The sequence below is a fragment of the Spongorhabdus nitratireducens genome, from assembly GCA_947387575.1.
Classification (GTDB): domain Bacteria; phylum Pseudomonadota; class Gammaproteobacteria; order Pseudomonadales; family Endozoicomonadaceae; genus CANDOC01.
The window spans coordinates 1-347,806 of record CANDOC010000006.1 but is presented as its reverse complement, the minus strand read 5'-3'; the positions used below and the strand labels follow the sequence as shown (position 1 = coordinate 347,806).

Genomic DNA, 347,806 nt, shown 5'->3' with positions numbered 1-347,806 from the left:
ATTGAATTGATCGAGTGATTATCCAAAGACGAATCTTTGAACAACACTTGCTTCGATGAAAATCTTTTATTCATCCATTACAAGCAAGTGCCCACACGAATTACTTGATTATCTTGTTAAAGAACTGACTTCCGAAGAAGCTGCTGACTCTTGATCTTTCCGATCAGATCGCCTCGTGATGTGTGAGGCCGTTCAGCGAGGCCGCTATCTTACCGCGACCGTTTTTGTTGTCAAGCACTGTGTTTGGCAGCGCCTGAATCAACATCCGGTCACTCAATGATTCGCTGTGAATCAATCAATGTGGCCGGCAATGAGGAGCGCATTCTACGGACAAATGAATTTCTGTCAACCGTGTATTAACCACTTTTTGCAGAAAAGCTCACTGATTATTCAGCGAGCTTGAGGGTGTTCCGGGCTTTAGGAAAAAGGCTGAAGAAATTAGCGGTTGTCTGTTCTGAAATCTGCTCCAGACTGACACCTTTCAATTCAGCAATGTATCGGGCAACAACAGCGGTATGCTCTGGGCGGTTAGGCTTGCCACGATGTGGTACCGGCGCCAGATAAGGTGAATCCGTTTCCACCAGCAGGCGATCAAGGGGAACCATTTTCACGACGTCACGAAGAGCTGCTGCATTACGGAAGGTTACAATACCCGAAATAGATATATATAAGCCCTCATCCAGCACCTGACGTGCCATCTCTTCACTTTCGGTAAAGCAGTGCAGCACACCACCGGCTTCCGGTTTCAGTGCCCGAATCATATCCACAGTCTGTTGCTGCGCCTGACGGGAGTGAATAATGACAGGTAACTGTGCTTGCTGCGCTGCCTGAAGCTGAGTTTCAAATCGCTTCAGCTGCATGGCTTCTGAATCCGGCTTGTAATAGAAATCCAGCCCTGTTTCACCAATGGCAACAATTTTGGGGTGAGCAGACATCTGAACCAGGCTCTCAACGTCCGGCTCTTTACATCCTTCATCTTCCAGCGGGTGAACGCCCACGGCTCCCACTACATTGTCGAAACGCTCAACAACCCTCAGCAGTCCCGGAAAAGCTTCCAGCGTCACACCGGCACACAACATGGCGTTTACTCCAGCCTTGTCGGCCGCAGCAACAATTTCATCCAGTTGCTCATCAGACATATCCGGTCCGAGACGATCCAGGTGACAGTGGGAATCAATAATCATCTGTTTGTTTCAATATTGAGAAGGAGGTCGTGCATGATAACCAAACATGCACATATTAAAAGGTGTGCAGAGATAGCAGGCTACATTGTATTTGTGGGACGATCGGCTTTGATAGCGCCTGCCAGATAGGTTTCGATCTTGGTCCGGGCTACATCAGTTTCATCAATAAACTGTACGCCGATACCTGCCGCACCACCATTCTGGGCTCCCTTGGGCGTAATCCACACCACCTTGGCCGGCACAGGCAACTGATCTGACTCTTCCATCAACTTGAGACGGAGAAAAACTTCATCACCGAGTTTGTAGTCGCGGGTTGTGGGAATAAACAACCCGCCATTTTTGATAAAAGGCATATAGGCGGCATAAAGCACCGCTGTATCCTTGATTGTCAGCGAGAGGATTCCACCTGCAGCTCCGGCCATCATTGCCTCCATGCAATTTTTGTTTTGGTTATTTTGCAGCAGCTTTTAAAACAGCAAATCAATATCCTGCCATGAAATCAAGCAAGACAGCTTTTTAGGCCTCTGTTCTTTTTGAATACTATCTAACAGTGAGATGCAACCAGCGTATCAACAGCTGTTCACAAAACAGCTGGCGGTTAAGATTCATGCCCCGATTCATAATGTTATTTTGCTGCAGCAGCCAGTCATATAACTGCACCAGATTTTTACTGCCAGATTTCCCGGCAATATAAACCAGCATTTTGCCCCCGACCTGATTCTCAAGCCCGGTATTGCTTCCCGCAGCAAAGCGTACCATTTGATACAGCCATTGCTGCATCCAGCCTGTCAGGCGATCCTGGGGTACATCCAACCAGTCAGCAGCAACTTCAACCGGTGTTCGGCGACCGCTTGATACATCCTGCAAACCATCAATTAATATCTGCTGTTGTTGCTGAATATCCTTGCTGGCATATTCCCTGGCCAGTAACGGACGACCACCGGCCATTTCCAGCAATGATTCTGCCGCAGAGGATACAACTGTATCCTGCTTTTCCAACCAGTCTTTTGCCGTGTCATGTGGCGGCACAGGAAAAACCAGCTGCTGGCAGCGACTGCGAATAGTCGGCAAGAGCAGTGACAACTGACTGCTGACAAGCAGAAAAATGGTATCACCGGCAGGCTCTTCCAGGCACTTGAGCAGCGCATTAGCCGCATTGTGATTCATCTGCTCGGCAGGGCTGATAATAATGACCCGACGCCCTTGCCGCAGCGCGGTCTTTTCAGTAAACCCGGTCAGCTGGCGAATCTGGTCAATTTTGATAGCTTTGCCTGCCTGCTCCGGTGACAGCAACATATAGTCCGGATGGCTGCCCGCCTGCATCAAACGACAACCCTGACAGTAGCCACAGGCTTCTCTGGGTTGCCCCGAAATCTCACTGGCATCAGACTCACATAGCGCCAGGGCAGCAAAGGCCTTGGCAAAATGCAACTTGCCAACCCCGGCCGCCCCGCGCAGCAACCAGGCATGAGCCAGCCGCCCCTGGTCAAACCGGTCAACAAAAGCCTGCCACTGCTCCGCCTGCCATGGCAGCAGGCTTCCGGGTATGTCACTCATTGGATATATTCAACCGTTTTGCCAGCACAGATTTAATTTGCTTCTGTACTTCATTCAGGCTCTTGCCCGCATCAATAATGGCAAATTGTTGGGGGTATTCTGCAGCCCGCGCCAGATAGGCTTCACGTACCCGGTTAAAGAATGCAATATTTTCCTGCTCGAAGCGATCCAGCTCGCCGCGCTGCCCGGCACGAGCCATACCCGTTTCTATCGAGACATCCAGCAGCAGGGTCAGATCGGGACGCAGTGTCCCCTGAACCCGTTGTTCAAGATCCTGAATCAGGCTGACATCCAGCTGCCGGCCACCGCCCTGATAGGCATAAGTGGCATCAGTAAAGCGATCACACAGTACAACTTTGCCCTGCTGCAATGCCGGAATAATAACTTCGGCAAGATGCTGGGCTCTGGCTGCAAATACCAGCAATAACTCAGCTGTCGGAGCAACCTTTTCATCCCGCTTGTTCAGTAGTAATTCACGAATTTGCTCTGCCAGCTCGGTTCCACCCGGCTCCCGGGTATGGATATAAGGCACTTCCCAGTTATCAAGGCACTGCTTGATAAACGTCATATTGGTTGTTTTACCGGCGCCTTCGCCACCTTCCACTGTGATAAAACAACCCTGAGAATTCATTGGCATCAGTCTGATTTCACTGTTTTGCTAGTTCATTACAGTCAGTCATCCGCCGCTTCCGGTGGCGGAGACGAACGATAATCGGCCCGACGCTTCAACTGATAACGCCGGACAGCCCGGTTATGTTCTTCCAGTGTATCTGAAAACTGGTGCGAACCATCCCCTCGGGCAACAAAATACAGGCTTGAACCCGGTGAAGGATTCAGTGCGGCATGAATTGCCTCACGACCTACCAGGGCAATCGGGGTCGGAGGCAGAGCACGAATAACGTAAGTGTTATAAGGCGTCGACTGGCGTAAATCGCGGCGATGGATATTGCCATCATAAGCTTCACCTAGGCCGTAAATTACAGTCGGATCACTTTGCAGCCGCATCCTTTTTTGCAGCCGTCGCACAAAGACACCGGCAATTTCCGGGCGCTCATAGGCAGCGCCAGTTTCCTTTTCGATAATAGAAGCCATTACCAAAGCCTCATATGGCGTTTTGTAGGGTAGCCCTTCCTGACGCTTTGCCCACTCTTCTGCCAGCACTTCTTCCGTACGCTTAAGGGCTCGCAATAAAACAGAGCGATCCGTATCTCCGGCATGGAAATAATAGGTATCTGCAAAGAACAGCCCTTCCGCCATTGAACGTTCCGTATCAGCTTCCAGCGTACTCAATAAGGTTGCTGTTGTTGCATTCTGCAGACTTTGCTCCAGTTTTGGGTGCTCACGCAGATCAGTCAGCATCTCGGCAACCGTAAGACCTTCAACCAGCGTCACACTGTATTGATTAACCCGCCCCTCGATAAAAATATCAAGCAGTTCGGCAATACTGACGCCAGGCTGCAGTGTGTATTCACCCGCCTGAAGTCCTGAGGCCAATCCCGACAATCGACCATATCCCCGCAGCAAAATGCTGTAGGGAATAATACCATCCCGCTCCAGCTTTCGGGCAACAGTACCCAGCGACTCACCCTTCTCAATTTCAAACAGGGAAGGTTGTTGTATGTCCAGTTGGGTATCGGGGTAATGGTGGTACAGCCAGTAGATGGCCATGGCTCCTGCAAGTGCAGCTATCAGCCCCAGAAAAAAAAGACGATGAATCCAGCGTTTAACCATTCAGCACTTCATTAAAGCTTTGTTGTATCTTTTGGGTAGCCTTCCCGACTGGCCAGCGATGGCCGGCAAATTCAGTCACCGGCCAGATACCAAATACACTGTTACAGACGAATACTTCCGAGGCCTGCAGCAATAACTGATCATTACAGTTCTGTACAGCAACCTGCTCACCCTGTCGCTCGACTGTATCCATTACAAAGCGACGGCAGATGCCTTCGATTCCACAGCGATCCAGCCTCGGGGTAAACCAGCTGTTGTCAGCACGAATAAATATATTGCTCATAGTGCCACAGATAATATGATCATCATAATCCCGGCAAACCCCTTCCAGCCAGGTGTGTTGACCTGCAGCAGCATTCGCTTCCTCACCTCTCAACTCGGCACGAGCCAGTACCTGCTCCAGCCGGTTAAGATGCTTCATGCCTGCCAGTAACGGTTGATGAGCCAGACGGGTTTGACAGGGAAAGAGGGCAATACCATTTGTCGCGGGTTCTCCGGGATAAACTGGCAGTGGATAGAGTCCCAGAACTCTGACCGGAGCTGCATCATCACTCAGGGGAGGCGCATAACCGCGCCCTCCGGAGCCCCGGGTTACCATCAGCTTTAAAACACCATGAGAAGATACCGGCTGCAGAAACTGCTCGATCTCGGTCATCAATTGCGACATATCTACCGGGATCTGCAAGCGGTCTGCACCTCGGCTCAATCGCTCAAGGTGCTGTGGAAGCCAGACGGGTTCACCATGATGCAGCCGAATGGTTTCAAACAGTCCATCACCATATGCAAGACCGCGATCGGCTAGATCAACATGCCCTGCAGCAATGCCATTCACCCAGGTCAACGGCAGGTTTTCAGCTGCAGCCATAATCAGTGACTCTCGGAAAACAGCAGACTGACATTGGCACCGCCGAAGGCAAACGAGTTGGAGAGCACATGCTGCGTTACAACCTTGCGACTTTGACCCGCCACATAATCAAGACGACAACCGTCTCCCGGCTCGTCGAGATTAATAGTAGGAGGAGCGATCTGGTCTCGCAGCGCCAGAATACTGAAAATAGCTTCTACCGCCCCGGCAGCTCCCAGCATATGGCCGGTCATCGACTTGGTAGAACTAACCAATGGTGCAACATCAGACCCGCCAAAAATACGCTCAATGGCCTGGGACTCTGCAATATCACCCGCCGGTGTCGAAGTCCCATGGGCATTGATATAACCGATCTGCCCCGGCTCCAGTCCTGCATCCCGCAATGCTTTTTGCATACACATTGCAGCACCTTTGGCATCCGGATCCGGTGCGGTGATATGGCAGGCATCGCCAGTCATACCGACCCCGGAAAGTTCGGCATAGATTTTTGCGCCACGGGCTTCCGCCCGCTCCCTAGTTTCCAATACCAACACTCCGGCACCGTCGCCCATTACAAAGCCATCCCGATCCTTGTCCCAGGGGCGGCTGGCTGACTGGGGATCATCTCTTGTGGACAGTGCTCTGGCTGCAGCAAACGCTGCCATTCCCAGTGGCGAGGAACCTTTTTCGGTGCCGCCCGCCACCATCACATCAGCATCACCACAGGCAATTGCCCGTGCAGCAAGACCAATAGCATGACCCCCACTGGTACAAGCCGTTGCGGTGGCAAAGTTAGGGCCTTTCAAACCGTACTGAATAGACAGCATACCGGCCGCCATATTGACGATGGAGCCGGGAATAAAAAATGGTGAAACCTTGCGGGAGCCTTTATCTCGCAGCAGCAGTGCATTTTCTTCAATCATACTGATGCCACCAATACCGGATCCAATAGCGACACCTGCCTGGTATTGTTCATCCTCAGACAGGGTCAGTCCGGCATCTTCAATAGCTTGCGCACCCGCCGCCAGCCCATAGTGAATGAAGGGATCGGTACGACGAACATCCCGTCGATCAATCCACTGTAGCGGGTCAAAGTCTTTTACATGGCCGGCTATTTTCACCGGCAAATCCGCTTGCTCATGCTCAAGCCTGCCAATACCACTCTGTCCTGCAACAATTTTTGCCCAGACCGAATCTATATTGGCCCCCAGCGGTGTGACCAGGCCGATACCGGTAACAACAACTTTTCTGTCTGTCATTCTATTCTGCCATTCCGTGACGCTTTATAAGCTCTGGAATTTAGTTTGTACGTTCGTTTGATGACAAAATTTATACCGATAAACTCATCACCTGCGGATATCCGGCTCCGGGTGACAGGCTTAGCGCTACATACTCGGTCATTTTCCAATAGTTTTGCTTTTAATTATTTTTTTATACCAGTTTGCGACTGACACAAAAAAGCCGCGGCACCTCAAAAGATGCCGCGGCTTTCGATACGTATCAAGCGATCAGGCTTAAGACAGCTCAAAGAGCAGAATTAAGCGTGAGCGTTAACGTAATCGATCGCTTCCTGAACGGTGGTGATCTTCTCAGCATCTTCATCAGGAATTTCGGTCTCGAATTCTTCTTCGAGGGCCATCACCAGCTCTACGGTATCCAGGGAGTCAGCACCCAGGTCTTCAACGAAGGAAGCACCGTTGGTTACTTCGTCTTCTTTAACGCCAAGCTGTTCACAAACGATCTTTTTAACTCGATCTTCAATGCTGGTGCTCATGCCTAATTAAGCTCCTGTTAAGATTCACATGCGACCGGAGTCGCAAAAAGCGCTAGTTTATATAAACGATCCGAACAATATCAAGCCAAGTTCGTACTGGTTTTGCAACCAATTACGAAAATTAGCCCATATACATTCCGCCATTTACATGAAGAGTCTCACCGGTGATGTAAGATGCCGCATCGCTGGCCAGAAACAGTACAGCGGCAGCGATATCTTCCGGAGAACCCAGTCGACCAGCAGGAATAGCCTGAGTCAGGGATTCCCGCTGCGCTTCGGGAAGCGCTTTGGTCATATCTGTGTCAATAAAACCCGGTGCAACAGTATTTACCGTTACGCCGCGTCCTGCAATTTCTTTTGCCAGTGCACGGGAAAAACCTTCCACACCGGCCTTGGCAGCAACATAGTTGCTCTGACCCGGGTTACCCATCTGACCTACAACAGAGCCGATGTTGATAATACGACCCCAGCGGGCTTTCATCATGCCGCGCATGCAGGCCTTGGACAGACGGAATACAGAAGACAGGTTGGTTTCCATTACCTGTTCCCACTCATCGTCTTTCATCCGCATCAGCAGATTGTCACGGGTAATACCGGCATTATTGATCAGTACAGTCGGTACACCGTAGGTGTCTTTAACGAAAGCCAGTGTCGCTTCGATAGAGTCAGCATCGGTGACATTCAGGCAGCAACCACGACCTTCCAGCCCCTTCTCTGCGAAGGCAGCGGTGATGCGCTCGGCACCTGATTCAGTGGTAGCCGTACCAACGACTTTAAAACCCTGTGCAGCCAGCTGTTGAGCGATGGCCTGACCAATACCTCGGCTGGCACCCGTTACCAGGGCAACTTTTGCTTCCTGAGCACTCATATTCTCTAATCCGTTTCCGAAAATCTGATAAACACAAAACTGCTGCATTCAAAGACAGCAGTTTTGCGGGGAAATTCACTCAGATCTGACGAGTCTGTCGAGCGGTGTTATTCGCTACCCTGAGCCAGTTGCTCCAGCGTAGCTACATTTTCCAGTACAGCGATGGGAGCACGACGGGCGATACGCTTGCTCAGACCAGACAACACCTTGCCCGGACCACATTCAGCAAACTGCTCGATCTGGTATTCAGTGATCATCTTCTGCACAGTCTCAACCCAACGTACCGGGCTGTGCAGCTGCTCTACCAGACGGGCACGCAGCTCGTCTGCAGATTCAGCGACAGCAACACTGCTGTTGTGCAGTACCGGAATCTCCGGCAGTTTGATCTCGACATCAGCCAGCGCTGCTGCCAGTTTTTCAGCAGCATCGGTCATCAGCGAGCAGTGCGACGGTACACTTACCGGCAGCGGCATTACCATTCGGGCGCCACTCTCCTTCGCCATCGCAGAAGCCTGTTCAACTGCTTCAGCGTGACCGGCAACAACGACCTGACCCGGTGCGTTGAAGTTAACCGCTTCAACTACTTTGTCACCGGCAGCTTTGGTGCAAATTTCTTTTACCGCATCATCGTCCAGACCGATAATCGCAGCCATGCCACCAACGCCGGCAGGTACTGCCTGCTGCATGTACTGACCACGCAGACGTACAATCTTCAGACCATCAGCGAAGCTGATTGCACCGCCACAAACCAGGGCGGTGTATTCACCCAGACTATGACCGGCCAGACAAGCCGGCTTGGTGCCACCGAGCTCATTCCATACCCGCCATACAGCCACACCGGCTGCCAGCAATGCAGGCTGGGTATTGGCTGTTTCGTTCAGCTGCTCAGCAGGGCCATTGGCTACCATACCTGCCAGATCAAAGCCGAGGACTTCAGAGGCTTCAGTAAAGGTATCCCGGGCAACGGGATATTTTTCTATCAGTTCTGCCAGCATTCCTACTTGCTGAGAGCCCTGACCAGGAAAAACAAAACCGGTAATCTGCGTCATATCCGTGCTATATAGCCTGCAATTTTGAGCGGCCATTATAAGAGAAGAATGGAGAAAAATGAGTAATTTTATGTATATATATGATTACAGTCTGACGATACCTGTGTATCGCTTCGAAAAATCATTAACTATATACAAAATGTGAGCTCAACGACTCACAGCAGGGAAGGATCAGAAAAAGAAAAAGCAGGATGCAGGCCGGCGGCTGCCGGCCTGGCAGGAAGAATTACTCTTCGCCCTTGCCTGCAACAATCTGACGGCCTTTGAAGAAACCGTCTGGAGTCATGTGGTGACGACGGTGGGTTTCACCGGTGCTGGCGTCTACGGACAGGGCCGGAGCGGTCAGCGCGTCGTGGGAGCGGCGCATGTCGCGCTTGGAACGAGTTTTACGGTTCTTCTGAACAGCCATTTGATTCTCCTGAGTTCAGTCGTTGCCACCCGGCTTCAGCCCGGCAAGCACACTAAAAGGGTTCTGTTTTTTGTCACTGACCTCTTCCTCGGGATACAGGTTCCCTTCAGGATCAGTGGTATATATGAGTCCGGCCCGGCAGGCGTCGTCATCATGTCCGGGGATCAGCGGCAAGGCAAGAATGACCTCGTCCTCGATCAAATCCCACAGGCTTGTACTGTCTTCGGTCACGACCAGCGGTTCCAGGTGGGATGGCAGGGCTTTGGCCTGATCATCATTCCACACCACCGCCAGACTGATTTCTGACTCTACGTTCACCTTTGCCGGTTCGAGACAGCGCTGGCACTCCATCGCCAGTTCACCCCCGAGCGTACCTTCAATGCAGGTTCGTCCTTCCAGATCGCGGAAAAAGTGAAGCTGCACGCGGATAGCGCCATCGGAGTCAACCAGAGACTGCTGCAACCGTTTCAGCACGGTTACGGCCACTTCGCCATCAAACCGAACGTCTTGCCGGGCTAATTTCCTCGGCTCGACTGTATGTGGTATCTGCCCGTCTAACATAAGCGCGCAATAATAGGGGCAAGCCCTTGTTCTGTCAAAAGTATTGGGGTAAGGATCTGCAGCTATGAACAGGTATTTTCAACAACACGGCTGGCAGTCCCCGCATAAGAGGGTTGCAGGAGGCAGCTGGAATACTTGCAGCATCAGGCCAGACAGCTCGAAACTTCACAGACTGATGGCGCTAAACTTCAGAATTACTGCTCATTTTAGACCGACTATCACGGGTGCCGACATTATTTAACTATTGGTGGCCGACCGTCCTTACTTACCAGATGTTCAGACCTGAACTCTGCTCAAGCCAGAAGCATACTGGCGTCACCCTCGGTCAGAAAAACCCTTATAATACTCTGATTGAATTTCACGACCCCATACAAGACACCTTCTATATGGCAGACAACGCAACCCCCACCCCATCTTTACAGCTGGTACTGGCTTCCAGTTCTATTTATCGAAAACAGCTACTTGAAAAACTCCAGGTTCCTTTTATTACCGATTCACCAGATATTGATGAGACCAGACAACCGGGAGAAGAACCGATATCACTTGTGCAGAGACTGACCATAGAAAAAGCGGCTGCTGTTGCTCAACGCCATAACAACGCACTGATTATCGCATCGGATCAGTTGGCGGTGCTCGGTAGTGAAGTTCTTGGAAAACCCGGAACAAAAGAAAAGGCCATACAACAACTGCAGGCTCAGTCAGGAAAAACTGTGCGCTTTATGACCGGACTATGCGTATGGAACACCGCAACTGGAAAATCTGATTACATACTTGATACCTGCGACACAAAGTTCCGCAATCTAAACCAGCAACAAATTGAGGACTACACTCAAAAAGATGCACCTCTATATTGTGCCGGAAGCATCAAAACAGAAGGACTTGGCATTACCCTGCTGGAGTATATCCATGGGTCTGACCCGAATTCACTGGTTGGCTTGCCACTTATTCAATTAACAACACTCTTGCAACAGCATGGCATATCACTTTGAATCCACTTGCTGTAAAGGCATTTCAGCCTGCATTGATCTTTCCCTTTCCTTCCAGCCCGGATCAAGTGTTACGTAATCAGAACCTTCAACTTCCTGAATTGACGCCAGAGTAGCTTTTTCCGGGGGGCGGACAAAGACATCTCGATGCATTACAGGGCTGGTACAGTGTTCACTTCCAGCCCCCCCATCTTTCACAGCAAACGCACCATAAGCTGTATTATCAACCACAGAGATTGATGAATCGATCATACACTGCAGCTTTTCCTGCCGTATCCTCAGATTCTCTTTATACTCTTCCAGTGGGAGCATCCGTGGCAGGCGCGAATACCATAGCTGGCGCCCCCCGGGAATCATGAAATTAAAATAGAGCGTTTTTCTTATATCTCCCGGCAAATTTTCCATTGCCAATTCTGCGACAAGATGTCTCGCCATTAACGCATCCTGATAATAAAACTGGTAGATAATCGCCTGCCTCGACTCCCATTGATCATGATATATTTCAACCGGTAAGATTTTTCCGTCCAATCGCTCAATTCTGTTAATAGCCTGAACCCATCCCGTATTACCGGTATACAAAAAAAAGACATCCTGAAGCCCCAGTTGATTCAAAAAATAGTCTCTGCATATTTCTATTTCAGATATTTTGTGAACCAAAAACAGATGAATTGGAAAAAAATGACACTGAGCACCCTCCCCAGTGGTAAAACAGCTTTTATATATAAGAAAAGGCCGCTTTGCTTCGACCGAACCGCATGACTCAGCAAGAGGAAACTTCAAATAAAATGTTTCATGCATAGGGATAATGTAGGATGCATTGCCCCCGGTTCTTTGCTCATAACAAAAGGAGTGGAAAACAGTATTCCTTTTTGCAGACTGATTCAGACTTATCCCTGCGATGCTGGCCGGCAGCCCCTGACAAATTCGATCTTTTTCTCTTGCAAGACTCTTATACTGAAGATTCAATCCGAACCCTTTTGCAGAACGCTCTACTCTGACAAAGGCTGCCCCCAGCCACCTTCGGCCTGTCGGCCATTCACTCATTTCTGACAAGCTGCAAGTTTGAGCAGTTTCAAACAACCAAACACTATACCCCTCACTCCACGCATGAGGAGGTATTAAAAACAGATAAAACAAAAAGCTCCCAAAAGAACTTTTCATCAACCGATTAAAAAAAATCATATTTTTTTTCTGTTTTTGAGCGCCCAGCTAAAGGAATATAGAACAATCTGATCAGATTATATGAAAGTACTGGGTGAGGGAGAGAGCAACAGAAGAGAGATAAGGGTTAAAAAGCAGCAACCTTTCCGGCTGCTGCTTTTGATAGCACTATTAGCGCAATAGAATATTATTCTCGAGACCCAGCGAAGTGGCCAACACCTGTCCCGCCCCCGCTCCCAACTGCTTGGCAAAACGCTCCAGCGGACTCGGAGTTACGGTATAGTCAACCAACTTTTCAACCCCGATAACTTCCCGGGCAACAAATGAGGTACTACCCAGCCCATCAATCAGCCCGCGATCCAGCGCCTGTTCACCGGTCCAGACCAGACCGGAAAAGGTCTTTTTATCTTCTTTCAGACGCTCGCCTCGCCCGTCACGTACCGCCTTGATAAACTGCTGATGCACGTTATCCAGAGTGCTCTGCCAATGAGCAACCGTTGCCTTTTCCTGAGGCTGGAACGGATCCATAAAATCCTTGTACTCGCCAGAGGTATAGGTACGACGGCTGATTCCCAGCTTTTTCATCGCCTCGACAAAACCAAACCCGGAAGAAACAACTCCGATAGAACCAACCATACTGGCCTTGTCGGCATAAATTTCATCTGCTGCGGCAGCAATATAATACGCACCGGAAGCACCGATATCGCTGATAACGGCATAAACCTTTTTTTCAGGATATAACGCTTTCAGGCGACTGATTTCATCATAAACATAACCAGACTGCACAGGACTGCCGCCCGGACTGTTAATTCGCAGCACAACCGCTTTGCTGGCCGGCGCTTCAAACGCACCACGCAGTGCTGTCACGATCAGATCAGCATTTGCCTCTTCGGCTGCACCAATCGGACCACGCACATCAACCAGACCAACATGTGTCGCAGCCTCTGTTGCAGCTGACGTCTTGACGCCGCTGCCACCACTCATCAGCGCCCAGGTAATCAGGAACAACCAGCCAAAGCCCATCAGTCGGAAAAAGATCCGCCAGCGACGATCTCGACGCTGATCTTTCTGTTGAGTCACCAGCAGTTCACGCAACAGGCGAGATTCCTCAGAACCGGAGGTTCCCGCCATCAGCTCATCATTATTATTGGCAGAAGAGCGCCAAAGTCCCATATGGAAACCCCCGTTACCACTTGCACAGTGGTTTGCTGGCACTTGAAACCAGCAAACCGAATCATCAAATTTTTAGCTATTTTGACCGTTATCGCTGCGACGTTGCGCCAGCCCCTTGAGCACAGTTTTCAGCTCAGGCGCCAGCGGAGCATTCACGACAACCTCCTCACCGTCAGGCAGGGCAAACTCCAGCCTGGCAGCATGCAGGAACAGGCGCTTCAAACCGGCATCTTTGGTCTGCTGCTCTGAGCGGTCATCGCCATACTTGGGATCACCCATAATCGGATGCCCTGCATATTGGCAATGTACCCGAATCTGGTGGGTGCGTCCGGTTTTTGGCATCGCCTGTACCAGCGTGATATCGCCGAAACGTGACTCAACTTTGTAGTTGGTCAGGGACGCCTTGCCATCCTGACTGACCCGTACAACCCGCTCACCGGATTTCAGTTCATTTTTCTTCAAGGGTGCAGCTACTGACTGACGACGGGCCGGCCAGCGTCCGGCAACCAGAGCCTGATAGGTTTTCTGTACCTTGTCATCGCGGAACTGGGCATGCAGATGACGCAGCATACTGCGTTTCTTGGCAACCACCAGACAGCCGGAGGTATCCCGGTCCAGCCGGTGTACCAGCTCAAGACCCGGTACATCCGGGCGAATCTTGCGCAGGGCTTCAATTACACCCAGATTGATACCACTGCCACCATGGACTGCCAGCCCGGAAGGCTTGTTAAGTACCAGCAATGCAGGTGTTTCCAGCAGAATGGCCTGCTCCAGCTTCTGCGCCAGTTTGTCCGGCACATTAGGCTCAGGTGCACTCTCACGCACTCTGACCGGCGGGATCCGCACCAGATCACCATTCTCCAGTCGGGTATCGGGCTTGGCCCGCTTGCCATTAACCCGGACCTCGCCCTTTCGGACAAGGCGATACAGGCGCGACTTCGGAACTCCCTTCATACGGGAGCTGAGATAATTATCCAGGCGTTGCCCGGCCTGGTCAGCATCAATTGTCAGGCGACGAACACCAGCAGATGCTGCGGGGGTGGATTCGGAAGAATTCTGTCTCATCATAAGGCTATCTTATCAGGTTTGACGCCTGATTAACGCCCCGGAACACCACGGCACAACTCGCAGCATTTAACAGTCATTGTTTGAAGGGGCTTGGGATTGTTGTTATATTTGCTTCACTACCCCAAAGTTAATTACAGGTTTGTACTGCCTGACAGCGGGGAAGTTACCGACCAGCCGAAAAGCTCTTTAATCCGGCACGGTCATTGATTCAAGAAATCCGGGACGGATAGCCAGTACACTGCGGTCAACCCTGAAGAACAGGCATTGCAATGCAGATGTCGATACTTTCACTGGAAGCATTCATGCTGGAAGTGATTATCGGCAAGCGCACCGTGATCAACCCGGAGAATGAAAGGAAAGATTGCCAATTTCCAGGTTCTCGCCCGCCCTTATTCCTCCTGCACCGCGACATTGAATGGCCGGAATGGCAGCAGGGATGAATGGGTGTTTGGTCGTGGATGACAGGTTAAATTGGCAAGCGTAATCTGGAAATTTAAGGTTAACGTGCTGCCTTGCCCCGAGCAGGCGCCAGAATGTCTTAAAAAGTATAGTGATGTCACGGGCCAGATCCCGTGAAACAGCAGAGTGTCAGAGGACAGAGACTCAAAAGCCACGAGCAGCCCCGGAGCATGGGTGTTCTGACTGCAGGTAACGCCGATCCGTAACAGCAGCAGACATCGCCCGGGTGACAGAAGCGGAAGCTCAGAAAGAATGGTGTGCCCATAATAGCTGGTCGATTGCATATAGATGACCAAGCCGGGACACCGCGGCGACAACAGGTAATATCAACTGTCCCAGCATCTTTACTGTTTTGCCTGAAACAGCATGAATCAGGCAGCTATACCTGACAGCTCATATCGCTGCTCCGGCGCCGGTTATAAAAACTCGGCGCGTCATATCCGGAAGCAGGACTGATGGCCGTCAGCCGACACTCCACCAGGTTTACCAACCTGATTTTCTGTGGAGTGAGGTATGACAGGTGGTGCCACTTGAGGCAGGACAGCCCTCATGAAAAAACTGGTACCCAATGAAAAGAATGCTGATTAACGCAACCCAGCAAGAAGAGCTGCGTGTTGCACTGGTCGACGGCCAGCGCCTGTTCGACCTGGATATTGAATCCGGGGCACGGGAACAGAAAAAGGCCAATATCTATAAAGGACGCATCACCCGCGTCGAACCCAGCCTCGAAGCCGCTTTTGTTGACTTCGGCGCCGAGCGTCACGGCTTCCTGCCTCTCAAGGAAATCTCCCGCGAATACTTCCTGAACCGTAATACCGGTGGTGGCCGCCCGAATATCCGTGACGTAGTCAAGGAAGGTCAGGAAATCATTGTTCAGGTAGATAAGGAAGAGCGTGGCAATAAAGGTGCTGCTCTGACTACCCTGATCAGTCTTGCCGGCCGCTACCTGGTGCTGATGCCCAACAACCCTCGTGCCGGTGGTATCTCCCGCCGCATTGAAGGTGATGAGCGTGCCCAGCTGCGGGAAGCCATGAGCCAGCTTAAAACTCCGGCTGACATGGGTGTTATTGCCCGTACAGCAGGCTTGGGTCGTTCTGCAGAAGAGCTACAATGGGACCTGGACTGCCTGCTGCAGGTATGGAACTCCATCAAGGATGCTTCTGAAGCTAACCAGGCACCGTTCCTGATCTATCAGGAGTCCAATGTCATTATTCGCGCGATCCGTGACTACCTGCGTCAGGATATCGGCGAAGTGCTAATCGACAGCCAGAAAGCCTATGACAAGGCGCTGACCTTTATCCGTCGGGTCATGCCCCAGTACGAAAACAAGGTCAAGCTGTATCAGGATACCGTTCCGCTGTTTAACCGGTTCCAAATTGAAGCCCAGATCGAAACCGCGTTCCAACGTGAAGTGCAGCTGCCTTCCGGTGGCTCTATCGTTATCGATCCTACCGAAGCACTGGTTTCCATCGATATCAACTCGGCCCGCGCTACCCGCGGTGGCGATATTGAAGAAACCGCACTGAATACCAACCTTGAAGCGGCAGACGAAATTGCCCGCCAGCTGCGCCTGCGGGATATCGGTGGCCTGATCGTGATCGACTTTATCGACATGACCAACAGCCGTAACCAGCGCGAAGTGGAAAACCGCATTCGTGATGCACTGCAGGTTGACCGTGCCCGGGTGCAGCTGGGTCGCATCTCCCGCTTTGGCCTGCTGGAAATGTCCCGTCAGCGCCTGCGTCCATCTCTGGGCGAAACCAGCGGTGTGGTCTGCCCTCGCTGTAATGGTCAGGGCACTATTCGTGATATCGAATCTCTGGCCCTGTCTATCCTGCGCCTGTTGGAAGAAGAAGCCTTCAAGGAACGCACTTCCGAAATCCGTGCCCAGGTACCGGTTTCTGTTGCCACCTTCCTGCTGAACGAAAAGCGCCAGGGTATTGCCCGTATCGAGAAGCGCCACCAGATCCGCATTGTCGTTATTCCAAACGCCAACCTGGATACGCCGCACTTTGAAGTACAGCGCCTGCGTGATGATCATGTGTCTCTGTCTGAAACCAGCTATGCCATCAGCACCGAAGTAGAAGGTGCAGAAAGCGAGCCGGAACTGACCCGCGCCCGTCAGGTTGAGAAGAAGCCTGAAGCTGTAGTTAAAGCGGTCACCCCGACTCCGCCTTCACCGAAGCCAGCGGCAGAAAGCGAAGGTCTGCTGAGCGGGCTGATGAAGGGTCTGCGCCGCATCTTTGGCAGCGAAGCAGAGCAGCCTGAACAGTCTCAGAAAAAACAGCAGAAGCAAGGCCAGCGTGGTTCCCAGAACCGCCAGCAAAATCGCCGCAACCAGCGCAATGAACGCCGTCAGGATAATCGTCGGGATGAGCGCCGCGATGAACGTCGTGACGAACGCCGCCAGGATGCTGAAGGCCGTAGCGACAACCGTCGTGACAATCGCCGCGATAACCGTCGTGACAAGCAGGACAAACAGGATCGTCAGCCTCGCCAGCGCAAGCAGCAGAAGGCCGAACAGCAGAAGACCGATTTTGTCCTGCAGCCGCCCCAGGACGTGACTGTAGAAAGCGGCCAGCCGGAACGTCAGCGTCGCCCACGCAACCTGAACCGTCGCCGTCGCAACAACCGTCCGTCCATGCGCGAGCAGGCTCAGACTCAGCAGCCTGAACAGCAGCAAGCTCAGGCTCCTCAGGTGGAAACTCAGGTACAACAGCAGCCAGTCGCCCCTGTTGCAGCCCCAGCACCTGCTGCTGAAAAGCCTGTAGTAGAGAACAAGGCCCCTGAAGCTCAGGCTCCTGCCAAACCGGTTGCTGAAACCAAGCCGGCCAAGCAGCAGAAGGCACCTCAGCAGCCCAAACAGGAAAAGAAAGCAGCACCTGAAGCCGTTGCTCCTGTCGCTGCAGTTGAAACTCAGCCTCAGGCTGAAGCTCAAGCCAAACCTCAGGCAAAAGTCGAGCAGCCAGTTCAGGCCGCAGAGCCAGAGCAGAAACAGGTACAGTCTGAAGCTGAAGTTGCCAAGCCGGTTGTTGCTGAAGAAGTTTCTGAAGCCCAGCCACGCAAGCCACGTGAGCGCCGTCCGTCCAGAAGAGAAAAGGCCGAGCGGCTGGCAGCCCAAAAAGCAGCAGCCAAGAAAGCCGAGCAACAGCAGCCTGCGGTAGCAGAACAACCTGCTGAAGCAACAGCCCCTGCTCAGCAACCGGCAGATGAGCAGCCTGTAGTGGAAGCTCAGCAACCAGCAGCGAAAGCAGAAACTGTTGTTGAAGTTACAACTCAGACTGAAGCTCCTGCAGCGGAACAGTCCGCAGTAGTAGAAACTGCAGAGAAGACTGAAACAGCTAAGCAGCCTGAAGCAAAAGCCACTACTGAAGCCGAAGCGCCTGCACCTCGTCGTCGCCGCACTCGTCGTGCTCATAACGACCCACGTGAAATGATGCGCCGTCAGCGTGAAGCTGAAGCTACTGCAAAAGAAGCTCAGAGTGAAACTGTAGAGCCTGCTCCGGCAGTAGAAGCTGTCAGCGCCGAAGCGGCTGTTGAAGTAGTGAAAGCAGAAGAGAGCAAGGCTCCGGCTGAAACCGCACCGACTCAAGCTGAAGCAGCTGTTGACCCGGCTACTGAAACCAAAGCAGCAACTGTTGCTCAGGAACAACCTGAAGAGCGTGCAACAGTGACAGTTGAAGTTGAAACAGTCGCAGCAATCAAGGCACCTGAAGCAGAAACAGCAGTGACTGTCGAAGCTGATGCCGAGAAACCTGCTGCAGAAACTGCAACTATTACGACCGAAGTCGTGATTGAGAAAAAGAGCGACAATGTCGCTTCTGAAACTCAGCAGCAGTAAGATGAGAGGGAGCTAGCTCCCTCTCCAATAAAAAAGGCATGCCAGACTGGCATGCCTTTTTTATTTGTCTTGTTGTCAGTGGTTTCGCTTCAATAAACTCTGGGCTCTATTTCCAGGGTAACTCCAAAGGTTTCTTTTATCTGTTTCTGAATAAGAACAGCCAGCCCAAGAATTGAATCTGGCTCAGCACCCGCTTCATTCACCAGTACCAGCGCCTGCTTGTGATAAACGGCAGCTCCCTGATATTGATAACCTTTGAAACCACAGTAATCAATCAGCCAACCAGCAGCCAGCTTGACCTTTGTGTCAGATACCGGAAACATCACCAACTGGGGAAATTCTGCTTTCAGTTTTTCAGCCTGGTCCGATGCAATAACCGGATTTTTGAAAAAACTGCCAGCATTTCCCAATGTTTTCGGATCAGGCAACTTGCTGTTACGGGTTGAAATCACCGCATCGCTGATATCCTGCCCAGAAGGCTCAGCGTCACCCAATTGGGTTGCCAGCATCTGCTGCAGTCCGCCGTAGGACAGTTTGGGCTTAAGGGTTCTACTCAGGCGAAAACGCACCTTGAGAATAACGTAACCGTCTTTCCCTTTATTTTTGAAAAAAGAGTCACGATAACCAAAAGCACAGTCTTCCAGACTGAAAGTAACGACTTCGCCGGTCTCCAGCACCAGCGCATCCAGACTGTGGAAACAGTCCTTGATCTCAACGCCATAGGCACCGATATTCTGAATCGGCGCAGCCCCCACTGTACCGGGAATCAGAGACAGGTTTTCCAGACCGTAAAAGCCCTGCTCCAGCGTCCACTGCACAAAGGGATGCCAGCTTTCACCGGCAGCCGCTTCTACAATCACCTCATCACTGCCTTCACCCTCAGAGTACGACTTACCCATAAGCCGAATCGGCATCACCAGCGCATTCAACGGTCCGGACAAAACAACATTGCTACCCTCACCCAGAGGCACCAGTGGTACACCCAGGGCATTTGCCTGCTTTGACAACGCAACAATATCGGTAACAGAAGAGGCTTCGGAGAAATAGCGGGCGGGCACATCAAGCCCTAGCGTGTTGAAGGGTTTGAGTGAAACATTCTGCTGCAGGGTTGCAGATTCAGAGGCCGTCATTTGCTTTCCTGCAACTGAAGGATTAACTGATCGGAAGCGGATTCAACCAGGTCGAGCACCTGATCAAATCCCTGTGCACCGCCATAGTAGGGATCCGGCACTTCACTGATATCAAGCTCAGGAGCCAGTGCCAGAAACAAACTGATACGATCCTGACAATCCGCCGGCGCCTGTTGCTTCAGGTTGGCGAGATTCTCCCGATTCATTGCAAAGATATAATCAAAACCGGAAAAATCATCTGCTGTCGTTTGTCGCGCACGCAACGGTGAAAGATCATAACCTCGTGCCCGAGCAGCTTTTTGCATCCGCCGGTCAGGCGCTTCACCTTCATGCCAGGCACCAGTTCCGGCTGAATCTATTTCAAGCTGATCAAGCAGGCCGGCACGACGTGCCTTTTCCCTGAATACGCCTTCGGCTGCCGGGGAACGGCAGATATTCCCCAGACAGACAAATAAAATCCGTTTTTTCATGCCAGTGCGTCACGAGCCTCCACCAGACGTCGTACACTTTCCAGATCTGACTGGGTATCAACACCGGCAGCCGGAGCTTCAAGCGCAACATCGACGTGAATCCGGTGGCCATTCCACAACACTCGCAGTTGCTCCAGTGACTCCAGCTCTTCCAGCGGGCAGGTACCCCAGGTGACATATTCTTTCAGCAGGCCGACACGGTAGGCATAAAGCCCGATATGACGCTGGAACAGGTGACTTTCCGGCAGGTTTTCCCGCTCGACCGCAAATGCATCACGAGCCCAGGGCATTGCCGCACGGCTGAAGTACATGGCATGACCGTCACGGTCAGTAATCACCTTGACGATATGAGGATCAAAAACATCACGGGCATCATGGATCGGCTCACACAGGGTAGCGACGGAAGCCTGTTCATGCTGGCGCAGGTTACCGGCCACCTGATCAATAATCTTTGCCGGAATCAGCGGTTCATCACCCTGAACATTAACGACGATTTCATCGTCAGCCAGCCCCAGTTTGGTAACGACCTCATGCAACCGGTCAGTACCTGAAGGGTGTGAAGCCAGCGTCAATACAGCCTCGGCACCAAAACCCTCGGCAGCACGCATAATACGCTCGTCATCAGTGGCAATAACCACTCGCTCGGCAGCGGACTCACAGGCACGCTCCCATACGTGCTGCACCATCGGCTTGCCGGCAATATCCATTAATGGCTTGCCGGGCAGCCGGCTGGAACCAAAGCGAGCCGGAATAATTACGGAATATGACATGGCTCAGTCCACCCGTTCCTCAGCAGACAGGGTGCGGGCCTCATTTTCCAGCATCACCGGAATATCGTCACGAATCGGATAGGCCAGACCACAGGGGCGGCAGATCAGCTCCTTGCTATCGCGTTCAAACTTCAGAGCCCCTTTACAGCAAGGGCAGGCCAGGATTTCAAACAGCTTGTTATCCACGAAAATCAACTCCCTAACAGCCCCTGATACCCGGGGCTCAGCATATCAATCTGCAACGGACCTTGCCTCAACAGTCCCTGTTTTCAAAGGATTTGGACTGTTTTTGTTGAACCAGGTTCATTATCTGCCCGGTCAAGGTCTGCATAAAATCCGCTTCAAATCTGGCTTCAACCGGTAAATACCAGCTGTTTTCCAGCCCTTCTGAAGCAGCAAAGTGATGGCATTTTACCGCATCTTTTTCAGTCATTATGACCGGTAGTTCATCCCCGAACGCCAGATCTGACGGTTCATAGGCATGGTGATCAGGAAAAGGATGACGAATGATAGTCCAACCGGCCTGCTCAAGGCTTCTGAAAAAGCGCTCAGGGTTGCCAATACCCGCGACAGCATGGGCCGTACCGTACTGTTTCTGCAGCTGATCTACTGACTGGTTCTGCCCTGTCTGCAGCGAAACCAGTTCACCCGCACACAGAGTCATTTGCTGCACAGGCACCCGATTATTCCAGCCCTGCGCAATGCCATTGGTCACACACCAGTCAACCTGTTTCAGCTTCTCTGCCGGTTCACGTAAAGGACCTGCGGGAAGACAACGACCGTTTCCCAGCTGCCTTTCCCCATCCAGCACCACAATTTCCAGATCCCGGGGTAAGCTATAGTGCTGCAGCCCGTCATCACTGATAACCACATCACAGGATTGACTCTCCAGCAGATATTTCAGTCCCTGCAGGCGGTTGGGATCAATCACAACCGGTACCCCGGTCATGCGGGCCAGCATTAACGGCTCATCACCCGCTTCGGAAGCATCATCAGCAGCGGTTACCAGTCGAGGGTATTGTTCGGTCTGGCTGCCATAGCCTCTGGAGATAATGCCCGGTGCCAGCCCCTGCTGCTTCAGCTGCGCCACCAGCGCGGCAACAAACGGCGTCTTGCCGGTTCCGCCAACAGTAATATTGCCCACCACAACAACGGGAACAGGCGGTCTATATTGGTTATCTCGTTCCGCCAGATACTTGCGGTACCGGCGCCTTGCTACAAAAGCAGTCAGCCAGCCCAGCGGAGCCAGCAAAATGATCCACCAGGCGCCCTGATACCAGCCGCGCAGAATAAGCTGTTCAATCTGTTTCATGAACCCGAAAACATCTTTCCTTCGATCACTACCCGTCTTCTCCTGAAGGCTTGCGGGTGGTCATACTGATATGGACAAAGCCAAGCTGCCCCGCCATATCCATCGCTGTCACCACAGCCTGATAGGGGGCGGTGGCATCAGCAGTAATAATCAGTGGCAAGGTATTGTCATTACCGGAAGCTGATTCAATGGCTGCCTTCAGGGTTGTATCTTTACTATTGACCAGCGCCCTGCCATTCACTGCAAAGTCGCCACTGCGACCAATAACAATTTCAACCTGTTTTGGCTCACGCTGGGCTTCCTGTCCGGACGCCTGGGGCAAATCAATGCTTAACTGGGTTTCCCGGGTAAATGTGGTACTGACCATAAAGAAGATCAGCAGCAGGAATACCACATCGATCAGCGGGGTCAGGTTGATATTGACTTCCTGCTGCACCTGTCGCCGGAACTTCATGAGTGAGCCCCATGGCCAGAAGCCTGATGGTCACCCCCTTCTGTATCAATCCCCTTGGCACCTTCTGCCCGGCGTTCACCCTGCACCACTTCTACCAGTCGGGTCGCATCCTGCTCCATGGTAACGACAAGTTCTTCAACCCGGCGGACGAAAAAGCGATGAAAAAACAGTGCAGGAATCGCTACGGTCAAGCCTGCAGCCGTAGTAATCAGCGCCTCGGATATACCCCCTGCCAGTATCTGGGCATTACCTGTTCCCTGTAGCATGATGGCAGTGAAGACCTTGATCATACCGATCACTGTGCCCAGCAAACCCAGCAATGGAGCTACAGCAGCAATAGTACCCAGGGTATTCAGGTAACGTTCAAGGTCATGGATCACCTTGCTGGCGGTTTCCTGAATACTCTCTTTCATAATCTCACGGCCGTAGCGAGCATTACCCAGGCCGGCTGCCAGAATTTCACCCAGCGGAGAGCCATCACGCAGCGTCTGCAACTGCTGCTGATTCATGCGACGATGCTTTACTGTTTCCCAGACTCTGGACAGCAAGTCCCGGGGAGCGATCCGGTTCGCGCGCAAGGTCCACATACGCTCGATGACAATTGCCGTGGCAATCACCGAGCAGAGAATAATTGGCAGCATCAGCCAGCCACCGGATTGTACGATTTGCAGCACTGAGTTGTACTCTCCCTAATATTGAAACCATTCCCTGGTGATATTCCTCAGAACACGATTCTGATCTGAACCGTTCTCTTGTCCTGCAGGAAATCCAATATTGAACTGTCACTACCCACATCCGGCAAAACAGGCAGCATTATAATAAAACCAGAAAATCAGACTCTAACATATTAATCCGGATTTCCGTATGAGCTGCGGCAATCAGCCATTATTTTTGACGGGCACTCTACTCTCTTGGCCCGGAGTGCATCTTTTATCTGTGAAACCCTGCGCCTTCCACCAGAGACGATCCATCGCAAACCGGTAACTTTTCACTGAAATCTGATTATTTTCCAGGCTCACCTCCAGCGACCCGAGATCTGCAGACTTCATCACACAGATATTCCGTTCACTCATTCTATCCATTACCGTCGTAGCGGGATGCCTGAAGCGATTCCGGTACCCGGCAGAAACCAGTGCCAGCTGCGGCTGAAGCTGATCCAGAAACTCATCGGATGATGACGTCTTACTGCCATGATGCGGCACTGTGATGACTTTCGCCTTCAAATCCGGATAGCTGTTTACCAGCCACCTTTCCTGCCGGCGGGTAATATCACCGGTTAGCAATATATTACCGCTCCCTGTCTCTACCAGCAGTACACAGGAACGGTCATTAGCTATACCTTCTGCCTTGCCAGACAAAATACGAAAACTGACACCATCCCACTCCCAGCTTTGTCCCGGCATACATTGGCGGGATGCTATTCGTTGAGGCAGTAATTCCGGCATACCCGCTAAAATCTGAACAGGCTTTAAAGCATTACAGATAGCGTCCACACCACCACTGTGGTCCCGGTCACCATGGGACACGATCAGCATATCCAGGTCACGTTGCCTGACTGATGCCAAATACGGTAGAACAACTGCATCTGCTGCCGTAAAACTGTCACTGAAACGATCACCGGTGTCATAAAGCAGTGCATGATTTCTGGTCTGAAGAGCCAAAGCGAGCCCCTGCCCTACATCCAGCTGAGTCAGGCGTACTCCGCCATGTTCGGGGCGTTGCAGTGAAGGAAGCAACCAGGGCAGAAAGAATATCCATGCAATCCAGCGCAACCCCGAACCTGCCGGCAGCAGTAACAGTAAGCTACCCGCCAGGGCACAGATCATTGCCGTTAAACCAGGCATTGGCAGTGATGCCCCCGAGCACAAGTCGCTGGCGCAGTACTCAAGCCAACCAAATCCGATATTCAGGATTTCAGCCAGCAACAGCAGTCCGGAGCTGATATCGACAGGCAGTACACTCTGCAGAAAAGCCCAGAGCAATAGCAAGGGAACAAAAACCAGTCCAATCAGGGGAATGGCGACAAGATTGATCAAAGGCGATATAAGGGAAACCGGCTGCATATTTGTAGCCAGCAGGGATGTTAGAGCAATGAAAACAAGTAGTTGAGGATATAACCAGCCTGATTTGAAACCCGGCCGCCCCGAGAGTCCCAGCAGCAACGCCGCGACAGCCACAAACGAATACCAGAATCCGCAACAGGTAAATGCCAGCGGATCAATTGCCAGTACCAGACAAAAGGCCACCAGCAACAGGGTTGAAGGCCTGAACTCAAGCCCGGTGATTTTCCCTGACAAGGCAACAGCCAGCATAATCAAGGCACGTTGTACCGGCAGCCCCATCCCGGCTATCAGCGCATAACCCACTGCCAGCACCAGTCCGACCAAAGCACCCAGACGAGGCAACGGCATAAAGCCCGGGCAGAGCCCCAGCCGAAACAATAAAGCGGTGAAGCCATATCCCAACGCAGCAAGCAGCGCGATATGCAGCCCCGAAATAACAACCAGATGAGCGGTTCCGGTTTTACCCAACACTTCCCACTGCTCTGCACTAATATCCTGCCGGTCGCCAGTCAGCAAGGCTCTCAGCAAGCCACCTGCCGGCTGCGGTATATCGATGAACCACTGGCCCATGTGTTGCCGGATACGCGGAAGGGCAAACCTGAATGACTCACTGGCTCCAACCACTTGCCCCTGAACAACATAACCGGTTGCCAGAACACCTTCGCGCAGCATTCGGGCTTCATAATCCATTGCTCCCGGGCTGGCAAAACCATGAACCCGCCGTAACTTGACGGTCAGTTGCAGAAAGTCACCGGGGTACAAAGCAGGTGCTTCATACCAATTCAGGAGGGTAATACCTGACCATTGCTCACCCTGCTCACCCTGAGCAGCTTCTGCATGGAAAAGAAACCGGGCTTTATCACCCTGCCAGCGAGGTACATCAAGCACGGTACCAGACACATTCAGGGATACAGCTTCCAGTGACTCCGGCAACAGCCGACTGAAATATTCATTACTGCATGAAACGACACGGTGCAGTCCCAAAAAATAACATAGAATTATCATTAGACCTTGGAACCTGAACCGCGATGGCAGCGTCAAAATAATCAGGCAGGCAGAAAGCGGCAACCAGGGCAGAAGTTCTTCAACTGATCTTACTGTCGAAGCAGATAATATCGCAGCAGACAAAATACCAAGGGAAAATGCCAACATCCCTGCACGCATAGATGGACTGACTCCGGTAAAAATACTGTGCTGTGTGCTATTTTCCGCACACCATTAGTGTTTCTGTTCAGGCACGGGCATAATAGCTCGCCTTCAGCCTGTCCGCCGGACAATACAGGGTTTCAGGATTTAGCCGACAGAAAGATTCATGGCAAAGAAACTGATCAAGCGCTATATGCCGGATCCGGAAAAAATCAGGGGCCACAAGTCTCTGCGTTTTCTGGGTCGCTTTCTACATGATGCCAACTTGTGGCACTTTAACCGCCGGTCAGTTGCCAGCGCTTTTTTTCTCGGGATTTTTACCGCCTTTATCCCTATTCCTTTTCAGATGGTGGTTGCCGCGGTGCTGGCACTGGTCTTCCGGGCCAATGTTGCGCTCTCGGTTGCACTGGTCTGGATTACCAATCCGCTCACCATGCCCCCCATGTTCTACTTTACCTACAAGGTAGGCTGCCTGTTGCTCAACACGCCAGTGAATGAGGCAGGATTTGAAATGTCACTTGACTGGCTGACCACCGGGCTGCAGCATATCTGGAAACCCCTGTATCTGGGGTCGATTGTATGCGGGCTGATTTTCGGCAGCCTGAGTTATGTCCTGATCCGCGTTTACTGGCGCATTCATGTCATACGCAGCTGGCGGGCCCGCATCAATAAACGTTTCAGGGACTCCGCCCCGTGCAGCAAGCACTCGCGTAAATCCCACTGAAGCAGGTTTTGATCGTTATACCCGCCTGCGGTATACCCATTTCACGGTAGATTTGTTATGAGCTACAAAGGCTATGCCGGGCGTCGCCGCGTACAGAAGCAACAGGGACGCGGCACCCTGCAGAGCGTCACCACCGAAGGTCCGTTCAACGACTGGCTGGGGATGCCGGAATACTATATTCACACCCTCACGGTAGAAGACACTGAGTATCAGTATCTGACCGGAGATAAAACACTGGATGTCTCGGAAGGTGACTACATTTGCTTCCGCTTCCAGGAGAAAGGTAAACAACTGCGGATAGACAAACGTTCACTGGGGATTGCTATTGATCCGGCGACGTTTCAGCAGGGTTAAAAAGTCTTAAGTTCATGGGGGTACTGTTTATTCAATACCCCATATTTAAATGTGAATCCTTCAAGTAATCCACTACAGAAAAAAACAATCAAATTTCTTCTTGCCTGCTATTTATAACATTACCTTCTTTATTTAAAAGGAAAGAGTTGGTAATGAAAAAACCTACCCATAGATATTATGTGCGAAGTTTTGATTTCTTATTAGCTCTAATCATCTTACTTCCCTGTGAATGTGCAGCGATGACCTTTGATCACGATTTATTCCCGTGGCAAGAAAAAATAACACTAGAAGAAAATGAATCTCCATGTTTTTCTTTGTCCTTTACCAAACCAAAAAACAAGAAAAAAACGACTATTACTGCTGCTTTTACTAATCCAAAAGATGCACCTTCACGACTGAAGAGAACATGTAGCCTTCCTGAAAAATTCACTTTATACCCAGACTCTCCTTTCATGGTAGATCAAGAGCACGACGATTCTGAATCAATACCTAATTTGATATTTTTGTCTCATTGCATACTTCTATACCTTAACCCTGACTTTACCAGTGAAAGCAGAGAGCACGGAGCTTTATGGGATTTTTTATTATCATCAAGCTTATATATGCCTGAAAAGACAAAAATAATTATCATGAATAGAACAGCAGCAACAAATCCATTATCCAAGGCTGAGCATGGAATTAAAACTACTATAGAAGTTATACTTCCGGAGATGTCTGCATTTTTAGAAGCCCGATTTCATTATGAATATTCTGAAAATACAGAAATAAAAAGCAAGATGTTTGTTTTAAAAAAACAACCAGGAGAAATGAGGGCTTTGTTAGTTTTAGCAGCAACCCGGGGAGAGCTAACAACAGAGTACAAACCGGAAGAAGACCTCAGCGACAAGCCAGTCCTCACAATACCTTTCGAGGAAGAGCTTGAGGGGGGAAATTATATGGATAGAGGAGGCATCAGAAGTAGTCGCAAAGAGTGGCAACTACATAATTACACGACATATCGTTCAACAAGCCCAACCCCTGGCTGCTGTGGCATATTCTCTATTCATCGTTAAAACAACTAGCCTCTCTCATATCATGAGAGAGGCTAGTTAAAAGACTATGATAATGCCAAGCTACCTTCAGATAACCGATAAACATCATCCATCGTTTTGGCAAACTCCATATCATGAGTCACAACAATAAAACTGGTCGCAACTTCCTGAGTCAAGGCCACCAGCACCTCATGCACTTTCTCAGCAGTATGCGGATCCAGATTCCCTGTAGGTTCATCCATCAAAACCAGTGAAGGTTTTCCTACCAGAGCACGGGCAATAGCAACCCGCTGACGCTCACCGCCGGAAAGCTCTGCCGGGCGGTGTTTGATCCGGTGCCCAAGTCCAACCTGCTCCAACAGCTCAACAGAGCGGCGCTGCGCTTCTTTCACACTGAGTTCTTTTCTGATCAGCAACGGCATGGCCACATTTTCCAGTGCGGAAAACTCGGGCAACAGGTGATGGAACTGATATACAAATCCAAGGTTTCGGTTGCGTAGCCTGGCTCGTGCGGTTTCATTCAGAGAAGAAAGCTCTTCACCCTGTAACAGAACACTACCGGAGGTCGGTGAATCCAGGCCGGCAAGAATATTCAGCAGTGTAGTTTTACCTGAACCGGAGCTACCGACAATCGCCAGTCGCTGCCGGGGCTGAACTTCCAGATTAACATCGCTCAGCACCTGAACCGTTTCAGGGCCTTCTTCGTAAGTCTTGGCCACATTACTGCAAACCAGTACCGGACCTTGTTCTTCAGCATTACTCAAAACGGTATTACTCATAACGCAGCGCCTCCGCCGGCTGGGTACGGGAAGCGCGCCAGGCCGGGTACAGCGTGGCAATAAACGACAAAATCAAACCGGCAACACTGATCAACGCCACATCAGGCCACTGTAACTGGGAAGGCAGGTAGCTGATAAAGTACACATTCGGATTAAGGAACTGGACACCCAGCATTTTTTCCATCGCGGCGACAATTGCTGAAACATTCCATGCACCCAGCACACCCAGAATAACGCCCGATACGGTACCGGTAACCCCTATCAGAGTCCCTTGCACCATAAACACCTGCATTACCTGCATTGGTGTCAGGCCGTAGGTACGCAGAATGGCAATATCGGCCTGTTTGTCAGTTACCACCATTACCAGCGTGGAGACAATGTTGAACGCTGCTACAGCAACAATAATGGTCAACAGCAGCCCCACCATGGTTTTTTCCATCTGAATAGCCTGGAACAACTGACCATGGGTTCGGGTCCAGTCACTGATGTAATAACGGCCATAGAGTTTGTTGGCAAACTGCCAGACCAGTTTCGGCGCCTCAAACAGATCTGCCGTTTCCAGTCGGATCCCCTCTACGCTGTCTTTGGGCAAACGCTTGAAGCGAGCCGCATCCTGAATATTGATATACCCCAGATTGGCATCCAGATCAGCACCTACCCCGAACAGGCCAACAACCGTAAAACGCTTCAGGCGAGGAAATACACCGGCAGGATTAACCGATGCCTCGGGCAAGACCATAGTGACCTTATCGCCCATCCTCGCTCCCAGCTGGGCGGCAAGAATCTCTCCCAGCACAATGCCAAACTCTCCCGGCTCAAGATTCTCCAGTGAGCCGGCTTTCATGTTCTCATCAACAATGGAAACCTTCGCCTCCATAGCCGGATCAATACCATTGACCAGAGCTCCTTTGACCGCGCCACGATAGGTCAACATGGCCTGGGCATTAACAAAGGGCGCGGCTCCCACAAAGCCGGGTTCACCATCAACCTGATCGATCAGCTCCTGCCAGTTACTCATGGAGCCAGCAGCATCCGTCAGCGTTGCATGGGGCACCATGCCCAGCACCCGCTGCTTGAGCTCACGGTCAAAGCCATTCATCACCGAAAGCACAATAATCAGCACCGCAACACCGAGCGTCATACCCAGCATCGATGTCAGCGAAATAAACGAAATAAAATGGTTGCGCCGCTTTGCACGGGTGTAGCGCAAGCCAATAAAAAAGGCCAGAGGTCTGAACATCAACGAGTTCCGAGAGGTTTTATAGATATGTTCGGCTTCAATGATCGCAAACGTGCAGGGGGATGACAAACCAAAGCCGCTTGAAGCGGCTTTTTTGTCGGTTATTGAGTTGCAGTCTTTACCTGATAGGCTTTGGTTCCCCATAGAGGAACTGTCGACAAGCTGTGCTTGTAACTGCCTGACGTCTCTTTGGTCGAGTACGACACATACAGCAGTGTCTGGTTTTTAGCATCAAAGATACGTCGAATCTTCATCGTCTTGAAAAAGATGCTTTTCGACTTTTTGAAGACAACTTCTCCTGAATCAGAACGGTCGATACTGGCTATCATTTCAGGCGTAATCTCACCGGTTTGGCGACAAGAGATAGAGGAGTCAGAAGGATCTGACATACTCAGATTGTCCTCAATACTCGCTACATGGCACGTCACACCAGGAACTTTGGGATCAGTCAGTACATTCAGTTTGATATCCTTGGTAGTAAACATCCCCAAAGAAACATCACCTACTTCATCACTACCGCAACCGGTCAGTAGAAGCGTAAGACCAAGGACAGAAAGTAGTTTTTTAGTCATGTGAAACAATCAGGCTGATATTCAGATGCAGATAATGCCAAAAAGATAATTATTTTTCTTGCCACGATTCAGAGCTACCCCTGACGGGGTAGCTACTTTGCATACTTAACGCTTGTGATGAATCCGGAAACAACAGTGAATCCCCGGACGACGCTGGAAGTCCTTATCAATGGTTGCAGCGCTGATATCTTCTACCTCAAACTCTTCAGCAACAGCAGGATCCAGCTTGAACTTGCGGTAATTGTTGGAGAAATACAGCACACCACCCGGCGCAAGCAGTTTCATTGCCTGACGCACCAGTCGAATATGGTCGTCCTGAATGTCCAGTACACCACGCATCTTGGCTGAATTGGAGAAGGTTGGCGGATCCATAAAGATCAGATCATAGCGGCCGGTTTCAACCGCCTTGCTGCGTGGGTTCTTCTCACCGGAAGCTTCCTCCAGCCAGCGCAGGCAATCAGCTTCGATCAGTCGATGCTTTGGTCCCATGCCATTCAGTTCAAAGTTCTTTCTGGCCCAACCCAGGTAGGTTTTGGACATATCGACACTGGTGGTTGTTACCGCACCACCATGAGCAGCATGAACCGAAGTGCTGGCGGTATAGCAGAACAGATTCAGCATCCGCTTGCCTTTGGCTTCCTGCTGAATCCGCAGTCTTACCGGACGATGGTCAAGGAACAGGCCGGTATCAAGATAATCGGTCAGATTAACCAGTAAACGACATCCACCTTCGTTGACTTCCAGCATCTGCCCCTGTTCGGACTGGCGACGGTACTGGCTATCACCCTTCTGTCGTTCACGGCGTTTCAGCACCACGTTTTGCTGGGGAATATCCAGTACTACCGGGATCGCGGAAATAACTTCGTGCAGTCGCTCAGTTGCCTTGCGCTCATCAATTGAAGCCGGTGCCCGGTATTCCTGCACATGCACCTGATCATTATAAAGATCAATCGCTACGGCATATTCAGGCATATCTGCATCATAAATCCGGTAACAGCTGATCTGCTCCTTACGTGCCCATTTGCCCAGCAGACGCAGGTTCTTGCGCAACCGGTTGGCAAACATTTCTGCACCGGCAGACAAGGGTGCGCGATTTTCATTGGCCTTTTCAGCGGATTCTTTACCGGCTTCAGCTTTCGCTTTCACCAGCCACGGGTCTTCAACCTTCAATCGCAGCAGCTGGCAAGCCAGAGTGCCGTTAAACAGGTTATAGCGGTTATGGGCCCGAATCCCCATATTACGACCCAGTTCCGGAGAACCGGTGAAAATACCCGCTTCCCAGCCCGGACAGTCACGGCGTAATACATCACCCAGATTACGATAGAGATAGATAACCGACGCCTGATCTCCCAGACGTTCACCGTACGGAGGGTTGGTCAGTACCAGACCTTTTTCAGCCTTCAGCCCATCCAGCGAGAAGTGTTGCAGATCACGGTTTTCAAACTGGATAAAGCGCTTCAGCCCGGCTCTCTCCGCATTAGCTTTGGCCTGCTGAATAACACGACGATCCGCATCAAAACCACGAACGACATTATCAAACTGTTCCAGCCCTTCCTGCCGGCGCTGACGAGCCTCTTCCATCAGATCACGCCATATTTTGGGAACATGACCGGGCCAGCGCTCAAAGCCAAATCGCATCCGCAACAGTCCCGGGGCAATATCAGCTGCCATCATGACCGCTTCAGTCAGCAGGGTACCGGAGCCACACAGGGGGTCGATTAGCGGCGCACCTTCCTGTGCCAGTCGAGGCCATTCGCTACGAACCAGAATCGCTGCGGCCAGGTTTTCTTTCAGCGCCGCTTTACCGACCTGCTGTCGATAACCACGTTCATGCAGGCTGCCGCCACTGAGATCCAGCGACAGGCTTAGTTTACCTTTGGACAGGTGGGCGTGAATCCGAATATCCGGTCGGTCAGTGCTTACGGTAGGACGTGCACCTTCACTGTCACGCATCCGGTCAACCACACCGTCTTTTATCTTCTGGGCACCAAACCCGGTGTGGCGGATATTTTTATCGGTACCAATAAAATCAACGCAGAAACGGCCGTCCAGTTCCAGGTGGTCATACCAGTCAATGGCTTTCACCTGCTCATACATATGATCAGCGTCGTTAATCTCGAAACGGGCCAGACGCAGCAGCACCCGGTTGCCCAGTCTGGACCAGAGGCAGATTCGATAAGCTGTTTCTAAAGGCCCCCGGAATGACACACCGGCAACCGTTTCCCGGACATCCTCCGCTCCCAGCGCTGTTAGTTCCTGCGCCAGCAGCGACTCGACGTTTTTCGGACAGCTGACAAAAAAGTCATACATGGTCTGATAGGTTTGCAAAATCAACTCCGGGAAGGGGCTGTGGCGTTAATAACAGCCTTGGGCGAAAGACATATCTTTTCATCACCACGAAGATGAAAAGATATTCATTGTAAAAAAGGCTGCGCATTCTGCCGCGCCCCTTCGCTTTACGCAAGACATTCAACCGGCTCTGAGGCTTGTCGTACAGCACCTCAAAGAACCTCTGTGGATATCAGGCTATATCTTTATGCTCAAAAGTTACTCGACAGCAGCCTGTCAGTCATTTAGAAATTTATAGTGTAGGGCTTAAAGCCCTGACTGTTGTGATTGAAGCATGAAAGCTTCGGTCAGTTAGAGGTCATAAACATGATGAAAACACAGAAAAGAGACAAATCAGAACGAGCCTACACGAAGGGATATCAAGCTGGATCCCTCGGCCGGTCACAGGATTTGTGCCCCCACGAAACTGAAGCCCCGCGTCAGGCCTGGATGGCTGGCTGGCGTCAGGGCCGAATTGATCAGTGGGAGGGTTTTACCGGTGTTGAATCAGTGACAAGCCACGGAAAGGTCAATCACTGGTAACCGATACCTGTTCTGTTAACTTCTGATTGCCCCGCCGCAACGGCGGGTTTTTCTTGCCAGTTACTGTTTCCAACCTCGTTACTCTTCCGGGCTTTGCTCGACCTTATGCGCTTCCGGCTTCACTTCACTGTCAGTTTTCACCTCTGACTTCATGCAGGCTGTAATCGCATCCACCGCTTCACCAACCAGTTCCGGCCCCTTGAATACAAAGCCACTGTAAATCTGAACCAGGCTGGCTCCAGCCTGATACTTGGCTGCGGCACTGGTACCATCAACAATACCACCGACACCAATAACGGGCATTTTACCGGCCAGCCGTTCTGCCAGCTTGCGCACAATTTCAGTGGAATGTTCTGTGAGTGGAGCACCACTCAGGCCACCCGCTTCACAGGCATGCTCATGTCCGCTGACGGGATCTCTTTCAAGGGTGGTATTGGTTGCAACCACACCGTCGATCTCTGCCAGCAGCAACGCATCGGCGACTTCATATAACTCTTCGTCAGTCATATCAGGAGCAATTTTGATCATAACCGGCACATAGCGGTCATGCTTCTGCTCCAACTGCTTCTGTTCTTGTTTCAGGGTTGCCAGCAGTTCTTTCAGCATATCGCCAAACTGAAGGTTACGCAGGCCGGGAGTATTCGGTGAAGACAGGTTGACCGTGACATAATCAGCGACCGGATAGACCTTATGCAGACAAATCACGTAGTCGTCTACGGCCTTCTCAACCGGGGTATCCAGATTCTTGCCGATATTGATACCCAGCACACCACGATAGTTACTGCGTTTAACATTACGAACCAGATGGTCAACGCCCATATTGTTGAAGCCCATCCGGTTAATGATGGCTTCATGTTCTACCAGTCGGAAAAGACGTGGCTTGGGATTACCAGGCTGAGGACGGGGAGTGACGGTACCCAGTTCCAGAAAACCAAAACCCAGCTCGCCCAGCGCATCAATATGATCACCGTTTTTGTCCAGACCAGCAGCCAGACCAACAGGATTGGGGAATTTCAGCCCCATGACTTCGACAGGCTGATCGGGAACGGGAGTATTTAGAAAACTGGCCAGTTTCAGTCTTGACGCTGCACTGAGCAGATCAAGCGTCAGTTCGTGAGCCGTTTCGGCAGGCATTTTGAACAGAAGGTTTCGGGCCAGACGGTACATCGGAACTCCTCGAAAAGGCTGCACGGAAATGAACGGGCGTATTATACCCGCCACCTCCATGCTGTACAGCGCTACGATCGTTCAATCACGCCTTCAAACACGCGCCCAAAGCATGTGTTCAAGGCACGCGGTCAGAACGAGTGCAATACAGGATCACACAGGGTCATGGTGGACGATAATATCTGCCCCCGGCATATACTGCAGAATCGCCTCCTCAACCTGATCACTGAGATCATGAGCCTGCTGCACACTGATACTGCCTGGCACATCCAGATGCAGCTGAATAATCGGTTGGGTACCGGAGCGACGGGTACGCAGCTCATGCACGCCTTCCACTCCGGGAACGGCCTGCGCCAATCGTTCTATTTCTGTTTCATCTTCTTCCGGCAGACTACGATCCATCAGGTTCTGAATTGCTTCCCAGCCAATCTCTTTGACCCCGTACATCATATAAAGCCCGATAAGTAGCGCGAACAGCGCATCCATATCGGGATAGCCCCAGGATGAAAGCACCAGTGCAGCAACAACCGTCAGGTTGGTAATGATATCCACCCGGTAATGCATCGAGTCGGCCTGAATCGCCACCGAACCGGTTCTGCGCACAGCCTCACGCTGAATCATCAACAGAATCATGGTGGCGACAATGGAGAACACCATTACACCCATGGCCAGGTTTTCATTGTGTACTGCAGGACCACTGATAAATCCATCGACTACCTGAAACAGCAGCATGATGGAGGAACCACTTATAAAAGCAGCCTGGGCCAGTGCTGCCAGCTGTTCTGCTTTACCATGGCCAAAGCGGTGCTCCTTGTCTGCGGGCTGGAGGGCAATCTGGATAGCGACCAGCGTCAAAATGGAGCTGCCAGCATCCAGCAATGAGTCCAGCAGTGTTGCCATCACACTGAGCGACCCGGTCATAAACCAGGCCACCAGCTTAACCGCAATCAGCAGAACTGCGGTGGTGACTGAAGCAATAGAGGCAAACCGGATCCAGCGTTTCTGGTCCGGGTTATAGTGCACACGGTCATTATTTTCGATCATGAAATATGGACATCCTGACTGATGTTACATCCCTGTCGGTGTAATCGAACCACCAAATACTGCTGAAGGAAAATTGGTGTTTAATTATATCGCCGCCATTTATGTGCTTACTGGCCCGCACGTACCTGTTGCAGGACTTCACACAGACGGGTAGCTCCGGTCAAAAGTCGGGGGGTTTGCCTGACCAGCAGATCCGGATCAATAAAATATAACCGGTTATTTTTGACCGCCTGCAGATCAGCCCACTGCTGCCAGTATGCCATAAAGGCTTGCTGGTTGTGATCAGTCGTCACTATCAACTCGGGCTGCCTGTTCAGTATCGATTCCAGTGTGACATGAGGCCAGCCCTGACCAACATCCTGAAAAATATTCTGACCGCCGCACAGCTCAACCGATTGGTTAATAAACGAACCTTTCCCTATACTAATCAGTGGGTTATGCGATATTTCCAGAAACAGCTTTACCGGCGCTCTGGATTGATACGTTTCTGTCAGACGGGAAAAGCCCGCCAGCAGTTCATTCGCCACCCGGTCGCCCTGCTCCGACTTGCCAAGCAATTTGCCAATGCGTCGCAGATCAGCAGCCACCCCCTCGTATCCCTGGGGGTCGGAGGGCTCTAGTCTGATTCCGAACTGACGCAACTGCTCAATCAACTGCGGTGAATTACCTGAAGGCCAGTAAAACACCAGATCAGGACGCAGTGCCGCAATCTTTTCAATACTCAGCGTTGGCCCCTTACCCACTCGAGGTAATTCAAGCGCCTCTGCTGGATAGTCACTAGACTCGACGGTGCCAACTAACAGATCACCGGCACCGACCGCATAAACCAGCTCCGTGGTATGAGGTGACAGGGTAATCACTCGCAGAGGGGCCGAAGCCGATAACGCCGGAATGGAAAAGCACAGACCAAATAAAACCGGCAGCCATGCCATCAGTTGTCTGATAAGTATCATCTCAGGCAATGCTGCTGATCTGTCGACACTGCTGAATAAAGCTTTCAAGTTGCTGCTGGTCAAAAGGCCAGCCCAGCTCAGCACCGGAAGCTTCATCCTTTAATACAGGAATACGCACTGCATACTGCTCCATCAGTTCGTCACTGTCGGCAATATCTTCAACCGCACAGGCAAAGCTGCCAAAGCTGGGTGAACGGGTGATAACGGCCTCGGCCAGTTCACACAAATGACACCCTTCGGTGGAATAAAGAATAAAAGTCTGCATTAAACGCTCAACTTTTCAGTTTAGAGATAGAAAGTTGATTTATAATTACTTTCAGGACTAACAACAATAGTCCCGGCTTGTTAATAACACTTGCTTATAAAGAATGAACACAAGCCACTGAACGTAAAGAAATTTTATTCCGGATGGATGAAATTTCTCCCAGGGTAAATATAAATCATACCAAGATGCCGTCCTGATACGAGGCCCCGAATGGACTTCACTTTTTTTAACCAGCTGCTGATTATCCTGTCCCTGTCGGTAATCTGTATTGCGCTGTTTTACCGTGTCCGGTTGCCGGACACCCTGAGCTATCTTGCCGTCGGCATTATTCTTGGACCGTCGCTCACCGGTGTTATCGAGAGCGATTTTGATATTTCGCTGCTGGCCGAGATCGGGGTGGTGTTCCTGCTGTTCACCCTGGGGCTGGAGTTCTCAATCGCCAAGATGGTGGCCCTGCGCCAGGTTGTATTCGGCCTTGGCGGGCTGCAGGTACTGGTGGCCACGTTATTTATCTCGGGCATAGCCATTGCTATTGGGTTGCCTCCCACAACGGCGGTTGTGGTGGGCGCAGGACTTTCACTCTCCTCAACCGCCATCGTATCGCGGGAACTGTCACAGCGTAATGAGATTATTCAGCCTCATGGTCAGCTCGCTATCGGCGTCTTACTGTTTCAGGATATCGCCGCAGTTCTGTTCCTTATTCTGATTCCTGCTCTTGCCGGTACCGACAGCCATATTTTGCTACCAATTGGCATGGCACTGCTGAAAGGTACCCTGCTGGTTGTGGTCATGATGCTGATTGGTAAATGGGTGCTGCCTGCCGTATTCCACGAAATTGCCCAGGTTCGCTCCCAGGAGCTGTTTGTCCTGAGTGCGATTGTGACTGCTCTGCTGGCAGCCTGGGTGACTCATGTACTGGATCTGTCGATGGCACTGGGTGGTTTTGTTGCCGGGATGATGCTGGGGGAAAGTCATTACCGTCACCAGATTGAGGCTGATATCCGTCCATTCCGGGATATTCTGCTGGGCCTGTTCTTTGTCTCTGTCGGTCTGATGATTGATGTCAACGACTTTGCCGGCAATATTCACTGGGTACTGCTGGCTTCTGCCGGACTGATTCTGTTCAAGCTGGGGCTTATTTTCACCCTCGGCAAACTAATGGGGCACAAGCGAAGTAATACTTTCAGAGCTGCGCTGGCACTGGCTCAGGCCGGAGAATTCAGTCTGGCACTGATGGCACTGGCTTCCCAGTATGATCTGGTGAGTGATGAAATATCATCAATTGTGCTGGCGGTCACCATTATCTCGATGACCATGACACCGTTGCTGATTCGTTTCTCACCCCAGTTAACGCGTAAGGTCTTTGGTAACAAGGAACAGGTGTTTACCAGTCAGGAAATGATGGAACAGGCCTGCGGCCATGTTGAGGGTCATACCCTGATCTGTGGTTTCGGTCGGGTTGGACAGGCCGTCAGCCGGATTCTCTCCCAAGAGCAGCTGGGCTGGATTGCAATTGATGACGACCCGCTTCATGTGCGAGAAGCTACCAGAGCTGGCGAACCGGTCTTTTACGGTGACTGCCGTCGGGCCGATATGCTGCTGGGACTGGGACTAAAGCGAGCCAGATTGGTGGTACTCTGCATCAACAGCAGCAAAGAAGTTAAGAATGTGCTGGCAATGATTCGGGAACACAGTGTTGATGTACCGGTTCTGGTAAGAACCCGTGATGACTCCCATCTGGATGAACTGATGGAAATGGGGGCAACCAACGTTATTCCGGAAGTGCTGGAGTCCAGTCTGCAAATTGCCGGTCATGTACTGATGCACCTGGGACAGGATCCCGCCGTGGTACGTAACAAGATTCAGCATGTCCGGGCAGAACGCTATCAGACCGTAAACGCCTGCTATCTGGGTCAGACCGAACCGCTGTTTGACCAGTCCGGTCAGCCGCGCAGCCTGCTGCACGGTATTCCGGTCAGCCGCAAGGCCTGGTGTCATGGCAAGAAGCTTAGCGAGATCGATCTGGACTACACCGGAGTGACACTCGATACCGTAAAACGTCTGAGCCGAACGATGTCTGATCCACTGGATCAGGTACTGCAGGAAAACGATATCATTCTGGTGCGCGGTGACGGCGAACAGGTCGAGCATGCGGAAAGCCTACTGCTGACTGGCAAATAACGTTCTCATCTAAAGCCACGCTAAAAGCCCGGGACATTGGCATATGTTCCGGGCTTTTGTGTTAATGAATGTGTTAAGATGCCCGCCTTTCACTTACCAGATCAAGCTGAAGTAAATGTCTGAATACAACACAGTTGAAGAAAAAGTAAGCTACGGCATCGGCCGCCAGATGGGCGACCAGCTGTCCTCCACTCCGATCAAAGGTCTGTCCATCGACGCGGTACTGGCCGGTCTGGCTGACTCTCTGAACGGTGCCGAGAGCGCTGTTGAGCACACTGCCCTGCAAGCTGCATTCAATGAAATGCACGAGCGCATTCAGGCTGAAGAAGCTGAACGTGCCAAGGAAATGAGCGCTGAAGGCGAGAAGTTCCTGGCTGAAAACGCCCAGCGTGAAGATATTGTTGTGACCGAATCCGGTCTGCAGTACGAAATCATCACTGCCGGTGAAGGCGACAAGCCGACTGCTACCTCCAAGGTACGCACCCACTACCACGGCACTCTGGTCGACGGTACTGTATTTGACAGCTCCGTAGAGCGTAACCAGCCTGCTGAATTCCCGGTAAATGGCGTAATCGCCGGCTGGACCGAAGCGCTGCAGATGATGCCGGTTGGTTCCAAGTGGCGTCTGTATGTACCGCACAACCTGGCTTACGGTGAGCGCGGTGCCGGCGGTGCGATTGCTCCGTACTCCACTCTGATCTTTGATGTCGAGCTGCTGGATATCGTAGCCTGATCATGACTGATCGCTGAGAAGCTTTCATGGGCTTCTCAGCTTTTTTGCCCATGTCTTCCGCCTCTTCACTGTCGTCTGGCCTGTTAATCCCCTGCTGCTGAACTAACTTTCTTCCGGTGTGCTTTTCGCACAGCAGTCATTCTTTACCGAACGGAAGAAATCATGTTTCAAAAAATACTGCCTCCCCCACGCCAACTTGTTACTGATTTATCCCGCAATACCCACTGGACTGAACGCCGTTGGTGGCAGGGTATTCTGATGGCTACGCTGTCAGCAATGCCGGTTTGCTCCCAAGCCACAACCGGGCATGACTTCAATCCACCTTCTTCAGTCTTTTGGGATCAAAGTAATATCAACCTGAAATTCCGCACTGATTACCGCACCCGCGTCGACAGCCACAAGCCGAAACAATTCAGAAACCGCGACTTCGGTAGCGCCCTGTGGCTGCAATACGAATCAGGCTGGCTGAATGATCACTTCGGTTTTGATGCCACAGCCTATTACGCCAAACCCTACACCACCTCGGCCAACGCCTACGGCTCATTCTGGTCAGATAAAGACCGGCATGGTGGTGATGCCTACGATATATCCAAAATAGGTGTAGCCAATATCAAGCTGCACTGCGGTGATGATGATACCGGCCTGCTGGCCCGGTTTGGGCGTATGACTTCTGACACCCAGCTGGTTACCAGTCATACCTCTCGCATGACTGAATCCAGTTTTCAGGGCGGCTATCTGGAAGGATATTCAGGCAATCTTAAACTTTACGGGCAGCGGTTTGACCGCACCAGTGCCCGCTGGTCCAGCAGTATGGATAGAATCCGCGCCAATCAGAAATCAGGCAAACCGGATTACATTGATTACATTCTCAATCTGGGGGGCCAGTATCAGTTTGATCAAGGGATCACCCTGGGTTATGAGTGGGCTGAAGGCAAAAACTATATGAAGAAAACCTTCACCACTGCGGCCTGGAAAATCCCTGTAAATCCGGAGCTGGATATCACTCTAGATATACGTCACTGGAAGCAATCAGCTCTCGGTGGCAGTTCATCGGTGTATCGTGATCCCAACCATGAGTCCCGTGCCACTAATTACAATTTGATCGTCAACACCGGCTCGCTGGAAGCCTGGCTGGCCTGCACCCGGATTCGCAAGGGAGAGTTCGAAATGTCGTGGGGGCCAGATGATCATGAAGAAGGCTGGAAACCAATGACCAAGGGCTTCTGGCAGTATTTCAATCAGGACAATATCAATGTATGGACGGGAGGCGCCGTATACAATCTGCAGGACTACGGCCTGCCCGGGCTGACAACCGTTGTGCTGTACACTCATGCTGATAACTATAAAAAATCAGCCAGTCAGCGAGACAATCCGGCATTGGATGTACACTGGGAGCGGGATATTTGGTTTGCCTATGATTTTCAGTCACCGTCGCTCAAAGGTCTGACCTTCGGTGCAGGCTATCTACTGGAGCGTGGTGCCATAGGTGACCGGGATGGCTGCAGGGTATTGCTGGAATATAACTATCGGTTTAAATAGAAAGCGCTTCAAATAATAGGGTTTCAGGCTGGTAGCAATAACATGCCACCAGCCTGTTTTGCTTACATTTTCAACCGTGCCAGCGAAAAATCACACAGATATTCAATCAGCATATTGGACGCTTCTTCAGCACCCTCACTGTCTCCTCTTGAAACACAAGTCATAATCTTGGCATGAAGCCTAGCCGGATGAGCGGTATCCATTTCCCGGTTACGGAACCAGAACAGACGTGAAGGCCCCTGCAACGGCCGCATCACCTTACTGATATATTCATTTCGTGCCGCTTCAACCAGAGCTGCGTGGCAGCCCCGCAGGCACTCCATAAATTTCTCGTCATCGTGATCCTGAGCGCATTGCAGAATGGCATCGCCCAGTATTGCCATTTCAGCTTTCTGCTCCGGTGTTGCTCTTTGTGCGGCCAGTCTGGCGCACAGGGCTTCCAGTGGACGACGAACCTCAAGTAACTTGAGCTGGCTTTCAACCGACACATTGGCAACCTGAATCCCGCAACGGGGATGGATTACAATCATCTGTTCCCAGGCCAGCTTCTGCAGTGCTTCCCTGACCGGCGTTCGCCCCATATCAATCGCTTCGGCCAGTTTTTTCTCCGAGTACATAACACCCGGCTTGAGCTGCTGGAAGACGATCATTCGTTCAAGCTGTTCACAGGCTATGTCTGTCAGCGACTTTTCTGCACCCATAACTTCTCTGTATTGGAAATACGTTTACCGGGACAATGATATATCAGCCCGATATCATGAATCTTGCTGCAATATTACTTATTCCTGCCTGCTTGTGTCGCCTTTTCTTTCTTTTTCTTACCTATTTTCTGTCTCACTAAGCAGGGCTTAAAGGCCCTGTTTACGGCCCCCTCACCTGAACCTGCCAGCTTCCTCTCTCTTGCCTTTATTGACCTGGATCAATCACTTCAAAAAACAACAGGCATACCATTGAAATATCACTGATATATCAGCTGTGTTTTACAGCATATTTGAGAGGTCGAGATGAAAGGTTGGGAGCTGGAAAGCCGATTTGATTCTGCAACAGACCTTCCGGTTCTGAGAGAGCTGGATGTTCTGGTCGTGGGTGGTGGCTCTGCCGGAGTTGCTGCTGCCACCACCTGTGGCCGTAATGGCCTGAAGACAGCTCTGATCGAGAAATATGGCTTTTGTGGCGGCGCAGCGGTAGCCGGTATGTCCGGCACAATTTGCGGTATGTATCTCGCCAGCGATGACTGTGGCAAAGAGCCACAACAGGTGGTTTACGGTTTTACCGAAGAGTTCCGCCAACGACTGAAAGCCAAGGGAGGTGTTACCGAACCCCAGCGCTATGGCAAAACATATACCGTCACCCACGACCCGCTAATGTGGCGTGAAGTGGCCGACGAGATGCTGATGGAAGCCGGGGTTGAAATCTTCTATCACTCGGCGGTAACCGGTGTCGTTATGGACGATCAGACCTATAAGGGTGTTGTCGTTGAATCCAATGCTGGCCGCACGATTTTCCTAGCCAAACGGATTATTGATGCCAGCGGCGATGCAGCCGTTGTCGCCCGCGCCGGAGGTGAGTATTTCTTCGGTGATAACGGCATTATCCAGAACCCGACTATGTTCTTCCGCCTTGGTGGTGTCGAAATGAGCACCTATCTCGAATACTACGGCGAAGACACCATCTGCCCGTCGGATATGACCCGCAAGATTCTGGAACTGAACGCATCCGGCGAATACGACCTGCCCCGCCACAAGATCTGGATCTTCCCCACCACCCGCCCTGGCGAATTGATGGTCAACGCCACTCGCCTTGCTGGCCAGGATGGCCGGGTACTGAATGTTATCGATCCGGTTGACTTTACCGAGGCTGAAATCTTTGGTCGCAAGCAAATGCGGGAATATGCCCGGTTCCTGAAAAACCATGTACCGGGTTGTGAATCGTCCTATGTGGTTGATACCAGTGTTGAAGTGGGAATTCGTCAGACTCGCTCCATCGAGGGTGTCAGCAAACTGAGTAATGAAGATGTCGTCAACTGTCGTAAGAACGAAGACAGCATCTGCCGCAGTCCCTGGCCCATCGAGCTGCATTCCGGCACCAAACCCAAACTGCACTGGTTGATTGAAGACTGGTACGACGTGCCCTACGGCACGCTGCTGCCAAAGTTTGGCGAGAACATTATTGTCGCCGGACGTTGCCTGTCTGCCGAGCACGAAGCGCTGGCTTCTGCCCGGGTCACCGCACAGACCTTTGAATACGGCCATGCCGCCGGTCAGGCCTGTGTCCTCTCCCTGAAAAACAATACCGGCTTCCGCGAAATCAGCGGGAAAGCCGTTCGCGAGCGCATGACAGCGGCCGGAAGCCGTATCTGAGCGCATTCAAGACCTGATTTTTTTGTTCAGCAGTTCGTAGGGGGACTGCTGCGCAGGAAGCCTGTTTGTCCAAAATGGAGTAGAGAGAGTGAAACAAAGCAATATAAAACGTATTGAGCTGTACGCTGTCGCTGACCGAAAAGCTGACCCGGTACCCTGGGCCGATGATCAGGAGCCACTGTTTTACACCAACAATATTGTTCGCCTGATAACCGACGATGGTCTCGAAGGCGTTGGCGCCACGATCAGTTACACCGAACAGGACTTCGACAAGTGTGTGCTGGAAGCCATGAAGAGCGTTACACCCGGTATGATCGGCAAGAATGCACTGATGACCGAGGAGTTTCATAGCTGGCTGCAGGGACGCTGCACCTGGGGTGGTCTGGTAGCCAAGTCACCATTTGATATCGCGGCCTGGGATATCAAGGGCAAGAAGTTCGATATGCCTATCTATATGATGTTGGGCGGTGCCCGCACCAGAATGCTGTCGTATGCCTCAACCCCGCTGTTTCACAGCCATCAGGAATACTTCGACTTTATCGAGAAATGTATTGATGAAGGCTTTACTGCTGTCAAACTTCACTGTCACTGCATCTTCGAAAAAGATGTGCCGCTGGTTAAGGCCGTCAGTGAACAGTTCAAGAGGCGTGGTATTGAGCTGATGCTCGACACGGCCATGTACTACAACGGCGAACAGTCACTGAAGATGGCCAAACTGCTGGATGAACTGGGCTGGTACTGGTACGAAGCGCCCTGCTCCGACTATGACTTCAAGACTTACCAGAAGCTGGTTAAAGAAACCAATATCGAGATTTCCAGCCATGGTAACTGCCTGCTTACCCTGCCTGAAGTTGAGCATGCTCTCGCAAATGATATGTGGTCTGACGTACGTCAGGACGCAACCGTTTGCGGTGGTATTACTCCACTGAACAAATGCTTTGCCATTGCCGAAGCTCATGGCAAACCGCTGGAAATCCAGTCCTGGGGTTACACCATCACTCAGGCTGCCAACCTGCATGTAGCACTGGCCCATAACAACGGCGTCTATTTCGAGCAGGCATTCCCTTACGAGAACTTCGAATACGGTGCCAAAAACGTAATCCGTACCGACAAGGACGGTTACGTTCACGCACCGGAAGGCCCCGGGCTCGGGGTTGAGATGGACTGGGCCGCAGTACGCGACGCTTCCATTCAGAGCTATATCATCGAATAAAAATAACAACGAACACGCAGTACCGATTCAGCAGGGAAGCTGGTCCGGTATGGCAGGAGATAAGTTATGTCGACACAAATCCCCGGAAATTACGACAAGGTTACGATAGCCGTCTCGATGGTTATTGTATCTACCATTTCCCTGTTTTTTCTTACCGATACTGAAACTGCCATCAGTGTCGCCGGCGATATTTTCACTCTGATCGCCAGTAATCTAGGCACCCCCATCCTCTGGTATGCTTTTGCGCTGGTGATCATCGGCGCCTTTTTCATTTTCAGCAAATACGGCAGTATCCGTATGGGCAATGAAAAGCCTGAGTTTTCCACCTTTTCCTATATCACTATGATGGCACTGGCCGGTGTCGGTTCCGGTACCGTTTACTGGGCCTTTCTGGAGTGGTCCTACTATATCAAGACGCCCCCGTTCGAGATTGCAGCCAACAGCGTGCAGGCACATGAATGGGCAGTAACCTACAGCCTTCATCACTGGGGCATTACTGCCTGGGCGATCTATGCCATTACTGCTATCCCGGTTATGTATGCGTTCTACATTCGCAAAACCGGTTCACTGAAAATCAGTGATATCGTCAAGAATATGATTGGCAGCAAGGCTACCGGTTCTGTTGTAGCCCGGATTATTGATATCACCTACCCGATTGCACTGGTCTTCGGTCTGATTATTGTATTGTCCCTGGGTGTACCGATTATTTCTGCAGCAGTATCCCTACTGACCGGTCTTGAAGATACCCTGGCGCTTAAACTGGGTATGGTCGGCATTGTTGCCGCTCTGCTGATCTTCAGTTCCTTCCTTGGTATCGAAAAAGGCATGCAGAATATCAGCAGCTACGGCACCTACTGCATTGTGGCGCTGGCCCTTTATATTCTGGTGTTTGGTCCGACCCAGTTCATTCTTGAAAATACCAGTTCATCTATTGCGATCTGGGCATCCAATTTTGTCAAAATGAGCCTGTATACCGATGCGGTAAACAAGAACGGTTTCCCGCAGAACTGGACCGCCTACTTCTGGGCCTACTGGATGATCTTTATTCCGCTGATGTGCGTGTTTGTGACCAAGGTCTCCAAAGGCCGAACCATCCGTGAAGTTATCGTCTGCATGATTGGTGGTGGCACCGCCGGTATTGCTGCACTGTTCTCCATTGTCGGTTCCTTTATGATGAAGACTCAGCTGGATGGCAAGGTCAATATCAGCCAGATGGTTTCCGATGGCCAGGCCAGTCAGTCCATCGTTCAATCACTGAACACTCTGCCACTGTCCTCCATCATTCTGTTTGTATTTATTATTTCCACCTTCCTGCTACTGGTGACGACACTGGATGGTTCCGTATTCACTGTCGCCTGTCAGACCCAGAAAAAGCTCAGCAAGACGAACAATCCGGCTACCGGCCTGAAGATTTTCTGGTGTCTGGTAATTGTGGCGATACCAGCGGTATTCATCTCTGTTAATGCACCGGTCAGCTCCATGCAGTCAGCCATTCTTATTTTCGCTCTGCCCCTGCTGATTCTGACGTCCTTTATGCTGTACAAGACATTTGTCTACATGCAGGAAGACTATGCCCATATGACCGAAGCTGAAATCAAACAGTTGCATCAGGTGAATGCTGCTCCTGAAACTGTCGCTGAAGAGAAACCTGCCTTTACCGAAACCATTACAGCCTGATTCCTGCTGTAGTTCTGTACGCTTCATTCCAGTCCGCTAACAGCCTGTCTGTAGCGGACTGCTCCCGTCCCGGAAACAAAACCTCCTGTAATAATGTCTACCCAAATCAAGACTTTTGCTTCAGGAGTTCTGACAATGAAAACTGTAGACTGGAATCACTGTGAGCAGCTGGTCTCAGTACTTGCCGATCAGGTTACAGTTTCAGGATTTATGCCCGACATGCTGATCGCTGTTGCCCGTGGTGGCTGGATTCCGGCTCGTCTGCTTGCCCGCCAGCTGGAAATCAAGCGCATGGCCAGTATTGGCCTGAGCTACAGGGATGTGGAGCGAAAACAACTGGAAGCCTATTCACTACCATCAGGGGTTACAGAGAAAAAGTTGCTTGTGATTGAGGATCGACTCGAAACCGGCAAAAGCCTGATTGAGGCTATCGAGCTACTGCAACAGCAAAGCGCCAAGGTCTGCTCTGCCTGCTTTTATATTCGCTCAGACAGCCTGATCAGACCGGATTTCTATCTGGAAGAAGATGACCAGGAAATTGTTTTTCCATGGGACTGACATGGCTGGAGTCATCACGCCATAGAGTCAGACTTGGAGAAACAGGAAAAATTGAGGGAAAGCAAAGAGGGGTATGGAGCCACATCCATGTGGCACAATGTTTCACGCCGTGATCAGGTCCTAGCCTTCTCTGTCAGCACGGCTAATGTACCCTGAAGAGCCGGTGCAAAAGATCCGTTATTTTCACATTCGAATTAAAGAATGCTGCAACCCGGATAAATACAATGTCCTACTCAAACGGATACCCTGCCTATCCTGACAACCGCTCCACACGCTACGTTATAGTGCGAGTTATTACAGTTCGCACAAATATAAAAACAACGTCTAACATATCAGTGGCAAACCGAACCATGAGCTTCTATAAATAGAGTGCTCGCTAAAGTGTCCAAGCGGAAGTCTCTTTCGCTGAGTGTAGCTGTAAAGAAAAAGCTGGTTTACCAAGCGGTAACCAGCTTTTTTAATGCCTGAAAATCAGGAAATCTGATGACACCCCGCCTGTTTTACAGGCAGGGTATAAGACGGGATGGTCAGCACCTTTTATTTTTTGGTGCGAGATCCGGTTTTTGTCGTACGCTTTGTTGCTGGTTTTTTAGCTGCTGTTTTCCTGGACACTGCTTTTTTTGCAGCAGTTTTTCCAGCGGTGGCCGCAGGGAAAACAATTTTTTCTGCTTCCCTGAAATGCTCAACAAAGTTTACAGTCATGCCCTCACGGATATAATCCGGTAGTTCATCATAATCCCTGCGATTCGCTTCCGGCAGCATCACTTCCATAATCCCGGAACGGCGGGCAGCAATAACTTTCTCCCGAATACCACCAACCGCCAGTACCTGACCGGTCAGGGTCAGTTCACCTGTCATTGCCATAGGCTTCGGCTGTCTGCCGGTAGCCAATGACAGCAGGGCCGAAGCCATGGTCACACCGGCACTGGGGCCATCCTTGGGCGTAGCACCTTCCGGTACATGCAAGTGAAGGAAGTTCTTGTTAAAGAACTCAGGATTAGCACCAAACTGCTCGGCATTGCCAGTAATAAAACTCCAGGCAATATCAGCAGACTCCCGCATAACCTCGCCCAGTTTACCGGTCAGTTTGAAGCCCGCCCGCTGGCTGTGTACCTTGGTAGCTTCAACCGGCAGGGTAGCACCGCCCATGGAAGTCCAGGCCAGACCGGTAATAATACCGACACCTTTCATAACCTTTTCAGGACGGAAATATGGCTTGCCAAGGTACTCTTCCAGATCCTTGATTCCGACACTGATCTTGCTGTCCGGTGCTTCCAGCATTTTCACCACTGCTTTGCGCACAATCTTCTGCAGCAGTTTCTCCAGATGACGGACACCGGATTCACGGGCATAGCCTTCTATCAGAGTTTTCAGGGCAGCATCGGTAACTTTCAGCTGACTCTTTTTCAGACTGGTGTTTTTCAGCAGCTTGGGCCACAGATGATTCTTGGCAATCGCCAGTTTTTCACGGGTGATATAACCTGCCAGACGAATGGTATCCATCCGATCCAGCAACGGCCCCGGAATGGTATCCAGCTGGTTGGCGGTACAGATAAACAGCACCTTGGACAGATCAATCCGCATATCCAGGTAGTGATCCAGGAACTCACTGTTCTGCTCCGGATCCAGCATTTCCAGCATGGCAGAAGCCGGGTCACCACGGAAAGAGGAACCCATCTTGTCAATTTCATCCAGCATGATAACCGGATTGGAGACATCGACTTCTTTTAACGCTTGTACCAGCTTACCCGGCATGGCGCCAACATAGGTACGGCGGTGACCTTTAATTTCGGCCTCATCACGCATGCCACCAAGGCTGAAGCGGTAAAACTTGCGTCCCAGAGATCTGGCAACAGAGCGGCCAATAGAGGTTTTACCCACACCGGGAGGGCCTACCAGCAACATAATGGAGCCGGTCACTTCCCCTTTCCAGGCGCCGATGGCCAGAAACTCGATAATTCTGTCCTTGACGTCTTCCAGCCCTTCATGGTCTGCATCCAGCACCTTGCGGGCATTTTTCAGTTCCAGGTTGTCGTCAGACAGAATGCCCCAGGGAACCGATGTCGCCCAGTCGAGATAGTTACGGGTTACACTGAATTCCGGCGAGCCCATTTCCAGCATGGAAAGTTTATGCAGCTCGTCGTCAATTTTGACCTGTACATCGGGCGGTATTGTTTTACCCTCGAGACGGGCTTCAAACTCTTCGATTTCAGCCGTGCGATCGTCCTTGGAAATACCCAGTTCTTTCTGGATCACTTTCAGCTGTTCTTTAAGGAAGAATTCCCGCTGGTGCTTGGTGATTTTGCGGTTTACTTCTTCACTGATTTCCCGCTGCAACTGGGCTACTTCACGCTCTTTGCGGATCAGCACCAGGACTTTTTTCATTCGCTCCATCAGCGGCAGGGTTTCCAGTACTTCCTGTAGTTCGCGACCGGAAGCGGTGGTAATCGCCGCCGCAAAGTCAGATAACGGTGATGGATCCCGCGGGCTGAATCGGTTCAGGTAGCCTTTCAGTTCTTCGGTATACAGCGGATTCAGCGGTAATAGTTCCTTGATCGACTTAATCAGAGCCATAGCATAGGCTTTCAGCTCTTCGCTGTCTTTCTCTTCACACTGGGGATATTCAACCTGCACCAGGAAGGGTGCCGTTTTACGCAACCATTTTTTAATTCTGAAACGCTGCAGGCCAAGGGCAATAAACTGTAGCTGGTCGCCTTCGCTCAACAGATTGTGCATTTTTACCGCACAACCATATTCAGGGAAATCATCCGGACCCGATTCCTGACCGGAAACACCACCAACCCAGGCTAGCCCCAACGCTTTCTGGGAAGTCTGGTCTACCCGTTGCAGGGTGTCATCCCACTGATCCCTGGGGAACACCAGCGGTTGTACCTGAGCCGGAAAGAAAGGACGGCTGTTCACCGGCATCAGATACAACTTGTCCGGCAGGGCCTCATTGGGCAGTACCAACCCGGTACCGGATTCTTCTGCGACCTCTTCACCATCAAGGATTTCAGCATCGACTTCGATGGGATCTTTATCCTGTTCGCTCATTCGTACAAACCTGTAGTGACTTATGATTTTCTAATAAGGGCAAGATGTCATTTTGCAAGGGTATAACCGCAATCAATCTGTAAATAACAGCTATTTGGCTATCAGACCTGGCTCAGTCTGAGCAGTACAGCTGTCGTCACCTTCAGAAAATCAGATTGAATCAACTGTTATCGGCAATTTGCTGCCAGAATTCATTACTCAAAAACGGATAAGTATTTCGCGCCTGATAATGTGATCTGCGCGGACTTGTCCCGCGATATTTTCCAATTATACTCCCGCGCCACTGAGTTCGACCCGGTTTTAATCAATCCCGGCTAACAACAATCAGAATTTATAACGCACGGGTCTCTTTCGCTCTGAAATCCCCCTGCCCGATACAACCTTGACTGACTTTTTCGGATACGGCAATGACTGACAATCATCTGCTGGAGTTTGGCTTATTGTGCCTGACTTCTCTGTTTACAATGATCAACCCACTGAGCATCACGCCGATTTTCACTTCGATGACGGCCGGACTGCCCAGAGAACAATCCCGTAATGTTGCCCGCCGGGCGACGATTACCGCTGCTGCGATCCTGATTATTTTTGCAGTGACCGGTTCAGCAATCTTTGAGATATTCGGGATCTCCACCAACAGCCTGAAGATTGTCGGCGGTGTACTGTTCTTTCTGATGGGTTATGAGATGGTGCAGGCCAAGCTTAACCGCACCCAGTTTGATAACAGCCAGAACCTGCAGGCCATTGATGAGTACACCAATGATGTTGCCATTACGCCGATTGCTATCCCGCTGATCTGTGGGCCCGGTGCAATAGCCACCGTCATCATTCTGATGAACCAGGCCAAAGGCCACGCGGAAGAAGCCGTGCTGCTGAGCGTCATTCTTTCTGTCTGCACCATTACCTATCTGTTCCTGCGCTTTGCCAAAAAGATCATGGCGAGGCTGGGAGACAGTGGCAACAAGGTGCTGATGCGGATTATGGGTCTGATCGTTATGGTTATCGCCGTGGAATATTTTGTCGGCGGTATGAAACCGATTCTGCGGGATATTTTCATGGTTCAGGCAGGCTGAGAACTTACTCACCTGACAGTTTTATCCAGAGAGCATTTCCTGTACCGGGTGCTCTCTGCTTTTTATTCTACGGCTTTTATTTGCTATCCCGAGCCTTTTATTGATCTCTGACATTGATGCCAAAAACCCTCCTCACATAGAGTCTTTGCCCGACAACACAGCAAATCAACAGCACGACAGAAGGCTGATATCAAAGGCAAATCAGAGGTAAGGAGTAGTAAAGCAATGTCCGAGATTTATCAGGGGAAAGCGATTGTCGACCGGCTGGATATCAGCGTTCTCAACCCGGGTGAATATCACCTCTGGTTCCGGGCCACACCCAACGGGCTGGGGCAGGACCAACTGTTACCGGTATCTGTTTTCAAAGCAGCCAAGGAAGGTCCAAGAGTACTGGTATCTGCTGGTATCCACGGCGACGAATTAAATGGTGTACTGACAGCTCAGCAGATTATGCGTGAAGCGGGTCCCAAAATAGAGCAAGGAGCCCTGATCGTACTGCCGATGATTAACCTGAGTGGTGTGCTGCATCACACCCGAGATTTTATTCCCAGCGACCCGGATGCCTCTCCGGTTAACCTCAACCGGCATTTCCCCGGAAAACAGAATGGTAATGGTGCTCAGCGTTTTCTGCATGCTTTCTGGAACAACCTGCTGATGGGTAATATCGATTATTGCCTTGATCTTCATACCCAGACCCGGGGCGCAACCTACCCACTGTATGTCTTCGCTGATTATCGAATCCCGGCCGCACTGAATATGGCACGCTGGATGCAACCTGATGTCATCCTGAATGATCCCGGCGATACTGGTGTGTTTGAAACAGTACTGAATGAACATGATATCCCGACCATTACGGTCGAAGTCGGTGCCGGAAAAATCCACCAGCCGGAACTTGTTTCCAGAGCTGTAGAGGGTATCAAAGCTGTGCTGGGTCACTTTGAAATGATGGCCCACTCCGCAGCCGAAACATCAGGCTCAACAATTGAAGGGGATACACTGATATCTGTTCGGGCAGAAACCGGAGGCATGGCAATTCCTGAAGTGGAACTGGGCGACTATGTCGAGAAAGGTGCTTTGATCTGCCGCCAGTTTGATGCATTCGGTCATCCGGTAAAAGAATACCATGCGCCTGATTCAGGCCATGTGCTCAGCGTCATGCAGGATCCGTTACGTGAACCGGGTACTCTGCTGGTAAGACTGATTAAATAAGCATGTTTGAAGTAATGAAAAAGGCGCTCTGAACAGAGCGCCTTTTTTAATGGTTTTACCTGATTACCTCATCCAATCTGTAATCAGTAAAACCGGATGCTATTAGCTAATATCCAGCCAATATCAGACTACAGGTGCAGTCTGCATGCCGGTTTCCTGCTGCTCAAGCTCTTCGCCCTTGGCAACCAGTCTGGCAATAATTTTGGACAGGAACAGGGTCACAAAGGCCATACCAACGGCAGCCAGTGCCAGATTAGTAAAGTAGCCGGTGTAGACACCGTTAATAATTTCAGAGGTCAGCTCGACATCTTTAGGCAGGGCAATCTTGGTAGAGATAACGGCTGCCAGAATACCTGACAGAGACAGGGTTACCGCACGCAGACCTACGGCAAAGGCAGATACGCTCTTCGGCACCATTTCCAGAATAAAGCCGGCACCCAGCGCACCAACGATCAGTTCAGCAATCGCCTGGAAGAAGTGAACCATCATTACCCAGTCAGCAGAGATCTTGCCTTCTTCGCTGACAAACTGGGTAGACAGCGCCAGCAAACCAAAAGCGATGGCACTGAAGATAAATGCACCGGCAAACTTGGTCGGAATGGAAGGAGAGTAGCCTTTTTTATCCAGCCAGGAGTAAACGAAGATAACCGGCGCACCCAGCACAAAGCACCACAGCGGGTTAAAGGCCGAATTGGCTTCCGGCAGAATCGGGATGAAGCCCAGCAGACGGTCGCCCATCAGGTTGATGGCATAGATGTTCATTGAAGTTGCCATCTGGCCATAGCCGAAGTAGAAGCAGATCATGATGAACAGCATGATCAGTACAGAACACATCTTGTACTTGTAAGCCGGAGACGCTTTAAAGATCTGGGTAATAAAGTACAGAATGGCGCAACCACCCAGTGTATACAGCAGGTACTTGCCTTCGCTCAGATTATCGAACACCCAGAACACCAGACCCAGCATGGCTGCAGAACCTAAGGCAAACAGCACCCATACTTTTGCACTGACCGGACGCTGGTCAATCTCATTACCCACTGCAGTCAGCTGCTTGCGGAAGATCCAGAACATAATCACGTTACAGGTCATCAGGGCAAAGGAGATATAGAAGTTACCCTGGTAAGCGATGTAAGCGACAAAGAACGGAAACAGGTAGTGCGCCAGAAAAGAACCCAGATTGTTAATGGAGTAGTTAACGGTCAAACCTTCCTGGAAATCTTCACGCTTGTCTGCCGGGAAAGAATTACCCAGCAAAACGGTGGGACAGGTAGCAGAAAGTCCGCGGGAATAACCGATCAATGCAATAGAGAAGATGCTCATCGGAATATTCAGCGTTGACGCGCCAATACCCAGCATCAAAAAACCAACCGCATACATGGTGTAACCGATATAAACCGCACGGAATGCACCGATATAGCGGTCAGCTACAAAACCACCCACAGCAGAGAATACAGGACCCACGGCACCGAAGGCACCGAGCATCATGATCGTGTCAGCTTCGCTGTAATTAAGTTCGTTAAGGAAATATTTGGTAAGAAGGACATAAACGCCATAGAAGGCGGCTCCCCACAGAAACTGACGCAGAATCAGGATTCGTGCGGTAGTCGGGAGCTTTGAAGCAAAGCTGGGCACGGATAACTCCTTTGTGTATTCAGTGCTGCCTGCAGAAAAAGAGAAGTGAAAAATGCGGGACGTTGTTATTGCTGGACGCGCTGCAGACGCAATGAACGTATCACGGAGTTATTTCGGGAATATTGATCTGGTTCAACAAATTGAGGCTGTTAAAAAAACAATTACCGCTTAAATTAGTTTCCGTTGAGTAGAAAAAAACAACAATAATACTGACATCAAACAAAAGATATAAAATTCAGCTTTAAAAAATACAGAAATAGCTGTTTAACATTCATTCATGTGATTTTTGGTTATAACCAAACAACAACTACCAAACAACTACATCAAATATCAATTAATTTTTATTTTTTAAAAATAAACAACACTTAATCTGCTATATCTAAAAATCAGTAATATTTTACAACAGATCTTTAGCTATCAGCTTCGGGTCAAAGTGGTATGAAGTCTCTCCTTCTGAGCCTTATCACAGTCTTTGTGACGATACTGATTCAGTTTTCGGGTAAATGTTTCAGTTATGATCAGGAAGGCTCTACAAGAATGGGTGGTCGCCTGTCTGCTCCTGGAGGTGCAGCAGCTCATAGTTCGCAGTTTTCCTTTTCTGAAGGGTTTAGCAGTAGTTTGCCACCACCGAAAGAGCATATTCACCCTTCTCGCAGTACAGCAGGTTCTAATGCTTTTGAAAAACTGCTGGAAAAATCCCAGTCTTATGTACTTGAACGGCTTTTAGCCGGCCCGGAAGAAAGTGACGGGGACAACCCGGGTGATGATCTAGGAGAATGGATCACTGAGTTACTGCAAGAGCACTGCGGCATCCAGCTTTTATTAAAAACAACAGCCGCCTTTGAGAATGACCGGATCCATCAAAAATTCCCCCGCCTTGACAGAGTTGACCTTGCAGATTTGTTTAACGGCACTTGTTGCATTGGTCAACAGCGTGAGCACCTCTGGACCCAGTTAATTGCCCTGTGGTTTATTTATCAATTTATAGAATTCAACGAGCCCGAAAATGATGAAACCGGGACAAATGAAAAAGATATATGGGACAAGCTACTTAAAGAACTCTCACTAACCAGCCCCGTTTATAAGAATTTCAGATCGAGAGTAGAAAAGACCTGGCTGAAAGAACTCGATTATCACTTGAGAAAATGGGACAAAAATAATGATGTATGCCTTGTTAATTTTATTCCCAGAGTTCTGGACTGCAGGAGTGAAGGTGACTCTGACCCCATCAACCTGCTGGTAGTGTCCCTTGGATTCTTTAACGGTAGCTATGAGATTCTGGAGCAGCTTGCAAAGGTCATGAGTCCGTTACCACCTGAAGCCTCGGCTAATGCCGTGGAGTATATCGAATGGATGCATAGCTCTGTACCTGCTCTTTTCAACTCACTGGGTTCATTTCAATCACAATTGCCCGTTCGAGTTGTTCGGGATTACATCCTTGATCCCAGTCTCATAGGTCAGCTGACTGACAACCGGACCCCAGTTTCAGATAAAAGCCTTCAATTATTGCTTGCCAGTGGTTTCCTTTCACACTCCGAGCTAAATCAGGTTGCAAGGTACACTTCGAAAAAACGGGCAGGCCCTTTATTGCAATGCATTGCCCGCAAGGGCGATGACTTCTTTATTCGATGGGTCATTTGTACTGGCAATTTGCACCCCTTTTCTCGGCTGCAGGCAACCCTGCGTCATGAATTACAGCGCCACAAGTTCCAGAATATGGCCCCTTTGCCTCTGACGATTGTTCCCAAAGTAACGTTTGATCATTTCAAGCAACAATCTGTGGCGAGTTTCATGCACTGCCTGGAAACACATGTAGAGTGGAACCCGGGAATAATGACAATGCCACTTAATGGAATGCCTGATTTATGTCAGCTATGCCCTGAATTCAAACACTTACCCACATCTCTCTGGACCCATAATTCATCTGCATTTGAGCAATCAATCAGCCGTTACCCGATACTGGGACCGCTTGGATGTTTCTATGCCGTGGTACATCGCGACACCAGCTCTCTGCAGACCAGGGTGATGGCCATAGCCGAAGAGCTAGAAAGCGCAATTAATATGCTACGCATAGCGCATGTGCGGGAGGTCAATGCAACTGTCAGCATTTATTTTCGTCCTCCTTCTGGAGTCAGGCATCAACAATTTGGATGGCAGGCTCAACATGTTTTACAGTTGCTAAAAACAGGAAAGACGGATGAGTTACTGATCATCCTTGAAACCCTGACTGCTATCCCTGAGGCAGGAAAGACTTTTCTTAAACAGTGCGACGCCCAGGGAATTTCTCATATCAGGCAACTCATTCTTGCATCATCCCTCCCTTCACCTGATCAGTTTCCCCCACTGGGAGGCTTGCAAGAGAATGCCAGCGAAAACCTTCAGCAACTGGTAACCCTGTGCAAACAGCTGAATCTTGAGTTGCCAGATTTTACCTGTGTATTGTCAGAACAGCCCTTCCTGCATCTGTTGTCAGACCATGAGCTTGTTTCAGAAAGCGATGAAATCGTAACGGCTGACGACATTTTCTCTGTCACGCTGGAAGCGGGTCCCGATAATCTTGCACAGTTATTTTACCTGCTATCAAGAGTCCAATCTGTCGAGAGACAAGCCGTGATTGCAGCCTGGCTGGATACACTCATCAGTCGGCTAAAAGATACAAACCCTCTACTATGCGATCAGCTGAAAACCATAATTACGTTCAGAAAGCCCACATGGATCACCGATCCTGCAGCATTTGATGTCAGTAGACATAAACAGCCCCGAAAAACCGCTACAGTTTCGACTCGCCATCTACCAGAAAGCCACCAGCGGCCTCTGGCTCAAAGGTCACAGACCAGCAAGGTACCTACGAGTATGATTCAGCTTTATCGGCTATACGGTCTAAATCAACTGGTCAAGTTATACGAAGCTAATAATTATGTTACCCCCCTGACACTCGGCCAGGGTCTGCACACTATTGATGAGCTCAGAGATATTCTCTCAGGGCTTTATGGAGACGACGCCGAAACAGGCCAGATTGAGGCTGACATAAGAACCATTCGTAATGTTTGCCAAGGTGATCTCGCTGTGTTTTTCAGAGACTTTGAACTAATCAGTACAGGTTTTTCCGAGCCACGACCATAACTGCCGTTAACAGGTTAAAAATCACACAGCCAGACTTTGACTGCTGAGCGTATACCTGTCACCTCTAATCAGGTATTTACGAGTCATCTCTACGCCTATATCCGGCAGCTCAACTTTTCCGGCATCGGTTTCAATGAACTCACGGACTTCATCAAGCGTTAAAAACGCTTGCTCAATATAACGGCTGGCCCGGTCCTTGCCCCGGTATTCAACATACACAATAAAACACGGCTTTGATGAATACAGATCTTTTGAGGAGACGCGATAAGTGGCAGCTGACACCCAGACATAAACCGGGCACTGATAGCGCTGATGTTCAATATGACAGGTATAACCGTCAAGATCAGGCGTTACAGGAGCAGACGCAACAATCTGCAATGGACTGATTTCGGCCCTGGAGAGATTCTTCTTTGTTTTGCCGGGCCGGCTGAAAATAACCGCGGTTGCTTCCTTATACATTCAAACCTTTCTCCGTTGAGGAGAACAGAATCCGAGACCTGTCCTGTTGCTATCGATGCCAGCCATTGCAGGCTCACATGCCGAAAGCCACATCACCGATACTCTGTTTTGCCGGTATCATTTTTGCCGATATCGCTGTCAGAGTACCGAAAGCCACCTTGCCCAGGTCCAGGCAGGTTGGCGAGGAGGTCAGTCCTGCTCTTGATGCGAATCATGGAGGCAGCAGCCAGTTGCTGTCGCCACCGGGTCATACAACTGATGCTATTTAAGCAGTACTCCCCGATCCTCTCAACTGCGATTTATCAAAAGCCACTATACCCTGCTTCAAATTAAAGGCATCTCCGCAAACAGGGCATACAAATGCGGAAAACCGCAGGTTGCCATGCCTGATTCGCTGTATTAAAGTAGCGGCCGTCCTGAAGCACAGGGCGAAACAAAACACGGTGAGGTGTCCGAGTGGCCGAAGGAGCACGCCTGGAAAGTGTGTATACGGAAACGTATCGAGGGTTCGAATCCCTCCCTCACCGCCATATCAGAAAAGCCCGATTCATATGAATCGGGCTTTTTTTATGCCTTCTTTTCTCTCTCCAGAATTCTTTATCTGTACGTCCGGACTGCTACTCTAAAAGTTCCTGCATCAAGCACAGGGCAACAGCCATGTCGGTCGGAAAAAATCCCTTTTCAGGCACTGTTTCCGAGAACTACGATCGCTATATCTATCCACTGAACATTGAGCCGTTTGCTCAGGAAATGGCTCAACACCTCAAGCTGCTTGCTCCCGAAAGAGTGTTGGAAACCGCTGCCGGCAGTGGTGCGGCAACCGAGTGCCTGTTATCAGGACTGAGCTGCCGCGAATATCTGATGACCGATATCAGTGAGGATATGATTGCACAGGCAAGAAAACGCCTGAGCAGCCGGAGTTACATGAGCTTCGCTGAAACAGATGCCTGCCAGCTGCCATGGCAGGAACCCCGTTTTGATACCATCGTCTGCCTGTTTGGATATATGTTCTTTCAGGATCAGCTACGTGCCCTGTCTGAAGCACGGCGGGTGCTTGAGCCTGGAGGTCATCTACTGATGGCTGTATGGGATAAATTTGAGCGTTGCAACCTGACTGAGCACTTCGCCAATCTGATTGCACCTGATATCGGCTCGGAAATGCCGGAGTTCCAGAAAAAAGCCCATGCCTGCCATAGCCTCGATCTGCTTAAGAGCCAGCTGGAGCAAACCGGTTTCACTGACATTCATATTGATGTTGTCACCAAAGCATCTCCTGCCTCGACTCCACTGGATACTGCAAAAGCCTATATTTGCGGTACTCCGCTCTGGTTTGAGTTGCAGAACAAGGGAATCAATCCGGAAGACGAAGTCCGGAAAATAACAGCGCAGCTGGAACAACAGCATGGCGAGCTGATCACAGGTTTCACTCGGCAGGCCTTGTTCGTGGATGCGACAAAACCATCAGGTTAATCATGTCCGGGATCATACCCTTTTATCTGTCACAAGGATAAAATACGGTACTTCATATTTCCCTCGTTATTGCCCTGCTTATGGATCCGGCGGACAGCGCCGGGTTATGCAGGCAATTAGCAATACCTCTTTGGCTCTCTATAATTGGGCTATTCGCCATAAACGGATTTGATTATGAGCTCCCTTCATCAGCAGCTGCAGCAGCACTGCAGTAATGCCTCCCTCAATATCAACACTCTGTTTGACAGTGATACCAGTCGTGCAGAACGCTACACCATCGAAGCTGCCGGGCTGTTTCTTGACTACTCCCGCAACCGGGCTTCCGATGAAACCCTGAAACTGCTGACGGCACTGGCTGAAGAGTGCAATATGGCCCGGGCCATCGAAGCATTGCAAAGTGGCAGTGACGTCAATAATACCGAGTGCCGCCCGGCGCTTCATACTGCAATTCGGGCAAAAGCCGGCAGTGATATCAAGGTCAACGGCCGTAATGTAATGCCGGATGTAGAAACCACCCGGCAACAGATCAAGGCGCTGTGTGACAAGGTCCATTCCGGGGAATGGAAAGGTTACACCGGCAAACCCATCCGTCATATTGCCAGTATTGGTATCGGTGGGTCCCATCTTGGTGTCAACGTAGTCACTGACGCACTGGCTCACCATGCCAATCCCGACCTCAGCCTGCACTATATCGTCAATATTGACCCGGTTGATATCAGCAGCAAGCTGGATCAGCTGGATCCGGAAACCACCCTGTTTGTGATTGTTTCCAAATCCTTTGGCACGCTGGAAACCAAAGAAAATGCACTGACCGCACGCCGCTGGCTGAACGAACAGGGCTGCCCGGAATCTGATTTCCACAAGCACTTTATTGCCGTTTCTGCCAATGTCGACAAGGCAGTTGCTTTTGGTATCGCCGAAGAAAATATTCTGCCACTGTGGGACTGGGTTGGTGGCCGCTACTCGCTCTGGTCCGCGGTGAGTTTCGGTGCCATTCTACTGCTTGGTTACGATACCTATGAGCGTATGCTGAACGGTGCTCAGGCAATGGACGAACACTTCCGCACTGCCCCACTGGCTGAAAACATGCCCGTGATGATGGGACTGCTCAGCGTCTGGTACAACCGTTACTTTCAGTCCGAAAGTCATGCCATTCTGAGTTATGCTCACGGCCTGCGCCAGCTGCCGAATCATCTGCAGCAGGTGGATATGGAAAGTGTTGGCAAGGGCGTCAAACTGGATGGCAGCCCTGTTGACGACAATACCGGCACCATTATCTGGGGTGGCGAAGGCACCAACGGTCAACATGCCTATCATCAGTTGTTACACCAAGGTACACGTCTGATTCCGGCAGACTTTATTGTATCCCTGAAATCACCAGCCCCTCAGGGCGACCAGCACACATGGCTGTTTGCCAATGCCCTGGCTCAGGCCCGGGCACTGATGACTGGCAAGACTGAAGATCAGGTACGTGAGGAGATGATAGCTAAAGGTATGGATGCTGCTGAAGCTACACGACTAGCGCCTCATAAAATGGTACCTGGCAACCGTCCTTCAAATATCCTGCTGATGTCGGATATTACCCCTGAAACAGTGGGTGCTCTGCTGGCACTGTATGAGCACAAGGTTTATGTCCAGAGTGTTATCTTTGGCATCAATGCTTTTGACCAGTGGGGTGTAGAACTGGGTAAGGTGCTGGGAGACGAGATTTATAGCGCCCTGCAGCACCCGGGAGACAGTGATGACTTTGACGCGGCGACTTCCAGTTTAATCAAACGCTTTAAAGCTTAAACAATCCTGCATAACGGTTACCTGCCAGCTTCAGCCCCGGCAGGTAACCAATCAGAGCTTTTCGTACTTTACGACTTGATTGAGAGCGAACCCTTATAAAATTCTGTAAAACACGGAGTATAATGTCATACCACACTATTCTTTCTTGATGCCGACACCCTGCCCCTATGAAATTTCCCGGACGCCGTAAGTACAAGCATTACTTTCCCGTCAATACCAACAATCGGCTTGACCGTGGTGGTCAGTCGCTGGCCCATATCAATACCTATGTGACCGGTATTGACCAGAACCTGGTTGATATCACAGCCCATGTTTCAGAAAGCGTGCTGAATGATTTTGGCCTGAGCCGTGGTGCCTCACAGCTGATTGACGATGACACTGCCGAGAACCTGTATAACTTTCTGCGCGATCACGACCTTATAGAGAACCAGTTTGCCGGCGGTACCATCGGCAACACCCTGCACAACTATTCCACCCTGGCAGATGACCGTTCTGTACAGCTGGGTGTTATGAGTGAAACCGTTGCCATTGGAAGCTATGCCTACCGCTACCTGTGCAATACCAGTAGCCGGGTCGACCTGAGCTATCTGCAGCCGGTTGCCGGACCGATCGGTCGCTGCTTCACCCTGATCACTCCGGATGGTGAGCGCACTTTCGGTATCAGCCCGGGCCTGGTTAATGAACTGTCTGCCGACTTTATTCCGGAAGAGCTGATTCAGGGCAGTTCTGCCCTGGTGATCTGCGCCTACACTCTGGGCGACAAGTCACTGCCGATTTATGAAGCTACCTGCAAGGCCGCCCGTGTTGCCTCTGAAGCCGGTGTACCTGTTGTGCTGACTTTGGGTACCCATTTCCTGGTGGAACGTCTGCGGGATGAACTGGAACAGTTTATTCGCAGCTACGTCACTCTACTGGCAATGAACGAAGAAGAAGCCAAAGCCTTGACCGGGCACACAGACCCGCTGGATGCCTCAAAAGCAGCGCTGGAATACTGCGACATGATTCTTCTAACGGCAGGCCCTGAAGGTCTTTATCTGTGTGGTTATACCGAACGCTCCATGGCACGCGAAACCGGTAACCCGATTCAGTCCGGCAGCATTACCGACTTCAACCGCTATGAATTCAGTCGCCCGTTGCGCAAGAAAGATTGTGATGACCCGATGCAGGTCTTCTCACAAATCGACCCTTATCAGGGCGGTCCCGAGAAGATTATGAATACCAATGGTGCCGGTGACGGTGCACTGGCTGCGATTATTCATGATATGACGGCTAACTGCTTCCACCGCCAGGCCGTGCCGACTTCAAGCAAGCATGTGCGCAACTTCCTGACCTACTCTTCTTTTGCTCAGGCTTGTAAGTATGCGAACCGTGTCAGCTATCAGGTACTGGCCCAGAGCTCCCCTCGCCTCTCCCGCAGTTTGCCAGAGCGTGAAGACAGTCTGGAACAAGCATACTGGTCCAAATAAAACGCATTGACTACACGGAACTGCCTGCGTAATACGGGCAGTTTCCCACTCATTAAAAACAACAGGTTTACGCTGCTACTATCGCCCTCGTTTCTGAGCGAAATGTCCACTCATCAACAGGAATGAGTGTTACGCCGATTGCCTCAAACACATTCAGATTCTGCACATGTGTCCCCCCGCAAGGAATAACCACCTTTTTGCCATCGGCAAAATTGCAGTGCCAGTAACGCCGGCTCAGCAACTCCTCACCCTCTTTTACCATTTTGATCGTCGCACCGGTTTCCAGCCATTCCATCATGATCCGGTTTGTTTCTTCTTCGATATCCACTAATGCCTCCATTACATCAGCAGCGCGCAATCCCTTTTTCCGAATAGACTTCCCAAGCCGGTAAAAATCATTGCTGCCATTTTCTATAATTCGTGATGTCTGAATGGCTAGCTGATCAAAATCCGGACTTCCCATTGCATCATGTCGTCCCGGATCCTTTTTCCAGTAACCGGATAACACCTGATTTAAAGCCAGCGCAGAAAGATGGCAGGCCGTATGTCCCGTATTAAGACTGTGCCGATAGCTCGTATCAACCTGAATGTCAGCTACCTGCCCTTCCTTTATCGGGATATCAGACTCCAGCACATGTACCACAAAAAAATCCCAGCCCTCAGCACCTTTTTTCACGGGTATTGAATTGCCGGTAAAATATTCACCGGTATCAAGTGAACAAGCTCCACAAATACAGTCGACGACAACCAGTGTTTGATCATTTATTTTCAGCATCCCCCTGTCTGCCGGTTGATCTGGCCACTGGTAATCAATCGGGTGGAACGGTGTACTGGCTGTCACTATCCCCTGCCTTGCCCCCATATCAATAACAGTAACAACCGGACTCCGGTTATTAAGCCCGCCTTCGGCAAATGTCACAATTTTTGGTTGATTGGGCGTCATCTGAAACACCTTTACATTGGAAACCGGTTTTAACAGATATTACTGCCGTAAATCAGAATGATCTTGTAAAAAATTGACAGAAGACGGCTAAAGCAGCACCACGCTTCCCCCGGAGCGGGAAGACAGCCTGAAGCAAGCATATGGTTCCAGTTAAAAGCCAATGCTGTACTGAAATCCCCTTTTTAGCGGGCATTTTTTATGCTTCAACTGATACTGCATTTATTTCTGTCCATGGCGGTCTTCAGGCTCTATGAAGACAAGCTGGTACAACCGCCATGAGTTCAGTGGTAAAAGACAGGAATGCAACAGAATCACCGGTAACAAATCCCTCATTATGGCGTAACTGATAAAAGTGAGATTGCTACAGATAGCTACGGCCCGGAGACGCCTCATATTGGTTTCAAAGAACGTCAAAAACACCAGAAAAGCTGCGGCAAAACCAATGATTTCTTTATAGTTGGCCTGGGTCCAGTCAATCGTTAACACAAACATAAAAACGAGCCTTATTAGACACTCTGAACCCGTTTCAAAATATCACGCCTTCATGCGACTGCAATTTATATAAAGATATATAAATAGACCGGATTGTTTGAAGCACGGATAGTAAGGCTGATACGAATCTGACTTTTATCCCGCAGCTGCTAAAATAGCGCCACGATTCACTTCAACCAAGCAGTGTTAATGAGCGAACTGAAAGCCCGACCGGAAGAAAAAGCCGTTGTTATCTATTCCGGCGGTATGGACTCCTTTACCGTTCTGAACAAGGCTCACAAAGCCGGTTATGAACTGCATGCCCTGTCCTTCAACTATGGCCAGAAGCATTCCAAAGAGCTGGAATATGCCGCCAATGTTTGTGCCAGCCTTGGCATTCCCCACAAGATCGTGGATATCACGGCCATCAACACCCTGATGAGCGGCTCTTCACTGATTTCCAATGCCGAAGACGAAATCCCTGAAGGGCACTATGAAGAAGACAATATGAAATCTACTGTGGTGCCCAACCGCAATATGATTCTGTTGTCACTGGCAACCGCCTATGCAATCTCTCTGAAAGCCGGCAAAGTATTCTATGGCGCTCATTCCGGTGACCATACGATTTATCCTGACTGCCGCCCGGAGTTTGTAGAAGCCGTCAATAATGTCACCAAAATTGCTGACTGGCAGCCGGTGGAAATCATGGCGCCTTATCTTTACGACTCCAAAATCGAGATTCTGCGCGATGGTCTCTCCATGAGGCTGGACTATGGCCAGACCTGGACCTGCTATAACGGTCGGGAACAGGCCTGTGGCAAATGCGGTGCCTGTCAGGAACGGCTTGAAGCCTTTGAGCTGAATAACAGCACAGACCCTCTCAGCTACGAATAAAAGAACATCTACCGGTGCTGGCTACACTTTAAGGATATGGTTTGAAAGATCAGGGATCAGTCCGTGGCCGGAAACACTAGGGTCGGTGGCAGTACAAGTACTCAATCAATAGAAAGTCACGCCCTTCCTGCAGCCGTTGAAAACAAGGCCGCAGGAAAGGCGTTTAATCGCACCCTGACCCAAACCGAGCCGACAATCAGTCTGACAGATGCTGTTAAACCCTTTCCAGCATTCCCGGAAAGGCTGAGGGCACTGCAAGACTTCACCATCACGGTGATACCCGACCCGAAGAAACAACCCGGGCTCGAAGCCCCCGAAAGCCCGGCAATACCAGAAAGCAATCAGAGTCCGGCCAGAAAAATGGCAGCTCGTTCCGGCGTGGACAGAGGCAAACTGGATTTAAAAAGTAACCCCTTTCTCAAAGATCGTACGCTCAAATCAACCAAACCCGAAAAAACCAATGCCTCCCGCCGTTTCAGCCTCAAGGACGCGGCATTACAGATTTCCAAACAGAATCAGGTCAGCAAAGCCTTTGGTGCCAAAGAAAGCTCTTTAATGCAGGGATGCCTGATGGGACTGGATGCTGTATCCGACTATCAAAATCAGGGGATTCCCCGGGGTTATCTGGAAAAGATGCAGGATGTGGCAGAGCAAGACAAAGTCATTATTGCCATCAGACCAGTAGAACGGATCTGCCGTACTCTGATTGAGGAAGGCTATGCATCGAAACCCCTTACGATCAAAGCCAAAAGTGCAAACTGGGGACCACAGGCCGGTTTTCTTCCTGTCAACCAGGCTCTGAGCAAAAAAGCAGGGTTGTCCTCGGAGGTAGAGAAATACAATGCCTATGCTCAGAAATGCATAGACAAGGGTGATGCTGTCGCTCAGCAGCTATCCCTGTCTACGGCGCGCCTTACGGAGCTGAAAGATCTGGGCACCCTGAAGAATACCCGGGAAACTGCACCGGAAGCTGGTTATCAGCGAGCAGAAGCATTTGAGTCCACCCTCGAGGCCGATGGTCGTCGAGTCACTCAATCATTTGAGGCCCACCAGCGTAGTGACGGCCAGTGGGATATTTTTGTGGTCGGTGAGGATGGACTGGAAAAGCTGGAAGTACTGGCAGACAAGGAAGGTGGACCCATGACAGCGGACTTTGATCTGCTGTTTGTCGATGCCCACTACGAGGATATTGATCTCGGGCAGCAGGACCGGCGCCACGGTTTTGACCCCAAACTGGGGATTTACAGCAACCGAATGTCAAAGGTCGGGCAGGATATCAATCAGGCTCTGGATCGTGGCCCCGGTCGGGATATGGTACATCACGGCGCTGACACATCGAATCCCGCCACCGAAATGGAAGCGAATTTACCGACAACTATTTTATTACCGGCCAAACAAATCGGGATGTACAAATCTCCGTTGATGATTAAAACCCAGGTCGAACTGGCGCGTTTTATGCGCACTATGCAAAAAATGGGATACAAAATGGATGTCAATCCACTTTGGAACGGACTGAAGGAGGTAGCATCCGAACCGGTGCAGGAAAAAATCTCTTACTTCGAAAAAAAAGGCCCGATCGCTCCATAAGAGTTCCATAAGATTCCAACAATAACTCTATAAAAAATTCCCCAATCACTCGTCTGTAATAAACTACACCTCCACTACTGCGATTAGGTCTACTTTTACATTCACACTCTGGATAACCCGGGGAAAGCAAAATGACCTGTTCCTATCGCACTGGATTTTTTGCAGGGAAAGTGGTGGTTCTGCTGGTTGTCATGGCCTTGCCAATAGTAGCGAGCGCTACCATCAACTGCCCCTGGTGCGGAAGTACGATGGAGGCCCGGCCAAACAATAAAGTCATTTGTCTCAATGAAGAGTGTGATAAAAGAGATATTCCCTACCCGCTGGAAGCCCTTGTACTTTGCACTTCGACACCGAAACAACTGACTAATCAATCGCAGTCTATGACCATACCTCAAGCGAAGGAGACAAATCGCCCCCCGTCATCAGGGTCCAGGAAGCCACCGGGCCGACCTCAGACAACATAGATTGCAGCCAGCTGAAACTTTATGACCACCCTTTTTTATCGCACCCGTTAAAGAAAACGAAACAGGCCGAAGCGCCCTCTTCCCGTCGGGGAAGCCTGAGAGAGATTGCTGAGCTTATTATGCTCAAGCAACGTTCATTAATGGCTATGGGGCATTGGGAAAGCCGGTTTCAGCGTGACTGTCTGATGGGTATTGACGCTGTGGCCGAAGATGCCGACCAAGGCATTCCCCGCAGTTACATCGAGAAAATCCAGCTTGTGGCTGAAAAGCTGGATGTCATTATTGCTATTCGACCTGTCGCCCGAATTTGCCGCACCCTGATACTGGAGCTGTATGCTTCGAAACCACTTCTGATCAAGGCCAAAAGTGCTGACTGGGGGCCTCAGGCCGGCTTTCTTCCGGTTGATCAGGCTCTCAGTAAAAACGCCGGACTGCCTGAGAAAGTCGAACATTACAACCTGAAAGCGTTAGAGTGCATTGCGCAAAAATGGGCTGTGGCACAGCAGTTGGTACTTTCTACTGACAGGCTGACTGAACTGGAAGAGCTGGGCATTCTGGAGATAATCCATTGTATAGAAACTATTCCGGGACACACTCATGCAGCATCATTCGAATCAACCCTCTGCAAAAAAGACTTGCTGGACACTGGAGAATATCAGGAGCGAAAGGTCACCCGATCTTTTGAAGCCCACCAGCGCCACGATAAAAGGTGGGATATTTATGTCATAACGGATGCCGGGCGAGAACCACTGAAGGTTCTGGCTGACAAGAAATATGGGCCGATGACGGCGGATTTCGATCTGTTATTTGTAGATGCCCCCTATCACAAAGTCGATCTGGGTCAGCAGGACAAACAACACGGCTTTCATGACGAGCTTGGCATCTATAGCAAGCGCATGGTCAGGGTTGCCGATGAAATTAACCGGATTCTTGATCGTGGACCTGGAAAAAACATGGTTCATCACGGCGCCGATTCGGCCAATCCACACAGTGATATGAAGGACAATCTGCCAGCAACCATCTGGCTGCCGAAAAAGCGAATGGGTCTATATGAATCTCCGCTGCTGATTAAAACAGCCGAAGAGCTCGGCTGTTTTATGCTGACCATGCAGAAAATGGGTTATTACACCGATTACAACCCTCAGTGGAAAGAGCTGGAAGAAGTTGCAACCAAAGTTATTCGCGAACGCATCGATTTCTTTGAGCAAAAAGGCAAGCCTTAACCTGATTTGCACCCGCTACAAAAAGCGGTAGACTAGCCGCCCTTTTCTAACCGGCAGTAAAACCAGAGCTATGTACAGCGTTAAGGAAATGTTCTACACCCTGCAGGGAGAAGGCGCCCATGTGGGCCGCCCGGCAATTTTCTGCCGATTCTCCGGTTGTAACCTGTGGAGTGGCCGGGAGCAGGACCGAAGCAGTGCGATCTGTAATTTCTGCGATACCCAGTTCCTCGGCACCGATGGCGAAGGTGGAGGCAAATTTGCAACCGCTGAAGCACTGGCAGAGACTCTGCTGGGCTACTGGCCTGAAAACAGTGGCGTCCATCCCTTTATTGTTTGCACCGGTGGTGAACCACTGCTGCAGCTGGATCGGGAGCTTATTAATGCGTTGCACGCCAGAGGTTTTGAAATTGCCATTGAAACCAATGGTACCAAGCACATTCCCGAAGGTATTGACTGGGTTTGTGTCAGCCCGAAGGGTACTGCAGAAGTTGTTGTCATCCAATGTGATGAGCTGAAGCTGGTTTATCCTCAGCCCGAAGCCATGCCGGAGCGTTTTACCAATATCAAGGCGACTCATTATTACCTGAGTCCGATGGCTTCACCGCAATGGCAACCTGGTGATTCTTTATATCAAGATAATGTTACAAAAGAGACAATTGAATATTGTCGTCAGCACCCAAAATGGAAGCTGAATTTACAAACACACAAAATCACTTCTATTCCCTGATAATAAAACCGAAATAGGCCTGTTTTCGTCTACTCTTTATCTGGCTTGGAAAGAGGAGATGATGATGGGCTCGTTTCAACGAAACAAACAGCTGGCATTCATTATTTTTTTACCGACCTTATTGTTGTTTTCACTTAACGCATGGTCAATGATTTGCAAAGGCTGCCTGAATAAAATGACTGACACAGGCAGTCATTTTGTTTGTGAGCATGAAGGTTGCATCAAAGCAGGAAAACCCGTAACTAAGGTTCAGCCTCTGGCAGAGGCTTCGGCATCAAATACTAAAGACACTTTTAACCCATCTTCTATAGTAGAATTATGTGAAAATCCGGACTGTAAAGCCAAAATGGTTTTCGATCAGGGATTTTTCATCTGTCCTACATGCTCCTCCCAGCCAAGCTTTGCCTCTCCAGCCACTATACCTGCTGACCCAGCCATCAGCTCCCACAGGAGACCGGATGGTACAGTGGGCTGGAAGGAGAAAATCTTCAAAACTATTGATGAAAACCTGGTAATGATGATGGAAGGGTTTCATGCGGAAACAATGGGTGGAGACACCTTACCCTTGAATATTATCCTTAATGCATTACCTGACAGTGATTTAATAGACTTTTTAAAAACAGTAACTTCGGATCTTGATTACACGACCTATCGCACCTCACTGTTGAAATTCTCGGGTAAGGTTTACGAGTGCCCTGTAGAAGAGGTTGAAATCCGCCTTAAATCAACTCTGACCTTTCAGGGATGTTACCTGAAATTCTTTGGCGCCTTCCGGTCAAATTTATTAGTTAACGACCAAAGACCGTTTTTTGACCTGTTGATTTCAACACTCAGAACATTCAAGTCTGATCTTCCTGCAGGCAGCATCGAGAAAATGCTGAAAGTCATCGAAAGGCACCCGGAGCTGGAGCTGACAGAGCCACTGGAAATATCTGATGCTTCTTCTCTTTCTGAAATCACATCACGGATAGCTCAAGGTGGCTGTGTGGTAGTAATAGGAACATATTTGAATTATTACCAATGCCTTTATATCCAGACTCATATTGATCCCTCCCGGATTGCTTTTACCTCCAGACCCGAAGTGGCCACACTTACTGAATACACAGTTTCATCATCTGGACTCCAAACACATATTTTAACAATGGATGATCTGAACACAGCTCTCCCCAACCTGTGGCTGGGACTGGAGAAGTCCTCATTTCTATTGTTGACTCATGGAGCAGCCAAAGCCTCCATAAGGCAATCCCGGAAAAAAACCTGTGCTCAATGATAGTTTCCCGGGGATACGATCAGCCTGTACGAGAGGTTTTACGCTTGCGTTTAAATTTCCGGGCTGCATTTGCAATAACCGGCATATTGACCGGAGATACCTGACTAACAAGCCCACCAAGCTCCTGCACCAGTGGCACCATAAAGTCATCATAACGACTTTCATTACGTGCCACTGAGTCCAGTTGGGATTCCCAGCGGGCCGTACGGTCCGGCTGGCTGACCGACTCCGGTACACTGCCGATCAGGCTTCTGCCGGTTTCTGAAGCATGGATGCTGCGCCCTTCCCTTTTGAGATATTGACGTTTGAACAACAGTTCAATAATTCCCGCTCTAGTAGCTTCTGTTCCCAAGCCATCGGTTTCACGCAAAATCTTCCGAACCTCAGGTTCCTTCACAAACCGGGCAATACCGGTCATGGCAGAAAGCAGTGATGCATCGGTAAACGGCAGTGGCGGATGGGTTTCCTTTTCCAGTAACTCACCACCTTCACACAGGTGAATATCACCTTTTTTGGCTAATGGCAGTGGCGGTTTACTGTCTTCCCGTTCCTTGTTATCGCGGTTATAAAGCGTCTTCCAACCCGGTTTTTCAACTGCACGACGACTGGCAACAAATAATCCGGTATCGATCCTTATCTCAATCCGTCGTTCCTGACTGATGCAGGCTGGATAGAACTGGGCAATATATTGTCTGGCAATCAGGCTGTAGATATTTTTCTCATCATGTACCAGTCTTGACGGGGATCGCTGGGTTGGAATGATCGCATGGTGGGCTTCAACCTTTTTATCATTCCATGCCCGGCTTTTCAGCGAAAGATCAGCGCCTGCCAGCCAGGGTTGTGCTTCATCAAGCCCGGAGGAAATGGCATTGGTAACACCAGCAACCTGCCCCAGGTGTTCTTCCGGAAGATAACGGCAATCAGAACGGGGATAGGTGATCAGCTTCTTTTCATACAGGCTCTGGCAAACATCCAGTACCTTGCGGGCATTCATACCATAGCGCTTGGCCGCATCAATCTGCAGTGAAGACAATGAGTAAGGCAGTGGTGGCTGTTCTTTAATAGCTTTCTGCTCGGCTTTCTCTACCGTGCCATCCTTGCCAGTTACACGGCGAATAACGGTTTCAGCCAGTTGTTTGTTCAGCACCCGTCCTTCTTCATCCATCCAGGGCTGACAGGCTTCACTGGGTTTCCAGCGGGCCTGATAAGTTTCATTGGCCGCTGTTTTCAGATTGGCCAGCACTTCATAGTAAGGATGAGGTTTGAAGTTTTCGATCTCGATATCACGTCGTACCACCAATCCCAATACCGGTGTCTGCACCCGGCCAACGGATAACAGACCGTTATAACCCTTCTTCTGCGCTGAAACCGTCAGCGCCCGGGTCATATTAATACCATAAAGCCAGTCTGCCCGGCTGCGGGCCAGAGCTGAACGGGACAAGGCTGCATAACTGCGATTATCTTTCAGTCCGGCAATGGCTTTGCGTACCGCAGGTGGATTCAGGTCATTAATCAGACAGCGCTGCACCGGCACTGACTTTTTCAATTTCAGATAAGCCAGTACTTCATCCACCAGCAACTGTCCTTCCCTGTCAGGGTCACCAGCGTGGATAACTTCGGTGGCATTCTTGAGCAACTTGCGAATAACAGTCAGCTGTTTCTGCACACCTTTTCGGGGTTTGAGTTGCCATTGCTCCGGAACTATTGGCAGGTGTTCCAGCCGCCAGGGTTTCCAGGCGGCGTCATAGGCATCCGGTTCCACCTGTTCCAGCAGGTGACCAATACACCAGGTCACACAGCCTTCGGAACCAAAATCAATATAACCATCATTTTTTCTGCCATTTCCCGGCAGTACCTCGGCAATGGCACGCCCGAGGCTGGGCTTTTCCGCAATAAACAGTCTCATTTATAACCGCCATGTCATTATGAGACTGATTATAACAGTGGTACCCGTCTGTACAGAATCAGGCTCTGGGTTTTCAAGCTGGATGGTGTTGCAGATATCGCTGCATATCACTTTTGAGGTGATCTGACTGCGGGCCAAAAATTGCCTGCACACAGTCACCGACCTGCAACACTCCACTTGCGCCCATAGTTTTCAGCGCTTCCTTATCGACTTTCTCAGCGTCATAAACACCGATACGTAACCGAGTAATACAGGCATCCAGGTTCTGGATATTATCCCGGCCACCAAAAGCCGCAATCAGGGTCTGGGCGCGCTCATCAGCATGCATGACGCCATCATCTACAACGGTTTCAGCTTCACGGCCCGGTGTTTTCAGATCAAAGTGCAGAATCGATACTCTGAATATCACATAGTAAACCACCGCATAGATCATCCCCAACCAGATGATCCATAACCCTCGGGTTGACTGACCAAACAGCACCAGATAATCAATCAGACCATGGGAAAATGTCATGCCATGGCGAACCCCCAGTTCAATACAAATGAAATAGGCAAATCCGGCCAGCAGTGCATGGATGAAATACAATCCCGGAGCAACAAACAAAAAAGCAAATTCGATCGGCTCGGTAATACCTGTCACAAAAGAAGTCAGCGCTGCAGACAGCATAATACCCATGGTACGGGTACGGTTTTCCGGCAGGGAACAGTGCCACATGGCAATCGCTGCCGCCGGCAGACCGAACATTTTGAACAGATAACCACCTGCCATATTGCCCGCACTGGGATCACCTGCCACATAACGGGCAATCTCACCGGTGAAAAAATCACCTTCTGCGTCAATAAACTCTCCGACTTCAAAAAAGAACGGCACATTCCAGATATGGTGCAGGCCAAACGGAATCAGCCCCCGCTCAACAAAGCCATAAATACTGAAAGCCAGTGCCGGGTTTTCACTGGAGGCCCACAGCGAAAAGTCTGCAATACCCTGCCCGATTGGCGGCCACACAACAGAAAGCACCAGGCCACAGATAATCGCCGCCAGCGCGGTCACAATGGGCACAAACCGCTTTCCGGCAAAGAAACCAAGCCAGGGAGGCAGCTTGATATCATAAAAACGATTGAACATGGCGCTGGCAATAATGCCGATCACTATGCCGCCAAACACCCCGGTGTCAACCGAGTCCAGCCCCATGACCTTGACCGTCGCATCACCTTGCAGTGCAGCACAGACACCCATTGTCGCCAGCATCACCATATAACCGACGACAGCGGCCATCGTTGCAACACCGTCATTATCGGTAAAGCCGACGGTGACCCCGATAGCAAAAATAAGCGGCAGGGCATAAAAGACAGCACCACCCGCCTGAGCAATCACATCATTAAAGGCATCGGGCAGAATCGCAAAATTTGCCGACCCGACACCCAGTAACAGCCCTGCTACCGGAAGCACCGATACCGGTAGCATCAACGATTTCCCGATTTTTTGCAGAACACCAAAACTTGCTTTTAACGCGCTCATGACAGGCTCGATCAATAACGATTAGTTTCGGAAGGAAGGGAGTCAGGCAGGTGCAATGGCTGCCTTGTTTGAAGAGGGTTTCAGCTTTAACCGGCACACTCCCTGTCAGTGATTTGGAGAGTGCCGGTAGCCCGGAACGGGCAGTGGTTTGAGTATTAGCTTAAATGGCGGGATCTACCAGTTTTGAATCATTTCAGATGGCATTACAACCATATCAGAGAATATGCTCCAAACCATAAACCAGTTCTGCATTGGCAGTAATATGCTCACAGGCCATCAGTACGCCCGGCATATAGCTGGTGCGCTCGATGGAGTCATGACGAATGGTCATATACTGGCCCTTGTCACCCAAAATGACTTCCTGAGATGCAACAAAGCCGGGCATTCTGACCGCATGCAGTTTGATACCAGCAAAATCACCACCACGAGAACCTTCAACGTTAGCGACCTGATCATTGGTACCTACATTGAACTTCTCACGCTCTTCCGCCATCAGTTCTGCCGTTTTAACCGCGGTTCCTGAAGGGAAGTCCACCTTGTTTTCATGGTGGTATTCGATAATTTCAGCATACTCGTAATAACGCGCCGCCTGCTTGGCGAACTGCTGCATCAATACATTACCGACAATAAAATTCGGGGCAATAAAGCAGCCATTGCCGGTTTCTTTTACCCAGCCACGAATGGTTTCCAGATCTTCCGGAGTAAAGCCGGTGGTACCGACAACCGCAGCCGCACCGGAAAACAGAATGGTTTTCACCGTATCCATGCGAATTTCCGGGCGGGTAAAGTCTACGACAACATCCGCGCTACCTTGCTGAATAACGGCACCCAGGTCATCCCCGAGATCGACCTGACCGGCCAACTGCAGTTTGCTGTGATGTTCAACAAAATCAACAACTGTCTGTCCCATTTTGCCTCTGGCACCGTTGACCACCACTTTTAATACCGACATCGGTTTCTCCGCAGAATACTGTTGTTGCTTTTGATTGTTCTGGCATTAACTTTAATGCAAGCTGCACACTCTAATGCACCGGCCAATACAGTCAAGCTATCGGGTCTGACTGATATAAGGATTGCCCCAGCCCATAATACTGGCAATACGCTGGTTACGCTCCCGCTCCCAGTCGGTTACCGGATACATTTTATTCCAACTCTCCATCAGCCGGCGCTGCTGTTTACCCAGTGAAAACTCAGAATAGTGGTCATCCATATAGAGGTAGGTGCGGGCGATTTTGCCTCGCTGAGCCTCTGGTGGTTCGGCCCGGCGTTGCTTGAAATCTACCTTGAAGTCACACTGGCCATACATATCCGAGATATAGTCCAGCACTCCGAAACGGAAGTTGGATCGGTCACCATTAATCTCGCCAATGGAAGGCACCAGATTATGCAAATCGGCTTCCATCCGGCGGAAAACATCACTCTTTTTCTTGCAGTTCTTGCGCCCGCCGTTTTGCCAACATTGCAGCTGATGGCCAAAGTCCCAGGCCGGAACCACATGTTCCCACTCAATTCTGTTGGCCCGTTTAACCTGTTTTCTGATTTCGTAGCCGCAGGATTTCAGATCTGCAGGTATCAGCTTTTTACCTTTGGTATTGTAATCACAGCCGCAGTAGAAGGTTTTGGTATGTGTCGCATAAACCTGAGCGGCGATTCTTTTGGCTTTTGAGAAAGATGATGGTGGGCCGGGAATATCAGCCGTTTTTGCTATTGCAGCAGTAGCACTGCTTGCTACAAAAACTATCAATATACGCCTTAGCAAAGTCATACCCACAAAAAGCTGCTCCCTGAAAAAAAACGATCATGTCCTGACACAATACCGCTGTTATGGAATTGCGAATTTTATGTCGTGCAGTTTATAACATTGGGGCGATGGAGATAATTGATCTTTGGAATTATGCAGCCCCTGTAATCGAGTCCGAATACAACAGCTGTAGTACGTGGGAATGGGGAGTTGAGTACATCTACGAAACATCAGATGAACTCTATCAGCACATTGGTATTCCTGTATCTAAAGAGAATACCTATTTGGTTGTTACCGCGAACAAGTGCCAAAAAAGTGCGGTGGGGCACCGCATCCTTAGCCTGAGTTAAAGTATAAACCTCATAAATTGTGGCCGCTCTTAAACCATTTCTCCGAGAGCAACCACAATTTGAACGATCTCAGTTGAGGTCAAATTTTGTCTTTTTAAAAGGCCGCACCAAATGAACCATTCGATCCAGCCACTTACCGTAATACGGACTCTCGGCAGAAACCCCAAAAACATGTGAGCATCCGGTAATACTCCAGAGATTTTCACCAGGTGTAGAACCACCTAACTGACAACCGGCAAATAACAGTACTGGTTCATCATTCTGCTGATGTGGAAAAAATTCATTGACTCTAGGCTGATCGATATTTTGGGACACTGCCTGCTGTTCGATGGCAGCCTTTGTCGTATGTCCGAGATAGATAAACTCTCCGCCCGGAGGAAAGCCAAAAATATCACCGGTTTTACCCAGCTCCATAATCAGGGCAATAATCTGCTGACGGCACTGGATCTGTGCTGTTGCTGATGAAGATAACGGACGTAGCTTGGAGCTATGCTTTATTTCTGTTGTTAGCTCGTTAAAAGCATATTCCCCGATAGTTTCTTCATTAAGGGCTGAGGCAATAATGCGCTTGCTTTGATCGTCTAAGTAGTACGATCTGATAATCCCGACGCCATAGTCCAGATCAAACAACTCATCGCCCTGGCCGCCCAGAATCCCCTGGGAATCTCTGGGAATCTCGACACCGGCACACAACCGCATCGACATCTGAATAAATTTGGAGGTGTCGAACGAGAGTCGGGTCTGATCCTGCAGCTGCCAGCCGCCCCAGGCAAAGTCCTTGCCCAGTAATGGCCAGAGCAACTGGATAAACATGGCCTGATTTTGCTTGTCCGCTGTCTTGGAGAGTGGCAACCGAACAGCAACTTCCGGCAACGTTTTACCAGCCGAGTCATAAAGTTCAATATCAGCAAACTGTGCCGGATACAAATCAAAGGAATGTCTGGCCCGCTCTGCCGGAGCCACTTTTTTCAGTAACCCCTGATAGCCTGATGGATTCTGTATCAGCAAGGTGCCCGCCTGAAAGTAGCTATCAAAGTTCAGCGCTTCACAACGACCTGAAAGCCCCTGTTGTAACAGCGCGGGAGACTTGGCCAGTTGTTCACATTGCTCTGCGGATACTGATGCCGCATGACGGCAGTGAACCCAGCCCTGAGCCTCCTGCATCGCTCCCATTAATAACAGCCACTGTCGGTCACGGGTTGCCGCCACAATATAAGCGGGCTGCCCGGCAAACCAGTAATCTTCAATATTCTTGTTATCGGATGCCACATTACTGGTTTGATCCAGCTGTTTGCTCATCAGGTCTGCACAGGGGAAGCGGTGAACATTACAGGCATCGACAATGACAACCCGCCGACCGGGGTCGAACTGGTCGCTGAAGAAGTCCCAGTTTACCTGCTGCCGCCACTCATTGATCTGCTTTTGCAGCAGCGGCAGGCCGTTAGCCAGAATATAGTGTTTATCCTGCAGCGGCTCGTCATAGCTGGCCGGGCACTCATACTCCAGATATTGCTCAAACCGGCTTCGAACCGCCTGCAGCCGCTCGGATACATAGATATTATTCCAGGGGGCTACCAGACGCCGGGACTGCAGATCACCCGCAACAGAGGTAACAGGTTGCTCCTTCCGCCCTTCCATTCCCAGCAGCGCTTCAACCACAACGTGTTGCTGCAGCAATGCCATGGGGGCAATAGCCGTATTGGGAGAAGCCGAAGCCTGAAAGCCGGAAAACAGCAGCACAACAAGCAGTATTTTAAGAGTCGGCAGGAAACAGTACTTCACCTGAGCCTCTTGGTTTTTAATACCTGAAAAGCTTTAGCATAGACACCCTAAATGAAACATCAGTAACAATTTTGAATCATAAGGACGCCGGTTATTATGTTTTTTCAGTAATTACCCACCCGGCATTGAAGTGGAAATTCAGCGTCCAGAATGCCTGACATATTTCCAGAATATTCAACATGTTACGAGGTTAAAAGCGGACTACACTAGCCAGCATAAATAACCAACTACAAATCTGATGTCATGAATGACCAGTCACTATATCCTGCAAGCACGGCGGAGTTTCCGGATGATTGCCCACCAAACCATCCACCAGCCTTTTTTCTGTCATTACTGAAAACATGACCATAAGCATGCCATAGATCCCTTCATATGCTCTTTACTTCAGGGTGACGTATGACGCGCAAAACCTGCGTGCTGGCTATGTTCTCTATCTTGTTACTGTTCCCGCTTCGGGCTGCAGCAATTGATTACTATTTTTGGGTAACGCTGCCATGGACAGGCGTTAAAGCCGGCGCCAGCTGTGTCGCATATGCTTTCACTTGTTGCTGTAGAAAAAAATGCTGTGATGATTATGACGATTTAAGCAATGATGGAGAGGTCGTAAAGTTACTTCTCGAGAACGGTTTGACCCGGGACCAATCTGAACAGCTTGGGTCAGATGATGCTGCTGTTATCAACGCTGTATCCGGGCTGGTTGAAGAAATGCGCGATCATATTCCACCCGAAAAAAGACAGCATCACACTTTACTACGCGCAGTATTGCCCAAGGTTGCCGCCGTCGGTGGCGGTATCAACAAGCTGGCTGCCGCCTCGGCTGGTTACATCATCCTCCATGACCAGCATGGGTGGGGTGAAGCCCCTGCCCAATTGGTAAGCTGGACGCTGGCTATTGGCTCCTGGGTCAGCAGCAATATGGTTGCGGCTTATGCGATTCGTAACCTCAAGCAGGAAGGGTATCAAAGCTGGTTATGTATCTGTGGTATCAGTTATGCAGCCCTTGCGGCCTTGATTGACGGTACTATGACGGTTGAAGCATTTGTACAGCTACTTCCCGCGTCTGTGGCGTGGTTGGGTTATGGCCTGGGAGGCGTGGCAGGACTCACAATGGCTGGATGCCTGACGGCTGTACTTCTCGTATCCCTGCACAAACTGTCTTACAGATTAAGAGGTCAAAACCCCGAAACCAGAGATATTCTGGAACGCACAGTAGAACTTGGCCCTGTTATCGTCGAAAGAGTTCTTGCTACTGAGTATGCATGGGATGATCAGAGCGAGGAAGCAGTAGCTTCCAGACATGATATCTTTGACAACCTAGTTTCAGTTGAGAATCAGACAATCGCACAAGCTGCTGCACGCTGGTTTTGTGTTAAATCCACCCAATATCGAATACTTAACACACTGGATATGCTCCCTGAAGAGGGTTCCTATCATGAACCCCTGTTGATGCACCTCTATAAGGAAGATAAGAAAAGCCAAAAATCTACCGCAGCTGTAGTGGGAAATATCGGTTTGTTATTATGCTGCGCATCTGGATCTGCTGCCTATATCATGACTGATTCCAGCACCGTCTCCTGGTTTGTTTTAAGAGTCAGCCATAATGCCGATTACAACTGTCTGAGCGCAGGTAATACTGCAGGCTATGTTATTCTTCAGGCAGGAACCTGGCTGGCAATGACCTCAAAGGGACTTACCGCAGCCCAGCATGGCGCTGACACCGTCGGTTCCACTCTGCAGTTTGGCTGGGACAGAGTCACCTGTCAGAAACACCAACCTGTTAGTTGTAAAACTGTTGGCGCTCATATACTTGGCGTTTCTGCAGCAACCCTCTATTTAGGCAATACGCTGGTCATACTGATATACAGAATGACCAGTGATAACTGCTTTGAGTTTAATCATCTGCAAGTCATTTCTATAAGCACGCTGGCAGGTATCAGCGGCTTCCTTTTTAATGCTTCTCATGGTCCCAGCCTGGTAGCTGTGTTCGATCCCATTGTTAACGCCTGCAAAAAAAAGTGCAAAAAGCGCAGGAAGCACAAGGCAATTCTTGATGTGGAAGCCGCTGATTCCTGCGATTCAATAGATGAGGTTTCTATCACTGATCTTGATGTTATTCGGGATGAAACAGAAGCACTTGTTGTCAAACCCAACACTCAAAGCCCTTTCAAAGCACCCAACACTTGAATTTCATGACACTGGGTTACTCTGCCGGATCTTTTTCTTCAGAGCCAGGCAAGTTGATACCAAAAGGCAGCCCCCGCTGTAGCACAATCTGGGAAAAATAAAGATTGATCGCCTGAGAGGTGGTCAGCCCCAGCTGATGCAAAATCTCTTCCGCTTCCGTTTTCAGTTCGATATCAATACGGGCCCGGACTGTTGTCTCTTTTGCCATGGTAATGCCTTTATCCTTATCTGACTGCTTTTGCAGGTGTCTGACATGCATGACTGTGCAAGATAGCAGCAGCAAGGTAAAGGGCAAAATATTTGAACCCTGACTGCAGAGTCGTTATCGTGCGTTAAGCTCAATAAAAATAATAACAACCATGAAGCTTGTAGATATTCGAACAGTGATCAGCGCCAGCCCTGCGGCACTGCTGGAAGAACTGCTGAATCACGAGCATTTATCCCGTTTTTTCAATGCCCGCTTTCGCCTCCTAGAACCTGCTGAGCCCAGCGAGCCTGAAGGAGGCAAAGGTGCTTTACGGCAGGTATCAACCCGGGGCAACAAGTTCAGGGAGCGTATCGTCTCAGCCAGCCATCAGGGCATTGTTTACTGTATTGAAGGTCCCGGGCCACTTGTCGGGCACCAGGGTCATATTCAGTTCACCCCTCGCCCTGAAGGTACAGAGATTCATTACTGTATCAACGGTGAATCAGCCAACTGGATTCCAACCCGAATCGTTGGCTGGGTGATCAGCAAAGATATCAAGGCCGCCATGAAAAATCTGCGGAGGTATTACCATGCCGATTGAACTGATTCAGCTGGCCTTTGCTCCGGTTTTCTTTTTAGGCATTGCACTGGAGTATTTTCACCAGCGTAAACGCTACGCGATTCGTGACAGTCTGAATAATGCATTTCTGGCTGCCAGTTACCAGGGTGTTGAAGCACTTTCCCTGTTGTTACTGATGCCGTTGTTCTACTGGCTTTACCAGTTCCGGCTGTTTGATATTGCCCTGAACTGGCAAACCTTGCTGGGCGCCTTTCTGCTACAGGATTTCCTGTATTACTGGTTCCACCGCTGTTCGCACCGGGTGCACTGGTTATGGGCAGCTCATGTAGTACACCACAGTTCTGATTTGATGAATTTCAGTACTGCTTTCAGACAAAGCCTGATGTATCCGGTCGCCGGAATGTGGTTATTCTGGACACCGATGATTCTGGTCGGGTTTGATCCGAAAATTGTAATTGCTATTGTTGCCACCAACCTGGCTTTCCAGTTTTTTGTGCATACCGAATATACCCGGCGAATTCCGGTGATTGATCTTATCTTTAATGTACCCTCCCACCACCGGGTTCACCATGCTACTAACCCGCAGTACATTGATAAAAACTTTGCCGGTGTTTTGATTATCTGGGACCGGCTATTCGGCACTTTTGAACCTGAGCAACAGAATGAGCCTTGCCGTTATGGCATCGTCGGTAAAATGGAAAGGAAAAACCTGTTCAATATGATCTTTCACCAGTGGCGCTTTATGTTTCGTAAATACCATGAGGCAAAGGGGATAAGAGCTAAAGCATGGATTCTGTTTGGCCCTCCCTCACACGAAAAAGCATAAGAATCTATAAAAAATATGGATCAGGCATGTTCTACGATCTGGCCGAACATGCCCCGCATACCCATTGTATTGATGCTCCATAGTGAACAATTTTTATTATTTATTATCCAAAATACCGCTTGTTTATCCTAAAAAAACAAAAAAAGCGTTGTTGCCAAATAATTTCAACCAATGATTTCTATTCATACCTTTGTCTACATTACAGCCTATTTAGTGAACTCACGCTGCCATTGAATGTCTGAAAACAAAATAGATTTTTTAAATAAGCAATATCTAGCAATATCAACATGTTAGATATCATACCAAAGCATTAGAACAAGGATGATTTTAATGATCAGGCGTATATGTATTCTGTTAGTATTTTTCCTTGCCGTTGTTGCAGAAGCACATCCGGGAAAAGGCTCTATATTGCTGCTGACAACTCAACAGCATGCACCTGCTTACCAAAAAGAACTGTTTGCAGTTATTGTTTTTGATCAGCGTACCGGTGTATGGAGAATCCCCGGTGGTTCCATCAGGCCATCTGACAGTAATATGCATGTAAACGCTGCTTCAAGAGAAGTTTCAGAAGAGCTGCATCAGTCCTTCAACATATACGATCTGACTAACCTGAATAGAAGTTACACCTACAACAACAAGACCGTTTATGTGGTGGGCGACAATACCTGTAAAGGGTTGTTTTTTCTGGCAGAGGGTAAACTCCCAAGGAAGGAGTATGCATTCCCTGAAAAGTTCTCAGCAGACAAACTTCTGGAACAGATACAAACAGCTCAGGCTATGATTCCTAACACGACAGCCTGTTGCCATGAAGTCACCGATGTAAAGCTGGTAAGACTGGGGTTATTACGCGCCTGGCTTGCACATAATAATCTGACAAATACCACAAGGTTTCCTGTAGGCCAACCTGTCCAAGTCACAGACCCTCAGGATCCCACCAGTGTATATCTCTTTGACTATGACTTTCTTGAAACCCTGTACTATGGACATATGATTGAAAGCCCTACCTGCCCGGCAGGTGCCATGTTTAATATTATGGATGATCCCAGAACAAGAACTCATTGTGACCTTGCCCTTGCTCCTTATTTTCCACATATGGAAGAGTGCTTCCTGGAGCATGCTGCAGAGGATTTCTCGGGTAGCAGTCTTGCCAGAGCATCAGCAATAGCAACAACTAAAGGAGGCGGTGCGTGTGCCAAATCTTTATCAGTATACACACAGCCATCAAAAGCCACAGTTTCGCCGACAAAAACATTCAATGTACTTGAAACAGCACCGGTTGAAATCAGGGCAGGAAGAAGACCAGATCATACCTATATCATCACATCAGGCACAAAAAACCTTCTCAAAGCTGTTGATGAACATGATCTGGCTCCCTATTTCACTTTAAAAAGAGGTGACACCAAGAAAACAGCAGAACCTCAAACTGTTGGATTTATCGATTATGGTCTTGTATCAGCTGCTGACCTGCAAGTATTGCAAATACCGAACGCTCCCAATATTCAGGAAATGCTGGGCAATATTCAATCATGCCGCCTGATGGTTCACATGCAGTCATTACCGACGAATATCAACTTCTCACAGCTGAGACTTCATCCCGGCACCTGGATTGGGTCAGACAACTGCCGTATAGAAACTGCGATAGCTGGTGTTTTTCAGCCATTCAACATTCAGCTAAAACAAGATAAATCAGCTGATCATCACCTGTCTGACTCATTTATATACAGAGTGGATGGTCTGGAAACCATGCCCTGTGTTCTAAAAGATGATGGCTCTCACCAACCTTTTGACTTTGCCATGACAGGCATGATGCCAGGGGAGCGCGTTGAAGTATTGTCAATCATCAGAACAGCATCAGGGTCAGCCCAAAGAGGATATGACACTGTTGTCACGGTACACCGTCTCTACCCTGAAAATATGTTTAAAGCGGGAGTCGACGGATTTTGTCAGAATGCTGCTACCATGCCCTGCCAACTTGCAGCACTTGCCTGGCTGGGTGGGTCTTCACCAGAGCGCATACTCTGCAGCCACAACTACAACCTGTCCCCTACCACCGGGGATGATCATGAAATCTTTAATTTCGGACTACTGGACAGGGGAGTTCTTACAGTGCCTCTGTCAGTAATCCCTCAAATTTTCACAAGCTCAGGTATCCTTGATCCGCATGCAATGACACCTGATACTCAAATCAGCCAGCTTTTGGGTTTTCTTACTCATCCATCACGTGGGCAGCAAATTGTTGTAAAAGTGAAGAATGGTGATTTTGATGATGACCTGGATCAAGAAAGTGAAGATGATACAAGTGATGATGAAGCCAGACAGTTACGAAGACACTTACGTCCTCTGAAAAAGTACCGACAGGCTGGCATATTTACAAATAAATTTGACCTTGCCCCTATACTGCTGGCTATGCAGCAAACTGGGCTGATTACACTGCCAAGAGATATAGATAGCAGACTTTGTGCCTATACACAAAAACTCCTTAAGAAACCAGCGCAAGATCCAAGGGATGTCTATATATGGCTTGAAAATTATCTGATTTTCCTTTCTACCATGGATCACGACGCTATGGGAGATGGCGGTATGGGATTATTTGATGAGTTCAAGCCCTATGAAGAGGCACTGCCTGACGAAATCCTCCGTCTTCGAACCAAAGTTACTAATTCGGTAAGGGATAACTTAATTTCATTTGAACAGTCTCAAGTACTGGATGAAATAGAGGATCCTGCCGAGTTCAATACCCGTTATGACGAACTGGAAGCCTTGCACAAAGATTACCTTTGCTGGAAGTTTGATCGGATGATTGCTGAGGCCAAAAAACGAAGGATATACAATAGGGCAGGTCACTTACAGCGAGGTCTTGAAACAATAAACCCTGCAGTGGCATTTACTTTATTTGCTGATTATATCGAGTATTCTACTGATGCTCACCAGGATCAGGACGATATGTGTGACGTTGTAATTAACAAAGCATATGGCATCGTGAAAGACAAGGCTGGAAATCTCCTGACACCAGAACAGCTCTCTAAGCTAACGCGATATATTGAGCTTGAGCAAAAAGAAGCCGTAATTGAAATGATACGTGAGTTTTTAGGCCCGAACTGGGTACAACGCATAGGTATCTAACGCACTTCGGGTATAAAAAGTATTATGGGCGGTAGTTGAGCTAAACATCGTCCATAGTACTTCCCTCTCTTTGTTTCCTTCTCCATTTTAGCTATCAGATATCAACATACCTGTAGCTTTTTACGATCCAGCTTCCTGAATGACACCGCTGTTGATTATGTCGTTTTTGTCTCTTGTATGGTTATACTTCTCCAAATTTTTGAATTCGAAGAAGTAAACTTTCATGTCTGTCTCATCCTGGCTTTCCCTGCTGGCCGTTTGTCTCCTTGGCGCAGTTTCTCCCGGCCCCAGTCTGGCCGCTGTTATGAAAAGCACCATTCAGGGATCAAGACTGCATGGTATGGTAACTGCAGTATCCCACGCCGCGGGGATTGGTCTGTATGCCTTTCTGGTAGCAGCCGGTATTGCCGTTGTTATTACTGAGACACCTTGGCTGTTTAAAATCATGACCTGGGGCGGTGCGGCTTATCTGGCCTGGCTTGGCTACAAGTCTTTAACATCCAGCTCTTCTCCTGTAACAGGTGATCAGAACAACGCTCAACACTTATCACTGCCCCAGGCAGCATTGGACGGTTTCCTGATTTCTTTTTTGAACCCCAAGATCGCGGTGTTCTTTCTGGCGCTGTTCAGCCAGTTTGTAACGCGAGAGTCCACTCTGAATACTCAGCTCTTAATGGCACTGCTGGCAACGCTGTGCGATGGCCTGTGGTACTTGCTGATTGCGGCTGTTGCCGGACATGGCAGCATCTTGCCGGTTCTGAGACGCAAGGCCCTGCTGATTAACCGCATTTGCGGTGTGCTGCTGCTTGCCGTTGCCCTCAGGATTCTGATGTTTTAATCCTGTAGGCATTCATAACAAGCCGTTCCGGAACAGTTTTGTACTTGTCCGGAACGGACTGCGTGATAATTTGCTGACAAGAGTTTAACGCTTTTTGAAATAAAACCGTTCTCAAGTAAAACGCTATACTCCCTACTCTCTTTCCCTGTTGGTAATAACCAAGAACTGCTCCATGCCAACGTCATCATGGATATCCCTGCTTGCGGTTTGTTTTGTTGGAGCCATGTCCCCGGGGCCGAGTCTGGCAGCGGTTATGAAAAATACCGTGCAGGGCTCCCGACGACATGGCATGGTGACAGCGGTTGCCCATGCTGCCGGGATAGGCCTTTATGCTTTTCTGGTTGTGACCGGTATTGCAGTTGTTATTACCGAAACACGCTGGTTATTCACGGTCATAACCTGGTGTGGTGCTGCCTATTTGCTTTGGCTGGGGTACCAGACAATAACGGCAGCACCTTCATCGGAAGCAGTGAATGGTGAGACTTTACGACAACTGTCGCTGCAACAGGCCGCGCTGGATGGTTTTCTGATTTCATTTTTAAATCCCAAGATTGCCGTGTTCCTGCTGGCCCTCTTCAGCCAGATTGTGCCCCCCGAGTCCACTACTCTGGTAACACGGATTTTAATAGCTCTGATCCCGACAATCTGCGGCGTAATGTGGTATGTCCTGATTGTGGCTATTGCCGGGCATGGCAGCATTTTACCGGCACTGAAACGTCACGAGCGGCTGATTAACCGAATCTTCGGGGTAGTGTTGCTTGCTGTCGCACTCAGAATACTGACGCTCTGATTGAATTAAGAATATGACAGTCACACTGAAACAACTGCTGAATGCCCGGGTAGAAGTCAATCAATTGAATCTGCGCTGGCTGGCCGGCTCAAATATACAGGTGGATATGCTGCGGCTGGATCAGCTCCATCCGCAAATCAGTGGCAATAAATGGTACAAGCTTAAAGGTCATCTGCAGCAGGCAGAGCGCCTCGGACTTTCAACCCTGCTCAGCTTTGGCGGCGCCTGGTCGAACCATATTCATGCCCTAGCTGCTGCCGGAAAACATCTGGGTTTTAAAACGATCGGTGTGATTCGTGGCGAAAGACCGGAAAAGTTATCAGCCACACTGCAGGATGCTGAAGCCTGGGGGATGCGATTACATTTTGTTAGCCGAGCTGATTACCGGCACAAACATACTCCAGAATTTCAACAGCGATTACTGCAACAGTTACGACTGCCATCAGATCAGGTACTGATCGCTCCGGAAGGAGGATCGGGTGATCTGGGCATTAGTGGTTGTGAGGATATTCTGGCTGCCGGCAATATCGATGCCCGTGACTATCAAGAAATCTGGCTGGCCTGTGGTACGGGAGCAACATTATCCGGTATAGCCCGCTCAGCCTCCCCTGACACACAGGTTCGAGGTGTTGCAGTACTCAAGGGTGCAGATTTTCTGCGCGATGATATCAGGCACTATTCTGGTGGCTCGTTGAATAACTGGGTACTTGAAACTGACTATCACTGTGGCGGGTATGGCAAGGTCTCCCCGGAGCTGCTGCAAACTATTGATGAATTTGAACAGGACACGGGAATCCCCCTTGATCAGGTTTATACCGGAAAAATGGTCAATGCTCTGAAACAGAAACAGGCCATGCTGACGGCAAACAATATTCAGCGCATTCTACTTGTTCATACCGGAGGCTTGCAGGGAAGAAGGGGAATACAACACTGATTCATCTTTATTAGCTGCCTGAATCTGACCTGAATATAAATAGCCCTGCCATAAACAGGGCTAGTTTCTATCCATAGATATTTATTTCTTTTCAACGCGGGATCAACGCCGGACAGCCGGAATAACTTCACCACTGCGGGCATCAATCAAAACCTGCAGTCGCCGACCTTCGCTGATTATGTCCATCACATAAATCTGCACACCCATCTTGATCTTCATTTTAGCCTCTATAACCATGCCGGGCTTGACCTTGTTGGCGGCATCAATCGCTTCTGACATATTCAGGGTGGTTTTGAAAAAGTCCTGCGACTGCAGTCTTTTCATCCACTTCTCTGCCGGTTCCCGTTCATGGGAAAGTACCTTGCCACTGTTGGCATCGATCTTGAGTTCATGCTCATTTTCCAGTTTGTTATCCAGCAACTTGAACTCATAAACCAGATTGCCATCTTCATCATCGGCTTCAAATTTGATGATTCGCCCCGGCTGTTCCACTTTTGCCTTGTTGATTGCCTCCTTGATGCCCAGCGATGCCTGTTTCATGGCAACCCAGACCAGAGTATCTTCCGCTGAATCATGGGCGTAGGTCCGGCTCACCAGAAGCAGTGCAATAAGCACCAGCCCTAGCATGAGCCTTGCTGCATTCAGGCTCGTCATTTTACCCTCCTCAAATGATTCAATATTAAAAAGCATAAGCACATAAAAATAAGTTATTCCTGAGCATATTGCATGGGTATTGCGCTGCCCCTATGCTGTGCCCATTGCAGGCCTATAAACACGAAAGTACAACAAGCATGACCCTCAACCTGAATTTGAATGAACTTAATATAGAACTTGCCGGGCAACATCCCCGTGAAATTATTCGCTGGGCACTGTCTCTGGATCAGAAAACCCTTGTGACCACCAATTTTGGTCCTCATGAAGCTGCAATACTTAAACTTTGCACTGAAGTCCGACCCGATATTCCGGTAGTCTGGATCGATTCCGGCTACGGCACTGCCGCAACCTACAAATTTGCTGAAAAGCTGATCAAACAGCTGGACCTGAATATCCGGGTCTACCACCCCGAATACAGCCGCGCCTATCGTGACGCCACCATGGGTGGTGTACCTGAGGTGGATACTCCAGAACACGACGAGTTTACCCGTCAGGTCAAACTGGAACCGTTCCAGCGCGCAATGGAAGCCGAACAACCGGCGATCTGGTTGACCGCTATTCGCAAGGACCAGACCGCTTTCCGTCAGAATCTGGATATCCTGACTGAAACCAGCGACAACGTATTGCGTGTTGCTCCGCTGTTCCACTGGACTGAACTGGATCTGGAAGAGTTTCTGGTAGAGAACGATCTGCCAATCGAAGAAGATTACTACGATCCAACCAAGGTGCTGGGAAACCGCGAGTGCGGGCTACATACATCCCGTTAACGACTTGCTTCCCTTAAAAGGGTTGGCCTGATTAATGGTGAAAGTGCCGCATAGATCTGTTTTACAGAAATATGCGGCAAGTATTATTTACTGATTGAAGCAATATACAGATCTTCAACCTGTTTTCTGGCCCAGGGGGTTCTGCGCAGAAATTTCAGACTGGACTTGATTGAGGGGTCGTAGTTGAAGCAACGGATATTAATCCTGTCGCCCAGTTCATCCCAGCCATACATCTCAACCAGCTCGGTAACCACCCGCTCCAGTGTAATACCATGCAACGGGTTATTCGGTTGTTCCTGACTCATAACTATCCTGCAAATACATAATGCCACAGCATTCTAACTGATATGGCAGACTTCATACTCACTCAGTTCCCTGCTTTGTCCTTCAGGCAAACTGTCGTCCAGCACCAGATTACCCACAGACAATCGATGCAGTTTCACTACCGGGTTACGAAAGCGGCCAAACATTCTCTTGATCTGATGGTAGCGCCCTTCTTCCAGTGTTACTTCAGCAACATACTCTGAAAGTATTTTCAGTTGAGCAGGGCGAGTCGTAATATCCTCAAAGCCGAAGTACATTCCTTTGGCAAAAGCCTCGATATACGCGTCAGTAAGGGGGTTGGCCAGTGTTACCCGATAGACCTTACGGACCTTCTTCTCGGGTAAAGTCAGTCTGCTTGACCAGCGGCTGTCATTGGTCAATAGCAGTAAGCCTGAAGAGTGCAGATCAAGTCGGCCAGCGATATGTAATGTGTTCTTGTCTGGCCGCTCCAGTAAGTCGATAACCGTTTTATGCTGCTCATCCTTTGTAGCGCTGACTACACCCGCGGGCTTATGCATCATGATATAGACAGGTGTATTGTTCTGAAGCTCTTCACCGTCGAAGCTGACTTTGGAAAACTCATCAATCACATACTGGGTATCCCGGTTTACTACACCATCAACGGATACCATTCCCTTGGCGAACAGAGGGCGTAATGACCCGCGACTGATCCCGGTTTTTTTACTGATAAAGCGATCCAGTCGCGTACGTTTTGATTGCATGATAAGACTTAAAGGTAACTGCAGGCGAAAACTCTGCAGGTGCTTTCACCATAATAAAAAGAGATTCAGACTAATGGAGGTTAAAAACTAGAACAGATCACTTTGAGGAGATGGTTTTGATTCCGAAAATGCCACAGCACCGGGTTCCGGCGTACCGACAATACGCGGCCAGCGACCAGAGATATGACAGCTCTTTTCATCTTCGGTTGTCACAACATACAGCCGGGTAAATACGCCATCCGTTGCAACCAGCCCCTGAATATACTGCCCGGGCAGTATATCAAACCAGTGACTGAGGCCCTTGTCATCCTTTTCCATAAAGGCATCAACCACAATCTTGACTGGCTGCGGCCGGTATTTCTCCCAGCGACCTTCATGAATTGATTCCAGTCGGGCCCAGCCACCTTGCGGTGCGCCTCCCGCCTGATTCTCCCGCCGTCCCCAGGGCAACATGATCAGCTGACCATCACGCCCCTTTACCGGTAATCTGGCTTTGGGATTGGGAAAGAAAGTCTTGATGACCTTGCCATCAGCCCTGAAAGAAACACCGCCACACATTAATTACTAAATCCTGGTTTACCAATTCCCGAGTTTAGTGGCCGCCACCCTGGCAATCCGGTGATGCTACGGCAACACCCTGCCGGCTCTGCCATTCTGAAGGCGTGTAAGTGTGCAGTGCCAGCGCATGCACAGCACCCTGCATTTCATCACAAAGAACCCGGTATACACTCTGGTGACGCTTTACCGGCAGCTTGCCTTCGAACTCCTCGCTTACCAGTACCACCTTGAAATGAGACTCGGAGCCCGGTGGTACATTATGCATATGACTTTCATTTTCAACGCTGAGATAGGACAGCTCCATTGCCTGCTTCAGCTTCTCTTCAATCTTGTTCTGTATACTCATATCATCCAGCCAGTCAAACCCTGCCAATAGCCATAATAATACATCAGCTGGTACGTTATCTCAGCTTTATACCCTGTTTTCTTGTTCTCGCTGTACCTGAAACTTTAGTTCTGCATCAGATACAAAAAGCCCGGCATTATCTTTAACACCGGGCTTGTTAATCGCTGTAAAGGAGATTTAGACGGTGAGTATTTTCAGGGTGTTGGTTTCACCGACAACAGCCAGGGTATCGCCCTTGGTCATAACCACACGATCACCCGATTTAACCACACCATCTGCCAACAACAGCTCTATCGCCTTACGGTTGACTTCCGTTCCGTCCTTCCATTCAAACGGGTCAAACAGCGCGGAGGATACACCACGATAAAGTGCCACCCGGCGCCGGCTTTTTTCCGAACGGCACAGGGCATAGATCGGCAACCCGGAATCAATACGAGACATCCAGAGCGGTGTTGAGCCGGATTCGGTCAAACAGATAATGGCTTTTACACCCTGCAGATGGTTGGCAGCGTACATAGTGGCCATAGCAATGGTTTCATCGCTGCGGCTAAAGGTAAACTCCATCCGGTGTCGGGACACCTTGGCACCCGGCTGTTTTTCAGCACCACGACAGATATTGGCCATTGCTTCGACCACTCGATCCGGATTGGAACCTGTGGCTGTTTCTGCCGACAGCATGACCGCATCAGTACCATCAAGCACGGCATTGGCCACGTCAAAGACTTCCGCCCGAGTAGGCTGACTGTTGTGAATCATTGACTCCATCATCTGGGTCGCAGTAATAACCGGACGATTCAGGTGTCGGGCCAGCGAGATAATCCGCTTCTGCACACCGATCAGTTCAGCATCACCGATTTCAACGCCGAGGTCACCACGAGCCACCATAACAGCATTGGAAGCACGAATGACGCCTTCCATCAGCTCACAATCCTGAACCAGTTCGGCTCGTTCAATTTTGGCCACCATGGAGGCCTTGCCACCGGCCTGTTGCAGCAGCTCCCGTGCCAGTTCGATATCGGCTGGCTCACGGGGAAAAGAGACCGCCAGATAATCCACGTCCATTTCGGCAGCCAGCACAATATCCTGCCGGTCCTTATCGGTCAGCGCCGGAGCACTGAGTCCGCCGCCCTGGCGATTAATGCCTTTGTTATTACTCAGTATGCCACCGTTGATAACCCGGCAATGCACCCTGCTATCCTCAACCTCTTCAACCTTCAGGGATATACGTCCATCATCAAGCAATAGCACGTCACCTGACTGACAATCATTCGGCAGCTGCTTGTAATCAATGCCGACACATGCTTGTGTACCCGCATCACTTTCCAGCTGCGCATCCAGAATAAAACTGTCATTTTCCGCCAGCTCAATACTCTTGTCTTTAAAGCGGGCAATTCGAATTTTGGGGCCTTGCAGGTCACCCATGACTGCAACCGTTCTGCCCACCCGATCAGCCGTTTCTCTAACCTGCCGAACCCGGCGGATATGGTCATCCCTGTCGCCATGGGAAAAGTTGATGCGAACCAGGTCAACGCCAGCCTTGATCAAATCTTCCAGTGCTTCCGGACTGTCTGTTGCCGGTCCGAGAGTGGCAACAATTTTGGTACGCCGATAAGCCATAAATTCCGGTTCCTTGAAAAATTCCTGAGTCATTCCCCCTGACAGTTACATTCAGCAGGAGGATCATATTCATAGCAGCAGCAAAAGATGAGGATTCAATGACACTCTTTATAAACTTTAAACAAACTTATAAAAACACTTATACAAAATCAGCAAAAGTCTTATACAAAACCTGTTAAGAGCCAGATTTCACACAGAACGTTCAAACGTTAACCTTCAAAATCTTTGCTGTTGCGGTCACTCTTGTCCATCAGAATCATCAGCAGGCCTCCCGCTGCAAGTACCCAGCAGTACCAGATCTGCCCTGACAATTGCAGCGGAGACAATCCTGCAATCGAACCCGCCAGCAAAATCTGGGCCCCATAAGGAATCACCCCCTGAACAACGCAGGAAAATATATCCAGCACACTGGCACTGGTCTGGGGGGATACCTCATTGCGCCGGGCAATATCCCGGGCAACGCTACCACTGATTATGATGGCAACAGTATTGTTGGCAGTAAACAGGTTACAGAGCGAAACCAGCAAACCAATGGCCAGACCTCCGCCCTTGCGGCCACTCAAACGACAATAGTTCATAAACCGGCTCACCAGCCGGCTGATCCACTCCAGTCCACCCTGCGCCTGCATCACAGCAGCGATTCCGCCAATAAACATCGACAGAATCATAATCTCCTGCATGTTGCCAAATCCTTGATAGATATCATCTGCCCAGCTTGCCAGCGTATAGGCGGGTGCTACCGCAATACCGGTCATACCCGCCAGCACAATACCGGCAGACAATACCAACAGAACATTCAGTCCGGTCAGGGCCAGTATCAGCACCACCAGATAGGGCAATACCCGGGCAAACTGCCAGGGCTCAACCGGCGGCACCTCGGCCCCCTGCCCCAGGGTGAACAGCAGCAGTAATGTTAATAATCCGGCAGGAATTGCCACCCGGGCATTCTGTTTGAACTTGTCCCGCATGGCACAGCCCTGGGTGCGGGTTGCGGCAATGGTGGTATCCGAGATAACCGACAGGTTATCACCGAACATGGCACCGCCAACCACTGCGCCCACTGTCAGCGCAGGAGTCAGACTGGTTGCCCCGGCAAATCCCACCGCAATAGGCGCAACGGCTGCAATGGTTCCCATGGAAGTACCCATGGATGTCGAAATAAAGGCTGCAATCACAAACAGTCCGGGCAAAACAAAGCTCGAGGGAATAATGCTCAGACCACAGTTAATTGTGGACTCAACCCCGCCAATCGCCTGCATCACGGAAGAAAAGGCCCCTGCCAGCAGAAACACCAGACACATGGTGATAATGCCGCCGTCGCCAATACCCTGCACAAACACCCGTAGTTTTTCATTAAAGGAATACTGGCCTGCCAGCAAAGCCAGCAACACGGCCGGTAAAGCCGCAACAGGAGCCTTGACCTGGTAAAAGGCAAACTCAACGCCCTGAAGGGTGTAATACAGCCCGCTGCCAACAAATATCAGCAGAAACAGCAGCAGCGGCAAGAGGGCTGAAAGCCGGGGTGACTGAACTGAAAGTGTGTGATCCATTTCTTGTCTGACAACTTCGGGTAAAGGAGGCTTTTTGTTTGAACCGGACAACATGTACATTTTTTGCTGTGGTTTTAAATAGGACAGCTCTGACTCTGCTATGTTCAGATTTTCCTCATGATCTGAACAGAGTAGCCTACTCATAAACCCCCACAAGCCCGCTTCGCAGCTGGAACTACTGTTAGTATTTACTGTCAGCTTTTATGTATACCCTCTGAACAGACGGATCTGCGACGTTTTCTGGCACTCGTGCGCTATCGGAATTCGGAATTCTGTCCAATACTGTCTGACAGGCAGGTCATTTCTATCTCTGAATAAACGGGCAGTAATCATGAAAGACCGATTATCGTGGCAGCAGATGCTGGCAATGGGGTTTATGACATTTGCAATGTATTTGGGTGCTGGCAACCTGATTTTCCCTGTACTGGCCGGTCTGGAAGCCGGTACTGAACTCTGGATTACCGCTGCGGGATTCCTGATAACCGGTGTTGGCCTGCCGCTGACCGGTATTATTGCCATGGCCCGCGTCGGTGGTGGCTTCAACGATATCTCCCGCGATCTGCCCCGGGCGATGATTACACTGATGGGCTGCAGTATCTATCTCATTCTCGGCCCTCTTTATGGTATTCCACGAACCTGTGTCGTAGCCTACGAAATAGGTCTGGTGCCTTTTACCGGTAATCATGATGGAGCCCAGCTGGTCTACACTCTGGTATTTATCTCTCTGGCCTGGTATCTGTCACTACGCCCGGGCAAACTGATGGAAAGCATCGGTGAGTGGATGACACCAATACTGGTGCTGCTTCTGCTGATTCTGGGCATCACCCCTCTGGTGGCTCCGCCCGGACCGATCCCCGCACCTTCGGCAGAATACCAAAGTGACGCCTTTATCAAGGGTTTCGTTGATGGTTATATGACCATGGACACCCTGGCTTCACTGCTGTTTGGCATGGTGATTATCACCAACCTGCGTTCCCATGGTATCAGCAGCCGTCAGGCTCTGACCCGCTATACCATTCGGGCCGGTGTTATTGCAGCTATCGGCATGTCTCTGGTCTATATCTCCCAGTTTTACCTGGGAGCCACCAGCCATGTACTGATACCGAATCCAGAGAATGGCGGACAGGTGTTATCCACCTTTGTTGATCATACCTTTGGTAAGGGCGGTATTTTGCTGTTGTCCGGCATAGTCACACTGGCCTGTCTGACTACAGCGATAGGTTTGATTACTGCAGTTTCAGAATATTTTGAAAGCCTCAAGCCAGCTATCCCCTATAAGGTGTATGTCACCCTGATCAGCGTCAGCTCACTGATGTTTGCCAATCTTGGCCTGAATGATCTGATTGAACTGTTTATTCCGGTATTGCTGACATTCTATCCGGTCTCGATAGTTCTGATCATTCTGGCGCTGGTACGGGACTGGCTACCTTCTCCTGTAGTCACCAGCCGGCTGACACTGGCAACCGTTTTTGTGGTCGGTCTGGTCGACGGACTTCAGGTTGCTCTGCCGGGGTTACAGCAGTCTGCTTTATTGACACCCTTCAGCTACTTGCCAGGCTTCGGACATCATATGGGCTGGATTGTGCCAACACTGGCCTGTACTGCGATAACAATCGCCGGCGCTCTGATTGTACGCCTGACATTACCGCTAAGTCCCCGTATATAAACATCTACGGCGAATATATTAGAATTCCTGCCACAGCAGCTCTGAAACAGTGTTCCTACTGTTTCAGAGCTTTTGTTCTGCCCTGTATCACCGGAAGATTAATGCATCATCGTCAATTCTGGCTTGTGTCTTTGCTCCTCTCAGTTCTGCTGGCCGGGTGCCAGTCCCCTGCGATCTCTACCTCCAAGCCATCAAAGCCTGCTGTTACTACGGCAGAACAGCCTGCACCCGATTCATCTTCAGTCAGTGTTCAGCCTGATATGAACAATGCAGCTTCAGGCCTATCTTCACAACAACAAATTAAAAAGGTCACCATCACCCGGCGAATAGAACAGATTCCTGCCCGAATAAACGACAAGATTGTACTGGGCATTACCGAGACCGGTTACTTGCTCGATGCCAGGCTGAGCATGAAAGCAAAAATGGATACCGGAGCAGAAGGCTCATCACTGGATGCCCGTAATATCCAGCGTTTCGAGCGGGATGGGAAAAAGTGGGTTCGATTTGATATCAACCGGGCTCATGAAGGTCACAAGACGCTGGAAAGACCGCTCGAGCGTATTGTGTATATCAAGCGCCCCGGCCTCAAAGCCATTCAGCGTCCGGTAGTATTGTTGACCGTCAGGGTTGGTGATATTACCCAGAAACAGGAATTCAGCCTGACCAACCGCAGGCAGTATGAATACCCGTTAATTATTGGGCGTACCTTTCTTAAGGATCTGGCCATTATTGATTCCGGCCAGCACCATATCGCTGAACCAAAGCTGTTAAAGCAGCAAGACGTGACGCTCAAGATCGCAGTCGATAAAAAACCGCCCAAAAGCCCGGAAATAATCCAACAGCCGGTCAGGGTAAAAAGAGATACTATTTTCGGTAGTGTGGAGCCGGTATTTCTTCCAACTCAAAACCTGCGTTTTGATGCCCGAATTGATACCGGCGCCAAAACATCATCACTGGATGCCCGGAATATCCAGCGATTTAAACGTGACAATAAACACTGGGTGCGATTTGAGTTACCCGGGCCAACCGCCAACAACCCGATGATAAAACTGGAAGTCCCGGTTAAACGACGGGTAAAAATCAAGCGCCACGGTGCCGACTGGGATCACCGATTAGTGATTGAGCTGCAAACCCGGGTGGGTTCAGTGTCCCGTAAAACCGAGTTCACCCTGCGTGACCGCAGCGAATACGATCATCCGATACTGCTGGGTTATGAATTTCTGGAGAACCGGGCACTCGTAGATGTCAGTCAGCCTTATCTAACCGATATTTTCAAACAACGAGCCCATCTCATTTATCTGCACTAGTTTTCAATATCTCGCAGCCTCATGACTTCAAACTGACTATTGTTTCCCAGTAGCAGTTGACCAACACCTCATTGCCATACCGGCAGCATGCTGCCGGTACACCTTAATTGCTCACAGGAAACATAATGAATACCGCCCGCACTCAACTGGCACTGGTCGTTATACTGCTGACGGTAGCCGGTCTCGGTTTGACGCTTTACAAGCATATGACGCTGGGCTTTCCTCTTCTGCCCGGTCGACACAGTCCGGTATGGACACTGGAAGCCCAAATCAACTTTGACGCTGAAGACGGACCGGCACAGGCGATTCTGACCCTGCCGGCAGCACAGGACGGAGCCATTGTTCTGGATGAGTTCTTTTCCTCGCCCGGTTATGGCATCAATGTCAAAAAACAGGGCAGCCAACGACAGGCCGTATGGAGTATTCGTCAGGCTGAAGAGCGGCAAACCCTGTTTTACCGGATTCAACTAAGGCTTGAGCCAGAGCACCTGACCAAAGCTGCAGACGAGCCCGCATCAGATAAACCTGACACCCCGGTACTGACTGAGCCCTATAGCACTGCAGCCAAAACATTACTCGCAACAATTAGGGAGAAGTCATCTGATAATGAAAGCTTCACCGGCACCCTGCTGCAGGAACTCAACTCCGTCGACCCGGATCAGAATACCAATATGCTGCTGGGCAACCTCACCAGCCGCAATGACAAAGTACAACTGATACTGGATCTTTTGCATCAGGAAGGCATTCATGCCCGTATGGTACGAGGCCTGCAACTTGAAGACGGTCGTCGTAAACAACCGATTGTGGATATGGTGGAAATCTGGAACGGCTGGCACTGGATCCTGTTTAATCCCGATACTGCCGCATCCGGTGCACCGGATAATTTTTTCCTGTGGCAACGAGGTGGAAAGTCACTGCTGGACGTTATGGGAGGATCCCATTCCCGGGTCGAGTTTTCGATGATATCCCAGCCCATTCCTACCAAGCAGCTGGCGCTGGAAGAAGCCGCCAGCGGTATCAGCATGGTGGACTTTTCCATTTACAGCCTGCCACTGGAAGAACAGAACGCATTTAAGACCATTCTGCTGGTGCCTATCGGTATTCTTGTTGTGCTGGTAATGCGGGTGTTGGTCGGGCTGCGTACCTCTGGAACCTTTATGCCCGTGTTAATTGCCGTTGCCTTTCTGCAAACTCGCTGGCTGCCCGGTCTGGTAATTTTTATTACCGTTGTCACTGTCGGGCTGTGGTTAAGATTTATTCTGAGCCGGCTCAATATGCTGCTGGTTGCCCGGCTGGGCTCCGTTGTGATTATGGTGGTGGGCATTATGGTCACCATGAGTATTCTCAGCTGGAAGCTGGGAATTACCCAGGCTTTAACCGTGACATTTTTCCCGATGATTATTCTGGCGTGGACCATCGAGCGGATGTCCATTCTATGGGAAGAAGAAGGCCCGAGGGATGTGTTTATCGAAGGCTTTGGCAGCCTGCTGGTTGCTTCCCTGAGCTATCTGTTGATGACCAACCGGCATGTTGAATACCTGACGTTTAACTTCCCGGAGTTGCTGATGTTGGTTCTGGCGGCCACCTTACTATTGGGTCAGTACACCGGCTATCGCCTGCTGGAACTAAAGCGGTTCCGATCCCTGATCGGCAAGCCTTTACAACATCCTGCAGAATATTGAGAGGGTATGCCAGTGAACTTGTTCAAATGGTTTGCCCGCCCGCATGCACTGCTAGATGCAGGTGTACTCAGTATGAACCGGCGCAACCTGTGTTACGTCAGTCGCTATAACAAGCGTTCCTTATTACCTCTGGTAGATGACAAACTGTCGACCAAAAGACTGGCAGAAAAAGCCGGCGTGGCCGTCCCCAAACTATTGGGTGTTATTCAGTATCAGCATGATGTCCAGCAGCTACATAAATTGCTGGACCATCTGAGTGAATTTGTTATCAAACCCGCCAATGGCAGTGGAGGTAAAGGTATTCTGGTTATTACCGGCCGGGACGGAAGTGACTTCGTTAAAGGCAGTGGTGAGAAGCTTGGTTTCGCCGATGTTAAACGTCACGTAACCAATACGCTGGGAGGCCTTTATTCGCTGGGAGGCAAAACCGATGTCGCCCTGATTGAGTCATTGATCAGAGCTGATCCGGTCTTCGAGCGTTACAGCCATGAAGGGGTACCGGATATTCGAACGATTGTCTTCAAGGGGTATCCGGTAATGGCCATGCTGCGACTGGCAACCAAAGCGTCTGACGGCAAGGCCAATCTGCACCAGGGCGCTGTCGGTGTTGGTCTTGATATGGCCAGTGGACAAAGTCTAAGGGCAGTTCAGTTTGACCAGCCCGTTACACATCATCCGGATACCATGCAGGACTTTTCAGCACTCAGTGTTCCTCACTGGAAACAACTGCTTACGCTGACTGCCCGCTGCTATGAGATGACCGGACTGGGATATCTAGGAGTCGATATGGTACTGGATCAGAATGAAGGCCCCTTGATTCTGGAGCTGAATGCCCGCCCAGGACTGGCCATCCAGATTGCCAACGGCTCAGGCCTGAGATCACGACTGGAAATGATTGAAACGTTGAAAAGTGGTGATAACGCTGTTTCGGAACGGGTTACATATGCCATGACTCATTTCAGTCACTTTTAACCATGAATATCGATGCAAATAACAGAGTGAATTTCAACAACACACAGCACTGTCTCACCTATACTTGCCATCAACATCACCGCCAGTATCAAGCTTGATATGACCACGCTTCTGGTTCTGCTTATTGACGGTATCGGGGCCGACTGCTTTCAGCGCTGCCTGTCACGCTGTCCCAGCCTGTCCCGAATGGTCACGGAAGGCCATCTGGTTAAACGCCTTACCCCGGCAACATGTGCCACCTCCCTTCCCGGCAGGGCTTCAATGCTGACCGGGTACCCATCCAGTAAAAATGGCATTTATGGCAATCTGATTCGTAAGCAGGACGACCGATTCGGTTATGCCCAACCGAATGATTTGCGTATTCCTACTCTGGGCAGCCGGGCACAAGATCACGGCATCAAAGTTGCCGGTATCGGTTTTGGCATGCTACCTCAAACAGAGTGCGATATTTATATGCCCCCCTCCTGGGCTGGAGAATATGGTGAAGCACTATTCCCTCCCCTTCCTGTCACCATGCCGGCTTATTCCGACCGGGATAACTACCGGCTCAGGGGGCTGATGAACGATACCCTGTTGCTTGAACAGGCAGTAAACGCCGGGATAACGGGTGATGAACCGGCACAGTTAATCTTTGCCGAACTGGCCATGCCCGATTACCTGTTGCATGACTATGGCGAGGACAGTCCTGAAGTGCAGTGGAATCTGCTCTGGATTGATGCACAGGTCGGACTACTAAAAAGCTGGCTGGATGCTGCAAACCAGCACTGGAATCTGGTGTTGGCCAGTGACCATGGCCATGCTCTGGTACAGGAGGCCATTTATCCGGATAAAATTATTCCCGATGGCATCCCTTATGCCTGTGAGGCTGGCATCCTTCACCTGATAGTTAAGAATCAACAGCAACGACAGCAACTGGCCGAGTCCATGTCACCTTTTGGCGTGATCGATATTGGCACCCAACACCTGCCAAATGACCATGCCAGCGACATGATGGCATTACTGGCGCCTGACGGCTGGGTATTTGAAACTGCCGGCAATAACAACAGTAAAGAGCCAACCGGTGTATCCCATTACCGTTCCAGCCACGGCTTTTATTTTGGCTGTCCGGCCGATGACCGCTTTGCCCTGTTTCATGGCCCCGATATCAATCCGGGAACAACAGATCATGCTTCAGCTGAACAATTTGCACCGACAGTTGCCCTGCTTGCCGGACTTCCACTGGATGATTTCCCTGGAACAGCCATGAGTGTTTCCGGATTATCAGATCCCGGCCAATCCCTGAATAACTAATAAACGGCGCATGCCCCCTTTGCTGCAGAGGAGCTGACGGGTGCTATATCGATGTTGCTGCCTGATACTGGGTACCCTTCTGTGCCTGGTGGTTTCTGCCTGCGAGCAGAGGGACTGGAAAAAATCCGATAGAATCCTGCGAATGCCACATCCGCTGGAATTCGGGGGAGCCGATAATCTGGACCCACTCTCCCCGTACCGGTTCTGGCAAGTTAACCTGATGCTTTATGATCAGTTGCTACGATTGGAGCATGACGGACAGATCAGCCCGGGACTGGCTACTCACTGGAGTTCAAATCCTGAGGGTACTGTCTGGAACTTCAAGCTCAGACAGAATGTAATTTTTCATAACCGCAAACCCTTTACCTCTGAAGATGCGCTCTACAGCCTGAAGCGCGTTAAGGATCCCGAACTGGCCTCGCCGGCTTCAGCGGTGCTGGCGCTGATTTCAGAAATAAAAGCGCCAACGCCATACACTCTGAAAATCCAGCTCAGTTCACCTCATCATGATTTTCCTCTACTGCTAACAGACTACCGCATTCGTATAATTCCGGCCGGTAGCAGTGCTCATATTGCCCGCAGCGGAATTGGCACCGGTCCCTTCCAACTGGTGTCTCTGGACCCGGAAGGCAAAACGGTACTGACAGCATTTCCCGAATACTGGGATGGAAAGCCGGCATTATCAGGTGTAGAGCTGTATTGCATTCCTGACTCCCAGGCCCGGGTTCAGGCACTGCTGGCGGGCCAGATTGACTGGCTGGATGCCGTTTCTGCGCGTCAGCAACCACTTTTCCACCAGCAGCAACAGCTGCGACTACAATCCATTCCCTGCGGCGAATGGCGCGGCATCATTTTCCGGATAGACAAGCCCCCTTTTAACGATGCCCGGGTGCGACAGGCCCTGAAAATCGCAACCGACCGGTTAACAATTATGGAGCTGGTATCCGGCAAGGAAGGTGGCCAAATCAGCTGTGATAATCCGGTCTGGTCGGGAGACGGGTACCATTACTCATCTACCTGTCGAAAAAATATTCAGCAGGCGAGAAATTTACTGGCAGAAGCCGGTTATCCAGACGGCATCGAGTTTGAGCTGCACACCTGCGATATCGAACCGGAGTTTATCCCTTTGGCCGAAGCCTATCAGCAGCAGGTTCAGGAAGCCGGGGTCCGGGTGATAATTCGCCGTATTCCCAGTGACAGTTACTGGCAAAGCGTCTGGATGAAAGTACCTGCCATGACGACACGCTGGGGACAGCGACATGCAGACCAGGTGCTGAATGAACTGTTTCGCAGTGGAGCCCCCTGGAACGAGAGTGGTTATCGCAATTCCGCTTTTGATCAGCTTCTCGACGCTGCCCGTGCCGAAGCCGACAGCTCAAAACGACATCAGCTCTACAGCCAGTTACAACAGATACTGCAGGATGACGGTGGCGTCTATCTTCCCTACTTTCCCAACTATATCCGGGTCACCAGTCAGCAACTGGTTAATGTACCGGCAACCGAAACCAAAATTATTCACTGGCACCGGATAGGAAAAAGCTGATGCTAAGGCTTGTCAGTAAGCTACTGCTGTCTTCACTGTGCTCCCTGCTATTGATGGGTGTGCTGGTCTTTATGCTGGTCGAGAAACTACCGGGTGATGCTTGCACCGCACTTCTGGCACAGGACGCCCAGCCTGAACGCATTGAGCAGTGTCGTAAATCACTGGGACTGGACCTGCCATCCAGTGAACGTTTTGTGGTATGGGCCAGTAATCTGCTCAAAGGTGACCTCGGTTGGTCATTGGCAAAGCGTCGTCCGGTCAGTGAAATTATCTGGCCCCGGCTATCAAATACATTACTGCTGGGGACACTGGCAGCGCTTTTAAGTATTCCGCTTGCTATTGTGCTGGGTTTTCTGGCTGGTTTAAGGCCTGGCCGCAAGTCTGACAACTGGATTTCTCTGGCCAGTATTGGTGCCATGGCCCTGCCCGAGTTTGTGGTTGCTCTTGGCCCGATGTATCTATTCAGCTTTGCAACCGGCTGGCTCCCGGCGGTTTCTCTGCTATACGACGCTCAGCCTGTTTCCGAGCAAATTCAATATGCCATTCTGCCCGCGCTCAGTATTGCCCTGCTGGTCAACGCCCATATTATGCGCACAGTGCGCAGTGCCACGATCCATGTGATGAACAGTCACTATATCCAGATGGCACGTTTTAAAGGTGTTACCCCCACCTCCATTGTATTGCGCCATGCAGTGCGCCCGACACTGGCTCCCTGTACAGGAACACTATCACTCTATATGGCATGGATTTTCTGCGGTGTGGTCGTCGTCGAAAAGGTTTTTAACTACCCGGGGCTGGGCATGTTACTGGTCAATGCTATCTGTGAGCGGGACTATCCGGTAATCCAGGTAACCTGCATGCTGATGACCCTGATATGCATTGCCTGTTCGTTCTGTGGTGATCTGTGCGGTCAGCTGTTTGACCCCAGACAGAGGGAGTGCGCCTAATGAATACCAGCCTGACACTGCCCTGGCATCATAACCGGTTGACAGTTACCCAGCTGCCCAGGCTGTGCCTCAGCAACCGCAGCGGCCGACTGGGATTATTCCTGGTTACACTGCATCTTGTTATCTGTCTTTCAGCCCACAGTTTGCTTCCATTCGGTTTTTCATTTCTGGATTATGCCAGCCAGCACCCTGACCGGATTTTTCTTCCTCCGGATATGCAGCACTGGCTGGGTACCGATGCCATGGGCCGGGATGTACTGGCACGTACCCTGCTGGGTGGTGCAGAAGCCATGCAGGTAGCCGTGCTGGCAACCGTGCTGTCGATGATGCTGGGGTTACTGTTGGGAATCAGTGCCGGGCTTTATGGCGGCTTGCTGGATATTGTTGTCTGCCGCTGTACCGATCTGTTTCGAGCCATCCCCTGGATATTGCCATTACTAATGGTCATCGCCCTGTTCGGGCACAGTTTGCTGACACTGATTCTGGTGCTGGGGCTGTTTGATGCCTTTGATATTGCCCGGGTAATACGGGGAGCAACCCGCCCCCAGGTGAACCAGGATTATATTGTTGCTGCCAGACTGCGGGGTACATCGGGTACAACGCTGATAACCGGTGAAATCCTGCCAAACATCACCGGCATTGTGATGGTTGAAGCCGCTATGCGACTGACCTGGATGTTATTAAGGTTCAGCTCGCTATCCTTCCTAGGTTTTGGTGCCAGCCCACCCAGTGCCGACTGGGGGCTGATGATTGCAGAAAACGGACCTTACATTGCGGTATCCCTCTGGCCGGCACTGGCACCGGCTATTGCCCTCGGCAGTTTGATTATTGGCATTAACCTACTGGCAGATGCCATCGACAAGGCTCTGCCCGGCAACCTGTCACGCACTGTTGATCAGGAGTCTGCCCAGTGACAAACAGACATAAAGGCTCCACGCCATTACTGGATGTCTCTCAACTTACCCTGATGCAACAAACAACTAATAAGCCAGGTAATATACCGGTGCTTCGAGATATCAGCTTCCAGCTATTCAGTGGCGAAAGTCTGGGTATTATTGGTGCATCAGGTAGCGGCAAGACTACCCTGTTGAACTGTATTCTCGGGCATTTAAGGCCGGGCTGCCAGGTTGATCATGGCAGTATTCGGCTGGGGGTTGATGACGTATTCAAAAGTAGTGCAGAACGGTTACGTCAGCTGCGAGGCCACTCTATGGCGCTGGTTCCCCAGAATGCCGGTCTCTGCCTGAATCCTTCGCTCAGAATTGGTAACCAGCTGGATGAAACACTGATATTGCATACGACGCTGAACAAGCAACAGCGTTTGAATGAACAACACAGGTTACTCTCACAAGTCAGTCTGCCCTATGCAGATACTATCCTGCGGAGCTATCCCCACCAGCTGTCAGGAGGTCAACAGCAGCGGGTTGCCATTGCCATGGCGCTGGCAGGAAAGCCTGAATTGTTGTTGCTGGATGAACCGACCAGCGGGCTGGACCCTCTTAACCGCCGGCTGTTCTTCAAGCTGTTACAGCAGATCAGGCAACAACATCAGGTCAGCCTGTTACTGGTCACCCATGATCTGGAAGCCGCCGCCGCTTTATGCAGCCGGGCATTGGTACTTCGCAATGGAGAAATCGTTGAGTCTGGCAGTTTACCCAGGCTACTTCAGCAACCTGAACATCCATTCACCCGTCAACTGACAACAGCTACCTCACTACCTGCACTACGGTGTATTTCCGCCTCCAGGCCCATATTACAGTGCAGAAACACCTGCGTAACACGGGGTAAAAGACGCTGGTTCAACCGTGCTCCCGACAATCCGGTTTTCAGCAATCTTGATCTGGAGCTTGGCAAAGGTGAATGTCTGGCAATTTACGGGCCATCCGGCAGTGGCAAAAGCACGCTGCTGCGAACTGTCGCCGGTTTGCATCCACTACAAAGTGGATCGGTTTTATTTCAGGGACACCCGGTTTCGGTTTTGGGAAAACGCTCCCTGCAATTAAAGAAATCAATCCAGCTGATTTTCCAGAATCCGGCCTCGGCACTAAACCCCCGCCACTGTATTGCCGAGATACTACAGGCTCCCCTGACCTTATACCGTCAGCTGGGACTGGCAGAGTGTCGCCGCCATATCGCCACGCTGTTGGCCCGGGTTAACCTGCCGACCCATTACAGCCAGCACTATCCGGCCCAATTATCAGGGGGTGAGCAGCAACGGGTTGCTATTGCCCGTGCCTTTGCCAGCCAACCACAACTGTTGCTCTGTGATGAAATAACCGCATCGCTGGATGCAACAGCTCGCAAGCTGATTATTGAACTGCTGAATGCTTTTCGGGAAGAAACCGGCAGTGGCTTTCTACTGGTAAGTCATGACCCGGTGACCCTCAAGGCCATGGCCAACCGCAGAATGAAACTTGAGAAGGGTCGTTTAACAGAAACTGAATAAGCAACAGCGGATGATATCATGGCAGATATCATCCGCTGTTAATCCTTATCTAATGAGTTTTTATGCCTGAGCCGGTTCCAGCAGTTCCTGCTTTTCTGCTGCCGCTTCCTGCATAAAGTTATCCAGCCATTTGGCTGCCAGCACCATCAGCACACCAATCACACCAGCGCCCACACCCAGCCACATAAAGTAGTTACCATAGATATCCACTGTCTGCAGCGGATCGGTAATTTCCTTTGGAATCGCTGCAAAAGCGGCCAGCATTGCAGCCAGAATGGAAGCACCGGCATTGGTCAGCGCCTGGGAACCGATTGCAAAACCGGTCATTCGTTTCGGCATCAGCTGAGCCAGCACTGACAGACCCAGTGCACTGATCATCAGTTCGGCAATCGCCTGCAGGCTGTGAGCCAGTACGATCCAGTTAGAGTTAACGATACCTTCCGCACTGGCAAAATGGCTGGAAGCTGCCAGCGTCAGGAATGCACCGCAGCTGAACAGCATACCGACACCAAACTTGGTAGCCGTAGATACATGGTGACCGGACTCTTCCAGCTTACGATAAATAATATTCAATACCGGCCCCAGGATAATAATCCACAGCGGATTCAGCGCCTGGAAGGAGATCGGGTTAATGGTGATACCAAATACGGTCGGATCAACATTGCGCAGACTATAGAAAGTCAGTGTTGTATACATCTGGTTATACATCACAAAGAACAGCACAGACTCGGCCAACAGCACCAGCGCCACAATCATCTGCTTGCGGGAACGGGCGCCTTCCTTGCTCATTTCAAGGAAGAAATAGCCCAGTGCCAGTACCGCCACAACGCCCATAATCATCCGGGTGACACTGGTATGATCCAGCAACCAGGCCACAACAAAGATCATGGCGATACAACCGGCCAGCACCATCATCAGGTTGGACTTCTTCAGGGGTTGATGATCAACCGCAGTGCCCACTTCCTTAATGGTATGTCGCAGCATCAGGAAGCTGATCAGGCCAACTGCCAGACTGAGACCGGAAAAGAAGAAGGCGAAACTCCAGGACAGTGCCGCGGCAATCATCGGGAACAGCATTCGGGCAGAGAAAGAGCCCAGATTGTTACCCATATAGAACATGGTGAAAGCACCATCGATCCGGGTGTCCGCTTCCGGATAGGAATGAGCAATCAGCGTCGGCGCACAGGTATTGGCCAGACCGCGACCAATACAGGTGCAGGCCAGGGCAAAATAGGCAAACTGCGGCACGCCCTGAATGGCAGCCATACCCAGCAGTACATAACCACTCATCAACAGTACCAGCCCTAGCGGCAAAGCACGCTTGGCTCCCAGATACTTGTCGGTGATATAACCACCCAGACTCAACATGCAGTAGGCCAGCGCACCATACGAACCCAGTACTGCAAACGACGTCTGCTCACTGAAATCCAACCCTTTAACCAGATACACCGCCAACAGGCCGAACATGCCGTAATAGGCAAATCCGTTTGTAACCTGTACCAAATACATTAAGCGTAATGTTTTGGTATGTTCCCTGAAAACCGAAAGCATGACTTCCCCCAAACCGGCACGACATTAACCCGGCTCTGATTGTTTTTCTGCGCCGGTTCGAATGCCGGATACAGATATTACCCGCCAGCCAGCTTCAGCTATGGAAGCGGGATTCAGCGGAATTACGGGAGGTATTATTCAGAAACTTGCGGCGGGAAATCTGACACCTGTCAACAAAGGAAATGAACGACAGCAAACACGTTAAAACAGAGTCAAAATGAAATAATATCTCTTTATTTTGAATAAAAACATGGAATATCCGCCGACGCAGATTCCGAGTCTGCCGGCATTCAGATTACGGCTTATCTCACTCATCAATGGTTATTCAGGCAGGCGGTTCTTCCTTCGCCCATTCAACCCGATTACGGCCACTGTTTTTGGCTTCATACAATGCCCGGTCCGCCTTTTCCAGCACACACTCCGGCGGGCAGTTAAGATCCATCGAAGCAAATCCGATACTGACAGTAAGTTTCTGGCTATGGGGAAAATCAAACCGGGCCACTTGTTCCCGGAATCGGTTCAGTACCCGGCTGGCATCATCCAGTGAAATATCGCCCATCAGAATTACGAACTCTTCCCCACCATAGCGGAATAACCGGTCATGCTGGCGAAAGCTGTGCAGCATCAAATCAGAGAAAGCCAGTAACACTTCATCACCCATTAAATGACCATACTGGTCATTAACCTGCTTGAAGTGATCGAGATCCAGCAGCGCCATCACCCAGCGTTCGCGTCCGGTCTGGCTGCGAGCACCCTTGCGACGCTCCGGAGCATGGCCATAGATATGCTCCAGGGTTTCCTGCAGGCTGTGACGGTTAAACAGGCGGGTAAGACGATCATGAGTACTACGGGCCAACAATTCATGCACCGAGTGGTACATCTGAATCAGCAGGATCAGCTCTTTTGAAGGCTCTTCATCTTTGACACCGATAAGTAATACACAGGGACTTTCTTCATCCTTGACGCTGCTCGGCATCGGCAGGGTGAGATTCTTTTTGCCAAGAAACTGTTTCTGCTGGCGGGAGTTGACGCCGCTGACAGCCAGAATTGAGGGTTTTCCCTTGCCGGATGAATCACGACTCACCAGAGCCACCGGCGCACCTTTCATTTTTTCTCTGACCAATTCTACCAACAGGTTATCCAGTGCTGATTTTTCCCGACACGCCGCCAGTCGCAGCATGGCGGAAGCCAGCACCGTGTCATTACTCTCAATGACAGGCTGCAGAAGCTCGGTCTCATCCCTGTGACTCATTATGATTTTTCCTGCTGTCGATGCGGGTTCGATGCCGAAACTCCCGACGGCGGACAGCAATACAGGTGAATAAACCGTCAAGCGTTACTTTTTTCAGCACATTACTCTTATATTTCTATCAGCTGGAGGGGATTGATGACAAGTGTTTGTAACAGATAAAGCGAGTAAGCAGCTCAAACCCTGCGGTCTGGTCTGATTACTCACTCAGGCGGCAGTAGGCAGTGGGGGCAGTAGAAGCGGTGTTAACCCAGCGGCAATCCCAGCTGATAACACTGTGATCAGGCTCCAGTACTTCTTCTGCGTGTAACAGGGCCATCGGCGTTATGATAGCCTGCAGCAGCAGTACCCGGACCAACCTGAATGTAAACTGTCGGCTTTTCCGTCTCATTTCCGAACTCCCTGTGTAAGTAGTGATGAACGGAATAATACGGTTATATGGCTCTAGGTTATATTAGACCTAGGTTTATAGTCACAAAGGATATAATACTAAAGTATTACTTCCCGTCTCACTCCACATCAGGTCTTCCTGGCCTGACAGGCTCTATTGCCATTGATTGTCATAGATAGTTAGCTGCGCTGATCCAGCACCGCCTGATTTTCCCCGGAACTACATCACCATGCCTGCTTTCGTATCCTTCTGAGGTATTTTGGCAGGCCAGTTAAACACTCTTTGTAACCGCTATATTTACAGCTCACTGCCACTATTAGTACTTCCCTGATACGCCGCTAACTTCAGCAAGAACCCGCCACAAAAGAGCCTCAGGATATGCAATATCACTTTGCAAATCGATTTAACCAGCCAATTGCCCTTGACATAAAACCTCCCAGATTTACATTCCCAAGACATAAAAATTTGACCTGGGTCACAGGTTTCAGCTCTGGCAGCCTCGTATAATCCGCTCCCTTCTTGTCGGAATACCGAAGCGGCCAGAGCATCAAATCTGTGAAATGCGCAGAGAAAAGCTCAGGCAGCGAGGGCGACCAACACTTTGCCCTTAGGGGACTCTGTAAAACAAATCCTGTCGATTACTGTCGATATTTGCAGCTCGCAGCCATAATGAGTCCAGGCTCGGAGCAGCAACATGACCTGTAAGCCCGATTCAGTTCGGGGAAGTTAACGATTGCTGTTCACAACCGAGTAGAAGGATGCCCGAGGTGCGCCATGATACCTGAAGAAGTCGTCGATCTATCCCGCCTTCAGTTTGCCATAACGGCACTGTACCACTTTCTTTTTGTGCCGCTGACAATCGGCATGACCTTTATCCTGGCCATTATGGAGTCGGTCTACGTCATGACCGGCAAACAGGTGTACCGGGACATGACCAAGTTCTGGGGCAAGCTGTTTGGCATTAACTTTGCCATCGGTGTCGCCACCGGCCTGACCATGGAGTTCCAGTTCGGTACCAACTGGTCCTATTACTCTCACTATGTGGGGGATATCTTTGGTGCGCCGCTGGCTATCGAAGCCCTGATGGCGTTCTTCCTGGAGTCGACTTTTGTCGGCATGTTCTTCTTTGGCTGGGATCGCCTGAGCAAGGTGCAGCACCTGGCCTGTACCTGGCTGATGGCCATTGGTACCAACCTGTCCGCGATGTGGATTCTGATCGCTAACGGCTGGATGCAGAACCCGGTGGGTGCCGAGTTCAACTTTGAAACCATGCGCATGGAGATGACCAGCTTTGCCGACTTGTTCTTCAATCCGGTAGCCCAGGTCAAGTTCATTCACACTGCAGCCGCCGGTTATACCACCGCTTCTGTGTTCGTGCTGTCTATCAGTGCCTACTATCTGCTGCGCAACCGCGATGTCGGCTTTGCCCGTCGCTCCTTTGCGGTCGCATCCGGTTTCGGCATGGCTGCCATCCTGTCTACCGTACTACTGGGTGACGAGTCCGGTTACCACCTGGGTGACGTACAGGAAGTCAAACTGGCTGCTATCGAAGCAGAATGGGAAACCCTGCCAGCACCGGCACCGTTTACCCTGATCGGTCTCCCCAATCAGGAAACCATGGAAACCGAATACGCCATCAAGATTCCCTACATTATGGGCATCATTGCGACCCGTTCACTGGATAAGGAAGTCAAGGGCATTCGCGAGTTGATCGTTAACCGTGAAGCCCGTATCCGCCGCGGTATCGTCGCCTACGACCTGCTGCAGAAACTGAAAACGGGTGAAGATACGCCGGAAAACCGGGAAGCCTTCAAGCAATATGTGGATGATCTGGGCTATGGCCTGCTGCTGAAGCGTTACACACCTAACGTAACTGATGCCACCGAAGAGCAGATAAAAGCCGCCAGCCGCGAGTCCATTCCGACCGTATGGCCGCTGTTCTTTGCTTTCCGTATTATGGTCGGCTGTGGCATGCTGATGCTGCTGCTGTTTGCTGCGGCATTCTACAAGACAGCCCGCCGTACCGAATACAAGAGCAAGACGTTCCTCAAGCTGTGCATGTTCGCCCTGCCACTTCCGTGGATTGCCTCTGAAATGGGTTGGTTTGTTGCCGAGTTTGGCCGTCAGCCGTGGACCATTTCCGGTATTCTGCCAACCTATATCTCTACGTCACATCTGACCGCTGCAGATATCTATCTGAGCCTGACGATCTTTACCCTGCTCTACGGCGGACTGGCCGTGGTTGAAGTGTATCTGATGCAGAAGTTTGCCCGTAAAGGTCCGAGCAGCCTGCACACTGGTCGCTATCATCACGAGCAAATCGAAAACAATACGGCAAGCGCCCGATAAATCAGGGAGTAAAAGACAATGATTGATTACGAAATACTCCGGCTGGTGTGGTGGGTGCTGATAGGCGTCCTGTTTATCGGCTTCGCCATTACCGACGGTTATGATATCGGTGCTGCCAACTTATTACCGGTACTGGGCCGGGATGAAATGGAAAAGCGGCTGGTGATTAACGCCGTTGCGCCTCATTGGGATGGCAACCAGGTCTGGCTGATCACGGCTGGTGGCGCATTGTTTGCCGCATGGCCAACCGTTTATGCCACCGCCTTCTCCGGCTTTTACTGGGCTCTGCTGCTGGTATTGTTTGCACTGATTCTGCGCCCGATTGCATTTGATTATCGCTCCAAGATCGATGATCCGAAGTGGCGCAATATCTGTGACCGCAGCCTGTTTATCAGTGGTTTTGTACCTTCACTGATTTTTGGTGTGGCTTTCGGAAACCTGTTCCAGGGTTACGAATTCACCTTCAACGAGTATATGCAGTCCAGCTTTACCGGCAGCTTCTTTGACTTGCTGAATCCGTTTGCATTGCTGTGTGGTCTGGTGAGTGTATCCATGCTGACCATGCACGGTGCCAGCTGGCTGAAGCTGCGAACAGAAGAAGAAATGTCCCAGCGCGCCAGCCGCATTGCCCGTCTGGGTGCGCTGCTGACACTGGTGCTGTTTGCTGTAGCCGGTCTATGGGTTGGAAATATTCCCGGTTATGAAATCACCAGCGTGATTGATGGTAATGCTGCATCCAACCCTGCAGGCAAAACTGTTGAAGTGATTGCCACAGGTGCCTGGCTGGCCAACTACAGCAAGTACCCGTTGATGATGGTGGCTCCGGTATTAGGCTTTGTCGGTCTGCTGGGTGTACTGCTGTTGTCTGCTACCCGTCAGGCCGGTCTGAACTTTACCTGCAGTGCACTGGCACAGGCCGGTATTATTATGACCGCCGGTTTCTCACTGTTTCCGTTTATTCTGCCATCCAGCAGTCAGCCGGAATTCAGCCTGACCCTGTGGGATGCCACATCCAGCTACCTGACGCTGGGCATTATGACCGTTGTTGCCGGTATTATGGTTCCGACCATTCTGGGTTATACCATCTGGTGCTTCTATCAGCTGTGGGGACGTATTTCCCGTCAGCATATTGCTGAAAACAGTCATTCACTTTACTGAGGGGGAACCGAACAATGTGGTATTTCTCATGGATTCTCGGCGTACTGCTCGCCTGCTCTTTCGGCATTATTAATGTGTTGTGGTATGAGTTCCACGATCATGATTTTGAGAATAAGCTTAAAGAGTTGGAAGAAGACTGATTGTTGGTTGTTAATGCCTCAGCGCTACTAACGACAATACAATATTGAAGTAAACGGGCTACAGATCAACGCAGTTCACTGCAGATCTCTGGCCCGTTTTTGTTTCCCCGACATTTAACTGTTTTGCAAACTTTGTGTAGCTTCACTTCCTTCCCCTCTCACCACCGAAAATGATCTTTCTGACCCGCCATCACATCAGGTGCAATGGTTGACCAATAAAAGCTAAAGACATCAAAATTGTCATTTCGCTGATACTCCGTCAGTAGCCCCGAAAATATGAAAAATAAAGTTCAAGGATTTAGCTAACAATAATGTTTGAAACAGTCCGTTTGAAGCTCAGAGAATTTGATACCGATGATGCATCCTTTCTCTATGAATTAATGAACTCACCGCTTTATATAAAGAATATCGGTGACCGAAATATAAAGTCTGTACAGGATGCAGAAACATTCCTGGTTAACAAGCTCATCAGCAGTTATCAGGAGCACGGATACGGCCTGTATGCTGTTGAGCTGAAAGCTACCGGTGAGGTAATAGGTATGTCCGGACTGGTGCGAAGAGAAGGTTTGGAACATGCCGATATCGGATTCGGCTTTTTGCCTGACTATATGGGGCAGGGTTATGCGTATGAGGCCTCTGAAGAAGTGATGAAATTTGCCCGTGACGAGCTGGCACTGGACCCTGTTCTGGCAATTACCATCAAGGAAAATGACCGCTCCATTAAGCTGTTGAACAAGCTGGGACTGAAGCACAGCCAGCCTATTGAATGGAATGGTGAGGAAATTCTGCTTTTAAGCACAAGCTCGCAAACAACAACTGTCTGAACGGGCCTGAGAGATATCAGTCATTTGCATGACCTCTGGCAGCGCGCCTGATGTAACCGTTGTTTATGCTATGCCTCCACTTTCTGTTATCTCTCCAGGATCTTTATACATGGAAATCTGCCGAATTCAGTGGCAAGAAACCATTCCACTCCGCCATGCTGTGCTCTGGCCAGAAAAGGCACCTGAATTCTGTCATGTTGAAGGCGACAAAGATGCCTGGCATTTCGGTGCCTTTCATGCCGGCAGACTTGTTTCTGTAGCTTCTGTTTACCCGGACGGAGACAGCGCCCGGCTCCGCAAGTTTGCCACTGCCACCGGATTACAGGGGCAAGGTATCGGCACCCGAATGGTGGAGCATATCCTGTCCGAACTAAAGCGCAACGGCTTCAGCCGGTTCTGGTGTGATGCCAGAGAATCAGCCATGGGCTTCTATCAGCGTTTTGGTATGAAGCCTTATGGTGAGCGGTTTTACAAAAGTGATGTGCCCTATTTCAAAATGAGTGTTCCACTGGAATCTGCTCTGTAATAACCTGATCCTCTATAAGCCTCACATACGACCCAGTTACATTTACTAGTCATACTGAATCCCGCCAACATAAACTCCAACACGAATCCCATCTGGCAGTGATAATAGCCTTTACGCTACACTGCCTGCGTGGTTTAACACCGGGGCCACCCAAAATAAGAAAAAGGAAGTTTGATATGTTTAAAAGACGTTTTATTGCAGTAGCAATGTTACTGACGTTACCGATGGTCGCTAATGGTGCCGATGTAGCAGCCGGAAAAGCCAAAGCTGTAATGCGTGCTGCCTGCCATGGTATGGACGGGGTATCCAAAATACCTGTGTATCCGAACCTCAAGGGGCAACATGAGGCTTATCTTCTGTCATCCCTGAAAGCCTTCAAAAATAAAAGCCGGACCGGTGGTCAGTCTGCACTGATGTATCCCATGGTAGCGTCCCTGGATGATACCGATCTCGCAAATCTGGCCGCTTATTACAGTTCATTGAAATAAACCGGCCGACAGGCAATAACGGCCCGAAAGTTTAGATTATATAATAAAGAGGGGAGCACACGAGCGCCCCCCTTTTCTTGTTTATTTACTCATTAGCTTTTCTATTTCCTGTTTTTCACTTTTCCCTCAATACAAGCAATTCCTCCAAGTCATACATTAAACTGTTCCCAAACCGAAACCTTGAGTATCAGACGACGACTGCCTTGTAGATATTTTCCTCCATAGCCTGCCCTGATACAGGTCGTTACAATCCAGTCCAGATTCAGTTCGTTCCAGGTTCTCTGTTGAACCTGTCAGACAAGCTATCGAGACCCACGTTTCGTCCTTCAACAACAAACCAGGGCCATATCTCCGGACGGTAGTATGTCCACAGATATGAAGCCTTGTGTCTCATATACTTTTCCTGCAAGTCGCAGCTATCAAGCATAAGAATTTCATTCAATGAAGCATTTTGAGTCGTTTAATCCAGCCACACTGGATTTTGAGATCAAGAACAACCACTACAGTGAGCACTCTGACTTTTATTATGATCTTGGGATGCAGATTTATCAGACCAAAGAAGATACCAAAAGCCTGACCGAAGCAATTTGCCTGTTTTATATTTCAGCATCCAAGGGGCACAGTGAAGCACAATCCAGGCTGGGGGAATGTTATTCCCGTGGACGAGGAGTTCGACGCAGTATCGGTAGAGCTTATGGCTGGTTTCTGAAATCAGCGAACCAGAATAATTCGGAGGCCCAATACTGGCTTGGAGGGCACTATCAATTTCTGGCCGATATGAGAGCCGATGCCGATAAGGAAGGCGAAAGAGAAGCCAGAAAAACAGCGCTGAAATGGTATTTGGAAGCGGCAGAAGAAGGACACAGTGACGCCCAGTATGATGCAGCCGTGCTTTATTCTTCTTTCTTTAAAGATAAAGAACAGGCTGCAAATTGTTACCTGAAAGCAGCCAGACAAGGGCATACAAAAGCCCAATACCGAATCGGAGAGTGTTATTTCTCAGGCAACGGTATTGAAGAAAATCACAAGCTGGCTGCTCACTGGTTTCGCAATGCAGCAGAAAATAACTACATTGAAGCCCAGTATCAGCTAGGCGCTTGCTATTTCAATGGTATTGGAATCGAGAAGAACGAAGCACAGGCTGTTGCATGGTTTATGAAAGCGGCGGAACAGGGGCACAATCAAGCCCGGTGCGAACTTGGAAGATGTTACCTCCATGGTACTGGCGTTGAGCAGGACAAAAAGCAGGCCATATCATGGATTTCAAAAGCTGCGGAAGAAAACAATCCTCAAGCGCAATATATACTCGGTCGCTGTTACTACCAGGGTGAAGGCGTAGAGGAAGACGATACAAAGGCCGCCTCATGGTATCTGAAAGCCGCCGAGCAGAACCACACCAAAGCTCAGTATCATATTGGCAGATGCTATTACTATGGCGAAGGCTACGAAGAAAACGACAAGCAAGCCGCTGTCTGGTTTCAGAAAGCCGCCAGAAATAATCACACTGAATCTCAATATTGGCTTGGATATTGTTATTACTATGGCCAGGGTATTGAAGAAAGTGAGTCACAGGCTGTTCTATGGTTCAGAAAAGCAGCTGACAAGCATCACCTCAATTCTCAATATATGCTGGGTCTTTGTTACTACCTGGGACATGGAATTGAAGAAGACAACGGCGAGGCTGCTGCATGGTTCCTGAAAGCAGCTGAGCAAAATCACGCCAAAGCCCAGTACCGACTTGGAAGATGCTATTACTATGGCCACGGTGTTGAAGAAAATAACGAGCTGGCTTTTTCCTGGTTTCAGAAGTCAGCAGACAAAAACAACCGTGATGCGCAATATATGCTGGGCGTCTGTTACTTCCGGGGAGATGGTATCAAGAAGGACCGGACTCAAGCCATTTGCTGGTACAGGCAAGCTGCTGAGCACAACCACCCTGCATCCCAGTTTCAGCTTGGGCGCTGCTATTACTATGGTTATGAGGTCGAAGAAAACGATGAGCAAGCAGTCTCATGGCTGCTGAAAGCTGCTGACAGCAACAACCGTAATGCTCAGCATCTTCTAGGCCTCTGTTACCTGCGTGGGGACGGTGTCAAGAAAGATAAAGCCACAGCTGTTTCATTGTTTGCCAAAGCTGCCGAGCATAATCACGCACCCGCACAATATCAGCTTGGCAGTTGCTATTACTATGGTGAAGGGGTTGAAGAAAACGACGAAAAAGCAGTTTTCTGGTTCCGGAGAGCCATTCAAAAGAATCACCTCGATGCACAATACATGCTGGGGTTATGTTATTACCGGGGAGACGGTGTTTATGAAAACGACGTAAGGGCTGCGTCACTGTTTCTGAAAGCGGCCAAGCGCAATCATACGGAAGCGCAGTATCAACTTGGGGTCTGCTATTACCATGGCCAGGGAGTTGAAGAAAACGATAAGAAAGCAGTTTACTGGTTCATGAAAGCAGCTGGGGATAATCACTCCGGAGCCCAATATCACCTGGGCCGATGCCATTACTATAGTCAGGGTGTTAAAGAGGATACAAAACAAGCCGTTCTCTGGTTTCAAAAAGCGGCAGAACAAGACCATATCGATGCACAGTATATGCTGGGCCAGTGTTACCATGTTGGCACCGGTATTGATAAAAATATCGATGAGGCCTACAAATGGTCTAAACGGGCTGCTGACAAGGGCCATGAACACGCAGCAGAAATATTCCGTGCGATAGAAAGTGAGACAGAATCAGATACCCACCAAAAGAATGATGCTATCTCAGAGCTTCACAGTTTGATCGGGCTAACCCATGTTAAACAAAACGTTCAATCTCTTATCAATGAGATGAAAGTCAAAAACGAGCGCATCAGACGAGGGCTACCCACTGGCAACACCCGTCCCTATCATATGGTTTTCACCGGTAATCCAGGTACGGGAAAAACAGTTGTGGCCAAAATCATTGCCAAAATACTTTTTGAGCTTGGTATCATAAGCGAGCAGAAAGTTATTGAAACTGACGCCTCCGGACTGGTCTCCAGAGATACAGGCAAAACTGCCCTGAAAACACTTGAAGTTATTAACTCTGCAGAAGGTGGTTTGCTGTTAATTGATAACGCTTACGCACTTAGTGGCAAAAGTACGGAAACGGCCGAAGCGCTTTCACAGCACATGGAAGAGAAAAGGGATAGCCTGATCGTTATCGCTGCCGGCCATACTAAAGAAATGAATGACTTTCTTGCCTCTGGTTCAGAGTTTGCATCGCAATTCACAAGAACCATCCACTTTGATGATTACACAACATCTGAACTTGTAGCGATATTTGAAAAAATTGTGACTGACAACGGCTACATACTGGATGACAATATACAAAGCATTATTGAATCCAAAATGGACTCAATCAAATCCGAAAAGGTTTCAAACTTTGGCAACGCCAGAGAAGCATATGGCCTTTTTGAGTATGCAGTGCAGGCTCAGGAACAACGGATTTGTAGTGGAACAGCAAGTTTGGAAAGTCTCAGCAATACTGACTTGCAAACTCTGATAGAGGAAGATATCGCATAAATTATACAAAATTCCCCCGCAGCAAATAATCGCTTGCGGGGGAAGAAACTGTCTTTAGAACTTGTACTTCACACTGGCACCGTATACAGAAACATCTGTATCATCCAGCTTGTACAGATCAGCATTCAGGCCAACAGCAAAACTCTTGTTGATATTAAAGTCAACGCCTACACCAAAAGCAACATCGGTTCCATCATCAGAAGCGGATCTTTGCTCATCACCAAATGTTGGATGGTGTGATTTGTTTTCAGCATCAACATCCCAGCGAATAGCTCCGGCCTTGCCATACAGGGAGACATATTCATTCACAGGAAGAAAACCAACAACCTGCAAACCATAGCCCTTTGCAGACATTTCAACCTTTTCATCCCACTCGTTAACAATCGCCTGACCTGAGATTTCACCCAGATCTGTATAAAACGCTTCCAGAGCAAGATTTTTATTAATTTGGTAACCCAGGTTAAAGCGATAGCTTTTATCTTCTTTATCAACATCGATACCCAAATCTTCAGCTCTGTCGATAAAGTCTGCATCAGCTTTGGATACACCATACTGGCCTGATACATAGAAACCGCTGTCAGCAGCAAAAGAAATAGCGGGAATAGCCATCAGAGCCACTGCAGTAGCTTTAATCAAATTCATTTACTTATTTATTCCTGAAAACCCACGCCTTGATAGCGAGACACTTGAATTAAGAGCAGCGAAGATTAATCAGGATTGCAATATTAAAAAATAGCGACTTACCTTAAAAGTTACATAGAATTACACAGACAAAAATCAGCTATTTTGATTTCCCCCCTAAGATCAAACTAGTTTATCCCGGTAGATTTATACGTTTTATTTCTTATATCTTCGACTCTCATTCGTACCTGATAGCATTCAGAATTTTATAATCTATCTTTAACGAGAAAAGGATTATAACCATATAAAATCCTTTTCTCGTTAGAAGCAGGTGAGCGTATAAATAAAAATAGCTTCAGGGTCAAGACTGTCTTGAGCGAATACGCCCTCCTGCTCGGTCTGTTCATCATGAATAAAATAATTCACCAAGATTTTACGCCAGCTCCCGCTTACCCAGCGTCTCCAGCACCGTCAAAAACGGATTGGCATTGTTTCCCAACACAGTCCAGCTATCCGGGATATCTCCCAGACTCCGGGGAGCAAACAGGTTGAGGCCCATGACCTTCAACCCGGTAACCCGAACCAGCTTCCTGCACCAAAGCCTGCCCTCTTAATCAACAGCTATTACAAAAGCGGCAGGCACAGGTTCATTCCGGATTAAATATGACTCAGAAACTGTACATCAGATTAAGTTGCAGTAATGGATATACTTTCAGCTTGTCCGCCCAGTCTTTGAGTTCCTTTTTTTCCTTCTCAAGATCTGCAGCAGCAACTGCGCCAGAGGCTTTGAACTTGACACTGGGATTGCCCTGAAAATAAGCACCGGCATCCGCTGTCATTGACCAGCTGTCACCAAGGCGCCAGTCATAACCCATGCCCACATAGGTGGCTACCGATTTATAATCAACCTGGGCCTTGAGGGTACCAACGTTATTGAGGTTGTATGTTGTGCCACCAATTTTGACCGTACCGGTTCCGCCTTTTGATTTGGCACTGAAATTATTGCCATTATGATAAACACCGGCACTCACCCGAAACCCACTCTGCCAGGGGCGATAATCCAGTACCGCACCAGCACCCATCAGCTCCAGCTCGGCTTTATATTTCAGAGAGTCGGGCTTCACATCACGGTCATAGTTATACCCGCTGACAGCAAGACGAACATCCAGACTGTCACTGATTGTATGGACATACTGACCACCTACCCCCAGGCTGCCCAGTCCGACCGATATACCATCCGCAACAACGCTACCACTGAATAAAATCAAGCCTGCTGCAATCCCTGCATAGCTGTTCATAAACGTCTCCGTGTTTTATGGTGGCGGTTTGAGTTTTGAAAACTCAATAAATGACATTAAAGTGTTGCCAACTTTAAGGTCAAGCCACTTTTTTTGCCTTATCCAGCCTGCTCTGAATCGGCCTGCGGTGTGACCCCGGCCACCTCGGAGAAGTCCAGCTCCCCCACCGAAGTATGCCTTCTGGTCTTTGACTTGTTATCAACACCCCTGCCATGGCTCCATATCGTCAGGAATTCACTTTCTTCAACAATACTTTCACCATAAGGCATGATGGGGATTTCCAGCTCTATGCGTTTCAATACTCTGGGTTTGTCCGAAAAGCCAACATACGACATACAGACATACTTCCCCTCATTCACACGATACAGCTCTTCGATAAAACTCAGTAGTTTGACTCTGGCATCGGGTAGATTCTTTTCAGAAACCTGATATTCATTCATTACATCCAGCGCACGCCGCAACTCCGTCACTCTGACAACCCGCATTCGCTCCTCATGATTCTTTTTTGTTTCATGATAAACCCACGGCCCCCGCCACTCGCCCATGGCGCGCCATAACTTCGGACTGAAGGGATATTTACAATACAGCTGGATGTACCAAACAGAACGGACATGTATAGGCATAAAAGCTGACGTACTTTTTCGCTGAATAGCAATATTTATATACCAAAAAAGCAATATCAGACTGACAAATTCAGAGACGCCACAGAACTACCCTAAACGACCGATAACAAAATGAAAGTGAACAATGAAAAGACCAGTTATCTGGCCTGGCTGGGAAAGATCGTTACTGCTGAAGTGGAGCACCCACTGGGTAGCAGGCACCCGAAGTTCAGATATATCTATCCGGTCAACTATGGCATTATCCCGGGCACTAAAGCCTGAGATGGTGATGGAGTTGATGCTTATATTCCGGGACTGAACAAGCCCGCCACAACGATTGAGGCTAGCTGTACGCAGTCATACATCGGGCAAATGATGTCGAAGACAAACTGTTGTTATCAGTTAGCGGTTCCAGCCTGACCACCTCAGTAATCATGCGGCAGGTGGCTTTTCAGGAACAGTACTTTGACTCGGAAGTAATTCTTGAAGACATCAGATCGAACTCCCGATGTCTTCAATAGAGATTAAATACCCGGCAATATCAGATAGCAAATAACCAGAGGAATAGAATCTGCAGTATCAGTAAACCTAATGCAAGAAGACCAGGTAAAACAAATAACACTGGCACCATTCCCTCTCCAACCGTCTCACAAATCCACGCGAGTATAAAAAGCTGAAAGAAAATATAGAATACAGTTAGCAGCAGCGTTATACAGAAATTCAAATTGGGAAATGGCGTAATACCAAGATTATTCAGGAACCCAAACACCATACCAATGCTTTTAAAAGGTAAAACAACGGTATAATAGTAGAATCCTACCAGCACATTATACGGTGCACTATAGGATTGAAAATCGATGATCAAGTTATATGCCAAATAGCACAACCCACCGATTACAGCGGGGATCATAACAATAGCTACTAATGCAGCAGGTGGGTCATTGATAACCCTTACATTGACAGTCATAGAGACCTCAGCTTCCGGTTGATACATTTTTTCTATTCCCGGGAGCCATATTTTTTTTGCTAGGGGTATTTATTATATAGGCTGACTACCTTTTTATATGTATTAACTAAGAGATTCAGTAATTAACAGCACAAAAATAATAGCACTGTATTAAGTGAGTATTTTTTATATCACAACCCGTTTAAAAAATGAAAGCATCATAACGAAAAAAATTTCATAAACTTTTTTAGTTCACTCAACAATTGCTGATGATCTGCCGAGACAAACTGCACTTGCTGCCCCGGTCTCGCCTGAGCCAGCTTTGGCAAATCCATTCGAGCAACACAGCCCAACTTGCTGTAGCCGCCCAGAGTCTGCCGGTCATTCATTAGTATTACCGGCTGGCCATCCGGAGGAATCTGGATCGCTCCCAGGGCAATACCTTCCGAGATTATCCCCTGAGCACCAGCCAGCACCGGATTACCCTTTAATCTGCAGCCCATACGATTGCTGTCAGGGGATATTGTGAAGGTACTGTTATAGAACTGCTGCTTCTGCTGAGCTGAGAACTGATCCTGTTGGTAAGATTCAATCACGCGCAGCTGAACCGAATTACCATATTTGGGAACCCAGTCTGCCGGTACCATTTTCGAAAATCTGGAATCCGTTGTTTTGCTGCCTTCTACTTGCAGCCAGTCTCCGGACTGCAGAGGCATTCCTTCTCCAATATCAGCACCTTCTGCCATCAGCCCACCCAGCTTGTCCCGGGTCACTGTTGCTGCGCTGCCGAAGGTTTTTTGAGTATTAAATCCACTTGGTGTCGCCAGATAAGCACGCATTCCTTCGGTGGCGAACTGAAACTTCAGGATCTGCCCTCTGCGTAATTCAAAGGTTTGCCATGGTTTCAGGGGAACTCCATCCACAGTAGCTCTCATATCAGCGCCGGTCAGTGCCAGCAGCATATCGTCATGTGCCTTGAAAGCAGCCTGGCCTAAAGTGATTTCCAGCTGAGGGCAATCCATACTATTCCCAAGCAGATGATTGGCCCAGCAATAAGCCTGCAGATCCAGCGCCCCACCCTGGGCCATACCCAAATGGCCATAACCAAAACGTCCTGTATCCTGTAATAAGGTCAGTATACCGGGTGAGATTACTTCCAGTCGGGACACAGCGTACCTCCCAGCTGTACAAATTCCTGCTGATCCACGGGTTTGAAACGTACTTTACGACCAACAATAAACGGGCTTACAGGCTGGCTGTTCGGACTGAAAAGAGATACCGGACAGTTACCAATAATATTCCAGCCTCCCGGTGTTTCGGCAGGATAAACAGCGGTCTGGGTATCGGCTATACCGACACTACCGGCAGGCACCTTCACTCTGGAAGTAGCCCGGCGTGGTGTAGCTATTATCGGGTCGACCGATGCCAGAAAAGCAAAGCCGGGCGCGAAGCCAATGGCACAAACGGTATATTCCTGCCGAGAGTGGCGCTCGATCACTTCTTCAACCGTTATATTGTGTTGATCAGCAATATTTTCCAGATCAGGTCCTGTTTGGGATGAATAAAATACTGGCAGGATAAGAGCATCCAACTTTGATTCAGAGTTTTCTCTGAATGACTTACCCAGTAGCTGCTGCAGCTTATGATGCAGACTATCAAAGTCTGTTTTGAGCGGATGATACTGAATAAAAATTGTCGTATAGGAAGGAATAACTTCAATCAGTTCACTACCGAATGACTGACGTATTATTTCTCCATAGCGGCCGGTCTGTTCCGCCAGCCCGGTATCAATACGTTCTCCCAGAGTGATCAGCAGCTCACACTCCGACACCGGAGCAATCCGGATCATCTGTTTAACTCCTGATAAATCCGCTGGATCAGCGCGACTGACTCCGGGTTGTCGCCATGTACACAAACTGTATTGGCTTCCAGCTCCAGAGTATTGCCCTCCCGGGTAATCACTTCACCATTGGCTAGTCCCTGTACCTGTTGCAGAATCCTGATTTCATCATGGAATACCGCTCCCGGCTCAGAACGATCTACCAGCGAACCATCATCACTGTAAGCCCTGTCAGCAAAAGCTTCAAAGATCAGTGACACACCATACTCCCGCGCCAGATCGATATATTCCCGATTATCCAGCCGGGCCAGAATGACCAGTGAAGGATTGCGATCCAGTCCCGCAACCGCCTGCAGAATCGCTTCATACACTTCGGGGATCGCCATCATATCGTGGTACAACGCGCCATGCGGTTTTACATAGCTGACATTAGTATCGTGAAACTGACAGATCGCATCAAGGGCGCCGGTCTGGTAAGCCACCAGCGAGGTAATCGCTGTCGGAGTATGGGGTATTGAACGACGACCAAAGCCCTGTTTATCGTCATAGCCCGGATGGGCGCCAATAGTCACATGATTTTTAACCGCCAGCTGAATGGTTCGGAACATGGTCTGGGGATCAGACGCATGAAAACCGCAGGCAATATTGGCCATATCAACCCAGGGCATCACCGCTTCGTCATTGCCCATCACCCAGCTACCGTAGCTTTCACCCATATCACAGTTGAGTTTCACTGAAGGTACTCCCCGCCAGCTGGCGCATTTAATTATTTGTTTTATTACGATTGTGGCAGATACTGCAGCAGAAAGTCCCGCAGGTTTTCTCCCATTACCCGACGAATTTCTGTTTCTGTAAAGCCCTGCTGCAGCATGGTTTGTGTCAATACGGCCAGTTCCGATGCATCCAGTGCTGTAGTAACACTGCCGTCAAAGTCAGATCCCAGCGCCACATGTTCTACGCCGACAAGGTCGATAGCATATCGCAGTGTTCTGACAATCCCTTCGGGCGATACATCACAGACAGCATCCCAGAAACCGATACCGATCAGCCCGCCCTTGGCAGCAATCTGCTGCATCAGTTGATCTGATATATTTCTCGGGCTGTTACAGGTGCCTTTTATGCCGGTATGGGAGATCACGACCGGCCGTTTTGCCTGGGCCAGTACATCCCTGACTACCGACTCCGACGAGTGGGCAAGATCGACAATGATATTCAGCCGCTCCATTTCCTGCAGCGCCTGTTGTCCAAACCTGGTCAAACCTGCATTACTTTCACCGTGTAATGAACCACCCAGTTCATTATCGAAAAAGTGCTGCAACCCCATCATTCGATAGCCTGCATCGTACAGACGCTGGATATTTTCCAGCTTACCTTCCAGTGCATGAGAGCCTTCAGTACCAAGGAAGCCGGCAATTTGCTGACTGCCTTCAGCTCTGCTGGCCAGTACCTGTTCCAGATCCTGACGCGTTGCAATAACCTTCAGCTGTTGCGGATTCTTTTGTGCCAACTGCTGCAATCTTTCAGCCTGATACAGCGCCCGTTGCAGCAAACTGTCCCAAGTGTTCGGCGGCCAGGCCTGCACCAGAGCCAGAAGAGTAATATTGTCAGACACATCATCAGGATTGGAATGATAGTTCTGCCCCTTGGGCGACTTGGTAACAGCGGTAAATGCCTGAATAGCAACATTACCTTCACGCAGCCTCGGCAAATCAAGGTGGCCATAGTCAGCCCGTTCAGCCAGATTGCGATTCCACAGCAGACTGTCTGCATGCAGGTCACCTACCAGCAGATTCTGATGCAGTTTTTGAGCTTTTTCAGAAATAACAAAAGGTTTGTGGGGAGCTACTTTGTTGCGGGCCTTTTCCACGAGCGGGGGAACAAAGATCAGGATCATCACCACGCAGACGGCAGAAACAGTGGCAGAAATAGAATACAGTTTGCTCATATCAGCCTGCGGGTGTCGTAAATAGACTTCAGTTCAGTCTAAATATACGTACAATGGCGGGACAAAAAAAGACGCTATGGAGTATCCCCCATGTTGTTGAAGCTGATTCGCAACGGTCTGGGTTATATTGTGATTGCCATTGATCTGCTGACCCGCCCCCGCAAGATGAAACGGGCTGCAGAAGAACAGGCACAGGTTGATCAGGCGACTAAAAACCTGAAGCTGTACCAGTTCAACGGCTGTCCTTTCTGTATCAAGACCCGGCGTGTGATTCACAAGCTGAATCTCAACATCGAACTGCGTGACGCGGCTAACAATCCAGCTTACCGTGCCGAGCTGGAACAGTCCGGCGGTAAAATTCAGGTTCCCTGCCTGAAAATTACCGACGATAACGGCAGTGTGCAGTGGATGTATGAGTCTTCCGCCATTGCTGAATACCTTGAGCAGCGATTTGCCGGAAAGCTCCAACCAGCAGGGCAAAGCTGAAAGTAGTCATAAGCAAAACCCAAAAGGCCTGAAAGCATATGCTTTCAGGCCTTTTTACTTTGAAGACCTTTTACACAGATGCCAAATACATTATCCATTCGCTCATACAGCCGTCAGAAAATGCAGCACTCACACAGCTATCATCAGCTGGTGCTGCCTTTGCGAGGGGTAATTAACATTGAAGTGAATGGATACAGGGGGAAAGTTACGCCGGGAGAATGCCTTGTTATTAAAGCAGGCAGCACACACGGGTTTACTGCTGATACCGAGGCAAGGTTTGTGGTGGCTGATATGGATGAGCTGCCGGAAAATATTTCCTGCTCAAATACCATTGTATTTTCGATTACTCAGCCCCTGAGCCATTTTCTAAGATTTGTAGAGTCTCAGCTGGAATATCAGATTAATAAAAATCTGGAGCAGCTTAGCTATCACCTGTTTTTTGAAATGCTGGGTGAACAAAGGCTATTCAAGCAATTTGATCACCGGATTCGGGAAGCTGTCGAGTATATCGAAGCCCATATCACCGATGAACTGCCAATAAATGAATTGGCACGTGTCGCATGCCTGAGCCCGACCCAGTTTAAAAAGCTGTTTAAAGAGCAAACAGGGTTAACGGCTATTCAGTACATCATTAAATTTCGCATGGAGAAAGCACAGGCACTCTTGATTCATACCGATTATCCCAATCAGATTGTTGCTGAAAAGGTTGGCTACAACGACTACTCAGCCTTTAGCCGACGCTTCTCTCAATATTTTGGTCTGCCGCCTTCCAAAATATCTTGCTAGTTGCGTCCACACAGCAGACAAAAGCGTCCTTTCAGCAAAATTAATAACATCTCTCCACCCTATACTGCGATTCATAATCCAACGAATTGTGAAGCAGGTATGTTCTGGAAAAATGAAACAACAACTGGGGTAATTGCTATCTCTCTCGCCAGCTTTTTATGGGGCACGACAGGCACAGCTGCCAGTTTTACCCCGAATGTAAGCCCGCTCGCCACCGGTGCCTTTGCTATGGGTATTGCTGGCCTGTTGCTCTTATTTTGTGCACGTATAGCTTTATTAGAGGAAATCAACAAACTAGCTGCCCGTCCAAAGCTACTGTTCAGCGGAGCCTTGTCTATCGCCATTTATCCACTGGCATTTTATACCTCAATGAATTGGGCCGGGGTAGCGATCGGTACAGTTGTATCACTTGCAACGGCACCCTTTTTTTCAATTCTACTGGAGCGTCTCATCAACAAAAGACCGATATCACTGCAATGGATCATCAGTTTTGGATTTGGAGCTATTGGTGTTCTTCTCCTCACGCTGGGTAAACAGCCAGACATGGCACTTGAAACCGATATAACGCTTCAATATTCAGGGATCATACTGGGAGGCGTTGCCGGACTTACCTATGCAACCTACTCCTGGGCAGCCCGGCAAATGATAGACAGCGGGATCAGTTCCGAGTCCTCAATGGCCGGTATGTTTGGTATTGCAGCACTCATCCTGCTGCCTACCCTATTCTTTACCGGTGATGATTTATTTGCCTCGACAACAAATACCGTTGTTGTCCTGTATATGGCGGTGATACCGATGTTTACAGGCTACCTGTTATTCAGTTACGGATTACAACATCTTGAAGCCAGCCGAGCTACGCTGATCACTTTACTGGAGCCGGTCGTTGCAACCTTTCTGGCAGTCATTATTGTGAAGGAAGCGTTCAGTGCTGTTGGCTGGTTTGGAATGCTGTTTATTGCCATTTGCCTGATGCTACAAACGTTAAAGCTGCCAGTGATTTCAAAAGCCTGCCAGAGGGAGGGAAAAGAGTGTGCCAGTTAGAAAATATCTCACTGGCATCTTTCGATCTCTATTTATTCCTCATAAATCATTTTACGGGTCATACCGCCAGCAATGACCCAATTCTGCCCGGTCACAAATCCGGAGCAGGATGACAGCAAAAAGGCCGTAGCATGACTGATATCATCTACATTCCCTACCCGGCCGACCGGGTGCTGCTGATGATCAGTTTCTGTTAACCCCTGCTGGTCACTGATCCAGCCCGGGCTGATACAGTTTACCCTGATCTTCGGCCCCAGGCTTACCGCCAGTGCATGGGTCAGGGAAACCAATCCGCCCTTGGATGCGGCATATGCCTCGCTGTGTGGCTCTGACTGCTCCGCCCGGGTCGATGCAATATTCACGATACTACTGCCATCCACCATCAATGATGACAGATGCTTTACCAGCAGCATTGGTGCTGTCAGGTTGATGGCAATGACACGGTTCCAGTCACTAAGATCGAGCATTGCAACCGGGTCATTGTAGGGATTACTGACAGCAGCATTATTGACCAGACCATGCAGTGGTTGCTGCAATCCGGCAGCAAAAGCTTCAATGGCAGTTGAATCACTTAAATCAAGCTGGTGCCATTCAATAGCAGGATCAAGATCAACAGGTGCCGGCTCAAGATCAACAGCAATGACTCTACACCCCTGTTGATGCAAAAACGACACAATACCTGAGCCCAGTAAACCTTTACTGCCCGTTACTACAATTCGGTGACCGGTCAGGTCACCCACCATCTTATTTATCATCAGGTTTACAACAACAATCAGTCAGAACACAAAACTTTCGGCTATACATTATACCTTTATACCGTCCACCCGGGTTTGAGCTGTATTCGGCTTTCCCGCTCAAAGAGACTCAGGCACTGGCATTATGCAAATAAAATCATGGCCGAATCTTCTGCTGGCATTCATGACAGTCCTCTGCAGCACTGTTTTTGCAGACCAGATCATTCAGCTTAAGGATGGCCGGCAGGTTATGCTGCGAGATGACTTTACCTGGCAGTATGTTACGACTGAATCGCAAGCAGCAGCTGAAGCCTCTGCCGAAGGTAATATTACCGGCATAGCTGCCGTTCCGATTATTGCCGAGCAGGCTATTCCGGTTGCCAAGCCGCCGGTCAGATATGTGAAGGTCACTCCGGGTGAAAGCAAAAATATCCTTCAACTCAGTGAAAGTGGTGCGGATGTTTTACTCAAGCCTGCCCGCTACGAAAATAACCGGCTAATCATTCCTGCAAGCCTGACCAATCAGGGAAAGAAATCGATTATCAAGGTTGTTATCAGCTACAAACTGCTGGATCAGCAAAATATCGAACTGGCCAGCGGAGAGTGGCCGATCTGGATATCCATCAAACGAATGGCGGATACCTACTTCAGACCAGGCACACAACGGGAGGGAGAAGCACTGAAACTGGAAGTACCAAAGGATGCACACTACCTGTTACAGGCAGAAGTGACAGAGGTAATACATCGATAGCTTCCATCTTGCTGAATCAAGACCCTAGGGAGCGTTCTCAATCACAAGGGTTGGTTTTAGTGCCGGCAGCTTCTTTCTGACGATTGGCAATACCAAAAGGAATATGAACCATCGGGATATCACCGGATTCCGATTTCAGATGCCCCTGTTGGTCATCAAAAAAGATATGCGGCCGTAGCCTGCCCAGAATTCTGTTTTTAACCATGCCACCCAGAAAAAATGTTTCATTGGCGCTGACACCCCAGTCATCCAGGGTGGTTACTACCCGTTCATGGGCCGGCGCGCTTCTGGCAGTAACAATCGCGGTGCGTAGAATACGCTGATAGTCTTTGTTTTTACCCGCTTCCTGATCTTCCAGCTGCTGTAAAAACGAGAGTTTTTTGAACAATTCTGCCAGCGGTCCGGGTTTGTGAGGTATATGGGATTTTGCGATTTCATGGCGATGAAACTCAGGCAAATCACCTTGTTTGTAAATGGTTTCAGCCTCATCATCGGCAATAACCCCGTCAAAGTCGAAGGCAATCCGCAGCTCTTCATCCGACTCGTCATCGACTACTTTACCGGGCAATACGACACCCGCTGGATAACCCGCATCAATTGCACACTGCACATCCTGACGGTTGGCAGACAAAAACAGGGAAGCATTAAATGCCGGAATATATTTATAGGGCGATTTGCCTTCCATAAACGCCGCCCGGGAAATATTCAGGCCGTAATGTTCAATTGATCGAAACACCCGCTGTCCACTGGCAGCCGAATTACGGGACAACAGCACAACTTCAACCGGCTCCTGCTCCGGGAAGCGATTATTGATATTCAGAAAGCGTTTAATAAAAGGAAACGCCACGCCCTTGCCAAGCACCTTGTCCATATTGGCTTCCTGAAAGGCCTTGTAAGCAATGGGCCCTTTCTCGGCATAAATAGCATGAGACTCAGACAGGTCAAACAGGGCACTGGACGAGATGGCAATAACCAGTTTTGTTTCTATAGGATGCGGCATATTCTTCCTTTGGTATTGAACCGGGGTTCATACATCACCACAGGGGGTATCTCAGTCTAATCGTTTCCGTCGGTCGAATATACCTTGGGCAGGCATAATACCTGCGCTTCAGCTGTAATCACCCTGCTCACACTCCTGCAACAGCCAGCGCCGGAAAACTTCAGCCTTGGGATGCAGGTACTGATGCGAGGGATACGTCAGATAAAATGCTTCTGACGTTTTTACCCGCTCGGTAAAAGGTGCCACCAGCTCACCACTACCAATCATGCCTTTCACCAGAGAGGTTCTGCCCAGGGCCAGCCCCTGACCATAGCGCGCCATTTCCAGTGCAGTTATCAGAGTATCAAACTGTAGTCCGGGTGTTTTTTCTTCAAACGAATGGCCGGTTTGTTTAAACCAGTAGCCCCAGCCCTCTTCATAGCCGATAACATGCAGCAGGGTATGGTCAGATAGCCCGGCGGGGGAGTCTGGCATTACAGCTGCAAGCCCCGGACTGCATACCGGAAATAGTTCATCGTAGGTCAACCGGTCAGCCTTGAATTCACGCCAGCTGCCTTTGCCATAACGAATATCCAGATCTGCTTCCCGGTCCTGATCGGCGGCCCAGATATTACTGGTAAAGCGAATGCCGATATCGGGGAACTGCTGTCGAAAGCGGGCCATTCTGGGTGCCAGCCAGGTCGTGAAAAATACCAGGTTAACCCGGACTGTCAAAAGTCGATCCCTTCCCTGCCCGAACAGTTCTTCCGTCGCAACGGCAAGACGACCAATCGCTTCATGAACTACAGGCAAATAGGCCAGACCCGCTTCAGTCAAAGCCAGACCTCTGGGTAAACGGGTGAACAGGGCAACACCGAGTTGAGCTTCCAGCCCTTTTACCTGCTGGCTGACAGCGGCCTGGGTCAGATTCAATTCACCGGCAGCATGGGTAAAACTGAGAGAGCGCGCCGAAGCTTCAAAGGAACGGAGCCAGTTCAGTGGAGGGAGTCGCTTCTTCATTGTTGTTATTCACTACAGGGCATACACAAATGGACACGCCCCAGTATCTGCCTGTCAAAAGCTGAACTCAGTTCAGTTTTTGTTACGACAGTAACAATGAAAGCTCATGATAAAGAAGAGGGAGCCACGACTACGGACTGTGGCCCCTACAGGTAAAGCTGATCGCTTACTTCAGTGTCGGCATGGAGAATTCAACACCTTCCCGGACACCGGCAGACGGCCAGCGCTGGGTAATGGTCTTGCGACGGGTGTAGAAACGAACACCATCCGGACCGTAGGCATGCAGGTCACCGAACAGGGAACGCTTCCAGCCACCGAAGCTGTGATAGGCGACAGGTACTGGCAGCGGTACGTTGATACCGACCATACCGACCTTGATGTTGTCGGAGAAGTAACGTGCTGCTTCACCGTCACGGGTAAAGATGCAGGTACCGTTACCGTATTCATGCTCATCAATCAGGTCCATCGCCTGCTGCATGGTATCAACCCGCACCACCTGCAGTACCGGACCAAAGATTTCTTCTTTATAGCTGGTCATTTCCGGCGTCACGCTGTCGATCAGGGTTCCACCGACAAAGTAACCTTCTTCGTGACCTTCAACGACAGGATGACGGCCATCAACAACAATGCTGGCACCCTGCTCTTCAGCACTGTTGATATAGCCCACCACTTTTTCCTGATGCTGGCGGGTAATCACCGGACCGAAGTCATTGTCACTGTTGGTATAGGCACCCACTTTCAGGTTCTGCATTGCTTCCTGCATCTTGGCTACCAGCAGATCGCCTGCTTGGTCACCCACGGCCACCGCTACAGACAGTGCCATGCAACGCTCGCCGGAAGAACCGAATGCAGCACCCAGCAGCTGGTTTACAGCATTGTCCATATCCGCATCAGGCATCACGATTGCGTGGTTCTTGGCGCCACCCAGTGCCTGACAACGCTTGCCGTTGGCATTGGCAGTGGTGTAGATGTATTCCGCGATAGGCGTAGAGCCTACAAAGCTGACTGCTTCTACCCGCTTGTCGTGCAGCAGGGTATCAACCGCTTCCTTGTCACCGTTTACCACATTGATAACACCGTCCGGCAAACCGGCTTCCTGCAGCAGCTGGGCGACAAACAGGGTTGAGCTTGGATCACGCTCGGAAGGCTTCAGCACAAAGGTATTACCGCAGACAATCGCCATCGGATACATCCACAGCGGTACCATGACCGGGAAGTTGAACGGGGTAATACCGGCAACAACACCCAGTGGCTGGAACTCACTCCAGGAATCGATGTTCGGGCCCACATTCTTGCTGTGCTCGCCTTTCAGCAGTTCCGGTGCGCCACAGGCATATTCAACATTCTCGATACCGCGCTGCAGTTCGCCCATGGCATCGTGAGGAATCTTGCCGTGTTCTTCACCAATCAGCTCACAGATCTTTTCCGCATTCTGCTCCAGCAGCTCCTTGAAGCGGAACATAATCCGCGCCCGCTTGATCGGGGCAGTATTACGCCATGCCGGAAAAGCCGCTTCTGCTGCCGCAATTGCTTCTTCTACAGTCGCTTTTGAGGCCAGTGCAACCTGCTTTTCTGCCTGTCCGGTTGCCGGGTTGTAAACCGCCTGATGACGTACATCATCATTGACTGCCTTACCATTAATCAGGTGGCCGATTGTGCTCATTTTCTTACTCTCTGCTTATTTTATTAAATTGGAAAAGACGGCAATGGTTCTGTCACCAGAGCTTGCGGTAGATCTCAACAATTTCTTCGGCTGAAGGCACCCGCGGATTGTTACCCGGAGAACCTGAAGCCAGCGCCTGTTCAGCCATCTGTTCCACCACTTTGAAGAAGTGGTCCTTCTCGATACCAAACTCGGCAGGGGTCGGAACCTTAAGCTCTTCATTCAGTGCTTTCAGTTCCTGCAGCAGTTTTTCATTGGCAGCGTCATCAGAGTCCGCTGCATCGGCGATACCCATGGCTCGGGCACAATCTGCATAACGCTCAGATGCGGCCGGAATGGAGTATTCAGTAACCGCCGGCAACAACATGGCATTGGACAGCCCGTGTGGTACATGGAACATGGCGCCAATCGGACGACTCATGCCGTGCACCAATGCAACCGATGCATTGGAAAAGGCAACACCGGCCAGGGTTGAACCCAGCATCATCTGTTCCCGTGCCTGCTCATCCGAACCATCGTGATAGACCCGGCGCAAATTGGGCGCAATCAATCGCATTGCTTCCAGAGCCTGGGTATCACTATAGAGGCTGGCCTTTTTGCTGACATAGGCTTCCATCGCATGAGTCAGGGCATCAATACCGGTATCTGCGGTAGTGCGAGGCGGTACACTCAGGGTCAGCTTGTAATCCACCAGGGCTGCAACCGGCATGAAACCAACACCCACGCTGAGCATTTTTTCATCGCAGGTCTCGTCGGTAATAATAGTCACTCGGGTCACTTCGGAACCGGTTCCGGCCGTAGTAGGAATTGCAACCACCGGCAGACCGGCTTCATTAACAATGCGGGGGAATTTATAGTCCCGCATTTCCCCGCCATGACGAGCCAGAATGGAAATCGCCTTGGCACTGTCGATCGGGCTACCACCACCCAGTGCAACAATCGAGTCATAGTTGCCTTCACGGGCCATGGTTACACCGGCCATAATGGAGCTGACGGTAGGCTCCGGCACCGTGTCAGAAAATACATCGGACTGAATATCCTGCCCTTCCAGTACTTTCTGGATGGAAGCAACATAACCCAGCTGCACCATCATCTTGTCGGTAATGATCAGAGGACGGCGGCAATCCAGGCTGGCAAGCACATCGGGCAGCTGCTGGCTGGCATCTGCACCGACTTGCAGAATACGGGGTAAAACGACCTGAGTGGACGACATATCACACCTCACACTTTCTTGTTGTTCTTTTACGCTGTTGTAAGTTTGTTATCTGGTTATCTAATTGTCTAAAGCTGTTTTTTTTATCTATCAAAAATCTGGCTGGCATCACCCCGCCTATGGGGGGTGTCAGAGTGATGCCGCCAGCAATTTAACCCGGAATCAAGACTCGACAGCCGGCTGATACACCTTCTCTTTACCCGGCAGGGCCTCCTGACGCAGCGCCTTGACCAGGCCGTAAGTCGCCAGAATGATAATAATCGAGAACGGCAGCGCAGCCACAATAGATGCTGTCTGCAACGCTTTCAGACCACCGGCAAACAGCAGTACCGCAGCAGCTGCACCAATGCTCAGGCCCCAGAAGATACGGAAACGGGCCGGCGGATTTTCGTTACCCATGGATACCAGAGTACAGATAACCAGGGTGGCAGAGTCAGCCGAAGTCACAAAATAGGTGATCAGCATGACAGTACAGATGCTGGCCATCAGAATTACCAGCCACTCACTTTCAACCAGATTTTCAATGGTAGTGAACAATGCAGTGGTAATATCACTGTTTACGGCTTCAGTAATACCGCCATTGCCAAACAGTTCCATATAGAGAGCACTGTTACCAAAAATCGTGATCCAGAATGCTGCCAGTGTCGTTGGTGCAATCAGCACACCCAGAATAAATTCACGGATGGTACGACCTTTGGAAATTCGGGCGATAAACATGCCTACGAACGGACCCCAAGCAATCCACCAGCCCCAGTAGAAGATAGTCCACCAGCCCTGCCACTGACTCTCGGGATCCGGGTCAACCCACAGTCCGAGAGATATAGCATTCAGCAGGTAATCACCGGCATTGGTGAAGAAAGCACCCAGCACATATGCGGTAGGACCCACAATAATAAACAGCCCCAGAATGACCATGGTCAACTGCATATTGAACACGCTGAGAATCCGGATACCACGGTGCAGACCGGTCAGTACTGACGCAGTCGCAATCACAGAGATAATCGCAATCAGAATAATCTGGTTATTGGTTGAAACTTCCATCCCCAACAGGTAATTCAGACCGGCATTCATCTGCTGGGCGCCCAGTCCCAGTGATGTTGCAATACCGAATACCGTACCAAACACTGCCAACAGGTCTGCTGCATGACCAATCGGCCCATAAATCTTGTCACCAAAAATCGGATAGAGACTGGAACGAATGGTAATCGGCAGCCCCTTGCGATAGGAGAAGAACGCCAGAATCAGACCGGTCAGGGCAAATAATCCCCAGCCATGCAAACCCCAGTGAAAGATTGAGATCCGCATCGCGACCTGTGCCGCTTCAACGGTTTTGGCATCAGCCGCCGCAATAAACGGATTACTCTGGAAGTGGTAGATAGGTTCGGCAATACTCCAGAACAGAATACCGATACCGATACCGGCCCCGAAAAGCATGGAGAACCAGGTAAAGTTATTAAACTCCGGACGATCGTCGTCCTTTCCCAGCCGGATATCACCATAGCGGCTAAATGCCAGCCAGACCGAGAAAAACAGGGCAAACGATATCAACCCGACGTAGTACCAGCCCAGATCGGAAGCGATAAAGTTCTTGGCAGTATTGTAGATACCATCAGCGTAGACCGGGTCTACAACGGTAAACAGAATAAAGGCCAGCACCAGCAGTGCCGAACCCAGAGCCATCACAGGGCTCGCTCCGGCCAGCATGCCTGAGGCTGCTGTCACGTTATTATTCTTCATGGTGTTTACTCTCTGCAGGTTCACGAACCACCATCACAGAGCACTTGGCGTGGCGGACGACATGGGCCGCATTGGCCCCGATCAGATAATCAGACAGTCCCGGGCGATGAGAAGCCATTACGATAAGGTCAGCTTCAATATCCTTGGCAGCCCGCAAGATTTCTTTATAGGGTTGCCCCTGGTTAACCCGGACTTCAGTCACGATATCTGCCGGAATATCCTCCTTTATCAAGTCATGAAGTGCAATTTTGCCCTGGTCTCGCAACCTGCGATCGAGACCGGCTGGCAGCAGTGCTGCAACAGCAGGGATTTCTGCTTCAGGCACTACGGTTAATACATGCAGTGTCGCCTGATGATTTCTGGCCTGTTCAATTGCGATGGGGAGTGAGTTTTCCCATGAGCCTTTGCAGCTCATATCTATCGGGATCAAAATATTTTTATACTTATTATTCATTGTTTGCCTTAGGTAATAATTGTTTTGTCCTCAGGCACATATTTGTGGCTCGGTTGGTATAAATAGATTTAATCCAGCTACTTATATCAACAGAGCCCAGAGTGCCCGGTCATTATTCCAGAACCCCGAAAGAGATGAGAAGCAATAAAACAGACACCAAAGACCCTGTTTTTTTTATGGCTGACAAATCATTTTCCCGCTATTGCAACAATACCGTCGATTATTTGGAAACTTATGTAACTGCGACAAGCCATACAATCAGTAGCTATCGGGAATATAAGCATTTACAAACCCTGCAGTGCAGATAAATCAGGCTGCAACCGGCTCCCACTCTCAGCAATAAAAAAAACATGGGCATAGGGTCATTTTTTATTGCTGGTCGAATATTTTTCCCGTTTTTACCATTTCCTCAACTGGCACTCACCACCAGCATCCGGCGCAAGCCGTTTTGATTTCGATTGATGACAAGCGACAGATCGCTTCCACGGGATTACCTGATGCAAAACAATAATAAACTGCCATTGACTGGCGTTCGCGTAGTAGATTTCGGCCAGCAGATTGCCGGCCCGGCCGTGGCCATGATTCTGGCTGACCTGGGAGCAACTGTTGTTCATATTGATCCGCCGGAAGGCCCGCTGTGGGACCACCCCGCCAATGCAGTGCTGAATCGTAACAAAAACTGCCTGCGACTGAACCTTAAAGAAGAAACCGAATTGCAACAGGCGCTGAGCCTGATTGAAAAAGCCGATATCGTAATCGAGAGTTTCCGCCCTGACGTTCTGGCTCGCCTCGGGCTGGACTTCCAGCAGCTGCGAGAGCAGAACCCGGCTCTGATCACCCTTTCTGTTCCTGGCTTTGCCAGCAATGACCAACTGCGCAGAGAGTGGAAGGCAACTGAAGCCGTTGTTGCCGCGACTGCCGGTGCCTTCACTGATATGGGCTTTAACCGGGTACTGATGGGTCTGAACCCGAGCTTCTCTCCTCTGCCACTGGCTTCTTCCTATGCAACTTCGCTGGCTGCCAGCTCTGTAGTTTTGGCGCTCACATCTCGTGAAAAGACCGGCCGTGGTGACCATATTGAAGTGCCTATTATCGCGGCAATGATGGAAGGCCTGTCGTATAACTCCTATGTTATTGACGGCCTGCCTGAGCGCTACAAGACCATGCGTGAGCATGAAATCGAGCATCGCAAGAACAACGATATTCAGATGGACCTCAGCTATGAAGAGCTGCAGGAATACCTGGATCCGTTCTACCGCACCTATGAATGCGCCGATGGTCGTATGTTCTACTGCGTCTGCCCGTCTCACCGCAATCACGCCCGTCGCTGCCTGCAGGCACTGGGCATTTATGATGAACTGGTTGCAGAAGGCCTGCCGGATGTAAAAGATCTTCACCAGCCGATCAGCGAATGGGATGGTGAAACCTCTATCGGCGTTTATCCGCTGCCGAAAAAATGGGCGGATATTATTTCTGCCAAAATGAAGAAGGTGTTCCTGACCAAGACTTCTGACGAATGGGGTCGTATTTTTGGTGAAGGCCAGATTCCCGGCGCACCTCACCGTACCACTCAGGAATGGGTTAACGATACTCACACCAACACTGCCGGCCTGATTGTTGAAGTGAACGATCCGGAATACGGTCTGATGAAACAGCCGGGACCGATTACCTGGCTGGAAGAGTTTGCTGACCAGATGGTCACCCCGAAGCCGAGAAAAGATGTCAGCTTTGATGAAGCCCTGACGCTGCTGAACGATGTCACCGAACAACATGGCCACACGTTACCTGAACCGGCTCCGGAAGCCGTATCCGGCGGCTGGCTGCAAGGGATGAAGATTCTCGACCTGACCAACGTTATTGCCGGTCCACATTCAACCGCATTCCTGGCCCGCTTCGGCGCCGAAGTCATCAAGTTGGATCCGGTCACCCCATTGTACGATCCACTGATTGGTACCCTGTTTACCTTCCAGACCGGTGTCGGCAAGCGCAGTGCGCTGGTTGATATTATGTCTGATGAAGGCCGCGAGGTATTCAACCGACTGGTACGTTCAGTGGATATGGTTGTTATCAATGCGCCGGAACGCCAGATGATCCCGCTGGGTCTGGATCATGAATCACTGCAGGCAATCAATCCCGGCGTACTGTTCTGTCGTCTCGACTGTCTGGGTGGCCCACTGCGCGGTCCAAAGACAGATTACATCGGCTATGACGATATTATTCAGGCCAACAGTGGCATCATGAGCCGGTTCGGTGGACCTGCCACACCGGAGGAGCATGCTCACCTGGGTACTCTGGATGTTAACTGTGGTTTCTCTGCCGGTATCGGTATGGCGGTATCCCTGTATCACCGCCAGCGCACCGGACAACCGACCCGCTCCCGTACCTCATTGTCAGCAGTAACCAACCTGGCTCAGGTATCGTTTGCTTTTGATTACGATGGACGTGCGCCGTTCAATGAGCCTTCCGGTCGTGAAGCACTGGGTTACAATGCCCTGTCTCACTTCTATCAAACCAGTGAAGGCTGGATCTACCTGGATTCAAACGACAGCGAACTGGAACAGCTTGAACAGGTCGAAGGCTTGCAGGGTATTACTGAGGCCAGCGACAGAGCCGCTTTCCTGAAGCAGGCACTGCAGCAGGCGCCGGCATCCTACTGGAAGTCAGCACTGGACAAGGTGGATGTCGCTTCTGCCGAGCCTCAGGCCATTGAAAACCTGCGGGCAGATAACAGCCGTGTAGCTGATAACAAGGCCGGTGTGGACCAGGGCAGCTTTGCCTTCTCTATTTACCCGGATCACCCCAGCGGTCACTGCATTACCCAGATTGACCACTACTCAATCCGGCCGACTGAAGCAGATATTGTGGCAGCTACCCCAACCGAACGGTTTGGACACTCTACCCGCGAGATTCTGGCTGAAGCCGGTTACTCCGAGGAGGAAGTACAGTCCATGATCGATCGCGGTATTGCCGGCCTGGGTTGGGGCAAGGAGTTCCTGCCGAGTTGATAGCTGAGTCTTCCAGTTATATCTGAGCATAAGTTATGACAGGGCTTACCCCGGCCCTGTCATAACATCCTTCCCTTCATACCCGACACTCCCCATTACGCTAGCTGCAATGACAGGCTAGAATGGTGCTCTCACTCATTCAGTTTGTTGCTATTTAATGTTTAGTAAGGAAGACCTGTTAAAACTGGCCCGAATGGAAATGCCGTTTGGCAAATATGCCGGCCGGGTACTGATCGATCTGCCGGAAGAATATCTGCTGTGGTTTGCCAAAAAGGGATTTCCCAAGGGAGAACTGGGCAGATTGATGCAGCTAGCGCTGGAGATTCGTATTAACGGTCTGGAAAAGATTATTACGCCATTGAAATCTGGCGTTTGAATCCATTGGACCAGTTTTTATTCTATTGCGAGAAAATCAGGAAATAGTTAAAGACTGTTTTTTAACCTGAACAATATTTATTCAGAAACTATTTATTCAGAAACTATTTATTCAAAAACCATTTATTCAAAACAGAGGAATATCATGATCTGATATTCCTCCTGATGGTACAGCGAATAATTAACCGACTTCCATCATATCCAGATCAGCACGCATCAGCTCGTCCTTGCCCAGATCGAAACTGGCAACACAGCACTGAACACTGAACCACTGCTTCAGAGCCTTGTCATCCCGCTGTTCCGGCCAGCAGTTCTCATCGTCAGTCCAGGTGGAAAGTTCGTTTTCAAACATCGCCTTGGCGTGCTCGGCCAGCAGGTGGTCGAAATCCTCTTCGGTTTCGACATCGTCCATCAGGTAAGCGCCACCTTCGAAGTCCCAGATTTCAGGCACCTCATCACCGTTCTCCTTTACCCACTCACGGAATTTCTCACCCGGGGTCAGGGTTACAACACAGCGGTTAACGAATTTCATCGTATGGCTTCCGGTAAATCATTGATAACCCTGCGATTCTGACAGCTGATAAGGGATACCGCCAGCAACAACCGCAAAAGAATTCCATATTTCTGTACTGACCGCTCGGTTTAGAAAAAATATCCACATTGTGTAAATTTTTTTACGTTTCCCTGCTGACATTTATACGTAACGTGATAAGGTAATACCCGCAGTACCAATAACAATAAAAAACAAGAAGTTCCGGTTGTACTCTCATATCTGCAGCACCTCTATGCCCTCGTTGTAAAGATGTTTCAGTAGTACAGAAGTTATGCCCGGCCCTTCGCAAATGGAGATGCATTGCCATGCCTGACCATAAGTCAGCGGCGGCCGCCGCCTATTGGAAAGAAAATATACGTCTTCTCTCGATCCTGCTGGTGATTTGGTTCGTAGTCTCGTTTGGCTGCGGCATTCTCTTTGTTGATTATCTTGACCAATTCAAATTTGGAGGCTTCCCCCTCGGATTCTGGTTTGCCCAACAGGGATCCATTTTTAGCTTCCTTGGTTTGATCTTCTTCTACATCTGGCGCATGAACAAGCTGGATCGTAAATATGACGTTTATGAAGATGAAGCAGGTGTTTCCGGCAAAGTAGAGGTAGCAGAATGAGCACACAGATGATGATTTATCTCTTTGTCGGTGCGACATTCGCGCTGTACATCGGGATTGCAATCTGGTCCCGCGCGGGATCAACCAAAGATTACTATGTTGCCGGCGGCGGGGTTCATCCTATCGCCAACGGTATGGCGACCGGTGCTGACTGGATGTCTGCAGCGTCGTTTATCTCAATGGCCGGTATTATCTCCTTTATCGGTCGTGACGGTGCCGTCTACCTGATGGGCTGGACCGGTGGTTATGTACTGCTGGCCATGTGTCTGGCACCTTACCTGCGCAAGTTCGGCAAGTTTACCGTGCCGGATTTCGTTGGTGACCGTTACTACTCCCAGCTGGCCCGTGTGGTCGCTGTAATCTGCGTAATCTTTATCTCGTTCACTTATGTGGCCGGTCAGATGCGTGGTGTGGGTATCGTGTTCTCTCGCTACCTTGAGCTTGATATCACTTCGGGCGTTATCGTCGGAATGGCAATTGTATTCTTTTATGCCGTACTCGGTGGCATGAAGGGAATCACCTACACTCAGGTTGCTCAATACTGTGTAATGATCTTTGCCTTCATGGTTCCGGCGATTTACATCTCTATGATGATCACTGGTAACCCGATTCCACAGCTGGGCTTTGGTAGTGAAGTTCTCGGGACAGGACAGTCTGTACTTGAGAAACTGGACGGATTGTCAGCCGAACTGGGCTTCAATCAATATACGGATGGTACCAAATCCACCGTTGATATGTTCTTTATTACCATGGCTCTGATGGTCGGTACTGCCGGTCTGCCACACGTAATCGTACGTTTCTTCACCACCCCGACTGTACGCGATGCCCGTAAATCAGCCGGTTATGCCCTGCTGTTTATCGCTATCCTGTACACCACTGCTCCTGCGGTTGCCAGCTTCGCTCGAATCAACCTGCTGGATACTGTAAGTGAAGCCGAGTACAAGGAACTGCCCCAGTGGTTCTCCAACTGGGAAAACTCCGGTCTGATTGCCTGGATGGACAAGAACGGCGACGGCAAGATCCAGTACACTGCCGGTAAGGCAATGGAAGGCAAGCCCCAGTTCTCTGAAACTCGCGGTGAAGACGGCCAGCGTATGCTGACCAACACCCCGACTGCCGGTGAAAACGAACTGTATGTTGACCGTGACATCATGGTACTGGCCAACCCGGAAATCGCACAGCTGCCGGGCTGGGTAGTCGCCCTGATCGCTGCCGGTGGTCTGGCTGCGGCACTGTCTACTGCGGCGGGTCTGCTGCTGGTAATCTCCACCTCAGTGTCTCATGACCTGCTGAAGAAGAACCTGATGCCGAATATCTCCGACAAGCAGGAACTGCTGGCTGCCCGTCTGGCTGCTGCGGTTGCTATCGTGATTGCCGGGCTGTTCGGTATCTATCCTCCGGGCTTTGTGGCACAGGTTGTCGCCTTCGCCTTCGGTCTGGCAGCAGCATCGTTCTTCCCGGCGATCCTGATGGGTATCTTCTACAAGCGCATGAACCGTGAAGGTGCGGTAACCGGTATGATCACTGGTCTGGCGTTCACCTTCGGCTATATCGTGTACTTCAAGTTCATCAACCCGGGTGACAACAACCCTGAAAACTGGCTGTTCGGTATCTCTCCGGAAGGTATCGGTACCCTGGGTATGCTGCTGAACCTGTCTGTATCCATGGTTGTCTGCCACCTGACTGCGCCTCCGCCGAAGCACATTCAGGATCTGGTTGAAAACATCCGTATCCCGAGCGGTGCCGGTGCACCGGTTGAGGAAGGCATTGGTGCCCAGCGTGCAGCTCACTGATCACTAAAAGGTCATAGCTGACATAAATTAACGGTACTGAGCAGAAAAAGCGCCTTTATGGCGCTTTTTCTGTTTGGCTGCCAATAATGTTCCCGTATAGGGAAGCTATCTCCGGTTAATATCCATCAGGCCAAGATTAGTCTCTCAAGAGTTTAAAATAGCCAGACATGGAAAGTGTACGAACCATCTACTGGCCTTTCTTTGCTTGTATTGAATGGGTTCCTGTTTAATGATTCATGCAGGTTTTGGAGCAATACGTTTCTTACGCGATCATCATAAATATGAAACAGCCGGATGAGTTTACATTATCTGCCAACTGGGCCTTACTTTTTGAAGATGCCGGCCTGAGTGCACAGAAAGTTCTAACACAGGCGAATCTATCGCAAGACTTATTCACAAGAGACAAACCTGTATTTTTGCCTGCTGCTGATTATTTTAATTTCTGGCAAGCTGCAAATGAGCTGGCTGTTGATCATGAGTTACCACTGCTACTGGCAAACTCTCTTTCTGTAGAGTTTTTTGACCCGCCAGTTTACGCTGCTCTATGCAGTAACTGCCTGATAGATGCCGTGCAGCTGATTACAAAATACAAGCTAATCACCTGCCCTATAGAGGTTACAGCTCAGGAGCATGACGAAGAGTTTGTTATCGAATTTGATCTGATGACCAGCATCGGTACGATGCCTGATACCTACTGCCTTTTTGAACTGGCCTTCTTTACTCAGTTTGCACGAATGGCGCTACGAAGTGCGATAAAACCAACCAGGGTTCAGCTATTACATGTTCCTGAGCATCGTGCACTGTATGAAGCCTATTTTGGTGTTGCGGTAGAACAGTCACACCGGGTAGCAATCAGCTTTTCCAGAGAAGATGCATCAAAACCATTTCGGACTACCAGTTCAATGATAATGGAGACTATTGAAAACGGACTGGCTGAGGAGTTTTCGGATGCAAATGGCAGTTTCCAGCACAGGGTAAAAACTCTTCTGGTTACTTTGCTTCCCAGGGGGGAGGTTGGTCTAGCTACAGTTGCCGATAAAATGACAGTTTCTCCCCGTACGCTTCAAAGAAGATTAAAGCAGGAAGGCTGTAGTTTTAACGAGGTTTTATTACAGACCCGAAAGGAAATTGCCAGACAATACCTGCGGAAACTTGATATGGCGCAGGCCGAAATAGCTTTTCTACTGGGCTTTCAGGATGCTAACTCTTTTATCAGGGCTTATCGTTGCTGGACAGGTGAGTCTCTGGGTCAGTATCGACAAAACCTGAAACAACTCACCTGATATCAAAATCTTTAGAGTCTGTTCATAATCTTTCGCGGATAGCGAGAATGTTGAGAACAGGCTCTTACAGCATATGCTGATTAAACCAGTTGATCATGGCTGCTGGTTTTTCTGAAAAGTACTTATAAGCATCAAAGCGCAGAACAGAACCTTCAATCCAGAACATGGTCTTATCTTCTACGGGCAAGGCCTTGTAGATGTCTTCTATGTAGGACACATCAATACTGACATCACCCCGGACCTGAACCAGCATGGTTGGCATAGTGACACTGCTGATATGTTTTCTCATATCATGGTCATCCAGATCGTAACCCGAAGTCTGAACATAAAGTGCCTCGAATTCAGCCAGTCTGGCAATATCAGCATTCATCAGCGAGAAGCCTTTTTCAACCATGCTACGCATATTAAATGGCTGCATCAGAATCTGACTCTTAACCTGCTTAAACAATTCTGGTCGCTTCCCCATGGCAATCAGAGCTGAATTGCCACCCATGCAGATATTCATCATGGAAATCTGCATCTTTTTCATTCGATCATCAGATTGGGCAAACTGCAAAGAGCCTGCTACATCCTGCCATTCTTTAAGACCCAGCCCAATAATGCCATCTTCAGGATCCGGACTTGCACCATGCCCCCGGCTGTCATAAGTCAGAACATTATAGCCAGCATCGTGCAGAGCTTTGTAACGGGGAATAGCGTTAATCTCTCCAGCCGGATTTTTAAATTCATCCAGATGCCCCGCATAACCATAACGGTTTCCGGGGGAAAAATGGTTCGAAATAATCAGCCGGTCTGACTCAGCAGGAATAAACCATCCTTCCAGCATCAAGCCATCACTGGCCCTGAACGTAATATCTTCAAATGACAAACCATAATCAGCGGGCGTTTTCAGAATAGGAGAGTGGGTTGGTCTGGCACAGCCGTGAAGCAGGGTATCGATGGCTCGCTGCGTAACATCGGATGTCTCTCGGGATGTCTGCATATTAATTCTTTCCTGAAAAGTGGCCTGTACCAGGCAAATACAAAGTGCCAGAAACAAAACAGATTGTTGCAACCTGAAACTGCTGACAGAGCATAAAAATACTCCGTATCTTTTTCACTGGCAGGAGATGACAAAAACCTCGCAGGTTACGCCAACCTTTCACCTAGCAGGTCACGAGTCCTTGTGCTTTCCTGATGCTGAAAACAAGCCTGTAGCCATGTATCCGTAATAAAGGTCTATCCTGTTAGCTTTCATTGATTGGTTTGCAGGATAACCATGAGCAATGCACCTGTTGCCTCAAACCGTTTGACACCGGAGCAGTATCAGCAGAACTTTGCCGATATCAAACCGGCACTCAGTCACTATCAGGCAAAAGTCGAGGCTGCCCGTTGTCTCTATTGCGAGTCTGCCCCCTGTATCTCTGCCTGCCCGACAGAAATAAATATTCCGTCATTTATAAGCCGGATTGCTACTGACAATATTCAGGGTGCAGCAGAAACCATTCTTGAATCGAATATTCTGGGTGGCAGCTGCGCCCGGGTTTGCCCGACAGAAGTCTTATGTGAACAGGCCTGTGTCCGCCATCACTCGGAAGAGTGCAAAGCGGTTGCTATAGGTTCACTCCAGCGCTTTGCTATCGACAACAGCACACTTCATCCCCACCCCTTTAGCCGCGAAGCCACCAGCGGCAAATCCGTTGCTGTAGTGGGCTCAGGCCCGGCCGGTCTGGCCTGTGCTCACCGGTTGGCCCGGCACGGTCATAATGTCACCATCATTGAAAGCCACAGCAAGCCCGGAGGGCTGAACGAATACGGGATTGCCGCCTATAAGCTGGTCAATGATTTTGCCCAGCGGGAAATTGATTTTATTACCGAGATCGGAGGTATTGACTGGAGTTATGAAACCTCGCTGGGACAGACAGTCACGCTGGATCAACTTCGCTCTGAATTTGATGCTGTGTTTCTCGGCATCGGGCTTCAGGGTCATCGCAGACTTAATATTTCCGGCGAAGACAGCAAGCATATTCAGTATGCAGTGGATGAAATTGCACATATTCGACAGAGCAAACAGCTATCAGAGTTAAAAGTTGGCAACCGTATTATTGTGATTGGTGGAGGTAATACTGCGATTGATATTGCCTGTCAGATGCGACGGTTGGGAGCAACTGACGTCACAATAGCTTACCGGCGTAGCACTAAACAGATGTCTGCCACTCCCCATGAGCAGGCATTTGCCAGACAAAACGGCGTTCGCATTCTCGAATGGTCACAGCCAGTTGCAGCTGAAGCCACGCCTGAGGGTGTTTGTATTCAGTTTCAAAAGACGGCAACTGATGAGCAGGGAGGTCTGAAAGCAACAAGCGAGAGCTTCAGCCTCAAAGCCGATATGGTCTATGTAGCCATTGGCCAGTACTTTCTGACTGACTGCTTTGCCAATAGTCAGCACCCGCCGGATACAAGTCATGGACGAATAACGGTTACTCCCGATAATCATACATCTCTACCCGACGTGTGGGCCGGTGGCGATTGCGTTAATAAAGGGGAAGACCTGACAGTCCATGCCGTACAACATGGCAAGATCGCCGCCGAATCCATTCACCGCTTTCTGACAGCACCCGAACAGAACAACTCCCAAACGGATTAAAAATGGCTGACCTGAGTACATCCTTTCTGGGCATTCATTCACCCAACCCGTTCTGGCTGGCCTCAGCACCACCCACAGACAAGGCTTTTAATGTCTACCGTGCTTTTGAAGCGGGCTGGGGTGGTGCGGTCTGGAAAACCCTGGGAGAAGATCCACCACCGGTCAATGCCTGCTCCCGTTATTCGGTACACCGGGATATTCAGGGCAAAGTACTGGGCATCAATAATATCGAACTGATTACAGACCGGCCGCTGGCAGTTAATCTGGAAGAAATCAGACAAACCAAAAAAGACTGGCCAGACCGCGCTCTACTGGTTTCACTTATGGTGCCCTGTGAAGAATCCAGCTGGAAAAGCATTCTCACTCAGGTTGAGGATACCGGCTGCGATGGTGTCGAGCTTAACTTCGGCTGCCCTCACGGTATGCCGGAAAGAGGCATGGGCGCAGCAGTGGGTCAGGTACCGGACTATATCGAAATGGTCACCGGCTGGTGCAAGCAACACACTCACGTACCGGTTATCGTTAAACTGACACCCAATATCACAGATATCCTGATGCCGGCACAGGCCGCGATGAATGCCGGTGCTGATGCGGTATCGCTAATCAATACCCTGTCATCAATCAGCGGAATTGATCTGGATACTCTGTCGCCTTATCACGCGATTGATGGCCAGTATACCAGTGGCGGTTACTGTGGCCCTGCAGTAAAGCCCATCGCCCTGAATATGGTCGGACAAATAGCCCGCAATCCGGCGACAGCAACGTTACCGATATCAGCTATTGGTGGTATATCTGACTGGCATGATGCGGCTGAGTTTATCGCCCTGGGAGCTGGTACCGTTCAAGTCTGTACTGCCGCCATGCTAAACGGCTTCAAAATCATTGGTGATATGACTGACGGACTGTCTCGCTGGATGGATTCAAAAGGCTACAGAACGATAGATGAGTTCAGAGGAAAGGCAGTACCGAAGCTGACTGATTGGAAATATCTGAACCTGAACTACAAGACAGTCGCCCATATCGACCAGAATACCTGTATCCACTGCGGGCGTTGTTTTGCCGCCTGTGAAGATACTGCCCATCAGGCTGTCTCGATGACACCGTTGCCTGACAACCTGCACCAGACACAGTACACCATTATTGATGAGGAATGTGTTGGCTGTAATCTATGCCAGATTACCTGCCCTATTCCTGACTGTATTACGATGACCGAAATTGATACTGGCAACTCCGCTATTAACTGGACTCAACATCCTGCAAATCCATTTCGGGAGCAATAACAATACAAACAACCATGATCAAACGACAGGATCATAATAGATAGAGCCATCCGGGTTCACCCGCCAACCAATCACTCCATTATTGTGATACCGCAGTGAGCCCTGCCCCCGAATATCGATCAGTTGTTTCACCCGGGGCTGGATATAACCGGTTTCATCGGTTGCCCTGCTAAGCAACAACCGCTCTTTGCCATCCCACTGCCACATTTTTCTGAACCTTACATATGCCTTGTCCAGTACTGGCTGCTGCAACTCCGCCGGCTCCCAGCTGCCACCGCCATCAACACTGACTTCTACTTTACTGATTCTTCCACGACCACTCCACGCCAATCCCCGGATCTCATGCCAGCCTTTTTCCAGCTGCTGCGGGAAAGTGGGTGAGGTAATGATCGAACGGGCATCCATAACACAACTGAACTGTCGCACAGTCCCGTCTTTTAGAGGATCGGTATATTTTGCCGTTTCTTCCCTTGTCATCCATGGCTGGTCACCGACCTCGATACGCCGGAGCCATTTCACACAGCTGCTGCCTTCCCATCCCGGCAGTACCAGTCGAACCGGATAACCCTGGGAAGGTCTTACCGGTTCGCCATTCTGGGCATAGGCGATAATGGCATCGTCCATCGCCTTTTCCAGTGTGACACTGCGGGTCATCAGCGCAGCATCTCCACCTTCCATTAACAGCCATTTTGCGCCCGGGCGTAGCCCGGCTTCTTTCAACAATGTCGATAGCGCAACACCGGTCCATTCTGATTGACTGGTCTGGCCTGCAAGTCGTTGTGCTGTTGTCTCGGCTGATAGGGAAAAGTAATCCTGACAGTTGCCGGCACATTCGATAAAACAGATGCGTGATACTGCCGGAAAGCGCTTGAGCTCTGCCAGAGTAAACTTCAACGGTCTTTCCACCAGCCCGTGCAGCAGCAATTTATAGTTTTCTTCACTGATATCCGGCACACCGGAATGATGCCGCTCAAAGTGCAGATCTGAAGGCGTAATGATTCCGTGCAGTTGCTGCAATGGCGTAAAAGAATGGGTCAGTGCAAGCGTCTGCCGCTTCAGGTTAACTTCAGCGGCTCTTTCGCCCGATACAGAAACAGGTGGTCCCATATAGCGGCCATTGGCCTGCAGGGCAGATGCTGCCAACAGGGCACCGGTCGCCGTCACACCTTGTCGCAGTAATTCACGACGCTTAATATTTTTGATCAAACGAGTCATATTTTTTCAGCGTACGTTTGATGTTTGAAGTCGGTCATCCGGCACAAACCGTACCACTGCCGGCATTTTGATGGTTGCCAGATTATTCGCACTCAGCTGTAAATCAGCTGCAATAATTTCATTCAGGTAAAGCAGATAGGCGGTTACGCTGTAAACTTCAGAATCCGTCAGACTACCGGGATTCTGATAAGGCATGGTGCGGCGGATATAATCAAACAGTGTGGTGGCGTAGGGCCAGTAGTTGCCAATGGTTTTCTTTGGCGCGCCGGGTTCAGCAAACGGGAATTCACCGGAAGGTAAGCGACCCACCAGCTTGTCGTTCAAGCCCCCCTTCCCTTCAGCTCCGTGACAGAGCGCACATCGCTGCAAGTACAGAGTTTTGCCTTCCTCGACATTACCTGTCCCGGGAGGGAGTCCTTTTCCATCAGGTCTGATGGCGATGTCCCAGGCCTGAATTTCCTCTGGCGTTGCAGTCTGACCTATGCCCCAGCGTTCATTCTCATCCGCCAAAACAAACTGTACTTCTGTTAACAGAAGCATCCAGCAAACCATTGCTGCTAGAACTGTTCTTTTAATGAAACACAGAAACGCTGAGCACATCATGCTTCCCGGAGTACAGTCCACCAGAAAGTAAAAGAGCATTTCATCAAAAGATGAAATGCTCTCAGGAAGGCAATCAGCATGGTGCAGGATCTTTAATCCTGCAAGTTATCAGCTTAATACAGAATGTTATTTATAGAAGCTTACCTGCATCCATTCTGACAATTCGGTCCATATGCTCCAGCGCTGTACGACGATGCGTTATTAACAGCAACGTCCGACCCTCAGCAGCTTTCAAAATACCCTGCATAACCCGGTTTGCGGTAACGGTATCCAGCCCTTCAGTCGGCTCATCCAGCAACAGTAACGGCGCCGGCTGCAACAGTGCCCGGGCAATACCCAGTCTTCGAGCTTCACCACCGGACAGTCGTACCCCGCCGGCACCGAGCCAGATATTCAGCAGATCCTGTGGTGAATGGGCCATATGGGACAATTCCAGATCCTTCAACAGCTGATACAGCTTGCCGTCACTGGCGTCCGGGTCACCGATCTTGAGGTTATCCCGCAGGGTACCTTCAAATACATGCACACGCTGTGGTACAACACGCATGCCCTGACGCAGCTGGACCTCGTTATAGCTTTCCAGCAGATGACTATCAATCTTGATCACCCCCCGGTCGGGATCCCAGTCACGGGTTAACAGTCGGTACAGGGTTGATTTGCCACAACCAGTGCGTCCCAGAATCGCTACATGCTCGCCCGGCTCAACCTGTAGTGACAGCCCTTTCACCGTATCTTCCAGTCCGTTCGGATAACGGAACCAGATATTGTCCAACGTCACAGAACCTTGACTGATATCGGGTAGTGAGTGCTCTTCGTCGGGAAATACAATGCGGGATGGTGTTTTAACCACTTCATGCAATCGCCGTGCGGATGTCCGGGTATATCCCAGAAAACGGAAAGCACCCGGCAGCATATGAAAGGCCTCAAACGCAGCCAGCGTACCCAGCACCATCAGGGTCATCACCGGGCCATCAATATAGTTTTTATGCACCGCTTCCGCTGCCAGATACATGACCAGCAGCACCGTAGCGCCTGCGGCCAGCATCAGCATCGCCTGTGACAAGCCAGCATACCAGGCCATTTTTTCCTGGCTTTGCAGCAGCTCACGCTCTTTATGCCGGAGCTCATCCCGATAACGCTGCTCGGCATCGAAAATCAGCAGTTCAGCCTGCCCGCCCAGGTAATCCAGCAAACGGGTACGCATTTCACTTTGCTGATGCGCCATGGCTTCACCGGGCTTGCGGCTGGTCTGATAGACCACAAACGGAGTGACGATCAGCAAGACCATTAATACTGTGCCAATCAGTACCGCGATATCGGCATTGAATACAGCCAGCAAGGCGCCCAGAGTCAGTGTCGCAAGAAAAGCCACAAAGATAGGCGACAACAGACGAAGATACAGCTGATCCAGTGCATCGATATCCGCCACCAGCCGGTTCAGCAATTCACCCTTGCGCCAGATAGAAAGCTCGCCGGCAGAAAAAGGCAGCAACCGATAGTAAAACCAGGTACGCAACCAGGCCAGCAACCGGAAAGTCGCATCATGACTTACCAGCCGATCGAAATACCGCCCCGCAGTTCGCAGAATGGAAAAACCGCGAACACCCGCACCGGGGGTAAAAAAGTTGAATGACTGAGCCGTGGCAAAACTGAGCCCGGCAATAGCAGTTGCTGTAATAAACCAGCCTGACAATGCCAGCAACGACACACTGGCCGCCAGCGTAATAAAAGCCAGCAACATCCCCAGAGAAAGACGCCCTGCCTGATGCCGGTACAGCTTCAGGAACGGCCATAACTCATGCATCATGCCTGCTCTCCCTCCCATTCAGCCAGCAGCCGGTTGAAGATCACGCTGTCCTGCTTCAGTGTGGCAAGCGTGCCCTGCTCAACAATACGACCATGATCCATTACCAGAATGGTGTCGACATCATCCAGCAGATCAAACCGGTGGGTAACCATAAATACCGTGCTTTGCCGCGTCAGCTTTCTCAGTGCCTGATGCACTCTGGCTTCACTGTAACGATCCAGGCTGGCAGTCGGCTCATCCATAATGAACAATCCTGCCGGCGGTTCATCCTGTTTATGAGCCATCGCACGGGCCAACGCAATACGCTGCGCCTGCCCTACCGACAAGCTGCTACCCTCTTCCTGCAATGGCGTATCGATTCCCTGTGGCAAGCGTTCAACAAATTCCCATGCCTGTGACCAGACCAGTGCCGAGTGCACCGCATGATCATCCAGTTCGGGACGACCCAGAGTCACATTTTCCCGCACCGTGCCCTGAATCAGTAACGGATTCTGACCAATCCAGGTCAGTCCCCGGCGCCAGTTCTCCGGCTGTAGCCGCTCGGCATCACGGCCATCAAACTCCAGCAGACCACCGAACTCATGAAAGCCCAGCAGGGTTTCAACTAGTGTTGTTTTGCCGGCGCCACTGGCGCCGACAACCGCGACTTTCTGGCCGGGATAGATTTCAAAACTGATATTATCCAGCAGCTTTGCCCCGGTATTGGTGCTGTACACTGTCAGATCTTTAGCCAGCACCCAGCGCGCGCCCTGCCACTGAACCGGATAGGACGATCTGGCTTCAGTTTCAGCTTCTTCCTGATCATCGTTCGATAGCTCCAGCACTTCCAGAATCGCATCACCCGCTCCGATCGCTTCTGCTCGGGCATGATAGAAAGAGCCCAGATCTCGCAACGGCTGATAAAACTCGGGCGCCAGCAGTAACAGGAACAACCCGGTAAACAGGGTCATTTCCGAAGCCGCGCCAAAATTGATATGCCCCAGATAACTCAGGCCGAGATAAACCGCAGTGAGTGCAATCGACAGTGCAGTAAAGAACTCCAATACCGCCGATGACAGAAACGCCAGTCGCAATACTTTCATCGTATGCTGACGAAAACGATCTGCTGCGCGGCTGACAGCAACACCTTCGGCTTCAGCCTGATTAAACAGTTTGAGTGTGCCCAGTCCCTGCAACCGGTCGAGGAAATGGCCGCCCATTCGGGCCAGGGCATTGAAGTTCTGCTGACTGGCCTGAGCTGCCTTGCGTCCGACCAGAATCATAAATACCGGCACCAGCGGTGCTGTCACCGCAAACACCAGCGCGACAATCCAGTCCTGGCTGGCGGCGGCCAGAAAAATAAGGGTGGGAATAAAGACCGCAATTTTCATCTGCGGCTGATAGTGGGCATAAAAGTCGTGCAGCTTTTCAACCTGCTCCAGCACCGTGGTGGTCCAGGCCCCGGCCGAACGCCGCCGCAAACCTACCGGTCCCAGTTCCCGGAACCGTTCCAGCAACTGCTTGCGCACCTCGACCCGGATCGCGGCACCGGCCTTGAAGGCGGTAAAGTCACGCAGAAAAATCAGTCCGGCACGCATCAGCACCAGCAGGGCAAACCCCACCAGCGGAAAGCTCAGACGATCAACGCCGACACCTTCCATCACCACCTGTTGAATAATATGAGCCAGCAATAACGCCTGCCCCATAATAATCAAACCGGTTAATACCCCATTGGCGACCACCAGCCGTGGCCACAGCCCGGCATGGCTGACCAGCCCGCCAAGCCAGCGGTAGACTTCACGCTCCCTTGCACTGTTCATTATGCAGCGAGCCCTGTCACGTTGTTGGTGATGTGTTCCAACATTACTTCACTCCTGTGTCCATGCAGGCCGGCACTTCAGGTTCTATAAACTTGTGGCTGCAGAACCTATAATGCCGCTCCCTCACAGACTTACTTCATAAACGGCTGACTATATATGCTGGACAATATCCGCGTTATTTTGATCAACACTTATCATCCCGGGAACATCGGTTCAGCCGCTCGCGCCATGAAAACCATGGGTCTGAAAAACTTGTGGCTGGTACAACCCCAGACCTTTCCGGCTCCGGAGGCAACCTCAATGGCTGCCGGAGCAACCGATCTGCTTGAACAGGCTCATATTGTCGAAACTTTCGACGAGGCCATTGCCGACTGCTCTCTGGTCATCGGCACCAGTGCCCGTGATCGCCGTTTCCCCCTGCCTCAACTTACTGCCCGGGAATGTGCACCAAAAGCAATAAAGGAGGCTGCCAGCAGTCAGGTGGCGCTGGTATTTGGTCGGGAGACCATGGGGCTGCACAACGATGAGCTCTACAAATGCAATATTCACGTCAGCATTCCCGCCAACCCTGAATATCCTGTGCTGAATATGGCCGCTGCGGTGCAGACGCTCTGCTATGAACTCTATCAGAGCAATCTCGAATTGCAGCAAGAAGCCTATCCAGCTGTTCAGGAAGAGCCCTATCCTCACACAGAAGATATGGAGCGCTTTTACCAGCACCTTGAAAAGGCGCTGTATGATATAGGCTTCATCGTGCCGCAACACCCGGGCGTCATCATGACCCGGCTACGCCGCTTCTTTAACCGCTCCCGTCCGGAACAGAAAGAAATCAGAATCCTGCGTGGTATTCTGACTTCAGCGCAGAAAGCAGCTGACAAGCCATAAACCCGAAAGGGTGTCAGCCCGGCTCAATCAAACTCATACAAGATAGCTGAATACAAAACAGACCGGCCAGTGGCTATGCTATAACGCCAGACCATTGGCCGGTATCGGTATTAGTTAGTATTCTTTTTGTAACAACATCCTGTTACTTACGTCTTTTGTCGTGTATTTGAGCATACTTACTGCTGCAGCAAATAACCGATATCCCGTTCCTGCCGCAAGGTGCGGGCATCAACAGCATAAGTCAGGAAAGCAACATCCCTGCCCTGGTAACGCACGCCATTTTCCTGCACATCATGACCCGCCAGTACCGGTTTGAAATGCACGGCTTTCATCAGTCGGGCACCGTCGCTGGTGAGACTGGTACCACCAATCATTTTCAGGTTATCGCCACTGCGAGGCAGATTGCGTACCAGCTTCAGCAACAGGTTCGCCGCTGCCAGTTTGGTACCACCATAGGTTGAATACAGATAGAAGCAAAAAGGTTCGCCATGCCTGGCCAGATGCCTCGGTTCAAGCTCGGACTCTTTCATCCGGGCATGAATCAGGTCATCAAACACCTCCGGTTTGACACTGAAACCCACTGCATGACCCACATAATGGTGATAACGGGTACAGACCACAGAAAAACCACGGTGAGCTGCCAGCAATCCCTTCAGCTGCTCCAGTGACATGGAACTGGATGCACAGTAATGAATGGACTGCTGATATTCCAGAATCAGATGCAGGAAAGACTCTTCTTCCGCATGGCCCGGCAATGGCTCGATTGTATAGTTCGCTGAACGCAGCTCGGGAAATGAACCGACTTTGGCTCCAATCCGTGGAGAGGACATAAAGTGGCGCACGATATAACTCAGGCAGTCGGAGCGTGGACCGCTGCGACGTCGGGATTCACGGAACGGCAGGTAATGATCAGGATTCCCCCCGAAAAAACTGATCACATGACGTTGCCGCTCCAGAGTCGGTTCCGTCATGGAACGTTCCCAGCGACTGATTGTTACCGCATCGATACCTGAAAGCACACGTGAATGGGCACTGAGGTGCTGCGCCAGCAGATCCTGGGTCAGCTTTCGCCCCTTGCGCTCCTGTTTCAGATATTTGGCAAATGTTTCCGGCGCAGATGCGTCATTTAGAGATTGAGCATGTTCCTGCACGCTGCGTCACTCCTGTCAGCTAATGCCTGGCTCTGATAAGCCATGAACGAAGGAATACAGCGTTCTCCCCCCCGGTGATGGAACTGTACTCCTACGATCAAAAATACCGGGCAGATCTTTCCGGACCGGCGGGCATACTACATTAACACTGCCGTCAAAAATCCAGACTGACCTTGGTCATTACAGAACAAAAAGTTGGCCCGACCGCGACACTCACATATGTAGCCCCTGTAGTATCTGGGCAGTCGTTAGAACTTTTACTTATATGATTATAATGAAATTCGCTCGCAGAATCCTGCATAAATAATCAAATATTTATACCTTGTCTGATATTTATTTCAGATCGGGAAAATGCTAAGGGAGATAGGGTAGAAGCTACTTCGGCTTTTACTTATTGGAGGAGGATTCTGCCAGCATTCGGGTTTTTAATCCAGTCTGGCAGTAGAGAAAAAGAAGGATTCTGTTGCTGGCAACATAGAATCCTTCCTGTTCGAGCTATTTATATCAGGCCATTTGCTGCTCAATCAGCTGAATCAGGATATGAATCACCTTGATATGTACTTCCTGAATCCGGTCGGCATAGCCAAAGTGCGGTACCCGGACTTCAACGTCAGCCTGACCGGCCAGTTTGCCACCGTCCTTACCGGACAGCAGGATCACTTTCATGCCTTTGGCACGTGCGGCTTCGACAGCCTTGATCACATTGCCGGAATTCCCGCTGGTGCTGATACCGAACAACACGTCACCCTGCTGCCCCAGACCTTCAATGTAGCGGGAGAAAACAAAGTCATAGCCAAAGTCGTTGGATACGCAGCTCATATGGCTGGGATCCGAGATGGCAATTGCCGGATAGGCCGGGCGGTTATCACGGTAACGTCCGGTCAATTCTTCGGCAAAATGCATGGCATCACAGTGGGAACCACCGTTACCACAGGACAGCACCTTGCCACCCTGTTTGAAGCTGTCAGCAATCAGTTGCGCGGCAGCGGCAATCGCTTCCAGATTACTGTCGTCTTCCAGAAAACGAGTCACCACTTCTGCCGCTTCAGTCAGTTCCTTTTTGGCCAGCGCCATCATTGCTTGTGTCATTAACACAGCTCCTTTACCGCGATTACTCTTGCGCCTTGGCAGACTGCCAGAGGGCTTCCATTTCTTCCAGTGTCGACTCCTGCGGAGAGCGGTTCACTGCCGCCAGTGCCTGTTCGATAGACAGGAACCGACGTTTGAATTTGGTATTGGCACGCAACAGTGCCTGCTCGGCATCCAGCCCGTGATGGCGAGCCAGATTAACCACCGCAAACAGCAGGTCACCCAGTTCGTCTTCCTGACGATCCCGGTTATTCCGCTCAGGGTCATCATCACTGACTTCCCGCAGTTCAGCCACTTCTTCCTCGATCTTGGCAAACACCGGTTCTTTATCCGGCCAGTCAAAGCCGACACCGGCTGCCTTGAGCTGAATCTGTTGTGCCTGCTTCAATGCCGGCAGTGTTTTCAACACACCATCCAGAACACTGTCGGGTTGAGTTGCACAACCCTGCTTTTCCTGTTGCTTGATCGCCCGCCACTGATCCATCACAGCTTCCGCATCCAGCTGCGACAGATTATCACCAGCAGTCTCTTCATCTGCTGCAGCGCCGAATATATGCGGATTACGCCGCCGCATTTTGCTGACGATACTGCCGATAACATCGCTCAGATCAAACAGCCCCTGCTCTTCTGCCATCCGGGCATGGAAGACGACCTGCAGCAGCAGATCACCCAGTTCATCACATAACAGTTCCGGCTGTTTGTCCCGAATTGCGGCCAGCACCTCATAGGCTTCTTCCAGAGTAAAGGGCGCAATTGTTTCAAACGTCTGCTCGCGGGACCAGGCACATCCTTTATCCTGATCCCGCAGCATAGCCAGTATCTGTTGTAACTCCTCCAGCGAGGCTCGATCCGTCATTCGGCTTTCATCCCGGTTTAGTCATCATCCTGATTTACGATAACGCACAGCTTCGATTACGTTCGGCAGCTGCATAATCTTGGCCAGTACCTTGCCCAATAGCGACAGGTCGGTTACCGCCACGGTCAGCACCATATTGGCCAGGTTGGCTTCCTTGCTGGTGCGGGTTGTCAGCGACTGGACATTGATCTTCTCATTGGCCAGCAGCAGGGTAATATCCCGCAGCAGTCCGGGACGGTCATAGGCCTGAATCAATACTTCTACCGGATAGGTTTCAGCGGTGTCATCACCCCAACTGACCTCGATAATCCGGTGAGGTTCCTGATCCTGCAGCTGCAGGGCGTTATTACAGTCCTGACGGTGGATGGTTACACCCCGCCCCATGGTGATATAGCCCATAATGGGATCACCCGGCAGCGGATGGCAGCACTTGGCCATCTGGGTCATCAGGTTGCCAACACCGTAGATGGAAATATCGCCTTCCGGACGCAGCTCGGTCTGGGGACGGAAGCGGGGAATTTCCTCGCTTTTCTTTTCCGGCTCCAGCAGCCGCTGGGCGGCATTGACGACATGGGCAGTTCGCAGATCGCCGGCACCGACCGCGGCAAACATATCAGCCGGTTCCTTATAGTTGACCTGGATTGCCAGTTCATCCAGATCCACATCCATCAGCGCCAGACGCTTCAGTTCATCTTCCACCATACGGCGACCGTTGGCTTCATTGAACTCGTGATCCTGCTTCTTGAACCAGTTAGTGATCTTGGCCCGGGCACGAGAGGTGTTGACGTAACCCAGGTTCGGGTTCAGCCAGTCCTTACTCGGTGTCGCATTGGATGCGGTAAGAATTTCAACCTGAGAGCCGGTTTTAAGCGTATGGTTCAGCGGAACAATACGACCATTGACCTTTGCTCCGCGGCATTTACGGCCCACTTCAGAGTGAATTCTGAAAGCAAAGTCGATCGGTGTCGCACCGGTTGGCAGATCGATGACATGACCATCACGGGTAAAGACATAAATCCGATCCGGCTCGACATCCGCACGCCACTGATCCGGCAGCCCGTCGAGATCGCCCAGTTCTTCATGCCATTCCAGTACCTGCCGCAGCCAGGCAATTTTCTCTTCGTAGCTGTCGCTCTTGCTATTGACGTCAGTGCCCTTGTATTTCCAGTGAGCACAGACACCCAGTTCAGCTTCCTCATGCATATCATGGGTTCTGATCTGGACTTCAACGGTTTTACCTTCCGGCCCGAGCACCGCAGTATGCAGGGAGCGATAGCCATTTTCTTTCGGCGTCGCAATATAGTCATCAAACTCTTTCGGAATATGACTCCACAGCGAATGCACGATACCCAGTGAGGCATAACAGTCACGTACTTCCGGCACCAGCACCCGCACCGCACGAATATCGTACAGCTCGCGGAATTCCAGCCCCTTGCGCCGCATTTTGCGCCAGATACTGTAGATATGCTTGGCTCGACCGGATACATCCGGCTCGATACCGGCCTGCCCCAGTGAGGTTTTCAGGGTGGAAACCACATCCTGAATATACTGTTCACGATCCAGCCGCTTCTCATCCAGCAGCCGGGCGATTTTCTTGTAGTCCTGGGGTTTCAGGTAGCGGAATGAAAGATCTTCCAGTTCCCACTTGATGTAACCAATACCCAGACGGTGAGCCAGCGGGGCATAGATTTCAAACACTTCCCGGGCAACCCGGCGGCGTTTTTCGCGGTCAACATTCTTTACCGCCCGGATGGCACAGGTCCGTTCCGCCAGTTTGATCAGCGCAACCCGGACATCATCAATAATCGACACCAGCATCTTGCGGATCTTGTCCAGCTGGTCCTGACGCTGATCCAGCACCTGGGTGCGCCCCCCGGTATTGCCGCTGATAACCGCCATGCCCTGAACATCGACAATCAGCTTGATGACTGCACTGCCGAAGTGCTTTTTAACCTTTTCCTGATCCAGCTTGCACTCACGCACCGCACGATACAGGATCGCAGCAATCAGGCTGTCCTGATCGAGTCTCAGCTCGGCCAGAATCCCTGCCATTTCCAGTCCCACATGGAAACAGTCAAAACCGGATTCACTGCCCCAGGTATCGGTACCGATACCTTCTTTATGGCGCGCATCACGAATCCACTCGCAGGCATCGCGCACCAGGTTGCGATCACGCAACGTAACCTGAGTTGCCAGGCGGTCAAGCCAGGCTTCAATATTGACACTGCCGTCGATGTGGACCGGCTGATCTTCTCTTACCTTGACCATTCAATTTGTTCCATTCAAGTCCCCGGCAGACTTCTCATTCCCAATACAATTTTCAGCAGTGATGATCTGTTAACAGTCTCACAGAAAATTGTAGCAACAGCCCACCGAAGCACCTGTCAATTACCCTGCCTTCACCGGACAGGTTTTCTGTTACGTATTCTCTTTACAAAAAAGCGCAATGGTTTCCACATGCGCGGTCTGGGGAAACATATCCATGATCCCCAGCTGCTCCATTCGGTATCCCTGCCTTACAATCTGAGCCGCATCCCGGACAAAGGTTCCCGGATTACACGAAACATAAACAACTCTTTCCGGCTGCCACTGCTGAAAGCAGGGCAAAACAGCATCGGCACCGGCACGGGGTGGATCCAAAAGCACCTTGTCGTATTTTTGATCCGCCCACTCGCCCTGAGGTAAACGACTCAGGTCTGCCACATGAAAGCTGCCTTCCAAACCGTTGGCACTGGCATTCATTCCGGCACGCTCGACCGAACTTTCCGCACCTTCAACCCCGGTCACTTTCGCGCCCAGTCGCGCCGCTGGCAGGGCAAAGTTGCCAAGACCACAGTAGAGGTCGAGCATCGACTCGCCCGGTTTCAAGTCCAGCCAGTCGATTGCCTGCTTCACCATATCGCGGTTAATGCCCCGGTTAACCTGGGTAAAGTCACTAGGCAGATATTTCAGGCTGAGCTCAAACTTCTCAAGCTCGTAGCTCAGCCAGCTATCATTTTGCTGTTCATTTTCCCGGGGAGAGTAAAGACATTCACTGCCACCGTCAGAATTTCTCTGGAACACATAAACCTGATGCTGCTCGCCAAAGCGGATAAATGCCGCCCTGTCACTGCGGCTCAGCTTCTTTAACGGTTCAATCAGAATGGCAGTGGCATGTTCCCCGGTATCCAGATCGATACGCTGAATACCACGACCATGTTCATTCAATACATCGCGAAGCGGCAGCAATAATTTCTGCAGCGCACCGACCAGTAGCGGGCAGGCCTGAATATCACAAATAGAATGGCTGCCCAGTTCGCGAAAGCCAAAACGCAACTTTCCTTTGTGCCAGCCAACAGCAAGACCTGCCCGGGAACGAACGCCATAAGCCGGGCCGGTGAGCGGTGCAGCTACAGATTCAGGTGCCAGCTTTTCCTGGCGCTGTAACAGAGACAATACCTGCTGCTGCTTTTCATGCAACTGTCGCTTATGGTCAACATGTTGCCAGACACAGCCACCACAGCGGCCGAAATACTGGCAGGCAGGTTCAGTGCGGTCAGCTGAAGGTTCAATCACCTCAAGCAACCGCGCTTCATCAAACTTGCGCCCGGCCTCGGTAATACGGGCTGAAACGGTTTCTCCGGGCAGGGTACCCGGAATAAAAATAACCTTGCCGTCTCCGGCACTGTTATTTCTGGAATTTCTGAGTCCACCCAGCCGTTGGCGCTGCGCGCTGCCACCTGCCGGGTGACGGGCAATACCCCGCCCGTCATGACTCAGTCCGTGAACTTTGAGCTTAAGCTCGGTTGTCGGCTTGGAACGGCGCCGAGAGCCGCTGGATTTTAACATTGAACAGGGTTTCAAACAGGAGTTCAGGGAGTATCAAATACTCCGGTAGACAGATAACGATCCCCCCGGTCGCAGATAATGGTGACAATCACCGCGTTTTCCAACCCCTGCGCCAGCCGAAGTGCTCCAGCCACCGCACCACCGGATGATACACCGCAGCACAGGCCTTCTTCCTGCGCCAGCCGGCGCATGGTGGCAACCGCCTCTTCGTTGCTGATATCAAGAATCCGGTCCACCCGGTTGCCATCGTAGATTTCCGGCAGATAGGCTTCAGGCCAGCGACGGATACCCGGAATACTCTCACCTTCGGACGGCTGCAGGCCGACAATTTCAATCTCGGGGTTTTGCTCTTTCAGAAAACGCGAGGTACCCATAATAGTACCGGTGGTACCCATGGCACTGACAAAATGAGTCACCGTGCCACTGGTCTGCTGCCAGATTTCCGGGCCGGTGCCCTGATAATGGGCCAGCGGATTATCTTGATTGGCAAACTGGTTCAGCACCCTGCCCTTGCCTTCGGCTTCCATCTGCAGCGCCAGATCACGGGCACCTTCCATACCTTCGTTGGCAGCAGAAACCAGGATCAGTTCGGCACCATAAGCCTGCATGGAAGCCCGGCGTTCCTGACTCATATTATCCGGCATAATCAGCACCATCCGGTAACCACGAATCGCCGCCGCCATTGCCAGCGCGATACCGGTGTTGCCACTGGTAGCCTCGATCAGGGTATCTCCGGGACGGATCAGCCCTTTGGCCTCGGCTTCACCAATCATGCTCAAGGCAGCACGATCCTTTACCGAACCTGCAGGATTATTGCCCTCCAGCTTCAGCAGCACCGTATTGGAGGTATTGTTCATCCGCTGCAGAGAAATCAGCGGTGTGTTTCCGACCAGTTGTTCGATTGTGGGATATTGCATGACAGCAGCAGACGCCCCCTCGCACGTCTGTAATTCAGGACAAACAGCGGCGATGATACCTGATCTGGCGGGTATGCGTAATGCTGTGAGGTGGGCATGGGTGGTTTTATGCCCTGACTCGTAGAAAATGAGGTTGTTCTTGTGTAGGTTCGGTTACGATAGTGCCAGTTTACTCTTCCTGGAGAAAGGGTAATATCCCCGAAAAATAAAGTTGTAAATACTAGAGGTTTTATATGTTTTTCTACTGGAGAATTTTGATTTTCTCCTGGGTAGCTTTACTGCTTTTTATGATGATAAGCCCACTGTTTCTTAGCCCTGAGATAGTTTCAAATTTTATATTCAATCGTACAATTGGAACGTTATTTTGGATTTCTACAGCTATCCTCTATCTTCTTCCGCTTGGATACTACGCCCTCACATGGAAAAGAAGACATAAAATCAAAAGCATAATTTCGGTATGCATTGCGATTTTATGCCCGGTAATGGGGAGTATTTACCTCTATTTTGCAGAAGTGAAAAATAATTCAGTGTAATTGGGGAAAGAGCAACGGATGCAGTACACAACGAAGGATCAAGTCACCGCACTATCGGGGGTTTTCCAGGCGGCCAGCCTGATCGATCAGATAGCCGTGCATGGCACAGCTGAAAGTGAGCCGCTGGAAACTATCATCCAGAGCCTTTTTATTACCAGCCCTGATACTGTTGTCGATGTGTATGGTAACTACGGGAAACTGTCTACCGGCCGTCAGGTCATAAAGGACGTATTTACCCACAGAAACAAGCCAACATCGGGCCGTGTAGCAGGTTACGCACTGGGCATGACTCACCTTGAACGCAGACTCGCTCGCAGGCCTGAAGTGCTGGGCGTAATATCTCAGCGACTGGAGCGCAGTAAAGACCAGGCTGAACACTTTGGTGCAACACATGAGGTGGTCATATCAAGCCTGGCCAGTACCTATCTGGATACTATGAGTTCATTCAAATCAAGAATCCAGGTAACCGGTGACCGCCGTAATCTGCAGGTGCCAGCCAATGCCAACAAAATTCGTGCTCTGATCTTTGCCGGTATACGTTCAGCGATTTTATGGCGCCAGACCGGTGGCAGTCGTTTGCATCTGTTGATCAGCCGTAAAAGGTTGCTTGAAGGACTGAATCAGATGTAAGAGTTGCAGGGCTGTCAGACACAGCCCTGATACCAAATAGCTAGAAACTGACTTTTATCTGGCCCCAGATGTGGAAACTTATGGGTATCCAAATTATTTCCTTTTAAATTACTCTTTCAGAATAAACCTCTGCTAGGTATACGAATCATGAGAAGTATCGAAGAAGTAATTGAAGATGTAGATGGATATTTGCCGGTCCACGATGACTGGGAACCTCTTGATGAGTTAATAGACGAAGCTTGCAACGCAAGTGATCAAAGGATTGTTAAACCTTTTCTTGGATTGTTAGAGCGTAATCAGGATCATGATGGTTATGGTGTGTTTTGGTCAATTGTTCATGCTTTAGAGAGTTTAGGTGGATATGAGACTGAACTAGCTGCCTCCGCATTAAGAAAACCTCACGAGCTGAGCGTACTTATGCTGAATCGATTATTAAACAGTGGTATTCAAACTATTGATGGTAGGCCAATATTGGAAATACTATTAGAAATTGCCAACAACCCTGCTTTTCCAAAATCCATACAAGAGGAGGCCAGTGAGTTTGTGGCCTATCAGCGAGAAAAAATATAAAAGAAGATAGTAAATACAGCCGTATTTTTGCCCGATTTTTTGATACCCCCAAAGCCCGCTCTATCTTCCTTTCAGGCAAAAACTTTCCCGGCAGGCTGTCAGAAACAGCCCTGATACCAAACACCTAAAAACTGACTCTTAGCCTACCCCAAATATTACTGTTATCTTCATGCTGCCCGAAAAAACTGTACCGGTGCCGACCATAAAACAGATTGGCGCCGACAGAGAATGTCCAGCGGTCATCCATGCGGTAAACAACGGAAGGTTTCAGATAGGCATCACGATCGGTCCATGACCAGAAAGAAAACAGGTTCCACTGTAATTTCTGCTGCAGGGTGCGCCAGGTTAAGCGCAGCGTCAGTAACTGACGGTACTCTTCAGGTTCGTAGGCAGGCTTGGGAGAGTGTTTTTTAAGTTGGTCGTAGTCCTGTGTCCACTCCAGATAATACTGAACTGCCGCCGTCAGATCTTTTATCACTTCCTGTTCATAGCCCAACAGGCCTCGAAACTGGGAGTTGGCAATGGCCGAGTTATTGCCTTTTCGATCTTCACGGCTGTCGTACCAGGCCAGTTCTGAATTAAATACGCCCTTGCCCAGCGGCGTTCTCGCGCTGGCGCCCCAGACATTAAGCGATGGATAGGTCATCTGTCCTTTTTTATTGATGCCCACCGGCGTTGGCCAGTAGCCATGATAACCGTAAGCCGCATATTCAACCCCATTGCGACTTGTTGCCAGTCTTACGGCCAGCGTATCGCCATCGGGTTTATCCGGATGCGTATGAGCCGCTGTATTTTTACCCTGCGCTGGCGAGAAGTAAGAGAAGCGGTCACCATTAACAATACGATCTGCCGTAAACTCTGGCGACCAGACCAGATCCAGATTAAAGTCCTGACCATACCAGCTGGCTTTCAGACTGTCTGATGGTGCTTTCAGATATTCATCATCCCGCCCGGTAAAGAATGATTGCCAGTCCTTGGGAAACAGATCATTCAGAAACAGATAATCACCGGTACCCCAGGTCAGTACCTGCCGCCCGACTTTTATATCCAGCTGTTCAGCAGGCGAAAAAGCGACAGCGGCGGTGCGGGTTCGCCATTGTCCCTTATGCAGCACATCGTCATAGACGGCATCGCCCTTCAGCTGTAACTGCCAGCTTTCAGCCTGATAATCCAGTTCCAGCCGGGTTCGAAATTCGCTGTAGGTTTTATCCCGGGGTAATGCGGCGTTATGGTGCAGACGCGAGCCATATCCAGCCTCGGCAAACCCTTTCCAATGCCAGGGTGAATCCGGTTCATCTTCCCAGCCTTCACTCTCCCAGTTGTCATCTTCCCAATCATTTTCATTCGGGCTATCTGCCGCAACCACAGCTTGTACACTGAGCATAGAAATCAGCAGTGCCAGCATTTTCAGTTTTGAATGCTGCATCACTTTGCTTTCAGCCATTTGGTTGGAGGGTTTCTCAGGCTTCTTTCACTGAAAATATCCTGCGGTAGTCCGATATCAAAGCGCACTCTTCGCATCTGCATCAGGGTATAGGTGCCCCGGGTAACTCTGGAAATTTTCACCTCGGTCGCAACCGGGTAGCCCTGAAACACTTCTGTCTTGATCACTTCCATGCGCCGATACACCTTGCCGCGGGCATCGGTGTATTCAACCTTGACCGGCAGAAAGGTTTTACGGTCAATCCAGCTGGTGTACTCCACAAATTCAACACTCTTGCTGTCTTTGGGTGTGCTTCTTAACTGAAACAGCTCCGGTGTTGTGGCAATCAACTGATGGCTATCGGCCTTCGGGTCCCTGCCGGAAACATCTTCATAGAAAAAGTCGGAGCCGACAAAATAGGTGCGCTTGTCTCCTGCAGAGATTCTTTTAACCAGATCCAGTCCCGGCAGATACAGCCAGCGATCATCGTCGTTACCCGGATGTTTGATAACCCGATAGACCGTTCCCCGCACATCACTGGGACGACTGAAAAATACCATCAGGTCCTGATCGCCACCCGGCTCGACATTACGTCTTAACATGGAGAACTGACGTAACTGGCGCCTCCCCTGGGCATCAACAATTTTCATCCTGGCCTCGGCACTGCCATCGGCACCGGCATAATAAGAAGCCAGACTGGCCCGGCTGACGATTTCTTCCGCCGTCAGTGTCGGCTGTTTGGTTTCAGCCTGTTCTGTAGCCGACGACACATAAGGCGCCAGAGCCACCAGCAAGAACACAGAAACAAGTTGCTTTATTGTTTTCATCCTGAATTCCTTTTACTTGACGCCGTTACCGTTTCCCAGCAATTTCCCAGCAATGCCGGCAGCAGAACCAGTGTGACCAGTGCGGAAACCGCCATAATACTGGCGAGGAAAAAGCCTACAGTGATATACGGCACCAGTGGTGCCAGTAATAACGGGGTAAACCCGACCGCTATAACGATGGCATTGCGGGTAATGGCCCGGCCCGGTTCCTGGAACATCACCTGCAGTGCAGCCGATGTACTGTTGGTTGTACGCAATGCTTCCCGAAACCGCTCCAGGAAGTGAATGGCAAAGTCTACCGACAGCCCCAGTGTCAGTGCCGACAGTACGGCAATCGGCATATCGTAGTCCTTGCCGGCCCAGCCGATCATGCCGTAGATAAAGGTAATGGTCAGTGTCAGTGGCAACATGGCCAGCACACCATATTTAAATGATCGGAACAGCAACAGCATCATCAGAAAGACAACAGCAAAGGAAGACAGCAAACTGTTCAGCATGCCGCTGACCATCGCGTCCTGCCAGATCACATTAAGATAAGCTTTTCCGGCCCAGCCATAGCGAATACCGGCTGGCAGCGGGTTTTGCTCAATGTAGTCATTTACAAAATCCACGACTTCGGTCATATGGCTGTTATCACCACTGGTCAGTTGCAACCACAGCAGGGTTGAACGGTAATCAGGGGTTACAAAGTGCCACAGATCCCGAGGACGATGAGACGACTGGTACTGCAGCAGGGTTTGCGCCACACCGTTAGGGGTTTGGGGCAGCACATAATCGGCATCCTCACCGCTGTGCAGCTCCCGGTTTACGGTTTTAACCACATCCGGCAAAGCATTGACCTTGCCTGCCAGCCCGCTGGCAACCAGACTTTCCTGAAACTTTGATATCCACGCTAGTGTGTCCGGATCAAGAAACAGGCGACGGCTTTCCTGTGTTTGTTCTACCAGTGCCAGAAGCTTATCAAGCCAGGCGGCTTCGGCTTCATCAGCATCAAACAGTCTGTCATCAAGACTTGCCGCAAGGTCTTGCAGGTTATTTTCAAATGCTTCAGTTGAGCCGTTAAAGTCAGGCAGTTCTATCGAAATATTTTGTGCTTCAGCCTGTTCAGAGATCGTTTTGGCTGCATTCACAAATTCCTGTATCGACTCTTGTTCAGATTCGGGTTCGAGTACTAGCCAGGCATCATAAGTACCGGCAAAGTGATCATTCAGCACCCGGTCAGCCACACGAATTTCATGGGACGCTTTAAACCAGTTAACCGGGTTGTCGTTGATTTCTATTTTGCTGATACCGGCAATACTCACCAGCGCCAGAGCCGCAAATCCGGCCAGTATGGTTTTGCGATAACGAACTGCGGATAAACCCAGTCGGGGCAACCAGCGTCCAATCCGGCCACCGTCTTCCATCTTATGAACAGCCTGCTGCATGGATGCCAGCGTTTCCGGCTTCATGCGGGAGATATAGGCCGGGATAAAGAAGATGGTCAGCACAAACGCCAGCACAATACCAAAGCCGATAAATGCACCGAAGATTCTGACCGGAGGAATCGGGGTCAGCATTAGCGACAGGAAGCCGACTGCTGAAGTGATTGAGGTATACAGCATCGGAGTAAACAGATGACCGACTACTTCCCTGATAACTTCTCCCGGATCAGCACCCTTACGGTAACGGTCAGCGAATTCGGACAGGATATGGGTGGAATCAACAACCGCAATCGGCATCAGGAAGATGGCAATCATTGACGACATGATATGCACGGTAAAGCCCATGCCGATCAGCAATCCCATTACAATAATCACGGTGGCCATCGCCACAATCATCGGCCCGGTGACCAGCGCAATACTGCGGAAAAACCACCACATCAGGGCAAAGATGGCGAGACCGGCCATCGGTGCAGCAATGCCCATCTGGACAAACATCTCCACCCCGAACTGATCTTCAGCTACTGGCAAGCCAGTAATGTAATATTCGTCACTGCTATTCAGCTGACTGATCAGGGTACGAATTTCTTCTGCAATCCGGTAACTGTAATCCTTCGACTCGACCGGTACATAGATAGCAGCCGCCTGACCATCACCGGACACCAGCGTATTGGCCAGCATTGGCAGGCGGTTGACGGCATGGCGCACGTTGTATGATTGCTGTTGGGTGACCGGCGCCTCCTGCATCAGCCATTCAAAACCGATTTCGCCCTGCCCTTCCTGGGTTATATTGTCGACCGTATCCAGCGCCCACTGGTCTTCTGCCAGCACACCTTCAATACCCAGAATACCTGACGATAATCGGGCCAGTGCCTGCAGGGAATCCGGATTATAAATTCCGGTCTCTTCTGTATTTACCGCGCCGACCACAATCAGGTCATACATGGCAAACTGCTGCTTGACCCGGTTATGGAAAACCCTTGCCGGGTCATTTTCCGACAGCATATTTTCCGGATCGGTATCAATTGTCAGGAAGGGCATCATGCCGCCTGATATCAATACCAGCAGCAAAACAGTGACATACACTGCTTTGGGATGTTTAAGCGATATCTCGGTAATAAAGCGTTTCATGCAGCCATTTTTTATGGTTGGTTTTTATCGGCAATTATATATTAGAAAATACTAATGTACAGATTTCCCACACCCGATAGAGAATTCTGCTTCCGCTCTTCCCGTTTACGCCTTATTCGAGAGTTGTTATAAGTTATATATTAACCATCTTATGCCGGACAGGGACAAGTCATGGCCATTGGTATTGATCCGGGGAATCGCCCCACGCAACCTCTCAGTCGCGGGGCAAAAGTCAAACAGGCTTTTGTACGTGTCGGCCAATGGCTGATGAATGGTATTCGTCGCCTTGTCAGCAAATTCAGACCCGAGAAAAAATATATCGATACCGGACAGCCTCATTATCCGGGGGATACCCAACCCTTATCCCAACGTCATATCAAACCCGGAGCAGGAAGCGGGACCGGAGGTCCCTCGACAATCTCAGGTCATGCCACACTCCAGATGTCCCGTCAGGTATTACAGCAGCAACTTAAAGAGAATTTTGCCCAACAACTGGATTTGATGGGCAAACTTGGCGCCGCAGGCAAACTGCCGCAAAAGAAATTTCTGAATAACCCCTTACCTCCCTCCAGGCCGGGAATGCCCACGCCTTTTGTTCTGGCCAGTGAAATGCTGGAGGAACAAGTTGGATCTGCCACCGCCTGGAAAGACATGAAGAAACAACTGGATACAATCCGTGACGATCTTATCGAGCAGTTACAGACACTCGATCAGCAGGAAGCAGAAATGGCGCGAGTGATTGACCGGGCCAACAATATGGAAGGCAGCATCAGCAGTAGTTCCGGCAATTCCATCACTGACTCCATGCTGGAACCAGAATTTCAGGAAATAGTTAATGGTATTCCGCGCAGTCAGGAGGATTCAATTACAGCCAGCCAAATGAATATGAGTGAAGACTCGTTCAATGAGCTTGTGGCCGAGCTACATGATGTAGTTGCAGGGAAAGATCCTTCCCGGGCAATAGAATTGAGTGAAAGTATGATGGAAGCATTCAACGAGGAAGACTTACTGGCAGTTTTTGGCCCGGAAGCTTTCCAGCAGATGACAGGAAGAAAGCCACCGGAAAGTTAGGAGCTATCGACCATTCGATCATCAAGCATAAGTTGTGCCGAAAATCGGCACACAGCACAGCTATCCGTCGGGGCTTATTCCTGACAGGGTCACGAAAGCCACTGCCATATCCTCTTCATCAGACAGGCTGATATGGATCACCTTTCCGCCTTTTGACTTAAACAATTCAGCAGCATATCCATGCAATGTGAGTACCGGTTGTCCGGTCTCTAGATTACTGACCTCCAGCTGCTGAAACGACACCCCCCGGCCAATACCTGTTCCCAGTGCTTTTGCTGCTGCTTCCTTGGCCGCAAAGCGCGATGCCAGATAGACAACCGAACGTTTGCGTCGCTGAAACTCGGCCTGCTCTGCTTCAGTCAGGATACGCTGCACAAAACGGTCCCCCTGCCTGTCCAGAATACCGGACAGGCGGGAGATTTTAATAATGTCAGTACCGATTCCGATAATCATGAACGACGGCTGGCAGCTTCATTAATCAGCTGCTTCATCTCCTTCACTGCGTCTTTCAGGCCGGTAAAGACAGCCCGGGCAATAATGGAGTGGCCGATATTCAATTCGTTGATACCCGGAATAGCAGCTACAGGTTCAACATTCTGATAGTTCAGGCCATGACCGGCATTTACAATCAGACCCAGCGCAACACCGGCTTCAACGCCAGCCTTGATCCGTGCCAGTTCATGTTCACGGGCCGCCGGTGTTTCAGCTTCGGCATAGGCACCGGTATGCAGTTCGATAGCAGGTGCACCGGCTTTGGCAGCGGCTTCAATCTGCTCAATATCCGGATCGATAAACAGTGATACTTCACTGCCAACCGCCGCTAGACGACTGCAGACTTCAGTAATACGGGTCAGCTGACCGGTAACATTGAGACCACCTTCAGTTGTGACCTCTTCCCGCTTTTCCGGTACCAGACAGATATGCGGTGCACGCACCCGTTCGGCAATCGCAACCATTTCCTCGGTTACTGCCATTTCCAGATTCATACGAGTCTGCAGCGCTTCACGCATCACATCGACATCACGATCCTGGATATGACGACGATCTTCACGCAAATGCAGGGTGATACCATCTGCACCGGCTTCTTCAGCCAGCAGGGCGGCCTGCAGCGGGTCAGGATAGGTAATCTTGCGAGCTTCGCGAAGGGTGGCAACGTGATCGATATTGACGCCAAGTAGCGGACGTTTGAAAAGTGTACGCTGGGAAAAATGTGCTGTCATGTTAACTCTTGTATTGCAACAGTATTGCATCGGTCAGAAAACAGCGTGCCTGCTCCCTGCCATATAATAAAGACGGTATCAGTCTGTCGCCATGTTCTATCCGTCAAGACGACAGGCTTACTTCCTGTTTCTTGCCGGGCTGCAACAGTTCCCGACTGCGCAGCGGGCGCGAACCCAGCAGCGGCTTCAGCATCTGCCGAACCAGCAGTTTAAGCTGGTAATTCAGCGCCGGATCACTGTAATCATCTTCCCGCCAGGCCCGTAATGCTCGGCCACTGAACAGTAACGTCGTATTCTTGGGAATATAGACAGGCTGAAACCCGGTTTCGTGAATGAAACAGTAATTCTGATCATCCTGCAATAGGTCACCGTCGGCATCGTGCGTCAACGACACACCATAACCCAGAGATCCCAGCAGTTGCCGTTCAAACCGGCGCAATAACGGTGCCGGAGGTTCATCTGCGGCCAACCCGGTCAGTAGCATTGAGTAGTATTCAAACAGGTCTTCTGCCGCCTGCCCCTGGGCCATCAGCCGGTAGATCAGCTCATTGGCATAAAAACCGCAGAGCAGTGACTGACCTTTGAGACGAAACATCCGCAAAGGTTCAATCCGGGAGGCGCTCTTCATTGCCCCCCGGCCACGCCACTCCAGCATCAGACTGGCAAACGGCTGCAGATGGGCTGCCAGTGACGAGCGCCGGCCGCGCACACTCTTGATAACCACCGGCTGGCGCTGATTCTCTGCCGTCAGCAGCTCTGCAATAATACTGGTTTCCTTATAAGGACGAGTATGCAGTATGAATGCAATATGCTCCCTGGACGACATTTGGCTTCCCTGTTAATGATTACTCGAGATCGTAACCCAGACTGCGCAGTGCACGGTCATCGTCGGACCAGCCGGATTTCACTTTAACCCACAGGTTCAGCATCACCTTGCAGTCAAACATGTTTTCCATATCGGTCCGGGCATCACGACCGATGACTTTCATCCGCGCACCCTTGTCACCGATAACGATACGCTTCTGACCTGAACGTTCAACCAGAATCAGGGCACTGACGTGAAGCAGCGGTGGTTTGTCACCACGGTCTTCGTATTTGAATTCCTCGATCTCGACCGTCATCTGGTAAGGCAGTTCATCACCCAGCTGACGCATGATTTTTTCACGCACCAGCTCTGCTGCCATAAAGCGGGAGCTACGGTCAGTAATCTGGTCTTCCGGGAAGAAGTGAATACCTTTCGGCATATAACCGTTCAGTACTTCTTCCAGCTCGTCCACATTCTTGCCGTTTATAGCAGACAGCGGAACAATGGCAGCAAAGTCGTATTTTTCATTCAGGGTCTGCAGCGTTGTCATCAACACTTCCTTGTCCTGAATCCGGTCGACCTTGTTGACGGCCAGCACGACCGGACAGTGACTGCGACGCACCTTGCGCAGCACCATTTCGTCTTCGTCAGTCCAGCGGTCACGATCAACGATAAATACCACGGCATCAACATCCTGCACCGCAGTTGCAGCCGCACGGTTCATGTAGCGGTTGATCGCTTTCTTGTCATCCTTGTGCAGTCCCGGTGTATCTACATACAGGGTCTGGACACCGGCTTCAGTTTTGATGCCGAGAATCTGGTGACGGGTGGTCTGGGGACGACGGGAAGTGATACTCAGTTTCTGTCCCAGAATCCGGTTCATCAGGGTTGACTTGCCCACATTGGGACGGCCAACAATCGCCACATAACCACAGCGGGTCTGCTCTTCACCGGAGTCAGCCACTTCCAGCTCTGGTACATCATGTGCTTCAGTCATTCTCTTCCACTCCAAGAGCTTTCAGGGTCAGGCGGGCAGCCTGTTGTTCCGCGCCACGACGGCTGGAACCGGTACCGACCACCGGCTGTTCCAGTACAGTCACCTTGCAGTTCACTGTGAAGACCTGATCGTGGGCAACGCCCTCGATGCTCAGAACTTCGTATTCCGGCAACTGTTGCTGCTTGGATTGCAGCAGTTCCTGCAGGCGGGTTTTCGGATCCTTGTTGCTCTGATCCGTCACCGACAGTTCTTCCAGTCGAGTGGTAAACCAGGCATTGACCCGTTCATGGCAGACGTCCATGCCGGCATCCAGATAGATGGCACCGATCAGGGCTTCAACAGCATCAGCCAGAATGGACTCACGACGGAAACCACCACTTTTAAGTTCTCCGGAACCGAGGCGCAGAAAGTCGCCCAGACCGAACTCACGGCCGATTTCTGCCAGCGTTTTGCCTCGTACCATGCGGGCACGAAGACGACTCAGCTGACCTTCACGAGCCTGGGGGAATTGTTTATAGAGGGCTTCGGCAATAATAAAGTTAACCAGGGAATCGCCCAGAAACTCCAGCCGCTCATTATTGCGACTGCCAAAGCTGCGGTGTGTAAGGGCCAGAATGGCGAGCTGGGGGTCACTGAAATGGTGCCCCAGCTTTCGCTCCAGCTTTTCAAGAGAAACAGATTTCACTACCGATTGAATACTCTGTGATGTTCAAACGTCATGACCAGATCGATATTCATCAGTAAATTCACCCGACGTTCATAATCGATTCTGATACTTACATCATTGCGGTTTGCGGAGACCAGGACAGCATCTTCAGGCAGTTCGACCAGCTGGGTCTGCAGTGCCCGCTCAAGCCATGCCCGCACATCCTGCCGGCTTGCCGTGGCCAGTTCCGGCTGCTCTGCGACGGACGCTACAGCCTGACCAATGGCATAGTCATCATAATAGGTTGGCCCGGCTTTCATTCCCACCAGCCCCGCAAAACCGGCCAGCAGCAGAAAGATTAGCCATAGCAGGCCGGAAAAGCCTCGCTGTTTTACAACACTCCGTGTCATACCGGTTTCCTCCCTGTCAACCCTGAACACTCTTTAGTGTGCTGACTGGATACCAACTTGCCAGCTACAGGCTGTCCGGAGTTCTCCGCTCTACTTTCTCAAGCACAGTTCATGCACAACTCATAGATAACTGATGCACAAAAAATGCCACTATTTCAGAAAGCAGAAAACCGGAACCCGGTATGCCTTGAACCAATATACTCCGATATGGCTCAAGACGTTAACCGTCAGTTCCGGTATCAGGATAAAAAATTATCCGCTTATTGAATGGCGCCGTTGTTCCTGAAGTTAGGAATATCGGTCCAGCTGGGCCAGTGCATCCAGATATACACCGCCTTGCCGACGATGTTTTTCTCCGGCACCAGACCCCAGTAACGACTGTCATTACTACGATCGCGGTTGTCACCCATCATGAAGTAATGACCTTCCGGCACCGTCCACTGACCTTCCGCCCGCGGATCAAAGATCATCATGTCCTTGCGGATCTGGTGAGTTTCACCGTCAATGGTTTCCTCATAGATCCGGTAGACAAAACGTTCTTCAGTCAGCTGGGCCACAAACTTTTCAGGCACCATCTTTCCGTTGATATACAGTCGCTTGTCTTTATAGCGAATGGTATCGCCCGGTACCCCGATGACCCGCTTGATGTAATTGATGCCCGGCTTGGCGATACCCGGCCCGGCCGGCACCTTGAACACCATCACATCACCACGCTTGGGTTCGCCGATTTCAACAACTTTGGTATCAACCACCGGCAACCGCAGGCCATATGCATACTTGTTAACCAGAATAAAGTCACCGACCTGCAGGGTCGGAATCATTGAACCGGATGGAATCTGGAACGGCTCAAACAGAAACGAGCGCAGCACCAATACCAACAGCAGCACCGGAAAAACGGAGCGGGAAGTTTCTACAATCCCGTTTTCCTTTTCCAGCTTTTCAATGACGTCAAACTCGGCTTTATCACCCACCTGCCCACGGTAGTTGGCTACCGCTTGCTGGCGACGGGGCAACAGCACCAGCCGGTCAAACAGGGCAATCAGCCCGCTGCCGAAAACCAGCAGCACAAGAATCAACGGAAAGTTCAAATCCATGCGTTTATTTCTCGACTTTTAGTACCGCCAGGAACGCTTCCTGAGGAATTTCTACCCGGCCGACCTGCTTCATGCGCTTCTTACCCGCTTTCTGCTTTTCCAGCAGCTTGCGTTTACGGCTGACATCACCACCGTAACATTTTGCGGTTACGTTCTTGCGCAGGGCTTTAACGGTCTGACGGGCAACGATTTGACCACCGATCGCCGCCTGAATTGCCACATCAAACATCTGCCGGGGAATGATTTCCTTCATTCGCTCGGTCAGACTGCGACCACGGCCATGGGAGTTATCTTTATGGACGATGATTGCCAGCGCGTCCACTTTCTCACCATTAATCAGGATATCCAACCGCACCAGTTTGGCCGCTTCAAAGCGGATAAAACTGTAATCCAGTGAAGCAAAACCGCGACTTACAGACTTCAGACGGTCGAAGAAGTCCATGACTACTTCACTCATCGGCAGTTCATAAGTTAACGATACCTGATTGGCCATAAACTGCATGTCTTTCTGGATACCACGCTTCTCGACACACAGGGTGATCACTGCACCGAGATATTCCTGTGGCACCAGGATGTTGGCCTGCACAATCGGCTCGCGCATTTCGTCGATGGAAGCCGGGTCCGGCATACGGGACGGGTTATCCACCATCACCGTGTCACCGTTTTTCATGACCACTTCATAGACTACGGTCGGAGCCGTGGTAATCAGGTCGAGATTGTATTCCCGTTCCAGACGCTCCTGAATGATTTCCATGTGCAGCATGCCGAGGAAACCACAACGGAAACCAAAGCCCAGCGCATCAGAGCTTTCCGGCTCGTAGAACAGGGACGCATCGTTCAGGCTGAGTTTTTCCAGCGCTTCCCGGAAGTTTTCGAAATCGTCAGAGCTGACCGGGAACAGACCGGCATAAACCTGTGGCTTCACCTTCTGGAAGCCCGGAACCGGCTCAACATCCGGGGTCTTGTTCAGGGTCAGGGTATCACCTACCGGTGCACCGTGGATGTTCTTGATACCGGCAACCACATAACCCACTTCGCCCGCCTGCAGAATGCCGGTCGGGGTCCGCTTCGGCGAGAAAATACCGATATCATCCACCTGGTGAACATCACCGGTAGACTTGACCAGCATCTTGTCACCCTTGCGCAGGGCACCTTCTTTTACCCGTACCAGAGAGACAACGCCGAGGTAGTTATCGAACCAGGAGTCAATGATCAGCGCCTGCAGCGGCGCAGTACGGTCACCTTCCGGCGACGGAATTTCCTGCACCAAGCGTTCCAGTACATCTTCGATACCCAGACCGCTCTTGGCTGAACAGCGCACCGCGTCGGTGGCATCGATACCGATAACTTCTTCAACTTCCTGGGCAACACGGTCCGGCTCGGCCTGGGGCAGGTCCATCTTGTTCAGTACCGGTACCACTTCCAGACCCTGTTCAATAGCGGTGTAGCAGTTGGCTACCGACTGGGCTTCCACACCTTGGGCCGCGTCAACAACCAGCAGCGCGCCTTCACAGGCAGACAGGGAGCGGGACACTTCATAAGAAAAGTCCACGTGTCCGGGAGTATCGATAAAGTTCAGCTGGTAGGTGTTGCCATCCTGCGCCTTGTAATCCAGCGTCACGCTCTGCGCCTTGATGGTAATGCCGCGTTCACGCTCGATGTCCATGGAGTCAAGCACTTGTGCCTGCATTTCACGGTCACTCAGGCCTCCACAGAACTGAATAAAGCGGTCAGCCAGAGTGGATTTGCCGTGATCAATATGGGCAATGATACTGAAGTTGCGGATATGTCGAAGATCGCTCACGTTTTAACCATAGACCGGAGAGTCAAATAATCGGCGGATTCTATCGGAATAGAGCTAAAAGCGCCATAAACCGGTCGTCCTTACATGAAGTTGGCACGTTTGTTCGCATGTCTCAAGCGGCTTCTGAAAACAAGCTGTAACCACAAACGGCTTTGAACATTTTGAATAGTGCAGACACTGCACGACACCCCGGCGATGCTGACACCCGCTACCGAATCGATTAAGGTAATAGTTGATGTTGCCCTTCACTAATTAGATAACAATCACTGGACCTGGGTTACTCACACTGTGATCTTCATGCCTGATATGTGCCACAAGCACTGAGTCAGTCTTGATCTTTTCCCAATAACAACATCAGATAAACCGGGTAAAAATCACCAGGCAAGGAGCAATAATGCTAAATCCCGTTACTGCGAAAGCAGTTATCGATCATGCCCTTTTTCTCGGCGCCGACTTTGCCGAGTTATTCGTAGAGCATCACCAGACCGGAACCGTACAACTGGTATCCGGCGAAGTCGACAAGGTTAATTCCGGTATCGACTTCGGTATCGGCATTCGGCTGTTTTTCGGTCATAAAGTACTGTATGGCTACACCAACAGCGCCGAGGAACAGGAACTCAAGCGCATCACTACCCTACTGGCTGCCAAAGACAAGCGTGATCAGATCGCCACGGCCGGCGCCCTGAACCTGAACCGTTATCAGGATCAGCATCCCTGTGTACAGGCCCTGAGCCAGCATACCCATCTGGATGCCAAAATTGCCTTCCTGCGTCAGGCGGATGCTGCCGCACGGCAGGAAGATGAAAAAATTTCCCAGTTTATGGGTACTATTCTGCAGCGCGAGCAACGGATCGAAATCTTTAACTCCGAAGGCCTGCATATCGGCGACACTCGCCATTACACCCGGTTTGCCGGTAACGCTGTGGCCCAGGATGGCAACGAACAAGCCACTGGAGCAGAATCTCCCGGCGCCCTGACCGGCTGGGAATTGCATGACAAGCTGGATGCCAAGGCACTGGGCCATGAAATTGCCCGCCAGGCACTGGTCAAGCTGAATGCTGACACCTGCCCTTCCGGTGAGATGCCGGTGGTGATCGGCAATGGTTTCGGCGGCGTTATTTTCCATGAAGCGTGCGGCCATCTACTTGAAACGACATCTGTCGCCAAGAAAGCCTCTGTATTCCACGACAAGATGGATCAGATGATTGCCAATCCGGTAGTCAATGCAGTTGATGACGGCACCATGACCAATGAGTGGGGCTCCATCAACATAGACGACGAAGGAATGGAGACTCAGCACACCCAGCTGATCAAGGATGGCAAACTGACCAGCTTTATGGTCGACAAAATGGGCAGTCTGAAAACCGGCTATGCCCGCACCGGCTCGGGTCGCCGCGAAAGCTATAAGTTTGCACCCACTTCGCGGATGCGTAACACCTACATTGAACCCGGCAACAGCTCACTGGATGAGATGGTTGCAGGTATCGAGCGTGGTGTTTATGCCAAGAAAATGGGCGGTGGCTCCGTTTCTCCAGGCACTGGCGAGTTTAACTTTGCCGTGCGTGAAGCCTATCTGATCGAAAACGGCAAGATCACCAAACCACTGAAAACAGCCACCCTGATCAGCACCGGCCCCAAGGTACTGAAAGAGATCAGCATGGTCGGCACCGATCTGGATCTGGCCGCCGGCATGTGCGGTTCCGTCAGTGGCGCCGTACCGACAACCGTGGGCCAGCCGGCACTGAAAGTCGACAATATCTTGGTAGGAGGTGGTAACTGATGAGCGAACAGCAAAAACTGCAGCAGGCCATCGACCATGTATTGAGTGCTGTCCGTGATCAGGGTGCCGAAGCGGATGTTATCGCCAGCAATAACAACAGTTTTTCCCTGAAAGCCAACAAGGGTGAACTGGACGAATATAAAGTCACTTCCGGTCAGGTTATTGGTGTTCGGGTGGTGAAGGATCAGCGGGTTGCAACCAGCTACTCCGAGTCACTGGAACCGGCAAGTCTGGACCAGATGCTGACCAATGCGCTGGAAAGTGCCCGCTATGCCAAGGTCGACGAGCACCAGCAAATCAGCTGTCAGAACAGCAAGATCACGACCGATATTGCCGAGATCTATCAGCCGGATAACACTCCTGTAGACGACAAGATTGCACTGGCACTGAGCCTGGAACAAGGCGTGACCAGCAAGCCTCACGTTTCCAGCTCACCCTATAACGGCTTTGGTGAAACCGAAAGCCATACCCTTATCGCCAATACCAAAGGCACCCTGTGCCAGCATAAGGAACGTGCCTTCTACTGCTACGCCTACACCCTGTACGAACAGGATGGAAAACAGTCGATGCAGGGCGGAATGTCCTACGGTCGTCGTTTTGATGAACTGGACGGTGACTTCTGTATTAACCATGGCTATGAACTGGCGCGGGACCTGCTGGATGGAGAGCCTGTCGAGACCGGCAGTTACAGTGTTATTTTTGAAACTAACGCTCTCAGCAGCCTGTTCAGTGCTTTCAGCCTATGCCTCTCCGGTGTCGGAGCCATGAAAGGGATTAACCCCTGGCGAGAAAAGGTCGGTCAGCAGGTTGCCAGCAAGCAGATCACCCTGACAGATAAGGCCTATATTGAAGGTGGTATGAATATCTGTGCTTTCGACAGTGAAGGCTATGCCACTCAGGATAATATCCTGATTCAGCAGGGTGAACTGAATACCCTGCTGCATAACAGCCATACTGCCAGTCATCTCAAGGTAGAAAATACCGCCAGCGCGGCTCGCAGCGCCAAAAGCAGTCTCGAAGTTGCGGCTCGTCATAAAGTGATTGCAGCTGGCAGTGCCAGCAGCAGCGAAGTCACCAGCGGTGAATATCTTGAGCTGATCGAACTGCAGGGGGCTCACTCCGGCGCCGACGCAATCAGCGGTGAGTTCTCGTTTGGAGCCAGTGGTTTCCTGTGCCGTGACGGCAAGCGGGTGCAGCCGGTGCGGGGTATTACCGTTGCCGGTAACTTCTATCAAATGCTGAATGAAGTTGATGCGCTGGGCTCAATCCTGAAACCTGCGGATGACCGTACCTTCTATGCGCCGGATATTCGTTTTTCTCGTTTGAGCATTGGCGGCAAATAATCATAAACGACGCAATTACGGTTTCGTAATCGTAGATAGTAGGTAATAGGTAAATAGCGCCGCAATAAAAAAGGGACGGAAAACCGTCCCTTTTTTTTTAATAAGCCCTCGTTTAACTGGACAGTTAACGGGACAATTAACGAGACAAGGTAAAGGTAATGTAGTTCGGCACACCGCGGCGAATGATTCGCAGTGAGATCGGCTTGCCCGGCTCCAGCTTGCGCAGGATGCCGTTGAACTCATTCACATTATTTACTGCCTGACGATCAATGTGAGTGATCACATCACCCGGACGCAGACCAATAGAACGGCCCGGACCATCATCTATATCAGTAACAATCAGACCCTGAACGTTTTCATTCAGACGCAGCTTGTTGCGGTACTCATTATCCAGCGGTTCAATCACAATCCCCATACGGTTCTTGCTCTGAACCGAAGCACCCCGTGCCGGGCTGCCGTCGTTTGGCAGTTCACCCACTTCAACTTTCAGGGTCTTCTCACGGCCATTGCGTACCACCACCAGGTCTGTTTTGTCACCGGGTTTGGTATTACCTACCGCTACTGGCAGGTCAGCACTGTAGTGAATTTCACGATCATTGAACTCAACAATGATATCGCCGGTTTCCAGACCTGATTTTTCAGCCGGACCACCCGCCGCAACTTCAGCCACCAGCGCACCTTTCGGCTTGTTCAGACCAAAAGATTCAGCCAGGTTCTTGTTCACTTCCTGAACGATCACACCCAGCCAGCCGCGGCTGACATGGCCTTTCTCTTTCAGTTGCTTGATAACATTTTCAGCATGGTCAACCGGGATTGCAAAAGACAGTCCCATAAAGCCGCCGGAACGGGTGTAGATCTGGGAGTTAATACCAATCACTTCACCATCCATATTCAGCAGCGGACCACCGGAGTTACCCGGGTTGATCGGCACATCAGTCTGGATGAACGGCACATAGCTTTCCTGCGGCAGATTACGATTTACCGCACTGATAATGCCTTTGGTAATGGAGTAATCAAAACCGAACGGAGAACCAATCGCCGCGACCCACTGACCCGGCTCGAGTTCGCTGCGCTTACCCCAGCTGATGGCAGGCAGACCTTTGGCTTCAACTTTCAGCAGTGCGATATCAGACAGTTTGTCTGCACCAATCAGCTCGGCCTGCAGTTCCAGCCGGTCGCTGAAGCGCACCAGAATCTCATCGGCACCTTCGATAACATGGTTATTGGTAACAATATAACCGTCACTGCTGATAATGAAACCGGAACCCAGTGACTGGGGCTGCGCCTTTTCACGAGGACCCGGATCCATCGGCAGGCCGAAAAACTCGCGCCAGATTTCAGGAATTTCCTGCGGGCCACCATAGTATTGGCGCCCCTTGGGCTTTGAAGTGGTACTGATATTAACGACTGCAGGTGAAACCTGCTTGAACAGGCCGGTAAAGTCCGGCAGGTCCTGGGCTGCAAACGCCCGCACACTGAGCATGCACAGCATCAATATCCCAAGTACGGGCGTAATGCTGTCACGCAGTTGCTTAACATATCGGTTATGCATGGATACGTATCCCCCACTCAGACAGAGCGATTCACATTATTGCTATACGCAATACGAATGAAACAGGTTAAAGGATTCAAAGATCAGCCAGCGGACAGACCACTGTTCGGGGTCAGGATGCGCACCGGGGTTTCATCCCGCAGCACATTCAACACCACCGGCTGCAAGTCAGTGAACTGACTCAAATACTGGCCGGCACGTCGCATCAAAAGCAGGCCGGCAGAAAGCCCGCCAATGGCAGCAACAATCTGGTAAGGCTCGGCCAAGCCTAGCAGATGACTCACAATCAGGCTGGTAAAAAACAGCAGCAGAGGTAACAGGTAAGTTGTCAGTGCAGCCTGCAGTAAACTCTGTTCCGGCATACCGATACTGACCTGATCTCCAGGTGCCAGCAGCTCCGGATTCGAAAAGTCGTCACTCAACCGGGCCTGAACAAAATTCAGCTTTTGTTCTATCGCTTTTCTTTCAGCGCGCTGCTCGAGCAGTTTGTGACCACATACTTTCCCGGAAGCACAGCTACCACAAGAGGATTGTCGTACAGTTTCAACCCATACGTTTCGCCCCTCAACCGAGATGACTTTACCTGTTTCTTCTAGCATAGGGTTTTACCTGCTGCTGAAACCTGACAAGGTTTCAGAAATTATCTTGTTTTCCTGGGCTGCTCATTTCACAGCCCTGATTATCGGGCGCACAGAAACCGCAATGCGTTCTGCAGCTCCGATAGGGATTTCTCCAACGACAGTGATATTGTAGTTCTGCTCACCCCGGCGATAGACTTTGGATACCGCCGAAGTCGATCCAAACTGATGACTGGGCTGAGACAGCATCCAGCTGTTTTCAGGCTCAACAAAAACAGAGAAACCCGCCAGTCCGTCCGAGAAAGTCATCACATCAACCGATGCTGTATCACTTTCAGCTTTATCCTCAGCAGGGTTGGCTTGTGCTTCTGCCGGATTTTTCCTTGCCGGACGGGTGGTATATGACAGCATTCTGAAACCTTCCGGTTTCCAGCCCATCATCCAGCGGCCATTGTTATCCCCTGAGTCAGCACGGTCTGAATCAGAACCTGCAGCCGCATCATTTTTATCATCATCGTCACGTTCGACCTCATACTTGCGCGGCTCACCTTCCAACTTGGGAGACAGGGCATCTTCCGGCATGCGGTCTGCAGTCTGCAGCATCACAAACTGAAACTGTTCCAGCACCCGGGCATTTTCATCAAGCAATACCGACTTCAACAACAGCGCGGTCTCACGATCAAGCCAGAGACGATAGCCATAGCGAAAACGATCGTGAGGCTGAATATCAATCACCACTGCCAGTCTGCCTGCCACCCGGTCGAGTCCGGCCAATCTCAGGTCATACCACTTTTCCAGCCGCTCTGGACGGTTACCGAGACTGCTGCCGACCAACGGCAGTTCACCTTTACGGCCAAACCGGATCGCAGTGCCCTGCTGACCATAGACCGCAACCTCGTCACCCTGACGTATGACTTCCCGGGGTGGACCATCAAGCGTTACCAGCCGTGAGCGTTCAACACCGTCTTTGTCTGTTGTGTGGGCAAGGGAAAAATTTTCAAGGCTGCGACCATTTTGATAGACGAAGAAGCCCTGGTAAGTGCGCTGATGAAAAGCCTGCGCCATTTGAGTCAGCCAGGCTTTGGCATCCGGCACAGCAGGGTCAGCAGCAGGCGCTTCGGCAGCCGCCTGAGCCTGATAAGACTCTGACGTTTCACCCCGTGCCTGGGCAGGAAGAAGCTGAAGAAGGGGAAAGAAAAAGAGCCCGGTCAACACCTGCAAATAAGGCTTCTTTATTCTGCTTTTGGCCAAAATCTGCACCAACATACCTGTCATAAACTCCATCCGAAGCACCGTACGTAATGCAGTGCTCCGGTTCTGAATCCAACAGCCGGCGTGAACAGATTGATTATCCAATTGATCCACAAGTGCCGGCCCGCCGTGTTACAGCACGGACTTGATACGAACCTTTTATTAGCGCTTAGCGCTCTGCTGCAGCCACTCGGGCAAACGGTAACAGCCCCTGATCATTATGCAGGGACATCTGTTCTGCGTGTTGCAACATATAGGATTCAAATCGTTTTCGGGCAGCAATAGAGGAAATTGCTTCTGCCCGGGCCAGTTGATCAGAGGACGGGACCATATGGCCCGGCTTGCTATCATAACCGGCCAGTACCCTGCTTGCTCCGACAGGCATGCTGTCGCGGGCAAAGGATGGGGCGTAACTGGTGGTTTCCGATGCATTGACAGCCGGAGCAGCTACACCGGACGCAGCCAGTTGAGCAGCGCTATTTTGCGCGTCAGGAGCAACAAAAGTATCGTAGTTTCGAGCACCGACCAGAACAGCCAGTGTGACAGAAGCCGCAACAGCAACACGTCCCATGTTGTACAGCCACTGACGGCGTACGGGCACAACATTGGATTCTTTATTCAATTCACTGCTGGAATCACTATTGATAGCCGCAGCTACCTGCTGAGCCATAGATTGGCTGTCGGCATCTGAAGCAAGGGCTTCATCAAAGACAAACTCATCATCGATTGCTGAACGGATTCGGGAAGACAAATCTTCGGTATAAAGACTTTCACCCCCACGGCCACGGATCACTTCGCCAATCAGGCTGTAGCGATAAGCTGCCTGACGTACCTCTGATCCGCGATCCAGCTGGGTAAGTACCCGATGCAGTTCCAGCTCGTTGGTTTCCCCGTCAAGTACCGCCGAAACGGACTCTTTAACCCGGGATCCGGACGGATGTTTATGATCGGTCATGACCCACCTCAAATCAAAAAACACATCCTTCGGGGGATATCACATCTACAGCAACAATTAACGTGCGATATCCTGACCCCGAAGGGTTATGCAAACATATTGCACCGGCGGTGACTAACTGCCTGGTCACCTGGCCCGGTTAACCGGTTCTTGCCAGAACCGGTTGCAATTCCCGGTCAACAGCTTCCCGGGCTCTGAATATTCTCGATCTTACTGTACCAACCGGACATCCCATGACGGCGGCAATCTCTTCATAGCTCAAGCCTTCAAACTCACGCAGCATCAGTGCTGTACGCAGCTCGTCAGGCAGAGCGGCAATTGCGCTGTGAATGACGGATTCAACCTCATCCCGGTACAGATGACTTTCCGGCGATTCGTTGTCCCGCAGCGGTGGAGCCACTTCATGGTTCTCCGCGTCATATACATCCACATCGGTGTCCGGTGGACGACGGCCCCTTGATACAAGATAGTTCTTGGCTGTATTGATAGCGATGCGATACAGCCATGTATAGAAGGAGCTGTCCCCCCGAAAACCACCTAATGCACGATAAGCTTTTACAAACGCTTCCTGAGTTACATCCTGCACTTCCTGAAAATCATGGATGTAACTGCTGACCAACCCAATAATCTTGTGCTGATACTTGATAACCAGCATGTCAAATGCACGCTTGTCACCCTTCTGGACACGTTCAACCAGCTGCTGATCTGTTTCCTGTGCGCTCATGTCCCTAATCCCTGAAAGACCCATCTCTCCTGAGTGCCATCAGTTCCACGGCACCCGCCTGCGGAGATCAATCCATGTCTCGATCTACTCCGATAGGGGGCATTATGAAGCGCAGCACGGAAGCCTGCTATTAGACCTTTGTCTGTTGCTGTGTCCCGTGTGACGTACCTTGCACCATAGATTGAAACAAGGCCGGTCGCATGAAAAGCAGCAATTTGTAACAGCAGCTGTTTTAACAACCATTTGATTAACAACAGTTGTTGTAACAGCAATGTGCATCGGACGGCTTCTGGCATGTAGACCCTATTCTCTTGCGAGAGTTCCGCAAAAATTCATCCTTTTGCGCCATTTTTATGATCTAGATCAATATTTTAACCAATCCGGGGCAAAACAGCGCATACAGTTTCCATCTTTTTCATGGCTTCCAGTCGTTGTAGCTGTTGTCGTTATTGGTTTTGTATGTTGCTGCAGCTCGAACAGGATGCCTGAAAGAATATAGGCACTTTATACCTAACATGCTACCTGACCGTGCATGTTGTAAGTGTCACGGGAATGTAAATTTCTCTTCACCTTGTTTGCATATTGGGCAGTTTCAACAAGCATGACCATAATGGCGAAAGCTTGACCCCGAAACGACAATGGGGCTATATCGGCTCTGATCAAACAAAGACAGTGAAGCTCAGGGGGAGTAAACAGCAATATGACCAAGGCTCATATTTTTGATGTGCTGGTAATCGGCAGTGGAGCTGCCGGCCTGTCACTGGCGCTGGAACTGGGACCAGATACCCGGGTAGCAGTGCTGAGCAAGGCCGAGCTGTCTGCCGGATCAACCTACTGGGCCCAGGGTGGAATTGCCGCAGTACTCAGTCAGAATGACAGTACAGCAGAACATGTTGAAGATACCCTGACGGCAGGTGCCGGGCTGTGTCATGAAGATACTGTTCGCTTTACTGTAGAAAACAGCAAGGCCGGTATCGACTGGCTGACCAACCACGGCGTGCCTTTCACCCGTGAACAGGATACCGATGATTACCATCTCACGCGTGAAGGCGGTCACAGCCAGCGACGGGTAATCCATGCTGCCGATGCCACCGGACAGGCACTGTCAAACACCTTGCAGGAACGGGTTCGCCAGGCAGAGAACATTACTGTTTTCGAACACCATATGGCGATTAACCTGATCACTTCCGGCAACCCGCCGCACCGGGATTATCACTGCAAGGGTGCCTATGTGTTTGATACCCGCACCGAAGCCGTAGAACAGTTTCTGGCCCGAAGCGTGGTGCTGGCATCAGGTGGCGCCAGCAAGGCCTATCTCTATACCAGCAATGTTGACGGTGCCAGCGGTGATGGTATTGCCATGGCCTGGCGTGCCGGCTGCCGGGTTGCCAACCTGGAATTCAACCAGTTTCATCCAACCTGCCTGTATCACCCTCATGCCAAGGCCAGCCTTATTTCAGAAGCAGTACGTGGGGAAGGCGGACTGTTAGTCCGGGCCGATGGCAGCCGCTTTATGCCGGAATATCATCCACTGGCCGAACTGGCTCCACGGGATATTGTGGCCCGCGCCATCGACCATGAGATGAAGCGTTCCGGTGCAGACTGCGTTTATCTGGATATTTCTCACAAGCCAGAAGAATTTATCAGGGAACATTTCCCGACCATTAACCAGACCTGTCAGCGGTTTGGAATTGATATGACCAAAGAGCCGATTCCGGTCGTGCCTGCAGCACATTACACCTGTGGCGGAGTGATGGTGGATCATAATGGCCAGACTGATGTTCCCGGTCTCTATGCCATTGGTGAGGCCAGCCATACCGGCCTGCACGGTGCAAACCGGCTGGCCAGTAACTCGCTGCTCGAATGCATTGTATTTGCTCACTCTGCAGCGCGGGATATTGAAGAAAGACTGCATACCATTCCCGATCCGGAACCGGTTGCAGACTGGGATGCCAGCCAGGTAACCGATTCCAACGAGAATGTTGTGATCTCCCATAACTGGGATGAGCTGCGCCGATTTATGTGGGACTACGTTGGCATTGTGCGCACGACCAAACGCCTGCTTCGTGCCCGTAACCGGGTCATGTTACTGATGCAGGAGATCGATGATTTCTATCGCAACTTCCGTATCAGCAGTGACCTGATTGAACTGCGCAACCTGGCATTAACTGCCAGCCTGATGATTCGTTGTGCACTGGAGCGGAAGGAAAGTCGAGGCCTGCATTTCACGCTGGATTACCCTGAAACAGCAAAGCAGGCTGAAGATACTGTGCTTTCACCTTTCGTGACAGGTGCCAATCCGCTGGAGCGTATTAACGTGCAGGAAATTCTGCACTGATTCTGGATAAGTCCTCTTTGATTGCTCTGCCCTCTACTTACAGTTGATGGTGCAGAGCTTTCAACAGATCCAGTATCCACCTGTGCAGAGGGTCACGACTGGATCGCATATGCCATGCGGCAATGACCTCAAAACCCGGCGGAGTTTCATCCAGCACTAACCGGGTCAGACGTTCATCAGGCAGCAACCGTGAAGGTAAAAACGCAATCATATCCGTATTTTTAATGCAGTCAGCCGCGGCAGCAAAAAAAGGCACTGACATCACAATATTGCGTTTGCCTCCCCGCTGCTCAAACCACCGATCGTGAGACCCTCTCAAGTTCGCTCTTGAAGGGGAGACGATCAGTTGTGGCAAAGACGCAATTTGGGCGATAGATAAAGGCTCTTTTGCCAGTTGCGAATTTTTCCCTGCTACGCATACATGATGCTCTTCAAATAGCACCTGATAGGGATAATGAGCGGGAATAAACTCAGGGAAAGTCAGGGCCAGATCAATTGCGCCAGATGACATCAGGTGATCAAGATCATCAATCTCAAAGTCCCGCACAATGATTTTCAAATGAGGTGCCTGTTTCCTGATTTCACTCAGCAACACAGGTAACACAACGCTTTGTGCATAATCTGTCGCACAAATAGTGTAAACACCATTCAGGCTTGCAGGGTCAAAATTCGACTGTTCCAGTAGCGACTCAAGCTCAACAAATACGCTGTCCAGTTTCGCTCCCAGCTGCTCAGCCTTCGGCGTAGGAATCATGCCATGACCGCTTCTGATAAAGAGCGGATCATCAAACACATCCCTTAATTTGCGTAAATGGCTACTCACCGCCTGTTGCGTCAGCCCCATCAGGCTGGCGACCCGGGAAAGGTTACGCTCCTGCAGCACCGCACGAAAAACTCGCAGCTGCCTAATATCAAGCCGATCGATACTACTCACACTGATATCACTTACAAACAAGATTTGTTTCAAATTCGATGGTGCGCTTTTTACCATCACCCAACAGTTTTTCCACAGAACGGGCCATTTCCTGCATTCCTGCCCGTTAGCGTAATCCATGGTGCAAATATAGTTTTCACACCCTGCCGTGAACGGGACTGAAAACCATATTGAACAGCCCCTAAGCCTTGATTTAGCCAGAAACACAAAGCCATATGACTACAGTCGTTACTACAAGAGATTCTCTGTTTGAAAGCGTTCAGCTTGGTCAACACTCACTCAAAAACAGAATTTTCCTGCCGCCTTTGACTCGCTCAAGAAGCACTCAACCCGGAAATATTGCCAATGATCTGATGGCTGATTATTACCGCCAGAGAACCGGTGCCGGTTTCATGGTCACAGAGGGAACCCAGATTGAGCCTCGTGGACAAGGATATGCCTGGACACCAGGGATCCATTCAAAAGAACAGATTGAAGGCTGGAAGAAGGTAACACAAGCTGTTCACGAAGAAGGCGGCATCATCTTTGCCCAACTCTGGCATGTTGGTCGGGTTTCCCACACCTCACTGCAACCCGATGGTGGTGCGCCTGTTGCTCCATCGGCAATCAGGGCAACTGCAGTGAAATCATTTATCGAGACGGCACCGGGCCAAGGAGATCTGGCTGATCCCAGTGAACCCCGGGCACTTTCCACCAGTGAAGTGAAAGAGCTTGTTGCCCTGTATGCCCAGGCTGCTCGAAATGCAATGGAAGCGGGTTTTGACGGCGTGGAACTGCATTGCGCCAACGGCTATCTGGTGAATCAGTTTATTTCCGAACACACCAATCAGCGCACCGATGAGTACGGAGGAAGCCTCGAAAACCGTCTGCGGTTCCTCAAGGAAATCGTTGAAGCGGTTTCTGACGAGGTAGGAAAAGACAAAGTCGGTGTGCGCTTCGCGCCCTTGTTTGAAAGCACAGATGAATTGCGTGTTTATCTGGGGCTGGTAGAAAGCAAGCCTTACGAAACCTATATCGAAGCCATCAAACTGTTGAACAATGCAGGCATCGCTTATCTTTCTCTGGCCGAAGCCGACTGGGATGATGCCCCGGATCTGCCAGAGACATTTTATCAGGGTGCCCGGGAACACTTTGATGGCCGTATTCTGTATGCCGGCAAATACACCCCGGAAAAGGCAATGAGAATTCTGGATGCTGGCTATGGTGATCTGTTTGGCTTTGGCCGTCCGTTTATTGCTAACCCGGATCTTCCTGAACGTATCAGACAAAACCAGCTTTTGAATGAGGTTGATCCTGCCACGATGTATGGCGGTACGGAAAAAGGCTACACCGATTACCCTGTTCATCTGTAAGTAATACACAAGTGTTACTCATCCTGCCGATACTGCTTCAATATCGGCAGGCATGCTCTCATCCGTGCTCTTATGAGTGTCCGGAAACGACATACCAAACCTGAGAGACCATAACTGGGTGGAGTTGTGACTTTGAAAGCAGATATTCGGAGCAATACCCGCAGCCGGTGTATCGCTGTATCCGGCGCACTATCTCTCATCAGAATCAACGTACGTCGATAGGGCGCCCGATCCGTTTCAAACGGCAGGATAATAATCCAGGGGAGTAGCCAGCCTGTCGGCAACAGCCGTGCCTTACACCAGAATAACTGCCCCCGGGAACGTATCCGCCACTCCCCCTGAACAAAGCTGACCGCTTCAATACTGTGCACATCAGTCAGAAAGTAATGGCGACGCAACTGGAACTTAAGCCAGACGCCAAGTAATACAGCAAGCAGGAATTTATATAGCAGGGCAAGATCCGCCAGCCCTAAAGGCACAAGACTGACGGCGTATATCACCAGATAGCAGGATAACAGCAGACGCGATGGACGCACCCGCAGCGAGAAGGTATCAGTCCGGCTGGACACGATCCAGGATGATGCGAACAATCCGGTTCAGATCCGGATCCTGCGCTTCTTCACGCTCCATTACCCAGCCAAAGATATCCTGATCTTCACACTTCAGCAGCTTGATGAAACGCTCCTGATCGGCTTCCTCGATATGTGGAAATGCTTCTTCCAGAAAAGGCCCCAGCAGCAAATCCAGTTCCAGCATGCCACGGCGACTCTGCCAGCGCAGCTGGTTCATTTCTTCCAGACTTCTCATCTGATACTCCCGATTATTCTGGCAGCATTATATGTGCAGAAACCGCACCCGGTAAGAGGGTGAGCCAAATAATCTGTGGCGCTTGAATATTTACTACACTCATGTGCCAGTCCTGCTTGAAATGACAACTCATGAGCTCACGCATAGGTTCAGTACTGCTGCTGCCTGTCAGCATTATCAGCATCTCGACACTGGCGCTGATATCACCCACTGCCGGCAGTCTGTTTCAGGAGTTATTGTTTCCCTGTCTGGTATTTATTCTGTTCTGTATGGGATTGCATACCGGCTGGGAAGAGTTCAGGCAGGTGATTCAGCATCCAACAGCCTTGTGGATTGGCGTCGGGTTACAGTTTGTGATTATGCCGGCGCTGGCCTTTGGCCTGTCAAAGCTGTTCGCCCTGCCCCCCGAACTTACTATTGGCATGGTGCTGGTTGGTGCGGCCCCCGGCGGGCTGGCTTCCAATATGCTGACGCTGCTGGTCAATGGCAGGGTGGCTCTATCTGTCAGCATGACACTCTGCAGCAGTCTGGCAGCTATTTTGCTGACGCCCTGGCTGACGGTTTTCTACCTTCACAGCCAGATCACCATCAGTCCCTGGCCACTGATGCAGTCACTGGTACAACTCATATTGCTTCCGGTCATTGCAGGTGTCGTGTTGCATCGGTTCTGTCCAAAACTGATAAGACTGGTCGACCCGGTGCTGCCGGCCTTCGCCAGTCTTGGAATCGCTATTGCCATTGCCGCCCTGATTGCACTTAACCGAGATAACTTGCATCAGCTGTCTCTGGTATTGATTGCTGCGGCATTACTGCACAATATTCTGGGGCTTGGACTGGGCTGGCTGGCCAGTCGTTTATGTGGCCATGATCATAGCACCGCGATCACCATTGCAATTGAAGTTGGCACTCAGAATACCGGGCTGGCCATGGCGCTGGCGGTCAAACACTTTTCGGCTTTGGCTGCACTGCCCAGCATTATCTTCAGTTTCTCTCAAAATCTGCTGGGCATTTTGCCGGCGATTATCTCTCCCGAAAGAGGAAACAGAACAAAGTCCGTAACAAAAATTGCACAGGACGCTTGAAAGCCGTATTTTTATACGTATAATCCCGCCGAATTTTAAAAATTAACAAGATCGACCGGGCACAGAGAAAGCGAATGACTGTATTTTCACTACAGAAGCATGCTTTACATCACAACAAGCGCTGCAAGACGGCGACTCCGGTCATTTTCTCCCGTTATTTCCCAATTCCAGAAAAAAAGCCCCTTTATCAAGGGGCTTTTTTTTTGCCTGCGACCAACGACAAAAGTGACAGGTGAGCACTCACATGGCGATCCCATCCCTGTATCAGAAAGATATCATCTCCATAGCCGACCTTTCCCGGGAAGAGATGGAGCTTATTGTGGCCACAGCAGAAAAGCTGAAGCACACACCCCGTCCCGACCTGCTGCAAAACAAGGTTATTGCCAGCTGCTTCTTTGAAGCATCGACCCGAACCCGACTGTCGTTTGAAACTGCCGTATTGCGCCTGGGGGGGACGCTGATCGGTTTTGATAACGGTGGCAACACTTCACTGGCCAAAAAAGGGGAAACCCTGGCTGACTCGATGCAAGTCATCGGCTCTTACTCCGATGCTGTGGTCATGCGTCATCCGCAGGAAGGTGCAGCACGTCTGGCATCCGAGTTTACCAAGTCACCGATTATTAATGGTGGCGACGGCTCCAACCAGCATCCGACCCAGACTCTACTTGACCTGTTCAGCATCTATGAGTCCCAGGGCAAACTGGAAGGGCTGAAAATCGCCTTTGTAGGTGATCTCAAGTATGGCCGTACCGTCCACTCCCTGGCTCAGGCTTGTGCTCGCTTTAACTGTGAATTCTATCTGCTGGCTCCCGATGCCCTGAGCATGCCGGACTACCTGCTGGCCGAACTGGACGAGCAAGGCGTCAAATACCAGTGCGTGGAAAGCATGGAAGAAGTGATTCCGCTGGTAGATATCATTTATATGACCCGGGTTCAGAAAGAGCGCTTTGACGAAACCGAATACAAGCACATCGCCTCCCGCTATATCCTCAATGCCGAAATGCTGACCGAGGCCAAAGACAACCTGAAAGTATTGCACCCCCTGCCCCGGGTGGATGAGATCAATGTCGACGTAGATAAAACACCGTACGCCTACTATTTCCAGCAGGCTGAAAACGGGGTTTATGCCCGCATGGCATTGCTCGCTCTGGTTTTGACTGAAGGTTCTATCTGAGCTGCCGGCTTTATTTAAGTCAAAAGCTCTATCCGAGGATTAAGGAAGCGCGATTATGAAAAAGAAACTCCAGGTTGAGGCCATCTGCAAGGGCACCGTTATCGACCATATTCCGGCAGGCCAGGGTGCGAAGATTCTGCGCCGGCTGCAACTGCTGGACAGCGAGCTGCGCATTACCGTAGGTTTCAACCTGCCCAGTGAGCAGCTTGGACTGAAAGATATCCTGAAAGTGGAAAACCGCCTGTTTACCACCAAAGAGGCCAACGAACTATCTCTGTTCGCACCAACAGCGACGATTAACGTCATCGAGGATTACGAAGTTACCCGCAAATTCCCCATGTCCACACCGGATGTGCTGGAAGGTGGCTTCGATTGCCCGAACTCAAACTGCATCTCCCACAATGAGCCGGTTGAAGCCTGCTTCCGGGTCAGAAAACAGGACGACGATATTCGCCTGAAGTGCAAGTACTGCGAAAAGAGCTTCAGTAAGGATATTGTTGCGGGGATTTAAGCTCCCCCATTTTGCCCTAACCTGACAGGAAAAGAGCTGTTTTCGAAGATTCAGCTCTTTTCTTTATTCTGCCTGAAATAACTTTCAACCCTTATCCTTACACTTCACAATGCCATAGACTTGGGTTAGCTCGGCTGGCACAGGTCTAAATGTGGTCAATACAATCCCTGAATTGTCTTCCGAATAGTCTTTGATATGCAATATGTTAAAACTGTACGTCCCTTTACATAATTTACTCGCCCCATGGTGCCAATACCATTGAGCCGTCTCGGGGTCCGTAACGCTATTTCTCAGATAATACAGCTTATATTTTCCCGGTGAGATCTCTTTACTTTCATACGTTCCGGTAGAATTCAGGGATTGAAAACCTGTCGCACAACCTGTCAGAAGCATGACAAAAAGACAGCCAACACCAGTAAGCCTGCTTCTCATTTTTTCGAGCTCTCCACACCAATTTTAAAGAGGCCAACATATATAAAGAATGACAATTCTTCATTGACCTGCAGTAATACAAAAAGGCTCTGTACCCTTAAACCACTCATATTCCCTGCCCTGCAATGGTTCAAAGCCTCTATCAATCCGACAAAAATAAACAAAGAATTGCAGAAGCTCCTGATAGCAAGCGGGAGCAGGTATGCACTACCATTCCCTCCAAATTTAATCCGTTCATGGATGTGGTTATATGTTCTATCAGAAAATTCTTGATCAGATACAAGACGAAATTCAGCCATTGCTGGGGCAATGCCCGCCTGCTGACTATATTCCCGCATTGGCTGAAGCTGACAACACGGCATTTGGCATGTCGGTTTACACCGTTGAAGGCGAACATTATCAGGTCGGGGCGGCAGATACGCCGTTCAGTATTCAGAGTATTTCCAAGGTTTATAACCTGACGCTGGCCATGCGTTTTATTGGTGATGACTTTTTGAAACGGGTGGGTGTCGAGCCTTCCGGTACCGCCTTTAATTCCCTGTCACAGCTGGAGTACGAACACGGCATTCCCCGTAATCCGTTTATCAACGCCGGTGCTTTGGTACTGACAGACACCATTATCAGCAACAGCTGCAACCCTTATCAGGTGCTGCTGGACTTTGTGCGTACCACTTCTGGCAATGAAACCGTTGAATACGATGAAAGGGTGTTTCAGTCCGAATACGATCACGGTCACCGTAATGCGGCACTAGTCAGCTATCTGAGAAGCTTTGGCAATATCAAAAACACCAGTGACGCGGTACTGAAAACCTACTTCTATCAGTGTGCATTGAAAATGAGCTGTAATGATCTGGCCCGTTCTTTCAGTTACCTGGCTAATGCCGGACGACTGCCGTCCAGTCGCTCACCGATCATTACCAGCCGTCAGACCCGGCGCATCAACTCATTAATGATGACCTGCGGTACTTATGATGAGGCGGGAGAGTTTGCTTTTCACGTTGGCTTGCCCTGTAAAAGCGGCGTTGGCGGCGGGGTGCTGGCAGTGGTGCCACAAAAGATGGTGATTTGTGCCTGGAGCCCGGGGTTGAATAGCAAGGGTAATTCCATGGTTGCTACCCGGGCTCTGCAACTGTTTACAGAAAAGACAGGTTTATCCGTGTTTTAATCAGAGACAGTTCTCAATCAGTCATCATGACTTAAATCCGTTTCAGCGACCGGCGTGGCTGTCAGGTAATCCTGTATCAGCTCCCGCGCCAGCTCCGCATCTTCCGGCAGGCAGAACAACTCCAACAAACCACTTGCCGGCAGCTCACCCACACCACCCAGCAAATATTCACCCTGAATATGGCAACGAATCTTTCGATGCTCCAGCATATCTTTAAGACACTGGGCTTCAACCATATCGGCCGGTTTGTAAACAGGAATCATCGGCTTTCCTCTGACAGCTACTTATGCGCCTGCTCCAAGGTACACAGTTCGCACTTGCTCTGCCAGCTCACGGGCTTTTTCCAGCTGCATATCGTTCAAACGACCGGCCACAGACTGATTCAGAGTCGTCGCCTGATCACGCACAACATCGTTGTAGGAAGCCAGCTTGCTCCAGATCCAGGCACTGATCAGATTGGCATCGGTACCCATGCCATTCATGTAGGCCCGGGCCATTTCCAGCTGCGCCTGAGGATACTGATATTCACGACCCGCCGCCTGCTGGAACAACATGAAGGCTTTCTGAACATTCCGCTCAACCCCGGTGCCTTCGGCATAAGCCTTGCCCAGTTCGGTCATGGCAGCCGGTTCACCTTCTTTCACCTGCACCTGCAGCTGCGCAATATCCGGAGCCTGAATACCACCGGCAGGCGTTTCAGCCTGAGCCATCAGCGGCATGGACATGAATATCGCCAGAGCACAAATCTTTCTGTTGATCGCCATCTATACTTATCCTGGACTGTTTCAGACCGTAATATTACTGCGCCGCGATTATAAAACACTTACCCATATCACTAAACCCTTATATTCACCTCTTCTAATACAGAATTGCCCGAATTGTCGCTCCAAATAGCAATCATCAGTAGAATATAATTACATTCCGCCACAGTGGCGCTACAGAACTTAATAAACGGCCTGTATATAATGCGACGAATTGATGGAATAACTGAATAAAGCCTATGTCGTCTTTCGACGCGATACGTCCTTATCACGACTCTGAAGTCCAGACCGTTCTGCAGCGATTGCTACAGGATCGGGAATTTATTCTGGCAATGGTTCGCTACAGTGCGGCAGCACCCTATATCGGCAAGTTACCGGAAGATGAGCTGGTAAAGCTGGTTCACAAAGAGCTCGAAACAGCCTTTGCCGAGATTCATGATGTACATTCCGTACAGCAGAAGCTTGAGCCGCTGCTGGCACAACTGCTGCTGCAGACTACCGAAGCTGTTACTTTTTCCGGACTTGAGCATGTCCCGACAGACCGCCCGGTACTGTTTATTTCCAATCACCGGGATATCGTACTGGACCCGGCACTGGTGAACTGGGGTCTGTTCCGCAACGAGCGGGAAACGGTTCGCATTGCGATCGGTGACAACCTGCTGGAGCGCCCTTTTGTTAATGACCTGATGCGTCTGAACAAAAGCTTTGTGGTAGAGCGCAGTATCACCGCCCGCCGCGAGCGACTGGCATCCCTGACCAACCTGTCGGCTTATATCAATCACTCGCTGAAGCAGGACCACAGTTCAGTGTGGATTGCCCAGAGTGAAGGCCGGGCCAAGGACGGAGATGACCGTACCGATACCGCCATTATCAAGATGATCACCATGAGCCAGCGCAAGGCCGGTCCTTTCCCGGAAGTCATTGAAGGACTCAATATTGTGCCGGTAGCGATCAGCTATGAATATGATCCCTGCGATCTGCTGAAATCCCGCGAATTGTATGCCACCAAAAACGAAGGTGGCTATACCAAGCAGGAAGGCGAAGATATGCGCAGTATTATGACCGGACTGGAAGGTCAGAAGGGTCGGGTTCATATCGCCTTTGGTGAAACCCTTGAACCGGGACTGGAAACTGCCCAGGCTGTGACTGCTGCAATCGATCGCCAGATTCATACGATTTACCGTCTGTTCCCGGTCAATGTATTGGCCTGCCAGAAGCTGATGCCGGAACTGGATGTTTCAAACCTGTTGAGTGATTTCTCTGCAGAAGAACTGAGCAAGGCAACCGAGCAGCTGGAACTGCGCCTCCAGAATACGCTGGAGAAAAAGCATCCCATCATGCTCGATATGTATGCACGCCCGGTTCTCAATTACCTGGCAGCGACTAACAATTAATTCAGCCTGAGAGCAAAAATCCGGCATGTACAAGATTGCTGTTTTTATTCCCGAATCCCATCTGGAACCGGTCAAGGAAGCCATGTTCAGTGCCGGTGCCGGCCGCATCGGCAACTATGACAGTTGTAGCTGGGAAACCAAGGGTATTGGCCAGTTTCGACCGCTGGAAAACAGCAATCCAACCCTGGGCTCTCACCACAAGGTGGAACAGGTCAGCGAGTACAAGGTTGAAATGGTTTGTGACGATGCCTTTATCAAGGGTGTCGTCGAAGCCATGAGACAGGCTCATCCCTACGAAGAGCCGGCATTCGATGTATGGATGCTGGATCCTCTGTGCCAGCCACACGGCTGATTTCATAACGACAAGTCGAATCCAGGCGGGCTGAAAGATCACACTTCCAGCCCTGGCCCCCAGGTATCAGATAACACATACCCCAGCGGGAACGGATCGTCAGGATCGACGGTTAACTGTTCCGACGCATAGATCCAGCTACGGCCTGAGATTTCCGGATTAATTGCAGCAAACTCACCCAGTCGGCAAGTACTCAGTATTCGAGCCTCAAAACAGCCACCGATAACTGAATAAAACGCCGTCGACTCTCCCGGTTCAATCTCCCCTTTTGCATGCATCACGGCCAGCCGCGCTGCAGATCCGGTACCACAGGGCGACCGGTCCAGCCTGCCAGGATAATAAACCGTGGCATTCAGCAGTTTTCCGTCACCGCCTTTATCCGTAAACATCACATAATCAATGCTGTTAATGGATGGCAGTAATGGATGCTGAACATTGATCAACTTGTCTGCCGCCATCCTGATATTATTGGCTGCAGCAACCAGTGCTCTGGCATTTTTGGCACCGACTTCCAGACCCAGCTGACGGGCATCTACCAGCACGAAAAAGCTGCCACCAAAAGCAACATCGACCCTCACGTCACCATGGCTTGGAACAGGCAGAACAAAGTCCAGATTCTGTACATAAGAAGCCGGCATTTGCAGACTGACCCGGCTGACTTTTCCATCAGCACAATGGGCCTGAACCGGAACCAGACCTGCAGGGGTATCAAGTGTTAAATGCGTCAGCGGATACTGCATGGACAATATGCCTGTTTCCAGCAACACCGTAGACACACACATGGCATTGGAACCGGACATGGGATGAACTTCATCCGACTGCATCACAATAAAGCCGGCATCGGCCTTCGGGTTCACAGGAGGTAATAACAGATTAACTGAAAGGTGAGCTCCACCACGCGGTTCAAACAGGGTCAGACGGCGCAGACTGTCATCATGCTGATTGAGATACAGCATTTTTTCCAGCAGGGTCACTCCGGGAATAGCTGGAATACCCCCGGTAATCACCCGACCGGCTTCGCCTTCAGCATGAGCACCGTAAGCGGTAATAGTCTGCACCCTGCGCATAGCCCGTCCCTGATAGAGTTAAATCATTCATAGCTCAGACAGGGCTCCGAAGGGCAAGTTCAGCACTTTGGTTTCACAGAAGGTTCTATATCTTCCATTCGTACCGGAAAGTCGCCACTCTTTCGATCCTCAAAATAGTGTTTCAGGGTGCGGGAAATTGTCATAAATGCCAGCTCATCCCAGGGAATTTCTTCTTCCTCAAACAGCGCCACCTCAAGGCTTTCCTCTCCCGGTGCAAATTCCGGCTTTTCCAGTTCACTACGAAAAATACAGTACACCTGGCCGATATGGGGCAGGTTGAAAACCGAGTACAGCTCAAGGTTTGATACTTTGGCCCGGGCTTCTTCCCAGGTTTCCCGTTCGGCTCCCTGCCAGGTTGTTTCGCCCAACTCCATAAATCCCGCCGGTAATGTCCACAGCCCATAGCGAGGATCAATAGCCCGGCGACACAGCAGCACCTTATTCTGATAGACAGGAAGACACCCCACAATCACCTTGGGATTCTGGTAGTGAATGAAGCCACATTGCGGGCAGACATCCCGCTCCCGGTTATCTCCTGCCGGAACCCGCCGCTCAATCTGTCCACCACACTGACTGCAGAAATTCATTCAGATACTCCTGTTCTCCATAGCTGAGTATGGTTGTTATTTTTCTTCAGATCCTGCTTCAGGCGCGGCCAACAGGATCAACTCGCTGTTTTCGACTACATTGAATTGCTCTCTAGTCTATGCTGCAAACGCAAATAACAATCACAGAACATTCAATCACAATGAAAATAAATACGTGCTCTCTTATCAGAATCTGCCTGACCACGTTAATTGTGACAAGTCTTTCGGCCTGCTGCTCCTGCGTTCGGGCAGATTCGGGACTTTCAGGCGAGATTATTACCACGGATCCACATTCCCGGCTTGAGCCTGCCAAACCAGGAGCGGCCGGATCGTCGACATCTCTCCTGCACTCACGCACAACGCCGTATCCACCACTCCCCCCGAGCGGACTGATTGTGTTGAGCGAGTATTCCAAGATCAAAATCTATGATGAAGGCCCGTTACGGCAGCTGGCTTTTATTAATCAGGACGGAACCGAGCGACATCAGACCACATTAGTGCGCGAAGCGCCCTGGCAGCAAAACCGCTCCTATTCCCGCAATGTTCTGGCAGCCTTTCTATTTATGCCCAGACCACAGAAAGTTCTGCTCGCAGGCCTGGGTGGCGGCGCCATGGTGCATTTTATTCATCACCACCAGTTGGCAGAGAAGCTGGATGTGGTCGAGCTCGATCCGGAGGTGATTGCCATCGCCCGCCAGTATTTTAATTTACCGTCCGCGCCTGCAATTTCAGTGATTCAGGATGATGCACTTAAAGCCTTTGCCAGTCCCAATATGGGGCCGTACAGCCTGATCATTGTTGATATTTTGCTGGGTAATATGACCACATCTACCGATACCCGGGGTATTCCTCTTGATGTCAGAACCAAAAGCACCCTGACTGGTGTTTACCAAAGACTCGTTCCCTGGGGGGCTGCAATCTTTAACCTGCATGTTTGTGAGCGCAGCCTCGAAGATATTGAACTGATTCACACGATTTTTCCCCAGCTTTATGTCTGGATAGCACCCGGCACCGGTAATATCATCGTGGCAGCACTAAAGCAGACAACCAGAATCAGTGATGAAGAGCTGACCAACCGCGCCCGCAAACTGGATAAACGACGTTTTGCTGGTTTTAAATATGACGAACTGTTGTCAGTGATTCGTCAGGGGCGTTATTTTGGTACAGATAGTCAGGCAAGACTGAGAAGTGAAGCGGCCAGAGATGGATAAAAATAACCCGGCTAAAAGCCGGGTTATCTGCAAGTATCAAACGTAATCAGAAGGACTTTCAGACTCGACTGTTAGTCAAGCAGCTCACGCCCTTTGCCTGCGGCAATTCTCAGTCGCAGTGCATTCAGCTTGATGAAACCAGCCGCATCCGCCTGATCATAGGCTCCGGCATCATCCTCAAAGGTCGCAATATTTTCATCAAACAGGGTGTCTTCCGATTCACGACCTACAACAATGACATTACCTTTATACAGCTTCAGTTTGACCCGGCCATTCACATTCTGCTGCGATTCATCAATCATCTGCTGCATCATCTTGCGCTCGGGAGACCACCAGTAGCCGTTGTAAATCAGCTTGGCGTAGCGTGGCATGAGTTCATCTTTCAGATGCGCCACTTCACGATCCAGGGTAATGGATTCAATCGCCCGGTGCGCTCTCAGCATAATGGTACCGCCGGGAGTTTCGTAACAACCACGGGATTTCATACCGACATAACGGTTCTCGACGATATCCAGTCGACCAATACCGTTGGCGCCACCGATCTTGTTCAGATATTCCAGTACGGTAGCCGGAGACATCGGTTCACCATCGATCTCGACGATATCCCCTTTACGGTAAGTCAGTTCAAGATAGGTGGCTTCGTCCGGGGCTTCTTCAGGAGAAACACTCCAGCGCCACATCTCTTCTTCCGGCTCATTCCAGGGATCTTCTAACATATCGCCTTCATAGGAGATATGAAGCAGGTTGGCGTCCATTGAGTAAGGCGACTTGCCTTTCTTCTTCTCGACTTCAATGCCGTGACGATCGCAATATTCCAGCAGTTTTTCCCGGGAATTCAGATCCCATTCCCGCCAGGGGGCAATCACCTGCACACCGGGCTTGAGCGCATAGGCACCCAGCTCGAAACGCACCTGGTCGTTACCCTTACCAGTCGCACCGTGAGAGATCGCATCAGCGCCAGTCTCATTGGCAATTTCAATCAACCGCTTGGTAATCAGCGGACGGGCAATGGAAGTACCGAGCAGGTATTCACCCTCATATACGGTATTGGCACGGAACATGGGATATACGAAGTCTCGGACAAACTCTTCTCGCAGATCCTCAATGTAAATTTCTCGAATGCCGAGAGCTTCAGCCTTGGCCCGTGCAGGCTCGACTTCTTCTCCCTGACCCAGGTCAGCAGTAAAGGTTACCACTTCGCAGTGGTAGGTATCTTCCAGCCATTTGGCAATGACAGAGGTGTCCAGACCGCCCGAGTAGGCCAGAACTACCTTGCTGATATCTCTCATTGAGGACTCCGGTACATCAATTTGGCAGGTTTCTGCCTTATTCTGCGCTACTGTATATTTATCTTATCGTAGCCATTATTTTTGTGAGCCCTATTTTAACCAGAAACCGCTATATATAAGCAAGAAAAAGCATAAAAACGAGCAATAAAAGAATTCATCATAAAGAATATTTATTCATTATCAGTAATTTAGCCCGGATTAAAACCTGTTATTTCGGGTTTTTATTCAGCACTTGTTTTCTGGTGCACAGGGTATAATTTTGGAGACTGATTCGGTACGATTCGTCGTCATTTTCTTATTCAGCAGCAGTCAGGCATTCGAATGAAAGAACAACTTACAATAATTCGCCCCGACGACTTTCATCTGCACCTGCGCCAGGGTGATATGCTGCGCCACACAGTGCCGGCAACGGCCCGTTGTTTCGGCCGCGCCATTATTATGCCTAACCTGAAGCCGCCGGTAATAAATGCAGGGCAAGCCGCCGAATACAAGGCTGATATTCTGGCTCACCGACCACAAGGTAGTCGCTTCGAACCCCTGATGACACTTTACCTGACCGACCGCACAACACCGGAGATGATCCGTGATGCCAAAGCCGGTGGTGATGTTATCGGGCTCAAATTATATCCTGCCGGTGCTACCACCAATTCCGATGCCGGTGTCACGGCACTGGAAAAAATCTATCCCGCATTGGAAGCGATGATTGAACAGCAACTGCCACTGCTGGTTCATGGTGAAGTGACGGATCCGGGCATTGATATTTTTGACCGGGAAAAACTGTTTATTGAACAGAAGCTGCTGCCGCTGGTAGAGCGTTACCCTGAATTGAAGGTTGTAATGGAACACATTACCACCAAGGATGCTGCAGATTTTGTACAGCAGGCGTCTGATAATATTGCAGCGACCATTACTCCGCAGCACCTCCTGTACAACCGCAACCATATGCTGGTTGGTGGTATTCGCCCTCACTTTTACTGCCTGCCGATTCTGAAGCGCAATATTCATCAGGATGCACTGCAGCAGGTTGCCATCAGTGGCAGCCCCAAATTCTTCCTGGGAACTGACTCCGCACCCCATGTAAAAGGTGCAAAAGAGTCAGCCTGCGGTTGTGCCGGATGTTTCTCTGCCTTCGGTGCTATAGAATTGTATGCCGAGCTGTTTGATCAGCTCGACGCGCTGGACAAACTGGAAGGTTTTGCCAGCCGTTTCGGTGCAGATTTTTATGGCCTGCCGTACAATGACGACACCATCACGTTAATCAGACAGGAACAGCCGGTTCCCGCCGAGATAGCTCTGGGCAATGATACGGTTGTTCCCCTGAAAGCGGGAGAGTCCCTTAGCTGGACTCTTGCCGAACCTACCTGAAGTATCTGCCAGTATTCAGGTCGTAAACAAGCGTCAGTGCTTTCATTATCAGGTAATGAAGGCACTGCACCATAGAGCAGCCAGACTGCAATTGTATTTAAGGGTTCCCTGTGAGCTATAACGAATATTCATCCGGAAGTCCGATTTCCCAGCGTTTCCGTGGTTTTCTGCCGGTTGTTGTCGATGTTGAAACCGGCGGTTTTAACAACAAGACGGATGCCCTGCTGGAAATTGCAGCTGTCACGCTTGATATGGACGACACCGGCTATATTCACCCGGACGAAACCATGCACTTTCATATCAAGCCGTTTGAAGGTGCCAACATTGATCAGGCCGCAATCGAGTTTATTGGTGTTGATCCGTTTCACCCGCTGCGAATCGCCACTGCAGAAAACGAAGCCATGCAAAGCATTTTTAAAATGGTTCGCAAGGCCGTGAAAAAGACCGGCTGTAACCGTGCCGTACTGGTCGGCCATAACGCCACTTTTGACCTTGGCTTTGTGAATGCGGCCGCTGAACGCTGTGACCTGAAGCGCAACCCGTTCCACCCGTTCTCCTGCTTTGATACGGCGACACTGGGTGGTCTGGCATACGGTCAAACTGTGCTGGCTCGTGCCTGTGATGCGGCCGGTATTGATTTTGACAAGAACGAAGCTCACTCCGCCCGCTATGATACCAACAAGACTGCAGATCTGTTCTGTGCCATTGTGAATCGCTGGAAAGAGTTGGGCGGCTGGATCGACTGACCCTCGGTATATCCTCCGCATATGCTATCCGGCCTGATGCTATCAGGTCGGATAATCACGCTGTCTTAACATAATTTTCAGGCCACTGATCCCATACCCGGGCAAAATTCACCGCAGCCATATCTGCAGATGATGAGTTCTCAAGTTTTGTCAGCTGCTTTTTGCAATCATGCAGGACAGCATTCACAGCAAAATCATCTCTTCTTTTCACCAGGTCAGTCATCAGTGTCTCTATCTTTGAGTGGATAGCCCGCAACTGCCTGTTCTCTGCAACACTCTCCGGCAAGGCGATAATAGCATCCTGCAACGTTGTCAGCTCCGCCCGCATATCATAGGCACAGCCCATAATTTGATTGATTTTTGCCGGCTGTAGCGATAACCGGCGCAGCTCGGAAGGACTGGCCTGAGCCATCCATGATGTACGTGCCCGCAGCGCTATAGCCTGCTTTTTTTCAGCCAGATTGCCACTTTTATCCATTCTGGCAACATCGTTATGATCAACGGGTTTGGGCCCCTGCTTTACCAGATCAATAGCAACCGCCATATTCAGGAACATTCGCAGACTGTTCAGATGCGGGTTGGAATAACCTGCCACATCAATCTGACGCAGCTTGGCTATCAGCGCCAAATCCCTTTTACCGAACGAAACCTGCTTGAATAGCGAGAACATCCAATCCTGTGCTGCCAGATCATCGCCGGGATTATCAGCTTTCAGTTCGGCTATGGCTTTCTGGATTTTCAGGGAAAAAGCTTCGATTGCATGGGGACTTTTGGCATCCAGCCTTTTCAGATCGCGCTTTAGCCGCTCGGGTTGTTGATGATAGCCAGGCAAGGCCTTCTTTTTTTGTTTCAGATCGGTAGGCTCTTGTCTCACCGGTTGGACATGCGTTCCCTCAGTACGAACAGGGCTCAGCTTTTTATTAAGGGCCTCTGCCGCCAGCTTTGCAGACATCTGGCGAATATATCCCTGACCGGGAACAGGTTGCACCGTAGTCTGACGCCCGGTCAACTTGCGATAGATTTTGCCAACAAAATGCCTGAACCCTCGCTGGCTGGATTGTTCTACCGGATGTTTCTGGACCTGTCGCCCCTGATGCCTTCCCAGCAGCACTCGCCCGGCTTCGCGGAAGTGTCCGACTTTTATTTCAGCCGCTGCCAGCCGGAACCTCTGCCCTATTTCCATAACGCTCTCTTTCTCAGACCCTGCTCTGTTTTATCGGCCACCAGCGCTGAAAAGTGTGTTATCAGGCTTGACATCAACAGCAACAATCCCTGATGGTTGCAGGCGCACAACAAAGTCATCCCATGCAGAAAGGTTCCCGTCAGAACGGGGATAGAAAGCCGGCTGTAGAGCAAATAATAAAAAGGCCCGGAATAATGAGCCAGAGATCGACCGTCGCGAATATATTTATCCAGGCCATTCTGGATGCGGCTGCAAGAAGAGGGTTAGACCGCCCTGCACTGCTGCGAAAGGCCGGCATTGATCAGGAAGTCCTCAGCAATCCGGAAATGCGACTGAGTGTTGATCAATACAGCAACCTGCTGCGGCTGGTGATCAACCAACTGGATGATGAGTTATTCGGACTGAGCTCACGCTCTATCAAGCCCGGCAGCTTTGCCATGATGTGTCATGCCACCATTCACTGCCAGAACCTGCGGCTGGCACTGGAACGGGCGGGTGCTTTTTACCGGCTGCTAACCGATAGTTTCAGATTTCGCCTGACCGAGCATGGGGATGAAGCCCGGATCAGGGCTATTTATGAGCCGGATGAGGCCCGTAACAGCCGTTTCAGCCTTGAGACTGTATTTGTCGTGGCTTTGCGCTGGGGCAGCTGGCTGATTGATCGGCATATCGCGCCGGACCAAATCCTGTTTACCTTTGACAAGCCGGATTACAAAAAAGAATACGAAGCGATATTTGCCTGCAATATGCAGTTCGGGCAGCAATATAATGAGCTGATTTTTCCCCGGCGCTACCTCGATATGCCGGTTGTGCAATCACCGGCAACTCTGGATCATTTTCTTGCTCTACTTCCCGGGCCCATGTTGCTGCGCTATCAGAACGATGACAGCACAACGGCACAGGTAAAACGGCTACTGGACGACGCTGACTGTATGGCTGCGGTAACACTGGATCAGCTGGCTATTCAGCTGCATACAACGCCTCAAACCTTACGTCGGCATCTGCGGGCAGAAGGCAGTTCATTCCGCTCAATTAAAGAGTCATTGCAAAGGGATAAAGCCATTTATCTGCTGACCCGACAACAGTATCCGATTCAGGAAGTCGCGCAGCATCTGGGCTTTTCCGAACCCAGCGCCTTTCATCGTGCATTCCGCAAATGGACCGATGAAACCCCGGCAAGTTGTATTGCCCGCTATCGGGCCAACAGTCGCAGAACCGGATAAGTCTGCTTATGCACTGCAGATATAAGGAACGATAGCAACTTGATCCAACACTCACAGTACTGGTAATGTTGGTGTCTGCATTATTCCACAGGGACAATCACAGGATTCCGGCCATGTTGTGTTGTGATCACATTAATGGTTTTGCCAGTCGCTGTCGTTTGCTGTCGACGGCCTGTAGTGATCACTCCTGTTGTCTCCCGACTCCCCGTCCCGTTCCTCCTGTAATTGTCCCGGACTTCAGTCAAACCTGAAGCATAGCCAAGAGAAAACACCTCAATGCGCACCGGTTCCAAAGTCTCCAGACATCTCTTCAAACAGCAGGATATCGCCAACGAGGAAACCCTGGACAGTCTGTTCCGCCGGGCCTGGGCCACACATCCACAACGTATTGCCCTGGCAGACCCTCCGGATCGGGCCAACTTTACAACCGGCCACCCTCTTCGCCTCAGCTATCAGCAAGTAGAAGACAGAGTTCGCTGGACTGCAGCCCGGTTGGTCGAAACCGGCATTGGTAATCACGATATCGTACTGACTCAACTGCCGAATATTGCCGAGTATGTAATCCTCTATCTGGCAATCGCTCGTATTGGGGGAGTTATCGCTCCAGTACCGCTCAACATCGAGACAGAAGAACTCAATAAGGCCGCCGCTTATACCCGTCCAAAAGCCTATATTGGCACGGTATATAACGGGGTTCATTTGTGCGAAGCTGCACGTCAGGAATTGCCGGACTTTTGCCGTATTTTATCCCTGAGTGAAGAGAAAGAATCCGATATCGAGTTTCTTGATACCTCGACCGAGTGGACAGAGCAGGAATACAAAAGCCTGATTCGTCACATGGAGTACACCGATCCTCAACCCGGAGATATGTTTTCTGTACTCTATGGCCATGGTGAATTCCACCACTACAGCCATGGCGACTGGCTGCATGCAGCCTCGCTGATCTATATCAGTGCCGGCCTGCCGGAAGACGGTACGCTGCTATGTCCGGTTTCGCTCGACAGCACTGCGGGTATTGGTGTGTATCTGTACAACTGGCTGATGGGTTCAGCCCGATTGGTGCTGCATCAGTCACAGGATGCCGAGCAGTTTATTACCCAGATTATCTGCGAACATGCCGACTATGCACTGGCTCCGCCGGCACTGTCTTCTTCACTGGCCTCTCACTCCGGTATATCCAAAAGTGATGAAACATCGACTGTAGCTGAATCCCAGCCACTTCACAGCTGTGATATTTCGACACCGTCAGAAAACCAGGTGTGCTCATTGCAAGATATCACTCAGTTTCTGACCCATCAGATGCAGGAACCTGCACTGAAAGCGGAACAATCACTGCTGAAATTTCACTACTAACCCCTATCAGATCTAGTAGCTGATATCAGCTGCCAAAAACCGCATGCTTAAACATGCGGTTTTTTTTATTTGCGTACAACATATTGTCAATCAGGATGACATATTAGGTCATTGCGACCCACAGCCAATCCGTTAGCCTGACCGGGTACTTAACAGCGTTGTCGATGACTCCATAATAAGAACGACAACTTATGCATAAACCATCAACAGGATACCTGCATGATGAGCGAGGCGCTGATTTTTGATGCCATTCGAACTCCCCGTGGCCGGGGCAAAAAGAATGGCGCCCTGCACGAAGTCAAACCGATTACTCTGCTGGCTGACCTGCTGAATTCTCTCCGTGACCGTAACAATCTGGACACCTCTGAAGTTGACGACATTGTTCTTGGATGCGTAACCCCGGTAGGCGACCAGGGTGCTGATATTGCCAAAACTGCAGCACTGGCTGCTGGCTGGGATGATGATGTGGCCGGTGTCACCCTGAGCCGTTTCTGTGCTTCCGGTGCCGAAGCCGTAAACCTTGCAGCCATGAAGGTGCGTTCCGGCTGGGAACAGTTGGTCGTTGCCGGCGGCGTCGAATCCATGTCCCGCATTCCTATGGGTAGCGACGGTGGTGCCTGGGCCATGGATCCTGAAACCAGTCTGGATACCGGCTTCATGCCACAAGGTATTGGTGCTGACCTGATTGCCACACTGGAAGGTTTTGATCGTGAGTCGGTTGACCGCTTTGCTGCTGAATCACATCAGAAAGCTGCGGCTGCATGGGCTGCCGGCAAACACAAAAACTCGGTTATCCCGGTGAAAGATCGCAATGGCATTGAAATTCTGTCACACGACGAACTGATTCGCCCTGACAGTTCTGCAGAAACACTGGGTGTCCTGAAACCTTCTTTTGCCATGATGGGTGGTCTCGGCTTTGATGGCGTGGCACGTGAAAAATATCCCCATGTTGAGTCCATTGAGCATGTTCATACTCCCGGCAACTCTTCCGGTATTGTCGACGGTGCCGCGCTGCTGCTGATTGGTAGTGAAGATGCTGGTAAAAAGCTGGGCATGAAGCCTCGTGCCCGAGTGGTATCCACCGCAGTATGCGGCACCGACCCGACAATTATGCTGACCGGTCCGGCTCCGGCTGCCCGCAAGGCATTGAAGGTTGCCGGCCTGAGTTTTGATGATATTGATCTGTTTGAGGTCAACGAAGCTTTTGCATCGGTTGTGATGCGATTCCAGAAGGAAACCGGTGTTCCGTTCGAGAAAATCAATGTTAATGGCGGCTCTATCGCTATGGGCCATCCGCTGGGTGCCACCGGTGCAATGCTGATAGGCACGCTGCTGGACGAGCTGGAAGCACGGGAGCAGCGTTACGGTCTGGTTACCCTGTGTGTCGGCGGCGGCATGGGCATTGCCACCATTATTGAGCGGATTTAAGGGAGCTGACCGATGACTTCTATTACCTATCAGAAAGACGACAAAGGCATTGTCCAGCTGATTATGGACAATCCTGACGGTTCAGCCAATGTAATGAACCAGTCATTCCAGGCCGATTTTAAAGCAGCTGTGGCGCGCGTCGTTGCAGAGCAGGACAGTGTGACCGGCATTATTCTGCGCTCCGCCAAGAAGACCTTCTTTGCCGGAGGTGATCTGAATGAAATCATTCAGGTCGGCCCTGAACGGGCAAGCGAGTTCTTTAATGAAGTGGAATCCATGAAGGCCGATATGCGCCAACTGGAAACCCTGGGCAAACCACTGGTTGCTGCAATCAATGGCGCAGCCCTCGGTGGTGGCTGGGAGCTGGCGTTGATGTGTCATCACCGGATTGCCCTGAATGACCCGCGGATCAAAATGGGACTGCCGGAAGTGACGTTGGGTCTGTTGCCCGGTGCCGGTGGTATTGCTCGCACAGTTCGTCTGTTGGGCATTGAAGCTTCGCTGCCGCTGTTGATGGAAGGTAAACAGCTGAATCCGGCCAAAGCGCAGAAAGCCGGACTGGTTGGTGATCTGGCAGAATCACAGGACGAACTACTGACTAAAGCACTGGCCTGGGTCGAGGCTCACACCGAATCTACCCAGCCTTATGACCAGAAAGGCTATCGTATTCCGGGTGGTACACCCTCCAACCCGAAACTGGCACCCAAGCTTTCCGTTGCGCCGGCCATGCTGAAAGAAAAAACCAAGGGCTGCTACCCGGCTCCGGAAGCCATTCTCAGTGCCGCCGTTGAAGGTGCCCAGGTCGATTTCGATACCGCTTGCCGAATTGAAACCCGCTACTTTGTTGAACTGGTAACCGGCAAGGTTTCCAAGAATATGATCAACACCTTCTGGTTCCAGTTGAATGAAATCAAGGCCGGTGCTGCACGTCCGAAAGCCTTTGAACGAAAAGCCTGCAAAAAAGTGGGTGTGCTGGGTGCCGGGATGATGGGCGCCGGTATTGCCTGGTCCTGTGCATCACGCGGTATTGAAGTCGTACTGAAAGATGTCAGTCTCGAAGCCGCCGAGAAGGGTAAAAGCTATAGCGCCGGATTACTGCACAAGCGACTGGCGCGCGGGCGTACGACTCAGGAGCAATCAGAACAGATTTTGAGCCGAATCCATCCAACCAGTGAAGCAGCTGACCTAGCCGGTTGTGATTTAGTGATTGAAGCAGTTTTTGAAGATCGCAAGCTGAAAGCCAAGGTCACTAAAGAAGCAGAAAACCAGCTGGCTGAAACAGCTGTATTTGCTTCCAATACATCGACCCTGCCCATTACCGGACTGGCAACAGCCAGTGAACGGCCGGCCAACTTTATCGGTCTGCACTTCTTCTCGCCGGTCGACAAAATGCCACTGGTTGAAATTATTCGTGGTGAACAAACTTCGGATGAAACACTGGCTCTGGCTTACGACTTTGTATTGCAGATCAATAAAACCCCCATTGTCGTTAATGACAGCCGGGGCTTCTTTACCTCACGTGTATTCGGCACCTTTGTAAATGAAGGTGTTGCCATGCTGGGCGAAGGTGTACCTGCAGCAGCCATTGAAAATGCAGCACTGCTGGCGGGTATGCCCGTAGGGCCACTGGCTGTTACCGATGAAGTCACCCTGAGCCTGACGGCCAAGATCCGTCGTCAATCCATGCTGGATGCTGAGGCAGAGGGACGTGAATATAAAGGACACCCTGCTGATGTTGTCATGGATCAGATGCTGGAGCTGGAGCGTCCCGGGAAATCCAGCGGTCAGGGCTTCTACGATTATTCAGCGCAAGGCAAAAAACTATGGCCGGGACTGAAGCAACAGTTTGGTGGTGAAAACCTGCTGCCGCTGAAGGACCTGAAAGAACGCCTGTTGTTTATTCAAGCCGTTGAAACCGCACGCTGTCTGGAAGAAAACGTGCTGACCAGCATTCGTGATGCCAATATCGGCTCTATTTTCGGTATCGGTTTTGCTGGCTGGAGCGGTGGCGCACTGCAGTATATCAACCAGTACGGTGTCGCCAAATTTGTTAGTCGGGCTGATGAACTGGCTGAAGCCTACGGCGACCGCTTTACTCCACCGAAGCTATTGCGTGATATGGCTGCTGAAAATAAACAGTTTAAAGACAACTAAGTCAGCAGTATTTATTTTGTATTAACAACATCAAGCCTGTCTGTATTACAGACAGGCTTTTTAAATAGAAAGTCAGGGGGATTTTGTTTTGGCAGGACCACTTGAAGGACTGAAGATACTCGACTTTTCCACATTATTACCTGGCCCCTGGGCCACCATGATAATGGCTGATATGGGCGCCGATGTACTGCGACTGGAGGCCATCAAGCGTCCCGACCTGATGCGTACATTGCCACCTTTCGTTGCAAAAAACATCTCTGCAACTCATGCAACCGTTAATCGTAACAAACGCTCACTGGCCATTGATCTGAAACAGCCGGAAGCCATCAAAATCGTTAAAAAGCTGGTCAAGGAATACGACGTTGTAGTTGAACAATTCCGCCCCGGTGTCATGAAACGACTGGGGCTGGACTATGACACGCTTAAAGCCGAAAACCCGCAACTGATTTATTGCTCTATCACCGGCTATGGCCAGACAGGGCCATTAAAGGACCGGGCCGGGCATGATATCAACTATCTGGCACTTTCCGGACTGGCCAGCCATACCGGCCGTAAAGACAGTGGCCCTGTACCTCCCGGTGTGCAGGTAGCTGATATCGCCGGTGGTTCCCACCATGCAGTAATGGGTATTTTGGCAGCACTTTATCAACGCCAGGCTTCCGGGGTTGGTCAGTATATTGATATCAGTATGGCTGATGCAGCACTGGCACTTAACGGACTGAACGGTGCGACCTATCTTTCCGGTGCTGAAGAGCCGGGATATGAAACAGAAACCCTGAATGGTGGTTTGTTTTACGATTTTTATCGCACATCAGATAACCAATATATCTCGATTGGTAGTCTTGAGCCCCAGTTTGCTATCGGACTGTTTCAGGCACTAGGTCATCCGGAATGGGCTGCTCGGGCGGCAGATTTTTCAGCAGAAAACCAGCAACAGCTGAAACAGGATATTCAGCAGGTTATCGGTAATCAGACTCGTGACTATTGGGCTGATTTATTTGGTGCAGCGGATTTCTGTGTCGAGCCGGTATTGTCCCTTGGCGAAGCCACTGAACATGAGCATTTTCAGGCACGGGAAATGGTTGTTGATGTCCCGCTGAATGATGGTTCACTACAACAGCTCGCCCACCCGATCAAATACTCCTCCAGTCAACCGGAGTATCGTTCTGCCGGGGCAAAGCTGGGAGAACACACCGCGGCAACACTTGAGCAGGCGGGATTCAGTGCCGCAGATATTGATAGCCTCTATCAGCAAGGTATCGTCGCCTGAATCATCGTAAAACAGCTCCGGAGCCTGTCCGGAGCTACTCTTCTTACAACATCACCTTTTTGATACTTACAAAAGTCACGGCGTACTCTCTACAAGCTGTGCAGCCGTCAGCTTTTGCAGAATATCTTTGCGGCCAAATACCCGGGCAAACGCTTCTGCCGTCTGACCAGCATTGTTTTCATGTTTCAGGTTACAGTCGCTTTTCATCAGACGATAAGCCATACCCAGCTCTCCCCTGAAAATGGCAGCCATCAGGGCTGTATTTCCCCGGTTATCCTGCACACAGGGATTAGCATCATATTGCAGCAACTTATCAAAGGCATCCTGTTGCCCGTGGTAAGTCGCCACCATTAAAGCGGTGTAGCCCTTTTGGTTCTGGATATCAATCGGGAACCCTTCTGAAACAAAGGTTTCGATTAACACAGCGTCGTTGGTTCGAGCCGCAGCAAAGAAGTAGTCTGTTAATACTTTGGCATCGTTTGAGTTCGAGTTGGATTCAGAAACGGCCTGAGCATTTCCGATAACAAATACAAGACAGCAGCAGATAAAAGAAATCCAGCGCATAAAATCACCAGAAAAGTGTGAACAGCGGCAAAGTACCGCTGCTCTTATGGGTTATCGGGACTGATTTATCGAGACAAGTTTATCGAGACAAAGCTACAACTGTTTTCAAATTACCATTGACGGCTTTGGTCAAGCGCTCGCCAAAGCCTTTGTCCGCCTGATAGAAGTGACTGAGCATTTGGTGTTTCACTTCACTGTTTTTAACCTGTCCAAGATCACCCGCCAGATTACTGATCAGATTGGCCTGCTCCTGAGCACTGAAGCTTCGGTAAAGATCCCCGGCCTGGGCAAAGGGTAACTGTTTGGAGATCGCGGCCTGTTGATAGCTACCGCTCAAAGGCAGCTCACTGTAACGGCCCTCGTTGCTTTCAGGCCGAGGATCCTGCCGGCTTGGCTGGTAATTTACATCTGACTTTTGATTGCCCTGATTACCAGCCCCATCCTGATTCCAGTTATTGACTTCAACCCGCGGACGGTTAACCGGAATTTGCTGATGGTTGGCTCCCAGACGGTAAAGCTGGGTGTCTGAGTAAGAAAACACCCGCCCTTGCAGCAACCGGTCTTCAGAAGGTTCTATACCGGGCACAATATTGGCCGGCGCAAATGCAGACTGTTCGGTTTCCTGAAAGAAATTATCCGGCACCCGGTTCAGCGTCATGGTGCCCACTTTGACTTCTTTGATATCCGGCCAGACTTTGGTGGCATCCAGTGGATTAAAATCAAAATCATCCAGCTGTGAAGGCTTCAGCACTTTAATATACAGATCCCATTGCGGATAGTTACCTGCGGCTATTGCCTTGTACATATCCCGGGTAGCATGACTAAAGTCTTTGGACTGAACCTTTGCAGCCTCTTGCGCTGTCAGGTTTTGAACACCCTGACGTGATTTCCAGTGAAACTTCACATAGGAAACATCACCACCGGCATCAACAAACTTATAGGCATGCACACCAAAGCCGTCCATCTGCCGCAGATTGGCCGGCGTCCCATAATCGGAATACACCCAGGTCAACATATGGGTTGATTCGGGAATATGACTGAAAAAGTCAAAGAAACGGTTGGGATCCTGCTGATTTGTCACTGGAGAGGGTTTCAATGAGTGAACCATATCCGGAAATTTAATTGCGTCACGAATAAAGAACACCGGCAGGTTGTTGCCGACCAGATCCCAGTTACCTTCACGGGTATAAAACTTGGTAGCAAACCCTCTGGGATCCCGCAGCGTTTCCGGAGAACCCTTGCTATGAATAACGGTTGAGAAACGCACAAACACCGGTGTTTCTTCACCTTTGTGAAAGACTTTGGCACGGGTTAAATCAGAGATATCCCGCGAGGCCTTGAATTCACCGTAAACGCCAGTCCCCCGGGCATGAACCACACGTTCAGGGATGCGCTCTCTGGCAAAGCGTTGCAGCTTCTGGATTAAATGAACATCCTGCAGAAAAACCGCACCGTTTTCACCGGCGGTATAGGAGTTTTGATTATCACCCACCACAGCACCGTTATCTTTAGTGAGAGGAGAAGCCAGTACGCTATTGGAAATGGCGAAAGCCAGCAGGGTATTGCGAGCAAATCGATACATGAGAAAGTCCTCTATTGTTTTTGCTTGCTGTTTCCATCAGCTTTTTGTTTTCCACCTGATTACATTGTTCTTGTTCTGAAATAATCAGGCTGCTTGTTGTGCGGAGATACTGCTAACCGCCTCACTAGCGATTTGAGCAAGTTGTTATTTAAGGCAGAAGTTAAATTTTCTTATTTCTCTGATAGCTATTACCTATCAAAAGAAGCAATCTAATTAAATGATGTTGATTTCGTTGGCTTTTTTGTGTGGGGAAAACAATGTTATTGCATGATCAATAACAATTAGACGAGAAAAAAAACTGTAAATTTTGTCGCGCCACAGGGCTGTGGCGCTTCGAATAACGACACAGATATCAGGCTTTCAACGCCCTTCTGATCTTGTATTCAATACTTTCCGGTTTCACCGTTGGCGCAAAACGTTCTATTACCTTACCGTCGCGACCTACCAGAAACTTGGTGAAGTTCCATTTGATTTTCTGGGTACCCAGAATGCCTCGCGCTTCCTTCTTCAGTTCCTGATACAGAGGTGCAGCGTTATCGCCATTTACCTCAATTTTTTCAAATACCGGAAAGGTCACACCGTAGTTTTTTTCACAGAAGGCGGCAATTTCATCGCTGCTCCCCTTCTCCTGCTCACCAAACTGGTTGCAGGGAAAGCCCAAGACCACCAGCCCCTGATCCTGATATTTTTCATAGACTGCTTCCAACCCCTTGTACTGGGGTGTAAAGCCACAGTTGCTGGCGGTATTTACGATCAGTAATACCTTGCCACGGTACGCTTCCAGCGATTGCATCTGACCATTCAGCAACGGCATCTCATGCTTAAGAATATCTGCTGACATCAATTCCCCCTCATTAATACAACAGCTAGATTCAGGCATTCTATGCACAAATACTTACATTGCACAGCATTCATTAACAATCAGCCGCGGGTAGCAGGCATCGCATCGAAGTTCAGTTATGTTACAGTGGCAGGGTTAGAACACTCTTTTATATGACCAGAGAGCCCTTGATGAATCTCAGAAAACTGGCCCTCGCCGGCCTGATGGCGGTTGTCGTTTCCCCGACCATGGCCACGACTGGCGATCTTTTCAATACTGACCAGAAAGAAGAAATCCAGAATATCGTAAGGGAATATCTGCTGGAAAATCCGGAAGTGCTGCTGGATGTATCCCGCGCACTGGAAGCCAAGCAGAAGCTGGCACAACTGCAGAACGACAAGCTGATTATTGCCGAAAATGCCGACGCCCTGTTCAACAGCCCGGCTGATCCGGTCGGTGGCAACCCGAAAGGCACCATTACTCTGGTTGAGTTCCTGGATTACAACTGCGGCTACTGCAAGCGTGCACGTCCGCTGGTTGAGCACCTGGTCGCAAACAACAGTGACCTGCGGGTAGTTTACAAGGAACTGCCGATTCTGAGTGAAGGTTCAGTCTACGCCAGCCAGGCGGCAATGGCTGTAAACCAGCTATGGCCGGAACAATACACCCCGTTCCATGAAGCCCTGATGTCCGAGCGTGGTGTTGATGCCGCCAAGGTCAAAGCCGTTGCTGAACAACTGAAGCTGGACTGGGACAAGCTGGAAGCAGCGCTGCAAAGCGAATCCGTCAAGCAGGCCCTCAATGCCAACCATCGACTGGCCTCTGAACTGGGTATTTCCGGTACCCCGGCCTTTATTATGGGTAGCCAGATTGTACGCGGCATGAACCCGCAGGCGCTGCAGCAAGCATTGGAAGAGGCTCGGGAAGCGCTCTAACCAAAAATCAGGTATTATTGCCTGCAGAACCTCTTCACAACGGCCATATCAGATGGCCGTTGTTGTTTTCTTCAACATCAGAAGTGACATTCTCCATGCAAGTTCTGCACACCATGATCCGGGTCGGCAACCTGGAAACCTCTATCGACTTCTACACCCGCATTCTGGGCATGAAGCTGCTGCGCCAATCCACCAATGAAGAATACAAGTACACCCTCGCCTTTGTCGGCTACGGCGACGAAAGCGAAGGCAGCGCGGTTATCGAACTGACTTACAACTGGGGCACCGAGTCCTACGACCACGGCAATGCTTTTGGCCATATCGCACTGGGTATGGAAGATATTTACGCAGCTTGCGACAAGATTCGTGAAGCCGGTGGCCAGATCTCCCGCGAGCCGGGTCCGGTTCTGGGTGGTAACACCGAGATCGCGTTTGTGACTGACCCGGATGGTTACAAGATTGAGTTGATTCAGATGGCTTCTGCTGAGGCTGGGTTGGGGAACTAAATACTACTTTTTCTGTTGTCGCAGCCTAGAGATATACGGGCTGCGATATATCATCAATTTGCCGTTTATTCCCGCACAGCATCCTGGTAGCCTGGTCACTTTATTACAACCAAGCAATAGCCATGTCTAAAGACTGGACTTCAGAAGAGCTGACAGCAATTGTTGCCGACTATTTCTCCATGTTAGCTCAAGAGTTGGCTGGCAAAAAATACAATAAAACCCAGCACCGCCGTACTCTTTTGACAAAAATCCCTCTAAGATCATCGGGCTCAATAGAGTTTAAGCATCAAAACATCAGCGCCGTACTCCATCAACTTAATTTGCCCTCTATAAGTGGATATAAACCGCTTCACAACTTTCAGGGAAGCTTGGTTGGTGCCGTAGAAGCCTGGCTGGAGGCTAATCCAGATCTTCTTCACATCATTAAATCTGATGTTCAGCTCAAGGTTTCATCACGTGTAACTGCCGATTTCAAAACATGGTTGGATATGCCGCCACCCATTCAGCCTCCCAAACAGGTGACAGTTTTCAACCGGAAAGTGACTAAAATTTCTGCAGTAAACTGGCTTGCAAAAGAAGCTGCAAATCAAAGCCTTGGGCTTGCAGGAGAACAACTAGTTCTAGAATATGAAGACCAACGCTTGAGAGGCCTTGGAAAGAAAAAGCTGGCAGAAAAAATTGAACATACCTCTAAAGAGATTGGAGATGGTACCGGTTTCGATATTTTATCTTTTAATCAATCAGGTGAACCGAGACATATCGAAGTTAAAACCACACGCTACGGAAAAAACACTCCATTTTGGCTATCTGCAAATGAGTTGAGCTTTTCAGAAAGTAATCCTGAAAGCTACTATCTATACCGTGTCTACAACTTCAGATGCACCCCTAAGCTTTTTATGCTAGACGGATTAATAACTGATCATTGTCAGTTGAAAGCACAGCAGTATATGGCTACTTTCTAAATTTGGATTTTAGCTCGATAGTCATTGAGTCATCAGCCAAGTTTATTATTCCCGTTTGAACTGCACTGAATTACCCAATGAGAGATTTTGACGAAATTATAAATGACAACCCTCTTGTAGCAGCCCCAATAGGCGATGATTCTAATGAAATAGACGGTCGTGACTTCAGCTCTGGAGCTGGACACACCCTGAGGACTGGATAGCACTTCAATCAATGCACCCTGCCCAAGTGTGGACAGTCCTGGATTGTGATGGGGAGCTATTTGTTTGTAACGGCATACACTATGTGAATCGCCTTTATTATCTGGTGACTGAAAAACCACATGAAGGCGATGAAATGGAAGATTTTACATGGTGACACCAAGTTTTATGGCACCAGGTTAGCGGAATTGCATCAAGAAAGGAGTCGTCACTCATCAACCATTTCAAGAAGCGAATCGAAGCTCCAAACATAGATACACACCAGCATTTCATTGATCACTTTTTTCTCTTCAGACGACGCTTTTTGGAAAATTTCTTTCATCAGCTCCGATTGATGTTTGCTATCTTCAGTATCATTACTGGCTTCTTCGATAATTTTCTCAATAAGGTTCATAGCTCAGCTCTTACTCAGAAATCTAAATACTGAGCAAACTTTAGGCTTCAGGGCTGTTTTGCGCACCCAGGAAGTCAAGCCCCCCCATCACCCACCAAGCTTAGATCAACCCAGCACATTTCAAGCGTAACGAGCACCATAACCCATCGTTTTCAGAAAAGATAAATAATGAAAGTTAAAGAAAAAAGCCTGCTAATGCAGGCTTTTATTTTATTGCGCAAACAGATCCGCAGGAATCAGAGCTTCATAATGATCCCGTCGTTGCAAAATGACGATGCGCTGTCCTTCAGCAAAAACACCGGGTTTGAATCCCTGCGTATCGTCACAATGGTGATCCCATTGAGGATGGCTGGACTCAAAGCACAAACTAATAGGTCTGATAGAATTCAGCATTTGCATTTCAAGGTCTGTTGCCCAGACACCCGGTTGAGCCTGATATAACAGGAAAGCGTCGATCGGGTTAAGATTGTGATGACATATAGAAAACTCAAATACCTCTTGCTGACAATGGTATAGAGTAGGAAATGCTTCTGCTGTTCGACAGGCATCATCAAGCCGTTCCTCTAGCATACTTTGTCGCTTCAGAAAGACAGCATAGGTACGAAAGTACTGCGCCAGAGCCTCAAGCCGCTGTTCTTTTCCACCCCACGCTGGTACCTCACCTCCAGGTGTCCTCATCATTACCCACTGGTCAGGCATAATCATCTGATGCAAGTGAGCAATGGTAGGATCGTCATTAAGTTCCAGAAGGAAGCCGACCAGATCATCGGTTGTATCATGCAGACCTACAGTGAACACATCCGGAGTTGCCATGAACTCACGAAAATCTGTTCGGCCTGTCAGCAAGGTTTCTATTTCATCCTGGATAGCCTGGGGATTTCTGCCTGTAACAACATCCGCGACCAGAGCATGCAGCCAGCCTGACAAGTAGGCCAGATACAGACAATTTCCTCCTGAACGCATCACCTGAAGATAGTATTTATCACTATGATACCGGCCCTGCTCTGTACGAATGACCTCATCAAATCTATAGAGATAAGACATGGCAGAGGGTCTCAGATTATCGTCATAAGCCCGAACAAAATCCCCGATATTATTGGTATCAGCTTGTGCTACAGGCGCGGGAGCCGGAAGTTCATGCTGTAAATCTGAAAGCATAATCGGCTGAACCGCTGGTGTTCCAAATCCAAGCGCCTGCAGTTCAGGTAAAACCTGATCAAGTGTTTTAACTTTACACGCAAAGTCTGTGGCCAGCTTATTATCAATAGCAGCAACATAGACCGCAAACTGCTCAGGGGAAAACTGCTGTGGATATTTTTGCATCAACGCGAGGTACAGTCTGACCTTATGCTTGAAGTAGTTTTTGGTAAAAGCCGTTGCTGAAATATCGCACGGATTAATACCATTGAACATCAAGTGAGCATTTGCAGTCGCGCCCTGATACTCATTCCATGCTGTCTCGCCCTTCACAATATCAACCAATGTTGCAATATTTTCTGAACTGGTCGTTGTGATATCAGGTATCAGGACCTCTCTATGCTGAGCGATACACTCCAAGGGTTGTATGACTACTGGTGGCTGAACCTCCGCAGGAGTTGAAACAGGTACTACATGAACAGGAGGTACAGAATCGACCATTGCTCCAATAACTGATACGTCCGGCTGAGACAGTTCAGAGCTGATACATTGCCCAATAAAAGAGTTTACTGAAGACGTGTTGCTGCAACTGTCATTATAAACGGCTGATGTTTCAATACTCCTTTCTAACGCAATAGAGTCCGCACCCAAGGAATACTCCCTTGGAGGCATACAACTAACACCCGGGCTACTGAACGGAGCCTTTCTGATCTCAGTTGGAGTTAAACCAAGAATAGAAGCCAGAACCATATCGCAGGAGCTTCTCGCCTCTACATTTATCATGACATCAAACATATTCAGCGCAGTACAGGTCTGACACTCAACCATCATTGCACGGGACAGTACCCATAACAGCCTGTATTCCAACTTGTGCTCCAACGATGGATCAAGAACATCAACAATGGTGATCGGTTTTCCAACAGGAAAACGGCTGTGATCATTAATATCATTAAAGTTAAACCAGTTGCGCAATGTTCTTATATCGATCAAGGATACTTGCGTCACTTCATGCAATGCCTGGCTCGAGGCATCAACGGGGAGCAATGACTGAGCTTCCTTAACTTGCTGTTCTAACTGGTTAGGGTCAAATAGTTTTGGAAAACGATACTGTGGGTTTGGCTCGTGTATTTGATCTGGGGAAAGAAAAAACAGGCCTCGGCACGTTTCATCACCCGTGATATAAACCGTATGATCATCATAGGTATAGCTGCGATTAAGATTTGTAAGATCCTCAAGGTTTAAACTGATCTTTAATTCTTCCAGCACTTCCCGGGCAGCAGTGTTTACATGGAACTGGTCTGCTGGCTGCAGAACCCCACCAGGCAGGCGCCATAATCCCTGATGCTGGTCATACACCATCACAACCTTGAGTTCCGGATCATGAGAAATCGGGTCGAGTCGAGTTGTCAGCATTAATACTGAGGCTCCAGGAGGACCCGCTGCAGCTGATATAGAGATAAGCAATAACAAGCAAAACAAACCACGTCTGAGCATCAGAACCTCCTTGTCCAAGCAACATCAAGTGTATTGACAGTTGTCCAGACTAAATCACAGGAGAAAATGAATAAATCAGACATTAGTAGTATTCATGGGTTTTATTGTATGTAGTACAGGGATTACTTCTGGTTAAGAGCCTGAAATAAACATTTTTTTAGGGATTAGTACATCAAAATGATTTTTTTGATGAAAAATCACAATATCACTACCTTCAGGATACATTCCCGGCTTAAACCCCTGCCGGGTTTCACAGTGCGCATCCCAGGCTTCATGACATTCGTGATAACATAAGCTGAATGGTCTGATGTTATACAACATCTGCATTTCAAGATCTGTGGCCCACACTCCGGACTGTGACTGAAAATACCAGAACTGGTCAATCGGATTTAAATTCAGGTCTTCATAATATTCTGCAAAATTTTTTACTGCACCAGCGCACTGATAGTATTCTGGATAAAAACCTGCTGTTAACATCACGCTATGCCGATCAGGCTCATTAAGCATATCCTGACGCCGAAGAAATACAGCATAATTTCTGAAATAGCGCACTAAAGGTTCTAAAACCTTTTCTTTCCCACCCCAGGCCCATTCTGTTTTACGGTCTAACCTGATCTGCACGAAATGGTCAGGCATAATCATTTGATGCAAATGACTCATTGTTGGAACCTGATTTAACTCCAGCAAAAATGCTACAAAAGCATCTGTTGTATCTTCCAGCCCAACAGCTTGAGAGTTAGGCTCTACAAGATATTGGCGAAACTCTGACCTTTCATTAATTAATTTACCAATTTCATCTTCAATTGCTAAAGGATTACGCCCTGAAGCAACATCATAAACCAATGCGTGTAGCCATCCGGATAAATAAGCTAGATAAAGGCAATTACCACCGGGAAAAACATTTTGAAAATAATACTCATCATTATGAAAGATGGCTTGGCGCGACTGAAAAACATCTATTAAACTATAAAAATCAGAAAAAGCTGAAGGAATAATCCTGTAATCAAAAACTCTTGTTTTTACTCCAGTTGAGTAATCAGAGCATGCTCCTCCAGTGCCCGAGGTAGCTCTTTTCTTTCTAATGTTCTTTTTAGGTGCACCCAGTACTTTGTCTTGTGAAACCCTGAACTGTGTAGCAAGGACTTTATCAACAGTTTTTCTGGTTTTATCATCAGACATAAGGTCCAGCATGCATAAAGCACTACAGGCAGGACTTTCAATCATAAAGGCTTGAGACAATACCCATAGAAACTGATAATCCAGCTTGTATTTTTTTGCAGGGTTGTCCTGGTCAACAATTATGACAGGTTGACCAACCGGGTATAGGCGGGAATCTTGTAAATTATTAGTCATTATCCAGCGGTGTATTTTTTTCACCTCCACAAGGCAGACTTGTTTTATTTCATGTAACTCATGATTTGCTGCATTCATAGGAAAGCGCGCTTGTGCCTGTTTTATTCGTCGATCCAGGCTCAATTTTTCAAACTTTTCCGGAAACAGGTAATCCGGATCAGGAGTATGCACACCATCAAGAAAGAACAATCCATGGCAGGTATCATCTCCTACGACATAGACAGTGTGATCGTCATATGTATAAGTTCGGTTCAGGTTAGTCAGGTCTTTGACATTGAAATTCAGCTTTAACTCTTCAAGCATTTCACGTGCAGCAGTATTTACATGAACACCATCGGCAGGCTTCATTACACCACCAGGAAGACGAAGCGCTTTCTGATTGACGTCATATGCCATAACAACCATCAGCTCTTTTTCCTGTGAGACAGGGTTGAGCCGGGTCGTCAGCATAAAAACAGATGCTCCAGGTGGAGAACCTGAAGCATATACTGAAACAAGCATTATCAGACAAAACAAACTACGCCTGATCACGTGTTACCTCCCTGTTTTATTCTTAGGCTGAAGTGAGTATTTGTCACAAAACAATTTAAATCTGCAATTTATTGAGACGCAAGTTTAAATTATTAGTCGTCATCCTCATCTTCATCATCATCTTCATACTCTACTTTTGGAGCCTTACTAATTTCTTCATAAGTCGTGCTAAAATAACCTGCCAGTACACTATCAAGGTAAGCTCTTTGTTCTGAAGGTGTTATCAGTTCCAACATACATTGAGCTGAACACCCTGAGCTTTCTAGCATTGTTGAATGAATCAAATCATATAAGGCGTAATAATCAATCTTGTGTGTTGCAGTCGGATCATATTCTGTTGGAAAGTCAATAGGGTTACCTATAGGAAACTCTCCACTGCTGGCAATATCGTTTGTCTTCAGCCAAGTTAGAATTCGACCTATTTCTACCAATACTACTTGTTTAACTGCATGCAACTCTGGAGAAGCAGGTGACTCTAAAGCTTGTACTGTTTGTATTGACTCTTCAATTTTCTCACTTATAAATGTAGCGGGATAAACATAGCCTTGAATGGGTACTTTTTTTCCATCAAGAAAAAATAAACCTCGACAGGTCTCATCACCAACGGCATAAACTGTATGGGTGCCATCGGTATAGCTACGATTTAAATTCGTTATATCATTGAAGCTAAAATCAAGCTTCAACTCTTCTCTCACTTTACGAATGGCCGTATTGAAATGATATCCACCATCCTCTGCCTTCATGCTCCCGCCAGGCAGGCGCCAAACTTTTTTATTTTCATCGTAAACCAGAACTACCATTAAATCTGTTTTATTCTCCTCCACGTCTATTCGAGTGGTTAACATGAGAACCGATGCCCCTGGAGGCCTTGCCAGAACTGAAGTCGACATAAAAACAAAAAATAGGATAAAGCCGGTTAATAATCGTTTAAACATCAAAGCTTCTCCATAAACTGAAGATCCATTTCTTTTAAAATATCATATAAAAATATACAAAAATAAAAAAAAACAAATTAGACCTTAGTATTAGAAATTATTGATTCAATTAGAAAAAATCCAACTTAACATATTCAAGAAAACTAGATTTTAGACGATATTTACCGTGATATTCTAATTAAGCCAGAATAGAAAAATGAAACTGAATAATATCAATTTAACTCTTTTATTATTTTTTTCTTTATCTTGTAAGCTATTTGCCAATGATATTGCTCAATCAGCTATTGCCCTCCATCCTCCTCACAAGTACCCATCAAACTTTCATCATTTTGATTATGTTAATCCCAAGGCACCCAAGCGAGGGCTGTTCCGACAGGCGGCTTATGGCAGCTTTGATACCCTGAACCCGCATATTCCCAAGGGCACACCCGCCGAGGGGATGCATCTGGTTTATGACAGTTTGATGGTGCGCTCGGGTGATGAGCCTTTCAGTTTGTATGGCCTGATTGCCGAAACGGTGGAGCTGCCGGAAAGCAACACCTGGGTTGCATTCAATATCAATCCCAAAGCTCGGTTCCATGATGGGAAGGCCATTACCGCGGAAGATGTCGCCTGGACATGGAAAACCCTGCAACAGCAAGGCTCGCCCCGCTATCACAGTTATTTTGCCGATATTGCCCGCATTGAGGTTACAGCGCCGCTGCGGATCAAGGCGACCTTCAAGCATGGCAATAACCGTGCCCTGCCCTTTTTACTGGCTCAGCTTTCTGTACTGCCCAAGCATTTCTGGGAAAAGCCTGAAAATGATTTCAGCCGGGGTGATCTGAGCAAGCCGCTGGGTAATGGTCCTTATCGTATTGGTGAGGTGAAGCCGGGGAAATCAGTCAGTTATCTACGGGTTGATGATTACTGGGCCGAAGATCATCCGGTAAATCGCGGGCGATATAACTTCAATACCGTCTTCTATGAGTACTTCAAGGATGACACGGTTGCACTGGAGGCCTTTAAAAAAGGTGAGCTCGATATAAGAATTGAAGGCGACCCCAAGCGCTGGAGCACGGCTTACAATATTCCTGCGATCAAGAATGGTGATATGCGGATGGAGCGTATCCTCAACAGTAGTCTGGGGATGCAGGGCTTCTTCTTTAATCTGCGTCGGCCGACATGGGAGAGCCGGCTGGTTCGGCAAGCCGTGTCCAAAGTCTTTGATTTTGGCTGGACCAACAGCAACCTGTTTCATGGTCTGTACCGTCACGCTTACAGCTTTTTCTCCAATTCGGAGCTGGCAGCCACCGGCCTGCCGACTGAAGCGGAGGAACGCTGGCTGAAACCTTTCAATGCCGATCTTCCTGCCGACTTGTTTACTCAGCCCTGGCAACCGGTGGTCACCCGGGGCGATGGAGATATTCGCCCGCAGCTGGTTGCAGCCCTGCAACTGCTTGCAGCCGCTGGATGGAAAATGCAGCAGGGCCGGTTGATGGACGATGACGGAGAGCCATTCCGGTTTGAGATTCTGCTGTCACGTCCGGATCTGGAGCGCGTCGCACTGCCCTTTAAAACCAACCTTGAGCGGTTGGGAATGCAGGTCAAGATTTCCACTGTCGACAGCGCCCAGTATGTTGAGCGGCTGCGCAATCATGACTTCGATATGATCTTTACCGGTTACTGGCCTTCACCGGCGCCGGGACTGGAAATTATGAATTACTGGCACAGCAGTCTGGCCGGTAATGGCAGCACCCAAAATATTACCGGTATTCAAATGGAAGCGGTTGATCGTATACTGGAAGGAATCATTGCCGCCCGATCTCGCGAAGATCTGGTGACCCGGGTTCGGGCGCTGGATCGTATTCTGCTCTGGCAAGCTGTTGCCATTCCGGCCTGGTACAGCAATGAATGGCCGTTTGTTTACTGGAAGTATCTGGCACATCCGGTCAATCCGCCCACCTATGGTGCAGGGCTGGATACCTGGTGGTTCCGCGGCGATGACGATGAGTGAAACTGAAATTGCATTCTCAGCGTAGGTCACAATAACAAGAACACTGGCACATCGCTTCGCTTCTTGATCTGGTAGCTAAAAAAGACCAGACCTTTGAACAGTGTTCGACAGATGAATACAGATAAAATCTATAAAAGGAATATCATGCTCGATACGGTCTGCACCCGCCTGCAACAACACCAGCCCCGGCCCCTGCATGCCGATATGCCGGAAGCAGCCGTACTGATCCCTCTGACCGACACCGCTCGCGGCTTTGATATTATCCTGACCCAGCGTGCAGCCCATCTGAATACTCACAGCGGCCAGGTCGCCCTGCCCGGTGGCAAGCGGGATGATACCGATGCCTCACTGGCTGAAACCGCTTTGCGGGAAACAGAAGAAGAAATCGGGCTGGATCGTCACCATGTATCGCTAATATCTGAAATGAGCCCGGTGGTGTCCCGGCACGGCATCAAGGTAACTCCTTTTACCGGGCTGGTCCCGGAAGGTGTCAGCCTGTGTGCCAATGAGGATGAGCTGGATAGTATCTTTCGGGTACCGGTTGATTTTCTACTGGAAGATCGCCGGCTTCGCACGGACCAGATCAGTTTTAAAGGCAGATCCTACCATATTCCGGCCTGGCAATATGATGGTTACACCATCTGGGGACTCACCGCCATGATTCTGGTTGAGTTTCTTAATGTCGCCTTTGATGCAGGTATGCAGCTAAAAGCCGAGCCTCAGACCTGAGCTGCATACCGTAGATTGCCGGATCACGCTTTGGGCAGTACTTTGGGGTGCTGCCGCTTCAGTTTTAACGACAGCTGCTTCAAATACTCTTCTGCCTCTTTCGCACTATTGAAACGCTTTGCCTTGAACAATTGTTTCTCAAAACGGAAACGGTCAGAGACATAGCAACCACTGGCCTTACAACAGTCCACTTTTATCACCCACTGGCTTTGCTTATTGGCAGAGGCTGAGTCAGAGGCAGAAAGACTGGCTGTAAAAGCCAGCAGTAAACAGAACAGGGTGGCACTCACTGATAGCCTCATCATTACAGCTCCAGCGGGATGCTGTAAGACAGCGTTAATTCTGAACGGGCGGTATGCTGATCCATGCCATATTTACCTGCCTGCATGAATTTATTCTTGCCGTAGATAAACCTTGCCTCTAATCCAGGAACAACCATCGGGCTATATCGCAACGTCACACCTTTTTCATACTGGCGCTGGTCATGGCCATGTTTCCACTGACCGTCGGGATAGACATTGCTCTCTTTAGCGAAATAAACCGCAGTGTACAAGCCTTCCAGCACACCATTAAAACTGTGGCCTATTTCTACTTTTGTGGCGCGACCCCCTTCGTGATTAAAGGTGCCCTTGTGGCCAGTGACGTAATAGCCACCATTTTTACAACCCCGAAAGATGCCATCGTTCAGATTCCACTCAAACCCGACAGTATCCGGCATATCCTTGTTTTCTTCGGTTTCGGCATACGCCAGCATTACATGGCTCATACCCAGACTGTTGCTGAAGTTCAGCTGAATTTTACCCGCCCAGCGATGAATATTGTTATCGGCTCCGGAGACACGCGCCTTGCCAATCCGCTGTTTGCTTCGATAGTTAATACCCAGGTCAAGACCCATAGTTTCAGTCAGCTCCGGAGAGTAGGAAATTTCTGCAAAGCTGTAAGCTTCTTTATCAGTCTGCTTGCCGTAAGTGGCATAGAGCGCTGTATTGCCAAAATCCAGCGCTGCATCAACAATCCTGACGGGCTCTCTTTTGCCATTCACTTTGAAAGCTTTGTAGTCACTGTCGCCATTGATCCGCATGGCCCGGGTAACTTCCATAGCGGAAAACGAGAACATACCTTGCTGAAAAGAAAGGCGGTTCAGCTGGTATCGTCTGGGGGTTGTGCGGTAGTCACCGGTACCCAGCAACACATGACTGGATTTCACTCGTCCGGTTGTCAGTTCCAGCTGCGGCAGAGGCTTAATTGTCAGCGCCCCGTCTGCCTGACCATAGTTCTTGCCATTAACAAAATAGATTGAATCAGGCTTTTCTGAACTAAGCTGGACAACCCTGAGACCTGAGAGATCCAGCTTTGCAAAGTCATTGATGTAGCCTGTACTGAAATTGACTTCAGTGATTAGCACATCGAAGCTGTCTTCTCTTTTATGGGGATTTGAATCACTTTTCTCGATTGCGGTTTCTTTGTTACTGATTGATGAGAGTGAAAGCTCAACCGAACTGTCTTTAAACCAGCCCGCTACACCATTGGCAGAAAATGAAGCTAATGCTAACGGGCTGACAGCCATAACCTGGGCAGCACAAACTGACGCAAGAATACGTTTATTGAAATTAAATGATTTCATTTTTTAGGCACACAGAATCTCTCCAGATAAAGCGAATGCCTGATCCGGAATTACATATACAGAAACAAGTTTTTAGTAGTAAAAAATAATAAGCAGAATCAACCCTAAGGGTTAATACAGCGCTTTATTTTTGTTCTGCCGATATGCCAACAAGTGTGCCAAAAATAGGGAGGATAATAAGAACGTATCATCATCTTTTCCTTGAAGTGAGTTCAATAGTCACTTTAATGTCGACACTTTAAAGGGATTCAGATGCGTTTTATTTGCATTACATCAAAAAAATCACTGTTACTTTGTTTTTCATTTTATTTTGCTACGAAGCAAATTATCACGAAAGCTCAATCTGATACTTCTACCCCTCTCAATAATCAAACAAGTCCATACCACCCCAAACTGCTTGTCGGTACTCTTAAATCTATTATCTGTAATCTGTTATAGACTTGAGCAGGACTCTTCATAACTGTTAGCAATATTTCATTTCGCTGAAAGGACGGCAAAAATAAACAGTTCAATGTGATATTTGTATGATACTGACTCTACTGGCAGCTTGCGGCAGTTACACGTCCCGTTTTTAGAGCCCACACTTCAAAATGGCTCACAACAACAGCATTTCTGCCTTTTATAGCTATGATACTGTTGTCAGCGCCTCATCAATATTGGACTATTGTGCATCATCTGTCGGATTACCTTGCTGCAGAGTACATAACTGACAGCTTCAACAGTACCGACACGAAGGACTGTCCACTCCATCTTAGCGGGAGACCACATATGATCTTCAGACTGCAAGACCGTGAACTTCACACACTGGGTGAATATTTTATTGCAGACAATGCAACAGTTATCGGTTCTGTGCAGCTGGGTGATCAGGCCAGCATCTGGTTCAATGTGGTGGTGCGTGGCGATAATGGAATGATTACTATCGGTCCGGAAAGTAATGTTCAGGACAGTGCTGTACTGCATACTGATCCGGGCTTTCCGTTGACCCTTGGCAAGGGTGTGACTATCGGTCACAAAGCCATGCTGCATGGCTGCACTATCGGTGATAACAGCCTGATCGGAATTAACGCCGTTGTGCTTAATGGCGCAAAGATTGGCAACAACTGTATTATCGGGGCCAATACCCTGATTCCGGAAGGTAAAGAAATTCCGGACAACTCGCTGGTTGTGGGTTCTCCCGGCAGAGTGGTTAAAACGCTGGATGCGGATAAAATCGAACAACTCAAAACCAGTGCCGCACACTATGTTGATAACGCCCGCCGTTATCGCCAGCATTTACATGTCGACCCACGTTCGGAATAAGCTTTAAAACAAGGAAGGCAGCCATTATGAAACTTAATCAACTGAATGTCCCTTCACCCTGCGTCGCGATTTGTGCACTGGATGAACAGGATATCTGTATCGGCTGCCAGCGTACCGCGCAGGAAATTACCCGCTGGTCGCAAATGGAGAGTGCTGAGAAAGAGGCTGTTCTCCAGGCCTGCCAGCAGCGGGCCCGGGAAAACAACCTGATTATGGAGTGAATCAGGTACCGATCACTCCGCCATCATCTTTGGTAATCAACACGGTTGTTGAGCGGGCCCGGGGTTTGCCATCACTGGCCGGGTAGCTCAGTTTCGGGTGCTGCACATTGACCCACATGGCACGACCATCCGGTGTTGTAGTGACACCGGTAATTTCACAACCCCGCGGTCCAACCAGAAAGCGTTTTACTTCTGCTGTTTCCGGATCACAGCACAGCATCTGGTTAGTTCCCATATTAAAGTTACGGTCACTGCTATCACCATAGTCAGTCTGAATCCAGAGCCGGCCACCAAAATCAAACCAGATACCGTCCGGTGAAGAGAAGATATCGCCCTTGATATTACCGATATGATTGGCAGGTACTGCACTGCCATCCTGCAACGTTGCCCCCGGATGATCACCGGCCAACATAAAGATTTCCCAGTTGAACGTTGTAGCAGCGGGATTGTTGTCCGCTTCATGGAATCGAACAATCTGGCCATGGCGATTATCTATCCGCGGATTTGCTCCATTGGTTGGCTGGTCGTCTTTTTTACCCCGGTGTTTATTATTGGTCAGGGTGACATACACTTCACGGGTTTCAGGGTGTACTGCAACCCACTCCGGGCGATCCATTGTGGTGGCGCCCAGTACATCCGCGGCTTTACGAGCATTAACCAGCACATCGGCCTGACTGGTAAAACCGTTACGGAGAGTCAGGCCATCCTGACCGAAGATCAGAGCCTTCCATTCACCGGTCCCATCATCATTCAGCACCGCCACATACATTGTGCCCTGATCCAACAGGTCACGGTTTGCTGCCATATTGCGCGGCTGATAAGCACCGTCCGGCACAAACTTATAGAGATATTCACCACGGGTATCATCACCGAAGTAGAATGCCATACGGTTATCTGCACCCAGCGACAGGGTGGAACATTCCCGTACCAGTCGCCCCATAGAAGTTCTTTTCTTCGGTACGCTGTACGGATCAAAAGGATCAATTTCCACTACCCAGCCAAAGCGGTTCGGCTCATTCACAAAACCACCATGCTTCTGGCCGGCATCCGGGGTTGCATTAAAGCGGGGTTCGGTTGATTCCCAGCCGTAATATTTACTGCTGGCACCCTGGGCAACACCATACCGGTGATGGGAGACCCGCTGGTCGTAATCCTGTTTGTTCTGGTTAACGAAGTAGTTTTTCCAGTTCTCTTCGCAGGTCAGATAGGTTCCCCAGGGTGTCACCCCCATGGAGCAGTTATTCAGTGTTCCCAGTACCTTGCGACCAGTAGGGTCTGCAACGGTTTTCAGCATCTCATCACCGGCAACAACACCGGTCAGTTCCATCGGTGTCATACCGGTAATACGACGGTTGTATTGTGAAGGGTAAACCCGCTCCCAATGCCCGGCACTGTTTTTGCGCACTTCAATCACGCTGACGCCATGAGCAGCCAGCTCTTTTTTGACCTCATGGGCCGGGCGCTGCTTTCGACCTTCACTGTCTTCCTTGATCGTCAGACCATCCGGATGCAGCGTAGGATTGATATATTCATGATTCATTACCAGCAAGCCGGCAGAATCCGGTTTATCCGGGAACGGGAAGAACCACATACCATCATGGTTTTGTCCGGCCTGCTTCATCTGATCCTGCCAGCTATTGCTGCCATCTGCCCGCCATTCTGGCGCACCTTCTTCTACCGGGTCTCCCCAGGAAAAAAATGGGGTTGCGCTATAACCTTTCGGCACGGTTACACTGTCAAAAGTTGCCCCACGCTCTACTGGCACAGAGCTGAATCCAATCTGCGGAGAAAAGGCTGCTTTTCGTGCTGAAGCGGTTGATGCACAACCCATCAAGGTACCACCCAGGAAACCAGCCATTGCCAGCCCCAGACTGCCTTTCATAAAGTTACGCCGCCCCTGCTCCACCAGCTGATCCAGCGATTCATTGTCCGCCCGGTTATCCGGCTGGTTGTCCACAGCTTCAATCGATTGGTGAAACGCGTCGTGTGATTGGTTACGTAACATATCAAAACCCCATCATTTTATTGTTTTTTTGCCATGCTATTTTTCCATCGCTGATGATGAAAAAATCACCCGATCATGGCTATTGCTTCTTGCCTATGGGCATGAGGTTAGGTGTCCAGTGTTACAGATTTATTTAGCCTCGGCAGTTTTCAGTTTTATGGCTTCCAGCCATTCGTCATCAGTCACTTGATGTGTTCCGATATCAGGAGCTTTCTGGTCACAGCGCCAGCCTTGTCTGGGTGCAAAATCATCGCTGTGGAATACGACAAAATCCTTATCCTTGATGGTCACTGCTTTATAGAGATCCGGCTGCCAGTAACTCGGAAAATGATTACGACCAATAGTGTGTATGGCTGCATGCAGATAAAACTGGATATCAGAAAAATGCGCTCGTTGCTTCTTAATGACCTGGTAAGCTCTACGGCCATTCACAAACAAGGGTAAAGTTTGGGGAGAAATAAGAGCAGCCTCTACTGTCGCCAACAGTTGATCGACAACACTGAAAGTCCGGCTCGCTATAGACCATGCAAATAGCAAGTGGTGTTGAGGGTTTTCCTGTTCAAACCGAATGGCTTCACAACCGGGAGCAACTCTTATAGAACTATTACCGGGCTTTTCGCCATAAACGGCAGGAAGTACAGCAAGACTATCAGAGGCTCCGGTCAAACAAGTGCCCTGTGAACTGGCCAGTAAATCGTTGCACAGAGAATCAAGACTGCGACTGGGACGCCCCTCAGGCAGCTGCTCAATGATTTTTTTCAGTGAATCCAGCATTAGCCAGATTTTGCTGGATGACGGTGACAGCGCATCCAGGAAGCTCCTCAAACTCATTCCGGCATCGTGCAGTAATGGCTGTAGCCTGACTGCAATAGCATGACTGGCTATGCCTGTCTGATTATTAGTTATCAGGCTGTCAATAAACTGCCTTAAAGCTGCCTGTTCATCATCTTGCCAATGAATTTCGGTATCCCTTTCACTACCCATTTTCAGCAAGAGCCCTTTCATATCGGTATAATGCCTGATTAACTGAGGGAACAGGCACCCGAATTCAAGCTCTGCCAGACTCGCTGCATTTCGACTCCAGATCACCAGATAGGGGTCAGTTATTACCGTAGCCGCAGGACTGATCCAACCTCGTTCAACTCGGGTGTCAATTCCAAAGTGTTCCGCTTCCTGATTACCCAGAACAGATATAGCTTGCGAAATAGCATCGCTTAGCTGGGATGCAAATGCTCCCGATCCAAACAACCATCTGGACTCGTAACCATTCTGACTTGTTTTCACTACAACGAAATTATTCCCGGCCTTCACAACGGTTATGTCAGGTCCGGAAAATTGCGTAGAAAACAACTGTTTCCGCCATAGCAGATGTCCATTGATAACAAGAAAACTATTGGGTGATGCCTGACACTGGCTATCAAGATCAATAACCAGAATGGACAGTGCCAGCATTCGGGATAAAGCAACCGACTCCGGGCAGCAACATGACGACGACTTACCTGCTCTCATCTGCCTTGTGAGTTCATAAATACTGCTATTAACACCCTCAATACGAAGCTGAGCATCAAGTACAGGATTATCAACAGCCGAGGTGCATGAAATAAATTGATATAAGCGATGTCGAAGCTCATCACCCTCAAGAGCCGGATTGAGCTGAAGCCCCACAGCATGGAAGAAGCTGGGACCGGCAGAAACCAATTCAACATCAAACGCATTACTGCCAGCTATTCGCGGTATGCAGCCAAATACCAGCAAGAGCGTTAGAAAAACCAATCTCCTGCTGGGGCTGCAATGTATAACAGCCATAATTTAACAGCTCTTTTTATTGTTCCGGTAAGTGTAGTCCGCAAGGGGCGAGTTATATATCTGTAACTAGACTGAGTGTTCCGGCAACGCCACGACGAACTGCGGGAGCACTACGAACAATGATAACCAGTCCGTTCAGTTACCTGTCTTTGTTGATGCTGTATTTAATGCTGATCCTTTATTGTGAAAGCAAGTTACACCTGCGGCTGTTCAAAATTATTCCACCTCTGGTCTTTATCTATATAGGCGGTATGGCCGGGGCGACTTTTCATATCTGGGAGCTGACTCCGGAGTTGAAAAGCTTTATCAGCAGCCTGAAGTCCTATCTGTTGCCGATGCTGCTGTTCTGGCTGCTGCTGAAAAATGATATTCGGGATGTGTTCCGGTTGGGGCCACAGTTACTCGGCACTTTTCTCGCTGTAGCAACCAGTATTGTGCTCGGCTTTATCCTTATTTTTCTGATGATGAAGCATTTGCTCGACCCGGAGGCCTGGGAAACCTTCTCCCTGCTCTGCTCATCCTGGATTGGCGGCACGGTTAATATGGCAGCTACTCAGCAAGGGCTGGCTATTCCTGAAGGCAAGCAAAGTATGACCTACGCCATCTTTATGGATAATCTCTGGGGCTCATGCTGGATCGTATTTATTATCTGGCTGGCTCCCATGCGTCATGCCTTCAACCGGTTTTCCGGCGCTGACAGTGCAAAGATCGACAATATTATCAGCCATATTCATCTGCACGTTGCTGAAAGGGAAGACAAGCGGGATTACCAGTTTATGGATTTCCTGCTGACTATCGGACTGGGAATGGCGCTATCCGGTATTACTCTGGTGATTGGCAAACAATGGATCAATCCCGGCAATCTGATATCAGACAGCCCGCTTTATGACATCAGAACCTTTTTCAGTGGTACCAGCTGGGTAGTCATTCTGGCCACACTGGCAGGCATTATTGCCAGTACAACACCCTTAAATAAAATTAAAGGGTCTGATCATATGGGCGGAGTCTTACTCTACATTGTCGTAGGGCTGATCGCATCCGTAACTGATTTTTCTACTTTTAGTATTTTGGACGCTATCTATTATGTCGTTGCAGGCCTGCTGATCCTTACTTTTCACATATTGATTCTGTTGATTCTGGCCCAAGTATTCAAACTGGATCTTTATATTTGCGGCATTGCCTCAATGGCCAATATTGGCGGACTGGCTTCAGCCCCTCTGGTTGCCGGAGTATACGACAAAGCATTAGTTCCGGCCGGATTGGTGATGGCTATTCTCGGAACGGCCTTGGGAACAGTTGTCGCTCTTCTATTAGCAAAACTGCTCGTTATTCTATAAAAACAAACATACAATCTGCCGCCAAAGCTGGCGGCAGATTGCAGTCAGGGTTTCATCTGTTTCAACAAATGTATCTTGAATTTATCGACATTACCCTTGCATAGCATATCGATAAGCCTTGTCTCTCCCTGAAGGTAGTCAATGCTCATTACTTCATTTTCCAGATTTACAGCAGCTCGGGCATTATTCGCTGAATAAAAGCCGGTATATTTTTCTTCACTGACCATACCCTTGCTGGTAGGTCGCTTTAGCTCCAGATGCTCATAATTTTTCAGCATCAACCTGTAACCCAAAGTCACCAGATACTTATCTTCAAAAACAAGATCAAGCTGTTCAGAGCCATCTCTGGACTGACATATAAACAAATTGCCGTCGTAAACCGGCTCGACGGGATTTGCAGAATGCTCTTGCCGAGTTTCATCTGTTGACTCTGAGCAACCCACAAGCACACTCAATATGAGAACCAAGGGCAAATATTTTGGTTTCATTCATTTTCCACTTCTGTTTGAACATTTGCCTGATGCAGCTTTGGAACAATATGCAACATCAGACAAACGTCACGATGGAATGTCAGACTTGGTTAAACCCGTCCTTTAGAAGTCATCGTCATCGATATCAGATTTATGCCCCATGCTGAACCCTTGGGAAGAGTCAACCGGCTGACCCTGGCTTTGTGAAACAGCACTTGTTGTACTGGCAGCTGGCTTTTTCACAGGAGCAGATTGTTGCGGCACTGCAACAGGAGCAGCTGCAGCCTGCTGGCTTTCACGGACCAGCTGCTGCTTAACCGCTTTAGACTGTTTTTGTTGCTTGATATGCTGCTTGTTTACCGCATAGTTAATCTTTTCGATGTATTTTGAAGCACCGGAAGACATTGCAGACAGCGCATAAACAGAAATATAGGTACGCTTGCCAGTGATCGGATGCATCACTTCATAGCTGTAAACCTTGGTTGCTCCCTCAACTGACTGATCCTTGTATTCACGGCGCATGGTTTCGGAGAAACTCTCTACCGCTTGCATTTCAGTCTCGTTATTCAGTGCGTTCCCGGCATAGGTTTCCTGAATAATTCGCTTATAGTCTGCTTCTGTCTGAACATAGGAGTAGAGCGAGAATGCAACTTCAGTCTGTGCCAGCAGGTCAGCTTTTCTAATCGCTGGCTTGCTGTTTGAACCACGAATTTCTGCTGCAGCTGCACCCAGAATCCATCGCTCACCATTTTTCCCGGTAAAGCTGGAAGGACCAATCAGAGAAGCAATTTCCTGATTCGCAAGGTATTGACGCAACTCGGTGTCAGTGCCGGACAGCTGATCCAGCTTCATTTCCCCGAACAGAATCTTGCGGGTTTTGAGCTCATGCTTTTGACTCCAGGCCACCAGAATACCCACTTCATATTTGCGGGTGTTCGGATCCCAGGCTTCTTCGGTTGCCAGACTGACAATACCGTACAACGGCATTTCAGCTACAGCACGGGTTGAGAAAGTGGCAGTCGAAGCAATCTTGCCTTTCATTGCTTCTGCCCGTTTCATCAGATCCTTCTTGTGCGTTTCAGCGGTATTCAGTCGAGTTTTGATATCCTGAACCATTTCCGCCTGCTCCTGCTGCAGGGAGCTGGGGTCGTAGCTGGCATCAATTTTCTTGATCACTGCATCAACAAAAGCTTCGGCACGACCATCCCAGTTTTCCCGTTCCAGCTCCTTGCGCTCTTCTACTGATAACAGCTCTGCCAGATCACCGGCCTCATATTCGAGAGAGCCAATTTCTTCCAGCAGGGCGTCATACTCTGCACCCAGCTCTTTCTGAATATCGGAACCCGGCATAACCAGTTGATCTGACGCCGACATTTCAGTTCTGATTGTTTTTACAATATCCGTCTGGGCGAACAACATGGCAGTAGAAGCAGCCTGAGCTCGTTTGACCAGAAACTTCGGATCACGTTTTGGATCCCGGGTCGTAAATGAAGCAACACCTGTCGCGAGAATACGGAACTTTCCGGCTTCAAATTTATTGCCCCACTTTCTCTCGCCGATGTAATCAGTCAATGCATTGTTAACTGAAACAAAGGTTTCTTGCTGAGGTTCGGTAGCAAACTCATTACTGTTTGGATGTTGCTGGGCCTCTGCAGCCATGTGCTCAACAGTCTGCTCCTGTACCTGAGCTTCAGATCGCTGTTGCACACTGTCACCCCCAAAGTCATTTGCTGTCGCAGACAGTGACACGGCAACCCCAATTGCCAATAACAATTTGTTCAACTTATTGTGTTCCTGATTTTAATTGAAGTGTTTAAGCGAGGATTGAACCCAGGCGGAATCAGTGCCTGGAAGCGATAAAATACGAATCAACCGGATATAAGCCTGAGCCTGCCCCGGGGCGTTCATTGCCTGCCTGGTTTTTGCCAGATGAATCAGTGTTTCTGCATCAGGACCTGCAACCATGACCGCCTGTTGGTGGGCAGCTAATGCCCAGCGCAATTCACCCATGGCGCGTAACACGGCACCCAGCTGATTCCAGCCTTTTTGATTCAGCGGATTCTGGGATAACGCAGTAATCTGCAGGGCAATGGCCTTTTGAGCATGGGTTCCGGCAGTGAATTCAGCATCAGCCTGTTGCTGAAAATAGGCGGCCACTTTAGCGCTGCCGTAAAGGTTGTCTGCAGAGAAAACTGTATAGCCATTTCCGGTCAGGGCCTGAGCCACCAGCTGACGGAAATCATCTTCAGTCTGGTACCAGTCAGGCAGTTGAACCGGTGAGGGGTTACAGGATTCAGACAAGCGAGACAGTGACAGCTTGATGGTACCTTTCGCCACTGTAGCCAGATATTCGATAGCTGAGCAGCTGATGCTGTTTCCTGAAAGTATCGCTGTAGCTTGAGCTTCAGATATTGGCCTCGCCTCAGACCAGCCAGCATTGACAGATGGGAAGCTGGCTTTCAGAAAGCCACTCGCCTCGACTTGCCTGAGTGCATAGTAATCAGCCAGAAAGTCATAGCCCAGAAGGCTGAAATCAGATGAGAGTGCTTTATATTGCTCCTGATTAATAGCACCCTGTAACAGCTCACCCAGCTCAGTTCCAAGGTCTTCAATGCCTGGTACTGTCCAGCTCGGGTTCAGCATTTCCGCATCAACAGCAAAGGCATACGTACAGCGGTTGTCATCACAGTGACTGTCAACCTGTAAGCCCTGCCCTTTGAAGCTGGCGGTTATTCCCTTACGTGCCAGCAACTTGATATGCAGACTGTTTTCAGTGCGCGCCTGCAAGAGCTTGTGCCGCTCTTGAGCAAGTAGCCGATAGGCACCGGCCCGGGCTCTTAAACGCCCCTGTGCAACTGATTCACCTTTATTTCTGGCAACATTATTTTTAACCACAATGTTGTCTGAAAGTGGGTAAATACCACTTTCAGCGGCACCCAACTGTTCTTGATAAAGCTGATGCAGTTGAGGCGTATCCAACGCCATAGCAGGAGCGGATATGGCCACCAATAGCGTCAGTAGTCGAGTACATCCAACCATCATTTCTGCACCATCTCAAATATTGCTTCCCTGTCACCCAGTCTGATCAGATGAGGTCGTCTGGAGCGGCCTTCCTTTTTGAATGCGGTATAGATCTGCTGCAGTCCCTGATCCATGGCTTCACCCAGCTTGCCCTTGAACAGGAAATCCAGGGTCATTTCTTTACCGGCTGCTGACCAGCCCCGGGTTTCAACATGACCGGAAGTACCGTTATTCAGTACATGTCTGAAAATATCCACATCATTACGTTTGGCTCCACGAATGACGATCTGATAGCGCTGCTCCCTGTTAGCGAATCTGGCCAAAGCCTGAATAACCTCAACACCCAGCTTTTTCTCTAGCTGTCTGTAGGCTGATACCTGAGAAACCTGGGCTGACCGTTCCAGAGGAGAGACATAAATACGGGACTTCAGCGGATCGTTCATAATGGTGAATAGCACATCACCACTGGCATTATCCTTGAGCTTCAGAACCAGCGAAGTTTCCATGCCGACTTTGCCATTATGCTTTTGCACCTGGCGCTGTGACTGCTCAAGATAAAAGGTATGCGAGGTTCCGGCCTTGCCGTCATTTATGGCAAAACCAAGACGTTCCAGTTCATCTGTCAGCCAGTCAGTTCGTGCATTGCTTGAGGATTTAACCGCAAATACCGGTTCATTGAGGGCATCAAGATAGAAACTGACATCACTTAACAGCTGCCCGGCATTCACTCTGGCCATGATAATGATGTAGTAACTGCCTCTGGCAATATCCTCATCAACGATGTCATAACCGCCGACATAGCCTTCGGTTCTGGTTTCCAGTGCAAACGACAGCGCTTCATTAAAAGCACCGGACTTGCCCTGTAACATAACCCCCTGCACCTGCTGCACCGCATTACGCATCGCATCCTGCAGCGCCAGTTCCCTTGCCTTTTGTTCACCATATTTCATCGAAGCCAGACCTTTGGCTTCAACGGTTTTAGCCTGATCTCCAAACTGTGCGATACTACGATTGCTGTCAGTGGAGATAATCACAGTCGCACTTGCTGAACCTGCCCCGGACGGGATGGTTCTCAGGCCTGAGATATGAGCCAAATCTTGTTCGCTGATGGCAACTGCAACAAAATACCGATCGTCATAGCGCCCTTTCTTCAGCACCTTGACTGCAGACAAGTGTCCCTTGAAGGCAACTTCAGCCACTTCACGGAATGTTTCAGACGAATATTCTGATGTTACTTCGTCGACCGTCTCGGAAACATACTGGCTGGCGCTATAGGTGCTGCCACTCATGGTGACACCATTCACCATTTCATTGAGATGGCGTAGCGCTTCCATACGTGCTTCTTCAAAGCCTTTGGCTTCGTTGGAACGATTGGAAAAGCCCAGCGCTGTAATGTAGTAGCCCTGACTTGTATCATGCCCGCTTCTGACACCACCGCCGGAATCCAGCAGGGTAAACACATCATCCATCGGTGCTGCGGCTGTTGTATGCGACAGCACCATGGACAGAAACAGGGATGTCACCAGTCGCCATTTTTTGATGACTTGTGACTGCATAAATCAGAATTTCCAGCTTTCAGGGGTACCCACAGAAACCGCATAAATCTTGTTTCGTTTCAGGTATTCCTTACCCATGGCTTCCAGTTTCTTTTGGACTTCAGCTGCGAAAGGTTCATTCTCCTTCCAGATAAAGAGCAGACCTGAGCCACCATCCTGCTTCGGGGTAACTTCACCAGAAGCTACCGGAATATCCAGACCATCATCACTCAGAAACAGCACAACCGGTTGCTTGACTGCAAAACCCTGATTAATACCGGAATCAATTGCAAAACGACCATAGCGGAGGTTAGTCACACGACCACCCACCGGGTAATAGTTCATGACTTTATTTACCAGAGCCTGAATACTCTTTTGGGCAACTTCCCTGTAGGCTTCCTGCAGCTCATTAGGCTTACGATAATCGAAACCACCCAGGAACTTGCCTTCAATAGAGAAGAAACGCTTGGCCGGCATGTTGAAACGAATCGGCTCGAATGAGTGGATAATTTCACCAGTGGTCGGGTTTACGATTTTGGTGGTAACCAGAGAGCGGAAGATGATCTCACTGTGATCACTCTTCTTTTTGAATACGGTGCCCAGCGCCATGGATGATTCCAGCACATAGTCCGGATTCAGCTTTTCCCCCTGCTGAATCGCACCTTCATCAACGGTGTTTTCAGCCTGGAACGCGATTTCATATTCACAGGCATCACAGTTACGGGTCAGCACCTCAAAGCGTTTGGTTCGAGCCAGCTCGTTTTCCAGCAGTTTGGCAACAATGCCGTTATTGATAGTGGTGGCCAGTGCATCTTTTTCAAATGCAATATTGTCGATATAAGCCGCCAGGCTGATCTTGGAAAATGCTCGCACATCGTAGTTGCCCGGCAGCTCGATATTTTTGCTGTCCATCAGCGCTTCACGGTCAACTTTTTCAATCAGGGTATTGGCACTGATATCAGCTTCAGAATTGATTTTCAGCCCGGATGTTGTCTGACAGCCAGCCAGAATCCCTGCCATGAGTACAGTCAGAATAATTTTTTTCATTGTTGAAGTGTGTCGTTAAACAGGAGTGGTGAAGACAAAAAAAGACGCCCGGAACCGGGCGTCAGGAAACCCTTACTGGGCTTTGCTGAATGCAGAAATCTGCTGGTAGTTCTTGTAAGCAGAAACTACGGTGTCATTCAGGTAAACAATCTGCTCACCGGTGAATGCCAGCTTGTCTTTTTCTGCCATCAGGTCAGAGAAGCTGACCTGCTTCAGCAGGCCAGCAGAATCCAGTTGCTTGAACAGGGCAATATTCTGCAGTGCAACTTTAGAGGCTTCAGCCAGGCTGGCCATGATTTGCTGGCTCTGGTCGCTGTTTACAAACGCATCAACCTTGGCTTTGGTTTCCGGATCCAGATTGTCGTAGATAGCACGCTTGTCTTCTTCCGAGTCAGCAGCTTCAACAGCAGCAAAGTAAGTCTGGATTTCAACCTGCTGCAACAGCTTGTCGGTGTACTGCTCGTAAGCAGGTTTGGCAATCAGGAAAACAGCGTTTACAGAGGTGCGTACCACTTCAACATCTTCAATCAGAGAAGGCTGGTAGCTGTCTTTAACAGACTGGGCATAGAGATCCTGGCCGACAACCTGCAGTTCTGCATAGTTAACCTGCTCGCCCCCGTTACTGGCACAACCGGTCATCAGGGATGCAGCAACAGCAATAGCCAAGAATTGTTTTTTCATAATCGGACTTTTTCTTTCTGTACGTGTTATGTGTTAGGTGTTTACATTCGAAACAGGCGAGAACTTTAGTTAAATAACGTTACATTTTCGATAGGTAAACTCACCGCAATTAACCTTTAAATACAGCGGAAAAATACACCACTTATTCCAATTACACTTAACTCAACTACAAAAGAGGAAGTAATGCAGAATTTAAAGCATGAAAAAACCTGAACCCAACTCGAAAAATATCACTAAACACACAACAGATAGACGACTGAGACATCCCCCCGGCAGCACATAATTTCAGGCAACAAAAAAGCCCTCTTTTAAGAGGGCTTTTTTGTCATATCAGCTTTTATTCCAACTCTTCCTGAACCGCAGGCAGCTGGTCATTTCGAACCCAGACCCGGGCCGAGCGAATAATATTATCCTTGGTCTGCAGCACCTCAATCCGGTACTTTTTGACACTCAGGCAGACGCTCAGCTGGGGAATGGCTTCCAGCTCTTCAGTAATCAGACCATTGAGTGTTCTGGGACCATCTTGCGGCAGCTCCCACTCCAGCATTTTGTTGATTTCACGAATACTGGCGGTACCGTCAATAATATAGGTACCATCATCCTGTGGCGTAATATCATCGCTGCTATCCGCAACATCTGTCGTAAACTCACCGACAATCTCTTCCAGAATATCTTCCAGCGTTACCAGTCCCTGAACATCGCCGTATTCATCGACTACAACACCAATACGCTGTCGTTCTTTCTGGAAATTAAACAGCTGGGTATGCAGTGGTGTCGCTTCGGGAACGAAGTAAGGTTCTTCGGTTTCCTTCATCAGCATGGCCTTATTCACATCACCCATACTGAGCATCCGCGCTACCTTGCGCATATGCAGCATACCGCAGATATTGTTCAGGTCATCCTTGTACACCGGCAGGCGGGTATGCTGACTGGTACGCAGTTGATTCAGGATATCGTCAATATCGTCATTCAGGTCGATACCCTGCACTTCGTTGCGGGGAATCAGAATCTGGTCAACGGATACTTTTTCCAGGTCCAGAATACCCAGCAGCATATTCTTGCGGGAACTGGACATACGGACACCGGTGCCATGTACCAGTGTTCTCAACTCATCGGCATTAAGCTGGTCCTGAGTAGTATCTCCCGGCTTGACTCCAAACGGGCGTAACATGTGGCCGGAAATCCAGTTCACCGCAATAACCGCCGGATAAAGCAGGAACAGCAGCGGTTTCAAAACCAGAGAAGCCGGGAACGCAACCTTTTCCGGATGCAGGGCCGCCAAAGTCTTCGGTGTAACCTCACCAAAGATCAGTACGATCAGGGTCAGACCAAAGGTAGCAATCGCAATACCGGCGTCACCCCACAAACGCACCGAAATAACGGTAGCAATCGCAGAGGCCAGAATATTAACGAAGTTATTACCGATCAGGATCACCCCGATCAGTCGTTCGGGGCGCTCAATCAACTCTGATGTCCGCATCGCTGCACGATGGCCCTTACGAGCCATATGACGCAACCGGTAACGGTTCAGCGCCATCATGCCGGTTTCAGAGCTGGAGAAAAACGCAGAAAGAACAAGAAGAATGGCCAGAGCGGCAAAAAGCAGGCTCAGGGGTACCGTGTCCAAGGAGTTTACAGCCTCAAGTCTATTATGTTCTTCGATTCTATCCGCGAGTCAGCACCAAATCTACTACAAATTTGCTACCGAAATAGGCCAGCATCAGTAGTACAAAACCGCTCAGTGTAAGTTTCATTGCAGTCTGTCCTCTCCAGCCAAGCCAGTGTCTGCCAGCCAGTAATATCGAGAACATAATCCAGGCCAATACTGCCAATACGGTTTTGTGAATAACGCCCGCAGCAAACATATCCTGAACAAAGTAGAAGCCGGTGCCCAAAGCAATTGTCAGCAGAATTACGCCTACCCAGAGGAATTCAAACAGCAACAGTTCCATTGTCTGCAATGGAGGAAAAGCCTTGATAATGCCACCAAACTGGCGACGGTGAAGCTGGTGCTCCTGATAGGACATCAGTGCCGACTGGAATGCAGCGACCGTTAATACGCTATAGGCCAGTACTGAAATCACAATATGAAAGATCATGCCCAGTGATTTGATCTTCAATAAATCTTCCGGTCCGGTAAACAGAACCGACGAAATCACCGCCATCATTGCCAGCGGCAACAAACCAATAAACAGGTTGGAAACCGGTTTGCGCAGACTGCTCAGCAACACCACCAGAATTACCATCCAGGAGCTCAATGATCCGACGGTAAAGAAATTCAGGTTGATTCCACTGGGCTTGTGAATGACAAGATAAATACTTAACGCCTGTAAGCAAGCGCCGGCCAGCACCAACAGCTGCACCTGCGAGCGCTTGACCGCATGCCCCTGAAGCGACCGCCCCTGGGTAATCGTGCCAAGTAAATAGAATAAAGTTGCGAAAACGCTGGAGGTAATGGCGCTCATACAAGTCCCAATGCAGATACCACGAAGGGTTACAACAAAATGCAGCCGGCATTTTGACCATTTAATCTCGGGAAGTGTTCATGATTAACCAGGAGTGGCTGGTCACATCTCTAATTATGATCACTCCCTGCTGCATCTTGGCATAACGTGCCTGCCTTTAAAAGAAAACCTATAATAGAGAAGCCAAAAACGGTGAAATCCGGTAGCTATTCGTTATAGGATTGGCTTTTTATACTCAGGACCTGTTTTGATAACGCAGCGCGTAATGGACATATGTTCCATGTTAACCGCGATCTTATACAAAACCGGCCCACGCAAGCCCAGCGGCAGGATTCGTAACGCGGATGTTTGAAAATCTAACCGAACGCCTCTCACGTACTCTTAAAACGGTCACCGGCAAGGCCAAGCTGACCGAAGACAATATCAAGGAAACCCTGCGCGAAGTCCGCATGGCTTTGCTCGAGGCAGATGTTGCCCTGCCCGTGGTCAAGGATTTCGTTTCCCGGGTACGGGAACGTGCCATCGGCCAGGAAGTTCAGCAGAGCCTCAGCCCGGGTCAGGCCTTTGTTAAAATCGTTCAGGCCGAACTGGTCGAGGTTATGGGTGCCGCCAATGACGGCCTGAACCTGGCCCAGCAGCCACCCGCGGTTATTTTGATGGCTGGTCTGCAGGGTGCGGGTAAAACCACCTCTGTCGCCAAGCTGGCAAAATGGCTGAAAGAGAGCCAGAAAAAATCTGTGCTGGTTGCCAGTGCCGACGTTTACCGTCCGGCGGCGATCAAGCAGCTGGAAACCCTGGCCAGTGAAGTCGGCGCCAATTTCTTCCCGTCTTCTACCGACCAGAAGCCGGTCGATATTGCCAATGCAGCAATTCATGAAGGCAAAATCAAGCATCACGATGTGGTGATTGTCGATACTGCCGGTCGTCTCCATATCGACGACAGCATGATGGACGAAATCAAGAAGCTGCACGCAGCGATCAACCCGATCGAAACCCTGTTCGTGGTCGATGCCATGACCGGTCAGGATGCAGCCAATACTGCCCGCGCCTTTAATGAAGCCCTGCCATTGACCGGTGTGGTTCTGACCAAGGCCGATGGTGATGCCCGTGGTGGTGCGGCGCTGTCTGTGCGTCATATCACCGGCAAGCCGATCAAGTTCCTCGGTGTGGGTGAGAAGACCGATGCGCTGGAGCCATTCCATCCGGATCGTGTTGCTTCCCGTATTCTCGGCATGGGTGACGTACTGTCCCTGATCGAGGAAGCCGAGCGCAAGATTGACCGCAAGAAAGCGGACAAGCTGGCGACCAAGCTGAAGAAAGGTAAAGGCTTCGATCTGGAAGACTTCCGCGACCAGCTGCAGCAAATGAAGAACATGGGCGGCATGGGCGCCATGCTCGACAAGCTGCCGGGTATGGGTGCCATGGGTAATATGGCCCAGATGGCCCAGGGCAAGGTGGATGACAAGATGTTCGTCCAGATGGAAGCCATCATCAACTCCATGACCCCGAAAGAGCGTCGTAACCCGGATATCATCAACGGCTCCCGCAAAAAGCGGATTGCAGCGGGTTCCGGCACCCAGATCCAGGATCTGAACCGCCTGATCAAGCAGCACAAGCAAATGAGCAAGATGATGCGCAAGATGACCCGCAAGGGTGGCATGGCCAAGATGATGCGTGGCTTGGGTGCACTGAAAGGTCAGATGCCCGGTGGTGGCATGCCGGGTGGCGGAATGCTGCCTCCTGGCGGTGGCAAGAAATTCCCGGGAATGTAATTTTGCCGTTTTGAAAGGAGTGCCCCTGGCACTCCTTTCTGCTTTAACAACCCCCTGTAACCTCTTGATTTAACTAGCCCCTTTCAAACGCTCCCTTCCCTGAAGCCTGACTGTTGCCAAAGCTTTTCACTGATACTCCAAAAAGTCATAAATATCTGTCGCCAGATCAGGGAACCTGAACCCGATTTAATCTGTCGGAAACCCCGTAACCGGTCTATGGTTTGCACAACCTGTTCTCATCTTTTTCATCGGAGTATCACACATGACGGATGAATTCCTGATCGGCCAGCTGTTAAATGTCGGCAAGGAACTGAACCCGGCCTGGCCCTTTGCGGCCTGTATTGTCAGTGCCGATGGAACCCCGTTAGTCACAGCGGCCAATGCTACCCATATCAGCCCGCTGTTTACCGCCGAAGGGCTGGCCATTCATATGCTGGCCTCGGAATACAGTATCAAGCCTGGCGCTGATCTGACCCTCTACACCACGGCAGAGCCGGAAGCCTTGGGTATGGCGGCGCTTTACTGGAGCATTGTCTGCAACAATATTCCGCTCAACGGTATTGTTTATGGTGCAACCCGGGAAGACTGCTGGGGTTTCTGCGGCCAGAAGGATATCGCCCTGGGCTGTACGGATATGCTTGAACGCTTCCACAATATTCCGGAAATTGATGTTACCGGCCCCATGCTGAGGGAGCGCTGCAAAAAAGTCTTCACTACCGCTCGTCAGGAAGCGGCAGAAACCGGTGAACCGCCGCTCTCACTGGATATGGAAGACTTTTATATCATTGGTGACTGGATGCCGGACGAAGATGACAATGAACTGTCTGAAGACTGAGCAGCTTTAGCTGCCTGCACTTAGTCCGGATACATGCCGCACGAATCCTGCACAGAGCTGCCCGGCAACATCATACTGAAACAGAGCATTATGACTGTTGACGGGCCGGCCTCTTGAAAAACGGTCCTGTTTGAATCTCACCAGGACTTTATTCTTTCTCGCCAGTTCTTGTCCCACCCAGACCGCAGGATTTCGCCCTGACGATAATTCATCCTTCCATTCACCTGCAGTCTCATCAGGATTATCGATATCCATCCCACAGGCTTGCAGGAATGGGCGCTGCATAAAGTCAGGCACCTGATTATCATCAATACCGGAAATAAAGAGCATCGGCATATCCAGTCTGGTACGCGTCAGCATCAGTACCGGACTGACCCTGGAAAGAAACAGCTCCGCCAGCATCCAGACCGGATGGGTTAAATCCTGCAAGAGTTCAGAGGGTTTTATTCCAAAGTTCCAGGTACCCGCCCACTCATTCAAGCCATAAATGGGAGCCAAAAAATTAACCGGAAGACCAATCCCAAAATTTCCCGCCCCGGAGTAAATAGCACCCTGATAACGGCTGGCATCTTGCCCTATAAAGCTGGCTACCGTCATCGCACCGAAAGAATGGCCTGCCAGAACATGCTGCCCGACCTGGAGTATGTCATCCCTTCCTCCACCTGAGATCCTCACTTTTTGATTGATAATCAGATTATCCAGCACACGGCGTTCAAGCAGGGATTGCAACAGATTTGAAACCATCGATGGCAGGTGAGCATAGCGATAAAAGGTATGATTCAACTCCAGGCTAAAGTCTGTGCAGTGCTGCATCGACCAGGTTAAACCGGCCATCATCCATGACTCGGTATAACTTACCTCTTTCTGATATTCATGCTCCCGGCCCATAAATGTACCGGCACAGATAACAGACCAGCCCTCAGGGATCAGATTCGATGTCAGCGTGTTTTGAGTGGACTTCCCGTTTGGCATTTTTCGGCCACGGATATACGGTTCATCAGCACCACCTCCCGTGCCATGATGTAATTGCACAAGATCAATGGGTCCATCAGAACAACTTTTTGACTTGGGAATAGTGATAGTAACCGGAACCCGTCTCATTCCATGACTTTTATACTTTTGACCCTCTTCTTCCTTCTCAATCTCATACCCGGAACGTGAAAGCAGAAAGCTGGCAGGGCGGCTTAACCTTTGTAATAGAGGGCATTTCATTTCCCCCTTGTAGACATCATAATCCCTGCCCGAGTCATGTTCGGAGTAGACCAAAGTGAGTTCTTCTGCCGTCAGCCCATCATTGCTATCAATATGCTTTATGAAGTCCACCAGAAACTGCTCGGGGTGGCCGGTTTTCCAACACACTGCGCCTAGGATTCTCTCCGGAGGGCAATCATGTGCTTTCAACCAGGATCGAAAGCATTGGTAGCCCTGACGATAATGTGCTGGATAACTCCACTTTGTTGGCTGGGTCGGATCTAACAACTGCTGCAGCCATGATCTATCTACAGTCTCCTCTCCTTTACTATCTGTAGCCCTCTTCATTACAACAAATGCATAGTTAGCCCCGGACTCAAGCAAGCCACTGTCAGGCACTGCAGATATGACACCTCTGCACCGATAGTCATAAGGTTCATTGATCTCAGTCTGCCGGACCGTTATTGCACAGGTTTCCGAGCTTTCAGAGTCATCAACACGTATCAGGAAAACAGCTGGCCAACTGTCTATTTCTTTCGGCAATTTTACGGCGGCAAAAGTCTGCCTGCTATCAAGTCCAAGTTCGGAGATGTCTTCCAATCGCATACTGACCGGGAGCAACGGTGAGTATTCTGATAACTCTGCTTTTTCACAGGCTTGCTTTATTACTTCTGATGAGTACCAGTTATCAGGGATATCATAAAGATTCAATCTACATTCTTCAGCGTCGGAAGGCGGAGCCCGCAGGCAGGAGGGAAATCCTGTATCCAGAAAGTGGCTGTCCCAACACCAGCCGGGTGGTCGTAGAACCATTTGGTTCGAGAGGCCGGCATTCGCGCAGGAAAACGCATTAAAGAAAGATAACAAAAGCGTAAAACAGGCCATTCCGGGCGACAAAACAACAATTCTGACTCTCATTGGCGCACCTTTATTACTGCTTTTATCAGGCTGTCGGGTCAATCATAGCCACAACTCCTGATTGCGCTGCCACAGTCTGCGCCAGACCACACTCGACCTTCGCATTAAAACAGTTTGCAAAAACCTTGAATTGAAATAGAATATGCGCCCTTTACGGGGACTTGCGGATGCACAGTGCCCGTTTTGTGTTGCCTGACACCGGGTTATACCGGATGATGAGCGGCACTTTGGCCGAAAATCGAGCCTGAGCACACCCTTCGGGGTACAGGCTGCCTTTGCTCCCTGGTTAGGTGTACTCACCTGATGTACCGGGTTATGCAACGGCAGTTTTCAGGATCAACAACAGGAAACGAAGTTAATGGTAACGATTCGTCTCGCTCGCGGCGGCTCCAAGAAGCGCCCGTTCTACCACCTGACCGTAACCGACAGCCGTAATGCCCGCGGTGGTCGTTTCATCGAGCGCGTTGGTTTCTTCAACCCGATCGCTCGTGGCCAGGAAGAGCGTCTGCGCCTGAACGAAGAGCGCATTGCATACTGGAAGAGCCAGGGTGCAACTGTCAGCGATCGCGTAGCTCAGCTGCTGAAGACCGCTGCTGCCTAAGACACTGCACTAGCAGAATTGTCTTACGCACACTGAGACCGGAAAGAGGATTACCGTAGCGTGGAACACGTCGTACTGGGCCGGATTACCACGGTTTACGGCATTAAAGGCTGGGTCAAGATTTACTCCTGGACCAACCCGATGGAAAACATCCTCAAGTACAAGCAATGGTCTCTGTTGCTCGATGGCCAGATCCGCGAGGTTAAGGTCAGCGAGGGACGCAGGCACGGAAAGGGCCTGATTGCCCAGATAGAAGGCTGCAATGACCGTGAAGAAGCCCGCACATACTGTGGTGCTGAAATCCGTGTCAAGGCAGACCTGCTGCCCGCTCCGGCAGAGGATGAAGTTTACTGGCATCAGCTGGAAGGACTGAATGTTGTAACCCTTCAGGGTGAAGACGAGGTTCTGCTCGGCAAGATCCATCATATGATGGAAACCGGTGCCAACGACGTGATGGTAGTACGCGCCTGCAAGGGCAGCCTCGACCGTCAGGAACGACTGATTCCCTGGTTACCGGGCGACGTAGTAAAAGATACTGATCTGGAAACAGGTCAGGTTCGGGTCGATTGGGATCCGGAATTTTAAGTTATGTGGTTTGGTGTTATTACCCTCTTTCCGGAGATGTTCCGGGCAGTCACCGAGCATGGTGTCACCGGGCGCGCGGTAAAGCAGGGGCTGATTGATGTGGAAACCTGGAATCCCCGGGATTTCACCCATGATAAACACCGAACGGTGGATGACCGACCTTTTGGCGGTGGTCCCGGCATGTTGATGAAAATTCAACCTCTGCGTGACGCAATTCATGCAGCAAAAGAAGCTGCAGGATCGGATTGTCATGTGATCTACATGTCACCCCAGGGTCGAAAACTCGACCAGGAAGGTGTCAAGGAGCTTGCTGCGCGCAAGCGGATCATCATGATCGCCGGGCGATATGAAGGTATTGATGAACGGATTGTGGAAACCGAGATTGACGAAGAATGGTCAATCGGTGACTACGTCATGAGCGGTGGTGAACTGCCGGCCATGACCCTGATCGATACTGTCTCACGCTTTGTACCGGGCACCCTGGGTCATAAGGATTCCGCCCTCGAAGATTCATTTGCTGACGGACTGCTTGACTGTCCTCACTACACACGCCCTGAGGTCTTTGATGACCGGCGTGTCCCCGATGTCCTGATGAGTGGCAACCACGGTGAAATTCGCCGCTGGCGTCTCAAACAGGCACTGGGAAGAACCTGGCTGCGCCGTCCGGAACTTCTGGAAAAGCGCCAGCTCAGCAGTGAGGAAGAAAAGCTGCTCGCCGAATTTATTCGCGATCATCATGATGCGGATAACGACGGGCGGGTTTGAAGCGGCTTTAACCGTTTCAGGCAGCAGTGAACCGGACAGCAGCTGTACTTTAAGTCTTTGTACTTAGTGAATCATTTTTAGCGGAAACTTTTGCAACTTGGGAGCAAACCGATGAGCAAGAACAAAATCATTCAGCAGCTCGAAGCTGAACAGATGAACAAAGAGGTGCCGTCTTTCGGCCCTGGTGACACTGTCGTAGTACAGGTTAAAGTTAAGGAAGGCTCCCGTGAGCGTCTGCAGGCGTTCGAAGGCGTTGTCATTGCCAAGCGTAACCGCGGCATGAACTCTGCATTCACCGTGCGCAAGATCTCCAGCGGCATGGGCGTTGAGCGTGCATTCCAGGTTTACAGCCCTGTGGTTGACTCCATCACCGTTAAGCGTCGTGGTGATGTACGTAAAGCCAAGCTGTACTACCTGCGTGAGCGTAGCGGTAAAGCTGCTCGCATCAAGGAAAAGCTCAACAGCAAGTAATTGCCACTATCGGTTTTCGGCCAAGTCGATGGTGTCAATTGACACACAAAAAAAGCAGCTCAGGCTGCTTTTTTTGTATCTGAAAGAAAAGAACAAAGCACCATCATAAGGCGGTTACAACATCTCTTGCCTGATCCTGCAATATGCCATCAGGATCCACCTTCACCAGCCATTCAGCAGGAATGGATTTCATTCCCTGCATGGCTCCAATCCATGCTGCCGCCATTGATGCTCTCGCAGCACTGTCACCACCGGCCTCAAGAATCGCCAATGTACAGACTCTTAAATCATTCGGATTGGCTGACCAGGCATGAAATGCTGCCGTAAAGGATTTGGCGAGTGCACAGGAAGCGCCACAGACTGCAGTTGCATCAGTGACATTCTTACTCTTTTCCTGTCGAGCCTTCTGAATACTGGCCAGCACAATGTCACGACCGGCACCGGGTTCCATTCGCTGTGATACGGACTCAACAGCCTTGTTCATATCATTGCCCAACAGCAAACTTTCCAGCAATAACGCCTGAGCCTGGGTATAGGCAATAGCTTCTGGATTTTGCTGCCTGACCCGGGTAATGGTGTCTACCCGCTGAAGCAAATCCGGCTTACCAAGATAAGCCACAACAACGGGTGCAATAGACATCACGCTGTCAGCAGAGTCATCTGCATCACTGCTGAACAGTACAGTTGAATACCTGGCATCCAGCTCCGGTTTACCCTGTTCTTTCCAGTTCGCCAACATGTCACGCATGGCATGATCCCTGAAACCCGGGTACTCCGGATCAGCAAATACAGTGATCAGTTTCTGGGTAAAAACTGTTGGCAGTACGCCGCGGTTATCAGCAACAGATATCAGTAACAAGCGGGAAGCATCGCCATAATGAGTATTGTCTCCCGGCTTGCGATTGGCATGATAATGACCGGCTACCGGTTGCTCGAATCCTTTTAATCCGTCCGGATAGCGTCGCTTCATTTCTTCACTGTCATAAATCCAGTGACTGCCCAGTGCTGCAGCATCAGCAACAATAGGCGCCAGCATGGCAGCCATCATTCGATCCTGCTGTTCTTTCCTGTTCATGGTGGCGGCGTTCTCTTTTTCCCGAAATGTCTCAGCAAAGGAAAGCAAACTGATTGATGATAACAATAAAATCAGACAGCTTCGTTTTACAGCAGCACAGCCTTGTAACTGAATCATGATACAACCTCTTGGAGTTAACCATCATCTTTCAGTCTGTTTGATCCTACATAACGGAGGGAAGTTCACCCAGTGCCATGCCTGGCATATAGTGAGGGGCAGATGGTGTTTGTGGCTCGACGTCCACTGTTTGCATACGCCGCTCAGGAGAGCTACCTCTGTAGCCCCAGACATCTTCCTCACCATCAGAGCCTGTTTGTCTTGGATACTTTGGACCTAATTCCGGGGAGCCAGAGCGCGAGCGCTTACGCCGACTATTAGTCTCAGTTGGGCTATCACAGATAAATACGGCCGAAGGAGTAACATCTAATGTATCTCCAGCATCAGGAAATTGCCTCATCAGCTCCGGTTGCTTCATAGTTTGTCCAGAATCACTCACTACTGTAGAAGAGCTATGCTCCATTGGCTCTTCATCATTCGCCGCCAACAATGGCTGGGATGAAACATCAGGCTCATAGGGTATAGGTATAGCCTGAGCATCTTCAGGTATATCAGGAAAAACAAAATCCATTGTAGGCTTGTACCAACTCCAGCCATCGCCCCTCAGCTTTTTTTTAACAACATACCTGAATTCCCCTAAATACCACTGTCGCAGGCAAACCGCTATCAACCTGATTTTGGTATCGTATAAAGGATCACACATAGTTATTTTGAATAGAGCACGCCGGTACGCTATAAACAAAGGGTCATTACAATAAGATTCACGTTTGCTTTCAGAGTCTCTGAACTGACGAAACAGTGATCTGGTAATCATCCATAGCCCTGTACTCTGATCATATTGAGAGCAATCAAGACTATCAGTGATGCTGGGCGCATCATCTGTATAATGTTCATTGAGATGGTCAGTAATGCACCTTCTGAAATCTTCCAAAGCATCCCTGCTACCTTTTGCCCCTTCCCCTGGAACAACTGTTGTCCTTATTTGTGTCAAAGCATTGTATCCAGAGTATTCTGTTTTTCGGCTCCAATCGGCCTCTCTCAAAGCAGAATCATATGATGAAGAAGCACCTTCTTTCAGTCCCCACCCCCAAGAAGCTTTCGCCAACTCACAATAGCGATCTCTCCAGTTAAATCTTACACCTGCCGGCAAAATTCGCGTATTAATCCATGAAAGCCAAAGGTTGGTATAACTTCTTGTTACTTCATCTAAAAGAAGAGGAGGTGAAAAGATAGAATTTAAAAGATAGGAGAGCACATCTGCCATATTATTATCGTAATAAGTGCACATATAGTCTTCAATCGCGCCTATATGAGCTAACAATTGTTCATTGCTTTGCTCTTGCTTCCATATCCCAGATGGATCAATCTCATCATTATGGTTTATAACCCACAGTTTTGAACACCGATAAAACTGATAAAGCAGTTCATATAATATCTCAGACTTAAACCATCGAGGACATACAGGGGACGGAGGATTGAAAAGGATTTTTGTATCTTTAATTCCACATTCTTTTACTCGCTCCTCCCACTGCGCGCGTTCTTTCAGCGAAAGGCTTGTACGTAGATCAAGCCAGGTGGACCGGGGCGGACTCCATATATCAACTTTCTTTAACTCATCGGCCTCAGGCATACTTTGTGGTGGAGGGGCCCCACTATCCACAACCTCATTCTCGTCACTTTGCTCATCTTTTTCATCTTTCTCATGAATATCATCCCCCTCTAAATTCCGACATTGATGACCTTCCTGACCAGCAAGTCTCGCCCCCGTTACCATCATATCATCTGAGGGAATAGGCGTATCAAGATCACTGACTTCAGGCAATGAGTCACTGTAGACTCGATGAAACCACTTCATCTCATCATTAGTAATAGTCGGTGGTCTTTTTTTTGCCCGACACTCAGCCATGAACCATTGATACCATGCAACAGCCAGAGTACGTTCCCATGGTTTAGAGAAAGCAGTATCACAAAGAAAAATCTTGAATAGCCCGAAACTATAAAAGCCAATTAAAGGATCTTTACAGTAGTATACCCTTTTGGTCCCATAATGGTGGAATGGTAAATCCCAAATCATCACCATATCCAGCTCAGGATCCAGACTGGAAGCATGAAGGTGCTTGAACACCTTTTCTTTTTGTGTTGAAAAGTGTGTACTGATACAGCTTTTGATTTCCGGCTTGGTCCTCTTCATAGATAACGAATGATATTTATCCGGTTTTTTCCACTTTTTCGAGGCATCCCATAGCTCTCGATACCGCGATCTCCAGTCAATCTCCATTCCCTTTGGCAAGATTTGTTCATTAATCCATAGAAGCCATGTATTTATAAATTTTCTATTTTCCTCCGAAAGTTTTTCAGGATATGAAAAAACATAATGAAGCATCAAAGATAAAAGGTCAGGAAGAGTATTTTGATAAAAAATATCAACAGCATCCTCTAACTCTCCGCATAGATCTCTGCTCTTTTTTATTCTTACCTTCCATTCCCCTTTAGAATTAATTTCACTTTCATGGCTCCATACCCAGCGTGTTGCACAATAATCAAAATCTTTTAATAGCTCGTATAAAAGAGGAGAAAGAAAACCTTCAGGGCACTTATCAGGATGATGATAAAGAAGACTAAACTCCATTCCTGCTGCCTGCATTCTTTCACGCCATATTGCCATATCCGGACTTTCAATTTTAGAGTCAAAATCCAGCCAGCTTCTCTTTGGAGGGTCAAAAGGTTTAGTAAATGACTGTTTATCACAAACCTTATCCCTTTTTCTTCCTGCATCCGATAATGTTGAAACAGCAGTCATGATAAAAACAATCAGAATCTGTGCAATTATTTTGATGTTATTTTTTGCAGGGAACATACTTTATCCGGCAATTTGGAATATTCAGATTAAAACTGATTCTAGACGCAGATTTTCTCATTGCCGCTGTATCAATCCATACGTCGTCTATTGACTGTGATAACAAGGTGATTGAATAATCTCACCAGTGTGATTAATTTTTTACAGGGAAAGTTTTGACTCCCATTCCGGATACTCAAACGCTGGTTGAGCAATACCTGCAACATCTCTGGCTGCAGCATGGCCTTAGCGAGAATACCCGCATGGCATATCGGCGGGATATCAAGTTGTTAATACACTACCTGGATTTGAATGAATCAGGTACATCTCTGAGTAACGTCCAACACCAGCACATATCCGAGCTGATAAAATGGCGCCAGGAGCAACAGGCAAGCCCGCGTTCCATTGCCCGGCTTCAATCCGGTCTCAAGCGTTTCTACCGCTGGCTGTTGCAGGAAGGCATTATCAGCGAAGATCCTACAGCCCGATTAACTGCACCAAAGACCGGCCGCAGCCTGCCGAAGTCCCTTGGCGAAAAAGATGTCGACCGCTTACTCCAGCAGCCAGATATAGAAACAGAACTTGGCCTGCGTGACCGCACCATGCTGGAGGTACTCTATGCCTGTGGGTTGCGTGTCAGTGAGCTGGTCGGGCTGACATTGGATCAAATCAATCTGCGGCAGGGCGTGGTTCGTATTTTTGGCAAGGGTAATAAAGAGAGACTGGTTCCGCTGGGAGAGCAGGCCATTGACTGGATAGAGCAATATATCCGTGAAGCCCGCCCGGCACTGGCACCGGATATTTCCTGCCAATGGCTGTTTCCAGGTCGCAATGGTGGCTGCATGACCCGACAGACATTCTGGCACAGAATCAAAAAGCATGCGCTGGAAGCCGGGATTCAGGCCCATATTTCGCCCCATGTATTGCGACATGCCTTTGCAACCCATTTATTGAATCATGGTGCTGACCTGCGGGTTGTACAGTTATTATTAGGGCACAGTGATCTGTCGACCACCCAGATATACACCCATGTGGCCAATCACCGGCTGCAACAGCTACATGCCGAGCATCACCCACGGGGCTGATTTTTTCAGCCTGACGGGAACTATGCACCTGCTGAGGCAATCAGAAATAGCATAATTCCGTATTATCATGATGTTGTCGGGGGTGCTTATGGCTCGACTTGCAGCCGGTCTGATTTCAGCATTGCTATCTCTTGTCTGCCATGCCAGTTCAATCGTGGACGATGATGGTAGCCTGCTGCCTGCATCACCGGCTGAGGAACGGGCTGTGACCGAATCATTGCACTCTATTGACCCTCTGTTTCAAATCAAAGGTATCTACCAAAGCCACATTGACGGCCTGCTGCAGGTTGAGGTGCCCGGTGGTGTGCTTTATATCAGCCCTGATGGTAAATACATCCTGCAGGGGGAAATGCACATGGTCGACAAGGGACAGGTGATTAATCTCACTACGCTGGAGCGACAACAGAAAGTTGCCCGGCAGCTGGCTGCGCTGCCTGATGAAGATATGATTGTTTCTGCGCCGGAAGCGGAGGAAATCAAGGCAACTGTTTATATTTTTACCGATGTTGAATGCCCTTATTGCCGCAAGCAGCATGCAGAGCTCAAGAAAATGCACCGATATGGTATCAAGGTCTGCTGGTTGCCCTATCCCCGCGCAGGCGTTGATTCACCTGCTGGCAAGCAGTTGCAGGCAGTCTGGAGTGCAGTAGACAGGCAAAAAGCCTTCGATCAGCTTAACGCCGGCCAGATGATTTCCACAGCCATACGCCCCAATCCTGTTGCCCGGTTCCGAGCAATGGGAGAAGAACTGGGCATTAATGGTACTCCGGCCGTTATTCTACCTTCTGGTGAAGTATTACCGGGCTATCAGACAGCAAGACAGCTTGCCAAAAAGCTGGGACTCAGGGTTCAACAAAAGAAAGAACAGGCTGTACCGCGAGAAAATTCCGCTATGCAGGGTGCATAAGCACCCTCCTGTTCGTTACCACCGATTATAATTGCGCTAACCCGTTTCGATTCTCTTCTGGATATCAAGAGCGCACCCATGCGTATTCTGATTGTCTCCGACTTTGATGATACTCTGGCCTGTATGAAAGGTGCCCAGGGTGTTCCTGAAGGCCTCTTTGATAAAGAAGGCAGTTTGTCCGAATGCCAGCAGCTCCATGTCAGAAAACAAAAAATCACCGTAATGACCCGCCCCAGACGAAATGCAGAGCCTGAAGAAACTTATCACTATCCGCTGGGCGGTGGACATATGAAAGATTTGATCGACGCATTAAACGACAACTCTGACCTTTTAAGCAGTTGTATTTTCTTCGTTGTCATTACCAATGGAACATATATACCTGAGTCTGTCCGGGATTTTTTCAAACTGGCATACGATGCTTCAGATGCGGTTGTAGCTCGTATTCGTGTCGTATCCCGTGCCAATAAAAGTGACCGGGGCATGTCTTTTGACGGAGACCGCGCTGGCGCTATTGATGGATATCTACAAAAACTTAACTCGGGGGATAGCCCTCTGGAAACCTCGGTACAGGTTGCAGAGCATATGAAGGGCCTGATTGCTCCCGAGATGGTATACCTCTTCGATGACCAGAAACCGAATCTGGATAATGCATTTGCCAAAGGCTTTTATGCTGTTGATGCAAAAACAACCCGGTTCTGCTCTACCCTTCATTCACTGGCAGGAATGATCAGATCCCGTACTTACTTCACAAAATCAGATGGTTTTTCCGAACTTCAGGCTACAGGTTGGGATATCGTTTAGTCTGCTTCTTCCCGGTTCCTTTCTTCTCGCTAAATATTGCCGGATAGGGCTATAATCCGCTGCACTGACAAGCAGTATCCGACAGCATCTTAAAGCGGCGATAACAACCAGAACAGGGTATGCACTTGAAAGCGAGCAGTCCGAAGTCAAATAAACCGGCACCCATAAAAGTAGGCATCTGTGGACTGGGTACAGTCGGCAGTGGCACCTTTAACATTTTGCAGCGTCAGGCGGATGTCATTACCCGCCGACTGGGCCGCACCATTGAAGTGACCCAGATTGGTGCCCGTCGTGACAATCCGGCCTGTGACACAACCGGCATTAACATTACCCGCGATATTTTCGATGTTGCCCGGAATCCGGATGTTCATATTCTGGTAGAAATGATCGGTGGTTATGACACCGCCCGCGAACTGGTACTGACAGCCATCGATCATGGCAAACATGTAGTAACCGCCAACAAGGCCCTGATTGCAGAGCACGGCAACGAAATCTTTGCCGCAGCAGAAGCCAAAGGCGTTGTGGTCGCATATGAAGCTGCCGTTGCCGGTGGTATTCCGATTATCAAGAGTTTGCGGGAAGGTCTGGCAGCAAACCAGGTTGAGTGGCTGGCCGGCATTATTAACGGCACAGGTAACTTTATCCTGTCAGAAATGCGGGACAAGGGCCGGGATTTTGGTGATGTCCTGAAAGAAGCCCAGGCGCTGGGTTATGCCGAAGCGGATCCCACCTTTGATGTTGAGGGTATCGACGCCGCACACAAACTGACCATTATGGCAGCCAACGCTTTTGGTATGCCGCTGCGCTTTGATCACACCTACACCGAAGGTATCAGCCAGCTGACACCGCACGATATCAACTATGCTCGGGATCTGGGCTACCAGATCAAACATCTGGGCATTGCCCGACGTCGGGACAGTGGTGTCGAGCTGCGGGTTCACCCTACCTTGATTCCCCAGCAGCAACCGCTGGCAGCGGTGGATGGTGTAATGAATGCAGTACTGGTACAGGGCGATGCCGTAGGACAAACCATGTATTACGGTGCCGGCGCCGGTGCAGAGCCTACCGGTTCTGCCGTGGTCGCAGATATTCTGGATATTGCCCGCCTGATAGATCATCCGACAGCGGCGGTTCCACCACTCAGCTTTGCCTCGGCTTCAGATCTGAATGTACTGCCGATTGATGCAGTAGAAACCGGTTATTACCTGCGCATCCATGCCAAGGATCACCCCGGCGTGATGACAACCATTACCCGGATTCTGAGCAACTACCATATCAATATCGATGCCCTGATCCAGCGTGAACGCCGTGATACCGACGGCTGCGCCGATATTGTGATGCTGACCCACAAGACGTTGGAAGCCGATATGAATACGGCGATTGCAGAAATGGAACAGCATGATGACATTGTGGGTTCGATCACCCGCATTCGTCTCGACCCGCTGGGCTGAGGCCCGGCATAAACCAAACCCGGCATCCGTTTTATCCATTCGAAGACCGGGTTTGGTTATCAAAAAAATAAACGACAGAATAAACAGGTATTGCTGCCGCTTCTTCTGCCCGGCAGCACCTGGAATTAACAGAAGAGCAGCACCTTGAAATACATCAGCACCCGGGGGCAGGCACCTGCCCTGTCTTTTGAAGATGTTCTGCTGACCGGTCTGGCCAGTGACGGCGGCCTTTATGTTCCTGAATTCCTGCCCCGGTTTTCAGCCTCTGATATCAAAGCTATGCGTGGCCTGCCTTATACGGATCTGGCCCTGCGTATTATTCAACCCTTTGTCGCCGATGCCGTTGACCATGACACGCTGAAAAATATGGTGGATGAGACCTACGGCGAATTCAACCACGCCGCAGTTGCACCACTGGTACAGTTGGATCATAACAACTATGTTATGGAACTGTTTCATGGCCCGACCCTGGCTTTCAAGGATTTCGCCCTGCAGTTGTTAGGACGTTTACTGGGCCATATTCTCAAGCGCCGTAATGAACATGGTGTAGTACTCGGAGCAACATCCGGTGATACCGGTTCTGCCGCGATCGAAGGCTGCCGTCACTGTGACAATGTTGATATCTATATCATGCATCCGCATCAGCGGGTATCCGATGTCCAGCGCCGGCAGATGACCACCCTGATCAGTGACAATATTCATAACCTGGCCATTGAAGGTAACTTTGATGACTGTCAGGCGATGGTCAAAGCATCTTTTGCCGACCAGTCATTTCTGGATGGCTATCCGGCCAACGGCCTCAAAACCCGGCTGATTGCCGTTAACTCCATTAACTGGGCCCGCATCATGGCCCAGATTGTGTACTACTTCCATGCAGCACTGACGCTGGGGGCACCTGCCCGTCCGGTCAGCTTCTCCGTACCTACGGGTAATTTCGGTGATATTTTTGCCGGATATATTGCCAAAGGTATGGGCTTGCCGATTGATCGACTGATTGTGGCAACCAACCAGAACGATATTCTGCACCGGTTCTTTGCCGCCAATGATTACCGCAAGGAAACCCTGCATCACAGTCTGTCTCCCAGTATGGACATTATGGTTTCCAGCAACTTTGAGCGGCTGCTGTTTGATCTGCATGGGCGGGATGGTGCCGCACTGGCTGAAGTCATGCAGCATTTTGAAACCAATGGTGAATTGAAGCTGGATGATGCCAACTGGCAACAGGCTCTCGAACTGTTCGACAGTACCCGGGCAGACGACGAAACCATTTGTGCCACTATCAGTCAGGTATGGCAGGATTCAGGTTACCTGGCAGATCCTCATACTGCAGCCGGCATTTATGCCGCCAAAAAATGTGGTGCTAAACTGACTTCTCCGGTTGTCACGCTGGCTACAGCACATCCGGTGAAGTTCCCTCAAGCCATTGTTAAAGCTGATCTGAAAGCGCCGGACTTGCCGCCTCACCTGGCTGACTTACATCAGCGGGATGAGAAATACACCGTTCTCGATAATGACTTACAAGCAGTACAAAATTATCTGACTAATCGATCCTGATTCAATTTCAAATCAATTCAAAAGCCGGTATTCTTGCCGGCTTTTTTATTACTGATTAAAAGGAAAATCGTCCTGATTTTATCCCTTTCTATTTATATTCCCCAAGACAGAAAAATGCTCTGGAGACAATTAAGTTATTAAGGGATAATTCTGAAAAAAGACGTCACTTCCTCAACAATGAAAAAACAAATATTACTCTTAATGGGTTTGCTGCTTGCTGGCTGCAAAACCCCCGGGGAATATGCCCCCATAACGATGTACTATCCGGAATCGCCCCCCGATGGGGAAGGGCGATTTACCATAGTATCCGAGAACTCCGGTCGCCGTACGGCAATGGCAATTGATGCTGAAAATGAACGGCTGGAGATGATGAACAAATGGGTTAAAAAGAACCACTATTGCCCGAAAGGTTACACCATTATTGATCGCGCGGTCTCTTTTCTGGGTGACAGGCAGTATCAGGTTGATTACGACTGTAAATGTCTTTAATGCAACCTCTGTTATAAAAAAATCAGACGGCAGGCTTTGACTTCAGACGCACATAGAGTGTTTTCTTTACTGTTGCCACCAGCTTGCCCTCTCTGTCTTTTACCGCCACTTTAAACTCAGGTAAGTATGCTTTGCCTGAAGCTGCTTTCTGCCTGATGTGCTCGATCTGAGTTTCAGTTAAATCAAAGCACGCATGCACTTCACCAGTACCCGGTGAGACAAAATCAATCGCCGCAGCTTTATCCCAGACAATGTAATCCTTGCCGAGATTATGCATCAACATCAGCATATACATCGGATCAGTCATGGAATAAAGGCTGCCGCCAAACTGGGTTCGCACATAATTGCGGTTATACCAGCGCAGCTTCATACCAACTTCTGCCTGACGAAAATCCCGCGACAGTGATTTCACATAAATCCCCGCCCCCAACCAGGGGGGATACATCGACAGCATGAATTTCATCAAGCGGGATTTGTGTAGCATTGTTATATTTATCTCGCATGTAATCATCGAACACATGCAAGAGACTAGAACAAGACGACACCAATCACAAGCCTTGCGCTGCCCCCTTAAAAACAAAAGAGCCGCCTGCATATACAGACAGCTCTTTATATCAGCCTTAAAGTTGTGATCTACACGTTAGCAACATCCGCCACTGCTACCACCTGCTTCTGCAGTCGCTGTTGTGAAAGGCAGGTCATGACCACAACCGGCAAAAATACCGTAGTGAGTATCAAAGCTGCCGATGAACTCGAAGTGATCCTTGAAACGAGTGTCGTGTAACATCCGCCAGGTATTGCCACATACAGGGAAAACCTTGCCCCGCTCAATAGCGTGGTGACCATCCAGCTCAAACACCTCCGGACGGTGGTCAATTGTGCCTTTATAGATGACGGCCTGACCATACTCTTCACAGTGACTTTCCAGCTCTTCCAGCTTGAAGAGACGATAGGTGGCAGAGAAAAACCGGATATGACCGACTTTCTCTTCAATCGCACTGTTGTCGATAGTAATTGGCCGGTCTTCAACCAGACGAGGATCAGCAAAACCAGCTTTTTTGGCCAGATTAAGGAAGTCATTCCAATACAACGCGCCACTCAGGCATTCACCATAAAGCACCGGATCATCCACCAGCTCAGCTGGCACTCGCCGATCAGCATAGACGTCAGAAAAGTACAGCTCACCGCCCGGTTTCAGCAGACGCAAGGCTTCACGAAGAACCGCCTCTTTATCTGTAGAAAGGTTGATCACACAGTTGGAAACAATGATGTCAAAGCTATTGTCCGGCAAATCCAGTTCGTGCAGTTTCTCGATTTCCCCCTTGAGAAACTCGGTATTGGCGTGGGCATACCCAAACTTCTCACGGTGATATTCAATATGACGGTTCGCCACTTCCAGCTGTTCATCGGTCATATCTACACCGACAACAGAGCCCTCTTCTCCTACCAGCTGTGCCAGCGCATAACAGTCCCGGCCAGAGCCTGAGCCCAGATCCAGAATCCGGCATCCCTTCAACTGCTCTGGACATACCAGCCCGCAACCGTAATAACGCGTCAGGACTTCATCATGAATATTGGCCAGTGCCTTTTTCATAAACCGTGGCATGGCATCATCCGTACAGCAGGCATTGGTCTGCAGGTCATCAGAGCCTTGCAGTACTTTGCCATAGTAGTCCTGTACCTGTTCTTTCATTGCTCTCACTACTCCGGGTGTATTACTTTAGGTCAGTATCTGATCGGATACTTATAATCCGGCAGGGGACGGTAAATATTCCCCCGGATTATCTTGGCCTATAACAATAATAACGATTTGAAGGTGTTTCTTTCATGTCCAATCTCAGTGATTTCCTTTGTCGCAGCGCAGACGTCTATCCCGATAAAACCGCAATCGTTTGCGGAGAAAGCCGCCTGACCTACAAAGAGCTGCAACATACGGCCCTGCAAATTGCCCGCAACCTGCAGCAACAGGGTATTGGCCCTGAAGACAAAGTGGCACTGAGCTGTCCCAATATTCCCCAGTTCGCCATGGTGTTTTATGCCATTCTGGCGACCGGAGCCTCTGTCGTTCCCCTTAATATCCTGCTGCGTAGCCGCGAAGTGGAATATCACCTGCAAGACAGTGGCGCCAAAGCTTACTTCTGTTTTGAAGGAACCCAGGATATCCCTATCGGCACCACCGGGCTGGCTGCTTTTGAGAACACTGCCAGCTGCCAGCACTTTTATACCATTACCCAGAACGTCAGAACCAGAGAATGGAATAGCCAAAAGACACTGGCACACCTTATGACCGGTGCTCCGATGGAAAGTGTCTACCCCAGCACCCCGAATGACACAGCACTGGTTCTTTACACCTCGGGTACAACAGGGCAACCCAAGGGTGCCGAACTGACACATTACAATATCGGCATGAATACTTTGGCTTGCCAGAGCTTCCTGCAAGCATCGTCAACGGACACAACACTGATCGCACTACCTCTGTTTCACTGCTTTGCTCTTGTCGTACAAATGCAAACCATGGTTGCCTGTGGTGGTACTGCCGTCATGATGCCCCGCTTTGCACCCGATTCAGCATTACAGTTGATGGCAGACGAAAAAATCACTTTGTTTGCCGGTGTTCCCACCATGTATATCGCCCTTACCCAAGCAGCTAATCATGACCAGACAGACCTGACCCATCAGGTTGCCGAAAATCTGCGGGTATCCATCAGCGGTGGTGCAGCACTGCCCGTTGAAGCACTGTGCGAATTCGAAGAAAAGTTTGGCGTCAGTGTGCTTGAGGGATATGGCTTGTCAGAAACCTCTCCTGCCGCAGCCTTCAACTCACTTGAACATGAGCGACTGCCAGGTTCGGTCGGCCGACCCATCTCCGGGGTGCAAATGCGTATTGTGGACGAAAACGATCAACCTCTGCACCCTGGGCAAATAGGTGAGGTCGTGATCAAAGGCCATAATATTATGAAAGGTTACCTGGGACGCCCGGAACAAACAGCCGAAGCCATTCGTAATGGCTGGTTCCATACCGGCGACATTGGTCGTTTTGATGAAAAGGGCAATCTTTATATTGTGGATCGCCTCAAGGACATGATTATTCGAGGCGGTTACAACATCTATCCGCGTGAGTTGGAAGAAGTGTTACTGACTCACCAGGATATTATGCTCGCATCAGTTATCGGCATACCGGATGACCATTATGGTGAAGAGATTATGGCCTGCATCGTGCTACATCAAAGTGCACAAAGCAGTACCGAGGAAATTGCTGACTGGGCAAAATCACTACTGGGTTCTCACAAATATCCACGTCTGGTCAAAACGTTTGATCAACTTCCAATGACCGCTACCGGCAAAATTCTCAAGCGGGAACTGCGTCAGCAAGTACTGACTGAAGCCGAAGTTTGACCGAAATAAAGCCCGAGTTTTCGGGCTTGCAAATTTTATTTTAAAATGAGCTTGGCATTTCTCTAAATCTGCACTTTAGTTTAAGTAAGGGCATGTAAAAAATAATGCAGTGTACATGCGCTTGAAGTCGCAGGTTTTGGGTCAAAAGGACTTGACCCGTAGTCGCAGATCCAGAGGATGTCATGCGTTGTTTTATAGCAGGGATGCTGTTCCTTTTTTCTTTCCAGGCTATTGCCGATACCCGCTTTTATATTGATTGGCTCAGCCGCCTCCCCTCTCACGGAATCAATGTCGCCCAGAAAGACTGGGTGATACTGGTTCGTGAACCATCTCCGGAAACCGTAGAGCAACTGGCTCAAAAATATGCTCGCTATATGGATACCGGTCAGGTTGATCGCAAACTGTTCCAGCCCGGCTGGAGAATTGCCGATACACCAAGGCTATCGGAAAGCACACCTGAACTAACCAAAGAATTACTTGCCAGCCTCGAGCCCTCACAGCCTGAATACCGGATATTGATGAAAGCACTTGAAGAGCTGCGAGGATGGAGAGAATCGGCACCTGATGATTTCCCTGATGATCTGATTCTGTTCAAGGGGGACACCCATGCCGCAATACCAAAGCTGAATCGCTGGTTACGAGCTCTCGATCTGGCCGATTCACTACCCGATGATATTTACACCCAGGCTCATAAAGATGTACTGACCGAGGTACAGCTGCAATTCAAACTAATGCCGGATGGTCGTTTGGGCGCTCTGACCCGGCAGGCACTGATTGCCATTACCAACCAGCATATCCGCACCCTGAAAACCAACCTTGAACGTCTGCGCTGGATGCCAAGACAGTTACCCTACCCTCATATCAAGGTCGATATTGCCGGATACAATGTGGTCTGGGCTGAAACTGAGGAAAAGAACTTTTACCATAAAGCCATTGTCGGCATGCCACACAAGCAGACACCTGTCTTCAGTCATGCGGTTGACAGTGTTACTTTCAACCCGATCTGGAAAGTGCCCCAGTCCATTGCTTCAAGCAGCATGCTACGTAATATCAAAGCTGACCCGGAGTTTCTGGAACGGGAAGGCTTTCTGGTTTACCAGAGCTGGAATGACAATGCTCCTCAGCTGAATCCGGATAATATCAACTGGCAACAACTAAGAGCCCGCAACTTTCTTTATCGACTGGAACAACTGCCCGGCGTCGATAACCGTTTGGGAAAATACAAATTGGGCTTACCCAATCAGTTCGGTGTTTACCTTCACGATACCAACAAGCCAGAGCTGTTTGACAAAGATGCCCGTAGCCTGAGTTCCGGCTGCACCCGGGTTCACAACATAGATGTCCTTATCAACCGGATGGGACAGCATCTGGGAATGACGGCTGAATTTGATTCAGGGCATCAGTCTGAAGTCACGACCAAAATAGAACTGACGGAACAGATTCCCATCTATTTTGTTTATTTCACTGCCTGGCCTGACGCCGAGGGTCGGGTTCGATTCCGCAAGGATATTTATCAACTGGATAATGCGCTGAACAGCTGGTTCTGATCTGCTGCTATGCTGAATATTCTGAAGCAGAATTAACGCTAGCAGCTCATGTCTGAAACCAGCCTGTTTACCAAAGAGACTCTGCTAAATCCCTACCCGGTTTTTAAGCGTATTCGTGAAAAGCATCCGCTGTATTTTGATTCACAGAAACAGTGCTGGGTAACAACCGGTTTCGATGTCACCTCTTTTTTAATGCGGCACCCTGATATTGGTACTCGAACAATAAGCACATTGTTTGATGCTGAGGAGCAGCAGGCTAACCCTGAAATTTTCTCTCGCCTGAAAAGCATGCCTTCGTCCATGCTCAGCATGGGGCCACCAGACCATACCCGGCTGCGCAAGATTGCCAATCCTCTCTTCAGTCGGGAAGCGGTTGCCCGATGGGAAACAATGATTCAGCAAGTCTTTGATAACACGCTGGAACCGATATTAGCCAGAGCGGAAGATACCCGAAATTTTGATCTGGTCAGTGATATTGCCCGCGGCTACCCATTTGAAATCATTTGTGAGTTGTTTGATTTTCCTGAAGCTGAACGCCCGATGTATCTGCAGCGAGTGGAAAAAGTGCTGGCATTTTTTGGCCATCCGGTGGAAGGCGATAAAAATGCGATGGCGCAAGAGGCCATGAATAACTCCACTCTGAACCGGGCAATGTTTACCCGTTTTATTCGCGAACGGGCCAGACAACCCGGAAATGATATGATCAGTGTACTTGCTGACGCTCTCAATCAGGGTATTGCAACCGAGAAAGAACTTGCCGTTACTTGTAGTCTGCTGGTTACAGCAGGTCATGTCACCACAATCGATATGCTCAGTAATGGTATTTGCCAGCTGCTTGAACATCCGGAGCAGTGGGATCTGCTGGTCCGTAATCCTGAACTGGCCTTTTCTGCCGTTGAGGAAATGCTGCGATTTGATAATTCCGTTATTTTTGTATTCAGAAAAGCTCTCAAGGATATCGACTATAACGGTACTATCATTCCTGCCGGAGATTATATTGCCCTCGGGCTGGCTGCAGCCAACCGTGATCCGGCAGTAAATCCAGACCCGGAAGTATTTGACATTACCCGGGGAATATCGCGGCATATTTCTTTTGGGCACGGTATTCATACTTGCCTGGGCGCACGTCTTGCTCGACTGGACTTAGCCATCGCCCTGAAAACACTGGCTCGCAAAATGCCCGGACTAAAACTTGCGGAAGATCCATCACCCTACATCAAGGCTGAAACCCTGATCCAGAAAGGTTTTCATAAACTTCCACTGACGTTTTAAACAGCCACCCTTTCAGCCCACCTGCATTACGGGTTACGATCAGGTCAGGATTGATGAACTTTTCCCGGACTTTTCCTGCCAATGCCTAAAAAAATCGTTCAGCGTGAATGCCGTGCCGATACGTCTTTTTCCAGCCAGATTCCCCGCCTGTTGCAGCGCGTCTATGCCGCTCGGGGTATTACTTCGGACGCTGAACTGAACTATTCAGTACACGGTCTGGCACGCTATCACCAGCTGAAAGGTATCGACAAGGCAGCAGAGCTGATTACCGCAGCCATCACCTCAGGCAAGCGTATTCTGGTCATTGGTGATTTTGATGCCGATGGTGCTACCAGCAGTGCACTGGCTGTTTCTGCTCTTAGGGCCATGGCAGCCAATGATCCGGGCTACCTGGTTCCCAACCGGTTTGAATATGGTTACGGCCTGAGCCCGGAAATTGTTGCTGCCGCCCTGCCCTTGCAGCCGGATATGCTGATTACGGTAGATAACGGCATTTCCAGCATTGAAGGTGTGAAAGCAGCCAAAGCGGCCGGTTTGCAGGTCGTTGTGACAGATCATCACCTTGCAGGTCGTGAATTGCCGGATGCCGATGCCATCGTAAATCCGAACCAGCCCGGTTGTGACTTTGCCAGCAAGAATACCGCCGGTGTCGGAATTATCTTTTATGTTATGTGCGCTGTCCGGACACTGCTGGAACAAGAGGGCTGGTTTGATAACCGCTCCAAACCCAATATGAAGTCTTTTCTGGATCTGGTCGCACTCGGTACTGTCGCCGATGTTGTCAGCCTTGATAATAACAACCGCACCCTGGTTCACATCGGTATGCAAATTATGCGGGCTCAGCGATGTCGGCCGGGCATTATGGCATTAGCCGAGGTCGCGGGAAGAAGCCTGGAACGACTGGCTACCTCTGATCTCGGTTTTGCCATGGCTCCTCGCCTGAATGCTGCCGGACGGTTGGATGATATGTCTCTGGGTATTGAGCTGCTGCTTTGTCAGGATATTAACCGTGCCAGAGCCATGGCTTCTGAACTGGACAGCCTGAACCGGGAACGGAAAGAAATCGAAGAAGGCATGAAGCAACAAGCCATCAAGGCATTGGAAAAAATCCAGCTGGAAGATGGCAAGCAATTACCCTGGAGTCTCTGCCTCTATGAAAATGATTGGCACCAGGGCGTTATCGGTATTGTTGCATCCCGAATAAAGGAACGTTTCCATCGCCCTGTCATCGCATTTGCTCCGGACGATAACGGCATGATGAAAGGGTCTGCCCGTTCCATTCCCGGCTTCCATATTCGAGATGCACTGGATGCTGTGGCCACTGCCAACCCCGGGCTGATTCCCAAGTTTGGTGGACATGCCATGGCCGCAGGGCTCAGTCTGGCAGAAAAGCATCTGCCCAAATTTACTGAAGCCTTTGAAGCTGAAGCTCGCGCCCATCTGGATGAGGATGCATTGCAAAGCGTGCTACTGACAGATGGCGAACTGACCATTGAAGACTTCGACCTGAACCTGGCACAACAACTGAAAAATGGTGGCCCATGGGGGCAAAATTTCCCCGAACCCTGCTTTGACGGCACCTTCAGAATTGTTCAGCAGCGTATTGTGGGTCAACACCACCTGAAAATGACACTACAACCCACCGGTCATGATTACTGGGTTGATGCCATTGCCTTTAATGTGGATACCGGGATCTGGCCTGATCCGGCAATTCAGCGGGCACGGGTTGTTTACAAGCTGGATGTGAATCACTATCGGGGGAATGATAACTTGCAGTTATTGGTAGATTACCTTGAACCTGCCTAGGCATCTGCTTCTCAAGCTTTTGCTCTGTAAAAGATAACTTCTCCGAAGAAGGTTATGAAGCCTCACAACCTTCTTCGGAATACTCAATGAATATCACACTAATAACCTAATCCGACCAGTCACTATCATTATCAGAGGCTGCTTCGTCTTCTGAAGATGACATCTCTACAGCCACTCTCCGCATCAGAATACTCGCTACCTCTTTACTTTCACTTGCTGTACGCCAATTAGCAGGGTCTCTGACTGTCGGTTCTACATGCTTGAGAGTACGCTTTTCTTTAAATCTCTCGATTTCTGACAACAACAGTGACCTCTGCTGGACCATCCCCATCGGAGTTGTTTGAGATGGATGCTTGGGGTCTGCAGGTATAGAGGCTGATACTCTGGACTTCATTCGCCTCTCCGCAAGAGGCACCTCTCTCTTGCCCCATTCAGAAGTCTTCGGAGTGGTCACTATTTTCTCTTTGACTGCCAGTGATACAGTGGCTGATTTTACCGGAGGAACAGGTTTGGCAACTGCGCTTAACTTCCCTCCGGAAGTTGTAGCCGATTGCAACGGAGTATGACTAACAGGGTCCTCCGAAGATGTTACGACAGATCGCAAACCCTTTCTTTGCTGCTGAAGAAACTGTTGGGCAGACATTGTAGGTTCAGGCTGCATTGTAGATACAGCCGCTTTATTTAGCCTGACAGAGTTCAGTTCAGATTGCGTTACAGCAAACTGAGTGCCACTGGAATGCGGAATCCTCGCTGACGGCTTTGGGCCGGCCACAGACATAGAGTCGAAGCTGGTAAGAAGATTATCTACCCCATCCAGACCGGGGTGATTGTCAGGGGTCAGGGGAGAAGGACATGCAGTGACTAATGTCTTACTCCTGACAAGCAGCGGGAATAGTGGTAGCCAGCTGGTTAATAGCGATGTTAGCAGTACATCCTGAGCTTCTGCCTCCCCAAAGGACACTTTTACAGCACCCAGAATTGACATAATATCCTCTGCGCTATATGACCTCGCTATGCTCTCTATTTGAGCACGGTGATATTGCGTAGTTACGGGTGCTGAATGGGGCTTAATTAAAGTGAAGCTCGCCTGACTTTCATCGGGAGTTGCTTGAGTTTTTTTTGAATCAGGCTGCATTCCAATATGAGCAAACAGCAATCTGGCTGGCTGGGAAAGCGAGGTTGCTTTCACTCTATAATTACAACCTTTTTCAATCCATAGCATGGTATAGGGAGGTTCAAGGGTGATTTGTTCTTCTCGTATAACTTGTCCTGAACGGCCAATGACCTGAATAACCATTACTTCTGAATAGTCGAAGGCCTCATCTTCTTCAAAACAGCAACTGATAATATTCAGACTCTTGCAACCATTTACAGACATTTGTTTTTTTATTTGTTTATACAGGACATCATCAAATGAAGATGTAAAAGTAAGGGTACCTCCACCAATAGGCTGTAATACCCCGACACCTGCAACTGATTGCTGTACATAGCTGACTAAAACCCCAGCAGCGCTGACTTTATGATAAAAAAAGAACAGCATCACTATGATAAATAACGAGTATTTTCTAACCGATCGCATATTAAGGACTCTCCATATATTCCGAATAGAAACAATGTGGAGCCCACTCTGCCTCTTCAAAATAATTTTTGTCTGCCAGCTAATGACTCTTTAAAAGTACGATAGTTCATAATTTTACTGCCATGAATCAGAATCAACGTCTGAATCTGATTCAGTTTCACCTCCTGATTCAGGGTGTTCAAGTGATTTTAACAGCCCGCAGGCATGCTTATTGGATTAATACCATCACCTTCAATGTGGATATCGGGATCAGGCCTGATCCGACTATTCAGCAGGCACGGGTTATTTACAAGCTGGATGTAAATCACTATCGGGGGAATGATAACTTGCAGTTACTGGTAGATTACCTTGAGCCTGGATAGGTATCTGCTTCTGAAGCTTTTGTTCTGTGAAAATCCCGAAGAAGGTTATGAAGCTTCTTCGGGATTTTCACAGAACACGCACTAGTAATCTAATCCGACCAGTCACTATCATTACCAGAGGCTGACTCGTCTTCTGAAGATGACTGCCCTATAGGCACTCTCCTACGAAGAATACTCGCTACCTCATTGCTGTCACTTGCTGTACGCCACTTCGCAGGATCCCTTACTGACGGATCCACATGCCTGAGAGAATGCTGTCTTTCCCTAAACGCCTTGATTTCTGACATCAACCGTGACCTCACCAGCTTCCCATCCACTGGAGTTGTTTGCCATGGGCGTTTGGAATCCGCAGGCTTAGAGGCTGATACACTAGGTTTCCTTCGCACCCCGGCAAGAGGCTCATCTCTCCTGCCCCATTCAGAAGTATTCGGAATGATCGCCAGTTTATCTCTAGCTGCACGTGAGACAGCAGCTGATTTTACCGGAGGAAGTGGTTTTACAACGGTACTCATTTTCCTCCCAGAAGCCTTAACCTGTTGCGACGAAGCAAAGCTAACGGGATCCTTCAAAGGTGGCTGTTGTGACTCAGAATGACTGTCACAGTGCACGCTGGAATCACTCAGAGGCTGCCCTTTATCTACTGTGGTAACTACAGGTCGTAAAAGCTGCCTCTGCTGCTGAAGAAACTGCGGGGCAGACATGGTAGTTTCAGACGGCCTTGCAGACACGGGCACCTTTTTGAGTCTGCCAACGTCCAATCCAGATTCCTTGCATCCAAGCTGAACACCACCGGAAAAAGAATCTGACCGCACAGGAGCTTCCTCACTAGTTCTCTTTTCAAGCTCAACTTTTCTTAATGAACCGGGATCAAATTGCTTGAGTTCCTTTACCAATCCAGATGGCTGCCCTTTCACCCAGGATTCCATAAAATTGGGTTCGGCATTTTCAGAAGACTCTTCCGAATCAAGCTTAGTTAGAGGCTTTCGTCGAGGGACTGGCACAGGCCCCTTTCGAATCGCTGCTTCAATAGCAGCTTCATGCTCCCTCTCGCTATGTAAAGCAGGCTGAGAGGTATGAGTATCCAACGAGAAGGCCGGGTTATGCTGTAATGACTTGCCTTGAGGCTGGAATTCTCTCCCAGCCTCCAATACTTTTGGAGATCTTGCCGGAACAACAGGCATCGGTGCCTTAAAAGGGAGCTCTGCCGTTGCATCACCCTGCACATCAACACCAGAATGGAGCTCACTGCCAGCAGTACGTTCAACTGCATCTGCCACGACCAGAGGTTCGTCACAGGTAGTCGTTTTTCCTTTTCGTTGTACATAGTCAGGGGGTGTCAATAGCGGCAGCTTGAGCCGACCCGTTTCAGTATGATTATCTCTGTCAGGCTCAACCAGGACGGTTTGAGTATCGTCTTCTGTTTCAACCGGCAGGCTTTCCTCTGATACTACAGATTGTGATTGGTGCTCTGTTTCAAGAATGTAGTCAAGAGCAATAGGTAGCCATCTGGACGACAATTTTCTAGGCAGATTATCCTGGATATTAGATGAGGAAAGTAAAGCCTGATCAACCTGACCACACAGAGTTGAATAACACGGGTTTCGGCGTAATTTAGAGCGCCGATATCCCTTATGAGCTCTATTGAGACCACTTAATTTCTCATACATGAAAGGAGGATCCTCCTCATCAAGATCTCTACCGTCTTGTACGCAACTTTTGGGCAGTTCAGCCATTGCACATGCCCAGTGCTCTTCCCACTGTTCATCTGTTGCAAAACACATAAAAGTAATCGTTACTTTCAGACCATCAGGTGCCGTCAGATTGCGTAAGTCATGTAACTCTGCACCGGAGGTCATTGAAACTCTCATAGTCCAGTCCGCAAAGGGGACACCACCCAGCTTGCGAAAAGATCCATTAGCCTCCTTAAAGACAAGATCTATTCTCGGAAAATCACCTTGTGAGGCCGTAGCAGGGCAATCTAACTTAACTAAAGCCAGACGATTAAAACTATCCCCCCCTTCTTCACTCTTCTGTAACTTTCTCGCTAAAGAATGACTTAAATCCTTATTGATTCGAACAAGACTCTCCCTGTTTGACACTATCTTGCGGCACCCATATTCATTCTCAACATCATATTCAACAACATGCAGTAAAACCCCCTTCATAGCGTACAAGCAGGAAGATCCGCATACCAAAAACAGGGATAAAAAAGCAATCAAAACTGATTTTAAAAAAATCATTCTTGCACTCTCGATATATTTTTGTATTATTTGATTTAAAAAAGAAACGGAATCATTTTTTTAAAACGACTCAAGGAATTCAGACTAGACACTATTCATCTTTTTTCAAAAAAACTGTACTTTGATAATAATTAAAAACCATATATTAAAAGACGATATAGACTCCCATTTCCGGAACAATGAAAACAATTCCTGATCACTTAAGTGAATTCGATCTTTAAAAAATATTAAAAATATGAATAAATTTATTTGTGTAACTATGTCTACAAAGAACAGTTCAAAATAAAGTTACTGATCATATGCTAGGATTTTTTAAGTAAGTTAATAATAAAGCGAATCTCACCATGAATAGAACATTCACTGCCACAATAATTCTTATTCTTGGTTTTCTATTCCTTCTGCCCGGATTGACCCAGCCCTTCTTTACTCTCAAGGGAGAGCTGGATCATCAATCCCTGATCCAGCAAGGCCGTAAAATAATTACCCAGCGCAGTGATGTGCCTCCCATGCTGGCCAATATGGCAGACAGTTTTCTGGCCCAAGTGAAGGCTGAAGGTAAAAGTGAAGTTTATAACAAGACCCGTAACATTCTGGGAACCGCACAGGATTTATGGAATAACGGTCATCCTCCCGTTGCTCTGCTGATTGTTATTTTTTCAGTTGTTATACCGGTGATCAAAGGGATAGTTCTGCTGGCTTCAGTATTTATGGCTCCGGGGAAAGCCAAAAACCGCCTTCAATCCGGTGTTAATGTGCTGAGCAAATGGTCCATGGCGGATGTTTTTGTTGCCGGTATTCTGGTGGCGTTCCTGGCCGCCAAAGCCAGTCAGGGAGCGGAGGGTATATTGCAGTTTGACGCTGAGCTACATAGTGGCTTCTGGTTCTTCACCGGATACTGTCTCTTGTCCGTACTATCAGCAACCATAATGCCGAATACACCGGTTATTACTGCGCCTGTAGAAAAAACAGATGGGGCTTAAGAACCTTTCCGGGATCTATGGTCTATAACTGTCACTTCAACAGCAAAAGCCATAATTCCCAATGAGATGGATTCCTGTATTTGCTCTTTGTCTATGTATCGGACTTGTCTCTCAGGTTAGTGCCAACCATCTTCATAGAAGTAATGGTGGCACCATCAACTCCCTTCACCCTCATCATTTTCATGGCGAGCCTGAAGCTTCTGTCATGTACGATCTCTTTGAAGGACTGGTAACCCAAAGTCCTGAAGGAAAGATTGTGGCGGGACTTGCTGAAACATTCAAGCAGGATACCTCCAACCCCCAACAATGGATCTTTGAACTCCGGGCAGGACTAAAGTGGTCTGATGGGTCCCCCCTGACAGCAACAGACTTTGTAGAAAGCTTTCGACGATTGGCGCTTTTAGGCAAGAACAAGAAATCCATTTACGCTAAATATCTTATTGTTGCAGGCATTAAAAATGCAGCGGAAATACTCGCTGGATCATGCTCACATCAAGAGTTGGGAGTAAGTGCACCTGATGACCGCACAGTCATTATTGAGCTTGATGAAAATATCCCACCTATTGAGGAAATTTTTCCTGCTCTGTTGGCGTTTCCATCTTTTCTGCCTGTTCACTCCAGCATGAGAGGAGTGGGGTTATACCCTATTGAATGGGAAAAGCCGGGCAATAGCTTGATCTGCTGTGGCCCTTATAAATTGGTATCAGTAGAACTTTGTGACAGCGAGTTTTCAGCGCCCTGTTTAACACTGAGTAAAAATACTTCTTATCACTCTGCTGAAAGTGTGACTATTCCTCAGGTGAGCTGGCACGGAATTACTAACCTGGAAACAGAGGAAGCTGAATTCCGTGCCAAAAGGCTTCAGATAACAAAGGGCTTACCCACCAGCGACTTTGCTCATCTGGATAAAACCCATATGAAGGTTATTCATATGCTGGCTACCGGTTTTCTTATGCCTCGAACGCAAAAGATACCGATGCCTGAGCATCAGGATTTAATACAGGCGATAGCGGCAGCATTGGAACTGCAAGATATAATCAAAGAACTTGGAATGCAGGACTATCTGTCACCAGCAACCAGTTTTATTCCTGATTTTGACGACTTTCATCCTTTTCAGCAGCCCCCAGCACGAGACAAGGCTGCTGAGAATACCGCTATTAAAAAGGCGTGTGATCACTGGCTCACTAGCCACCCGGGTAAAACAGTACTTATTTGCATGACACCAGAGCGTGAAGATCCAGGCGGTGTGATGTCGAAAATCATTGATCATCTTAATCAGCGCTTTCAGGATGCAGGGGGACAACTCTCATTTATATCTGACACATTGCCCTGGAACGAGTTCAGGCAAGGAGTAGAAAATGCTGACCTACTCGGTTGGGGTTGGCTTGCAGCCTATAATGAGCCATCAGCTTTTATCGTTCCTTTGGCTCCAATGTTTGGAATGATTCCGTGTCACCCCGTTGAAGAATTGAATACGCTTTATTACCAGGCTCGTTGTAAGAAAGCGGATTGGTCGGGAAGAAAGACTTGTTATCTAGAGGCTGCGAAGGTTATTTGTAGAGAGGTACCTGTTATACCTCTATTTAAAGGCCCTAAATTCCGACTGGTTTCACCCACTGTAAAAAATTACCCGGAATCCAATCTTCAGGGCTGGGCATTCACAAAATGGCTCTCAATGTAAGAACCAATATTATTCGTCAAACAGACTTAACTGCCGCCCACCCTCGGGCGGCTTGAGGTCATGCAGTCGAATACCAATGCCAGCCAGCCGTACCGGCAGTTTTTTCCGTTCAAAAGCCTCTTTAAAGAGTTTCTGATACTCAGCCGGGCTAAAGGGTGACTCCCCAGCCGGAAGCAATGTTTCCAAAGTTGTCTGGGTGAAATCATTAAACTTCAGTTTTACAAACCGCTTGGTCGGCAAGTATTCTCTACTTATTCGCTCCCAGCGTGACTCCAGGCTTTCAAGCAATGGGAAAACCTCTTTCTGGACAGCTTTGATATCCGGTAAGTCATGATCATACGTATGCTCGACCGAAAGCGATTTACGCCGACGGGAAGTTTCCACAGCACGGTTATCAATCCCGTAAGCAAGCTCATGTAGCCTTTCACCAAAACGACCAAACCATTTCGCCAGCTCCAGCTTTGAATACTTTCTCAGATCTCCACAAGTTTCAATGCGTTTCTTGCGGAGTTTTTCTGCAGTAACCTTGCCCACACCATGTAGCTTGCTAACCGGCAATTGCTTTACAAACTCATCCACCTGATCCGGAGTAATCACAAATAAACCATCCGGCTTGTTCCAGTCGCTGGCAATCTTGGCCAGAAATTTATTCGGCGCGACTCCAGCAGAGATCACAATACCAACTTCTTTTCTGACCCGCTGTCGCAGCTCTTTGGCCATCAGGGTGGCACTACCCCGGCAGCGCTCGCTATCAGAGACATCCAAATAGGCTTCATCCAGAGAAAGCGGCTCAATCAGGTCGGTATAATCAGTAAAAATGGCATGAATTTCCCGGGAAACTTCCCGGTAGTGTTTCATTCTCGGCGGCACAATCAGCAAATCCGGGCATAAGCGTAATGCCTGACCTGAAGCCATTGCCGACCGTACTCCAAACTCCCGCGCCTCGTAATTACACGTAGCAATCACTCCACGCTTGTCAGGCATACCGCCTACCGCTAGTGGACGACCACGCAAATCGGGGTTATCCCGCAATTCAACCGCTGCATAAAAGCAGTCACAATCCGCGTGAATCACCTTGCGTCCTTGTGCGGCCTTCCCTTTTTCAAGCACCTTTTCCTCGTCCTGTAAGATCATCAAGAGATTTCCGATGCGATTTACCGTATTCAATACGCCGATAATCAGTCAGTTGCTATATTGCCTGGCCTGGCTGACCTTGAAGCTGCTGGGTTGGAAGGTCGAGGGAGAGCCACCCAAAAGCGCACGCTATGTTCTGATTGGCGCTCCCCATACCAGTAACTGGGACTTTGCCCTGACCATCAGTGCTTCCATGATACTGCGTATGCGTATTAACTGGCTCGGAAAAGTCAGCCTGTTTTATGGCCCGCTACGTCCAATCATGCGCTGGATGGGCGGCATTCCGGTGAATCGTGAGCGTCGTACCGGCATTGTCAGTCAGGCTGTGAATGCCTTTCGTACCAACCGCAGGCTGATTATTGCCCTGTCTCCCGAGGGCACCCGCTCCCAGGTATCTCGCTGGAAAACCGGCTTTTATCATATCGCACGGGAAGCCAACGTGCCTATCGTACTGGGTTACCTCGATTTTGGCCGGAAAGTAGTCGGCATTGGCCCGAGCTTCCGCCCTACGGGCGATCTGGAGCGCGATATGGCTGCAATCCAGCACTTTTATCAGGATATTCAGGGTAAGCACCCGGAAAAGTTCTGTGAGAACTGCATCAATGAAGAGGGTGAAATGCAGGCTTTGACCCGATAGCAATGATCAGAACCGGTGACGCAATAAGCCAGACCTGCCATAGGCTATGCTTGAATAAAGCCCTGTCAGGAAACGGCCAAACGCAAGGATGCGTAGATTATGACCTCATCTGCTGCCGATGCTGCTAAAACCATAATTATTGCCGAAGATCACCCGCTGTTCCGCAGTGCTCTGAAATTGACGCTGGATCAGGTCTTCGATCAACCCGCCTTCGTTGAGGCTGAGACCATTGCAGAGCTACAAACTGCAGCAGAAGTCACCGAAAAGCCGGATCTGATTTTACTTGACCTGAATATGCCTGGTGCTCATGGCTTTTCTGGCCTGGTTTTCCTGCATGGTCGTTATCCTGAAGTCCCGGTAGCCGTTATTACGGCCAATGAGGACGATGCCACCGCACAAAAGGCTGCCCGCCATGGTGCCAGAGCCTTTATTCCCAAATCTGCCCGCCCTGAAACCATTAAAGAAGCGTTGTTAGCCATCAATAACGGCGAACGCTGGTTCCCTCCCGGATTTACCGAAGCCTGTGCCCAGACCGAGGTTGTCAGTGATATGGAGTCTCGTATCGCATCATTGACTCCACAGCAGTTCCGGGTACTCGGCATGATCAGTGAAGGCATGCTGAATAAGCAGATCGCCTATGATCTGGAAGTTTCTGAAGCAACCATCAAGGCTCACGTTACGGCTATTTTCCGCAAGTTGGGTGTTCGCAGCCGTACTCAGGCCGTCATAGCCCTGCAGTCACTGGAACTTGAAGACAAGTCCTCACCTGACAATACCGCTGAGTCATCTTCTGACACGTCTGATTGATATTCTGGCTATAACTATCTCCTGAATAACACTTATCCGCCGGCTTATTGCCGGCGGACTGCTTTATCTCAGGCAAGACAGGCTATAGCTGATGACGGCATATGACAGAACCACTCTTTATCAAATGGCGATGGGACACTGGAAGTTTCAAACCACCCTCGCCGTAGCAAAACTCGGTATTGCGGATCAACTGGCTGACCAGCCCCTGAGTGCAGCTGATATCGCAGCCAATACAGGGCTGAATAGTGACCGGCTGGAACGGGTATTACGGACATTGGCATCCGATGGTATTTTCAACCGCCTGCCGGACGGCCGGTTCAGTAACAATGAGGCCAGTCATTATCTGCGTTCCAATATCGCCGGCACCATGAAAGATCTGATTATTATGAACTCCAGAGAGTGGATCAGTGATGCCTGGCTGAATATGACTGACAGTCTGGAGGCCTCATCAGATCAATCCCCCTTCAAAAGTCGTTTTGATCAGGAGATCTATGAGTATCTGGGCACTCATAATGAAGAAAACGCATTGTTTGACCGGGTGATGCAGCAACTCACCAGCTATGGTGCAGAAACAACTGTTGATCTCCTTCCTCTAGCCGGAACAGAAACCGTCACAGATCTTGGAGGTGGAACCGGCGCTTTTCTCCTGAAGTTGCTGTCAGTTTATCCGGGTATCCAGTGCACGCTACTTGAGCAACCTGTTGAAATCGAACGGGCTGCCCGGAGCGAGGATATTCAGCATCATTCATCCCATTTTCAGTTAGTCACCGGGAGTTTCTTTGAGGACATACCCCAAGGGCAGGATGTCTATATCCTCAAAGCTATTCTTCACGGATTTAACCAGGATAGATGCGAGCGTATTTTACAAAACTGTCAGGCAGCCATGCATGGCGACAGCCGTCTGTTTGTGATTGATCATATTGCCGGTGATGGCCCGGAACACGCCCATGCCAACTGGTATGACTTACTGATGATGCAGATCGGTGGTCGGGAGATTGATCTACCCAGATTTACTGCGCTATTGGATAAGTGTGGACTGGAGCTTGCAGAAACCACGGTTCGCAGTGGAATGCAGTCTGTACTTGAAATAAAAATCAAATCTTGAGAACAAAGCACCAGATCACCGGTTAGCACGGTGATCTGGTTTAAGGTATCGAGCCTTAATCTTTCTTTTTACGCTTCATCGGTTCAAAACCGGCATCAACCAGCTTGGCTGCAGGCTTCTTCCTGCGCACAGGAGCGTTACCGTCAGCGGTTTTGTTCTCACCACCTGAAGCCTGAGGCTTGACCGCAGGTGTACGACGTTTGCCAATATTCTTTTTATCCCGATGGCGTTGTTTGCCCAGTTCTTCCTGACGCTTCTTGCCACCCGGTTTCTTTTTACGACCCGCGGCCTTGCCGGAAGCCTTGACCTTCTTGGGTCCTTTGTAATGACCTTTCAGTCCTTCAATCGCCCGGCGCTCGAATTTCACCTTCAGGTAGCGCTCAATGCCAACCATCAGATTCCATTCGGGCGGGCTGATAAAGGTCACCGCCAGTCCCTGTTCACCGGCACGGCCAGTACGCCCGATACGGTGAACATAGTCATCGCCATTACGGGCCATATCCAAGTTTATAACCAGATCAATGCCCTTCACATCCAGACCACGTGCTGCAACGTCTGTGGCTATCAACACATTAATCCGGCCTTCACGGAAGTTCTGCATGACCTTGTTGCGCTCATCCTGGGTCATTTCTCCATGCAGAGCAGCAGCCCGGTGCTTGTTATAGCGCACCAGGCCATTCAGACGGTTGGCCTGAACCCGGGTATTGGTGAAAACGACAGCCTTTTCATAGGTTTCGTTATTCAGCAGCCAGTCCAGCAGCTTGTCTTTGTGCTGCAGATCATCTGCCAGAATAATCTGCTGACGAATGTTCTCATGCGGATCACGGGCAGTATTCAGAATAATGGTCTGCGGGTTCTGCAGTACCTGCTCGGTCATATCCTGCATGCCCTTCTGTTTCATCGTGGCCGAGAACAGCAGGGTTTGCCGGGCTTCAGGGCAACGGCCGGCAATGGTCAGCACATCGGCACCAAAGCCCATATCCAGCATTCGATCTGCTTCATCCAGTACCAGCACTTCCAGATCCTTAAAGTCCGGGGTGCCTTTTTCCAGATGTTCCATCAGGCGTCCCGGGGTCGCAATAATGATTTCCGGGTTTTTACGGAAGATGGAAGCCTGAAACTTGAAACTGTCACCACCGATAATCATGCCTGACTTGATATAAGTGAAGCGCGCCAGCTTTTCACACTGCTTTTCCACCTGCCGGGCCAACTCCCGGGTAGGAACCAGTACCAACGCCCGGGTACCGGATTTGGGCGCAGGATTGGTATGAAGCCGGTGCAAAATCGGCAGGATGAACGCTGCTGTTTTACCACTGCCGGTTTCAGCACCCACCATCAGGTCAGTCCCTTCCAGCACTGCCGGGATGGTCTGAGCCTGTACCGGGGTCGGCTGCTCATATTTGAGATCTTCTAAGCCACGAATCAGCCGCTCATGCAAGCCAAGCGTGCTGAACTGCGGCTGTTCCGCTGTCTGGGTCTGTGTTTCCATTATCAAATCCGGAGAACTGGGGGAAAATGGGCTGAATCTTACAGGGGTAGCCGAACAAAACAACCGTAAAAACACGGTGATCAGAGTTATGGGATGTTGAGGCAGAGGCCGGGAATATGCACTAGATTTTTAATAATAGCCCCTTATTAATTTGCCCGAAGCTTCAAGCTGTGCTCGAGCGATTCCATGGAGAGGAACATTGAGCAAGCGCGCCCTGCCATCACTTCTGGCCGCCAGTATTGCCCTGGCCACTGCAGTTCAGGCCGAGACTGCGGATGATGACTTCTTTGAATACAGCCTGCAGGAGCTGATAGCTCTTGATATTCCCGATGTCACCTCGGTATCGCGCAAGCAGCAGCGGCAAATGGATTCTGCTGCCGCGATTTATGTGGTTACTGACGAGGATATCCGCCGCTCGGGGGTTACCACCATTCCGGATGCCCTGCGGATGGTACCGGGACTACAGGTAGCCAAGCTCAATGCCAATACCTGGAGTGTCAGTTCCAGGGGCTTCAACTATGTATTTGCCAACAAACTATTAGTGTTGATTGATGGCCGCACCATTTATTCTCCGATGTTTTCCGGGGTGAACTGGGATGTTCAGGACACCATGTTGGAAGATATTGACCGGATTGAGGTAATTCGGGGTCCCGGAGCAGCCCTGTGGGGCTCCAATGCTGTTAATGGCGTGATCAACATTATTACCAAAAAAGCTGCAGATACCCAGGGAAGTCTGATTTCTGCCGGTGGTGGTTCTGAAGAAAAAGCTTTTGGTGCTTATCGCTATGGCGGCACATTCGGTTCGGACCGGACCGAAGGCTTTTACCGGGTTTACGTCAAAACTTTTAACCGGGATGGAAATGCCAATGCCGACGGTTCTGATGCCCGCGATGACTGGAAGATGGACCGGGCCGGCTTCAAGGCTGAATGGAAAACAGATGACGACACATCCTGGTCATTTCAGGGTGATATCTATGAAGGTACTACTCGCCCGGCCTTGATGATCTTTGATGAAAACCAGCCGGCCAAAGGGGTTCAGACCTTTACTGATCAGGACCGGGACCAAAAGGGTGGCAATTTGATTGGAAACTGGAAGTTTGCTCCCAGCGATACCAGTGATTATTCCATCCGTGCCGTTTACGATAATTATCAGAATTTTGATTATCGCATTACCGAGAAGCGCGATACCTTTGAAATAGAATTTCAGCATTATGCAAAGCTCTGGGGCAGTCACGATCTGGTTTGGGGCTTAAGCTACCGCGGTACCTGGTATGAAGTCAGCGATATGCGTCATATCACGCTGTACGACAAAAACAAAATGGACAAGCACCGGTTTGACCAGCTGTACAGTGCCTTTATCCAGGATGATATCACCCTGACCCCGGACTGGACGCTGACTCTCAGTAGTCGACTGGAGCACAATGATTACACTGGTTATGAATTTCAACCCAATGCCCGTATTGCCTGGAAAGCCACTGAAAACCGCACTTTCTGGGCTGCTGTATCGAGAGCCGTCAAAACACCTTCTGTCAGTGAACATGCCGTCGAAACCAAGGGCATTACCTTTTACCGGGTAGGCACTCTGCCGATTCCTACCATGTTCTCGATCAAGGGTAATGATGATGTCAAATCCGAAAAGCTGACGGCTTTTGAACTGGGTTACCGGGAGCTGTTCGCAGATAACCTTCGTATTGATATCACCGGCTTTTATAACGAATACAAAGACCTGATTCAGTACATTGGATCAAATCAATGTGTATTCAATAACGCTATTGCCTTCCCATATCCTGATACAGCTAATCCACCACTGACTGTAACAGCTTGTACGAATAACCCGTTGAATCCAGCCTATCTGGATTTCCCGACCACTTTTAATAATAACCTCGAAGCCAAAACCTATGGTCTGGAGTTCGCTGCAGACTGGCAGGTAAATGAGTGGTGGAAGCTGCAGGTAAACTACAGCTGGTTACAGGTAGACGCCAAACGCCCGAAAAATGGCACAATTCCTCAGGAAAACGAAAACCTGATTGAAGACCTGAGTGCTCATAATGTTGCCAATCTACGTTCCAGCATGAACCTTCCCAATGGTTGGTACTTTGATGCATGGGTGCGGTATATCGACAATCTGAAGAACGCCAGAGTCAAAGCCAATACCGCACTTGATCTACGGATTGCAAAACAGATCAATGAAAATATTGAGGTTTCTCTGGTTGGTCAAAATATTTTTGAAAATCGCCGACAAGAGTTCACCGAGAGCTTCACCGGAATAGTACCAACCCAGATCGAAGAATCCTGGTACGCCCAGATTCGCTGGCAGTTCTAACCGAATGAAGGAGATCAGTGACATGCTGACTAGACCACGGACAACTCATTCGGTCATTCATCTGGCAACCGCAATTGCGCTGGTTTTGATTTTTGCCTTTCTGACTTTTCGGGCAGAAGCTGCAACAGCCATCTCGAAAGAAGAAAAAATCAAAGCTGCAATGGTTTTTAAGATCACCCAATCGATTACCTGGCCACAGCGCATATCCAACTTGTCGGTGTGCCTGATGGGAGATGAAAATATCAACCTTGCACTGAAAAAGATGGATGGAAAATTAACCGAGGGTCGCCGTATATCCGTTACACACAAGAAAACCTCAGCGCCCCTTCATCGGCTATGCGACATGCTGTACATTCCCCACGCATCCAAACTGGATCTCAATGCCATCATGCAGCGTATAGGTAACTATCCGTTACTGACTATTGGGGACTCCGAACAGTTTCTGACCCAGGGCGGAATGATTGCCCTGATCAGAACTGGCAGCAAGGTAACAATTACTATCAATCGAAAAGCAGTCGATCAAGCCAATCTGAAGCTAGGCAATGCACTATTGGGCGTAGCCCGCACGATAAACTGATCCTACAGGGGCCGTTACTATTATTATAAGAAAAGTAACCGCCCCTACATCAAATCCCGACATCCTTTTGAAGCATGATGGCTGATGAACACAGGTTTTTAATGGCCAGAGCGTTACCTTTGAGTACGCTCTGTAGTGCGGTGACAAGTTCTTTGGCATCTCCCCCTGCTTCAAAAAATCCGTCAATCAGCATGGTTAATCTATTCCTTTCTGGCTTACCCTTCAGCGCAATTACAGCTTCTGCTGTTTCAGGCATCAACCCGTAACCATCTTTCAGTGCCTGAGCTAGCTCTATGGTTTTACCACGTTTAAGGCAGAGATCTACCAGCAGTTTATATATAAGATCCTTTGCATTGGTAGCTCGTATGAGCACCTTCACAGTTTCAGTCAAAGTCTCTGCATCGGTTCTGGAACCCACTGACTCTTTCGCTGTTACTGCTCGACGCTTCTCAGTACCAGAGAGGCTTACATGAGTTCCCGCACCATTACTTGAACCACTTTTCGAAGAATGAAACGGTTGAGATAGTCGTAAAGAGCTGGATCTCCAGTCTTTTCGGTCCAGGCTTCCAGTTGAGAATTTAAGATTACTGGTTGAGACATCACGCACACTACGCATGGATTGAGTTCGCTTCAGGGAGGTTTCAAGTTGTACCTTCCATGACTGAAATAACCTTTCAACTAATATCCCGTCAACATTCGATACGTAAGCTATCAACAACTGATGAAGGACACAGGCTTCACTGTAATCTTCAGTTCTGGGGTCGGTCAAATCATTCCAGTAACGCTGGCTTCCCAAAAATGTTTCCAGTTTCTTAGCCGCCTCTTTATTTGCAAAGATAAGACTCAAATCTCTGCCATAACTATCACCTCTCACCTGATTAACACCAGGAACCCTACATAGGTGTTGATTGAGCTTCTCTAGAATTAATAACCTGAAACTTCCCTCATCAAAAAAATCAAGCAAACCTAAAAACTGCTGTAATCGGAACGAAGTATGTCCCGCCTTTTTCATTTCAGTGCAAATTGAAAACAGAAGGCGATAGGCAGTTGATCCTTTTAATATCCCACTCTCTTCATCCAACACCCTCGGCCTCCATCTCTGGATTATGGGTTGAATTTGAGCCCTGATTTCACTATGAGAATGAATAAAAAAATCAATAAAGCTTGTAGCAAGCCCTGAGTTAACTTCTCGAAAAAAAGTCATTCTGCCCTCAGATTTAATCTCACTATTACTCCCACTAAAGAGTACACAACCAATTACTTCATCAAATCCCTGCCTTGCTTTCATCTTGAGGTGTGGAGGGAAGTGTGATGTCAATCTTCTGAAGTCACCATCACTGAGAACCAAAGGAGAGTTTGTTTCAACACCAACAACCGATGCTGCAGTTGGTCTTGAGCAATCTGACTGCAAAGATACTTTTTCATATTGCAAACATTTAAAATCAATAATTGAAGCTTTTCCCCCGCCAGATAGCAGCCATGAAAAATTGCTCATATCCCTTTTTCTGGAAAACCGCTCATTCAGCTCCAGAACAATTACTTTACTGGACGCAGATAAACTTCCAACACCAAGAAAACCTGTAATAAAAGACATCGCTGAACCTTCATCAATATCTCCAATATCAAGACCTGCATGATAAGCTCCTCGAACACACGCAAGGGCCGAGGGTTGCAGCCATGGATTCCTCGAATTTGGAAGCGCAGGAAAATCTGGAAAGAAACTATGCTGGAGAGCCTGACAAAACAGAGGGATAACGTAAGGATGTCGGGCATCAATCCATTCTGCAAATACTTTTAGCAATTCATAAAGTAACGGCTTTCCACTCGCTCCATGCAAGAAGCATGATAGAGATCTTAGTAGATCCACCTTCTCCAGAGTGATATGAGTACTTTGCCTTCGCTGCTTCATTTTCTCTGTTATGACAGCATCCCTACCAGAGTTATCTATTATAAAATCTGCATTCTCAGTCAAATCTGCAGACCCAGCAGAATAGCTTCCAACAAATGCGATATCACATAGTTTGATGTGTTCATCCTGACATGCCAGAGGCAATCGGGTCATCAAAACAGTTGCAACAGACAAACTAGGCAAGGATAAATCCAACATTGACATAGATGAACCAGAACTCATATGAAACAAAGTCGGATCCTTTTTAAAAGCTTCCCCCTTTGCAATGAAGCAAGGTACTCCTCTAGCAGATTGTGCTTTTTTCTTCTCAGGGTCTGCCACAACATAATACTCACTTCCAAACCCTTTATAACTGTGCTGGCATAAACCGAATAATTCATAACAGCTTATTACTCTGTGTACTTTTTTAAAATTTGGATCTTCTACACCTATATATTGATTACCAAGCTGCACCATCACCGGACGAGATAAATAATACGTCGAGGGCAAAAAATATACTGAGCAATTCTCTACAAAATCTTCGAGCACATCAGCTATATCAATATCACTTCTAGGCAGAACACAGAAAGAATAATGATTTACCATCTCTTCCGGAATGTATTCATATCTGTCAGGAGGAACCACGACGACTTTATTTTTTTCTTTAGTGTCTCTTTTGCAAAGCAAATATAAAGCGCCTGTTTTTTTATCTAAAAGACTGTAATACATTAATTTATTATATTTGGCTTCATCAATAGAGAGATAATCAGCAGATATTGAAAAAGGAAAAAAGACCATAAAAAAACAAACAAGACGGAATAGAGTCGTCATCATTATTAAAAATTAATATCGTTATTAACACTTTCACATAGATATAGGCCAAACTTTTTATTCTTTCCAGCTATAATTTGTGTGTTTTTAATAATTTACACCACAATATAGTCGATCATTGACGTGTATAATAAATCAATAACAGCGAAATTTCCCTGAAAAAATGGCTTTTACCTAGAACAACCGGAAAAAGCCATTTTTTATACTGCTCTTAAACTACAGCTTTGATCATCAAGCCCTAGGCTGGACGATACCCTGTTTTACTTTTCCGCCCAGTTTGATTTCGGTTCTTATTTGAACCATTACCCCCTCCAGAGTGGGAGCTTGATTTGCTCTGGCTTTGCTTTCTACCCTGAGGCTTACGAGCATCCCACTGTCCACCACGGGCTTTCTGGAAGCCACCGGATGATTTTTTGGAGCGAGTGTTTTTATGACCACCCCGACGATTCCGGTCATGCCCCTCCTCAGCCGGAATCAACTGGTTATCACCATTACCAATAAGGTCAGTCCGGCCCATCTCTTTCAGTGCATTGCGCAGGTAGCCCCAGTTCTTGTCGTCATGGTAGCGCAGAAAGGCTTTCTGCAAGCGACGCTGCTCATAGTCCTTTGGCGTATAAAGCTTACCACTCTTGTAGCTGACCTTTTTCAGCGGGTTACGGCCGGAGTAATACATTGCTGTCGCCAGCGACATTGGGGACGGATAGAAGGTCTGCACCTGGTCAACCCGGAACTTGTTACGCTTCAGCCACAGCGACAGGTTTAGCATATCCTCATCTTCACAGCCCGGGTGAGCAGCAATAAAGTACGGAATCAGATACTGCTTCTTACCTGCTTTCTTTGAGTAGAAGTCGAACATCTTCTTGAAGGCATCGTAGGTGCCCATGCCCGGCTTCATCATCAGATCCAGCGTACCCTTCTCGGTATGCTCCGGTGCAATCTTCAGATAACCACCAACGTGATGAGTTACCAGCTCTTCAATATATTCCGGATCTTCAACCGCCAGGTCATAACGCAGACCTGAGGCAATAGCGATTTTCTTGATACCCGGAATAGCACGCGCCTTCCGATACAGCTGGGTCGTATGCTTGTGTGATGTTTCAAGGTTGCTGCAAATCTTGGGGAATACACAGGACAGACGACGACAACCGGCCTGAATTTCCTTGCTCTTGCAATTCAGGTGGTACATGTTGGCTGTTGGTCCGCCGAGGTCAGATACCTGACCGGTAAAACCGGGCACCTTGTCCCGCATATCTTCCAGCTCGGCCAGAACAGACTCTTCAGAACGGCTCTGGATAATCCGGCCTTCATGCTCAGTAATGGAGCAGAATGAACAGCCACCAAAACAGCCACGCATGATATTGACCGAGGTTTTGATCATATCGTACGCCGGAATCTTGGCTTTACCATAAGACGGGTGCGGTACCCGCTGATATGTCAGATCGAAAACCCCATCCATTTCCTCGGTTTCAAGCGGGATAGGAGGCGGGTTTACCCACAACTCACGGTTACCATGCTTTTGTACCAGTGTACGCGCGTTATGCGGGTTTGATTCCTGATGCAATACCCGAGATGCGTGGGCATAGAGAGAGGGATCCTTGCGCACCTTCTCGAACGACGGCAGCCGAATGTAGATATTTTCAGTTTCCGTACGCACCTGACTTTGTAGAGGCATCGGAATAATCTTTACCGCTTCTACCCCATCATCAGTCTTCTTCTGGTCACACTCAGATTCCTGCTTGTATTCATAGGGGCTGCCACCAAAAGCTTCCTCCATCGAGGTGATATCTTTTGGCCAGTCAATCCGGGTCGAATCAATTTCTGTCCAGCCGCTCGGCACAGCAGTTTGGATAACAGCAGTACCACGAACATCCTTCAGGTCTCTGATATCCACCCCGGCAGCCAGTCGATCGGCGACTTCAGCCATTGCCCGCTCGGCATTACCGTAAAGTAGAATATCTGCAGTAGCATCCATCAATACAGAGCGACGTACCTCATTACTCCAGTAATCATACTGGGCAATACGGCGCAGGCTGGCTTCAATACCGCCAATAACCACTGGCACATCACTGTAGGCTTCCTTACAGCGCTGACTGTATACAATGACAGCACGATCTGGCCGCTTGCCCGGCTCGGCATTGGGCGTGTAGGCATCATCATTACGGACTTTCAGATCAGCGGTATAGCGGTTGATCATGGAGTCCATATTGCCGGCCGTCACCCCATAGAACAGATTCGGCTTGCCCAGTTTCATAAAGTCTTCGGTATTGCTCCAGTCAGGCTGGGAAATAATGCCCACCCGGAAGCCCTGAGATTCAAGAAAACGGCCAATCACCGCCATACCAAAACTGGGATGGTCGACATAGGCATCGCCGGTCACAATGATAATGTCACAGGAGTCCCAGCCCAGTTCATCCATCTCTGCCCGGGACATAGGCAGGAACGGTGCTGTGCCATAGCATTCCGCCCAGTACTTGGGGTACGAGAAGAGATCAGGAGTTGAAGCAGTTTTGGTCATGGGCACTCAAGGGGCGTCATTTCAGAAAGGCGGGTATTTTTCCAGAAAACGGCTATTGAGGATAGCCCGATATATGGCACTGAAATACCGCACAGCTTTAACACTTAAAGGATAACTCCCTATAGCCCTAACCAGCATCTGAGGAGTGGCCCTTCTTTTTCGTCCACAGTTTCTCAAGCCAGCTTTCTTTTAATACATTGACCACATGAATTTTGCTATCCAGCCAGACATTCACAACAGGGCTGGCGGGAGTAATACCAAAAATATGGGCTCTACCGGTAATATCCCATGCCTTTCTGTCCGGAGCCCAACCTCCAAGCGGACACCCTGACATCAGTAGTACAGATTGAGAGCCATCCTCGTCAGGAAAAAAAATCGATACACGATCGACATCAGTCATTTTTTCTTCTGCTAAGAGCCTGATGTCATTGATTGTTGTACTGCCAAGATAAACAAAGATTTTTCCTCCGGGCCCACCGAAAATATCACCTGTGGTTCCAAGCTCCCGGATTAACTCCACGACATATTGTCTATGCAATATATTTTGATCCGTGCTTCCAATGACTGTTGGCAGTTTTGAATGACATAAACCGATTGCCTGCTTCCTCTCCCCGGGAAGATTAATTACATAGTTGGTAACAGGCTCAGATCCATAGGCAGCAGCTGATGCAATTATCAGGGTACCCTCATGTTCATAGCTTCGAATCAGAGCCATTCCATAGGGAAGGTCGAATAAATCACCACCCTTTACCTGCTCAATAATACCTTGGGAATTCCTTGGAATATCGACAGCCATACAATCCCGGCATACTGTTTGAACAAATTTGGATGTGTCACAGGCCGGAACCACCGCATCTTCCCTGCACCCTCCCCCCCAGGAAAACTCAATCCCCTGCATAACAGCAAACAAACGCTCAAAAAAGAAATCACGAGTTCTAGGGTGATCTTCAATAAGCACCAGTGCATCATCGGTTACTGGGCAAAATGTTGAGTCTTCCAGGGTGACAGAATCGATTTGTGCTGGAAAAATTTTAAACGGGTGTTTGTCACGCTCAGAAATACAGACGTGCTGAACAACGGTTACATAAGTGAAGGGGGCATGTTCGCCCTGCCTTGAAAGAAGAGACGTCCTTTGCAGTTTGATTTCACTGCCAAATTTTTCGCTTACACCGGACACACAGCACTTGGTCATCACCATATTGGCAGTGAATGTTTTGATAACATCATCAGTCACAAAAGAAACATGCCTGCGATGAACCCAGCCGGACGTATCTATCCCGGCCATCAAGTACAACCATTGCTGATCATTGGTCGCACCCAGAATATAAACCGGTTGCCCGTGGTACCAGTGATCCTGCACATTCTTGTCATCTGCAGCAACATTACTGGACAGGTGAAGTGGCTTGGTAATGGTCAATGCCCCGGGCAGCAGATAAGCGTTGGTCTCTGAGGTAATGACCGCCCGCCGCTGAGGCTCATAGATATTTACAAAAGAATTCCAGTCTACCTTGCTTTTAAACGTTGCAAGATCTTCATGCGTTAGCGATATTCCGTTACCTTTAACATAGTGAGAGGGTTCTGATCTTTCTTCTGACTCCAGACCAATCAAACTTTCCGGGCATTTAAGCTCAAGCCCCCAGCAAACCAGCTCTTTTACATACTCCCGCTTCAACCAGGATTCAATATATTCTGCATGCCAGGGTGCAACCAATCTGAAGCTGAGTATATCTTGAGTAAGCTCGGTCAGCCTGATGCTTTTGGCGCCCTCATCAACACCCAACAGTTTTTGAATAGCATCCTGATCCTGCAATATTGCCAGAGGCTGAACCGGATTATTTGGAGGAGGCACTCCTGCCCATGACAAACTGACAAACATAAATGCCAGTGTTCCTGAGAGCGCATATTTAAATATTGCCAATGTTTGATGACACATATGGCAAACCTATATTTTGTAATAGCGTGCAGGGAAGGATAGCTATCTATGCTTAGCGGATGTGGAATGAAAATGAATCAAAAAAGCCTCCATTATTATTTTTCGTCTGAGGCTTTTTTCAGTGTTTAAAAGACGCTGTTACGCCTGTTGAGATGTAACCATCTCCGGCGTTTCCAGAGTTATATTGCCCAGTGTTCCATCCCTGAATTCATTGATCAGAATCTCGGCCACTTTATAGGTATCCGCAATACCACCCCGGCGCATACAACCACGGCGCAGACCAATCGCATCAAACAACTCAATACCACTTTGGGGCGCTTCATCCAGGTTATAGCGTTTTACCAGCAGCTGCGGATATGCTTCCAGCAGATATTCCGCCAGAAACATTGCCACATCTTCCAGCTCGATCACGGTATTCTTGATCGCACCACTGACGGCCAGTCGATAACCACAGGCTTCCGGAGTCAGCTTGGGCCAAAGAAATCCGGGGGTATCATGCAGCACAATATTGTTCGCCAGGCGAATACGTTGCTGCGCCTTGGTGACCGCAGGTTCGTTGCCGGTGCGGGCAATATTACGGTTTGCCAGGGTATTGATCAGCGTCGACTTTCCCACATTGGGAATACCCAGAATCATGGTCCGCAGTGGCTTCAGATCACCTTCACGTTCCGGCACCATTTCACGACAAACATTTAACAGGTTTTTGATTTTATCCGGCTGTTGCTGGGTCAGTGCAATCGCTTTTACACCGCGATCCTGTTCCAGGGTTTTCACCCAGGCTTCTGTCACCGCTGGGTCTGCCAGATCACTTTTATTCAGAATCTTGATACAGGGGGTATCACCACGCAGCCCGGGCACTAGCGGATTCTCACTACTGAATGGCAAGCGTGAGTCCAGCACCTCGATAATCAGATCCACCTGCGGCATTGCTTCCCGAATCTCCTTGCGGGCCTTGTGCATATGTCCGGGAAACCAGTTAATTGCCATTACATCAAATCTCTAGTCTGAAAAGAGCGCTATCTTAACCAGCCTTTATGTCGCTGTCAGGTCAGATGGCCTGATTTATATACTCAACATCAGGTAGTCAGCCACAACCTCAAATCGTTATACTATAACATTCTCAGAGGTACCCGAGTCATGTCACACCCTATTCCCTGCAATCTGATTACCGGTTTCCTTGGTGTTGGTAAAACAACCGCCATTCTTCATCTGCTGGAAAACAAACCGGAAAATGAAACCTGGGCCGTTCTGGTCAACGAGTTTGGTGAAATCGGTATCGATGGTGCCATGATGCAGGGCAAAGGTGCTGTGATCCGTGAAGTGCCCGGTGGTTGTATGTGCTGTGTTGCAGGACTGCCGATGCAGATCGGACTGAATATGCTGATTGCCCGCAGCAAGCCCGACCGGATTCTGATAGAACCCACAGGTCTGGGTCACCCGGCCCAGATTCTGGATATTCTGCATGGGGAATATTATCAGGATGTGCTGGATCTGAAGGCTACGCTTTGTCTGGTCGACCCGCGGCAGCTGGCAGAACCGCGTTATCTGGAAAACGATAACTTTAGGGATCAGATTGCCATGGCCGATGTTCTGATTGCCAATAAAGCTGACCAGTGTACCGAAGAACAGCTGCAGGCATTTGATGATTTTGGCAGCAATCAGCAGCCTCCCAAAGCACTGGTCACCCAGGTTTCTCAAGGCGAACTCAATAAAGACTGGCTTGACCTGACAGCGATAACACGCGCTGCAGCAAAGCCCGACGCTCATAAGCATCATAAGGCCATGCCGGATATCGGCCCGCTTGAGCTACAGCCGGGCGAAGAATTCCTGCGCCGGGAAAACAAGGGACAGGCTCACTTTAGCTGCGGCTGGCTGTTTGCAGATACGGTAGCGTTTTCCTTTAACAGACTGTTTCTGTTGTTTAACAGCCTGGATGTGAAGCGACTGAAAGCGGTTGTTAAAACCGATATGGGTGTCCGCGGCTTCAATATGCAGGAAGGCGTGTTAAGCGTATTGGAACTGGACGAAGCCGCAGACAGTCGGATCGAGGTTATTGATTCGACAGATTCGGCGCAGAAGACTCTGTGGCATGAAATTGAAAATCTGCTGCTGTCATGCCGGCTGACGGCTGATGTCGAAGAATAAATTCTGACAGGTTACAAATCATACCACTGCGGTATTTCTTTTTGTTGAACAACAGATAGAAATGCCGCTTCAACACCAGATCACTGACATTGATAATGGCCAGCTCTCCGGCCTTCACCAGCCGCCACACTGCCAGTTTTGAAATACAACCCAGACCAAGACCATCCGCAACAGCTTGTTTAACGGCTTCAGCACGGTTGAGCTGTAAGCAGATTTTCGGTGCACCGAGCCGGCCAGCAATAAATTCATTAAACAAATCACGTGTGCCTGCACCGGGCTCGCGTAATATCCAGCGCTCATCACGCAATGCCTCCAACTCCACCTCGGTATTGGCCAAAGGGTGATCCGGCGCACAGATAATCACTAGTTCATCTTCTCCCCAGGTCTGGACTTCGATATCCGGGTGCAGACAGGTACCTTCCACCACAGCCATATCAATCTTGAAACCCGCCAGCCGCTCGACAATACGCTGGGTATTATCAATATGCAGATCGGTATGAATGCCCGGGTACAGGTCGGAAAAAGCCACCAGCATCCTGGGCATGATGTTATTGCCAATGGTGGAACTGGCATCGATTTTCAAAGTGCCGGTTTCATAGCCACTGCCTACAAACTGGCTTTCAATTTCCTGAGCCCGGTCAACCAGTTCACTGGCGGAAGATAACAGCGCCCTTCCCGAATCATTCAATGTCAGGGATGCGCCCTGATGCCGGTCAAATAGTGGACCTAAGTGCTTTTCCAACTCGTTCAGCGCCATGCTGGCAGCTGGTTGGGATATGCTCAGTTGATTCGCTGCAGCGGTCACCCGACCGTTCTGGGCGATGGCTCTGAAGATCTGTAGCTGGCGCAGGGTAATATGCATTTGTCACTAATGTCTGCATTCACAAATAACTCAGGTCGCACACACTACTCCCGTCTGGCATGGGCTACAACACCCTGACGCTTAACTTATAAGCAGCGCTTATAGGTCCTCGAATTTATATTGATTATTCAGCTGGTATTGCAGTCCATATAATTCAAACCATCCCCTTCCAGCCATCATGGAAGAAAACAAGAATTCTGGAGTACCCTCATGAAATCCGCTGCCACCTGGATTGAGCTGAAGAACAAAACTGCCGCTTTTGAACTGCTGCTGAAATACAAAAAGTCTCAAATGAAGCAAGGCTGGGGCAACCTGTCTACTTTCTGCGAGGAAGCAGACAAGCACCTGAAAGAACGCTCTTAAGTGCTTTATTAAATAGCTTTGCCATGCCGGAACTTATGCGCGCAGCAACTTCCGGCATAACATCCCTTCATCTCAGACCTTAAATCCCAACGCTTATTTTTCCCACCGAATTTTGTCGCTATCCCATAAAGGGGATTGATCATTGGGTGAGCCATTGTAATTAATCGTGATTTCCATATTGGGCTGAATGGTTTTAATTGCAATGAACTCGATAACCTGATCATCCATTTTTGGCACATAGACAGCATTGGGCGTATAAGAGTGGTTGTACATCGAGCCCAAACCCAGTGCGATTGCGCCACAGCTATCCTGCTTGCCCCAGCTGAAGTAGTAATGGTAAAGCATGGTTTTATCGACCAGCTTCAGTTCATTGGCAGGAAGCTCCAGTACCGGGCAACGCTCGATTAATGCATCCCTCTCGATTTTTCTGGTTGAGAGCACGCCTCGCCCTTTGGATCCGCAGTTGGCCACATAAAGCATCAGTTCGTTTCCGGTTGTTATTCTGGGTTGTTTTTCTGGATGGTCGAAGCAAACCTTTACGATCTGACACTAATGTAGATCGTCCCTTTTCCCCAAAGATAACGACCACTGATTTCTTTAACTGTCGAAAAACTGCCATCATCTACCAGACGAGTCACAGGCCAGCTCACAGTAATAATCCGGGTGCCCGAAGCCGTTGTTTTCAGTAGCGTTGTTAATCCCGGGAAAGCCTCTTCTTCAAATGCTGTGCCGTAAAGATAGACAACCGTCGCGGCAGAAAGATCAGCCTGCATAATATTTTCACAACGAAAGTGAGCAAGATGACTTTTGATTCTGCATCGCACAGATTCCGCCCTCCGAATAAAAACCGGATTCAGATCAATGCCTGTTGCTTTAACCCCAAGCACCTCACTGGCCCAGAACACCAGTCGTCCACGGCCACATCCAAGCTCATATAAATGATCTTCACGATTAATATCAGCTGCTTTAGATATTTTGGAAAATGTAGAAAGCCAGGTTTCCCCATACCAGCGCTGAACATCGCGGGTAGAAAAACGTTTGAGGTAATTGAAACAGATGCGGTCGGAGTTGGTGAACAGATACTTTAACTGAATCAAACTATCCGCAAGAGCAAAGCGTGGATACCGATAGTAGCGCCATACCACCCGCCAGAATTCAATAATTTCACAGGCATGGTAATAACAGCCAAACAGCAAATATTCCGGATATTTTAACAGCGCCTTGAGCCGCTTCATCAACGGCAGCTCCGACAAAATTCAGCCTTGCTATCCAGCATCCTGGCTGCAACTTCAATATTGGTCGAAGCATGCCCTGAACCTGTATTTACGTCCAGAATCCCTATTCCCAATACGGCAAGGGTTAAAATTAATATCAGAGTCATATAAGCGGTCTGCATAATGAGATCCTTCTCTGTTGCAAGCCAATAACTCTAATGTACTACTGCTGTTCAAACAGGCAAGTTCAGAATCTCGGTATTAGCGCCGTGCTCTATAACTCAATCGGAAAGCTCGTACAGGCTATTTCTTAATTTATTATTTTCTTGATAGACCTGAACGAAAAAAGCCCTGCTTGAAATCAAGCAGGGCTTTTAAATATGGTCGGAGCGAGAGGATTTGAACCTCCGACCCCCACAACCCGAATGTGGTGCGCTACCAGGCTGCGCTACGCTCCGAAAGATGGGGCGTATTTTAAGGATCAAACGCCGACTGTCAAAGGGTTCTTGATGCGTAATATCCGAACCCCGTTTCCAGCCGACAAATATCCTGTTAAATGCCTCAGGCCTGCTGAGTCTTGCGGCAGGCTTTTAGGGTCTCGGAGATCAGGAAAGCCAGTTCCAGCGCCTGATCCGCATTCAGGCGCGGATCACAATTAGTGTGATAACGGCTGGACAGGCTTTCTGCAGTCAGGCCGTGAGCGCCACCAATACATTCGGTAACATTGCGACCTGTCATCTCAAAGTGGACACCACCGGCATAAGTACCTTCAGCCTGATGCACTTCGAAGAAATGCTTCACTTCTTTCAGAATGGAAGACACCTCACGGGTTTTATAACCGTTGGCAGTACTGATGGTATTGCCGTGCATCGGGTCACAACTCCAAACGACATTACGACCTTCCTTTTCAACTTCCCGGATCAGAGGAGGCAGTCCTTCCTCTACTTTACCGGCACCCATTCGTACGATAACGGTGATGCGTCCCGGTTCGTTGTCTGGGTTCAGGGTATCCAGCAGTCGAATCAGCTCCTCCGGCGGCAAGGTCGGACCCGCTTTCAGTCCCAGCGGGTTTTTAACTCCACGCAGGAATTCTACATGTGCCGCATCCGGCTGACGGGTACGGTCACCGATCCACAGCATATGGGAAGAGCAGTCATACCAGTCACCGGTCAGGCTGTCCTTACGGGTCAGTGCCTGTTCGTAGGGCAGCAGCAGTGCTTCATGAGAGGTATAAAAATCGGTTTCAGCCAGTGCCGGGGTATTGGCTGTGGTCATACCACAGGCTCTCATAAAGGCCAGCGCTTCATCGATTCTCTCGGCCAGCTGCTGGTAGCGTTCGGACTGGGGGCTGGAAGCGACAAAGTCCAGATTCCAGGCATGAACCTGATCCAGAGACGCCAGACCACCCTGGGCAAAAGCGCGCAGCAGGTTCAGGGTAGAAGAAGACTGGTGATAGGCTTTCAGCATTCGCTGCGGATCAGGAATGCGCTCTTCGCTGGTAAAGCCGGTGGCATTGATGATATCGCCCCGGTAAATCGGCAGTTCGATCCCGTCCCGGTTTTCCAGCGGATTACTGCGTGGCTTGGCAAACTGACCGGCCATTCGCCCGACTTTCACCACCGGCACACCGGCTCCGAAAGTCAGGGCAACCGCCATCTGCATCAAGACTTTGAACATATCCCGAATATTGGTGGCCGAGAACTCGCTAAAACTTTCCGCACAGTCACCACCCTGCAGCAAAAAGCCCTGACCAGCAGCAACACTGGCAAGACGGGATTTCAGCTGGCGCGCTTCACCGGCAAAAACCAGCGGCGGCTGCTTTGCCAGTTCCAACTCCACATCCTGCAGACGAGCCTGATCGGGGTACTCAGGCATCTGATATGCCTGACGGCTTCTCCAGGATTCGGGACTCCATAAACCCATTAGATTCCTCAACTTCTCTCAAAACGACAGCGCAATGAAGACACTGTCCACGACAGGGTTACTCAGAGTAGCCTTGCCGTAATTAACTGTCTGGTTAGTCTACTGCATGGAATATGGGTGTCTACAGTGGAAAACTGTACTAGCCACACAAAATGTACACTTACTGGCTTTTTCCCGAATAAGGGTCTGAAAAGTCATATATATTGGGACAACAAGTCATAGAAAATGTTGCAGTGCACAGCCCCGTCACACAGAGGACTGATCATACGGGTTCAGGCTGCCACTGACAGCCTGACAATCAGCTAGCGGGACAGTTTCTGGTAGATTTCATCTTTAAGATGGACACGGCGTCGTTTCAAACCGTCAAAATAGGCATCACTGGAGGGAACATCCCGCATCTCAAGCCCCCTCACCTCGTGATCCAGCTCATGGTACTGTTTGACCAACTGCCTGAAGCCATCGTCGCTTGCTTTCAGTTCGGTGATTCTGGCCATATGACCGGGAAAATCATCATTCAGGTTGTGCTTTTCTCTCAGCATGCCATTACCTCCATCGGAATGTCGTCCATCAGTTTAGCTGCTACAATTGAGCCGGCATGACAAATAAGAGCTTGCAATCCTGCAGTGAACATGATGGGATTAGCACCTGACAAAAACGTCAGTATTAACCGAAACATAACGCTTCGAGAACAGTTTCCAAAATAATGAAAACAATCACCGGCACCACCAAGATGACCAAACGCATGTCCATTATGGGGACAAGCGGGGGCATGTTGTGGCCGGGTAAAAACTGAAACCCGAAGCAAAGAACACCACGAAGCCCCCGCACCGCAAGGTCCGGGGGCTTCGTCGTTCAGGGCCATTCAATTTTTAAATGGCCACTGTTTTAACTGGAAGGAAGAAAATGAGCGAATTTAACCTGAAGCTGGTCGCCAACAATGCTCCGGGCAGTCTTGAACAAATTCTGGAATCCACTGTGAGCCAGGGTTTCAATATCACCCGTTTTGATGCAGAGCTGAAAGGCGAACGTGATCAGTATGAGGTCACATTGCGCCTGCAGGGATCACAACCGAAAGAGTCCCTGATTCTGGCCCTGGCCGGTTCTTCCAGTATTCGTGAACTGATGCCCTGCCGCCGCTAGGAGCCTGTTGCGACAGGACGGGAAAGATCAGTAATCCAGTGACTCCAGGAGCCCGCATAAAGCCGGGCTTCCGGTAGTCCGGCCACAGCCATGGCCAATTGAAGATTACAGGCAGTTACGCCTGAACCACAGTAGCAGACTACATCTTCAGCGCCGGCAATGGCTTCGCCAAACAGCTGTTTCAACGCAGTTGCAGAAAGAAACCGGCCATCGGCGTCATAGCAATCGGTAAACGGTACGCACACAGCTCCGGGAATATGCCCGGCAACCGGATCAATGGGTTCTTCTTCGCCACGGAACCGGGCCGGTCCGCGCGCATCAAGCAACCTTATACTGCCGTTATCCAGAGAGGCTGCAATTTCATCGGCTTCCGCCAACATCACTGTTTGCTCGGAAGCAGCAAATGGTTTTGGTTCAACAGCAGCACGCTCTGATGACAGGGGCAGCTCACGTTTCAACCAGCCGCTCATACCTTCGTGCAGTACTCTTACCTTGCTGTGCCCCAGCCAGCGCAACAGCCACCAGGCCCGGGCCGCGGCCATAGCTGCACCACCGTGATCATAAATAACAACCGGTGTTTCCTGATCAATGCCCCAGGTTCCCAAGAGTCTGGCCAACTGTTCCGGGTTCGGCAGCGGATGCCGACCAGTAACTCCGGATATAACGGGTGATGACAGCTGATCATCCAGATGGGCATAAACAGCACCGGGAATATGAGCCTGCTGCCAAGCCTGATATCCGGCGGTTTTATCCATCAGGCTGAAGCGGGTATCCAGAATAACCAGCCGCTGTTGCTGCTCCAGCGCACGGGCCAGTTCTTCTGCTTCGATCAGACAATCCGGTTGCGGGTTGTGCATCAGTTCTGCTCCGACTCGTTTTTTTCAAGCGCGGCCTGTTCAACAATCTCTTCATCCAGCAAGACCTTGCCAGACAGCTCTTCCCGGACATTGACCCCATCCAGCGCCCCTTCACCTAAAGACTCTTCATCAAAGCCTTCAAACAGAATCCGGGTAACATCCTGAGTTTCAGGTTCTTCCGTTTCTTCCGGCAATTCCTGCCATGCAGAATAGTCGTTATCGGCCTCATCACTGGTAGTGATGGTTTCTTCCGGTACAATTTCTACCGGCTCCGGCTGGTCACTGCCGGTATTCCAGATACTGATTCCGAGTATCAGCAGCAGAATTGATAGAATCACTGCAGCAATTACATAACTTTTCGGCATTTCATTGCACCTGATATTGTCTTGTATATGTTCTGATGGTTGTTTCCGCTACGATCCCTGAAGCCATGAGCGTACTGTTTCTACGACATCCGGCAAATGAGACACCAGTCTCTGCTCCGCAACAGCATTCGTCAACATCCTCTGAAACCATTATTGGTCGTTCTGAAGAGTGGCTACTGTGCCGTCACTGTGAGGCCAAAATCACCTCCAGCCAGCAGCGTATTGTGGTGCAGGATTCGCATCTGCATACCCAGTGCAACCCCGGCGGATATCTGTTTCATTTTGGCTGCTTTGAGATAGCGACCGGCTGTCGTCTGGCAGCTCCAGTCAGTCGTGAGTTCAGCTGGTTTGCCGGTTACAGCTGGCAGATAGCACTTTGTAACCAGTGCCAGAATCACCTTGGATGGCACTTTTCAAAAGCTGACCCAGCGCATGCTTTTTATGGCCTGATCCTGTCACAGCTTGCGACAGAAGCCTCGTGATCATACCATCTGCCACAGATTCATAAATGATGTGAATGCCCTGATTCACCGATTACATAGTATGCCTGCAACGGGTATACAGCAGAAAGAAAAGGCGTATAGCAGATATGAAGACAGCAAAGGAACTCGAGCAGTTTATTCTGGACAATATTCCATTGAGCCGGGCCATGTCACTTCAGGTCAGTGGCTTCACTCTGCAACCACCCTCACTCACTCTTACCTGCCCGCTCACACCCAACAGCAATGATAAAGGCACCGGCTTTGCTGGTAGCATTGTATCCTGTGCCACGCTGGCTGGCTGGGGGCTGACTTCATTGCTGGCCGCTCATAACAATATCGATGCCACAGTGGTTATTGCATCCAGCAATATCGACTACCTCAAGCCCATCACTGATGATTTTCAGGTGGTCGCCACTCTGGCAGCCGAGGAGTCGGTTGAACGTTTTAACCAGGGGCTGGACAGTAAAGGAAAAAGCCGACTCAAGGTCCATATCAATGTGATGCAGGGAGAAATACTGGCTGCCAGCCAGTTTGGTCTGTACGCCGCCAGGGAAAAACGGGGCTGACACGCGCTTATTTATCCGACTAGACAAAAAGGCCCCTGTGATAGCAATTATCACAGGGGCCTTTGAGTATTACCCTGACGCTCTGATCAGTTCAGAACCACACGGGTTGCCGAGCCCTGATCCAACACTTTGACACGGGCACCAATGGCAAAATTCTGTGCCGGGTCGACTTCCTGAACCACCGACAGGTAGCCGCCATTGTCCAGCTGAATGGTAATATTCACACCCTGCTTACGGGTCAGCCGCTCCTCAGCCCAGTTGCCCAGCAAGCCACCACCAAGCGCTCCGGCAATGGAATAAATTGTGGTTCCCTTGCCACCACCCAGCCCCGATCCGCCGATGCCACCAACCGCAGCGCCGGTAGCAGCACCGATGCCACTTTGGGTACCTTCAATCTTGACCAGCTCCAGCTCCTTGACGGTACCATAGCGTACGGTCTGGGCCTGACGAGCCTCACCCCGGCTATAAGCTGTACCAGTCAAATCGGCCATACAGCCGGCCAGTAACATGACCATCACGGCGCTCAACGCCAGCATCCATGTATTCTGTCTCATCTATCCACCTCGTCTGACGGACGTGTCATTACTTAAACTGTATTTCCAGTAAGACCATCCCGCCAGCCGAAGGGTTCATTTTTTCGTACAGAAGTCAGGACAGGCTGACCCGCTCCATGCCGGCATCACCGAACCAGTAACCATTACAGGCATTGACCGGCAAGACTGAATCCTGCTTGCCCTGTAATAACCCCTGCAGGCGCTCAATGGTTTCCGGTGCATCCAGTTCAGCCGCAATCCGCATGCCGGTGACGCCGATTTTCTGCATTTGCTGCCATTGTCCCAGCAGGTCACAGTGGCGACCGGACAGGGTCTGGATGCCATTCAGGGTAAATACGTCATCATTTTCCTGACTGGCTGCTGGCAGGCCTTTCGGATACTCACCACAGACAAAGCCACAGCTGTCCTTGGGGGTATTGCGTGCCCGGGCGGTAAAGCATCGAGCGGAATAGGCCAGTGGCAGGAAGCCCCAGCTGAAGACTTCAGTCTTGATATTCAGCCCGGCCTGCTTTGCCTCTGCCAGCAACAGCTCCAGCTGCTCGGCAGACATTTCCACAGGCGGCACCCAATGGGTCATGCCCAGCTTTGCCATCAGCGACAGGGAGTGAATATTGTAAATATTCATGGTGGGGCCACAGCTGAAAGGCAGCCCCTGCTCGGACAGGTAGTGAACAGCCGCCATATCATTGGCTTCAACGGTAAACCGGCCATTTTCACAGATACGCTTGAGCATGCTCAGCTCGGATTCTGCTTCAATCAGCCCCAGTGTACTGAGCACGACTTCCTTACCCGCAGCCTGCAGCATTTCTGCCAGTTGCAGCCAGTCGCTCAGATTGAGTGCACGTCGCTTGGAGCAAACGGTCTCACCCAAATAAACCCGCTCTACCGGCAGTTCGGCCACTTTATTGTAAAAGGCCAGTACTTCATCCCGCTTCCAGAAGAATGGCATGGTTCCCAGTGTAATCTGCATCCCTTTCTCCTTATTACTGCCAGGGGCGGCTGTACGCGCCGAGTGTTGTCTGTGAGCCCTCGGAAAGGCCTGCCATGGTTTCTTCCCACTGACTATCAACAGTAAAACCTTCAGGGTTGGCCTTGCAGCGGGCAATGGCCTGACTCCAGACACGAGCAACATCAGCCGTATAAGCCGGGCTGCGCTGACGTCCTTCAATTTTCACTGCAGAGATACCTGCTTTCATCAACTGTGGCAGCAGGTTCATGGTATTCAGACTGACCGGCTCTTCAATAACGTGGAAGGTTTTACCATCACAGTTGTAACGGCCCTTGCACAGTGTCGGATAACCAGCACGCTCTCCCGGCGCAAAACGGTCGGTCAGTACACCGTTCAGACGGCAGTCCAGACTACCATCGGATTTTTCTTCCCAGCGTACCGCAGATGCCGGCGAACAGGCGCCAAAATTATTGGGTGACTGTCCGGTCATATAAGACGACAGCAGGCAACGACCTTCAGCCATAATGCACAGGCTGCCAAAGGCAAAGACTTCAAGAGGAACCGGCGTATTTTCAGCCAGCTTGATCACCTGTTTCAGGGACAAAACCCGGGGCAGTACCGCCCGCTTGATATTGAAGTGTTTCTGATAGAAAGCCAGTGAAGCCTTGCTGGTTGCCGAACCCTGAACTGACAGGTGCAGCGAGGTATCAGGGTGACGTTTGGCAGCATAATCCAGCACACCGGTATCTGCTGCAATAATGGCATCCGCGCCGAGATCGGCCGCACTATCTACGGCCCGCTTCCAGCTGTCCCAGCGTCCCGGCTGGGGAAAGGTATTAATGGCCACCAGCAGCTTTACACCGCGGCTTCGAGCATGGTCCAGCGCCTGTTGTGCTCTTTTCTCATTAAAGTTGAGGCCGGCAAAGTGCCGGGCATTGGTATCATCCCGAAAACCGATATAAACGGCATCGGCACCATTTTCAACAGCAGCCTTCAGTGCCGGAAGGCTGCCCGCCGGACAAACCAGCTCCATAATTCATACTCCGGATACAAATTATGGCGGATACTAGCAAGCACTAACCGGCCACTTTGTGATATCTGTCAACTCAAGGCTTTATACTGGTTACCGGACACTTATTAGGAAAAGTCCCTGTTGATCCATGTATTACGGCAGTGCTAGGCTGTGTGTCGACGTCAAAATGACTTCATATAATCCCGTTAATCTGGTTCGGGAGTTTCTACCAGGCACCGTAAATGTCCTGATTATGAAGTATGCAACTGTTGCTGCAGCAAGCTTACTGCGACTGTTTCATACCCCCTGAGTAGAATATGAATTCTTTTGACCTGCCCAAAATAGATCTACATTGCCACCTCGATGGCAGCATTCGCCCCCAGACTATCATTGACCTGGCGCTTGAACAGGGTATTGCTCTGCCTGCAGATAATGTCGCCGAACTCAAACCTCACCTGATTGTTCCTGACGACTGCCCAAACCTGGACGAATACATCAGCCGTTTCGCACTGCCAGTTGCCGTTATGCAAACCGCTGAGGCCATCGAGCGCATTACCTTTGAGCTGTACGAAGATGCGGCACAGGAAAACGTCAAGTATCTGGAAGTGCGCTTTGGTCCCTTGCTCCATATGCAGCAGGGACTGACACTGGATCAGATTATTGACAGCGTCGTCAAAGGCATCAAGAAAGCAGAACAGCAGTACGACATTCACGGCAACTGCATTCTGTCTATTTTAAGAACCATGCCCAAGGATCGGATCAATGATGTTATCGATGCCGGTGCCCGCTACCTGAACGACGGCGTGGTCGGGTTTGATCTGGCGGCCAGTGAATTACCCGGTTTCTGCCATGAGTTTATTCCCTACGCCCAGTACGCTCTGGAGAAAGGCTACCGCGTCACCATTCATGCGGGTGAGCAAGGTGTCGGTCAAAACGTCTATGATGCCATCGAACTGCTGGGTGCCGAGCGAGTGGGTCACGGCATTCATATTACCGGTCACGCTGAAGCCTATGCCCTGGTAAAATCCCGCAATACCGGACTGGAAACCTGCCCGACCAGCAATGTTCAAACCAAAGCTGTAGAACGACTCGAAAGCCACCCCTTCGGGGCCTTCTACCAGGATCAGTTACCGGTCACCATCAACACCGATAACCGGACTGTATCCAATACCACGATGACCGAAGAAGTTCGCAAAGTAATGGAGCAGTTTGATCTGAGCCGGGAAGATTACTTCCGGATTTATCGGACCAGTGTTGATCAGGCTTTTGCATCTGAAGCCGTCAAGAAACATCTGCTGTCTTTTGCTGAATAATCAACAAAGCGGGAGAGCTCTAGTCCATTAACACCACTAATTTTTCAGTGCGTGCTTTAAACCCGGCCAATTCGGTATCACTTAACAGGCTGTCATCCGGCAGCCTGACTTTCATTACATCAACAGCCAGCCCGTCTATAGACATTTCATAGTGCAAATGGGGCCCGGTAGACAAACCACTGTTACCACTACGGCCAATGATCTGCCCTTTTTTAACCCGGTCCCCGCTTTTAACATTCAGGCTGTCGAGATGCAGAAACCGGGTGACATAGCGTCCGGCCGTTTTGATTTCGATATAGTTTCCGGCCTGCGGGTGGTTTTTTACAGCCCGTACGACAACTCCGGCTGCTGTCGCCTTTACCGGAGTACCCACAGGCACCGCCCAGTCGGTACCTTTATGGGGTGATATTTTGCCGGTTACAGGATGAACCCGGCGCAAGTTAAAATCAGAGCTGATGCGAAAGCCTTTGCCGACAGGGTAACGGGAAAAAGAAGTACCCAGTCGTAAACCATCCTCAGTGTAAAACTGCCCGTCCTGATCTTTCAGTGCCGTAAAAGTGCCTTTGGTTAAATGCAGCCGTGCGGCCAGCAATTCCGGATTACTGCCTGATGTCCCTGTCAGCAACACTTCAAAGTGATCACCCGTTCGTAAATCACGACTGAAGTCGATCTGTCGCTGAAAGAGGGTTACAAATCGCTGAAGAACCTTCGGCGACAAACCTGCGGCCCGTCCACTGCGATAAAAATTGCCCTGAATCGTACCCTCGATACGCTTGATAGTTGCAGCAGGAAGCTCTGTGGTTACATTGACACCATAGTCCGTAGCATGACGATCATGATCCTGTCGCTGCCGGATAATCAGATTTTCCTTTGCCAGCACCGGATTGACTACAGACAACATCACTGCACAGACAGTAACCAGACCCAGTATTTCCGTCCCCCGGATTTTTATTCTACTTACTATCCCCTGCATGCACTGCAACCCTATTATTATCGAAGGTTGCAGTATCCTCTCCTGTCTATCAGACGCACATTCCCAGATTCACCTAAGGCAATGCTCCCTTGCAGCAAGGTTAACGGGATTCACCCTGCAAAGTAGCTATTATGCTTCGGCTGCCACCATGATCCCTGTGCTCTCCCAACCATATGCCCTGCCATGTTCCCAGTGACAGCCGTCCGTTAGTAACGGGTATCGTCAGTTCACACCCCATCAGGCTGCTTTTGATATGAGCAGGCATATCATCTGGCCCTTCGTAAGTATGCTGGTAATGCGGCTCGTTTTCCGGCGCCAGTTTATTCAGATGTCGCTCCATATCAGATCTGACAGTCGGATCCGCATTCTCATTGATCGTCAGTGAGGCCGAGCTATGCTGGATAAACAGGTGCACCAACCCCACCCTGTAACCCTGCAGTTGAGGCAAATTTCGCAAAATTTCATCGGTAATCAAGTGATAGCCACGGGAATAAGGTCTGAGCTGAATCCGTTGCTGTTGCCACATATAAATATTTTCCAAATAAGTTTAAGAGCCTGTTCATGATCTTTCGTGGATAGCGAAAATGTTGAGAAAAAACTCAGGTGCTTCGATTTTTCGAGGCGCATAGTGGTGCTATGTAACGAGGAAAAGCGGAGCACCTGAGTTTTTTATCGGCATTTGCAGCCCTCGATAAGATTGTGAACAGGCTCTAAATAACCGGATAGAGAAGCCCGTTATATACGGTTAATCAGGCATTCCCCTCATGGTTTATTTCTATACAACATAAAGTTGCAGCATAGAATGAAACTGGATCACTATATTGATCAACTGGCCCAAGGCTGCCGTATAGCATCACCTTCAGTCCTGACCTTAAGCCCGGAGTTCGCCCGGTGTCTACATTCGATGATTTCAGCACAAACTGCCGGGCAGCCTGTATTCAGCAGACTGGTCGTCCATAACACCCTGTTAACCATGCGGCCCCAGACCACCCATGAAATCGGCGAATGTGGTTTCCGGGGGATTGACCAAATGATAAGGACAAGTCGAGCAGGACAACGGGTGGTAGGAAACTTTCATAACCACCCTGCAGTGACCAGCGATGCAGTGGCCACTGCACCGCCCTCCATTCGTGATATTCTGCTGACTCACCAGATTCCGGACAGAATTTATACCAGAGCAGCGCTAACCCTGATTCAAAGCGGGCATAGAATTTATGCGTTGATTGTACGGAAACGATCCAGAAGCCCAGACTATCGTCAGGTCAGACAAGCCTTCCAGCCCTACGACAGTCATCTTCCCGGACGGGATTCACCACTTTACGATGCAATTTTTTCCGGCCTGCATCTGGCCCGTTATACCGAATCCAAAGGTGATATTCCCACCGCTATGCGACAGATGCGGGATACGCTTGATCTGATTCCGGGTTATACCGCCAACGTTGAAAGCAGTCGCATGATTATGAACCGGGATCTGGCCCAAACACTCAACCACGAGTTCTTTACTGCAGAATTTAATCCTGAAACCGGGACGCAGGCTTTTGAACAGCTGCAACTGATCCGGGCAATTTCCGAAACAGCCACCAGCGAAGATGATGAGGGCTTTGAAGTACTGTAATGCGTGCTAACCGGTCAGTACCACACTGTCCAATACCTGATATTTTGCCCCGGCTGAATCCAGCCGGCTCTGCATCAGGTCAACTTGGCTGACCTGAAACAGACAGGATTCCACATCATCAAGGCCAAAGTATTCAACACTTGCTCCACGCGAAAAACGAGCCAGCGTAATATGAGGTAGAAAGCGTTTATGCTCAGGAGCAAGGCCATGTATTCTGGCAATATCCTCGAGCCGCTTTGCCATGAACTCCAGCTCAGGCGAGCTGTTGACTGCAACGGCCAACACCTTGGGGTGTTTACCCCGCGGCAGCAGTAGCATCTTGCCTGACTCCAGTTTCAGTGCGGGCTGACACTGTAAAAACAACCGGGCATCATCCCAGAATGACTCCAGCAGATATTCTGGTACTTCTCCCAGAAAGCGAAGGGTTATATGGCAGTTCCCCGGTTCCAGCCAGCGCATTTTCTGAAAGCCGGAACCAAAGTCATTCAGCATGGCTTCAGCCTGTAACTGCCTGCTGAGTTCTGCTGTCAGATTGATCGCTATAAATGCTCTCATAATATCGCCAGCTTAACTCCGGTTTTAGACACACAGCAGTTCAACTATTAACAATAAAGCCATCCCGGAGCGTATGCTTCTCACCATTAGACATGATTTCCAGCGCACGCTCTTTGTAGTGACGACGATTAACTTTCAGCCCGGAATCAGCCAGTGGCCCGGAACACAGAATAAAATAATCCGGCACTTTAAACTTTGCCAGAGCTGCTGCCAGTCGTTCAGCTATCTGTGGGGCTTCAAGTCCGGAGTTTTTACGATGGATAAAAGCAACCGGTCGCTGACCGAACTCTTGACTGTTAACTGGTACAACCAGCGCTTCGGCAATATCCGGATCCGCCTGAAGCACTCGCTCGATTTCTTCCGGCTGAATATTTTCTCCACCGGAAATCATCATATTATCCAAGCGCCCTTCCACCAACAGCTGCCCCTGAACCCAGCGCGCCTTGTCGCGGCTATGAAACCAGCCATTTTCATCTCGAACTGAATCCAATTCACCATTTATCCAGTAGCCTGAAAATACCCCCGGCCCCCTTAGCAATATCTCGCCATTGTCAGCCAACACTATGTCCCTGCTAGGTAACGGAGCTCCGGAAGTCAGCACCCCGTTGATATCAATTGGCTCCCCACAACAGGCCAGTGCGGTTGTTTCTGTCATACCGAAACTGGTCAGCACTTTTAAACCCGCTGAACGACACTGCTGCACCAGTGAAGGCGTAACCGCACTGCCACCCAGCAGCATGACCCTGGCTGATGTCTGCGACCAGTCCAGATCTGAATCCAGCAACCGGTACAGCTGAGTATTCACCATCGACAGATGGGTGACATGCTGCTGGCGCAGGATACCTGCAAGCTCTGCTGTCTTCTCTGGCAGGATCAGTGCCGCAGAAGCCAGCAAGCAGCGGAAGATAATCGCCATACCGCCGACATGAAACAACGGCAGAGAAAACAGCCAGCCATCACCGGCATGCAAGTCCAGTATATTTTCGGAACAACGGGCACTGTCCACAAAGTTCGCCAGAGAAAGCGCCACGGCCTTGGCTTTACCACTGCTTCCGGAAGTCATTAGCAATGTACAGATATCGGAATCTTGCAGCTGCAGTTCAGCCAGCGCATCACGATCGCCCGGATCTCTGGCGGTACCGTTCCAATTCAACAGATTGGCCATTATTCCGGCATTCTGGTCAGGCTCTTCAAGCCAGCAAGCCTGTAAATCCAGCTGCAGAATCAGCGAATTTAAATGCTGAACGGAAAATCTGGGGTTTAGCGGACAAACAACAACCCCCTCTCGCCAGCATGCCAATAACAGGATGAGCAGCTGCGGCGAATTATGGCTGACAATGCCCAGTCGTTGCCCGACAGTTACGCCATGTTGACTCAATACTCGCCGACAGACTTCGACTTGATAATCCAGTTGCTGATAACTCAGTACACTCTCGCCGCAAGCCAGTGCAGTATGATTCGGGAAGTGAATGGCATTGTGTCTCAAAGGACAGTAAATAGAAGACATAGATGTGAAAACAGAAAGGAATAGCAGTCTGGCATTCTAGGCTCTATAGCCTTAAGTTGACAGCGCCCTTAGCCAGGCTGCTTTTATTATTCTCAAGAACTCAAATGGATTCGCCCCAAAGAGCAACAGTCGCTCTCAAGTCTCCCGGCCCCTGGGCAGAATAGAGAAATGTGACTTGTTCAATAGCACCGCCCCTGGGCAAATCAATAAAACCGGTGCTGCTGCCACTGGGTACAAAGGTTTTAATAGGAATAATACGACTCTGACCGTTGCGGTATTTCACTGCCATTCGACTGAAATGCAGCGGTACGCCTTTGACCTTGAACTGTAATTTGCTGAAACTTCTGCTGGAATCAACCCGGATAGTTGCTTCATGGTCTGTTCGATAAACAATTTCATCTCCCAGATAAAGCCAGCCTGCTGCCAGAGAAATATTGGCAATGCCGGCCAGCAGCCCCCCCAATAACAGTTTCATCAGTGTCTTTTTGCTCAAAATTCTATACCTGCGCTTTTATTAAGTATTTTTTTACTGACATGCCAAAACCGGGCCAACTTCAACCGGAAATAAACCGGCAGGGCCCAACCTGTACAACTTCAGGTTATTCCTCGCAATGTCAGCTCTATCACGGTCGCAGAACAGGGTTCAGATTCTGCAAGTCTTGATGAAGCGTTTTGATTACTGGTTCACAAATCAACTGGTAATCTGATTACTTCATCACCCCAGAGAGATCCCATGTTCAGGTTTTTATTATTGTTATTGCTGCCCGTGATCGTACTGACAGGATGTCAGTCCCCGGTAAAACATCCGATGTTAACGCCTTCAGATGCGGCTCCTGTCGAACATTACTTATCTTTTGATGACTATGTTCAGCAAACTGCCAGCATGCTCAAAGCAAACCGATATTTTTTGACCTCGAACCGGGAGCAGGAGATAAAAGCCAACCTGCCGTTTGAAGTCAAGCCTGACAGCACACTTCCTGCCGACAAAGGCATACTTCTGATCCATGGTCTGGGTGATTCGCCTTGGTCGTTTGTTGATATCAGCCAGGCTCTGGCTGACAAGGGCTTTCTGGTCAGAACAGTGCTTTTACCGGGCCATGGCACTCGTCCGGGAGATATGCTCGATGTAAGCCATACGGATTGGCAGGCACTGGTTAGCCGTCAGGTGGAGTTACTGAAGCAGGAAGTTAAGGAAGTTTATCTGGGAGGGTTTTCAACTGGGGCAAATCTGGCTTACCTCCATGCAGCCAATGATGCTGAAATTCGGGGGCTTATGTTCTTTTCTCCAGGTTTCAAATCGGTGACACCACTCATCGCTGTCACACCGGCTCTTTCTTCTGTTGCTCGCTGGCTGGAATATGATGACGTCGATGATGCCACTGATTACACAAAATATTCCGCCATGCCAACAAATGGCTTTGCTCAGTACTATCATACAAGTAAGAGCGTATTAAAAAGTCTTGAGCACAAGTCCTTTAATCGTCCGGTATTCATCGCTGCCAGTGAAGATGACAGCATACTGGATACAACAGGCATTAAAGATCTGTTTACCGCGCGATTTACTCATCCGGACAGCCGTTTGATATGGTTTGGCTCCAGCTCGGAACAACAGACCCGACGTATACGCTATATCAATAGCCGGGTTCCGGAACTGAGAGTCAGCAACATGTCGCATATGGGGATTTTATTTGATCCGAATAATCCCTATTACGGTTTTAATGGTTCGGAGAAAGTGTGTGACAACGGTCAGGAAGACGAGGCAGCAACAGCAATGTGTGAGGCAGGAAAGGATATCTGGTTCAGTGCCTGGGGCTATGAAGAGAGTGGAAAGACTCATGCACGACTCACATTTAACCCGGCATTCCAGACCATGATGCATGAAGCTTTCTCAACTTTTCATTTGGATTGAAAAGCTGAAAAGCCTGAATGAGATAACACAAATCATGCAGTGGTAATTAAAAAATATTCCAATGGGCCAAATAGTAGTGAATATATTTTTGGTTGCGCCGATTCTTTGTTGGTGAACCTGATGGCCGCAATTCAAATATAAAGGCAGTCGCAGGATCGATTAAGACCAAGGATATGACATAGTGGAACCACATACCTACTATCTGACGTTTTTTCTGGGATATATTGCTGTACCGCTGATGGCCTGCTGGGCTATCACCATGGTGTTTCCAATCGGCCGGCGCGTTGTACTGGCCTATGCTCTGGCAGCCTGTGTCGGGGGGATAGCATCCTATGGCAGTGGCATTGCACCGCCATTTACTCTCAGCGACACCACAGTTGTTTCGCAGGAGGCAACAAACTAGAGTAGGCTTGCCCTATCCTGATGATACCGGAATCTGGTAATTAAATAGCTGAGTCAGTTTCAGACTGCCACTATTATCACCACACTGCTGGATCCGGTTTTGCTTCAGAACAATATCTGTACCAAACACCCCTGCCGTATCAAGTCCGGGCGGAGCCAGACACTCCAGCTTCTGATGTAGCTGCTGCAGCTGATTCAACATCAGACTCGATTCAAAGCTGGAACTGATAATGCTGGGTATGCCCGCATCTCTCGCCTTGATTATCCAGTCAGATACCTGATTCAGCCCACCACTCATCGTAGGTTTGATGACAATCGCCTTGAGTCCGGGAGAGTCCTGCAGTGGATAGCCAGTAGCCACTGTTCCAAAGTCGCGCAGATTTTCATCCAGCGCATAGCCGATACCACTGGTCTGATAGAACCTGATATGTTGCCGGGCATCAGCAATAGGCTCCTCAATCCAATCAATCAGACTTCCATCAACCCCTGCTGCAAATTCCAGTGCCTGCTCCAGCGTCCATTGTCGGTTGGCATCAAGCCTGAAGCGAATCTGGCCGTTATAAAAGTCCCGTACCTGGTTCAGTCGCTCAATATCCTCTGCGACTGCGAATGAGCCCACCTTCAGCTTGACCACATCAGGGTGATATTCCTGTTGTTCCAGTCGGGACTGCAATTGAATATTCTTACCAGTCAGCAAAGGACAAGGGCTGTCTGCTTTGGAAGGTATCTGATCTGCCGAGAGTCGGCTAAGGGCAAAGTCGGCGGCACATTGTACCGACACGGGCGCATCCAGGCAGGCACTGATCAAACCTTCGGCCTTACCTGACAGCAAGTGACACTGAATGCCACCGGCTGAAGACCACTGCTCACACAAAGCCTGTAATGAAACGACTGCGTTCTCAATAGAATCCGGACTGAACCCCGGTAGGGGTGCGGCTTCTCCCCAGCTGACATTACCATCACTGGATGTCAGCTGTAATAAAACACCTTCCCGGTATTCTATGGTGCCTGAGACCAGCCGCAATGGCGCTTTCAGCGGCAGCTGATAGCGGAACAGTGCCACTGCAGCCAGGGGGTAAAACATCAGGGCTTGCGACGGAACTTGTCAAAGTCCGGGGAGCGTTTTTCCAGGAAAGCATCACGCCCTTCCTGAGCTTCCTGCGTCATATAAAACAGCATGGTTGCATTGCCGGCAAGCTCCTGCAGACCGGTCTGGCCATCACAGTCAGCATTCAGGGCAGACTTCAAACAACGCAGCGCCATCGGAGAGTGCTGCAGCATATCACGGCACCAGTCAACTGTTTCCTTTTCCAGCTCCGCCAGCGGCACAACGGTATTGACCAGTCCCATATCCAGCGCCTGTTGCGCATCATACTGACGGCAAAGAAACCAGATTTCGCGGGCCTTTTTCTGGCCAACCATTCGGGACAGATAGCTGGCACCAAAACCACCATCAAAAGAACCAACTTTCGGGCCAGTCTGTCCAAAGCGGGCATTGTCAGCAGCAACGGTCAGGTCGCAGACAACATGAAGAACGTGACCACCACCAATGGCATAGCCGGCAACCATCGCCACCACCGGCTTGGGGCAGGTGCGGATCTGGCGCTGCAGATCCAGCACATTCAGATGCTCCACACCGGCGTCATCGTTATAGCCGGCATCACCACGAATCCGCTGGTCACCACCACTACAGAACGCACGACCACCTTCACCGGTCAGGATAATTACACCGATTGCTTCATCCATCCGGGCATCTTCCAGTGCCCGTGACATTTCCTTCACCGTCAGAGGCCGGAAAGCATTGTGAACTTCGGGGCGATTGATGCTGATACGGGCAATGCTTTCAGCTTTCTGATACAGCACATCTTCGTAACCGGATGCCGGCTGGCCCCAGTCAAGCGCAGGAATAATCTGGCTCATGGTCAGTCTCGTTCTGAAGTACAAATGCCTGCTGTTACCGGAGCCGGTATCGCAAGCATTATGAGGTTAAATGAAGTCTGAGAACTCAGGCTTGCTGCAGCGCACTGAACAACTGCCGGAAGGCCTGAACAAACTGTTCTTCATGATAGAGGTGGACATTATGGCCTGCACCGGCAACCTGTTCACGCAGAACACCGGGGCTGCGCTGAAGCAGACGACGGCCCACTTCACGGTAACGGGCGTCTTTGCTGCCACAGATATAACCCAGCGAGAAGCCACCACGGGTCATCAACTGCCACAGGTTTTTCTGACGGGCAATAGACGTAGCCTGCAGCATATCAGCCAGCGCCACCGGATCAGCACCCTTGCGCTGTTCAACCAGCTGCTGCCGTTGCTCTTCAGTCATATCGGCAAAAACTGACTGGGTGTACCAATCATGCAGCACTTCCTCCAGCGGTTCATCGCGCAACCGGCGAGTCCATTGCTGGTCCTGCATTCGACGTCGGCCCCGTTCCAGTTCCGATGACAGGCCGGGGTTGGCAGACTCGACAATCACACGCTCGACCTGATCCGGATAAGCCAGCATATGGTTCATCGCCAGACGCCCGCCCATCGAATATCCCAGCAAGTTATATTTTTCCAGTCGCAGGGAATCAGCCAGCACCAGCAGCTGTTCATCGAATGCTTCAAAAGCCTTGTCTTCCGGCAGGCTGATGGCTTTACTTTCACCATGGCCGGGCAGATCAACTGCAATACAGTAAAACTGGTCTGAAAGTTGTTTTGCTACGGGCTCCCACTCGGCCGCGCTACCAAGAAATCCGTGCAGCATAATCAGAGCCGGCTGCTCCGGGCTTCCCCAGGTTTTATAATTCAACGTCATTAACTTCCACTCTCCCGAACACACGACCTGAGCTCCATCATCAGCTTGAGTGCTTCGTCATCAGGCGTCCGGATTTGAATCAGGGTGCAGCCGGCATAATCCAGAGCCTGCTGCAGTACATCTTGAAATTCGGGCAGCGTCGCCGGTGTGGCCGCCTGTACCCCGAACAGCGGAGCTACCTTGCTAATATCCAGATTATGTGGCGTTCTGAAATAGGTAGTTGCTGTAGTTGCGTCCGGAATCGGCATCATATTAAAGATGCCGCCCCCGTCATTATTGGGTACCACTATCACCAGTGGTGTCTTCAGTTTCGCTGCGAGCGTCATCGAGTTAAGGTCGTACAGAAATGACAGATCCCCCATCAGGGCTATCAATGGCTTGTTGCTGCCTTCGGCATAACCTGATGCCGTTGCCAGTAACCCATCGATCCCACTGGCCCCTCGATTGGAAATAACCTTCATTTCCCTGCCCTGACCTCCGACCCAGTCCAGCAGTCGAATTGACAGGCTGTTACCGGCAAATATTTCAGCTTTACCGGCATGCCTGCTGACTTCCCGTGCGACGGTGAGCTCATTCAGCTCCGCCCCGGAAAAGTCGTCAATCATATCATACAGCCGGGCCATCAATCCCTTATACGACGAATTACATTCATCTTTATTTTCAGGAATTGCAGTCTTCGGTAGCGCAGCGATAAACTCCTGCGGTCGCTGCTGGTATATACGACTGATAAAGTGCCCCGGATCTAGTCGGGTAACACATTGATCCACCAGCCAGTAATTATTGAGCTGCCGGCTCTCCAGCCATTGTTGCAACCGCTTGCTGACCAATCGTCCCCCGAATTGCAATATATGCTGGCAGCGATTCAACATTGTGGTAAATCCAGTACTTTCCAGCATCAGATCAACACGACTGATCGTTTCTTTATGTCCATGCAGGCCTGACTGCACATCCGCAATAACAGGCCATCCAAGCTGACGGGAGAGTTGCAGGATAGCTTCGGCATCCTGTTGCCTGGTTTGCTGGCCGACAATTACCACTCCGGAAGCTTGAGCAAACTGATTCCAGTCCTCGGTATTCAGAGTTAACGGGCGGTCTGCCGCTTTATACTCAAACCACGGGGAAGCGGAGTGGAGCCAGCGTTCAACATGCTTTAAATAGTGGGTGAAATCAGTCGGACAGGTACCCGGGTAGAGCGGCTCGCGCAGTTGCAAATTGATATGCAGACATTTGCCTACATCTTCAGCCTGATGCCAGGCCTGATCAAGACTTGCCAGCAACCAGTGAGGACCGGTTTCTTGCTGAGGGCACGGCAGTGATAGCTGTTTCACATACTCCGGGCTAAAAATCCCCTCCTGCACAATAGCCTGATTGGCACCGCAGTTAATCAGTTCTGGCGGGCGATCAGCCGTCAGCACAATCAACGGCCATCCGGTTACGGAGGCTTCAACAATAGCCGGATAAAGGTTGGCTACGGCACTGCCCGAAGTGGTGATAACCAACACCGGACTTTGGGTACTCTTTGCCAGACCCAGCGCATAAAAACCCAATCCACGTTCATCAAAGTGAACATGCTTCTGCAAACTTTCATTTTCAGCCGCCGCCAGCGTCAGGGGCGCCGAGCGTGAGCCCGGAGCAACACAACAGTGTTGTACACCAAGTCGGCTCAGTTCTTCAATAATTAGGTTGGCCCAAAGTGTATTGAGGGAAGCATGTTCAACAGCAAAGGTCATACAGCGATATCCATATTGAAGTTGGCCTGTCGTCGCAAGTCAGCCAGTCGACCGTTCCATAAAACGGTTATCTGCGCCCTGTCGTGCCATACCCAGCACCTCGCCCGGAGTATGAATCTTGGCATTGAGCTCTTCCCACTCCAGCTCGGCATCAGAGCCTGCTACCAGCCCTGCTCCGGAGAATAGATGGACGGTATTGCCTTCCACCAGCCCACTGCGAATCGCTACTGAAAATTCACTTTTATCTGCACCGATATAGCCACAGGCGCCGCTATACCAGCCTCGGGTATGGGTTTCGAGCGTTGAGATCAGCTCGCTGGCCGGTTGTCTGGGATAGCCTCCGACGGCAGGTGTCGGATGCAGGGTTTGCAACAGTTCGCCATCGGTAATCTCCAGCTTAAGCACCCCTTTAAAGGCAAACCGCAGATGTTGCAGGTTGCGCAACCTTAATACCGTATGATCGCCATCATCAATAAGATCCTGACACAGAGGCTGCAGCCGGTGGCGAATATCCTGCAGTACCAGTGCATTCTCATGCAGGTTTTTTCTGTCCCCCAACAAGCGGCGGGCAAGCCGGTCATTCTGTTCCGGATCAGTGGTGCAGGCCATGGTACCTGCCAGTGCTTCAGTGGTTACCTGACGTCCATCCCGGCAGAACAAACGCTCGGGGCTGCAGCCGATGTAGCACGGACTGTTATCAAACTGAAAACCAAACTGGTAGCTGGCAATCTGGGTTGCACCCCAGCGTGCCAGCATACTCCAGGCCGGCACCGGGCTCATAAAAGAGAACGAACTGCGACGTGACAGTACCGCTTTATCAACCTGCCCTGTGGCAATCGCTGTCAGCACATGATCAACCTGTTGCAGCCATTGACCATGGGAAGGTTCCAGCACCTCCCTGATCTTTTCGGTTGGATTAAACTCCGGCAGTACTTCCGGAAAGACAAGCTGATCCAGTGCTTCAAATGCCTGCTCAAACTCATCCCTGCTGTTATGCAGGTTGCAGATCAGACGATATTTGTCACCACTCTGGACCAGTTCCAGCCGGGGTAAGATGAACCGGGTATAACCAAAGCCCGACCAGAGCCTGTTGCTGTTTTTATTAAAGGCAACCCCGCCATAGTATCTAGCCGGAGTCTCTGCTTTAACGGGCTGAAGTCTTCTCGACAAAACATCCATCAATACACTGGCTTCTTCCATTGAAGCGGCAGTGTGAGTTTCTGCAACACCCAGCCCGGCCATCTGAAAATTATTGTCACGATCAGCCCAGAAACAACGGGTGGCCTCTGCCTGAGACTGAAGCCAGCTGACAAGATCCATTGCCGGAAAGGCCACTTCCAGCCGAATCAATTCACCCGTTGTCGTTTTATGATTGCACCGGGCATCTTCAAGCTGACTCGCCATTCTGGCCAGACTTTCGCCAAAAAGGGCACTCACAGGCATCTATTCACTCCGGTACTAACGCACCACAAATTTAAAAGGGGGAATCCTACTGACAGGCCGGGATTTATACCAGTCCCAATTCATTTCATACACCATCAATTAACCAGAGATATCAGATTCAACAAGTTGACGACATTTATTGTGTTTTAGCCGGCTGAAAAATGAGTATCCCTGCCTGCATCTTCAGGTTTATACCCGCGAATGATTTCACCTGCGATCACAGATGATTTTAGGCAGTAGATAATGTCTGGTGATAATATTCAAACTGAACTCAAATAGTGGATCGGTAATGGCAACAAATGGAGAGTCAGCCCGACGCTGGCTGGCAGAAAACGGACAAACCTCTACCCCCGAAAGACTGGCCCAGATCCGGCAGAATATTGCAAAACGCCTGGCGGCATTACCGGATGACGAGGAAGAGGAAGCCAGAGGGCTGCTGGAAGCACTGGATGTGATGGACGGCTATATGACAGCAGCAACACCCGAGGCCTCTGCTGCGGATGACGCTGTTGCGCTTGATTACTCTCCGCTGATCCCGACAGGTGATGAGGAAACCGCTCCAGCACTGTCCCCGGAAGAAAAGCGGGCCAGATTTCAGCAATTGCTGAGCCAGACACGGCACTCATAAGTAAAAGGATGGCTTTTAGAGTTATCCTGTTAGAAAAGCAACGTCGTAAAAACAGAGCTGCAAATAACTCAAAGTAATTACTAACCTGTTTTAACACTTTTCCTTTCTGAAAAGCCTGTTTTTGACGGTAAATCCGTCTAAGCAGGCTTAATTCTCTCCCATAGTGCAACTCTATACTTAATTGATTACAGCCCACCTCCGGGCAGCAGTTTCGCGGGAGGGACGCAGATGAAACGACTTTATTTCCTGACTAACCAGATCGATGACGTAGACCGGATTTCTGCCGACCTGCATCGTCAGGGTATTACCGACTGGAATTTCCATGTCGTCAGTAAGGACGCAGCAAAGCTGAAGCGGCGTAAAATCCACGGTGCCAACCTGTTCCATGAACTGGACATTATTCATTGTGGTGAGCAAGGCGCTGCAATCGGCGGCATCATTGGTGCCGCAATTGCTGCAACCCTGTACCACTCTCAATTCTTCGGCCCCGAACCCAGCTGGATGGCCCTTGGTTTTATAGTTGTCCTGTTTGGATTCTTTGGTGCCTGGTCCGGCGGTCTGGTTGGAATAGCCCGGGAGAATTACAAGATTTCCCGCTTTCATGATGCACTGGAAGCCGGGCAATACCTGATCATGGTAGACACCAGCCGTGCAGAAGAAGCCTCGGTTCGCCGTCATTTGGCTTATTATTACCCTCAGGTTGATCTGGCCGGATCTGACTCGACCATTATTAACCCGTTTGTAATGACATCCACTTCCCGACACTGACTACTTTTATAAGGCTATCTTTATCATCTATACCCCATGAGCTGGAGTGCTTTCTTCACTTGCTGAATAACAGATCGCACTTCAGTCCCCTTGGGTGTTTGTCCCATCATTAACCGCCGGAATATCCATGCCATGCTGTTAAAAGATAAATCCTCTGGCAAGCTCGTTGAAATCAACGAGATGGCAACCCTGATCGACCCTTTCCACCATTCAATCCAGGGCAGCTTGCAGTGGGGGGAAGATCCTGCAGATCCGGAAATTTTTGAAAAAACCTGCCTCAGCTTCCTTTCCGGAGAACCCCTCCCTGCCTGCTGGACTAATGAGCACTACCGCGATCATGAAATAAAGAAACACACCCAGAAGAAGTAGTCCCTATCTGATCTTCCCTCGAATCATAAGCTTCAATGCCTTTGTTCTCATGCAAAGGCATTCATTAAATCGTCACTCCCTCGCCTTTAAAGCGTAATGGGCTACGCTTAAATTTCCCCTTAGAAAAACTCACTATCTGTGAGAAGGGAAATATAGTGCGTCGTGCGAGCATTCAAGGACAAGGAAGCTAGTCCAGAGCAACAAAAGTTCAAAAGAAACGCTCGTCTTGGTCGAAACAGAATAACTGCCTGCAACTGTGAAGACCTGATGCCATCAGGCTTATATTCCGGCTTGAATGCAGTTACTAAAGACCTCTCTTGGCCACAACAAGGCCTGATTAAGGATTTATTTTAAAGACAGAAGGTACAGGGAGTTACCGCCATCATGACCAGCAATCAAAGACTGATATCTATCGAGCACGCCATCGGAGACATAGCCTACTGGCTGCTCACCGCTGCAGCTATTATCTGGCCGTTTTATACGCTGTGGAGCTGAGCTCCAGAGAAATTAAAATGAGCGTAGCAGCGAAATAACAGGCTGCTACGCATCAGCAATGCTATTTACCAGGCCGGGTCACTGGAATTATCCGGCCCCCGGGTAATTTTTCCAAACAGCTCTTCAACCCCCGTCGCTGGCCTTGGCCCCAGGCAACTCACCAGATAAACCGCCACTGAAGCCAGTATAAAGCCGGGCACCAGCTCATACAGATCAAAGATCCCGCCACTCAACGGTTTCCAGAGCAAGACTGTGACGCCACCGGTCACTATACCCGATAACGCCCCCCACTCTGTCATCCGCTGCCAGAACAACGACATCAGCAGTGCCGGACCAAAAGCAGCACCGAAGCCTGCCCAGGCATAACTCACCATTCCCAGTACCGAACTATCAGGATCAAGAGCAATCAGTGTGGCCAGTATTGCCACTATCACCACCGCCAGCTGACCGACCCGAATAACTTCCCGGCTTGAAGCTTCGGGACGGAATATATCCTTGTAGAAATCTTCCGCAAAGGCCGTCGAGCAAACCAGTAACTGGGAATCCGCGGTACTCATTACTGCCGCAAGAATGGCTGCCAGCAAAATACCGGCGACAACCGGATGAAACAGACTATTAACCAGCAACATAAAGATAGCTTCAGCATCATCAACCGCAACGCCGAGAGAGCGGGTATAAATCAAACCTGCCAGTCCGGTCAGCAGCGCGCCGACCATCCCCACCCCGGTCCAGCTGACGGCAATCCGCCGGGCAATAGTGATATCACGGGTTGATCGGGTGGCCTTGAAACGGGCAATAATATGAGGCTGACCAAAATAACCCAGCCCCCAACCCAGCAGTGAAATAATAACGACCAGATCAATCGCTTCACCGGTAGAGGATGTCATGGGGTTAAGCAGGTGAGGATTAATTTGCTCCAGATTAACCAGCAACTGCCCTCCCCCACCGGCCATCTGAACCGCGATTACAGGCACAATCACCAGTGCAGCTGCCATTAACAGGCCCTGGACCAGATCGGTCCAACATACCGCAAGGAAGCCCCCGAACAGTGTGTAGGACACTACGCTGAGGGTTCCAAATATCACAGCCCATTGATAATTGACGGAAAAAACGGTTTCAAACAGTTTGCCGGCGGCGACCAGCCCGGATGCGGTATAAAACAGAAAAAACAGCAGGATAAAAAAAGCAGAAACCGGCTGCAGCAGGCCGCTGCGATCTTTGAAACGGTTGGCAAAAAATTCGGAAAGGGTCAGCGAGTTACCTGCAGCAACACTGTATTCTCTCAGTCGGCCAGCCACCAGCAACCAGTTGAGCCAGGTTCCCAGCAGCAGCCCCCCTGCCAGCCAGAACGCTTCAAACCCGGCGGCAAAGGCATACCCCGGAAGGCCCAACAGCAACCAGCCACTCATATCCGATGCACCGGCACTCAGGGCTGAGGTCCAGGGGCCGAGGCTGCGTCCACCCAGAAAGTAGTCGGTTGAACTGACGGTACGTTTCCAGGCAATAACGCCGATGGCCAGCATGACTACGAAATAAACAGCAAAGGTCAGAACTACCGTGAGGTTGTTCGCCGACATGATCGCTCCCGCGGTTATGGTACGTTTATAAGGTAGCAGTCGGCACTGTATCAAAGAGGAGCAACAACAAAACAAGACGCTTTTTAAAACCTGATGTTACAAAAGCGCCTTAATGCTTGATGCGTTCTCTATTTCACCCAAAAGTTCCAAACAAATCTGTGCCGCTGTTCCTGCACCGAAGATTAACCGCCAGACCTCCAAGCTTCGCTGCAATCTTCCTGTTATAAAACAACGCAGGCTGTCACACAAATCCACCGCGATTTCATTGAGCTGTTATTTTCCGCGGCTCATCCCCATTGCCAGCAAGGTCACCGGGTGCAATACCTGCAGGGAAGTGCTCATTTCAATCTGCATTTTGCAGGTTTCGCAATCGGTAACAATATAATCAAACTCTCCCGCTTCAATCTGGTCAAACAACGGCTGACCGATTTCCTGTGAAGTCGTGTAATTCTCTTTCTTGAAACCATAAGTGCCGGCAATTCCACAGCAGTTGGAGTCAAGCTGATGCAATTCAAGCCCGGGAATTTCCCGCAATATATTCAGAGTATGCAAAACACCCCGGCTGCGAATCAGGTGACAGGGACTGTGATAACCGACTTTCAGCCGAACAGGTTTCATTTCAGGTTTGTTGCCCAGCTGGAACTCATGAGAGAGAAAGCGGGTAATAAAAATAATATGTTCATGTACCTGCTGTTCACTCTGCCCCAGCATGGCCGGATAATCTTCCCGCAGCATATGAGCACAGCTAGACGAGGTCGAAACAATGCATTCGCTGCCCTGTTTCAGGGCAGTATGGCAGGCACGGGTATTAAATTCGGCATGACTGCGGGCTTTTTTATGAAAGCCATTGGCAACCAGCGGCACGCCACAGCATTTTTCCTTTGCCAGCAACTTCACTCCGATATCCATTGCATTCAGTACAGTGACCAGATCCTGTCCCAGCTCAGGTGCATTGAAGTTGACATAGCAGCCATGAAAATAGCTGATTTGACGGGCATAGATGTGCTGTTTTTCCTCAACCTGCTTGTACCAGCTACGAAAACTCTGGCGAGCATAAGCGGGAAACTGACGCCGCCGGTCGATACCCAGCGTTTTATCCATGGCGAATTTCACCACACTGGTTCCGGTCAGCTTGTTGACCAGATCAGCTGATCCTCGGGTCAGGGCTCCCATCAAGTCAGTATGACTGAGCAGGAACTCACGTAACCTGAACTTATCCTCACCATACTTCACCTTGGCCTGAGCAATAATGTCACTGATCTGAACATCCGATGGGCAAGCAACCTCACAGCGCTTGCATCCAGTACAGTACTTCAGCGCTACATCAAGAAAATCGCGACTTTTCAACCGCAGCCGTTCACCATCAGGACCACACTGTTTTGGTCCGGGAAAGTCAGGCAGTACTGCCGCGACCGGGCAGCTGGAAGAACAGGCGGTGCACTTCAGACAGCTGTCAAATGAACGGTCCGTTGCCACTAACAGATTCATGGGAGAGCAACCTTCTTAATTACTTCATTGGCGGCCATCCAGCCGGTGCTGATGGCAACACCGCCGCCGGAACCCTCGATGACCGGGTCATAACCGGCCAGGACAGAGCCTGCTACATGCAGGTTTTCAATGACTGTACCGTTCAGCGAGGGCTGTAGCTGGACGTTTACCCGGACTCCGGCACGATTGAAACCATGCCCTTCCGGCACCAGAAATGACTGGCCACTTAACGTTTCCGGAACATCAATATCAAGCCCGAAAACCGGCTCACTGATTTCGCCAGCAGCATGACTTTTCAGTCCCTTACTAAAAAAACTACCCGAAGCCAGTACATATTGTTTCGCATGCAGTTCATCATCCGGCGTCTGGACTGAAGCAACATGGCCATAGCTGACATCACCGGTAATCACCGGCATGGCTGGGATCATAAATCCACCCACGGCTGTCAGCCTTCGTTTCAGCGCGCTTAACATTCTTATTCCGGGCACCGAAGGTGGCATGGTGGCAACCTCCACCAGCCGCAATCCAGTACGGCGGCGAAGAACTGTCAGCCAGTTCTTGCGGCCGGCGCTCAAGCAAGCCGGCAGTGCTACCAGATCAGCGTCATTGACTTGCTCCAGTAACCGAGTGCAAATCAACTCCACATCACTTTCACCAATAGCTCTTGCCAGCTGCGGAGCTCTCATAGTATCCGCTGTTGCCCCCCTGCCATGCTCCAATGGCAATTCGATATTCAGGCTCTGGACTTCTGCCTGTTGGAATACCGGATGGGTTTTCAACCCTGCAGCCGCCAACTCTGGCATAAAATCCAGAAAACCGGTAAAGCTGACAAACACAACCCGCTGGATATTTTCCAGCCCCCAGGGCAAGGCACCTGCAGACTGCTGACTCAACCATGACGGTCGCAATGCGCCGGCCGCTGTCAGCCGCCAATGGTTATCCCACAGACCTCCGGAAGTCACCATTGGCAGCCCGGCTTCTGCTATTTCCCGCTGAAACCAGTCCAGTGACTTGGCAACATTTCCCGTACCAACATGGGCATAAGGATGATCCGGTTGATGCTGAACCAGTGACTCCAATGCAGTGAATGGATTCTGCACTGCACGACCGGAGAGATCCGTTCCCAGCACATCGATTTCTCCGGAAGAAAAAGTCAGCGCACTTTCACCTGAGGAGATAACAGCTACATTCAAGCCGGCTTCTGCACAGCGTATTCCGGTAGTCAGACCGGCCAGTCCTCCACCGATCACCAGACAGTCATAATTCATGGTACAGATCCCTGTTATCTTCGGCTTTGCCTTCAGGTTGCAGTGAGCTCAGCCCCAGCAGACTTTCCTGAACCCAGTAACTGAACTCGGATTCCCGCAGCGCATCCCCCCAGAGTACCGGACGAATTCCTTTCCAGCGTTCATTCACAAAGTCCTGCAAACTGCCAAGCACTTCATCACCGTTTTCCTGTTGGCTCGCCAGCAACCCTGCAACCCGACAGGCACACATTTCCCCCTGACAAGGTCCCATTCCTACCCGGGTACGACGCCGCAGATCTGACATGGAACGAGCATTCAGTGTTTCAATGGCGTACAGAATCTCGCCACGGGTAACAACCTCACATTCACAGACGACGGCATTATTATGGTGATCGTCTTCCTGCATAAAGCTGCGGGCCCGGTCACCGTGACGATAGACTGCAGAACCGGCAATACTGTTGGGAAGGGAAGAGTCAGGCAAACGGTAACGGCTTTGACCCTGTCGCATTTTGCGACCAATAGGTTCAGGCAGATGGGCACCCGGTAAAGGCCGGCTTGCAGTTTCACAGGGGACACTGATATTCAACAGACGAGCCACCTTGTCAGTTGCGACTTCAGCCATCAAACGACAGGTCATTAATTTCCCGCCGGTAATCGTGACCAGCCCGGGCAAGCCATCCTGTTCACCATGATCAATGGCCACCAGCCCACGACTGATAGAGCGGTCTCCACCGGAAGAAGATTCCGCAACCAATGGTCGTACCCCGCAATATGCTCTCAGGATACGGGCATCCAGCATCGAAGGTGCCAGTTTACTGCCTTCCTGCAGCAGGGTTTTGACTTCGTCTGCAGTGACTTCCAGCGTTTCCAGCTCATCCCGACCGACATGGGTCGATGTTGTGCCGATAACAGAGACGGTATCGCCAGGCACCAAAATATCGGCATCACCGGGTTTGCGGCAGCGGTTAATCACCATGCCATTCATCCGGTGCCCCATAATCAACAGGGCTCCTCTGGAGTGATACATATCCACGGAAAGATCTGCATACTCCATGATTTCATGACACCAGGCTCCAGACGCATTGACTACGGCCTGACAGCGAATCTCGAATTGTTCGCCATTACGCAGATCCCGGCAACGAACGCCTTGTACCCTTCCCTGCTCGATCAATAAGCCTTCCGCCCGGTTGTAATTGAGCAACGCACCGCCGTGTTCGCGGGCATCGAGAATGGTAGCGGAGGTCAAACGAAACGGATCAATGGTACCATCAGGAATACGTACAGCACCGATCAGTGCCGGATTCACCGCAGGCTCAAGCTGAAGGGCTTGTTTGGGTGAGAGTTCCTGAGCATGAATACCGGCATCTGCACAGCCCTGCATAAACTGCTGCTGAAAATCGAGACCATCTTCCGGCAACGAGATAAACAGGCCATCTGTAGCTTCCACACAATGACCGGCAATCTGTTTCAGGATTTTGTTTTCAGAGATACATTCTCTGGCTGAATGGCTGTCGGTAACGGCATAGCGAGCCCCCGAATGCAACAAACCATGGTTGCGCCCGGTGGTGCCACTGGCGATATCACCCCGCTCCACCAGAATGGCCTGCATTCCCCTCAGGCTGCAGTCACGAAAAACACTAGCTCCTGTTGCCCCCCCGCCAATGACGACAACATCCGCCTCCATCCGTCTCATATTTTTAACGCCTGTTAAGCTGAGCTCCCCATGCTACTCCTCAGCCGGTGCTGATTTCTTGATACGGAACAAAACATTTTTCAACTTGAACAGTGACAAAACGCTCTCATGATCTAAAGCAGAACAACTGTAAATTTCGATCTGCCAGCAACTCATTCATTGACAAACATCAAACAACAAAAACAAACATCTCTGATAAAACACGCCCCGAGTTCATTACTTTTTACGCAGCCAGCTAGCCAACTTTGGTTGTGCATTACGATAAAAACGGAGAACACCATGCGCCGAAATACACTACCGGGTGAATGTTTTGCAGAGTTTCTGGGTACAGCCCTGCTGATAATTTTTGGCGTTGGCGTAGTTGCCTCTCTTGTTCTCGCTGGTGCTTCTTTCGGTCAGTGGGAAATCAGTATCACCTGGGGGATGGGTGTTGCACTGGCTATTTACGTTACCGGTGGTGTATCCGGCGCTCATATCAATCCGGCAGTGACTATTGCCCTGACCCTGTTCAAGGGTTTTGAACGTCACAAGGTACTGCCTTATATCGGTTCACAAATGCTGGGGGCTTTTGTTGGTGCTGCACTGGTTTACACCATGTATCAGCCGCTGTTTGCCGAGTTTGATGCGGCTCATAATCTGGTTCGCAACAGCCCTGAAGGTCTGGCCACTGCAGGTATTTTCTCTACCTATGCCATGCAAACCCTGAGTTTCGGTCAGGCATTCCTGGTAGAAGTGTTTATTACCGCACTGCTGATGTGTGCCGTGCTGGCACTGGGTGATGACCGTAACGGTGCGCCCAAGGGAGCCCTGAGCGCGCTGCTGATCGGTATCCTGATTACCGTTATCGGTGCCTCTTTTGGCCCGCTGACCGGTTTTGCCATGAACCCGGCTCGTGACTTTGGCCCCAAACTGTTTGCTTTCTTCAATGGCTGGGGTGAAATTGCCCTGACCGGTGGCCGCGATATCCCTTACTTCCTGGTGCCTGTTTTTGCCCCGGTTATCGGTGCCTGTCTGGGTGCTTTCATCTACACCCGCGGTATTGAAACCCAGCTGGATCTGAAGGAATGTGCAACACCCGGCTGTGAGCTGCGTGAAGATCCCAAGGCTCAGGGTGACGTATCTGTTGCTGAAATACTGGCATCCAAATAATTTCTGAAGGAAGTCACCCTTTCCATTTGGAAGCGACTTCCGGCATCAAACATCCTATAAGATTTGACGGACTGAATAATGAGCACAACAGACAAGTACATTCTTTCTCTGGATCAGGGCACTACCAGCAGCCGCGCTATTGTCTTTGATCACAACGGTGAAATTGTCGGTGTATCCCAGCAGGAGTTCACCCAGCACTACCCGCAGGCCGGCTGGGTTGAGCACGACCCGATGGAAATCTGGTCTACCCAGCGTGGCGTACTGGCAGGCGTGCTGGCTAAAACAGATATCAAGCCGGAGCAAATTGCCGCCATCGGTATTACCAACCAGCGCGAAACCACCGTCGTATGGGACAAAAACACCGGTCGCCCCGTTTATAACGCCATCGTCTGGCAGTGCCGCCGTACTGCAAGCATCTGCGAACAGCTGAAGCGTGACGGATTGGAAGACTATGTTCGCGAAAATACCGGGCTGGTTGTCGACGCTTACTTCTCCGGCACCAAGGTGGCCTGGATTCTCGACAATGTCGAAGGCGCACGAGAAAAGGCAGAGAATGGAGACCTGCTGTTCGGTACTATCGATACTTGGCTGACCTGGAAGCTGACTGAAGGTCGCGTTCACGTCACCGATTACACCAACGCTTCCCGCACCATGCTGTTCAACATCAAGACCCTGGAATGGGATGAGAAGATGTTGAAAGCACTGAATATTCCACGCTCCATGCTGCCGGAAGTAAAGTCCTGTTCCGAAGTTTATGGTGAAGCCAGTGTGAACGGCAAAATGGTACCGATCGCCGGTATCGCCGGTGACCAGCAAGCGGCCCTGTTCGGTCAGCTGGCACTGGAAAAAGGTATGGCCAAGAACACTTACGGTACCGGTTGCTTCCTGTTAATGAACACTGGCGAAGAGCCGGTTAAATCCGAGAACGGCCTGCTGACGACCATCGCTTACGGTCTGGACGGCAAGGTGAATTATGCGCTGGAAGGTTCTGTGTTTGTTGCCGGTGCCAGCATTCAGTGGCTGCGGGATGAACTGGGCCTGATCCGTGATGCTGCCGACTCCGAATACTTCGCTACCAAGGTCAAGGATACCAACGGCGTTTATGTTGTACCGGCCTTTGTTGGTCTGGGCGCACCTTACTGGGATTCCTATGCTCGCGGTACTATTGTTGGCCTGACCCGCGGCGCCAACCGTAACCATATTGTCCGTGCAACCCTCGAATCTCTCGCCTATCAGTCCCGCGATGTACTGGATGCGATGCAGAAAGACTCCGGCCTGCCACTGAACCAGCTGAATGTTGACGGCGGTGCTGTTGCCAACAACTTCCTGATGCAGTTCCAGTCCGACATCCTGAATACTCAGGTTGTCCGTCCGAAAGTGATTGAAACCACCGCTGCCGGTGCTGCTTATCTGGCAGGTCTGGCTGTTGGTTACTGGAAGAACACCGAAGATCTGCAGCAAAATATCAGTGCCGACCGCAGCTTTGAACCCGCCATGGAAGAAGAGCAGCGTGAAAAACGCTACCGTGGCTGGCAGCGCGCCGTAGAGCGCAGCCGCAACTGGGAGGAGGAAGAGGTTTAATCTTTTTCTGTTCCATCTGCGAGAAAATCAGGGCCGCTTCATATGAAAGCGGCCTTTTTTATGCCGGAACGGCTATCAGCCCCATACAGCCACAAGCGAAATCGCTGATTTGCGTTATAATCGTTGGCTGTATTTGGATTATCAGACTGAAAGCAAAGCAACCCTGCTGGCTGCTGTACATTATGACTATCATGACCATCAGCCGGGCAAGAGTGTATTCCTGTTTCACATCACATGATGTAAGCAGGGGAAAGAGTTAAAGGACTGATGAAAAACAACCTCGGAGACCGGAAAGCATGCAGCCTGGTTTCCAAGCCCCTGTTACGAGGATGACAAGTTGATCGAAAGTCGACATAACACCCATTCCGTCAAGGTTGGTAATATCACCATGGGCGGCGGTTCGCCTGTGGTCGTTCAGTCCATGACGGATACCGATACGGCCGATATCAATCGTACCGTTGACCAGATCAAACTGCTGACGGATGCCGGTTCCGAAATTGTCCGGGTTACCGTTAATACTGAAGAAGCCGCTGCTGCCGTTCCAAAAATCTACGAGATCCTGCAAAAGCAGGGTTATAACACTCCGATTGTCGGTGACTTCCACTACAACGGCCATATGTTGCTGGAAAAATACCAGGGCTGTGCCGAAACACTGGCAAAATACCGGATTAACCCCGGTAATGTGGGCTTCGGCAACAAAAAGGATGACCGCTTCAACTCCATGATTGATGTTGCCATCCGCCACAACAAGCCGGTGCGAATCGGTGTTAACTGGGGCAGCCTGGATAAAGAGCTGGCCACACGGCTGATGGATGAGAACTCAAAGGCTGAACGTCCGAAAAGTTCGGAAGAAATTCTGCATGAAGCCTTGGTACTGTCCTCTCTTACCAGTGCCAATGCTGCGGTAGCCCGTGGCCTGGGTGAAGACAAGATCGTGATTTCCTGCAAGGTTTCCCGGGTTCAGGATCTGGTTTCGGTTTACAACATGCTGGCACAGCGCTGCAACTATGCCCTCCACCTCGGTCTGACCGAAGCCGGTATGGGCAGCAAGGGTATTGTCGCTTCCAGTATTGCCATGGGTATTCTGCTGCAGAACGGTATTGGCGATACCATCCGCACCTCACTGACACCGGAGCCCGGTGCGTCCCGTGATAAAGAAGTGATTGTTTCCCAGCAGATTCTGCAGGCCATCGGTGTTCGCAACTTTACCCCTGAAGTTACCTCCTGTCCGGGATGCGGCCGGACTACCAGCACCTTTTTCCGGGAGCTGACCGATGATGTGGATGGTTTCCTGCGCAAGAAGATGAGTGAGTGGGCTGTATCCTACAAGGGTGTGGAGCAGATGAAAGTCGCGGTTATGGGCTGCATCGTCAACGGCCCGGGTGAGAGCAAGCATGCCAATATCGGCATCAGCCTGCCTGGCACCGGCGAAACCCCATCAGCACCGGTCTTTATGGATGGTGAAAAGGTGACAACCCTGCATGGTGAAGGTATCAGTCAGCAGTTCAAGGACATGATTGAACAGTATGTCCACAGAACCTATACCCGTCATGAAGATGTGATTACCTCAGGTCAGTAATTCCCTGTAGTCACAGTCTCCTGGCTCAGATAAAAACGGGTACCCCACAAGGTACCCGCTTTTTTATGGTTTATTTGACTCGCTTGATATCCTTGTAATCCCCTTCAACATTCAGGGTCAGGGTTACACTGCCACCGGAACGGTTTCTCCAGAACCAGCCATGATAACCGGTGAAAGCAGCAACCAGCTCACCGTTGTCACCTGGTACATTTTTGCCCTTGTTATAACCAAAGTAGGACACGCCTTTTTTGTCACCATGAGTGTCAAAGTTGAGATTGCCCCCCTCGGTTGTCCACTGGTAAGCAACTTTTGCATCTTTATCCATTACCAGTTTCAGCTCTGCCGCCTGACCATTGGCCAGGGTAATACTCACCTGATCCTGCTTGCCCTTGATCACCGGCTCAGGTTGCTTTTCAGGCTTCGGCTCTGGCTTGATCTCAGGTTTGCTCGCAACAGGTGCTGGCTGCGCTGCAACTACCGATACAGCCTCAACCGGCTCCTGTGCAGCTTCCTGTTCCAGTGATACCTTGATTTCGCCCATTTCAGTCAAACCCAGCACTCGCCCGGCACCGGTCGGATCAATACCGTATTCAGCCGGCAGAATAGTGGTAACCAGAATAACTGCAGCCACACCAATGGCACCCAGGGTAGAAACGATCAGCTGACGGCTGGAAGGCAATTCTGCACGTGACGGTAAATCTGTATTAAACATAATGATCTCTCTGGAGTTGTTAAAATTTCAGGAAAATTCTGTGCATCAGGAAACGGCAAAGCCGACAAGCTGATAACCGGTCAACATAAAGCCGGCTGTCATCAAGGCGACGTTGGATAAATAAGCCTGACGAAAGAAAAACCTGTGCCTTCTCCAGTACCCCATCACAATAAGAATCATCCCCAGTGCCAGCATCTGACCAATTTCAACACCCACATTGAAAGAGATCAGGTTTGGCAGCAAACCATCCGCCGAGAGTTCAAACTCCTGAATCTTGACCGCAAGACCAAAGCCATGGAAAAAGCCGAAAATCAGGGTTGCCAGTTTGGTGTCGGGTTGAAAGCCAAACCAGCGCTGATAGGCACCAAGATTATCCAGCGCCTTGTACACCACAGAAAGGCCGATGATGGCATCGATAATGTAGGCATTGGCCTGAATATCCAGATAGACACCCAACAGCAGTGTCGTGGAATGACCAATGGCAAACAGACTGACATAGACGGCTATGTGCGACAGCCGGTAGAGGAAAAAAATAACCGCAAACAAAAACAACAGGTGATCGTAACCCGTCACCATATGCTTGGCTCCCAGGTAGATAAACGGCAGTACTTTGACTCCGCTTACCTCCTGAATATAACCCTGGTCACCCACGGCTACACCATGGGCAAAGCTCGAATCAGGAATCGAGAGTAATATGAGAGCACATGCAAGCAGCCACCAGAAGGCTGTTGTTCGGGCAGGGTTATCCCTTCCCGCAGAAATAAGGGAATACACGATATTAAGCTTCCACCAATGGATTCTTGAAAATTTAAAAAGTGTGCGGCCCGCTTTCGCGGCCGAATATCAAGAAACCGCGAATGGTTGCGGAGGGCGTTCGGGGGGTTCCTGCAGAATCTGCTGATAGAGGCTGAGGCAATAAGCCAGATACTGCCGGGAGGTGTTTCGGGACAGCTGATTCAGGTAGTCACTGATCGAGCGCTGCTGATACAGTTCACTGTGCCCGTGGGGAGTAGAGTGGGAGTGAGACAGATAAGTACTGTCTGTACTGCTGATCTCATGTACATGGATGATCTGCTGCGCAGCAGAAAGCTGTCCCCGGGTTTCGATCATAACGTGAGACTGCAAGCTATGAGTGGTGACTGCTGAAAACAACATCCCTACCAGCATCACCAGAAACAGAATGACAACAAGACCCTTGTGTCTTCTGGATGGAGCAAGCTGGTTAAAGGAAACACTCATATCGGGCATCACTAATACTGTGTCATCGGGTCAGGCAAAGTATTGCTGATCGACTCAAATACATAGACTCTATGGACATCATGAGGAAGTAGTCAGTCTAAATCGACGGCATTAAAAAATAAACTGCTAATAACTGATTTATTTCGAGGCGAGTGCCGGGGGAGGTGCCAGCCTGACAGCATTTCAATTACTGCTCTTGCTGTAAAATAACGGGCGCATCAGGACTGCAACCAAAGCGGTAATTCCAGATCACACTGTCACACCGGCTGCAGCTTTTTTGCTCTTCAACTTCAAAAACCAGCTTCACCCCTTCTTTTGACAATACAACCCAGGCAACCTTGCCAGATTCCCCTGAGTGTACAGACAGACGCTCAAACCGAAGCGGGTGCTCCTGATCCGGATGAGCATTGTCAGCATCTCGGGAAAGTATTTCTGCAGCCTGTTCAAAGGCACTGGCAACCGCATGGGCAACCGGTTCAATTTGATGGTCAATACCCGTTACAACAACCGTATTGTCTTCGCGTAATGGCAGAATAGCCTGTGCCTGAATCTGTTGCTTCTGCCACTCTTCAAGTTCGTTATCTGCTGAAACCAGTTCGGAAATAGTATTCAGCATACCCTGCCTCAAGGCTTCAGCTTCGCCCTGACAGGCCTCACAACCGGCAAGCTCCTGCTGAACAGGCTGTATAGGCTCCTGATGACGGGCACACCCGGTCATAAGAATGATGGATAGCAGACACAAACCAGCCACCCGGAACAACTGCTGCCCAGGCTTACAGTGATGACAAACTTGCAGAATCTTCCTTATATTCATACTGCGGGCCCCCTTCCACCCAGCTGAGGCACTGTAATGCCAGCCTGCTGCAGAAAGTGATCCAGTCTGCTCAAGTGACGGTTAATGCGTTCATGTCTTCGACCTCCGAACCAATACTGCCAGACCGCATTGCGTTCACTGTTCCATACCTGCTGACCATTAAGGGCAAAAACAATTTCCTCGCCTCCCTGCCCTGTCACAATACAGGTTGCGCCACTGAGCTCAGGAGGAATGCTGGCGGCCTCCAGGGGCATATTGATTAAGCCTGGCAGACTGTTGTCGGCAATGGCCTGTTCAAACATCTTCCGCTCAGTAGCAGCCAGCTGACCCGTTCCTCCCCGACTCCATGCAGTAATACAGCGAAATTCCGGTTGTGCCATAGAACACAGAGACCGCAAAGTTACAGTCCGGTTCAGAATTGTCATGAGTCTTCGAGTGTCATTACGAATGGCTTCTGGCAGTGCATCTGCAAAGACCTGTCCCTTGGGATGGCACAGGGGTGTTGCCGGTCGGTCAGTATGGATAATCAGCGTAACCGACTTTACAAGGCTGTGCTGCAGCCTGCGACTCAGAGCCAGTTCAAACATGGCCTGAAACTCGATAGCTACCGGGCGGGTATACTGATCCAAACCGGCAATCAGGATATGTTCATTGTCCCGTAACGGATTTATTGCCTGATCTTCTATCTGCTGGCGGGTACGGTCATCCATTTCCGGCCACTGGCGAGCGATATCATGAATCTCCCGCAGCAAAGACTGTCGCCATGCTTCTTCCGCCGTAGAAACCTCTCCCGAAGCCATACCACCGGGCTGTATCAGCGTGCCACACCCTGTCAGCAACGTACCCGCCATCACGACAGACAAGCCTGCAACAACATGTCGACGCGATACAACAGATGGAGCCGGTACTGTTTTCGTACCTTCTTCTGTGCCTTCGCTCGGCTCCTTCAGGATTTTATTATCCGGCTTTTGTTTCATCAGGCTCTTATTTCATCTGGCGCCGTGCAGACTGCAATAACCCAGCCGTACCAAGTGAGATAAGCGTATCAGAGATTTTCAGATTTGCAGGAAATCTGGTGCCTGGTAAAACAAAACCATCCAATTTGATCAGATTTAGTCAGAGCAACAACGTACAACCTCGTCATACGCTAGCTTGCCACCAAAAATATCCAGCGCACTGCCAATCGTAATATCAATCCGGTTCTGACCCGCTTCCCTGACCGCCTCGATATCGTCCAGTGAAGCGATACCGCCGGCGTAAGTTACAGGAATAGGAGAATGCTCAGCCAACAGTTTCACCAGTCGCAAGTCAGGCCCAGCCATCAGCCCTTCTACTGAAGCGGCATGAACCAGAAATTCGTCGCAGTATGCTGCCAGCTCCTGCAATGTTTCTGCAGTGATTTGAGTATCGGTAAACTTTTGCCAGCGGTCAGTCACAATAAAATACTTGCCGTCTTTTTCCTTGCAGGAAAGATCCAGTACCAGTCTGTCCTTTCCTACCGCAGCAAAAAGTCGCTCCAGATTCTCTCGATGGACTTTACCGTCCCTGAAGACATAAGAAGTAACAATCACATGGGAAGCCCCAAGAGCAAGATACTCCGCTGAATTATCAGCGGTTATTCCGCCGCCGATCTGTAACCCTTTTGGCCATGCAGCCAGTGCTTCCGCAGCAGCCTGCTCATTACCCGGTCCCAGCTTGATAACATGGCCTCCCCGTAGATTATCCCGACAATACAATTCGGTAAAATCTGCAGCAGAGCGGTCACTTTCAAAATTCACCTTGGCAGAATTATCTTCATCGGACAGAGAACTGCCGACAATCTGCTTTACCTTACCGTTATGGAGGTCAATACAGGGACGGAATTTCACGGGTCATTACCCCAGTGTTATTTTTAGGCGGGGAAAATGTAGCATGACTCAAGGTAGAAAAGGAGCCTGAAGCGGCTCCTTTGAGAGAGGAATATTATGCAGGCGGATATTGCTCCAGCCAGACTTTCATCGCTTCCCGCAGCGCTTGTTCAACCTGTCGGCGCCCGGTCAGTTCAAGAAAACGCGCCAGTTCATCCCAGCGGGCATGCTGGAAAACTTTCATAATCAGCGCCTGCTGCGCTGCAGATAACCCGGAGAATGTCATTTCAGGTTGCTTATCTGCGGCCAGAAATGCGGTCAGAATTCGCCGAATACCCAGCCGGCACAAATCCAGTCCCCTTCGGCTTTCGGCAAATGAGCGGGCATCACGCCAGTCAACATCAGAAGGTTGGCTAATCAAAGATGACAAACCTCGGAACAGTTGCCAGACAACTTCAATCTCAACTTTATCCAGCGGCCCACCCAGGTCATCAAGCAAAATTTCACTGAAGCGGCGTCTCATCGCCTCAAAAACCTGCCGTGATCCCGGCGTCAGTGCCCGTATCATCACCACAGAGTGGCTGCCGCTGGATGCTTCACGAGTAATTCCAACCCTGACCGGTTGCAGATTGCAGGACTGCCAGAACCCTACAACTTCCGGGGAAGCTCCAAAACTGGTACCAAACCAATCCAGTCCGCTGCTGGCAGCACGGGTAGCAAGATACTTAACCAGCCGGCTACCGAAACCTTTTCCCTGCAACTCAGGATGAACCGCGATTCGAACAACCCTTTCACCTTTAAGGCTCGCAGCATCGGGGAACCCGGCATGATGGGCCAGTGTTTGTGGTAGCAAATGGCCTCTGACCCGGCGATCTCCACGCCAGATTGCTTCGGCCAACTCTGAATCGATACCACCCTCTGCTGCAATCAGGGCTGTCGCAACAACCTGCCCCTGATAGCGCATCACAATCACACTGATATTGGGGCCATCCAACAGAATCCGTAAATCCTGAGGGCTTGTTCGATAATGTGCCAGCACCAGCAACCCAAAGATCTGTCGTAACAGTGGCTCATCTTTGGCCAGCTGTTTACGATTCAGCCTCTGAATTTCACAATCTCCAGCAACCAGTGAGTCAAAACCAGAAATATCAGCCGGTGCAGCATCCAACAGCAACATTCGGAATGTCATCTGTTCCAGCGGGTCACCCAGTGCCCAGCGGACAGGATGTTCCATCTTCATTGCTCGCCATTGGGGAGTAATATCATCCAGTATTTTCTGGAATCGAACCGCAAAGCCCCGGCCTGCGCCCTCATAACCATGAACCGTTGAGGCAAAGGCAATCCGGGCATACCGTTTGAGCAGTTTGGTCAGAACAGGGACCGGAATAGCAGCGGCTTCATCAACCAGCACCAGATCAGCATCCGGCTGCTCCAGCATCAGCTCATCCGGCGCCATAAACCGGAGACGACTATCCAGCTTTTTACAATTGGCCTCAGCCTGAGTGAAGATAACATTGGCAGCATCTTTACTGGGGGCTGTCACAATGATGGTTCCGCAGCCATCGTCCAGCAACCGGCCTGAAGCGATACCCAATGCCGCAGACTTGCCCCTGCCCCTATCAGCAGTCAACACCAGAGGCCGGCGACGATGCCCACGGGCTACTTTAATGATGGCTTGAACAGCTTGCTGTTGATCACAGGTCAGACAGGCAGGGTCTTCACTTTCTATACTCCCACCGGTTTCCAATTGGCCTGCAGCTGGAGCAGGCAATGACTCTGGCGTTTCCAGTATCTGTTCAGATTGTTTGAATACAACAGCTGAAGGTTCTTCAGAAAGGATATCTAACAGCCGTTGGATATAATTGTTATCTGCACGGTTTTTGGCTTCGGGATAAACAGCAAGTCGTTTAGCCTGAGGATCTTCAGCTTGAGTCCAGGCATCAAATGCCGGCGTCAATAAAATCAGCAAGCCGCCTTTCTTGATCAGCCCCGCGGCAATACCAAAAGCGTCAGCATCAAAACCGCTGTGTGCATCAAAAAATAACGCATCACACTCCTGTCCCAGCAGAGAACGACTTTTTTTCATTGGCACGACAAAAATGTCTGCCGTGCCAGCTTCCTCTTGATCAGATAGCCTGAGGCAATCGGTCCAGCCAAAATGAGCTAAAACGGTTTCGGCCGTCTCTCGACACCAAGCCACTTCTCCTGAAATTATCAAGGTAGACCGGAAGTCCAAACTGCCTACTAAGGCTAAATGATCTTGTAATAAAGTCAGATTATCTGGGGTCATATAAGTTCTAAGAATATAAAAGCACAATAAGTATTACTTAATTATTTACTTGAACGATGAGATTAGCCAGAAGCATACATAATGAAGGTTACAAAGTGACCAGTGAGAGACACACGAACTGGCTGCAAACTCAGCCGCAATATCATATAAATATAATTGTTAAGTTATGCCATATGGCTGGAGAAGAAAGGATATTTCATTGTCTAATCCCATATAAAGGGGGAAGACGAACACAATACTATAGAAGATATAAAGTTTGAGGCCTGACACCAAAATCTTGACAAAATAATAATTTCGACTAGCAAACTCAACCAATACTATTGACCACAGATCAAACAACTGATCAGATGTAGTAATCATTGATTTTTAACGTTAATAAATACTGAAGCTAGGCTTTCAACCTTAAATAAATCTCGATATATGAAATATTTAAGGAATGAAAGTCACTCAGGAGAACAAAAAGGCATACGAATCAGCTTCCAGGTCAATTACAGGATCAGCAATGTTAACTATCAAGTTTGTCAGAGATTATGGCGAGCTAGTATATGAGCTTTCCAAACGAGAAGTATCGGATAGGTATGCAGGACAAACACTTGGAAGTGTATGGGCTTTATTACATCCAGCATTCTTAATGTGTGTATACATTGTCGTTTTTGGGCTTGTTTTCGGGCTTCGCTTCGACAAAGCGATGCCTCTGGATTATAGCGCTTACCTACTTGCAGGACTCATTCCCTGGCTAGGAGCTATAGATGTTTTGAGCAAAAGCTGCGTCGTCATCAGCAGTAATACAGCTCTTGTGAAGCAAGTTGTCTTTCCAGTAGAAGTTTTACCAATTAAAAATGTCATATCCACCATGTTTAGCCAGCTAATTTTCTGGGTGCTATATATGGTATATGTCTTTATAGATACAGGAAATGCAACACTGAACTGGATAATGCTTCTACCACTATTGGTATTACAACTTTTTTTCCTGATAGGAATAGCGTTTATATTTTCCATACTCGGAGCAATTATCAGGGATATAAAAGACATAGTACAGTTACTTTCAACCATTGGTCTTTACTTATTGCCCATTATATATCTTCCTGAAATGGTTCCTGACTGGATGCGAACAGCCCTCGATGTCAATCCTCTCAGCCATATGATATGGGTATATCAAGATGTTTTCTTTTATGGTGAGTTACAACATCCAACGTCATGGTTTGCATGGCCACTCCTTTGCTTAGCAACATACGGGGTTGGTGCCTTATTATTTAGTAAAATCAAACATATGCTGGCCAACTTCGTATGAAAGAAGATAATAATATCGCTATAAGCATCAACTCAGTTTCAAAATGCTACAAGTACTACAAAGCACCAGTTGATATGTTTGCGGAGGCAATAACAAGAAAAAAAAAGCATGAAAAAAAATGGGCTTTAAGCAAAATATCCCTTGATATCCCAAGAGGAGAAGTTGTTGGTATTTTAGGCAGAAATGGTGCAGGAAAAAGCACGCTGCTCAAGATATTAGCTGGCACACTTGATGCCACCGAGGGAAGCACTACGATAAATGGCAAGCTTTCTGCAGTATTGGAATTAGGTACAGGATTCCATCCAGAGTATACAGGTCGGGAAAACATCATAATGGGTGGCATGTGCCTCGGCATGAGCAAATCAGAAATCAGTGAAAAAATGGAGGAGATTATCGCTTTTTCCGAGCTTGAAGCTGTAATCGATCATCCATTCAAGACATATTCCAGCGGCATGCAAGGCCGACTAACCTTTAGCACTGCTATGTGCATTCGCCCTGATATTTTTATCGTAGACGAAGCATTAGCTACTGGTGATGCTCTTTTTCAAGAGAAATGCATGACCCGGCTAAAAGAGATTTGCCAGAGCGGCTCAACAGTCCTGCTTGTCACTCACTCTCTATCACATATATACGAAGTATGTACAAGTGCTTTATTGTTGCACGAAGGACGCTTACTTCAGCAAGGAAGCGTTAAAGAAGTTGGCATGCTATACGAGAAACTCTTAAGTAATGAAAGAGGTTCTCGTATTGAGGTCACCAGTAACAAGCAAGAGTCAAAACAAACTGATTCTTCCACAACCTCGCATCGCGACTACAGCCAGTTTCAGAATACCTGCCTAGAGTCAGGAGATGGAATAGACCTTCAAGATCTATCTTTTCTGGATATGCAAGGCCAACCAGTGAAAGAGCTATGCCAGAATTTGCACTACACCTGCCGTATTCAATATCTTTTCAGGCAAGACATTGATAACTTAAACTTAGGGTTCAGGGCTCAAAGAGATACGGGTATTGTGCTATTTGGTGATACCACGTATGAAAAAGGAGTCAAGATTTCATCTAAAAAAGGTGAAATCAAAGTTGTTAATTTCAAGTTTAAATGCCGTTACGCCCCAGGTTCCTATCTAATTCGAGCCGGAGCAACTGAAGTAAGACAAAATCAGAAAATTATAACCAGATTATTTTCTGACACACCGATCCTCATAAGTATCAAGAATCATACTCCAATAAATGGCTTGGTAGACATGGAGTCCTTAATAGAAGTAGAGAGCTATGAGCAAAACTAACAAAAAACCAGTCATACTTACTGGACAAACAGGCATGATCGGTGGCGAAATTGCCAAGTCTCTTCATGATACATATAAAGTAATTGCTATCAATAGAAGGAAATCAAAAGGTGCGCCTGAAATAGAGCAAAGGATTGTCCCTGAATTACACGACGAATCAATATTAGATTGCAAGTTTCCTGATTCACCTACATTTATTCACGCCGCTGCCGCAATCAACGAGCATGACCTGGATAAATACTGGACGGCTAATGTAGAGGTTACAAGAAAGCTTCTTGAACTCGCACGAATTTCAAAAGCAAAGCATTTTATTTTCATATCAACGGGCGGTGTTTATGGGTATAGAAAAAAACATTTCTTTTCCGAAGACTCCAGACTAACCCCCTTTGGTGTGTACGGCCACACAAAGCGGATAGGTGAAGACCTTGTAAAAATGTATTGTGACCAATATGCAATCCCCTGTACAATTTTACGCTTATACTTTCCATTTTCGCTTTTTCAAAAGAAAGGACTCTTTACCTTCATAAAAAACAGCATTATGGAGGAAAAAGAAATGATCCTGAATATTGATGGAGCTCCAAAAATTCAACCTTTGCACTGCAACGATATAATATCAGCCTTACATAAACTGCTGGCAAAGGAGCCTTCAGGGCTAAAAGTTTATAACTTATGTGGTGATGAGATATTATCATTTCAAGAAATCGTTGACATATACTCCCAAGCACTCAACAAAAATGCGAAGTGCATTCAGGGAGATAATGATATTGGTGATATGCTCTCTGACAACAGCTTAATAAAGAAAGACCTAGACTGGTCGCCTTGTCATAAGGTCAAAGATTTTATCTATGAACATGCTCTTAACACAAACCAAAACAAATCTATAAATGTATGAAATCACTAATACTAAAGGATATTAGCACTATATCTAATGCCTCAGAATCTTATATAGATGATAACGTGGCATCAAGCACTACTATTATCCTGGACTCAAAAATATTTCAAGAATCAGACACAGAGAGTATGAACACTCTTCGAGAAAGCTCTGATATTGAAACTGTTAATCCTGAAGAAATATTAGACATATCTAACACAAAAATATCTGATGAATGGATTAATTTACTGATAAACGACTCTAAAAGAGACGGTAAAGAATACGTACTTGATAAAAAATGCATTTATCGGCATAAATTTATAGCAGAACAGATTGCACAGAAGAATACTTTAGATATCGACTGCATCTTTGCATTCGATCAGCTATCAGCAATACCTATGCTTCACGCACAGGTCAGATATATAGCTTGCTGCACCAAGCAGACAATAAAAATATTAAACAGTAAAGAAAATCAAAGTTTCCGGATTTTACATTATGCATTAAAAAAGGCTTCTTACATTATTGCTGATTCTGAAGAAATTAAGAAAGAACTGCTGTCTTTAGATTTCAACTCAAAAACAATTGATGAAATCAGCTGGGATGAACTAGAGCAAAAAATACTCGGGTTTGAGCGAAGTAATATAACTGAATTTGACTCTTTAAAACAGAAACGCTGCGAGATCATCTATGAAGCACAATATGGCAACATCTATGATGCCAAGTATCATGATGCAGTCTGCTATCAAATAATGGACGAATATCTTACAGATATCGTTATAGATAGCATTAGCAGCTTAAACAATAAAGAAAAAAAAATAAGAATACTTGATTTAGGTTGTGGACCAGGATCAATGGTTCGACACTTGAAAATAATAGAAGAAATTGAATATTACGGGATTGATATTTCAGAAAGCATGGTGCGAGAAGCAATTAGACGATATCCTGAAATGTCATTCCAGGTTGGCGATGCTGAAAACATTGATTTTCCAGAAGGTTACTTTGATATAGTATTATGCAGTGGTATGCTGCACCACTTCCCAAATGTAGATAATGTTTTAGTTGAAATACATCGTGTACTAAAAGATCAAGGAAAGGTTATTTGCCGAGAACCTAACGAAAGAAACTTTTCATATAAAAATCCACTTTTAGGCTTTCTTCACCTCTGCCTGAAAAATATTATACATATTGCAAACAATACTTCAGCCATAATTGAACCTGAAGAGCATGACTATCATACCGATTTTGATTATGCCACAATGCCTGAAATATTCGGAAAGCATTTCCGAATAGAGCATTTATTTACAAACCAGAAGATATCATATTTTTATGATATGTTGCTCGATGAAAATTACAGAGTACCTCTACAGGATTTGGAAAAATCTCTTGATGGACAACCTGGATTAAACATTGTCACTATTGGTAAAAAAAATGATAACACTGGTGTATCACTTTCAGTAACAGAAAAGAAATCTCTTTTAGACAATACAATTAATGATATTGAGTCTCATCTATTAAGCGTCGCATCATTCTATGACAGTGTAGTGTCAAACAGAAGTATTGACATACTGAAAAGATCGGCTCTGAGCATTAAATCTCTTCCTTCAAGTTTTTCACTTAATAAGGGTGCGATAATAAGCTCTAAAAACCATAAAAATGGGACAGACTCTTACCCCCCATTAATTAAAGATATATCTGAATTATTCAATATTACTGAAAGGCCTAGTTTCGAACAGAAAGGCCAATACGACTACGTACAAATAGTTTGCGAATCAGTCACAGACATCTGGAATGTTATATATAACAGTGAACGATGTCGCGACTATGGTGTTATCGATCTGATCTTTATAGATAATGTAACTTTTGAGGGAGTTAATAAGTCAGCAACAGAATACCTTAATGGTATCAGTCCGCTCGAAGTCTATATAGACAGACCAGATATGCCAGAACAAATAGTTAGCAAAGAAGAGGGGTTCAGACGCTTCTTTTTAAGTAGGAATTTATTTAGTCGGAGTAATTTTTTAGCCGTTTTTAGAAACTTAATAAATAGTATAAACAAGCCAAAAGATAAATCTTTATATAACTGGTTAACAACGAAAGAAGCTGAGGCATCAGAAGAGTATTCTATAAAACTGAAATCTGGACAGTTTTATGACTATATTCAGAGGATATCTGAGGTACAGCAATAATGTCTAAGAACAGCGAATACCTCAGAAAGATAACTACAGCTCATACATGCAACATTGCTAATGTAGCTTATGAAAACTGTAAAATCCTCAACCAGTTTGGATGCCAGATAGAGCTATACTGCCACGATATTACACATATCATGAGCCAGCCAGAGTGGGATGATTTGGATTTGAATTCTGAAGATTTTCCAGATGAAAACAATTTCTACTCAAATAGTGCAAACCTAAAAGACTATAAACGCCCAAAATGGTACCATTCTGGATCATTATTTAATCTCTTGCTCAATAAAGAAAATGAAATAGAGCAGAAACTAGTCAACTCAAAAAAAGAAGTAACTCATAAAGACTCTATAAAAAAGTCTTTTTTTCACCATATCGCAGAAAAATTCATATTCAAAGCAATACCATATAGCAGGAAGCTTCCTACTTTTATGGTTCGGTTTTTAAAACACTTTTACTTCAATGGCTTCATCTTTTTTAGTAGACAAAAAATAAAGACCAACACAGGTTTTGATTATGCAATAGAAGTTTCAAAACTATATGGCAAAAAATGGGAGATTGAGAAAGAAGACTGCAAAACATATGAATTTCACGTACGATGGATGAAAATTGCCACCGCTAACGCAGATATTGTTTTTGCCTATGTCTTATCTCCTATATATATGCTGCTAAATCATAATAAGCCATACGTGGCCATTGAAATAGGAACAATGAGAGATATTCCTTTTGAAGGATCCTCAAGAGGAAAGTTATTAGCCCAATCATATCGGGAAGCAGACTTTGTACTTATTACAAATCCTGATGTTCGCTCAAAAGCTCTCGAGTTAGGGCTAAAAAGATATGATTTTTGCCCTCATCCTATTGATGAAGACCGTTACAAACCTCTGACTGGACAAGCAAGAGATCTTGCTCGCGAAAAGCTTTTCGAGGTTTCAGGCAATACTCTCGTTTTATTTGCTCCAGCTCGACAAAATTGGGCCGTTAAGGGTAATGATAAGTATTTTAGAGCCATACAAAAGTGTAAAAATAATGGTATGGATGTAAAACTTGTTATTCCTGGCTGGGGTCAGGAAGTGAAAGAAAGTAAGTCATATTGTAAAAAATTGGGAATTGAAGATGTTGTAAAATGGATAAAACCTGTCTCAGAAGGCGGTCTTATCAAATACTTTAGCTCTACGGACATTGTTCTTGATCAGTACGAATTAGGTGTATTCGGTTTAATCACCCCAAAAGCTCTTTCATGCGGCGCCGTTGTAGTTACATCCTACGACAAAAGCGTAAATTCCTGGTGCTTTAAAGATCACCCCCCCATTCTCGCAGCATCTGAAGATAACGATATTTTTGAACATATATCTTCACTATATTATGACCGACAGCAATTGCGTGAACTATCCAGACTATCTCGAGAATGGGTAAAAAAAGAGCATTCCAAAGAGAGAGTAAAAAACACCATGGCCAGGGCAGCCAAACAGGCTGAGAAAAATTTCAAGAAGAGACGGATCCTTTATGAAACACCCTAGATTGCTGATAGGACTGTCTGAAGTTGCCGGTCACTATAAAGGCCTGAAATTGGGTTTTCAGAGGCTTGGCTTAAAATGTACTTTTATAAACTTAAGTGAGCACTCTTTCGGTTTCGACTTGGATGATCAGATATGGCCAATCAGACAAGTACAAAAAACTGATACTAAAAGGCGCAAGGCGAAGAACCCAGTATCCAAGATCCTATTTTCTGTTCTGCAGTTTTTTTTGCAATCTATACTTTTTTTTAGATTACTACCTCATCATGATATTTACATATATTGTGCCAACCGCAGTTTTATGGCTTTTCTTGATCTGCCTATATTAAAGCTGTTCGGGAAGAAAATTATTTATCAGATGCATGGATGTGATTCAAGAGCACCCTACCTTGATGGCGCATACAATAAAGGCAAGCTACTACCTCTAAAGTCCTTATATAAAGCCACATACATAAAGAAAAAGGTAATGCGTATAACAGAGAGGTATGCAGACATCGTCGTCAACATTCCTCCGCAAGCCCAACTGTGTGAAAAAAGATATATTAATTGGTTAAATATTGGATTATGCTGTTATCCATATAACTACCCAATTGTTAATGATAAAACTGATAATAAAAAAAATTATATACGAGTATTGCATTGTCCCAGCAGGCCTGAGGCAAAAGGCACGCCTATTATTCGAAAGTCTGTAGAAAAACTTATAAAAAAAGGACTAAAGATTGATTATATCGAACTTTCAGGTGTTCCCAACATCAAAGTTATCGAAGAAATTTCCAGAGCAGATTTGATCGTTGATCAAGTCTATGCAGACTATGCAATGCCGGGATTGGCTACAGAAGCAGCTTGGCTATCAAAACCGGTTCTTGTATGCGGATATGCCAGCACAGAGTGGAAAAAGTGGATGAATCCTGTCGAGCTCCCTCCGACATACTATTGTCATCCTGATGAGCTTGATACTGCACTTTTTCAACTGGTTACGAACAAAGATCTACGATCCCAAGTAGCTCGAGAAATGCATGAGTTTGTATCTAAATACTGGAAACCAGAACAAATTGCAAAAAACTATCTACGGGCTTTGTTTACCCCCCCTGATAACTGGTGGTTGTCTCCCGGAGAGGCTACCTATCTTCATGGATGCTGCATTTCAGAAAGCAACCTGCGCCAGGGGTTAAGTGACTATATCTCAAAGTACGGAGCAAAAGGTTTGCAACTAGCTGATAAGCAAGGTTTTTCTGACCGCATACGTAACTTTGCCAAAACTAAACCCAATCACAATAAGGTGGCGAGATGATCGAAGGTAAAAAAATATTTATTACGGGCGGTGCCGGTTTTATTGGATCAACCTTAGCCGGAAAACTATTGGATAAAAATAAAGTCACGATATATGACAACTTTTCCCGTGACACAATATCTACAACGACCTATGCAGATCACCCGAACCTTAGTAAGGTCAAAGGCGACATATTAGATCAGGACGCTATTACAAAAGCAGCAAAAGATTCGCATATTTTTGTTCATGCTGCAGCTATAGCGGGAATTGATAATACAGTAAAAAATCCTGTAAAAACCATGCGAATTAATATGCTCGGTACAGCTTATGCTCTAGAGGCTGCTCGCCAAACCGGGTGTATTGAACGCTTTCTTGAGTTTTCAACTTCCGAAGTGTTCGGCTCCCGCGCTTTTAAGGCTGAAGAGATAGATCAAACAGTCACAGGAGCTGTAGGAGAAGCTCGATGGTCCTATGCTGTGAGTAAACTTGCAGGAGAGCACTTGACCCACGCATATCATCGCGAACATGCTTTGCCGACAGTCACAGTCAGGCCATTTAACATATATGGTCCCGGACAAATGGGAGAGGGTGCGATTTCGATTATGATTCGAAAAGCCCTCATGAATGAAGATATTTATATTTTTGGTGATGGTAGCCAGATAAGGGCATGGTGTTACGTTGATGATATGGTCGATGCGATCATGAAAGGGCTTGAGCATCCAGCAGCTGTAGGTGAATCCTTCAATGTTGGAAATGCACGTGCGGTAACAACCATCTTTGGCTTAGCAGAAACTATCTGTCGTGTACTGGGGTCTAAATCAAAAATTATTTTCCGCGATGCCCTGTCTGCTGATATAGAACTTCGAATACCAAGCACCCATAAAGCAACTGACTTAATCGGATTTACTGCAAAAGTGGATCTTGAGGAGGGTCTTACTAAAACAGCAGAATGGATAAAACATAACATGGACAAAATGCCAGAAATGCCAAGCATTTTTCAGAAAAATAGTGGCTCATAGTTACCATATAGATGAATGATAAGGACCTGACATTATTTGTTTGGCTCTTATCATTCGTCGAACATAAGTGATAAACTGCTAGTTAAATACAAGTAATAATTTCTATAAAACGAATAAATCAGCATGAGCCATGCAAAAAAATTGTTACTGGTAATTAATGTAGATACTTACTTTCTGCTTCACTGGACCGCCAGAGCTTCTTTTGCTATTCAAAATGGGATAGAAGTACATCTTGCAACATCTATCACTGACAAAAGCAATATTGAAAAAATAAAGTCTTTTGGTGTAATACTTCATCCATTTCCTCTTGTCAGACGAAGCATCAACCCTTTTTCTGAATTAAAAAGCGTTAATTCCATTTTCAGAATAATGTCAACCATCAAACCTGATATTATTCATACAGTAACTATAAAACCCAATATTTATGCCGGCTTAATAGCTAAAGTGTATTCGCTACCCAAAATAGCCACCTTTCCTGGGTTAGGCTTTATTTTTATATCAAATAACAAAAAATCTAAGATTTTAAAAAAAATAATATTGATACTTATAAAATTGATTTATAAAGACAATAAAAGCAAATTACTTTTTGAAAATTCGGATGACGCATTTTTTATAAAAAAACATACCAGCTTAAGTAATCAATCAATAGTCATTACAGCAGGAGCTGGTATTGACCCTAATATTTTTAAGCCCTTAGCTAATCAAAAACCAGCCATTCCAACAATCCTTTTCGCATCAAGAATTTACGAAAACAAGGGAATTACCGTATTAATAAGCGCCGTAGAAAAAGCAAGAAAAAAAGGCTTAAGAATCAAGCTGTTAGTTGCTGGAGCCATTGATAACGATATAGCCTCTGGTAACCTTTCTGAAGATCAGTTAAAGAAATGGCAAAACGAAGGAAAAATAGAATGGCTGGGTAACGTAAAAAACATGCCCACACTAATGGCTTCAGCGACTTTAATATGTCAACCGAGCCTGACACGAGAAGGTTTACCAAGAACCATACTTGAAGCAATGGCCTGTGAAAAACCAGTAATTACGACTAATGTTCCTGGGTGTAAAGAGGCAGTAATAGATGGAAAAACAGGACTCACTGTTAATCCGAACTCTATACCCGAACTGGAAGAAGCAATAACTTACTTATTAAATAATCCTGAAACAATGAAAGAGATGGGTATCGAGGGTAGACGTCTAATTCTATCAAAGTATTCTAACGATAGAGTTTTGAATCAAACCTTAGAAGCATATAAATCTTTGCTTCAGGTTACAGCGTAAATTATATCTATAAAATTGATATCGTAAATCAATAGAAGTCCAAATCCGAATGTGGTAATACCACCAAGATCGATTTGCTGCGTGAAGCACCAGCCAGCGACGCTATTCAAGCTGCTGGGTGAGTGGAACAAGGTACGTCAGCGGGAAACCTGGACTCAGGAATCAGACGGTAGCCGTTTGTGTAAACTGCAGGTTGAACTGGATGGCGTACCGGTAAAGATCAAGGGTGAAATGCGACTCTGCCCCACTGAAGAAGGTTGTGTAAATAAGGTTCGCATTGAAGCCAGCTCAATCATTCCGATTATTGGCAAGGCTGTAACCGGCTTTGTCAGTGATGAAATAACCAAACAGATGGAAGAAGAGTACGCGTATATTAAAAGTGCGTAATGTTTGACCGGCAGCTTATCTGCCGGTTTTTATTTTTAACTATTTTTCTTCAGCAATGAAAAAAGCCCGATAGCGCTAGCTATCGGGCTTTTTAATTAAGAGCCTGACGGTGACCTACTCTCACATGGGGAGACCCCACACTACCATCGGCGAG

The 347,806-nt window shown here is 49.5% G+C and carries 309 protein-coding genes, 2 tRNA genes and 1 riboswitch; of the genes, 141 read left to right on the top strand and 170 right to left on the bottom strand.

The genetic code is table 11. The features are described from left to right. Window positions 1-386 precede the first annotated feature (386 nt). The 12 genes from ACYZZ0_RS13450 to ACYZZ0_RS13395 form a co-directional block, all read right to left on the bottom strand. Complete coding sequence (locus ACYZZ0_RS13450; protein WP_461537153.1) at window positions 387-1,184, bottom strand: TatD family hydrolase; 798 nt, start codon at window positions 1,182-1,184, stop codon at window positions 387-389. A gap of 80 nt (window positions 1,185-1,264) precedes the next feature. Further along, complete coding sequence (locus ACYZZ0_RS13445) at window positions 1,265-1,618, bottom strand: PilZ domain-containing protein (RefSeq protein ID WP_461537152.1); 354 nt, start codon at window positions 1,616-1,618, stop codon at window positions 1,265-1,267. A gap of 106 nt (window positions 1,619-1,724) precedes the next feature. Continuing rightward, window positions 1,725-2,741 carry a DNA polymerase III subunit delta' gene (locus ACYZZ0_RS13440; protein ID WP_461537151.1) on the bottom strand — a complete coding sequence of 339 codons (1,017 nt, stop codon included), beginning with the start codon at window positions 2,739-2,741 and terminating at the stop codon, window positions 1,725-1,727. Beyond that, window positions 2,734-3,378, bottom strand: coding sequence for a dTMP kinase (gene tmk / locus ACYZZ0_RS13435; protein ID WP_461537150.1), 645 nt, complete (start codon window positions 3,376-3,378; stop codon window positions 2,734-2,736). The genes ACYZZ0_RS13440 and tmk overlap by 8 nt, the downstream gene beginning before the upstream one ends. 35 nt (window positions 3,379-3,413) lie before the next feature. Then, window positions 3,414-4,472, bottom strand: a complete 1,059-nt coding sequence (gene mltG / locus ACYZZ0_RS13430; protein ID WP_461537149.1) for an endolytic transglycosylase MltG — start codon at window positions 4,470-4,472, stop codon at window positions 3,414-3,416. Then, window positions 4,465-5,337, bottom strand: coding sequence for an aminodeoxychorismate lyase (gene pabC, locus ACYZZ0_RS13425; protein ID WP_461537148.1), 873 nt, complete (start codon window positions 5,335-5,337; stop codon window positions 4,465-4,467). Before pabC ends, mltG begins: the two co-directional genes overlap by 8 nt. Window positions 5,338-5,339: 2 nt before the next feature. Then, entirely contained in the window at window positions 5,340-6,575 is a 1,236-nt protein-coding gene (gene fabF / locus ACYZZ0_RS13420) for a beta-ketoacyl-ACP synthase II (RefSeq protein ID WP_461537147.1), read from the bottom strand. A 278-nt stretch (window positions 6,576-6,853) separates the two neighbouring features. Beyond that, window positions 6,854-7,090, bottom strand: coding sequence for an acyl carrier protein (gene acpP, locus ACYZZ0_RS13415; protein WP_461537146.1), 237 nt, complete (start codon window positions 7,088-7,090; stop codon window positions 6,854-6,856). A gap of 121 nt (window positions 7,091-7,211) precedes the next feature. Further along, window positions 7,212-7,958: a 3-oxoacyl-ACP reductase FabG gene (gene fabG, locus ACYZZ0_RS13410; RefSeq protein WP_461537145.1), complete on the bottom strand. Its 747-nt coding sequence runs from the start codon at window positions 7,956-7,958 to the stop codon at window positions 7,212-7,214. Between the two features lie 107 nt (window positions 7,959-8,065). Continuing rightward, the gene (gene fabD, locus ACYZZ0_RS13405; RefSeq protein WP_461537144.1) at window positions 8,066-9,007 is read right to left on the bottom strand and encodes an ACP S-malonyltransferase; all 942 of its coding nucleotides are present in this window, start codon (window positions 9,005-9,007) and stop codon (window positions 8,066-8,068) included. 226 nt (window positions 9,008-9,233) lie between these two features. Beyond that, window positions 9,234-9,416 (bottom strand): 50S ribosomal protein L32, encoded by a 183-nt coding sequence (gene rpmF / locus ACYZZ0_RS13400; protein ID WP_461537143.1) that lies wholly within the window; start codon window positions 9,414-9,416, stop codon window positions 9,234-9,236. A gap of 15 nt (window positions 9,417-9,431) precedes the next feature. Next, on the bottom strand, window positions 9,432-9,977 hold the full coding sequence (locus tag ACYZZ0_RS13395; protein WP_461537142.1) for a YceD family protein: 546 nt from the start codon (window positions 9,975-9,977) through the stop codon (window positions 9,432-9,434). A 386-nt stretch (window positions 9,978-10,363) separates the two neighbouring features. Here ACYZZ0_RS13395 and ACYZZ0_RS13390 point away from each other — a divergent pair, with 386 nt between their 5' ends. Continuing rightward, on the top strand, window positions 10,364-10,966 hold the full coding sequence (locus tag ACYZZ0_RS13390; RefSeq protein WP_461537141.1) for a Maf family protein: 603 nt from the start codon (window positions 10,364-10,366) through the stop codon (window positions 10,964-10,966). On the opposite strand, the gene ACYZZ0_RS13385 is transcribed toward ACYZZ0_RS13390, so the two are convergent. From ACYZZ0_RS13385 to rluC, 3 genes are all read right to left on the bottom strand, one after another. After that, entirely contained in the window at window positions 10,958-12,145 is a 1,188-nt protein-coding gene (locus ACYZZ0_RS13385) for a hypothetical protein (protein ID WP_461537140.1), read from the bottom strand. The genes ACYZZ0_RS13390 and ACYZZ0_RS13385 overlap by 9 nt on opposite strands. 150 nt (window positions 12,146-12,295) lie before the next feature. After that, window positions 12,296-13,297, bottom strand: coding sequence for a S49 family peptidase (locus ACYZZ0_RS13380; protein WP_461537139.1), 1,002 nt, complete (start codon window positions 13,295-13,297; stop codon window positions 12,296-12,298). A gap of 72 nt (window positions 13,298-13,369) precedes the next feature. Next, entirely contained in the window at window positions 13,370-14,365 is a 996-nt protein-coding gene (rluC, locus tag ACYZZ0_RS13375; protein ID WP_461537138.1) for a 23S rRNA pseudouridine(955/2504/2580) synthase RluC, read from the bottom strand. 302 nt (window positions 14,366-14,667) lie between these two features. On the opposite strand from rluC, the gene ACYZZ0_RS13370 reads away from it, so the two are divergent. Next, window positions 14,668-14,805 carry a hypothetical protein gene (locus ACYZZ0_RS13370; protein ID WP_461537137.1) on the top strand — a complete coding sequence of 46 codons (138 nt, stop codon included), beginning with the start codon at window positions 14,668-14,670 and terminating at the stop codon, window positions 14,803-14,805. Between the two features lie 587 nt (window positions 14,806-15,392). Next, entirely contained in the window at window positions 15,393-18,665 is a 3,273-nt protein-coding gene (gene rne, locus ACYZZ0_RS13365) for a ribonuclease E (RefSeq protein WP_461537136.1), read from the top strand. Between the two features lie 89 nt (window positions 18,666-18,754). On the opposite strand, the gene murB is transcribed toward rne, so the two are convergent. The 8 genes from murB to ACYZZ0_RS13325 all read right to left on the bottom strand — a co-directional run bounded on the left by murB (window position 18,755) and on the right by ACYZZ0_RS13325 (window position 26,016). Continuing rightward, window positions 18,755-19,795 carry a UDP-N-acetylmuramate dehydrogenase gene (gene murB, locus ACYZZ0_RS13360; RefSeq protein ID WP_461537135.1) on the bottom strand — a complete coding sequence of 347 codons (1,041 nt, stop codon included), beginning with the start codon at window positions 19,793-19,795 and terminating at the stop codon, window positions 18,755-18,757. Then, window positions 19,792-20,265 (bottom strand): low molecular weight protein-tyrosine-phosphatase, encoded by a 474-nt coding sequence (locus ACYZZ0_RS13355; protein WP_461537134.1) that lies wholly within the window; start codon window positions 20,263-20,265, stop codon window positions 19,792-19,794. The genes murB and ACYZZ0_RS13355 overlap by 4 nt, the downstream gene beginning before the upstream one ends. Further along, window positions 20,262-21,035: a 3-deoxy-manno-octulosonate cytidylyltransferase gene (gene kdsB, locus ACYZZ0_RS13350; RefSeq protein ID WP_461537133.1), complete on the bottom strand. Its 774-nt coding sequence runs from the start codon at window positions 21,033-21,035 to the stop codon at window positions 20,262-20,264. The genes ACYZZ0_RS13355 and kdsB overlap by 4 nt, the downstream gene beginning before the upstream one ends. A 3-nt stretch (window positions 21,036-21,038) precedes the next feature. Beyond that, window positions 21,039-21,221 carry a Trm112 family protein gene (locus ACYZZ0_RS13345; RefSeq protein ID WP_461537132.1) on the bottom strand — a complete coding sequence of 61 codons (183 nt, stop codon included), beginning with the start codon at window positions 21,219-21,221 and terminating at the stop codon, window positions 21,039-21,041. Between the two features lie 67 nt (window positions 21,222-21,288). Continuing rightward, entirely contained in the window at window positions 21,289-22,347 is a 1,059-nt protein-coding gene (gene lpxK / locus ACYZZ0_RS13340; RefSeq protein ID WP_461537131.1) for a tetraacyldisaccharide 4'-kinase, read from the bottom strand. Between the two features lie 28 nt (window positions 22,348-22,375). After that, window positions 22,376-22,801, bottom strand: coding sequence for an ExbD/TolR family protein (locus tag ACYZZ0_RS13335; protein ID WP_461537130.1), 426 nt, complete (start codon window positions 22,799-22,801; stop codon window positions 22,376-22,378). Further along, window positions 22,798-23,475 carry a MotA/TolQ/ExbB proton channel family protein gene (locus tag ACYZZ0_RS13330; protein ID WP_461537129.1) on the bottom strand — a complete coding sequence of 226 codons (678 nt, stop codon included), beginning with the start codon at window positions 23,473-23,475 and terminating at the stop codon, window positions 22,798-22,800. Before ACYZZ0_RS13330 ends, ACYZZ0_RS13335 begins: the two co-directional genes overlap by 4 nt. Window positions 23,476-23,679: 204 nt before the next feature. Further along, window positions 23,680-26,016, bottom strand: coding sequence for a DNA internalization-related competence protein ComEC/Rec2 (locus ACYZZ0_RS13325; protein ID WP_461537158.1), 2,337 nt, complete (start codon window positions 26,014-26,016; stop codon window positions 23,680-23,682). Between the two features lie 160 nt (window positions 26,017-26,176). On the opposite strand from ACYZZ0_RS13325, the gene ACYZZ0_RS13320 reads away from it, so the two are divergent. The 3 genes from ACYZZ0_RS13320 to ACYZZ0_RS13310 all read left to right on the top strand — a co-directional run bounded on the left by ACYZZ0_RS13320 (window position 26,177) and on the right by ACYZZ0_RS13310 (window position 28,140). Next, a complete protein-coding gene (locus ACYZZ0_RS13320; protein ID WP_461537128.1) occupies window positions 26,177-26,734 on the top strand; it encodes a DUF2062 domain-containing protein in 558 nt (185 codons plus the stop codon). A 57-nt stretch (window positions 26,735-26,791) separates the two neighbouring features. Further along, a complete protein-coding gene (locus ACYZZ0_RS13315) occupies window positions 26,792-27,088 on the top strand; it encodes a hypothetical protein (protein WP_461537127.1) in 297 nt (98 codons plus the stop codon). Window positions 27,089-27,240: 152 nt separating this feature from the next. Further along, on the top strand, window positions 27,241-28,140 hold the full coding sequence (locus ACYZZ0_RS13310; protein WP_461537126.1) for a hypothetical protein: 900 nt from the start codon (window positions 27,241-27,243) through the stop codon (window positions 28,138-28,140). Window positions 28,141-28,184: 44 nt separating this feature from the next. Here the strand turns inward: ACYZZ0_RS13310 and lolD are convergent, their stop codons facing one another. From lolD to rlmKL, 4 genes are all read right to left on the bottom strand, one after another. Beyond that, window positions 28,185-28,898 carry a lipoprotein-releasing ABC transporter ATP-binding protein LolD gene (gene lolD / locus ACYZZ0_RS13305; RefSeq protein WP_461537125.1) on the bottom strand — a complete coding sequence of 238 codons (714 nt, stop codon included), beginning with the start codon at window positions 28,896-28,898 and terminating at the stop codon, window positions 28,185-28,187. Then, window positions 28,891-30,138: a lipoprotein-releasing ABC transporter permease subunit gene (locus tag ACYZZ0_RS13300; RefSeq protein WP_461537124.1), complete on the bottom strand. Its 1,248-nt coding sequence runs from the start codon at window positions 30,136-30,138 to the stop codon at window positions 28,891-28,893. The genes lolD and ACYZZ0_RS13300 overlap by 8 nt, the downstream gene beginning before the upstream one ends. Window positions 30,139-30,239: 101 nt before the next feature. Next, window positions 30,240-30,710, bottom strand: coding sequence for a CreA family protein (locus ACYZZ0_RS13295; protein WP_461537123.1), 471 nt, complete (start codon window positions 30,708-30,710; stop codon window positions 30,240-30,242). 105 nt (window positions 30,711-30,815) lie between these two features. Then, window positions 30,816-33,038: a bifunctional 23S rRNA (guanine(2069)-N(7))-methyltransferase RlmK/23S rRNA (guanine(2445)-N(2))-methyltransferase RlmL gene (gene rlmKL, locus ACYZZ0_RS13290; protein ID WP_461537122.1), complete on the bottom strand. Its 2,223-nt coding sequence runs from the start codon at window positions 33,036-33,038 to the stop codon at window positions 30,816-30,818. Between the two features lie 327 nt (window positions 33,039-33,365). Between rlmKL and rmf the strand changes: the two genes are divergently transcribed. Beyond that, a complete protein-coding gene (gene rmf, locus ACYZZ0_RS13285) occupies window positions 33,366-33,581 on the top strand; it encodes a ribosome modulation factor (RefSeq protein WP_461537121.1) in 216 nt (71 codons plus the stop codon). A gap of 78 nt (window positions 33,582-33,659) precedes the next feature. Here the strand turns inward: rmf and ACYZZ0_RS13280 are convergent, their stop codons facing one another. The 4 genes from ACYZZ0_RS13280 to ACYZZ0_RS13265 form a co-directional block, all read right to left on the bottom strand. Further along, window positions 33,660-34,748, bottom strand: coding sequence for a quinone-dependent dihydroorotate dehydrogenase (locus ACYZZ0_RS13280; RefSeq protein WP_461537120.1), 1,089 nt, complete (start codon window positions 34,746-34,748; stop codon window positions 33,660-33,662). A 153-nt stretch (window positions 34,749-34,901) separates the two neighbouring features. After that, a complete protein-coding gene (locus ACYZZ0_RS13275) occupies window positions 34,902-35,792 on the bottom strand; it encodes a cation diffusion facilitator family transporter (protein ID WP_461537119.1) in 891 nt (296 codons plus the stop codon). Between the two features lie 107 nt (window positions 35,793-35,899). Next, window positions 35,900-36,745: a cobalamin-binding protein gene (locus ACYZZ0_RS13270; RefSeq protein WP_461537118.1), complete on the bottom strand. Its 846-nt coding sequence runs from the start codon at window positions 36,743-36,745 to the stop codon at window positions 35,900-35,902. 1 nt (window position 36,746) lies between these two features. Continuing rightward, window positions 36,747-37,010, bottom strand: coding sequence for a glutaredoxin family protein (locus ACYZZ0_RS13265; protein ID WP_461537117.1), 264 nt, complete (start codon window positions 37,008-37,010; stop codon window positions 36,747-36,749). A 210-nt stretch (window positions 37,011-37,220) separates the two neighbouring features. On the opposite strand from ACYZZ0_RS13265, the gene ACYZZ0_RS13260 reads away from it, so the two are divergent. From ACYZZ0_RS13260 to ACYZZ0_RS13250, 3 genes are all read left to right on the top strand, one after another. Next, a complete protein-coding gene (locus ACYZZ0_RS13260) occupies window positions 37,221-39,191 on the top strand; it encodes a cation:proton antiporter domain-containing protein (protein WP_461537116.1) in 1,971 nt (656 codons plus the stop codon). A 115-nt stretch (window positions 39,192-39,306) separates the two neighbouring features. Then, window positions 39,307-39,924, top strand: coding sequence for an FKBP-type peptidyl-prolyl cis-trans isomerase (locus ACYZZ0_RS13255; protein ID WP_461537115.1), 618 nt, complete (start codon window positions 39,307-39,309; stop codon window positions 39,922-39,924). 162 nt (window positions 39,925-40,086) lie between these two features. Beyond that, a complete protein-coding gene (locus ACYZZ0_RS13250; protein WP_461537114.1) occupies window positions 40,087-41,463 on the top strand; it encodes an OprD family outer membrane porin in 1,377 nt (458 codons plus the stop codon). 62 nt (window positions 41,464-41,525) lie between these two features. Here ACYZZ0_RS13250 and ACYZZ0_RS13245 read toward each other — a convergent pair whose 3' ends face one another. Next, entirely contained in the window at window positions 41,526-42,164 is a 639-nt protein-coding gene (locus ACYZZ0_RS13245; protein WP_461537113.1) for a GntR family transcriptional regulator, read from the bottom strand. Between the two features lie 303 nt (window positions 42,165-42,467). Between ACYZZ0_RS13245 and ACYZZ0_RS13240 the strand changes: the two genes are divergently transcribed. The 4 genes from ACYZZ0_RS13240 to ACYZZ0_RS13225 all read left to right on the top strand — a co-directional run bounded on the left by ACYZZ0_RS13240 (window position 42,468) and on the right by ACYZZ0_RS13225 (window position 47,271). Then, on the top strand, window positions 42,468-43,823 hold the full coding sequence (locus tag ACYZZ0_RS13240; RefSeq protein WP_461537112.1) for an FAD-dependent oxidoreductase: 1,356 nt from the start codon (window positions 42,468-42,470) through the stop codon (window positions 43,821-43,823). A gap of 88 nt (window positions 43,824-43,911) precedes the next feature. Continuing rightward, window positions 43,912-45,036, top strand: coding sequence for a mandelate racemase/muconate lactonizing enzyme family protein (locus tag ACYZZ0_RS13235; RefSeq protein WP_461537111.1), 1,125 nt, complete (start codon window positions 43,912-43,914; stop codon window positions 45,034-45,036). A 66-nt stretch (window positions 45,037-45,102) separates the two neighbouring features. Next, on the top strand, window positions 45,103-46,713 hold the full coding sequence (locus ACYZZ0_RS13230; protein WP_461537110.1) for a BCCT family transporter: 1,611 nt from the start codon (window positions 45,103-45,105) through the stop codon (window positions 46,711-46,713). Between the two features lie 135 nt (window positions 46,714-46,848). Beyond that, window positions 46,849-47,271 (top strand): phosphoribosyltransferase, encoded by a 423-nt coding sequence (locus ACYZZ0_RS13225; protein WP_461537109.1) that lies wholly within the window; start codon window positions 46,849-46,851, stop codon window positions 47,269-47,271. A 537-nt stretch (window positions 47,272-47,808) separates the two neighbouring features. On the opposite strand, the gene lon is transcribed toward ACYZZ0_RS13225, so the two are convergent. Continuing rightward, complete coding sequence (gene lon, locus ACYZZ0_RS13220; RefSeq protein ID WP_461537108.1) at window positions 47,809-50,325, bottom strand: endopeptidase La; 2,517 nt, start codon at window positions 50,323-50,325, stop codon at window positions 47,809-47,811. Between the two features lie 407 nt (window positions 50,326-50,732). Here lon and ACYZZ0_RS13215 point away from each other — a divergent pair, with 407 nt between their 5' ends. Continuing rightward, window positions 50,733-51,395 (top strand): MarC family protein, encoded by a 663-nt coding sequence (locus ACYZZ0_RS13215; RefSeq protein ID WP_461537107.1) that lies wholly within the window; start codon window positions 50,733-50,735, stop codon window positions 51,393-51,395. Between the two features lie 225 nt (window positions 51,396-51,620). Then, on the top strand, window positions 51,621-52,604 hold the full coding sequence (locus ACYZZ0_RS13210; RefSeq protein WP_461537106.1) for a succinylglutamate desuccinylase/aspartoacylase family protein: 984 nt from the start codon (window positions 51,621-51,623) through the stop codon (window positions 52,602-52,604). Between the two features lie 123 nt (window positions 52,605-52,727). Here the strand turns inward: ACYZZ0_RS13210 and ACYZZ0_RS13205 are convergent, their stop codons facing one another. Further along, complete coding sequence (locus ACYZZ0_RS13205; protein ID WP_461537105.1) at window positions 52,728-54,236, bottom strand: peptide MFS transporter; 1,509 nt, start codon at window positions 54,234-54,236, stop codon at window positions 52,728-52,730. A 438-nt stretch (window positions 54,237-54,674) separates the two neighbouring features. Here ACYZZ0_RS13205 and ACYZZ0_RS13200 point away from each other — a divergent pair, with 438 nt between their 5' ends. Continuing rightward, window positions 54,675-57,359, top strand: coding sequence for a hypothetical protein (locus ACYZZ0_RS13200; RefSeq protein WP_461537104.1), 2,685 nt, complete (start codon window positions 54,675-54,677; stop codon window positions 57,357-57,359). Window positions 57,360-57,380: 21 nt separating this feature from the next. Here ACYZZ0_RS13200 and ACYZZ0_RS13195 read toward each other — a convergent pair whose 3' ends face one another. Further along, the gene (locus ACYZZ0_RS13195) at window positions 57,381-57,818 is read right to left on the bottom strand and encodes a hypothetical protein (protein ID WP_461537103.1); all 438 of its coding nucleotides are present in this window, start codon (window positions 57,816-57,818) and stop codon (window positions 57,381-57,383) included. 77 nt (window positions 57,819-57,895) lie between these two features. On the opposite strand from ACYZZ0_RS13195, the gene ACYZZ0_RS13190 reads away from it, so the two are divergent. The 5 genes from ACYZZ0_RS13190 to ACYZZ0_RS13170 all read left to right on the top strand — a co-directional run bounded on the left by ACYZZ0_RS13190 (window position 57,896) and on the right by ACYZZ0_RS13170 (window position 62,545). Then, window positions 57,896-58,087: a hypothetical protein gene (locus ACYZZ0_RS13190; RefSeq protein WP_461537102.1), complete on the top strand. Its 192-nt coding sequence runs from the start codon at window positions 57,896-57,898 to the stop codon at window positions 58,085-58,087. Window positions 58,088-58,260: 173 nt separating this feature from the next. Then, window positions 58,261-58,348 (top strand) — tRNA-Ser (locus ACYZZ0_RS13185). Window positions 58,349-58,475: 127 nt separating this feature from the next. Then, complete coding sequence (locus ACYZZ0_RS13180) at window positions 58,476-59,288, top strand: class I SAM-dependent methyltransferase (protein WP_461537101.1); 813 nt, start codon at window positions 58,476-58,478, stop codon at window positions 59,286-59,288. A gap of 174 nt (window positions 59,289-59,462) precedes the next feature. Next, window positions 59,463-61,079, top strand: coding sequence for a glucose-6-phosphate isomerase (gene pgi / locus ACYZZ0_RS13175; protein WP_461537100.1), 1,617 nt, complete (start codon window positions 59,463-59,465; stop codon window positions 61,077-61,079). A gap of 167 nt (window positions 61,080-61,246) precedes the next feature. Then, window positions 61,247-62,545: an inosine/guanosine kinase gene (locus ACYZZ0_RS13170; RefSeq protein ID WP_461537099.1), complete on the top strand. Its 1,299-nt coding sequence runs from the start codon at window positions 61,247-61,249 to the stop codon at window positions 62,543-62,545. 67 nt (window positions 62,546-62,612) lie between these two features. Here the strand turns inward: ACYZZ0_RS13170 and ACYZZ0_RS13165 are convergent, their stop codons facing one another. Continuing rightward, a complete protein-coding gene (locus tag ACYZZ0_RS13165) occupies window positions 62,613-63,488 on the bottom strand; it encodes an alanyl-tRNA editing protein (RefSeq protein WP_461537098.1) in 876 nt (291 codons plus the stop codon). Window positions 63,489-63,707: 219 nt separating this feature from the next. Further along, window positions 63,708-63,980, bottom strand: coding sequence for a hypothetical protein (locus ACYZZ0_RS13160; RefSeq protein WP_461537097.1), 273 nt, complete (start codon window positions 63,978-63,980; stop codon window positions 63,708-63,710). Window positions 63,981-64,169: 189 nt separating this feature from the next. Here ACYZZ0_RS13160 and queC point away from each other — a divergent pair, with 189 nt between their 5' ends. The 5 genes from queC (at window position 64,170) to ACYZZ0_RS13135 (ending at window position 70,124) form a co-directional block, all read left to right on the top strand. After that, window positions 64,170-64,853, top strand: coding sequence for a 7-cyano-7-deazaguanine synthase QueC (gene queC / locus ACYZZ0_RS13155; protein WP_461537096.1), 684 nt, complete (start codon window positions 64,170-64,172; stop codon window positions 64,851-64,853). 63 nt (window positions 64,854-64,916) lie between these two features. After that, a complete protein-coding gene (locus tag ACYZZ0_RS13150; RefSeq protein WP_461537095.1) occupies window positions 64,917-66,440 on the top strand; it encodes an anthrax toxin-like adenylyl cyclase domain-containing protein in 1,524 nt (507 codons plus the stop codon). Between the two features lie 583 nt (window positions 66,441-67,023). Further along, complete coding sequence (locus ACYZZ0_RS13145) at window positions 67,024-68,127, top strand: anthrax toxin-like adenylyl cyclase domain-containing protein (RefSeq protein ID WP_461537094.1); 1,104 nt, start codon at window positions 67,024-67,026, stop codon at window positions 68,125-68,127. Window positions 68,128-68,197: 70 nt separating this feature from the next. Further along, on the top strand, window positions 68,198-68,854 hold the full coding sequence (gene queE / locus ACYZZ0_RS13140) for a 7-carboxy-7-deazaguanine synthase (protein WP_461537093.1): 657 nt from the start codon (window positions 68,198-68,200) through the stop codon (window positions 68,852-68,854). 58 nt (window positions 68,855-68,912) lie between these two features. Further along, the gene (locus ACYZZ0_RS13135; protein WP_461537092.1) at window positions 68,913-70,124 is read left to right on the top strand and encodes a hypothetical protein; all 1,212 of its coding nucleotides are present in this window, start codon (window positions 68,913-68,915) and stop codon (window positions 70,122-70,124) included. Window positions 70,125-70,143: 19 nt separating this feature from the next. Here ACYZZ0_RS13135 and ACYZZ0_RS13130 read toward each other — a convergent pair whose 3' ends face one another. The 5 genes from ACYZZ0_RS13130 to ACYZZ0_RS13110 form a co-directional block, all read right to left on the bottom strand. Continuing rightward, a complete protein-coding gene (locus tag ACYZZ0_RS13130) occupies window positions 70,144-72,030 on the bottom strand; it encodes a DNA topoisomerase III (protein WP_461537091.1) in 1,887 nt (628 codons plus the stop codon). Between the two features lie 73 nt (window positions 72,031-72,103). After that, a complete protein-coding gene (gene ptsG, locus ACYZZ0_RS13125; RefSeq protein ID WP_461537090.1) occupies window positions 72,104-73,549 on the bottom strand; it encodes a PTS glucose transporter subunit IIBC in 1,446 nt (481 codons plus the stop codon). A 214-nt stretch (window positions 73,550-73,763) separates the two neighbouring features. Beyond that, window positions 73,764-74,501, bottom strand: a complete 738-nt coding sequence (dapB, locus tag ACYZZ0_RS13120; protein ID WP_461537089.1) for a 4-hydroxy-tetrahydrodipicolinate reductase — start codon at window positions 74,499-74,501, stop codon at window positions 73,764-73,766. Between the two features lie 96 nt (window positions 74,502-74,597). Continuing rightward, entirely contained in the window at window positions 74,598-75,293 is a 696-nt protein-coding gene (locus ACYZZ0_RS13115) for an endonuclease (RefSeq protein ID WP_461537088.1), read from the bottom strand. A 416-nt stretch (window positions 75,294-75,709) separates the two neighbouring features. Continuing rightward, window positions 75,710-77,422, bottom strand: a complete 1,713-nt coding sequence (locus ACYZZ0_RS13110; protein WP_461537087.1) for a hypothetical protein — start codon at window positions 77,420-77,422, stop codon at window positions 75,710-75,712. 396 nt (window positions 77,423-77,818) lie between these two features. Between ACYZZ0_RS13110 and ACYZZ0_RS13105 the strand changes: the two genes are divergently transcribed. Then, entirely contained in the window at window positions 77,819-79,606 is a 1,788-nt protein-coding gene (locus ACYZZ0_RS13105) for a hypothetical protein (RefSeq protein ID WP_461537086.1), read from the top strand. Window positions 79,607-79,622: 16 nt separating this feature from the next. Here the strand turns inward: ACYZZ0_RS13105 and ACYZZ0_RS13100 are convergent, their stop codons facing one another. After that, window positions 79,623-79,865 (bottom strand): type II toxin-antitoxin system RelB/DinJ family antitoxin, encoded by a 243-nt coding sequence (locus ACYZZ0_RS13100; protein ID WP_461537085.1) that lies wholly within the window; start codon window positions 79,863-79,865, stop codon window positions 79,623-79,625. A gap of 100 nt (window positions 79,866-79,965) precedes the next feature. Between ACYZZ0_RS13100 and ACYZZ0_RS13095 the strand changes: the two genes are divergently transcribed. From ACYZZ0_RS13095 to ACYZZ0_RS13070, 6 genes are all read left to right on the top strand, one after another. Next, complete coding sequence (locus ACYZZ0_RS13095) at window positions 79,966-80,394, top strand: SRPBCC family protein (protein WP_461537084.1); 429 nt, start codon at window positions 79,966-79,968, stop codon at window positions 80,392-80,394. Further along, entirely contained in the window at window positions 80,384-81,199 is an 816-nt protein-coding gene (locus tag ACYZZ0_RS13090) for a sterol desaturase family protein (RefSeq protein ID WP_461537083.1), read from the top strand. Before ACYZZ0_RS13095 ends, ACYZZ0_RS13090 begins: the two co-directional genes overlap by 11 nt. Before the next feature lie 330 nt (window positions 81,200-81,529). Then, on the top strand, window positions 81,530-84,322 hold the full coding sequence (locus ACYZZ0_RS13085) for a hypothetical protein (protein ID WP_461537082.1): 2,793 nt from the start codon (window positions 81,530-81,532) through the stop codon (window positions 84,320-84,322). 223 nt (window positions 84,323-84,545) lie between these two features. Then, window positions 84,546-85,160, top strand: coding sequence for a LysE family translocator (locus ACYZZ0_RS13080; RefSeq protein ID WP_461537081.1), 615 nt, complete (start codon window positions 84,546-84,548; stop codon window positions 85,158-85,160). 172 nt (window positions 85,161-85,332) lie between these two features. After that, window positions 85,333-85,950, top strand: coding sequence for a LysE family translocator (locus ACYZZ0_RS13075; protein ID WP_461537080.1), 618 nt, complete (start codon window positions 85,333-85,335; stop codon window positions 85,948-85,950). Between the two features lie 13 nt (window positions 85,951-85,963). Next, entirely contained in the window at window positions 85,964-86,884 is a 921-nt protein-coding gene (locus ACYZZ0_RS13070; protein ID WP_461537079.1) for a 1-aminocyclopropane-1-carboxylate deaminase/D-cysteine desulfhydrase, read from the top strand. 102 nt (window positions 86,885-86,986) lie between these two features. Here ACYZZ0_RS13070 and ACYZZ0_RS13065 read toward each other — a convergent pair whose 3' ends face one another. Continuing rightward, window positions 86,987-87,538: a PepSY domain-containing protein gene (locus tag ACYZZ0_RS13065; protein WP_461537078.1), complete on the bottom strand. Its 552-nt coding sequence runs from the start codon at window positions 87,536-87,538 to the stop codon at window positions 86,987-86,989. Between the two features lie 137 nt (window positions 87,539-87,675). Here ACYZZ0_RS13065 and ACYZZ0_RS13060 point away from each other — a divergent pair, with 137 nt between their 5' ends. Further along, a complete protein-coding gene (locus ACYZZ0_RS13060) occupies window positions 87,676-88,305 on the top strand; it encodes a phosphoadenosine phosphosulfate reductase domain-containing protein (RefSeq protein WP_461537077.1) in 630 nt (209 codons plus the stop codon). An 83-nt stretch (window positions 88,306-88,388) separates the two neighbouring features. On the opposite strand, the gene ACYZZ0_RS13055 is transcribed toward ACYZZ0_RS13060, so the two are convergent. The 6 genes from ACYZZ0_RS13055 to ACYZZ0_RS13030 form a co-directional block, all read right to left on the bottom strand. After that, on the bottom strand, window positions 88,389-88,610 hold the full coding sequence (locus tag ACYZZ0_RS13055) for a VF530 family protein (protein ID WP_461537076.1): 222 nt from the start codon (window positions 88,608-88,610) through the stop codon (window positions 88,389-88,391). 33 nt (window positions 88,611-88,643) lie between these two features. Continuing rightward, window positions 88,644-89,351, bottom strand: a complete 708-nt coding sequence (locus ACYZZ0_RS13050) for a pseudouridine synthase (protein WP_461537075.1) — start codon at window positions 89,349-89,351, stop codon at window positions 88,644-88,646. 87 nt (window positions 89,352-89,438) lie between these two features. After that, entirely contained in the window at window positions 89,439-89,909 is a 471-nt protein-coding gene (locus ACYZZ0_RS13045; RefSeq protein ID WP_461537074.1) for a hypothetical protein, read from the bottom strand. 34 nt (window positions 89,910-89,943) lie between these two features. Continuing rightward, on the bottom strand, window positions 89,944-90,255 hold the full coding sequence (locus tag ACYZZ0_RS13040) for a BolA family protein (protein ID WP_461537073.1): 312 nt from the start codon (window positions 90,253-90,255) through the stop codon (window positions 89,944-89,946). A gap of 177 nt (window positions 90,256-90,432) precedes the next feature. Further along, the gene (gene pyk / locus ACYZZ0_RS13035) at window positions 90,433-91,905 is read right to left on the bottom strand and encodes a pyruvate kinase (protein ID WP_461537072.1); all 1,473 of its coding nucleotides are present in this window, start codon (window positions 91,903-91,905) and stop codon (window positions 90,433-90,435) included. 176 nt (window positions 91,906-92,081) lie between these two features. After that, the gene (locus tag ACYZZ0_RS13030) at window positions 92,082-93,476 is read right to left on the bottom strand and encodes a Na+/H+ antiporter NhaC family protein (RefSeq protein WP_461537071.1); all 1,395 of its coding nucleotides are present in this window, start codon (window positions 93,474-93,476) and stop codon (window positions 92,082-92,084) included. Between the two features lie 277 nt (window positions 93,477-93,753). On the opposite strand from ACYZZ0_RS13030, the gene brnQ reads away from it, so the two are divergent. From brnQ to ACYZZ0_RS12985, 9 genes are all read left to right on the top strand, one after another. Further along, window positions 93,754-95,088 carry a branched-chain amino acid transport system II carrier protein gene (gene brnQ, locus ACYZZ0_RS13025; protein WP_461537070.1) on the top strand — a complete coding sequence of 445 codons (1,335 nt, stop codon included), beginning with the start codon at window positions 93,754-93,756 and terminating at the stop codon, window positions 95,086-95,088. 101 nt (window positions 95,089-95,189) lie between these two features. Beyond that, window positions 95,190-96,395 (top strand): ATP-dependent zinc protease family protein, encoded by a 1,206-nt coding sequence (locus tag ACYZZ0_RS13020; RefSeq protein ID WP_461537069.1) that lies wholly within the window; start codon window positions 95,190-95,192, stop codon window positions 96,393-96,395. 125 nt (window positions 96,396-96,520) lie between these two features. Continuing rightward, window positions 96,521-98,077, top strand: a complete 1,557-nt coding sequence (locus ACYZZ0_RS13015; protein WP_461537068.1) for an inactive transglutaminase family protein — start codon at window positions 96,521-96,523, stop codon at window positions 98,075-98,077. 12 nt (window positions 98,078-98,089) lie between these two features. Then, complete coding sequence (locus ACYZZ0_RS13010) at window positions 98,090-99,049, top strand: alpha-L-glutamate ligase-like protein (RefSeq protein WP_461537067.1); 960 nt, start codon at window positions 98,090-98,092, stop codon at window positions 99,047-99,049. Between the two features lie 99 nt (window positions 99,050-99,148). After that, entirely contained in the window at window positions 99,149-100,339 is a 1,191-nt protein-coding gene (locus ACYZZ0_RS13005) for an alkaline phosphatase family protein (protein ID WP_461537066.1), read from the top strand. A 40-nt stretch (window positions 100,340-100,379) separates the two neighbouring features. Further along, window positions 100,380-101,882 carry an ABC transporter substrate-binding protein gene (locus ACYZZ0_RS13000; protein ID WP_461537065.1) on the top strand — a complete coding sequence of 501 codons (1,503 nt, stop codon included), beginning with the start codon at window positions 100,380-100,382 and terminating at the stop codon, window positions 101,880-101,882. Continuing rightward, the gene (locus tag ACYZZ0_RS12995) at window positions 101,882-102,829 is read left to right on the top strand and encodes an ABC transporter permease (protein ID WP_461537064.1); all 948 of its coding nucleotides are present in this window, start codon (window positions 101,882-101,884) and stop codon (window positions 102,827-102,829) included. The genes ACYZZ0_RS13000 and ACYZZ0_RS12995 overlap by 1 nt, the downstream gene beginning before the upstream one ends. Beyond that, the gene (locus ACYZZ0_RS12990) at window positions 102,829-103,743 is read left to right on the top strand and encodes an ABC transporter permease (RefSeq protein WP_461537063.1); all 915 of its coding nucleotides are present in this window, start codon (window positions 102,829-102,831) and stop codon (window positions 103,741-103,743) included. The genes ACYZZ0_RS12995 and ACYZZ0_RS12990 overlap by 1 nt, the downstream gene beginning before the upstream one ends. Next, window positions 103,740-105,275 carry an ABC transporter ATP-binding protein gene (locus ACYZZ0_RS12985; RefSeq protein ID WP_461537062.1) on the top strand — a complete coding sequence of 512 codons (1,536 nt, stop codon included), beginning with the start codon at window positions 103,740-103,742 and terminating at the stop codon, window positions 105,273-105,275. Before ACYZZ0_RS12990 ends, ACYZZ0_RS12985 begins: the two co-directional genes overlap by 4 nt. Window positions 105,276-105,335: 60 nt before the next feature. Here ACYZZ0_RS12985 and ACYZZ0_RS12980 read toward each other — a convergent pair whose 3' ends face one another. The 3 genes from ACYZZ0_RS12980 to ACYZZ0_RS12970 form a co-directional block, all read right to left on the bottom strand. Next, window positions 105,336-106,826: an oligopeptide:H+ symporter gene (locus ACYZZ0_RS12980; RefSeq protein ID WP_461537061.1), complete on the bottom strand. Its 1,491-nt coding sequence runs from the start codon at window positions 106,824-106,826 to the stop codon at window positions 105,336-105,338. 325 nt (window positions 106,827-107,151) lie between these two features. Further along, the gene (locus tag ACYZZ0_RS12975; RefSeq protein WP_461537060.1) at window positions 107,152-108,078 is read right to left on the bottom strand and encodes a GGDEF domain-containing protein; all 927 of its coding nucleotides are present in this window, start codon (window positions 108,076-108,078) and stop codon (window positions 107,152-107,154) included. A 196-nt stretch (window positions 108,079-108,274) separates the two neighbouring features. Next, window positions 108,275-108,466: a hypothetical protein gene (locus tag ACYZZ0_RS12970; RefSeq protein ID WP_461537059.1), complete on the bottom strand. Its 192-nt coding sequence runs from the start codon at window positions 108,464-108,466 to the stop codon at window positions 108,275-108,277. A gap of 774 nt (window positions 108,467-109,240) precedes the next feature. Here ACYZZ0_RS12970 and ACYZZ0_RS12965 point away from each other — a divergent pair. From ACYZZ0_RS12965 to ACYZZ0_RS12935, 7 genes are all read left to right on the top strand, one after another. Next, entirely contained in the window at window positions 109,241-110,815 is a 1,575-nt protein-coding gene (locus ACYZZ0_RS12965) for a cytochrome ubiquinol oxidase subunit I (RefSeq protein WP_461537058.1), read from the top strand. Window positions 110,816-110,833: 18 nt separating this feature from the next. Beyond that, on the top strand, window positions 110,834-111,973 hold the full coding sequence (gene cydB / locus ACYZZ0_RS12960; RefSeq protein ID WP_461537057.1) for a cytochrome d ubiquinol oxidase subunit II: 1,140 nt from the start codon (window positions 110,834-110,836) through the stop codon (window positions 111,971-111,973). Between the two features lie 14 nt (window positions 111,974-111,987). Continuing rightward, a complete protein-coding gene (gene cydX, locus ACYZZ0_RS12955; RefSeq protein ID WP_461537056.1) occupies window positions 111,988-112,113 on the top strand; it encodes a cytochrome bd-I oxidase subunit CydX in 126 nt (41 codons plus the stop codon). A 311-nt stretch (window positions 112,114-112,424) separates the two neighbouring features. After that, window positions 112,425-112,937, top strand: a complete 513-nt coding sequence (locus ACYZZ0_RS12950; protein WP_461537055.1) for a GNAT family N-acetyltransferase — start codon at window positions 112,425-112,427, stop codon at window positions 112,935-112,937. 109 nt (window positions 112,938-113,046) lie between these two features. Continuing rightward, on the top strand, window positions 113,047-113,463 hold the full coding sequence (locus ACYZZ0_RS12945; protein ID WP_461537054.1) for a GNAT family N-acetyltransferase: 417 nt from the start codon (window positions 113,047-113,049) through the stop codon (window positions 113,461-113,463). A gap of 176 nt (window positions 113,464-113,639) precedes the next feature. Next, window positions 113,640-113,951 (top strand): c-type cytochrome, encoded by a 312-nt coding sequence (locus tag ACYZZ0_RS12940; RefSeq protein WP_461537053.1) that lies wholly within the window; start codon window positions 113,640-113,642, stop codon window positions 113,949-113,951. Between the two features lie 441 nt (window positions 113,952-114,392). Then, window positions 114,393-117,500: an AAA family ATPase gene (locus ACYZZ0_RS12935; RefSeq protein WP_461537052.1), complete on the top strand. Its 3,108-nt coding sequence runs from the start codon at window positions 114,393-114,395 to the stop codon at window positions 117,498-117,500. 54 nt (window positions 117,501-117,554) lie between these two features. Here ACYZZ0_RS12935 and ACYZZ0_RS12930 read toward each other — a convergent pair whose 3' ends face one another. The 4 genes from ACYZZ0_RS12930 to ACYZZ0_RS12915 all read right to left on the bottom strand — a co-directional run bounded on the left by ACYZZ0_RS12930 (window position 117,555) and on the right by ACYZZ0_RS12915 (window position 119,904). Continuing rightward, the gene (locus ACYZZ0_RS12930; protein WP_461537051.1) at window positions 117,555-118,142 is read right to left on the bottom strand and encodes a porin family protein; all 588 of its coding nucleotides are present in this window, start codon (window positions 118,140-118,142) and stop codon (window positions 117,555-117,557) included. A gap of 412 nt (window positions 118,143-118,554) precedes the next feature. After that, window positions 118,555-118,680 (bottom strand): hypothetical protein, encoded by a 126-nt coding sequence (locus ACYZZ0_RS12925; RefSeq protein ID WP_461537050.1) that lies wholly within the window; start codon window positions 118,678-118,680, stop codon window positions 118,555-118,557. A gap of 109 nt (window positions 118,681-118,789) precedes the next feature. Continuing rightward, on the bottom strand, window positions 118,790-119,419 hold the full coding sequence (locus ACYZZ0_RS12920) for a hypothetical protein (protein WP_461537049.1): 630 nt from the start codon (window positions 119,417-119,419) through the stop codon (window positions 118,790-118,792). 98 nt (window positions 119,420-119,517) lie between these two features. Then, window positions 119,518-119,904 carry a hypothetical protein gene (locus ACYZZ0_RS12915; RefSeq protein WP_461537048.1) on the bottom strand — a complete coding sequence of 129 codons (387 nt, stop codon included), beginning with the start codon at window positions 119,902-119,904 and terminating at the stop codon, window positions 119,518-119,520. 249 nt (window positions 119,905-120,153) lie between these two features. Between ACYZZ0_RS12915 and ACYZZ0_RS12910 the strand changes: the two genes are divergently transcribed. Then, window positions 120,154-120,303, top strand: coding sequence for a hypothetical protein (locus ACYZZ0_RS12910; protein WP_461537047.1), 150 nt, complete (start codon window positions 120,154-120,156; stop codon window positions 120,301-120,303). A 259-nt stretch (window positions 120,304-120,562) separates the two neighbouring features. Here ACYZZ0_RS12910 and ACYZZ0_RS12905 read toward each other — a convergent pair whose 3' ends face one another. From ACYZZ0_RS12905 to ACYZZ0_RS12885, 5 genes are all read right to left on the bottom strand, one after another. Next, window positions 120,563-121,015: a hypothetical protein gene (locus ACYZZ0_RS12905; protein ID WP_461537046.1), complete on the bottom strand. Its 453-nt coding sequence runs from the start codon at window positions 121,013-121,015 to the stop codon at window positions 120,563-120,565. A gap of 170 nt (window positions 121,016-121,185) precedes the next feature. Next, on the bottom strand, window positions 121,186-122,136 hold the full coding sequence (locus tag ACYZZ0_RS12900; RefSeq protein ID WP_461537045.1) for a 5-oxoprolinase subunit C family protein: 951 nt from the start codon (window positions 122,134-122,136) through the stop codon (window positions 121,186-121,188). After that, a complete protein-coding gene (gene pxpB / locus ACYZZ0_RS12895) occupies window positions 122,118-122,816 on the bottom strand; it encodes a 5-oxoprolinase subunit PxpB (RefSeq protein ID WP_461537044.1) in 699 nt (232 codons plus the stop codon). Before pxpB ends, ACYZZ0_RS12900 begins: the two co-directional genes overlap by 19 nt. Continuing rightward, a complete protein-coding gene (locus ACYZZ0_RS12890) occupies window positions 122,813-123,541 on the bottom strand; it encodes a 5-oxoprolinase subunit PxpA (protein WP_461537043.1) in 729 nt (242 codons plus the stop codon). The genes pxpB and ACYZZ0_RS12890 overlap by 4 nt, the downstream gene beginning before the upstream one ends. A gap of 44 nt (window positions 123,542-123,585) precedes the next feature. Beyond that, window positions 123,586-124,752: a dipeptidase gene (locus tag ACYZZ0_RS12885; protein WP_461537042.1), complete on the bottom strand. Its 1,167-nt coding sequence runs from the start codon at window positions 124,750-124,752 to the stop codon at window positions 123,586-123,588. Window positions 124,753-124,842: 90 nt separating this feature from the next. Between ACYZZ0_RS12885 and ACYZZ0_RS12880 the strand changes: the two genes are divergently transcribed. The 3 genes from ACYZZ0_RS12880 to ACYZZ0_RS12870 all read left to right on the top strand — a co-directional run bounded on the left by ACYZZ0_RS12880 (window position 124,843) and on the right by ACYZZ0_RS12870 (window position 127,065). Continuing rightward, window positions 124,843-125,238, top strand: coding sequence for a glutaredoxin domain-containing protein (locus ACYZZ0_RS12880; protein ID WP_461537041.1), 396 nt, complete (start codon window positions 124,843-124,845; stop codon window positions 125,236-125,238). Between the two features lie 78 nt (window positions 125,239-125,316). Continuing rightward, the gene (locus ACYZZ0_RS12875; RefSeq protein ID WP_461537040.1) at window positions 125,317-126,024 is read left to right on the top strand and encodes a helix-turn-helix domain-containing protein; all 708 of its coding nucleotides are present in this window, start codon (window positions 125,317-125,319) and stop codon (window positions 126,022-126,024) included. Between the two features lie 99 nt (window positions 126,025-126,123). Continuing rightward, window positions 126,124-127,065 carry a DMT family transporter gene (locus ACYZZ0_RS12870; protein ID WP_461537039.1) on the top strand — a complete coding sequence of 314 codons (942 nt, stop codon included), beginning with the start codon at window positions 126,124-126,126 and terminating at the stop codon, window positions 127,063-127,065. Window positions 127,066-127,097: 32 nt separating this feature from the next. Here ACYZZ0_RS12870 and ACYZZ0_RS12865 read toward each other — a convergent pair whose 3' ends face one another. After that, on the bottom strand, window positions 127,098-127,820 hold the full coding sequence (locus ACYZZ0_RS12865; protein ID WP_461537038.1) for an SDR family oxidoreductase: 723 nt from the start codon (window positions 127,818-127,820) through the stop codon (window positions 127,098-127,100). Between the two features lie 163 nt (window positions 127,821-127,983). Here ACYZZ0_RS12865 and ACYZZ0_RS12860 point away from each other — a divergent pair, with 163 nt between their 5' ends. Further along, on the top strand, window positions 127,984-128,550 hold the full coding sequence (locus ACYZZ0_RS12860) for a DUF3157 family protein (RefSeq protein WP_461537037.1): 567 nt from the start codon (window positions 127,984-127,986) through the stop codon (window positions 128,548-128,550). Window positions 128,551-128,587: 37 nt separating this feature from the next. Here the strand turns inward: ACYZZ0_RS12860 and ACYZZ0_RS12855 are convergent, their stop codons facing one another. From ACYZZ0_RS12855 to ACYZZ0_RS12830, 6 genes are all read right to left on the bottom strand, one after another. Next, entirely contained in the window at window positions 128,588-129,550 is a 963-nt protein-coding gene (locus ACYZZ0_RS12855; protein ID WP_461537036.1) for a 5'-nucleotidase, read from the bottom strand. Between the two features lie 108 nt (window positions 129,551-129,658). Next, on the bottom strand, window positions 129,659-130,549 hold the full coding sequence (locus ACYZZ0_RS12850; protein WP_461537035.1) for a LysR substrate-binding domain-containing protein: 891 nt from the start codon (window positions 130,547-130,549) through the stop codon (window positions 129,659-129,661). Between the two features lie 166 nt (window positions 130,550-130,715). Next, the gene (locus ACYZZ0_RS12845) at window positions 130,716-132,212 is read right to left on the bottom strand and encodes a CoA-acylating methylmalonate-semialdehyde dehydrogenase (RefSeq protein WP_461537034.1); all 1,497 of its coding nucleotides are present in this window, start codon (window positions 132,210-132,212) and stop codon (window positions 130,716-130,718) included. Window positions 132,213-132,264: 52 nt separating this feature from the next. Next, entirely contained in the window at window positions 132,265-133,425 is a 1,161-nt protein-coding gene (locus ACYZZ0_RS12840) for an iron-containing alcohol dehydrogenase (protein WP_461537033.1), read from the bottom strand. A 162-nt stretch (window positions 133,426-133,587) separates the two neighbouring features. Continuing rightward, window positions 133,588-135,162 (bottom strand): BCCT family transporter, encoded by a 1,575-nt coding sequence (locus ACYZZ0_RS12835; protein ID WP_461537032.1) that lies wholly within the window; start codon window positions 135,160-135,162, stop codon window positions 133,588-133,590. Continuing rightward, window positions 135,152-135,616, bottom strand: a complete 465-nt coding sequence (locus ACYZZ0_RS12830) for a universal stress protein (protein WP_461537031.1) — start codon at window positions 135,614-135,616, stop codon at window positions 135,152-135,154. Before ACYZZ0_RS12830 ends, ACYZZ0_RS12835 begins: the two co-directional genes overlap by 11 nt. A gap of 497 nt (window positions 135,617-136,113) precedes the next feature. Between ACYZZ0_RS12830 and ACYZZ0_RS12825 the strand changes: the two genes are divergently transcribed. Then, entirely contained in the window at window positions 136,114-138,621 is a 2,508-nt protein-coding gene (locus ACYZZ0_RS12825) for a CoA transferase (RefSeq protein WP_461537030.1), read from the top strand. Window positions 138,622-138,778: 157 nt separating this feature from the next. Further along, window positions 138,779-138,997: a DUF3820 family protein gene (locus ACYZZ0_RS12820; protein WP_461537029.1), complete on the top strand. Its 219-nt coding sequence runs from the start codon at window positions 138,779-138,781 to the stop codon at window positions 138,995-138,997. Between the two features lie 180 nt (window positions 138,998-139,177). Here ACYZZ0_RS12820 and ACYZZ0_RS12815 read toward each other — a convergent pair whose 3' ends face one another. Beyond that, window positions 139,178-139,528: a hypothetical protein gene (locus tag ACYZZ0_RS12815; RefSeq protein ID WP_461537028.1), complete on the bottom strand. Its 351-nt coding sequence runs from the start codon at window positions 139,526-139,528 to the stop codon at window positions 139,178-139,180. 326 nt (window positions 139,529-139,854) lie between these two features. On the opposite strand from ACYZZ0_RS12815, the gene ACYZZ0_RS12810 reads away from it, so the two are divergent. The 3 genes from ACYZZ0_RS12810 to ACYZZ0_RS12800 all read left to right on the top strand — a co-directional run bounded on the left by ACYZZ0_RS12810 (window position 139,855) and on the right by ACYZZ0_RS12800 (window position 143,233). Continuing rightward, window positions 139,855-140,157 (top strand): DUF4212 domain-containing protein, encoded by a 303-nt coding sequence (locus ACYZZ0_RS12810; RefSeq protein WP_461537027.1) that lies wholly within the window; start codon window positions 139,855-139,857, stop codon window positions 140,155-140,157. Next, a complete protein-coding gene (locus ACYZZ0_RS12805) occupies window positions 140,154-141,950 on the top strand; it encodes a sodium:solute symporter family protein (RefSeq protein ID WP_461537026.1) in 1,797 nt (598 codons plus the stop codon). The genes ACYZZ0_RS12810 and ACYZZ0_RS12805 overlap by 4 nt, the downstream gene beginning before the upstream one ends. 236 nt (window positions 141,951-142,186) lie before the next feature. Further along, window positions 142,187-143,233, top strand: coding sequence for a helix-turn-helix transcriptional regulator (locus ACYZZ0_RS12800; protein ID WP_461537025.1), 1,047 nt, complete (start codon window positions 142,187-142,189; stop codon window positions 143,231-143,233). A 64-nt stretch (window positions 143,234-143,297) separates the two neighbouring features. Here ACYZZ0_RS12800 and ACYZZ0_RS12795 read toward each other — a convergent pair whose 3' ends face one another. After that, the gene (locus ACYZZ0_RS12795; protein ID WP_461537024.1) at window positions 143,298-144,215 is read right to left on the bottom strand and encodes an alpha/beta hydrolase family protein; all 918 of its coding nucleotides are present in this window, start codon (window positions 144,213-144,215) and stop codon (window positions 143,298-143,300) included. Window positions 144,216-144,491: 276 nt separating this feature from the next. Between ACYZZ0_RS12795 and ACYZZ0_RS12790 the strand changes: the two genes are divergently transcribed. Together ACYZZ0_RS12790 and preA are read left to right on the top strand one after the other, a co-directional pair. After that, complete coding sequence (locus tag ACYZZ0_RS12790; RefSeq protein ID WP_461537023.1) at window positions 144,492-145,859, top strand: NAD(P)-dependent oxidoreductase; 1,368 nt, start codon at window positions 144,492-144,494, stop codon at window positions 145,857-145,859. A 2-nt stretch (window positions 145,860-145,861) separates the two neighbouring features. Further along, on the top strand, window positions 145,862-147,139 hold the full coding sequence (preA, locus tag ACYZZ0_RS12785) for an NAD-dependent dihydropyrimidine dehydrogenase subunit PreA (protein ID WP_461537022.1): 1,278 nt from the start codon (window positions 145,862-145,864) through the stop codon (window positions 147,137-147,139). Window positions 147,140-147,157: 18 nt separating this feature from the next. Here the strand turns inward: preA and soxC are convergent, their stop codons facing one another. The 4 genes from soxC to cydD all read right to left on the bottom strand — a co-directional run bounded on the left by soxC (window position 147,158) and on the right by cydD (window position 152,563). Beyond that, on the bottom strand, window positions 147,158-148,354 hold the full coding sequence (gene soxC / locus ACYZZ0_RS12780; protein ID WP_461537021.1) for a sulfite dehydrogenase: 1,197 nt from the start codon (window positions 148,352-148,354) through the stop codon (window positions 147,158-147,160). Window positions 148,355-148,360: 6 nt separating this feature from the next. Then, window positions 148,361-148,894: a c-type cytochrome gene (locus ACYZZ0_RS12775; RefSeq protein ID WP_461537020.1), complete on the bottom strand. Its 534-nt coding sequence runs from the start codon at window positions 148,892-148,894 to the stop codon at window positions 148,361-148,363. Window positions 148,895-149,087: 193 nt separating this feature from the next. Beyond that, a complete protein-coding gene (gene cydC / locus ACYZZ0_RS12770; protein ID WP_461537019.1) occupies window positions 149,088-150,764 on the bottom strand; it encodes a heme ABC transporter ATP-binding protein/permease CydC in 1,677 nt (558 codons plus the stop codon). After that, window positions 150,761-152,563, bottom strand: coding sequence for a heme ABC transporter permease/ATP-binding protein CydD (gene cydD, locus ACYZZ0_RS12765; RefSeq protein ID WP_461537018.1), 1,803 nt, complete (start codon window positions 152,561-152,563; stop codon window positions 150,761-150,763). Before cydD ends, cydC begins: the two co-directional genes overlap by 4 nt. Before the next feature lie 156 nt (window positions 152,564-152,719). On the opposite strand from cydD, the gene trmJ reads away from it, so the two are divergent. Next, window positions 152,720-153,448: a tRNA (cytosine(32)/uridine(32)-2'-O)-methyltransferase TrmJ gene (trmJ, locus tag ACYZZ0_RS12760; protein WP_461537017.1), complete on the top strand. Its 729-nt coding sequence runs from the start codon at window positions 152,720-152,722 to the stop codon at window positions 153,446-153,448. A gap of 176 nt (window positions 153,449-153,624) precedes the next feature. On the opposite strand, the gene ACYZZ0_RS12755 is transcribed toward trmJ, so the two are convergent. The 6 genes from ACYZZ0_RS12755 to cysM form a co-directional block, all read right to left on the bottom strand. Beyond that, window positions 153,625-154,599 (bottom strand): helix-turn-helix domain-containing protein, encoded by a 975-nt coding sequence (locus ACYZZ0_RS12755; RefSeq protein WP_461537016.1) that lies wholly within the window; start codon window positions 154,597-154,599, stop codon window positions 153,625-153,627. A gap of 504 nt (window positions 154,600-155,103) precedes the next feature. After that, entirely contained in the window at window positions 155,104-155,688 is a 585-nt protein-coding gene (gene lpcA, locus ACYZZ0_RS12750) for a D-sedoheptulose 7-phosphate isomerase (RefSeq protein WP_461537015.1), read from the bottom strand. 22 nt (window positions 155,689-155,710) lie between these two features. Continuing rightward, a complete protein-coding gene (gene mazG / locus ACYZZ0_RS12745) occupies window positions 155,711-156,544 on the bottom strand; it encodes a nucleoside triphosphate pyrophosphohydrolase (RefSeq protein ID WP_461537014.1) in 834 nt (277 codons plus the stop codon). Between the two features lie 24 nt (window positions 156,545-156,568). After that, window positions 156,569-158,812: a GTP diphosphokinase gene (gene relA, locus ACYZZ0_RS12740; RefSeq protein ID WP_461537013.1), complete on the bottom strand. Its 2,244-nt coding sequence runs from the start codon at window positions 158,810-158,812 to the stop codon at window positions 156,569-156,571. Window positions 158,813-158,962: 150 nt separating this feature from the next. After that, window positions 158,963-160,372, bottom strand: a complete 1,410-nt coding sequence (gene rlmD / locus ACYZZ0_RS12735; RefSeq protein ID WP_461537012.1) for a 23S rRNA (uracil(1939)-C(5))-methyltransferase RlmD — start codon at window positions 160,370-160,372, stop codon at window positions 158,963-158,965. Between the two features lie 23 nt (window positions 160,373-160,395). After that, on the bottom strand, window positions 160,396-161,289 hold the full coding sequence (gene cysM / locus ACYZZ0_RS12730; RefSeq protein ID WP_461537011.1) for a cysteine synthase CysM: 894 nt from the start codon (window positions 161,287-161,289) through the stop codon (window positions 160,396-160,398). Window positions 161,290-161,840: 551 nt separating this feature from the next. On the opposite strand from cysM, the gene hflD reads away from it, so the two are divergent. Both hflD and ACYZZ0_RS12720 read left to right on the top strand, forming a co-directional pair. After that, window positions 161,841-162,452 carry a high frequency lysogenization protein HflD gene (gene hflD / locus ACYZZ0_RS12725; RefSeq protein ID WP_461537010.1) on the top strand — a complete coding sequence of 204 codons (612 nt, stop codon included), beginning with the start codon at window positions 161,841-161,843 and terminating at the stop codon, window positions 162,450-162,452. Between the two features lie 147 nt (window positions 162,453-162,599). Then, on the top strand, window positions 162,600-163,022 hold the full coding sequence (locus ACYZZ0_RS12720; RefSeq protein ID WP_461537009.1) for a hypothetical protein: 423 nt from the start codon (window positions 162,600-162,602) through the stop codon (window positions 163,020-163,022). Window positions 163,023-163,146: 124 nt separating this feature from the next. Here ACYZZ0_RS12720 and ACYZZ0_RS12715 read toward each other — a convergent pair whose 3' ends face one another. Genes ACYZZ0_RS12715 through ACYZZ0_RS12705 form a run of 3 tightly spaced genes read right to left on the bottom strand, consistent with a single transcriptional unit; the run spans window position 163,147 to window position 167,824 of the window. Further along, entirely contained in the window at window positions 163,147-164,466 is a 1,320-nt protein-coding gene (locus ACYZZ0_RS12715) for a hypothetical protein (protein WP_461537008.1), read from the bottom strand. Beyond that, window positions 164,448-165,272, bottom strand: a complete 825-nt coding sequence (locus tag ACYZZ0_RS12710; RefSeq protein ID WP_461537007.1) for an outer membrane lipoprotein-sorting protein — start codon at window positions 165,270-165,272, stop codon at window positions 164,448-164,450. Before ACYZZ0_RS12710 ends, ACYZZ0_RS12715 begins: the two co-directional genes overlap by 19 nt. Then, the gene (locus tag ACYZZ0_RS12705) at window positions 165,269-167,824 is read right to left on the bottom strand and encodes an efflux RND transporter permease subunit (protein WP_461537006.1); all 2,556 of its coding nucleotides are present in this window, start codon (window positions 167,822-167,824) and stop codon (window positions 165,269-165,271) included. Before ACYZZ0_RS12705 ends, ACYZZ0_RS12710 begins: the two co-directional genes overlap by 4 nt. A 171-nt stretch (window positions 167,825-167,995) precedes the next feature. On the opposite strand from ACYZZ0_RS12705, the gene ACYZZ0_RS12700 reads away from it, so the two are divergent. Then, window positions 167,996-168,895: a hypothetical protein gene (locus tag ACYZZ0_RS12700; RefSeq protein WP_461537005.1), complete on the top strand. Its 900-nt coding sequence runs from the start codon at window positions 167,996-167,998 to the stop codon at window positions 168,893-168,895. A 60-nt stretch (window positions 168,896-168,955) separates the two neighbouring features. Here the strand turns inward: ACYZZ0_RS12700 and acpS are convergent, their stop codons facing one another. The 8 genes from acpS to lepA form a co-directional block, all read right to left on the bottom strand. Then, window positions 168,956-169,348 (bottom strand): holo-ACP synthase, encoded by a 393-nt coding sequence (gene acpS, locus ACYZZ0_RS12695; RefSeq protein ID WP_461537004.1) that lies wholly within the window; start codon window positions 169,346-169,348, stop codon window positions 168,956-168,958. Continuing rightward, window positions 169,345-170,115, bottom strand: a complete 771-nt coding sequence (gene pdxJ / locus ACYZZ0_RS12690) for a pyridoxine 5'-phosphate synthase (protein WP_461537003.1) — start codon at window positions 170,113-170,115, stop codon at window positions 169,345-169,347. Before pdxJ ends, acpS begins: the two co-directional genes overlap by 4 nt. A 103-nt stretch (window positions 170,116-170,218) precedes the next feature. Continuing rightward, window positions 170,219-170,941: a DNA repair protein RecO gene (gene recO, locus ACYZZ0_RS12685; protein WP_461537002.1), complete on the bottom strand. Its 723-nt coding sequence runs from the start codon at window positions 170,939-170,941 to the stop codon at window positions 170,219-170,221. Between the two features lie 19 nt (window positions 170,942-170,960). Next, window positions 170,961-171,917, bottom strand: a complete 957-nt coding sequence (gene era / locus ACYZZ0_RS12680; RefSeq protein WP_461537001.1) for a GTPase Era — start codon at window positions 171,915-171,917, stop codon at window positions 170,961-170,963. After that, on the bottom strand, window positions 171,910-172,602 hold the full coding sequence (gene rnc, locus ACYZZ0_RS12675) for a ribonuclease III (protein ID WP_461537000.1): 693 nt from the start codon (window positions 172,600-172,602) through the stop codon (window positions 171,910-171,912). The genes era and rnc overlap by 8 nt, the downstream gene beginning before the upstream one ends. Beyond that, entirely contained in the window at window positions 172,602-172,973 is a 372-nt protein-coding gene (locus tag ACYZZ0_RS12670; RefSeq protein WP_461536999.1) for a DUF4845 domain-containing protein, read from the bottom strand. Before ACYZZ0_RS12670 ends, rnc begins: the two co-directional genes overlap by 1 nt. Window positions 172,974-173,233: 260 nt before the next feature. After that, entirely contained in the window at window positions 173,234-174,067 is an 834-nt protein-coding gene (gene lepB / locus ACYZZ0_RS12665; RefSeq protein ID WP_461536998.1) for a signal peptidase I, read from the bottom strand. 4 nt (window positions 174,068-174,071) lie between these two features. Then, window positions 174,072-175,871, bottom strand: coding sequence for a translation elongation factor 4 (lepA, locus tag ACYZZ0_RS12660; protein ID WP_461536997.1), 1,800 nt, complete (start codon window positions 175,869-175,871; stop codon window positions 174,072-174,074). A 394-nt stretch (window positions 175,872-176,265) separates the two neighbouring features. Here lepA and ACYZZ0_RS12655 point away from each other — a divergent pair, with 394 nt between their 5' ends. Together ACYZZ0_RS12655 and ACYZZ0_RS12650 are read left to right on the top strand one after the other, a co-directional pair. Further along, entirely contained in the window at window positions 176,266-177,651 is a 1,386-nt protein-coding gene (locus tag ACYZZ0_RS12655; protein WP_461536996.1) for a TldD/PmbA family protein, read from the top strand. Further along, window positions 177,651-178,994, top strand: a complete 1,344-nt coding sequence (locus ACYZZ0_RS12650) for a TldD/PmbA family protein (protein WP_461536995.1) — start codon at window positions 177,651-177,653, stop codon at window positions 178,992-178,994. Before ACYZZ0_RS12655 ends, ACYZZ0_RS12650 begins: the two co-directional genes overlap by 1 nt. A 136-nt stretch (window positions 178,995-179,130) precedes the next feature. Here ACYZZ0_RS12650 and ACYZZ0_RS12645 read toward each other — a convergent pair whose 3' ends face one another. The 5 genes from ACYZZ0_RS12645 to rpoE all read right to left on the bottom strand — a co-directional run bounded on the left by ACYZZ0_RS12645 (window position 179,131) and on the right by rpoE (window position 184,054). Then, window positions 179,131-180,546: a DegQ family serine endoprotease gene (locus ACYZZ0_RS12645; RefSeq protein ID WP_461536994.1), complete on the bottom strand. Its 1,416-nt coding sequence runs from the start codon at window positions 180,544-180,546 to the stop codon at window positions 179,131-179,133. 83 nt (window positions 180,547-180,629) lie between these two features. Then, window positions 180,630-181,145, bottom strand: a complete 516-nt coding sequence (locus ACYZZ0_RS12640; protein WP_461536993.1) for a SoxR reducing system RseC family protein — start codon at window positions 181,143-181,145, stop codon at window positions 180,630-180,632. A gap of 63 nt (window positions 181,146-181,208) precedes the next feature. After that, the gene (locus tag ACYZZ0_RS12635; RefSeq protein ID WP_461536992.1) at window positions 181,209-182,408 is read right to left on the bottom strand and encodes a MucB/RseB C-terminal domain-containing protein; all 1,200 of its coding nucleotides are present in this window, start codon (window positions 182,406-182,408) and stop codon (window positions 181,209-181,211) included. A gap of 136 nt (window positions 182,409-182,544) precedes the next feature. Then, entirely contained in the window at window positions 182,545-183,330 is a 786-nt protein-coding gene (locus ACYZZ0_RS12630; RefSeq protein WP_461536991.1) for a sigma-E factor negative regulatory protein, read from the bottom strand. 139 nt (window positions 183,331-183,469) lie between these two features. Continuing rightward, window positions 183,470-184,054: an RNA polymerase sigma factor RpoE gene (rpoE, locus tag ACYZZ0_RS12625; RefSeq protein ID WP_461536990.1), complete on the bottom strand. Its 585-nt coding sequence runs from the start codon at window positions 184,052-184,054 to the stop codon at window positions 183,470-183,472. A 700-nt stretch (window positions 184,055-184,754) separates the two neighbouring features. On the opposite strand from rpoE, the gene nadB reads away from it, so the two are divergent. Continuing rightward, complete coding sequence (gene nadB, locus ACYZZ0_RS12620) at window positions 184,755-186,392, top strand: L-aspartate oxidase (protein ID WP_461536989.1); 1,638 nt, start codon at window positions 184,755-184,757, stop codon at window positions 186,390-186,392. 37 nt (window positions 186,393-186,429) lie between these two features. Here the strand turns inward: nadB and ACYZZ0_RS12615 are convergent, their stop codons facing one another. Beyond that, on the bottom strand, window positions 186,430-187,326 hold the full coding sequence (locus ACYZZ0_RS12615; protein ID WP_461536988.1) for a LysR family transcriptional regulator: 897 nt from the start codon (window positions 187,324-187,326) through the stop codon (window positions 186,430-186,432). Between the two features lie 215 nt (window positions 187,327-187,541). On the opposite strand from ACYZZ0_RS12615, the gene ACYZZ0_RS12610 reads away from it, so the two are divergent. Further along, the gene (locus tag ACYZZ0_RS12610; RefSeq protein ID WP_461536987.1) at window positions 187,542-188,678 is read left to right on the top strand and encodes an alkene reductase; all 1,137 of its coding nucleotides are present in this window, start codon (window positions 187,542-187,544) and stop codon (window positions 188,676-188,678) included. Between the two features lie 14 nt (window positions 188,679-188,692). On the opposite strand, the gene ACYZZ0_RS12605 is transcribed toward ACYZZ0_RS12610, so the two are convergent. Both ACYZZ0_RS12605 and ACYZZ0_RS12600 read right to left on the bottom strand, forming a co-directional pair. Continuing rightward, the gene (locus ACYZZ0_RS12605) at window positions 188,693-189,247 is read right to left on the bottom strand and encodes a protein YgfX (RefSeq protein WP_461536986.1); all 555 of its coding nucleotides are present in this window, start codon (window positions 189,245-189,247) and stop codon (window positions 188,693-188,695) included. Further along, window positions 189,231-189,485, bottom strand: a complete 255-nt coding sequence (locus tag ACYZZ0_RS12600) for an FAD assembly factor SdhE (RefSeq protein WP_461536985.1) — start codon at window positions 189,483-189,485, stop codon at window positions 189,231-189,233. Before ACYZZ0_RS12600 ends, ACYZZ0_RS12605 begins: the two co-directional genes overlap by 17 nt. 131 nt (window positions 189,486-189,616) lie before the next feature. On the opposite strand from ACYZZ0_RS12600, the gene ACYZZ0_RS12595 reads away from it, so the two are divergent. From ACYZZ0_RS12595 to ACYZZ0_RS12580, 4 genes are all read left to right on the top strand, one after another. Further along, on the top strand, window positions 189,617-190,567 hold the full coding sequence (locus ACYZZ0_RS12595) for a bile acid:sodium symporter family protein (protein WP_461536984.1): 951 nt from the start codon (window positions 189,617-189,619) through the stop codon (window positions 190,565-190,567). Between the two features lie 244 nt (window positions 190,568-190,811). After that, on the top strand, window positions 190,812-191,741 hold the full coding sequence (gene pyrB, locus ACYZZ0_RS12590) for an aspartate carbamoyltransferase (protein ID WP_461536983.1): 930 nt from the start codon (window positions 190,812-190,814) through the stop codon (window positions 191,739-191,741). Between the two features lie 55 nt (window positions 191,742-191,796). After that, the gene (pyrI, locus tag ACYZZ0_RS12585) at window positions 191,797-192,252 is read left to right on the top strand and encodes an aspartate carbamoyltransferase regulatory subunit (protein WP_461536982.1); all 456 of its coding nucleotides are present in this window, start codon (window positions 191,797-191,799) and stop codon (window positions 192,250-192,252) included. A 682-nt stretch (window positions 192,253-192,934) separates the two neighbouring features. Next, the gene (locus tag ACYZZ0_RS12580) at window positions 192,935-193,849 is read left to right on the top strand and encodes a glutaminase (RefSeq protein ID WP_461536981.1); all 915 of its coding nucleotides are present in this window, start codon (window positions 192,935-192,937) and stop codon (window positions 193,847-193,849) included. Between the two features lie 17 nt (window positions 193,850-193,866). On the opposite strand, the gene ACYZZ0_RS12575 is transcribed toward ACYZZ0_RS12580, so the two are convergent. Both ACYZZ0_RS12575 and ACYZZ0_RS12570 read right to left on the bottom strand, forming a co-directional pair. Further along, window positions 193,867-194,112 carry a putative signal transducing protein gene (locus ACYZZ0_RS12575; RefSeq protein WP_461536980.1) on the bottom strand — a complete coding sequence of 82 codons (246 nt, stop codon included), beginning with the start codon at window positions 194,110-194,112 and terminating at the stop codon, window positions 193,867-193,869. A gap of 21 nt (window positions 194,113-194,133) precedes the next feature. Further along, the gene (locus tag ACYZZ0_RS12570) at window positions 194,134-194,613 is read right to left on the bottom strand and encodes an SEL1-like repeat protein (protein ID WP_461536979.1); all 480 of its coding nucleotides are present in this window, start codon (window positions 194,611-194,613) and stop codon (window positions 194,134-194,136) included. Between the two features lie 236 nt (window positions 194,614-194,849). Between ACYZZ0_RS12570 and ACYZZ0_RS12565 the strand changes: the two genes are divergently transcribed. Together ACYZZ0_RS12565 and ACYZZ0_RS12560 are read left to right on the top strand one after the other, a co-directional pair. Beyond that, a complete protein-coding gene (locus tag ACYZZ0_RS12565; RefSeq protein WP_461536978.1) occupies window positions 194,850-196,004 on the top strand; it encodes a 1-acyl-sn-glycerol-3-phosphate acyltransferase in 1,155 nt (384 codons plus the stop codon). 25 nt (window positions 196,005-196,029) lie between these two features. Then, window positions 196,030-196,356 carry an NGG1p interacting factor NIF3 gene (locus tag ACYZZ0_RS12560; RefSeq protein ID WP_461536977.1) on the top strand — a complete coding sequence of 109 codons (327 nt, stop codon included), beginning with the start codon at window positions 196,030-196,032 and terminating at the stop codon, window positions 196,354-196,356. 38 nt (window positions 196,357-196,394) lie between these two features. Here the strand turns inward: ACYZZ0_RS12560 and ACYZZ0_RS12555 are convergent, their stop codons facing one another. Together ACYZZ0_RS12555 and ACYZZ0_RS12550 are read right to left on the bottom strand one after the other, a co-directional pair. Further along, the gene (locus ACYZZ0_RS12555; protein WP_461536976.1) at window positions 196,395-197,423 is read right to left on the bottom strand and encodes a proline racemase family protein; all 1,029 of its coding nucleotides are present in this window, start codon (window positions 197,421-197,423) and stop codon (window positions 196,395-196,397) included. Between the two features lie 59 nt (window positions 197,424-197,482). Beyond that, on the bottom strand, window positions 197,483-198,031 hold the full coding sequence (locus ACYZZ0_RS12550; RefSeq protein WP_461536975.1) for an NUDIX hydrolase: 549 nt from the start codon (window positions 198,029-198,031) through the stop codon (window positions 197,483-197,485). Between the two features lie 395 nt (window positions 198,032-198,426). Here ACYZZ0_RS12550 and ACYZZ0_RS12545 point away from each other — a divergent pair, with 395 nt between their 5' ends. Beyond that, window positions 198,427-199,242, top strand: a complete 816-nt coding sequence (locus ACYZZ0_RS12545; protein ID WP_461536974.1) for a spermidine synthase — start codon at window positions 198,427-198,429, stop codon at window positions 199,240-199,242. Window positions 199,243-199,313: 71 nt separating this feature from the next. Here the strand turns inward: ACYZZ0_RS12545 and ACYZZ0_RS12540 are convergent, their stop codons facing one another. Further along, entirely contained in the window at window positions 199,314-200,531 is a 1,218-nt protein-coding gene (locus ACYZZ0_RS12540; RefSeq protein ID WP_461536973.1) for an argininosuccinate synthase, read from the bottom strand. Window positions 200,532-200,852: 321 nt separating this feature from the next. Between ACYZZ0_RS12540 and pyrC the strand changes: the two genes are divergently transcribed. Together pyrC and rnt are read left to right on the top strand one after the other, a co-directional pair. Further along, window positions 200,853-201,896 (top strand): dihydroorotase, encoded by a 1,044-nt coding sequence (pyrC, locus tag ACYZZ0_RS12535; protein ID WP_461536972.1) that lies wholly within the window; start codon window positions 200,853-200,855, stop codon window positions 201,894-201,896. Between the two features lie 110 nt (window positions 201,897-202,006). Then, window positions 202,007-202,642 (top strand): ribonuclease T, encoded by a 636-nt coding sequence (gene rnt / locus ACYZZ0_RS12530; protein WP_461536971.1) that lies wholly within the window; start codon window positions 202,007-202,009, stop codon window positions 202,640-202,642. 55 nt (window positions 202,643-202,697) lie between these two features. Here the strand turns inward: rnt and ACYZZ0_RS12525 are convergent, their stop codons facing one another. Then, window positions 202,698-203,825: a hypothetical protein gene (locus ACYZZ0_RS12525; protein ID WP_461536970.1), complete on the bottom strand. Its 1,128-nt coding sequence runs from the start codon at window positions 203,823-203,825 to the stop codon at window positions 202,698-202,700. A gap of 194 nt (window positions 203,826-204,019) precedes the next feature. On the opposite strand from ACYZZ0_RS12525, the gene ACYZZ0_RS12520 reads away from it, so the two are divergent. The 5 genes from ACYZZ0_RS12520 to ACYZZ0_RS12500 all read left to right on the top strand — a co-directional run bounded on the left by ACYZZ0_RS12520 (window position 204,020) and on the right by ACYZZ0_RS12500 (window position 211,253). After that, window positions 204,020-205,048, top strand: a complete 1,029-nt coding sequence (locus ACYZZ0_RS12520; RefSeq protein WP_461536969.1) for an AraC family transcriptional regulator — start codon at window positions 204,020-204,022, stop codon at window positions 205,046-205,048. Window positions 205,049-205,324: 276 nt separating this feature from the next. Then, a complete protein-coding gene (locus tag ACYZZ0_RS12515) occupies window positions 205,325-206,401 on the top strand; it encodes an AMP-binding protein (RefSeq protein ID WP_461536968.1) in 1,077 nt (358 codons plus the stop codon). Between the two features lie 222 nt (window positions 206,402-206,623). Further along, entirely contained in the window at window positions 206,624-207,829 is a 1,206-nt protein-coding gene (locus tag ACYZZ0_RS12510; protein WP_461537157.1) for an acetyl-CoA C-acetyltransferase, read from the top strand. Between the two features lie 12 nt (window positions 207,830-207,841). Continuing rightward, complete coding sequence (locus tag ACYZZ0_RS12505) at window positions 207,842-209,983, top strand: 3-hydroxyacyl-CoA dehydrogenase NAD-binding domain-containing protein (RefSeq protein WP_461536967.1); 2,142 nt, start codon at window positions 207,842-207,844, stop codon at window positions 209,981-209,983. 88 nt (window positions 209,984-210,071) lie between these two features. After that, the gene (locus tag ACYZZ0_RS12500; RefSeq protein ID WP_461536966.1) at window positions 210,072-211,253 is read left to right on the top strand and encodes a CaiB/BaiF CoA transferase family protein; all 1,182 of its coding nucleotides are present in this window, start codon (window positions 210,072-210,074) and stop codon (window positions 211,251-211,253) included. A 75-nt stretch (window positions 211,254-211,328) separates the two neighbouring features. Here ACYZZ0_RS12500 and ACYZZ0_RS12495 read toward each other — a convergent pair whose 3' ends face one another. From ACYZZ0_RS12495 to ACYZZ0_RS12485, 3 genes are all read right to left on the bottom strand, one after another. Beyond that, window positions 211,329-211,817 carry an ankyrin repeat domain-containing protein gene (locus tag ACYZZ0_RS12495; protein ID WP_461536965.1) on the bottom strand — a complete coding sequence of 163 codons (489 nt, stop codon included), beginning with the start codon at window positions 211,815-211,817 and terminating at the stop codon, window positions 211,329-211,331. A 79-nt stretch (window positions 211,818-211,896) separates the two neighbouring features. After that, window positions 211,897-213,399, bottom strand: coding sequence for a catalase (locus ACYZZ0_RS12490; RefSeq protein WP_461536964.1), 1,503 nt, complete (start codon window positions 213,397-213,399; stop codon window positions 211,897-211,899). A gap of 352 nt (window positions 213,400-213,751) precedes the next feature. Further along, window positions 213,752-214,240, bottom strand: a complete 489-nt coding sequence (locus ACYZZ0_RS12485) for a glutathione peroxidase (RefSeq protein ID WP_461536963.1) — start codon at window positions 214,238-214,240, stop codon at window positions 213,752-213,754. 170 nt (window positions 214,241-214,410) lie between these two features. Between ACYZZ0_RS12485 and ACYZZ0_RS12480 the strand changes: the two genes are divergently transcribed. The 3 genes from ACYZZ0_RS12480 to ACYZZ0_RS12470 all read left to right on the top strand — a co-directional run bounded on the left by ACYZZ0_RS12480 (window position 214,411) and on the right by ACYZZ0_RS12470 (window position 216,622). After that, window positions 214,411-215,154 (top strand): DsbA family protein, encoded by a 744-nt coding sequence (locus ACYZZ0_RS12480; RefSeq protein ID WP_461536962.1) that lies wholly within the window; start codon window positions 214,411-214,413, stop codon window positions 215,152-215,154. Between the two features lie 95 nt (window positions 215,155-215,249). Beyond that, the gene (gene gloA, locus ACYZZ0_RS12475) at window positions 215,250-215,660 is read left to right on the top strand and encodes a lactoylglutathione lyase (RefSeq protein WP_461536961.1); all 411 of its coding nucleotides are present in this window, start codon (window positions 215,250-215,252) and stop codon (window positions 215,658-215,660) included. Window positions 215,661-215,782: 122 nt separating this feature from the next. Beyond that, on the top strand, window positions 215,783-216,622 hold the full coding sequence (locus ACYZZ0_RS12470; RefSeq protein WP_461536960.1) for a protein NO VEIN domain-containing protein: 840 nt from the start codon (window positions 215,783-215,785) through the stop codon (window positions 216,620-216,622). A gap of 409 nt (window positions 216,623-217,031) precedes the next feature. On the opposite strand, the gene ACYZZ0_RS12465 is transcribed toward ACYZZ0_RS12470, so the two are convergent. The 4 genes from ACYZZ0_RS12465 to ACYZZ0_RS12450 form a co-directional block, all read right to left on the bottom strand. Continuing rightward, on the bottom strand, window positions 217,032-217,217 hold the full coding sequence (locus ACYZZ0_RS12465; protein ID WP_461536959.1) for a hypothetical protein: 186 nt from the start codon (window positions 217,215-217,217) through the stop codon (window positions 217,032-217,034). A 210-nt stretch (window positions 217,218-217,427) separates the two neighbouring features. Next, complete coding sequence (locus ACYZZ0_RS12460) at window positions 217,428-219,713, bottom strand: NUDIX domain-containing protein (protein ID WP_461537156.1); 2,286 nt, start codon at window positions 219,711-219,713, stop codon at window positions 217,428-217,430. A 267-nt stretch (window positions 219,714-219,980) separates the two neighbouring features. After that, the gene (locus ACYZZ0_RS12455; RefSeq protein ID WP_461536958.1) at window positions 219,981-221,651 is read right to left on the bottom strand and encodes a hypothetical protein; all 1,671 of its coding nucleotides are present in this window, start codon (window positions 221,649-221,651) and stop codon (window positions 219,981-219,983) included. A gap of 173 nt (window positions 221,652-221,824) precedes the next feature. Continuing rightward, window positions 221,825-222,667: an NUDIX hydrolase gene (locus ACYZZ0_RS12450; RefSeq protein ID WP_461536957.1), complete on the bottom strand. Its 843-nt coding sequence runs from the start codon at window positions 222,665-222,667 to the stop codon at window positions 221,825-221,827. A gap of 196 nt (window positions 222,668-222,863) precedes the next feature. On the opposite strand from ACYZZ0_RS12450, the gene ACYZZ0_RS12445 reads away from it, so the two are divergent. Both ACYZZ0_RS12445 and ACYZZ0_RS12440 read left to right on the top strand, forming a co-directional pair. Beyond that, the gene (locus tag ACYZZ0_RS12445; protein WP_461536956.1) at window positions 222,864-224,663 is read left to right on the top strand and encodes an extracellular solute-binding protein; all 1,800 of its coding nucleotides are present in this window, start codon (window positions 222,864-222,866) and stop codon (window positions 224,661-224,663) included. Window positions 224,664-224,774: 111 nt separating this feature from the next. Beyond that, window positions 224,775-225,392: a CoA pyrophosphatase gene (locus tag ACYZZ0_RS12440; RefSeq protein WP_461536955.1), complete on the top strand. Its 618-nt coding sequence runs from the start codon at window positions 224,775-224,777 to the stop codon at window positions 225,390-225,392. 23 nt (window positions 225,393-225,415) lie between these two features. Here the strand turns inward: ACYZZ0_RS12440 and ACYZZ0_RS12435 are convergent, their stop codons facing one another. Together ACYZZ0_RS12435 and ACYZZ0_RS12430 are read right to left on the bottom strand one after the other, a co-directional pair. Then, window positions 225,416-225,697, bottom strand: coding sequence for a hypothetical protein (locus ACYZZ0_RS12435; protein WP_461536954.1), 282 nt, complete (start codon window positions 225,695-225,697; stop codon window positions 225,416-225,418). After that, a complete protein-coding gene (locus tag ACYZZ0_RS12430; RefSeq protein WP_461536953.1) occupies window positions 225,697-227,016 on the bottom strand; it encodes a hypothetical protein in 1,320 nt (439 codons plus the stop codon). The genes ACYZZ0_RS12435 and ACYZZ0_RS12430 overlap by 1 nt, the downstream gene beginning before the upstream one ends. Before the next feature lie 768 nt (window positions 227,017-227,784). On the opposite strand from ACYZZ0_RS12430, the gene ACYZZ0_RS12425 reads away from it, so the two are divergent. Further along, window positions 227,785-228,315, top strand: a complete 531-nt coding sequence (locus ACYZZ0_RS12425; protein WP_461536952.1) for a gamma carbonic anhydrase family protein — start codon at window positions 227,785-227,787, stop codon at window positions 228,313-228,315. A gap of 26 nt (window positions 228,316-228,341) precedes the next feature. Continuing rightward, window positions 228,342-228,536 (top strand): DUF1289 domain-containing protein, encoded by a 195-nt coding sequence (locus ACYZZ0_RS12420; RefSeq protein ID WP_461536951.1) that lies wholly within the window; start codon window positions 228,342-228,344, stop codon window positions 228,534-228,536. A gap of 1 nt (window position 228,537) precedes the next feature. Here ACYZZ0_RS12420 and ACYZZ0_RS12415 read toward each other — a convergent pair whose 3' ends face one another. Together ACYZZ0_RS12415 and ACYZZ0_RS12410 are read right to left on the bottom strand one after the other, a co-directional pair. Next, the gene (locus tag ACYZZ0_RS12415) at window positions 228,538-230,541 is read right to left on the bottom strand and encodes a PhoX family protein (protein ID WP_461536950.1); all 2,004 of its coding nucleotides are present in this window, start codon (window positions 230,539-230,541) and stop codon (window positions 228,538-228,540) included. Between the two features lie 129 nt (window positions 230,542-230,670). Next, a complete protein-coding gene (locus ACYZZ0_RS12410) occupies window positions 230,671-232,347 on the bottom strand; it encodes a hypothetical protein (RefSeq protein WP_461536949.1) in 1,677 nt (558 codons plus the stop codon). A 119-nt stretch (window positions 232,348-232,466) separates the two neighbouring features. Between ACYZZ0_RS12410 and ACYZZ0_RS12405 the strand changes: the two genes are divergently transcribed. Further along, window positions 232,467-233,684, top strand: a complete 1,218-nt coding sequence (locus ACYZZ0_RS12405) for a DUF819 family protein (RefSeq protein WP_461536948.1) — start codon at window positions 232,467-232,469, stop codon at window positions 233,682-233,684. Window positions 233,685-233,728: 44 nt separating this feature from the next. Here ACYZZ0_RS12405 and ACYZZ0_RS12400 read toward each other — a convergent pair whose 3' ends face one another. The 8 genes from ACYZZ0_RS12400 to ACYZZ0_RS12365 form a co-directional block, all read right to left on the bottom strand. Next, the gene (locus ACYZZ0_RS12400; protein WP_461536947.1) at window positions 233,729-234,049 is read right to left on the bottom strand and encodes a hypothetical protein; all 321 of its coding nucleotides are present in this window, start codon (window positions 234,047-234,049) and stop codon (window positions 233,729-233,731) included. 228 nt (window positions 234,050-234,277) lie between these two features. Continuing rightward, entirely contained in the window at window positions 234,278-235,936 is a 1,659-nt protein-coding gene (locus ACYZZ0_RS12395; protein WP_461536946.1) for a hypothetical protein, read from the bottom strand. An 18-nt stretch (window positions 235,937-235,954) separates the two neighbouring features. Then, window positions 235,955-237,196, bottom strand: a complete 1,242-nt coding sequence (locus ACYZZ0_RS12390; protein WP_461536945.1) for a hypothetical protein — start codon at window positions 237,194-237,196, stop codon at window positions 235,955-235,957. Next, entirely contained in the window at window positions 237,193-238,731 is a 1,539-nt protein-coding gene (locus tag ACYZZ0_RS12385) for a hypothetical protein (RefSeq protein ID WP_461536944.1), read from the bottom strand. Before ACYZZ0_RS12385 ends, ACYZZ0_RS12390 begins: the two co-directional genes overlap by 4 nt. 3 nt (window positions 238,732-238,734) lie before the next feature. After that, complete coding sequence (locus tag ACYZZ0_RS12380; protein WP_461536943.1) at window positions 238,735-239,757, bottom strand: hypothetical protein; 1,023 nt, start codon at window positions 239,755-239,757, stop codon at window positions 238,735-238,737. A gap of 72 nt (window positions 239,758-239,829) precedes the next feature. Beyond that, on the bottom strand, window positions 239,830-240,438 hold the full coding sequence (locus ACYZZ0_RS12375; RefSeq protein ID WP_461536942.1) for a hypothetical protein: 609 nt from the start codon (window positions 240,436-240,438) through the stop codon (window positions 239,830-239,832). Window positions 240,439-240,775: 337 nt separating this feature from the next. Then, entirely contained in the window at window positions 240,776-242,065 is a 1,290-nt protein-coding gene (locus ACYZZ0_RS12370) for an HlyC/CorC family transporter (protein ID WP_461536941.1), read from the bottom strand. A gap of 37 nt (window positions 242,066-242,102) precedes the next feature. After that, window positions 242,103-242,903 carry a cytochrome C assembly family protein gene (locus ACYZZ0_RS12365; RefSeq protein ID WP_461536940.1) on the bottom strand — a complete coding sequence of 267 codons (801 nt, stop codon included), beginning with the start codon at window positions 242,901-242,903 and terminating at the stop codon, window positions 242,103-242,105. A 344-nt stretch (window positions 242,904-243,247) separates the two neighbouring features. Between ACYZZ0_RS12365 and ffh the strand changes: the two genes are divergently transcribed. Together ffh and ACYZZ0_RS12355 are read left to right on the top strand one after the other, a co-directional pair. Further along, the gene (gene ffh, locus ACYZZ0_RS12360) at window positions 243,248-244,675 is read left to right on the top strand and encodes a signal recognition particle protein (protein ID WP_461536939.1); all 1,428 of its coding nucleotides are present in this window, start codon (window positions 243,248-243,250) and stop codon (window positions 244,673-244,675) included. Between the two features lie 262 nt (window positions 244,676-244,937). Continuing rightward, complete coding sequence (locus tag ACYZZ0_RS12355) at window positions 244,938-245,510, top strand: cytidine/deoxycytidylate deaminase family protein (protein ID WP_461536938.1); 573 nt, start codon at window positions 244,938-244,940, stop codon at window positions 245,508-245,510. A 6-nt stretch (window positions 245,511-245,516) separates the two neighbouring features. Here the strand turns inward: ACYZZ0_RS12355 and ACYZZ0_RS12350 are convergent, their stop codons facing one another. Beyond that, window positions 245,517-246,833: an alpha/beta fold hydrolase gene (locus ACYZZ0_RS12350; protein ID WP_461536937.1), complete on the bottom strand. Its 1,317-nt coding sequence runs from the start codon at window positions 246,831-246,833 to the stop codon at window positions 245,517-245,519. 1,144 nt (window positions 246,834-247,977) lie between these two features. Here ACYZZ0_RS12350 and rpsP point away from each other — a divergent pair. The 4 genes from rpsP (at window position 247,978) to rplS (ending at window position 250,041) form a co-directional block, all read left to right on the top strand. Then, on the top strand, window positions 247,978-248,220 hold the full coding sequence (gene rpsP, locus ACYZZ0_RS12345; protein WP_461536936.1) for a 30S ribosomal protein S16: 243 nt from the start codon (window positions 247,978-247,980) through the stop codon (window positions 248,218-248,220). Between the two features lie 60 nt (window positions 248,221-248,280). Then, window positions 248,281-248,805 carry a ribosome maturation factor RimM gene (rimM, locus tag ACYZZ0_RS12340; RefSeq protein ID WP_461536935.1) on the top strand — a complete coding sequence of 175 codons (525 nt, stop codon included), beginning with the start codon at window positions 248,281-248,283 and terminating at the stop codon, window positions 248,803-248,805. 3 nt (window positions 248,806-248,808) lie between these two features. Next, on the top strand, window positions 248,809-249,570 hold the full coding sequence (gene trmD / locus ACYZZ0_RS12335; RefSeq protein ID WP_461536934.1) for a tRNA (guanosine(37)-N1)-methyltransferase TrmD: 762 nt from the start codon (window positions 248,809-248,811) through the stop codon (window positions 249,568-249,570). 111 nt (window positions 249,571-249,681) lie between these two features. Beyond that, window positions 249,682-250,041: a 50S ribosomal protein L19 gene (gene rplS / locus ACYZZ0_RS12330; protein WP_461536933.1), complete on the top strand. Its 360-nt coding sequence runs from the start codon at window positions 249,682-249,684 to the stop codon at window positions 250,039-250,041. Between the two features lie 103 nt (window positions 250,042-250,144). Here rplS and ACYZZ0_RS12325 read toward each other — a convergent pair whose 3' ends face one another. Together ACYZZ0_RS12325 and ACYZZ0_RS12320 are read right to left on the bottom strand one after the other, a co-directional pair. Further along, window positions 250,145-251,233: an ADP-ribosylglycohydrolase family protein gene (locus ACYZZ0_RS12325; RefSeq protein ID WP_461536932.1), complete on the bottom strand. Its 1,089-nt coding sequence runs from the start codon at window positions 251,231-251,233 to the stop codon at window positions 250,145-250,147. Between the two features lie 46 nt (window positions 251,234-251,279). Further along, window positions 251,280-254,030, bottom strand: coding sequence for a hypothetical protein (locus tag ACYZZ0_RS12320; protein WP_461536931.1), 2,751 nt, complete (start codon window positions 254,028-254,030; stop codon window positions 251,280-251,282). A 155-nt stretch (window positions 254,031-254,185) separates the two neighbouring features. Here ACYZZ0_RS12320 and xerD point away from each other — a divergent pair, with 155 nt between their 5' ends. The 6 genes from xerD (at window position 254,186) to ACYZZ0_RS12290 (ending at window position 260,296) form a co-directional block, all read left to right on the top strand. Continuing rightward, on the top strand, window positions 254,186-255,094 hold the full coding sequence (gene xerD, locus ACYZZ0_RS12315) for a site-specific tyrosine recombinase XerD (RefSeq protein ID WP_461536930.1): 909 nt from the start codon (window positions 254,186-254,188) through the stop codon (window positions 255,092-255,094). Between the two features lie 88 nt (window positions 255,095-255,182). Then, on the top strand, window positions 255,183-256,001 hold the full coding sequence (locus ACYZZ0_RS12310; RefSeq protein WP_461536929.1) for a DsbC family protein: 819 nt from the start codon (window positions 255,183-255,185) through the stop codon (window positions 255,999-256,001). Between the two features lie 78 nt (window positions 256,002-256,079). Further along, on the top strand, window positions 256,080-256,802 hold the full coding sequence (locus tag ACYZZ0_RS12305) for a hypothetical protein (RefSeq protein ID WP_461536928.1): 723 nt from the start codon (window positions 256,080-256,082) through the stop codon (window positions 256,800-256,802). 119 nt (window positions 256,803-256,921) lie between these two features. Continuing rightward, the gene (locus tag ACYZZ0_RS12300; RefSeq protein WP_461536927.1) at window positions 256,922-258,253 is read left to right on the top strand and encodes a homoserine dehydrogenase; all 1,332 of its coding nucleotides are present in this window, start codon (window positions 256,922-256,924) and stop codon (window positions 258,251-258,253) included. Window positions 258,254-258,397: 144 nt separating this feature from the next. Further along, window positions 258,398-259,807: a threonine synthase gene (thrC, locus tag ACYZZ0_RS12295; protein ID WP_461536926.1), complete on the top strand. Its 1,410-nt coding sequence runs from the start codon at window positions 258,398-258,400 to the stop codon at window positions 259,805-259,807. A 201-nt stretch (window positions 259,808-260,008) separates the two neighbouring features. Then, window positions 260,009-260,296: a hypothetical protein gene (locus tag ACYZZ0_RS12290; RefSeq protein WP_461536925.1), complete on the top strand. Its 288-nt coding sequence runs from the start codon at window positions 260,009-260,011 to the stop codon at window positions 260,294-260,296. 22 nt (window positions 260,297-260,318) lie between these two features. Here ACYZZ0_RS12290 and ACYZZ0_RS12285 read toward each other — a convergent pair whose 3' ends face one another. Together ACYZZ0_RS12285 and ACYZZ0_RS12280 are read right to left on the bottom strand one after the other, a co-directional pair. Then, window positions 260,319-260,891: a DUF4442 domain-containing protein gene (locus ACYZZ0_RS12285; RefSeq protein ID WP_461536924.1), complete on the bottom strand. Its 573-nt coding sequence runs from the start codon at window positions 260,889-260,891 to the stop codon at window positions 260,319-260,321. Between the two features lie 45 nt (window positions 260,892-260,936). Continuing rightward, window positions 260,937-261,989, bottom strand: a complete 1,053-nt coding sequence (locus tag ACYZZ0_RS12280; RefSeq protein WP_461536923.1) for a methyltransferase domain-containing protein — start codon at window positions 261,987-261,989, stop codon at window positions 260,937-260,939. A gap of 134 nt (window positions 261,990-262,123) precedes the next feature. Between ACYZZ0_RS12280 and ACYZZ0_RS12275 the strand changes: the two genes are divergently transcribed. The 4 genes from ACYZZ0_RS12275 to recJ all read left to right on the top strand — a co-directional run bounded on the left by ACYZZ0_RS12275 (window position 262,124) and on the right by recJ (window position 268,317). Continuing rightward, the gene (locus ACYZZ0_RS12275) at window positions 262,124-263,692 is read left to right on the top strand and encodes a long-chain-fatty-acid--CoA ligase (RefSeq protein WP_461536922.1); all 1,569 of its coding nucleotides are present in this window, start codon (window positions 262,124-262,126) and stop codon (window positions 263,690-263,692) included. A 182-nt stretch (window positions 263,693-263,874) separates the two neighbouring features. Next, window positions 263,875-265,239, top strand: a complete 1,365-nt coding sequence (locus ACYZZ0_RS12270) for a L,D-transpeptidase family protein (protein WP_461536921.1) — start codon at window positions 263,875-263,877, stop codon at window positions 265,237-265,239. A 48-nt stretch (window positions 265,240-265,287) separates the two neighbouring features. Beyond that, window positions 265,288-266,511 (top strand): cytochrome P450, encoded by a 1,224-nt coding sequence (locus ACYZZ0_RS12265; protein ID WP_461536920.1) that lies wholly within the window; start codon window positions 265,288-265,290, stop codon window positions 266,509-266,511. Window positions 266,512-266,592: 81 nt separating this feature from the next. After that, on the top strand, window positions 266,593-268,317 hold the full coding sequence (gene recJ, locus ACYZZ0_RS12260; protein ID WP_461536919.1) for a single-stranded-DNA-specific exonuclease RecJ: 1,725 nt from the start codon (window positions 266,593-266,595) through the stop codon (window positions 268,315-268,317). Between the two features lie 106 nt (window positions 268,318-268,423). Here the strand turns inward: recJ and ACYZZ0_RS12255 are convergent, their stop codons facing one another. After that, window positions 268,424-269,896: a WH2 domain-containing protein gene (locus ACYZZ0_RS12255; protein ID WP_461536918.1), complete on the bottom strand. Its 1,473-nt coding sequence runs from the start codon at window positions 269,894-269,896 to the stop codon at window positions 268,424-268,426. 122 nt (window positions 269,897-270,018) lie between these two features. Here ACYZZ0_RS12255 and ACYZZ0_RS12250 point away from each other — a divergent pair, with 122 nt between their 5' ends. Beyond that, window positions 270,019-270,258 carry a hypothetical protein gene (locus ACYZZ0_RS12250; protein ID WP_461536917.1) on the top strand — a complete coding sequence of 80 codons (240 nt, stop codon included), beginning with the start codon at window positions 270,019-270,021 and terminating at the stop codon, window positions 270,256-270,258. Between the two features lie 89 nt (window positions 270,259-270,347). Here ACYZZ0_RS12250 and ACYZZ0_RS12245 read toward each other — a convergent pair whose 3' ends face one another. Beyond that, a complete protein-coding gene (locus ACYZZ0_RS12245) occupies window positions 270,348-272,498 on the bottom strand; it encodes a WH2 domain-containing protein (RefSeq protein ID WP_461536916.1) in 2,151 nt (716 codons plus the stop codon). A 344-nt stretch (window positions 272,499-272,842) separates the two neighbouring features. On the opposite strand from ACYZZ0_RS12245, the gene ACYZZ0_RS12240 reads away from it, so the two are divergent. Then, entirely contained in the window at window positions 272,843-273,478 is a 636-nt protein-coding gene (locus ACYZZ0_RS12240; protein WP_461536915.1) for a paraquat-inducible protein A, read from the top strand. A gap of 61 nt (window positions 273,479-273,539) precedes the next feature. Then, window positions 273,540-275,159, top strand: coding sequence for an ABC transporter substrate-binding protein (locus tag ACYZZ0_RS12235; RefSeq protein ID WP_461536914.1), 1,620 nt, complete (start codon window positions 273,540-273,542; stop codon window positions 275,157-275,159). A gap of 9 nt (window positions 275,160-275,168) precedes the next feature. Here the strand turns inward: ACYZZ0_RS12235 and dinB are convergent, their stop codons facing one another. Beyond that, on the bottom strand, window positions 275,169-276,293 hold the full coding sequence (dinB, locus tag ACYZZ0_RS12230; RefSeq protein ID WP_461536913.1) for a DNA polymerase IV: 1,125 nt from the start codon (window positions 276,291-276,293) through the stop codon (window positions 275,169-275,171). A 13-nt stretch (window positions 276,294-276,306) separates the two neighbouring features. Between dinB and ACYZZ0_RS12225 the strand changes: the two genes are divergently transcribed. From ACYZZ0_RS12225 to ACYZZ0_RS12215, 3 genes are all read left to right on the top strand, one after another. Further along, on the top strand, window positions 276,307-276,930 hold the full coding sequence (locus ACYZZ0_RS12225; RefSeq protein WP_461536912.1) for a lysophospholipid acyltransferase family protein: 624 nt from the start codon (window positions 276,307-276,309) through the stop codon (window positions 276,928-276,930). 99 nt (window positions 276,931-277,029) lie between these two features. Further along, window positions 277,030-277,737 (top strand): response regulator, encoded by a 708-nt coding sequence (locus tag ACYZZ0_RS12220; protein ID WP_461536911.1) that lies wholly within the window; start codon window positions 277,030-277,032, stop codon window positions 277,735-277,737. A gap of 91 nt (window positions 277,738-277,828) precedes the next feature. After that, complete coding sequence (locus ACYZZ0_RS12215) at window positions 277,829-278,842, top strand: methyltransferase (RefSeq protein ID WP_461536910.1); 1,014 nt, start codon at window positions 277,829-277,831, stop codon at window positions 278,840-278,842. A 55-nt stretch (window positions 278,843-278,897) separates the two neighbouring features. Here ACYZZ0_RS12215 and ACYZZ0_RS12210 read toward each other — a convergent pair whose 3' ends face one another. Further along, complete coding sequence (locus tag ACYZZ0_RS12210) at window positions 278,898-280,331, bottom strand: DEAD/DEAH box helicase (RefSeq protein WP_461536909.1); 1,434 nt, start codon at window positions 280,329-280,331, stop codon at window positions 278,898-278,900. A 199-nt stretch (window positions 280,332-280,530) separates the two neighbouring features. Between ACYZZ0_RS12210 and ACYZZ0_RS12205 the strand changes: the two genes are divergently transcribed. Together ACYZZ0_RS12205 and ACYZZ0_RS12200 are read left to right on the top strand one after the other, a co-directional pair. Continuing rightward, window positions 280,531-282,654, top strand: a complete 2,124-nt coding sequence (locus ACYZZ0_RS12205; protein ID WP_461536908.1) for a TonB-dependent receptor plug domain-containing protein — start codon at window positions 280,531-280,533, stop codon at window positions 282,652-282,654. A 22-nt stretch (window positions 282,655-282,676) separates the two neighbouring features. Further along, on the top strand, window positions 282,677-283,231 hold the full coding sequence (locus tag ACYZZ0_RS12200; protein WP_461536907.1) for a YfiR family protein: 555 nt from the start codon (window positions 282,677-282,679) through the stop codon (window positions 283,229-283,231). Window positions 283,232-283,280: 49 nt separating this feature from the next. Here ACYZZ0_RS12200 and ACYZZ0_RS12195 read toward each other — a convergent pair whose 3' ends face one another. The 4 genes from ACYZZ0_RS12195 to ylqF form a co-directional block, all read right to left on the bottom strand. After that, on the bottom strand, window positions 283,281-285,953 hold the full coding sequence (locus ACYZZ0_RS12195) for a hypothetical protein (protein WP_461536906.1): 2,673 nt from the start codon (window positions 285,951-285,953) through the stop codon (window positions 283,281-283,283). 235 nt (window positions 285,954-286,188) lie between these two features. Beyond that, window positions 286,189-288,465: a YgiQ family radical SAM protein gene (locus ACYZZ0_RS12190; protein WP_461536905.1), complete on the bottom strand. Its 2,277-nt coding sequence runs from the start codon at window positions 288,463-288,465 to the stop codon at window positions 286,189-286,191. Window positions 288,466-288,592: 127 nt separating this feature from the next. After that, window positions 288,593-290,341 (bottom strand): hypothetical protein, encoded by a 1,749-nt coding sequence (locus ACYZZ0_RS12185; protein ID WP_461536904.1) that lies wholly within the window; start codon window positions 290,339-290,341, stop codon window positions 288,593-288,595. Window positions 290,342-290,536: 195 nt separating this feature from the next. After that, window positions 290,537-291,385, bottom strand: a complete 849-nt coding sequence (gene ylqF, locus ACYZZ0_RS12180; protein ID WP_461536903.1) for a ribosome biogenesis GTPase YlqF — start codon at window positions 291,383-291,385, stop codon at window positions 290,537-290,539. Between the two features lie 150 nt (window positions 291,386-291,535). On the opposite strand from ylqF, the gene ACYZZ0_RS12175 reads away from it, so the two are divergent. Then, window positions 291,536-292,543, top strand: a complete 1,008-nt coding sequence (locus ACYZZ0_RS12175) for a CobW family GTP-binding protein (protein ID WP_461536902.1) — start codon at window positions 291,536-291,538, stop codon at window positions 292,541-292,543. On the opposite strand, the gene ACYZZ0_RS12170 is transcribed toward ACYZZ0_RS12175, so the two are convergent. Continuing rightward, a complete protein-coding gene (locus tag ACYZZ0_RS12170; RefSeq protein ID WP_461536901.1) occupies window positions 292,449-293,405 on the bottom strand; it encodes a LysR substrate-binding domain-containing protein in 957 nt (318 codons plus the stop codon). The genes ACYZZ0_RS12175 and ACYZZ0_RS12170 overlap by 95 nt on opposite strands. Before the next feature lie 210 nt (window positions 293,406-293,615). On the opposite strand from ACYZZ0_RS12170, the gene ACYZZ0_RS12165 reads away from it, so the two are divergent. Next, window positions 293,616-293,768 carry a hypothetical protein gene (locus tag ACYZZ0_RS12165; protein ID WP_461536900.1) on the top strand — a complete coding sequence of 51 codons (153 nt, stop codon included), beginning with the start codon at window positions 293,616-293,618 and terminating at the stop codon, window positions 293,766-293,768. A 93-nt stretch (window positions 293,769-293,861) separates the two neighbouring features. On the opposite strand, the gene ACYZZ0_RS12160 is transcribed toward ACYZZ0_RS12165, so the two are convergent. The 5 genes from ACYZZ0_RS12160 to ACYZZ0_RS12140 all read right to left on the bottom strand — a co-directional run bounded on the left by ACYZZ0_RS12160 (window position 293,862) and on the right by ACYZZ0_RS12140 (window position 297,444). Further along, window positions 293,862-294,248, bottom strand: a complete 387-nt coding sequence (locus tag ACYZZ0_RS12160) for an SET domain-containing protein (RefSeq protein ID WP_461536899.1) — start codon at window positions 294,246-294,248, stop codon at window positions 293,862-293,864. Window positions 294,249-294,304: 56 nt separating this feature from the next. Further along, on the bottom strand, window positions 294,305-295,003 hold the full coding sequence (locus ACYZZ0_RS12155) for an SAM-dependent methyltransferase (protein WP_461536898.1): 699 nt from the start codon (window positions 295,001-295,003) through the stop codon (window positions 294,305-294,307). A 360-nt stretch (window positions 295,004-295,363) separates the two neighbouring features. After that, a tRNA-Pro gene (locus ACYZZ0_RS12150) sits at window positions 295,364-295,440 on the bottom strand. Window positions 295,441-295,543: 103 nt separating this feature from the next. Next, on the bottom strand, window positions 295,544-296,905 hold the full coding sequence (locus ACYZZ0_RS12145) for a class II 3-deoxy-7-phosphoheptulonate synthase (RefSeq protein WP_461536897.1): 1,362 nt from the start codon (window positions 296,903-296,905) through the stop codon (window positions 295,544-295,546). Window positions 296,906-297,207: 302 nt separating this feature from the next. Next, window positions 297,208-297,444 carry a YdcH family protein gene (locus tag ACYZZ0_RS12140; RefSeq protein WP_461536896.1) on the bottom strand — a complete coding sequence of 79 codons (237 nt, stop codon included), beginning with the start codon at window positions 297,442-297,444 and terminating at the stop codon, window positions 297,208-297,210. A gap of 364 nt (window positions 297,445-297,808) precedes the next feature. On the opposite strand from ACYZZ0_RS12140, the gene ACYZZ0_RS12135 reads away from it, so the two are divergent. After that, window positions 297,809-298,045, top strand: a complete 237-nt coding sequence (locus ACYZZ0_RS12135) for a hypothetical protein (RefSeq protein ID WP_461536895.1) — start codon at window positions 297,809-297,811, stop codon at window positions 298,043-298,045. On the opposite strand, the gene ACYZZ0_RS12130 is transcribed toward ACYZZ0_RS12135, so the two are convergent. After that, a complete protein-coding gene (locus ACYZZ0_RS12130; protein ID WP_461536894.1) occupies window positions 298,042-298,902 on the bottom strand; it encodes a sulfurtransferase in 861 nt (286 codons plus the stop codon). The genes ACYZZ0_RS12135 and ACYZZ0_RS12130 overlap by 4 nt on opposite strands. Further along, entirely contained in the window at window positions 298,902-299,267 is a 366-nt protein-coding gene (locus ACYZZ0_RS12125; RefSeq protein WP_461536893.1) for a hypothetical protein, read from the bottom strand. Before ACYZZ0_RS12125 ends, ACYZZ0_RS12130 begins: the two co-directional genes overlap by 1 nt. Window positions 299,268-299,302: 35 nt before the next feature. On the opposite strand from ACYZZ0_RS12125, the gene ACYZZ0_RS12120 reads away from it, so the two are divergent. Together ACYZZ0_RS12120 and ACYZZ0_RS12115 are read left to right on the top strand one after the other, a co-directional pair. Next, window positions 299,303-299,749, top strand: coding sequence for a cereblon family protein (locus ACYZZ0_RS12120; protein WP_461536892.1), 447 nt, complete (start codon window positions 299,303-299,305; stop codon window positions 299,747-299,749). Window positions 299,750-299,856: 107 nt separating this feature from the next. After that, entirely contained in the window at window positions 299,857-300,315 is a 459-nt protein-coding gene (locus ACYZZ0_RS12115) for a YiiD C-terminal domain-containing protein (RefSeq protein ID WP_461536891.1), read from the top strand. Window positions 300,316-300,401: 86 nt separating this feature from the next. Here ACYZZ0_RS12115 and ACYZZ0_RS12110 read toward each other — a convergent pair whose 3' ends face one another. The 3 genes from ACYZZ0_RS12110 to ubiU all read right to left on the bottom strand — a co-directional run bounded on the left by ACYZZ0_RS12110 (window position 300,402) and on the right by ubiU (window position 302,851). Beyond that, window positions 300,402-300,869, bottom strand: coding sequence for an outer membrane lipoprotein (locus tag ACYZZ0_RS12110; RefSeq protein WP_461536890.1), 468 nt, complete (start codon window positions 300,867-300,869; stop codon window positions 300,402-300,404). 94 nt (window positions 300,870-300,963) lie between these two features. Continuing rightward, the gene (locus ACYZZ0_RS12105; protein ID WP_461536889.1) at window positions 300,964-301,839 is read right to left on the bottom strand and encodes a U32 family peptidase; all 876 of its coding nucleotides are present in this window, start codon (window positions 301,837-301,839) and stop codon (window positions 300,964-300,966) included. A 13-nt stretch (window positions 301,840-301,852) separates the two neighbouring features. After that, window positions 301,853-302,851, bottom strand: coding sequence for a ubiquinone anaerobic biosynthesis protein UbiU (gene ubiU, locus ACYZZ0_RS12100; RefSeq protein WP_461536888.1), 999 nt, complete (start codon window positions 302,849-302,851; stop codon window positions 301,853-301,855). Between the two features lie 152 nt (window positions 302,852-303,003). After that, a riboswitch (purine riboswitch) is annotated at window positions 303,004-303,104 on the top strand. Window positions 303,105-303,147: 43 nt separating this feature from the next. Between ubiU and add the strand changes: the two genes are divergently transcribed. Further along, a complete protein-coding gene (gene add, locus ACYZZ0_RS12095) occupies window positions 303,148-304,143 on the top strand; it encodes an adenosine deaminase (protein ID WP_461536887.1) in 996 nt (331 codons plus the stop codon). Window positions 304,144-304,162: 19 nt separating this feature from the next. Here add and ACYZZ0_RS12090 read toward each other — a convergent pair whose 3' ends face one another. Both ACYZZ0_RS12090 and ACYZZ0_RS12085 read right to left on the bottom strand, forming a co-directional pair. Further along, window positions 304,163-305,116 carry a peptidoglycan DD-metalloendopeptidase family protein gene (locus ACYZZ0_RS12090; protein WP_461536886.1) on the bottom strand — a complete coding sequence of 318 codons (954 nt, stop codon included), beginning with the start codon at window positions 305,114-305,116 and terminating at the stop codon, window positions 304,163-304,165. A 100-nt stretch (window positions 305,117-305,216) separates the two neighbouring features. Continuing rightward, complete coding sequence (locus tag ACYZZ0_RS12085; RefSeq protein ID WP_461537155.1) at window positions 305,217-305,642, bottom strand: secondary thiamine-phosphate synthase enzyme YjbQ; 426 nt, start codon at window positions 305,640-305,642, stop codon at window positions 305,217-305,219. 378 nt (window positions 305,643-306,020) lie between these two features. Between ACYZZ0_RS12085 and ACYZZ0_RS12080 the strand changes: the two genes are divergently transcribed. Then, complete coding sequence (locus tag ACYZZ0_RS12080) at window positions 306,021-306,731, top strand: hypothetical protein (protein WP_461536885.1); 711 nt, start codon at window positions 306,021-306,023, stop codon at window positions 306,729-306,731. Between the two features lie 6 nt (window positions 306,732-306,737). Here the strand turns inward: ACYZZ0_RS12080 and thpR are convergent, their stop codons facing one another. The 3 genes from thpR to ACYZZ0_RS12065 all read right to left on the bottom strand — a co-directional run bounded on the left by thpR (window position 306,738) and on the right by ACYZZ0_RS12065 (window position 309,286). Further along, on the bottom strand, window positions 306,738-307,286 hold the full coding sequence (thpR, locus tag ACYZZ0_RS12075) for an RNA 2',3'-cyclic phosphodiesterase (protein WP_461536884.1): 549 nt from the start codon (window positions 307,284-307,286) through the stop codon (window positions 306,738-306,740). Between the two features lie 40 nt (window positions 307,287-307,326). Next, window positions 307,327-308,793, bottom strand: a complete 1,467-nt coding sequence (menE, locus tag ACYZZ0_RS12070; RefSeq protein ID WP_461536883.1) for an o-succinylbenzoate--CoA ligase — start codon at window positions 308,791-308,793, stop codon at window positions 307,327-307,329. A gap of 100 nt (window positions 308,794-308,893) precedes the next feature. Then, the gene (locus ACYZZ0_RS12065) at window positions 308,894-309,286 is read right to left on the bottom strand and encodes a DUF2541 family protein (RefSeq protein ID WP_461536882.1); all 393 of its coding nucleotides are present in this window, start codon (window positions 309,284-309,286) and stop codon (window positions 308,894-308,896) included. 240 nt (window positions 309,287-309,526) lie between these two features. Between ACYZZ0_RS12065 and ACYZZ0_RS12060 the strand changes: the two genes are divergently transcribed. Both ACYZZ0_RS12060 and ACYZZ0_RS12055 read left to right on the top strand, forming a co-directional pair. Beyond that, complete coding sequence (locus ACYZZ0_RS12060) at window positions 309,527-310,702, top strand: alpha/beta hydrolase (protein WP_461536881.1); 1,176 nt, start codon at window positions 309,527-309,529, stop codon at window positions 310,700-310,702. A gap of 181 nt (window positions 310,703-310,883) precedes the next feature. After that, window positions 310,884-311,105, top strand: coding sequence for a hypothetical protein (locus ACYZZ0_RS12055; protein ID WP_461536880.1), 222 nt, complete (start codon window positions 310,884-310,886; stop codon window positions 311,103-311,105). A gap of 12 nt (window positions 311,106-311,117) precedes the next feature. On the opposite strand, the gene menC is transcribed toward ACYZZ0_RS12055, so the two are convergent. The 5 genes from menC to ACYZZ0_RS12030 all read right to left on the bottom strand — a co-directional run bounded on the left by menC (window position 311,118) and on the right by ACYZZ0_RS12030 (window position 317,077). Further along, window positions 311,118-312,188 (bottom strand): o-succinylbenzoate synthase, encoded by a 1,071-nt coding sequence (menC, locus tag ACYZZ0_RS12050; RefSeq protein ID WP_461536879.1) that lies wholly within the window; start codon window positions 312,186-312,188, stop codon window positions 311,118-311,120. Then, on the bottom strand, window positions 312,188-313,024 hold the full coding sequence (gene menB, locus ACYZZ0_RS12045; RefSeq protein WP_461536878.1) for a 1,4-dihydroxy-2-naphthoyl-CoA synthase: 837 nt from the start codon (window positions 313,022-313,024) through the stop codon (window positions 312,188-312,190). The genes menC and menB overlap by 1 nt, the downstream gene beginning before the upstream one ends. Window positions 313,025-313,109: 85 nt before the next feature. Next, window positions 313,110-313,904 carry a 2-succinyl-6-hydroxy-2,4-cyclohexadiene-1-carboxylate synthase gene (gene menH / locus ACYZZ0_RS12040; RefSeq protein WP_461536877.1) on the bottom strand — a complete coding sequence of 265 codons (795 nt, stop codon included), beginning with the start codon at window positions 313,902-313,904 and terminating at the stop codon, window positions 313,110-313,112. Next, the gene (gene menD / locus ACYZZ0_RS12035; protein ID WP_461536876.1) at window positions 313,904-315,634 is read right to left on the bottom strand and encodes a 2-succinyl-5-enolpyruvyl-6-hydroxy-3-cyclohexene-1-carboxylic-acid synthase; all 1,731 of its coding nucleotides are present in this window, start codon (window positions 315,632-315,634) and stop codon (window positions 313,904-313,906) included. The genes menH and menD overlap by 1 nt, the downstream gene beginning before the upstream one ends. Before the next feature lie 39 nt (window positions 315,635-315,673). Continuing rightward, on the bottom strand, window positions 315,674-317,077 hold the full coding sequence (locus ACYZZ0_RS12030) for an isochorismate synthase (RefSeq protein ID WP_461536875.1): 1,404 nt from the start codon (window positions 317,075-317,077) through the stop codon (window positions 315,674-315,676). Window positions 317,078-317,366: 289 nt separating this feature from the next. Between ACYZZ0_RS12030 and ACYZZ0_RS12025 the strand changes: the two genes are divergently transcribed. The 3 genes from ACYZZ0_RS12025 (at window position 317,367) to ACYZZ0_RS12015 (ending at window position 318,842) form a co-directional block, all read left to right on the top strand. After that, a complete protein-coding gene (locus ACYZZ0_RS12025) occupies window positions 317,367-317,705 on the top strand; it encodes a hypothetical protein (RefSeq protein WP_461536874.1) in 339 nt (112 codons plus the stop codon). A 228-nt stretch (window positions 317,706-317,933) separates the two neighbouring features. Then, window positions 317,934-318,473 carry a hypothetical protein gene (locus ACYZZ0_RS12020; RefSeq protein ID WP_461536873.1) on the top strand — a complete coding sequence of 180 codons (540 nt, stop codon included), beginning with the start codon at window positions 317,934-317,936 and terminating at the stop codon, window positions 318,471-318,473. Window positions 318,474-318,605: 132 nt separating this feature from the next. After that, the gene (locus tag ACYZZ0_RS12015) at window positions 318,606-318,842 is read left to right on the top strand and encodes an acetyltransferase (protein ID WP_461536872.1); all 237 of its coding nucleotides are present in this window, start codon (window positions 318,606-318,608) and stop codon (window positions 318,840-318,842) included. A 560-nt stretch (window positions 318,843-319,402) separates the two neighbouring features. Here the strand turns inward: ACYZZ0_RS12015 and putP are convergent. The 4 genes from putP to glpA all read right to left on the bottom strand — a co-directional run bounded on the left by putP (window position 319,403) and on the right by glpA (window position 325,342). Next, on the bottom strand, window positions 319,403-320,914 hold the full coding sequence (gene putP / locus ACYZZ0_RS12010) for a sodium/proline symporter PutP (RefSeq protein WP_461536871.1): 1,512 nt from the start codon (window positions 320,912-320,914) through the stop codon (window positions 319,403-319,405). 273 nt (window positions 320,915-321,187) lie between these two features. Next, on the bottom strand, window positions 321,188-322,402 hold the full coding sequence (gene glpC, locus ACYZZ0_RS12005) for an anaerobic glycerol-3-phosphate dehydrogenase subunit GlpC (protein WP_461536870.1): 1,215 nt from the start codon (window positions 322,400-322,402) through the stop codon (window positions 321,188-321,190). After that, complete coding sequence (gene glpB, locus ACYZZ0_RS12000) at window positions 322,399-323,670, bottom strand: glycerol-3-phosphate dehydrogenase subunit GlpB (RefSeq protein ID WP_461536869.1); 1,272 nt, start codon at window positions 323,668-323,670, stop codon at window positions 322,399-322,401. Before glpB ends, glpC begins: the two co-directional genes overlap by 4 nt. Then, complete coding sequence (glpA, locus tag ACYZZ0_RS11995; protein WP_461536868.1) at window positions 323,660-325,342, bottom strand: anaerobic glycerol-3-phosphate dehydrogenase subunit A; 1,683 nt, start codon at window positions 325,340-325,342, stop codon at window positions 323,660-323,662. Before glpA ends, glpB begins: the two co-directional genes overlap by 11 nt. 279 nt (window positions 325,343-325,621) lie before the next feature. Here glpA and ACYZZ0_RS11990 point away from each other — a divergent pair, with 279 nt between their 5' ends. The 3 genes from ACYZZ0_RS11990 (at window position 325,622) to ispG (ending at window position 329,651) form a co-directional block, all read left to right on the top strand. Then, window positions 325,622-326,491 carry an MIP/aquaporin family protein gene (locus tag ACYZZ0_RS11990; protein WP_461536867.1) on the top strand — a complete coding sequence of 290 codons (870 nt, stop codon included), beginning with the start codon at window positions 325,622-325,624 and terminating at the stop codon, window positions 326,489-326,491. Window positions 326,492-326,569: 78 nt separating this feature from the next. Next, window positions 326,570-328,072 (top strand): glycerol kinase GlpK, encoded by a 1,503-nt coding sequence (glpK, locus tag ACYZZ0_RS11985; RefSeq protein WP_461536866.1) that lies wholly within the window; start codon window positions 326,570-326,572, stop codon window positions 328,070-328,072. Between the two features lie 337 nt (window positions 328,073-328,409). Beyond that, a complete protein-coding gene (ispG, locus tag ACYZZ0_RS11980; protein ID WP_461536865.1) occupies window positions 328,410-329,651 on the top strand; it encodes a flavodoxin-dependent (E)-4-hydroxy-3-methylbut-2-enyl-diphosphate synthase in 1,242 nt (413 codons plus the stop codon). Window positions 329,652-329,721: 70 nt separating this feature from the next. Here the strand turns inward: ispG and ACYZZ0_RS11975 are convergent, their stop codons facing one another. The 7 genes from ACYZZ0_RS11975 to ACYZZ0_RS11945 all read right to left on the bottom strand — a co-directional run bounded on the left by ACYZZ0_RS11975 (window position 329,722) and on the right by ACYZZ0_RS11945 (window position 336,553). Next, window positions 329,722-330,363, bottom strand: coding sequence for a transmembrane anchor protein (locus ACYZZ0_RS11975; protein WP_461536864.1), 642 nt, complete (start codon window positions 330,361-330,363; stop codon window positions 329,722-329,724). A 45-nt stretch (window positions 330,364-330,408) separates the two neighbouring features. Further along, window positions 330,409-331,077 (bottom strand): HupE/UreJ family protein, encoded by a 669-nt coding sequence (locus tag ACYZZ0_RS11970; RefSeq protein ID WP_461537154.1) that lies wholly within the window; start codon window positions 331,075-331,077, stop codon window positions 330,409-330,411. Window positions 331,078-331,206: 129 nt separating this feature from the next. Then, window positions 331,207-331,602, bottom strand: coding sequence for a hypothetical protein (locus ACYZZ0_RS11965; RefSeq protein WP_461536863.1), 396 nt, complete (start codon window positions 331,600-331,602; stop codon window positions 331,207-331,209). Between the two features lie 187 nt (window positions 331,603-331,789). Then, window positions 331,790-332,416, bottom strand: coding sequence for a hypothetical protein (locus tag ACYZZ0_RS11960; protein WP_461536862.1), 627 nt, complete (start codon window positions 332,414-332,416; stop codon window positions 331,790-331,792). Then, a complete protein-coding gene (locus tag ACYZZ0_RS11955) occupies window positions 332,413-333,393 on the bottom strand; it encodes a hypothetical protein (RefSeq protein WP_461536861.1) in 981 nt (326 codons plus the stop codon). Before ACYZZ0_RS11955 ends, ACYZZ0_RS11960 begins: the two co-directional genes overlap by 4 nt. A gap of 135 nt (window positions 333,394-333,528) precedes the next feature. Beyond that, window positions 333,529-334,284 carry a phosphoribosylformimino-5-aminoimidazole carboxamide ribotide isomerase gene (hisA, locus tag ACYZZ0_RS11950; RefSeq protein ID WP_461536860.1) on the bottom strand — a complete coding sequence of 252 codons (756 nt, stop codon included), beginning with the start codon at window positions 334,282-334,284 and terminating at the stop codon, window positions 333,529-333,531. 94 nt (window positions 334,285-334,378) lie between these two features. After that, window positions 334,379-336,553, bottom strand: coding sequence for a tRNA(Met) cytidine acetyltransferase TmcA (locus ACYZZ0_RS11945; RefSeq protein WP_461536859.1), 2,175 nt, complete (start codon window positions 336,551-336,553; stop codon window positions 334,379-334,381). 502 nt (window positions 336,554-337,055) lie between these two features. Here ACYZZ0_RS11945 and ACYZZ0_RS11940 point away from each other — a divergent pair. The 9 genes from ACYZZ0_RS11940 (at window position 337,056) to ACYZZ0_RS11900 (ending at window position 347,652) form a co-directional block, all read left to right on the top strand. Then, on the top strand, window positions 337,056-337,844 hold the full coding sequence (locus ACYZZ0_RS11940; RefSeq protein ID WP_461536858.1) for an ABC transporter permease: 789 nt from the start codon (window positions 337,056-337,058) through the stop codon (window positions 337,842-337,844). Beyond that, entirely contained in the window at window positions 337,841-339,127 is a 1,287-nt protein-coding gene (locus ACYZZ0_RS11935) for an ABC transporter ATP-binding protein (RefSeq protein ID WP_461536857.1), read from the top strand. The genes ACYZZ0_RS11940 and ACYZZ0_RS11935 overlap by 4 nt, the downstream gene beginning before the upstream one ends. Next, window positions 339,114-340,019 carry an NAD-dependent epimerase/dehydratase family protein gene (locus ACYZZ0_RS11930; protein ID WP_461536856.1) on the top strand — a complete coding sequence of 302 codons (906 nt, stop codon included), beginning with the start codon at window positions 339,114-339,116 and terminating at the stop codon, window positions 340,017-340,019. The genes ACYZZ0_RS11935 and ACYZZ0_RS11930 overlap by 14 nt, the downstream gene beginning before the upstream one ends. After that, complete coding sequence (locus tag ACYZZ0_RS11925) at window positions 340,016-342,184, top strand: class I SAM-dependent methyltransferase (protein ID WP_461536855.1); 2,169 nt, start codon at window positions 340,016-340,018, stop codon at window positions 342,182-342,184. Before ACYZZ0_RS11930 ends, ACYZZ0_RS11925 begins: the two co-directional genes overlap by 4 nt. Then, complete coding sequence (locus tag ACYZZ0_RS11920; protein WP_461536854.1) at window positions 342,184-343,704, top strand: glycosyltransferase; 1,521 nt, start codon at window positions 342,184-342,186, stop codon at window positions 343,702-343,704. The genes ACYZZ0_RS11925 and ACYZZ0_RS11920 overlap by 1 nt, the downstream gene beginning before the upstream one ends. Next, window positions 343,691-344,992 (top strand): hypothetical protein, encoded by a 1,302-nt coding sequence (locus ACYZZ0_RS11915; RefSeq protein WP_461536853.1) that lies wholly within the window; start codon window positions 343,691-343,693, stop codon window positions 344,990-344,992. The genes ACYZZ0_RS11920 and ACYZZ0_RS11915 overlap by 14 nt, the downstream gene beginning before the upstream one ends. Then, the gene (locus ACYZZ0_RS11910; protein ID WP_461536852.1) at window positions 344,989-345,990 is read left to right on the top strand and encodes an NAD-dependent epimerase/dehydratase family protein; all 1,002 of its coding nucleotides are present in this window, start codon (window positions 344,989-344,991) and stop codon (window positions 345,988-345,990) included. The genes ACYZZ0_RS11915 and ACYZZ0_RS11910 overlap by 4 nt, the downstream gene beginning before the upstream one ends. 123 nt (window positions 345,991-346,113) lie before the next feature. Continuing rightward, entirely contained in the window at window positions 346,114-347,265 is a 1,152-nt protein-coding gene (locus ACYZZ0_RS11905) for a glycosyltransferase family 4 protein (RefSeq protein WP_461536851.1), read from the top strand. An 81-nt stretch (window positions 347,266-347,346) separates the two neighbouring features. Then, entirely contained in the window at window positions 347,347-347,652 is a 306-nt protein-coding gene (locus ACYZZ0_RS11900; protein ID WP_461536850.1) for a DUF2505 domain-containing protein, read from the top strand. The last annotated feature ends 154 nt before the right edge of the window (window positions 347,653-347,806 follow it).

What these genes read in the sequence shown, in the direction of transcription:
- ACYZZ0_RS12580 (WP_461536981.1), top strand. Translation starts at nt 192,935, where the DNA reads ATGTTCTATCAGAAAATTCTTGATCAGATACAAGACGAAATTCAGCCA.
- rluC (WP_461537138.1), bottom strand. Translation starts at nt 14,365, where the DNA reads ATGATGAGACAGAATTCTTCCGAATCCACCCCCGCAGCATCTGCTGGT.
- ACYZZ0_RS13180 (WP_461537101.1), top strand. Translation starts at nt 58,476, where the DNA reads ATGTCGGTCGGAAAAAATCCCTTTTCAGGCACTGTTTCCGAGAACTAC.
- lpcA (WP_461537015.1), bottom strand. Translation starts at nt 155,688, where the DNA reads ATGACACAAGCAATGATGGCGCTGGCCAAAAAGGAACTGACTGAAGCG.
- ACYZZ0_RS12820 (WP_461537029.1), top strand. Translation starts at nt 138,779, where the DNA reads ATGTTTAGTAAGGAAGACCTGTTAAAACTGGCCCGAATGGAAATGCCG.
- ACYZZ0_RS11930 (WP_461536856.1), top strand. Translation starts at nt 339,114, where the DNA reads ATGAGCAAAACTAACAAAAAACCAGTCATACTTACTGGACAAACAGGC.
- ACYZZ0_RS13040 (WP_461537073.1), bottom strand. Translation starts at nt 90,255, where the DNA reads ATGAGTATACAGAACAAGATTGAAGAGAAGCTGAAGCAGGCAATGGAG.
- ACYZZ0_RS12125 (WP_461536893.1), bottom strand. Translation starts at nt 299,267, where the DNA reads ATGCCGAAAAGTTATGTAATTGCTGCAGTGATTCTATCAATTCTGCTG.
- ACYZZ0_RS12520 (WP_461536969.1), top strand. Translation starts at nt 204,020, where the DNA reads ATGAGCCAGAGATCGACCGTCGCGAATATATTTATCCAGGCCATTCTG.
- ACYZZ0_RS11915 (WP_461536853.1), top strand. Translation starts at nt 343,691, where the DNA reads ATGAAACACCCTAGATTGCTGATAGGACTGTCTGAAGTTGCCGGTCAC.
- ACYZZ0_RS13355 (WP_461537134.1), bottom strand. Translation starts at nt 20,265, where the DNA reads ATGAAAAAACGGATTTTATTTGTCTGTCTGGGGAATATCTGCCGTTCC.
- ACYZZ0_RS12905 (WP_461537046.1), bottom strand. Translation starts at nt 121,015, where the DNA reads ATGTATCAACCGGAAGCTGAGGTCTCTATGACTGTCAATGTAAGGGTT.
- ACYZZ0_RS12090 (WP_461536886.1), bottom strand. Translation starts at nt 305,116, where the DNA reads ATGCAGGGGATAGTAAGTAGAATAAAAATCCGGGGGACGGAAATACTG.
- lpxK (WP_461537131.1), bottom strand. Translation starts at nt 22,347, where the DNA reads ATGAAACAGATTGAACAGCTTATTCTGCGCGGCTGGTATCAGGGCGCC.
- ACYZZ0_RS12915 (WP_461537048.1), bottom strand. Translation starts at nt 119,904, where the DNA reads ATGCGGGTTGTCAGAGTGACGGAGTTGCGGCGTGCGCTGGATGTAATG.
- ACYZZ0_RS13005 (WP_461537066.1), top strand. Translation starts at nt 99,149, where the DNA reads ATGACCACGCTTCTGGTTCTGCTTATTGACGGTATCGGGGCCGACTGC.
- ACYZZ0_RS12840 (WP_461537033.1), bottom strand. Translation starts at nt 133,425, where the DNA reads ATGTCGTCCACTCAGGTCGTTTTACCCCGTATTCTGCAAGTCGGTGCA.
- ACYZZ0_RS13160 (WP_461537097.1), bottom strand. Translation starts at nt 63,980, where the DNA reads ATGTTTGTGTTAACGATTGACTGGACCCAGGCCAACTATAAAGAAATC.
- ACYZZ0_RS12280 (WP_461536923.1), bottom strand. Translation starts at nt 261,989, where the DNA reads ATGAAAGAACAGGTACAGGACTACTATGGCAAAGTACTGCAAGGCTCT.
- glpK (WP_461536866.1), top strand. Translation starts at nt 326,570, where the DNA reads ATGAGCACAACAGACAAGTACATTCTTTCTCTGGATCAGGGCACTACC.
- ACYZZ0_RS12410 (WP_461536949.1), bottom strand. Translation starts at nt 232,347, where the DNA reads ATGGCTGTTATACATTGCAGCCCCAGCAGGAGATTGGTTTTTCTAACG.
- ACYZZ0_RS12995 (WP_461537064.1), top strand. Translation starts at nt 101,882, where the DNA reads ATGCTAAGGCTTGTCAGTAAGCTACTGCTGTCTTCACTGTGCTCCCTG.
- ACYZZ0_RS13070 (WP_461537079.1), top strand. Translation starts at nt 85,964, where the DNA reads ATGACAGTCACACTGAAACAACTGCTGAATGCCCGGGTAGAAGTCAAT.
- ACYZZ0_RS13230 (WP_461537110.1), top strand. Translation starts at nt 45,103, where the DNA reads ATGTCGACACAAATCCCCGGAAATTACGACAAGGTTACGATAGCCGTC.
- thpR (WP_461536884.1), bottom strand. Translation starts at nt 307,286, where the DNA reads ATGAGAGCATTTATAGCGATCAATCTGACAGCAGAACTCAGCAGGCAG.
- add (WP_461536887.1), top strand. Translation starts at nt 303,148, where the DNA reads ATGAATTCTTTTGACCTGCCCAAAATAGATCTACATTGCCACCTCGAT.
- pgi (WP_461537100.1), top strand. Translation starts at nt 59,463, where the DNA reads ATGAGCTCCCTTCATCAGCAGCTGCAGCAGCACTGCAGTAATGCCTCC.
- ACYZZ0_RS12445 (WP_461536956.1), top strand. Translation starts at nt 222,864, where the DNA reads ATGAAACTGAATAATATCAATTTAACTCTTTTATTATTTTTTTCTTTA.
- ACYZZ0_RS12575 (WP_461536980.1), bottom strand. Translation starts at nt 194,112, where the DNA reads ATGATTCCTGTTTACAAACCGGCCGATATGGTTGAAGCCCAGTGTCTT.
- ACYZZ0_RS12720 (WP_461537009.1), top strand. Translation starts at nt 162,600, where the DNA reads ATGAGAAGTATCGAAGAAGTAATTGAAGATGTAGATGGATATTTGCCG.
- ACYZZ0_RS13380 (WP_461537139.1), bottom strand. Translation starts at nt 13,297, where the DNA reads ATGGGACTTTGGCGCTCTTCTGCCAATAATAATGATGAGCTGATGGCG.
- dapB (WP_461537089.1), bottom strand. Translation starts at nt 74,501, where the DNA reads ATGTCGGTATTAAAAGTGGTGGTCAACGGTGCCAGAGGCAAAATGGGA.
- ACYZZ0_RS11905 (WP_461536851.1), top strand. Translation starts at nt 346,114, where the DNA reads ATGAGCCATGCAAAAAAATTGTTACTGGTAATTAATGTAGATACTTAC.
- fabF (WP_461537147.1), bottom strand. Translation starts at nt 6,575, where the DNA reads ATGACAGACAGAAAAGTTGTTGTTACCGGTATCGGCCTGGTCACACCG.
- ACYZZ0_RS12485 (WP_461536963.1), bottom strand. Translation starts at nt 214,240, where the DNA reads ATGTCAGCAGATATTCTTAAGCATGAGATGCCGTTGCTGAATGGTCAG.
- ACYZZ0_RS11910 (WP_461536852.1), top strand. Translation starts at nt 344,989, where the DNA reads ATGATCGAAGGTAAAAAAATATTTATTACGGGCGGTGCCGGTTTTATT.
- preA (WP_461537022.1), top strand. Translation starts at nt 145,862, where the DNA reads ATGGCTGACCTGAGTACATCCTTTCTGGGCATTCATTCACCCAACCCG.
- ACYZZ0_RS12085 (WP_461537155.1), bottom strand. Translation starts at nt 305,642, where the DNA reads ATGTGGCAACAGCAACGGATTCAGCTCAGACCTTATTCCCGTGGCTAT.
- ACYZZ0_RS12980 (WP_461537061.1), bottom strand. Translation starts at nt 106,826, where the DNA reads ATGCTTTCGGTTTTCAGGGAACATACCAAAACATTACGCTTAATGTAT.
- ACYZZ0_RS12175 (WP_461536902.1), top strand. Translation starts at nt 291,536, where the DNA reads ATGTCACACCCTATTCCCTGCAATCTGATTACCGGTTTCCTTGGTGTT.
- ACYZZ0_RS13270 (WP_461537118.1), bottom strand. Translation starts at nt 36,745, where the DNA reads ATGATACTTATCAGACAACTGATGGCATGGCTGCCGGTTTTATTTGGT.
- ACYZZ0_RS12185 (WP_461536904.1), bottom strand. Translation starts at nt 290,341, where the DNA reads ATGTTTGTCAGTTTGTCATGGGCAGGAGTGCCTCCTCCAAATAATCCG.
- ACYZZ0_RS12570 (WP_461536979.1), bottom strand. Translation starts at nt 194,613, where the DNA reads ATGGCGATCAACAGAAAGATTTGTGCTCTGGCGATATTCATGTCCATG.
- mazG (WP_461537014.1), bottom strand. Translation starts at nt 156,544, where the DNA reads ATGACGGATCGAGCCTCGCTGGAGGAGTTACAACAGATACTGGCTATG.
- ACYZZ0_RS13055 (WP_461537076.1), bottom strand. Translation starts at nt 88,610, where the DNA reads ATGAGTCAGGAACAACCGAATAACCCGTTGCATGGTATTACACTGGAG.
- ACYZZ0_RS12220 (WP_461536911.1), top strand. Translation starts at nt 277,030, where the DNA reads ATGACCTCATCTGCTGCCGATGCTGCTAAAACCATAATTATTGCCGAA.
- ACYZZ0_RS12080 (WP_461536885.1), top strand. Translation starts at nt 306,021, where the DNA reads ATGATTTCAGCACAAACTGCCGGGCAGCCTGTATTCAGCAGACTGGTC.
- ACYZZ0_RS12250 (WP_461536917.1), top strand. Translation starts at nt 270,019, where the DNA reads ATGAATCAGAATCAACGTCTGAATCTGATTCAGTTTCACCTCCTGATT.
- ACYZZ0_RS12425 (WP_461536952.1), top strand. Translation starts at nt 227,785, where the DNA reads ATGATCTTCAGACTGCAAGACCGTGAACTTCACACACTGGGTGAATAT.
- ACYZZ0_RS12365 (WP_461536940.1), bottom strand. Translation starts at nt 242,903, where the DNA reads ATGAGCGCCATTACCTCCAGCGTTTTCGCAACTTTATTCTATTTACTT.
- ACYZZ0_RS11965 (WP_461536863.1), bottom strand. Translation starts at nt 331,602, where the DNA reads ATGAGTGTTTCCTTTAACCAGCTTGCTCCATCCAGAAGACACAAGGGT.
- ACYZZ0_RS12290 (WP_461536925.1), top strand. Translation starts at nt 260,009, where the DNA reads ATGGGTTTGCTGCTTGCTGGCTGCAAAACCCCCGGGGAATATGCCCCC.
- ACYZZ0_RS12795 (WP_461537024.1), bottom strand. Translation starts at nt 144,215, where the DNA reads ATGCAGACATCCCGAGAGACATCCGATGTTACGCAGCGAGCCATCGAT.
- ACYZZ0_RS12945 (WP_461537054.1), top strand. Translation starts at nt 113,047, where the DNA reads ATGGAAATCTGCCGAATTCAGTGGCAAGAAACCATTCCACTCCGCCAT.
- pabC (WP_461537148.1), bottom strand. Translation starts at nt 5,337, where the DNA reads ATGGCTGCAGCTGAAAACCTGCCGTTGACCTGGGTGAATGGCATTGCT.
- ACYZZ0_RS12105 (WP_461536889.1), bottom strand. Translation starts at nt 301,839, where the DNA reads ATGCAGATTACACTGGGAACCATGCCATTCTTCTGGAAGCGGGATGAA.
- ACYZZ0_RS12925 (WP_461537050.1), bottom strand. Translation starts at nt 118,680, where the DNA reads ATGGGCCTCAACCTGTTTGCTCCCCGGAGTCTGGGAGATATCCCGGAT.
- ACYZZ0_RS12930 (WP_461537051.1), bottom strand. Translation starts at nt 118,142, where the DNA reads ATGAATTTGATTAAAGCTACTGCAGTGGCTCTGATGGCTATTCCCGCT.
- trmD (WP_461536934.1), top strand. Translation starts at nt 248,809, where the DNA reads ATGTGGTTTGGTGTTATTACCCTCTTTCCGGAGATGTTCCGGGCAGTC.
- pyrI (WP_461536982.1), top strand. Translation starts at nt 191,797, where the DNA reads ATGAAAAAGAAACTCCAGGTTGAGGCCATCTGCAAGGGCACCGTTATC.
- ACYZZ0_RS12525 (WP_461536970.1), bottom strand. Translation starts at nt 203,825, where the DNA reads ATGGAAATAGGGCAGAGGTTCCGGCTGGCAGCGGCTGAAATAAAAGTC.
- ACYZZ0_RS11920 (WP_461536854.1), top strand. Translation starts at nt 342,184, where the DNA reads ATGTCTAAGAACAGCGAATACCTCAGAAAGATAACTACAGCTCATACA.
- murB (WP_461537135.1), bottom strand. Translation starts at nt 19,795, where the DNA reads ATGACGGCCTCTGAATCTGCAACCCTGCAGCAGAATGTTTCACTCAAA.
- ylqF (WP_461536903.1), bottom strand. Translation starts at nt 291,385, where the DNA reads ATGGCAATTAACTGGTTTCCCGGACATATGCACAAGGCCCGCAAGGAG.
- ACYZZ0_RS12245 (WP_461536916.1), bottom strand. Translation starts at nt 272,498, where the DNA reads ATGATTTTTTTAAAATCAGTTTTGATTGCTTTTTTATCCCTGTTTTTG.
- ACYZZ0_RS11975 (WP_461536864.1), bottom strand. Translation starts at nt 330,363, where the DNA reads ATGTTTAATACAGATTTACCGTCACGTGCAGAATTGCCTTCCAGCCGT.
- ACYZZ0_RS12550 (WP_461536975.1), bottom strand. Translation starts at nt 198,031, where the DNA reads ATGAATTTCTGCAGTCAGTGTGGTGGACAGATTGAGCGGCGGGTTCCG.
- ACYZZ0_RS13370 (WP_461537137.1), top strand. Translation starts at nt 14,668, where the DNA reads ATGCTGGAAGTGATTATCGGCAAGCGCACCGTGATCAACCCGGAGAAT.
- ACYZZ0_RS12825 (WP_461537030.1), top strand. Translation starts at nt 136,114, where the DNA reads ATGCAAAACAATAATAAACTGCCATTGACTGGCGTTCGCGTAGTAGAT.
- ACYZZ0_RS12970 (WP_461537059.1), bottom strand. Translation starts at nt 108,466, where the DNA reads ATGAGACGGAAAAGCCGACAGTTTACATTCAGGTTGGTCCGGGTACTG.
- ACYZZ0_RS13045 (WP_461537074.1), bottom strand. Translation starts at nt 89,909, where the DNA reads ATGTGTGGCGGTGTTTCTTTCAGGGCTGATGGCAAGGTCATCAAGACT.
- ACYZZ0_RS12025 (WP_461536874.1), top strand. Translation starts at nt 317,367, where the DNA reads ATGGCAACAAATGGAGAGTCAGCCCGACGCTGGCTGGCAGAAAACGGA.
- ACYZZ0_RS13300 (WP_461537124.1), bottom strand. Translation starts at nt 30,138, where the DNA reads ATGTTCAGACCTCTGGCCTTTTTTATTGGCTTGCGCTACACCCGTGCA.
- ACYZZ0_RS12635 (WP_461536992.1), bottom strand. Translation starts at nt 182,408, where the DNA reads ATGGAGTTTATGACAGGTATGTTGGTGCAGATTTTGGCCAAAAGCAGA.
- ACYZZ0_RS13250 (WP_461537114.1), top strand. Translation starts at nt 40,087, where the DNA reads ATGTTTCAAAAAATACTGCCTCCCCCACGCCAACTTGTTACTGATTTA.
- ACYZZ0_RS13095 (WP_461537084.1), top strand. Translation starts at nt 79,966, where the DNA reads ATGAAGCTTGTAGATATTCGAACAGTGATCAGCGCCAGCCCTGCGGCA.
- ACYZZ0_RS12990 (WP_461537063.1), top strand. Translation starts at nt 102,829, where the DNA reads ATGAATACCAGCCTGACACTGCCCTGGCATCATAACCGGTTGACAGTT.
- ACYZZ0_RS12480 (WP_461536962.1), top strand. Translation starts at nt 214,411, where the DNA reads ATGAATCTCAGAAAACTGGCCCTCGCCGGCCTGATGGCGGTTGTCGTT.
- ACYZZ0_RS13395 (WP_461537142.1), bottom strand. Translation starts at nt 9,977, where the DNA reads ATGTTAGACGGGCAGATACCACATACAGTCGAGCCGAGGAAATTAGCC.
- ubiU (WP_461536888.1), bottom strand. Translation starts at nt 302,851, where the DNA reads ATGGAGCTGGTTTGTCCGGCGGGCAGCCTTCCGGCACTGAAGGCTGCT.
- ACYZZ0_RS12265 (WP_461536920.1), top strand. Translation starts at nt 265,288, where the DNA reads ATGTCTGAAACCAGCCTGTTTACCAAAGAGACTCTGCTAAATCCCTAC.
- ACYZZ0_RS13130 (WP_461537091.1), bottom strand. Translation starts at nt 72,030, where the DNA reads ATGAGACTGTTTATTGCGGAAAAGCCCAGCCTCGGGCGTGCCATTGCC.
- ACYZZ0_RS12805 (WP_461537026.1), top strand. Translation starts at nt 140,154, where the DNA reads ATGAGCACACAGATGATGATTTATCTCTTTGTCGGTGCGACATTCGCG.
- ACYZZ0_RS12975 (WP_461537060.1), bottom strand. Translation starts at nt 108,078, where the DNA reads ATGAGTCACAGGGATGAGACCGAGCTTCTGCAGCCTGTCATTGAGAGT.
- ACYZZ0_RS13200 (WP_461537104.1), top strand. Translation starts at nt 54,675, where the DNA reads ATGAAGTCTCTCCTTCTGAGCCTTATCACAGTCTTTGTGACGATACTG.
- ACYZZ0_RS13255 (WP_461537115.1), top strand. Translation starts at nt 39,307, where the DNA reads ATGTCTGAATACAACACAGTTGAAGAAAAAGTAAGCTACGGCATCGGC.
- acpP (WP_461537146.1), bottom strand. Translation starts at nt 7,090, where the DNA reads ATGAGCACCAGCATTGAAGATCGAGTTAAAAAGATCGTTTGTGAACAG.
- ACYZZ0_RS12490 (WP_461536964.1), bottom strand. Translation starts at nt 213,399, where the DNA reads ATGTATCGATTTGCTCGCAATACCCTGCTGGCTTTCGCCATTTCCAAT.
- ACYZZ0_RS12920 (WP_461537049.1), bottom strand. Translation starts at nt 119,419, where the DNA reads ATGAACAGCTATGCAGGGATTGCAGCAGGCTTGATTTTATTCAGTGGT.
- ACYZZ0_RS11955 (WP_461536861.1), bottom strand. Translation starts at nt 333,393, where the DNA reads ATGAAACAAAAGCCGGATAATAAAATCCTGAAGGAGCCGAGCGAAGGC.
- ACYZZ0_RS13210 (WP_461537106.1), top strand. Translation starts at nt 51,621, where the DNA reads ATGTCCGAGATTTATCAGGGGAAAGCGATTGTCGACCGGCTGGATATC.
- pyrB (WP_461536983.1), top strand. Translation starts at nt 190,812, where the DNA reads ATGGCGATCCCATCCCTGTATCAGAAAGATATCATCTCCATAGCCGAC.
- ACYZZ0_RS12710 (WP_461537007.1), bottom strand. Translation starts at nt 165,272, where the DNA reads ATGAAAACAATAAAGCAACTTGTTTCTGTGTTCTTGCTGGTGGCTCTG.
- queE (WP_461537093.1), top strand. Translation starts at nt 68,198, where the DNA reads ATGTACAGCGTTAAGGAAATGTTCTACACCCTGCAGGGAGAAGGCGCC.
- ACYZZ0_RS12935 (WP_461537052.1), top strand. Translation starts at nt 114,393, where the DNA reads ATGAAGCATTTTGAGTCGTTTAATCCAGCCACACTGGATTTTGAGATC.
- putP (WP_461536871.1), bottom strand. Translation starts at nt 320,914, where the DNA reads ATGTCGGCGAACAACCTCACGGTAGTTCTGACCTTTGCTGTTTATTTC.
- ACYZZ0_RS12465 (WP_461536959.1), bottom strand. Translation starts at nt 217,217, where the DNA reads ATGAACCTTATTGAGAAAATTATCGAAGAAGCCAGTAATGATACTGAA.
- ACYZZ0_RS12140 (WP_461536896.1), bottom strand. Translation starts at nt 297,444, where the DNA reads ATGCTGAGAGAAAAGCACAACCTGAATGATGATTTTCCCGGTCATATG.
- gloA (WP_461536961.1), top strand. Translation starts at nt 215,250, where the DNA reads ATGCAAGTTCTGCACACCATGATCCGGGTCGGCAACCTGGAAACCTCT.
- ACYZZ0_RS12170 (WP_461536901.1), bottom strand. Translation starts at nt 293,405, where the DNA reads ATGCATATTACCCTGCGCCAGCTACAGATCTTCAGAGCCATCGCCCAG.
- menB (WP_461536878.1), bottom strand. Translation starts at nt 313,024, where the DNA reads ATGAGCCAGATTATTCCTGCGCTTGACTGGGGCCAGCCGGCATCCGGT.
- ACYZZ0_RS12705 (WP_461537006.1), bottom strand. Translation starts at nt 167,824, where the DNA reads ATGAAACGCTTTATTACCGAGATATCGCTTAAACATCCCAAAGCAGTG.
- ACYZZ0_RS11990 (WP_461536867.1), top strand. Translation starts at nt 325,622, where the DNA reads ATGCGCCGAAATACACTACCGGGTGAATGTTTTGCAGAGTTTCTGGGT.
- ACYZZ0_RS12195 (WP_461536906.1), bottom strand. Translation starts at nt 285,953, where the DNA reads ATGATGACGACTCTATTCCGTCTTGTTTGTTTTTTTATGGTCTTTTTT.
- ACYZZ0_RS13275 (WP_461537119.1), bottom strand. Translation starts at nt 35,792, where the DNA reads ATGATCGAAAATAATGACCGTGTGCACTATAACCCGGACCAGAAACGC.
- ACYZZ0_RS13335 (WP_461537130.1), bottom strand. Translation starts at nt 22,801, where the DNA reads ATGAAGTTCCGGCGACAGGTGCAGCAGGAAGTCAATATCAACCTGACC.
- ACYZZ0_RS13050 (WP_461537075.1), bottom strand. Translation starts at nt 89,351, where the DNA reads ATGCAATCAAAACGTACGCGACTGGATCGCTTTATCAGTAAAAAAACC.
- ACYZZ0_RS12270 (WP_461536921.1), top strand. Translation starts at nt 263,875, where the DNA reads ATGCGTTGTTTTATAGCAGGGATGCTGTTCCTTTTTTCTTTCCAGGCT.
- ACYZZ0_RS12600 (WP_461536985.1), bottom strand. Translation starts at nt 189,485, where the DNA reads ATGAGAAGTCTGGAAGAAATGAACCAGCTGCGCTGGCAGAGTCGCCGT.
- ACYZZ0_RS12030 (WP_461536875.1), bottom strand. Translation starts at nt 317,077, where the DNA reads ATGCCTGTGAGTGCCCTTTTTGGCGAAAGTCTGGCCAGAATGGCGAGT.
- ACYZZ0_RS13440 (WP_461537151.1), bottom strand. Translation starts at nt 2,741, where the DNA reads ATGAGTGACATACCCGGAAGCCTGCTGCCATGGCAGGCGGAGCAGTGG.
- ACYZZ0_RS12440 (WP_461536955.1), top strand. Translation starts at nt 224,775, where the DNA reads ATGAATACAGATAAAATCTATAAAAGGAATATCATGCTCGATACGGTC.
- ACYZZ0_RS13030 (WP_461537071.1), bottom strand. Translation starts at nt 93,476, where the DNA reads ATGTTGTCCGGTTCAAACAAAAAGCCTCCTTTACCCGAAGTTGTCAGA.
- ACYZZ0_RS12775 (WP_461537020.1), bottom strand. Translation starts at nt 148,894, where the DNA reads ATGCTTCTGTTAACAGAAGTACAGTTTGTTTTGGCGGATGAGAATGAA.
- ACYZZ0_RS13135 (WP_461537092.1), top strand. Translation starts at nt 68,913, where the DNA reads ATGATGATGGGCTCGTTTCAACGAAACAAACAGCTGGCATTCATTATT.
- ACYZZ0_RS12020 (WP_461536873.1), top strand. Translation starts at nt 317,934, where the DNA reads ATGAAACGACTTTATTTCCTGACTAACCAGATCGATGACGTAGACCGG.
- ACYZZ0_RS13280 (WP_461537120.1), bottom strand. Translation starts at nt 34,748, where the DNA reads ATGTACCGTCTGGCCCGAAACCTTCTGTTCAAAATGCCTGCCGAAACG.
- cydD (WP_461537018.1), bottom strand. Translation starts at nt 152,563, where the DNA reads ATGAACAGTGCAAGGGAGCGTGAAGTCTACCGCTGGCTTGGCGGGCTG.
- ACYZZ0_RS13390 (WP_461537141.1), top strand. Translation starts at nt 10,364, where the DNA reads ATGGCAGACAACGCAACCCCCACCCCATCTTTACAGCTGGTACTGGCT.
- ACYZZ0_RS12235 (WP_461536914.1), top strand. Translation starts at nt 273,540, where the DNA reads ATGAGATGGATTCCTGTATTTGCTCTTTGTCTATGTATCGGACTTGTC.
- ACYZZ0_RS12630 (WP_461536991.1), bottom strand. Translation starts at nt 183,330, where the DNA reads ATGACCGATCATAAACATCCGTCCGGATCCCGGGTTAAAGAGTCCGTT.
- ACYZZ0_RS12950 (WP_461537055.1), top strand. Translation starts at nt 112,425, where the DNA reads ATGTTTGAAACAGTCCGTTTGAAGCTCAGAGAATTTGATACCGATGAT.
- pxpB (WP_461537044.1), bottom strand. Translation starts at nt 122,816, where the DNA reads ATGATCCGGATTGCTCCGGTGTCGGAGTGTGAGCTGCTGATCACTCTG.
- ACYZZ0_RS12325 (WP_461536932.1), bottom strand. Translation starts at nt 251,233, where the DNA reads ATGATTCAGTTACAAGGCTGTGCTGCTGTAAAACGAAGCTGTCTGATT.
- ACYZZ0_RS12455 (WP_461536958.1), bottom strand. Translation starts at nt 221,651, where the DNA reads ATGCTGACGACCCGGCTCAACCCTGTCTCACAGGAAAAAGAGCTGATG.
- ACYZZ0_RS13310 (WP_461537126.1), top strand. Translation starts at nt 27,241, where the DNA reads ATGAAAAAACCTACCCATAGATATTATGTGCGAAGTTTTGATTTCTTA.
- ACYZZ0_RS12240 (WP_461536915.1), top strand. Translation starts at nt 272,843, where the DNA reads ATGAATAGAACATTCACTGCCACAATAATTCTTATTCTTGGTTTTCTA.
- rpoE (WP_461536990.1), bottom strand. Translation starts at nt 184,054, where the DNA reads ATGAGCGCACAGGAAACAGATCAGCAGCTGGTTGAACGTGTCCAGAAG.
- ACYZZ0_RS11935 (WP_461536857.1), top strand. Translation starts at nt 337,841, where the DNA reads ATGAAAGAAGATAATAATATCGCTATAAGCATCAACTCAGTTTCAAAA.
- ACYZZ0_RS13225 (WP_461537109.1), top strand. Translation starts at nt 46,849, where the DNA reads ATGAAAACTGTAGACTGGAATCACTGTGAGCAGCTGGTCTCAGTACTT.
- ACYZZ0_RS13170 (WP_461537099.1), top strand. Translation starts at nt 61,247, where the DNA reads ATGAAATTTCCCGGACGCCGTAAGTACAAGCATTACTTTCCCGTCAAT.
- brnQ (WP_461537070.1), top strand. Translation starts at nt 93,754, where the DNA reads ATGAAAGACCGATTATCGTGGCAGCAGATGCTGGCAATGGGGTTTATG.
- ACYZZ0_RS12300 (WP_461536927.1), top strand. Translation starts at nt 256,922, where the DNA reads ATGCACTTGAAAGCGAGCAGTCCGAAGTCAAATAAACCGGCACCCATA.
- ACYZZ0_RS12875 (WP_461537040.1), top strand. Translation starts at nt 125,317, where the DNA reads ATGCCAAATACATTATCCATTCGCTCATACAGCCGTCAGAAAATGCAG.
- ACYZZ0_RS13100 (WP_461537085.1), bottom strand. Translation starts at nt 79,865, where the DNA reads ATGCATGTCAGACACCTGCAAAAGCAGTCAGATAAGGATAAAGGCATT.
- ACYZZ0_RS13385 (WP_461537140.1), bottom strand. Translation starts at nt 12,145, where the DNA reads ATGATTTTTTTTAATCGGTTGATGAAAAGTTCTTTTGGGAGCTTTTTG.
- ACYZZ0_RS12115 (WP_461536891.1), top strand. Translation starts at nt 299,857, where the DNA reads ATGAAGACAGCAAAGGAACTCGAGCAGTTTATTCTGGACAATATTCCA.
- fabD (WP_461537144.1), bottom strand. Translation starts at nt 9,007, where the DNA reads ATGACGCAGATTACCGGTTTTGTTTTTCCTGGTCAGGGCTCTCAGCAA.
- ACYZZ0_RS12870 (WP_461537039.1), top strand. Translation starts at nt 126,124, where the DNA reads ATGTTCTGGAAAAATGAAACAACAACTGGGGTAATTGCTATCTCTCTC.
- ACYZZ0_RS12120 (WP_461536892.1), top strand. Translation starts at nt 299,303, where the DNA reads ATGGTTGTTTCCGCTACGATCCCTGAAGCCATGAGCGTACTGTTTCTA.
- ACYZZ0_RS12430 (WP_461536953.1), bottom strand. Translation starts at nt 227,016, where the DNA reads ATGAAATCATTTAATTTCAATAAACGTATTCTTGCGTCAGTTTGTGCT.
- glpC (WP_461536870.1), bottom strand. Translation starts at nt 322,402, where the DNA reads ATGAATCTGTTAGTGGCAACGGACCGTTCATTTGACAGCTGTCTGAAG.
- ACYZZ0_RS12355 (WP_461536938.1), top strand. Translation starts at nt 244,938, where the DNA reads ATGACGGATGAATTCCTGATCGGCCAGCTGTTAAATGTCGGCAAGGAA.
- queC (WP_461537096.1), top strand. Translation starts at nt 64,170, where the DNA reads ATGAGCGAACTGAAAGCCCGACCGGAAGAAAAAGCCGTTGTTATCTAT.
- kdsB (WP_461537133.1), bottom strand. Translation starts at nt 21,035, where the DNA reads ATGTCATATTCCGTAATTATTCCGGCTCGCTTTGGTTCCAGCCGGCTG.
- ACYZZ0_RS12560 (WP_461536977.1), top strand. Translation starts at nt 196,030, where the DNA reads ATGTACAAGATTGCTGTTTTTATTCCCGAATCCCATCTGGAACCGGTC.
- ACYZZ0_RS12460 (WP_461537156.1), bottom strand. Translation starts at nt 219,713, where the DNA reads ATGGTGTATGACCAGCATCAGGGATTATGGCGCCTGCCTGGTGGGGTT.
- ACYZZ0_RS13450 (WP_461537153.1), bottom strand. Translation starts at nt 1,184, where the DNA reads ATGATTATTGATTCCCACTGTCACCTGGATCGTCTCGGACCGGATATG.
- ACYZZ0_RS12130 (WP_461536894.1), bottom strand. Translation starts at nt 298,902, where the DNA reads ATGCACAACCCGCAACCGGATTGTCTGATCGAAGCAGAAGAACTGGCC.
- ACYZZ0_RS12830 (WP_461537031.1), bottom strand. Translation starts at nt 135,616, where the DNA reads ATGAATAATAAGTATAAAAATATTTTGATCCCGATAGATATGAGCTGC.
- ACYZZ0_RS13090 (WP_461537083.1), top strand. Translation starts at nt 80,384, where the DNA reads ATGCCGATTGAACTGATTCAGCTGGCCTTTGCTCCGGTTTTCTTTTTA.
- ACYZZ0_RS12965 (WP_461537058.1), top strand. Translation starts at nt 109,241, where the DNA reads ATGATACCTGAAGAAGTCGTCGATCTATCCCGCCTTCAGTTTGCCATA.
- ACYZZ0_RS12610 (WP_461536987.1), top strand. Translation starts at nt 187,542, where the DNA reads ATGACTACAGTCGTTACTACAAGAGATTCTCTGTTTGAAAGCGTTCAG.
- ACYZZ0_RS12565 (WP_461536978.1), top strand. Translation starts at nt 194,850, where the DNA reads ATGTCGTCTTTCGACGCGATACGTCCTTATCACGACTCTGAAGTCCAG.
- ACYZZ0_RS12155 (WP_461536898.1), bottom strand. Translation starts at nt 295,003, where the DNA reads ATGAAGCGGCTCAAGGCGCTGTTAAAATATCCGGAATATTTGCTGTTT.
- lepB (WP_461536998.1), bottom strand. Translation starts at nt 174,067, where the DNA reads ATGGATTTGAACTTTCCGTTGATTCTTGTGCTGCTGGTTTTCGGCAGC.
- ACYZZ0_RS12595 (WP_461536984.1), top strand. Translation starts at nt 189,617, where the DNA reads ATGAGCTCACGCATAGGTTCAGTACTGCTGCTGCCTGTCAGCATTATC.
- ACYZZ0_RS12810 (WP_461537027.1), top strand. Translation starts at nt 139,855, where the DNA reads ATGCCTGACCATAAGTCAGCGGCGGCCGCCGCCTATTGGAAAGAAAAT.
- ffh (WP_461536939.1), top strand. Translation starts at nt 243,248, where the DNA reads ATGTTTGAAAATCTAACCGAACGCCTCTCACGTACTCTTAAAACGGTC.
- ACYZZ0_RS12225 (WP_461536912.1), top strand. Translation starts at nt 276,307, where the DNA reads ATGCGATTTACCGTATTCAATACGCCGATAATCAGTCAGTTGCTATAT.
- ACYZZ0_RS12650 (WP_461536995.1), top strand. Translation starts at nt 177,651, where the DNA reads ATGAGCGAACAGCAAAAACTGCAGCAGGCCATCGACCATGTATTGAGT.
- relA (WP_461537013.1), bottom strand. Translation starts at nt 158,812, where the DNA reads ATGGTCAAGGTAAGAGAAGATCAGCCGGTCCACATCGACGGCAGTGTC.
- ACYZZ0_RS13145 (WP_461537094.1), top strand. Translation starts at nt 67,024, where the DNA reads ATGCTCAAGCAACGTTCATTAATGGCTATGGGGCATTGGGAAAGCCGG.
- glpB (WP_461536869.1), bottom strand. Translation starts at nt 323,670, where the DNA reads ATGAATTATGACTGTCTGGTGATCGGTGGAGGACTGGCCGGTCTGACT.
- pyrC (WP_461536972.1), top strand. Translation starts at nt 200,853, where the DNA reads ATGAAAGAACAACTTACAATAATTCGCCCCGACGACTTTCATCTGCAC.
- rmf (WP_461537121.1), top strand. Translation starts at nt 33,366, where the DNA reads ATGATGAAAACACAGAAAAGAGACAAATCAGAACGAGCCTACACGAAG.
- ACYZZ0_RS12305 (WP_461536928.1), top strand. Translation starts at nt 256,080, where the DNA reads ATGCGTATTCTGATTGTCTCCGACTTTGATGATACTCTGGCCTGTATG.
- ACYZZ0_RS12385 (WP_461536944.1), bottom strand. Translation starts at nt 238,731, where the DNA reads ATGCAGTCACAAGTCATCAAAAAATGGCGACTGGTGACATCCCTGTTT.
- ACYZZ0_RS12885 (WP_461537042.1), bottom strand. Translation starts at nt 124,752, where the DNA reads ATGAGCAAACTGTATTCTATTTCTGCCACTGTTTCTGCCGTCTGCGTG.
- ACYZZ0_RS12420 (WP_461536951.1), top strand. Translation starts at nt 228,342, where the DNA reads ATGAAACTTAATCAACTGAATGTCCCTTCACCCTGCGTCGCGATTTGT.
- ACYZZ0_RS13105 (WP_461537086.1), top strand. Translation starts at nt 77,819, where the DNA reads ATGACGCGCAAAACCTGCGTGCTGGCTATGTTCTCTATCTTGTTACTG.
- ACYZZ0_RS12515 (WP_461536968.1), top strand. Translation starts at nt 205,325, where the DNA reads ATGCGCACCGGTTCCAAAGTCTCCAGACATCTCTTCAAACAGCAGGAT.
- ptsG (WP_461537090.1), bottom strand. Translation starts at nt 73,549, where the DNA reads ATGAGCGCGTTAAAAGCAAGTTTTGGTGTTCTGCAAAAAATCGGGAAA.
- ACYZZ0_RS12835 (WP_461537032.1), bottom strand. Translation starts at nt 135,162, where the DNA reads ATGAAGAATAATAACGTGACAGCAGCCTCAGGCATGCTGGCCGGAGCG.
- ACYZZ0_RS12700 (WP_461537005.1), top strand. Translation starts at nt 167,996, where the DNA reads ATGGCCATTGGTATTGATCCGGGGAATCGCCCCACGCAACCTCTCAGT.
- ACYZZ0_RS12320 (WP_461536931.1), bottom strand. Translation starts at nt 254,030, where the DNA reads ATGTTCCCTGCAAAAAATAACATCAAAATAATTGCACAGATTCTGATT.
- acpS (WP_461537004.1), bottom strand. Translation starts at nt 169,348, where the DNA reads ATGATTATCGGAATCGGTACTGACATTATTAAAATCTCCCGCCTGTCC.
- menC (WP_461536879.1), bottom strand. Translation starts at nt 312,188, where the DNA reads ATGTTTTACCCCCTGGCTGCAGTGGCACTGTTCCGCTATCAGCTGCCG.
- menD (WP_461536876.1), bottom strand. Translation starts at nt 315,634, where the DNA reads ATGACCTTTGCTGTTGAACATGCTTCCCTCAATACACTTTGGGCCAAC.
- glpA (WP_461536868.1), bottom strand. Translation starts at nt 325,342, where the DNA reads ATGAGACGGATGGAGGCGGATGTTGTCGTCATTGGCGGGGGGGCAACA.
- ACYZZ0_RS12815 (WP_461537028.1), bottom strand. Translation starts at nt 139,528, where the DNA reads ATGAAATTCGTTAACCGCTGTGTTGTAACCCTGACCCCGGGTGAGAAA.
- ACYZZ0_RS13445 (WP_461537152.1), bottom strand. Translation starts at nt 1,618, where the DNA reads ATGGAGGCAATGATGGCCGGAGCTGCAGGTGGAATCCTCTCGCTGACA.
- menE (WP_461536883.1), bottom strand. Translation starts at nt 308,793, where the DNA reads ATGTCTTCTATTTACTGTCCTTTGAGACACAATGCCATTCACTTCCCG.
- soxC (WP_461537021.1), bottom strand. Translation starts at nt 148,354, where the DNA reads ATGACTCGTTTGATCAAAAATATTAAGCGTCGTGAATTACTGCGACAA.
- ACYZZ0_RS11960 (WP_461536862.1), bottom strand. Translation starts at nt 332,416, where the DNA reads ATGAATATAAGGAAGATTCTGCAAGTTTGTCATCACTGTAAGCCTGGG.
- ACYZZ0_RS12640 (WP_461536993.1), bottom strand. Translation starts at nt 181,145, where the DNA reads ATGCTAGAAGAAACAGGTAAAGTCATCTCGGTTGAGGGGCGAAACGTA.
- cysM (WP_461537011.1), bottom strand. Translation starts at nt 161,289, where the DNA reads ATGCAATATCCCACAATCGAACAACTGGTCGGAAACACACCGCTGATT.
- ACYZZ0_RS12390 (WP_461536945.1), bottom strand. Translation starts at nt 237,196, where the DNA reads ATGATGGTTGGATGTACTCGACTACTGACGCTATTGGTGGCCATATCC.
- ACYZZ0_RS12200 (WP_461536907.1), top strand. Translation starts at nt 282,677, where the DNA reads ATGCTGACTAGACCACGGACAACTCATTCGGTCATTCATCTGGCAACC.
- ACYZZ0_RS12845 (WP_461537034.1), bottom strand. Translation starts at nt 132,212, where the DNA reads ATGAGCACAATCGGCCACCTGATTAATGGTAAGGCAGTCAATGATGAT.
- pyk (WP_461537072.1), bottom strand. Translation starts at nt 91,905, where the DNA reads ATGACTCAGGAATTTTTCAAGGAACCGGAATTTATGGCTTATCGGCGT.
- ACYZZ0_RS13320 (WP_461537128.1), top strand. Translation starts at nt 26,177, where the DNA reads ATGGCAAAGAAACTGATCAAGCGCTATATGCCGGATCCGGAAAAAATC.
- ACYZZ0_RS12850 (WP_461537035.1), bottom strand. Translation starts at nt 130,549, where the DNA reads ATGAAGAAGCGACTCCCTCCACTGAACTGGCTCCGTTCCTTTGAAGCT.
- mltG (WP_461537149.1), bottom strand. Translation starts at nt 4,472, where the DNA reads ATGGTTAAACGCTGGATTCATCGTCTTTTTTTTCTGGGGCTGATAGCT.
- ACYZZ0_RS12380 (WP_461536943.1), bottom strand. Translation starts at nt 239,757, where the DNA reads ATGAAAAAAATTATTCTGACTGTACTCATGGCAGGGATTCTGGCTGGC.
- ACYZZ0_RS13085 (WP_461537082.1), top strand. Translation starts at nt 81,530, where the DNA reads ATGATCAGGCGTATATGTATTCTGTTAGTATTTTTCCTTGCCGTTGTT.
- ACYZZ0_RS13060 (WP_461537077.1), top strand. Translation starts at nt 87,676, where the DNA reads ATGACCCTCAACCTGAATTTGAATGAACTTAATATAGAACTTGCCGGG.
- ACYZZ0_RS12435 (WP_461536954.1), bottom strand. Translation starts at nt 225,697, where the DNA reads ATGATGAGGCTATCAGTGAGTGCCACCCTGTTCTGTTTACTGCTGGCT.
- ACYZZ0_RS13240 (WP_461537112.1), top strand. Translation starts at nt 42,468, where the DNA reads ATGAAAGGTTGGGAGCTGGAAAGCCGATTTGATTCTGCAACAGACCTT.
- ACYZZ0_RS12275 (WP_461536922.1), top strand. Translation starts at nt 262,124, where the DNA reads ATGTCCAATCTCAGTGATTTCCTTTGTCGCAGCGCAGACGTCTATCCC.
- ACYZZ0_RS12855 (WP_461537036.1), bottom strand. Translation starts at nt 129,550, where the DNA reads ATGCCGCATCCTATAGAAACAAAACTGGTTATTGCCATCTCGTCCAGT.
- trmJ (WP_461537017.1), top strand. Translation starts at nt 152,720, where the DNA reads ATGCTGGACAATATCCGCGTTATTTTGATCAACACTTATCATCCCGGG.
- ACYZZ0_RS13315 (WP_461537127.1), top strand. Translation starts at nt 26,792, where the DNA reads ATGAGCTACAAAGGCTATGCCGGGCGTCGCCGCGTACAGAAGCAACAG.
- cydX (WP_461537056.1), top strand. Translation starts at nt 111,988, where the DNA reads ATGTGGTATTTCTCATGGATTCTCGGCGTACTGCTCGCCTGCTCTTTC.
- cydC (WP_461537019.1), bottom strand. Translation starts at nt 150,764, where the DNA reads ATGATGCATGAGTTATGGCCGTTCCTGAAGCTGTACCGGCATCAGGCA.
- ACYZZ0_RS13325 (WP_461537158.1), bottom strand. Translation starts at nt 26,016, where the DNA reads ATGTTGGCATTTTCCCTTGGTATTTTGTCTGCTGCGATATTATCTGCT.
- ACYZZ0_RS12510 (WP_461537157.1), top strand. Translation starts at nt 206,624, where the DNA reads ATGAGCGAGGCGCTGATTTTTGATGCCATTCGAACTCCCCGTGGCCGG.
- dinB (WP_461536913.1), bottom strand. Translation starts at nt 276,293, where the DNA reads ATGATCTTACAGGACGAGGAAAAGGTGCTTGAAAAAGGGAAGGCCGCA.
- pdxJ (WP_461537003.1), bottom strand. Translation starts at nt 170,115, where the DNA reads ATGACAGCACATTTTTCCCAGCGTACACTTTTCAAACGTCCGCTACTT.
- ACYZZ0_RS13015 (WP_461537068.1), top strand. Translation starts at nt 96,521, where the DNA reads ATGAATACCGCCCGCACTCAACTGGCACTGGTCGTTATACTGCTGACG.
- ACYZZ0_RS12880 (WP_461537041.1), top strand. Translation starts at nt 124,843, where the DNA reads ATGTTGTTGAAGCTGATTCGCAACGGTCTGGGTTATATTGTGATTGCC.
- ACYZZ0_RS12910 (WP_461537047.1), top strand. Translation starts at nt 120,154, where the DNA reads ATGAAAGTGAACAATGAAAAGACCAGTTATCTGGCCTGGCTGGGAAAG.
- ACYZZ0_RS13065 (WP_461537078.1), bottom strand. Translation starts at nt 87,538, where the DNA reads ATGACGAGCCTGAATGCAGCAAGGCTCATGCTAGGGCTGGTGCTTATT.
- ACYZZ0_RS12865 (WP_461537038.1), bottom strand. Translation starts at nt 127,820, where the DNA reads ATGATAAATAAGATGGTGGGTGACCTGACCGGTCACCGAATTGTAGTA.
- ACYZZ0_RS12215 (WP_461536910.1), top strand. Translation starts at nt 277,829, where the DNA reads ATGACGGCATATGACAGAACCACTCTTTATCAAATGGCGATGGGACAC.
- ACYZZ0_RS11940 (WP_461536858.1), top strand. Translation starts at nt 337,056, where the DNA reads ATGTTAACTATCAAGTTTGTCAGAGATTATGGCGAGCTAGTATATGAG.
- rne (WP_461537136.1), top strand. Translation starts at nt 15,393, where the DNA reads ATGAAAAGAATGCTGATTAACGCAACCCAGCAAGAAGAGCTGCGTGTT.
- rpsP (WP_461536936.1), top strand. Translation starts at nt 247,978, where the DNA reads ATGGTAACGATTCGTCTCGCTCGCGGCGGCTCCAAGAAGCGCCCGTTC.
- ACYZZ0_RS13265 (WP_461537117.1), bottom strand. Translation starts at nt 37,010, where the DNA reads ATGCAGACTTTTATTCTTTATTCCACCGAAGGGTGTCATTTGTGTGAA.
- fabG (WP_461537145.1), bottom strand. Translation starts at nt 7,958, where the DNA reads ATGAGTGCTCAGGAAGCAAAAGTTGCCCTGGTAACGGGTGCCAGCCGA.
- ACYZZ0_RS12415 (WP_461536950.1), bottom strand. Translation starts at nt 230,541, where the DNA reads ATGTTACGTAACCAATCACACGACGCGTTTCACCAATCGATTGAAGCT.
- rpmF (WP_461537143.1), bottom strand. Translation starts at nt 9,416, where the DNA reads ATGGCTGTTCAGAAGAACCGTAAAACTCGTTCCAAGCGCGACATGCGC.
- ACYZZ0_RS12405 (WP_461536948.1), top strand. Translation starts at nt 232,467, where the DNA reads ATGATAACCAGTCCGTTCAGTTACCTGTCTTTGTTGATGCTGTATTTA.
- ACYZZ0_RS11945 (WP_461536859.1), bottom strand. Translation starts at nt 336,553, where the DNA reads ATGACCCCAGATAATCTGACTTTATTACAAGATCATTTAGCCTTAGTA.
- ACYZZ0_RS13295 (WP_461537123.1), bottom strand. Translation starts at nt 30,710, where the DNA reads ATGACTAAAAAACTACTTTCTGTCCTTGGTCTTACGCTTCTACTGACC.
- ACYZZ0_RS12450 (WP_461536957.1), bottom strand. Translation starts at nt 222,667, where the DNA reads ATGTTTAAACGATTATTAACCGGCTTTATCCTATTTTTTGTTTTTATG.
- ACYZZ0_RS13080 (WP_461537081.1), top strand. Translation starts at nt 84,546, where the DNA reads ATGTCTGTCTCATCCTGGCTTTCCCTGCTGGCCGTTTGTCTCCTTGGC.
- ACYZZ0_RS12060 (WP_461536881.1), top strand. Translation starts at nt 309,527, where the DNA reads ATGTTCAGGTTTTTATTATTGTTATTGCTGCCCGTGATCGTACTGACA.
- ACYZZ0_RS13260 (WP_461537116.1), top strand. Translation starts at nt 37,221, where the DNA reads ATGGACTTCACTTTTTTTAACCAGCTGCTGATTATCCTGTCCCTGTCG.
- ACYZZ0_RS12670 (WP_461536999.1), bottom strand. Translation starts at nt 172,973, where the DNA reads ATGACACGGAGTGTTGTAAAACAGCGAGGCTTTTCCGGCCTGCTATGG.
- ACYZZ0_RS12655 (WP_461536996.1), top strand. Translation starts at nt 176,266, where the DNA reads ATGCTAAATCCCGTTACTGCGAAAGCAGTTATCGATCATGCCCTTTTT.
- rplS (WP_461536933.1), top strand. Translation starts at nt 249,682, where the DNA reads ATGAGCAAGAACAAAATCATTCAGCAGCTCGAAGCTGAACAGATGAAC.
- recJ (WP_461536919.1), top strand. Translation starts at nt 266,593, where the DNA reads ATGCCTAAAAAAATCGTTCAGCGTGAATGCCGTGCCGATACGTCTTTT.
- ACYZZ0_RS13075 (WP_461537080.1), top strand. Translation starts at nt 85,333, where the DNA reads ATGCCAACGTCATCATGGATATCCCTGCTTGCGGTTTGTTTTGTTGGA.
- tmk (WP_461537150.1), bottom strand. Translation starts at nt 3,378, where the DNA reads ATGCCAATGAATTCTCAGGGTTGTTTTATCACAGTGGAAGGTGGCGAA.
- ACYZZ0_RS12645 (WP_461536994.1), bottom strand. Translation starts at nt 180,546, where the DNA reads ATGCATAACCGATATGTTAAGCAACTGCGTGACAGCATTACGCCCGTA.
- menH (WP_461536877.1), bottom strand. Translation starts at nt 313,904, where the DNA reads ATGACGTTGAATTATAAAACCTGGGGAAGCCCGGAGCAGCCGGCTCTG.
- ACYZZ0_RS12165 (WP_461536900.1), top strand. Translation starts at nt 293,616, where the DNA reads ATGAAATCCGCTGCCACCTGGATTGAGCTGAAGAACAAAACTGCCGCT.
- ACYZZ0_RS13215 (WP_461537107.1), top strand. Translation starts at nt 50,733, where the DNA reads ATGACTGACAATCATCTGCTGGAGTTTGGCTTATTGTGCCTGACTTCT.
- ACYZZ0_RS12800 (WP_461537025.1), top strand. Translation starts at nt 142,187, where the DNA reads ATGCAGGTTTTGGAGCAATACGTTTCTTACGCGATCATCATAAATATG.
- ACYZZ0_RS12160 (WP_461536899.1), bottom strand. Translation starts at nt 294,248, where the DNA reads ATGCTTTATGTGGCCAACTGCGGATCCAAAGGGCGAGGCGTGCTCTCA.
- era (WP_461537001.1), bottom strand. Translation starts at nt 171,917, where the DNA reads ATGACTGAAGCACATGATGTACCAGAGCTGGAAGTGGCTGACTCCGGT.
- ACYZZ0_RS12110 (WP_461536890.1), bottom strand. Translation starts at nt 300,869, where the DNA reads ATGAGACAGAATACATGGATGCTGGCGTTGAGCGCCGTGATGGTCATG.
- ACYZZ0_RS12310 (WP_461536929.1), top strand. Translation starts at nt 255,183, where the DNA reads ATGGCTCGACTTGCAGCCGGTCTGATTTCAGCATTGCTATCTCTTGTC.
- ACYZZ0_RS12190 (WP_461536905.1), bottom strand. Translation starts at nt 288,465, where the DNA reads ATGACCAAAACTGCTTCAACTCCTGATCTCTTCTCGTACCCCAAGTAC.
- ACYZZ0_RS11925 (WP_461536855.1), top strand. Translation starts at nt 340,016, where the DNA reads ATGAAATCACTAATACTAAAGGATATTAGCACTATATCTAATGCCTCA.
- rlmD (WP_461537012.1), bottom strand. Translation starts at nt 160,372, where the DNA reads ATGTTAAAATCCAGCGGCTCTCGGCGCCGTTCCAAGCCGACAACCGAG.
- ACYZZ0_RS13245 (WP_461537113.1), bottom strand. Translation starts at nt 42,164, where the DNA reads ATGGGTGCAGAAAAGTCGCTGACAGACATAGCCTGTGAACAGCTTGAA.
- ACYZZ0_RS13020 (WP_461537069.1), top strand. Translation starts at nt 95,190, where the DNA reads ATGCATCATCGTCAATTCTGGCTTGTGTCTTTGCTCCTCTCAGTTCTG.
- ACYZZ0_RS13195 (WP_461537103.1), bottom strand. Translation starts at nt 57,818, where the DNA reads ATGTATAAGGAAGCAACCGCGGTTATTTTCAGCCGGCCCGGCAAAACA.
- ACYZZ0_RS12210 (WP_461536909.1), bottom strand. Translation starts at nt 280,331, where the DNA reads ATGGAAACACAGACCCAGACAGCGGAACAGCCGCAGTTCAGCACGCTT.
- lolD (WP_461537125.1), bottom strand. Translation starts at nt 28,898, where the DNA reads ATGAGTAATACCGTTTTGAGTAATGCTGAAGAACAAGGTCCGGTACTG.
- ACYZZ0_RS12015 (WP_461536872.1), top strand. Translation starts at nt 318,606, where the DNA reads ATGCTGTTAAAAGATAAATCCTCTGGCAAGCTCGTTGAAATCAACGAG.
- ACYZZ0_RS12940 (WP_461537053.1), top strand. Translation starts at nt 113,640, where the DNA reads ATGTTTAAAAGACGTTTTATTGCAGTAGCAATGTTACTGACGTTACCG.
- ACYZZ0_RS12495 (WP_461536965.1), bottom strand. Translation starts at nt 211,817, where the DNA reads ATGCGCTGGATTTCTTTTATCTGCTGCTGTCTTGTATTTGTTATCGGA.
- ACYZZ0_RS12255 (WP_461536918.1), bottom strand. Translation starts at nt 269,896, where the DNA reads ATGCGATCGGTTAGAAAATACTCGTTATTTATCATAGTGATGCTGTTC.
- recO (WP_461537002.1), bottom strand. Translation starts at nt 170,941, where the DNA reads ATGTCGTCCAGGGAGCATATTGCATTCATACTGCATACTCGTCCTTAT.
- hflD (WP_461537010.1), top strand. Translation starts at nt 161,841, where the DNA reads ATGCAGTACACAACGAAGGATCAAGTCACCGCACTATCGGGGGTTTTC.
- ACYZZ0_RS12145 (WP_461536897.1), bottom strand. Translation starts at nt 296,905, where the DNA reads ATGGGTTTATGGAGTCCCGAATCCTGGAGAAGCCGTCAGGCATATCAG.
- ACYZZ0_RS13165 (WP_461537098.1), bottom strand. Translation starts at nt 63,488, where the DNA reads ATGACGCCCAATCAACCAAAAATTGTGACATTTGCCGAAGGCGGGCTT.
- ACYZZ0_RS12375 (WP_461536942.1), bottom strand. Translation starts at nt 240,438, where the DNA reads ATGAAAAAACAATTCTTGGCTATTGCTGTTGCTGCATCCCTGATGACC.
- ACYZZ0_RS12715 (WP_461537008.1), bottom strand. Translation starts at nt 164,466, where the DNA reads ATGGCTGAAAGCAAAGTGATGCAGCATTCAAAACTGAAAATGCTGGCA.
- ACYZZ0_RS12505 (WP_461536967.1), top strand. Translation starts at nt 207,842, where the DNA reads ATGACTTCTATTACCTATCAGAAAGACGACAAAGGCATTGTCCAGCTG.
- ACYZZ0_RS12470 (WP_461536960.1), top strand. Translation starts at nt 215,783, where the DNA reads ATGTCTAAAGACTGGACTTCAGAAGAGCTGACAGCAATTGTTGCCGAC.
- ACYZZ0_RS12285 (WP_461536924.1), bottom strand. Translation starts at nt 260,891, where the DNA reads ATGCAGGCGGCTCTTTTGTTTTTAAGGGGGCAGCGCAAGGCTTGTGAT.
- ACYZZ0_RS13190 (WP_461537102.1), top strand. Translation starts at nt 57,896, where the DNA reads ATGCCGAAAGCCACATCACCGATACTCTGTTTTGCCGGTATCATTTTT.
- cydB (WP_461537057.1), top strand. Translation starts at nt 110,834, where the DNA reads ATGATTGATTACGAAATACTCCGGCTGGTGTGGTGGGTGCTGATAGGC.
- ACYZZ0_RS12540 (WP_461536973.1), bottom strand. Translation starts at nt 200,531, where the DNA reads ATGAGAGATATCAGCAAGGTAGTTCTGGCCTACTCGGGCGGTCTGGAC.
- ACYZZ0_RS12555 (WP_461536976.1), bottom strand. Translation starts at nt 197,423, where the DNA reads ATGCGCAGGGTGCAGACTATTACCGCTTACGGTGCTCATGCTGAAGGC.
- nadB (WP_461536989.1), top strand. Translation starts at nt 184,755, where the DNA reads ATGACCAAGGCTCATATTTTTGATGTGCTGGTAATCGGCAGTGGAGCT.
- lon (WP_461537108.1), bottom strand. Translation starts at nt 50,325, where the DNA reads ATGAGCGAACAGGATAAAGATCCCATCGAAGTCGATGCTGAAATCCTT.
- ACYZZ0_RS12790 (WP_461537023.1), top strand. Translation starts at nt 144,492, where the DNA reads ATGAGCAATGCACCTGTTGCCTCAAACCGTTTGACACCGGAGCAGTAT.
- ACYZZ0_RS12135 (WP_461536895.1), top strand. Translation starts at nt 297,809, where the DNA reads ATGAGCGAATTTAACCTGAAGCTGGTCGCCAACAATGCTCCGGGCAGT.
- ACYZZ0_RS12860 (WP_461537037.1), top strand. Translation starts at nt 127,984, where the DNA reads ATGACAGTCCTCTGCAGCACTGTTTTTGCAGACCAGATCATTCAGCTT.